The organism is Jeotgalicoccus meleagridis, from assembly GCF_903994045.1.
Classification (GTDB): domain Bacteria; phylum Bacillota; class Bacilli; order Staphylococcales; family Salinicoccaceae; genus Jeotgalicoccus; species Jeotgalicoccus meleagridis.
Genome location: NZ_CAJEWD010000008.1, coordinates 565,874 through 913,842, shown reverse-complemented (window position 1 = coordinate 913,842; position 347,969 = coordinate 565,874). Strand labels below are relative to the sequence as shown.

Here is a 347,969-nt window from a genome sequence, read left to right as displayed (position 1 = left end):
GATGAGATTTCCCCAATAGATGCCTTATAGACGATAAGGTTGATAGGTTCGGCGTGTAAGTGTGGCAACACATTCAGCGGACGAATACTAATCCATCGATGACTTATTCAAAGAAATACTAGAGAAACGCGTTCACTCTTTACTTATACTTCTATCCGGTTTTGAATGTGTACTACATTCAACAATAGTCTGGCGGCGATGGCGGAGAGGCCACACCTGTTCCCATGTCGAACACAGTAGTTAAGCTCTCCAGCGCCGATGGTAGTTGGACTGACGTCCCGCAAGAGTAGGACGCTGCCAGGCTAATAATTTTATTTTTATTCCACAGTAGCTCAGTGGTAGAGCTATCGGCTGTTAACCGATCGGTCGTAGGTTCGAGTCCTACCTGTGGAGCCATTTTTTTGTCTTTGGCCCGTTGGTCAAGCGGTTAAGACACCGCCCTTTCACGGCGGTAACACGGGTTCGAGTCCCGTACGGGTCACCATTTATAATATTATAGTCTAATATGGAGAATTAGCTCAGCTGGGAGAGCATCTGCCTTACAAGCAGAGGGTCGGCGGTTCGAGCCCGTCATTCTCCATTTTTCATTGGAAGGGTAGCGAAGTGGCTAAACGCGGCGGACTGTAAATCCGCTCCTTCGGGTTCGGCAGTTCGAATCTGCCCCCTTCCACCATGATTTTGGGCTGTAGCCAAGCGGTAAGGCAACGGGTTTTGGTCTCGTGACGCGAAGGTTCGAATCCTTCCAGCCCAGTTTAAAGTATCTTAATAGGAGCCATTAGCTCAGTCGGTAGAGCATCTGACTTTTAATCAGAGGGTCGCAGGTTCGAATCCTGCATGGCTCATCCTTAACACTCACTTTTGTGGGTGTTTTTTTTATGCATAATTTCCTGATTTATTTATATTTATAAGTCCTTGTATAAAAGCGCTTTCTTTAGTATATTTGATTAAATAAAGCGTCTTATTTAGAGGGTATGGGGGAAATTTGGATGATAATAGATATTATTGGTGCACCAACAGCGTTTGGTCAAAGAAAACCAGGGGTGGCATTAGGACCAGATGCAGTGCGTTTTTGTTCATTAAAAGAAAAGCTAGAAGATTTAGGTCATCAAGTGAATGATCTTGGAAATGTAAAAGGTACATATGGAGTCTGGGCAGGACCGACTAGTGTGAAAGATGATGAAGGGCTGATTAATTTAAAAGAAGTCCTGGACTTCTCTAAGGTCTTGGCAGATGCAACAGATGAAAGTATTGAAAAAGGTCATTTTCCTTTTATCATAGGAGGAGATCATAGCTTATCAATAGGCTCAGTTGCTGGTATTTCTAAGCATTATGATAATCTAGGTGTGATTTGGATAGATGCCCACGGTGACATCAATAGTAGTCTTACTTCTCCAAGTGGCAATATTCACGGTATGCCAGTTGGCGTCTTGTTAGGTGAAGGTAATGAGGACTTAATAAATGTTCATGGAGATGGGGCTAAAATCAAACATGAAAACTTAGTCATAGTCGGAGCGAGAGATCTTGATAGTGGAGAAAAAGCGTATATTAAAAAACATAATATAGAGTGTTACACTATGACAGATATTCGCCAAAATAAGCTAAGTAACTTAATTGAAAAAGCTTTAGAAAAATTAAAATCATGTGACGCTATCCATCTATCTTTAGATGTTGATAGCTTAGATCCAATTGAAATGCCAGGTACAGGGACTAAAGTGAACGGTGGACTTTTCTTAGCTGAATTACAAGAGGCATTGACGACTCTTTATAGATCGGGACGTTTAGTCTCAGCTGATTTAGTAGAAGTTAATCCACTACTTGATAATGGTAATGAAACAGCAGTGAAGGCAGCAGAACTCACAGAATTTATCTTTGGAAAAACACAACTTTAAAGGGAGATTAGACAGTTATCTAATCTCCCTCTTCGTTCATTTTATTATTTAATTCTATAACATTTATTAAAAATTCACTATGTTCATCATTTGAAACTAGAGGTTTTTCAGCTGACAAAGTTTCAATATCTTTTAATAGGGCATTTATTTGGTACGGGCTTGTTTTTATTTTGAAAACATGAGGAGCGAAGTCGTCTTCTTCATTTCTATAATTAAGTATGCTCAAGTCTGGAACGATAAACTCCGCTACAGGTTGATAAAATTTCTGAAGGATACTTTTCTTTTCAAGAGTGTGTGAGACAGTGATGATGTTATTTTTCACAAGCTGATTAATATGATAGTGCACTTTTGCTCTAGGAATATCGAGTTCATCTGCTAACATTTGACCTGTTTTTGCCTCTTTGGCTAACATACCTAATAGTTTCATTCTAAAAGGATCGCTAATTGACTTCAGTTGCTCTAAATCTTTAATGATGAGCAATTTTTTCATTTTATCCTCCAAAGTTTTCTTTTATTATCATGTAAAATGTAAATCCCGTCAATTAAACAGTATTTTAAAGAATGAGAATATTTGTTACATATTTTCTAATTTGGTATTATTAAAATGTTAAGTACTTAGGGGGATGACTATGATAGGTCAAAGAATCAAGGAAATCCGTAATAACAATAATTTAACACAAGAAGAGTTAGCAGAAGGAATAATCTCGCGCACTTATTTGAGTCTTATTGAAAAAGGTACGGTACAACCTTCAACAAACGTATTGGTGAAATTGAGCAAGCGTTTAAATTGTACTGTGAATGATTTTATGACAGAAGTTTCTCATTTTAAATATAACAACTTTGAAATATTACGTGAAATTGGCCATTATGAGTTAAAGGTGACTAACGAAGATTATGATGCTATTAAATATTTTATTGAAAAAGAATATGAGCACATTGAAGACATCCCCTTACCGGATAGTGGACGAATTTATTTAATTTATGCAAATTACTATTATTATTTAAAAGATATCAAAAAAGCACGTCTTAATATCGATAAAGCCCTGCATAACTTATCGACAGTGGCGATTAATCAGCACTATATCAATGCTGTCATGTTAAAAGCTAAACTCTTAGTCGATGATGGTAAAGTCGATCAAGCGGTGGATGTATTAGAGTCCGCACTTTATATGCTTACTAAGTTTGATGAACTAAATCTATCAGATTTAAAATTACGCTATGCATTGGTTAAATGTTATATTATATTTAAACAATACTACACAGCAAGTAGAATAATTAAAGATATAGATAGCATCTCTAATCGACTCGGTATAGATTATAAACCTGAAGCGATAGAGAAACTAAAAGTCTTTTTACTTATAAAAAACGAGCATTACCAAGAAGCAATTGATGTTGTAGAGGATACGACAGATAGCGAACTTAAATTATTAAAAGCTTATGGTCTTTATCAACTGGATAAGGTAAGAGAAGCTGGCCAGTTGTACAAGACTCTTGTTGATTTCAATGTGAGCTCTATAACGATCCCTGAATTAAAAGATTTATATGAGGAACTTACAGAGAGATTAGGTGGCTTATAACATAATAGAAAGGAAAATCATTATGGAGACAGCCAACTTTTTTGAGAATATCACGACATCTTTTGTGATTACTAACCTAATAGACATACTTATCGTTTGGTATGTCTTTTACTTAATCTTGACTGTTATTAAAGGGACTAAGGCGGTTCAGTTAATCAAAGGGATATTCTTCATAATTATTGGGCGGGTAATTAGTAACTTTTTTGATTTAACAACAACAACTCAAATATTCGATATGGTCTTACAATGGGGGTTCTTAGCCGTTATTGTTATCTTCCAACCCGAATTAAGAAGAGCACTTGAACAGCTCGGACGCGGTAGCCTGTTCAGAGCGAGCACTTCCAGTGAAGAAGCTGCGCTAGAAAAACTCACACAAGACATGTTAACGGCTGTGAGATATATGGCCAAGAGACGGATTGGTGCACTGATTGTCTTAGAAAAAGAAACTGGACTTAAAGATTACATAGAGACTGGAGTCCCGTTATATTCTGAAATTTCCTCCCAGCTACTAATTAATATTTTTATACCCAACACGCCTTTACATGATGGTGCAATGATTATACAAGGGGATAAAATAGCCACAGCAGGTAGTTACTTACCGTTATCTGAAAGCAATAAAATTGCTAAAGACCTCGGTACAAGACACCGTGCAGCTGTTGGTATTTCAGAGGTAACAGATGCCTTTACCATTATCGTCTCAGAAGAAACTGGGAATGTATCCGTCACTCAAGGTGGTAAACTGACTAAGGACATCAAGATGGAAAACTTAGAGGAATTGCTTCGTAAAAACTGGTTAGTTACTTCCAATGCTAAGGAAGGAGGCGGTTTATTTGCTAGAAAATAAACTCGGTATAAGTATCGTTGCCTTTCTACTAGCGGTGTTCATGTTTATCAATGCTAATAATGTTCTAGACGGTTCAAATCTATTCGGTGATGACTCAATAAATGACGAATCACAGACCATAGAAAATGTGCCGGTAGAAGTGCTCTATGATGAAGAAGAGTACTACGTGTCAGGTCTACCTCGAGAAGTGACTGTGGAACTCACTGGTTCTAGTTCTAACGTTAAGAGATTACAAGCGACTAAAAACTTTGAAGTCGTAGTCGATCTCAGAAGCCGAGAACCAGGTGAGCATGAAGTGTTCTATTCAGTGAATGGTTTGCCGGAAAATGTGAGTGCAACAGTCCAGCCAGAAACAGCCAATGTGACGGTTCAGAATTTAGTCACTCAAAACTTTGAAGTCCAAGCAGATATTAATGATGGACGTGTAGGTTCAAGTTATCAGCTAGACTCTGTAAAAGTAGATCCTGCTAACGTGACTGTTAAAGGTGGAGAATCGACTATGAACCGTATTCAATATGTGAGAGCGACGCTGTCAGATATGTCGAGCATTACAGATGAAACAGTTGAAGAGGCGGAAGTGACTGCCTTTGATGCCCAGTACAATAAATTAGATGTTGTGATTGAACCTGCTAAAGTTCGGGTAGAAATTCAAGTCGATGAATTGAAAAAAGAAGTTCCTGTAAGTCAGAAGGTTCTTGGAGAACCAGCTGACGGACGAAGCGTATCGGAAATTGAGTTAAATCGTGATACAATTGATATATACGGTGATGAAGCAACACTTGAATCTGTTAACTCTGTGACAGCAGAGATTGATGTAGAAGGTATGACGACATCAGGGACGAAAGATGTTAAATTAGATTTACCAGAAAATGTGACGAAAAGTGAACCTGCTGTGTTAGAAGCAGATGTTACAATTGAAAAAGATTAATAAGCTATTTACGAAAAGGAGATTATTATGGGTAAGTATTTTGGAACAGATGGAGTTAGAGGAGTTGCAAACGAAGGATTAACACCAGAACTCGCTTTTAAACTCGGAAGATTTGGAGGCTATGCATTAATTAACCAAACTGATGAGAAACCGCGTGTACTTGTAGGTAGAGATACCCGCATCTCTGGAGAGATGTTAGAATCTGCCTTAATCGCTGGTTTATTATCTATTGGGGCAGAAGTTATGCGACTCGGTGTAATTTCAACTCCAGGTGTCGCTTATCTTACAAAAGATATGGAAGCGAATGCTGGCGTAATGATCTCAGCATCACATAATCCAGTTGAGGACAATGGTATTAAATTCTTTGGGCCAGATGGCTTTAAACTTACAGATGAGCAAGAAGAAGTAATTGAGTCCTACCTGGATCAAGACAGTGATAATCTGCCAAGACCAACTGGTGTTGAGGTTGGTTCTATTTCAGATTACTTTGAAGGCGGACAGAAGTATTTAAGCTATATTAAATCGACAATTGATACTGATTTTGAAGGTCTTAAAATTGGTATAGATGGTGCGCATGGTTCGACTTATCACTTAGGACCATACTTATTTGGAGATTTAGAAGCGGATACTGTAACGGTCGGCTCAAACCCAGATGGTACAAATATCAATGCTGAAGTAGGGTCTACTCATCCTGAAAGACTACAGGAATTAGTTAAAGATGAGGAATGTGATTTCGGACTTGCTTTTGATGGTGACGGAGATAGAATTATTGCTGTTGATGAAAAAGGAGAAATTGTTGACGGCGATAAGATCATGTTTATCTTGGCACAAGATATGAAAGAAAAAGGTCTACTTAAAGATGATACAGTTGTCTCTACAGTAATGAGTAACTTAGGTTTCTACAAAGCGATTGAAGCACATGGTATGAGATCTGATAAGACAAAAGTAGGCGACAGATATGTCGTTGCTGAAATGAGAGAACATGGTTATAACTTAGGTGGAGAGCAATCAGGTCACATTGTGATGATGGACTACAATACAACTGGTGATGGTTTGTTAACAGGTGTACATTTAGCAGCTGTTGTGAAAGAGTCAGGTAAAAAACTCAGTGAGTTAGCCGCTCAAATCGAAACCTTCCCACAAGAACTTGTCAATGTTAGAGTGACAGATAAACATCATGTAACTGAAAATGAAAAAGTAAAAGAAGTGATGTCACAAGTAGAAGAGAAAATGGCAGGAAATGGCCGTATTCTTGTTCGTGCATCTGGTACAGAGCCATTAGTACGTGTCATGGTGGAAGCAGAAACAGAAGAGCTTGTTCGTGACTACAGTTCAGAAATTGCAGAAGTTGTAGAAGCTGAAATGGGCTTAGGTAAGTAAGGTAAAGGCGCTAGGAACCCCCTAGCGCCTTTTAATTATGTATGATGATGCTTGGAAGAGCACTTGATATATTGAAGTCATTAATAAATGTGTAAATATATAGACTAAAGACTTGAAAGGCTAAGTAAAGCGAGACGAGACATAGTAGGCTAAATATTAACTTTTCTGCGTGACTCCCTGTGCGTGTAGTGATAGGGAATTTTACTTTGAAATCGATTGGGAAAAATAACTGAATTCCACTTTTAGTTCCCATATCTAATATGTAATGACTGATCATTCCTGCTAGTAAACCAATTTTAAGCGCATCGTTTGGAAAGAAATAATCGACTAAAAAAGCAGTTAAAATTAAAAATACTAAGCTATGTGTAAATGAGCGATGACCAAAAACAAAATTGATGAGTCTGGATAAAATTGGTAGATTTTTACCTAGACGACTGCCAGAATGGCAGATGTCAGGAATAAGTGACCCGACTACACTCGCACTCACTAAAATTATAGGATCAGTATAGGTGAAGTAGGCGACTGACAAGCCGGCTGTAAGTCCGCCAATAACATGAGTTTTACCTTTCATGGTGAGAGCCTCCTTGTCAATATTATAACATGATATTACACATTTATATAACTTTATCTAAACGAAAACTAAACAATGTTAAATAAAAATATGAATAGGAGAATGTATATGAATGGAAATAAAAGAGCAGATATAAAAATTGGTAGTGAAGTTAAAATTGTTCAAAAGCATGATCAAAGAACTGGTAAATTGACCGAAGGTATTGTTGAAAAAATCTTAACCAATTCACCAAATCATCCACACGGCATTAAAGTGAGATTGGATAATGGATTGGTGGGAAGAGTAAAAGAAATCATCAATTAACTTTTGGAAGAAAATGGTCAAAAAATACTTGTAAATTTTTTATTTTTAATTTACACTTTTACTCTGACTAAAAAGGAGGGACATATTTAAAAAAATCGGAATAGCGCCAGAGCAGTATACCACTGCTGACGAGGAGGACAGTTATCGAAATTTCGGCGGATACTGTCCCGGATACTAAAGTATTCGTTAGTTTATCTGTTAAAACTATCGAGTGATCGATCTGACAGAGCAGATATTCCACAAAAAAAATCAAAAATTAGGAGTAAATTTTATGTGTGGAATTGTTGGATATATTGGATCTAGAGATGTAAAAGAAATCCTCTTACAAAGTTTAGAGAAACTTGAATACCGTGGTTATGATTCAGCAGGTATTGCAGTCAAAGGTGAGGATGAAACTAAAGTATTCAAAGAAAAAGGTAGAATCAGAGATTTAAGAAATAAAGTTGAAGATGATTTCGAAGGCAAAGTTGGGATAGGTCACACACGTTGGGCAACTCATGGTGAACCGAGTGTTGTGAACTCACATCCTCATCAGAGTCTTGATGGGCGTTTTACACTTGTTCATAATGGTGTCATTGAAAACTATGTCCAATTAAAAGAAGACTATTTAGAAGATGTTAATTTAGTGTCTGATACAGATACAGAAATTATCGTACAGTTAATTGCTAAATTTGCAAAAGAAGGATCATCGACTCTAGAAGCGTTTAAAAAGACTTTATCTTTACTACATGGCTCTTATGCCTTAGGTCTTTTAGACAATGAAGATGATCATACAATTTATGCTGCTAAAAATAAATCGCCACTTCTACTAGGTGCAGGGGAAGATTTTAATGTCATTACTTCTGATGCTATGGCTATGCTCAAATTAACCAATAATTTTGTTGAGTTAATGGATGGAGAAGTTATTCAAGTCATGAGAGATCAGATGATTATTCAGGATTTAGAAGGAAACGACATAGAGCGTGAATCTTATATTGCTGAGATTGATGCAAGTGATACAGAGCTTGGAACTTACCCGCATTATATGATTAAAGAAATCAATGAACAGCCACAAGTTATGCGTAAAATCATTAAAGAATATCAAGATGATAATGGTGACTTTAAAATTGATGATGCAATTATCAAGCAATTAAACGATGCAGATAGACTATATATTATTGCAGCAGGAACGAGTTATCATGCTGGCTTAATTGGTAAAGAATATATAGAAAAATGGGCAGGTGTTCCGACAGAAGTCCACGTTGCCTCAGAGTTCGTTTATAACACTCCATTACTATCAGAAAAACCACTGTTCATCTTTATTTCGCAATCAGGTGAAACTGCTGACAGCCGTGCAGTACTGGTAGATATTAAAGAAAAAGGCTATCCTGCTTTAACGATTACAAACGTAGTAGGCTCAACCTTATCTCGTGAAGCAGACCAGACTTTAATCTTACATGCTGGACCAGAGATTGCGGTGGCATCTACTAAAGCTTATGTAGCACAAATTGCGGTTTTATCAATTGTAGCAGCTGTCACAGCTAGGGAACTTGGTAAAAAGAGTGACTTGAACTTAATGTCAGAGCTCGGTAAAGTAACCACTGCCATCACATCAGTGATTGATGATGCATCAACTATTGAAGAAATTGTTAAGAACTTTTTAGAAACAACTAGAAATGCTTTCTTTATCGGTAGAACGATGGACTACTATGTAGGGCTTGAAGGTGCGCTTAAACTAAAAGAAATTTCTTATATCCAGGCAGAAGGATTCGCTGGAGGAGAATTAAAACATGGTACTATCGCCCTGATTGAAGACGGAACACCAGTGTTCTCATTGATTACTCAAGAAAAAGTAAATCTAAACACCCGAGGTAACGCCCAAGAAGTTGCAGCCCGTGGTGCCAATGTGTGCACGATCGCAATGGAAGGCTTAGAACAAGAAGGCGACAGCTATATCATCCCTCGTGTTGATGAAATGCTAACACCACTCGTGTCAGTTGTAGTTTATCAATTGATTTCTTACTACGCAGCATTACACAGAGGTAATGATGTCGATAAACCACGTAACCTTGCAAAATCAGTAACAGTTGAATAATATTATGATATAAAATTGGCACACTTAGTATTGAAATGTATCGTTCAATGCTAAGTGTGTTTTTGTTTGGGATAAATTAAAATTGGTAATAACTAGTTGGGGTGATTCGTTGAATAATGAGCTGAGCTGGCATATTGTAATTGGAGCGTCAGAAGAAATATCAGTAAAGTTAGCTACAAATAGTAGTAAGGTCCTTGCCATTAAGGACAATCTTTCTTATGGTCCAATATCACATATAGAAAACACTGAAGGTCAAAATGATCGTCTGAATTGGCTAAAAGAGAATATGACTAGCTATGACCATTATTCATATGAAGAATTAAAACAGCTTAAAAACATTGAAAGTCATGAACCTATTATTATTTGGACCGCAGATAATGCAAGCGAACAAACAGGCTTACGCTTTTTGATGTATTTACTAAGAGATTGGTCTAATGATATCTACATTTTAAATACTTCAGCAGGCTATAAAAAGTTGTTTGGAGAACCGAATGTAATAAAGACCACAGAAATTAATATAGATCAGTTAAAAGAAATATATGAAAAAGTTGATAAAAGACTAGTTGCCGAAGAGAGAAACAAATTAATAGATGAGTGGAAACAGTTGAGTCAAACAAAAATGAATTTGAGATCTTTTTGTAATCATACAATTGTGAGTAAAGATGAAGCGGCATATGATAATTATATTATAGAGACAGCTAGAAAGATTCATTTTCAAATGAAAGAAGAGCCTTATATTAAATCAGCGAGATTAGTAGGGGAAGTGTACGGGGAACTGAGAGACTTCGATGATTTATTTATAGAGTATAGGTTAAGGAAATTGATCGAACAAGGACAGTTGGAGTATAGAGGAAATTTGAGTGCGATGCGTTTTTATGAAGTGAGAGTGGCAGATATTGTTTAAATTTTCTTCTTACTATTATTGCCTAGACACCTATAAAGTAAATTCACATTTACCTAATGCTCGATTGTTCTTAATAATAAGTTGATAGAATGATTATTATCATTAAGATTGTGGAGGATACATATGAATAAGAAAGCTCAATTAAATTGGGTTAGGTTACCCTTAGAGAATTTGGAAAACTGCCGTGAATTAGGTGGCTATGAAACAGGAAATGGTAGCCAAACTAAATGGCATACTTTTTTACGTGCAGATAATATGGCCAATATAAATGAAGAAGAAATAGAATTTCTTAGAGATTATGGCATAAAAACAGTCATCGATTTAAGAGGAGATGACGAGACTTCTATCCACCGAAATCCTTTAAGTAATGAAGACTTTTGTACTTATCACAATATCCCCTTAGCAGTACAACCTGTTTCAGAGTTAAATGCGGATGTTGTAGAAACTATGGGTGACTTTTATGTTTCGGTCTTGGAAGAATCAAAAACCATTAAAGAAGTATTTGATGTAATAGCAGAATCAGATGGTGGGCTTGTATTTCACTGTATGGCAGGTAAGGATCGTACTGGACTGATTGCCATGTTATTACTCGGCTTAGTTGGGGTCAGTAAGAAGGATATAGTGTCGAATTACGAAGTGACTTATACTAACCTTGAATCATTTCAAAATATTAAAGGGTTGCCTACAAGGATTCCAGAATCATATTTGTATTCAAGTAGAGATTATATTTTGATGGCTTATAATCACATCATGGATCACTATCATTCTATTGAAAGTTACCTATTAGAAAAAGATATTAGCCAAGAGAATATAGACAAGATAAAAGATAAATTTATCTTGTAAAAAGTAAGAGGCTGGAATATAAGTCCAGCCTCTAGATTAAAAATTGAAGTAAATTCTATAAGGCATGTCAAAAATGGTATCGAATAGACAAAAAGGGCTAAAAATTCTATAAGTCATGTCAAAAGCGATGTCGAATAGACAAAAAGGGCTAAAAAGTCTATAAGTCATGTCAAAAGCGATGTCGAATAGACAAAAAGGGCTAAAAAGTCTATAAGTCATGTCAAAAATGGTGTCGAATAGACAAAAAGGGCTAAAAAGTCCATAAGTCATGTCAAAAATGATGTCGAATAGACAAAAAGGCCTAAAAACTCCCTCCACACACCAAATCCTCAATTTCCAACCTCACTTCCAACCCTCAAACAAACTAAAATATCAAATCAATAATATTCTTCAGTATAATCGCGCTGACAATCAACACTATGATACTCGAAAATTTATTCAGGATTAGAATATATTTACCAGTTTTGTCAATGGATCCGAGCATACGGCCACACACTGCTAAAAAGATAAACCACAGCCATGACACAACAATTGTTGAAATGGTGAAGAGGATTTTATCTCCACCTTCGTAAATCGTTGCACTAGTGCCTATAACACCGATGGTATCCATAATGGCGTGAGGGTTTAATAGTGAAACGGATAGGGCAAAGCCGATTTGTTTTTTGGCACTCATTGATCCTTGCTCTTTTAGTTGAGTGGGTTGTTCGCGCCATAAGGACCAAGCCATATACAAAAGAAATATAAAGCCGATTATGTAAATAATGAGTTGTAAGGTAGGCATGGTCATCAAAATTAAGGACACACCGAGTACCGCGAGTAAGATTAAAAAGGTATCTGATAAACCTGCTGTAATGACAACAGGAATAGCAGTTCTTAATTTTTTGTGGTTCGCACCCTGGTTAAAGACAAATACATTTTGTGCACCAAGGGGTAAAATTAAACCAAGAGCTAGTAAAAAACCGTGTAGAATTGCTTGCAAGATAAACTGCCTCTTTCTATTTATATGTTTATATCTCTCTAATTATAGGCACAAAAGTTTGCACTAACAAATAATATAGCGATTATTTTGTATAAGTTAATGTTCGGTTAAATAATAATAACAAAGACTTTTAAATTAATAGTTTTATCGTTATAATAACAACTGTATGGATAAATATTCAGAAAGTAATACGGTTTCTGAAAGCGCTCTAAAAAGATGCGTTTCCATCGGTAAAATTCTAGCTCTGGAAGAAGGCTTTAAAATTTTGCCTGGATTCCAGATTGAGTCGATAATAATTTTATTATTATATAAGTGAAGAATAGGGAGGAAATTGTAATGGATTTTCGTTATTTACCAGCTACAGAAGCTGATAAAGCACAGATGTTAGAAAAAATCGGTGTAAAATCCACAGACGAGCTTTTTTCAGACATTCCTGAAAAAGTGAGACTGGGTAGAAAACTAGACCTAAAAGAACCGAAAAGTGAGTATGAGCTTAAGAAAGATCTAACTCAAATGGCAGCAAAAAATGCTAACCTTCAAGAGTATACTTCATTCTTAGGTGCAGGTGTTTACGATCACTTTATTCCATCTGTTGTAGATCATGTTATTTCTAGACAAGAGTTCTACACTTCTTACACACCATACCAACCAGAAATGACTCAAGGTGAACTTCAAGCAATGTTTGAATTCCAAACTATGATTTCTGAGATTACTGGTATGCCTATTGTCAACTCATCTTTATATGATGGCGGTACGGCTGTTGTTGAAGCAATGAACTTGGCTCATGGACAAACTAAAAAAGGTCGCATCGTAGTTTCTAAAGCTGTTCATCCTGAATACCGTGAATTAGTGAAAACTGCTTCAAAAGGTAAAGGATTAGAAGTTGTAGAAATTGATCTTAAAGATGGACGTACAGACCTTGATCAACTTGAAAAAGAAGTGAATGAAGACACTGCAGGTGTGATTGTTCAATATCCAAACTTCCTAGGTCAAATTGAACCACTTGATAAAATAAATGAAATAATTAAAGCACAACCAAAAACAATGATGATCGTGTCAAGTAACCCACTAGCATTAGGATACTTAACACCACCTTCTGAATTTGGTGCCGATATTGTTGTTGGGGATACACAAGTCTTTGGTATTCCAGCTCAACTTGGTGGACCACACTGTGGCTACTTTGCAACAACAGAAAAATTAATGCGTAAGGTACCAGGTCGTTTCGTAGGTGAAACGGTTGATGAAGATGGTCAGCGCGGTTTTGTACTTGTTTTACAAACTCGTGAACAACATATCAGACGTGAAAAAGCGACTTCTAACATTACATCTAACCAAGCATTAAATGCTGTAGCAAGTTCAGCAGCAATGAGTGCCTTAGGTAAACATGGTGTTAAAGACATGTCTGAACTTAACTTACAGAAAGCTAGATATACGAAATCTGCACTCGCTGAAGCAGGCGTGAAAGCAGCATTCGATGGCGCTTTCTTTAACGAAATCGTAGTAGAATTGTCTAAACCTGTTAAAGAAGTAAATGACAAATTATTCGAAAAAGGATTTGTTGGTGGCTTCGATCTAGGCCGTATTTACCCAGAATTCGAAAACCACATGCTAATCGCGACAACTGAAATCCGTTCTAAAGATGAGATTGATGCATTTGTTAAAGAATTGGGGGCAATCAACAATGGCTAATGAAAACTTTCCATTAATTTTTGAACGCAGTAAAGAAGGTAGAGTCGGTTATCACCTTCCAGAACTAGACGTTCCTGAAACTGATTTAGCAAAAGAACTTGGTGATACTTTCGTTCGTAAAGAACCAGCTAACCTCCCAGAAGTTGATGAGTTAGAGTTAATGAGACACTATACAGGTCTATCTAACCGTAACTTCGGTATTCATACTGGTTTTTATCCATTAGGATCTTGTACTATGAAGTACAACCCAGTAATTAATGAAGATGTTGTTAGATTACCTGGTTTCAGTCACATTCACCCATACCAAGACACTAAAACAATTCAAGGTGCTTTAGAGTTGATGTATGACCTACAAGTGAGTTTAGAAGAAATCACTGGTATGCATGAAATCACTTTACAACCTGCAGCAGGTTCACAAGGTGAGTGGACATCACTAATGATCTTCAAAGCATTCCATGAAGCAAATGGTGAAGGTCACAGAAATGAAATCATCGTTCCAGACTCAGCGCACGGTACTAACCCTGCATCAGCTGCAGTTGCTGGCTTTAAAGTCGTTGAAGTAAAATCAAACGATAAAGGTCTAGTAGACGTTGAAGACTTGAAAAAAGTAGTTAACGAAAACACAGCTGGTTTAATGTTAACTAACCCTAACACTTTAGGTTTATTTGAAACAGAAATTTTAGAAATGGCTGATATCGTTCACGAAGCTGGCGGTAAAATGTACTATGATGGTGCGAACTTAAACGCAATCATGGGCTACACTCGTCCAGGAGACATGGGCTTTGACGCTGTTCACTTGAACTTACACAAAACATTCACTGGCCCACACGGTGGTGGAGGACCAGGTTCAGGTCCAATCGGTGTAACTGAAGAACTTGCTAAATTTCTACCAAAACCACAAGTTGTTGAAAAAGACGGTGTGTATGATTTAGACTATGACCGTCCAGATTCTATTGGTATGGTTAAGAACTTCTACGGTAACTTTGGAATCAACGTACGTGCTTACACTTATATTCGTACACTTGGTGCTGAAGGTCTTAAGAAAGTCAGTGAGTATGCTGTACTTAATGCAAACTACATCATGCGTAGCCTAGAAGATAAATACGAATTACCATTTACACAACACTGTAAACACGAATTCGTTATATCTGGAAATAGACAGAAAGAACAAGGTATTAAAACATTGGATATCGCTAAGCGCCTAATGGACTTCGATATTCACCCACCAACTGTTTACTTCCCGCTAATTGTTGGCGAAGCAATGATGATTGAACCAACTGAAACAGAATCTAAAGAAACTTTAGATCACTTTATCGATACAATGTTGCAAATCGCGGATGAAGCTGAAAATAATCCAGATATTATCCACGAAGCACCACATAAAACTTCTGTTAAACGTCTTGATGAAACAAGAGCTTCTCGTAAGCCTGTACTTCGTTGGACAAAAGAAGCATAAGAAAATTTTTGATTGGGAACCTCGTCATGAGGTTCCTTTTTTTATTAGAAAGACAAGAATAAAAATACGAATCGTCAATAAATCTTCAAATATGATAAAAAAATTTAATCAGAATGACCCCTTTTCAAATGCCTTTAAGACTTAAGTACGTTAGAATGACCTCTAAGACGTTTTAAAAGGAGTATGACAAAATGAAAAAATGGCTATCGAGCTTAACAATTATAGGAACTTTAATTTTTCTAGGCGCTTGTAACAATGATGAAGCTGCCGAAGAAGATACAAGTAAAGAAGAAAACACAGAAGAAGTAGCGAAACAAGAGGAAGGTGCAGCAGCAGAAGGACAAGAACAAGCTGAAGCACCTGAGCCTGACTTAGAAGGTATTCCAGATGTAGTTGCAGAAGTAAATGGTACAGAAATTGATAAAGCATCTTTTGAAGAAGCGTATCAAGCACAATTCCAACAAGCTGCTATGATGTCTCAGATGTCTGGTGAAGAATTAAATCAAGACGACTTGAAAAAACAAGTAGCTGATGGACTTGTAAACCAAGAACTACTGATCCAAGAAGCTGATAACCGTGAGCTTGGAGCAAATGACGATGAGAAAAATGAAATGATTACAGAATTAACAGAGTCAAATGGTATGGAATCAGAAGATGATCTATATGCAGCCTTCGAAGAACAAGGTATGGATAAAGATCAGGTTATGGAACAAGTTGAATTACAAATTAAAGTTGATAAACTGATCGCTGAAGAAACTGGCGAAGTGAAACCATCTGAAGACGAACTACAAGAGTTGTATGATCAACAAGTTAAACAATTAGAACAAATGGAAACAGAAGAAGAACCACCATCATTTGATGAAATGAAACCACAGCTTGAAGAACAAGTCGTCGCTCAAAAAGAAGGCGAAGCAGCACAAGGACTTGTTGAGAAATTAAAAGAAGATGCTGAAGTAGAAGTTCATGTTTAAAGTAATAAAACTTCCGAATCAATGATTCGGAAGTTTTTTCTTACTATCTTACTGGAATTGTAATCTTTGTTACGTATTGTTCAGGCTTAGCTACAACTAGACGGTCTACAATTTCTTCTAAATAGACATCTGATTTTATTTCCAAGTTATTTACTTCAAGATAGTTAAATATTTTATCAAAGCTAAGTTCAACACTGTCGTAATTTCCTATATGGTAGGCAATGACTTCTAAACCAGCCTCTTTTTTTACAAGTGGAATAGAATCCATAAATTTTGTTCTGGCAAAAAGATGTGTAATATTATCGAAGTGACGGTCTTCACAGCTTTCTTTACTTAAGACTGCGCCAATAGAGTATTTTTCATATAAGGTATACATACAAGTATGATAAAAATCTGATATAATCGCTCGATCGTAATCATCATCATTTATTAAAGGTTGACTCATATATAAATATTCCGTTTCAACTTCTCTTAAAGTAATCTCATTAAAATCTGCTTCCAATACTTCTTTAGTGAGAGTCACTTTTTTATCAATGGAGGTTTGTAGGTTTTTTAAGTGAGTAATTTTTTCAGTGATTTGGGTAGACTTTTTCTGGAAAAAATCAATCATTCTATCAGGATTAGTGTGATCAATAAAATCTTTGATGTCTTTAAGTGGTGTTTCCATCTCCTTTAAAGATTCAATTAGAAACATGGTATCTAATTGAAGGTGAGAGTAATATCTATAACCTTTATCATCCTTATAGGCAGGTTTTAAAAGATCGATTTTGTCGTAATGAAACAAAGTTTGCTTATTTACCTCGCACATATTAGCAAATTCACCTGTAGTGAAAAAAATTTCTGATTTCATAAGAACCTCCTTGACTGTATAGTAACTATATACCTTATATTAAATAAGGTCATGACATATGACAATTTATTTAACAGATATGAGGTGTAGTATGACGACTACAAACGAGAACAAAAAATCACAATATGAGTTTTTATCGGATGATCCTAACGTAAAGACTTTACCGATTATGGTTGCCTTAATCATAGGAGCATTTTTTGCAATTTTAAATGAAACTCTACTCAATATATCATTAAGCACTTTAATGAAAGAATTCGATGTCACCTTACCTACTGTACAGTGGGTTGCGACTGGATTTATGCTGATGATGGCAATAGTCATGCCAATATCACCACTGCTGCTTGGCTGGTTTACGACTAGGCAAATATTTGTAGGTACCATGATCACTTTCTTAGTAGGTACTTTAATAGCAGGCTCAGCCCCAAATTTCGGCATTCTTTTATTTGGGCGAATGGTGCAAGCAATAGGTACGGGTTTAATTATGCCTATCATGTTTAATGTTTTTCTTTTGATCTACCCGCCACATAAGCGTGGGAAAATTATGGGTATAGTCGGTTTAGTTATTATGTTTGCCCCTGCTATGGGACCTACCTTGTCAGGTTTAATAGTACAGTACTTTGGCTGGAGATATTTATTCTTCTTAGTAGTACCATTTACTATTTTTTCTATTTTATTTGCCCTGAAATTCTTAGTCAATATCACAGAACAAACACGACCTAAAATTGATTGGCTATCCATCGTCTTTTCGACTATTGGACTTGGTGCCACAATTTATGGTTTCAGTCACGCAGGAGAAAGTGCCAAAGGGTTTTTATCAACATCCGTTTACATCCCAATTATTGTAGGTCTGATTGCTCTGACATTCTTTGCCATTAGGCAGTTTAAACTGGATGAACCTTTAATGGACTTGAGAGTATTTAAGTTCCCTATGTTTTTACATGCTACGATCATCTTTATCATCATCATTATGGCGATGTTTGCATCAGAACTTATACTACCGCTCTTCATGCAAGGACCAATGGGCTTAACAGCAGCTGCAGCAGGTTTACTCTTATTACCAGGTAGTATTTTAAATGGTGCACTGAGTCCCTTCATGGGTGCCCTCTTTGATAAGGTCGGGCCAAGAGTCATGATGGTTCCTGCGACAATTGTACTAGCAGCGACTATGTTTATGTTCTCAAGACTGACTGGTGACACTCCTGAATGGGTCATTATTGTCGGGTTTATTTTAATTATGATCAGTGTATCAGCACTGATGATGCCGGCTGAAACAAATGGTTTAAACCAATTGCCTAAGCACATGTATCCACATGGAACAGCAGTCATGTCGACACTACAACCACTTGCAGGTGCGATTGGTGTGTCGGTCTTTATTGGACTCTTAAACTCAAGACAGGCAGCCTATTTAGAAGGTGTAGATAATCCAGAAAGTGCAACAGCCATTAATGACGCTATGGTTGTCGGAACAGAGTTTGTCTACTTTATAATGGTTGCTTTTGCAGTGCTTGCGATTATCTTATCGCTACTCGTCTACAGAGCGAAACCAATAGAAAATCTTGTCAAAGCGCCTAAACAAATTGATAAAAATAATGACTAATTTATGAATTCACACCATATTTTTTATGGTGTGATTTTTTCATGTATAATTAGAATTAGGGAATTTATAAGGAGACTTGATTATGAATAGATGGTTTTTAATATTTCTAATACTGATTATTGCTGCACTCTTAATTTTCACAATTATGTTAGCATTAGGTGGAGTATAAGAATTGAGGTGATGATATGAGACTAAACAAAGGTGACATTGTTAAGGCAGGACATGCGCATATGAGAAGACCAATGCGTGGCGTAGAGGGACCATTATACCTGACTCATACAGCTCTATATCATGAAGGTTCAATTGGCCAACATATCGAATCAGTAGGTACGACGATTCGCTTAACTGATATTAAGGAATTAAAAGCAAGAAAAACATTGGGAATTATTCCTAATAAAATTAGAATCGTGACTAAGGACAATGAGTTGTTCAAATTTGTAGTTTTCAAAAGAGATGATTGGATTCGAGCAATTGAACAAGCGATTCGTGATAATCAGACACCTACAGCTTGATGCTGTAGGTGTTTATCATTTGTGGCTTTTGTGTAGAATGTAATTTTGTGGTATTATTCATCTTGGATTATTAGATATTTTAAAGATAAGAAGGTAAAACATATATGAAAGAAAATTTTTGGCAGGCACTCCCTCGCCCTTTTTTTGTTCTTGCACCGATGGAAGACGTGACGGATGTAGTATTTAGACATGTGGTAGCTCACGCAGCTGCGCCTGACGTCTATTTTACTGAGTTTACAAATACAGAGAGTTTTTGCCACCCAGAAGGTATTCATAGTGTCAGAGGCAGACTAACTTTTACAGAAGATGAACAACCGATTGTTGCACATATATGGGGAGATAAGCCTGAGCACTTTAGAGAGATGAGTATTGGTATGGCTGAGATGGGCTTTAAAGGCGTCGATATCAATATGGGATGTCCAGTTCCGAACGTCGCAACCAAGGGACGTGGCTCTGGTTTAATTTTAAGACCAGAAGTGGCAGCTGAGATTATCCAAGAAGCGAAAGCTGGAGGCTTACCTGTAAGTGTGAAAACACGTTTAGGTTATACAGATATTGATGAATGGAGAGACTGGTTAAGACATGTGTTCGAACAAGATATTGCTAACTTGTCGATTCACCTACGAACACGTAAAGAAATGAGTAAAGTTGATGCACACTGGGAGTTAATCGGAGAGATTAAAGCGCTCAGAGATGAAATTGCTCCAAACACTTTACTGACAATCAACGGTGATATTCCAGATCGACAAACCGGCTTAGAGCTAGTCGAAAAATATGGTGTAGATGGTGTCATGATTGGACGAGGCATCTTTCAAAATCCTTACGCTTTTGAACTTGAACAAAGAGAGCACACAAGTGAAGAGCTACTTGATTTATTACGCTTACACCTTGATTTATTTGATAAATATTCACAAGAAGAGTCGAGACTATTTAAACCACTCCGTCGTTTCTTCAAGATTTATGTAAAAGGCATGCGCGGGGCTGGTGAACTTAGAAATCAGTTAATGAGTACAGAAACAACGGACGAGGTCCGTGCACTCCTCGATGAGTTCCAGAAAAATATGTAAGTCAATTCCTTTTGGTTTCCAAAAGGGATTTCTTTTTAGAATCGTGATACCATTAAGAAAAATAGGGGAGTTGGTCAGATGATAGGAGTACTCGGAATTGTGATAGGCAGCGGTATGTCCTTTCAATCAGCTGTCAATTCTCAGCTGAGAAATTATGTCCTCTCACCTTATATTGCTTCAATGCTGTCCTTTTTAGTCGGTACCATACTTTTAGCAATTGTTGTATTATCTCAAGGTCTACCATTGTTTCCAAGTGTGGATATAATAACTCACAATCCTTGGTGGATTTGGCTAGGTGGATTATGTGGTGTCATCGCTTTAACCGGAAACATTATTATTTTTCCTAAGATTGGTAGTATAGAAACTGCAGTGATGCCAATCATCGGGATGATAGTGACTAGTATGTTGATCGACCACTTTGGCTGGTTTCATTCAACAACTCTACCATTTGGTCTAAACCGTTTTATTGGCGTTATACTCATACTACTTGGTGTTATCTTTGCTGTTGTCTTAAGAGATTTCTTAATGCACCGTAAACTAAAAGAAAATGTCAGTGATGATATAAATAAGTATCCTTGGCGTGCGGTTGGATTACTAGGTGGCTCTATGCTCGCAATTCAAGCAGCCATCAACGGTCAACTTGGTGTCGCTGTGAATTCACCATTAACGGGTGCATTTTTATCCTTTTTAATTGGTACAATCATCTTATTTTTGTTAGCGGCCTTTATCGATAAAAATTTTAAAACAGTGAGCCAACCATTCAAAGAAAAAGCACCATTATGGGTCTGGCTAGGCGGCGCCTTTGGTGCGTGTTACGTCTCGATTAATATTTTACTTGTTGGCATTATCGGCACAGGTCCAACAGTAGTGCTTGTCTTGTTTGGGCAAATCACTGGCAGTATCCTTGTTCAACAATTTGGACTTTTTAGATCTCAAAAATCATCCACTGCACCGATTCAAGTGCTTGGACTGATAATCATGTTGGTTGGTGTCATACTGATCAACCTATTCTAGGAGGAGTTATATGAACTCAGTACTCGGCCATCACCATATCTCAATGATGACAAAGGATGCAGAAGAAAATAACCGTTTCTACAATGAAATCCTTGGCTTAAGACGATTAAAGGTTACAGTGAATCAAGATGACCCGTCTATGTATCATATATTTTTCGGTGACAAAAGAGGCACGCCAGGAACAGAACTGACATTTTTTGAAATGCCTCAAATTGGTCAAACGCATCGTGGGACTAATGCGATTACGAGAATAGGCTTACTTGTTAAAGACGAAGCAGCTTTAGATTATTGGCAAGCACGTTTTGATCAATATAAGGTTGAATATAGTAGTATTAGACCCTATGCAGGGAAGAAGAGCTTACCATTTGTTGACCCAGATGGTTTAAATCTAATGCTACAAGTTGCAGAAAAAGTGGATGATGACTATCAAAGTTGGGAAGATTCAAGCGTTCCTACAGACTTTCAAATTATTAGTATGGGAACTGTTGAACTAACGGCTAAACGATTAGACAAATTGGAAAGAACACTGACAGACCTTTTCGATTATGAGAAAGTTGGCGGTGGTGATAATCAACGTCTATATAGACCGAAAAATGGGGCGTATGAAGGCGAAATTCTTACTGTCTATAAAGATGGACCGAGAGAAAAACCTGGGCGAGGAAGTGTTCACCACTTAGCCATCAATGTTCAAAATGATGACGATTTAGAATATTGGCATGACTTGGTGACAAAAAGAGGATTCCGTTCAACAGGAGGCATCGACCGACACTTCTTTAAGAGTATGTACTTTAGAGAATCAAATGGCATCATGTTTGAAATTGCGACCTTAGAAGGTCCTGGTATGACTGATGACCAAGCATCGAATAAGCTTGGTGAACGTTTGGATTTACCACCTTTTCTAGAAGGTGATAGAAAGCAAATAGAAGAAAATTTAGTTAAATTATCATTTATAGAATAAGATGTGAGGTAGGCAAATGACACAATTATTGGACACTTCAAAAGTTGAAGATGTAACAATTCAGGCAGTAACATTTATAGATGACATTGTTGGCTTAGGAGAAAAGCGACTGTCTATCGATGAAAAACATTTTGATGAAATTAAGCTCGGTGAAGACCGTATTGTAATGAAAATTAATCGTTCATCACTTAAAGAATATACTGAAGAAAGAAATAAGACCTTATTGGAATATGAGAACTATCCAGAATTTGATCATCTGAACACGATGGTCACTATGTTAGAATATGATTTCTTTAGCATAGATAAGGTTAAACTCTTCTATATAAATGATGATCAGCTATCTGGTGAAGCGGTCATCGATACTTCAGATGACGAACTTGTCGAAATGACGAGTGAAATCAAGGACCAACAGCTTATATTAACCATTCAAGTCATATAAAAAATCCTTACTCAAGAGTTAGTCTTGAGTAAGGATTTTGTTTTATTACACAATATATTTTTAAAAAAACTTTGATTAAACACTTGAAAGTCAAAGAAGGTCAATGTATAATATAGACATAGGTCAAATATAGTCAAACTTTATTTGAGATTGATTTTCTTACAGAGCAAGTTATTTGAAATCAATCTGATGAGCCTATATACTATATTCATAGTCAAATATAGTCAAAGTCAAAAAGATTAAAATATAAATGAGGAGGAAACAAGATGAAATGTCAAAATTGTGGTATTAACGAAGCAAATGTTAACTTAGCAATGAATTTCAATAATCAACAAATGCAAGTACATTTGTGTGACAGTTGTTTCCAAGAAATCAGAGGACAAATGATGAACTCTAACGATTTCTTTAAAGATCAAAATAGTTTTATGAATAACCAAGCTTTTAATGGTCAAGCTAATAGAAGAACAGGTACAAAAACTAAAGAAAAAACGAATCAAAGAGATGGTCTTTTAGATCAACTAGGAAACAACATCTCTGACGAAGCGAGAGCAGGTAAAATTGATCCTGTAATCGGTCGTGACATGGAAGTTAAAAGAGTTATAGAAACACTTAATAGAAGAAATAAAAACAATCCAGTCCTTATCGGGGAACCTGGTGTCGGTAAAACTGCTATAGCAGAAGGATTAGCACTTAGAATAGTAGAAGGTAATGTCCCAACTAAATTAATGGATAAAGAAATCTACGTTTTAGATGTGGCATCACTTGTTGCGAATACTTCAATGCGCGGTCAGTTTGAAGAAAGAATGAAACAATTAATTCAAGAGTTGAAAGAACGTAAAGAGGTCATTCTTTTTATCGATGAAATTCACCAAATTGTTGGTGCGGGATCAGCTGAAAGTTCACAAATGGACGCTGGTAACATCTTAAAACCAGCACTTGCACGTGGGGAACTTCAAATCATTGGTGCGACAACCTTAAAAGAGTATCGTCAAATTGAAAAAGATGCTGCACTTGAACGTCGTTTACAACCAATTATCGTTAAAGAACCAAGTCTAGAAGAGTCAGTCTTGATTTTACAAGGTATTAAAGATCGCTATGAGAAATTCCATGAAGTTTCATACTCTGATGAGGTAATTGAAGCTTTCGTAAATCTTTCCCATAGATATATTCAAGATCGTTTCTTACCAGATAAAGCAATTGACTTAATGGATGAAGTGGGTTCAAGATTAAACCTTTCAAACGCTGAAAATGACACAGAATCAATTGAAAGCAAACTTGAAAAAATTGCTAAAGAAAAAGATGAAGCAGCAGATCAAGAGGATTATGAAACAGCAGCACATCTTAAATATCAAGAATTACAATTACAAAAACAACTAGATGCAGCGTCTAATGATAACAAAGTAATGGATGTAGATGTTTCAGATATCCAATTGATTGTAGAAGAAAAAACAGGTATTCCAGTAACGAAAATTCAAGCAGAAGAACAAAATCAAATGAAACACTTAAGTTCTAACCTATCTGAAAATGTTATTGGACAAGAAGAAGCTGTAGATAAAGTTGCCAAAGCAGTTAGACGTAGTCGTGCTGGACTTAAATCTAAATATCGTCCAATTGGTTCCTTCTTATTTGTTGGACCAACTGGTGTTGGTAAAACTGAATTGACTAAAGCACTTGCTGAAGAACTATTCGGTAGCCGTGATGCGATGATTAGACTAGACATGTCTGAGTATATGGAAAAACATGCAGTCTCTAAAATTATTGGTTCACCTCCAGGCTATGTCGGTCATGAAGAAGCAGGTCAGTTGACTGAAAAAGTACGTCATAATCCTTACTCAATCTTGCTATTAGATGAGATTGAAAAAGCACACCCAGATGTTCAAAACATGTTCCTACAAATTATGGAAGATGGACAACTTACAGACTCTCATGGACGAACAGTCAGCTTTAAAGAAACAGTAATTATCATGACTAGTAATGCTGGTACAGGCGACAATAATGCTAGTGTCGGATTTAATGCTGAACAACATGAATCAGTAACTACTTTAGAAAATCTATCTAATTACTTCAAACCTGAATTCTTAAATAGATTTGATGCAATTATTAACTTCAATCAATTAACTGAAGAAAACCTTATGAAGATTACTGATTTAATGCTTGATGAGTTGTCAGAAACTCTTAAAGACAATGATATTAGTATGACAGTGACAGATGATGCGAAACGCAAATTAGTTAGCCTAGGTTATGACAAACGCTTTGGTGCAAGACCACTAAGACGTGTCATTCAAGATCGTATAGAAGATCAACTAACTGATTTAATCTTGGAAGAAGATAACTTAGAACAAGTGAAAGCACACATTAAAGACGGTGAAATCGTCGTCGTTAAAGCATAAGTATGGATACGGCCTAGAAATCTTAAATTTAGATTTCTAGGCCTTTTTTTGTTGATTTGGTTGAGGAATATTGGTGATAAGTCACATCAAATTCCATAGGATATGTTAATAATAACGTCGAATGGAAAAAAAGGGCTAAAAATTCCATTGGACATCTCAAAAACCATGTTGAATGGAAAAAAAGGGCTAAAAATTCCATTGGACATCTCAAAAACCATGTTGAATGGAAAAAAAGGGCTAAAAATTCCATTGGACATCTCAAAAACCATGTCGAATGGAAAAAAAGCGTTAAAAATTCCATTGGACATCAAAAAGCATATCGAATGGAAAAATACACTAAAAAATGACAATAATCACCACTCTCTCATTCCGCTATATCTACATACTCTGCCTGAGTCATGTTGACTAAATCATCTGGCTTCAATTCGAGCTGCAATCCTTGTTTACCTGCAGACACAATGATTGAGTCTTCAAGTTTTGCATCTACATCAAGATAGGTCGGAAATAATTTCTTCATTGCAATTGGTGAACAGCCACCTCTGACATAACCCGTTACTTTTTCTAAATCTTTTTGAGCTAACATCTCTACTTTTTTATTACCGCTCACTTTAGCGAGTTTTTTCAAATCAATTTCTCTCTTAGCTGGAATACATGCAACAAGATGACCTGTCTGATTGCCTACAGCAACTAGTGTCTTATAAATGTTAGAAGGTAAGCGGCTAAGATCAACTTGTTTTTCCTCATGTTGATCTTTCCATGGACGCTCGTGAATCACGTATTCAATCTTTTTATCCTCAAGCATTCTCATCGCATTTGTTTTTGGTACTTTATGTTTTTTCATCTTGTCCTCCTTAAGTTTTCTCATCATAGCTTAGAAAAGAATATATTAGTATAATATATATAACACATGATGGAGGAATTTGATGTTTTTAAAATCTGAAGATGATGAAAGAAATACACATAAAAAGAAGTTTCATTTTGATGGAATCAAGGTTGTTATCGGCTTTGTAGTAGGTTTTGTGACACCGGAAATTGCTAGGTTTTTAAACGAAAGAGTGATTGAAAACGAGACTTTATTGAATATCAGTAATGTGTCTCAAATCGGTTTGGCGTTTGTCTTTGCTTTGATCATGTTATTTGTAACCTTTAGGGTTGAGTTTGTTGATGAAGAAGAACAGGAGAAAAAACAGCAAACCGGTGAGCAAAATGAAATTACGGATAAGCTTTCTGAATATCATCGAGCAAAAGAAAAAGGTCAAAAAGAGAAGATGAAAGTGATTGAAAAGTGGTTAAAAGAACATGGTGTCACTTTAAAAAAGAAATAGTATGATAAAAAGTCTGTAGATTAAATGATCTACAGACTATATTTATGTTAAAAAGTCACATTTTACGATTTATCTTGTTATTTTCTAACATAAATCACTTTACTTTGTGAAAACAGAACAATATAATAAGGCCAAGGTGATGGAAATGAAATCAAAAAGACAGCAATATATTTTAAACCGAGTTGCAGAAAATAATGAATTAACTATTGAAATGTTAGCTGGGGAACTAGATGTTTCCGAGATGACAGTTCGTCGTGATTTAAAAGAGCTTGAGGAGAAAGAACAAGTGATTAGAACTTCTAATGCAATATTGCTGAAAGATTCATTTTTAAATGAAGTACCATTTGTCAAAAAACAACTCGTTAACATAGAAGAAAAACGCTTAATCGCAAAAAAAGCGCTGAATTATATTCATGATAAAGAGACGATTTTACTTGATGCAGGTACAACAACACTTGAGATCTGTAAATTACTCAAAACAAAAGATTTTAAAGTAAGAATTGTAACGAATGATATTAAAGCTGCTGCTGAGTTAATAGACAGTCAGCATGAAGTCATTATTTTAGGTGGGACTGTCCAACAAAACGTTGGTTCCATGTACGGGACACAAACAGTCGACATGCTAGAAAATATTAAAGTAAATGTCTCATTTGTTGGGACTCAAGCAATGGATATTGATGAAGGTATTTTTGCACCGACCATTGAAAAAGCTAAGGTAAAGCGTCTAATGATGCAGTGTGGACATAGTGCCTATTTAGTTGTTGATTCTAGTAAGTTGAATCATACTGCCTTCAGTAAAATTTGCGAACTAGAAGATTTTACCGGCATTATTACTGACGATCATTTTGATGAAAAAACTGTCGCTTTATTAGAAGAAAAGACGACGGTTATTTAAGGAGGCAGTTCAAGTGAAAGTGGGAATTATTGCGGATGACTTAACCGGAGCAAATGCAACGGGCGTCCGCTTAAGTGAAAATGGCTTCCACCCTGCAACATATTTTCATTATAACGACTTACTTGAAGATGAAAATACGGATGTCATTATCATTGATACAGACAGTCGATATGCATCTGAAAAAGTTTTAGATCACCGTGTAGGTGGAGCTTTAACTAAGCTAAAGGGCTGGGGTGCGGACTTATTAGCAAAACGTGTAGATTCAACTCTTAGAGGTAATGTTGGAAAAGAAATAGATTTGATACTTCAAGCAGTCGATGAGAATGCTGTGGCAGTTGTCGTTCCTTCATTTCCTGATTCTGCACGCATCACAGTTGGAGGTTACTTAATCGTTGATAGCTTACCTTTACATAGAACAGATGCAGCTAATGACCCGATTACACCTATTACATCATCTTATGTGCCTGGAATAATCTCCAGTCAAACAAATCATCAAGTTGGCGTTATGACAATTAATGATATGACTGAAGATTGTCAGACTTTTTTGGAACACTTTAAACATCTTGTAGACCAAGGTAACAAGGTGATCGTACTAGATGCAGTAACCAATAGAGATATTGAGTTCATTGCTGAGGCACTCAGTCAGTATCAAGAGCATCAATTAGTGCCTGTTGATCCAGGACCATTTACTTCGCTTTATGCAAAATATAAAGCAAACCAAGTGAGTGATGATAAAAAAATTCTTGTGACTGTAGGTTCAGCAACGAAAGTGTCAGAACAACAGCTCGTTTACTTAATCGATCGCTTAAAGATTAAGCCAGTTATTCCTAACATTAAAAAATTAGCAAGTTTTGGGGGAGCTTGGCACGATGAGATCGACAAGGCTGTGAAGAAAGCTAAAAGACGGATGGACAAAAACGAGGTCACTGTCATCACAACTAATGAGGAAAATTTAGTCCTCATCGACATCAAGCAAATCGCAGCAGATAACGATGTGACACCAGACCGAGTGGCTAAGAGAATTACAGACGGACTTGCAACTATTACAAAACGACTCATTGATGAGTCAGGTCATGACATTAAAGGTTGTTATGTCAGTGGTGGTGATGTGACCGCATCCTTAGCAAGTATCACGCTTGCTAGTGGCATTCGTTTAATAGATGAAGTGGGTCCACTCATCGCCTATGGTCATTTACTCGGAGGTAAGTATGAAGGGCTTCCTTTAATTACCAAAGGCGGCATGATTGGTCAAAGAGAAACATTATATGAAGCAATACAATATTTAAAATCGAAATAAGAGGAGAGAGTTAAATGTCAAAAGCAATTATTGCAGTACCAATGGGTGATCCAGCAGGAATCGGTCCAGAAATTACAGTAAAATCATTTTTAAATCCAGAGGTCCTAGAAGCAGGGAATTCTATTGTCATCGGAGATAATGATGTTTTAGAGAAAGCTTTAGAAATCACTCAAACTGATTTAGAGATAAAAGTCATTAAAGATGTCGAAGAAGCGGACTTCTCTAAAAATATCATTAATCTAATTGATTTAGATAATGTGGATATGACTAGTTTTGAATATGGTCAGGTACAAGCACAATGTGGTAAGGCTGCCTTTGAGTACATTGAATACGCAATTAAATTAGCAATGGATAACAAAGTAGATGCACTTGCAACAACTCCAATTAACAAGGAATCATTAAAAGCAGCAGAAGTACCATACATTGGTCACACTGAAATGTTAGAAGAACTAACTAATTCACATGATCCTTTAACAATGTTCCAAGTAAGAAGCCTACGTATTTTCTTCTTAACTAGACATTTATCGATTAAAGAAGCAATTGATCAAATGACTAAGGAACGTGTTCATGATTACATCAAGCGTTCATATGACGCCTTGATTAAACTCGGTGTTAAAGAACCTAAGCTTGCTGTTGCAGGATTAAATCCTCACTCTGGTGAAGGTGGTCTCTTTGGACACGAAGAAATCGATGAAATTACACCAGGAATCAAACTTGCACAAGAAGAAAACTATGATGTTGTCGGTCCAGTTCCAGCAGATTCAGTCTTTTTCCAAGCTTTAAATGGTCGTTATGATGCAGTAATTTCTCTTTACCATGACCAAGGGCATATCGCAGCTAAGATGACAGATTTCCATAAGACAATTTCAATTACAAATGGTCTTCCATTCCTAAGAAGTTCAGTCGACCACGGTACAGCTTTTGATATTGCAGGACAAAATATTGCATCTAGTGAAAGTATGGAAGAATGTATCAAACTAGCAGGAGAATACGCTTTAACATTCAGATCATAAAAAAGGGCGGGAACACCGCCCTATAAATTTACATAGAATGTAAACGTTTTTTATTGGAGGATAAATAAATGGCAGATGTATCTACAACCCAGATGATTGTTGGTTTACTAATCGGAATTTCACTCCTAATTTTTCTAGTCTTAAAAACCCGTATCCATGTGTTCGTTGCTCTTTTAATCGCATCAGTTGTGACAGGTATACTTGGCGGTATGACGCCGACAGACACTGTTGAGACAATATCAGCAGGTTTTGGTACGACTTTAGCTTCGATTGGGATTATTATTGGACTCGGAATTATGATGGGTAAAATCATGGAAATTTCCGGTGCAGCAGAAAAACTTGCCTACACAATGATCAGATTCATTGGACGTAAAAAGGAAGAATGGGCAATTGCCATAGCAGGTTACATAGTCGCAATCCCGATTTTTGTTGACTCAGCTTTTGTTATTTTACACCCTTTAGTTAAGGCTCTTTCTCGTCAAACAGGAAAGTCAGTTGTCACTTTAGGTGTTGCCTTAGCAATTGGTTTAGCTGCAACCCACCACGCCGTTCCGCCAACACCAGGACCACTAGGTGTTGCTGGGATATTTGGGGCCGATGTTGGTATGATGGTGATTCTTGGTTTAATTGTGTCGATACCAGTGATTATTGTTGGTGTCCTATATGCGAAATGGTTAGGTAAAAGAATATACCAACTTCCAGAAGAAGATGGTGAAGGATATTACAGACCAACAGCCAAAGAAGCATTTAAAGAATTTGAAGATGCAGTGAGTGTACGCGATAAAGAACTACCATCATTTATGAGATCATTCTTACCAATCTTAATTCCTTTAATTTTAATATTTGGGAATACTGGTATGAACGCGCTAGTAGAGAGTGGTGTTTTATCGCTTTCTGAAACTGTACTAAATTACATTACCTTTTTAGGAAATCCGATTGTCGCTGTTGGACTTGGTCTAATATATGCTTTGGTATTCTTAACTAAAGGCTATTCAAAAGATGACACATTGGAAGAACTTGAAAATGGTATAAAAACAGCTGGGATTATTCTGCTAGTCACTGGTGCAGGTGGCGCTTTAGGTGAAGTGCTTCGTGTCAGTGGAACAGGTGAAGTAATTGCAGAATACGTTGCAACTTGGAGTGTACCAGCTATACTTATTCCTTTCTTTATAGCAACCTTCGTTAGACTTGTTCAAGGAAGTGGGACAGTTGCTATGATTACAGCTGCTTCAATTGCGGCACCGATCGTTTCAAACATGGGACTTGATCCAGTATTAGCTGCTCAAGCTGCTGCTTTTGGTGCCATGGTATTCTCATACTTTAATGACAGTCTATTCTGGGTGGTTAACAGAATGCTTGGCATTAAAAAAATCAAAGAGCAAATTATGGTTTGGTCTGTTCCGACAACCTTGGGCTGGTTAACAGCTGGAATTACCTTAGTATTGATAGATTTAATATTCTATTGATTATTACTCTTGTATTACAGAAATTCTCAGCAACTTATTAAGTGTCAATTTTGCAACCTTCAATCCCAATAGTATCAAGGGATTGAAGGTTTTAATCATTATTTAAGTAAAAAGTGAATATGACATCGTTAAACTGGATGGTTCAAGCACTTTTCACTTATATTACAAGTCAATTACAATCACCAATTTCATGGATAGCTGTGCTATAGTAATACTCGTGGAAAAGATGAGTTATGCATCAAATACATATTCCGAAATTATGGAGGAAAAAATATAATGAAAAAAACTATTATCTCTGCGGCATCTCTAACAGCTTTATCAGCAGTAGCTGCAGCTAACATATCAGCATCAGAAATCACAGTAGATTCAGGAGATACGCTTTGGAGTCTTTCTTCAGAAGCAGGTAAAACAGTTGAGGAAGTAAAATCACTTAATAACTTAACTTCAGACCTTATCTTCCCTGGAGATGTTCTTAAAATTGATGGAGAAGTGAAAAACGCTCCAGCACCTACAGAAGAAACTAAAGAAGTTGCAACGGATGCGACTACATACACAATCGAAGCAGGCGATACTTTATTCTCTATCGCTAACCAATTCAACGTTACAGTAAGTGACCTACAAGAATGGAACAACTTATCAACAGATCTAATCTTCGTTGGTAAAACAATTTCAGTTGCAGGTGACCAAGGTCAAGCTGAAGCAGCACCTGCAGTAGAAGAAACAACTGAAGTTGAAGAAGTACAAGAAGCTCCTGCTGTTGGGGAAGTAGAAGAAGTTGAAGAGGTAGAAGAAGTTCAAGAAGTTGAAGCGGCTCCTGCTGTTGAAGAAGTAGAAGAAACAGAAGAAGTTGATCAACCAAATGCAGCTCCAGCAGCTGAACCACAAGTTTCTGGTGGTAACGCAGCATCAATTGCACAATCACTAGCAGCTGGTAAGAGCTATGTATATGGTGGAAACTCTGCAACAGCAGTAGACTGTTCAGCATTCACACAACAGTTCATGAAGGCATTCAACGGTAAAGATATTCCTAGAACGACTTACGGTCAACAAGCAGCTGGTACACAAGTATCTAGCCCACAACCTGGAGATCTAGTATTCTTCAATAACTACTCACACGTTGGTGTTTACATTGGTAACGGACAAATGGTAGATGCACTTAACCCATCAGAAGGCGTTGGACAGCGTGCAGTATCATACGTACACGGTCACGTTGACGGTTACTACAGATTCTAATATAAATATGATATAGAGAAAGGCTTGAATCTTATGATTCAAGCCTTTTTTTGATTACTGATATCTATTTTCTTTGAATTTTAAACCGAGTTCATCACGGAGTGTCTGACCACTGTAGTCAGTCTCATAGTATCCACGTTCGACTAAAATTGGTATCACTTTATCAATAAAGTCTTCAAATATTTGACCGAAGACATGTGGGATTAAGACGAAACCGTCTGCTGCATCGTTATCAATCCACTCAATAATTTGAACAGCAATTTCTTCATATGTACCCATAAAGGCACTTTCTCTAGTCGTTTCTTCCATAGCGACTTGTCTAAGCGTTAAATTGTTTTCTTTGGCGCGCTTTTTAATTTCATCTGTAGTAGATCTAAAGCTGTTCTTGCCAACATCTCCAAGTTCTGGGAAGGTGGCATCAACATCGTATTGACTGAAGTCATGGTGATCGAAATAGCGGCCTAAATAGGCGAGGGCTTCATCAATCGTCACTAGATTTTTAAGATATTCATAGCGAGAACGAACTTCTTCTTGATCTTTACCAACAATAGGCTGAAGGGTAGGAAAGACTTTAATATCTTCAGGCTTTCTACCACTGTCGATTGCTTTTTGTTTTAAGTCTCTATATGTTTCTTTGGCATGTTCTAAAGTGCTCGCATTGGTAAACACAGCATCTGCGTGGCGGGCTGCGAATCGAGAGCCTTTAGGTGAGGCACCAGCTTGAAAGATAATGGGTTGACCTTGTGGTGAGCGCTCTATATTTAAAGGACCTGCAATATTGAAAAAGTCCCCTTGGAAGTTTAATTCGTGCATCTTTTCTTTATTGAAATACTGACCACTTTCTTTATCACGAGTGAACGCATCATCTTCATATGAATCCCATAGTCCTTGAACGACTTGAAGGTGTTCATCTGCAATGTCGTAGCGAAGGCTGTGTTCAGGGTGTTTATCCTTACTAAAATTTTTAGCACTGCCTTCTAGTGGTGAAGTGACAACATTCCAACCAGCGCGTCCGCCTGATACATGGTCAATCGACATAAGTTGACGTGCAATAGTGTAAGGTTCACTGTAAGAGGTTGATACTGTACCCACTAAACCAATCTTAGATGTGATTGGAGCTAAAGCTGCTAAGAGAGTTAGGGGTTCAAAGCGACTGAGAAAATGTGGAATAGATTTATCATTAATATATAAGCCATCAGCTACAAATAAAAATGAGAAGGCAGCATCTTCAGCTTTTTTACTTACACTTTTTAAGAAATCAAAATTGATACTTGCATCTTCTGGCACATCTTCACTTCTCCAGGCATTCATATGGCCACCTGGTCCATTTAACATAACTCCGAATTTTACTTTTTTAGTCATTATATTTCCGCCTTTTCTTTATTTTGTGTATGAATTGGCGCAAGTGCTTCTACAGTTTTCTCACGTATGGTGTGATCATTCGTTGGTAAGTGGAACATAAATTCATCGATTCCAATCTCTATAGAAATTTCCTCGAGTTCTCTTAGTATTTCTTCAGCACTTCCAATAATCATGTGTGGCTCTTGTTTGTTCACTTCAAATTTTTCAGCTGAAGTTTTTACAAAGTCGTTCACTTGCTCTTTGTTAACCACTCTTAGAGATTTACCATTTTCAAATGTAATTACATATAATTCATTTTCTTTTATCAGTTGAAGCTTTTCTTCTTCACTTTCAGCAACTAAAACAGATAAGGCGACAATGACTTTACCGTTAGGATTTGTTTCCTTATACACTTTAGCTACTTCTTTTAAGAGTGATGGGTCATTTTTGATAAAATGAGCAAAGATAAAATTCACATCATTCTTAGCTGCAAATTCAGCTGATGTGGGACTACTACCAAGTAAATACATGGTTGGCCTTGATGACTCTGTATCTAGAGAAATCTTTAAGTGTTCTCGATTGTTGTGAGTGCCATCAATATATGATTTTAGTTTTAAAAATCGGTCATTAAAAGAATCAATATCATCTCTTAGTTCATGTTGCAAAGCTTCTGTTGCAAGTGGTGTACCACCAGGCGCCTTGCCGACTCCTAAATCCACACGGCCAGGTGCTAGATGGCTAATTAATTGGAATTGTTCAGCCACATGGAAAGGATTATGGTGGGACAGCATAACACCGCCCGCACCAATATTTATATTTTTAGTGTGATTTAATAAATGGGTTACTAAAACTTCTGGAGACGTACCAATCACATGTTCCATATTATGATGCTCTGAAACGAAGTATCTTGTATAGCCAAGTTCATCAGCCATTTTAGCGAGTTTCGTTGTGTGCTGAAGTGATTCTTCTACAGTGTGATTAATGAGTAAAGGACTTTGATTTAATAGGCTAAACTGCATGAAATTCTCCTTCTATCTATGTATTTTACTATCCTACTTGGAAACTATGAATTAAAAGTAATGATATCATGTTTTTAGAATTATTCAACAATTATTTCCTACTTAACTAGTATGATTAGCTATTAAAAAAACAGCCATCCAGAGGATGACTGTTCCTTTATCCTTTATGACTAAGCATTGGTTCTGTTTTACTAAAATCAGACTGCTTTAATTCTTCAATACGTTCTCTAACAAACTCATTAGATAAATTATGCTCAACGATGTAACGATTTCTTGAGTGCTCTGCACATTCCATAGAACAACCGCCTAAGTGATATGCTTGATTCTCTTCTGAAGCAAGAATTTGCGCATTACATTCAGGGTTAGCACAATTGATATAACGTTCGCAAGGTGTGCCGTCATAGTGATCTTTACCAACTACAACATGTTCTACTTGGTTGATAGGAACTGTTAATCTTTCATCAAATACATACATTTGACCGTCCCATAACTGACCTTTAGCAACAGGGTCTTTAGAATAAGTCGCAACCCCTCCATGGAGTTGTGCAACATTATCAAAGCCTTCTTCTTTTAACCAGCCTGAGAACTTCTCACAGCGGATTCCACCTGTACAATAAGTTAAGATCTTTTTACCTTCAAATAGATGTCTGTTATTTCTAACCCATTCCGGTGTGTCTCTGAAAGTTTCTACTTCCGGCTTAATCGCACCACGGAAATGGCCAACATCATATTCGTATATATTTCTAACGTCTAAGACGACTGTATCTTCTCTTTGCATTTGTTCATAAAATTCTTCGGGAGATAAATATTCTCCAGTTTGATTACGTGGATCAATGTCCTTATCCAAACTCAAGTTAACGAGTTCTGGGCGAGGACGGACAAACATTTTCTTAAATGCATGACTGTCAGCTTCATCAATTTTAAAGACCATGTCTTTAAATAAAGGATGAGCTTTCATGTATTCCATGTAACGCTCAGTTTGCTCATAATCTCCTGAGACCGTTCCATTGATACCTTCAGTAGCAACTAGAATACGACCTTTAAGTCCTAAATCTTTACAAAAGCGTAAGTGCTCAGCGGCAAATGTTTCTGGATCTTCTACGTCTACGTAGTGATAATAAAGTAAAACACGATATTTCATTGTCAATTTTCCACCTATCATAAATATAATTGCAGGTTACACCTGATAGTTTTACGTACCATATTGTAACAGATTTAGGCTCGGTTTTGTTAAGTAAATTGTGTTAATATTTATAATAATGAGGAGTGAGGATATGGAAGTCAAAATTTACGTGGATATTGCTTGCCCGTTTTGCTATATTGGTAAGAAAAATTTAGAAGAAGCACTTAGTAATTTTAAGACAGATGAAGAAATACATCTTAATTATTTAAGTTATGAATTGGATAATCAAAGAGCTAAAGAACCAAAAGATAATATTTATGACTACTTAGCAGAAAAAAATGAACAACCACTCGATGAAATTCACGATATGGTAGACCGTATTGTTGCAGAAGGACAAAAGGTCAACATTGAATTTAATATGGATAAAGTCATTCCTGCCAATACGAGAGATGCGCACCGTCTATTAAAACTTGCTAAGGAAAAAGGTAAAGGTGAAGAAATTTTAGAATTACTCTACCAAGCCTACTTCAGCCAAGGTAAAAACATTTCTGACCATCAAGTATTAGAAGACCTTGCCCTTAGTGGAGGACTAGAAAAAGAAGATGTTAGAGAGCTCTTAGAGGATCCTTCTATTAATTTAGAAGAAGTGATCGGAGATTTCAATTTAGCTAAGGTCAACAAGATAAAAACCTTACCTTACTATATCTTTGATGATACTTTTGCTATCGCAGGTGCACGTGAAGCGAAGCACTATACGATTGCTTTAAATAAAACACTTAAAAATAAATAAAAGGACACCCAGGAAGTGATTTCCTGGGTGCTCATCCATCCCCATGGATTTTAGTTGTTAGCTGCTGTCTTGTCTACTGGTTTGATTAGTCTAAATAAGTGATAGACGATTCCAATTAAAAGTAAAATAGGTACGATAACAAGTACCAAGAAGAATGCAGTACCACCAGCTTGACGTAAACCGAAGTTTGCAAAGAATTCATCAGATGTTACTTCGAGTAAAGGTGGTAGGAAAGCAAAGTAATAAATTAAACCTACAGCGACAAGTGTTAATACATAGAACACTAGATTTGAGATGTGATACGGTACTGTGTTCTTGTCAAATTTGAACATTATAAAACCCCTTACATTTTAGTCTTTTAATTAGTATACAACAATGTATAATTAAATGCATAGCACTTGAGCGAATTTAATTATTTAATAGATAAACGAGGGATGTATTATGACACTTAGATTAGCAAAAAGCGATGATGTGGATAGGGTAATGGAAATTGTGAAAAGCGTCATCCCTGCAATGCACAAAGCTGGAAATTATCAGTGGGGCGCTGATTATCCTACGGCTGAGGTCTTTTTAAATGATGTTAAAAATGGCTCTCTTTATGTTTATGAAGAAGAGAGCGTAATCAAAGGATGTATTGTAGCTGATGAGAATCATGCTTATGCCTATGATGATATTCCATGGGAACTGGCAAGAATTGATTGTCTAGCCACACATAGGTTAGCCATCAGTCCTAATTTTCAAGGGCAAGGGCTTGCTCAAAAAATCATCCAAGGGATTATAGATGTGGGTAAAGAGCGAGGTTATCTTGGTATACATACTGACACATCCTTAGAAAATAAACCAATGCAATACTTGTTTGAGAAATTAGGTTTTGAATTTAAGGGGCAACTCAACCTAGATGACAACTTAGATGATTGGTACGTCGCTTACGAAATCGTTTTTTAAGAAGAATTATAAACAAGTTCAAAGGGCTATAATTAAACTTTAGGGGGATTTACAAGTGAAGCTATTAGCGAAACTGATTGCTGGTATTGTCGTCGGTATAATTGTTGGTGGATTATACTATCTAGTTGGTCCAGAAGGAACGACAGGCGCAATCATGGAATTTATCGTAAGATTGTTTGTTACACTTGAATCAATTTTAGGTGCATTTATCTTCTTCACAATACCGTTTATTATTTTATTCTTTATTGCATCAGGGATATCTCAAATTGGTACGGGATCAGGAAAAGTTGTTGGTGCAACACTCGGTGTGGCTTATGTTTCAACTTTAGGTGCAGGACTTATGGCATATGCCGTAGCATCATTTATTATGCCACGTATTACAGAAGGGTCTTCAGTACCTGAAGAGGGCAGTGCGCTCTCACCATTTATTGAGTTTGAACTACCAGCAATTATCGATATTCTACCGGCATTAGTACTCGCATTTGTCGTCGGTATTGTCATGAATATGCTTAAACTTGAACTCATGATAAAATTCTTTGATCAAGGGAAAGATATCACTGAATTTGTCATTGAAAAAGTAATTATTAGAATATTACCTTTCTACATTGCAGGTGTATTCGCAGGTATGGCAGCAACAGGTACAGTCTTTGATACCTTAAAAGTATTTGGAGTTGTGCTGCTCGTAGCAATTATCATGCACTGGGTTTGGTTACTTGTACAGTATACTGTGGCAGGTTCACTTATTAAGAAAAATCCATTTGCGATGTTAAAAAATATGCTACCAGCATACTTTACAGCGCTTGGAACAATGTCATCTGCAGCAACGATTCCAGTGACTTTAGAGCGTACTAAAACAAATGGAATTAGAAATAAAATTGCAGACTTTGTAATTCCTTTATGTGCAACCATCCATTTATCTGGTTCTACAATTACAATTGTCAGCTGTTCAATCGCTGTAATGACGATACTTCCAGGTTACGATATGCCTGGTCTTTGGGAAATGCTAGTTGTTATCTTACTACTTGGTGTCGTTATGATTGCAGCACCAGGTGTTCCAGGTGGTGCAATTATGGCCGCAAGTGGTGTGCTTATGACTAACCTTGGCTTTAATGAAGCGGCTGTTGCTTTCATGATTGCTTTATATGTTGCACAGGATAGCTTTGGAACTGCAACCAATGTTACTGGTGATGGTGCGGTTGCGGCTGTTATCGATGCATATGAACAAAAATTGAACAAAAACCAAGTTGATAGTGAATAATCACTTAAGACAAAGTCGTACACGTGCGACTTTGTCTTTTTTTGTTTATAATTGTTTAGATGGCAATATGTAATAGTTAGAGGGAAATTAAATGAAATCAAAAACAATCTTATTTATAGTCGTCGTTATCTGCTTTTTAGATCTATTTATTCAACTACCAATCGTAACGCCCTTCGCTTTAGAACTCGGAGCATCCGAGTTTATGGCAGGCATAGTGGTTGCGATGTACTCCCTATTCAATATGGTGGGGAATATGGCAGGCGGTTTTTTATCGGATAAATATGGACGCAAAAATACTTTACTAGTCGGTATGTTTCTACAAATCTTCTTTGTTTTAATCTACACAATGACACCGTCTATTCCTATTCTTTTAGTGGTGCGTGCCTTACATGGCTTTTCGAGCGGGATTTTAACACCAGCGGCCTTTAGTTTAGTCGGAGATGTGTCTAGAAAGTCAGCAATTGGTAAATCTATGGCTCTAACCGGTGCAGCTATAGGGACTGCTGCAATTTTAGGCCCTGCAACAGGCGGTATAATCTCCTCTACAATGAGCTATGAAATGGTATATTATATACTTTCAGTGACCTATGTAGTTGGTACACTACTAGTCTTCTTCGCAATTAAAGAAAGTACAACAGATGATAGTAGAGGTCATCACAGTCAAACTGCTTTTAAAGAATTATTATTAAGACCATCACTAAATGTGGCTTATATTTCATCATTTACTTTGATGGTTGCACAAGGCACCTTGGCTTTTGGTTTGCCGATAAAAACCGATTTACTTGGTCTTGAATCATCAGCAACAGGCATGATGCTAAGTGTCTTTGGTATTACGGCAATTGTGGTCTTTCTAACGCCTATTAATCGAATCTATACTAATTATAAGAGTGAAGCTTTAGTTGCTTTAGGTATTTTGGTACTAAGTATTAGTATGATTACGATTCAAATCGTTCCTTCTGCCTTAGGTATATTTGTAGTCATGGTAATATATGGACTTGGCTTTGCTTTGACCTTCCCATCGATGAACAAAATTATTGCAGAGTCTTCTGAAATGCATGAGAGAGGTAAGGCTAATGGCATATTCTACTCCTACTTTTCTCTAGGATCTGTAGCAGGTTCGACCTTAGCAGGCTATTTCACGACCGCATTTGGTCTACCTTTTTTTGGAATAGGTTTTGTGACCTTATTAATGTTAGGACTCATGCTTTTTGTTAGAGCAAAATGGGTATAAACTATGTGGGGAAGTGAGCACATGAAAAAGAAAGTATTACTCATGGGAATCCATGGCAGAATTGGTGAACATCTTTATGAAGAACTAAAAGGCACATGTGAGCTATATTGTTTTTCTACTGGCACAGAAGATGTTCAAGAAGATATTGAGTTTATCCAAAAAGATCTCTTTATTCTTCCTGAGGTAGAAGATGCGCTAAATGATATCGACACAGTCATCTTCTTTGAAGACCCAATTATGAGATTAAATCGACTCACACAAGGTAAGTTTAATGATCTATATTTACTTATTGCTGATAATATCGCAAGGGCAAGTAAGTTCAATGATGTCGAACAAATCATTTATATAAAAGATGAATTGTCAGATGGTAGAATTTTATCTGTCTTAGGGGCTTATGGCACGGTAGTCAGACAAACTGAAACGCCGATTAAGCGCTATGGTAAAAACCTCAATTACAAGATGAAGGATTATAATAGTGTTAGAAGTATCCAACGCGCTCCAATACCAACGGGATGGTCTTTAGAAGATATTGCTTGGTACTATTTTGGCTGGTTAGATGACATCGTTTATAATGTAGTAAATACGGTGATAAAAGATCAAAAAGTATATATGTACTTATTGGATAGACCTGAGCCAATCTTGATTTTAGAATTTAAGAAAGAGCTATCAGAAGAGGATATCGTTATTTTTGAAATTACTGGTGGTAGTCTCAGTAAGAAAACAAACGGTAAACCTCAGCGTTTTGAATTTAGAAAGCTACCAGATGAAGATGAATTTATCATGGCTTTACATGATTTTACACCTTCACTGCCGTGGCCAATTTATCGCTTAACTCAAGCACCAATCCACGGCTTGGTCAGCAGAATTTATCAAGTAGAAATGATTATCAATAAAACTGTGCCTGAAAAGCGGACAAACTCTAAGAAATAAGGAAGATGGATTATGGGAAGAAAATGGAATAATATCAAAGAGAAAAAAGCACAAAAAGATCAAAATACGAGTCGGATTTATGCTAAATTTGGCAGAGAAATTTATGTAGCAGCCAAAAAAGGAGAACCTGATCCTGAGGCTAACCAAGCACTTAAAGTAGTCTTAGAACGTGCGAAAACATATTCAGTACCTAAACACATTATCGATAAGGCGATTGATAAGGCAAAAGGTAGTGACGATGAATCATTTGACGAACTTCGCTACGAAGGATTTGGTCCGAGCGGTTCCATGCTCATCGTGGATGCCTTAACTAACAATGTTAACCGTACCGTATCAGAAGTGAGAGCGGCTTTTGGTAAAAATGGCGGTAACATGGGTGTGAGTGGTGCTGTTAGCTATATGTTTGATAGTGTGTCTGTATTTGTCTTTGAAGGCTATGATGAAGAAACCGTCTTGATGGAACTAATGGAAAAGGAAGTTGATGTTAAAGACGTGACGACAGAAAATGGTTTGACCGTTGTTTACGGTGAGCCTCAAGCCTACAACGATATAAAAAGTGTGCTAGATAATATGGGTATTGAAGACTATAAAGTTGCAGAACTTGCCATGATTGCTCAAAATGAAGTTAGCTTAAGTGATGAAGATCTCGAGCAATTTGAAAGATTAGTGGATGTTTTAGAAGATCTTGAAGATGTTTCTAATGTCTTCCACAATGTGAATTTATCGTAAAACTACTTGAAAGGGGAACATTATGGACTTTAATTATCAAGGAAAAGTTGCAGTAATTACCGGATCAAGCAAGGGTATAGGTAGAGAAACAGCAGAGCAAATGGTTAAATTAGGTGCGAAAGTTCTACTTGTGGCAAGAGGTGAGGACGCGCTTAAAAAAGCAGCTGAAGAAATAAGTGCTCATGGAGATGTCGCTTATATTGTACAAGATATTACGGAGAAAAATGCAGCTGAGAAAATTGTCGAAAGAGCAGTTGAAAAATTTGGGCGTTTAGATGTCTTAGTCAACAATGCAGGAAGCTCTTTTGCTAAAAGTTTTGAAGATATAGACATTCCAGACTGGGAAGATGATATCGACTTAAAAGTAATGTCAGCAGTGAAGATGTCTAAAGCTGCTTTACCATATTTAAAAGAAAATGGCGGTGCAATTTTAAACTTGACCGCAGTGATGGGTAAAACACCTCAGGCGAACTCCTTACCAACAACTGTATCAAGAAGTGCAGGACTTGCCTTAACTAAAGCGATGAGTAAGGATTTAGGGAAATATAATATCCGAGTCAATGCTGTTTGTATCGGTCTAATTCGCAGTAATCAAATTGAAAAACGCTGGAAAAACCAAGCTCCAGACTTAAGTTGGGAAGAGTATTCTGAGAAAAGTGCGGGTAATATTCCACTCGGACGAATCGGTGACACAGCTGAAGCGGCCAATGTGATTACCTTCCTTTGTTCAGATCTCGCCTCTTACGTCAGTGGTACAGCAGTTAATATCGATGGTGGCAGTGGCCACGCGTGGTAAATAAATCAGCTCGACAATCTTAAGTTAAGATTGTCGAGCTTTTTGTATGTTGTATATTGCGTATTGTGTACTGTATACAGATTGATTTGATGTTTTTGGTGATAAGTCATGTCAAAACCCAGCACTTATCACCAAAAGTGATGAGGACAAAGATAAGTCGTGATCAATCTCATCAAATCCACAATCTTATGTAATAATTTTTAATCTGTATAGTGTAGTTTTATCTTGTGATAATGAGTTTCTCAGCTGAAAATTCCATTGGGCATGTCAGAAATGATGCTGAATAGACAAAACAAGCTAAAAAGTCTATTCAGCATGTCAAAAATAGCGCCGAATAGACAAAGTAAGCTAAAAAGTCTATTCAGCATCTCAAAAATAACGCCGAATAGACATGCCCAAGCCCATTCGCCTCAATCAACCCTCCATCTACATTTCCGGGATAAACAGATTACCATTTGTCGCAGCTACAATCGCTTTGATTGAATGCATGCGATTTTCGCCTTGTTGGAATTGTTTTGCAAAAGGGGCGTTAAAGACATCTTCTGTGACTTCCATTTCCGTAATGCCACATTTATCTTTTATCTTCTGACTAAAGCTTGTCTCTGTATTATGAAAAGCAGGTAGACAGTGCATGAAAATAAAATTATCATCGACATTTTCTAAAAGTGCTTCATTTACTTGATAGTCTTCAAGTAATTCTAATCTTTTCTCAGCATCTTTTTCTTCTCCCATAGAAATCCACACATCTGTATAAACGATGTTTGCATCTTTAACTGCGATATCCGACTCGTCTGTCAAAACGATCTCTGAACCTGACTCCTTAGCGTAAGATTTAGCAATCTCTATATATTCTTCATCTGGCATGAGTGACTCTGGTGCTGCGATAGTGATATGAACGCCGAGTAAACTCGCTGTAACTAAGAGTGAATTCGCAACATTATTACGACCATCTCCAATATAAACAAGCTTCAACCCTTCTAAGTAACCAAAGTGCTCTTTAATCGTCATAAAGTCCCCAATCATTTGTGTTGGATGCCATTCATCTGTTAAGCCATTCCACACTGGAACGCCTGCATGTTCAGCTAGGGTTTCTATAGTTCCTTGACTAAATCCACGGTATTCTATGCCATCGAACATACTGCCAAGAATTTTTGCCGTATCTGCTGTTGTCTCTTTATTTCCAAGTTGAATATCATTCTGCCCTAAAAACTCAGGATTGGCACCGAGGTCGTTTAAAGCGACTGTAAAAGCTGATCTTGTTCTCGTTGAACTTTTTTCGAATAAGAGTGCAATATTTTGTCCTTTTAAATACTGATGAGGAATTTTGTTCTTTTTAAGTTTTTTTAAATGGATCGAAAAATCAATTAAATATTCTATTTCTGCTTTAGAAAAATCTGTAATCGATAAAAAGCTTCTACCTTGGAAATGCATATAAGTCCCCCTTATATATTAAAACTCTAATTATTATACTATATATTGTATAAATATTATTAACTACATAATATATAAACTAGCTTTAGAATGCAAGAAGCTATCTTAAAAAGTTGAACATATAAAATTATTGACCGCTTACTGTATTAACTGTATTATTATAATTAATACAGTTGGAGGACGGAGGTGCCTTATGCTTGATATTGACCTGACAAGCCGATTGCCAATATATGAACAAATTATTGAGAATATCAAAACAGAGATAATCAAAGGTGTCTTACAAAAGGACGATCGAATTCCTTCTGTCAGAATCCTAGCACAAGAGTTAACAATTAACCCAAACACTATTCAAAAAGCTTATAGGGAATTAGAAAGACAAGGTTTTATCTATTCACTACCTGGTAAAGGAAGTTTTGTGAATGAAGTAAAAGGTCAAATGAATCAAGAAAGAGTAGCTATCTTAAAAGAAGAAATTGTAGAAAGAGTTGAAGAACTCGTATTTTTAGAGGTACCAGTTTCAGAAATAAAGACTTTATTAAAAGGACATAGTGAGGAGGAGAAAGATGAAGGTTGTTGTTGATGCTACAAGTAAGGAATTTGGTAAAGTGCTTGCTACTGATAATATAAATCTTGAAATTAAACCAGCAACAGTCCATGGTTTATTGGGTTCAAATGGTGCAGGGAAGACGACTTTAATGAAAATTATGTCGGGTATCTACAAGGCGGACCAAGGCATGGTAACTTATGATGGTAAGAATATTTATGAGTCACCCGAAGTGAAGAAAGATGTCGTATTTTTGCATGACATTCCCTTTTTCTTTAGAGGCTCGTCTTTAAAAAAGATGGCCAAACTTTATCAATCTATGTACAGCAATTGGTCAACAGAGCGTTTTAATCAGTTATCTAAGCATTTTGGTTTGTCACCTGATGTTCAGTTATCACAATTGTCAAAAGGGATGAAAAGACAAGCTTCCTTTATCTTAGCCTTTGCAGCAAGACCGAAGGTTATGCTCCTCGATGAACCATTTGATGGTCTTGATCCTATTATTAGAAAACAAGTTAAAAATATTATGATGCAGGATATTGCGAATCATGGTATGACAGTGATTGCATCAAGTCATAATCTAAGAGAGATGGAAGACTTATGTGATTCAGTATCTATCATGCATCAAGGGAAGTTATTATTTAATCAGGATTTATCTGATATTAGAGGTAATCATTGTAAGTTACAAATTGCTTTTAAAACACTACCTGATGATGATTTTTATAAACAATTGAACGTTGTGCACTCAAGCCAAAGAGGACGCATAATTACTTGTATCATTAAAGGGGATATTTCTAAAATTGAGGAAAAAGTGACCAAGTATCATCCTTTAATGTATGATATTTTACCCTTAACTTTAGAGGAGATATTCACTTATGAAATGGGGGAACTCGGTTATGAAATCTCGAACATCATTGTTGAATAAAGCCCTGTTGTCACATTTCTCAAGTGCCATATTTTGGGTCACGCTAATATTCTTGATTTTGAATATTATTTCTCTACCGTTAATATTATGGCTCTATCAACAACAAAGTAATATTCTACAGTTGGAAACGATAAACAAAGACTTTTTCTTACAACTGTCATCAGTACAACAAGTTATTGGAATGAGCTTTGCTGCGATTATCGGCATCATCCTCTTCAATTATTTGAACAATGAAGCCGCATCGGACTTTATGCATAGCTTACCAATTAAAAGAAATAAAATACTGAGTCATATTCTGCTTGTTGGTTTTTCCGCCATTGTGATTCCTTTATTAATTACAGCAATCATTTTAGGACTACAAAGTTTGTTATTTATAGATAATCTTAGTTTGTCCACCATTGCTCTATGGTTTGTCTACTCAATATTTACTCACGTGGTCATCTTTACGATCTCAGTTCTAACAGGATTTTTTGTGAATGGTTCATTTTTACACATTCAACTTATTATCATGGTATTATTTTTACCTTTAGTCTTATGGACACTCATCTACAGTACAGCAGGTTTAACATTTGATGGTGTCTCATCAAGATTTTCTGATTATGTAGAACCGATACTAGACATCACATTTCCCTTCGTTGCCATTGATCAACTCGTCGCAGATTTTAATTTGTCCTTAACGATCACCTGGGCTATTGTCGCAATAATTTTTATCATTTTAACCTTTATTGTGTATAAATATCGCCGCAATGAAAGAGTGAATCTCAGCTTTAATTTTACTTGGCTTAAAGATATTCTTATCGCTATCACGACAGTAGCAGGAATGCTCGCTCTAGGTACCTTTGTATCTTTCTTTATAGAGCATAGCTTATTCATTTCAATCATCGCCTATGTGGTTGGTGCATTGATTACTTTTATCATCGTGGAGATGCTCTTTCAAAGCAGTGTTAAAATCAGTTTTTCACTCAGAACCTTCTCAATTACCATAGTGACCATCATAGTCTTTTGGTTACTTTTTATCTTGTCTTGGAATCATTACATTAATTCTGTACCTGATAAAGAGAATATTGAGAGTGTGTCGATTACGACTGATGGAAACACTATGTACCAAGAACCAGTAGATGACTTTTTCGAAGAAAGTTATATGTTTAAATCAAACCGTCAAGCGATAGAGAATGCTAGAAATATTCACGAAATTGCGGTGGCTGAAAAAGATAGTCCTCGTCTATATAATGAAAATTCAAGTCCGGTAATGATCTCTTATAAATTGAAGGATGGTCATACAAAAACTCTAGAATTCCTAACACTAGACTCTGACTCAAAAGTGATGGATTTAATCGATCAACAAAAAAACAGAGAGTACAACATGGAAGAAGATATGTTGCTCAATATGAAAAATGACAGAGACCTAGATACACTAGCAGCCAATGAAACTATGATTGAACTTGATAAAAATCTTGTTTCAGACTACAAAAATAAAGAATCTGACTTACAAGTATTAAATCCATACATTGGAAATGAGACTGGAAGAATATCTATAGAGGCAAGTGACTCAAGTAATTACCAGACTGGTCAAAGTTCTCTCTACAACCCTGCTATTTTAGACAATGTTGAAGATGAAGAATACAAGCTGACTGATCTTATGAATATTGATGAAACAAGTGAAATGTATCTCCTTGAAATTGAAGAGGGTGAGTACAAAGACTTCTTCAAGGACTTTAATTCAATAAGTCTAAGTAAAATGAAAGAGGAGTACGATATTCAAGATGTAGAAGATGCACCACAAGTGATTCAAGATTTAAATGACAAAGGTCTAGACCCATCATCTGGTAAATTATTAATTTATGGCTATCCTGAATATTCAGCAGATGATTTAGATGAAGAGACCGCTGCCAACATGATTTATAAAATCATCTCGATTAAGTAAAATATAAGCAAAAGTTATAGAGATTAGAAATAAAAAGAGCTATCTCTATACTTTTGCTTTATTTTTTTTGTATAATTACAATCAGGAGATGAATGCCATGAAAATAAAGTATCTTAACAAGAAAAAATGGCGACGTTTACTACGTTCAAAATATGATGAAAAAATAATTTCCTATCAGGGCAGTGATATCCTTGTGGGCATTATTTACATGTATAAAGTTCGTGATCCTCTAGTCGTATCAGTGGTCGGAGAAGATACTTTAGTGGCTGCAAACAACTACAAGTGGCTGCAACTCATGCCAGCATCCACAAACTACAGCATTACAGTAATGTATGATGAGAAGTGGCAAGAGATACAGTATTACTTTGATATTAACAAATCTCATACCTTAGAACTTGGTAAGGCTAGGAGAGAGGATTTATATTTAGATGTCTTAGTGTTACCAGACGGACGTTTTGAGTTAGTAGATGAAGACGATATAAAACGTGCTTTTAAAAAAGGAAGAATTACTGCAAAAGAGAGAGATTTCGCTTATAAAGTTGCTAATGATTTAATGGATGACATAGCAAATGATTTTTCCAAATATAAGGCACTAGCATCATATGCATTAAAGGAAATCAAAAAATCAGGCCATAGCAATAAGAATAGCTAATTTAATGGAGGTTGTACAGTGAAGGTCGATGACTATCGTTTACTAGCGACTCTAAGTGAGGCAAAAACTTTACGGAAAGCCGCAGAGAAATTATATATATCACAACCCGCAGTCAGTCAGCGCTTAAAATCTATTGAAGATGAGTGGGGCGTACAGATTTTTATCAGAACCAAAAAGGCTTTATATACAACTGGTGTAGGCGAGAAAATTATAGAACATGCCAAGAAGGTTGTCGATGAAGAGCGCCGAGTTAAAGATTATATCGTTGCCAATGAGGGTGCAATTGAAGGGAATATTTCAATTGGGGTATCATCACTAATTGGTTATACGATTTTACCAGACATGCTCGCTAAATATTTAAATGAGTTTCCTGACGTGAATGTAAAAATCAATGTTGGTTCTACCCAGGAAATTATTGCAAATCAAGGTGAATACCACTTATCAATTGTTAGAGGGTCACGTGTACTCAACAAGGAAAATGAACTCTTATACAGAGACAGACATTATCTAGTGACACCGAAAGATATGGATGTAGAAGATTTAACCATTATTGAGTTCCAAGCGGACCCCACTTATATTACGCACATTAAAAATTACTTCGAAGCACGCTTCAACAAAAAATATGAACCTCAAATATTCGTTGACCAGATTACAACTTGTCGTGAACTCCTTAGAAAAAAAGTGGGAATCACGGTATTACCTGAGCTTGTTTTAGAAGGCTTGGACCTTGATAATTATTATATCGAAGAAGTGAAGGTAGAAGACAAACCGTTGATCAGAGAAACGTATTTATCTTACGACAAGAGTGTCATGATGTTACCACAGGTAGAATCATTTGTGGAAATGATTAGAAATGAATCCAAGGAAAGTGAACAAAGTTAAGGTGGACGAGTAATGATAAAAGACCTATTTCAAATTCAAAACTATAAACTATTTTTGATGAACATGACCTTACTAGGTATGGCGGTAGCAATTACCGCCCCTTTTCTAGTCATCTTTATGACTGGACATCATGGAATGTCATCTTCTGTTTATGGCATATTCATGGCAACAGCAGCAGTGGGAAGTTTTATCGTCAATACAGTAATTGGCCGCATGAGTGATAGGCTAACATTTGACCGAAAATACTTGATCATTGCTGCCTTATTTATGCAAATTTGTGCCTTTTTAAGCTTTTTACTTATTCCCAACACATGGATACTGATTGTATCTTATATTATATTCTTTTCTCTAGGTGCACCGGCTATGCCGCAGTTATACGCATCTGCTAGAGAATCGATTAACCAATACCGTTCAAGTATTGCGGTTATGGCGAACACCATCTTACGTTCCATGTTCAGTTTCGGTTTCTTATTTGGTCCCTTGGTGGGTTCCTTACTCCTTGCACGTTTTGATTTTGTTGGTTTGTTCTGTGGGACTGTGATAATGTTTCTTGTTGTCTTTATGGCGTCATTTTTAATAAAAAACTCTATACCACCTGCAGTATCAGATGAAATAGAATTAACTTCATTTGAAGAGAAAAAAAGCCCGAATCTATTAAAGAACCTTACTTTGCTAATTCCATTTTTAGCATTTACCTTCTTACATGTGGGTCAGTGGAGTTACTTACTTAACATGCCTTTATTCGTTACAAGCCACCTAGGTGAAGCGGACAGTGCTGTAGGGATACTTTCTAGTATATGTGCAGGTTTGGAAGTTCCTCTGATGATTTTTATGGGTTATGTCGCAAGTCGCATCTCTTCAAAAACCTTACTGATCATTGCAGCCTTTGTCGGTGGAACTTATTTTCTTTCAATAGGGATTTTTGAAAGCTTTACTATGATGCTTGTTGGACAGCTGGCACTTGCTTTATTCCTAGCAATTCTATTAGGCTTAGGTATTAGTTACTTCCAAGATTTACTGCCACAATTCCCTGGCTATGCATCAACCTTATTTGCTAACGCGATGATTATTGGCCAATTATTAGGGAATTTACTTGGTGGTTTCATCAATGATTTACTCGGTGTAGAAAATGCCTTTTATTTTAGTGCGGCATTTTTATTTACTGCTTTTATTCTATTTTTCTTTACTAAGAAAGAAGTAAGAGAAGGAGAAATTTAATGGAAATAATATTATGGTTAATTGTTGCCTTAAGTTTTATACTCGGATTTTTAGGTATTATTTATCCGATACTCCCATCAGTTATTTTATTTTGGGTTGGTTTTTTAGTTTATAACTTTTTCATTGGTGATGAATTATCATGGATGTTTTGGGTCATTGCAGGTGCTTTGACTTTAATCTGTTTAGTCAGTGACGTCGTTGCCAATAGTTATTTTGTTAAGAAGTTCGGAGGCTCTAAGAAAGGGGAATTGTCCGCTGTTATCGGGGCGATACTAGGGATGTTTATCTATCCGCCGTTCGGTGTGATTTTTGTTCCTTTTGTCTTTGTTTTTGCAGTGGAGTATATCCAGTTAAAGGATATAAATGCTGCTTTTAAGGCGGCATTAGGCTCATTTCTCGCCTTTATTTCAAGCGCCATCTTCGATGTGATAATCTATATCTTCTTAGTTATCTTCTTCCTACTAGATGTCTTTGTATATTAATAAAAATAAAAGGTGCACTTAAGCCCAGACTGGGTTCAAGTGCACCTTTTTTAGTTATTGTATCTTAAAGCTCTATAGATCAGAACTGCTGCAAGTGAAATAATGATGAAGTAGATAATACTCAAGATTGAGTTCACTAAATCTTGTTTTTCAATAAACATTCTTATAGAAAAGATCAGGATAGAGTGTATGACAACCAAAGAGATAATCCACTGTATATTCCCCTTTTTATAAAGTAGAACCAGGACGATTCCAACCATAAATATCAGGGTAATTAAAATTTTAACAATTTCAATATTCATAAGTTTTCACTGCTTATTTTTCAGTTTTAGAAAAAGCTTCATCTTCAGCTGTTGTCGCATCTTCAGCCTCATCGTCAAGAACTTCACGAACGTTATACATTTCGTATTGTGCTTCATGTTTACCACTTTGTATATCTAGAGCAAAGTGACATGCCACTTCATGTTGGCCATCAAACTCAGGATTTTTTTGTTCCAAGTGTGGCTCATCAGTACGACAAAGGTCTGTCGCAAATGGACAACGCGTATGGAAACGACATCCAGTTGGTGGATTGATAGGTGAAGGCACATCTCCACGTAAGAAGATACGCTGTGATTTATTTCTTGGATCTGGTACCGGAATTGCTGATAATAAAGCTTTAGTATAAGGGTGTTGTGGGTTATTAAAAATAGCCTCAGTATCCCCAATTTCAACAATTTTACCTAAGTACATTACAATGATGCGGTCTGCAATATGGCGGACAACACCAAGGTCATGTGAGATGAAAAGATAAGTTAAACCGAATTCTTTTTGCAGGCGTTTTAATAAGTTTAATACTTGCGCCTGAATAGAAACGTCTAGAGCAGATACTGCTTCATCACAAATGATAAGTTTAGGGTTAACTGATAAAGCTCTCGCAATCCCAATACGTTGACGCTGACCACCTGAAAATTCATGTGGGTAGCGGTCAATTTGATGTCTTTGTAAACCAACTGTTTCCATCAGTTCTACAATACGTTGGTTTCTTTCTTTACGAGGCACAACATTTTGAATGTCCATTGCTTCCCATAAAGTTTGTCTAACTGTCTTACGAGGGTTGAGTGATGCATAAGGGTCTTGGAAGATAATTTGCATATCTTTTCTCATCTTACGCATTTCATCCTTAGACATTGATAAAACATCTTTACCTTGGAATTCTACTTTTCCGTTAGTCGGTTCATCTAATCTAAGAATGGCACGGCCTGTTGTAGATTTACCACAACCAGACTCACCAACAACCGCAACAGTTTCACCTTCTTTAATTTCGAAAGTAATGCCGTCAACTGCCTTAACATGGTTGACTGTTCTGCCAAAGAAACCCCCTTTGATAGGGAAGTGTTGCTCTAAATTTTCAATATTTAACAGTGTATTATTTGGCATTTAGTTGTACCTCCTTATCTCCATCCCATTGATCAGTATGGATCCAGCATCTAACTTCATTGCCGTTACCTAAATCTTCGAGTTCAGGTAGCGTCTTACAAATATCTGATGCGAAAGGACAACGTGGTGCGAATCGGCAACCTGTTGGCATTTCATCAGGTGCAGGTACGTTTCCTTTGATAGGAATTAGTTCATCTTGCTTTTTATCGTGTCGAGGTAATGAATTTAATAGACCAACAGTATACGGGTGTTTTGGATTTTCAAACAAAGTATAGATGTCAGCGTATTCGACAACTTTCCCAGCATACATAACAGCAACGTAATCACATGTTTCAGCAACAACACCAAGGTCGTGTGTGATCATAACAACACTCATACCAATTTCTTCTTGAAGGTCTTTAATTAACTCCAAGATTTGAGCTTGGATTGTTACATCAAGTGCTGTTGTTGGCTCATCAGCGATTAAGAGATCTGGTTTACAAGCAAGTGCCATTGCAATCATAACACGTTGTCTCATACCACCGGATAGTTCGAATGGATATTGATCCACACGTTTTTCTGGTGAAGGAATACCAACAAGTTCAAGCATTTCTATAGCTCTTTTAGTACCATCTTTTTTCCCTAATCCTTGGTGGATTTTAAAAGATTCTCTAAGTTGTTGTCCAATTGTGAATGTCGGGTTTAAAGACGTCATTGGTTCTTGGAAAATCATTGAAATTTCATTACCACGAATTTGACGCATGCGTGAATTTTTCACTTTCGTGAGTTCTTCACCTTTATATTTGATACTACCGCTTTTTATCTTACCGGGATCTTCAATCAAGCGTAAGACTGATAGGGCAGTAATACTTTTTCCTGATCCACTCTCTCCCACAATACCTAGGGTTTTACCTTTAGGCACTTGGAAAGTTACTCCATCTACTGCCTTTACTTCATTGTCACCAACGAAAAAGGAAGTACGGAGATCATCTATATCGAGAATAATATCTTCTGACATGTTTTCTCTCCTCCTTAGTTTAAGTCCACACGTTTATTGAGTAATCTGTACGAAATGTCGACGATTAAGTTGACTAAAACAAAGACTACCGCAATGACTAAAATAGCGCCCTGAACGACAGGGAAGTCGCGTTGTAAAATTGAGTCGATAATCAAACGTCCTAGACCATTTATGGCAAAGACACTTTCAGTTAATACTGATCCTGCAAGGAAACTACCGAATTGGATACCAACGACGGTAATGACAGGAATTAGGGCATTCTTCAGTGCGTGGCGGAGAATAACTGAGCCTTCTTTAACACCTTTTGCTCTAGCAGTACGGATGTAATCTTGATCGATCACATCTAGCATTGAACTACGTGTCATACGTGCAATAATTGCTGCTCCAGCAGTACCAAGGGTAATGACTGGTAAAATGTTTTGTTCTAAGCTACCCCAACCAGTTGGTTTAAAGATTGGGAATTCAATAGCGAACCATTGGATTAACATTAAACCTAACCAGAAGTTCGGCATAGATAGTCCAAATAGTGCAATAACCATCATTGCAACGTCTTCAAATGTATATTTTCTAACAGCTGAAATAATCCCAACTAAAAGTCCCCAGAAAATACTGAAGATCATAGAGATGACTGACAGCTCAAGTGTAATCGCAAAACGTGCTTTGATATGGTCAAATACCGGGATGTTATCGCGGATTGAAGATCCAAAATCAAGTTGTACAACATTTCCTAAAAATCTAAAATACTGTTCGTAAAGTGGGTCATTTAACCCTAGTCTAGCTTCGATTGCTTTAACAGTTGCTTCAGGTGCACTTTCACCAGCCATGATGACTGCTGGGTTACCAGGAGTGAGGTGCATCAAACTGAACACGAGTATAGTTACCCCAAGTAGAACGGGAATCAGTTGAAGTAATCTTCGAATGATAAATTGTGTCATGATTTCCTCCTCCTATTTCTTAGCTTTCGGATCTAGCGCATCTCTCAAGCCGTCTCCAAATAAGTTAAATGCTAAAACGACAATAACAATCATGATACCAGGGAAGAATGTAATATGTGCTGCCTGATACATATAGTTACGTCCATCGTTTAGCATCGCACCCCATTCTGGTGTTGGTGGTTGTACACCAAGACCTAGGAAGGAAAGACCAGCTGCTGACAGAATTGCTGTAGCGATAAAGATTGTAGTGTTAACGATAATTGGTGACATGATATTCGGTAAAATATGTTGGAAAATAATCTTACCGTCACGTGCACCTAAAGCTCTTACTGCATCGACGTATTCGAGCTTTTTAGTCGTTAATGTAGACCCACGGACGATACGTGCAAATTGCGGTAAGGCACCGATTGCAATTGCGATAGTCACGTTGATTGTGCTACCACCTAGAACCGACACAATAGCAAGTGCTAAGAGGATACCAGGGAAAGCAAGTAAGATATCCATGAGACGCATGATTACAGTATCTACCCATCCACCGTAATAACCTGCGATAATTCCTATCGGCACACCGACAAGCGCTGCCATAAAGGTCGCTGCGAAGCCGACACCTAAAGTTATGTACATACCGTGTAGTATACGATAAAAAATATCACGTCCTAAGTGATCTGTTCCAAACCAATATTGGGCTGATGGCCCTAATAACTTATCAGTTAGGTTAGTGGCATTTGAGTTGACGCCTAAAAAATGATAGTTGGAATCCAGTGCTCCAAAAATCGATACGAAGAAGAAGAAAATCAAGACATAAAGCCCAACTAATGCAGCTTTATTTTTCTTTAACTTACTGAAGAAGTCTTTAAAATTCTCGACTCTACGATTAGCAGGTTTTTGAACTGGAACCTGACTCGGTTGAACATTAGACATTGAGTATAAACCCCCTCGTAAAAACTAAATATTAAGATAAATCACTGTATTTTTAGAAATACTATTTAATAATACATCGATGACTAGACTATAACAAGAAGATGCTTCATAAGTCTACACTTTTTAATGCCAACTTTCCTAAAATTGTACACAATTGAAAACGCTAACAGACTTAATAGAGCTGTTTTAAAGCGAGTAAATGAAATTTTATCTTGCTTATAAATAATTCCTAGTGGTACAATATGATTTAATTTAATACATAGTTTTTGGGTAGGAATTAAAAATAACATCGTGGAGGGGAACCATGAAATTATTTAAAATAAGTATTTTTATCTTAGGTTTAGTGTTTTTAAGTGCATGTACAGATGATTCAGCAATTTCTTCAGAAACAGAAGCGAGTGAAGGTGAAGAAGGAGGCGATTTAGTAGTCTCCTATCCAAGTGATGCCGGATCTCTTGATCCGGCTGGAGTGAATGATATGGCTTCAGACCAAAGAAGACAAGTTATCTATGAAGGTTTAATTAGTTTAGATGATAATTTGGAACCAGAAGGTTTACTAGCAGAGGATTTCAAACAAGTGGATGACACAACTTGGCACTTTACTTTAAAAGAGGGAGTAAAATTTCATGATGGCTCAAGTCTCACAGCAGATGCAGTAAAGGCAAGTATCGATAGAATTAAAGACCCAGCCATGGCATCATCACGTGCATACATATTCGATATGATTGACGAGGTCAATGTCATCGATGATTATACAGTTGAGATTAAAACTGGTGACACTTTTGCACCGCTCTTGTCTTATCTATCACATGATGGTGCGGGCATAATTTCAAAACAAGTAATTGATGAGGACTATCAAAATGCACTAAATGAAGCTGAGATAGATATGAGTTTAGAAGAATTCTACGCACTAAGAGAAGAAGGTGGAGAAAAATACACTGACATCGCCAAAAAGGTCAGTGAATATACAGGGACAATCGTTGAAGAAAAACCGACAGGGACAGGCTATATGAAATTTCAATCTCGTAGTCCTGGCGAAAAGGTCGTTGTTGAACGCTTCGATGAGTATTGGGGTGGTCCTGTCAATCTTGACACAGTGACTTTCAAAATCGTTACAGAAGATGCCTCTAGAATTGCGGAGTTAGAAAGTGGACAATCTCAACTGATCCAAGGTTTTGATGTAGGACAAGTTGAGCGCCTAGAAAGTAATCCAAATATTAATGTCTTACCTGTCTATAATATTTCAACTGAATTTGTCGGTATGAATACACAGAAAGGACCTTTAAAAGATAAGAGAGTCAGACAAGCGATTGGTCATTTAATTGATAAAGATAGCATTATGGAGGGTATCTACTTAAATATGGGACGTACTATGAAAGGTGCGATCCAAGAAGAAGTACTAGGCTATGATGAAAACTTAGAAGATCTTGAATACAATCCAAGTAAAGCAAAAACACTCTTAAAAGAAGCAGGTTATGAGGATGGCTTTGATCTTAAACTACTTACAAATGATGTGCCAGACAGGGTAGACATTGCAGTTTATCTTCAAGAAGAGTTAAAAACAGTCGATATTAATATTGAGATTGAGCAGTTGGAATGGGGCACATATTTAGAAGCGGTATCATCAGGAGAACAAGACTTATTCATTCTCGGCTGGCCGAATACGGTCGGTGACCCTGACCAAGGATTATGGCCAATCCTACACTCATCTATGTTAGGCAATGGAGGAAATCGCTTCTTCTTTGAAAATGAAGCGGTTGATCAACTGCTTGAAGAAGGTCGACGTGAATTGGATTCAAATAAACGAGCAGAAATTTATCAAGAAATTAATGAGATTTTAGTTGAAGAACAACCAGCAGTCTTTGTGAAGCAGGCAGAATATCCGAATGCCATGACTTCAAATGTTCACGGTTTAGAAATAGACCAGTTCGGTCATCCTGACTTTAGAAAAGTCACTTTGGATTGATTTCTACTATAATAATAAAACTTATCTTTGAATTATGAGCAAAACAGCTTGTATTTCCAATTCCGGGTGTTATAATATGAAATATTGAAAACCTAGTTCGGACATATGAATTAGTATTAGGAGGATAAGTGTTGAAATTATTTAGGTATCTCTTACTTGGTTTAGTTTTAATTGTGCTCAGTGCTTGTACTGATGATTCAGAAGTATTAGAAGAAGAAGCCAGTTCGTCTAATGAAAGTGGGGGAGATTTAGTTTCCTCTTACGCTACGGATGCAACATCATTAGATCCCGCTGGTCAAAATGATCTACCTTCAGATCAAAGAAGAAATGTTATCTATGAAGGCTTGTTTTACCTCGATGAAAATCTAGAGCCGCAGCCAAGACTTGCGACTGATTATGAGCAAAAAGATGATAACACTTGGGTCTTTAATTTAAGAGAAGGTGTTAAGTTTCATGATGGTACAGACTTTAATGCAGAAGCAGTAAAAGCGAGTTTTGAAAGAATTACTGATCCTGCAGTCGCATCAAGTCGTGCGAATATATTCGAAATGATTTCAGAGATTAACGTAATCGATGACTATACGCTTGAAATCGTGACAGAGTATCCTTTTGCACCTTTATTAAATTATTTAGCACATGATGGTGCAGGCATTGTTTCAAAAGCAGTTATTGATGAAGATTATCAAAATGCAATCGATAAAAGTGATTTAGATATTAGCTTAGACGAGTTTTATGAAAGCCGTGAAAAAGGTGGCGACGACTATGAGGAAATCGCTAATAAAGTTGGACAAAATGTTGGTGAAATAGTCGAACAAAAACCAATCGGTACGGGCTATATGAAATTCCAGTCTAGAACACCAGGTGAGAAAATTGTCGTTGAACGCTTTGATGACTATTGGGATGAACCTGAAAAACTAGATACTATTACCTTTAAAGTCGTTGTTGAAGATGCCTCTAGAATTGCTGAGTTAGAAAGTGGTCAATCTCACTTTATACAAGGCTTTGACAATGCTCAGTGGGACAGAATTGAGAACAGTCCAGATATGGAAACTTATCCTGTCTATAATTTATCTAATGAATATATAGGTATGAATACGACAAAAGGTCCTCTAGAGGATAAAAAAGTTAGACAAGCCATTGCACACATGGTCGATAAAGAAGCGATCATGGAAGGCATTTACTATGGCATTGGTCGTGAAATGAAGGGCGCAATTCAAGAAGAGATTCTCGGCTATAACGAAGATTTAGAAGACTTGGATTACGACCCAGAAAAAGCCAAAGAATTAATGAAAGAAGCGGGCTACGAGGATGGTTTTGATTTAACAATCATGACTAACGATTCTCCTGAGCGTGTAGATTTAGCAGTATTCATGCAAGAAGAGCTTAAGAAAATAGGAATTAATCTGGAAATTGAACAGCTTGAGTGGGGTGCTTACCTTGAAGCTGTGTCTAATGGAGAACATGATCTGTTCCTTCTAGGTTGGCCGAACCCAGTTGGAGATCCAGACCAATCATTCTGGCCTTTAGTGCATTCATCTATGCAAGGTTCTGGCGGAAATAGATCCTTCTATGAAAATGAAGAAGTGGATCAATTATTAGAACAAGGGCGCCAAGAACAAGATGAAGACAAACGTGCAGAAATTTATCAAGAAGTCGATAAAATTCTAATCGAAGATCAGCCATTTGTATCGATACGTCAAGCACAAAGTGCCAATGCAGCAAGAACTGAAGTTGAAGGCTTAGAAATAAATAACTTCAATAAACCTGACTTTAGAAATGTGACTATTAATGAATAGATAGATATTTTAAAAATGAGACAAAGTTCTAAGATAATCAAATAATACAGGATTGTACTTTAAAAGCCGTACGTTAGACTTCTAGGGGAATAGCATCCGGCGTGAGACTACAGGCTCACGCGATGCCCCTGAAAAGATAACGTACGGCTTAATTATGTAAGAAGACAGTATTGTTCCAGACTCTTTTAATGCTTATACTTCTATTTTATATGTTTTCGCTATACAATTTATATATATAAGAAATTAGGCGGTGTCATTATGAGTCAGTGGTATAGAATTGATAACACGGGTAAAATTTTTCATGCCGTGTCAAGCTCATCTAACTCTGCAGTCTTTAGGGTATCAATGGTCTTAACTGAAATGATAGACCCAGTAATACTACAGGATGCTCTAGATGTGGTCGCTACCCGCTTCCCTAGTTTGATGTTGAGAGTTAGAAAAGGGCTCTTCTGGGATTTCCTAGAACAAAATGATGCCATTTTAGAAGTGAAAAAAGAAACAGATTACCCTTGTGCACCTATAGAAAGACAAGAAAATAATGCATATTTGATCCGAGTGCTCTATTTTAATAATCGCATTTCCGTAGAAGTATTCCATTCTTTAACAGATGGTGGTGGGGCAGAGGCTTTTATCAAAACATTAACCTATCAATATTTGAAACTTAAAGGGAATGAACTTACACCAGATGAATCGATTATGTTGCCATCTGAAGAGCCTTTAGATGAAGAAGTAGAGGATAGTTTCGTGAGATATGCAACTGATTCTCGCTTAAAAGGTTTGTCAGCTAAGGATCCAAAATCTTATCAAATTTTAGGGACACCTTTAAGCCCGAGAGGTATTAATCTTGTGCAAGGTCAAATGGCTTCAAAAGCCTTAAATACTTATGCTAAAAGCCGAGGAACATCCTTAACTGGATTGTTAACAAGTGTCTTAATACAGACGATTTTTCAACAAAGACATGGTATAAATGAATCGGAAATTGTCACAGTCGCTATTCCTGTCAGTCTAAGAAAAGCTTTTCCTTCCAGAACGATAAGGAATTTTTTCTCGGTATCGAATATATCAGTTAGAGTCACTGAAGAAACGAGCATGGATGATATAATCAAAGAGGTGACTGATCAACTTATCCAAAAAACAGAGAAGTCTTATTTACAAGAAGGAATCGATCGCTTCTTTTCTTTTCAAAAGAATCCTTTTTTAAGAATTGTGCCAGTTTTTATTAAGTATCCGATTATGAGATTTGCCTTTAACTGGGCAGGAGAAAGTAGAAAGACTTTAACACTTACGAATTTAGGAAATGTGAAACTACCGGATTCTATGAGACCCTATGTCAAATACATGGACATTGTGCTTTATCCAACTAAAAAAAGTCCGATTAACTGTGGTGTAGCAACAGTCAATGACACCTTCACTATCACTTTCGCTAGAGCTATAGAAGAGAATGATTTAATTAAAGAATTTTTTAAAAATATTAGTCATATGACTGGACTCAAAGTCACGGTACAATCAAATGAATGGGGTGAGTAAATGAACCACTGCCCTGATTGTGAAATCGATACAAGACAAAATTCTTGTCCACTATGCCATCAACTCTTGTCTATTGAGAGCCTTCCAGAAGATCAACGTGCTTATCCGCGCTACGATCAAAAGTTGTATAAGATGAAGGATAGGTTGGCAAACCTAGCAATACTTGGTGGTATCCTCGCAACAGTCATTTGTCTATTAATCAATATCATAGTCATGCCGCATTTTTTATGGGTATTCTATGTAGCAGTTGCGATTTTCTACCTATTAATATCATTAAACCATACAATTCTTTCACCAGGTCATCTTGGGGGCAAAATTATTGCTCAAGTAATCAGTTTGACGATCTTGTTATTGGTCATTGATTATATGTCAGGTTCGCTTATGTGGTCCATTAATTACGTTGTACCACTATTAATTTTAGCAGGGATCCTCTTGATGTGTATTATGATTTTAAGAGTGAGAATGAACTGGACAAGTTATATCAGTTTCTTACTTTTGATGATTGTTTTTGGTTTTTTACCTTTAATCTTATATTTCTTTGGCTTGGTCGATGTCTTATGGCCAGCAGTTTCTACTGCATCATTTGGCTTAGCTGCCTTCATCGCGATGTTACTCATCGCCAACCAAAGTTTTATGACCCAGCTTACGCGTAGATTTCACTTATAAATGACAGGAGGCAGCAGATGAAAATATTATTTAGGATATTCACAACACTCACTGCAACAATTGGGATTTTCACTTATATTTATAGAGCAGTGTTTGTCAATCACCGAAGTGTCGGCAGTGAATTGGCAGAAGATGTCATACGAGTCGCAACGTTTACACGTGAGGACGATACTGAAGAATTTTTAGACAATAAACTGCTTGAAAACAGGAGAGAATATGAGCTTCCAAGAGCAATTTTTCAAACCGATATAAAAGAACATATGCTCGGTGATATGAAAGTATTTACAGTTAATGCAGATGAGAAAAGAGGCAAACTTCGTGTCTTGTACTTACACGGGGGTGGATACATTAATCAGCCATCACCTTTTCATTGGCGCTTTATATCAAAACTTGTAGAGGAAACAGAATTGGAATTTATCGTTCCCATCTATCCTAAGGCACCTGAATATACTTATATAGAGGCTTATGAGGAAACTTTAAAATTATATAAAGAGATGTTAAAAGATGGCGAGAATATCGTGATTGCTGGTGATTCAGCTGGTGGTGGTCTGACAATAGGCTTTGTCCAGTACTTAAAAGCATTAGGCTTACCATTACCGCTGGCTCAAGTTGTGATTTGTCCATGGATGGATATCAGTTTAGAAAATCCTGAAATTAAGGATTATATGGAAATTGAACCAATGCTAAAAGTGGATCGTTTGAAAAAAGTCGGTCATATTTGGGCGGGCGATGATGGTCTTAAAAACTATAAAGTTTCACCTCTTTTCGGGGAGGTCAATGATTTGCCTAAAATCTATATTTTTTCTGGTACGAGAGATGTGTTATTACCAGACATCAGAAAGTATGTGGACAAACTTCAAGAAGAAAGTGTCGATTTTGACTACTTTGAATTTGAAGAGCAAAATCACATCTTCCCTTTGTATCCTATTAAAGAAGGGATTACTGCTCGAAAAATGATTGGAAATATTATACTGGAATATGTTTAAACAACCGGAGCATGCTCTGGTTGTTTTTTACTAATAATTATTAGAAAATTTAAAAAGTTAGCGTTTTCATATTTGGGAATAACTGTTACAATTTACTTATAACTAACAAAAAGGGGGATGAATATGAAATTTAACAAGTACTTGGTACTGATTTTAGGAGCAAGTTTATTTCTAACAGCATGTGGCGATGATTCTGGTGATGAAGGGGCAACAGAAGAATCAAGCGAAAGTGATGGAGCGAGTTTAGAGACTAATATTGTCACCATTGCAACAGGTGGATCTTCAGGTCCCTATAACATTATTGCAACGACTTTAGCAGAGGGCTACAGTAAAGAGTTTGACGTAAACTCTAGAACTCAGACTACTGGTGCATCAGCAGAGAACTTGAACTTAATGAAAGATGAGAAGGCTGAAATGGCCTTTGTTATGAGTGATGCTTTAGTCCAAGCTGTTAACGGGGAAGAGACTTTTGAAGAACCAATAGAAAACGTCCAACAGATTGGTGCTTTATATCCTAACTATGTTCAGTTAATTTCTACACAAGATGCAGGCATTGAAAGTGTTGAAGATCTAAAAGGAAAACGGGTTGCTGTAGGTGACCAAAACTCTGGAGTGGAAATCGCAACACGTGCAGTACTAGAAGCGCATGATATGTCATACGATGATATCGAAGTCGATTATCTTGGCTATGCTGAAGCCTCTGAAGCAATGCGCAGTGGTCAACTGGATGCGGCATTCCTAACAAGTGGTTTACCGAACGCTTCTGTTATGGAATTACAAAACTCAGTAGACTTGAAGATTGTTCCAATTGAAGCTGAAGCGGTAGAAGTGTTAAGTGAAGATGCTGACTACTTTGAAGCCTTAGAAATCCCAGCTGATACATACGGGAATGAAGAGGCAGTGCCGACTGTTGCAATTATGAATGCTTTAGTCGTACGTTCTGACTTAAGTGAAGATGACGTCTATAACTTAACTAAATATCTATTTGAAAACTTGGAAGGGCTGACAAACGCTCACCAAGCAGCCAATGATATTAATGTGGAGACAGCAGAAGAAAGCTCAGTCATTGAGCTACACCCAGGTGCACAGAAGTACTACGATGAACAATAAATTTAAATTAATTATTATAGGGAGCATTATTCTTATGCTCCTTTTCATCTTCTTTTATAAAAAGGAAACTCTAGTGATAGAAAGTGATACAAGAAACGATATCTATCTTCCTATAGAAACTTTTGAACTTCATTGGATTCACTCTATAGAAAAAGAAGAATGGTATGAAGTATATACGATAGTAGATCAGGAATTACTTCTCGAAGAGACATATTTCAAAACCTTTGGAGCAGGTGTTCCAAATGAATCAGACACAACTGCAGAAGTTACAGAAGACGGTTTTGTGAAATACACTGTTAACGATAAGTATCCAAATTTATATTTAAATGTCTCAGATAATGTTCAAACAAAGATAGTCCAAGGGGATCAGGAAATATTATTGTACGAAATTTATGAACCGTATACTGCAGTAGAGATTTCCGTAGAGTACATACCTTTGATCAAGCGTATACTGGGAGGTAATTATGAAGAAAAAAGATGACGTTGATGTTATTCACGATGAAGATTTTATTCCTGATGAACAAGAGATTCAAGAAATTCAAGAGAAATTTGATAAGGAATCAAGAACAAGAAATTTTTCGAATAAGCAAGTTGTCTTAGTAGTATCTATCGTTGCGGTCTTGTATTCTCTGTTTCACTTATACATGGTATTTAATCCAATGCCAGCACTGCAACAACGTTCCATTCACGTCGCAGTCGGTTTAGCTTTAGTTTATATGATTTACCCGATGTTTAAAAAACAGGATAGAGCGAAACTGCCAATACTTGACTGGTTTTTAGCCTTAGTCAGTCTCTTTACAGCAGGCTATATTCTCATAGAATACAACGCCATAGTAACTGAACGAGGTGGGATTCCAAATACTATGGACATCATTATGGCCATCGTGACAGTTGTCTTGATTTTAGAGGCAGCTAGAAGGGTAACGGGTTGGATATTGCCAATACTGGCTTTAATCTTTCTCTCTTATCCTTTCTTCAGTCACATGGAATTTCTTCCAAATATGATGATGACCAGACCATTTGATATCGGAGATATATTTGGCCAACTTTATTTAAAGACTGAAGGGTTGTATTCCACAGCTATTGGAGCGTCTGTGAACTTTATCTTCCTCTTTATTCTCTTTGGAGCTTTCCTACAAAAGTCAGGTATGGGTCAATTCTTTAATGACTTAGCGATGGCGATTGCAGGGGCAAATAAAGGGGGACCAGCTAAGGTCGCTGTTGTTTCAAGTGGCTTTATGGGGAGTATCAACGGAGCGGCTGTTGCTAACGTTGTAAGTACCGGTGCTTTTACTATTCCTCTAATGAAGAAAGTCGGTTACAACAAAAACTTTGCAGGTGCCGTCGAAGCAAGTGCCTCAGTCGGAGGACAAATTTTACCACCGATTATGGGTGCGAGTGCTTTTATCATGGCAGAAACAACAGGGATTAACTATGGAACTATTGCTTTAGCAGCACTTTTCCCAGCTTTACTATATTATTTTGCAGTTATCATGCAAGTGCATTATAGAGCCGGTAAAAGTGACTTAAAAGGAATACCTAGATCAGATTTACCTAGAATTAAAGAGGTTATGAAAGAAAGAGGACACCTGTTAATACCTTTGGTTGGTTTAATCGTCATGTTATTTTTAAATATGCCAATACCAAGAGCAGCTATCTATACGATTTTCTTAACAGTGATTGTAGCGACATTTAGAAAGACAACTAGAATGTCACTGAAAGATATCGGGCAAGCCATGGCAATGGGTGCTCAGCAATCCTTATCAGTAATGATCGCCTGTGCGGTAGTTGGAATCATCATTGGAGTCGTTTCACTTACAAGTTTTGGTGCGATTATGACTTCTGCAATTGCAGGTCTAGGTGGAGGGTCTCTACTACTGACGCTCTTCTTTACAATGATTGCATCAATGGTACTTGGAATGGGGCTACCTTCAATTCCAGCTTATATCATTACAGCAACAATGGCTGCACCAGCTTTAGCTGAATTCGGAGTACCGATTTTAGTTGCGCATATGTTCGTTTTCTATTTTGGAATCTTTGCCAACGTAACGCCACCTGTTGCTTTAGCAGCCTTTGCAGGTGCGGGTATCGCGGACGGGGATCCAATGAAGACAGGCTTCCAAGCATTAAAACTATCATTAGCTGGCTTTTTGATACCATTTATCTTTGTCTTCGAACCATCTATGTTACTCATTGATATTGAAGGCTTGATGACCAATGCGAGAGAATATCCGTTATCATCGCTGTGGGACACGGCAGTAGTGGTGATTTCTACGATAATAGGTTTAATTGCTCTAGCAGCAGGTTTAGAAGGATTTTTCAAAACGCATGTCAATGTGATTTCAAGAGTTATCTTGATTATTTCAGCAATCATGCTGGTCATTCCTGAACCATTTACTGATGTGATTGGTTTATCAATTGCTATAGTGATGTTCATTTTAAATTACCTGAAGTGGAAGAAGAATGCAGCTGTTGCTTCTTAAAATAAATATATAAAATTGTGCTAATATTCTAAAATAAATGTTGTGGGAATTTCATTTATAGTGTAAAATTCAGAATATTAAAAGAAGTGACTTAACTTCTCGAAAAATAGGGGGTTTCAAATGAAAAAGTTTAGCTTAATGACTTTACTCGGTGTATTATTACTCGTATTAGCAGCTTGTAGTGACGACAGTGATGTTGATGAAGCTACAGGCGGCGGTGAAGAAGCTGGTAGCGAAGGCGGTACAATGACCTTAGCCATTCCTGCTGATGCAGTATCGATGGACCCACATGGTAGTAATGATGTGCCATCAGAACAAATTCGTGACACGATTTATGAACCGTTAGTTACACAAGATGAAAATTTTGAACTTGTACCAGTACTTGCGGAAGAATATGAACAAATTGATGATACAACATGGGAATTCAAATTACGTGAAGGTGTGACTTTCCATGATGGCTCAGAGTTTAATGCTGAAGTTGTTAAGGCAAACTTAGAACGTGTTCTAGATCCTGCTAAAGCATCAGCAAGAGCTTTCTTATTTGAAATGGTAAGTGAAGTTAATGTCATTGATGACTACACAGTGCAAGTAGTGACAGAATATCCATACGCACCTTTAATCAATAACTTTACGCACGGTGCAGGTAAAATGATTTCTAAAGAACTTATCGATAAAGACTACCAAAATGCACTTGATAAAGCAGGTAGCGATGTTTCTTTAGAAGAGTACTATGACTTAAGAGCAGAGGGCGGAGAAGAACATGAAGCTGTTGCTAACGAAATCAGTTCTTACGTTGGTGAACTAGTTGAAAGTGAGCCAGTTGGAACAAACTACTTCAAATTCGAAAGCCGTTCTCCAGGTGAAGTGACTTCTGTTGTAAGAAATGATGACTACTGGGGAGAAGAAACTGCTAAACTTGATGGCGTAGATTTCAAAGTTGTGTCAGAGCCAGGTTCTAGACTTGCAGAACTTGAATCTGGTACATCAGATGCTATCTTAGCAACACTATCTTCTAACATTGAAAGAGTGGATAGTAATCCAGACGTTACACTACAAAGACAAGAATCAGTATCAATTGACTATATTGGATTTAACACAGAAAAAGAACCATTTAATGATCCGAAAGTACGCCAAGCAATTACACATGCTTTCGATAGTGAAGCAGTTCTAGAAGGTGTTTATAACGGTTCAGGTCAACCAGCTGTTGCACCATTAGCACCAGGAGTTCTTGGATACTCTGAAGATCTTGAAGGTCGAGAATACGATATGGACAAGGCTCAACAATTACTTGATGAAGCAGGCGTTGAAGACTTGACGATTAATCTAATGGTTAATGATGACAACCCAGAACGTGTAGACGTTGCTTTATGGTTACAAGAATCATTAAGTGAATTAGGTATTACTGTTAATGTTGAACAAGTTGAGTGGGGTGCATACCTCGAAGCAACTGGTGCAGGGGAACATGATATGTTCATATTAGGTTGGTCAAACTCAACAGGTGACCCGGACAATGGTATCTCACCATTATTCCACTCTGACAATATCGGAGCTGACGGTAACCGTTCATTCTATAACAACCCTGAATTAGATAGTCTTCTAGATCAGGCACGTCAAGAATCTGACGAAGAAAAACGTGGAGAAATGTATACTGAAGCTCAACAGATATTAGTAGATGATGCACCGGCAATCTTTATCCGCCACGGTGAAAACTTAAATGCTTATAACAACAATGTAGAGAACTTCCAAGGAGATTCTTACAATATCTTTGACTTTAGAGAAACAACAATTCAATAAAATTACTTTATGCTTTGAGGCCTAGTGACTAGGCTTCAAAGCATTTTTTGTTTGGTTAAAAGCCGGCGAATATTTTGAAAGCGCTTTAAAAAGTGCAGTGACAGTGTTATAGTGTTTAGCGATAGGAATTTTGGAAATTAAAGTGAAAATATTTCCAAAATTTCATCTTGTAAGTAAAATTCTTTTAATGTAACATTAGAAGAGTGAAATTTTAAGACTCAAAATAGTCTAAAAATTTAAAATTTAATAGGAGGAAATACATAATGAAACGTATGAAGCACTTTTTTACGTTGACTATGGCAGTAATGTTTGCATTAGTATTAGCAGCATGTACTAGCGATAGCGAAGTTGATCCTGCAGCAGAAGAAGGATCAGCAGAAGGTACACCTAGTGGTGGACAAGATCTTGTTATCTCAGAAATGAGTGACGTTGTATCACTTGACCCACACGGTAATAACGACGTTCCATCATCAAACGTGCGTTATAACATTTATGATAGCTTGACTCAGCTTAATGCTGATATGGAAGTTGAACCAGGACTTGCAACAGAATGGGAACAAGTTGATGACAATACATGGAGCTTTACACTTCGTGACGACGTAACTTTCCACGATGGGACTCCATTTAATGCAGAAGCAGTTGTGGCAAACTTAAATCGTGTCTTAGACCCAGCAATGGCGTCACCACGTATGTTCTTATTCGAAATGATTACAGATGTAGAAGCGGTGGATGAGCACACAGTTGAAATTACAACTGAATATCCATTTGCACCACTACTTGCACACCTTGCACACGATGGTGGTGGAATGATCAGTAAAGATGTTATCGATGCTGACTACCAACAAGCACTAGACGCTGCAGGTGAAGATATGACTGTAGAAGAATATTATGAATTACGTGATAACGGAGAAGCAGAAGAAGTACAAGATGCTATTTCTTCAGAATTAGGTAAATACGTTACTGAAAACCCAGTAGGTACGGGTTCATTTAAACTTCAGTCACGTTCACCTGGTGAAGATGTTGTCCTTGAACGTAATGATGATTTCTATGGTGAAGCGGCGAAATTAGATACGGTAACATTTAAAGTTGTTCCAGAAACAGCATCACGTATCGCTGAAATTGAATCAGGTACTTCACACATTGCTGGTGCAGTTGAATCAAGCAACGTTGAACGTATTAGTAACGGAGAAAACACAGTACTTGATGAAACTGAATCTATGTCACTTTCATACATCGGTTTCAACACTGAAAAAGAACCATTAAACGATGAAAAAGTTCGTCAAGCTATCTCATATGGTATCGACAGACAATCAATCATCGATGGTGTGTATGATGGTGTCGGAATTCCAGCAGCAGGACCACTTGCACCAGGCGTCTTCGGTTATGACGAAAACGTTGAAGGAATCTCATACGATCCAGAAAAAGCGAAAGAATTGCTAGCAGAAGCAGGTTATGAAGATGGCTTAGACCTTACAATTTGGACTAACGATTCTCCAGAACGTGTGAACACAGCAGTTTATCTACAAGAATCACTTAAGGAAATTGGTGTTAATCTAACAGTTGAACAACTTGAGTGGGGTGCATACTTAGAGCAAACAGCAGAAGGTAACCACGACATGTTTATCCTTGGTTGGTCAACAGTAACAGGTGATGCTGACTATGCAACTTATCCATTATTCCACTCATCAATGAAAGGGGATCCGGGTAACCGTTCATTCCTAGAAGATGAGGAAATTGATTCATTATTAGAAGCAGGACGTCAGGAAACTGATGAAGAAAAACGTCTTGAAATCTATTCAGAACTTCAAGAGAAATTGGTTGATGTAGCACCTATGGCTTACATTCACCACCAAAACTACCTAACAGGTGTAAACTCAGCTGTTCAAGGCTTCTCAGTAGATGCCCAAGGTATTTATCAATTGGATGATGTAACAATAGAAGAATAGTACGATGAAAACCCGAAAATCCTAGGATTTTCGGGTTTTTCTTTATATGGATAGAGGATTGGTGCCGGAATTTATATTAAAATTCGAATTCGATGTCTGATATATGGTTTTATCGGACGTCGTCGAAAGTTCGATGACCGATATCTCTCTTTATCGGCCATCGAGGAAATGACGACGTCACGCAAACAGCTTTGCGCGCCATCGAGGAAACGACGACGTCACGCAAACGGCTTTGCGCGCCATCGAGGAAACGACGACGTCACACAAACGGCTTTGCGTGCCATCGAGGAGACGACGACGTCACACAAATGGCTTTGCGCGCCATCGAGAAAATGACGACGTCACACAAACCAGCTTTTTCTGATTATTTTCAATATAAAACGAGAATGGTATAATGACAAGTAAGAATAATTATAGGTGAATATAATGAAGAGATTAATTTTATTGGTAAGTGTCTTGGCCTTAACTGCGTGTGGTGGGGAAAAGAGCCAAGTTGAGAAAGATTTAGATAATATCAATGCTGAAATTGAAGAACTTGAAGATCAGATTAATACAATTCAAGGGGACAACAAAGAACTTCAACAAAAAGTAGATGCTAAGGAGTCTGACCTTGAGGAATTAGAAGCAGAGTATGAAGAAACGGTAAGTGACGACCAAGACCAAGATGAAAATCAAGATCAAAACCAAGATGAGTCCGAGTCTGATGAATCAGCACAAGAAGATAGTTCAAGCGAGCAAGACAAAGGACAAGAAGACACAGAAGAAAGTGAAGCGTAAGTATCCAATAAAATTTAAATAATATAAATGGTGAGGATGAGTGGGTATGCATGAAGAGAAATTTTATCTAATTGAAGGTAAGAAAATGACGATTAAAGAGCTTGGACAAGAGCTTGAAGCAGCAACAGGGTCTGAATTGGAAGATATTCAAGGTTCTATCGACAGAGTCGTTGTAAAAAAACCTGCACCAGAGCGTGGTTTTGAAGCGTTCACTGTTACATTCCACTTGAAGCATTCGGTTGATTTGATTGATGCAGTGATTACAACGGATAATCCCAAAAAACGTTTAGCTGATTATGATTTCGAAAACACTGAATACACAGTGAGACTTATTTCATATATTCGTAAGGAAGAACCGATTAAAAACGACTCAGAACTTTAATAGGATAGGCTGAAGTGAAATGAAATATATTAAAACTAAAAGACTGATTTTACGCGACTGGCAGGAAAGTGATATTGAGCCTTTTGTCCAAATGAATTTGGATAGGGATGTTAGGCGCTATTTCCCATCTTTGCAAACAAGAGAAGAGTCTATTTTGTATGCGCATAATGCGCAACGTGGTATTAGGGATAGAGGCTTCGGTTTATTTGCTGTGGAAAGAAAAGATACAAATGAGTTTATTGGTTTTACAGGTATTCATGTACTAGAGGCTGATGATAATCTTGATTTTGAGTTCTTACCCTGTGTGGAGATTGGTTGGCGCCTGAAGAAAAAACATTGGAATCAGGGTTTTGCGACTGAAGCAGCCAAGGGTGTTTTAAAATTCGTACAGAGACAAACAGATATCAAAGAAATATATGCTTTTACTGCTGTGCGTAATAAACCATCAATTAATATTATGGAAAAGCTAGGCATGGAAGAAGTGAGAACTTTTGATCATCCAGCAATCATCGATGGGCACTCACTAAAACCACATGTTTTATATAAAATATCTACAAAAAAAGAGCGCAGATTCAAACTCTAAGGAGGAATCTGTGCTCTTTTTCTTATTTTAAGTCATGAAAGTTTCTAACAGCTACTGGTTCATATGAGTCAAAGCTTTCTAACATATCAACTAAGTTATCTTTAAAAAATAACATATTTAAATATCTTTCTTCTAAAAAGCCAGCATTAATCGCGTTGATAATGAGAGCTTTTAAATGATCAAAATAACCGTCGACATTTAAAATACCAATAGGCTTTTGATGAAGGCCGATTTGACCCCAAGTGAAGACTTCAAAAAACTCTTCAAGCGTACCTGCTCCACCTGGTAGCATAATAATCGCATCACCAAGCTGTTCAAGTTCCATTTTTCTTTCATGCATTGTCTCGACAATTCTCATATCTTGAACTTTTGAATGCGCGATTTCTTGTTCAGTTAAAAACCTTGGCATGACGCCAATGACCTTACCATTTTCTGATAAAACACCATCAGCCACTGCGCCCATAAGGCCAGTTGCGCCGCCACCATAGACGATTGTTTTGTTTAATCTAGCAGCATCAATACCAACTTGGTAGGCGGCTTTTTTGAAGTTAGGATTATTACCAGATTTTGCACCGCAATAAATTGTTAAAGATTGTACACTCATAAGGATGCTCCTAAGCTATAGTGATTATTTATTAAACATAAGTGCTTCATAGTTTTTTAAACTTTGATCTTTAATATAAGGCTCATCTTTAGTAATCTTACGTTCACGTTTGTTAATTTGTTCTAAATTATAACGACGGTGTTTGTTAAAGAGACTATTGTCTAAATGCAATTCAGTCTTTTCTTGTTTCTTCTGAGCGAGATGTTTATCGCGCGCATGAGAACGTGGGTCAAGTAGACGTTTATGTTTCTTATGAAGTGATTCTTCTTCATTTTCTTTTTCATTTAGAGAGTTTAATACATCATCTGTGTACACTTTTTCTTCATTTAATTCTTGGATGTTAGACACCTTATCAGCTCTTTCTATTGATTGTAATTCATTCTTCTCATATGGTACCAGTTCGTGTCTCTCTTTGCTATTATCTTCATCAACTTCTCTAAACATATATGGCTCACCGTAATCAGCTTCCTGATTATCAGGGTGTGTCAATTGTGTTGCCGCAACTTCAGCTAGAGGTGTTTCTTCAACAGTGACATCATCTGATACAGTCATACCATCCATCTTATCTGAGTCCGATTTTTCATGGTTAGATTGGAAGATTTTTGGGATGATTGAAGATGAAGTTTCACGTGCTTTCGCTAATCTTTTTTCTCTATGATTTTCTTTATCTTTAGCAAATTTTTGTTCTAGAGACTCTTCTTTTACTTGGCTCTTCTTATAATCTTTATTTTGTTTATTGTAATTATGCTCTTCTAAGCGATGAGAAACTTTACTACCGATATTAGCGGCAGTATCCTTACTTGTTTGGTAAACATTTGTCGCAGTTTCTTTGGACGAATCTTTAACACGATTATAGACAGAACTAGATACTTGGCCTAACTTTTTCATATCAGGATGTTTAGAAATATTCTTTCTTTCATTAATTAGTGGCACGACGATTAATGGAATAATTGTCGCTAGTGCTTTAATATTTTTATTCACCAGATAAACCTCCATTGTAATAACGATTATAAGATAATTATACAATACCCCTACGATAAATGAATTAAACGAATGCTAAGGTTTAAAATTTACTTAACAAAGGTATGATATAAAGAAGGAATGAGGAGGGGAACAATGACTACTATAAATGAAAATATGAAATTAAAAGATATTTGTTTTAAAATTCCACAAGCGACTCAAGTGTTCAGAAGTTTGAATGTAGACTTTGTAACAGAAGGTGACAGAACTTTAGCTCGCTCGGCCGAAGAAGATGACTTCGAGCTCACTAGCGTGCTCTATGAACTCAATAATCTCTCTAAAGAGCCGAAAGATGGTATTGATGTATCCTTTATGGATCAAGTGAGTATTATTAAATATATTGAAAATAAATACTATGATGACCTTTTAGATGAGTTACCTGTTTTATATGATTACTTTGAAAAAATGGCTAAGAAGTATAAGAAAGATAAGCCGGAATTTACTCAAGCTGCTGAACTCTTCTATAATATTTATAGAGAGATGGTGGTTCACATCGAAGTAGAGCAAGAAGATGTTTATCCCTTATTAAAAAATTACTATGAACATGATGATCAAACGAGTTACGAGGCTTTAAAACCACACATTACTCGTCTACTGGATGAACACAAGAATATAGTAAATTGGTTTAGTCAAATCCGTCATTTAACTAATAACTATACGCCGGTTGATGCAAATGAACCATTGAATGTTTTTGTCCTTAAACGACTAGAAGACAATGACAAAAATATAATGATGCTCTTACATCTAGAAAATAATTTACTCTTTAATCCCTTTAGGGAAAAAGAAGCAAATGTATAAAAAAATGATCGAGTCCTAAAAAGACTCGATCATTTTTTATTCAGTAATTTCTTTGATTTTTGGCAGTCTAACTGTGAAGGTTGAACCTTCGCCTTCCTTACTTGTAACTGTGATTTCACCGTCATGGGACTCGACTAAGTGTTTAACAATCGCAAGTCCTAATCCAGTACCACCAGAGTTACGACTGCGGGCTTTATCGACTCGGTAGAAGCGCTCGAATAAGCGTTCCAAGCTCTCTGAAGGAATTCCCATACCTGTGTCTCTAATGCTGATATAGACTTCAGTGGTTCTGGACTCTACATCAACATAGACATGACCATTTTCTGACGTGTATGTCACAGCATTCGCCATTAAATTCAGGATAATCTGGCTGAAGCGGTCGAGATCCGCTTCGATAATTACAGCTTCTTTGTCTTCAGGTAAGTGAATAGCAATATTTTTATCGGAAGCCAGTTTAGATATTGTTTTAGTTGTATCATTAATGACCTCGATGACATTAACTTCAGTAATTTTTAAAGGCATCGCTTGTTTTTCAATCTTAGATAAGTTCAAGAGATCAGTGATTAAGCGATTTAAACGCTCACTCTCATCGTAGATGATTCGAAGGAACTGTTCATTCGTTTCTTTGTCATTCACATCCCCGCTAAGAAGTGTCTCAGCAAATCCTTTAACTGATGTAATTGGCGTCTTCAACTCGTGGGATACGTTCGCAACAAAGTCACTACGCATTTTTTCGAGTTTCCTAATTTCTGTAATATCGTGTAGAACAATAATGGCACCACGAGACATCCACCCTTGAGAATAGTAAGGTGCAATGTGAACATCGAGTATCCGTTCATCAGGGAAGTAAATATGCGCTTCGTCATGATTTTTCGCATTTTCCTCTATAGAATGTTCAATTAAATTATCGATATTTAAAGGCCCAAACACTTCTTGGTAGTTATGGTTAAGAATTTTAGAAGAGTGTTTAGATAAAAAGCGCTCAGTTGCTTGGTTGGTTAGTTCGACCTGACCACTATCATTTATTAGAACCACACCTGAAACTAGATTGGATAGAATACTATTTAATTGTTTTTCATTTTCTTCTATATCATTGACATGCGTTTGGAGACTTGCTGCCAACATATTAATAGACTCATTTAAATCGCCAATCTCACCTGAGTGATCCTTGTTAATTCTGGCGCTGTAATCTTGCCGCTTCAAACGTTTTGTGACATTGATTACATCGTTGATGGGCTTAGTAATATTATAGGATAACAAGGCTGCTGATATAATAGAGATTAAAAGAATAATAACTAAAATAGCGCCAAGCGTGTTCCAAATTGCACCAATCGCACGATCAATGGAAGCGATGGAAATAGAAGTTCTAACAGCACCGATCAGCTCATCATCAGAAATAACTGGTATAGCAACATACATCATAGAATCTTCTTTAGTATCACTCAATCTAGTCGAGGTTCCCATTTCCTGATTGTTGACTAAGACAGCAGTGACTTCCGGACGATTAAGATGATTGTCCATAGTGCTGACATCTGCTTCAGAATCAGTCAGAACCTCCCCATCTTCATTAATAACAGTGTATCGAATATCTATGTCGTCATTGATTTCAGACATCCACTGACTTAATTTTTCCGGGTTCTTATCTAAACCACCGAGCTCAATTACTTCTGAAATGATCTGGGCATTCTCTAACAGATGATCTTCAGTCATATCGGTATATGTATTTTTGATAATTGAGCTGATAAAAAACCATAGTATTAAAACAAACACTATAGATAAGATTAAATATGAGGCTGTAATCTTTAGCCACAATCTTTGCATCTAGTCTTGTCCTTCCATCTTATAACCGAAGCCACGAATCGTTCGGATATAGGTTGGATTTTTTGTATCTGCTTCAATCTTCTCTCTCAAGTGACTGATGTGGACATCGACAATTCTCGTGTCACCGTCATAGTGGAAGTCCCAGACACCGTTTAAGAGTTGGTCGCGACTGAGTACCTTACCACGGTGGTTAGCAAGGTAGAGTAGGAGTTCAAATTCCTTAGGTGTTAAAACAAGTTGTTCACCTTTGAAAAGAACCATATACTTCTCAGGATGAATTTCTATTTCACCAATTTTAATTATCTCTTCTTTAGCTTCAGCAGTAATCAGGCTCGATCGACGCAAGATTGCTTTAACACGAGCAACAACTTCGCGTGGGCTGAAAGGTTTTGTCATATAGTCATCTGCACCGAGTTCAAGCCCAAGAATTTTATCAAATTCGTCATCTTTTGCAGTGAGCATGAGAATCGGTGTATTTATTTTTTCTTGTCTGAGTGTTTTACAGACGTCCATGCCATCCATACCAGGTAGCATCAGGTCTAACACAATCATAGTTAAATCTTCATTGCTAGCAATTTCAAGTGCATCGAGTCCGTTTTCTGCAGTGAGGACTTCGAAGCCACTTTGTTCTAAATTAAATTTTAATAAAGTTAAAATTGAAGGTTCGTCATCCACTACGAGTAGCTTTTTCATCTAAATAGACCTCCGTCAAATAATTAATGAGATTACAACTATATTTTAGCACAAAACACATATTTAATCGGTCGACTTTACACCTTCTTAACAATGGGTGAGTAAAATCAATCAAATGAATTCAGCACATGTCTATGCTAGAATTAAAAGTAAAGTTTAGACTTAATATTAAGAATGAGTGAAATAAATGAATAATAGATATTCAAGACAATTATTGTATTCAAATATCGGCCAAAGTGGTCAAGACCAATTGGCTGAAAAAACTGTGCTCATCGTTGGTGTCGGTGCTCTAGGCTCCCTTTCATCTGAGATGTTAACTAGAGCGGGTGTGAAAAAACTCATCCTCATCGACCGAGACTTTGTAGAATTGACAAATTTACAAAGACAAACCTTATATACAGAACTAGATGCTAAAGATAAAGTTCCTAAAGCAATTGCAGCTAAAGAACGTCTAGAACAGATCAACAGTCAGGTGGAGCTTGAAGTCCACGTGGCACACGCGGATGGTCATTTACTCGAATCGCTTGCCGAAAAAGCTGACTTGATTCTCGACGGGACAGATAACTTTGAGACAAGAATGCTGATTAATGATGTGGCATATAAAATTGGTAAACCATGGATTTATGCAGCTTGCGTCGAGGCATCTTATTCCAGTGCTGCTTTTATTCCAGGAGAGACGCCTTGTTTTAGATGTTTAACACCACTACTACCGACGTCGAGCCTAACTTGTGATACTGCAGGCATCATTTCACCAGCAGTACATATGGCAGTGAGTCACCAAGTGACAACAGCTTTAAAGATACTGACGGGTCAGCTCGGTGCACAATACTATCTTCATATCGGTAACATTTGGGATCACGACCATATGAAAGCAGACATATCGAAAATGACAGAAGCATCATGTCCGACTTGTCAGTTAAAAGAGTTTCCAGAACTTAATCGTCTAGAATCAGACGCCATGAAGTTTTGTGGTCGAGATATGATTCAAGTTATTAACCAACGCTTAACTGAAACCGTTGTCAAAGAGACTTTGGAACAAGCTCACATTGCCTACAAACAAACACCTTATTTTATAGAGTTTAATTATAATGATTCAAGAATAATTAGTTTTTCAAATGGCAGAATGCTCATGCACAATGTCGTGAGTCTCAATAAGGCAAGAACCATAGTCAATCAACTATTTGGATAGGGGAGATCATGATGAGTATAGTAGAAAGTATAGATCGAGATATTAAAGTTTTTGTACTCACCGTTAGTGATACAAGAGATAAAACCACTGACAAAGGTGGTAAATTAGTCATCGAATATTTGAGCGAAATCAATACTGTTATAAATGACGAACACTACTCAATTGTTAAAGATGAGGAAAGTGACATTAAAGAAAGTGTAGAAAAAGCTTTAGCCAGCGGGGTAGATGTTGTGATTACAACTGGTGGCACTGGTATTGCTAAAAGAGATGTGACTATAGAGTCTGTTAGACCCTTCTTTGATAAAGAAATCGAAGGCTTTGGTGAGTTGTTCAGAATGTTAAGTTACACAGAAGACATTGGTTCAAGAAGCCTCTTATCAAGAGCAGCAGCAGGAACGCATGGAGAGCAGCTTATCATCTCCTTACCAGGCTCTAGTGGGGCAGTAAAACTTGCTATGGAGAAACTCATTGTGCCAGAGTTAAATCACTTGGTCTTTGAAGTCACTAAAGATAATTAAAAAATGCAAAACCAGATGATTTTGCATTTTATTTATCAGCCTTATAGTCACCAGACTTACCACCGGATTTTTCTAAGAGTTTAGTTTCTTTAATAATCATGCCTTTATCTAAGGCTTTACACATATCATAAATGGTTAAAGCAGCGGCACTAGCAGCAGTTAAAGCTTCCATCTCCACACCTGTTTTACCAGTTGTTTTAACAGTGGCTTCGATTGATAGAGTGTAGTTTTCTCCACTTAACCAATGAAAATGGACATCAACACCACTTAAGGATAGAGGATGGCACATCGGAATGATTTGATGCGTGTTTTTTGCAGCCATAATAGCAGCAACTTGAGCAACACCAAGAACATCACCTTTTTTAACTGTCCCTTCGGTAATGCCAAGGTAAATACTCTCTGGGACTTCGATAAGCGCTTGAGCTGTGGCTGTACGCTTAGTGACGGATTTATCTGAGATGTCGACCATCTTGGCACGACCTTCTTCATTGAAATGAGTAAATTCTGACATAGTTATCCTCCTGATTTTTTCTTTATAGTTTAAATTATAGCAAAGACTTGTAAATATCATAAATATCTCTTAGGAGCTGAGCATATGACATTAAATAGAACACCGATACATGTTAACGACGCAGTGACAAAAGTGATGGCAGAAAGTAAGACTTTAGGTCTTGAAAAAATACCATTTGATCAGAGTAATGGCAGAGTGCTAGCGGTTGATTTAACTGCAACTTCAGACGTGCCACTCTTTACAAAATCAGCAATGGACGGTTTTGCTGTCAATAGTAAGGACACTGCCGGAGCTTCAAAAGATAACCGTGTGGCTTTTAAAGTTGTTGAAGAAGTACCAGCCGGTGCAACGAGTGATTATGAATTAAAAGAAAATGAAGCTTTTAGAATTATGACGGGAGCTGAAATTCCTAAATCTGCAGACACAGTGATTATGTTTGAGCAGACAAAAGAAACTGATCATGGTTTTACGATTCGCCGAGAGTTCAAAGAAAATGAAAATATTGCTCTTAAAGGTGAAGAATGTAAAGTGGGCGATGTCATTGTTGAAAAAGGAACGACAATTAACCCAGGGGCAGTGGCCACTTTTGCTACTTTTGGTTACACAGAAGTTGAAGTATACAAACAACCAGTGGTTGGGGTTTTATCGACTGGAACAGAGTTGTTAGATGTGGGAGATGAGCTTGAAAGAGGGAAGATCAGAAACTCTAACACCCCGATGATCATGGCTCAGCTAGACCGTATGGGCATTCAAGGCAAACACTATAAATTACAGACGGATGATTTCGATATTCTTTATCAACGAATAGAGGAAATGTTGTCTGAGGTGGATGCCATCATCACAACAGGTGGGGTGTCTGTAGGAGACTATGACTTACTGCCTAAAATATATGAAAAGCTCGGCGCTGAAGTACTATTCAATAAGGTTGCTATGAGACCAGGAAGTGTGACAACAGTGAGCGTACTAGATGGTACCTTCTTATTCGGCTTGTCAGGGAACCCATCTGCTTGTTATTCAGGTTTTGAGCTGTTTGTCAGACCTGCTTTAAATTTGATGCAAGACGCAGTTCGTCCTTTTGCACCAGTCGTTGATGCCATACTTGTAGAAGATTTCACTAAACCGAATCCGTTTAGCCGTTTTATTCGTGCGGAGCTTTTCTTTGAAGAAGGAAAAATCAAAGCGCGACCATCCGGCTTTAATAAATCTAATGCGGTGACTTCAATTGCTAAAAGTAATGGTGTCATTGTTTTACCTGGTGGGACCAGAGGATTTACGAGTGGAGATGCCATTAAGGTCATGTTAACTGATGTGACGACTGGTACGGACACTTTTGGGGTGGAATAGGAATGCAAATCTTACAAGTTGTAGGTTTTAAAGACTCAGGTAAAACAACTTTAACCTTGGAATTTTTAAAGATTTTAAAAGACCATGGTAAAACAGTTGCTGTGATTAAAAATCATCATCTTGATGAAGCGGTCAAAGAAGATACTGATACTGGTAAGTATCATGCTGTCGGTTCCGATTACACTGTGCTCAATATGCCGTCCTATACAATGACTTATGATCAAGCCCCAAGAGATTTGCCTCATTTAATTGAAAAATTTAAGACAGAAGATGTTGATTTTGTTTTAGCCGAAGGTTTTAAAGCAGAAGACTACCCTAAAATTCTTCTGACTTATTCCTTTAAATCAGGTGAGACAGATATCGGAGAAATTGGACTAAAGCATGTGTTAAAAACGTTTGACCTACGATACGATAAAGATAGCGCCTTAACTTGGTTTAAAGAATGGAGTCAGTGTCAAAATGAAAATGTTTGAAGTTATAAGTGAGCCACTTGATATAAATAAGTACCATCAAATGACGATAAATGAACACCAAGGTGCAGTCTGTACTTTTACAGGTCATGTCAGAGAGTGGACTAAAGGTACTAGAACCGTTCATCTAGAATATGAAGCTTATATTCCAATGGCAGAAAAAATGTTAGCTCAAATTGGAGATGAAATTTCAGAGCGTTGGCCAGGTGTGATTACCTCAATCGGTCATAGAATAGGGAAACTCGAAATTTCAGATATTGCAGTAGTTATCGTGACTTCATCTCCTCACAGAACAGATAGTTATCGTGCCAACGAGTATGCTGTGGAGAGACTGAAGGAAATTGTGCCAATCTGGAAGAAAGAAATATGGGAAGACGGCGAAGAGTGGATTGGTGATTCTAGGAAATATCATTCTAGTGTGGAGGAGAAATAAATGGAAATTAAAGTATTTGCAAGTATAAAAGAAAAGGTTGGTAGCGACACTATTGATTTATTTGTCGGTGATAGTATTTCAGTTGGTGATTTAAAAAATCATATTTTCGTAGATTACCCGGAGCTTGATGGAGAAGTGTTCCAAGTTGCTAAAAATGAAGCGTTTGTTAAGGACGATGAACTTGTCACATCTAGTGATACTGTTGCTCTAATTCCACCTGTAAGTGGGGGCTAAGATCATGATCGGTGTACTTTTAGCTGGGGGTAAATCTACACGCTTTGGCGAAGATAAAGCCATTTATACTTTAGATGGCAAGCCTATGTATGAACATGTCATTGAAAAGATGAAAAATGTTCAAGCAATAGACGAGATTGTTATCAATACAAATGATAAACTTAAAGGAAGCTTTAATGCTAAATATAAAGTAATTATTGATGATCCGAACTATAAGGACATGGGGCCTTTATCGGGTATATATAGAGCGGCAGTTGAGTATCCAGATCAAGCACTTTTAGTCATGTCAGTCGATACACCATATGTAGAAAAGGAATGGTTAAATCAATTGACGGATTCTGCTAAACATAGCGGATTAACGACAATTACTTCAGATGATGAGCACTTACACCCTTTAATTGGTGTTTATCAGTCAGAGAATTTGAGTGAGAAACTAAAAGCTCAGCTGGATAGTAAGAGATTAAGTATGAAAGCATTTTTTGAGAATATAGACATTAATGTATTAGATGTTGATGACTATGATTTCGATAAGGAAATGCTGGTTAATATCAATCGAAAGAGTGATATTAAATAAGGAGGAGTTTCATGACACGAACAGTAACGGATAAATTTGGACGCCCGATAAGAGATTTGCGTATTTCGGTGACGGACAAATGTAACTTTAGATGTCGTTATTGTATGCCTAAGGAAATATTTGGTGATGATTTCGAGTTTATGAAAAGAGAGCAGTTGCTGTCTTTTGATGAGATTGAAAGATTAGCTAGAATTTATGCTGAACTTGGTGTAAAAAAACTTCGCTTAACCGGTGGGGAACCACTTTTAAGAAAAGACTTATATCAATTGATTGAACGATTGAACAATATAGATGGTATCGAAGATATTGGTTTAACTACCAATGGCTTACTCTTAAAAAAACACGGTAAAAAGCTATATGATGCTGGTCTTCGCCGTATCAACATTAGCTTAGACGCTATGGATGACGAATTGTTTGGTAAGATTAATGACCGTGGCATTGGGACTTCTAGAATTTTAGAGCAAATTGAGTATGCGATTAGCCTAGGCTTCCAAATTAAAATTAATATGGTGGTTCAAAAAGGCTTAAATGAACAAGAAATTTTACCGATGGCAAGATACTTTAAGAACCTACCAATTACTTTAAGATTCATTGAATTTATGGATGTCGGTAATGATAATGGTTGGAATTTTGATAAGGTTGTTTCAAAGAAAGAGATTTTAGATACTTTGGAAACTGAATTTGACTTAGAACCATTAGAACCAGCTTATTACGGTGAAGTTGCTAAAGTATATCAGCACAAGGATGCAAAAGATTCATATCTTGGCTTTATTACAAGTGTATCTGAAAGCTTCTGTTCAACTTGTACACGTGCTAGATTATCGTCAGATGGTAAGTTTTATGGTTGTCTATTTGCAGTTGATGGTTTTGACATCAGAACTTTGATCAGGGATGGCATTGATGATGAGGAACTAACAAATGTGCTCATGGGCGAATGGAACCAAAGAGACGATCGTTATTCAGAAATTAGAACGGAAATTTCTGAAGAAACACGTAAGAAACGTAAAAAAATCAATATGTCATATATCGGTGGCTAATTTATTAAAACGTGAAGGGGGTCTTCTTCACGTTTTTAATTTTTATAGGAGAAATTTATGAATGTGAAATTAGATAAAAAACAGATGATACTGTATGGATTTATTGCTGGCCTTTTCGTTTTAAGTTACTTAGCTTTTGGACATTATCTTTCCTTAATCATGTCAACTATCGTCATGGATCACGGTAATATTACTAGTGATTTAATTTTAATGACGATAGTTTTCATGCTTTTTGTGCTGATTTCTAAGTTTTATAAGTATCTAACAGAAACCAGAGCAAACGCGGCCATTGAGAAGCTTGGCAATCAACTTATAGACAAAATTGATGTTAAATCAAGACGGGATTCTGAAACTATAATCAATGCCATTATGGTTCACTTAGAAGAATACCGAACTTTTGAAACGAGTTTTATTCCCACAATTATTTCAACGACAGCTAAAGTCGTCTTGATAATTGTTGCACTATTTTTCATTGATATTTACGCCGCAGTAATACTCTTGTTTACAGCGCCATTTATCCCGCTTTATTACATCTTGGTTGGTTTACAAACCCAAGATGAGTCAATGAGACAGGCGACACGTTTTGATAATATTGGCACGCTGTTCTTAAACTTAATCAGAGGTAAAGACACTGTGACCTATACCGATTCAGAAGACACAGTAGTCAAAAGATTGGAAGAGGATAATAAGGGCTTCGTTAAGGAAACAATGCGCATTTTAAAATATGCTTTCCAGTCTTCCATGATGTTAGAATTCATTACGATTTTAGGGATTGGACTTGTTGCACTAGAAGTCGCGCTCAGAATTATCATATTCTCAAATATAGACTTCTACACTGCCTTTTTTGTCCTGCTTCTAGCACCTGAATTTTATAGTTCTCTAAAAGTACTTGGCACAGAGTTTCATAACGGTAAACTCGCTCTAGGTAGTTATGACCGAGTAAAAGAGGTGTTAAATCAAGATACAGCAAATGAATATTATAGAGGAACGACGGATCAACATGCGGTTGAAGCACTTTCCTTAACACTCAGTCATGACGACAAAGTAGTGTTGAACGAGGCAAGCTTTAGCTTTAATAAAACTGGTTTTACAGCGATAACGGGAGAATCAGGTACAGGGAAATCCACACTGTTAAGAGCAATTCTAGGACTGCATGAGCCTAAAAGAGGTCAACTCAATGTCTTAACGGATGATATTGGTTATGTATCAGATCAAGTTTACTTCTCAGACACTTCAATATTTGACTACATTTCCAACCAAAAACACTCAGAAGAAGCAGTTTTAGATATTTTGGATAAATTAAAACTAAGCGCTAGTATCGACAATTTAGAAAATGGCATTCATACCCCAATTGTTAACCATGATATACCTTTATCTGGTGGGGAAATTGTAAGATTGAAAATGGCCAGAGTCTTAATTGATCCGCCTAGCATGATTATTATGGATGAACCAACTGAATTTTTAGATGCGACAACAGAAGGTTTAGTCATGGACCACTTATATGAACTAAAAAAACAATCTGCTATTATCGCCGTCATCCACAGAAGACAACTATTAAATATTGCCGATGCACACTATGTCATGGAAGAAGGACAATTAAAGCGAGGTGAGAATCAATGACCTTTTTAAAAAGTGAAAAGTTACATGTATTCTACAGCATCATCCTAGGTATTATTGGAGGCTTAGTGGGTACTGCCATCTTTGGTCTATCGGGTTATATGATTTCTCTCAGCTTTTTTGAGCCACCATTTTTCTTAATCATTTTAATCATTGCCATGATCAAAATGTTTGGCTTAACTAAAGGTGTCTCTAAATATTTAGAACGTCTACTCAGTCATGATGCTACATTTAAAATGATTGGCCGACTGAGAAGGGATTACTTTAAAAACTCACTAGCAAGCTTTCAAGATACACATAGCGTACGCTACATTCAAAAGTTAACTTCATATTTCGATGATATAGAAGATTATTATGTAAGAATTATTTACCCTTACATCGTGGCAGCCTTTATCGCTTTGATTTTAACCATGTTATCGCTCATCGTTGACCCAGTTCTCTTACTCATTACTTTATCCACATCACTCTTTATTTTAGTGCTGATGCCCTTAGTCATGAGTAAAGTGTCAAATAAATTAAAAACAACTAGACAGATGAATGAAGATAAGTTATTCGATCAGCTCTATCACTATATCTTTGACTATGTGAACCTCTTTGTCGTCAAAGAGGACATTAAGACAAAAGACAATATTAAAGATAGTTACAAAGCGATTACCTTAAATGAAAACAAGGAAGCGAAATTGGATTTAGTCATCGAAGTAATAGGGCTCCTAGTTCAGTTACTCGCAATGATTGGAATACTTTATTTCTTTAGAGATGAACATGCCATCTTAATTCCGATGATCATTTTGTTATTAATGAGTTACTTTGAAACGATTATACCTGTTGTTAAACCAGCTTCACGTTATTTTTCAGTCAGACAAAGTGTTCAAGATATCAGTGACTATACAGTCATGGAAGATAAAAATAAGCAGACAGACTTAAACTTAGAACATATTACTTTCAGATATCCAAACACTAAAAAAGATGTCCTTAAAGATATTTCTATCCATATTCCGACAGGCGAGAAACATGCCTTGATCGGCTCAAGTGGATCAGGAAAAACGACACTTTTAAATCAACTGATAAAAATTAGCGATGCTGGTGTCATGCCACAATACTTAGATTTTTATAACGCAACTGTTGAAGAAAACCTAACGATGTTTGGACATTTCAATCTAAAAGACGATCAAAACTATCTTCAGGACTTTGATCTTGAGCATTTTTCTTTAGATGACTATATTACTTCGAATGAGTATTTATCGCTTGGTGAAAAAAAGAGAATGCAAGTCATCAGACTGCTCATTGAAGATAAAGACACTTGGATTTTAGATGAGCCAACTGCAAGTTTAAACACCAGACTGAAAGAAATGGTATGGGATATTCTCTTAGAAAGAAATACGCTCATCGTTGCAACCCATGACCTAAGTCATTTAGAAGAATTTGATGTGGTTCATTATATGGAAAATGGGGAAATTGTTGAAAGTGGTCCGGTGAATCAAATATTAAGTCAAAATGGACCGACTAAAGAAGCATATGAAAGATATAAAGATATAATATGAGTAAATTTTTGTAGTAAGATAATTTCTTATGATATAATATCCTTAATTTAAGCAATTTAGTGGAGGTGACGGCTGTTGGGAAGGTGTATATGAAAAGATCTACAAAGAATCTTATGTTGATAACTGATTATTGTAATCATAGACAAACGACCCAAGCGGTCACAAATTATCGGAGGTGAACCCCGAGTTAGGGGAACTGATTGGATATATCCACTATAGGAAATTTTTTACTATTTATAATATTAATCTTATTAACAATGTTGTTTGTAGGTTCAGAGTTTGCATTTGTTAAATCACGTTTATCAAAGATTCATTCATTAGTTGAAGAAGGAAATAAAAATGCCATTCGCGTAGAGAAAATGATTAATAATCTCGATTATTACTTATCTGCTTGTCAGCTAGGTATTACAGTAACAGCCCTTGGTTTAGGTTGGATAGGGGAACCAACTTTTGAAGTTATTTTACACCCTCTATTTGCCTTCATTGGCGTACCAGACTCTCTAACTACAGTTGTCACTGTAGCTGCTGCATTCTTGATTGTTACTTTTATCCACGTTGTTGTTGGTGAACTTGCACCAAAAACAGTTGCGATCCAGTATGCTGAAAGTATGGCGATGACTTTAAGTGGACCACTTTATTTCTTTGGTCAAGTACTTAAACCATTTATTTGGGCGATGAACGGTACAGCAAGAGGATTAGTGAGAATAGTCGGTATTAAAGAAATGCCGACAGAACAAGCGCACTCAGAAGAAGAACTGAAAGTAATTATGACTGAGAGCTATCAGAGCGGAGAAATTAACCAAACTGAACTTGCTTATATGCAAAATATTTTCTCTTTTGATGAAAGAACTGCAAAAGACGTTATGGTACCAAGAACACAAATGATCACTTTAGAAGAACCAGTCACTATAGATCAAGTCATTTCAACGATTAAAGAATATAACTACACAAGATACCCTGTAACAGAAGCGAATGGAGATAAGGATAATATCATTGGCTTTATCAACGTTAGGGAATTCTTAACGAACCATGTTTCAGATGAGAATGTTACAGCTGAAGACTATATTCATGAACTACCTGTCATTACAGAATCATCTAGAATTTCAGATGCGCTTGTTAAAATGCAAAGAGAAAGTGTTCATATCTCACTCATTATTGATGAGTACGGTGGAACAGCCGGTATGATTACTATGGAAGATATTCTAGAAGAAATCGTCGGCGAAATTCGTGACGAATTTGACGAAGATGAAGAGCTCGATATGGTTAAAGTCGGTGACAACATCTTTCACATCAATGGGCGTGTTCTCTTAGATGATTTAGAAGATGACTTTAGAATTACTTTTAATGAAAGTGAAGACATCGATACCATCGGTGGTTGGATGCAAAGCCAAAATACAGATATAGAAGAAAATGACTATATCGATACGGAACATGACCGTTGGCAAGTGCTGGAAATTGAAAATCACTCGATTAAACAAGTTGCTTATTTAAAGGACTACAATAAGATAACTGAAAGAAACGATGAAGAAACAGAAGACGAAAAAGAAAATAATTAAGAGAGAGATCGGAGCCAAAGGCTCCGATCTTTTTGTGTTAAAATGGATATAATTTATAAAGGTGGTGCGTGGTATGGATATAGTAGGGTTAGCATCAGTCATACTTGTTTTTACAATTCCAATTTATGCGATTTACAGGGGCTATAATCAAAGCGACGAAAAATTAAATTTAAAGAAGATGAAAGAAGAGCGTAGACTTGAGGAGATTAAACAAGAGAACTACTTACTTGAAAATGAGTCCATGCGTAGAGAACTAGAAAAGATTAAAGCAGAAAATGCAAGAAAACAAAAAGCCCTTGATAAGAAAGAAAACAAACGATGGTTAATAGAAGAAACAAAGGAAGAGGATTTGAGTCGGAGGGATTAAATGGGGATTTTTGACTTCTTATTTGCTACAGCCTTAGTAATCACAGCCGGTGGAGTGAGTATTCCGCTATATGCTATGAAAAGAGGGTATGGACAAAGTGATGCAAAACTTAGAATCAAGGAGATCGAAGCACAGAGAAAGCTAGAAATCGTCAGGCAAGAGAACTTTATCCTAGAAAATAAGGCGATGGAGTTAGAGCTTGATAAAATGAAAAAAGAGCGTGAAGAAAGAGAAAGAAAAGCGCTTGTAAGTAAAGAAAATAAACGGTGGTTGATTGAAGACAATAGGAGTGAAGCGAAACATGAGAACCTTAATTAAAGACGGCATGATTGTCACATCAGAGCATGAGTTTAAAGGGGATATTCTAATCGAAGGGACAAAAATTCAAGCACTTGGTCGAAACTTAAGAGTAGAAGCGGATGAAGTGATCAATGCAGAAGGGATGTATATTTTACCCGGCGGTGTAGATCAACATGCGCATTTTTCGTTTGAGTTCATGGGTCAAAGAACAAAGGGCTTTGAAACAACCAATGCAGCAGCCTTAGGTGGAACGACGACAGTGATTGAGTTCGTCAACCAGGAAGAAGGTAAGGGCTTAGTCGAAACTGTTGAGGATTATAAAAAAGAATGGGTAGAAGACATTTCCATGGTGGACTATAGCTTCCACCCAGTCATTACTAATCCAACAAAAGAAACCTTTGAAGATATTAAAAACTTACCATCAGCAGGCTATCCGACCGTGAAATTGTTTATGGCTTATAAAGGACAGTTTTTCCATTCTGATGATGAAGCGGTAACCAACGCGCTTCTTGAAGCAAAAGATGCTGGTGTGACTGTGATGGTGCATGCGGAAAACGCTGACTTAATAGAATTGATGCAAAAAAGAGCAATTGCTGAAGGGAATACTGATCCTTACTATCATGCCTTAACACGTCCACCGATTGTGGAAACAGAAGCGACAGAAAGAGCCATCAACTTAGCGAGATTTGCAGAAGCACCAATCTACATTGTCCATGTGACGACAAAAGGTGCAGTAGACGCCATTAAAAAAGCGAAAGAAGAAGGCTTGCCTGTATTCGGTGAAACATGTACGCAGTATTTACTGTTAGATAAAGAATACCTTTCGAGAGATAATTTTGAAGGTGCGAATTATGTTTGTTCACCTGCTTTAAGAGATAAAGACGATCAAGAATATTTGTGGCAATCGTTAAAAGACGGATGGTTAAATGCGGTGAGTTCTGACCATTGTGGCTTTACAACAGAGCAGAAAAAGATGGGCATTGATGACTTTAGAAAAATCCCGAACGGTGCACCAGGCTTAGAAAATAGACTGCCGATGCTGTGGACTTATGGCGTTGAAGCGGGTAAAATCACGCGCTCAGAACTGGTGGATTACTATGCAGCCTCACCAGCGAGAAATAATGGTATTGACCATAGAAAAGGATACTTAAGCCCAGGCTATGATGCGGATATTGTTATCTATAACCCATTTGTGAAAAAGACAGTTACCATCGATGACAGTTTAAACGGTGTAGACTATACAACTTATGAAGGCTTCGAACAAATAGGAGAATGTGACAGAGTCTTCTTAAGAGGAGAGACCGTTGTAAAAGACGGAAAGTATGTCGGACAACAAGGTCAAGGTAGCTTTATTAAAGGTACGGCCTATGGAACAGCGTTTAGATAAGTAAATGCCCTGAGTGCATGTCACACAGGGCATTTTTTTACTTATAATGATTCGAATCATCAATTTTCGTCTTTAGCAGGATATTTAATTGCATTTTTCTTTAATTTTTCAAGAATCGCTTCATTCATATCAATATCTAAATCATCAGCCATCATCAAGCCATAGATAAAGACATCAGCCAGCTCATCCTTAATATTTTCTCTATTCTTTTCAGCACCCTCTTCGGCATCTAACCACTGAAAGTTCTCTAACAGTTCAGAAGCCTCTAAAGAAAGAGATAAAGCTAAATCTTTCGGATTATGATATTGTCTCCAATTACGTTCATCTCTAAATTCATTTATTTTACTAGTTAAGTCCTTCATTAAATTTCACCTCGTTGAGCTTTATTTAGAGCCTTACGGAGTTTTTCATCGCTTGCATAGATGTATAAACCTTTAACCCCACGCTTCATAAGTACGTTGATAGAGTTGAGTATGATTTTTTCTTTAGTTGATCCTACATTATATTCTACTTTTTGTTTGCTAGAACCTCTGAACGCCTCTGTGTCTTTATAATTTTGTGGTAGAATTTCTAGTTCTTTAGTCTGTTCATTATATGACACCGATGGACCTAATATCACTCCGACGTAGTTCAAATCAAACCCTTGAATTGTGTAGATAGATCCAACTTCGTTGATTGTTTCCGCTCGTTCTGCCCATGTACGTTTATTGTTTGTTGTGTTCCATACTCCTTTGAAACCAATCTCTTCTACGTAGTAATCTCCACCGTCTTTTTTATGCTCATAATCAAAAGTAGCAACAATTCTTGATAGAGTATGTTCCTTGTCTTTCTTTTCAATTTCTTTAAACATTTCTCCAGCATTATCAAAGACTTTTAATTCATAGTCACCCGTTTCACTGGGAATAGAAGTAATTTTTTTATCTACAAAATTATCAATCCAATTTACGACGCTGTCATCTGCTTGAATACGGAACTGGTCAGTAAGTTCGAAAGTTTCAACTTTAGCACCTTTTGTTATCTTTTTAAATAAATCTTCTGTCCAATAACTTTTTAATTTTAGAAATTGTTTTTCATCAAAAACTATAATAGTGACTTTACTAGAATGAATAATATCATGTAGGTGGTTGTCACCTCTATAATTATTATAAGCATCTTCTCTAGATAATAATAAGTGAGCTTCATCTACAAAAGTAATATCTGATTTCATCTTTCCATCATTTACTCTATTTATAAAAGTAGTCGGTTTTAGGAAATTTTTCTTCTTTAAGTTAGGTAAACTTTCGGAAATCGCCTCATATGTTTTAATCATTTCTTGGTGATTAACTAGTAGATGATTTTCAGTTCCATATAATGATTCTGATTCTTTGTCATTTGCCAAGTCTTGAATTGCATTGAAAGTTGAGCTTAAAACAACACTTTTACCAGTACCTGCTTCACCTTTAATGAAATACACTGAAGGCTTATCATTATTGATATTTGCTTTGCAAAATTCTAGTATATTTTCCTTTAGTTCAATTTGAGATTCGGATAGTTCTTTGTATGGTGAAATTTTAAATATATCTTTGTTTTGAAGATACTCTAAAGTACCATCGACAAGTTTATCCTCTCTAAGCTTTTCCCATAGTTCTTTAAAAATATCTTGGTTGTATTTTGGTTTCTCATAATAATTATGGGTGACCGCACTTGTGATTTGGCTCTTATTTAAAAGCTCATACTTTTGATCTGCAATAAAATAATTAATTAAATTAGTTTCAATATTATAGGTAGCAGACTGATTGAAATGAGCGTGAGAAACAATGACAGCTGTATCAAGATTTTTCTTGGCTTTATCTTTGATGTGACTATTTAAACGATTTCTAATCTGTACAGTCTCACCGATATAAGCTCGAGCCTTATTTTTGTCATTATGTAGTATGTAAACAACCGGATAGTTGTTAAATTTTGCGCTGGATAATTCAGAAATTGAGTTCTTATTGAATTGATAAGTCGAGATTTCCACATTTTTCTCTTCCATAACAAAGCTCCTTAATGATTTAATTACATTATAACGTAATTAATATTTTCGTAGAATAAAATGAGTTTTATTAGACTATAATGTTAATAGAGAGGATGGAATCCATGAAAACAGAAGACTACTGGAATCAGTTCTTAAATGAATATCCTGCTTATAAAAATATTTCTTATACTGCTTGGCAATTCGGTGCAGATCCAAATACGCTTGCTCAGCTTGTGATTGATGGTACCAAGACATTAACATGTAGTAGTCTAAGAGAGTATCAAGTAGAGAATGAACCATTGCCTGAAGTAGGTGATGTGAGTATCGTTCTTGATGAATCTGATGAACCAAAGTGTATTATTGAAAATACTAAAGTATATACAATGAAATACTCTGATGTGGATGAAGAAATTGCTTTTAAAGAAGGTGAAGGGGACCGGACTTTAGAGCACTGGAGAAGTGCTCACCTTGAATTTTTTGAATGGTTATATAAACAAATAGGTTATGAATTTAACGAGGATGAAGAGATTGTAGTAGAAGAGTTTAAAATGATATATAAATAAATATCTAACATAAGGAGTGGTCTAATGAACAAAATAATCATAGACACAGATACTGCTGGAGACGATACGATTGCGATTTTAACTGCTCTACATAGTTTTGATGTGCTAGGGATTACGATTACAGGTGGGAATGTAGATTTCAACCAACAGATTGATAATGCACTCTACACTACAGAGATAGCGGGTTACGATAATATCCCTGTCTACCCTGGCTATGAAGGTCCGATTTTTGGGCAGGATGAAAGCCATACGACGGTTGAGGATGTGCATGGTTCTGATGGCATGGGAGATTCGTTCTTTTCGAAACCCAAGCGTTCAGCGGAGGATAGTCATGCTATAGATTTTATCATCAAGACTGTGAATGAGAATCCCGGTGAGGTCACACTTTTAGCCATTGCACCTTTAACGAATATTGCTATGGCGATTAAGAAAGATCCGACGATTGTGGATAAGGTAAAACATTTATATATTATGGGTGGTACGAATAATGCTTTAGGTAATATTGTTCCATCAGCTGAGTATAACTTTTATGTCGATCCTGAAGCGGCTAAGTTAGTCTTACAATCTGGGATTGAAATGACCATGGTCGGTTGGGATATGTGTACGGATTATTCTTTAATGTTCGATAAAGAACACGAAGAAATTGAAGCGTTGGCTACTAAGGGATCTAAGTTCTTCACTGATGTAAATAGAGTAGTGAAGAAATTCAATAAAGAAGTACATAAGTTAGACGGTACAACTCATCCAGATACCTTGTTGGTTGCAATTGCTGCAGATGAAAAAATTATGTCACAGTCTAATAAGTATTTTGTTGATGTAGAGACTAAAGGAGAACTGACTCGAGGGTATAGTTTAGTCGATATCAATGGACGTTTAGACAAAGAGCCAAATGTTAGAGTGTGTGAAAAGGTAGATCGAGAACGATTTAAAGCACATTTGTATGATGTGTTAGGGAATATAAAATAAATCGACAGGAATAGTTCCTGTCGATTTGTTTTATTATTTTTGTCTTTTTCTTTGTTCATGCCTCAAAAGCCCAGTTGTTACTCTTAAGTTTTCTCGATATCTTTTATAGTATTCTTCACTTATAGAGCCATTTTCGACTGCATTTAAGACTGCACATTTTGGTTCATGAGTATGTGTACAATCTTTAAATTTACAATTCAAAGCTAAGTCATGAATATCTTGAAATAAGACTGTTGAATCCATTTCATTGGTTGTACTTATTGTTTTAAAGCCAGGTGAATCTATTAAATAAGATTCTGTGAGACTCGAGTAAAACATTTTTGTTGTTGTCGTTGTGTGTTTCCCTTTACCGTCTTCACGTACGTCATTAGTAATTACATTATCAAAATTGACGAGTTCATTGATAAGTGTAGACTTACCTACACCAGAAGATCCAAGAAGAATAGAAGTTCTGTTTTTATTAAATAAACTGATTATATTAGTTAGAGTGTCTTTTTGAAGGTTTGAGAAGATTGTCACTTTAAAATCAGGATACACTGACTTAATTTTATTCATGATGTTACTAGCTAAGTTAGTATAATCACCTTTTGATATAAGAATATGCAAATCTACATTTTGCTGATAAAAAGTTAATACATAACGCTCAAATTTAGGTAAGGTAAACCTTTGATTGGCAGCAATAAGTATAAAAACCTGTTCTACATTTACTGCTAGTATTTGCTCTTGTTCAAGCACGTGGTAACTTTTAGAAGCATGACTTGTACCTTTAGAGATAGTGCTAGTACGAGGTAAAACGCTAGTGATTATATAATTATTATCAAAATTAGTGTAAGTGACAAAATCACCAACAAATACATCACTAGTAGATAAATTAGTCACAGTTTCTGCTTTAAAACATTTTCCATTTTCAGTTATTATTGTGTAGATATAATTCGTCTTCTCTATAACTCTAGCAATAATGTCGTCTTTATTATTATTTAAAGACTGCTTATAAGTTAATATCCCGTACATTTAAAATCCCCTTTGTATTATTAAATATTTTGAACAAAAAAGGGCGCCTTAAGAATAGAGAGAGTATTACCCAAATCTTAAGACGCGCCTTTAAGAAATATTTAATAATAGATGAGATATTAAATATAAATTTTTATATTCAGAAGCTAACATTTATATAAATGCTGAAAAAACGTCTAACTTAATGTAAAGCTTCTGGAGAATTTGGGTACTATAAATTTCTCATTATGTTTTAGATAACTCATAGTAATCCCTCCTCTCCGATATTAATATCAATATACCATATATTTTAAATATTTAAACAACTTTTTTAGTGCTGAAATGAAATCAATAATTACACACTACTTTTATTATCTAAAAATTGTGACATTATAAAGGCTGTGATAATCTTAAAGAAAGAATTTCTACATAACAAAGGGGACAGTTTAATGAGAGCTTTTGATACACTTTTTAATCCATATCATTCGCAAAGAAATCCTGTGGTGAGTAAAAAAGGGATGGTTGCAACGTCACAGCCACTGGCTGCACAGGCGGGTTTGACGATTATGCAAAATGGTGGCAATGCCATTGATGCTGCGATTGCAACGGCTGCTGCTTTAACAGTTGTTGAACCCACGACGAATGGTATTGGTGGGGATGCTTTTGCCTTAGTCTGGGTGAAAAATAAGCTATATGGTTTGAATGGTTCTGGCAAATCACCAGCTTCTATTTCTATTGAAAAGGTAAAGGCACAAGGATATGACGAGATTCCTAAATACGGTTTTACACCAGTAACTGTACCTGGACAGCCTGGAGCTTGGGCCGAGTTATCTAGACGTTTTGGTAAACTGCCTTTTAAGGATTTACTACAACCTGCTATTCAATACGCCGAAGAGGGTTATCCAATATCACCGGTTTTAGCAAGATTTTGGGAGAAGTCTGCAGTTAGATTCAAAGAAGCTTTTAAAGGTGAGGAATTTAATCACTGGTTTGAAACCTTCGCTCCAAACGGCGTGGCACCTAAAGTCGGTGAAATTTGGAAGTCACAAGACATGGCTAATTCTTTAAGAGAGCTCGCTGACACGGAGTGTGAATCATTTTATCGAGGAAATATTGCAGATGAAATTGATGCTTACTCTAAAAAGTACGGTGGTTACATTACTAAAGAAGACTTAGCAAAATATCAGCCAGAATGGGTGGACCCGATTTCTGTAAACTACAGAGGATATGACGTTTGGGAAATCCCACCAAATACCCAAGGTATTATTGCTTTATCTGCTTTAAATATTTTGAAGCACTTAGACATTGAAGGTAAAGAAACAGTAGATACTTATCACAAACAAATAGAAGCGATGAAACTCGCTTTTGCTGATGGGAAAAAATATGTGGCTGATGAAGATCATATGACCGTTACGAGTGCAGATTTACTAAATGAAGCATACGGCAAAGCACGCAGTCAGTTAATTACAGATACAGCTAGAGAACCAGAGGCAGGGGAAGTGAAAGCAAGTGGTACTGTCTATTTGTGTACAGCGGATGAAGAAGGGAATATGGTGTCCTTTATCCAAAGTAACTACATGGGGTTTGGCTCAGGTTTAGTCGTTCCTGGGACAGGGATTGGCTTACAAAATAGAGCTTGTGACTTTAATTTAGATCCTACTTCTCCAAACGCACTCGCACCTAACAAACGCTCTTATCACACGATTATTCCTGGCTTTATTACGAAAGGAACAGAAGCTATCGGACCATTTGGAGTGATGGGTGGCTTCATGCAACCTCAAGGTCATGTTCAAGTCGCCATGAACACCATAGACTTTAACTTAAATCCTCAAACCACACTCGATGCACCCCGTTGGCAGTGGGTCAAAGATAAGACAATATGGGTAGAGAAAAACTTTCCACATCATATTGCTGAAACCTTAGTCAAAAGAGGACATGATATAGAAATCAAACTTGATTCAGCAGGATTTGGTCGGGGTCAAATCATCTGGAGAGATCCAGAGACAGGTATTTTGTACGGTGGGACTGAAAATCGTACAGATGGGCATATAGCGGCTTATTGATAGATTGAAAGGAGGAATGTGGGTTGTCAGCGAAATTTGATGGAGATAAGAGACAAATTTTAGTAAATAAAGTGGAGAAAAATAAAGATATTTTACTTGAAATGTGTGCCCGTTTAGTACAGGTTCCTTCAGAATCGCCACAATCTGATACTCGTGAAATCGTCAATGAGATTAAAAGTATTCTAGAAAACATTGGTGGTGTGGAAGTAACTTGCCATACAAAAGAAGAACCAATTGTTAATCTTGTCGCACGGTTGAAAGGAACTTCACCAGGAAAACGTCTTATTTTTAATGGGCATTTGGACACTTATCCTGTTGGAGATGCTTCACTTTGGTCGAATGATCCATTTTCTGGTCATACAGATAATGGTCGCTTGTATGGGAGAGGTTCATCAGACATGAAAGGTGGGATTGCTAGTTACCTCCTGACTTTCATGATTATGGCTGAGCTGAAAGACAGTTGGTCAGGTGAATTAGTGATGACCTTAGCAGGTGATGAAGAAACCATGGGTGTAAAAGGAACGAAATATTTATTGGAGACAGTTCCACACGCTTCAGGAGACGCCATGATTAGTGGTGATGTCGGGACAGCAAAAGTACTACGCTTTGGTGAAAAAGGTTTGATGTGGATTGAGCTTCAAGCTACAGGGACTCCATCACACGGTGCGCATGTACATAAAGGAGAAAATGCGATTGATCGTTTGGTAGAGGGAATTGACCGACTGAATAAAGAACTTGGATTGATAAAAGTCAATCCACCTAAAGAGGTGACAGAAGCGATTGAAAAATCAAGCGAGGTATCTGAGAGTTATTCAGGGCAAGGAGAAACTGAAGTCTTACAAAAAGTCACAGTAAACTTTGGTGTGATTGAAGGCGGGATTTCGCCGAATTTAATACCAGCAAAAGCATCAGCACAAGGTGATATTCGACTCCCTGTCGGTGTGAAATTAGAAGAAGTTGAGCAAAAGATTAAGGAGATTGTAGATTCTATTGAAGGACTTTCATACCGTATCTTTAGACGGTATGAAGCGAATTGGTCAGATTTTAATCATGAAATATTTTCATTGACTGCTGCAAATGTAAAACACATTACAGGTGAAGAACCTGTCTTAACAATGAGAGTCGGCGCATCTGATTCTAGACATTATAGAATATCTAAAAACATACCCAGTGTGAACTGTGGACTCAATGCCTATAACCTAGGTGGACCGGATGAGTATATTGAAATAGATGAGTTGGTTGATTTGGCTGAGATTCATTTGCTAACTGCTTTTGATTATTTACAAGGAGGGTAGAAGGATGAAAAAAGATTGGGCTAAAGATTTCTATAAGATGCAATACGAATTTATAGGGAATTACGGGAAGGATTTTTATGAAGTATCTGCTGTCGAAATTTTGAGTCAAATCGGCAAACCTATAGAAAATTTATTAGAACTTGGTTCAGCTGATGGCAGCTTATCGAGAGCTTTATCGAATAAGGTTTCTCATATTACCACAGTGGAGTTGGTAGATAACCTTGTTGAAAAGGCTAAAGAAGTAAATCCGGTAAATATCAATGCTATCAATGGGGATTTTCTGGAGATAGACTTACAAAATACGTACGATGCAATCATCTATATCGATGGCTTTGGACTAGGAGATGATTCAGCCCAATTAAACTTATTAAAAAACATAAAACAGTGGTTGAAAAAAGATGGCTGTGGTCTAATCGATATTTATCAACCTGAACATTGGAAGAAAGCGGATAAGATAGAAATGTATGTAGACCCTAAGAATATGCCAAATATTAAAAGAAGATATACATATGATTATAAAAATGATGTCATGATTGATACCTGGTGGCGTGAAGGTGAAGAAGAAACCAAACAATCTCAATATTTGAAGTGCTACACACTAAAAGAAATTAAAGACATGTTTGAAGCGGCTGGACTTCAGATTATTGAGTATTTTACTAATGGAGCAATGGACTATGAAACAATGACATATACTGAAGACGCTTCATCAGAAAAATGCATGTCATATAGAATCAAAGTAGTTAGAAGTTAAAAATATGTTATTTTGTCTTGTCTCTTTTGCTATTTAAAACAAGCATGAAACCTGGAAACATCAATAACAGAGTTCCTACGATAGACAATAATATAATATTGTCTGGTCTAGCAGCTGCATTATAGAGTAGGATTGCTACTCCAACAAACATTAGAATTTTAAATAAGGTATTCATTAAATCCCTTCCTTTATTTAAGATGTATGTTCCAAGCATCGTCATAATAAAACTCAGAAAGTGAATCAGAATCCATCACTTTAAACATCTCTTCAAAGTCATCAGCTAGCTTATAATTAGTGAGCTCACTTTTATTTATCCAGAAAACCTCTCCCTCATTGGAAGAACGTAAAGTCCCAGAAAACTGAGTTGCTTTATACATAAGCACAATATATCTCTCGTCATTATCTGTCTGGAATTGCTTTGTTCCACAAATTTGTGGATTATGAATCGTTAGCCCCGTTTCTTTAAATACTTCACGGACAACTGAATCAACAAATGATTCAGCTTTTTCTACCTTTCCACCAGGGAAAGTAATGCCCGGCCAATTACTACTTAAGCGATTTTGTACTAAAATATTCCCTTGATTATCTTCTATCATACACATATTAGTAATGATCGCTTTTTCTGAATTTGCCATGATGTCTCCTTCTACTCTATCTATTATTTGTTTTGTGATTTAGTGAAATTTTACCATATAGTCAAATGTCATTGTAAACTGAACTGTAGAGTGATTTGTCCAGAATGTTTTTCTTTTAAAAACTTCATGTTCAGAATTTCATTCATTTTATACGCAAGTGTCCGGATTTTTAGATGGATGGATTCTCTTATGTCCTTAAGTAAAAAGAATGGATGACTGAATGTCCATTGGTTTTAAAATTTGAGGACTCAATGTCCATTAAATAGGGTCCAGCTAGAGCGTTAGCGGTTCAATGAGAGTTGCTCATAGTCCTCCTAGAGGGCTAGCGGTTCAATGAGAGTAGTTCATCGTCCAGCTAGAACGTTTTAAACTGAAATCCAAGGCAAAACCAACAAAAATAGCTTGAAAACCTCAAATTTCAAGATTTCCAAGCCGTATCGCTCATCACATATGAACTCAAGCCCACTACCTGAGCTCCATTCCATATAAAAATTTAACTAATTACTGAAGTACCCCATACTCCCGACCGCTGCACCGAATGCGACACCAAGGGCTATACCTGTCGCTAAGTTATCCATTACAAGACCGATTATTGCACCGAGAACTATACCAATACCGATTCCAATCCCAACTGGGCCGCCTGGATTTCCCTTATCCTCATCTTTGTCATGACTCACTCCCATCCACCTCCATGACTGCTTTATTTTGTTAGTCTTGTCTATAGCCCTTGACTCTCTATTTTCTTATACTTTACCCATTTTACTTATGCATTAAAGAGCAAGACCCGTGAATGATCGTTTTCTCCATACAAACAGTTATAGCTAAAAGTTATAACTAATCATGAATTTTATCAGTAATGCTATTACGACTGAGTCATGCTAATATAAATCCATAGAAATTATTAAGGAGTGGTTAGCCATGACAGTAACAACTACAAAAACAGCACCGTTTAAATTTGATAATGTGGGAAGTTTTTTAAGACCTCTTAAACTAAAAGCAGCACGTGAAGATTTTAAAAACGATAAAATTTCTCAAGAAGAATTAACTAAAGTTGAAGATGAAGTCATTACAGAACTAGTTGAAAAGCAAAAAGAAATTGGTTTAAGCGCAATTACTGATGGTGAGTTTCGTCGTTCTTGGTGGCATCTAGATTTCTTCTGGGGACTTAATGGAGTGGAGAAGGTCTCAGCTGATCACGGATATCAATTTGCTGAAGTAGAAACAAGAGCAGAAACAGCACGTTTAACTGGTAAGATTTCTGGTGAGAATCATCCATTTATTGAACACTTTAAGTTTTTACAACAATTTGCAGATGATACTGTCATTGCACGCCAAACGATACCAGCGCCTGCACAGATTTTAGCAGAGCTTGTGCGCCCTGAGAATAAAGAAAAGACAGAAGAAATTTATCCGAATGAAAGTGAATTACTTGCTGATATCGCATCAGCTTATCAAACATTTATACAGGAATTACACCAAGCTGGGTGTACCAACTTACAATTAGATGATTGTACTTGGGGTATGATCGTAGATGAGAACTTTTGGAAGAGCATGAATGATGACTTTACAGTAGAATCTTTAAGTCAGAAATATGTTGACTTAAACAATAGCGCAATTGAAGGAAAACCAGCAGGTTTAACGATTACTACACACGTTTGCCGAGGGAACTACCGTTCTACATGGGCTTCATCTGGTGCTTACGATAAAGTGTCTGATGAACTATTTGGTAAAGAAAATGTAGCTGGCTATTATTTAGAGTTTGATACAGAACGTGCAGGTGGTTTTGAATCACTTGCTAAAGTGAGTGGAGACAAACAAGTTGTACTTGGCTTAATTTCTTCTAAGCTACCTCAATTAGAAGATAAGGAAGAAATTAAAGCGAGAATAGAAGAAGCAGCGAAATATATCAGTAAAGACCGCTTATGCTTAAGCCCTCAATGTGGCTTTGCATCGACTGAAGAAGGTAATAATCTTACAGAAGAAGAACAATGGGCTAAACTTCAGCTTGTTAGAGAAATTGCGGAAGAAGTTTGGGGATAAAATGAAAAAAGGGTTATGATAAAAATCCTAAAGATATAGAAAAATTATCAAGTATACTTTAAAAGCCGGACGTTAGACTTCTAAGGGAAAAGCATCTGCGTGAGACTACAGGCTCACGCGATGCCCCAGAAAAGCTAACGTCCGGCTTATTTATCTATGCTTTTTTGTCTACATATAATTAACCTGCAATATTTTCAGGGTCTTTAACAATGTAATCGTCATAATTTTTCTCTGTCTTATTACCAATTGCAGTAATAAGTAAGAAACCAACAACGTAGAGGCCTAATAGAATAGACATAGTGTAATTGTGATTATGAGTCATATCAAATATCCAACCGATTACAAATGGGAAAAGCCCCCCTAAAATACAGCCACCAGTCTGCATCATTGCTGTCCAAGAGTTAGCACCTTGTGAAGTCACTGTTTCATCCAGTGGTAACATCATGGCAGCAGAGTATAATCCACCTAAAGGAATACCCATCATAAAGGCTGCAACCCACATAAGCACATGACCACCAGTCCAGAATAGGCCTGTTGCAATGGCACCAATTGCTAAGATTAAAAATATCCAATTTCTTCTTGCAGGATATTTCTCCATTAAAATTGGGAATAGTAGATTAAAGATAACTTGCATAGCCATAACTGCAGCGAGTAACATCCCACCTTGAATCATCGACATCCCATTTTCGACAGACATTGGTACGAGCCAAGTTAAAGTAGAGAAGTATAAAGCAGCTTGTAAAGCGTAAAATAGCATAAATAACCATGGCATCTTTTGTACCCAAGGTGATGGGAAATTATATTTAACTTCTGGAACTTCTTGTGAAGGCATATTATTTCTAGCACCTGGTTTGTAGATCAGTAAGACTACAATCATTGCTAACAAGGAGAATACTGACCAAATTGCTAAAGCGAAAGGATAGGAATCCGTACTCTTATAGAAGGCACCTGTTAAAGCTGCGGTTGTTGCAGAACCAGCACTCATAAAGAATGAGGAGATTCCAATCGCAACTGCGGCATGTCCTGGAAAGTATTTTTTAATCACTGATGATATTGTTGGTGCCAATACTGCGATTGCTAGACCAACAAAGAAAGCAGAAATAAGTAATGTTATGAATCCTGGGTAAAAACCACGGATGAGAGTAGAAATAAATAAGATGAAAAGCATTAATAATAAAGTGATTTTAGAACCTAACATTTTGTTTAAGACAGTTGCAAGTAAAGCAAAGATCCCCATACATATAACAGGAACAGTGGTTAAGAGACTTGCCTCTGTACTAGATAAATTTAACGACTCTGTCAGTGTATCCATTAATGGCCCAATCGAAGTTATACCTAAGCGTAGGTTAATGGAAACAACTGCGATAACAAACAATAGAATTAAAGTATTACGATTATACAAGTTTTTCAATAGTTTTCCTCCAGCCTTATTTGGTATAAATTGCAATACATAATATGTTACCATTAAGTGACATATACATAAAATATTAATTAAATTAGTTTAACCAACTTTTTTCATATACATGAGGTGTTTTAATGGACATTCGTCAATTACGTTACTTTTTAATGATTGCTGATGAAAAACAAGTATCAGCTGCTGCTAAAAAACTATATATGTCTCAACCACCCTTGAGCCAACAATTGAAAAATCTAGAAGCTTCTGTTGGAGAAAAGCTTTTTGAAAGAAGCGGTAAATATCTAGAGATGACAGAAGCAGGTAAGGTTTTATATAAGTATGCCTTACAGATTACTCAATTATTGGAAGAAGCCAAAAATGAAGTTCAAGATGTAAGTGCAGGTGTGGATGGACAATTATCAATTGGTATTAATACTTTTTCTTTAGCAAATTTAAATACGGTCTTTCACGAATACAAAAGAAAATACCCTAAAATTACTTACAAGATTCAACAAAATGAATCTTCCCTACTATGTTATTTATTAAAGCAAAGAGAAATTGAAATGGCTCTAGTGAGACTGCCTTTGGAAATTGATGACTTTACCTTACAACACGTTCATTCAGAACCCTTTTACGTAATTTCATCTAAAGATAAAAAAATCTTTTCAGGTGAAGTCACTTTAAAAGAAGTCAGTCAGTATCCCCTGGTCCTACCGAGCATTAAAGGCTTAGGTGTTTATTATTCAATTCATGAAGCCTTCTCCAAAGCTAAGATTCAGCCGAATATTATTGCAGAGTTTTCCGATTTAAAACTAATGATGCAACTAGTATCCACAGACTTTGGTATCTCCATTGTTCCAGAATCGCTGTTATACCTATATAAAGAATATCCTGTACGTGTCAATAAGATTATCGATAAAGAACAACTGTCAGGAGAGATTGGTTTAATCTGGTTAAAGGATCATCGTCTATCAAAAGCAGCGCAAAATTTTAAAGATACGCTCATAGGCTGTCTAGAAAAAGGGCAAAATGATTTACTGTAACCTTAAGTGTTAGTAAGCGCCCATGAAAAGTAGATGACAAAAATTAAAAATAAAATAAGTGCGCCGACTATTGAAAAAAGAACAATCTTATCGATGCCAAGTGACTCTTTATCTTCGTCTTGTTGCTGGACAGTCTCAAACTTACTCTTTTGTTCAGCTGTAGATTCCTTGATGTCATTTTGAGTTTTAGGATGCTCTTTTTTAATCACTAATAAAATAATGGAAGACACTAAAGCTAGACCATAAGTGATGAACATGAAAATTAAAGCTGCTTAATTAAGCTCACCTCGAGTCTCAAAAGTGAGTGAATACAAGTAGACAATTAGTGCTAGAATAAGACTTACAAGTATTGTTAAAAATGAAGATCTTTTATGGCTGTTTTGTTGATTTTTAAAAATATTTTTCATTGGTAGATAGATGATTAGTTTAATGATGGGATAAAGACATAATAGAAATAATATGAACATAATCGGAAACATAGAATCCCTCCTTCTAATAAACTACCCAAGTGACTATGTCCTTAGTCGAATTGATTAGTAAATTATAAATGAGGTGTGTTTAGTGAATTTAAAAGCAGTCACGAACCTATTAACTAAAGTCACAACTAGAAAAGACACTCAAAAGAAGAAAGCTTACGAAAATAATTTAGATCAAGAAAAACTAGACAGAAATATTCAGGCAGCTAGGGAAGGATTAGCGGATAGAAATTTAACCATGTGTCAAAGAAGTGAGTATGAGCGTGCTTTAGAGCATTTAGAAAAATATAAGAAATAGCGAAAAGAAGTGATTAAATGTTTAGATCAGCTAACATAAAAACATACGCAATGGCAGCAGGTCATTTATTTTGTGATATGAACTCAGGCATATTACCAGCTCTGTTGCCTTTTTTAATTTTTGCTTATGACTTTACATATGCAGCAGGTGCAGCACTTATTTTTGCTGCTAACATTGTATCTTCGGTATCTCAGCCTTTTATCGGTATATATTCAGATATTATTTCTAAAAAGTGGATGGTGCCCCTCGGTTTGATTTTAGGAAGTTTTGGCTTATCCATCATAGGTTTCCTAGATAGTTATTGGGCAATCTTTGTAGCTATTATGATATCCGGCTTAGGCACTGCCTTATTCCACCCTGAAGCGGCCAAAACAGTGACCATGAGTGCTGGAAAAAATAAGGCATCTGATATGAGTATCTTTTCTCTAGGCGGGACAATTGGATTTGCTTTAGGACCGGTTGTTGCGACAGCTTTACTCTTACTTTGGGATTTACAAGGCCTACTAGTCTTGATTTTACCTTCTCTTATTATGAGCCTTGTTATTTGGAAGGTCACAAGTAAAGATACTAGTAAAAAGGTACTTGCCTCAAATACATCACAAAAAGAGGACTTACCAAAAGATCAGTGGAAACCTTTTTCTATTTTAAGTGTGGTACTGATTATGAGATCTATCGTCTTTATTAGTTTGAATACCTTTATTCCACTCTTTTGGATTACAGTTATTTTACAATCGAGTGAATCCGGAAATATGCTCTTAAGTCTCTTCTTAGTTGCCACATCCGTTGGCACTTTGTTTGGCGGTAGAATTGCCGACCGACTAGGATATATTAAAGTAATTGGATTTAGCTTTGTCTCTCTTGTTCCAGTACTTTTAGTGCTAACAATAACAGAGTCTCTGATCTTATCTGCTATCATGATCATCTTTGCTGGATTCTTTATTTTTGTTCCATACAGTTCACTAGTTGTCTTAGGTCAACAATATCTACCGAACCGTGTTGGGCTAGCATCTGGAGTGACTCTAGGCCTGTCAGTCAGTGCAGGTGGGGTGTTTGTGCCGGTACTTGGAAAGGTCGCAGACTTATACGGCGTACCGACAGTGATGACCATTATCTTTATTATTACGATTATTGCACTCCTCTTTACTTTAATTTTAACGAAATCACATAAAAAATTAGAATTGAGTCATGAATATTCATCATGATTTTTTAAGCTCACCAATTATAAATCTTGGTGGGCTTTTTGATTTTTATAAGCGCATTATTTTTATCATTTAAAATGACAGAAAAATTAGATAATAAGTGAATAATCAGTATAATAAGAAGTAAGGAGATGATCATATGGTAAATCGTAATTTTAAGCAAACTGTTTATGTAGATCAGTTCACTGATGGCGTCTTAGATCCTGAAAAAGAAATGGCGTATTACGTTAAAGATCACGGTACGATTATTGCAAATACTGCTCCAGGATGTTGGGGGCCAATGATTACACCAGAATTAAAAGGTGGTCATGAAGTCACGAAACCCGTTTACGTAGAGGGTGCTGAAGTTGGCGATGCGATTGCTATAAAAATTAACTCGATTCGTGTCACTTCTAAAGTCACAGCATCTGGTAATGATAAGCCTATGGAAGGGCGTTTTAATGGGGATCCATTTGTTGCAGGCGTGTGTCCGAATTGTGGAGCAGAAAATCCAAAAACGGTCATTGATGGCATTGGACAGGGTGCTGTTAAGTGTGCTGAATGTGGTCAAGATGTGACGCCATTTACATTTACTAATGCCTATACTATGGCTTTTAACGATGATAAAAGTCTCGGTATTACCTTAGATAAAGAAGGGGCTGAAAAGGTCGCGAAAGATTCAAAAGCATACATGAATACACCAGAGAACTCTATACAAAATCCTGTTGTAACCTTTGCACCTCATGATATCGTTGGTGCTTTAGCACGTGTAATTCCATTTTTAGGTCAATTAGGTACAGTGCCTGCATCAGCGTTTCCAGACTCACATAATGCTGGCGACTTTGGACAATTTCTAATCGATGCACCTCATGACTATGCTAAAAGCTTAGAAGAATTAGAAGATAGAACAGATGGTCATATGGATATTAACAGAGTCAGAGCGGGTGCAATTTTAATATGTCCAGTCAAAGTAGAAGGCGGCGGTGTTTATCTTGGTGACATGCACGCTATGCAAGGGAACGGAGAAATTGCAGGTCATACGACAGATGTCGCAGGTATTGTCGACTTAAACGTGAAGGTGTTAAAAGGTCTGAACATCAAAGGACCGATTCTGATGCCTCTAGTTGAGGACCTACCTCCAGTTGCTAAGCCATTCTCCGATCAAGAACTTTTAAAAGCCGATAAGCTTGCATTAGAGTGGGGACTTCAGTCTTTAGAGAAATCTTATCCACTTTCTTTTGTCGGTAGTGGTGCTGACTTAAATGAAGCAACGACCAACGGTATGGAAAGGGCGGCAGAATTATTAGATATCGATGTCGCTGAAGTGATGAACCGTGCAACAATTACAGGCGCCATTGATATTGGAAGAAACCCAGGCGTTGTAACAGTCACCTTTTTAGTGCCACTGACCATGTTGGAACAAGTTAAATTAGATGGTCTCTTAACCGATTTTTATGATGACAATATGTGATCTATCTTTTCCTAAGCACCAATGCCTACTTTTTTTAACAAGATGTTATAATGAAATAAACGTTGTTTTGGGAGGAAATTATGGAATCAATTACTTTAATGGAAGCATATGCGATTGAAACTTTAAGAGGTAATGGTGTAGATAATGACACTATTATAAAAAATATTAAGAATAACGATTTAGAAGATTTTAAAAAGATCAAAGAGAACATGGATTTTGATGCTTTAGTAGACCTATCTAAACAAGCTGACTTTGACTCTATCGTTAAGGATGGCTACAAGGTCAAATTCCTAACTTTCAATGGCTTAAAGAACTTAATCAAAATGAAATTCGGTAAATTTGCAGATGAGGATTATCAAGTTGATGAGTTTACAATCTCTGGTTTAGAGCTTGAGAAACCACAAGTCGAAGAGTTAAAAAACGTTCTATCGAACAACTGGCTTTTATCAGAAGAAGCTGGTGGCGTGACAGTTAAACCAAATAAGTAAAATATATTTTATAATTTTTTGAAAATTCCCTTGCATTGTGTAAAACTTTAAATTATGATGAAATTGTGACAAAAACAATGAAGGAGGTAAAGTCTTATGAAGTCATTACTTGTAAACCAAAAAGAACAAACTTCACAAACAAATCAATTTACCTCTGTATTTCATATTTTATAAAATACGGATTTTTCTGTGATTATAAATATAAGGAATAGAGAGGATGACCTCTCTATTTTTATGCAAATTTTGCGTGCACATTAATAGTGCGCGCTTTTTTTGTCTTTAAAAGGGGAGTTTAACAAAGGGGAGCATGATTTATGTTAGATTACATCAGCAAGATTGGATGGTATATTTTATCGAATAAAAAACGGTATTTGATTATTGTTATTCTTTTACTTTTAGCGAATATCATAGATGTTATACCAGCCCAGCTAATTGGTAAAACAATAGACTTTATTAATGATGGCACGATGACTCAAGTATTAATGTGGCAAATAATTGGGATATTTCTTGTCATTATTGTCTTATCTTATGTTTTTTCCTATATTTGGGCCTATTTACTATTTGAAGGTGCGATTAAAATTGAAAATATTTTACGCAGCCGACTCATGAAGAAATTCTTAATTTTTTCACCGACTTTTTATGAAAAGAATAAAACTGGGGATTTGATGGCTAAGTCGACTAATGATCTAAGAACAGTCAATATGGCAACGGGCTTTGGAATTATTACGCTCTTAGACTCGACGACCTTTCTACTCACAATTATCTTGGTAATGGGCTTTACTATTTCTTGGCCATTAACGATTTTTGCTTTGATTCCTTTACCTGCTTTAGCAATTATTGAATCGAAACTAGGTAAAAAGATCAATAAAGCCCATAAATCCGCCCAAGAGTCCTTTGGTGTGATGAACGATGCGGTCTTAGAAGTAGTGGAAGGTGTCAGATTGACGCGTTCTTATGTGCAAGAAGAAGCAGAAGCAGGTCGCTTTCATAATTTAACCGAGTCCTATTTAAAGAAATTTATGAGAACAAAAAGACTAGATGCCTTCTTCCAACCACTAACAATCATTGTGGTTTCTATCAGCATCGCAATTTCTTTTGGATACGGTGCAGTCTTAGTTAATAATGGTGGGATGACAGTGGGTCAATTAATCACTTTTAATGTGTATTTAAATATGTTGATCTGGCCAATGTATGCCTTAGGTATGCTGTTTAACATTATGGAACGTGGTAATGCATCTTATGACAGAATTCAAGGGGTGCTTGATGAGGTGGATGTGCTAGATGAAACTGGCGATCAGTCTGTAAGTGACACAGGTTTATCATTTAAAGATGTCACTTTTAAATACCCTCTCAGTACACATAACAATTTAGAAGACATTACAGTTGAGCTTTCCAAAGGCGAAACCTTAGGTATTGTCGGTAAGACGGGCAGCGGTAAATCGACTTTTATCAAACAACTTTTAAGAATTTACCCTGAAGCTAGCGGAAACCTGCTGATAGATGGGCAAAACATTTCGACCTTAGACCGTCAATCGCTCAGAGACAAGCTCGGTTATGTTTCCCAGGAAAATATCTTGTTTTCTAGAACGGTCAAAGAGAATATTCTCTTCGGTAAAGAAGATGCAAGCGATGAAGAATTGAAGTCAGCGATAGAGCTAAGTGCTTTTGACGAAGATTTAAAACGCATGCCTGAAGGCTTAGATACTTTAGTTGGAGAGAAGGGGATTTCCTTAAGTGGGGGGCAAAAACAAAGGATTTCTATTGCCAGAAGTCTGATTAAGGATCCAGATATTTTAATTTTAGATGATGCACTTAGTGCTGTGGATGCGAGAACGGAAGCGCGAATCATCAATCATATTCGGACACATAGACAAGGAAAAACAACGATTATTATTACACATCGTTTATCTGCAGTGCATCATGCTGATAAAATTATCGTTTTAGAAAAAGGCCGCATTGTGGAAAGTGGTAGTCATGAAGCTTTATCTAAAGCGGGCAATTGGTATAGCGAACAAAATGATTACTACCTAACAGGGGGTGACATGTCATGACAGAAATGAAACGCTTAATACCTTATATATTGAAATTTAAGGGGCCATTTATTATCGGTTTAATTCTACTGTTTCTTATGATTGGTTTCGAACTGATTGGACCGTTAATTTCAGCAAGCATTATCGACAATCACATTAGACTAGGCGAGGGCAACATCGTCTTGAGACCTATTCTGTACTTAATTGCTCTATTCTTAGGTCTTAAACTTATGCACTCAGTCGTTTCTTATTTCTCATTAATTTATTTAGTATCAGCTGGGACGAAAGCCATTCAACAAATGAGAAAAGATGTCTTTAGACATGTGCAAAGATTACCGATTAAATACTTCGATAATTTACCTGCAGGAAAAGTGGTTGCTCGTATCACTAATGATACAGAATCCATTTTAGAATTATTTACTTCAGTAATTCCGATGATTTTATCGAGTATTTTAACTATCGTGAGTATCGTTACGATTGTGTTTTTAATCAATACATGGACAGGGATTATAATGTTACTCTCAATTCCCATTATCATTTTATGGGGGATTATTTATAGAAAATATTCTAATGAAAACAACCATATTAAAAGAGAGAAAAATAGTGAGATGAATGCCATGATTAATGAATCCATAAATGGCATGTCGATTATTCAAGTGTTTAACCGAGAAGAGCAGATTATGAACGAGTTTGAAGAAGTGAACCAAGCGTATTATAGAAGTGGCGCGAGTCTAGTTAAACTTGAAAGTTTAATGGGAGAAAACCTAGCGAACTCCATCCGTTCATTAGTATTTGCAATCTTAGTTTACATTTTCGCTTCTGTTTTTCTTAGTGATAGTACAGCGCTCACAGTCGGTACTATGTACCTCTTAGTGGACTATATCACCCGCTTCTTCAATCCATTATTTAATATTGTGGGTCAACTCAGTATCTTTGAACAAGCACGTGTTGCTGCTAACAAAGTGTTTGAACTACTGGATTCTGAAGCTGAGGAAATGGATACAGGTCACTTGGATGATTTCTCAGGTAATATTCGTTTTAAAGATGTGAGTTTTTCATATGATGGTAAAAGAGAAGTATTGAAAAATATTAATCTAGATGTAACCAAGGGAGAGACTGTTGCCTTAGTCGGTCATACAGGATCTGGTAAGTCATCAATTATTAACTTACTCATGCGCTTTTATGATCCAAGTCAAGGTGGGATATACTTTGATCAAGAAAATACTAAAACGATTAACAAGCAAAATCTCAGACAGTATATGTCCATTGTGCTCCAGGATCCATTTATTTATTCGGGAAGCTTACTCTATAATGTTCGTTTAAATAATGAGGATATTTCAGAAGAGACTGTTGAAAAAGCACTGAGAGATGTCGGTGCTGGACCGCTTCTAGATAAGTTAGAAGATGGCATCCACACGCAACTAACTGAGCGAGGTGCAACCCTATCACTCGGGGAGAGACAATTAATTTCATTTGCGAGAGCCTTGGCTTTCAATCCTAGAGTCTTAGTCTTAGATGAAGCGACTTCAAATATCGATTCAGAAACTGAGCAATTGATTCAATACGCTATGAAAGTGGTTAGTCACAACCGTACAACCTTTATCATTGCACACCGTTTATCGACAATTCAACATGCAGACCAAATTGTGCTCTTAGATAACGGTGAGATTAAGGAAAGAGGAAATCACCAAGAGCTAATGGACCTAAACCAAACATATAGTAAGATGTATCTCATGCAAATGGGATAAGAAAATTCCCCTGGAAAGATTCCAGGGGATTTCCTTTTAAGCTTTGTTACCTTTAATTAAGTTAAAGATAAATGATACAACAAGAATTAGAATGATGGCACCCGCTAAAGTACCGATAATACTCATTCCGCCGAGTGTAGGTCCAAAGTCTAAGCCAATCGCATTACCGATAGAAGCTCCGATTAAACCTGCAATAATGTTACCAATAATTCCAAATGGTACATCTCTTGAAATGATTAGCCCTGCTAACCAACCGAGAATACCTCCGACTATTAATGTCCATAACCAACCCATTTTATATTCCTCCTAATTAAAAATCTAATATATAAAGACTTACAATTTATATATTTCCATTTTTAAGAAGATGTAAACATAAACTAATTACTAAGAAGCAAATTTATTTGACATTCTCAGGATAAAGTAGAGTACTAGGGCAAGACTAGCACTTGTTGCACTAATCCAATAAATTGATGCATAGTCGATGTACTGTGAAACTAAACCAAAAGTCATCGCTCCAAGCCCAACACCTAAGTCAAAGGATGAGAAGAAAGTTGCGTTAGCCATACCGCGCTTCTCAGGTGGTGTGGTGTTAATCGCTGAAGCTTGCAGAGCAGGCTGAATGGTACCAAAACCAAGGCCGTAAAACATTGCCCCAAAGTATAAAAAGGCCTGTGATTTCAAGAGAGCCAGTAAAACAAGACCAATGATAATTAGAATAGTTCCCGGTATAAACACAATTGCGAGACCCCGTCGGTCAAAGATACGACCAGCAAATAGACGCGTTGTCACAAGAGATACTGCGTAAATGACAAAGTATAGTTGAATTGCATAGGACGGAAATCCTTGTTCGAAAGAGTATGCTGGTAAGAAAGTAGCAATCCCACCAAAAGTAAAAGTAATAAAGAATAGGAGTGTGGAAGCAGGTAGTGCACGTTTTTCCACGACTTGCATACGCGATTTTTCTACTACTTTGTTTTCCTGTGACATTTTTGTCTCTGGTTCAACTTTTTTGTACTTGATTGTAAGTGCTAATAAGAGAGCGATTAGCGTTAAGGATCCACAGATTAAAAAAAGTGAAGAAAATCTGATATGATTTACTAAAAACAAACCAAGTGCCGGACCGACAGCAAGTGCTAGGTTACCACTCAGTCCAAAATAACCAAGACCTTCACCACGACGTTCTCTTGGCACTAAGTCAGATGCGATTGTGCCTGAAGCGGTATTCGATAAACCCCATCCAAGCCCCTGAACGACTCTGACAATAACAAGTATGAGTATCGTTGTAGAAGCAGCAAGAGAGTATAAGGACACAACTAATATTAATAAACCAGTTAAAAAGACCGGTGCACGTCCGCTTTTATCAAGAATATGTCCACCAAACGGTCGGATTAAGAGGGCGGAGAAAGTAAAAACACCTACGATTAAACCAACCCAAGTATCAGATGCGGTGATCTCTTGAACATATAAAGGAAGGGTGGGTAAGGTCATTTGAAAAGATGTAAAAATAAAAAAGTTTGCAATGATGATAATGACAAAATCTTTTGTCCAAATTCTTGGTATTTCCTTATCTATTTTCATATTTCCCCTTCTTTTCTTTAAAAATCTAGCTAGTTATGATAAGTGTAACACTGTTCTTTAGCTAGCGACATCCAACCTATTACCGATTCTATTATTGAAATTATCATCAATATGATATTATTAGTAAATAAAATAGTTACAGGAGAATAGTCCAGTGAATTTATTAATGATTGATAACTACGATTCATTTACATATAATCTTGTGCATTACATAGAAAGTAATCCATATGGAGTCGGAATTGAAGTGGTCCGACCAGATGGCTTAGCAACTTATAAGTTAAGAGAAAATATTATCGGACTGGTCATTTCTCCTGGTCCGTCGCACCCAACAGATCGACCTGAGGTGCTTAACTTTATTAAAGAACACTGGGAGTCTCTACCAGTACTTGGCATCTGTTTAGGCCATCAAATGCTCTGGCATTTAGCAGGCGGTCAAGTAAGTCGTGCAGAACGTCCGATTCATGGGCATGTCTACGGTGTAGAGCACGACGGTCAAGGTCTTTATCAAGATATTCCTTCTCCAGTTATGGCTTGTCGTTACCATTCACTAACTTGTTTTGGTCAAACTAGTCGTTTTGATATTGTCGGGCAAACTGATCAAGGAGTTAACATGGCTATCCGTGCTAAGGAGTATCCTGTATTCGGTCTCCAGTATCATCCGGAAGCTATCTTATCAGAACATGGGCGTGAGCAAATCAATAACTTTATTAGAATTGCTGTGGAGGAAAGTCATAATGAGAGCACACACGAAATTTAAAAAGAACGGTAAAATAGAGGAATATTTTTTTAAAGACCCTAAAGAAATCATTCAATATCCAACCAAGGTTGAAGACGCTTTAGATTATGGAAGAAAGATGCAAGATAAAGGTTATTACGCAGTGTTCGCTCTTACTTATGAAAAAGATGAATACATTCTTATGATTTTTGACGAGCCAGTTTCTTATGAAGCATTTCTTGGTGATGAGAAATCTTTGTCATTCTCTATGTCTGAACCATCACTAAGTGAGACTCAAGAAGAAATTGAAGATAATATTGAACAAGTCAGAAACTACATTAAAGATGGTCATACTTATCAAGTTAACTATACAACACGATTTTATGGGGATTTTTCTGGAGATAGTCATCAACTCTTTTTACAGTTGTCTAGTAAGAACAACGGTGATTACGCCATGTATTTAGATACTGGTGAAAAAGAGATCTTAAGTCTGTCACCTGAATTATTCTTTGAACTTGATAGTGATTTAACAATTAGAGCCAAACCAATGAAGGGGACTGCACCTCGTTTTACTGATCCTGATAAAGACCGAGAAAGCTATGAGTTTTTAAGGCACTCTAAAAAGGATCAAGCCGAAAATGTCATGATTGTTGATCTGCTTCGTAATGATATATCTAAAGTCGCTGAGAAGAATTCTGTTCGAGCTGTGAAACTCTTTACTATAGAAAAGTATCAAACAGTCTATCAGATGATTTCGACTGTTGAAGCTAAAGTTAAAGAAGATTTAAGTCTAGGTGGTATTTTTAATGCGCTTTTCCCGTGTGGTTCAATTACAGGTGCGCCTAAAATAATGACGATGTCCTTAATTGAAAAACTTGAAAAGACAAAAAGAGGTTACTATTGTGGTGCGCTTGGCGTTTTATATCCAGACCAAGCAGCAATTTTTAATGTGCCGATTCGCACGTTAGTAATCGAAGATAATCGCTATACTTATGCAGCGGGTGGTGGCATTACTTATGACTCTAATCCGAAATCAGAGTTTGAGGAAATCTTACACAAGACCTCATTTTTAAAGCAGGGTCAATATGATTTACTAGAGTCGATGCGACTAGAAGAAGGTGAAGTCAAGCGCCTAGCACTACATCAAGAACGTTTAAATAAGAGTGCGAGCTTCTTTGGATTTCAATCACTGGACTTAGAAAAAGTCACTTCAGACTATGTAAAAGAGAATAATATCTTAAATGGTCTATATAAACTGCGTTTAAGCTTAGCTAAAAGCGGAGAATATTCTCTCAGTCATCAAACGATAGAGGATAAAAATTCTATGACTGCAGAAATCAGTCACAAGCCGATCCGAGCAGCAAGAGATTTTTTATCAAATAAAACGTCAATCAGACACCACTATATAGATGAATCAAGTGAAAGTGAGTTAGTCTTATATTATAATGATGAAGAAGTCCTGACTGAATTTAATATTGGTAATCTTGTGATTGAAGAAGACAGTCACTTATATACACCTGACAGTTCAGTCGGTTTACTAGATGGAGTTATGCGCCAGGCTTTGATTAAGGCGGGTAAACTTCAGCTTAAAAATTATAATTTAGATGAATTTAAAGAAAAATATGAAACAAATCAGATAAAGCTATACATGATTAATAGTGTTCGAGAAATAGTACCTGTAGTACTACAGAAGTGAGGTGGCTTATGTACACATTGTTATTAGTCTTATTAGTAGTTGTGATTGTGGTGGCAACACATTTTTTAGTCAGCTACTTGTTGAAAAATGATATTGTCATTGTCGGTGTATCGATTGGATTCGTCGGCATCATGCTTGCCATTGTAGTATTTGCCATGGCAATGGGCAGCTTTACAGATTATGTTGCTGGTGAGTTAGAGTTCTTTTACCGATAAGAGGAGTGAACAAGTAATATGTTATTTGCAAATGGAGATAGAGCAATTACTGGACAGTTCAATAGAGATGTAATTGCAAACTTAGAGAATGATTTTTTAAAAGATAAGAGCTTAATACAAAGTGATTATATAGAAGGGGTTAGTTTTACTAAAGATACAATCACTGTTTTCTATGACCCAATCCAAGTGATGGAGAATGAGAATACAATTGAACCATCACTTTATATAATGTCTCGTCTTGAGCCAATCTTGAACAGCTATAGTGAGGTAAGTTAAATGAGTGTAATAATAAAAGATAGTGGTCTGTTAACGATTCTGCAAACCGTGTCGAAAACGATCACAGAAGATAATAATGACTATAATGGTGCGGTCGATAATCTTTCTCCTAGACTCGCTAATAAATTAGTAGGTAACGATGTCTATGAACCGACGATTGAGATGTCTGGTCAACCCGGAGCAATCCAATTTACAGAACCGACAATTTTTGCATACTCCGGTGGAGATTTTCGTGGCACTATGAATGATGAAACTGTCGAAAACAATCGGATTTATCATGCTAATAGAGGCGATATTCTATCATTTGGTGAATCGAATAGAGGTTGTCGTGTGTATATTGCAGTTGCCGGTGGTTTAGCAATCGAAAAATCTAACGTTCTTAAGTCAGGCGACGAAGTCATCATGAGACGTGATTACACATCCTTACACGATGAAATTTTCCATATGATGATGAACAAGCGCAAGGTCAGCTGGGGAATCGGTGTCTATTCTATTGTAGAAGTGTATCTATCAGATACTTATCATCTTGTTAAAAGACCAGGTGTGCCGAATGAAGTGTATGAACAACTTGAGGAAAAAGAATATACAGTGGTAAGTGAAAAAAATAGAGTGAAGTTGACTTTAGAAGGTCAAAAAATTGAACTTGAAGAAACTGATATAGAGCATGCTGGAGTGTTGGGTGGCGTTTATGTCGATAATGAGCAACTCACAATCGCCTTGAATGATTTCGAAGCGGTGACTAAACAAACACATATTGGCACAGTGCCGAGCTATCACATGCATAAACTTGGTCAAAAACGACCGGGTTCAAAAATTAAGTTTAAAGCAGTCGATATTGATGATGCACATGTGGAAATGTATAAACATCATCTATGGGTAAAAAGTCTCTATAAAGCAATTGACTATAAAATCTCTAAAGAACTTGTTAAAGAAAAAATGTAAAGAAGTGCCTGCTCATGCTAAAAAATTTGAGCAGGTGCTTTTTTTGGTATCTTAATCCAAAAACTGAGCAAGAAATCATAATTTAATGTATAATATAGCAGATAAATTAATAAGTTAAGTTACATATATAAATGTAGGAATGATGTTATATGGAAGCAATATTAAAAGAGTATTTTGGTTATGACACGTTTAGATTTGGTCAAGAAGAGATTATTAATCATGTACTAGAAGGTAAAAATGCTTTGGGTATCTTACCAACTGGTTCAGGGAAATCTCTGTGTTATCAAATTCCTGGTTTGATGTTTGAGGGGACGACACTCGTTATTTCTCCTTTGATTTCTTTAATGCAAGACCAGGTAGATTCTTTGAAAAGAAGAGGCATCAAGGCAGAATGTATTAACTCTACGATGTCAAAACAAGAGTTGAAAAAAGTTATGACATCACTAGAAGAAGGACAGCTGCAGTTTCTCTATGTGGCACCTGAGAGATTTAACAATGAAGAATTTAGAATCTCATTAAAACAAGCAAGTGTGCCTTTTATTGCCTTTGATGAAGCGCACTGTATCTCTAAATGGGGCCATGACTTTAGACCGAGTTATCAAAGTATTATTCCTGACTTAAAAGCACTCTTACCAGATGCTCTTATTTTAGCAGTGACTGCAACTGCAACTGAGGAAGTAGAAGAGAACATCCAAGAGCTTTTAGATATAAACAATGAAGCGGTGACTAAGACGAGTGTTAAGAGAGAGAACTTAAAGCTCATGGTCAACCCAACTTATCAGAGAGAGCAGTTTATCCTGTCGTATATAAAAAATCATCAGGATATGTCTGGAATTATTTATGCCTCTACTCGTGCGGAAGTTGAAAAACTTTCTGATTACTTGCATGAATACAAGATTGAAAATGTGATTTACCACGGTGGCTTGGCAAAAAAAGAACGTAGCTTAAACCAAGAAAAATTTGTGTCGGATCAAGTGAAAATTGTTGTGGCAACCAATGCCTTTGGGATGGGGATAGATAAGCCAGATATTCGTTATATTATTCACTTTAACTTAACAGGCGATTTGGAAAGTTACTATCAAGAAATTGGTCGTGCAGGTAGAGATGGGTTAGACAGTGATTGTATTTTACTGTCTAGTCAAAGAGATATCAATTTACAGCAATTTTTTATTGACCGAGCGACAGCAAGTGACCAGTACAAAGATCATATGCGTGAAAAATTAGATCAAATGATTCAATATAATAAAACTAATAAGTGCTTGAGTAGTTTTATCGTTAAGTACTTTAATCAAAATGAATATGTAGAAGAATGCGGTAGATGTTCGAGCTGTTTATCAGAAAATCGCACTGAACCTATGACTTCTGAAGCCCGTCTGATTCTTAACTTGGTGAAAGACCTAGATGGTAAATTATCAAAAGAACATATCATCCAAGTGATGCGTGGAGAACATGCAGATAATATTATGAGCCGTGGTTTGAACAAAGAAGAGAACTTTGGAGTACTCGATTCCTACCGTACAAGTGAAGTAAATCATCTAGTTGAAGAACTAGTGATGAGAGGTTATCTGCACTATGCAAATTATCGCATGCACCTTGTCGAGAAGAGTTTTGATGTCTTGAACAAAAAAGTTAAACTTTATACAGTGCCTTATCGCAAAACTTATAATGAACGTGTTGATGTGTCCACGGATTCATCACTCAATGAAGTTTTGTACAGTAAGTTGATCGATACTAGAAAGAACTTAGCAGATCGATATAAATTAGATGAAGACGCTATATTTACTGATCAAATCCTTAAAGAATTTGCTAAGAAAATGCCACAAACAAAACAGGACATGATGCACATTCAAGGTGTAGGTAATTACAAGTTGAAACATTACTGTCCATATTTCTTAGAAGACATCCAGGAGCATGCTGGAATAAAATAGTTTTTGTGTTGATTATTGTGTTTTTTTGGGTGTTGTTGACACTGGCGGTTCAATGAGGAAAGCTCATCGTCCTCCTGGAGCGCTGGCGGTTCAATGAGGAAAGCTCATCGTCCTCCGAAGGTGTTGGCAGTTCAATGAGCACTCCACATAGTCCAGATAGGACACTTTAAAATCCAATAAAATAACCCCACTTAAATCCAGCAAAAAACGGCTTGGAGATCTTAAATTTAAGATTTCCAAGCCGCTTTACTTACAAACCAAGGGCGTTCGTCCACACCCACATCCTCAACACAACCCACTATTTTCGTTCTGCAATTTTCAAACGTTCTGACTTAGGTGGTCGATTCTTCATATACATATAGTAACTTGCTGCGAAGATAATGACGTAACCTAAAACACTCATTAAGTCTGGTACTTGTTTGAAGACGACAATTGAGAAAATGGCACTAAACAGGATTGTTGAGTAAAAGAATATTGAAATTTCTTTTGCTGGGGCATAGCTATAAGCAATGGTTAGTCCGAATTGACCGACAGCTGCAAATATGCCTGATAGTACTAAGTACCAAAATTGACTTTGTGTCATCCCTTCCCACTGGAAGATTAGGAACGGTATTAAAGCGACAGTTGAGAAGAAGGAGAAGTAAAAGACTACTGTATAAAACTTCTCACGACTACCGAGTACGCGTAGCACTGTATAAGCACCGGCTGCAAACATAGCGCCGACCACTCCGAGTAGTGCAATGTATGAATCACTTGAGAATGACGGTTTAATGATAAACACCGCACCGACTAAAGCGACGATAATTGCGATGAGCTGGAAGCGTCTGATGTATTCTTTTAAGAAGATCGCACAAAAGATGATGGTAAAGAAAGGGCTCAATTTATTTAAAATATCAGCATCACTTAAAACCATTCGATCAATGGTGAAAAAATTTAATAGCACACCAAAGAGTCCGAGTAGTGAGCGTAAAAATAACCAGCCTTGATTCTCACTTTTACCAAACAGTTTTTCTCTCGCATAGAGTACGAGTCCGAGAGCAATTAGCATAGAGATAAAGTTTCTAAAAAAGACTTTTTGGACAGTAGGTAAGTCCCCTGCATATTTAACAAATAGCGACATCAAACTAAAGCCAAGTGATGAAATTATGAGGGCAATGATACCTTTTACAACATTATTCATTAACAACACTCCAGAATTTTGTACAATAATTTCAACTTCTTAGATAAGATAAATTTCGTAAAAAATTTTAAAAGAAATTATTTTATGTGACTAGCTCATAGCCAGCAAGACTTAGGAAGATTTTCAAAATATAATGTGCAATGAAATTATAGTTTTAGTAAGTTTTTTACATTGCATCACCATATTTAATATGAGAATATAGAACATGTTAAACACGTATCTTGTGTTTCGATTTATAGGAAGACACAAGATATAGTGGTATAATATAGAAAAGAGATAAAATAGAACGTGTGTTCTGTTTTGTGATATACTGGACTGGAGATGACACTATGTATATTGCTTTTTATTCAATGACGGGCAATATCCGTCGTTTTTTAAACAGTATAGACATACCCGATACTTATGAATTATATCAAATAACAAACGATAATGTGAGAGATAAAATCGACGATCGTTTTATCTTGATCACACCGACCTATGGTTTTGGTGCTGTACCAGATATTGTTCAGTCGTTCTTAGAAGTAAACGGAAATAATTTAAAAGCGGTCGTATCAAGCGGTAATCGAAACTGGGGTAGAAATTTTGCCCGAGCAGGTGAATACATTAGTGAAGAATTCAAAGTGCCACTTCTGATGAAGATCGAGTTACACGGCACTCCAGAACAAAGAAAAGAATTTTCACTTGAATTAGAAAGGGCAGGGGAATTGCATGAAAGTATTAGATGAGAAAAAATTCAATCATATAGAGCTGAATAACGAAGTGACGCAGCGTGATGAATCTGGTTTTTACAAACTAGAGAAAGATTTAGAAGCTCTCGAGGTCTTCATGGAAGAAGTAGAAAGTAAGACAATCCACTTCGATACTGAACTCGAAAGATTGCACTACCTTGTTGATAACAACTTTTATTATGATCTATTTCAAGAATATAGCGAGTCACAGCTTGAGACAGTAATCGAGCATGCAAACAGCATTGATTTTGCTTTCAAGAGCTATATGGCCGCAAGTAAATTCTTTAAAGATTATGCTTTAAAAACAAACGATAAAAAACAATACTTAGAAGACTATAGACAACACGTTGTCATCGTCAGTCTTTACCTTTCTAAAGGTGATGTTGATAAGGCAAATAACTTTATTACATCGATGATGGAACAGCGTTACCAACCTGCGACACCGACTTTCTTAAACGCTGGTCGTGCGCGTCGAGGTGAAATGGTCTCTTGTTTCTTACTAGAAGTTGATGATTCTCTTAACTCTATTAACTACATCGACTCAACTGCTAAACAGTTAAGTAAAATCGGTGGGGGCGTAGCGATCAACTTATCTAAACTGCGTGCACGTGGTGAGGCAATCAAAGGAATCGAAGGCGTAGCGAAAGGTGTACTTCCAGTTGCTAAATCATTAGAAGGTGGATTTGCTTATGCAGACCAACTTGGACAACGTCCTGGTGCTGGTGCGGTGTATTTAAACATCTTCCACTATGACCTACCAGAATTCCTAGATACGAAAAAAGTTAACGCAGATGAAGATATTCGTCTTGCGACAATCTCAACAGGTCTTGTTGTACCATCTAAGTTCTTCGAACTTGCTCGCGATAACAAGCCATTCAACATCTTTGCACCACATACAGTCGAAAGAGAATATGGTGTAGCACTTGATGATATGGATATGGATGAGATGTACGACGAATTAGTTAACAATGACAAGATTAAAAAACGTCAATTCGATGCCCGTGATATGTTAAATACTATTGCTCAAACACAGTTGCAGTCTGGTTATCCTTACTTAATGTTTAAGGACAATGCAAACAAAGTTCACCCATTAGGTGATATTGGGCAAATTAAAATTTCAAACTTATGTACAGAAATCTTCCAACTACAGGAAACTTCTGTTATTAATGACTACGGTACTGAAGATGAAATTAAACGTGATATTTCATGTAACTTAGGTTCTATGAACATCGCTAATGTAATGGATTCTGGAAAAGTAAAAGAAACTGTGCATGAAGGAATTGAAGCTTTAACACTTGTTAGTGATGATACTGCGATTCAGAATGCACCAGGTGTGAAAAAAGCAAACGACGAGTTACACTCAGTTGGTTTAGGTGCAATGAACCTACATGGTTACCTAGTGAAAAACAAAATTTCTTATGAATCAAGTGAAGCAAGAGACTTTGCTAACATCTTCTTTATGATGTTGAACTTCTATTCAATCGAGAAATCAAACTTAATCGCTAAAGAACGCGGCGTTACATTTAAAGACTTTGAACGTTCTGATTATGCAAATGGTAAATACTTCAAACGCTATACAGAAGAAGATATCAAACCACAATCAGACAAGGTTGCTGAGCTATTTGAGCACATCCATATTCCTACTAAAGAAGATTGGGCTGAGCTCCAAGCTAAAGTAGAAAAAGATGGACTGTACCATGCTTATCGTCTAGCAATTGCACCAACTCAAAGTATCTCTTACGTACAAAATGCGACAAGTTCAGTTATGCCAATTGTAGATACAATTGAACGTAGAACTTATGGTAATTCTGAAACGTTTTACCCAATGCCGTTTCTATCTAAAGAAACAATGTGGTACTACAAGAGTGCGTTTAACACTGACCAAATGAAATTAATCGACATGATTGCAACGATTCAGCAACATATCGACCAAGGAATCTCGACTATACTCTATGTTAACTCAGAGATTTCTACGAGAGAACTTGCGAAATATTACATTTATGCACACCATAAAGGTTTGAAATCACTCTACTACACAAGAAATAAATTATTAAGTGTTGAGGAATGTACAAGCTGTGCAGTATAAAGGAGATCGAACTATGAAAGATGTTAGAACTATGAAAGCTGTTAACTGGAATAAAGAAGAAGACATGACAAATATCTTCTGGCGTCAAAACATCTCTCAGATGTGGGTTGAGACAGAGTTCAAGGTTTCTAAAGACTTAGCTTCTTGGGACGGTATGTCAGATGCTGAAAAAGATACCTTTAAAAAAGTACTTGCAGGCTTGACTGGTTTGGATACTCATCAAGCGGATGATGGAATGCCACTCATCATGTTGCACACTGAGGACTTACGTAAGAAAGCAGTATACTCATTTATGGGAATGATGGAGCAAGTTCACGCGAAATCATACTCACATATATTTACAACACTCTTACCGACTAAGGAAACGGATGAACTTCTAGATGTCTGGGTAATGAACAATCCACACTTAAGCTATAAGGCTGACAGAATTGTAACGAATTATCGCAAACTTTTAGATAAAAACCCTTCTGTCTATGATCAATATATGGCACGTGTATCATCAGTATTCCTTGAATCATTCTTATTTTACTCAGGGTTTTATTATCCACTTTACCTTGCAGGTAATGGACGCATGACCACAAGTGGAGAAATCATTCGTAAAATTCTCTTAGATGAATCGATTCACGGTGTCTTTACTGGTCTAGATGCACAAGTGCTAAAAGCTGAACTTAGTCAAGAAGAACAAGACCGAGCAGACAAAGAAATGTATGAGCTCTTAAATGACTTATATGAAAATGAAGTTGCATATACTAAAGATTTATATGACCAAATTGGTCTGACTGATGATGTTGTAAACTACCTTCAATATAATGCTAACAAAGCTCTAGCAAACCTAGGATTCGATCCTTACTTTGAAGAAAAAGGTTTCAACCCAATTATCGAGAACGCGCTTGATACAACGACTAAAAACCATGACTTCTTCAGTGTTAAAGGTGATGGTTATGTCCTTGCTTTAAATGTTGAACCACTCCGTGACGAAGACTTTGTTTTTGAAGATTAAATAGAAAAATCACACTTAGCTGATGTTAAGTGTGATTTTTTTCGTCATAAAAAATTCATTAGCTATACACTCAAGTACTCATATATCAGATAGAATGAAGGATGAGTAGAAATTAGAAAGGGAGCAGACAAATGAAAATCAAAGTAGGATTTATGTCGTTAATACTTTTATCAGGCTTAACACTAGCAGCTTGTTCAGATGAAGAAATGGACCATAGTGAGATGAATCATGATAACCCATCTAGCGATGAAGTGAGATCACTAGAAGTGGATCTTCAAGCACCAGAAAGTATTAAGAGTGGAGAAGAAGTGCAGTTTGTTGCCCATGTCACTTCAAATGAAGAAGATGTAACTGACGCTGATTCAGTGATGTTTGAAATTATTTCAGGTGAAGAAAGTTTGGACATGATCGAAGTTGACCATTCAGAAAATGGTGAGTACGTACTCGATTATACTTTTGACGAAGCGGGTGACTATAAAGTCATTTCACACGTAGATGCCTTTTCATTACATACTATGCCTGAAGAATTCGTGACAGTTGAATAATGTGATATTATAGTAGTAACATGGTCAGTTCTAGGAGGATATTATGGATTTAACAAATAAAACTTATATCGTATCGGGAGCAGCCACATCTCTTGGTAGGGAAGTTGCAGTAGAATTGGCTGAAAATAATGCAAATCTTATTCTAGCAGGCATTGAATATGGAGAGTTAGAAGAAGTTGAAGAAACTTTGAGTGGCACAAGTGGACATCATGAAATTGTTCTTTTAGAACAGTCTAAAGAAATAGATTGGTTAGACGTAGTCGAAAAAATTGAAGAGAGTTATGATTCATTAAACGGAATAATATTAGTACATTCCATTTTCACAGACGATAAAACAGTTTATAATGTAAGCTTTAATGAATTCTCTGAAACGATGTACGAACATGTTTGGGGAACTTATCTTGGTATTCGAACTTTACGCCCTTTACTAAAAAATGAAGATGATGCTAAAATCATCAATGTCATCGAACCATCTTTTGAAGAGGTGTTCGAAAGAAACCTTTACTATACAGTAACAGGTGCTATCGAAGCGCTCACGCACTCGACTGCCATTGAACTGAGACGTGAAGGCGTAGATGTCTATGCCTTAAGTTATCGACCAACTTATAAGACGACTGAAGAAGAAAGAGCAAACCACAAAGCAATTAAAAAAATAAAAGCAATTATCGATCACGATAAAGATATTCCAACTGGTGAAACAATTATCATCAGTTAATATTAAAAGCCATGTTAATAGACATCCTTGTCATTAATGTGGCTTTTTATCAACCAGATTAAGGGAGACAAACTATGAAATTTAGACAAGTCTATATGCTATTGACAGTAGCAACACTCCTCTTACTCGCAGCTTGTAATGATCAAAATCAAGAAAATACAGCTGAAGAAGAAACGAGTCCAGAAGAAGAGAGTAAAACAGAGGAAACAAATGATGCAGAAGAAACAACTGAGGTCGAGGAAGATACTGAAAGTGAAACAGTCGCTTATCACAATGATTTCTCCATCAAGTCAGAAAAAGATGGTAAGACGACGTCAACTAAGATTGATCATGATGTAGAACTGATGAAAAACTCAGATAGAGTAGTCGTTTTAGATTTAGGGGTCGCGTCAACTATGGCCGCACTTGATCTAGAAAAAAATGTCGTCGGTATCACTAAGGGAGAAAATCTCGCACCGGATATTACAGATGTCTATGAAGGTGACAGTTACAAAGATGTAGGGGACTCAAACGAACTTGATTTTGAAGCAATCAAGGAACTTGAACCACAAGTGATTATGATTTCAGATCAAGAAGCAAAATCTTCTACTATTCGTCAACTAGAAGATGCTGCGCCAAATGCTGAAATTATTCATGTCGAAGCGTCAAGTACTAGCTATTTAAAAGATATCAAAGACATGACAGTGTTTTTAGGCCAAATGTATGAAGTGGAAGATCGTGCAAATAATTTAGTAGAAGAACTCGATACACTGATTGAAGATGTCAGAAGTACAGCTGTGGAATTAGACTTATCTACTCTACTTGTTGAAGAAGGAGAGAATACTAATATTCAAGGTCTGTCTAGTCCTTATGGATTTATCTATAGCGACTTAGAGTTTACAGATGCTAGTTTGAATCAAGAAGATGATGTGAACCAAGTCATCAACAACGTTAACCCTGACCTCTTGTTAGTGGTGGCTGAGGAGAATCAAGATGTAAATTCACTAGACTTTGTAACAGAAGATATGAGTGACAAAGTAAAAATCTTAAATGAAAAAACTTGGAAAGTAAATTCAGGTGGATATCTTTCTGCCCTCCATCAATTAACGGACTTAAAAGAAATTTTAGAATCAATAAGTGAATAAAAGAAAGGTGCACTTGTCTTTAATATTAGACAGTTGCACCTTATTTTTTATTTTAATTTTTCTCCGATGATTCTAACTTCACGATGAAGTGTGACCCCGTGAAGTTCTTTAACCTTAGCTTGAACAAAATCGATCAGTGCTTCATAGTCACTCGCAGATCCATTATCAACATTAACCATAAAGCCCGCATGTTTTTTAGATACTTCTACGCCGCCGATTCTATGTCCTTGTAGCCCAGAGTCTTGAATGAGCTTACCTGCAAAATTACCAGGTGGTCTTTGAAAGACACTACCACAAGAAGGATATTCTAACGGTTGTTTACTCTCTCTTCTCTCTGTTAAATCATCCATGATAGCTTTAATATCATCATATGGCTTATCTTTTTTTAGAGAAAACTCTGCGGATATGACAACGAGATGTTCGGTTTGGACGCGACTTGTGCGGTAGCCAAGTTGAAGTTCTTCCAGTGATAGGGTAATGATATCACCGAATTCATTAATTGCTGTCACATGACTCAGACAATCTTTAACTTCTCCACCGTAGGCACCAGCATTCATGTAAACTGCACCGCCGACTGAGCCTGGAATACCACATGCAAATTCGAGGCCTGATAGTTGATGTTGTAGTGCCATCTCTGAAGCATCGATAATTGCTGCTCCACTTTGTGCAACTAAACGATCGTCAGTGACAGTAATATCGTTTAATTTTAAGAGATTGACTACAATACCACGAATGCCACCGTCTCTAATAATGATGTTTGAGCCATTTCCAAGATAGGTCACAGGCACATTGTTTTCTTTTGCATATTTGATGACTTTTGCAGTATCTTCTATATTACCAACAGAAATATAGATGTCTGCAGGGCCACCTGTTTTTGTATAAGTATATTTATTTAAAGGTTCATCAATTTTAACCATTGATGATGTCACTATATTATTGAGTGTTTCAACCAACTGTTCTTTATTCACATTAATTTATCCTTTCATGACTCACTATTCAATATTATAGTGTAAAAATCAAAATAATTAAACTCACAGTTATGTTATAATAAACCGAGTTGTCAAACTGAAGTTCTACCTAAAGTGGGGTTCCTATATGAAATTTAAAATGATCAAGTCTTTGCCGCTACTACTGATCGCCTTTGTAATGGCTGCATGTGGTAATAATCTAGAAGACGATCTAAGTAAATATGAACAAGATACTGAAGAATTAACTCAGCTAAATAATAACTTTAATCAGCAAGTTGGAGATATGGATTTTGAGAAATTAGAGAAGATGTACTATCAAGAAGAAGAAGTCGACCTTCAATATTTACAAGATTTAATTAGCCAAGTTGATAAAGAACTCGTTCCTTTAGCAGATGATATAGGACGTGAAGCTGAGAGCATTACAGTTGAAAATGAAGACATCAAAGAAGCCCATAATATTATTTTGGAAGATGTAAAAGTGAAGCAGGATTTCACTCGACAAATTTCATCATTTTTAAATGGCTATATGTTGTCTTTAGAAGCAAATGATCAGCTGGTTAGCCTCAGTCAATCCTTTATTACACACCAAGAAGAAAGAAGCAAAATAATAGAGTCTGCAAAAACTGATGAAGAAATTTCCGAGATGAATAATTTAATCGAAGTTCTAAATGCTAACAGTGAAGAACTCGAAGAACATTCAACGACCTTTCATAGTGAGAAAAGCATAGAAGAAAAAGAGCAGTATGTTGAAGAAACACTCTTACCGTTGTTAGATGAACATATCGATCGTATTAACGCACTCAATTTATCAACTTCAAAAACAACACGCGCAAGATCTATCTCTTTAGAGATGTATTACAACTATCAGAATTACTTTGAAGAAAGAAAAAGTGTCATGGTTTCAGCAGAGCAGCTACAAGAAACAGCTCTTGATAATGTTTTATCCTTAGTAGATACAGCAAGAACCTTAGATGAGAATTATGAAAAAGAATTAGAGTCATTAAAAAATGAGGCGCACTAGCACCTCATTTTTTAATCTCTGTATGTTGGTTTGTTTGGACCTTATGTAAAGGATGATCTGGATCTTTTTCGATTTTAGAAATCATAACATTTCTTAAGATAACCGTAATTAACCAAAAGAGAAAGACAGCTAATAAAATCCATGACATTGTGCTGTTGTTTTGGAAGTCTAAAAAGAATAGTACAACGACAACAAAGAGTATGCCATTTAGAGTATCAAGAAAGGTCCAACGTTTTAATTTTTTGTTCATATAATGTATCCTCCAATTCAATATGCATTATAACACAGACTATAAGCATATTTGATTAATTTACCGATAAGTGATAAATTATATAAAGTCAATGAAAGGTGTGATGATATGCTAACAAAAATCACCAACATAGATGCATTTCAAAACTTATTAAATAATAAAAATGAATTTTACTTTTTAAAACACAGTAATACATGTCCAATCTCAGCTTCTGCTTTTGAAGAATTTCAGAAGTTTCATTATGAAAGAGATATGGATGGTTATTATTTAATCGTCCAAGATCACAGAGAGTTATCAAATTATATAGCTGATACTTTTGATGTTAAACATGAATCACCACAGGCATTTTACTTTGTTGATGGTAAAGTGAAGTGGCACGATTCTCACAATAACATTACCTTACCAACTTTAGTTAGTGTAGAAGACTAAAAATGAGCCCTTTAAAAAAGGGCTCATTTTTTTATCCTATAGGAGCGAACATAACACGGTTTTGACCGAGCTTCTTGGCCTCAAACAGTGCACTCTCAGCATTTTTAACTAAGTCTCTCTTAGTGCCATTAGCTGTCTCTTTGTAGCCGACTCCAATGGACACAGTGACATCTACTGTATCAATTTCATTGATATGGAATTTTGAGTACTCAACACTATTTCTAATCGCCTCTGCAAGTCTGACAGTCTTATCAAAGTTGAGGTTTGAGATGACCATGGCAAACTCTTCACCACTATTTCTAAAAAGATAGCTACCTGTCGGTACATAATTTTGTAGTAGGGCAGCAAGCTGTTTGATAATTTTATCTCCAGAGTCATAACTGTGCTTATCGTTATACTGCTTAAAGCTATCAATATCGATTAATAGTAAACTTAAGCTTTCCTCGTTTTCAAAGAAATCATCCACTGTAATATCCATAGATTTTACATTTCCAAGTTGGGTCAAATGATCGATATATTCATCATCATCAATACGCTTATTGAGCTGGTAAATTTGATTGACATCATCGTACATCAAATGTGCGGTAAATGTAACGGCGGATGTAACCAGCAGTAGTATTACTCCACTTATAAATGATATATTATAGAAGAGTTGATTGACGACAATCATGTATAAACTTGTAAAAACGATGTTGATCAATACGAGCTTTAAAGATGTCACCTTTCTGACAAAAGGAATTGCCATTAAGAACACAAAGTAAAGAATAAGAAAGACAATGAATGGTGCAATTGCCATTTCAAAAATAAAATGATAGAAGAAAAACACTAAACCAGCTGACAGAATACTGTAGCTGAATGGATTATAAGCACCAAGTAATATAAGCGGTACAAAATAAAGTGCAAAATCCCTGTCACCAGTTGAAAAAGGCACCAACATGCTCAGTACAGCTAAAGTTGTCATAAGTAAAGATTGAAACAAAGGTGTTTCAACAATCTTTTTCTCTTCAAAAAATTGAATTCTGTAAAAGAGGTATATACCGCTAATAATAAGAGCGATATTTAACAGAAAGTCTATGAACATGTTAGGCCTCCTTTTGAGATATCTTACATTTATTATACTACTTTCTGATGCTTCAAAGAAGTTAATTAAGACTTTCTCCATGGACAATATAATTATATATTAAATATGGTATATTTAAGTGGATAAAAAAATTAGGTGAAATTATGCATACATTCTTGCTTTTATGTATATCGTTCGCGATATCTTTAATATTAGTGCCAATCTTTATTCGATTGGCTAAAAAGTTTGGTTTTGTCGATTATCCAAACTATAGAAAAGTCCATACAGTACCAATGCCATATCTTGGTGGAGTCGCGATCTTAGTAAGTTTCACTATTGTGACACTTTTTAGTCAACCTGCAGAAATGGAGTATAAGCCTATCATTATTGGTGCGGCTATACTTTGTTTTGTAGGTTTGGTTGATGATAAATATGATTTAAAGCCAATGGTTAAATTTATTGGTCAACTCGTCGCCATAGGTGTACCTATTTATTACGGTATTATCATTGATACGATTACGCCGTTTGGTATAGAAATTAACTTTGGTGTTTTATCAGTTTTAGTGACAGTCATTTGGATGGCTGCCATTATCAACGCTATTAATTTGATTGACGGACTGGATGGGCTCGCAACAGGAGTCGTCATCATTGCCCTTGCAAGTATAGCGGTTATCACTATCTTTCAGTCAAATATCTTTGTCATGATGATCTGTATTATCTTGATCGGTTCGCTATTAGGGTTTTTACCTTATAACTTTCACCCGGCTAAGATTTTCTTAGGTGACAATGGTTCGATGATGCTGGGTTATATTGTTGGTGTCCTGTCGATTATTGGTTTTAAGAACATTACATTTATCTCCTTGTTCTTTCCAATTATCATCTTAGGTGTACCATTTATTGATATGTTCTTTGCGGTCATACGACGCTTCAGAGAAGGTGTTTCTGTTATGCGGGCAGACAAGAATCACTTACATCACAGAATTAGACACCTAGGTTTTTCTCATAGAGAGAGTGTGGTCTTAATTTATTTCATCGCACTTTTATTTGCCATCGGTGGTGTGGTGATGTATTTAGCGACAGTCCCTGGGGCAATCATTATCGGAGCCATGCTCTTATTAACAACCAATCTCGTTGTTGAAGCTACAAACTTAATCGGTTCAAATAAGAGGCCACTACTCAATTTCTTTAAAAAAATATTCGATAGAATTCCATAACTAAATCACTTCTTCACTTATGACGATATCACTTTCTTGATAATCGAAGTTGTTGCTGGTGATTTCTTTTAAGGTGCTGATAATGTCATCAGCATCTTCTTTTTTTGCGTGTAGGACATAGGTCACCTTATCTGTGTAATCTTGACTGACTAAAGTAGCCTTAGTACTTTTAAGAAAATGTTCGAATTTACTAGTGTAGGTATAGTCTATTGTAATAGTCAGGGGTAGCATTGGAACTTCTACAACCTTCCCTGCCTCATCAACTGCACTCGCTGCACCGGATGCATAAGCACGAATTAAACCACCACTACCGAGCTTGATACCACCAAAATAACGGGTGACAACAACAGTGACATTGTATAGTTCTTCCTTCTTTAAAACTTCTAAGATTGGAACGCCAGCAGTACCTTGTGGCTCACCATCATCATCTGCTTTTTGTATAATGCCATTTTGTCCGATTATATAAGCACTACAATTATGAGTGGCTGATTTATGTTCTTTTTTAATCTCCTGGATAAAAGCCTTAGCTTCATCTTCAGTAGTTGTCCTTTTAATATGAGAGATGAAACGAGACTTCTTGATGATTTCTTCTGTATTTATATCTTTATAATTCATAAATTTTTGTTCCATATAAAAACACCTCTTAAAATAGTTTATCACAGCGTGAAACTATAGTAGAATAGTAACGAGATGAATTGGAGGAGACGCATATGAAGGTGGCTATCGTGGTAGATTCGACAAGCTATTTACCTGCCAATGTATTAAAAAAGTATAATATTTTTACCATACCTTTAAATGTAATAATTGATGGGGATATATATAAAGAAGATGAAATTGAAAATAGTTGGTACTATCAACAAATGACTCAAGCGGATGAGCTGCCAACAACGAGTCAACCGTCCATTGGGGATTATATTGTGCTTTTAGAATCACTCCATGGTGAAGGATATACAGATGTGATTAGCTTCCATTTGTCCCAACATATAAGCGGCACTTATGCGAGTGCTATAGCAGCGGGTCAGAGTGTTGAAGGAATTAATCTCCATGCTGTAGATTCAGGAATTTCTTGTGCACCATTAGGGTTTTTAGCGCTTTATGCCGCACAGAATTTAGAAGAAAAATCATTGGAAGACATCATTACTGATGTTGAAGCCATGAAAGAAAAGAATCATACAAATGCTTACTTCTTAGTAGATGATTTAACTAACCTTCAAAAAGGCGGTCGCCTATCAAATGCTCAAGCGATTATTGGTGGCTTATTAAAAATCAAACCAGTCTTAGAATTTATAGATGGTAAGATTGTCGCAATAGAAAAAATAAGAACCCAGAAAAAAGCACTTGCAAAAGTGAAAGAAAAAATTGATTTAGAGTTTCAAAAACATCAGGGTGAAAAGATCACCGCTTGTGTCGTACACGGTAACGACCTTGAATACGGACAAAGAGTGCTTGAAGAGATGAGAGAAACTTATCCAGATGTAAACTTTGTCTTACAAGAGTTTGGTCCAGTTATTGGTACACACTTAGGTCAAAGTTCGCTGGCAATCGGCTATACAAATTACGAAATTGATGTGTCAGACTTTTAATTAAATAAATTTAACCGCAGCTTATTTAAGTTGCGGTTTTTTTATGGAGGAAAAGATGATAATTACACATGATGGACCAAAAGTAATCTTTGAAGTGGGCGTTGTAGACCATACTTGTTTACGTTGTGGTAACAAAGATAAAAGTCTGTTTTATGAATACGCATCTACATTCGATAATAAAAAGATATGTTACTGCATGTCCTGCATTATCATGGGCAGATCAGACTCTAGTAATCCAATTAGAGGCATAAATAGTGAAAGGGAAAAGATGATGTTGAACTATCACTTAGACTTTGACTTAAATGACATCCAAGAAAATGCGAGTGACAAAATTGTGGATGCAATTGATCACAAACATCATCTGCTTTTATACGCGGTCACTGGTGCAGGTAAGACGGAAATCACCTTTAAAGGAATACAATATGCTAGACAAAAAGGGCTCAATGTTGCTTTTGTCTCACCAAGAATTGATGTCGTCAAAGAAGTTTACTTACGTCTTAGAGATGCTTTTAAAGATGCTCAAATAGATCTCTTATACAGTGGAGTAAAAAATGTTTATTCTCATATGTTTACTGTGTGTACAGTCCATCAGTTGATGAATTATATAGAGCATTATGATTTTATCATCATCGATGAAGTCGATGCTTTTCCACTACCAGATGAGCCTTTATTAATGAGTGTAATTCTTAGGGCAGCAAGTAAAAATGCATCTATTATTTTAATGACCGCGACTCCAACAAGAGACATGATTGAATTAGTAGGTAAAGAAAACATTGTCACGATTTCAAGAAGGTATCACGGTCATGATTTAACAATTCCTAAAAATATCTATCAAGATATAGAAAAGTATATCAAGAAAAAAAGAGCACCTCATAAACTAATTAGCCTTTTAGATGGCATCACGGCTAGAGATAGAAAGGCACTTGTCTTTGTGCCAGAAATTAAAATGCTTGAACCTTTGAAGTCGATCTTACAAAAGAGATATAGCCGGCTTGAGTCTGTGTATTCAGGCGATCCTGAGAGAATGGAAAAAGTGCAACTCATGCGTGATAACCAGGTGGATATTTTATTAACTACAACTATCTTAGAACGTGGTGTCACCTTTTTAAATCTCGATGTCATTGTCCTCAGTGCTGAACGTTTTGATTTTGCACAGTTGATTCAAATATGTGGACGAGTAGGGCGAAAAATTGGTGATCCAATCGGGAATATTTGGTTTTTATCGTCTGAGAAGACTTATGGTATTAAAGAGACAATTAGACGAATCAAAGCCTTTAATAAAGGACAGGCTAAATTATGAGATGTTTATACTGTCATATGAAAATGGATGAGGAATTAAACATTATGACCTTGTTTAAAGCTCGTCACCCTTTATGTGATTCATGTAAAAAAGCACTCTTAGAAAAATTTGAAGGTCCAAGATGTCAGAGATGTCATCAAGTGACGAAAAAGACCATAGCAGTATGTGGAGATTGTCAGACGCTGATAGAAGTGTATCCAGCTGTTGATAAAATTTATACTTTCACAGATTACAATGATGCAGTAAAAATGTTGATGCATCGCTATAAATTTTTAAAGGACTACGCAATGGTAGAAATTATTGGCTTCATTTGTGATGTGAATTTGTCTTCTTATGATTATGTAGTGCCTATACCAATTTCAAAAGAAAGGATGAGAGAAAGGACCTATAATCAAGCTCTAGAAATGATCGTTAAACTAAAAGCTAAGCCTGCTATCTTCCTAGAGACTAAGGCCAAAGAGAGACAATCTGAACAGGGACGGCAAAGCCGGATGGCTAGAAAAAATCCATTTTATTTAAGTGAAGATGTTAGAGAAAAGGATTTTACGGGTAAGAGTATAATCATAATTGATGACATCTATACAACAGGAGTAACTGTACATCAAGCAGCAGATGTTCTTAAAGTCTTAAATTTTCAGAATATTGATGTGTTAACGTTTTCAAAAGCTTAACAATTTTGATATACTGAAAGTAAGAACTACAGGTAACATATTAAGGAGGACTCATTATGATTAGAGTTGAAATTAGAGGCGAAAACATTGAGGTAACTGATGCAATCCGCGAACATGTGGAAGAAAAAGTTGCAAAATTAGAACGTTACTTCAACGATGTACCAAACACACATGCACATGTAAACATCAAGGTTCGTAATAATAAGAGAGGTAAGATCGAAATTACGATTCCTATGAAAGGTTTAACATTGCGGGCAGAGGAAGTACACGATGATCTCTATGCAGCGATTGACTTAGTTATAGACAAACTAGAGAGACAGATTCGCAAACATAAAACTAAAATCAACCGTAAGTTCAGAGAGAAAAATCCTGATGCTGATTTCTTCAATGTAAGTGCCTTTGAGAATGGCAAAGAAGAAAATGACACAGACAATGATGACGATATTACTATCTTCCGTTCTAAGGAATTCACTTTAAAACCGATGGATTCAGAAGAGGCTGTCCTACAAATGAACATGCTTGGTCATGACTTCTTCGTTTTCAACGATAGAGAAACGGATGGCACAAGTATTGTGTATCGTAGAAAAGACGGTAAATATGGTTTAATAGAAACAAATTAATAGAGTATTTCTTTATAACCCCTATGAACTCACCTTCATAGGGGTGTTTTTGTGTAACATATTTTATTTTTCTATATAATGGTGGTAAAATGTAATGTTGTATTCTAGGTATTTTTATGAGGGAGAGAGAATCCATGGGTGTTTTAAATAAATTGTTTGATGGCAACAAGAGAGAGCTCAAAACACTGAGAAAAGAAGCTCAGAAGGTGTTGGCACTTGCACCTGAAATGGAACAATTAAGCGACGAAGATATAAAAAATAAAACTGAAACTTTTAAAGAGCAGCTAAAAGAAGCTAATGGCGATATAAAAGAAGAAGAAAAAATATTAGATTCGATTCTTGCTGAGGCGTTTGCTTTAGTTAGAGAAGCATCAAAACGTGCACTAGGTATGGAACCATTTGAAGTGCAAGTCATGGGTGGGATTGCCCTACACAAAGGTGACATTGCTGAGATGAAAACCGGGGAAGGTAAAACCTTAACTGCTACTATGCCTGTTTATTTAAATGCATTAGCAGGGCGAGGTGTTCAAGTAATTACCGTCAACGAATATCTATCAGAAAGTCAGATGGAAGAAATGGAAGTGCTCTATAACTTCTTAGGTTTAACAGTAGGACTAAACTTAAATCAGAAAAATAGTACTGAAAAACGCCAGGCTTATGCTGCAGATATTACTTATACGACTAACAATGAACTTGGTTTTGATTATTTAAGAGATAATATGGTGACTTATAAGGAAGATAGGGTTCTACGTGGTCTTAACTTTGCGGTTATTGATGAGGTAGACTCAATCCTTATTGATGAAGCGCGTACACCGTTAATTATTTCTGGTAAGGCAAATGATAGAGAAACATATTATGTCCAAGCGAATCAATTTGTAAAAATGTTAAAAGAAGACACAGACTACACTTATGATATTAAAACACGTAATATTCAGCTGAATGACGAAGGTATGGAAAAGGCTGAGAAGTGGTTTAAAATTGAAAACCTCTACGATGTTAAACACGTAAATTTACTGCACCATATTAACCAGGCTCTAAAAGCTAATTTTTCAATGGAAAAAGATGTGGACTATGTAGTAGAAGATAATAGCATTCTCATTGTCGATCAATTTACTGGACGTACTATGAAAGGACGTCGTTTTTCTGATGGCCTTCACCAAGCGATTGAAGCCAAGGAAGGCGTAGATATTCAAAATGAATCTCGTACGATGGCATCGATTACTTTCCAAAACTTCTTCCGTCTCTTTAATAAACTATCCGGTATGACGGGTACAGCGAAAACTGAAGAAGAAGAGTTTATGAATATTTACAATATGCGTGTGACTCAAATACCTACCAATAAACCAGTCCAACGTATTGATAATACTGACAAGATTTACGCTACTGAAAAAATTAAACTTGAAGCGGTCACTAGAGACGTTATTGAACGTCATAGAAAAGGACAACCGATTCTAATTGGTACAGTGGCAGTCGAAACTTCTGAAGTGATATCAAATCTCTTGAAAAAACATGGTATTCGTCACAACGTCCTAAATGCTAAAAACCACGGTCGTGAAGCAGAAATCATTAAGGACGCAGGGAAAAAAGGCGCTGTAACTATCGCGACGAACATGGCAGGACGTGGGACAGATATTAAACTTGGTGAAGGTGTTAAAGATCTTGGTGGACTCGCTGTAATCGGTACAGAACGACATGAATCACGTCGTATTGATGACCAGTTACGCGGACGTTCAGGTCGTCAAGGTGACGTCGGTGAGTCGACTTTTTATCTATCACTTGAAGATAACTTAATGCGCCGTTTTGGTTCAGAACGAATTCAAGGCATTATGGAACGCATGGGTATGAGCGAAGAAGAACTGACAAGTAAGATGATCTCAAGAGGCGTAGAATCTTCTCAAAAACGTGTAGAAGGTAATAACTTCGACTCACGTAAGAAACTTCTAGAATATGATGAAGTTTTACGTAAGCAACGTGAAATCATCTACGGTGAACGTGATGAAATTATCGATCAAAAAGATGTTAGAGAACTCTTAAATGATATGATTGAACGTTCTGTTGACCGAACAGTTGAATTTTATGATATCGATAACGAAGAAGAAATTGACTACGAACAATATGCGAAATATCTTATGGATAGCTATTTACCAGAAGATGCAATAAGTGCTGATGATTTAAGAGGTAAGGAAGCCGATGAAATTAAATCGCTAATCTTAGAAAAAATTAAAGTTCAGTTAGAAGAAAAAGAAGAAGTATTAGGTTCAGAAAAAATGCGTCTCTTTGAACGTATGATGATGCTAAAAACTATGGACCAAAAATGGATTGAACATATCGATAGCATGGACCAGCTTAGAACAGGTATTCATCTGCGTTCTTACGGTCAGATTAATCCACTGCGTGAATACCAAAATGAAGGTATTCAAATGTTTGAAAACCTCTTGAGAAATATAGAAGATGATACTGCTAAATTTGTCTTGAAAACTGTTGTGCGCTCAGACGAAGAGATGAAACGTGAACAGGTCGTTGATAAAAAACAAATGCAAGCAGGCGACGGTAAAGCTAAAGTTAAAAAACAACCTGTTAAACGCCAAGTTAAAGTGGGGAGAAACGACCCTTGTCCATGTGGTTCAGGGAAAAAATATAAGAACTGCCACGGACAATAAAAAGGAGATATTATATGGAATTAAGTGAAGTAAAGAATTTTTTAGAAGCATCTAGAGATAAGTTGAATGACTTTAGGGGGTCTCTTTGACTTAGAAGAAAAAGAGACTCAAATTCAAGAAAATGAAGAACAAATGTTAGATCCGACATTTTGGGATGATAGTCAAAAAGCTAATGATTTAATTGCTTCGAACAATCACTTAAAAAAAATTGTCGATGGTTTTAAGGACATAGAAAACTCTCTAGATGATATTGAAACTTCTTATGAATTATTAAAAGAAGAATACGATGAAGAGCTTGAAAGTATGTTAGTAGAAGCACAAGCTGATACTGAAACGAAAATCGAGGAATACGAATTAAACTTATTACTGTCTGAAGAACATGATCCATTAGATGCAATTTTAGAACTGCACTCTGGGGCCGGCGGAACAGAGTCCCAAGACTGGGCTGAAATGCTTTTAAGAATGTATCAAAGATATTGTGAATCAGAAGGTTTTAAAGTTGAAACGGTCGACTACCAAGCAGGAGATGAAGCTGGTGTGAAGAGTGTCACTTTATCTATTAAAGGACCGAATGCCTATGGCCTCTTAAAAGCTGAAAAAGGTGTACATCGTTTAGTAAGAATTTCGCCTTTTGACTCTTCAGGACGTCGACATACTTCGTTTGCATCTTGTGAAGTGACACCCCAATTTAAAAACACGGATGATTCTGTAGAAATCAATACAGATGAAATTAAAATAGATACCTATCGGTCAAGTGGGGCAGGTGGTCAGCACGTAAACACAACTGACTCTGCTGTCAGAATTACTCACTTACCAACAGGCATCGTAGTAACTTGTCAGAATGAACGTTCACAAATTAAAAACCGTGAACAGGCAATGAATATGTTAAAAGCTAAGCTCTATCAAAGAAAATTAGAAGAGCAGAGAGCTGAAATTGATAACATCAAAGGAGAACAAAAAGAAATTGGCTGGGGAAGTCAAATTCGCAGTTATGTTTTCCATCCTTATTCAATGGTTAAAGATCATCGTACAAATTACGAAACAGGTAATACAGATAAAGTGATGGATGGTGGACTGTCTCCATTTATTCATGCATATTTAAGAATGACGATGTAGATTATGTAGAGGAGAGTTATGCAATGAAAAAGTTACTGTTGTTACTCGGTTTAACTTTTGTAATGATATTAACAGGATGTGGAGGAAACGAGGAAGCAGCAGATACTGGTGAAGAAACAGCTTCTACTGAAGATGGAGAAGCTGTTTATCAAGCAGCATCATGTTTCAGTTGTCACGGTAATGATTTAGAAGGTGCATCAGGTCCGAGTCTTCAAGATGTTGGTTCAAGGTTATCCGAAGATGAGATCAGAACAACTATTGAAGAAGGTAGCGGTATGATGCCAGCAGGTTTAGTTGAAGATCAAGATGATTTAGATGCACTTGTTGAATGGTTATCTTCAAAAGAATAAAAGTATTTTAAAATAAGTAAAGATATCTTAGACTTCTTAGAAAAAAGTGAGCATAAACACTCACTCAATTTCTACAAGAGGACTAAGGTATCTTTTTGCTTTTAGTAGGATGTTTTAGGCAGATAAAAGAACTTTTAAATAAATAATTTAACTCGAATAAATGTTGATTATGTAAAGAGAATCTCAAAAGATTTCCGACAAATTTCTTTTATATTACAAGTATATTACAAAGACCTTTATAACTATTCCTTATGATATAGTAGATTCCGTGATGATAAATAGGGAATTAGCCCCTTCGAAAATTGACCAACAAGTGAAAACAAAGAAATATATTAGAATTAATAGGAGGAAACACACTTTATGAAAAAGACTGTAGTATCTGTAGCAACATTGACAGCACTTACGGGTGTAGCGGCAACAGCGGTATCAGCGGACGAATATAAGGTTAGTAGCGGAGACACACTGTGGGGAATTGCTAACGAAGTTGGAACATCAGTTACACAACTTAAAGAAGAAAACAAACTTAACAATGACCTTATCCATCCAGGAGATGTGTTGACAGTAAATGCTGAAGAAGTTGAAGCACCAGCTCCTGTTAATGAAAAAGATACATATACTGTAAAATCAGGTGACACACTTTCACAAATTGGTGAAGAATTCTCACTTGATTATAAAGAAATCATGAAACTTAATAATCTAAACTCTGATTTAATATTTGTTGGTCAAGTATTAATTATTTCTAATGATGCACCTCAAGAAGAGGTAGCAGTGGCTACTGAAGAAGTAACAGTTGACGAAGTCGCTGAACAAGAAACTTCAGATCAAACAACAGAAGAAGTTGTGACTGAAGAAGTAACAGTAGAAGAATCTACAGAAGAAGTTGCAGCATCAGAAGAAGCAGCTGAACAAGCAGAAGCTGATCGTGTCGCAGCAGAAGAACAAGCTCAAGAAGTTGCAGCAGCACAAAAAGCAGCTGAAGAAGCAGAAGCTGAGCGTGTAGCAGCGGAAGAACAAGCTAAAGAAGCTGCAGCAGCACAAGAAGCAGCTGAACAAGCTGAAGCAGAACGTGTAGCGGCTGAAGAAAAAGCTCAAGAAGAAGCGGCAGCACAAGCTGCAGCTGAAGAAGCTGAAGCAGAACGTGTAGCGGCTGAAGAAAAAGCTCAAGAAGAAGCGGCAGCACAAGAAGCAGCTGAAGAAGCAGATGCAGAACGTGTAGCGGCTGAAGAAAAAGCTCAAGAAGAAGCGGCAGCACAAGAAGCAGCTGAAGAAGCAGAGGCAGAACGTATAGCGGCAGAAGAAAAAGCTCAAGAAGAAGCGGCAGCACAAGCTGCAGCTGAAGAAGCAGAGGCAGAACGTGTAGCGGCTGAAGAGAAAGCTCAAGAAGAAGCGGCAGCACAAGCTGCAGCTGAAGAAGCAGAGGCAGAACGTGTAGCGGCTGAAGAGAAAGCTCAAGAAGAAGCAGCAGCACAAGCTGCAGCTGAAGAAGCAGAAGAAGCTGCAGTAGCAGAAGCTGAAGCAGCTGAAAGAGCTGCTGAACAAGCGGCTGCATCACAGCCATCAGCATCTACTCCAAGTCAAAGTGTTTCTAATGGTAAGAACTGGTACGATTGGGGTACTTGTGCATGGTATGTATTTGAACGCCGTTCAGATATGGGCTTATCAACTGGTAACGGTTGGGGAGATGCTTCAAATTGGGCATCTGCAGCTCAATCAAGTGGTTACTCAGTAGGTAATACACCTGAAGTTGGTGCTGTAATGCATGCACCTGCTTATACTAATGGTTCATACGGTCAAGGTCACGTTGCTGTTGTTGAACGTGTCAATGGTGACGGTTCAATCTTAGTTTCAGAAATGCAATTTGGCGGCGGTGTTGGAGATAAAAACACTAGAACACTTAGCGCTTCACAAGCATCTAGCCATAACTTTATCTACTAATATTTCTTGATATATGATCGCACTTTACTTATGTAAAGTGCGATTTTTATGTTTGATGGAACAGGAACTAAGTTATGATAGAATTTGATATCTATCATTGAAATTAGTGGTGTAGATGGTGATAAGTCGTTTAAAAACTCTGCACTTATCACCAAAAGAGATTCAAACGGTGATAAGTCGGCTTAAATTACTATACTTATCATCAAAAGAGATCCAAACAGTGATAAGTCATGTTCCTTTTAGGGACTTATCACCGAAAAGATGAGAATCCCTAGAATGCAATATAATTACCACTCACGTTGGTGTTAAAAAAAGAAATTCTATTAATCTGGATAAAAGTTGGTATAGATAGTTATAGCATCAACTTTCAAAGTTGACTTTTTTACTAATTTTATCTATTCACCGTCATATTTGAGGGAGATTTATAGACTTTTCAGCACTTTTTGTCTATAAGACCTCACTTTCGACACGACTTATAGACTTTTCAGCACTTTTTGTTTATAAGATCTCACTTTCGACACGACTTATAGACTTTTCAGCACTTTTTGTCTATAAGACCTCACTTTCGACATGACTTATAGACTTTTCAGCACTTTTTGTCTATAAGACCTCATTTTTGTCATGACTTATAGACTTTTCAGCACTTTTTGTCTATAAGACCTCATTTTTGTCATGACTTATAGACTTTTCAGCACTTTTTGTCTATAAGATCTCACTTTCGACATGACTTATAGACTTTTCAGCACATTTTGTTTATAAGATCTCACTCCAAACAACACCACAATGGAATTTTCAAAGATTTTTAATTAAGGAACCGAACCTAAGTCTATGCCCCAACACTATTTTTGTTTAGATTAGAATTCTTCTTTTGGGATATGTATGATATAAGGAGGAATATTTATGAAAATAATTTATAAGGATAGGGATTCAACTGTTTCTCAAACTTCGCTCCTCATAATGGCTATAGTTAATGTAGTTACTTTTAAAAAAATTGATAAAGTAGATAATTATGTTAAGGAACAGAAAAAGAAAATGACAGATGAGATGAAAAATAGAAAAGATGTCTTATAAATGATTGATGTTCATAGATTCTTAACTTTAGATATCAATACTATATGTTAAAATAGTAAAAATGATTGTGAGAGGAAAGCTTCGGTATGAAGTCGAGAAAAGTAATTATAGCTATTATTTTTGTGTGCTTTTTTATATTAATTGGTATAAGTATTGGAACTGTCCTAAATATATCTGACGAAGAACTCAGAGATCAAAGTTTAAAAACACTTCAAGACTCTGAAGGTCGTGATAACCATCATGCTGTAGGTCAATCACTCAGCAATTTATCAAGTGAAGTTGTTTTGAACAGTGATGAAAGTTTGGATGATATAATATCGAATAATGAAGTTACAGTGATTAATTTCTTTGCCTCTTGGTGTGATCCATGTAAACGAGAAACACCAGAGCTTATCGAATATGCAGAAAGTAATGCTGGAACTGACATACAGATCGTCGGCGTCAATATCGATGATAGTGATGAAAATCGAGATGAATTTTTAGACTCATATGAAGTTTCGTACCCAGTGTTTGAGTTTACAGATGAAAAAGCAATCACTGATGAGTACAAAATTAGTCTCATGCCAACGACATTCTTTGTTGATTCTAGTGGAGAAGTTGTCAGGGCATACATAGGTGAAATTAGTCCTGAACTAATCACTAACTATGTCAATTACGTAAAGGAGCGTTAATCTATGGGAGTACATCAGTATTTTAAAAGTTTAAGCGATCTTGAAAAGTTGATTAGATGTCCTGGAAAGTTTAAATACCAAGAGCATAATGTTGCGGCTCATTCATTTAAAGTAACTAAAATTGCTCAGTACTTAGGAACTGTTGAAGAACATAATGGCAATGAAGTGAATTGGCGTGCTTTGTATGAAAAAGCACTTAACCATGATTATCCAGAAATTTTCACCGGTGATATTAAAACGCCAGTTAAATATGCATCTTTAGAGTTAAATTCTCTTTTCTTGGAAGTGGAAGAAACTATGACTACCAAATTCATAGAAGCTGAGTTTCCACCTGAATACCAAGAGATCTATAAAGAGAGACTAAAGGAAGGTAAGGATAGTACTTTAGAAGGTCAGATTCTGTCTGTAGCAGATAAGATTGATTTACTATATGAATCATTTGGTGAAATTCAAAAACGTAATCCTGAACCACTATTCTTTGAAATATATGAGGAGTCATTAGCAACAATTAAACGCTTTGATCATCTGGTTTCAGTTCAAGACTTCTTAGACAATATCTTGACTGAAATGTTGAAAGAACGATTTATTCCAAAAGATGAGCTATTTGAAATTACTAATTCTATCTTAGATAGGGAGTAGTTTTATGGATTTATACTGGTATATGATGGCGATGGTTGTACCTGCTGCAACTGTTGTTGTCTTTACTCGACTGACTCGGAATAAATACGTCGCTGTCTTGTTGACTTTTATTTTATTCGGAGCATCGATTTACAGAGGATTTTACCCTAGCGATTGGGTAATTTACATAGATTCAGCTTCGATTTTTGTCGGTTATATTATAGTAGAGATTTTCCAATTAGACCAATTTGATAAAGATGAAGAAGAGTAGATGTGACCGAACAAATGTTTGTCATTTTTGCTCTTTTTTTGTTAGACTAGGATAGATAAATATGTGGAGGCGAAATAATGGCAACTTTTGATTTGGTTTCTAAATTCGAGCCTGCAGGAGATCAACCCCAGGCAATTGAAGAACTTGTAGAACAAATTAAGTCGGGGCAAAGACACCAAACATTATTAGGTGCAACTGGAACCGGTAAAACATATACTATGAGTCAAGTCATACAAAAAATAGGTAAGCCAACTTTGATTATCGCTCATAATAAAACTTTAGCAGGACAGTTATATAGTGAATTTAAAGAGTTTTTTCCAAATAATAGAGTAGAATACTTTGTATCATATTATGATTATTTCCAACCTGAGGCCTATGTACCAAGTACGGATACTTTTATTGAAAAAGATGCCTCTATTAATGATGAAATTGATAAACTGCGTCACTCCGCAACGAGTGCCTTATTTGAAGGTGACGATGTGATCATTATTTCTTCTGTATCTTGTATATACGGTTTAGGTAATCCAGAAGAATATAGAGACTTAGTAGTCAGTATTAGAACCGGCATGGAGTTGGATAGAAATCAGTTTTTACGAAAACTTGTGGATATTCAATACGCTAGAAATGATATTGATTTTAGACGTGGTACCTTTAGAGTGCGCGGGGATATTGTAGAAGTATTTCCTGCTTCAAGAGATGAGAAATGTATTAGAGTTGAATTTTTCGGTGATGAAATAGATAGAATTCGTGAAATTGACTATCTAACTGGCGAAGTGCTAACAGAACTTGAACACTTTGCGATTTTCCCGGCTTCCCACTTCGTTACCCGTGAAGAAAAGATGAGAGTCGCTATAGAAAGAATAGAAAAAGAACTCGAAGAACGTTTGAAAGAGCTGAGAGCTAACGACAAACTTCTAGAAGCTCAAAGACTAGAGCAAAGAACGAATTATGATTTAGAAATGATGAGAGAAATGGGCTTTTGTTCAGGTATTGAGAACTATTCCGTCCATACAACGCTTAGAGATCTTGGTTCAACACCTTACACATTACTTGATTATTTTAAAGATTATTTGATTATGATCGATGAATCTCATGTTACTGTGCCTCAAATTAGGGGAATGTACAATGGGGATAAAGCGAGAAAAGAAGTCTTAGTTGAACACGGTTTTCGCTTACCAAGTGCACTTGATAACCGTCCATTAAAATTCTCAGAGTTTGAAGAAAAAGCAGAACAGTTGCTCTATGTGTCCGCAACGCCTGGTCCTTATGAAATTGAACACACTAAGAAGATGGTTCAACAAATTATTAGACCAACTGGACTACTTGACCCAAGGATTGATGTTAGACCGTCAGAACATCAAATTGATGATTTACTTTCTGAAATTCACGATAGAGTTGAGAAGAATGAAAGAGTGCTCATTACAACTTTGACTAAAAAAATGTCAGAGGATTTAACCACTTATTTAAAAGAAGCTGGAGTTAAGGTGCAGTACTTGCACTCGGAAATTAAAACACTTGAACGTATTGAAATCATTAGAGAGCTGAGAATGGGAACCTATGACGTACTCGTTGGTATTAACCTTTTAAGAGAAGGTTTAGATATACCAGAAGTGTCTCTTGTCGCTATTCTAGATGCGGATAAGGAAGGTTTCTTAAGATCTCAACGCTCACTCATTCAAACGATTGGTCGTGCTGCGAGAAATAGTCATGGTCATGTCATCATGTACGCAGATAAGATTACTGATTCAATGCGCTATGCTCTAGATGAAACAGAACGCCGTCGTGAGAAGCAAATTGCCTTTAATGAGGAACACAATATTACGCCAACAACAATTAAAAAAGAAATTAGAGATACAATTAGTGCACATGTTGACATCAAAGAAGATGACGTTAAAGATAAGAAAACATCTGTCACTAAGAAAATGACTAAATCTGAGCGACAAAAACTACTGGATAAACTTGAAGAAGATATGAAAGAAGCGGCGAAAAAACTCGACTTTGAAACTGCTTCAGAGTTAAGAGATGCCATTTTTGAGATCCAAGCAGAAGGGTGAAAATAATGAAAAATCCATATATTTCTATAAAAGGCGCAAGAGAAAATAATTTAAAAGATGTCAATCTTGATATCCCTAGAGACCAGCTCGTAGTAATGACTGGTCTCTCAGGTTCTGGTAAATCATCACTAGCATTCGACACAATTTATGCAGAAGGACAAAGAAGATACGTTGAATCGCTATCCTCTTATGCCAGACAATTTTTAGGGCAAATGTCAAAACCAGATGTCGATACTATAGAAGGATTATCACCAGCTATATCAATTGATCAAAAAACAACGAGTAATAACCCACGTTCAACTGTAGCGACTATTACTGAGATTTATGACTATTTGAGACTGCTTTTTGCTAGAGCAGGTACGCCATATTGTCCGATTCATAATATAGAAATCTCATCTCAAACCATCGAAGAGATGACCGATGTTGTCATGCAGTTAGAAGAGAGAACAAGAATACAAATTTTTGCGCCATTGACACGTGGTAAAAAAGGTCAGCACAAAGAACTTTTATCTAATTTAGCTAAGGAAGGCTACGCTCGTGTTGTTATAGATGGCACAATGTATGATATTGAAGAAGTTCCTGATCTAGAAAAAAATAAAAAGCATGATATTGATGTGGTGATTGACCGACTAGCAGTTCGAGAAGGCATTGAAAGTCGTCTGAGTGATTCTTTACAAGTTGCCTTAGGAAAATCAGATGGCAATGTTACAGTCAACGTCATTGATGGAGAGGATCTCCACTTCTCTGAGAATTTTTCTTGTCCAGAATGCGGTTTTACAATTTCTGAATTAGAACCTAGATTATTTTCTTTTAATGCACCTTATGGTGCTTGCCCAACTTGTGATGGCTTAGGAATGAAGATGTCTGTTGATGAGTCCCTAGTGGTACCGGATACTTCACTAACGCTAAATGAAGGGGCTATAGCAACTTGGCAACCCATTTCTTCTACTTACTATATGCAACTCTTGAGTCAAGCTTGTGAGCATTTTGGCATCGATATGGACACACCTTTTAAAGATTTGCCTAAAAAGGAAAAATCACTTATTTTTAATGGTTCACCAGAAATGATTACCTTTAAATTTAAACAAGATAATGGTGTAGTCAGAGAAAGAGAAATGGCCTTTGAAGGTGTGTTAACAAATATAGAGAGAAGATATAATGAAAGTCCTTCTGAATTTACTCGTAATGTGATGAGTCAATATATGAGAGAAATTGAGTGTAAAACTTGTCATGGTTATCGTTTAAACGATGAAGCTTTAGCTGTTAAGGTTGACGGAGAACACATTGGCCAAACTACTGAAAAATCTGTTAAAGATGCCTTGGATTTCTTTAATAGCATTTCATTGTCTCGTCAAAATGAAGAGATTGCTAAACCTATCCTTAAGGAGGTAAACAGCCGTCTAACCTTCTTGAGAAATGTTGGTTTAGACTACTTAACCTTGAGCAGGAAGAGTGGAACTTTATCTGGTGGTGAAGCACAGCGCATCAGACTGGCAACACAAATCGGTTCACAGCTTAGTGGCGTTCTATATATTTTGGATGAACCATCTATAGGCCTTCATCAAAGAGATAATGATCGTTTAATTTCTACATTAAAAGAAATGACTGAACTTGGTAATACTCTAATTGTCGTTGAACATGATGAAGACACCATGCTCGCGAGTGATTATTTAATCGATATTGGACCCGGTGCCGGAGAGCATGGCGGTAAAGTCGTCGCAGAGGGTACACCTAAAGAAGTGATGGCTAATGATGATTCCTTAACAGGTCAATACCTTAGTGGTAAACGCTCAATACCTCTACCAGAAACTTATCGAAAACCTGATAAAAAACGCGTCTTTAAAATAAAAGGTGCACGTGAAAACAACTTGAAAAACATAAATGTTAATATTCCGCTTGGTGTATTAAATGTAGTTACTGGTGTTTCCGGTTCTGGTAAATCAACATTGATTAATGAAATTTTATACAAGAGCCTTCATCAACAATTGTATAAAACAAAAGAATTACCAGGTAAGCATGACAGTGTAGAAGGAATTGAATATATCGATAAAATTATCGATATCGATCAGTCTCCAATCGGCCGAACACCGAGATCTAACCCTGCGACATATACTGGAGTGTTTGATGATATTAGAGATGTCTTTAGTCAAACGAATGAAGCAAAAGTCCGTGGTTATTCAAAAGGACGCTTTAGTTTTAACGTTAAAGGTGGCCGCTGTGAAGCATGTAAAGGTGATGGTATTTTAAGAATTGAAATGCACTTTTTACCGGATGTCTTCGTGCCATGTGAAGTTTGTCATGGTAAGCGTTATAATCGTGAAACACTAGAAGTTAAATATAAAGATAAGAGCATAGCAGATATATTACAAATGACAGTTGAAGAAGGCTATTATTTCTTTGAGAACCTACCTAAAATTAAACGTAAAATCAAAACCTTACTAGATGTCGGCTTAGGTTATATCAAATTAGGTCAACCAGCAACCACATTATCTGGCGGTGAAGCACAAAGAGTTAAACTTGCAAGTGAATTACATCGACGTTCTAACGGTAAAACCTTATATATAATGGATGAACCTACTACAGGACTTCATTCAGAAGATATTAAAAATTTACTAGAGGTTATTCAGCGCTTGGTAGATCAAAATGATACTGTAGTGATTATCGAACACAACTTAGATGTAATCAAAGTAGCCGACCATATCATAGATCTTGGCCCTGAAGGTGGCGAAGGTGGCGGAAACATCCTTGTAAGTGGTACAGTAGAAGATGTAATAGATAAAGAAGATAGCTATACTGGACAACACCTTAAGAAATGGTTAGATAGAAACCACTAGGAGGGAAAAAAGTGGAAAGTAAAGAGAGAATATTAAAGATGTTAGAAGAAGGTAAAATCACTTCTTCTGAAGCAATTGAACTGATGTCTCAGTTAAATGAAAAAGGCTCAAATGATCAAGAACAAAGAGATAGTCGTGGTAAAGAAAATAGTGAAGATACAGATAAAAGTATACTAAATGACTACTTTGATCAATTCATGGATGAATTTAATAAGTATGTTAACAAAGACAAGGTCTCAAGTACTTACTCAAATGTTAAAGACAAGTTTGGTAGCCAAAGACAAGGAAAGCAAATTTTCGATGGACTCGAAAAAGCATTCGACTCAGTCGGTTCCTCTTTCGATACATTTTTTTCACAAGGTCCTAAAAATCGTCTCATCGAAACCATAGATCAGGACTTTTCTAGTATCTCCTTAGATATTGCTAATGGTAATATCGAATTAAAAGCTGCTGAAAAAGCAGATGTTGTTAAATTTGAAGTGACACCTTTTTATAGAAAATTAGATACGAAAAAAAATTACTTCCAAGATATTATCTGTGACGTAAAAAATGATGAACTCGTTATTGTTTCTGATGTTAAGACTGCACGTGTCAACGTAGTAGTAGAAGTAACACAAGAAACTTTAAAACGCATTATTTTATCCGCATCTAATGGGAGTGTGTCTATTGAAAACAAAAAATTTAATGATGCAACAATTGATATATTAAATGGTGATATAACACTCTCTAATGTTGAAGCTAAAAATGCATTTTTACGTACTTCTAGAGGTAATGTGAAAGTGTCCCAAGGGAATTACGAAAATATTGAGATTATCTCTATGCTTGGAACCATTATGACCGATGATATCGACGCCAAATCGATTGATATCTCTTCTAATGGCTCTGTAAATATTGCTCTTAAGGAAGACACAGAAGAAGCTACAATTAATTCTAATATGGGTAGCATCAATATTAGCATTCCTCAAGGAAGAGCACTGGAAGGGCGTTTATCAACGGTACTTGGCCAAATTAATTACCCACCAGGTGTAGATGCTAGATTTATGAAACACCAAGACATAGGCTTTAAAGAGCTTATGTTAGTCAATGACAGTGAGGATCCAGCAGTGTTTTTAGAAATATCAACTAAAGTGGGCAGTGTCACCTTACACCGAAGCTAGAAATAATATATAACTGGGCTGGCATTTGCCAGCCCCTTTTTTGCTATAATTAAAATAAAAAGCTTACGCTACATAGGGGGGATTTAGGATGCTGTTAGTCAAAGATTTAGTTGAACATTTTGAGTTGAAAATTTGGGGAGGAAATGGCGGTTTGGAAAATGAAATTCCAAGCTTTGATTTGTCTCGACCTGGACTTGAAGTGGCCGGCTACTTTTCACACTACTCATCAGAGCGGGTACAGATACTTGGAATGACAGAAATTTCATTTTTCGAAAGAGTTTTATCAGATGATGAAAGAGAAGATCGCTCAAAAAGACTCTGTCGTAAAGAAACACCTTGTATTATCGTTACTCGCAGTTTACAACCACCACTTGAATTAATTGAAGCCTGTAACCAGACAGATACAGTCCTACTTACCACTGAAGATAATACGACTAATTTCACTAGTCGAATTACAACATATTTAGAAAAAGAACTTGCTCCAGAGACAAACATGCATGGTGTCTTGGTGGATGTCTATGGAATCGGGGTTCTCATCACAGGAGAATCAGGAATCGGTAAAAGTGAGACAGCACTTGAACTGATTAAAAGTGGCCATCGCTTAGTCGCAGATGATAACGTAGAAATTAAAGAAGTAAATAAAAATGTCTTAATGGGATCAGCGCCAGAGCTCATCCAACATCTCCTGGAAATAAGAGGGTTAGGTATCATTAATGTCATGACACTCTTCGGTGCAGGTTGTATACTGAACGAAAAACGAATTATGCTGAATGTTCATCTAGAAAATTGGGAAGATAAAAATACTTATGACCGTTTAGGACTAGAAGATATGAAGATAAAAATTCTTAACTCTGAAGTCACTAAAAAAGTCGTGCCAATTCGTCCAGGAAGAAGTTTAGCTGCTATTATTGAAGTTGCAGCAATGAATCACCGTTTAAATCAAATGGGCCACAATGCTGCAGTAGAGTTTAATGAAAGACTTAAGGAAAAGATTAATCATAACGGAGGCAAGTCATGATGATTTTTAATGCCGCTATTGATCCGGTGGCTATATCGCTAGGACCATTATCTATACATTGGTATGGGATAATTATTTTGGTCGGTATGTTAATCGGTTACTATCTAGCAAATAAAGAAACAATTAAAAGAGGATTACCAGACGATTTATTTATGGATCTGATGATGTATATTATTATCTTTTCCTTAATAGGTGCGAGATTATATTATGTCTTATTTAACTTAGATTATTACTTAGCTAATCCTATAGATATCTTCAAGGTTTATGAAGGTGGTATGGCTATCCATGGTGGTCTCATTGGTGGTTTCTTAACAGGTATTATCTACACTAAGAAGAAAAACTATAGCTTTTTCCAAATTGCAGATATCGCAGCACCAAGTATTCTTTTAGGACAAGCAATTGGACGGTGGGGGAATTTTATCAACCAAGAAGCACATGGTGGTGAAGTTTCAAGAACATTTTTAGAGAATCTTATGATTCCTGAATTTATTATTAATCATATGAATATTGACGGTGTCTACTATCACCCTACATTTTTATATGAGTCCGTCTGGAGTATCATCGGAGTCATCATTCTCTTCATCATTAGACCAAAACTAAAATTAGGTAACACCATTTTAGTTTACCTGATATACTATTCTATCGGTCGTTTCGTTATAGAAGGTATGAGAACGGACAGCTTGATGATCGGGGACTATATTAGAACGGCTCAATTGATTTCAATTACAATTATCATTCTTGCACTAGCGATTATGATATATAGAAACTATAAATACGATTTACCGAGATACGGTCAAGTCTATGGAAACTTTAAAGAAAAGAGTCAAGGAATTAAGAATATCCATAAATCAACCGTTGTGAATAAGAAGAAAAAAAGGAAGAAATAATATGAGACGATTAAAACAGCGGAGTGGCTTTACGATTAATCCGCTTTGGCACTTATATAAGACGGTATCTTTCATCAAGGTTGTCAAAAACTTTATTGTGATTGAAACTGGGCGCTACATGCCATCGACAAAAATGAAGCATGCCTATTATAAAAAGTTTTTAAAGATGGAGCTCGGTCAACATGTATCTTTTGCTTATAAGGCTATGCCGGATCTCATGTTTCCAGAGTTGATTAAGATTGGTGATAATACAGTTATCGGTTATAATGCTACAATCTTAACCCATGAATATTTAACAGATGAGTATAGGGTCGGTGCTGTAGAAATTGGTAGTCACACTATGATTGGTGCTAATGTCACAATTTTACCTGGAGTAAAAATTGGACATCATGTCTTAGTTGGTGCCGGAACGGTTGTCTCAAAAGATGTACCAGATAATATGCTTGTCTATGGCAATCCGATGACGATAAGGGAGAGAAAAAAATGAATAAGAACAACAATGTAATCTCTCTTGATCAAAACGGAGAGAATTACTACAGACAAGGTATAAAAAAGCGACAACAGAATAATAAAAAAGAGGCGATGCAACTCTTAAAAAAAGCATACGATAAAAATCCATCGAACCCTGATTATCTATCAGAGTATGTGTATGTGATGACAGAAAACGGTCTAGGTAATGAAGCGGAGCATATGATTATCAATGAATATGTCAAAGACGACTATGACGTATCATACTTTCATATTTTGAGTGAAATCAATATCTTACGTCATGACGCCAACAAAGCTTTTCTTTATGGTGTATCCTATGCAAGTCAAACGGGCGATGAGGACTACCGGGATCAATTAGAGGATATGTTTGATGTAGAAATTGAAGACGAGGATGAGCTTAAGAAAGAAGCAGAGCGAATCATTGGTCAGCAAATATTTCAACACTTGTTCATGAATGCGAGAGTCGATGAGTCGTTGGATTATCTCAACACACTCTCCTACGACATTCAAATAGAGAGTGAATTTAGAAATTTAAAGGCTATGGCTTACCTCTTTTTAAACAAGTTTGATGAAGCGAGAGCGCTATTAGAAGAATTGCTAGAAGATGACCAGACTGATATGCATGCACTGAGTCATATGACACTCCTTCACTATCATACAAATGACGATGCAAAATATGAATCTTACTTAAAAAAACTGGAAGTAGTAGAACCTTTGGATGATGATTCGAGATTTAAGGTTGGACTTGTTTTAAATTTCTTACAAAAATATGAGCAGTCATACAAGTTACTGCTGCCATTGTATAAGAAAAAACGTCTGATGAACTTCCAATTATTACATGCCCTCAGTTTTGCAAGCTTTCATATAGACAAAGTAGAAGAATCTAAAATTTACTGGAATCAAATGCAGAATTTCCATCCTATAGATGAAGAATTTAGTCCATGGAAAAAAGATGAAGCAAGAGATAGAATTCTATCGCTTGAGTCACAGTACTTAAATGATGACGATCAACATAAGAGATTATTAGGACTATATCTAATTTCTAAAGTTAGACCAAAAGATGCAATTATTGGCCTTTCCATCTGGGACCGCATAGAGGAGATGGACGATTATGAAAAGTTATATGTCACTTACCTTTTCCAAGGTTTAAAATTGGCACGTCTTGGTCGTATGCACTTGGGCTTAGAACTCTTAAGTGACAAAGGTTATGGTGATAGTGATACGCTCTTGATGTGGATTGATGTTTTCCATGATTTATATCAAGTACACAAAGAATTTGATGATGTTGAGAGCTTTGTTGCAGCTGCCCTTTATCTGCACCCACAAGGACGAAAATTAACTAAAAAACATTTAGTTGAGACCTTTAATGTGACGACTTACCGCTTAAATAAGGCAATCGATAAGCTCAAGCAAATTTAATGAATTAAATAAGCAAACACTCTATAATTATATATAGTAAATTTCAAAAGGAGAACGAGTATGGAAGAGAGAACAGTTTACGACGTTGTCATTATCGGTGCTGGACCTGCAGGTATGACTGCAGCAGTATATGCATCACGCGCAGAACTTAAGACCGTTTTACTTGAACGTGGTGTACCTGGTGGACAGATGGCAAATACCGAGGAAGTAGAAAACTTCCCAGGTTTTACAATGATTACAGGACCAGAATTATCTTCTAAAATGTTTGAACATGCCCAAAAATTTGGTGCGGAATACAAATTTGGAGATATTAAGAGTGTAGAATTAGATGGAGATATTAAAATTTTAAAAACTTCATCTGAAGATATTTATACAAAATCAGTTGTTATCGCAACTGGCGCAGAATATAAAACAATCGGAGTACCAGGCGAAGATTTGCTTCGTGGACGCGGTGTAAGTTACTGTGCAGTATGTGACGGTGCTTTCTTTAAAGAAAGAGAATTATACGTTATTGGTGGAGGGGATTCTGCCGTTGAAGAAGGTGTATTCTTAACGAAATACGCAAGTAAAGTAACGATTGTACACCGTCGTGATGAGCTTAGAGCTCAAAAAATCCTTCAAGATCGTGCCTTTAAAAATGATAAAATCGACTTCATTTGGGACACGGAATTACAATCTATTAACGGAGATAGCCGTGTAGAATCTATCACCTTAAAAGATAAGAAAACAGGTGAGGAGTACACTAAAGATGCAGATGGCGTATTCATCTATATCGGTATGTTGCCACTGACTTCACCATTTAAAGATTTAGGCATTCTAAATGAAAATGGCTATATCGAAACAAATGAAGAAATGGAAACTAAGATCCCAGGTATTTTTGCTGCTGGTGACGTTAGAGAAAAGTCTCTACGTCAGATTGTTACAGCAACCGGAGATGGTAGTTTAGCTGCTCAAAATGCACAAAACTATTTAGAAAAGTTAGAAGATGAGTAATCTTACAAATCCCCCTTTTTAGGGGGTTTCTTCATAACATATTCGTTATAATACAGATGATAGTCTTTTGAAATAGACATTCTAAGGGTGGGTCTAATGAAAAATTTAATCATAATGACAGGCATGAGTGGTTCAGGTAAATCTGTTGCTTTAGAAGCAATTGAAGATATGGGGTATTTTTGTATCGATAATCTTCCGCCAATTCTAATTCCAAAAGTTATTGAACTGATGGATTCTTCAGATGGTAAGATGTCGAAGCTTGCAATTGGGATAGATTTAAGAGGTAAAGAATTCTTCCATGATTTGATCGAGCAGCTAGATATATTATCCAACAATAAGGACTTTGTCTTACGTATTCTCTTTTTAGATACAGCAGATGAAAGATTGGTATCACGCTACAAAGAAACTAGACGTGCACATCCACTTGGAGGCAGTGTTTCTCTCTTGGATGCGATTCGCCAAGAACGAAAAATTTTAGATGATTTAAAAGGGCGTTCTTCTAAGGTGATAGACACTACTGACATCTCTCCTAAAGAGTTAAGAGACATATTATTTTCTCTTTACAGTGGAGGACGAGAGGAATTCTTTGTGGTGAACGTCTTAAGCTTTGGTTTTAAGCACGGTATACCAATTGATGCTGACTTGATGTTCGATGTACGCTTTTTACCCAATCCATATTACTTACCAGAACTTCGTCCCTTAACTGGTCTTGACGATAGAGTATATAACTATGTAATGAAGTGGCAAGATACTGATACTTTTTACGAAAAATTAAAAGATATGATTTCCTTCCTAATTCCTCAATATGTTAAAGAAGGAAAGTCACAATTAACGATTGCTATAGGCTGTACTGGTGGTCAACACCGTTCTGTCGCCTTGGCAAAAAGACTCGGAGAAGATTTGAATACTCAATTTTCCTTTAAAATTAACACTGCCCACCGTGATGCTAAAATAGAGGGACAGATTGATGTCTAAAATTAACATTACAATTATCGGTGGTGGCACAGGTTTATCTGTTTTATCAAGAGGGTTGAAAAAATATCCTGTGGATATATCTGCGATTGTTTCAGTTGCAGATGACGGTGGGTCTACAGGTATCATCCGTGATCAAATAGATATGCCAGCACCTGGTGATATTAGAAACGTCATGTCAGCGCTAAGTGAAGTTGAACCGATGTTAGAAGATTTGTTCACTTATCGTTTTAAAAAAGATGAAATTTCTGGCCATAGCTTAGGAAACTTAATGCTTGCAGCCATGTATGATATTTCTGGAGACTTTGCAACAGCTGTAAGTGAGTTATCAAAGATTCTAAACGTCAAAGGCACAGTCATTCCTTCGACAAATGTCAGCCCTAAATTGGCGGCAAGAATGATAGATGATTCTATTATTATTGGGGAAAGTTACATTCCAAAAGTGAAGAAAGAAATTAAGGAAATGTATTTAATCCCAACAAATATCGCTGCAACTCCAGCAGCAATAGATGCGATTATGGATTCAGACATCATCGTGCTTGGACCAGGTTCGCTTTTTACAAGTATTATTCCAAACCTGTTACCAAAAGGCATCGCAAAAGCACTTCGTGAATCTAATGGAATTAAAGTGTATGTTGCGAATCTTTTAGAGCAGCCAGGTGAAACGATGGGAATGTCTGCTTATGATCACCTTTTAGCCATTGAAAAACATATAGAGGCATCGGTCATTGACTATGTGATTTTAAATGAGAGAGATGTCTATAGTCAGATGGCAAGCACCTATAAAAAACGAGGCGTGCAGATCATTAAAAGTGAGCGTCATAAAATTATTGAACATGGTGTTAATGTTATAACAGATGAAGAATTAATCATTGTCGATAAAGAAGGTGTAGTTCGACACAATAATGAAAAACTAGCTGAAATTATTTATGATATTGTAATCGATGAAAGTCGTACGCTAGAATACGATTAGGCTAGAGAGTGAAAGGAAAGTGGACAAATGTCATTTGCTTCCGAAATGAAAAATGAATTAACCCGTGTCGAAGTAGATGAATGCTGTATGAAGAGCGAACTGTCTGCACTAATCAAAATGAATGGTGCAGTCTCATATTTTGATGGTCAGTGGGTCATTAACGTTCAGACAGAGAATGCAGCAATCGCAAGACGAATATTTAGTCTGATTAAAAATGTATATAAGATTGAAATAGATTTATTAGTCCGCAGAAAAATGAAACTGAAAAAGAATAATGTATATATTTGCCGAATTAAAAATGAAACCAAAGATGTTTTATCCGATTTAAAAATTTTCTCAGATGGTGTCTTAATCAATACAATCACTGATGAGATCTTATCTAAAGATTGCTGTAGACGCTCTTATTTAAGAGGGGCATTTCTAGCAGGTGGTTCTGTGAATAATCCAGAAACGTCTGCCTATCATTTAGAAATTGCGACCCTTTATGAAGAGCATGCCAGCGAATTGACTAAGCTGATGAATGGTTATGGTTTAAATGCTAAGTTTATCGATAGAAAAAGAGGATACTTAGTGTACTTAAAAGAAGCTGAAAAAATATCAGACTTTTTAAGTTTGATTGGTGGCTATCAAGCCCTCTTAAAATTTGAAGATATTCGTATTGTTCGTGATATGCGTAATTCAGTTAACCGTCTGGTCAATTGCGAAACAGCCAATCTTAATAAAACCGTCAATGCAGCTATGAGACAGGTCGAAAATATTAAGTTCATTGATCAGGAAATTGGCATAGAAGAATTGCCTGAGCGCTTGAGAGAAGTTGCTAAAATTCGAGTGGAAAACCAAGAGATGAGCTTAAAAGAAATTGGAGAGGCTGTGTCAACAGGTGCAATTTCAAAATCAGGTGTGAACCACCGTCTAAGAAAGCTAGATGAAATTGCCGACAAGTTAAGAAATGGTGAAGAACTTGTCTTATAAACAGTAAAGCCCTTACCTTAGTTTTTAATAGACTATGGTAAGGGCTTATTTTATTTATCATAAAGTGCTTCAAGTGCCTGATCTAAGGTTGGATATAAATACTTAAAGTCATTATTTAATAATTTCCTTGGGTGAACTTTTTGACCTTCAGTAATCAGCATGGCTCTTTCTCCTAACATTGTTTGGAGTAGGAAGGCTGGGGTTTTAAAGAAGTTAGGCTTGCCGATAATGGCGCTGAGTACTTTAGAAAAGTCTTTTTGCCTAACAGGAATAGGGGCTGTGATGTTCACTGGACCTTCAATATCAGAATTGAGGCCGATGAAGTAAAGTGCATTGATTACATCATCAATATGGATCCAAGAATACCACTGACGGCTCGATGCGATATTACCACCGAGATTGACCTTGTATAGTTTTTCTAACTCTTTTAAAGCGCCGTGATGGCGGTCTAAAATCAGACCAAAGCGTGCGTAAATAGTACGAATACCAAGACTTTTTATTTGCTCGGCAGCATGTTCCCACCGGTTTACAACTTCTGATAAAAAGTCATTTGGAGATAAAATATCATATTCATCATACTCAACTAATTTACTTGTTGGATAGTAACCGACTGCACTCGCGTTAATAAAAGCTAGTGGTTTAATCTTTGAATCAAACAGCCACTGATAGAGCATATTGGTCATATTTAAACGGCTGCTCACTATTTCTTCTTTATAGTCTTCTGACCATTTATGGTTCAGCGTTGCTCCTGAAAAGTTGTAAACTAAATCAAAATCGTCTGGTAAGTCTCTTGCCCAAGTCAGATCATTGTAGTTTTCAGAATCATATTGGACGTAGTGTACATATGGGTGTTCGCTAGATTTTTCTTGACGACTCAAAATATAAACGTGATGGTAATCTTTCTTAAAGGCATCTGTTAAATGGCTACCGATAAAACCTGTACCGCCGGAAATAAGTATATTCACTACAAGAGCCTCCTAAAGAGTTTGTTACCCCTATAATAATTGAAAAAAGAGTTTAAGTCACGGTTTGACTTAAACTCTTTAATAATCATATTATATTATTTTTCTGGTTCCATAACATGGTCAATTAAACCATATTCTTTAGCTTGTTCAGCTGTCATAAAGTTATCGCGGTCAGTGTCTTTTTCAATTTTTTCTAGTGGTTGACCAGTACGTTCAGCTAAGATTTTATTTAGTTTTTCACGTGTTTGTAGAATGTGCTTGGCTGCAATTTCAATTTCTGTTGCTTGACCTTGTGCACCACCTAGAGGTTGGTGAATCATAATCTCAGCGTTAGGAAGCGCATAGCGTTTTCCTTTAGCACCAGCAGTGAGTAGGAATGAACCCATAGAAGCTGCAAGTCCAAGACTAATTGTTTGCACATCAGGTTTAATGTGTTGGATAGTGTCGTAAATTGCCATACCAGCTGTCACACTACCACCTGGTGAGTTAATATAAAGATAGATATCTTTTTCAGAGTCTTGAGCTTGTAAGAATAAAAGCTGACTGACTACTGAGTTAGCCACGTTGTCATCAATGGCACTACCGATCATAATAATTCTATCTTTAAGCAGTCTTGAGTAAATGTCATAAGCACGTTCACCGCGATTTGTTTGTTCAATAACTGTAGGTATCAAATTCATAATATTGCCTCCTGTAATCATATCTAAGATCTTTGTCTAATTATATTTATATCATATTAGTCAAATAAGGTCGAAGAAAACGATTTGTAAGTAAGTATGGTTTTTATCATATTACTCAGAGCCTCCTTTCGTCAATATTTAAGGCTTTAATAGTGCATGTTTAACTGCTATAATGAGTTTTGTTCTTTTTATTAATTTACCCCCGTGGTGTAATGGATAACACGTAAGATTCCGGTTCTTAAGATGGGAGTTCGATCCTTCTCGGGGGTGCTAAAGAGGTGAGGAATTTGCCGGTTGAAGAACTTGAAAAAGTTGATAAGCCTGATGATAGTTTGGACGATAGGTTTGTTAGAAAAGTATTCTACGTCTGTTTAAATAGTGGAAAGATCCTGCTAGAGAGTGGAGCCGAAACTTATCGCATCGAAGACACTATGGTTAGGATGGCTAACAATTATGGTATCGACAATGTACAAGTATTCGTCACAACAACCGTCATCATTCTCTCCATGAATGACTATTCACTTTCTCAAACAATTAGAATAGAAGAACGGGCAAATAACCTAGAGAAAGTCGTCAATATTAATGATTTATCTAGACAGATTACTCGAGGCTTGCCGATCAAAGATGCTATTAAAAGTATAGAAAATATTCATGAGACCAAGATGTTCCCCTTTTGGTTAGTCATCACTGCTGGGGCGATTGTCTCAGCTATGTTTTTGCTACTCTTTGACGGGGTGCCATCGGACTTACCGATCGCAGCTTTTGGAGGTGCGGTTGGTGTCTTGATCACTGAAAGTATTCAGCGATATACGAGAATTAAATTTTTCAATGAATTCTTTGCTGCTTTTTTTATCGCCTTATCCGCAGTATTATATGTTGAATTTGGACCAGGTAGCCAACTTGAAACGATCATTATCGCTGCAGTCATGCCTTTAGTACCAGGTGTCTTGATTACCAATGCGATTAGAGAAATGATCCGCGGGCATATTTTAGCAGGCACCATGAAAGGTGCAGAAGCGTCATTGACTGCCATTGCGATTGGTGCCGGGGTCGGCTTAGTATTCATGATGATGTAGGAGGGCATTTAATGGTCTATATCTTTCAACTCATTCTTAGTTTTATAGCATCTGCTGGATTTGGCATACTGTTTAATGCCCCAAGACGGACGATTTTAGCCGGCGGTTTAAGCGGTGCTTTTGGTTGGTTGATCTTTTACATCGCCACTGAATATGGCATCGATAGTGTGATTGCTTCATTTCTAGGTGCCATTGTCTTAACGGCAATTTCAATTGCGAGTTCAAGAAAACTTAAAGCGCCTGTTATCATCTTTATTACTTGTGGAATTATTCCCTTAGTACCAGGTGGAACGGCTTATAACGCAATGCGCAGTATCGTCTTAGATGAGTACAATTTAGCCTTATCGTATGGCTTTCAAGTTGCCCTTATTTCCATGGCAATTGCAATGGGGATTATTTCTACAGAATTATTTGATTCGTTGATTCAAACGCTTAAACGTAAACTTAAAAATATAAGGAAGAAAGAGGCTTGACCATGCTTAATCTAACTTATTACACGCGTGACAATTGTCAGCTATGTAATGAAGGAAAACTTCAGCTACAGCTTGCTCTATCAGAGTTAAGAGATGAAGTTGTACAATTAACTGAGGTAAATATCGATCAGGACGATAAACTCCAAGAAGAATATATGGTTCGTATCCCTGTTCTCGCAGATGGTGAAGAAATTATTCAAGAAGGCATGCTAGATTTTGTAACGATTTATGATTATGTCAAAGAAAAAAGTAAACAATAGAAGAGATAAGAATTGAGTCGTAGGTTAATCGTCTAACCTACGGCTTATTTTTTTGGATTGACGGTCTTTTTTTATTTGATTGCTTTTGATGTTTCAATCATCACTTGAGATATGTATAATTAAAATGACTATAAATCTGGAGGCGTATTCATGAAAAAGACTCTTGAAGATATTGAATTAGCAGGTAAAAAAGTTTTGATTCGGGCAGATTTTAATGTGCCATTAAAAGATGGAGAGATTACAGACGATACTCGAATTAAGGCTGCAATCAAAACAATTGCTTATGTACTTGCAAAAGGAGGGAAAGCCATTCTTTTCTCTCACTTAGGACGTGTCAAAACAGAAGAAGATAAGGCTCAATACAGCTTGGCACCCGTTGCAAAACGTTTAAGTGAACTGATGGATAAAGAAATTCTCTTCAGTGATAAAACACGGGGCTCTGAACTAGAAGAAGCAATTAATGAACTCCCTGATGGAGAGGTGCTCTTAGTTCAAAATACTCGATATGAAGATTTAGATGGTAAGAAAGAAAGTAAAAACGATCCAGAACTTGGACGCTACTGGGCGAGTTTAGGTGATGTGTTTATCAATGATGCCTTTGGAACAGCTCATCGTGAGCATGCTTCAAACGTTGGAATCAGCCAGCATTTACCTACAGCATCTGGATTTTTAATGAAAAAAGAAATTGACTTTATTGGTAGTGCAGTAGATGAACCTAAAACACCTTTCGTCGCGATTTTAGGTGGTGCTAAAGTATCAGATAAGATATCTGTCATTCAAAACCTTTTAACAAAGGCTGATAAAATTCTAATCGGTGGCGGTATGGCTAATACTTTTCTTAAAGCACAGGGACATTCAATAGGCACTTCTTTAATAGAACAAGATAACATTCAAACTGCTGAAGACCTCTTGAAACAATCTGATGGAAAACTCATACTCCCTGTTGATTTAGTTGTCGCTAGTGAATTTTCTAACGATGCTGAACACAAGACTGTATCAGTTGATCAAATACCAGATGATATGATGGCTTTAGACATTGGGAGTGAAACAGTTAAACTGTATGAAAAAGAATTAGCTGGTGCGAAAACTGTTGTTTGGAACGGACCAATGGGTGTATTTGAAATGTCTAATTTCTCACACGGCACAGTAGGTGTTTGTAAGGCAATCGCTGGTTTAGAAGATGCTATTACTATCATCGGTGGTGGAGATTCTGCAAGTGCGGCACAGGCTCTAGGTTTTAAAGATGATTTCAGTCACATTTCAACAGGTGGTGGAGCGTCACTTGAATATTTAGAAGGTAAAGAATTACCAGGCTTAAAAGCCATTGATAATGTAGAGGAGGACTAAGCATATGCGTAAACCACTTATCGCAGGTAACTGGAAGATGAATATGACAGCAACAGAGACCGAGGATTTTATCGACCAATTACTGACTAATAAATTACCAGACGATGTTGAAGCCGCTGTTTGTGGCCCATTTACAAGTCTCACTATACTGTCTGACAGAGCTAAAGATTCAGGACTTAAAATTGGTGCACAAAATGTTTATTTTGAAGAAAAGGGTGCTTTTACTGGTGAAGTGTCAGCAGCCATGTTGAAAGATATTAACATGACTTATGTGATTACTGGGCACTCAGAGCGCCGTGAAATTTTCGGAGAAACTGATAGTGATGTGAATAAAAAGAATAAGGCAGTGCTGAGTGTAGGTATGATTCCTATCGTTTGTGTGGGAGAAACTGATGAGGAGCGAACTGCTGGTAAACATGAAGAAAAAGTGCAACAACAAGTAACAAGTGCTCTTCAAGGTTTAAAAGAAGATGATGTTAAAGAGTTGGTGATTGCTTATGAACCAATCTGGGCAATAGGCACTGGTAAAAGTGCGTCAAGTGACGATGCAAACGCTATGTGTGAAATCATTAGAGACACAGTGCTTAATTTATATAATCAAGCGACTGCTGAAAACGTTCGTATTTTATATGGTGGCTCAGTGAAACCTGCGACAATAGAAGACTTGATGTCCAAAGAACATGTGGACGGCGCACTTGTGGGCGGCGCTTCCTTAAAAGTGGATGATTATTTACAATTACTAGCAGGTGCTAGCCATGACTGATTTAGCTGCTTTAATTATTTTAGACGGCTTTGCAGAAAGACAAGAAGTCTATGGCAATGCCGTCAAACAAGCATCTATGCCTAACTTTAAAAAGTATCTGGATACTTATCCTAACACTTTACTGAAAGCATCAGGTTTAGATGTCGGCTTACCAGAAGGACAGATGGGTAATTCTGAAGTCGGGCATTTAAACATTGGGGCTGGCCGTATCGTTTATCAAAGTTTAACGCGTATCAATCAAGCGATTGAAACCGGAGAATTTTATGATAACGAAGTCTTAAAACAGTCAATTCAACATGCTTTAACTAACGACAGTCACCTACATATTATGGGACTCTTAAGTGATGGCGGTGTGCATTCACACTACAATCATATGTTCGCTATTCTTAAGATGGCAAAAGCTGCTGGCTTAAAAGAAGTCTATGTTCACGGTTTTCTTGACGGGCGTGATGTTGGTAAAGCATCTGCTTTAACCTTTATAGAAAAAGCTGAAGAGAAGTTTAAAGAGATCGGCATTGGTAAATTTGCAACGATCTCTGGCCGCTATTATGCCATGGACAGAGATCAACGCTGGGACCGTGTCAAACTTAGCTATGATGTCTTAGTTCATGGGCAAGGTGATAAATTCCAGAGTGCTACAGAGGGTGTTACTGCTTCATATAAAGCAGAAGTCTACGATGAGTTCGTCAAACCTTTTACAGTTGGCGACAGTCAGACTATTGAAGATAATGACGCAGTCATCTTTATTAATTTCAGACCCGACCGTGCAGCCCAACTTAGTAGGAGCTTAACAGATTTAAACTTCTCTGAAATCGACAGTCTAAGCCATCTTCAAAACTTAAACTTTGCAACTTTTACTCATTACAGTGATGAGGTTAAAGCAAGTGTAGTTTTTGATAAAGATAACTTAGTCAACACTGTGGGTGAAGTCGTGTCGAAGGCGGGTAAAACTCAACTTCGCATTGCTGAAACTGAAAAGTATCCTCACGTGACCTATTTTATGAACGGGGGACGTCATGAAACCTTTGAAGGTGAATCTCGTATTCTAGTCGCTTCACCGAAGGTAGCAACCTATGACTTACAACCTGAGATGAGTGTATATGAGGTCACTAACCAGTTACTCAACGCAATAGATCAAGATAACTTAAATTTGATTATCTTAAACTTTGCAAATCCCGATATGGTTGGCCATAGTGGTATGTTAGAACCGACAATCAAAGCTTTAGAAGCGGTCGATGAGTGCCTTGGAAAAGTAGTCGATAAAATTCTTGAAAAGAATGGTGAAGCCATTATTACTGCCGATCATGGGAATGCAGATGAAGTGATTAGTCTCGACGGTAATCCGATGACAGCACATACGACAAATCCGGTTCCGCTTATCTTAACGCGGAAAAATGCACAGCTTAGAAATGACGGTCGACTCGCTGATTTAGCACCGACACTACTTGAGCTTTTAAACATAGAACAACCAAGTGAGATGACAGGTGAGAGCCTTTTATCATAAAATAAGTTATAATAAAATCGTTAAATCAAATTAGAAGGAGTAGATGAAATGCCATTAATTACAGATGTGTATGCACGTGAAGTTTTAGACTCTAGAGGAAATCCTACAATTGAAGTCGAAGTATTGACTGAGAGCGGCGCATTTGGCCGTGCCCTCGTACCTTCAGGTGCGTCAACAGGGGAATACGAAGCGGTAGAACTTCGTGATGGTGATTCATCACGCTTCTTAGGTAAAGGTGTAGAAGAAGCTGTAGAAAATGTTAATTCAATCATTGCTCCAGAACTAATCGATGGTAACTTTACTGTTTTAGAACAAGTATCAGTCGATAAGATGATGATTCAGTTAGATGGCACGAAAAATAAGGCCAAACTTGGTGCTAACGCAATTCTAGGTGTATCCATTGCTGTCGCTAAAGCAGCAGCTGACCTTTTAGGTCAACCATTATACAAGTACTTAGGTGGATTTAATGCAGTACAACTACCAGTACCAATGATGAACATCATCAACGGTGGTGAACATGCAGACAATAACATTGATATCCAAGAATTTATGATTATGCCAGTTGGTGCAGGCTCATTTAAAGAAGGCTTAAGAATGGGTGTAGAAGTTTTCCATCATCTAGCGAAAGTTTTATCTTCAAAAGGATATAGCACAACTGTCGGAGATGAAGGTGGTTTTGCACCAAATCTTCAATCAAACGAAGAAGCCTTTTCTGTCATTGCTGAAGCTGTTGAAAGTGCAGGGTATGAGCTAGGGACTGATATTGTCCTAGCAATGGACGCTGCATCTAGTGAGTTCTTCAACAGAGACAGTGGAAATTACGAGTTAAAAGGTGAAGGTAAGACATACTCTTCAGAAGAACTTGTAAACTGGTACAGCGATATGGTTGAGAAGTATCCAATCATTTCAATCGAAGACGGCCTAGATGAAAACGACTGGGCAGGTACTAAACTACTCACAGATAAGATTGGCGATAAAGTTCAATTAGTAGGTGACGACCTCTTTGTTACAAACACAGAGAAACTCGTTGAAGGAATTGAGCAAGGCGTCGCAAACTCAATCCTAGTTAAAGTAAACCAAATCGGTACACTCACTGAAACATTTGAAGCGATAGAAACAGCACAACGCGCTGGTTACACTGCTGTTATTTCACACCGCTCAGGTGAGACAGAAGACACTACAATTGCTGATATAGCAGTAGCAACAAATGCCGGTCAAATCAAAACTGGTGCACCATCACGCACCGATCGCGTTGCTAAGTACAATCAATTGCTACGCATCGAAGATGAACTATACGAAACAGCGACATATAGAGGACTCGATTCCTTCTATAACTTAAATATTTAAGATTATCTTGATTTATGACCTCCCCTTTTGCTGAAGGGGAGGCTTTTTGTTGTGTGGGTGTGGTTTGAAAGTTGGGGGTGGTGATAAGTTGTATCAGAACTTGGCACTTATCACCAAAAGAGGTTGAAAAGTCTATAAGTGCTGACGAAACTGTGGTCGAATAGACAAAAGAGGTTGAAAAGTCTATAAGTGCTGACGAAACTGTGGTCGAATAGACAAAAGAGGTTGAAAAATCTATAAGTGCTGACAAAACTGTGGTCGAATAGACAAAAGAGGTTGAAAAGTCTATAAGTACTGACAAAATTGTTGTCGAATAGACAAAAGAGGCTGAAAAGTCTATAAGTGCTGACAAAATTGTTGTCGAATAGACAAAAGAGGTTGAAAAGTCTATAAGTGTTGACGAAACTGTGGTCGAATAGACAAAAGAGGCTGAAAAGTCTATAAGTACTGACAAAACTGTGGTCGAATAGACAAAAGAGGTTGAAAAATCTATAAGTGCTGACAAAATTGTGGTCGAATAGACAAAGAGACTATAAAAGTCCATAAGTCATTAAATATAGTATGACTTATGGACAAAATTAAACTATAATCTTAACTTCCCTTCCTTTATATATTTATGCAAAGTTGCTTTACTAATTCTTCCCCCACTAAGCTTAAGTAGCATCGTCGGTGTGACTTTCCAACTGTCGTTAAGAGCCTTAATCTCCAAAAGCAGGTTTTCTAAAATTTGTAATATTTTATAGTCAGTTTTGCAATTTTTGCATTTATACAAATTTCTATGGATTTTATCGAGTTCAATAGTGGATTCGCATTGATAACAGTAGAGTCCAGACCGTAATTGTTCAAAATCCAAATCGACTGGAACATCGTAAAAAGATTTAGCTAAACGCTGACTTTCCAAAAATTCAAAGAGCGAAGACTGATCATAGTTATTAGACTTACATAGCCTAGATAGCCTCTGCTTCACATTCGACGGCACAATCAAATTTTCATAATTTGGCATATTATAAATAGTTTGTTCAGGATTAACGAAGGCTAAATGAGACAGCACACTATTTCCAGCACTATGGAAACTACCTTTCTTCAGTAATTGCTGTAAGGCTATCCTCTGACGATTGACTTGCATACTTAAATCTTTAAATTCTTCACCATTCACAAAATGCCACGATTTACTGCCATAGCTTAAATCAAAATTATAATTTTTCACTTCAAATGTGCAGATACGATCCCCACTAATTAATAAATTGTCAATCTGAACCTCCTCTGATGTATTCACTTTAAACCTGTAATCCTTTAGATGATAAAATTCTAGATCCTTCAAGTATTCATCTAGAATTTTATCGAATTCAAGTTCTCCTAAATAGCCTGACTGCAGCTTGTTGTATTCCTTACTTTCACTTTCGCTAAGTATTGAGCGTCTTTTTAAAATGTGTAATTGTTGGAGTTTTAAAGGTATTATGCGCATAAGTAAAATATATAACGAGCTAAAATTTTCTCAAAATGACAAAAATTTAAAATCAGCAAGAAGTTTTTAACAGTTTCAATATGACAAGTAGATTACAAATACTTGTTATACATTGCAGTGAAGGGCTACTTTTGATATTATTTATACTGTTAATATAAATCGGAGGGGTATCTTCATGCAGACTCTACTTATTGTTCTGTTAATCATAGTGTGCATATCTTTAATCGCAACTGTTCTTTTGCAATCGGGTAAGAGTGCCGGTCTTTCAGGTGCAGTTAGTGGTGGTGCTGAGCAAATGTTCGGTAAACAAAAAGCGCGCGGTATGGATTTAATCTTACACAGAGCAACTGTTATTTTGTCAATTCTATTCTTTTTGATCATGTTACTGCTAACATATTTAGGCTAAGGTGAACAAAGCGCTCCTATCCGACTGTTTCGGATAGGGCTTTTTTTGTTCCTACAAGTATCTGTCTTTAGAAAGCACAACTTTTAGCGTACAATAAAGTTAAGAATTTTTATCAGGAGTGACGGCATGAACTTTAAACTACCAGAGAATTTTTACTTTAAAAAAGATAGTGGTAAATCTGCGGCACTGCTTCTGCATGGCTTTACCGGTAACACTTCAGATGTAAGACAGCTCGGCAGATTTTTTGAGAAAAAAGGGATGACGGCTTATAGCTTTAACTATGAAGGACATGCCGAACATCCTAAAAATATCACAAAGTCATCACCTTATATTTGGTATAAACAAGCGGTAGATGCTTACGACTTTTTAAAGGGTGAAGGTTATGAGGATATCTTTGTGGTAGGAGTATCTATCGGTGGTGTACTCGCTTTAAATCTTTCCTTAGATAGAGATGTCACAGGTGTAGCTACTGTGTGTAGCCCGATGTACTTAAAAGATTCTGAGACACTTTATGGCCAGTTTACACAATATACTGAAAAATATTTAAGAATGTTTGAAAAATTAACCCCTGACCAAATTGATAAAGAGCTCGAAAAACTAGAGATGACAGACACTTTCGAAGATATCAGAACGTTTATCAAAATGGTAAAAGGGAAATTAGAAGATATCCTGGTCCCAACTTTTGTTGCACAAGGTGAAAAGGATGAGGTTATTAATCCTGACAGTGCGAACATTATTTTTGACAATGTAGGTACTGAAGAAAAAGAACTAGAGTGGTATAAAGATGGTGGCCACGTGTTAACGATTGATCAAGCTAAGGGAGAATTATTTGAAGATATTTACCGATTTACAACAGCACACGACATACTTACTTATGAATAATTTGGAGGATTACAATGAGAGACTATAAAAACAATATAATGGCTATCGTCAACAGCGATGACTATAAACCGATGACAATAGATGAATTTAAAGAGTCTTTTAACGTGGATGATTCGGATGAATTCAAAGACTTGGTGAAAACTTTGGTCTCTCTGGAAGAATCCGGTAAGTTATATCGCACTAAAAAAGACAAATATATGAAAGTGCCTGATTCAAACAGAGTTAAAGGGACACTTTCTATGCATAAAAGAGGCTTTGGCTTTTTAAGAGCTGAAGATGAAGAAATTGAAGATATATTTATACCGCCGACAGGTGTTAACGGTGCTTTAGACGGAGACACAGTTTTAGTTGAAGTCGAAGAAAAATCACGTGGTGATAATTCTGAAGGGCATGTTATAAGCATTATTGAACGCGGAGTAACCAAACTAGTTGGAGAGTATAATGCGAGTGAACACTTTGGTTTTGTCGTTCCTGATTCTAAGACTTTTAAGACAGATATTTTTATCCCAAGAAATCAAAACCTAGGTGCAATTAATGGACATAAAGTTTTAGTTGAGATTACTAAATTCCCGGATAGCGGAAGCCACGATAATCCAGAAGGTCATATCATACAAATCTTAGGCCATAAAAATGACCCTGGAGTCGATATATTATCAATCATCTATCAGCACGGAATTGATATTGAATTCCCTGAGGATGTCTTAAAACAAGCAGAAGAGATTCCAGAAGAAATCAACCAAGAAGATACAAAAGGACGCGTTGATTTAAGAGATGAATTCACTATTACTATTGATGGGGCAGATGCTAAAGACTTAGATGACGCTGTCAGTGTGACAAAACTAGATAATGGTAACTATGAACTTACAGTTAGTATTGCTGATGTCAGTCATTACGTTACAGAAGATTCCCCAATCGATAAAGAAGCTTATGAACGTGGCACGAGTGTTTACCTAGTTGACCGAGTCATCCCGATGATTCCGCATCGTCTATCCAATGGTATATGCTCATTGAATCCACATGTCGACCGTTTAAGCTTATCTTGTAGAATGGAATTTAATCCACAAGGTAAGGCAATTAATCATGAGATTTTTGAAAGCGTGATTAACTCTGATTATCGAATGACCTATAAAAACGTCAATCTTATGCTTGAAGATGAAGATGCTGCAGTCATTTCAGAGTTTAAAGAAGTTTATCCGCGTCTTAAAGAAGCAGAAGAGCTCGCACAAATTTTAAGAAACAAACGTGAAAAACGTGGGGCGATCGATTTTGACTTTGATGAAGCGGCTGTAGCTGTTGGAGAAGATGGTACGCCAGAAGATATTGTACTACGTAACCGTGGTACTGGTGAGAAAATGATTGAAGAATTTATGTTAGCTGCGAATGAAACAGTCGCAGAACATTTCTATTGGATGGATGTACCTTTCATGTACCGTATACACGAGGATCCTAAGGAAGAAAAATTAAGTAAATTCTTTGATTTCTTAACAGGCTTTGGTGTGGTTGTTAAAGGTAAAGGTAATCAAATTCATCCACATGCCTTGCAGGAAATTATTGAAGAAGTAAAAGGGCGACCTGAAGAGATGGTGATTGCAACTCTGATGCTGAGATCAATGCAACAAGCTAAATATTCACCAGAATCACTCGGTCACTTTGGTTTATCTACTGAATATTACACACACTTTACTTCACCAATTCGTCGTTATCCAGACTTGATCGTTCATCGCTTGATCAGAGAGTATTTAATTCAAGGTAAGACAGATGCTAAGACGATTCGTCACAATAAGAGTATCTTACCAGATATTGCTAAGCATACTTCAGAACGTGAAAGACGTGCTCAAGATGCTGAACGTGATACTGATGATCTCAAAAAAGCAGAATTTATGATGAAACACGTCGGAGAAAAATTCGAAGGTGTTGTAGCAGGCGTTATGAACTTCGGTATGTTCGTTGAATTACCTAATACCATTGAAGGGCTCGTTCATGTCAGTCATATGACTGATGACCATTACAACTTCAATGAAAGAGCGATGGCTATGATAGGTGAACGTACTGGAACAATGTATCGCATTGGAGATAAGGTCGAAATAGAAGTAATCGGTGTGAATCTTGATGAACGTCTTATCGACTTTAAAGTGGTCGGTATGCCTGAGAGAAAACCGCGCGAAAGAAGACGCGGCCCGGTTGAAATTAAAGGTAATAAAAAAGAAAAAACCCGTTCAAGAGAGAAAAAAGGGAGCTTTAAAAAAGGTGGAGGTAGTAGGAATCCTTCAGCTAAAAAACCATTCTATAAGGGAGCACCTAAAAAAGGAAAAAGGAAGTAGAGGTTTATGAAGAAGTCACAAAATAAGACAAAACCCTTGGCTCAAAATAGAAAAGCGAGTCATGATTATACGATCGAAGACACAATAGAGGTCGGTATGGTTTTGCAAGGTACTGAAATAAAATCGATTCGACGAGGTTCAGCTAACTTAAAGGATTCATTTGCACGTATTTATAAGGACGAAATGTATGTGTATAACATGCATATCGCCCCTTATGAAGAAGGAAACCGTTATAACCATGATCCATTAAGAAATAGAAAGTTACTGTTACATCGTAAAGAAATCAATAAATTAAGAGGGCACATTGAACAGCCAGGGAATGCCTTAATCCCATTGAAACTCTATATTAAAAATGGGGTATGTAAAATGCTTTTAGGTATTGCGAGTGGTAAGAAAAAATATGATAAACGCGAAGATTTGAAGAAAAAACAAATGAAAAGAGATATTGATCGTGCCTTAAAGGAACAGTATCGTTAATTTGTTTCCTGATTTTAATCGTGTTATAATAAATGATGCTCGACTTTAATAATCCGGGGACGTTCCGGATTCGACAGGGGCTGTTTGGACATTTTAAGCGTGTCGGAGGTTTCGGCTTCGTCATCAACGATACTCAGTTTATAATAACTGGCAAACAAAACAATTTCGCAGTAGCTGCCTAGTCAGCCTGCATCATCCCATGAGCTTTCCTATGGCCCGTGACGATGATTCAACTATAATAGGATACGCCTTTTAGTCTGCAGTCAGAAGACAAAAGGAAGAGATCAATCGGACTAGCATGGACTGAGGTCAGTTCATTACCATCACCCATGCGAAACTGAAAAATGAACTACACACGTAGAAAGAAATGTTGCAAGGTCTCTGGACGCGGGTTCAACTCCCGCCGTCTCCATATATGAAAGCTGTAAGCGTTGATACATATACGCTTATGGCTTTTTTATTTACCAAGTAACACAGTTTCAACACAGAAGTGACACAGTGATTACATATTTTAAAATTATTGCAGCATTTAATAGTAGTTTTTTTATTTAATAAAAATTAATTAATCGATGTTTAAAGTCTAAATAAACGGGAATTCATATTAATGTACAAGAAATAATTGACTACTTTTAAAGGAGTGTTTTTTCATGGCAGAAGAAAAAGATAGCAAATTAGAGCAAGCTAAAGGTAACGTTAAAGAAACTGTAGGTAACGCTACTGGAGACAAAGATCTTGAAAAAGAAGGTAAAAACGATAAGTTTGCTGGAAAAGCTAAAGAAAAAGTAGAACAAGCATCTGACAAAGCGAATGACGCAATTGATAACTTATCAGATAAATTTAAAAAATAAGTAAGATTTAGTGGAGCTGTATTTAGTTATGGCTTCATTTTTATACAAAGATTATTCTAGGAGGAATATTGATGGCTGTGAAATATGAAGTAAGTGCAGTAAATACGGGTGGCCGTAAAGGACACGTAAAAACATCTGACAATGTCATTGACTTACCGGTAATTCCACCAGATCAAAGTGGCGAAGGTGTTAACCCAGAGCAATTATTCGCTGCAGGTTATGCATCTTGTTTTAATGGTGCTTTTGATTTAATGATTAAAAAAGGTGGCGTGCGTGACGCTGAACCAGAAGTTGACTTAACTGTTCGACTAGAAGAAGACGGTGAAGGCGTGAAACTGAGTGTTGCGATTGCTGCTAAAGTTAAAAACATGTCTCAAGAAGACGCCGAAAAATATCTTCAACAAGCACATGACTTCTGCCCTTACTCAAAAGCAACACGTGGAAACATCGATGTTGACTTATCAGTAGAAGTAGTAGAATAATTTTTATGAACAAGGACCAGTCCGACGGACTGGTCCTATTTTGTGTCTGGTTTTATATCAAATATTGCTGATTCACCTTCGTTATTGATGAGCGGTTCAAAAGTAGCAGTGAGATCTTCAGGTTCATTTTCGAGACCGTAGGCCATTCGACCTTCGATGCTTTCTCCAGGTTGTATATCTTCTAATAAGGTATTTTCTAAATCATAAGAATGTGCAAGTTCACCATTAGACTCGACTATGATATCTCGACCAGTTGGGAAAACTTCACTGGAGTTATTCTCATAGGTTACTTCTAAGATTAGAACACCACTCACATCGATAAGATTGTCGTCATTTCTTTCATCGGTCAAATAGGCTTTATTAATGGTTACTGTAATGTCATTAATAGTAGCGGAATCTCCAATTTGTAGATTATCTGATTCAACAGGAGTTTCTTCTTTTTGTTCCTTGTTTGCTTCTACTTCCTCATCCTCTTTTTTTTCACTGTCGGTTATGGAGGACTCTTCTTTAATTTCTAAATCTTCTTCAGTATCTGAACAAGCAGCGCAAAACAGTATAGACGTGACACTGCCTAAGAGTAAAAATTTTTTCAATCTATTTCCTCCGTCACTATGATATGTTTGATGGTAGCTACACATTTTAAAATTTCACTGCACGTACAGATTGATTATAGTACAATACAACGTGATACATATTATTTTATAACAAAATAAGAGGTAATAGAGATGAATTTAACAAAAATAGTTGTAACATTTTCAGGTTACAATGCAGATGCAATCAATGATGAAATTAAATCTGCCTTAAATCATATAAATGACTTTGATATTGTAGAGATTAGAGGAGACGGTTTTGATGCTTTAAACCGTCAAGATCATATAAATATCGTAGAGAATGTTATTAATACCTTTAAGGCAAAAGGAAAAGAAATTATCTATACTTATCGCACAGCAAGTCAGGGCGGAAAAGGATCAAAAACGACAGTAGAATACCAAGCACTCTTACAAGGTATCTGTCAGATGATGAATATAGATTATATAGATATAGAAGTGAAAATCGGCAAGGATATTGTTAAGGAAATTAAAGAGGTTGCTGATGATCATCATATAAAAGTCTTATTGAGTCATCATGATTTTAAAAAGACAGATTCTAAAGAAGAAATTGAAGCTTTATTTAAGGACATGGATGACCTTAAGGGAGATGTGTTCAAATTTTCCTATATGCCTCAATCAAAGGAAGATGTCTTAAGAGTAACCTCAATTGTTCAAAAAGCTAAAGAACAATATGGTAATAAGATTGTAGGTATTTCCATGGGTGAACTTGGTAAAGAAACTCGTCTTGAAAAAGCTTCTGTCTTTACCTATGGCTTTATCAGTCGAGATGCAGCACCTGGACAAATTCATATTACAGAACTTAGAAAACAATTTCCTATAAAAGATGATTAAGACATTTTTACAATTCTTTAATAGTAAAACAATAAAAGTTTGTTAGGGTAGCACTAGAAGATATAAATACACTCTTTTTCACCCCAAATCCTGTGTCCAAGACCTTCCCCTGAGGTTTTGGGCATTTTTGTGTTTCTAGTGTCAAAAATTTTCATTCTAGGTTAAAATTAAAGTAAGAAGATATCTTTAGGAGGACTTTATGATTACTTTTTATGAATATTCGAAATGCACAACTTGCCGTAAAGGAAAGAAATTTTTAACTGATCATGATCTAGATTTTACAGCGATTGATATGGTTGAAAATGTGCCGTCTAAAGACACTTTAAAAGGTTTAGTGGACCGCTCATCATTTTCAAGTGATGACTTTTTTAATAAAAGAGGCGGTAAATTTAAAGAATTAGGTTTGAAAGAAAAACTAAATAATATGTCTGAAGACGAAAAATTAGAAATATTATCCAGTGATGGTATGCTTATCAAGAGACCAATGCTTGTGCTTGATGATGAAGTTTTATTAGGCTTCAAAGAAGAAGCTTATAAAAATGCATTATTGAATTAACTTGCTGGTCTAGTGTATGATATATATGTAACAATATATATGATAAGTTAAAAGGGAGGTTTTAGCGTGTCATTACCACAAGACTTGAAGTACAGTAAAGACCACGAATGGATCAAGGTTGAAGGAAATACTGCCACTATTGGAATTACAGATTTCGCACAATCAGAACTAGGTGATATTGTATTTGTTGAGCTTCCAGAAGAAGGCGACGATCTATCACAAGGTGATTCATTCGGTAGCGTAGAATCAGTTAAAACTGTTTCTGACCTAGTGGCTCCTGTCTCTGGTTCAATCGTTAGTGTTAACGAGGAATTAGAAGATAGCCCTGAGCTTGTAAACGAAGATCCTTATGAAGGTGCTTGGATGATGAAAGTTGAACTTTCAGATGAAAGCGAATTAGAAGGTCTTCTTGATGCTGCTGGTTACCAAGCAGAAATTGAAGAATAATTAAGACTCTGGACTATTGTCCGGAGTTTTTTTAAACCAATATTTATTACTTCGAGTGAATTTGTATAAAATTTAACTAAGGGTGATACGAATGAATCTTTCTGATAAAGTACTTATTGTTGAAGGTAAGACTGATAAACGTCGTCTAGAGGAAGTGCTAGTAGAACCAGCTCGCATCATATGTACTTATGGTACAATGGGCATTTCTAAACTAGATGAAATTTTCGAGCAACTGGGTGACTCAGAAATATATATCCTCTCTGATGCGGATAAGGAAGGAAGAAAAATTCGTCAGTGGTTTAAAAGACATTTAAGTGAAAGTACACATATATATATTGATCCAAAATTTGGAGAAGTCGGACGCTGTCCACATGACTATCTCGCTAATCTCCTCTTAAGACATGGTTTTTATGTCAATACAGCTTTAATTATGAAAGGTAAGTTTTATCGTGAAACAGGTCATTCAAACGGAAGATATATTAAAGAATATACAGGCTAAAGAGCGCTACATTATTTTTGGTTATGCATCTATGTGTAAGACATGTGATATTTCAGAGACAATGTTACAAGTTGTTACAGAGATGAGAGGTATAGACTACGAAAGATTAAATTTGAATTATCATAAGGATCTTATCGAACTTTTTAAGATCCGTTCGGCTCCGGCTTTGTTACTATTTAAAAATGGTAAGCTGTTCCGAGAAATTTATGCGTTTCAGTCTGTGCCTTACCTTAACGAGATTTTTGATCAATTCCTGGTTGACTAGTATAATATTGTCTGATAATATGTAATACAATCAAATAGAAAACTCTTATCAAGAGTGGTGGAGGGAAGTGCCCTAAGAAGCCACGGCAACCGTCTTTTTGACAAGGTGCTAAATCACATGGTTCAAACCTAAAGATGAGAGGCATAAGATACCTTAAAAGCCTGCTCATATTTAAAAGAGCAGGCTTTTTGTGTTATTTAGAAAGGAATAAGATGAATGATAGATATACGACAGGTCACTAAAGTGTTTAAAACTAAAAAACAAAATATTACAGCAGTAGATAAAGTTGACCTTCACATTAAAGAAGGAGAAATCTTTGGCATTATCGGCTATTCAGGTGCTGGTAAATCAACCTTGATTAGGTTATTAAACGGTCTTGAAGAATCAAGTGCTGGAGAAATTGTTGTATCTGGAGATGACATTAGTAAGATGTCTAAATCTGAGTTACGACAAAAAAGACAAAAAGTTTCAATGATTTTCCAACACTTTAATCTACTGTGGTCACGTACCGTTGCTGAAAACATCAGCTTTCCTATGGAAATTGCAGGTGTGCCTAGAAAAGAAAGACAAGAGAGAGTAACGGAACTTATCCGTTTAGTTGGACTAGAAGGTAGAGAAAATAATTATCCTTCAGAGCTATCAGGTGGTCAGAAACAACGTGTGGGTATCGCTCGAGCTTTATCCAACAAACCAGAAGTTTTACTATGTGATGAAGCAACAAGTGCACTAGATCCGGAAACGACAGATGAGGTCTTAGATTTACTAGTTAACATCACTAAGGAAATGAATTTAACGATTGTACTTATCACACATGAAATGCATGTGATTAGAAAAATTTGTGACCGTGCTGCAGTGATGGAAAACGGTAAAGTTGTAGAAGTTGCTCCAGTTATCGAACTATTCCAAAACCCACAATCATCTGTGACAAGACGCTTCGTCAAAGATGATATTTCAGATGATGATCATCAAGTGGCTATGGATGAGGTTAGAAAATCATTCCCAACTTCTACCATTGTTAAATTGAATTTTATCGGTACAAAAACAAAATCGCCGATTGTCTCAGAAGTGATTAGAAATTATAACTTAGATGTCAATATTATTTCAGGAAATATCAAGGAGACCAACCAAGAATCTTATGGCCATCTCTATCTCGCGTTAGATATCAATGATGAAACCTTGAAGCAAATTACTGAGGAATTTGCTAAGCATGATGTGAGCTTGGAGGTGGAAGATAAATGAATAGTTTAATCAGTGAATTTCAAACGATGTTATCTTTTGAAAATGTGAAGTGGGATGCTGTAGTAGAGGCGACCTATGAAACTATTTATATGACAGTGATTGCAACACTGGTATCTTTCATCATTGGTTTGATTTTAGGTATTATTTTATTCTTATCGAACAAGAGTCAGACAACAGTATCCAAACCACTGTATGGAACGACTTCCTTTTTAGTTAACTTATTCAGAGCAATACCATTTATTATATTAATTATCTTACTCATGCCTTTTACTAAAGCCATCATGGGTACTGTAATGGGCTCAAATGGTGCCTTACCCGCTCTTATTATAGGAGCCGCACCATTTTATGCGAGACTTGTAGAAATTGGCCTTAAAGAGATAGATAAAGGTGTTATTGAAGCAGCTGAGTCTATGGGTGCTAATACTTGGACAATTATTTGGAAAGTATTAATTCCTGAATCCCTACCTGCACTCTTATCAGGTATTACAGTGACCTCAATTATGTTAGTTGGTTCAACTGCTATTGCCGGTGTTATTGGTGCCGGTGGTCTAGGTAACTTAGCCTATATGGTTGGTTTTACACGTAATCAACCAGATGTCACACTTGTTGCTACTGTAGTAATTCTGATTATCGTGTTTATCATCCAAATTGTTGGAGACTTTGTCTCTAAAGCAGTCGATAAACGCTGATCATCATTAATATAAAATAAATGAAATGAGGATGCCCAATGCAAAAGTTATTTAGTTTTGTTACTCTGTTTGCCTTAGTATTGTTTTTAGCTGCTTGTGGTAATGATTCGGAGTCTGCTTCTGAAGAAGGAGAGGCAAAAGAAATCACAGTGGCTGCATCACCCGCACCACATGCTGAAATCTTAGAAAAAGCTGCTGAAATTTTAGCAGAAGAAGATATTACATTAAATGTTGAGATCGTTAATGACTATGTTACACCGAATAGATTACTAGCTGATGAAGAAGTAGATGCAAACTTCTTCCAACATACACCTTATCTTGATGGTGAAATTGAATCTCACGGTTATGATTTAACAAGTATCGGTAATGTTCATATTGAACCGATGGCTGTTTATTCAAATGATTATGACTCATTAGAAGATATTCCGGATGGTTCTACTATTCTAGTTTCTAATAATCCGGCTGAAGAAGGACGCTTCTTATCATTCTTCGTAGATGCAGGTCTAATTGAAATCGAGGATGGTATTGAAATCCAAGATGCAACTTTTGATGATATTACAGAAAATCCACATGACTTTAATTTCGACAATAATACAGCGCCTGAGCTGTTAGTGAGCATGTATGAAAACAATGAAGCACCTGCTGTGATTATCAATGCCAACTTCGCAATCGATGCTGACTTAAATCCAGTGGATGATTCAATTGTTGTTGAAGATGGAAACTCACCTTATGCTAACCTTATTGCAGTAAGGTCAGGTGATGAAGAACGTCCAGAGCTACAAAGATTAATTGAAGTATTACAGTCTGATGAAATCAAGACATTTATAGAAGAAAATTATAACGGCACAATCATTCCGGCTGAATAAGATAAAAGTCCTGAGCTTCTTTTAGCTCAGGACTTTTTATATTGTTAAAACAATCATCAACATCAGACTGATAATTAAGTAGATTAAAGAGAATTTGAGGTTTTTATCGGCCCATGTTTGTTTATCTTTTACTTTGTAACCTTTGGCAGCAAGTATAATCCATAAGATATTGAGAATTAAAGAAACGATGGAAAAGATCCATCCAAGCGATTGGTATAAAAGTATTGGTACCGGTAAGAGCGCTAGTATATAGTACATATTTTGTCTGACTGCAGCATCCACACCAACTACGACAGGTAGCATAGGGACACCAGCTCTTCTATAATCACCTAGACGTTTAATTGCAATAGCAATTGTATGGGGGATTTGCCAAATAAACAGTATGTAGAACAAAGCGATGGGAATTAAGTGATTGGCAGGCATGATAACTGCCCAACCTATCAAAGGTGTGAAGGCTCCAGAAATACTGCCGATAATCGTATTAATTGTATATCTTCTCTTAGTCCAAAATGTGTAAATAACGACATAGAAAAACCAGCCTAAAAATGAATAGATGAAGGCTTCAATGGTAGTACTTAACATGAGACCTAAACCAACTATGGTTGAGACAATAGCAGCAATTAAAACACTTCTTAATGAAAAATCGCCAGTCACTGTCGGGCGTGCTTTTGTACGCTCCATCTTTTGATCTAAGTCATGTTCGAACCAGTTGTTGAACATGAGCGCACCAGAAATGACTAAGGTGCTCGCAATCATAGTGAGTAAAAAATCCCAAAAGTGATGTGAAAATGTATGACCTGAAAAGTAAAGTGCTAACCAAAAGCCTGTAAAGACAGGTAAGACATTTGCGATTAGTACTTTTCCTTTTAAAAGGTATTTAATATTTGTAATAAAATGAAGTAAAGACGATAAAACGCCTTTTTCAGAACTGTGTGTGTTCAAAGTATTCCCTCACAAAATATAGTGTAAATAACATTATAACAGTCGCTAAACTTTAAAAAGGAAAAAACAAGATGAATTTATGACAATTTATGTTTTATCTTTATAAAGGCGGGTAATTATATGTTATAAAAAGATTAACTGAATTGACCTTGGTTTGTTAAAGTCATCAACCATATATTATAAGTGTGTTGATTGATTTTATAAAGTAAACCCCTTTGCCAGATAGCAAAAGCTATCTGGTTTTTATCTTTTTTAATATTTTTATTGAAGATAGGTTATATTGATAAGAAAACTGGGTAATAAGTTAATAGAAAGATATAAAGCAACTTGTGAATTATTAAGAGAATTTGTTATTTGATATTTAAAACTAATATTAAAGGAGTTATTTCATGTCAGATTATAATAAACCGACCAGTGGCTTCGACAGCACTTTAGTACTAGTATCTTATGTCATTTCACTATTTACAGCAGTAGTAGGGCCTTTAATATTGTGGGCAATTAAAAAAGACGATGAGCCAACAACGGCTATTGCCCTGAGAGACGTCGCTAATTTCGGCTTATCTTACACAATATATATGTTCATCGCTTGGGCAACGACTATTATTCTAATAGGCTATATACTTGGTCCAATTGTAACGATTGCTTTTTATGTCTTTGCGATAATCGGAATAGTTAAAGCGGTTAATGGTGAGGCTTATAAACCACCGTTTACGATTGATATTTTCAAATAGAACTTATAACACTAAAAAACCTCTAAATGATATTGAAGTCATTTAGAGGTTTTTATCAGTTCTAAAGAAAAAAGCATGCTTTAGAGGCCGAAACCTTTATTTGGCCTTGATTCTTGTATATAATATATAGGTGTGAATCAGGCTATGATACTTTGACTATAGATTAGAATTATTATAAACTATATAGGTATCAGAAAACATAATTTCAATTGGAGGATTAGACATGGCATCTGTTTTAGAAATTAAAAATCTACACGTTGAAATAGACGGTAAAGAAATATTAAAGGGTGTTGACTTAACGATTAAACAGGGTGAAATCCACGCTGTAATGGGACCAAACGGTACTGGTAAGTCTACACTTGCGCAAGCTATAATGGGTCACCCAAGCTATGAAGTTACAGAAGGTGAAGTACTAGTTGACGGCGAAAACATCTTGGAATTAGATGTTGATGAGCGTGCGAAAGCTGGACTTTTCTTAGGTATGCAGTACCCATCTGAAATTTCAGGTGTAACTAACTCTGACTTCCTACGTTCTGCAATTAACGCTCAACGTGAAGAAGGCGACGAAATTAACTTAATGCAATTCATTAAGAAATTAGATAAAAACATGGAATACCTTGAAATGGATCCTGACATGGCAACACGTTACCTAAACGAAGGATTCTCAGGTGGGGAGAAAAAACGTAACGAAATTCTTCAATTAATGATGCTTGAACCTAAGTTCGGTATCCTTGACGAAATTGACTCTGGTCTAGACATTGACGCATTACGTGTCGTATCTGAAGGTATTAACAAACTTCGTGGTCAAGACTTCGGTTCTTTAATTATTACTCACTACCAACGTCTACTTAACTACATCACTCCAGATGTTGTTCATGTAATGATGAAAGGTAAAGTTGTTAAATCCGGTGGTAAAGAGCTAGCTGAACGCTTAGAATCAGAAGGTTATGACTGGATTAAAGAAGAACTTGGTATCGACGATGAAACTATCAATGCCGAAGATAAATAAGACAGGAGGATCACTATGGCTACTGAATTAAATGCATTTGAACTTGATAAGGAAGACATTATAGCTAAAGCAAATGCTAGAGGCGAATCTGAATTTCTTATCGGTAAAAGAAAAGAAGCGGTAGAACAATTTGATAGTCTTGAAATGATTAAACCTGACAAGACTAAAGTAGATAAATGGGACTTCTTTAATGTGACTTCACCAGTGGTTGAAGGTTCTACTTTTAATACACTTGAAGAGCTACCAGAAGGTGTTAAAGAATTAATTGATTTAGACAAGGTAGAAAACATTTATGTCCAACATAACAATACACCTGCATACCTCCAGTTGAATGAAGGCTTAAAAAATAAAGGTGTTATTGTTGAAAATATCATTGATGCAAGTCAAAACCATCCTGAATTATTAGAACAATACTTCATGACAGATGGTGTAAAACTTGATGAAAATAAATTGACTGCTTACCATGCAGCTTTATTAAATGGTGGAGTCTTCATCTACGTTCCTAAAGATGTCAAGATTGAAGAGCCAATTCAATCAGTGGTCTTACACGATGATGAATCAGCATCACTATTTAATCACGTGTTATTAGTTGCTGACGAAGGTGCAGAAGTTACTTTCGTTGAAAACTATTTCTCTAACCTAGAATCATCAACAGAAAAAATCAACATAATCTCAGAAGTGCTTGCAAAAGATAATGCAAAAGTAACTTACGGTTCAGTTGATTTCCTACCTAAGAAAATGACAGGTTATGTGAACAGAAGAGGTGTTGCTTCTAATGATGCAACGATTGACTGGGCGTTAGGATTAATGAATGACTCAGACATTATTTATGACAATACAACATATCTAATGGGTGATCGTTCAAACTCTGACTTAAAAATCGTTCATGTTGGACGTGACGCACAAAAATCTAACTTTACAACACAAATCATTCACTATGGTAAGGACTCAAATGGTCATATCTTAAAACATGGTGTAATGAAAGATAGTGCAACTAGTATCTTTAACGGTATTGGTTATATTAAACACGGTGCAACTAGAGCAGACGCTCAACAGGAATCTCGTGTCTTAATGTTAAGTGGAGATGCTCGTGGTGACGCTAACCCAATTCTTCTAATTGATGAAGATGACGTAACAGCTGGACACGCTGCCTCTGTCGGCCGAGTAGATGAGTTGCAGCTCTTCTATCTGATGAGTCGTGGGATTAGTCAAAAAGAAGCTGAGCGTTTAGTAATTCATGGATTCTTAGATGCTGTGGTATCAGCTCTTCCAATTGAATCAGTTAAAGCTCAACTAAAAGAGGTTATCGAGCTTAAAGTTTTATCTTAAAGAAGGGAGGCGACTGACATGGATGTAAATAAAATCCGTCAGGATTTCCCGATACTTGCTGAACAGGTTAACGGAAAAGACCTCATATATTTAGATACATCAGCAACGAGTCAATCACCAAGACAAGTGATTGATGCAATGAATGATTATTACGAAACTTATAATTCTAATGTCCACCGTGGTGTGCATACACTCGGTACTAAGGCAACTGATGCTTATGAAAAAGCGCGCATGAAAGTGCGTAGTTTTATCAACGCACTGCGCTTTGAAGAAATCATCTATACACGAGGAACGACAGCAGCGATTAACTTAGTGGCAAGAAGCTTTGGAGATATGGTGGTCGAAGACGGCGATGAAATCGTTGTGACTGAAATGGAACACCATGCAAACATTGTGCCATGGCAACAATTAGCTAAGAGGAAAAATGCTAAACTCGTCTTCATTCCTATGGAAGAAGATGGGACAATCACTCTAGACAGTGTGAAAAGTGTCATGTCAGATAAAACTAAAATCGTTGCAATTACTCATGTCTCAAATGTTCTTGGAACAATTAATGACATTAAAGAAATTGCAAAGATCACACATGAACATGGTGCGTATATTGCAGTTGACGGTGCTCAAGCTGTACCTCATATGGCTGTTGATGTCCAGGACTTAGATGTAGATTTCTATTCCTTCAGTGGACACAAGATGTTGGGTCCAACAGGTATCGGTATTCTTTACGGAAAAGCCGACTTACTTGATAAAATGGAGCCAATTGAATACGGTGGAGATATGATTGATTACGTATATAAAACCGATGCGACATGGACGGACTTACCTGTTAAGTTTGAAGCAGGGACACCGATGATTGCAGAAGCAGTCGGTTTACATGCGGCAATTGATTATTTAGAAGAATTAGGCTTAGACAACATTCATGACTATGAACAAACACTCGTTGGCTATGCGTACGATAAGATGTCTGAGATTGAAGGCATTGAGATTTACGGGCCAGATAAAGACAATAGAGCTGGTCTAATTACTTTTAATCTTACAGGCGTTCACCCTCACGACTTAGCAACCGCACTTGATTCAGAAGGTATTGCAGTACGTGCAGGACATCATTGTGCACAACCATTGATGAAATGGTGCAATGCTCATTCAACAGCAAGAGCGAGTTTTTATCTATATAACACGAAAGAAGAAATCGATCAGTTTATCGAAAGCCTTGAAAAAACGAAGGAGTTTTTCTCTTATGAATTTTAACAACTTAAATCAACTGTATCGTTCAGTTATTATGGATCACTACAAAAACCCTAGGAATAAAGGTGTAGTGGACAATGGATCACTGACAGTTGAAATGAATAACCCGACTTGCGGCGATGAGATTCAGCTCACATTGAATGTTGAATCGGGCATTATTAAAGATGTTAAGTTTCAAGGTCACGGCTGTTCGATTTCTATGTCCAGCGCATCTATGATGACTGAAGCAGTGATGAATCAACCTGTAGAAAGAGCACTCGAGATGGCGGATGAATTTTCAAAAATGATGCTTGGTGAAGATGTAAACATTACAGATGATATGGGCGACATTGAAGCACTACAGGGTGTTAATCAATTCCCAGCACGTATCAAATGTGCAACACTCACCTGGAAAGCACTCGAAAAAGGGTTCAAAGAATCTGAAACAAAATAATTTTAGGAGTGATCATATATGGTCAAGCAAGCACCAGATGTTGGCGATTACAAATATGGTTTCCACGATAAGGACGTTTCCATCTTCCGTTCAGATAGAGGACTAACTGAAGAAATAGTTAGAGAGATCTCTAAGATGAAAGAAGAACCAGAGTGGATGCTAGACTTCCGCTTGAAGTCACTCAAACATTTCTATAAAAGACCTATGCCGATGTGGGGTGGGGATTTATCAGAATTAAACTTTGATGAAATCACTTATTATGTTAAACCATCAGAACAAACAGAACGTTCATGGGATGAAGTACCTGAAGAAATCAAACGTACATTTGATAAACTAGGAATTCCTGAAGCTGAACAAAAATATCTTGCAGGGGTTTCTGCTCAGTATGAGTCAGAGGTTGTTTACCACAACATGGAGCAAGATTTAGAAGATAAAGGTGTAATCTTTAAAGATACAGACTCTGCACTAAGAGAAAACGAAGAGTTATTCAGAGAGTACTTTGCAACTGTAGTTCCTCCTACAGATAACAAATTCTCAGCACTTAACTCAGCAGTATGGTCTGGTGGTTCATTTATCTATTGTCCACCAGGAGTAAAATTAGACACTCCATTACAAGCATACTTTAGAATTAACTCTGAAAACATGGGGCAGTTCGAACGTACGCTAATAATTTGTGATGAAGGTTCAAGTGTTCACTATGTAGAAGGTTGTACTGCACCTGTTTATACAACAAATTCACTGCACTCAGCTGTAGTTGAAATCATTGTTAAACGTGATGCTTACTGCCGTTATACAACAATCCAAAACTGGGCGAACAACGTTTATAACCTTGTAACAAAACGTACATTCGTTGATGAGAATGGTACGATGGAATGGGTTGACGGTAACATCGGTTCTAAGATTACTATGAAATATCCTTCAATTTACTTAAGAGGAGAAGGATCACGTGGTATGACACTATCGATTGCGCTTGCAGGTAAAGGTCAACTTCAAGATGCTGGAGCTAAGATGATTCACCTAGCGCCAAATACTTCTTCAACAATCGTTTCTAAATCGATTGCTAGAGGCGGCGGTAAAGTATCTTACCGTGGTCAAGTAAGATTTGGTAGAAAAGCACATGGTGCACGTTCTAACATCGAGTGTGATACTCTTATCATGGATAATGAGTCAACTTCAGATACGATTCCATATAACGAAATTCTAAATGATAATATCTCATTAGAACACGAAGCGAAAGTTTCGAAAGTATCAGAAGAACAACTCTTCTATCTAATGAGCCGTGGTTTAGGTGAAGAAGAAGCGACAGAAATGATCGTAATGGGCTTCATCGAACCATTCACTAAAGAACTTCCAATGGAATATGCGGTTGAAATGAACCGTCTAATCTCCTTCGAAATGGAAGGTTCAATCGGTTAAAGAAAAATATTCAATGCTTGAAAGCCTTTATGGTTTTCAAGCATTTTTTTATGTCAAAAATGTGTATTGTTTTTGATAATAGGGTATGAGTATCGAAATAAACAAGGGGGTTTTATTTTGAGTAACAAAGAAAAAGGGGTAAAGGATACAGATATATCGAATAAGTTTCCTCATACCTATGCCATATTACTCGCCATCGTCATTATCGGTGCAGCCTTAAGTTACATAATACCTGCGGGTGAATATGACAGAGTCGAAACAGATGGTCGGGTGGAAGTTGTAAGTGATAGCTTTCATAGTGTAGAACAAAATCCTGTCTCTTTAATGGATTTATTCATGTCAATTCCAAACGGATTAATCGAAGCTGCAGACATAGTGTTCTACATCTTCCTAATTGGGGGAGCCTTTGGAGTCATTCGTGCTACAGGCGCAATTGAAGCAATCATTCAAAAAGTGATGAAAAATGTAGGGAATAACGAAGCTCTGCTTATTCCTGTTATTATGATTATTTTTTCAATACTCGGTTTTACAACAGGAATGTCAGAAGAAGCAATCATCTTCGTACCGATTGGTATCATGTTAGCTACAGCTTTAGGTTATGATGCCATTGTCGGTACAGCCATGGTAACACTCGGAGCAGCTGCCGGATTCATTGGTGGTATGTTTAACCCATTTACAGTAGGGGTTGCTCATGGGATTGCTGAATTACCGATTTTCTCAGGTTGGGGATTTAGAACTTTTGTATACTTATTCGTGTTAATTGCAGGAATTTTATACGTACTTCACTATGCAAGAAAAGTTAAAAAAGATCCCAGCATAAGTTTAGTCTATGAAGAAAATAAACACGGTGATATTAACTTTACAGAAAATCAATTGGACTCTAAAGTACTTGGAAAACGCCATATTGTGATTGTTGTATTATTTGCATTGACGATTGCCATAAACGTCTTTGGAATCTTCCAATATGAATGGTTCTTAACAGAACTGTCGGCTAACTTCTTTGTAGTCGGTATTATCATTGGTTTTGTTGGTGGACTTAAATTAAATGAAATATTTGATGCTTTTATAGAAGGTATGAAGATTGTTGTGTTTGGTGCCATTATCGTTGGTTTTGCCCGAGCAATCTTAGTTGTTTTAGAATCCGGTTTAATTATAGATACGATTATTTATAGTATGAGTTCTGTTCTAGACTATATACCGAATTCTGTGACTGCTTTAGGTATGTTAGTTGTCCAAGTTATTATCAACTTCTTTATACCATCTGGCTCAGGTCAGGCAGTTACAACGATGCCAGTTATGATTCCAATTTCAGATTTACAAGATATACCAAGACAAGTAGCAGTACTTGCTTTCCAATATGGAGATGCAATTACAAACAGTATCATTCCAACTTCAGCTTCCTTAATGGGTGTTTTAGCTGTTGCAGGTATACCTTATATCAAATGGGTGAAGTTTGTTTGGAAATTAGTTGCAATCTGGTTAATCATTGCTGCAATTGCTTTAGTCATTGCGACAGTTATAAATCTCCAATAATTAAGTTAAAAACTCAGACTTTAGTTTGAGTTTTTAATTTTGCCTAAAATTAAGTGTCAGAAAATTGACACAAGTTTTTACGGTGATAAACTTAAGTTAAATATAAATATTGGAGGCGTTTTCAAATGGGTCAAACTTGGCTAAAATTATCTGTTCTTTATCTCGTAATAGGGATTTCAGTAGGTCTCTTTATGTCGTATACGATTCAATTAAACTGGGCGGCAGGACATGCACACACAAACGTTGTAGGTTGGTTAACGACTCTCGGCATCGGTGCAGTACTGTGTATTTATCCTCACCTAGCTAAAAACACTTTAGGTACGATTACATTTTGGTTATATCATATCGGGGTACCTTTATTCATATTCTCTACTTACTTTGTGCAAGTAAACCCTGGTGTTGCACATATATTTACTTTCGTTGGTGGACCAATGTTCCTACTTGCTATTATCCTTTTCGGTGTTAATTTATTCTTAAATCTTAAAGAAGAAGATGTTGCTAAGTACCATAGAGAAGTGTAATGCTTGGTGCTTTTATAAGTGGGTATTATAATGGAGATAACAACTTATAAAGGTGGATGAGCTAATGGTTAATTTACAAGAATATTATGATAAAGCACTAACTACAAGTGAATATCGTGAAACTCTAACAACATTAGAAGATGGTTTTAATAAAATCTATGATGAACATGAAGTAGTTCAAGATCAAAGCTTTGAAGATTTTAAAAATAGTGGTAGAAAACTATTAGTCATTGCAGAACCTTGGTGTGCGCACTGTATGTTGAACCTGTCAATTCTATTTAAGCTCTCAGTAAAAGCAAATATTGATGTCAAAGTCGCACTAAGAGATGAAAACGAAGAATTGATGAATCAATATCTAACAAATGGAAACAAAGTGATTCCTAAAGTTATCGCGCTTGATGAAGACGGACAAGAAGCTGCAGTTTGGGGACCAAAAGCACCGATGACAGATTTAATTCAAAAAGATTTAACTAAAAACTTACCTGAAAAAGGTACAACAGAGTATGAAGAGCGTTTCGAAGAAGTCAAAAAAGAAATGCGTGAAAAATTCTCTACCTCACCAGAACTTTGGGATGCAGTTGAAGCGGATTTGAAAAAAGTACTATCAGCATAAGGTGAAGGCTAGAGCATTTATAAAGTAAAATGGCTTAGAAATCTTGGAATTAAGATTTCTAAGCCGTTTTTTTTGATTAAGGTGGTTAGATTGTTTGTAGAATGCGGTTTAACTTCTGATATATATCTTTATCGGACGTTGTCGGAACTTCGATGTCTGATATATGCCTTGCGCGCCACCGAGCAAACGACGACGTCACCCAAACAGATTTCACTATCCCTCAGCCTTCCTAGTACTAATAAAGATACCAATCATAAGGATAACAACGATACCGATGACTTGGTAAAGTCCGAGACTAACATTTAAAAATACGAGTGATGTTAAGACTGCTGATACCGGTTCTATTAAACCTAATATCCCCGCTTCAGTGGATGATATGTATTTTGTACTCGTAATATATAAGAAAAAGGCAAGTGTCGTTCCTAACAGTATTGATAGTACAAGGATAATAACTTGAGAAGTAGTCCAAGCAAATGTTAAATCAATATCCCATATTGGATGGATAAAATTCATCAGAATCCCACCGATTAGCATGGAGCCACCAACCAACTGTAACGGGTGAAGTTCTTGCATGAGAACTGGTGCATGAATGGTGTAGTAGGCAAGAGCAATCCCTGATAACAGTCCAAATGTTAAGGCAAGTGGAGAAACGGATAAGCTTGTGATATCACCGTTTGTTGCGATTAACAACACACCAACCATCATAGAAATAATTATAAAGGCTTCTACTTTAGTCCAAGGACGATATTTTTTAAAAACTGCGTAAAGTATGATATAAATCGGTCCGGTGCATTGTAAAACAGTTGCAATAGCCGCATTACCATAACCAATGGCTGCCATAAAGGTGTACTGCACCATAGTCATACCAAAGATTGAATAGATAAGAAACATCAGGAGTGTGTGCTTAGTCCACTGCATATAATGTTTCTTTTTGAAAAATAAAGTGTATATACTTAATAAGATGATGCCACTGATGGTGAGCCTGGCAGTGACATACCAAGACACTTCAACTGGAGTACTTTGAAATATAAAATCTGATGCTGTCCCACCAATACCCCAGAGTGAGGCACCGATAATTACAAAAATTAAACCTTTTATATGGTTTGACTTGTTCACTTTAAAACCTCCAAGATATATGTGCTAAAATAAACATAGGTGATCGTATGATTTATATCGGACTGACAGGCTGGGGAGATCATGATTCCCTTTATCAAGACCTGTCAAATAAAACTCAAAAATTAACAACATATAGTGCACATTTTCCTATAGTAGAGTTAGATGCAACTTATTATGCAATCCAAAGACAATCCACAATACACAAATGGTGCACAGAAACACCTGAACAATTTAAGTTTATCGTTAAAGCGCATCAATTTATGACAGGTCATAGTGATTATCGAGAACACTATGATTCTATAAAAGACGTCTTTAAAGCATATAAAGAAATGCTCGTTCCAATGGTGGAAGCTAATAAATTAGCTTTTGTTTTACTGCAATTTCCACCTTGGTTTGATTGTACTAGTAAAAACATTACTTATGTAAAATTTGCTACATCTCTTTTAAAACCCTTAAAGATTGCTGTGGAATTTCGCAATCAGACTTGGTTTCAACAGTCCTATAAGGAAGAAACCTTGTCTTTTTTACATGATGAAGGCTTAATACATAGCATCTGTGATGAACCACAAAACGGTATAGGGTCTATTCCATTTGTAAACCGAGTGACTGATGATGCTGCCTTTATTAGACTGCACGGCAGAAACTTTCACGGTTGGACGCAAGGAGACCGCACTTCAGATGAGTGGAGAGATGTTAGATATTTATATGATTATAACAAAAAAGAACTGGAATGGTTGAAGAAACAAGTAGATATATTAAGACATAAAACAAAGGATATTTATCTTGTGTTTAACAATAATTCGGGTGGTCATGCTGCAGGGAATGCCAAGACCTTTATCGATATGATGGGGATCGAATATACAGGGCTTAATCCCAAACAGCTAAAGCTATTCTAAGGGGCTGGACATAATGGAAATAATTGTGCTTGTTCTCATAGGTTTGTTGTCCTCAATTCTCGGCTCACTTGTCGGTATTGGGGGAGGGGTGATTGTAGTCCCGGCGCTCATGTTTTTCGGTTTAACCCTGGGTTTTTTACCAGAGATCACGCCACAAACTGCTGTAGGTACCTCAAGCATGTTGCTCATCTTTACAGGCATGAGCGCGATGATTTCCTACGCTAGAAATAAGCAAGTTGATACCCAGTCTGGTATTCTATTTTTAATCGGCTTGATTCCAGGCGCCTTTGCTGGATCCTATGCAAGTAGCCTATTTACTGTAGATAGCTTTAATTTATACTTCGGTATCTTTCTAATTTTTATAGCGATACTACTAACGATTAGAAATAAAATTAAACCAATGAAGATGTTCCAAAACCCTAAATACTTAAAACCACATAGAGACAATATGGGGAACATTTACCATTACGGCTTTCCCCCTTACGTCGCAATGATTATTACTTTTATTGTTGGATTTATCACCGGGCTATTTGGTATAGGCGGTGGTGTGCTTATGACGCCATTGATGTTACTCGTTTTCCGCATGCCACCATCTATTGCGATTGGAACGAGCATGATGATGGTCTTTTTCTCTGGCTTATCATCAGCCTTTGGTCACGTACTACAATCAAACGTCATCTTCCTTTATATCTTAATACTAGTGCCATCCGCTATTATTGGTGCGAGTATTGGGGTGAAAATCAATCAAAGATTTAGTTCTGATGGACTTGTAGTTCTCTTAAGAACAGTCCTCTTCTTACTTGGTGTCTATTTAATTTCACAAACAATCTTTTAAGGAGTGCTCCCATGGAAGTCAAAATTTTTCACACAAACGATATACATAGTGCTTTAAACAACTATGTTAAATTCAAAGGTTTTCTAAACGATAAAAGACATCAATATCGAGACAACATGATTTATGTAGATATCGGTGATCACGTTGACCGTTCTCATCCTTATACAGAAGCAACTTTAGGGAAAGGCAATGTCGACTTGCTGAATGAAGCGGGCTGTGATGTTGCAACGATTGGGAACAACGAAGGGATTACTTTAACTCAGGAACAGTTAGCACACTTATATGATGATGCTGATTTTGATGTTATCTGTGCAAACTTAAGAGATGTGGGAGCATCGGAGCCATTTTTCAAACCTTACATTATTAAAGAAATCAAGGGTGTTAAAATTGGCTTTATAGCAGCAACTGTCGAATTTACACCATTTTACCTCGCATTAGATTGGGAAGTTCAAGATGCTTTTTTATGGATTGAGCGATATTTAAATGAGCTTAAAGGTCAAGTAGATGTGATTGTTATGCTCAGTCATTTAGGCATGTATGATGATGAAAACCTAGCGAACCGCTTTCCTGAAATTGATTTGATTTTGTCTTCACATACCCACCATCATTTTGACCATGGCGAAGAAATCAACGGAGTGTTACTTGCTGCTGCTGGCAGGTATGGTGAGTATATCGGAGAAGTTACACTTAAATTTCATAATAATACTTTAATCGATAAAAGAGCTAAACTCATTGAGTCTGATTTCCTGGCACCGAAAGAAAATGGTTATTACAATATAGGAAAAGAGATGCTCGATAAATCTATCTTAAAAGATCAAGCTTATCCTATAGAACGTCGTTTATATTCCGCTTCTAGATTTACTTCACTATTAGCTTATATGATTAGAGATTTTACAAATAGTGATGTTGGTTTGATTCACACAGGACTCGTTGCTAGTCCATTTGAAGGTGGAAAATTGACGGACTTTTCTTTACATAAAGTGCTGCCACATGCCATTAACGCTGTGAAAATTGAATTGACAGGACGGGAAATAAAGGAAGTATTTACCCAAGCGAATCGGCATGAATACAAAGATGAAATTGTCAGAGGACTCGGTTTCAGAGGGGACATTTTTGGCTGCTTTGTCATTGACAACATTTCCTATGTTCAATCTGAAAGAGAGTATTACATCGGTGAGGATTTAATTGATGATGCAAAAATTTATACTTTAGGCACCTTAGATATGTATACTTTTGGCCGTATCTTCCCTCAGTTCCGTTACTCAAAAAAAGAGTATCTTATGCCGGACTTACTCAGGGACATTGTCAAAAATTACATAGAATATTTATAGCACGAGCAATTTCTTTGTGCTATAATATAAAACAATTGAATAAATCAGTAGAGGTTGCGTCTTAAATCAGTATTACTTTTTAGCAGACATGCGTTAGAAGAAGTAAGAAAGGGTGAGACGCCGAAGGAAACGGCTCGGTAGAAATGTTTCTTGGGACTTAGTATAAGATGCTAAGTACTGTCAGTAATATGATGCGCTACGTAATTTTAAATCATAAATGCGTACATATGCGTATTTATGATTTTTTTTTGAAAAATATTAGGAGGATATACATATGGAATCTTTTTTAAGTTGGGAGTATATGCCACTGATTCCACCACTTTTAACTTTAGTGCTTGTTATAGTGACTAGAAAAGTTGGTATCAGTTTAGGGGCAGGTATTATTACAGCTGCCTTTGTCATCGCAGGTGGACACTTTGGTGAGTTTTTCCAAATCTTAATCGACTCATTTCTTGCAATATTTATTGAAGATGGTGGATTAAATACTTGGAACGCCTTTATCTTAATCTTTTTAACTCTATTAGGTATGATGACGGCCTTTATGAATATGTCAGGTGGTGCCAAGGCATTTACTGAGTGGGCATTGATTAAAGTTAAAACTCGTAGAGGTGCAGGTTTAATTACAGGTTTTCTTGGTATTCTAGTATTTATTGATGACTACTTCAGTGCTCTTATTGTAGGGCAAGTTGCTAAACCAATTACAGATAAATATAAAATCTCTCGTGCGAAATTAGCATATTTTGTTGATACAACAGCATCTCCAGTATCTGTCATGGTTCCAATTTCAAGTTGGGGTGCAGGAATTATGGGAATGACGGCACCATTATTGATCGGTGCAGGACTGGATCATATCTCTCCTTTCCAAGGTTTCATGTACATGGTGCCAATGAACTTTTATGTTATTGTGTCAATTATTATTATGTTCTTTGTAATTATCTTTAAATTCGATATTGGACCAATGAGAAAGCAAGAAGATCTTGCAGTCAACCAAGGTATTTTACGTGATCAAGTACCAGACATGGCTGAAGAAGATAACCTTCCAGTTCATGTAGGTTCTAGTGCACAGGCCTTAATTGTGCCAATTCTTGGACTCGCGATCACTGTTATTGCTGCAATGTTTATTTCTGGTGGGATCGCTGCTGGCTCATGGACATTAATCGATATGTTAGAAAACATGATGATTACACATTCACTTGTCATTGGTGGAATTGTCGGTTTCGTCCTATCCTTGATCTATTACTTTAAACACACTAAATCTGATGATAATTTTTCAGGTAGACACATTCTACTTGGAATTAAAACTGGTTTCTTAGCAATGTTCCCTGCCATGTTAGTTTTAACTTTTGCATGGATGATTGGTGATTTAATTACTGAACTCGGTACCGGAGAAGTTCTAGGTGGTATGGTAGAAAGTTCTAATCTACCTGTAGCCTTAATTCCAGCAGTTATTTTTGTCGTTGCTTGTATTATGGCAATGGCTACAGGAACAAGCTGGGGTTCATTTGGAATATTAATTCCAATAGCAGGAGAAATTATTATTTCACTTGGTGCAACAGAACTTCTATTGCCAGCAATTGCTGCTATCTTAGCAGGTGCTGTGTTTGGTGACCATTGTTCACCAATTTCTGATACGACTATCTTGTCAGCGACTGGCTCTGGTTCAGATTATATCGTTCATGTTGTTACTCAGTTACCATATGCGATTGTCTCAGCATTGATTGCCTTAGTTGGTTTCGTCGTTTTAGGTTATACAGAAAGTGTTGTAATTGCTTTACTTAGCTTACTTGTTTGTATACTCATCGTTTACTTAATTGTTAAATTCATCTATCGTCCTGTGCCGAATAAGTCCGCATAGATAAGCGCTTTATGCTAAAATGATGATAAGTAGCATAAAGGAAGTGGCGTCATGATTACGATTGGACATATGAATTTTGAATTAGTAGAAGACTATCGTGAAGCTTTTAATGAAGAAGAATTTACTGAAAAATATAGCGAACTACTAAATAAATATGATTATATTGTTGGAGATATCGGCTATGGGAAACTCAGACTTGCAGGCTTTTATCGTCTAGGTAAGAAGAAGATTGAACCTGATAAAAGAGTGGATGCTATTGAAGAGTACCTAAACGAATATTGTAACTTTGGCTGTGCATATTTCATTTTAAGAAAGATGACTAAAGCTGAGTTAAAAGAGAATACAGAAGTGATTGAAGAAGATGCTTAGGCGTCTTCTTCTTTATTTATGATATGATAATAGTGACTATAATAGATGAGGTGTAACAATGTATTTCGTTGATAAAACTTTACTAAACAAGAGATTAAATTACATTGAAAGCATGACTAAAGAAGTGGATACTGATAATCCACTCGCTTTAGAAAGAGCATGTTTAATGCTAATTGAGGCAACAGTTGATGTTGGAAACATGATTATTGATGCCTTCATTTTAAGAGATCCAGGTAGCTATCAAGATGTCATTGACATAATGGCTCAAGAAAAAGTAATTAATGATGAGGATGCCGAAAAGTTTAAAAACACTCTGAAATGGCGACTCGAATTAACGAGAAATTATACAGATATTGATCACGCTCAGATGAAAAAAGATTTTCTAGACAATTTAGATGCCTATGAAAACTTTAAGGCAAGTTTCGAACACTTCAAAAAAAATGATCCACAGGCAGTCAATGCCTTTATGTCCGACGATGTATAAGGGTTATTTAATCGACCTAGACGGGACGATGTTCAACGGTGATGAAGTAATTGAGGGAGCAGTTGATTTTATAAATCGATTAAATGCTGCGAATATACCCTACTTGTTTTTAACCAACAACGCGACAAGAAATCGAGACCAACTCTTAGAGAAATTTCATCGTTTAGGATTTAACACGACTGAAGGACACATCTATACTGCTGCCATGACTATGGCTGATTACATTGATAAACGACATAAAAAGGCGAATGTTTATGTAGTAGGTACACCGAGTTTTAAACAAACGATTTCAACTGTTGCTAATCTTGCAGATAAGGACGTTGATATCGTTGTGATGGGGCTAGACCCAGAGATTTCATATCAAAAACTTAGAGAAGCAGGTCACTTCATACAAAATGGGGCAGAATTTCTAGCAACGAATCCAGATATAAAAATTAAATCGTCTGAGGGCTTTATTCCCGGAAATGGTGCCTTTGTTAACTTAGTCAGTCAAGTGACAGGTGTGAAGCCAACATTTGTTGGCAAGCCTGAGAAGTACATCTTAGAAGGTGCCTTAGAGCGTCTTGGTTTAAACAAGGATGAGGTTGTTTTGGTCGGAGATAATTACGATACTGATATATTGACTGGAATTAACGGTGAGGTAAAGACGATTCATGTCAACACAGGTGTCCATTCTACTGAATATGTCTCACTACAAACAAAAAAGCCGGATCATCTAGTTGAAAATTTATCTGAGTGGAAAATATAAACGCTAATGTTAACCTTTAAAAATTTGGGGTTAACATTAGCGTTCTTTTTTGTTATTCTAAGAAAAAAGATTGGAGACGCTCATGAAAACAAAACAACTTGTACTCGCAGCTTTATTTGTAGCTTTAATTGCTATAGGTGCTTTAGTTAAAATTCCACTCGGACCTGTACCATTTACCTTACAGTTACCTATGGTTATACTCACAGGTCTTTTACTCGGACCAAAGTTAGCTTTTATCAGCTTGATTACTTATACTTTACTAGGTCTATTAGGAATACCAATTTTTGCAGGTGCTAGCGGATTGGGAGCCTTTGTTTCACCGACTTTTGGCTTTATTGTTGGATACATACCCGCTGCATTAATTATAGGTTTAGGTAAAAATAAAAGTATTGCTAAGATGGTCATGTGGACTCTGTTTGGCATGAGTGTCGTATTTATATGTGGCACGATTTATTTTTATTTCATCATGGAAATAGTCGTTAAGTCGCCAATGTCAATAAATGAAGTTTTAATGGCAGCAGTCATTCCATTTCTCTTAAAAGATATTATTTTAGCAGTCTTAACGGTCCTATTTGTTAAAACTTTAAATCAAAGGGGTTTAATTCTAGTAGATTCTTAAAAACTTAGACTTTCAATCGATAGATTTTTATACGAATATCTATTATAATAGGTCATATAAGAGTGGGTCATAAATTGATTGGAGTGAATTTATATGGCAGTCACACAAGACACAATGTATGAACGAGTTGAAGAGGTACTTAACAAGTTGAGACCTTTTCTACTTAGAGACGGGGGAGACGTCGAGTTAGTCGATGTTGAAGATGGAATCGTTAAACTAAGATTATTAGGAGCATGTGGTACTTGCCCAAGCTCAACGATAACTCTTAAAGCTGGTATTGAACGCGCGCTTTTAGAAGAAGTACCAGGCTTTGTAGAGATTGAACAAGTATTTTAAGTTGCAGCTAGAGACGCATGTGTCTCTAGCTTTTTTTGACTAAGTTAGGAGATTGTGATGTTTACAATAGCTGAATTTTGTAGTGCTAATATGCTAAAAGGGACAGAAGAAGTATATCGTGCTTTAGATGCTGAACCTGAAATAGATGCTGTAGACTATGAGTGTACAAATAATTGTGGTTTATGTTCGAAGACATTCTTTGTTTTGATCGATGGAGAAATTGTTGCGGCAAAAACCAAAGAAGATCTGTTGAAAAAAGCCTATAAAAGAATAGAGAAAAACAAACAAGAGATGGATTTTTAATCACATAATTGGACTCGAAAATCCACTGTAGTATAATTAAGTTAATATGTTAAATAGTGAACAAAAATAGGGAATGGAGTGATAATATGTCATTAGTTACACTGACAGAAAGTGCAGCTTATGAAGTAAAAGATATGTTAGAGGCAAATGACATGGCCGATGGTTATCTCCGCTTTAAAGTACAAGGTGGTGGCTGCACAGGTTTGACGTACGGCATGGCAGCAGAAACTGAAGTTGGTGAGAAAGACCAGGTGTTCGAATACTACGGAGTTAAAATGCTCGTAGACAAATTTGATTTACCTGTTGTAGATGGGACAGTCATTGACTTTAAGCAATCACTAGTAGGTGGTGGCTTTACTATAGAAAATCCAAATGCGAGCTTGTCTTGTGGTTGTGGATCTTCATTTAGAACGAAAGCAAATGCAGGGGCGCCTGGAGACTGCTAAAATTCATTAAAACGCTTGAAATATTGCGCCGTAGTGCTAATATTATACTTGGTATATTATAAATAGAGAACCGATAATAATTTCAATAGCAGGAAGGAAAATAATAAAATGAGCTATCAAAGAAAGAAAATTCTGGTACTAGGTGCAGGTTATGCTGGACTATCTACAGTGACCAAGCTACAAAAGCTACTTAGTGTACAGGATGCAGATATTACTTTAATCAACAAAAATGAATATCACTATGAATCAACTTGGTTACATGAAACAGCAGCAGGTTCAATGAATTGGGAAGACGGTGTCTACCCGATTGCTAAAGTGTTAGACAACATGAAAGTACGTTTCGTACCTGCAGAAGTGACTAAAATTAACCGAGATGAAAAAACAGTTGAAACGACTCAAGGGACTTTCGACTTTGATACTCTAGTAGTATCACTTGGTTTTGAAAGTGAATCATTTGGTATCGAAGGAATGGACGATTATGCAGAAACAATCGTTAACCCTCAAACTGCGGTAAGAGCAAGAGAAACAATTGAGAAAAACTTTATTAACTATAAAACCTCTAAAGATAAGAACGACTTATCAATCTTAGTCGGAGGTGCTGGCTTTACTGGTGTTGAATTCCTAGGAGAACTTGTTGAAACTTTACCTGTCCTATGTAAGACACATGGTATTGATTATAACGACGTTAAAATTACTTGTGTAGAAGCGATGCCATCAATGCTTCCAATGTTCTCAGATGAACTTACTCAATACGCTGTTGACTTCTTAGAAGCTCGTGGTGTTGAATTCATGTTAGGTAATCCAATTGTTGCAGCTAACGACAAAGGTTTCGTCGTTAAAATCAACGATGTAGAGACTCAACTTGAAGGGTCAAGCGTAATCTGGACAGCAGGTGTCCGTGGTTCTAGATTGATGGAAGAATCATTCGAAGGTGTTAAACGTGGTCGTATTATTACTAAACCAGACCTTACTATCGAAGGATACCCACACATCTATGCAATCGGTGATGTTGCTGCAGTAATGAACGGTACTGGTGAAAATGCTCGTCCATATCCTACAACTGCACAAATTGCTATGCAATTAGGTGAGCACACTGCTAAAAACATTAAATTAACTTTAAACGGTGAGAAAACAGAGCCATTCACTTACGATGACAAAGGAACTGTATGTTCTTTAGGATCTGGTGATGGAATTGGTGTTGTATATGGCCGTGAAATTAAAGGTAAATCAGCTGCTTTCATGAAGAAAGTAATTGATACAAGAGCAGTACTGAAAATCGGTGGACTTGCGCTTGGAGTAACAAAAGGAAAGTTCTTATAAGTTAAGAGTTAGCATTATGCATGGGTATCTATAATGCCCATGCATATTTTTTTGGAGGAAATAATATGGCAATGAACTTAATACAGCTTTTTATTTCTGTCTTACTCTATTTTGTCTTATTTTACGGTATTAGCTTTATATTAAACATGATACTGAAGATGACTTGGATTATGGCAGTGGTGTATCCTGTAATCGTCTTGTGGATTATTGGTAGGGTGTCACTCTTTGATTACATATTTAGTCCTGGTGAAGCTTTTACAACACTTTGGGAAAACATTATAGGTATTTCATTCTACGATATCATCATACTCGGTTCAGGTTTATTAGGAATTATACTTGCAGGTCTGACGATTCGCTTTTTAAGAAAATCTGGCTATCAAATGTTCTAGGGGGAAAAGAGATATGAAAGCTAATTTTATGGAAAACTTTGTTGCAGACGATTCTACAATCGTCATCGGTTTACCAGAAAACGTTCAAGAACTTAAAAACTTTACAGAGTTAGATACCTTACTTAACGGAGCAGCAAAAGAGCTTCTTGAAGCAGGTGTTTTATCGTCTAAAGCACGTAAAATTACGACAACAGCAGTGACAATACAAAGACAGTATAGAAAGGTTATCGCAGTTGGCTTAGGTCAAGGCAATGATCTAACTGTCTTAAAACTACAAGAAGCAATCGGAAGCTTATTTCAGTATATGGAAGATGAAAGTATTAATAAAGTACAAGTCATCTTGGATAGCTTTGGCTTTGACTTAAGTGAAGTTGCAGATGCATTTGGCTTAATGTCAGAACTGAGTACCTTCCGTATGGTCGGCTATACGACAGACGATAAAAAACAGTTCAGTGAAAATTTAGAGTTGACACTTGTATCAAAACAAGCACTAACACTTGAGTTTGAACATGGACGAAAACTTGGTGCTAGTATAAATGTCGCAAGAAATTATGCGACCTTACCACCGAATGAGCTATATCCAGAAAGTTTTGCAGACGATTTAGCTACGCTTTTCAAAGATAGAAAATATGTAACGGGTGAAATTAAAGATTTTGATACTTTAGATCAAGAAGGTTTTGGCCTCTTAACAGCAGTAGGTAAAGGATCAGTAAGAAAACCACGTTTAGTAACAATAGAGTATAAACATCCGGATGCAAGTGATAAGGAGCCAATTGCTTTAATTGGTAAAGGGATTACTTATGATACAGGTGGCTATTCCTTAAAAACTAGAACGGGTATGCGCTCAATGAAATATGATATGAGTGGTGCAGCTAACGTAGTCGGTATGATGGAAGCTATCTCTCAATTGGAATTGCCCGTACATGTCGTTGCAGTTTTAGCCTTGGCAGAAAACATGGTAGATGGCAACGGTATGCGTCCAGATGATGTATACAAGTCCTTACAAGGGAAAACTGTTGAAGTGTCAAATACAGATGCAGAAGGACGCTTGGTGCTTGCTGATGCAGTCTATTATGCTGCTGATAAGTATCAACCTAAAGTCATGATGGATTTCGCAACGCTAACTGGAGCAGTGATTCAAGCGATTGGAGAATACCGTACTGGTATCTTTGCTAATGCTGATAGAACTGTCATTAATAATCTCTTGATCTCTGCTAAAGTAACAGGTGAAGATATTTGGCAATTACCACTTGGTCAAGCTGAAGAAAATAGAGTGAAAAAATCAGCGATTGCAGATTTAATCAACGCAGACTTCAAACCAGGTGGCGCATCATTTGCTGCAGCATTTATTAAGGAATTTACAAAAGATAGACCGTGGATTCACTTCGATATCGCTGGTACAAGTAATACAAGTAAAGATACACCATTTGCAAGAAGCGGCTCTACTGGAGTTATGATTCGTACGGTCATTGACTTAATTGAATCAGGAACGCTCTATGAGTAAGAACTTAATCGATTCATTAGGGATTGAAGTATTAGAATTAAAAGAAGGTTACTGTCTTGTTGAAATGCCAATTAGTGAATTAGCCTTACAACCATTTGGTTTTATTCATGGTGGAATCAATGTTGTCTTAGCTGAAACAGCGGCAAGCATTGGTGCGACTTATAAACTAGCTGACGATAAGATTGCATTTGGCATGGAAGTAAACTGTAATCATGTAGCCGCCAAAAGAAGCGGTAAGCTCTTAGCAATGGCTTTGAGAAAGCATAAGGGTAAGACTTCAGAAGTGTGGACGATAGACATAACAGATGAAGATGATACACTCATTGCTTTAGCCCGTATGACTATGGCTATAAAAGAAAAACGATAAAATTATAAAGATATAAAAAGACGGCCTGGAAATCTTAAAATCAAGATTTCTAGGCCGTCTTACTTATAGGGTGCTGGGACAAAAGTTATGAAGATATAGAAAAATAATTGATTATATTTGAAAAGCCGGACGTTAGACTTCTAGGGGAATAGCATCTGCGTGAGACTACAGGCTCACGCGATGCCCCAGAAAAGCTAACGTCCGGCTTATTTATGAAGGGAATAGTTTTGTCCTAGCCCTTATTTTTTAATCATCGAGTTCTTTATCTTTACTTCTTTCAATTTTAAGTCTGACACTTTCTTCAGTCTCAATTTCAGAACCAGTTTCATCACGTTTCAATTCATTGAGTATAGTGAGTTTATATGGCTCAACGTCCGAGTGAAAGGCACTTCTAGCAATCATATGTGCACCAACTGGTGAAGATACAAAGAGGAAAATAATTGCCAGTAAGAGCTGGGAGTCAATCTCAGCATGAAAATACGCAAAGTAAGTAAAGACTCCAAGTAAAGTCATACCGACACCTAAGGTAGAGCTTTTTGATGCCGCATGTAACCGTGTGTAGGTATCAGGTAAGCGAATTACTCCTATGGCTGCGATTGCAGTAAAGAAGGCACCACCGATTAAAAGTAGAGTAGCGATACTAACTATTATTATCTCTATCATTTTCGATGATCACACCTTTCTCTAGGAATTTCGCAAAGCCAACTGTACCGATAAAACCAATCATCCCGATGAGCATAATTACTGAAAGTAGGTAAGTGGTATCTAGAACGATAGACACCAAACTCATCATTCCCATTAAAGTGACACCGAAAGCATCAAGTGTAATGACACGGTCATGAAGGGTTGGTCCTTTGATCACTCTGTATACCATACCGAGCATAGATAAGGCGAAAACGATAATACAAATGATGACTATTATGTTTAGAAATCCGATCATGGTTTAGCCACCTCTTTTATTACATTTTCAAAAGCGGATTTAATCGTTGCAATTTCCTCATCTGCATCATCCATATCCAAGCCATGAATGTAAATGACTGAATAGTCGTCAGAGATGGCAACTACGACTGTACCAGGCGTTAAAGTAATGAGAGATGACAAGAGTGCAACTTCCCAGTCCTCTTCAAGATCATTCGGGTAAGCGTAGAAACCAGGATGGATATCAATCTTAGGCGAAATTACAATTTTAACAACATCAATATTTGCTTTTACCAGTTCAATTATAAAGATGAATACAAGCTTGATAATCAAGTACAATCGTTTGACATAAAATCGACCTGGTAGGAAGTTTCTTAATAGATAAACAGCAAGTAAACCGATTAAGTAACCTGTAATAAATGAACCGACAGACATATCTGCGTTCATAAACATCCATAAGACTGCGAGTAAGACGTTAATTATGAGTTGAAAGGCCATTTACTCCACCCCCGTCAAGTAATTCGAATATACTGAAGGATCGTAGAAAGTTTCAGCCGCCATCTCAAAAATCGGATATAGAGCATCTGCTGATAGACCAAAGATGATAGACACGATTACTAAACTGACTGCTGCAAATGCGAGTTTATCGTACTTGATATCGTTCAATTTGTAGTTTGTTCTCGCTTCACCCCAGAATACTTTAATAAAGATTCTAACAACACTGTAAAGCACAACTAAACTTGATAGGAGTACAATAATTGCTGCAATAACATGATCATTTTGAAATGCTGATTCTACGATGTACAACTTACCGAAGAAACCAGGGAATGGTGGAACACCAGCTAAGGAGAGACCTGCAATAAAGAAAGTCCAACCCATAATCGGATGGTGATCTATTAAGCCACCGATGTCTTCAGCGTCATTTTTACCAGTTCTATATATGATAAATCCGACCAAGAGGAAGAGTGCAGCTTTGATGATCATATCGTGAATTAAGTAATACATGCCGCCAAGTGTACCCTCAGGATCCATCATTGAGAATCCAACAATAATGACTCCCACTGCAATCATGATGTTATATATGACAACCGTTTTCATATCAGTATAGGCAATTGCGCCAATACAACCAACGATGATTGTAAGTAGTGCTAAGAGTAAGAGCACTTGATGGGTATAACCCATATCGTTTGTAAAGAACAATGAAAATGTTCGAGCAATCGCATAAACACCAACTTTAGTTAAGAGTGCACCAAATAAGGCAATGACTGGCATTGGTGGTGCATTGTATGAACCTGGCATCCAGAAATAAAGTGGGAACAGGCCAGCCTTTGTCGCGAAAACAAAGAGGAATACAACGGCGATTATTGTCATAATCGCAAGGTTTCCATCATAGTTAGATAATTTTACTTGGATATCTGCCATATTCAGTGAACCAGTCACAGAATATAAGTAGGCGAGTCCAATAAGGAAGAAGTTTGATGATACAACGTTTACGACGAAGTATTTAAAACCTTCCTGTAATTGTATTTTACGGTTTCCTAAAGTGATCAATACATATGATGCGAGTAAGAACACTTCGAAAAATACGAACATGTTAAAAATATCGCCTGTAGTAAAGGCCCCATTTATACCAGTAATCATAAACATGACCATTGGATAGTAATAATATTTTTCTCTTTCATAGCCGATTGACTGGAATGAGTAAATGACTATGAAGAATAATATTATCGCTGTTGTGAGAACTAAAAGTGCTGCGACCATATCATAAACAATACTGATACCAAACGGTGCAGCCCAATTTCCCATATAAGTAATTAGAGGTCCATGTTGATAGACCAAATAAAGGCTAATAAGAGATGCAACGATCATCGCTGCACTGGCTATAGTTGAAACAATTCTATGTGGTATGGGACGTTTTCCCATGAACAACATGATAACACCAGCAGCAAAAGGAAGAATGATCGAAAGCATCGGTAAGATGTTAGTCGCCATGTGGTACTCCTTTCATATCTTCTGTGTTATCAGTGTCTAACTCCTTATAGTTCTGTAGGAGTAGGATTAAACTATAGGCTGTAAGTGCAAAAGAAATAACAATGGCAGTTAAAATCAAGGCTTGAGGTAATGGATCGGTATATGACGATACAGAGTCTTCAAGCACTGGAATATTACCGCGTTTTAATTGTCCCATTGTCAGTATTAAAAGGTGAACGCCGTGAGACAATACAGACACACCAATGATGATTCTTAAGACACTTTTTGACAATATTAAATAGGTTGCACTGGCAACGAGTATGCCAGCTAAGATAATCGTAACGAGTTCCATTAATCTTCCTGCCCCCCAACGAGTGACACAATAAGTAATGATGTCCCTGCTACTGTTAGGAGCACTCCGAAATCAAATGGCACAGCGGTATGAAGTGCGACCTCTCCGAATATCGGTAAATTAATATAAGTATGCTGATGTGTAAAGAATGGTTTTCCAAACAAGAACAGTAGTGTTGGAACTAAAAGAACAATCGATAGTCCAGCACTGATCATGATATGGAAGTTTATCGGAATCATTTTTCTTACAGTCTGGAAATCAAAAGCCATAAGTAAGAGGATGATGGCAGAAGCGATTAATAATCCACCAACAAATCCACTACCTGGTGCATAGTGACCATCCATGAATAACTTGGCTGCAAATAACAGCACAATTAGAAAGATAATTCTAGATGTGAATTGAATAAACACATCGTTCATCTGACGTTGTACTTTACCGTAGCCTGCTCTTTTAAGCGTGCTCTTCATTGTCATCATCCTTTCCTTTAACTTTAGCTTTCATAAGCGCGTATATACCGATTCCTGCAATACCAAAGACAAGTGTTTCGAACAAGGTATCATAACCACGGAAGTCAACGAGTATAACGTTAACCATGTTTCCGCCGGCAGCAAGTTCATAGACGTTTTCTATATGATACTTACTAATTGATTCAAATAGACGGTTAGAGTAGGCTGCAAGGCCAAATAGAATAACGATGGCACCTACACCAACTGAAATCATGAAGTTCGTAAATTTAAAGCCAACTGCTTCTTCGTGTTTTGATTTCTTCGGTAAATGATAGAAACAAACAAGGAAGAGCGTTGTCGTAACTGTTTCAATAGCGAGCTGTGTTAAAGCTAAGTCTGGTGCTCTAAAGAAGGCAAAGAACAGCGCCATAGAATAACCAATTGCACCTAGCATAATAATAGAAACCATGCGTGAGCGTGTCATCATAATAATAAATAGCGAGATTAAAATAATGATCACAAGCACAACATCTTGAATACCTATTTCAGAGTAATTATCAAAGTCTATCGGTAAACCTGTAAAGAAGGTTGTAATGATACCGAAGACGACAAAGAATCCGAAAATATAAACCATATAATCTCTTAAAAATCCTGTCATGACACCATCAGTTGCTTTCTTAGAACCGAGTTGACTGTAGATCAGCCCTTGGTCATATAAATAGTTCAAAGTAAATTGCTCTTTATGGTAGTCATAAATGAACATCCAACTATGTCGGAATAAGTATAGTGCTAGACCGACAACAACGATTGCGATAGTTGCCCAAAGTGCAGGGTTGTTAAAGCCATGCCAATGAGAAATTTCTGTGTTTAGCTGTGTATCTGTTGCTAAAATGCTCATTGCAGCTGGATCAATAATCGTTTGAGACAGGATATTAGGGAACAAGCCGAATATCACAACTAATGCTGATAAAATAATTGGTGAAATTAGCATTAGCGCTGGAGCTTCGTGTGGTTCCTTAGGTGTTTCATGCGTTCTATCACCTAAGAAGACACCATGTATAAGTTTTATAGAGTAGACAAAAGTGAAAATGCTACCCACGATTGCAAGGATTGGGAATAATACACTCCAATCAGCTAAGACACTAAAGTTAGCGTTAGACAGTTCAAACATTGCCTCTAGGAATAACTCTTTTGATAAAAAGCCATTAAATGGTGGTAAGCCCGCCATCGATAAGGCAGTAATAATCGTCATCGTAAAAGTAATAGGCATGATGGTTAACAAACCGCCTAACTTACGAATGCTGCGCGTACCAGTTTCATGATCTAGAATACCTGCAATCATGAAGAGTGCGCCTTTGAAAGTCGCATGGTTAATAATATGGAAAACAGCTGCGACGACTGCGACCGTAAAGATAGACTCATTAGCTCCACTGTTAACAGCGAGACCGCCTGCTCCAAGTAAACTCATAATCAAACCGAGTTGCGATACTGTTGAGAAGGCGAGCACTCCTTTTAAGTCATCTTGTTTAACTGCGTTAAAGGACGCCCAGAGTAAAGTAAATAGGCCGACAAGTAGAATCAACCATACCCACAGTTCGCTAAAGGCGAAGACTGGAGTAAATCTTGCAACTAAGTAAAGACCCGCTTTAACCATGGTTGCTGAGTGCAGGTAAGCACTAACGGGTGTTGGCGCTTCCATCGCATCCGGTAACCAGATATAAAATGGAAATTGAGCTGACTTAGTAAAAGCACCTAATAAAACAAGTACAACAGCAAGTGGTGCTAGATTACTATCAATGACTAAATCAACATTAGCAATCATCTCTCTAATACTTAAGGTTCCAGTGATGATATATAAGACGATAAACCCACCAAGCATCATGAATCCACCAAAGAAAGTGATTAGGAGAGATTTCTGTGCCCCGTAAATTGATTTGTCTTTCTTATACCAAAAAGCAATTAAGAGGAAACTAGATATAGATGTCAGTTCCCAAAAGAAGTAAAGCATTAGAACGTTATCACTTAAGACGACTCCAAGCATAGCTGTCATAAAGATTAAGAGATAGACATAAAAATTACCTAGTCTTTCACTTTTAGATAGATATCCTATGGAGTAAAGAACAACAAGTGTACCGATACCTGAAATAAGTATGGCGAAAAGTAAGCCGAGACCATCTATGTATACATCAAAATTCATACCGATTCTCGGCATTAGATTTAAGGTGTAATGTAATGGCCCATCATTTGAAACAGTAGGTATCAGTGTAAATAAGTATGCGGCAATAGCGGCAGGGACTATTAATGCGAACCAACCGAGATGCACATCTTTAACATACCTATAGACGATTGCAATCAAGATAGCTGCAATTACAGGTAAAAATATAGCTAAGTGTATCAAAGCCAAAATGTGTCCTCCTCTTACAATATTATATTTAACAATTATACAATACTATTCTTTGTAAATAAACGCTTAGGGTTTGAAATTAAAAGAACTTTAATATAATGTATACTATAGAAAATAGAAGTCATTAATAAGATATATTTTAATTTTGATTTCAATATTTTGTTTATTAAAATGAAATTATTAAAACTTTTCAGGAGGCCGCATTATGGCATATAGACAATTAACAACAGACTTATTAGATGGAGAATTAAAAGCAGTACTTAAAACAAATATGGGTGATGTTACAGTTAAGCTGTTTAAAGATGTTGCACCTAAAGCAGTAGAAAACTTCGTGACACATGCTAAAAATGGATACTATGACGGACTTATTTTCCATAGAGTAATTAAAGATTTCATGATCCAAGGTGGAGACCCTACAGGTACTGGTATGGGCGGTGAAAGTATTTGGGGTCAACCATTTGAAGATGAATTCTCAATGGAAGCCTTCAACTTATACGGCGCATTATCTATGGCTAATGCAGGACCTAGCACAAACGGTTCACAGTTCTTTATCGTCCAACTTAAAGATGTACCAGCAGATATGTTATCTCAATTAGAGGGTGCAGGTTACCCAGCTGAGATTATTGAAAGCTACCGCCTAAATGGTGGAACGCCATGGTTAGACCATAGACATACAGTATTTGGTCATGTGATTGAAGGTATGGATGTTATAGAAAAAATAGCTGAAGTTGAAACTGGTAGACAAGACAAACCAGTTGAAGACGTTGTTATTGAATCAATCGAAGTCACAGAATAAATAGAAAGACATGCTTACTTTAGTAAGTATGTCTTTTTTTAAAAAAACTATCACAAATTAGTCATTATTATTATAATTATAGAGTAAATCACTCTGATATACTAAGCATTGTGAAGGTGAGTGATTTAGAGATGATGCCATTTTTATATTTCCCCGAAGATAAAACGGAATATATTCCTGCTATAATAATGCTTCTTATCTTTGTGCTCTTGGCGTATATCGTCTACAGAATCGTCAAAAAATATTCGCGCAATGAAGAAGAAAAGATGAAAGAATTTGAAGAAAAAGTTCTTGAAAGATTAGAACAAGAAGAAGATAATCATCACCGGAAATAATATTAATTAAAATATTATTTTCCGGTTAACGACATCTTGATACCGACATGAAATTATGAAATACATAATAGAATACTCTTAAAAACACACTAAGTGATACACTTTAGTGTGTTTTTTCACTTGATATAAATTTTTTGCCCTTTTATATAACTATGATAGAATGTAATGGATTAATGAATATAAAGTAGGGATTAAATGGCAAAAAAATACCGAGTTGGCCAGTTCGTTAAAGTCAAAGTTACTGGTATTCAGTCGTACGGTGCTTTTGTCAAAACTCCTGATAATCGCGATGGTCTGATCCATATCTCTGAAGTGATGAATGATTATGTTCATGATGTGAATCAATATTTATCAAAAGGCCAAATTGTAAAGGCTAAGATTGTAAGCATTGATGAGGATGGCAAGTTGAGTTTATCATTGAAAGAAAATGAATACTTCAAAAATGAAGAGAAGAAAAGAGATAAGCGTTCAGTATTAGAGAAAATCAGAGAGACCGAAAAATACGGCTTTCAATCCATAGAAGAGAGAATGCCAGCATGGATTGATGATGCAATCGCGCGAATGAACGAATAATACCAGGAAAAAGAATCTGCATTGGCAGGTTCTTTTTTTATTAATATTTATGCAGAGTATACTAATTCAATATGATAGGCTCTTGAAAGCTTAAGCATAATATTTCGTGGAAATGTATACGTTTCCATAAAGCCTGAGACCTATAAAATAAAGACTTACAAAAAGCTTGCTTAAAGTTAAAAATATAGTCATTATTAGGATAAAGTACATATGATGTATATTAATTATAAGTTTTAAACATAAGGGGGATTTAAAAATGAGAACAGAAGATATCATCACACAAACTGAAAAACACGATACAGAAATTTACAAGCCACTACCGATTGTTATTTCTGAAGCGGAAGGTGTTTGGGTAAAAGATCCAGAAGGAAATAAATATTTAGATATGTTAAGTGCCTACTCCGCAGTCAATCAAGGACATCGTCACCCTAAAATTATTCAAGCCTTAAAAGATCAAGCAGACAAAGTGACTTTAACATCTAGATCTTTTCACGTGGATTGTTTAGGAGAATGGTATGAAAAGCTAAGTCAAATCTCTGGGAAAAACAGAGTTTTACCAATGAACACTGGTGCTGAGGCTGTTGAATCCGCTATTAAAGTGGCTAGACGTTGGGCGTATGATATTAAAGGTGTAGTCGATAATAAAGCCGAAGTGATTGCTATGAAGAATAATTTCCATGGACGTACTATGATTCCTCTTTCTATGTCTTCAGAAGTGGCATATAAACGAGGGTTTGGTCCACTTGGGGACGGCTTTAAAATTGTGGACTATGGCGATCCAAAAGCTTTAGAGGATGCTATTACAGAAAATACAGCAGCAGTAATTTTAGAACCAATTCAAGGTGAAGCTGGTGTCAATATTCCACCTGTTGGATATTTAAAACAGGTTAGAGAAATCTGTGACAAGCACAATGTCTTATTTATTTCAGATGAAATCCAAGCAGGACTTGGTCGTGCAGGTAAAATGTTTGCAACCGATTGGGATAATGTAGTGCCTGATATGTATATTCTTGGTAAAGCCTTAGGTGGTGGTGTCTTCCCAGTATCTGTTGTCTTAGGTGATGACGAAGTGATGGGTGTGCTCGATGAAGGCTCTCATGGTTCGACATTTGGAGGAAATCCACTAGCAGCAAAAGTTTCTCAAGCAGCACTAGATGTAATTGTGGATGAAAACCTTGCTGAACGCTCTATTGAGTTAGGGGAGTATTTACTCGCTCAATTAAAAGAAATCAAACATGATTCCATCGTAGATATTAGAGGAAGAGGACTCTTTATCGGTTTAGAATTGAATAAATCAGCTCGTCATTTTTGTGAAGAGTTGAAAGACGAAGGTGTATTATGTAAAGAAACGCACGGTACAGTCGTTAGATTTGCGCCACCTTTAGTAGTCACTAAAGAGGAATTAGACTGGGCAGTGGAAAAAGTGAAAAAAGTTTTTGATAAAGGTACTTTCTAAACATTTTCTTTATGATACAATACAGATGAATGAAAACAGTTACAAAAAGAGGCGGATAAAATGTCAGAAGAAATTAGTTTAGTTGAATCTACACAGAGTATTATTAAAGAAGCATTAGATAAACTTGGTTACAATGATGATATGTACCAGTTGATTAAAGAACCTATGCGTACTTTAAAAGTACGTATTCCAGTTAAGATGGATGATGGTTCAGTTAAGGTGTTTACTGGTTTTCGCGCACAGCACAATGACGCAGTTGGACCGACTAAAGGTGGCGTTCGTTTCCACCCGAGTGTATCGGAAGATGAAGTGGTTGCCCTGTCAATGTGGATGACTTTAAAAGCAGGTATTGTTAACCTTCCTTATGGTGGAGGTAAAGGTGGAATTATCTGTGATCCACGTGAGATGAGCATGGATGAAGTTGAGAGATTATCTCGAGGCTATGTACGTGCGATTTCACAAATCGTTGGACCAACAAAAGATATTCCAGCACCAGACGTCTTTACAAACTCTCAAATTATGGCTTGGATGATGGATGAATACAGTGCAATTGACCAGTTCAACTCACCTGGTTTTATTACTGGTAAACCATTGGTACTCGGTGGTTCTGAAGGTCGTGACAGAGCGACAGCACTTGGTGTTGTTGTCTGTTTAGAACAAGCACTGAAAAAACGTGATATGAAGATGGAAGACATCCGTATCGTTATTCAAGGATTTGGTAATGCAGGTAGCTTCCTGTCTAAATTCTTGTATGACAGAGGTGCGAAAATTGTTGGAATCTCAGATGCGAATGGTGCTTTACATGATCCAGAAGGTTTAGATATCGACTATCTTTTAGAACGTCGTGATAGCTTTGGTATGGTGACTAACTTATTTGATGACGTCCTATCAAACTCTGAATTATTTGAGTTGGATTGTGATGTAATTATTCCAGCAGCTATTGAAAATCAAATTACAGAAGCGAATGCACCGAATATTAAAGCATCTATTCTTTGTGAAGCAGCAAATGGACCAACGACAACTGAAGCGACTCGTATTTTAACTGAAAGAGGCGTTCTTATCGTTCCTGACGTACTTGCCTCTGCCGGTGGTGTAACTGTATCTTACTTTGAGTGGGTACAAAACAACCAAGGTTATTACTGGTCGGAAGAAGAAGTTAATGAAAAAATGGAAGAAAAATTAATCGCTGCATTCGAAGAAATTTATGATTTACATGAAAATCGTCAAATTGACATGAGACTTGCAGCATTTATTATCGGCCTAAAACGTACAGCAGAAGCATCTCGCTACCGTGGTTGGGCTTAAAAAATTCAAGCAGCACATTCCTTGTTTTTATGGGAATGTGCTGCTTTTTTTGTAGTTAATATTCAGAAAATATAAATTTAATACTTGTTTTTTATTTTCAAGCTTGTTAGTATAGAAATTAATTCAAAGAAGATAAGTAGCTTATACAGATTATTCAAAGAGAGTCGGTGGTGCTGTGAACCGATAATAATCGTATCTGTGAATGGACTTCGAAATAACTTAATAAAACTGATAATGAGTGGATTAGTAGATTATGAACTAGTCAATATAGGTGGCACCGCGGCTCTCCGTCCTTAATATTTAATATTAAGGTTGGAGAGTTTTTTTATTTCAAAAATATATAGTTAACTACAGGATATGAGTAGAAGATAGTGGAAATCACAGAGAGCTGGTAGAGGTGGAAGTCAGCATAGAAGCTATTTTTCGAATTGGGGTCCAAGCTAAGTAGTTCGGGTCATGCCGTTATCCATTTGAGTGAAGCATTGCTTTAATTGAGGTGGTACCACGGTAAATATCGTCCTCCATGACATTTGTCATGGAGGATTTTTTTATTCCAAGGAGGAGAACAAGATGACAAAAGAAGTTTTATCAATGATTAACAAAGGAATTGACCAGCTTAATAAGAATGAAGATATATCTTATGACACGATGTATGAAATCTTTACTGATGTCTTAGACGGACAAGTGAGTGATCAAGATTTAAGAGAATTTATAGTGGCTTTGAGCACTAAAGGAGAAACAGAAGATGAAATTACTGCTATCGCAAAAGTACTTATAGATAACGCAAAAGATGTTCCGAATTTCACAGGATCTGCTATAGATAATTGTGGGACAGGAGGAGATCGTTCAAAAAGTTTTAATATCTCAACAACTTCTGCTTTTGTGCTTGCGAGCTTAGGACTGACAGTGGCTAAGCACGGTAATAAGAGTGTGACTAGTAAAACCGGGAGCTCTGATGTACTCACTAGCTTAGGTATTGATTTAAATTTTGATCGTGACAAAGTTGCTGAGGAATTAAATCAATCTAATATTTCCTTCTTAAGTGCTCAACATGTTCATCCTAAAATGGGGCAAATTATGAGAGTTAGGGCTAGCATTCCTCACCCCACAGTATTTAATTTTATTGGTCCCTGTATCAACCCAGTCAAATTAGACTATCAATTTCTTGGTGTCTATGACAGAGAAAAGTTAAACACTTTAGCTGGTGTACTTAAAAGATTAGGCCGTAAAAAAGCGATTGTCATAAATGGTGCTGGTTTTATGGATGAAGCCTCTCTCTTAGGTGATAATCATCTGGTTCTTTTACAAGATGGTGAATTAAAAGATATTATTTTAAAACCTACAGATTACGGTCTAAGCCTGTGTCAGAAAGAGGACTTAGAAGGTGGAGACAGTCAAGAAAACAAAGATATATTAATTAAAGTTTTACAGGATCAAGCGACACTTGCTCAAAAAGAGACTGTCATGTTGAATGTTGGCCTATCATTACTTGTTGCTGAAAAAGTGACTAGCTTAAATGACGGTATAAAGTTTGCAAAAGAAGCACTTGAAAGTGGCTTAGCATATAAAAAATTCCAAGAAGTGATCAATAATCATAAGGAGTATGTAGGATGACTATTTTAGATACTTTAGTTCAAGTAAAACAAAAAGAATTAAAAGATTACCCAGAAAATGTTGAAGTCGTCGCTCGAGAAAAGCCTAGGAATTTCCTAAAGCATTTAAATGAAGCTCCTGGTATTTCTCTCATTGCTGAAGTAAAAAGGGCATCACCTTCTAAAGGTGATATTAATACAGAGATGAATCCTCTTGAACAAGCTCAAAAATATGTAGATGGCGGTGCTGATGCAATTAGTGTGCTGACAGAAAGTGAATATTTTAAAGGGGATATTGAGGACATGAAAGCTATCAGTAAGTCATTTGATGTCCCTGTACTAAATAAGGATTTCATCATAGATAAAAGGCAAATTGCACGAGCCTATAACTTTGGAGCAGATATCATCCTGTTGATTGTGACCATTTTAAATGATGAAGAGTTATCAACGCTTTACGATTATGCTAAGTCTCTTGATTTAAACGTCATCGTTGAAGTTCACAATGACAAGGAAATAGAACGTGCTTTAAAAATTTCACCAGAGATTATCGGTATAAATAATAGAGATTTAAAAACATTTACTGTCGATATTTCAAACACCGAAAATTTAATCGATAAATACAAAAAAGATGGCATTCATTTCATTGCAGAAAGTGGCATTCATGACAGCAATGATGCTAGAAGAATGGTAGATAAGGGCGCATCAGCCATGTTGGTTGGAGAATCTTTGATGAAAGCATCAAATATTAAAGAGAAAATCAAAGAGTTAAAAGAAGGTGTAACTGTTGAAAGTTAAAATTTGTGGTATTCAAACTAAAGAAGAAGCCTTACTTATAGCTAAAGAAAAACCTGATTTCATTGGTATGGTTTTTGCACCCTCCAAACGTAAAATTGACCTAGATCAAGCTGCTAACATTACTGAAGCTTTAAAAGGAAAAAATATAAAAACTGTTGGCGTTTTAGTGAACCCAACCATCAAAGATTGTGAGGCAGTCATATCAGCCGGAGTTGATTACCTACAGTTCCATGGGGATGAAGATCAGTCACTTATAGAAAAATATAAGGATCGAGCGATTAAAGCATTTCCCTCAAACTCTAAGATTTCATATAAAGATAAATTCACTTATCCAGGTCAATATATTCTCATTGATAGTCCTAGAGAAAAATTTTACGGGGGAAGCGGCGTGACTTTCAACTGGTCTGAGCTACCATTAGCTGACATCGACGAAAAGCGCTTTGGGTTAGCGGGAGGCTTAAACCCAAACAACATTGAAACAGTACTAGAGAACTTCAGACCTGCCTTAATCGACGTATCAAGTGGTGTAGAAACAGATGGTTATAAAGACATTGATAAAGTAAGAGCATTTATACAAAAAATAAGAGGTGTAAAAAATGATAAATAATATTAAGAGTCCTAATGAAGCTGGTAAGTTTGGTATCTTTGGAGGTGCCTATGTAGCAGAATCACTCGTCGCAACTTTAGAAGAATTAGAAACAGCTTATAGACAAGCAAAAGCGGATCCAGAGTTTCAAAAAGAATTCGACTATTTACTAAAAGATTATGTTGGTAGAGAAAATCCACTTTACTATGCTAGACGACTAACTGAAAAGCTGGGTGGGGCAAAAATATACTTGAAAAGAGAGGACTTGAACCATACAGGCGCTCACAAAATTAACAATGCTATAGGACAGGGCTTACTGACAAAATATATGGGCAAAACTAAGGTTATTGCAGAAACTGGTGCAGGCCAACACGGCGTTGCTACAGCGACAATTGCAGCTCTACTTGGTTTAGAATGTAAGGTCTTTATGGGAGCAAAAGATGCGAAAAGACAAGAGCTAAACGTCTTTAGAATGGAACTTTTAGGAGCAGAAGTCATCAGGGTCGAACAAGGGACAGCGACTTTAAAAGATGCAGTCAATGAAGCGATGAGATATTGGGTCGAACACATGGATGATACACATTACATTATCGGTTCTGCTCTAGGTCCACATCCATTTCCTGAGATGGTTAAAGACTTTCAAAGCATTATTTCTAAAGAAGCAAGAAATCAAATCATAGAAAAAGAAGGACGTCTACCTGATCAAGTTGTGGCCTGTATCGGTGGCGGCAGTAATGCCATCGGCATGTTTGCAGACTTTATAGCTGATGAAACAGTTGATTTAATCGGTGTAGAAGCAGCAGGTAAAGGTATTGAGACCAATGAAACTGCTGCAGCAATAAATAAAGGAACAGTTGGCATCGCTCATGGAGCAAAAATGCACATGTTACAGGATGAAGATGGTCAACTATTAGCGACTCATTCCATTTCAGCAGGTTTAGACTATCCGGGCATTGGACCAGAGCACAGCTATTTACACGACACTGGCCGAGCGAAATACGCATACGCTAACGACAAAGAAGCCTTAAGAGCTTTCTATGAATTATCTAGAACTGAAGGGATCATTCCAGCCTTAGAAAGCTCACATGCCTTAGCTTATGTGATAAAGACCGCACCAACGCTCGATAAAGATCAGATTATTGTCATGTCACTCTCAGGTCGTGGAGATAAAGATGTTGAATTAGTAAAAAATGTGACAAAAGAAGGTAATACCGATGACTAAAGAGAAAATTGAAGAAACCTTTAAGCGGCTTTCAGACGAAGGAGATAAGGCTTTTATCGCCTATATCATGGCAGGCGATGGGGGCTTAGAAAACTTAGAAAGTCAGATTAAAACATTAGAAGAATCCGGCGTGGACTTAATTGAAATTGGCATTCCGTTCTCTGACCCAGCAGCAGATGGTCCAGTCATACAAGAAGCGGGAATCAGAGCGCTTGAGAACGGAGTCAGTCTTCTTGATATCTTAAATACCTTAGCAAAAATTAAGGATGAAATTTCCGTTCCTTATGTCTTAATGACTTATTATAATCCAGTGTATAAGTTAACACTTGATGTCTTTAGAAATAAAGCCGAAGAAGCGGGCGTTAGTGGCATTATTGTCCCGGACGTTCCACTAGATGAAGAAGCGGAGCTTAAAAATGGACTCAGAGGTTCAGATATAGCAATCATTCGTTTAGCGACTTTAACAACTAGTGACGAGCGGTTAAGAGAGATTACACGAGATGCTGAAGGTTTTATCTACGCGGTAACAGTCAATGGTGTCACTGGTGGACAGAATAATTACAAGGAAGAAGTTTATGATAATTTAGAAAGAATTAAAAGAGTGAGCCCTATACCTGTTTGTGCAGGCTTTGGAGTTTCTAATAAAACACAAGCTGAGCAATTGGGCGCCTATACAGATGGTGTTATTGTAGGATCTAAAATTGTGAAAATCTTCTACCAGGGTAGGGAAAGAGAGATAAAAGATTTGATTCCAGACAAAAAATTAACAAGGGTAAAATGACGATTTTTCACTACTATACATGCTATAATAGAGCAAAATATTTTGATATTCTATACTAGAGACTATATTTATATAGTCTCTAGTATTTTCTAGTGAGGCGAGCATGTGAACGAGATACTTGAACTTTTAACAACTGAACAAGGTATAGAAACTTTATTTAATAAATTTGAACAACTTGGGTTTTTTGTAGGTTTTTTACTTGTCTTCATTGAATCCTTTTTACCCTTTTTACCACTTGTGGTCATCGTAATTTTGACGATTAATTCTTACGGTGTCATCGTCGGTTTTTTAATCAGCTATTCAGCAACGGTTTTAGGTTCATATTTAGTTTTCCTAACTGTAAGACATTTCTTTAGAGACACTGCCCAAAGATATATAGAAAAGCATGATAAATTAAATAAAATGCTCAAGTTCATCGATGACAGAGGCTTTACTTTTCTATTTATCTTGCTCTGTTTACCTTTCACACCTTCATCAGTAGTCAATGTGATCACTGCTTTATCAAACGTAAGAAGAGATGTATACTTATATATATTATTAGCAGCAAAATTCATAATGATTTTATCAATGACACTCGTTGGCTATGATATTGCTTCCTTCTTTGATTCGCCAATGAAACTCATCTTATCTTTAGTGTTTTTATGTGTGCTATATTTACTTTCCAAGTGGTATCAGAAATACTTGGAGAAAAAAATTAACAAAGAAAAAAAGAAAAAGTAAGAGGTGGCCTCCTTGGCAAAAGAAATTCGTGAATGGATCGTAGCAATCCTCATTGCTCTAGCAGTCGTTATCCTTGTAAGAATGTTTTTATTTACTACTTATTCGGTAGATGGTTTGAGTATGGATCCAACTTTAGAAGATGGAGATCGAGTGATTGTGAATAAGTTTATCTATGATATAAGTGATATCGACCGTGATGATGTCATCGTCTTTGACTCTCATCAAGATGCTTCTTATGTCAAAAGAGTCATTGGAGTGCCTGGAGACACAGTTGAAATGAAAGACCGAGTGGTCTATGTCAATGGTGAAGCACTTAGTGAAGATTATGTAGTGCATCAAGGAGAAACTTATCTAGACAACTTTACCTTAGAGACCTTAGGGGTTGAAGGTGATACAATTCCAGAAGGACAGTATTTAGTCTTAGGTGACAACCGACCAGTTTCTAGAGACTCAAGAGACTTTGGTCTTATATCAGAATCTGATATTATTGGTGAAGTTCAATTAAGGTTCTGGCCGTTTAATGAAATTGCAATAGATTTTTAAATAAGTAGACAAGGAGATATTAGTAGAACTAATATCTCCTTCTTTCTTAATAAAGTGAGGGGAAAACATGTCAATAACAATATGGACTGGAGCAAGTGGTACTGGTAAAACCAGTGCAATGTTTGATGAAATAATAGAGGCGAATCAAGATAATCCATTAGGATCAAATATCTATATCATTACTCCAACTCAAAACACTTTGACTTATGAAGGACGGATTTCAAAAAGTAAAGATGGTCAAGTGAGTGGTAGTATGCGCACAGGTGTCTATAGTTTTCAAAGACTCATGTGGCACATATACAATGAAATTGGTCAGCCAGATAAATCAGTTCTTTCCCAAGCGGGACATGTGATGTTTATCCATAATTTAATGAATGAAATAAAGGATGACTTAAATTATTATCAAACCTCACAAGGCTACATAAAATTTTCAGAAAAAGTTTTAGAACAAATTATAGAGTTTAGGGCTTATAACATTGAAGCTGAAGATCTCTTAGATCTGGAATTTTCTAAGGGGAGAACGACAGAGAAATATAAAGACTTATCCATGATATATAGTCGTTGGATGAAAGAAATTAATAAGTATAAGGTCGAAGATTTAAATCAAATTCAGCAATTTATTAATGATTTAAATCACACAAATAAGGTAGGTAGCTTAAAAGATGCTGTCATATATATTGATGGTTTTCACAACTTTACCGAAAGTGAATTCATGCTCATTCATGCACTTGAAAAGAGAGTAAAACAAGTAAATTTACTGCTCACCCATGAAAAAAGGGACAGTGAAGCTGGACGAATGGACATCGAGCTCTTTAGGAAAACAGAAGCAGTAATTAACCGATTACAAGAAATATTTGGAGAAAATTATCTTGACTTCAGATACTTTAATCACGAATTTCTGCGCTCTAAAAAAGAGGGCATAAGTCAATTAGAGTCCTACTTAACAAATGGGGGAAAAATAACAAACTATGATGGTGTAACTATAGTTGAAGCGATGAATCCACAAGAAGAAATTGTTGAAGTGGCTAGAAACATAGAATATTTAGTTAGAGAAAATGGTGCACGTTATTCTGATATAGGTATCTTATACCGGGATCAAGCATATGAAAACCAATTTAAGTCTGTCTTTAAAGAGTTTGATATTGCCTATCATTTGGACAGTGAACATCTTATGCACAAGCACCCTTTTACAGGTTTAATCATCGCCTTATTCGATTGTTATCGTCACAAGTTTCAAAGTTCAGCCTTCTTAAATCTATTGAAAACAGGTTATTTGAATACTGAAGAAAATGATGCTCAGTCTTTACTGTACTTAGAAAACTTAATCGTAGAACGTGGTCTAACTGGCAGAGAGTTATTTGTCGATGAACGCTTTACTAGGGAATATCGTCTCGATGAAGACGGAGAAATTAAAGAAATCGATAACAGTGAATCCTTAGAGGAAATGATTCAATATAAAAACGATAAACTTCGCCAACTGGATACACTTTTTAAAGAGTTAGATGAAGCAAAAACAGTCAGAGAATTTTCACTTTCTCTTTATCAGTTTATTAAAGATGGTGAAATTGACAAAAAGGTCCAGAAAGAAATTGAGGACTTATCTGACAAAAATATTCAACTGGCAAATGAAACTGAACAAGCATATAACTTATTTATTCGTTTATTAGATGACAGCTATACAGTTTTTAAAGATCGTGAAGTTAATTTTGAACTCTTTTATGAGACTTTCTATGAGGGACTTAAAACAGCTAAGTTTAATAGTCGGCCAGCTGCAATTGATCAGGTTATTATTGGTCTTTTGGATTTAGCCAAGCTAGAGAATAAGAAATATATCTTTATGGTTGGTATGAATTATAATGTCATGCCAGCAGAGTCAAGAAATACAGCTATTGTCACTGACGATGAAAAAGATGTCTTAGAAGAGAGAGGGATTATTCTTTCTCCAAGTGCGAGAACGCTAGCGAGAGATGAAAGATTCGTCTTCTATATTGGTGTAACAAAAGCAACAGACCATCTGTTTATTAGTTGGGCGAAGACTTTACACAATAAAGAAGAGACAAAAATATCTCCTTTTGTTTTTGAACTGTTACCTAAAGATTCGACTCAAGCTTTAAACTATAGCTATCATAAAGTGAATCAATACCAAGTTCAAAATATCTTAGCATTAATATCTAGTATGAGAAGTATGGAAGCTTTGGAACATCAACAGTTAAGAGCCTTGATGTCGTATAACTTGGAGGATTTAGAAGATTTAACAAAAGTCCCACAATATAGGGCAGCCTTATCGGTGTATCAAATTTTAAAAGAGAAGGCCCCTCAAACAATCTTTAAGCGTTTAAGACGAAATTTATCCTACGATAATCGTGCTAGAAAAATTAGCTCGACGAGTGCTGAGGCACTTTATGGTGAAGAGATGAAGGCGAGTGTATCTCGTTTCCAATCTTATTTTTCTTGCCACTTCCAGCACTTTGCTAACTATGGTATGAAGCTAAATGTGAGAAAAGATTTTAGTGTCAAGCCTTTAGAAATTGGTAACCTCTACCATAATGCTCTAGAACAGATTGTTCATATCTTAGGTAAGACCTTCGATCATGACGATGCGATCATTTTAGAGGCGATACAAACATCTGTAGATAATGTACTTAGAACGATTAGTTATGGCATCTTTGAGCGCTCTGAATATTACCTGTCTCTAAAAGAAAAAGTTATCGTCGCACTAAGTTCAACCCTGATGTTTATGAAAGATTTAGAGAAACTTGGAAATTATAAGATTAGCTTGGTAGAAGCAAGCTTTGGTAAGGACTCCGATGATCTTGGAAAATTGGTCTTACACAGTCCAAATGGTAAAAAAATATATTTAAGAGGAAAGATTGATAGAGTAGATAGCTTTAAACATGATGGACAAGTTTTTGTAAATATCGTCGACTATAAATCTAGTGGTAAGGACTTAAGAAAACAAGATGTCTTGAATGGTATCGAACTTCAAATTATGACTTATATGTATATTCTAATGGAAAGAGCAAGTGAGAAACTCGGCGGTGAAATTTTTCCTAATTCCATGCTGTTTTACCATGTTAATTCACCAAGAGTCGAAGCTGATAATGAAGAAGATGTTATTAAAGAAAGACGTAAGGAACACCGTCCTAAAGGACTCTTTGTTTTAGAAGAAGAGACACTTCAGGGTAATGTTGGTTTAGAGAACATGATCGATGAAGGCCAGTTGTCGACCTTCTTACCACTGAAGGAAAAGAAAGATGGAACTTTAGATAAAAACTCTGCTAAAAGAGTCATGACTCCGTCAATGTTTAAGCACTACTTATCCCATGTCATGAAGCAGTTTGAAACGGCGACAGATGATATTTATCAAGGTAATACTTTAGCGAATCCTATGGAGACAAGCAATGGCTTACCGTGTAGATTTTGTGATTTTAAAGCAGCTTGTCACATTGATAAATTGATTAACGAAAAAGATTACCGGGTTAATGAATGGTCGCTTGAAGATATAGAAGCTTTTGAAAGTGAGGTTAATGATGGTTAAATTTACAGATGCTCAACTTCGGGCGATTGAGACAAAGGGCTCTGATATTTTAGTATCTGCTGCTGCAGGTAGTGGGAAAACCGCTGTTTTAGTAGAAAGAATCAAACGTAATATCATCGATGGAAGCTACTCCATTGATGAGGTGTTTGTATCCACCTTCACTAATAAGAGTGCTAAAGATATGAAAGATAAAATTGAGCAATCTTTAAGAGAGACCTATCTTGAGACGAAGGACAGTCGCTTGAATGAAGAAATTATCAAATTAAACGATGCGCACATATCTACCTTGCATAGCTTTTGCTTACATTTAATACAGACCCATTACAATGTAATCGGTCTTCCACCAGACATGAGGACACTCGGTCAAGTGGAAGCAGAACTTAATCTAGAGCGGACAATATCTCATGTCTTAGAGACATTTTACTTAGAGAAAAATCAGGACTTTTTAGCACTTGATCAGCTAGTTTCCAGTATGAAAGATAATGCAGGACTTCATAAACTAATCACAGAACTTTACTACACAGCCATCGCAACAGAAGATCCACTAGGTTTTTTAGCTGAAATAAAAGATCAATATATCAATGAAGATAAACTACAAGAAATATTAGAAGCTTATCAGAAAATAGTCTATAGACAATTAAAAAAATTAGATGAAGATCTCGGGCAATTAAAAAAAGAATACGATGCTTTGGATCAAGGTGAAGATGTTAACGAAAAGTCAGTTATAGATGCTTATGACCGCTTAGATATCATGACAAAATCTGTCATCAATGCACTGGATGAATTTAAGAGAACTGGAGCGTTTACTTTAGTCGATGAAGCTCTAGTAAATGGTAGAAATAAATTCCTAAAACAAGCTAAAGATATGGGAAGTGACATTCTAGAACGTTATAACAAGCCTGCCAATGATCGATATCAAAAGTTAAGAGAATTAAAGCAATATAGTTTCGATGATGTAAAAGATGAGCTGTCACCGCTCAATGGGATGAATAACCAACTTCTAAAAATAGTAGAGATGGTGATTGAGTCTTATAAAAAGACGAAGCGACTTAATAGTGAAATGGACTTTAATGATTATGAGCACTATGCACTTGAAATTTTAGAAGCGAACCAAGGTGAAGTGGCAGCAACTTATCGTGAAAAATTTAAAGAAGTCATGATTGATGAATACCAGGATATTAACCGGGTACAAGAAGCGATCATTCAGCTCTTAAAATCCGGAGATGAGAGTGACGGTAATTTATTTATGGTAGGGGATGTAAAACAATCTATCTATCGCTTTAGACAAGCTGCTCCAGATCTGTTTATCGATAAGAGCCAGAGGTTTAACGGTGAAGAAACGGGTACACTCTTACAATTGAACCGAAACTTCCGTTCGAAACAGGAAGTTTTAGATGTAACCAACCTTATTTTTGAAAACATTATGGATAAGGAAATTGGAGAAATTGATTATACTGACAAAGAGAAGCTAATCAAAGGAATAGACAGTGATGATGAGGCATCTAAAGTAGAAGTTTCTTCGATTATTTACGATCAAGCGGCTAATGCTAAAGAAGCTGATATTGTGGAGATAAAAGAAATTATAAAAATAGTTCAAAGCATTCACAACAAAGGTGTCCCTTATAGCGATATTGTCATCTTAAACAGAAACCGCTTTGCACCAGATGACATGCGCTTAGAATTTCAAAAAAATGAGATTCCTATTTCTGTAGATATAAATAAGGGTTACTTTGAAACATTTGAAATTACAACTATGAGAAGTATCTTATCGATATTAGACAATCCACTCCAAGATGATCACCTTATGGGAGTGCTTCGTCTACCGATGTTTGGTTTTACCGAAGAGATTCTAGCGAAAGTTCGGGCAACATCTAAAGAAAGCTACTTGTACGAGGCCTTAGTTAATTATAGTGATGATGAAATCATCTGTATGAAAATTGCAGACTTTTTATCGACTTATGATGACTTAAAAGAACAGGCAAAGTATTTATCTGTGTCGGAATTAATTTCAGAGATTTTCTTTGAATTAAATATTATGGAATTCTTTTCAGGTTTAGCTGGTGGTGCCTCAAGAAAGGCAAATTTACTTGGCTTAGTAGAAAGAGCCTTAGAATTTGAGGCAATGAATAGCTCGAGTCTCTATCAATTTGTTTCCTATATCGATTTTCTTATTAAAGAGGAAAAGGACTTTGGAGAAGAAGCGGCGATTCAAGCGGCAGATGATGCGGTAAGAGTAATGACAATTCACAGTTCTAAAGGACTGGAATTTAAACATGTCATCTATGCTGACTTAAAGCAAAATTATAATTTGGATACCGTGTCGAGAGTTTTGGTGCACCCTAAATTAGGTTTAGTGTTTAAACAATTTAATGCAGATTTTAATGCAATAAATGACAGTATTCATGCCTTTATAGCAAATGATTACATTAGAATTGAACAATTGAGTGAAGAATTGCGACTAATCTATGTTGCGCTGACTCGTGCGGAAGAGAAATTATATTTACCTTTGATGTTTAAAAAAGAAATCTCTTTAGCTTATGATTTTAAGAATCATGATAAGCCGTCATTTGAAAGTCGACTTGAATTTAAATCGAGCTTAGATTTTCTCGCTCCTATTCTACTGGAAAGCGGACATCCAGCAATTGAAGTAATTGATGTCGTTGAGGATACGGATACAAGTGAAGCGTACAAGGAAAAAATAACTTTAGATGACATCGACCAAGTTAATCTAGATATCAACCCAGAAATAGAGAACCGGCTCTTTTATCATTATCCAAACAAGGAAGATACAGAGGTTCCAGCTAAAGAGTCAGTCACATCAATCAAAAGGCGACATGAGACGCCACCAAGTGATGCCACTGTGATCAGACATAAATCAGAAGCGACACTTCGTGAACCAGAATTACTTTCTGATTCGATTGAAGCACCACTTTTTGGTACAATTATGCACGAAATGATGATGCGAATTATGGAACAGTGGGATAATCTTAGCCTGATGAATGAAGACTCAAAAGAGTCATTTATATCGGACTTAATTGATTCTTACAGCAGTCGCTATGAGCATCTAAATGATGTCCAAGTTGATAAAATAAAAGACAATGCAAAAACGTTTTTCAATGATCAATATATGTTGTCATTACTCGATTCTCAAGATGGAATTTATACTGAACTACCTTTCATCATGAGTCAAGAAGCGATTGGTTATGCGAGTCATGAAGAACAACTTGTCCAAGGTATTATAGATTGTCTTTTAGTCTTTGAAGATCACTACACCATTGTAGACTATAAAACTGATAGAGTGTCTGGGACAGACTTAACTAAAGACGACTTATTAGATCGTTATTGGACACAGATGGATATTTATAAGAAATCAGCGGAAGCAGTGCTTGGTAAGCCAGTTGATGCTGTACTTTACTTTTTTGATTATGGAGCGATTTCAGTTGAAACATTCTAATAATGCAATATATTTTACGGGCGGTATCGCCTTGTTCTTACTTTTTCTTTATAACGGCTTATACTTTATGTTGCCCTTAAACGAAGTTAACCCATTCGAGTATTTTTTTGGACTGGATTTACAAGTATTTAATTTGATCAATATTTTAACAGATGGCACAGTTCTACCTTTATTAGCTATAATTTCAGGGTATCTATTGAATATGCACCAGGATGTACAAAAGAGAATTTTATCTAAAAACATTGTGATCTTATCACTTGTGCTCTTGTTTAGTTCAATACTTTTATTTCCATTCGACCATATTATTCTACTGAGCTTGATGTTATTCGTTGGTTTAATATTTATAGGTAAGCATTGGATTTTCACCTTAGCAGCAGGATTGATCTTATTCATAATTCACCTATTAATCAATGTGGTCTTAGAGATTATTCAAGGGCTAAACTCTAATATTCAGCACATGTACTCAGGCATTCAAACAGTAAATGAGTACTTAAGCATTTACAGAAGTAGTGACTACTTAGCCATGGTGAATAACAATTTAGATGTTCTCCTGGACCAGCCGATAAACTCCATCATTCTAGCTGTGTTTACGATTTTGCCGTGGATTTTAATTGGTATCGCTTTAAACCAAGTCAAGCTTGAAACTTTCTTTAAAGACAGTCCTTATCTCGGAATCGCCTTTATTATGGTGCTCATTTTAGGTGGACTTTCAGTCAAATTAATACAAGTGTTGACGCTTGGCAACATAGTAGGTGAATCGCTTGGTGAAGGTTTTGGTGGCCCAGTTTTAGCAGTTGGTTACTTTATGTTTTTAATGTATATGGCAAACTTACTTCCGGAATTTCTTAAAAGATATTTTGTGAGTATGGGGAAATATGGAATCTCGCTATACTTAATCTTTAATATTATAATGATGTTCATCTTTTACGGCATAGGTTTCACTTTATACGGGGAAATTACAGTCCAGATTATGATTTTACTTGTGACAGGAATTTATTGTTTCTTTATCCTTTTATGTCAGCTTTTAAGAAAGAAACAGACACCATTAATAGAATCAATATTCAGATAAATAACGTATCTTAGAAGAATAATTAATTAATATTTGTTATACTGAGTGAAACACAACAAAGGAGATTGTCCAATGAAATTTTTAACTTTTGAGTATAGAGATAAGAACTACTATGGTGTCAAAGTGAAACGTGAAGATAGTGCTTGGATATTACCATTACTATTTGAAGACTTTAGTGATGTCAAAGATTATCCTAGAACCTTATTAGAAGGAATTACACAGTATCACACATTGGATTTCCAAGAGATTGTTAGAAAATTAGTTGAAAGTGCTGCTGCATCAAAAAATGCAGACCAATATAAAGCACCATTCGAAGAAATTAATATTAAAGCACCGGTTAAACCACCAAATAATACAATTGGTTTTGGGCGTAACTATAAAGAACATGCAGAAGAATTAAACAATGAAGTAGAATTATATGTCTTTACTAAAGCGAATTCGAGCTTAGTAGGGGATGAAGACACGATTCCTTCATATGCTGATGTGACTGATGAATTAGATTATGAAGGCGAACTTGGTGTAGTAATTGGTAAAACAGGTCGTAATATCGATAGCTCTATGGCTTATGACTATATTTATGGTTACACTATCGTCAATGATATTTCTGCACGAGAATTACAAAAATCACATAAACAAGCCTTTTTATCAAAAAGTTTAGCAACACCAATGGGCCCGTATATAGTGACAAAAGATGAGATTCCAGATCCAGAAGATGCGCACATTGTCACTAAGGTAAATGATGAAATTCGTCAAGATGGAAGTACTTCCCTAATGGTGAGAAAAATTGATGAAATGATTGCTGAGTTGTCTAAATATATTACTTTAGAACCAGGAGATGTGATTGCAACAGGTACACCTGCTGGTGTCGGTGCTGCTATGAATCCGAAGGGTTACTTAAAATCTGGTGATACTGTCAGAGTTTCTGTTGATGGAATTGGTACGCTTACAACCCATATTGAATAATTTATATGGTATAATACCTGTGGTTTAATTTTTAATAAGAGGTGGCTATTCAATGATACATTTGCACATAACCGCAATCGTTGTGTCAATTATTTTATTCCTTGTTGTCTACTTTATGTACAGAGGAAACAACTCAGCTGACAATAAAGTAGCAAAGATTTTACACATGGTTTTGAGATTGTTCTACCTTATCGTTCTATTTAGTGGACTGATGATTTACGTGGGTAATATGGAAGGTATCTCAAATTCAGGTAGCCATATGCAGTATGGTATCAAAGTATTGCTTGGACTTTTATCTGTAGTATTTATGGAAGTATCAATTGTTAGATTGAAAAAACAATCAACAAGCGCAACTATGCTTATGATTCTGACATTAGTACTAATCATTGCGACGATTGTTATGGGTTCAGTATTACCTTTAGGTATACTTTAGGTTTTAGTAAATTTTAGCTGGGAACCACATGGTTTCCAGCTTTTTTTAAATTTATTATGAAGAATTAGTGACAGGAATCAATATCAGATATAAATTTAGTATACTTGGAACTATATGATGAAAAGGTAGGATAAAATAATGAAGAAGATTTCAATGCTCATAATCATGTCCTTGATGTTGATATTATCTATAGCACCACCAATATCTGCAGAAGAACAAGGACCAGATAGAATCTATATGATAGCAGTCGATAGATTTTTAAATAAAGATACATCAAATGATGTTGGTGTGACTGAAGAAGGCGATCCAAACTATCCTTTCGGAGGAGACTTTGAAGGTCTTGAAAGTGAACTTGAATACATAAAAGATATGGGCTTTAACACTTTAATGTTAACACCTGTCACTGAACGTGATGATAATGACTATCTAGGTTATGATGTGACAGATTATTCATCTATAGCTGAGTCTTACGGTGGTGAGGAAGGTTTTAAGAGCTTACTTGATGCAGCACACGAGCTAGATTTAAAAGTGATTGTGGATATGCCAACAACAGCAACAGATGAATATACGAGTTTAGAGGACCCAGCTTTCAATGATATCCAAGCTGATTATTATCAAACAATCGACAGAGAAATTATTGATTTAAGTGATGTAGACAACCAAACTAAATATAAAGAAATGCTACAAAGTTTTCTTGATCGTTATGATGTAGATGGTATCAGTATGTTCATTCAACAAGATGGACTTGATGGTCAGAATTTCTTACCAACTGATGTTACTACATATGGAATCTCAACTGTTGATGGCATTGAAATCAGTGGTTTCGACAATGTTGCAAGAGAAGAGTTTAGAACTGACTTAGCAGAAACATTTGGAGACGTGGATAAAGAAATTCCTGAATTTCCAGAGAGTAAGGAACTTATTTTAGCAGATCACTGGTTTTCAGAAAGATTCACTTATCATGCAGCGAATGCAAATATGTTCCCTGGAACACGTGTTCAACAGCTAGCTAACTATCTTTACGCTTACCAAGGGCCAAGTGCGATGACCTATGGAACTGAAGTTGCTTTTAATGGTGCTGAATATCCAGAAATACATCCGCAAATGGACTTGTGGACAGACAAAGAAGTCTCTGAGTATCTAGAGAACATAGCAACGATATACGGTCGTCATAAGGTGATGGCAGATGGGGAAACAGAAACCTTATTAAATGAAGGTGGACAGTATATTGTCAGATACATGACGTCAGATGTAGACTTCATCTTAAATATTAATAACACCACTGAAACACAGAGTAACACCTTCGAACAATCCGCATCTGAAGAAGGAAAAGTATATAGTGGAATGTTGATTGGAGACATGATTAGACCGCACGAAGGTGAGTATATTACAGTTCTAGATAGAGAAGAAACCGAATTATATTCTGTTATTGAAGAAGCTGGCTTTAACAATGGCTATCTATATGCAAGTATTATAATTTTTGGGGCCTTTGCAATATTTGTTTGGGTCGCAGCATCTAGAAGTAAGAAGAACAAAAGAAATAGATCGTAAATAAAAGAAGATGGGACAAAATTATTCCCTTTCATAAATAAGCCGGACGTTAGCTTTTCAGGGGCATCGCGTGAGCCTGTAGTCTCACGCAGATGCTATTCCCCTAGAAGTCTAACGTCCGGCTTTTAAAATATAATCGCATATTTTTCTCTATCTTTAAGGCTTTTGTTCCACTCTTTTTTAGTTTATTCTTTAGCTTTTTCAATCGCTTTATATCCGAGCATATTAATCACATCTTTTGGACTAGAAAAAGGTGGGGCATAAGCAATTTCAATATTGATTAAGTCAAAGGCACTGCCACCTAATCTAAGATGACTGGCTAAAACATCAATTCTCTTATCGACACCTTCAGTGCCAACAACTGCTGCTCTTAAAATCTTACCACTGTCTTTTTCGACATACATTTTGATATGAATCGGTACAGATGTACTCATGTAGCCGGATTTGTTTTTTTGCTTTTGATCGACGACGAAATGAGGAATATCCTGCACTTCTTTCTCGCTAAGACCTAAGCTTGCGACCGCATTGTCAAAGAACTTAACAATATTTGTTGATAAGAGTCCTTCATGTTTGATGGATTTATCGCCAAAAATTTGATTGGCAATGATATGTGCTAGTCGGTGGGCTGGCCATGCTAAAGTAGATTGTACTTTTAAGCTTGGATAGTGTTGATAAAAAGTCTCCACTGCATCACCTAAAGCGTATATATTAGGAATATTAGTTTGACCACATTCATTAATTGGAATGAGACCATTTTCAGTTAAATTGATTTTAGAACTTTTTAGAAAATCTGTATTTGGAGCAATACCAATTGCTGAAATGATTAGTGGTGCATGCAGGGTTTCACCATTTTTCAAGTTGAGTTTTAAACCATCTACTGATGAAACTTCAGCATTTGTCTTTAAGATGATTCCTTTTTCTTTCATGGTGTCATATAAGACATCATTCATATCAGCTTCAATTTTTTTGTAAATGCGTTCATCATGTTGAAGCATAGTGACTTTTATATCGCGCTCTACTAGATTTTCTGTCACTTCTAAGCCAACATAACCAGAACCGACCATGATGGCTTCTTTAATTGAATGTCTTTCAATATAAGATAAAAGTGCATCTAAGTCTTGAATTTTATGGATGGAGAAAGCTTGAGCTACATCTTTTAATTCAGCCATAACTTTTGGACTACCACCTGGAGACAGGACTAGGTAATCATAAGCTTCTTGATACTGATTTTTACTCTGTGAATCGACTATAGTGAGTTCTTGTTTACTAGCATCGATACTAACAACTTCACTATTTAAAGAAACTTTTATATTTCTCTTTAAAAAGTCATCGGGTGTTAAGTTAAGTAACTTATCCCGACTGCTGACCTCACCGCTAATATGATAAGGCATACCACAAGCACCATATGAAATCTCATTGTAGCGTTCATATATAGTGATTTCAGCATCTTTATTTAGACGTCGGATTTGAGAAGCAACTGTGGCACCACCAGCTACTCCGCCGACGATTGCAATCTTAGTCATAACTTAATGGCCGTTCTTAAAGTAAAATAAAGCAACGGTGCCAGCGCCAGTATGTGAACTAATTGTTGGTCCGATATTAGAAATCTTAACCTCTGTAATATTAGTCTCAGCTAACAATTTTTCTTTTAATTCTTCGGCGTGTTTTTCAGCATCAGCTGTAGTGATATGAGCTAAGCCACTTGCGCCTTCTTCTTTAGCGAGTTCTACCATACGCTTAAAGACTTTCTTTAGTCCGCGGTGTTTTTCAATAGGAACCAATTGTCCATTTTCAACATGGAGTAGGGGCTTAATATTTAACAAGCTACCTAAAAATGCTGATCCTTTCGATAAACGTCCCCCTTGAGCAAGGTAGTTTAAATCATTCACTGTAAATAAGTGTCTGATTTGTTTTAGATCTTCATTTATTTTTTCGATAATCGTATCTTTATCGGTTTCATTTTTAATGTAAGAAGCTGCTCTTTCAACGAGCATGCCTAGACCATAACTTGCTGCATAAGAGTTGATTAAAGTAATGTCAGCATCAGGATATTTTTCTAAAATCATTTCTTTAGCAATGACTGAACTTTGGAAGGCACCTGACAACTCACTAGAGAAACCTAGATAGATAATACTTTCATCTTGTTTAACTAGTGGTTCAAATACTTCAAAATATGTCTCTGGGTTAGGTTGGCTAGTCAGTGGTCTCTTCCCATCTTTAATGGCGTTAATCACTTCTTCACTCGTGATTTCAATTTGGTCCTTATAGCTTTTGTCGTCTATTTGAATAACCAGCGGTAAAACTTCTATACCTAATTCATGCGCTCTTTCTAAGCTTAAATCAGAACAACTGTCAATTAGTAGTCTCATAATATTCCTCCTTAAGGATTTAGACGTAAATCGAAGAAGTCGTTTAAGAAGTGTCCGATTCCATCATTATTATTGTTATATTTAGTAACATATTTAGAAATCGCTTTGATGTCATCGATACCATTCTTCATAGCTACACCATGTTCAACATACTGCAACATCTCAGTATCGTTATCTTCATCGCCAAAAGCGATTGTATTCTTCTGTGGAATATCTAGGTAAGATCTTGCATAATCAACGCCAACAGCTTTGTTAATTCCTTTTTTGATTATTTCAAGTACTGGATATGGTGCCCCCCAGCGTCTTTGTTCAATGACTTCTGCAAAGAGTTCATCTAATGTTTTTCTAATCTGAGGCATTTCTGATTCTTCTGCCTGCACTAGTATAGATGTCACTTCTTCTTGGACTGTCTTATCTAACTCTCCAACACTTATCTTAGGATCACCCATAGTAAAGGCATCGAAAAGTACACTGTCATGATAATGCATATATATGTTGTCTTTAACTTCTGCAACAATATTTTTAATATTTAATTCAGGAACTTTTTTAGCAATTTGCTGAGTGACCTCTTTAGTTAAGGTTTCATGTTTATTAATGAAATTGAAGTCAGTTGGATGGTGGACAAAGGCACCATTGAAGTTGACGACAGGTGTTGTGAGTTTTAATTCTTTATAATAAGGTACGGTTGCTCTATAAGGACGGCCAGTAGAAATCATTAGTTCATGCCCTTCTTGTTTAAGCGTCGTAAGCACTTGTTTTGTAAAAGGACTAATCTTTTTTTCATCTGTTAAAAGCGTGCCGTCTAAGTCTAAACAAATTAAATACTTGTCCATATAAATCTCCCTTTTGTCAGTGTTTAAGAATAATGTTTCTTCTCAATAATAGCATTTATATTTAAGGAATGTATAATTTTTGGTATAGTAAGTATTATATAGTAAGTAAGGAGTGATTATCTTGGATAAAGCTATGGAAGAAAGCATGTACGGTGCGTTAGAGAATGTTATTGACCCGGAGCTCGGTATCGATATAGTAAACTTAGGTTTAGTTTATGGCGTCAACTTAGATGATGAAGGCACAGCTGGAGTCGAAATGACTTTAACATCAATGGGTTGCCCAATGGGACCTCAAATTATTGGTCAGGTGGAACACGTTTTAATGGAACTACCTGAAATCAAAGATGTAAAAGTTGCAATCGTCTGGAACCCACCATGGGATAAGGATAAGATGAGCCGTTACGCTAAAATTGCTTTAGGCGTAAGCTAAGTTAAATATTTTTGAACAGAAAATTCCACGAAGATGATCTTCGTGGAATTTTTTATGCCCAAATAAATTGATATAAAATAGCGAAAGTACCAAGTGCGAAACAATAGTAAGTAAAGATAATTAAATTTCCTTTTTCCATGATGTTCTGTAACCACTTAACTGCAAAGTAAGTTGCAAAGAGTGTGATTACAAAAGCGATTAAATATGCGAGCCAAAGGGTATTCATATTTGGATCATTCACAATATCTCCTACAGAAATGAGTGCTGTTCCAAGTGACACAGGTATATATAGTAGAAAAGCGAATCGTAAAGCATTTTTCTGACTTAAACCTACAGCAATTGAACCAACAATTGTTGCACCACTACGAGAAATACCAGGCGTTAGAGCAATACATTGTGATAATCCAACGATGATTGAATCCTTGATTGTAAGGTCACCATCTCTTTTATCGCCTCGTTTATTTTTAATAAACCAAAGTGCGATACCAGTGACAAACAGCATAAGACCAACAAAACCTACAGAGATGTTTTCACCAATGAAATCTTTTAAGAGAAGTCCAGCTACACCAGCAGGTATAGTGGCGATAATAAGACAGATTGTATATTTGAAATCAGTGATGGCTTCTTGATCTCTGGCACCTTGTACTAGGTATCTCCATAAATTTTTAATAATGCTAATAATATCGTGTCTATAAACAAATAAAATGGCAAGAAGGGAAGCGGTGTTTAAGAAAATCTCAAACGATAATCCTTGTGCTTCGATATTAAAAATTTCACGTGCGATAACAAGGTGACCACTAGAAGAAACCGGAATCGGTTCAGTCACACCCTGTAAGAGACCTAGAAAGGCGTATTTAATTAAAGTTATAAGTTCCATGCAAAAAATCCTCCTTATTTTGCCCAATATTTAATATATATTAAAACGTCTCTAAATGCTACTATTTACTTGATTATTTCACATAAAGTTGTATAATAAATATATGGTCAAATTTGGTCAAACTAATTTATTACTTACTAGAGGTGAGTTAAATGGACATTAATAAAATGACTGTCAAAGTACAGAGCATTATTGAACGTGCTCAAAGCTTATCAGTCGAAGAAAAATTACAATCTATTGAAATTGAAGCAGTCATTATCGCCATGTTAACGATTGATGACAGTATGGCAAGAGATATATTGGAACGTGCCAATATAGATGTTGATCCGTTAATTGAAAAGTATAAAGATAAACTAGCTAAACATAATAGTATTACAGGGGACAACATCGAATACGGTGTGTATATGTCAGCTGGATTTAATAAGCTGTATCAAGCTGCTGAAAAAGAAATGACCCAGATGGATGATAGTTTTATTTCCCAGGAACATATGCTTCTTGGAAGTTTATCTAGCGATTCATTAATGAAAGAAACTGTTGGCAATAAAAGTGAAGTGATTAAAGAAATTATTAAAAAAATAAGAGGGGGTAACCATGTGACAAGTCAAAATCCCGAAAATCAATATGAAGTATTAGAAAAATATGGACGCGATTTAGTAGAAGATGTGAGAAACGGTAAGGTCGACCCTGTAATTGGTCGAGATGAAGAGATTCGTGACACCATTCGCATCTTGAGTCGTAAAAGAAAAAATAACCCAGTCTTAATTGGGGAACCTGGTGTGGGTAAAACAGCCATTGTTGAAGGACTAGCTCAAAGAATTGTACGTAAAGACGTACCAGACAGTCTCCTAGATAAAACAGTATTTGAACTGGACTTAACTGCACTAGTTGCAGGTGCCAAATATCGAGGAGAGTTTGAAGAAAGATTAAAAGCAGTGCTAAAAGAAGTTAAAGAATCAGAAGGTCGTATTCTGCTCTTTATTGATGAAATTCATATGTTAGTTGGAGCAGGTAAAACAGATGGTGCCATGGATGCCGGAAATATGTTGAAACCAATGCTTGCACGTGGTGAATTACATTGTATTGGGGCAACGACAATCAATGAGTACCGTGAATATATTGAAAAGGACTCAGCTTTAGAACGACGCTTCCAAAAAGTACAAGTCCCAGAACCTGATGTCGAAGATACAATCTCTATTCTACGTGGTCTTAAAGAACGCTATGAAGTGCATCACGGTGTTAGAATAACTGACCGTGCACTTGTCGCTGCAGCTGAACTGTCTGATCGTTATATTACAGACCGCTTTTTACCGGATAAAGCTATTGATTTAATGGACCAAGCCAGTGCAACAATACGTACTGAAATGGGCTCAAATCCAACAGAACTAGATCAAATTAATCGTAAAGTGATGCAGTTAGAAATTGAAGAACAGGCACTTAAAGATGAAGATGATCAAGTATCTCGTAACCGCCTAAATGAATTGCAAGAAGAACTTGCTGATATGAAAGAAGAACAAGCAAGTCTTCAAAATAAAGTAGAAAAAGAAAAAGAAGAAATTGCTCGAGTGAACGAAAAAAGAGCAGCAGTTGATCAGGCGCGTCAGGAGTTAGAAGACGCAGAGAATAATTATGAGTTAGAAAAAGCTGCCAAACTTAGACATGGAACTTTACCACAGCTAGAAAAAGAACTGTCTGAGTATGAAGCAGAACTACAAAAAAACAGTTCTGATGATAACCGTATTATTAGAGAGGTTGTTACAGAAGAAGAAATTGGCTTTATCGTCAGCCAATGGACAGGCATACCAGTAACTAAGCTCGTGGAAACAGAAAGAGATAAACTACTAAAACTTTCAGACATTCTTCATGAAAGAGTAGTCGGTCAAGATGAAGCGGTAGATTTAGTAGCTGATGCTGTCATTCGTGCGAGAGCAGGTGTTAAGGATCCTAACCGTCCGATTGGTAGCTTCCTCTTCTTAGGACCGACTGGTGTCGGTAAGACAGAACTAGCTAAAGCTTTAGCTGCTACTATGTTTGATTCAGAAAAACATATGATTAGAATCGATATGTCTGAGTATATGGAAAAACATTCAGTCTCTAGATTGATTGGTGCACCACCAGGATATGTCGGCCATCAGGCAGGCGGTCAATTAACCGAAGCAGTAAGACGTCAACCATACTCTGTTATACTTTTAGATGAGGTCGAAAAAGCACATTCAGACGTTTTTAACATCCTTTTACAATTACTAGATGAAGGACGATTAACAGACTCAAAAGGTCAAAGTGTTAACTTTAAAAACACAATTATTATCATGACTTCAAATATCGGTTCCCAACATCTTTTAGACACCGTCGTCCAAGGTGGAGAACTAAACGATAAAACCCGTGAAGTTGTCATGAATGAAGTTCATAAGTATTTCAAACCTGAGATTATTAACCGTATGGATGACATCGTCATGTTCAGTCCACTATCACAGAATAATATGACAATGATTGTTGACCGTATGTTAGTTGATTTAAATAACCGCTTAAGTGATCAACACTTACACCTAGATGTTTCTAAAGAGGTTAAAGAGTGGGTAGCAGAAAGCTCTTATGAACCACAATTTGGGGCAAGACCAATGAAACGTTTCATTCAAAGACAAATTGAAACACCACTTGCTCGTAAAATAATTGCTAACGATTTACCAGAAGGTACGAATATCGTTGCAAATCTAAAAGATGGTCAAGTTGTATTTGACTTAAACTAAAAAAAGCTTGGGTTGGGACAAAAGTCCTGGCGAAGTAAGTGATATAGCTTTGCAATCTTATATTTGAAATGCTCCCCCTTAAGTAGAAAAACTTAAGGGGGAGCATTTTTATTTTGAGACGGAATTTATGTTATAGGAATGGTGATAAGTCATGTAAAAAAATCTGATTAAGTCCATAATATTGTGTAATAAAGAAAAAGAGTCAAATCAGATCTCTATAGTACAATGTAGTTACCACAACAAACATTGATGGGAGAGATATGAAATGACTCAATTAAATATTAACTTAAATGTGGACAAATTTACAATAGAGATTATATAGATTTTTACTTTTTTGTCTATCAGGCATCATTTCTGACATGTCCAATAGACTTTTCAGCTCATTTTGTCTATACGATATCATTTATGACATGTCCAATAGACTTTTCAGCTCATTTTGTCTATACGATATCATTTATGACATGTCCAATAGACTTTTCAGCTCATTTTGTCTATACGACATCAGTTTTGACATGCCCAATAGACTTTTCAGCTCATTTTGTCTATACGACATCATTTTTGACATGCCCAATAGACTTTTCAGCTCATTTTGTCTATTTGACATCAATTCAGACACATTCAATGGAATTTTCAATACTTTTAATAAAAAAGCTAGACTTATATCCCAACTCCAATCCATATTTATTTTTGTGTATCTTTAATTGCTTGATCAACTTCTTCTATATATTGTGTATATTCTTCGTCAGTCCAAGTCAGCGTATCTGCCAGTAATCTTTCTATGCCTCGTCGATACTTTTCAACTTCTTCTATAGCAAAGTATAGTTTACCGCTACGTCTAACTAGAAAGTCAGTTGGTTTAACGACCATTTCGTGTAAAACAGAATAGATGACTTCAGCATATAAGGATTTTGGTAAATCATATTTTTTATGATTGTCATTACTAATACCTGCATATTGATACACATCTTCGGCATTCGATCCATATTTAAGAGCAAGCATATGGCCTTCTTCTATAGTTAGACCATAGCTCGGAGCTTTACGACTGACTTGTTCGGCATAATTGGTATAGCCGACACTACCACCAACGTCTCCACCTGAAATCGTCTCATCTTTAGTCGATACTTTTTTAATGGTCATCTTATATTTTCTTTTTAGAACATCACTAACAACATCTATAATTTCTTCAGCCATATGGCGATAGCCAGTCAATTTGCCACCAGCAATGGTAATTAAACCACTATCACTGTGCCAAATTTCATCCTTACGTGAAATAGCTGATGCATTTTTACTCTTTGCAGCTTGGATTAAAGGGCGAATTCCTGCCCAGGAGGATTCAATCATATCACTCGAAATTTGAAGGGATGGAAACATATAGTTGATGGCATTAACTAGATAATCCTTATCTTCTTTATTGGCTATAGGTGTAACTTTATCTTCTGTATAAAAAGTGTCAGTCGTACCGACATAAGTTTTTCCTTGTCTAGGAATAGCAAAAATCATTCGACCATCATTTTCAGTGTCAAAGTAGACAGCCTGTGTTAAAGGAAAATCTTCTTGTTTAAAGACGATATGGACACCTTTTGTATGAATTAAATGCTTTTTATCTTGTGTGGATTCACCATTAATATTTCTGATGTCGTCTACCCAAGGACCAGCAGCATTAACGACAGTTTTGGCATGTATTGTATAATTTTCTTTCGACAAGGTATCTGTCGCTGTGACACCACAAACTTGACCGTCTTGGTAGATAAAACCATCAGCTTTTAAATAGTTTACTAAGTCAGCGCCATAAGTCGCAGCTTTTTTCATAACCTCTATTGTTAATCTAGAGTCATCAGTTTTATATTCTACGTAATAGCCGCCACCTTTAAGACCAGTTTTTTTGATGTGTGGCACCTTGTTTAAGACTTCTTTTTTTGACAGCATATGTCGGCGTTCGTTCTTATCCACAACTGCTAGAGAATCGTAAACTTTTAAACCGAGACTAGTGGTGAATTCACCAAACGTGCCGCCTTTATGAAAGGGGAGTAACATCCACTCTGGTGTTGTTACATGTGGTCCATTTTCGTAGACAATTGCGCGTTCTCTTCCTGTCTCTTTAACCACACCGACCTGTAATTGTTTTAAGTAGCGTAAGCCACCATGAATGAGTTTGGTCGAACGGCTAGATGTACCTTCTGAAAAGTCTTGCATCTCTACTAGGGCAACATTAAGCCCCCTCATACTTGCATCTAAGGCGATACCTGCACCAGTGATACCGCCACCTATAATAAGTAAATCATATTCTGTTTTCGCCATATGCTCGATTTTGTGACTTCTAGTGAGTGCGTTTAACATGACTTTCCTCCTAATATACACATTAATTTGGTTTAAAGACTTGTGTTGCTTTCACTGCTGTTTGCCATCCTTGGTAAAGCTTATCTCTAGTGTCTTTAGACATATTCGCTGTGAAGACTGCTTCTGTGTCATTCAATTCTCTGAGTGCATCTTGGGAGTCAAAAAATCCTGTGGCAAGGCCCGCTAGATAAGCAGCACCTATAGCAGTGGATTCTAGTATGACAGGACGCTCTACAGTTGTACTCAGTAAATCAGCTTGAAATTGCATGAGAAAGTCATTAGCGCTTGCTCCGCCATCTACTCTCAATTTATCAATCGACATATTTGCATCTTTTTGCATAGCGTCGATGACATCTCTTGTTTGATAAGCAACTGCTTGTAAGGTTGCTCTAGTGATGTGAGCTTTAGTCGATCCTCTACTTAAACCGAAGATTGCACCTCTAGAGTCAGAATCCCAGTAGGGTGCACCAAGACCTGTAAAGGCTGGAACAACGTAGACCCCGTCACTTGTTTTGACTGATAGAGCCTCATCTTCACTCATTTTTGAATCTGAGAAGAATTTCAAACCATCTCTCAACCACTGCACAGCACTACCTGCTACAAATATTGAACCTTCTAGAGCGTAGTTAATTTTTCCATCGATGCCAGAAGCAATGGTCGTAATCAAACCATTATTACTTTTTTTAGGTGTGGAGCCAGTGTTTAAAAGTAGAAAACATCCAGTACCATAGGTGTTTTTTGCTTCTCCTTTATTGAAACAAGTCTGACCGAATAGGGCAGCTTGTTGATCGCCTGCCATGCCAGCTAAAGGTATGTTGTAACCAAAAAAATGAGATTTTGTTGTATAGCCATATATTTCGCTTGAGGATTTAACTTCTGGCAGCATGCTTTTAGGTATATCTAAAATAGCGAGTAGTTCATCATCCCAAGATAAATCATAAATATTATATAGTAGAGTGCGGCTGGCGTTGGTGTAGTCAGTGATATGATGTTCGCCTTCAGTAAACTTCCATATTAACCAGCTGTCAATTGTACCAAATAAGAGTTCTCCATTTTTTGCTTTTTCTTTTGCACCATTTACGTGATCTAGAATCCATTTAATTTTAGTCGCAGAAAAATAAGGGTCGATTACGAGACCAGTTTTCTCTTTAAAAACTTCCTCCAAACCATCTTCTCTTAAGTCTCGACAAATATCATTTGTTTGCCTAGACTGCCAGACAATCGCATTATAGATTGGAAGACCTGTTTCTTTATCCCAAACGACTGTCGTTTCTCTTTGATTAGTAATACCAATCGAATCTATTTGAGCTGGAGTAATATTGTTTTCAATTAAAACACTCCCAACAACGCTAAGAACAGAACTCCAAATTTCATTAGCGTTATGTTCAACCCATCCTGATTGAGGGAAATATTGCCTGAATTCTTTTTGGCTTGAAGCGACAATATCTCCATTTTTGTCTACAAGAATTGCTCTTGAGCTTGTTGTACCTTGGTCGATAGCCATAATGTATTTCTTCATAGCTTCCTCCTAGATTATCCATTTTTAATTAGAAGACTATACCCTTTTATGGATATTTTAAAATAAACAATAAAAAAAACTAGATTTCAGAAGAAATCTAGCTTAGTGTTGGTCGCCTGCATTCGGGTCTTTTGAAATGTTTGTCAAAGCATCCATAACAAAAACTGCGAAAGATATAAATAATGCGAGTAAAATACCAGTCCAAAAATTAAGTGGACCTCCGCCTGCAAGGCTGTTAAGTATAAAGTTTACCATTTGCATTAATAAAAATGCCCAAAAGAATGTAACGAGATATCTCATTTTGAGAGCCTCCGTATCAACGTATTTATACATAATATTTTACAGTAAAAAACTCATAAAGTATAGCCATAAAATTTTTTCCTTGAAAACGCTTGCAAAAATTATTGTTGTTGAATAGAATTGACTTACAAACAGTTATACATCATTGCATAAAAATAAATATAAAACAGAAAATTGTAAATTTTAAGAAAATTTTTATTGTCACTCTTTGGATATAACTATACAATATAAAACAACAGAAATAGAATTAAGCAGAAAATCGTTTAACAAAGGGAAAGTACAGGTGATTTAAGTGGAAGAAAACCTTCTCAGTGTAAGGAATTTAACAACATCCTTCAAAATTGATGGAGAATACTATCCAGCAGTGGATGATGTCTCATTAGATATTAAACCTAATGAAGTAGTCGCCTTAGTTGGAGAGTCAGGATCAGGTAAGAGTGCAACAGCCTTTTCTCTTATGAAACTACACCGTGCAGCAAGAATCGAGGGAGAAGTTTTATTCAATGGTAAGGATCTTATGAAGATCAAAGAGAATAAGATGAATACAATTCGAGGCGGAGAACTATCAATGATCTTCCAAGATCCAATGACAGCTCTAAACCCTCTGATGAAAATTAAGTATCAAATTATGGAAACGCTTAAGATTCATAAGACAAAGAGAAAAGAAGATAGGGAAGAATATGCAATTGAGCTTTTAAGAAGGGTAGGAATTCCAAGAGCAGAAAGAGTTGGGGAATCATTCCCTCATGAACTTTCAGGTGGTATGAGGCAACGTGTTGTTATTGCCATTGCGATTGCCAATCGTCCGAAGTTATTAATTGCCGATGAACCAACAACAGCACTAGACGTTACCATCCAGGCTCAGATTTTGGATTTAATTAGAGAGTTACAAGATGATTTAAATTCAGGTGTTTTACTAATCACTCACGACTTAGGTGTCGTTGCAGAGATGGCAGATAGGGTTGCAGTTATGTATGCCGGGCAAATTGTTGAAATTGCACCAGCTAGAGAATTGTTTAAAGACCCGAAACATCCATACACGAGATCTCTGTTGAACTCTTTACCGAGCGATGATGTACAAGGATCTAAATTACATGTCATTGAAGGTGTTGTTCCACCTTTAAATAAAATGGAAAGAGATTCTTGCCGTTTTGCACCACGTATTCCGTGGATTGATGATGATGAACATGAACACAATCCACAGTTAAGAGAGATCAGTCCAAATCATTATGTTCGCTGTACTTGTTATAAGAATTTTTATCTTAAATCTGATAGAGAAACATCTATTGAAGTTGAAGCGGCACAAATGGAAGAAATAGACGAGGTGACAGAATGAGTAACCTTCTTGAAATCAAAGATTTAAAAGTATATTACCCAATTAGGGGTGGTTTCTTTAATACCGTTAAGGATTATGTCAAAGCAGTTGATGGGGTGTCACTGACTATACCAGACGGTACTACATATGGACTTGTAGGGGAGTCCGGTTCGGGGAAAACAACAACAGGTAAGGCAGTGATTGGACTTAACCATATCACTGAGGGAGAAATTTTATTTAAGGGGAAAGCAATTAGCGGTAGTGGTAAATCAGTGGAGAATTCAAAGGAGATTCAAATGATTTTTCAGGATCCTTATTCTTCATTAAATGTACGTAAACGTGTCTTTGATATCGTTTCTGAACCGATTAGAAATTATCATAAACGCACTAAAGATGAGCTTATAGCTGAAGTTTTGGGGTTACTACAAAAAGTAGGATTGCCACCAGGCTCTCTCTATAAATACCCACACGAATTCTCAGGGGGACAAAGACAGAGAATTGGGGTCGCAAGAGCGATTGCTTTAAATCCGGAATTGATTATTGCAGATGAACCAGTTTCCGCTCTAGATGTATCAGTTCAGGCTCAAGTTTTAAACTTCATGCAAGATATTCAAGAAGAAATGAACTTAACAATGCTCTTCATCGCACATGACTTAGGGGTAGTCAGACACATGTGTCAGCATATCGGCATTATGTATCAGGGTCGTCTAGTTGAAGAAGGTACAACTGAAGAGATTTTTAATAATCCTCAACACCTTTATACGAAGCGACTCATTGCAGCGATACCAGATACAGATGTAGATAAGATTGAAGAGAATCTTGAAGTTCGTCAAACGATTAAAGAAGAGTATGAAGAACATTTCCATGAATATTTAGATGAGGAAGGTAAGGCATTGCCGTTGGTAAATATTTCTCCGACGCATAAAGTCGCTTTACCTGCAAAGGGGTGACGCTTGAATGATTAAATTTATTATTCGACGACTAATAATTTCACTGCCACAAGTTATTTTATTAAGTATATTAGTATTCTTTATCGGTTCACTTATGCCAGGTGATGCTTTAAGTGGACTCATTGACCCAACCATACCAGTCGAACAGATCGAGCGTCTAAGAGAACAAATGGGCTTGAATGATCCATGGTATATCCAGTACAAAGACTGGGTTGTAGCCATGTTACAAGGTGACTTTGGACATTCATTCTTCAAACAACAACCAGTACTCGATGTCATCGGTGATCGTATGTTGAATACAGTTTGGTTAGGTTTATTCTCAACAGTATTAATCTACTTAATCGGTCTACCACTTGGATTAATTTCAGGTCGTTGGAATGATTCATTGTTAGATAGTGCGATTACTGGATACACATACTTAGGATTTGCAACACCAACATTCATCTTCGGTCTTGTAATGCTCTTAGTATTTGGTTATACACTTGGTTGGTTACCAACTGGAGGATCCGTCGGTGTCGGTGTGACACCAGGAACGCTTGAATATGTAATCAGTAAGTTCCAACACTTAGTATTACCAAGTTTCTCTATTGCACTGATTGGTTTAGTTGGAACGGTTCAATATTTAAGAAGTGGAATTATTGAAACTAAGCAAAAAGACTTCGTTACTTTAGCGCGTGCTAAAGGGGTATCTGAAGGTAAAGTGTATACAAAACACATTTTCAGAAACTCAATTCTACCTATCGCAGCATTCTTTGGATATGAAATTACATCACTGTTAGGTGGATCACTATTTATTGAAACAATTTACGGATACCCAGGTATGGGTCGTTTATTCCTAGAATCAATTTCTATTCGCGACTTCTCAGTTGCTAACGTCTTGATTTTAGTCTTCGGTATGTTATCGATACTCGGTGCATTACTGTCAGATATTATTTTAAGCATTGTGGATCCTCGTATCCGCATCAAATAAGGAGGGGTGTAAATGTCAGAGAAAGATAAGAACAAAGATGAGCAATATAAAAACTATGAGCATGATGACGATACAGATAATAAGGACCACACCCCAACGAAAGTGCGGGACGGTTTCCAAATAGAAGATGAAAAATCTTCAAGTGAAGCAAGAGAACTAGATATGAGTATTAAAGCAGATCTTCCTCATGGTGTAATGGGGCAGGGTGCAACTGATATGAAACGCTTACCTAAGAGTAAGCCAGGTTGGAGAATCTTATTTGAAGAAGTTATTTCAGATAAACTCGCCTTATTCTCACTGATTATTTTAGTGATTATTACAGCTTATGTATTCGGATTGACTATGTTTTTAAATCAATCAGAAATTGTTAAGGTTGACCTATTTTCTATCAACCAACCACCTAATGACACTTTTAGATTAGGAACTGACTATGGTGGCCGTGATATTTTTGGTCAATTAATTATCGGTACTAGAAACTCATTAGCTATTGGTATTTTAGTTACTGTTATTAGTGTTGGTTTTGGAATAGTTTACGGTGTCGTTTCAGGATACTTTGGTGGACATATAGATAATGCGATGATGCGTGTTGTCGACTTCTTCATGGTTCTACCATTCTTAATGATCATCGTAGTATTTGTTGCAATCGTTCCAACTTATGATATTTGGACATTCTCACTTATCATGGCAGCCTTCTTATGGACGGGAACTGCAAGACTTATACGTTCAGTTGCTATGCAGGAAAGAGAACTCGATTATGTTAATGCATCTAGAACACTAGGCTCATCACACATCAAGATCATCTTTAAACAGGTAATGCCTAACTTAGTCGGTCTAATTATCGTTAATGGTACCTTGTCACTTGCAGCCAATATCGGTATTGAGTCAGGTCTATCATTCATCGGTTTCGGTTTCCCTGAGAGTACACCATCACTTGGTACTCTAATGGCATATGCGATTCAAACACAAACACTGCAAAACAGATGGTGGATATGGGCACCTGCTGCCATTCTCATCCTAGTGTTAATGCTATGCGTTAGAAATATTGGTGAAGCACTTAGACGTGCAGGGGATGCTAGACAGCGTAATGCATAAAAATAACACAATTTTCTAAAAATTATCTTGTATGTCTGAATTATTATGCTACTATGAATAATAAGTAAAGATTACAAAAAATGTATGCTTAACTTCGATACATAAGTTCAGGGTCTGGGCTTTGTATATATATCAAAAAAAGAACAAAGGAGGAAGAACAATGACTAAAATTTCTTGGTCAAGGCTTTTATTCTTCATGATGTTAGCGCTTGTCCTTGCACTTGCTGCATGTGGCGGAGGCGACGAATCATCTGAAGATTCATCTGACGAGTCTAGTGATGATGCATCATCTGATGAATCAGGAGATACAGCAGAAGGGGGAGGCGAAATCTACAACTATGAAGATTTCCCTAAAACAGTTTCTAATACAGGAGATCCATCAGGTGAGGGTACATTAAACATCGGTTACTCTTCTGATACACCATTTGAAGGTACATTAAACTGGGCTTTCTATAACGGTGCACCAGATGCAGATATGATGGCTCACTTTGATGAAGCAGTATTATCTATGAATGCTGACTTCCAGTATACAAATGATGGTGCGATCACATACGAAATCAACGAAGACGATAAAACAGTAACATTTACTGTTCGTGATGGTGTTAAATGGCACGATGGCACTGATTTAACGATTCAAGACTACGTTTCATCATATGAAGTAATCGGTCATCCTGATTATGATGGTGTCCGTGGTTCTACAGATGGCTTTACATTAATTGAAGGATTTGAAGAGTACCGTGCAGGAGATGCAGATGAAATCTCAGGTATTGAGATTGTTGACGATAAAACTGCAGTATTTACTTACAAAGAGCTTGCACCATCACTCACTGCTGGTGGTTTCTGGGCTTATGCTTTCCCAACTCACTACTATGAAGGTGTAGAAGTTAAAGATATGGCAGCAGCACCACAAACTCGTGAGAATCCAATTGGTATTGGACCTTACAAAGTAGATTCAATCGTATCTGGTGAATCTATCTCAATGTCTAAATTCGAAGATTACTGGCGCGGTGAGCCAGGACTTTCAGAAGTTAACGTTCGTGTAATTGCACCATCTTCAATTGCGAGTGCAGTTGAATCAGGTGAAGTTGACATTGCTAAGAGCTTCCCAACTGACCAATTCCCAGATGTCGCTGACATGGAAGGTGTAGAATGGTTATCAAACGTTGAAGGTTCATACACTTACATCGGTTTCAAACTTGGTTCTTGGAACGCTGATGAAGGTAAAGTAGACTACAAACCAGAAGAAATGAAAATGGGTGACGTAGAATTACGTCGTGCAATGTGGCATGCAGTTGATAACGATGCGATTGGTGAAAGATTCTACAACGGCTTACGTTGGAAGGCAACTTCTCTAATTACTCCATACCATGCAAACTGGCATGAAGAAATTGAAGTACCTGAATACGATCCAGAAGAAGCAAATCGCATTCTAGATGAAGCTGGTTACGAAGATACTGATGGCGATGGTATGCGTGAGACTCCTGAAGGAGAACCACTTGAAATTAACTTTGCGTCAATGTCTGGTGGAGATATCGCTGAACCACTTGCAAACTACTACATCCAGTCTTGGAGAGATGTTGGATTAAACGTATCACTTACTAATGGTCGTCTAATCGAATTTAACACATTCTATGACATGGTTGAAAATGACGATCCTGAAATTGATATCTACCAAGGTGCTTGGGGTGTTGGTTCTGATGTTGACCCATCTGGTCTATATGGTCCGACTGCTCCATTTAACTACACTAGATATGAATCAGAAGAAGCGACTGCTTTACTAGAACAAGGTAACTCAGAAGAAGCACTTGATATCGACCGTAGAAAAGAAATCTACAACGAGTGGGCTGAGTTAATGGCAGAAGAAATTCCTGTAATTCCTACACTTTACCGTGCATTCGTTACTCCAGTTAATGAAAGAGTAATTAACTACTCTGAAGACTATGAGTACAATGAAGATCTATTATGGTACCGTGTTGGTGTAGAAGACGCAGAATAATAGAAATATTGAGCACTGAAATCCTTAAGGATTTCAGTGCTTTTTTCATGAATAAAAGTTAGTTTAAAATTGCCTAAAGGGCCGACTTATGCTAAATTAGTACCTAGTAATATAATGAGATTATAAGGTGTGAATATAATGACAAATGTAGGTATTCTCGGCATGGGTTCATATGCACCAGAAAAAGTATTTACGAATTTTGACTTCGAAAAAATACTTGATACTTCTGATGAGTGGATTAGAGAGATGACTGGTATTGAAGAAAGACGTTTTGCTGAAGATATGGATACGAGTGATATGGCTTTAATTGCAGCAGAAAGAGCAATTGAAGATTCAGGAATCTCTAAAGATGACATTGACTTTGTCGTAGTAGCAACATCGACTGGTGAACATAAGTTCCCGACAGTTGCTAATACAATACAAGATAAATTAGGTTTAAAAAATGTGCCTTCAGTAGATCAATTAGCAGCTTGTTCTGGTTTTATATACGGTTTAGCATCTGCTGAAATGTTTGTAAAATCTGGTCGATATAAAAATATCTTAGTCGTCGGTGTAGATAAGCTCACTAAGATTACAGATTTTGAAGATCGTTCAACAGCAGTACTTTTCGGCGATGGTGCTGGAGCTGCTGTTGTAGGAGAAGTAGATGAAGGATTTGGAATTAAATCTTTCGAACTTGGAAGTAAAGGCTCAGGCGGAAAATATCTATATGGTGATAAAGAAAAAGGCTATATCCGTATGAATGGGCGAGAGGTATTTAAATTTGCAGTCAGACAAATGGGTGAATCTAGCGTCAACGTAACAGAAGCTGCAGGTTTATCAACTGAGGATATTGATATGTTAATTCCGCATCAAGCTAATATTAGAATTATGAATGCGGCACGAGAGCGCATGGGCTTGCCATATGATAAAATGAGTGTAACCGTGGATAAATATGGGAATACTTCTGCTGCATCGATTCCACTTAGTTTAGACTATGAGATTAAGAATAATCGCATAAAGGCCGGAGACAATATTGTACTGGTTGGATTTGGCGGCGGTCTAACTTGGGGCGCAGTATGTTTAACTTGGGGAAAAAGAAGGAGGACTCTTAGATGAGTAGAAAAAGAGTTGTAATTACCGGTTTAGGTGCAGTGACACCGATTGGTAATACTGCTAAAGAAACATGGGCAAATGCCTTAAAAGGAAAGAATGGTATCGCAGAAATTACAAATATCGATACTGAGCAGTTCAATGTTCATATCGGTGGCGAAGTTAAAAATTTAAATATAGAAGATCATATAGATAGAAAAGAAGCTAGACGTATGGATAAGTTTACTCAGTTTGCAATTATCGCAGCTGATGAAGCGGTTAAAGATGCTAAATTAGAAATTACAGATGATAATGCTGAAAGAATTGGCGTTTGGATTGGTTCTGGTATTGGTGGAATCCAATCTCTTGAAGATGGGTTTATCGCTTTAACAACTAAAGGACCAAGACGCGTTAGCCCATTCTTTGTACCAATGATGATTCCTGATATGGCGAGTGGTCAAGTATCAATTAGACACGGCGCTAAAGGACCGAATGGTGCGACTGTGACTGCGTGTGCAACTGGGACTAACTCGATTGGGGATGCTTTTAAAATCATCGAACGTGGACAAGCTGACGTCATGATTACTGGTGGAACTGAAGCACCAATTACCAATATGGGTGTAGCTGGTTTCCAAGCGAACAGAGCACTATCAAGTTCAAATGACCCAGACTATGCTTCACGACCGTTTTCTGCAGACAGAGACGGTTTCGTCATTGCAGAAGGTTCAGGTGTCGTTGTCATTGAAGAATTAGAACACGCTTTAGCACGTGGTGCGCATATCTACGCAGAGATCGTCGGCTATGGTTCAACAGGAGATGCTCATCACATTACAGCACCAGCACCGAACGGTGAAGGTGGCGCGCGCGCTATGAAAGAAGCATTAAAAGATGCAGGTATTGAAGCGGAGCAAGTTCAATACATCAATGCTCATGGTACAAGTACGCCATATAATGATGAATTTGAAACGATGGCAATTCGTACGGTCTTCAAAGACCATGCAGATAATCTTTTAGTTAACTCAACTAAATCTATGACCGGACACATGCTTGGTGGTGCTGGTGGTATGGAAGCAATCATTACTGCTATGAGTTTACAAGAAGGTAAAGTACACCCGACAATTAACTTAACGAATCAGGCACCAGAGTGTGATTTGAATTATGTTAAAGATGGTGCGGTAGACTTAGATATTGAGTATGCAATTTCAAACAGCCTTGGTTTTGGTGGACATAACGCAACACTTGTCTTTAAAAAATATCAAGCTTAATAAATGAAAAGTGGATTTGACTAAAAGTCAAATCCACTTTTTTTATGGAAAAATCTTATTTACGTTTACGTCCTAAACCGAGAGCTCTTTCCATTTTTTCAATCATTTTATCAGCTTTGAAACTCGCCTTGTCTCGGCCTTCATCTAAGATTTCATCGAGTTTATCACTATTTAAATAGTAATTATATTTATCTTGGAACTCTATTAAGAACTCTTTGACAACTTCGCCTAAATCTTTTTTGAATTCACCGTAGCTTAAGCCTTCATATTGCTGTTCTAAGTCACTTACTTTTTTATCAGTAAGAGAACTATAGATGGATAGTAAGTTTGAAATTCCTGGTTTATTCTCTTTATCATACTTAATTACTGTGTCTGAATCCGTCACTGCTGAACGTATTTTTTTAGCAGCTTGATTTGGATCATCTAAAAGCGTGATAAATGATTTTTGGTTATCATCACTTTTACTCATCTTCTTAGTAGGATCATTCAAACTCATTATTCTACCGCCGACTTCCGGTAATTTAATTTGAGGTAGAGTAAAGATATCGTTGTATTTAGCATTAAATCGTTCAGCAACATTACGAGTGTATTCAATATGTTGTGTTTGGTCATCACCAACAGGGACAACATCAGCATTATATAAGAGGATATCTCCTGCCATTAGTGGTGGATAAGTTAGTAAACCAACTGAAATACCGTCTCTTTGATTTTGTTTTCTTGCTTTATCTTTAAATTGAGTCATGCGCTCTAATTCACCAATGTAAGAAATACATTGCAACATCCAAGCAGCTTTTGCGTGAGCTGATACTTCACTTTGGATGAAGAGCGTAATCTTTTCAGGGTCTAAGCCACTTGCAAGGTAAATTGCAGCAAGTTTACGAGTATTCTCTCTTAGCTTCAGACGGTCTTGTGGAACAGTTATAGCATGTTGATCAACAATACAAAAGTAAGAGTCATATTGATCTTGTAACTCTACGAATTGCTTATAGGCACCGATGTAGTTTCCAATTGTCGGAATGCCGCTTGGCTGGACGCCAGAAAATAGTGTTTTCATTTTTTCACCTACAAAATTATTTATTATCTACAATATTAATACTCTTTGATTAATTGCGCAATTAGCTTAGAAAATTCAATCTGCTATATACTTTGACCTTATTTGATGTTACAATAAGTAAGTAGAGGGATATAAATGAGATAAAAGATTCAGAAAATTAATAAAAATTTTTTTAGATTATTACAATATTCTCATTTTATTTTAATGTTTATCCCCTATACTAAGAATTGTCAGCAAGAGACGGCAGTGTATACTTCAGTCAAATGTTTAGTATTTACTGTTTAAGGGAATAGACTCTTGTTAAATTAAAAATTGGAGTGTGAGTTACATGGTAGTATTATTTACTTCTCCAAGTTGCACGTCATGCCGCAAGGCAAAAGCATGGCTCCAGGAAAATGATATTTCATACACAGAGCGCAATGTATTTTCAGAGCCCTTAACTTTAGATGAGGTTAAATCAATTTTAAGAATGACTGAGTATGGAACAGAAGAAATTATTTCTACTCGTTCTAAAACTTTCCAAAAATTAAATGTTGATATCGATAGTCTTCCAATGAATGAGTTATACACATTGATTATGGAAAACCCTGGATTGCTTAGACGTCCAATTATTATGGATGAAAAACGTTTGCAAGTTGGTTACAACGAAGATGAAATTAGAAGATTCTTACCTCGTAGCATAAGAACTTTACATCTAATCGAAGCAAAACGCTTAGCAGAACTGTAAGTCTAGAATCATAGTATAAAGTAAATTGATATATATACAAAGAAAGAAGCCTGTAGATGATTTGCCATCTGCAGGCTTTTTGTCCTATAATAAATAGACAAATCTAAAATTTGGTATTATCTAAAAAACCCTAGTATAATAGGCAGAAATGATGGTAAGGGAGTGAAGAGGATGAGAATTGAGAGAGTAAACGACTCGACCATTAAGTTCTTTCTGACGTATACCGATATTGAGAGCCGTGGCTTCAATAAAGAAGATCTCTGGACGAATCGTCAACGAGGAGAAGAGTTCTTTTGGACGATAATGGATGAAGTGAATAATGAACAAACTGAAGACTTTGCCATGGATGGTCCTTTATGGATTCAAGTGCATGCTTTTGACAAAGGTATAGAAGTCGTCGTTTCTAAATCCCAAAATGAACACGATCCATACGGCATGGAACCTTACACCATGAATATAGAGAACCGTGATTTAGAGTCCTATATCAATAAAGCAATCGATAATGAACAAAATTATAATCATACGCATAACGATATTCCAGTAACTTCTGAACCATTAACAGTACACTTCAGTAATTTTGAAGATTTAATTAAATATAGTCATGAAACCGAACATGATGAGACAATCTATGAAGATTTACTATATGTCCTGGATGGTCAGTATTACTATCAGTTATTCTTTGACTACAGAATTCACTTTGATCGCATGGAAGGAATAGAAACAAAATTGCTCGAGTACAGTGAGCCAAGTCAAATTGCCACTGCTTACTTGGAAGAATACGGTAAAATTATCATGAGTAATAATGTTAGAAGGCAGATCAGAAGATATTTTCAAGAAAAATAATTAACTTGTTTCAAAAAAATATAAAACCTCTTTTATCTATATAAGTAGAATAAAGAGGTTTTTTTATGTTTTTAGCTAAAAATGAAACAGGACAACAAGTTTTAGCTGTTGATGGTCAAAAGGGTGTAAATTACTTCTGTTCAGTTTGCGATTCACCGGTCATTTTAAAATATGGGAAAATTAAAGTTCCACATTTTTCTCATCAGCATATAGAACATTGTACGAGATATTTATATAAGCGAGAATCACTCAGACATCTACAGTTAAAGCATGACTTATATAAAGAATTAAACAATTATTTTAATATTGCCATGGAATACTACTTAGCAGACATCGATCAAATACCAGACTTACTAATCAATCACCATACAGCATTAGAAATACAGTTGTCTCGTATTAGTCCGGACTTACTTAGTTCAAGGTCAAGAGGTTATTATAAGCAAGGTATAGATGTGATTTGGTTGCTTGAAGATAAAAAGATAAAAAAGGAAGGAGGATTATTAAAACTGAATCATTTTCAAATCTCAGCAATCACTAAGGGAGGACTTTATACAATTAGTGAAGCTGATTCTCTAATTAAAAGATATGATATTCGACATCATCTTGGTTTTAATCGATTTACTTACAAATTGGAAGAAGTTCCTTATCCTCAGATTTTAAAGGCTAGACAAAGTACGGTTGACTTAGGATATTTTAAAATGACTCGTGACCAAATTAAGTATTTAGTGGAAAAAGAAAGAGCACAAAGATCTGTTTTAAATCCGACGCTTAGTTATATGTATCAATTGAATCTCCAAGTTAAAGATTTACCTAAATTTCTTTACTTTGTTTCACCACTAGAGAAATATATTTTAAACTCACCGCTCGAGTGGAAGCTATATATTTACTATCATACATCACGTAATCGTTTTGCTTTAAATGATTTTAGACGCTTTATCAAGTTGAGAGTAATGTCAGATTTACCTGATCGAGATTTTCTCATTGATCAATTACTTCGTTTCTATATAAATATTTTTCGGTTTTCGGAATAAAATGCTTGAATTGACAGAAAATTATTGAGAAAATTGTCTTATCTAAACGGGAGGTATTTATAATGGGAAAACTAATTACTAGAGAACAGCAAGAAGTTGAAAACACATGGGATTTAAGCTCCATCTTTGAAAGTGACCAAGCCTTTGACCAAGCTTTTGAATCTATTGAGTCTAAACTAGATCAAGCGGAAAAGTTTAAGGGTGGTTTTGATTCATCAGATAAACTACTTGAAGCTTTAAAAACAGAGCGTGAACTCGGTAATGAACTGAGTAAATTATATGTCTATGCACATTTAAAACATGACCAAGATACTTCAAATGACACATATAGTGCTATGGAAACTCGTGCAAGAGGATTAGCCGTTAAATTTTCATCTGCTTGGAGTTTCTTAGTACCTGCAATTATGGAGATTCCAGAAGACACACTCCAAGCTTATGCAGAAGAAGACAGCTTTAAAGAGTTTAAATTTGATCTAATCAACCTAAATAAAAAGAGACCTTATATTTTAAGTGATAAAGAAGAACAGTTGCTTGCTGAAGCTGGAGAAGTGATGCATACACCATCTCAAGTTTATGGCATGTTCAATAATGCAGATATCACTTTTGAAGCTGCGGTTGATAAAGATGGTAAAACGCATGAATTGACTCAAGGTAATTTTATTGAATTATTAAAGTCTGAAGATAGAGTATTACGTGAATCTGCTTATAAAAACTTATACAGTTCTTATGACAAATTTAAAAATACCTTAAGTCAAACTTTAGCTGGTGAAGTTAATACTCATGTTTTTAGTGCATCGGCTAGAGGTTATGATTCAAGTAGACATCAAGCATTAAGTAACAATCATATTCCAGAGAAAGTCTATGACACACTTGTAAAAACTGTAAATGATAATCTTCATCTTTTACACAGATATACAGAAATCCGTAAAAAATTCTTAGAACTTGATAGTTTGAAGATGTACGATATGTATGTACCTCTTGTTGATGATGTTGATTTTAACATGACTTATGACAATGCTAAAGAATGGTTAGTTAAAGCATTACAACCACTAGGTGAGGAGTATATTAGCATCATTCAAGAAGGTCTAGACAATCGTTGGGTAGATGTATATCAAAACAAAGGTAAGCGAACTGGTGCTTATTCTTCTGGGACATATGGTACAAATCCATATATCTTGATGAACTGGCAGGACAATGTCAATAACTTATTCACTTTAGCTCATGAATTCGGTCATTCAGTCCACAGTTATTATTCAAGAAAAAACCAACCTTCAAATCTAAGTGGCTACTCAATATTTGTTGCTGAAGTGGCATCTACTTTTAATGAAGCACTCTTAGCCGATTATATGTTTAATAACTTAGAAGATGATAAGCAAAAACTTTATCTTTTAAATGAACAACTAGAAGGATTTAGAGGTACAGTTTTCCGTCAGACAATGTTTGCAGAATTTGAGCATAAAATTCATCAATTGAGAGAGTCCGGTCAACCATTGACTGCAGGTAAATTAAATGAAGTATATGGAGAGTTAAACAAGAAATACTTTGGTCAAGCAGTTGATTATGATGATGCAATTAGTGTGGAGTGGGCAAGAATCCCTCACTTCTATATGAATTATTACGTCTATCAATATTCTACTGGTTATTCTGCAGCAGCAAGCTTGTCTAAACAAGTATTAGAAGGTGGCAAAGATGTTGCCGAGCGTTATATTGAAGAATTCTTGAAAAAAGGCTCATCTAACTATCCAATTGAGATCTTAAAAAATGCAGGTGTAGACATGACTTCAAGCGAACCAATTCAAAATGCACTCCTAGTATTTGAAAAACAATTAGATCAATTTGAAGAATTGTTGAGTAAAATAGAGAAATAAGAATGTGAATTCGTTTACATTATGACAATAATGTGAAAAACTGTTCAAAGTGTTGCTCCATCCCAATAACCGTGTTATATTTAACTCATGAAAATTTTATCACTGAAAACATACCCCTTTGTTAACAGTATAAAATTTCTCCCATCCCCTTTGTTTGAGCAGTACATTATAGAAGATGTACTGCTTTTTTTATACAAAAAATAGGCTTAGAGTCTACTCTTAGATTCTAAGCCTATTTTAATGCTTATGTTGAAGACTTTCTTTAGTACTTTTCATTTGATAAAAATCTTGATTATCAACATTAATGACTTCTATTAAGCGTTGCAGTCTCAATTTTTTCAACTCATTTAGTAACAAACCCGCTCGCCATTCAAAAATTGTTTTTAGTTCATCGAAACTGACAAATTCATAGGCGCGGATATACTCTAATATACTTGGGAGTTGTTTCTTTTCTATTTCTATATTGAGTAGTTCATTGATGATATAAGTGTATATATGATAGGGATAAGATCCTTCAACTTTCACACCTTCTTCATGGACGTCACCAGAGAAAAACACCATTGTTGGAAGACTTTCTACATCCATTTCTCTATATACCGCTAAATCATATTTAAGCATGGTATCCAAGTTAGGCGATTGTAAATCTTGATGAAAAGTCGTGATATCAATACCAGCTAATCTTGCACTATCGTCAATCATTTCTTGGGTACAGATTGAATTTTTTGGAGAGATTCTATTGAATATATATCTGATAAAGGCTCTTGCTTTAGAGCGACCCTGTATTTCTGCTGCCTTGTAGGCTAGTGCGACATTATCCTTATTTGATGTAGACTGAGCCTGGCACTTAGTCAAGACCGATAGTGAAGGTGCTAATACCTTCTTAATCGATACATGGTCTCTATATTCAATGAGTAGTTTATTTATGATTGGTTCCATAGCGATACATTCTTTTGAAAACGGATCAAAGAAGTAATATATTTCAACTAGATGATTAGTCGGCTCCATTACGAGCATGTCATCATTTTTATTTTTGCTCACACTTTTCACCTCTGTATTCATGCACAAAATCAATCTTCGCTATTTACCATATGGTTTGCTGTTAGTGAGTATCTAGCCATTAGATATTCACGTAACTCCTCATCAAGACCAACATCCTTAATTGCTTTTTCCATATTTTCTAACCAAGCCTCACGTGCTTTTGGTGTGATTTTAAATGGCATATGTCTTGCACGCATCATTGGATGACCATATTTCTCATTATAAAGATTAGGCCCACCTAGAAATTGTGTTTGAAATAACTTTTGTTTATAAGCTGTTTCAGTTAAGTCATCTGGGAATAGGTGATTAATACGTTCATCTTTACCTACGTAACCGTAAAACGTATCGATCATTTCGTATAGTTTTTCTTTACCAATAATATTATAGACTAAAGGCATTAGTAACCCTCTTTCTGATTAGTTAGAACTTGAAAGAAGCGTGCGCTTTTAACTGTTTCTTCTCGTCGTACAATACCATATTCTGAAAGAATATGATTGATATCTGCTTGACCACTTGCAGTATCTGGCGCTTCGAATTCTAACTCATAATCTGTTTGTCCAAGATAAGTGCTCTTGTCTAAGACTAAAAGACCGCTTCGATAAGCTTTTTCTAGACGTTCTGTAATTAAACTGCCCTGTATTGAGAAATTGGTCATTTCTATATTCAGCTCGTTTAATTTAGTCTTTATGCTCTCAGGTATGATAGATTCATCTATGTGACTCCCTTGATTTAAGTTAACATCAACTTCACCTGAATATTCATAGACCACGTTTTGTCCTTCAGGTACTTTTAAAGTCATCATTTGTCTACCATCTTTAGTTCTAATTCGGAGCATTAATCTATGGTTTATTAAAGTAAGATCATCATTATCAATGTAGTAGTTAGTCTGAGTTTTAGCTACATCATTTTGGAAATGATTCTTTAATATATTATTATATTCTTCTTGAAGAAGTAAATTTTTAAATTCTATCTCTTTTTCAATCACGTACATCACTCCTCATTAGTATTATCCTTAATTACAAATAGTGTGTAAAGCAATCAGATTACATATAGAAGAATTCTGTTGATATGGTAAAATTAAAAGCGATAGATAGGAAGTTAGACCGTTAGGCGTGAGGAGGACTATAACATGGAAGAATGGAGTATATTTTTAGCGCCTTATAGACAAGCTGTTGAGGAACTGAAAATTAAGTTAAAAGGAATTAGAAAAGACTATCAGATTACCAGTCAATCATCACCTGTAGAATTTGTGACATCCAGGGTTAAGCCTGTCCAAAGTATCATCGAAAAAGCAAGTACCAGAAATATTCCTTATGATAATCTAAGGGCACAAATGTATGATATCGCAGGTATCAGGATCATGTGTCAGTTTGTAGATGATATCAGTGTAATCACAGAACATATTCGGTCAAGAAACGATATGAGAATAATTGAAGAAAGAGATTACATTGAAAACACTAAAGAGAGTGGTTATCGTTCCTATCATATAATAATTGAGTATCCTGTTGAAAGTGTACATGGCAGGATTAACATCCTTGCTGAAATACAGATACGTACACTTGCCATGAATTTTTGGGCAACGATTGAGCATACTTTAAATTATAAATATTCTGGTGAGTATCCACCTGAAATTAAAAATCGTTTACAAAATGCAGCTGAAGCAGCTTACTTACTTGATAAAGAAATGTCTGAAATACGTGAAGAGGTTCAAGAAGCTCAGAAATACTTTTCTAAGAAAAGAAACATATAGAAAGTGGTGGCAAGATGAGATTCGTAATCGTGTCTAAAGGAGATACTAAATCCAATTCATTAACTGATAAGATGGTCAATTACATGTTGGGTATGAATATGGTTTTAGATGAAGAGAATCCTGAAATTGTAATTTCTGTAGGTGGAGATGGGACTCTCTTACAAGCATTTCATCGCTATCAACATATTGTAAATCAAGTATCTTTCGTAGGTGTTCATACAGGACATCTAGGATTTTATGCAGATTGGGGACAAGATGAGGTCGAGCGGTTAATTATTGCCTTGAAAAATGATGAATTTGAGACTGTAGAATATCCTTTAGTAGAAGTGTTAATCCATTATGATACTGTGGGCATGGAAACTAAGTATCTGGCACTTAATGAGGCGACACTTAGAATGACAAATGGCTCAACACTAGTAATGGACGTTGAGATTCGCAATCGACACTTTGAAAGATTTAGGGGAGATGGCTTATGTATTTCAACCCCATCTGGTTCTACGGCCTATAACAAGGCTTTAGGTGGTGCCATCATTCATCCATCTATTGAAGCTGTACAAATGACAGAAATTGCATCCATAAATAACAGGGTATTTAGGACTGTAGGTTCCCCTTTAGTTTTACCAAAACATCATTTTGTCAATGTTAAACCTGTCAATAGCGAAGAATATCAGATGACCATAGATCATATTAACTTAGTCCATAGAGGGGTTAAGTCAATTCAATATTCAGTAGCTGAGGAAAAGATTAAATTTGCACGTTTTAGACCATTTCCTTTCTGGCAAAGAGTGCATGATTCATTCATTTCCTAAAGATTAAAAGAGAGTAGGTACAATGATGTCGAGAGATGAAAGAGATATCGATTTTGAAGCGGTGACAAATGAAGCCATTGATTTTCTTAACAAGGAGGACATGGATGGCTTTAGAGCAATATTTTTAGAACTCCATAATTATGAACAAAGTGAAATTTATCAAACTTTAAGTGATCAAGAAAAAAACACTCTATATAAATTTTTAAGCCCCGAAGAAACTGCAGACTTTTTTGATCATCTAGAACTAGAACCTGATGAATATGAAGACTTATTCGATAATATTGATGCGAGATATGCAGCACATATAATTGGTGCCATGCAATACGATAACGCAGTAGATATATTAAATGAAATTTCTAGGGAAAAGATGACTACTTTCTTGTCTCTCATGAATAAAGATGATGCATCTGAAATCAGAAGCTTGATGAATTACGAAGAAGATACTGCGGGTGGTATCATGACCACGGAAATCATCAGTTTAAACATTCTGATGACAGTACGTGAAGCAATGAGACATATTAAAGAAATGGCGCCGGACTCTGAAATGATTTATTACTTATTTGTAACAGACCCAGAAAACCATCTGGTAGGTATCATTTCCTTAAGAGAACTCATCGTCGCAGATGATGATGATTATATTGGTGATGCTATGACTGAGCGTGTCGTTTCAGTTCGTGTGTCTGATGACCAAGAAGAAGTTGCGCAGATTGTTAGAGACTATGACTTCTTAGCTGTACCAGTTGTAGACTACCAAGACCATTTAGTCGGTATTGTCACAGCAGATGATATCATGGACGTTATTCATGAAGAGGCTGGAGAAGACTACTCACGTCTAGCCGGTATGTCAGATAACGAATCCACATCAGACTCTGCTTTAGAAACTGCCAAAAAACGTTTGCCATGGTTGATTGGGCTCACTTTTATGGGAATGATTACAGCTTGGATGTTGTCTTTCTTTGAGGATACACTGGCTAAAGTCGTCCTTTTAAGTGCTTTTATTCCAGTCATCTCAGGAATGGCTGGTAATACTGGGACTCAATCACTGGCTGTTGCCATTCGTGGTATTTCAACTGGTGAGATTAAGGAATCGAGTAAATTGAAATTAGCCGGTCGTGAACTTGGTTCAGGATTTTTAACAGGTGTTGTCTGTGGTATTGTTATCTTTTTAATTATTATTGTCATGTATCAGGAACCAACACTTGGTATTATCGTGAGCGGCAGTTTAATAGCCTCTATGTCAGTAGCAACAATAATTGGTACGATTGTTCCACTAATGATGAATAAAGTTGGTATTGACCCAGCAATCGCTTCAGGGCCATTTATTACTACGGCAAACGATATTATTAGCCTATTAATTTATTTTGCCTTAGCAAATGTATTTATGGCGAGCTTGTTATAGTAATATTTCTTGCATTCATCTAAGATAAAATGTAGATTAGTAGTAGGTACTAATACTAGGGATGAATTAGGAGGAGTTCTTAATGGACTTATCAGGAAAAACGTATGTAATTATGGGAGTTGCCAATAAGAGAAGTATTGCATGGGGTGCAGCACGTGCACTAGATAAGATGGGTGCTAAACTTGTCTTTACTATACTCGGTGAACGTTTTCGTAAAGAACTAGATAAATTGCTTCAAGAGCTTGAAGGAGATCACGACTTAATCGTTGAATGTGACGTATCTAGTGATGAAAGTGTAGAAAATGCCTTTAAAGAAATCGGTGAAAAAACTGGTGGAGTAGACGGTGTCATGCATGCCATTGCATTTGCTAACAAAGATGAACTAAAAGGCGGCATTTCAGATACAACAAGAGAAGGTTTCAAGGTTGCACTTGATATTTCTGCTTATTCACTATTAAGTGTTGCTAAACACTCTAAAGCAATTCTAAACGAAGGCGGTAGCCTTGTCACAATGACTTATCTAGGTGGAGAACGCGCAATGCCTAACTATAATGTGATGGGTGTTGCTAAGGCTGCTTTAGATGCTAACGTTCGCTACCTTGCTTATGACTTAGGTGAATCAGGATTCCGTGTCAATGCAGTATCTGCAGGACCGATCCGTACATTAAGTTCATCAGCAGTAGGTGAGTTTAAGACAATTCTTAAAGAAATTGAACAACGTGCGCCACTTCGTCGTAACGTTGACCAATTAGAAGTCGGTAACACTGTTGCCTTCTTACTAAGCGATCTTGCAAGTGGAATTACTGGTGAAGTTGTCCACGTTGATAGTGGATACCACATCATGGCATAAGTTAAAAACAAAAAACTGAGATATGAAAAAATTCATATCTCAGTTTTTTTATTGACCTAATTTGAAAGTATCAGTGACATGCCAGATACCATTGTCTAGTTGAACACATAAACTAATCTTATCTAGTACTTCACTGTGTTCTATACCTATCATTTTTAAATGACTATATACATCCTCAAATTTTTGAGTTGTATCTTCTTGGGCTAGTGTGAAGTGAGGAACAAATTGATGAGTGGATTCACCATAAAAATCACCTTTATTTAAGCTATCGTGAATTGAAGTCAATGTTTCATTAGGCTCAACTTTAAAATAAATAACTTGAGCAGTCGGAGCAAAGCTTGAAACTTTTTTGATTTCAATTTCTGTTGGTTGATGTTTACTAGCAACGTGTCTAATAAACTCTTCAATATGTGGTTTTTCATGTTCTTCAGCTTCGAAAGCTTCTTTTACTGTAATGTGTGGTGCGATATACGCATATCTTGAATCGTAGCGTTTACGATATTGGTTTACAGTATCTTGAAGTTTTTTAGAAGGAAAAAGAGCGATTCCAAATTTCATTTAAAAAGCCTCCTTAGTGATTTGAATCAAGTATATCACTTTATGAAAATAAATGTATACGTTTTCTAATTTAAAAAGTAAGTGAGTACTTCAGCCAATTCTGGTTTCCAAGTTTTCCATATATGTCCCCCGTCGAGTTCTTTGTAGACATACTCTAAAGGTTCATCACTCAATACATCATGGAGCTTTCTATTCGGTGTTAAGAAGTCAGCTTGTTCACCCATAATCGTAGTGAAGTCGTCTTCTTCAAGGCCGATAGTATGGTAAATATTTAAATTGATCAAATTCATATTATCTTTAAAGCGGTCAATTAATTTATCGTCGACGTACGGACTAAAAGCGAGCACCTGACCGAAGGTGTTGGGATAAGTTAAGGCAAGAGATAAAGCGAAACTACCTGCCAAACTTTCACCTAAAAGTAATTTTGAATTTGGCATTTTTAAAGTCGGGAAGTTACTGTCTATAAAACTATTTAATTCTCGACCGACAAAGGTGAGGAAATCATCATGATTTTCACCGTTAGGATTGAAATAATGTTTCCTCCATTCGACGGATGGATAGGGAATGCCGACAATAATTGACCGTTCAATCTCTTCAGATTTCTCGAGCTTTTCAATCAATCTTTCTATTTGACCGAATTTAAAAAAGTCCTGTGAATCAAAAGTAATCAATACATGATACTTGTAAAGATCAGAAAATGATTTTGGTAGGTAATACTGAACTTCAAAAGTTTCGTTACAAACTTCTGATTTTAATGTTGTATTGTGAACCTTTCCTGGTGTTTTATCCATATTAACCCTCCTCATTAATATATATTACCAAGTTAGGACCGAAGATAACATTCGTTTGTAATTAATCAACAAGATAGTAGGCAATATTTCCTAACAATGATACAATATGAACAAATCTAATAGACATTTGAGGTGCCGCTTTATGACTAAAAAGCTTTGGTTTCAAAGTGGTATAGCATTAATTATAACCTTCGTACTTATTTTATTAATGATGCAGGTCAAGGTGATATTTGCTCCGTTTATGACAATCATCATGACAATTTTCTTTCCTGCATTAATCGGAGGTATGCTTTACTACATTACGGAACCGATTCAACGGTTTTTAGAGAAAAGAAAAGCCAATAGGGCAGTGAGTATACTCTCTATATTTATTATCATTCTAATTGTTCTTGCTATTATTACTCTAACTGTTGTACCAATGGTAACCGAACAAATTCAAAACTTAGTTTCTCGCTTACCAATGCTACAACGTGAAGTTGAAAATATTGTGAGTTATTTAATGAGTCAAAGAGATCGTTTACCTTTTGATATTGATCTCCAGCAAATCACACAAGATGCGCTTGATGTTGGTACAAATATGTTAAGTGGTTTTGTCACTAATGCAATTTCAATCGTTTCTAGTACAGTGAGTGTGCTATTGACTCTTGTACTTGGCCCATTCTTCTTTTTCTTTATGTTGAAAGATCATCAGAAATTTATACCAGCAGTCACATCACCATTTAGTGGCACATTTAAACAATTTTTAACTGAGTTACTATATGATATTGACCGTACACTTCGTTCATTTGTACAAGGACAAATGCTAGTTTCATCAATACTTTGCGTTATTCTTTACATTGGTTATGCAATCATTGGCTTAGATTATGCCTTGTTACTTGCAATATTTGCTTTATTCATGAACGTTGTACCGTTTGTTGGTCCGTGGGTAGCCTTTATTCCAGCAGGCTTACTTGCACTAATTCAAGATCCAATCATGTTCATTTGGGTATCAATCATTACTTTAGTGGCTCAGCAAATTGAAAGTAACTTGATTACTCCAAATGTTATGGGACAATCATTGTCACTTCACCCACTAACAGTTATTACAATCGTTTTAGCTGCAGGAAATATAGCTGGCTTTATTGGTATCTTAATTGCTATACCAACTTATACTGTCATTAAGACAATCATTCAAAATATTTGGCGATACCGTCAAAACTTAAAAGACACTATGTTGAATGATATATCCGGTTAAATATTTTAATAGACTACCTAACTTTTAAAACAAGTTAGGTAGTCTTTTTTGTCTTCTTTTAATCTTCTAACGATATATAGGTTAGAAACTAAGAAGGAGGAAGCTATGAATCCAATCGAATATCTCAAGGTAAATGGTTTTACTGTCACATCTGATCCTAGTAAATATAGTTCTAAGGTGTGGGGTTTAAGAAATTATACTGTTGGAGGATATAACTATGATAATTTTTGTGGAGGTTACCATAGAGCATACGATTTAGTGAAATACCACGGAGCACCGATTCCAGCGGTATTTTCAGGAGTGGTTACAAGTGGTACTTCTCCATATGGGAATTTTGGAGGAACAGTTGTTATTGCCAACAAAAGTTTAGGTTACCAAGTGATATATGGTCATTTAAAAAGACCACTTAGTGTTAAGATTGGTCAAAAAGTTGCACAAGGTCAAACAATCGGTTATCAGAGTAATACAAATTACAATAATGTATTTATGGCGAGTCATCTCCATATACAGTTTCAAAAATATGGCTATATTCACGGGGAAAAGAATTTTGTCTGCACAGGCATCAGCCCTTTGAATATAAATGTAGGACAAATTAGAAGGTATAAGAATGCCTGGCTCTGGACTGGACAGTTCACTACAAGAGAAATTATTAATGTTAGAGACTATCCATCATTAAGCGGTCAAAAATTAGGGATAAGTAAGAGGAATCAGACCTTCTTATTTGATAAACTTTACGATAATGATGGGTATTGGTGGTTGAGGTGTTCTTATAATGGTAGGAAGGTGTTTATCGCTTGTGGCAAGAAAACAGATAAAGTAAATTTTCTTAATAGCAAACTATATGGCAAGGTGAGTAAACTGAATACTTCTAAAGGACGAGAATAAAAAAATCCATGTGCACCGTTTAAGGTTGCGCATGGATTTCTTTGTCGTTATCTATTTCATAGAGTACTTTGTTAATCTGTACTTGGTTGATAGCTTCAACAACGAAGTAAGCAATAATAGCATAGACTACAATAGCACCCACTAAGAGGACGTTTGATTGAATGACACCGAGTACAACTGCTGGTAGAAAGACTAGTAGTGTAAAAGCAACTAGCATAATCATTCTGTAAGAACTAATAGATCTTTGTGCATCTTGAAGTTCTTCAGAATATTTTTCATTCACACGATTTAAGTTAACATTACGATTATCCTCATAAACTTTTGTAATGTTTAAGTCACCATGAAGATCGTCTGGTACAAATCGTAAATCCATGTGCTTATTGTTCCAAGTTAATAGCTTAAAAAATGACATAAATTCACACCGCCTTTGTTTGATAAATATTATTTAATGTAACCATATTATACATTAAATATGTGGTAAATACAGGTATTTTAGAAGAAATATTTTTAGGTACTATGGACATTATTGATGTTGAGGAGTAAACTCTATATATAATTATTTTACGCTGTTTCTAGTGCTTAATGTGAAAATTTATTTTTGAGGGGGAAGATTTATGGTCAACAAAAAAGACGATGAAAAACAGTTTTCAAGACGTGATTTCTTGAAGACAACAGGGGTCGCTACAGGAGGTATTATTGGCGGATCGTTACTTGGTGGTCTAGTTGGATTTAACTTGGATGGTTCTTCTTCTAATACAGAAGACACTTCAGAAGATACAGCGTCAGAGCACGCAGATTCTGAAGGAGAAAGTGGACAAGGCTTATCGGACAAGGCAAGGGTTTTCTTTGATAACGATGCTGATTTTGCGACAGTAGAAGCGGCTATGGAAAGAATTTTCCCTGAAAGTGATGCAGGTCCAGGCGCTAAGGAATTAGGTTGTGCCTATTACTTAGATGGTCAGTTAGCAGGGGCTTATGGCTTTAACGCTAAAGAGTATATGCAAGGACCATACAAAGAGCCACTACCAACACAGGGTTATCAATCAAACTTAAATCGTCGTGATTACTTTATGCTTGGCATTAAGAAACTAAATGAAGAAGCGAACAATCAACATGATGCAGATTTTGCTGATTTAGAAGATGGGCAAAAAGATGATATTTTAACTGCCTTCCAGGAAGGCGAAGTTGATCTTGGTATGCCAGCTCATACCGCATCATCAAGTTACTTCTTTACAATGCTGCGTTCAACAACACTTGAAGGCGCATATTCTGATCCAATTTACAGAGGAAATAGAAATATGGCTGGATGGAAGATGAAGCAGTTCCCAGGACATCAAATGTCTTATATACAATACATTGAAGACGATGAGTTTCATGAAATTGATCCACTTCCAGTATACGGAATGAACCATTAGTCTTGAGGGGACATAAAGAAATATAGATTTTAAATAGCAGGGGGATAATATATATGGCAACAACATTAGATAAGGTAGACGTAGTTACAGTTGGAGTCGGTTGGACTGGTGGTATCATTGCAGCAGAAGCTGCTAAAGCTGGCTTAAAAGTCGTCGGTTTAGAACGCGGTAAAACACGTGGTACAGAAGATTATCAACATGTACATGATGAATTGAAATACGCTGTTCGTTATGAATTGATGCAAGACGTTTCTAAAGAAACACTGACTTTTAGAAATAACAGAGATGAAGAAGCACTACCAATGCGCCAATTAGGTTCTTTCTTACTAGGGAATAACTTAGGTGGTGCAGGCACACACTGGAACGGACAGACATGGAGATTCTTACCTTATGACTTTGAAATTCGTTCGATGACTGAAGAACGCTATGGTAAGGAAAAATTAAAAGACGAACAGGGCTACCAGCTTGAAGACTGGGGTATCACATATGATGAATTAGAGCCTTACTTTAATACGTTTGAAAAAACATTGGGAATTTCAGGTGAGGATAATCCTTTAGGTGGGGATCGTTCAGAACCATATCCTACACCTCCAATGTTGAAATCTAAAACTTTAAAAATGTTTGAAAAAGCAGCAACTGAACTTGAATTACATCCGATTATGATGCCTTCTGCAAACTTGAGTGAGAAGTATGAAAACCCAGATGGTCAAACAATCAATGCTTGTCAGTACTGTGCTTTCTGTGAAAGATTTGGGTGTGAATACGGTGCTAAATCATCACCGGAAATTACAGTTATTCCTACAGCACAAGAAACTGATAACTTTGAACTTAGAGTACACGCTAACGTTACAGAAATCATCACAGATGAAGATGATAATTCTAAAGTATCAGGTGTGAAATTTGTAGACACATTAACTGGTGAAGAGTTTATTCAACCTGCTGATGTGGTTGCTCTAACTAGTTATGTATTTAATAACTACAAATTATTAGCAGTGTCAGACATTGGAGAGCAATATGATCCTGAGACAGGTAAAGGGACACTTGGCCGTAACTATTGCTACCAGACACATGGTAGTGCAACTGGCTTCTTTGATGAACAGTTTAATACTTTCATGGGAGCAGGCTCTCTAGGTATGGGACTTGATGATTACAACGGTGATAACTTTGACCATTCTGATTTAGATTTCCTACATGGTGGAAATATGGCTCATACACAAACAGGGGCAAGACCAATTCTAAGCAACACTGTTCCTGAAGGTACTCCTAGCTGGGGTGAAGAATTTAAAGAAGAGTCCATCCACAACTACACACGTGCAATTACAGTAGCGGGACAAGGTGCTTCATTACCTCATAAAGAAAACTACCTTAGCATGGATGAAACATATAAGGATTCTTATGGTATTCCATTAGTTAAACTCACATTTAACTTTACTGAACAAGATGAAAAATTAGTTGCATACCTAGCAGATCGTGCTGCAGAAATTATGGAGAAAATGGGCGCTAAAGAAGTCCAAAAGAGTGGGGAACTAGGTGACTATGACATCGTTCCTTACCAATCTACACATAATACTGGTGGAACGACTATGGGTGCTTCTAAAGAAAACAGTGTTGTTAATAATTACTTACAACATTGGGACCGTGACAATTTATTTGTTGTCGGAGCAGGAAATTTCCAGCATAATAGTGGATATAACCCTACGGATACGGTTGGTGCTTTAGCATATCGTTGTGCTGAAGGCGTAATTAAGTATGCTAAAGAAGGCGGCGGCCGTTTAGAATAGAAATTAGGTGATGTCAAATGGATGAGGACAAAAAAGAGATTAAGAAGACTGATCAAAATTCTGAAGAAAATATCAGAAAGAGAAAGAAGGTCACTAAGGAAGATCCTTACGCACCTTTGACAGATCATTTAGAAGACTTAAGAGCAGTCTTAATTAAATCAGCTGTGACTATTGCAGTGATGTTTCTGATTATATTTTCTACAGTTGGTTGGTGGTTTCCAATTGTCTCAAAGGGCGCAGAGATAGTTGTTCTTGGTCCATTTGAGGTCATCCGATTTTATCTTAGAACTTCAGGTGCCATCAGTATAGGTTTTTCAATTCCATTTATTTGTTGGTTCCTTTGGCAGTTTATGAGACCAGGTTTGGTAGATAAGGAAACGCAATTTCTAAAAGGTTCCCTACCAGTAATGTTAATCTTGTTCGTTGTTGGTCTTACCTTTGGATATTTTATTGTTCATCCACTATCCTATTTCTTCTTAATTGAGATGGGGGAGCAGAATTTTAACGTCCTTGTTACTGCTGATGAATATATGTCCTTTCTCTTAGTCACAACCATTCCTTTTGGACTGGTCTTCCAGCTCCCAGTGGTGGCACTTTTCCTACACCACATAGAATTATTAAATGTTGAAGTAATGACGACTATGCGTAAATATGCTTATTTCATTTTGATGGTGATTACTGCATTGATCGCACCACCTGATATTTTTACTCACTTGGTGACTTTACTTCCGATGATTTTATTATATGAAGTCAGCATTATACTAATTCGACGTCGTGAGAGAAAAGAAAAAACTAGAGAAATCAAAGAGTAGAATGATAAATAATTGATTAAGTCCAGACCAAGCGAGAAGCTTGGTCTCTTTTTTGTTAAAATAAATATAATTAAAAGAGATTTTCATGTATAATTATTTAAGTTGAAAGGTGGTAAGCACTATGAAAAGTAATATGCTTCTATCTCTTATAAAAATTAAGAAAACCTATGGAAAATTTCCTGAAAAAGTGAGTGATATATCCACGAACTCCAAATTGGTCAGCGAAAACTCCGTATTTGTAGTTTTGAAGGGACATAGAACAGATGGATTCAAATATATTCAAGATGCGATTGATAGGGGCTGCCGTTTTATAGTGTCAGATCGCTATGTTAATCTCAGTGAAGAGATTGGCCTTTTAGTCGTCAATGATCCTGCAAAAACAGCAGCACTATTTTCGGAATATATTTATGATTTCCCTCATGAAACACAGACGATGATTGGTGTGACGGGGACAAATGGAAAAACAACTGTCTCTACTATGGTGCATAATTTAAGCCTAGCACTCGGTAAGAAAAGTGCCTATTTAGGAACCAACGGATTTATGATTAATGACGTGCATACGGCCTCTGCCAATACAACGCCAGAGACGACAACACTTCATAAGCGTTTAAAAGAAGCAAATGAGCAAGAGACAGAAGTCTTTACAATGGAAGTTTCTTCGCACGGTCTAAAACTAGGACGTACTTTTGGAATCAACTTTGATATTGCGATATTTACCAACTTAAGCCAAGACCATCTCGATTTTCATAATACGATGGATGAATATGGTTATGTTAAAGGTCTCTTGTTCTCTCAACTTGGTCAGGATGTTAAAAAACATAAATATGTCGTCTTGAACAATGATGATCCTTGGTCTAAAATATATCAGGATATGACACCATATGAAGTGATTACTTATGGTATGGATGACAGTGCAGATTTTTATCCGACTGAGATTGAAGGAAGCTTAGAAGGCTTTAAATTTACTTTGAATACACCAGAAGGCTCGTTTAAAGTGGACTCTCCATTTGTCGGTGAATACAACATACAAAACCTAATGTGTGCCATTATTTCTGAATGGTTACAAGGATATGAATTTGATAGAATTATCGATGCAATACCCGATATGAAACCTGTTGAAGGTCGTTTGGAAGTGCTTGATCCTGATTTACCAATCAATATTATTATTGATTTTGCACACACTCCTGACGCTCTTAGAAAAGTAGTAGATACGGTGAGACCTTTTGCTAAAGGGAAGCTAATTTGCTTAGTAGGAATGACAGGCGAAAGAGATTATACTAAAGCTAAAGAAATGGGAGAAATAGCAACCATGGCGGACTATGCAATATTTACTCCTGATAATCCTGCCAACGATGACCCTCAAATGCTAGTAGAATTGCTTGAAAAGGGTGCGAATCATAATAATTACATTTCATTTACAGACCGTGAAGAAGGAATTAATCATGCGGTAGAGATAGCAGAAAAAGGTGACACGATTATCTTAGCGTGTAAGGGTAGAGAGCCTTATCAAATTGTCGAAAATTATGTCAAAATACCACATAGAGATGACTTAATCGCACTAGATGCAGCGTATAGAAAATATAGAGGCGATGAATATGAAAACGGCCTCTCTTAAAATTAACAATACACTTTCAACGGTGTATATTATGGATTACGATAACAGCTATATCATTAGTATTCCTGACATAACTTTCTCGATGAAAGTAAATCAAGAAGTCACTGAAGAGGAATTGTTTGAAGAAGTGGTCATGTATTTGTTCGCATTTATGGACCAGGACGAGAGTGAGGCCGCTTCTTCAATTATTTGTTCAGCAATCCGTGAAATTTGAGGAGATAATTATGGATATAAAAAGTGAAATAGAAAAAAGAAAGACCTTTGCAATCATTTCCCATCCGGATGCGGGGAAGACGACCTTAACAGAGAAGTTATTACTGTTTGGTGGTGCCATCCGTGAAGCGGGAACTGTTAAAGGGAAAAAAACTGGTAAATTTGCAACCAGTGACTGGATGAAAGTTGAACAAGAGCGTGGGATTAGTGTCACGAGTTCTGTCATGCAGTTTGATTTTGATGGTTACAAAATCAATATTTTAGATACACCAGGACACGAAGACTTCTCTGAGGATACTTATAGAACCTTGATGGCTGTTGACTCCGCTGTCATGGTAATTGATGCTGCTAAAGGAATTGAGCCACAGACACTCAAACTATTCAAGGTTTGTAAAATGAGAGGTATTCCTATCTTTACTTTCATTAACAAGTTAGACCGTGTTGGTAAAGAACCATTCGAATTGCTTGAAGAAATTGAAAGTACCCTAGAGATAGAAACTTATCCTATGACCTGGCCAATTGGTATGGGTCCAAGCTTCTTTGGTATTATTAATCGCCGAAATAAAACGATTAATCCTTATAAAGAAGATGCTGAGCTGCAGTTAAACGAAGATTTAGAACTAGAAGAAAGACATCCAATTGAACAGGATGCGTCGTACCAGGAATCCCTAGAAGAATTCATGCTAGTAGAGGAAGCTGGAGATGAATTTGATAGAGAAAAAATTTCTCGCGGAGATTTAACGCCTGTATTCTTTGGTTCAGCTTTATCTACTTTTGGTATTGAAGAGTTTTTAGACACCTATGTAGATTTCGCACCATCCCCTTCTGGAAGAGAAACTGAAGAAGGCGAAATTGTCGAACCGACAGACGAGGATTTCTCTGGTTTTATCTTTAAAATTCAAGCGAACATGGATCCAAAACATAGAGACCGCCTGGCTTTCCTACGCATAGTATCTGGTAAGTTTAGCCGAGGAATGGACGGTGTTCTAGCACGGACAGGTAAAAAATCTAAAATTAGTCGTGCGACTATGTTTATGGCTGATGATAAAGAAACTGTTGATGAAGCTTATGCAGGAGATATCATTGGTTTATATGATACGGGGAATTATCAAATTGGCGATACTATTTTTAATGGTAAGAAACGAGACTTCGTTGATCTTCCACAATTTACACCAGAATTATTTATGAAGGTATCTGCCAAAAACGTGATGAAACAAAAGCACTTCTATAAAGGGATTGAACAACTGGTACAAGAAGGTGCAATCCAATATTATAAATCCATGCACACCAATCAGCCAATATTGGGAGCTGTTGGACAGTTACAATTTGAAGTGTTCGAACATCGTATGAAAAATGAATATAATACAGATGTTGTTATGGAACCCATTGGTAAAAAGATTGCTCGTTGGGTAGAAAATGAAGCGGATATTAAAGACTCAATGAACTCTCCAAGAGCAAATTTAGTTTATGACCGCTTTGATAATCAGGTATTTCTTTTTGAAAATGAGTTTGCTATGCGCTGGTTTGGAGAAAAATATCCAGAAATAAAATTATATAGTCTCTTATAAAAATAATGCTTTACAAATTACAAGGAATAACATATATTTAATAAGAATTGACAAACGCATAATATTCACCTTTATAAGGGGAGTAACGAATAGGAAACTATCAGTATGTCGTCATTACGGAGAAATCCCGGTGTGCTGAGCAATAGACTATTGTATCGTGAGACCTTAGCAGAATTGACCAACTTATGTTGGGCTGTTTGCTAAGGTCTCTTTTTGTGTTTGTACAGTTAATAAACTTGAGGAGGAAGAATATGGATACGGCTATTATTTTAGAATATGCTTGGGTTTTAATTGTCTTAATTGGTCTTGAAGGTTTACTTGCAGCAGATAATGCTGTTGTTTTAGCAGTAATGGTACGTCATCTAGAGCCTAAAAGCCGTAAAAAAGCTTTATTTTACGGTTTATTAGGTGCATTTGTTTTCCGTGTGATTGCAATATTATTACTTGTTTGGTTAGTACAATGGTGGTGGGTGCAAGGACTTGGTGCGCTTTATCTATTCTATGTATCTATTAGTCATTTAATCGAATTAAGAAAACATAGAAATTCATCTGATGATGAGACGACTGAAACACCAAAAAATAAGAAAGAATCTGGTTTCTGGATGACAGTCCTAAAAGTTGAAGTGGCTGATATAGCTTTTGCTGTAGACTCAATTTTAGCAGCAGCAGCAATTGCCTTAGCATTACCAGCAGTTGGAGGAGATTTCTTTGGGGTTAACATTGGTCAGTATCTAGTGATGCTTGTCGGTGGTTTGATCGGTGTAATTATTATGAGATTCTTTGCTAATTACTTCGTTGAGTTGTTGGCAAAACGACCATCCCTTGAAGTCGCAGCTTTCGTCATTGTTGGATGGGTAGGTGTAAAACTAACGGTTTTAACACTATCCCATGAGGCACTTGGTATTATTCCAGAGTCATTCCCTCATTCAACCACATGGAAGGTCATCTTCTGGGCAGTCATGTTAATCATTGTACTCGTTGGTTGGTTTGGCGGTTCTAAAAAAGACAAAAATGTTACAGAATCCAACTCCTAAAGGTTAACGTTGGCAAGTCATTTTAAAAGGTTTTATAATGATTGTTAAAGAGTTAAGATGGAGTGATGTATATGAGTGAAGGAAGAAAACATCCTATCGACCGTGAAAAATACAGACGTACGGCTCGAAATTTTTCTGATAAAGAAAAAAGTCCCGAAGAAAAAGTAGATCCTTATGAATTTTCTAGAAGTCGAGCGTCAAAAGAAGAATACCCGCAAGATGAATATGATAATGAAGCACACTTATCTGATTCAGATGATGCAGTTAAAACTGAAGATAAGAAGAATAAGCCAACTAAATCCGGAGGCGGTCTAAAAAGCTTCCTACTTCCTCTCTTAGCAGGAATTATCGGTGCCTTACTGGTCTTAGGTATTTATCTACTAGTGACTGATGATGAAGAAGTACAGACAAATGAAAACGAGGAATCAACTGAAGTTGATTCAAATCAAGATGTGTCTGAGATTAAAGGTCAATTAGAAGAAGATAATGAAGGTAAGACCATTACCGATACAACAGCGGCAGTACAAAAGGCAAAACCTGCAGTGGTGTCTGTCATTAATATGCAGAGAATGGAGTCACTTATTCCAGGAATGTCAACCGAGTCAGATGAAGCTGAAGAAGCAGGTTCTGGTTCTGGTGTGATCTATAAAGTGGAAGGTGACCGTGCTTATGTTGTCACTAACCATCATGTCGTCGATGGAGCAGAAGAGTTAAAAATCAATCTTGAAAGTGGAGACTCAGTAGATGCAGAACTTGTTGGTTCAGACATTTGGACTGATCTTGCTGTTTTAAGTATCCCTGCAGATGTTGTAGAGACGACGATAGAATTTGGAGATAGCAACGATTTACTAGTCGGTGAACCCGCTATTGCAATCGGTTCTCCTCTTGGGGAAATATTCTCAGGCTCCGTGTCTCAAGGTATCATTTCTGGTTTAGATCGTTCTGTACCAGTTGACCTTGACGGTGATGGTTCGAACGACTGGGAAGCAACTGTCTTACAAACCGATGCTGCAATTAACCCTGGTAACTCAGGTGGTGCATTGATCGACAGTAACGGTCGCTTGATTGGGATTAACTCTATGAAGGTTGGTATAGCTTCTGTAGAGGGAATTGGCTTTGCAATTCCAGTGAATGAAGTCAAAGAAGTTACAAGTCAACTTGAAGAAAATGGAGAGGTGACTAGACCGTTCCTAGGTATCACTCTACAGGATCTCTTAAATGTCGCATCTTCATCAGTCTATGACCAATTAAACTTACCTGAAGATATTAAAGGTGGGGTTATTGTTACAAGTGTTCAATCAGGTTCACCAGCAGAAGCAGCTGGATTACAAGAACTGGATGTCATTACAAAACTTGATGGTGAAGAAATTAATAGTATGGTTGAGTTAAGACAACACCTATATTATGAGAAAGAATCTGGTGATGAACTCACGATTGAATTTTATCGAGATGGTCAAGCCGAGAGTGTCACTGCAACTTTAGAATAATATTTAAGCCGAAATCTTTTTTTAAAGGTTTCGGCGATTTTTTTATAAATGATGTATAATGTGGGTGTAATATTTTAATTCAAGATGATTGGGGATAGACGTGTGAAAGAATTACGTCGAAAACTTGGAGAGATGAGCCCACAACGTGCAATCCTCCTTTACTACTTACTAGCTTTGATATTGGCAACGATTTTACTTTCTCTTCCTATATTTTATAGTGATGGAACAATTTCGTTGATTGATACAGTGTTTTTGGCGGCGTCTGCCTTATCGGTCACAGGCTTAAGTACAGTGACTTTAGTTGAAACTTTCAACCTATCTGGTTATATACTCATTATGTTTTTAATGAACCTAGGTGGCATTGGAATTATGGCTGTAGGTACTCTGGTATGGGTATTGCTTGGTCGTAAAATTGGTGTTAGAGAACGGAGACAAATTATAACCGACAATGCCCAGTACAAAATGTCTGGTGCAGTACGTCTGGTTATGGATATATTTTTCTTGTTAATCATTGTTGAAATTATTGGAGCCTTGATTTATATATCATATTTTTATTTCGCTACAGGAGACTTAGGCTACTCTGTTTTACATGGTACTTTTTTATCTGTTTCATCGACTACAAATGGTGGCTTAGATTTATACAACAATTCTTTAACCCATCAAGCAGGCAATCTAATCGTTCAAATTCCAGTCATGTGTCAGATTATATTAGGTGCGATTGGCTACCCTGTTTTAATAGAGGTCAAAGAGTTCTTTAATCGTAGAAAACGAAGCTTTCGTTTTTCTTTATTTACTAAGGTGACTGTCGTTACTCATGCCGCTTTACTCGTACTCGGGACAATATTTATCTTTGTTTTAGAGTATGGTAAGTTGTTTAAGAATGAAGGACTTTTATATTCGCTCACAACGAGTATGTTTATGTCTACGACAACTAGAAGTGGTGGGATTACAGTAGTCTTTGTAGATCAGCTACAAGAAGCCACTCATCTTATTATGAGCATGCTTATGTTTATAGGTGCTTCTCCTTCCAGTGCTGGCGGGGGGATAAGAACGACAACCTTTGCAATCTTAATTTTATTTATGATTACTTTTGCAAGAAGCCGAGCCCATATAAACGTCTTCAGTAAACGTATATCTAAGTTGGATATAGAAAGAGCCTTTGCAGTGTTTGTGCTTGCTATGGGCTTAGTATTCTTTGGTATGCTGAGTATACTTGTAATAGATGGTGATAAATTTACCGTGACACAAATTATCTTTGAAGTATGTTCAGCCTTTGGGACAGTTGGAATCTCAACAGGTATAACTGAAGAGCTTTCCAGTGTGAGTAAAATCATCATTATTGTCTTTATGTTTATCGGTAGAATAGGATTTGTTTCTTTCCTTCTTTCTATCTCAGGTAAGAAAAAAGAATTAACATTTAAGTATCCAGAAGAAAGATTAATGGTTGGATAACAAGTGGAGGTGACCGGTCTTGGTAGCTGAATTTTTTAACATCAAACTCTATATCACTCAATATATGAATGATCGATTGGGAAAGATGGATGGTGTGACCTTTTCAAGAATTTCAAGTGCCATGAATAATATGCCAAAATCAGAAATTGGTAAACGTCCGATTTTTTGTGATTTGGGTGGCACAATTGGAGGTCCTGAAAGCCACAAGGGTCCTCAAAATGCCAATGTGATGAGCATGAATTTTTTGAGATACCGTTTTGCAACTTTAAATGATAGGGATATGGAATACTTTGAACATACAAAAACAGCAATGAGAGCGACTTATTTCCCATGGATTAGCACTAATATTGTACAGAAATTAACCAATGAACCTTATTTTGGCCAACCTTATCGCATGTTTAATGCTGGTAAGATGAGAATTGCAGTTCTTGGGGCTTATGGGGGATATAAAGAAGAAAAAACAAAACAAATTTCTATGGTGAACCTAGTGACCTCTGTCAAAAAATGGCTACGTTATGTACACAGCCTTGAAAATCCAGACTATGTTATAGTGTTTGTTTCCAATTACCTCGATGATCAGCATATTGAAGAATTGAAAAAAAGCATGGAAGGGGTAGGGATTTTAATCACAGCAAGCGAAGTTGAAACAGATTATTCTAAACAAACCTCTCAGTTTTCTACAACTCGAGTTCATGGTGAGGCAGTACCTTTATATCATCATGTGCACAATGGTCGTATCATGGAACTTGATTTAAGATTTAAAACTAGAGTCAATACTTTTGAGTATCTAGGACATAGCGTTGCAATTAGAGATAAAGAGTTTGCCAATTTAAGAGAAGATATCGAATATCTGGACTTAGTTCATCGGTATATATAAAAGACAGCCTGGAAAGATTTTTCCAGGCTGTCTTACTTTGTTCTTATTATTCAATTCCAAAGCCGTCTCCATATTGGTTAGTCGCACCTTCTTCAGTATAAGCTGGTGGATTTTCCAATTCGTAATTTTCTAGAAGGTCAGTACTGACTTCTGTAACTGGCTGTATTTGATCTGACAGTCTAATACTAATCAAGTCATTGGCAGTCGATGGATCAAGAGCTAAGATTTCTCTAATTGAGTTCGATAAAGCAAATAGGTGCTCTTCATCTGGCCAAGCATAATAGATTCCATTTGACTCACTAGTAAAGCCTGTTCCTTGTAACTGAGTCGATTCAAAAGTAACATCGTTAAATAAATAATGAGAAGCGAGTGAACGTATGTCTGATGTTGCAAAGTTATGGCTAGTATTACTAGTAAAGATCTTAATTAAATCATCAACTTGCGACAGTGTGCTGAGTGATTGTGCTTGTTTAATCACTGCTTCAATGAGTTCCATCTGTCTAACGCCACGACCTAAATCAGAGTCGATGCTTCTATTACGGATAACTGCTAGTGCTTGTTCACCGTCTAAGTGCTGCATGCCTGGTTGTAAACCATTCATTTCATAAGGCACTTCAAAGTCAACGCCACCAATCGCATCAACAATTTCAACGACTGCGTTCATGTCTACTCTGACAAAATAGTCGACTGGAACATTGAGTAAGGATTCAACAGCTTCCATAGAACCAACGGGTCCACCGAAGGCATGGGCATGGTTGATCTTATCAAAATAATTAACGGAGCCAATGTAGGCTAGTGTATCACGTGGGATATTTACCATTTTGACATCGTCATTCTCGCGGTCAAATGTTGCTAAAATCATACTATCCGAACGGAAATTATCAGCATTGATCTGACCATCTTGTGTTCTTTCAGCATCAGCATCGATACCGAGGATTAATACTGTAAAGCTGTCGTTTGAGGCATCAACATCGTCAACACGAAGTTCAGAACGATCTCGATCAATTTCTTCATATGATCCTGAAAAACCGCTGTTAAAAATGTTAAACAGGTAAAGAATATAAACCAGGGCCGCAATGAGGATCACGGCTAAGATAATAAAGATAGTCCAAAGAATTTTTTTCATATACAAACCCACTTTATGAGATTTTCAACTTTAATGTAAATATATATTTATGGCCTAACAATGTCAATGGAAGCAATAAAAAACGAATGGCAAAACCATTCGTAATCTGTTTACTTATTCAGTTTTATCATCAATAATTTCATATCTTTTATGATTTACGACTGTTTTTTCGAACATTTCGTGTTCATCAAAATGCTCATTAATAGTAATGTCTACGATGACTGAGTTGTCGTTGATTTTTTCAACTTTACCAATCATGTCGTCGAACTTTACAATGTTACCTACTTTTACATCTAACTCTTCTTTATCTTTCTTTTTAGCGTCCATGTCAATTCCTCCACAATACTTAGCGATAATGTCTGACATTATACCATACATTGGGGAAAACTTAAACGAAATTCAATTTCTTATATCCCTTTTATATAAAATACGTAATTTTTCTCTGGCCGATTTACGAATGTTTTTACAAGTTGATAAACTAACACCTAGCTCTTTTGCAGTGTGTTGAAGAGAGTAACCTGCCAAGGCATGACTGAGCCATATACCTTCTCTAGCATTTAAATTATAATCATGAAAGTCAAGACTAGTATAATCATCAGAAGTACTTAACAGGTCAAAGTGAGTGTCTTCATAGAGATGATAGCGAGATTGATAGCGGGAAGTTTGTCTAATATGATCGATCAGTCTCTGCTTGATTTTAGTGTAGATAAACTGTGCTTCAGTTGCTTTAGTTAAGTCTTTGTCATACTTATTCAAGCTTTCTAGAACTGCAATTCTGCCAATTTGCATATAGTCATCTTGATCGTATCTAATGTTCAAGCTAGTGATAATACTTTGTATCATTGCTTCATATGATTTAATTTTCTGGTTTAGCATTGTTTATCCTAACCGAATCGATTCTTTTAAAGTATTTTCCGGATACTTGTAATATAAAAGATTGAAAAAGATAAACAATTTGATCAAGTTATAAAATAACAAGCTAAAACCAAATTAAATGCATCTTTGTTAATTATTTTGTTTAGTAATGTTAAATAACTTTAACTTAGGTTATAATTATGACGGTTAATCAATTTGAACATGAGGTGAAGATATGTTAACGGTACCTGATTTAACACCACAACTTCTTTATATTGAGCCATTACACAGTTCAGATTTTTTGTCACAAACAGTCTACCGAGATCAAGTGATTAAGAGTCCATATACTTCTGAAAAATGGATTGATAATACATTGATCCACTTCTATTCAAGTGATCTTAAAACAAAGCGTAAACATGTTAAACTGGTACATAAGATACATAAAATGCAGCCCATTGTTATCGATGAAAAATATCATTTTGTATTATTCCCTTTAAATTCATCTAAACATCAAGATATCTTTTGGGTGAATCTCAGTCAGTTTTTAGAATTTATCCAAAAGGACGGGAAATTACTTATACGTTTTATATCGGGGATAGAAGTAATAGTAGATTATGATTTTAAAAAGGCACTTAAGCAGTATGACAATACCTTACAAATTTTAGATCGCACTATAAAACATAAGACTGTGATGTCTAATTACTTTAAAAATAAGGAGGGCTGATGATGAGGATTTTGGTCGCTGGAGGCATTTATGTAAGAGAGAACAATTCTTTAGACGGTGGCCATGTCCTCGCTAAGGTCATCGCAGAATATAGTGAAGATACAGTCTATTTACACAGTAACTTTTCGGATACTAATCATCAGCAGTCTAAAACATTAAAAAAAGAGCTCAGAAAGAATGGCGTTACGGTTAAAGCACGTAATGTTGATTTAGATTACGGTGAGATTAACCATGACCATTTTACAGTAGGTTCCAATATCTTAGAAACTTTTATGAGTGATGCGACATATTTAAATGACATAGACTTTATTATCTTAACGACAGATATTAATGAACGAGACTTTAGATTGATTAAAAATATTGCTGTAAATAAACAGATTCCATTTTTAGTTTTTTCTATGTCTGAATTTTCACCTAGAGCCTTAAGAGATGACGAAATTTATCTCATGAGTCAAGATGGTTTGCCGACTTATAAAGCATACCAAGATGAAATATTATCCATCCTCCAATCTTTAAATATTGTCGGTAAAGAAAAAATAAAAAATAGAAAAATCCCAGCAAGTCATTTATCTAAAGGATTACGTGCTATTACATATTTAGTCTGTTTCGGACTTTTACTATTTATACTCGCCTATGGAAGCTTTAAAATATTAGATGAAATTAATCAAGATAAACCAGACTTTCATGTGTCTATAGATTGGGATAAAGAAATAGATCATGAAGAATGTTCAACGGTAAAGGAGTGCCAAGAAGTCGGGGATAGCTACTTAGAAGAAATTGAGCAGTATGTCAATTTTGGAGAAGAGCAGCATATATTCTTTGAAAACCGGACGCGGACTACTTTCACTGATTATGATCTCGTCGATGGGCAACTGGCTAACAAAAAAGAGTTACAAGAAATGCCGTTTGACAGTCAAGAATATGAAAACTTATGGACAACATTTTATGAAATTTTTCCCCATGAGTATTTAGAAGATATTGATACTTATCGGCTGTTTTCAGATGGGGAAGGGAATACTTCAGCTTATGTGTCTATAAAAAGAGAAGGCACTGTTTTAGCTATAGATGTCAGAGATAACATCGATAAAGTATCTCAATATAGAAATTTAATACATGAATTTGCACATATATATTCCTTGACAATTGAGGATTTTACAAGTGCTTGTGAGACCACAGATTTATCTTGTTTAAAAACAGGAACAAATATTGAAATCTTTCAAAATAGGTTTTGGCATCATTATGATCAAAATTGGTATGATAATAGTCATAAATCAAAAGTACAGCTCGAAGGTTTTTACAATAATAACGTGACTGATTTTTATGTTCCTTATCAAGCTACCAATGTAAAAGAAGACTTTGCCATTACCTTTACGAAATTTATAACTGATAAAATTCCATCAAAAAGTTCTCAACTGAAAGCGATTAAAGTACAATCTATGTATGAGGATCTTGACTTAGTTACTTTGAGAGTCGATATATTAAAAGCAATATTAGATATGGAGAAGGAGCGAGCACTTTGAGATTAAAAGTAAAAGTAAAGGATTACGACCTAGGTATATCGATTATAAAGTTAGATGTGCCTGAAGAATCCACAGTCTCTTTTCTTTTAGGAAAGCTACTTGAAAAAAGATTGATTTTTGATTCATATTTACCTCAGTTGAATACTATGGGTTATACATATGTAGAAATGCATCACTTAAAAATAAACACTCTTTTCCATGGTAAAGAGAAAGTGATAATAAAATCAGATAGGGTTGAGCTTACGCTCACCCAAAAACTGCCAGAAGAAGGTAGGAAAGCAGGTCAATTGCTGCTAGATTATTCACAGCTCGTGAATGTCATCGACAAATTTAAAGATGAAGAAATTGATCCAGAAAAAGTGTATGGCACTGTTTTTTATATTCAACAAGAAAAACAGCAGTACCTAGTACGCTATGAAGAACATGGTTTTGAATTTTATCATTTTAAATTACAATATCAAAATGCCTTTAAAGATGAAGACCGTTTCCCATTTTTAATCTTAGAATTAAAGACAAAAGATGAGTTAAGTAAAAGTGAGTTAAAATGGATTAGAACAATTATGTATCCATCAAAAGATCGTAAAAATCCTATTATTCACTTAGAGGTATCTAAATTGAATCAAGGTATTTTGGATGAATTATCAACATTAGTTCATAGGGTAATGGTGGTCATTGGTAGATTCACAAGAACTAAGACGGCGTTAGAAGCAAATGGTAAATTGCCTTCTTACGTACAGCTCAATCAAAAAAATTCAATAGGTTTTGTGAATTTAGACCAACTAGAGAGAATAGTTAAACAACAATAAATGAAATTAAAGGCTGACAGATTGGTGATTACGTGAAAAAGAAAAGAATTGAATGGATAGATATTGCAAAAGCAATCAGCATTACTTTGGTTGTACTTGGACATGCTGGACATGACTTTTTAGATATCTATTTAGGATGGTTTAGAATGCCTTTATTTTTCTTCTTATCTGGTATTCTATTTAAGGAACTCCTGCCTAAAAATTATTTAAATTTTGCCTGGGAAAAACCTATCGCATGATGTTGCCATACTTTATTTATGGTATAGCGATATTTTTAATATTTAACTTTGATAATTTATCAATGTTTAAAGAGCATTTGATTAGTTTAATATACGGAGGAAGTTCCCTTCAAGGCCCATATGGAATCTTCTGGTTTATTACGGTCTTACTACTGACCCAACTATTGTTTGGTATTATTTCCATGTTTAATCGCGGCATACAGATTGTAGTAATCGGCTTACTTTTCGTCCTTGGACACTGGTCTTATATCATTGCTTTTGACTGGCCGTGGAATGCAAATGTGGTCATGATTGCACTAACTTATTATTCTTTAGGTTATTATTTAAAACCGTTAATAAAGAAATATTATGATTCTTTAATTGTAACTTTGGTTTCATTGTTACTTATTATCATTACAATATATCTAAATGAGACAGGTTATTTGAATTTTTACTTAAACTTAAAAATGAGTAGCTATAATAATGTTATGCTAGATTTAATCATTCCATTATTGTTTTTCATGCCAATCATTTATATCAGTAATTTTATTACTAAGTTCCCAATTAAAGAAATACTCAAAGTTATCGGCAGATATTCAATTGTCATTATGTACCTGCATTTACCTGTGAATATATTCTTTAGAAATGTACTGGGTTATGACGTAACTGTATTTGAATTTACAGCCTTTGGGGTACTGATTCCAGTGATATTCGGCTATTTATTTAGTCTGACGAAGACGACTCGGCTATTATTTTTAAGTGCCAAATAAAAACGAGAAGGAGTGCTTGATTGCCAAAAAAACAAAGGCAGTCAAGCCCTTTTAGTTTATATCGTCTTGTTTTTAAATGACATGTTATAACGAATTTATTATAATTAATAGAATGTAGTTTCCTAAAACATAAAGTATAAGAGGGTCAAATATGAACCATGTATTTTCATTGCTAAAAGAACAGTTTCAAAACAGAGAGTTAGTTTGGAAGTTATCTATTTACAATTTAAAAAGTGAGTACTCAAACCATTATTTAGGTTTGTTTTGGAATATCCTGCAGCCACTCATGCAGGCTGCAATTTACTATCTCATTTTTGGCTTAGGACTAAGAGGTGCGACAGCACCAGAGGCCGGTATACCTTTTATTGTCTATTTAATTTCAGGTCTATTCCCTTGGTTATTTATTTCTCAGGCCATTAATGGTGGCTCCAATGCAATTTATGCACAGCTCGGTTTAGTAACAAAGATGAGATTTCCATCAAGTGTACTATTATCTATCTCTTTCATGAACAGCTTGATTAATTTATCATTTATGACTTTAATCTTGATCGTAATTTCTGTATTCAATAGCTACGTCAATCCTGTATATTACCTTTCACTAATATACTTTGTCGTCGCATCTTTTATCTTAATTTTTGCTATAAATCTAATAATGAGCACCTTGATTATTTTGGTTAGGGACTTTAGAAATATATTACAAAATATCATTCGCATGGGCTTTTTCCTAACACCAATTTTCTGGCAACCCGGTGAACGGGGTGGTTTATTACAGATGATTTCTGATTTGAACCCATTTGCCTATTTAGTGATGAATTTTAGAAATGCACTTATATATGGTGATGGTTTCCTATACGGAAGTATGGAGCAGCATATATACTTCTGGGCCATAGCAGCAGCACTATTATTGATTGGTAGTTATTTACACGTTAAATTCCGTTACAAACTAATTGATTACTTATAAGGTGGTAACACATGGAAAAATATTTATTGATCAGTAACGCATATCCGACTTTGGATAATCTCTACTCAAATAGCTTCTTACATAGGAGGGTTAAAGCCTATCAAGATAAAGGTCTAAAAGTAGATGTTGTCGTTTTAACAACTCGGGTAATAAAAGATAAATTTTACGATGGTGTACATATTAAGTACATGGATGAATATCAAATTGCATCATATTTAAAACAAAATGCCTATCAAACAGTGATGATGCACTTTGTTAACCCTAAAATGTTTCATGGCATTGATGCGTTATCTAAAGAAGAAAGACCGAATATTGTCGTATGGTTACATGGTTTTGAAGCAGAAGCATGGCATCGTCGATATTATAACTTTTTAGAAAATATCAGTCAGTTAGATTCAGCACTAGAAAGAAAAGATTCGGTTTTTGAGCCTCAAAGAGAATTTTTAAAAGAATTGATGACCAGGGACGATTTAAATATAAAATTTGTCTATGTATCAAAAAGATTTAAAGAACTGTATGTCGATCCATATGTGGGTGTTGTACCTGAAAAATTCACGATTATTCACAATATTATTGATGGGGAACTTTTTACTTATCAGAAAAAAGATCGACACGACCGCTTAAAAATTTGTAGTATTCGTCCCTTTACAGCACGTAACTATGCCAACGATATAACTGCAGATGTAATCAAACAGTTAAGCAAGAAGCGATACTTCAAAAAATTAGAATTTAATATATACGGTGATGGAAAGCTCTTCAATGTGATTACTAATTCACTACAGCAGTTTGATAACGTTCATTTGCATAAAGGATTCGTTCAACAGGATGAAATCCCTAAGATTCATGCTGAACATGGCATATTTTTAGGCCCATCTAGACATGACTCACAAGGTGTCTCTTTAGGCGAAGCTATGAGTAGTGGACTTGTTCCAGTGACCAATGCAATTGGAGGTATTCCTGAATTTATTGAACACAAGAAAACGGGAATGCTAGCTAAGAGAGATGATGTGAAAGAAATGGTCGATAATATTGATTATTTATATAAAAATCCTAAGCAATTTAAAAAAATGAGTAAGAATGCTTCAGTTTCTATACAAGAACAGGCAGGTTTAGAAACTGTGATAAACAAAGAAATTGAGGTGATTGTCAATGGCTGGAGTTGATTGGGAAAAAGCGTATCACGATTTAGAGGCACATATTGAAAATATAATGAGAGAAACAAGTGAACTTGTAAATAATGCCTCTCCTAAACTTAGATTAAATAAGATTTTTATTGAAAAAGAAAATACGCTCAATGTCATTATCGATGCAACGGGAGATAAGATGGAGTATGCAATAGATTTAATTGATAGAAAAGGGAAAATAGAAACGATTAAAACGGGTTATGGTAAATCAAATACTTTCAACTTTGACATCCCTTCAGGACGCTATACGATTCGAGCTTACGCCAAAGAAGAGAAGACAAATGCTCGAGTTTATGACAATAAATCGGTCAATTATAAGAAGGTGACTGGTGATGAGTAGTTATCTCGTTGAATTAAATGACAAAGAGGAGACTCAGTCTGTCACTTTAGTTTTAAGTAGTTTACTTGATGCCACTTCACTCATAGAAAATTTATGGAAATATAAGCAGAAAAAGTATGTTGATTTAAGCCTTTTAAGTGTTCCAGATGTTATAAATGTCTTAGAAATGATCAATGATAAAAGTGAACTGACATTTAAATTAAGTCATACACAAATAAATATTGAATTTTTAAAACAGCAAAAAGATATTCAAGATATTGACTACAGAGATAATACTTATTTACTAAGCTACGCTGAAAGTAATGTTGATGTTTATGAAAAGTATCAACGTTTGAATCGGAATGTAATTGTACAAAAACAATCCTATGAATTAGAAATCGTCGAAAGTCTCTTAAGAGAGCAAGATAAGAAAAATGAAACGGTGACTATGTTGGAAAGAGAAAACCAGCTTCTACGTCAAGGTGGCATGAGTCAAAATGATGATGACCTTGAAAATCGTTATTTAGAATTGATGGAAAAATACAAACAATCATTAAAGAGATTAGAACAATTAAGAGATTCTAAGCTTGGTAAACTTCAAGTTGCATATTGGAATAAGAAAAGAGGGTACTAATGGAGTTAGTTAATAAAATTAATATTGTAGATGCTAATTCTGACTATATAAATAATGTTATTTCCTCACTTACACAAAATCGCCCTGAAGGATTAACAATAATTCAAAAAGTAGATTATTTTAATGATAATGTAGCGAGTAATATAAAACAGTTAGAAACGGCTAAAAATATCGAGCTGATCTTATGTACAAGTGACTCTGACACTTACACTGAACTTTCTAAGAAAGAAAACGAAAAAATCTATGTTTTACAAGGCGAAATAGAGGATGCCAAATTATATATCAAGTATTCACATGTCTTACTTCTAGATGATTGTTTATCGCTTCAAATAGATGATGAAATGCTTTATGAAGATAACGTTATCTACCTAGCTAAAGTTAGTGACAACAAAAGTATTGATGGTCAGATTTACAAGCAATACTTTAAAGATGTAACAATTAACGAGACACAATTTGATGCGAATTCTGTAGAGAAGTTTGTTAGAGAAGCTGTGTGTGTGATACCTAGCAAATTAATCTTTCATCATAAATTTAACCAGTCTTTTTCTTTTAGAATAAATATTTGGATGTCTAATTTAATGGCGGTCACAAACTTAGATGGACATGTAAAAATTGGTAGACCACTGACTGTTTGTGGACAACTAGATAGAGGTTTACCCACAACTTTAAATGAAGTCTTAAACATAATTAAATATATCGATGAAAAGATATCGAAACGATACGATCAAAAAGTGACTGAGGTACTACAATATTTTAACAAACTATTCACTTCACAACTCAAAACCTTTATTGATCAAGGACAAATATCGAAAGAAGAGTTAATTGATTTGATGAAGACATATGGCGTCAATAATATCTACTACTCTTCTTTAAATAAAGGAGATGCGAGAAAATTAGTACTTGCATATTGCTTCCCACCTTTTAACGATACAAGTGGTAACGTAATGGCTAAACGTATTTTTGAAAGTGGTCAAGTGGTTGATGTCATCTCCAATGACATGTCTAGAATTAGAAATATGGATCACAAGCTCTTAAATATAATGAATCATCTGCTTGATTCACAAATTGTCCTTGAAGGTGCCCAAGCATTCAGTAGTTGGCAAAGTATTGAAGATTATATTGATGGCGTAATTAAGTCATATAAAATGTATAAAAATAAATATGAAGAAATATATTCAAGAGTTATGTTTCCCCAATCACATTTTGCGGCTTTTGAACTTAAAAAGTTAAATAAGAATTTAAAATGGGTGGCAGAGTTTTCTGATCCTCTTTATACAGATGTATCATCAGATGTAAGATATGCACCTATTGAGGAAGAGGATTATATTGAAGGTTTAAAAGACTTTGTAGATCAAAAGTATCATCATCTGATCGATGACAATGTCTTTAATATTTGTGAGGTTCTGCCGTTCATCTACGCTGATGAATTAATTTTTACCAATCAAAACCAATTGGATTATATGCTCAGACGATTCGATGAAGAAATTTGTGAGCTAGTTAAAAGTAAAGCCGTTATTAGTCAACACCCAACTCTACCAAGTGAACAATATCATTTGGTCAATTCTTTTTACAGAGTAAAAGAGGATGAAATCAACATCGCTTATTTTGGTAACTTCTATGATACTAGAGGCTTTAGACAGATAGAATTAGTCGCTAAATATCTATATGAGGCAAACATTAATAACTTTAAAATTCATGTGTTTACCAATCTGAATAAAAAGACGATGAAATTTTATCAAAACAGTGCCTTTAAGGAATATATTGTAATGAATCAGTATGCACCTTATTTTGAATTTTTAAACTTAACAACAGTAATGGATATTCTGTTAATCTTTGATGCAACAACTGCTGGAATTAAGCCATACAATCCATATGTGCCTTCTAAGTTAAGTGATTACCGTGGCAGTGGTTCTAAGATCTGGGCACTGACCGAAGAGAATAGCATTTTAGACTTAACACAAGATAAAAACCTATATATAACTAGACAAATTGACTATCAGTTATATGCTGAAAAAATGAAAGAAATGGCAAGTGATCTGAACAAACCACTTTATAGTGTCAAGAATATACAGTGTGTTCAATAGCATTAAGATGGATGTGAAAAAATGTCATATAAAGTAAAAGTGGAAAATGTATCTAAGGTGTTTAGTACAACGAGTAATAAGAAAAAATTATGGAATTTTCTACTGCCTTTTAGAAATAAAGACCAGGAATATTATCAGGCGCTTAAAAATGTGAGTTTTGAAGTAGAACCGGGAGATTCAGTTGGAATCGTTGGACTTAATGGTTCTGGTAAATCAACCTTATCGAATATTTTGGGTGGTGTAACTTCTCCTTCTTCAGGTGAGGTATACGTTGAAGGTAGACCTTCTTTAATTGCGATTTCAGCAGGTTTAAACTTTGAATTGACTGGTAAAGAGAACATTCATATGAAGTGTTTAATGCACGGTTTAAGTGAAAAGCAAATTGAGGAACGTTATGATGATATCGTTCAATTTTCTGAACTAGAGGACTTCTTAGATCAACCGATTAAATCATATTCAAGTGGTATGATGTCAAGGTTAGGGTTTGCAATAGCGGTACATACAGATCCTGATGTTCTCATTGTTGATGAAGCTCTATCAGTTGGTGATGACACATTCGCTAACAAATGTATTGATAAGATGAAGAGTTTTAGAGAAGAGGGGAAAACAATTTTCTTTGTCAGTCACTCGATTCCTCAAATCCAAAAGATGTGTAATAAGGCAGCTTGGATACATTTTGGAGAATTAAAAGAATATGGCGACTGTATTCCAGTTGTTGGCCTATATGCAAGATTTGTGAGAGGTTACAATATCAAACCTAAACATGTACAACTGCGTTATAAAAAAGCAATGATAGAAGGACAAAGAACAAATCAAGCACCAAAGGAAGAAAAAGATACGACTTTTGGCATTGGTAATGGAGTGCTTCTGTCAATCTTTTCAGTTATTATAGTGATTATGGGATACTTGCAAGCAATTCAATATCTATAGGGTGCTTAAAATGAATAATTTAACTTATGAAGAACTAAAAAAAATTGCTTTAGATTCATTAGAAAAAGAAGAACGTGCATTGAATGAACTAAAAAATATAGATAGACAAATATCAGTATTAAAAAACGAAAATGACAGGCTCAATCGTCAATTGAAGAAATATCAAAATTTCTTACCTATAAAAGTAGGACTAAAAATGAAAAAGTTTGTCAGAAAGTAGTGTATGAGCATGTCTAATTTAAAAATTAGAGAACGTTTAAAAGAGATTAAGCAAATTAAACGAGCAATTTTAAAAGATGAAGCGGTGGCTGAAGAAGAATCTATTCTACAAGCATCAGATAAACCTCATGGTATCAGTCTAATCATCCCAGTTCATCGTGGGGAAGATTTTATTAAAACACTGGTCAATTCACTTAATAAACAGTCCTTAGACCAACGTTATTATGAAGTGATTTTTATATTTAATGGTGATTATAAAGAAAGCGAATCTTTATTAGAAACTTTAAATAAAGAGTTTGTATATCAGATTTTATATTCAGAACGCGGTGTAGGTAGAGCGAGAAATGTTGGAATTAATAACGCTAAATACGCCTATATAAGCTTCTTAGATGTAGATGACACTCTATCTGAGGATTACTTAAAGCATTCTTTAGAAGAGGCTGAGCCATTTACCATTCTCTTAAATCAACTTCATGAAATTGTTGATAATAGAGATGATCATGGGAATAATGTGATCAATAAGGAACTGAATAAAAATAATCAATACCCAAATCATTATTTTGATGTAGGAAAAAACTTATCTTTAAACGGTGCTAAGGTTATACCGACAAACTTTCTTCTTCATAGCCAGTTCAATGAGCATTTGAATAATGGAGAAGATGTCGCCTTGTATGCAGAGATAGTGACTGTTTTTAAGCCTATTATTAAAATCAATCAAGAGACTGCTATTTATTTTCGTTATAAAGGGCAAGGGACTTTATCAAGAACCAAAGTATCTTTTCAGTTCAATGTCTTAGATCGAATCCACGTTATTGATGATATGCAAAATCTTTTGAGATATGAAGATGATTTAGATGTGCGCAATTTATTAATTGATAGAATGCGTTCTCAAGCTTTGTTTATCAACAAATATTTAGTGGAGCATATTGAAGATTATAGTAAGGTCATTGATTTGATTCGCCTAAAACAAGATGAGTTTTATCCTTATCAACAAGTGAATAAAGACTTAGCTGAAACACTGTATGTGAGTTACTGTTTCCCACCATTTGTGGACACAAGTGGCATTGTTATGGCAAAGAGAATCAATCAAAACAAAGAACCGGTAGATGTTGTGCACAATGATATGACTGCTGTAAGAGCGATGGATCCATCATTAGAAATTATAGCGGACCCATACATTGATACGAGACATATGATTCACACACCGTCTTCTTTCTCTAGCGCAGTCCATATACAAGCCTTTGTAGAAAAAGCTCTAAAAAGAACGGATTTAACGAAGTATAAGAAAATATACTCTAGAGCGCTTTGGCCAGGTTCTCATATGGCGGCCTTTTACATGAAAGAAGAAGCAAGTAATGTGACTTGGCATGCGGAGTTCTCTGACCCTATATTGTATGATATTAAAAATCAGGAAAGAAAAGGTTCATATTTTACCATAAAGGAAGTAGAGAAGTTGAAGAAAAAGGCACCTGATGCCTATAGCAAATACTTTGATACTAACCTATATAATATGTGTGAAGTACTGCCATTTGTCTTTGCAGATGAAATCATCTTTACTAATAATAATCAAGCTGAGACTATGCTGGATCGTTTTGATGAAGATTTTAAAAATATGGTTAGAGAAAAAGCGACTATTTCAAGTCATCCATCACTAGATGAATATTATTATAATATTGAAAAAAACTATGTAAACTTAAATCATCAAGTGTTTAATATCGGCTACTTTGGTAATTTCTATGAAACAAGAAGTGCAACAGATATCATACGGATTGCTAAAGGAATCAAAGAGTTAAACTTTGATGCTAGGCTTTATATTTTTACTAATGATACGTCCAAGGTTAGAAGCCAAGTGATTACGGAAGGATTATCAGATATAGTGTTTGTAGAGTCGTATTTGAAATATTTCGAGTTTCTTAATGCTGCCAAAGAATTTGATTGTTTAATATTGAGCGATGCGAACACTAAAGCTTATAAAGATAAGAATCCATATTTGCCATCTAAATATAGTGACTACAAGGCATCTGGCACTCAAATTTGGGCACTCTACGAGGATGGAAGTCCACTAAACGAGCTTTCTTTAAATGAGGAAGTCATCAAACTTAAAAGTGAACTTGGAAATGAAGATGAAATAAATGAAGTATTAAAGACATTGATGAAAAATGTATGATAAAACACCCTGGAATAAGTGAGACGCATCTCAACTTATATCCAGGGTGTTATTTTATAGTTCTTTTTCCATGTATTTATGTGGGATTCCAGCATCATCGAATTCATCTGATGTTACTTCATAACCCAGTTTTTCATAAAACTTTAAGGCGTGAACTTGTGCGCCAAGTTTAGTTCTTTTATAGCCATTGTCCCTTGCGTGAATGTGTACAAAATTCATCAGAGCTTGACCTAGATGCATGCCTCTAGCAATCTTTCTAACAGCCATACGTTCCACTTTTGCGACACCGTCACCAATATCTCTATATCTAACAGTACCTAGTGGACGATCGTCTAAGGTCAGTAAAATATTTACCGCTTCTTTTTCATATTCATCGACTTCTATTTCAAGCGGGACATTCTGCTCTTCTACAAATACTTCTTTTCTGACTTCTAAGCATTGATTGTAAAACTTAGGATCATCTGATATTTTCATTTCCATATTATCACCTACATCGCATTTTTTCGTCTAATAATCGTATATTGCCAAAACATTTTTAATTGATCAATATTCCAATAGTCCATGCCAAGAGATAAAGCGGGTGGCGTATTGAACTTTATTTTACTGGCTTCAGCTGCTGCGAGTGCAATGTACTGTATATGAGGGGTCAATGATTTAAAAGCATCTGACAAACGGCCATCGTTAGATATCCAGTCTAGAGGATGAATACATTCAAAGACATCGACTGCTTCGTATATTTCAGGAATTGCTGTGATATAGGCGGCTGCATCAACTTGAGGATTATGTTCAGCCTCAGCAAAGTAACTTCTTAGAGCAAGATAAAGTTCTTTGTGCCGATGATTTAAATAGTAATATTCATTTTCTATGTTTTTCTGACCACTATTTTTTATCAATGTTTCTAAGCTTGCCATCATCTCTTCGATATTTGAAACTTTGTCGTATGAACTTCTCAATGTCGCACCTCTTTTCTTACTTAATAATAACTACCGTCATCATAATTTTCTTCACTGCTATTATCGTAATAGCCATCTTGGTTGTTATTATACCCTTCTTCAGCTGGTACTTCATTATATTCTTCTTGGTTGTTTTCTGTGTTAGGGTCTGTTTGTTGGTTAGGATCCGTTTGTTCGTTAGGGTTAGTTTCTTCTGTAGAAGGGTCATCTTCTGGATTTTCTTCTATTTCTGTTTCACCTTCTACATCTGACTCTTGATAGTTAAATTCTTCAGTTTCAAAACCGTCACCATAAGGACTTTCATAGCCTTCTTCTGCATACAAAGGCGTTTCTTCTAACTTATATTCATTAAGCGTATAGTCGTCAAGATACTGATATGGTGTTAAAAAGTCAGCTAGTCTAATGTTGATCAAGTCATTTGGATCTGACTCATCCATACCGAGTATAGAACGGATTGTGTTTGATAAGACATATATGTGTTCCTCGTCAGGTCTATAGAAATAAGCACCTGAATTTGGCTCCCAAAAATCTGATCCTTTTAACTGTGTAGAATCAAAGCTAATATCATTGAAAGCGTAGTAGGAAGCAAGGCTTCTTATTTCTTTAGATGTAAAGCTATGCTTGGTATTATCTGCAACAACTTTAATTAAATCATCGATGTTTTTCAAACTACCTGAAGATTTCACTTTGTTTAAGACCGCTTCGACTAATTCTATTTGTCTATTACCACGGCCTAAGTCTGAGTCTACACGACGGCTTCTCACGACAGCGAGTGCTTCTTCACCGCTCAATTCTTGAACGCCTTTTTCAAGTTTGATACGACCTTTATCATGCTGATCCGGTTCGTCCATATCAAATGGTACATCGAATTCAATACCACCAACTGAGTCAACAATATCAACCACACCAGCCATGTTTAAGCGGACGTAGTAGTCTACTGGAACATTGAGTAAAGTCTCGACTGTCTCCATTGAAGCACTTGGTCCCCCGTACATATGAGCGTGATTTATTTTATCGAAATATTCTTCTGTATTGATATAAGCGAGTGTATCTCTTGGTATGTTGACTAGTTTAACGTCGTCTTCATTCTTATCAAAAGTAGCCAAGATCATACTGTCTGTTCTGAAATCATCTCCAGCTAAGTTTTCTTTTTCAGCTCTCGAATCATTCTCATCAGTACCGAGTATTAATACTGTAAAGCTCTCATCGACAGAGGCGTCTTCTTTTCTTAAGTCAGAGCGTTCTCTATCAGTGGGTTCGTATGAGCTTGTGACGCCTTCATCAAATGCATTATAAAGACTGTAAATATAAATGCCTGCACCTGCTAAGATTAGTAGTAGGACAATCACTATTGTCCAGATAATTTTTTTAGTCAAAATAATTTCTCATTTCTAGTTTGGATTTTAAAATCATATAGATTCTATTATAATGTGTAAGTATAGTAAATTAAAACAATATAATAAATTTTAGAGGGTTGCAAATGAAAAGTGTAACGATGTTTGTCTGGAATAACTTTGTTAATGATGCCAGGGTCCTTAGAGAAGCAAAAGCTCTAGAGGAACTAAATTACTCAGTCACCATAATAGCGAAAAAAGAACTGACTGAAATGGAATTGAAAAAAAGCGAAAAAATTTCTAATAATATAGTGGTAAACCGCCCCTTGAAATGGGAGTTACCTGAGCGACTTAGAAACAAATTTAAAACTACAATTTTGAATAAGCATCTTCCGAACGCGCTCTTGATGCTAAAGATGATTATGCTAGGCCGTTCATATAATACCGATGTTTATCATGCACATGACTTAAATACTTTGATACAAGGTATTGTCTCTAGTAAGTTACGATTAAAAAAGAAATTATTAATCTATGATTCGCATGAAGTGCAAACAAGTCGGACACATTACAATTTTAATACTATATATAGGATTGAGAAATTTTTACTCAAGTTTGTCGATGAAGTTATAGTAGAAAATGAAACTCGTGCTGACTACCATTATAACCTATATAAAAAATATCCGACGGTCATTCATAACTATTCAGAGTTATATGATATTGATCAGTATAAGGCTATGGATTTACGACATACTTATCACATACCAGATGATAAAAAAATTGTCTTGTATCAGGGTGGTATGCAAGAAGGACGAGGCTTATTTAAATTATTAGAAGCCTTTAAAAACATCGAGGGTGCTAGTTTGTTTATGATTGGTGATGGAAAAGAGAGGCAAAATCTAATTGCTAAGCACCATGATTTACGACTCGAAGATAAGGTACATTTTATAGATAGAGTACCTTATCAGCTATTAAGGCAATATACAAAGGCCGCTGACCTTGGAATTCAATTTTTAGAGAATACTAACTTTAATCATTATTCAGCTTCCTCAAATAAATTATTTGAATATCTGATGGCGCATGTACCTGTCATTGGTTCAAGATTACCTGAGATTGAAAAAATAATTGACGGGGAAGCGGTGGGTCTAACAGTAGAAGAAGGCAATACAAAACAACTTCAAGAAGCAATCGAAAGAATGCTAGCTGACGATGATCTGCTGATGAATTTTAAAGCACACACAAAGACCGCTAAGTTAAAGTATAATTGGGAAGTCGATAAAGTTGTTTTACAAGACTTATACAAAAAAATTAATTTTTAAACACAAGTGAGCTTTGTTATAATAGAAAAGCATAAAATTTTTAAGATGGGTGACCTATGAAAATATTATTAATTACTCAAAATTTTTACCCTGAAATAGGTTCTGGTGCGAATCGATTAAAAAACTTATATAAGTACTTATCTAAAAATCATAAGGTAGAAGTGTTAACGACACATCCTTCATATCCTAATGCTAAGATGTATGAGGAAGATAAGTATTGGAATGATACTGAAATCAGTCAATCAAGAGATATCATGAGACTAAAAATGCGCATGGATAAACAGAGTAAGTCTATGTTTTTACGGCTGCTGTATTACTTTGAACTATCTTATAAAGTATGGGTTTATGTAAAAGAATATCAACATCTTTACGATTGTATCTATGTGACATCACCTAATATTTTTATACCTTGGGCTGCTTTCTTTCAAAAAAGAAATCGTTCGGTTAAACGTATATTAGAAGTTAGAGATCTTTGGCCAGATAGTGTCAAATATGTTGAAAAATTAAATATAAATCTTTTCTTCCCAATCTTAAAATTGATGGAGAAACTGCTGTATAAAGCATCTGATAAAATCGTCATTAACAATGAGGGTTTTAGAAAATACATAAAAGAAATGGTCAGAAACAAAGAGATCCTTTATCTACCAAATGCCTTTACAGAAGAAGAGGTTGCTTTTGAAGAACTGGGCAAGAACTTCAGAGTCATCTATACGGGTAATATCGGTTTTGCTCAAAGTTATGAAAAGTTACAAGAGCTTGCGACTCGCTTAGAAGCGGAAAAAATTGACTTTAAGATTATAGGTTACGGGATGAACGCCCATCTCTTTAAATCTTATATTGACTTCAATGATTTTAAGTACGTGACCTTTGAAGAAGAAAAAACACGAGAAGAATGTCTAGTGGATATCAGACAATCAAATATCCAACTCTCTATCTTAAAAGATAGTGAGGTCTTTTTAAATGTCTTACCTGGTAAAGTGATTGATGGAATCGCATCAGGGGTGCCTATTGTAACTAATCTCGGTGGTTTTACGGGTGAACTAGTGAATGGGAACAAAGTTGGTTACGCTAAAGAAGGCGCAACGACTGATGAACTCGTCAGCGCAATATTAAAAATAAAAGAAGATAGAGCACTTGAGCTCACACTCAGAAACAATTCTAGGAAGCTCTTAGAGTCAGAATTTTTATGGGAAATTAATATAAATAAACTTGAAAATTTTCTTTCCTAATTAGAGTTTGAATAACACTGATGTTATTCAAGCTCTTTTATTAATGTAAAGAAATGGAGTTTTCATGTAAAATGAATATAGTGAAGATGAGTATGTAATTATTATGTAGGAGTTTTATATATGAGTTCATTAAAGAAAAGATTGAGAACTATACTTCCAAGAAGTATGAGAGAAATGATAGTGAAGAAGGTAACATTTGAAGATTTAACAGTGTTTAATCATATGATTGTCATTAATTTATCTCTCAGAAACTTTTATAATTTAAGTTCTAAGAAAAATGTTGAATTTATTTTATCTGATGGATGTTACAGTGAGCAACTTTCTTATAAAATAGAAAAAAATTCAGCTTCTATTTTTTTAGAAAACGAGATATTTAAAAATATTCAAGGAAACTCTACTATCAAAATGAAGGTAGACGGTAAGAATATGATTGTACGTCCGAGTGAGGATCTGCAGAATAAAACGTCCTTCTTTAAAAATGATAAATACTTTAATATTTTAGTGAACGGTACAATTATTTTAGAACCGCTATTTTCTGAATATAATTTTAAAGAAAAAGCTGTTTTTGCTGAAGATATCAGTACATCGTATGAAAGATTAGAAGTCGATTTTAAAGAGGATATGACAGGGTATAAGCTAGCCTTTTTATATCCGAATAAGATTGTAGAGTTAGATAATATTGGGTTTAACAAAAAAATCGTCACCAATGATTTTGACTATGTCACTATGGGGAGAGCTTCTCTCTATATTCTTAAGGACTTCCAGATGGTTCCTGTCGAGTTTTCTGTTAGTGACAAGTTATTATCAACAAAATCTCATACTGTGGACATCACTAAGAGAACTGGTGAAACACTATTATTTATAGAAAATCATATTATTAATTTATCGGGTATTTCCTATCAGCTTAAGGAAGATACTTTAAGTTTAAGTCTAAATAGCCGTGATAAACGTGCACTTAAATCATTAATATTAAACGATACAATATCAGAGACTACAATTTCATATCCCCTTTACATGTTAGAGGGTAGCTACACAGCTGACATTCCACTAGATGACTTGATGGATAAATTTTCTAGAAAAAGATTTAGTGTACTGACAGCTGGTCATGAAGAAATGATTTTACAACCGAATATAAATGATATTGATCAAGATTCACTTGGGTCTAGAGAAGTCATCAATTATAACTTTGAAATGATGAAGATTTGGTTTTATAAAAGAAAAGACAGTGGCTTAGGATTTAAAGTGACCCGTCCAAGATTAAGAAGACAAGTCACAGAAATAGAAGGGAATGAGTTAACTGGTTTTGTGAGCGGTCTAGAAAACTTTGTAGAATCTAAAATTTATATGATATTTGAGGACCGATATTCTAAAGAGCAAGTACTTTTACCAATAGATAATGATTTTTCAATCGACTTATCTCTTATTGATTTTATCCAGTTAAAAAGTAAAGGTAAAACAATTATTGATATATTTATTGGCATCGTTCATGACAGCGGTGAAATCGTTCGGCAAGTTAAAATCAAATATGAATTCGCAGACTACAAAAAGGATAACTATTATGGGGTATTTGATAAAGTAGATGCAGAAGGAAATAGACATTATTTCTTAATCACAACAACACCTTTTGATAACTTGAAAATAGAGACCTTTTTAATTCCTAGTGGTATTCCTTTACCAGGGGATAAACCTAAGAAAGATTATCAGACTTGGTTGGTTGGTGAGCGATATGATACAGCCCAAGATAATGGTTATGCCTTTTATCAGTATTTAAAACAGCACACAGATATTGATGCATATTACGTGATTGAAGATACTGCTGTTGACTATGAGAAAATTTCTGATGATCCAAATGTTTTAGCTTTTGGTTCAAAAGAACATTACCAGATTTCCTTCAAAGCAGGGGTCTTACTCGGTACACATGACCTTGAAAATCTCTTGCCTTATAAACCAGCACGTGGCTTCTTTAATTATGAAGAGACTATTAAAGTGTTTTTACAACATGGGGTGTTGGGTCGAAAAAGAGTGGAATATCATAAAAAATATTACGACCTACCTTTTGATCTTTTCATCGTGTCTTCACAGCCAGAAAAATATAATGTCGTTGTGAAAAAATTGGGTTATGACGAAGAAGAAGTTGCAATCACGGGACTGGCAAGGTTTGATTCTTTACCAAGAAATAATGAAACAAAAGATATTCTTTTAATGCCAACTTGGCGTGATTGGATTAATACAGATGAACAATTTTTAGATAGTCAATATTTTAATTACTATAATAATCTTATCCATAATGAAAGACTGATTAAGATTTTAGAAGATAATAACGTGCAATTGAATTTTTATCCTCACTATAGAGCTCAGATGTATTTTAATAGTGAAATACTGAATCCTAGTAACAATATTAATTTTATCGAGCTAGGGTCAAAAAAAGTACAAGATTTACTCATTGAGCATTCCTTATTAATTACAGATTACTCAAGTGTAAGTTTTGATTTCACACTGATGGATAAGCCCGTAATATACTATCATTTTGATGTGAGGAAGTTTTTCCGCCAAGGTAAATTAAGACCTTTACATCAAACCTTTATTGGTGAAATCGCCAGAACAGAAGATGAGTTAATTACCCTGATACAAGAACAGATTCATCGAAATTTTAAAACAGGTAATATTGATATATCAGGCATTTTTGAATACCAAGATCATGATAACTGCTTAAGAATTTATAATAGTGTTCTTAATAAATTAGAGAAATTAGATCACAAGTAAAATCTTAAATTAAAAGCACGCCGAGTCACTTTTCTAGCGCTCGACGTGCTTATGTTTTCTATTAAAAATTTTTATATAAAGTGTCAACTAAGCGGTCACTTGAATGCCCATCAGCATATTTATTAACCCGCTTGTTAAAAGCTTTTACTTTATTTAAATCGGCTGTTTCATTGAGTAGGTTATCAATAAGTGAATCTTCATTTTTACAAGCAGGTCCAGGCATGTAAGATTCAAAATCAAACCAAATTCCTCGTTCCTCTTGGTATTCATCAATATCATTGATATAGAAGTACATCGGTTTATTTAGGATGCAATATTCATAAGGTATGGATGAATAATCTGTAATGAGTATGTCTGAAGCGGCCATAAGTGATTCAATCGTATAGCCCTGTGAAACATTTGTCACAAAGACGCTTTCATAATCATAGTGAGCGGACATGGCAGGGTGTAATTTCACTAAGATGTGATAGCCGGGCAGTTTCTCACTTACTGTCTTTAAGTTTAAAAGTAGTTGACTATCGTTTAGATGTCCGTCCCTATAGGTTGGTGCATAAAGGATTACTTTTGTCTTAGAATCTAAATTCAGTCCTTGTCTAACTTTGACACGGTCCTCATTTACTTGTTTTTTATCAAAATAGTAATCAGTTCTAGCTAGGCCAGTTTTTAAGATATTATTATCCGACAAGCCAAAAGCTTCGGAAAAAATATAAGCCATATCATCAGAGCTGACAACTACCTTATTGAATGTTTTATAAACTGATCTAAATCTTCTATGCGCACTCTTAGGTCGGTGAACGATTGTCTTGTCTCTTAAACCGAAGTATTTAACAGCACCATTGGCGTGCCAGACTTGACTCACCACGACATCCTTTTTAAAGTCACAGCTCGCTAAGATAACGTGATAATTATCGATAAAAATCATCTTACTCGTCGCCAGATAATAAAGTCCTGTAAAAAAGGACAGTGGATGCTTAGGAGAAAACTTTAAAACCTTCTGTGCATGTTTAAAGTCTTTTTTACAACTGCTCTCTTTTAAAACAATAACGTCTGATAGGCCTTTATGATAAAGACTATCATTGATATAGCTGAGATTATCACCGAAAGACGAAAGCATTACAGTACGTCTCTTTAATGGGAAATAGCTAAACAAACGAAAAAATTCTTTAACAAGCAGCAGATAAAACTTTAAAACTACTTCTTTAAGCATCTTTTTCTTTTAATTCTTCTTTAATTTTAGTGGTTGATACACCAGTCGTTCTTGGGAGATAGACAACTTCACAGTATTCTTTTAAGAAATCGAATTCTCCTTCCCAATCATCGCCAATGACAAATGTATCGATATTGTAATCTACAACATCAGATGATTTTTGATCCCATGAATCTTCACCGATGACTTCATCGACATAGCGAATGGCTTCTAGGATTTGCTTTCTTTCCTCAAAAGAGTGATATGATTCTTTATGTTTTAAAGTATTAAATTCATCTGTAGAAACAGCGACGATTAAATAGTCACCAAGTGCTTTTGCTCTTCTCAATAAGTTGATGTGACCAGTGTGTAATAAATCGAATGTTCCGTATGTGATGACTTTTTTCATGATAAATTCCTCCAAATTAAGGCATAGTAATAGTATTTTGTAGTATTATGAATTATAGCATAAGATAATACTTAAGACTTTCAGGTGTGGTGTATATGAAAAAAATTAAAAAATATTCAAAAGTACTTCTTTTAAAATTATATAAAGCTATATTTTGGTTCTTTGGAAAAATATTTAATAAGGATCACTCTTTGATTATCTTTGAAAGTTTTTTAGGAAAACAATACAGTGATAATCCAAGAGCCTTATACGAATATATGACTACACATTATCCAGAGTATCGATTTTTATGGAGTGTAGATAAACGCTATATCGATACTTTCGAAAGGTATGACTTACCTTACATCAAGCGGTTCTCCTTGAACTGGATGATATATATGAATAAAGCAACCTTATGGATTACTAATAGTCGGCTTCCACTGTGGATTCCAAAACCAAAAGGGACAACCTACTTGCAAACATGGCATGGGACACCTTTGAAACGCTTAGCAACAGACATGGAAGAAGTCCATATGCCAGGGACTAACACAGATAAATACAAGAAAAACTTTTCTAAAGAAGCATCTAAATGGGATTTTTTAGTATCACCTAATGAATATTCTTCAGAAATTTTTAGAAGAGCTTTTGTGTTTGATAAAACAATGCTGGAAACAGGATACCCTAGAAATGACTTTCTTTTCAATCATAATGATGAAGAAAGTGTATCAAAGCTGAAAAAAGAACTCGGAATCCCGGAAGATAAAAAAGTAATCCTTTACGCTCCAACTTGGAGAGATGATTCTTATCATAGTAAAGGACGCTATAAATTCGACTTAGAATTCGATTTAGAAAATATGTATCAAGCACTTGGTGATGACTATATCATTATTTTAAGACTGCACTATTTAGTGAGTGAAAACTTAGATATATCAGGCTATGAACATTTTGTTTATGATTGTTCTAAGTACGAAGACATCAGAGGGCTTTATGTTATTTCAGATCTTTTAGTGACTGATTACTCTTCTGTCTTCTTTGATTACGCAACTCTCAAAAGACCAATGATTTTCTATACTTATGATCTCGATAATTACAGAGATAAGTTAAGAGGTTTTTACTTTGATTTCGAGACGCTCGCTCCTGGTCCATTAGTAACGACAGAAAAAGCTCTGATCGATGCTATAAAAGAGAGTGAAACTATAGATTACAACGAACGATATAAAGTAAATAACTTCAGAGAAAAATTCTGTGCTCTAGAAGACGGTCATGCATCACAACGTGTCGCTGATGAAGTTATTTGTCATCTAAGAAGTAAAATTGTATAATTCACCATTGATGAAAAAATGAGGTTGTGACTAAGATGAAATCCATGCTGAAAGTTTTACAGGAACAGCTATCTCACTTTTATTTAGTGAGAAGGTTGTCGACCTATGATATAAAAAGTAAGAATCAAAATAACTATCTCGGTATTGTCTGGGAAGTTCTCACACCTGTAATTAGTATTATGATTTACTGGTTTGTGTTTGGAACTTTAAGACAGAGACAACCAGTAGAAATTGGTGGAGTGGAAGTACCATTCTTTTATTGGTTATTTATTGGTTTTATCGTTTGGACGTTTTTCTTCCAAGCAAGTATAGAAGCATCTAAATCGATTTATACAAGGTTAAAAATGCTATCTAAGATGAATTTCCCACTGAGTGTAATTCCTAACATTCCTATATTTTCTAAGTTTTATACTCACATCATCATGTTGGTAATTGCATTTATAGTCTTTCAGATTGCAGGCTACACAGTCAGCCTCTACTTTGTACAAATTATTTATTTTATTTTTTGTTCATATGTGTTGATTCTGTCCTTTGCTTTAATCACATCAACCTTATCTACGCTCATTCGTGATGTTCATCTGTTATTGAATTCTTTATTACGTATGCTGTTGTACTTATCTGGAGTGTTATGGCCATTATCCATGTTATCGGATTTCCCAACTTTGATGGTTCTTATGAGATTAAATCCTTTGGTTTACCTTATTGAAGGTTATAGAGCATCCTTCTTTGGGACTGAGTGGTTCCTAGTTACACACTGGGAATATAGCTTATATTTCTGGGGTCTGATGCTAGTATTATTTGCCATCGGTTCTTCACTTCATATGAAATTTAGACGTAATTTTATAGATTACTTATAATGGGGTTAATAATATGACAAAAGCAATTGTGGCCAAAGATGTGGTCAAAAGATACAAACTGTATGACAATTCAAAAGAAAGAATTTTAGACTTGTTTAGTCCAAGTAAAAAGCACGGCAATGATTTTTATGCATTAAATGGTGTATCTTTTGAAGCAGACAAAGGTGATGTTGTTGGCTTTATTGGAATCAATGGTTCAGGTAAATCGACATTATCAAACATCATTGCAGGGATTGTGCCGGAGACTAGTGGAACTGTACAAGTTAATGGCCAACCTTCACTGATTGCAGTTGCAGCTGGACTTAATGATGATTTAACCGGGCGAGATAATATTGAGCTGAAATGTTTAATGCTCGGCTTCACAAGAGAAGAAGTTAAAGAGATGGAGCCAGAGATTATTGAGTTCTCAGAGCTCGAGAACTTTATCGATCAACCAGTAAAATCTTACTCAAGTGGAATGAAATCGAGACTTGGTTTTGCGATTAGTGTTAAGGTAGATCCAGATATTTTAATTATTGATGAAGCATTAAGTGTCGGAGATAGAGCTTTTGCAGATAAAAGTCTTAAAAAGATGATGGAGTTTAAAGAAGAAGGCAAAACGATGATTTTTGTCAGTCATTCTATTGGTCAAATGAAAACTTTTTGTGATAAAATTTTATGGTTAGAATTTGGTCGAGTTAAAGCATATGGAGATGTTCAGGATGTCCTCCCGCTTTATGAAGCTTTCTTAAACAAGTGGCAAAACATGCAAAAGGAAGAAAAAGACCTCTATCGTGAAAAAGTAATGTCACTCGATCCTAAAAAAGTTAAGTATAAGAAAATGGGTAAGGTCATGGTCTTAGATAATGAAGATGCCCTAGAAGCTTCTCATACTTATTCAGTTAGACAAGTGAGTCGTCTGGCACATTTAAAGGCCTATACAAGCTATATCTATCAATCACCGAATAGTGATGAAGGTAAAGAAGATGCACAAACTTTAAAAAATAAAGTTTACTATGTTAAAAGAGAAGCAACTTATCAGTTTGAAAATTATTATTTATTAAGTACAAAACCATCTGGACAAGATGGTGTAATCGGCTGGATAAGAGGGATTGAAACATCATCTCATGTTCTGACTCATGTCGATAATGATCCTAAAGTATTTTATTTACTTGGCAGGGGTTTTGCTTCTACTGACCCTTGGGGTGGCAAAAAACAATACGTCCATGAAAGTCTAGAACATCATGCTGGTTTACTATTTAATGTTTCAGAGACGGTATTAGTAGGGAACAACATTTGGTACTGTGGTCAAATTGATGGCACAGAAAGTCTAGTCTGGATTCATAGTAATAATGTCGTAAGCGACTTAGAAGAACTAGATACAGATTAAAAGAGGTGCTGATTAGCACCTCTTATTTTCTTAATAATATTCTTCTTTAGAAGTGAACATGCCGTCGACCCCAAGGTCGATGAGTGTCTGATACTCAAGGTCGTTTTTAACAGTATACGGGAAGACTTTATAGTTGTATTTTTGACATTCTTCGATAAATTTTTCATCCACTATATTTTTGTTTGGATGGATGCTCACTACATTTAAGCCAGTGCTATTTACGTATTTAGCAGCATTGATTAAAGGGTAGTGAATTAAAAAGCCGAGTTTAAGTTGTGGATTAATTTTCCCAATATTTTCTAGAGCTAGATGATCAAAGGAAGATACTAAGACATTATCAATCGTTCTATATTCAGATATTAAGTCTGCAATTTTCTGTTCAATTCCAATATGTCTTTTAGGTGTATTTTTAATCTCTATATTTAACATGACCGATTGTGGTGTAAGCTCTAGTACTTCTTTTAAAGTAGGGATTCTTTCATCTTTAAATTCGGTAGAGAAAAATGAGCCGATATCTATGTCTTTTAGCTCACTTAAGGTATATTCATTTACTGACTCATTATATTCCTTATTATAACGTGTTAATTTATAGTCGTGAATGACGACAGGTATTTGATCTTTAGATAATTGAACATCAAGTTCAAGTGCTTTTGCACCGCTATTTAAAGCTGTTTTGAAAGCAGCAAGTGTATTTTCTGGGGCAGATGATTCCGCGCCTCTATGAGCGAATATACATAACATGGGACACACTCCAAAGTGAATTTGTTGTCATATTGGTAGTGTAACATTTAATATTAAAAATTATGTAAAGATATTATGTAAAAAGGAGGTTACGACATGAAAGATAACTATAGTAGAGTCACTTTGATGGATATTAATTTTATCAATGTCTCTCGTTATTCATTTTTAAAGAACATAGTTTATCCTGCTATAGAAAAAAATGAAAAATGTTTCATCGTTACAGCAAACCCCGAAGTAGTTATAGAAACAAGAGATGACCCTGACTTTAAAACTATAGTGAAACAAGCTGATTATGTTGTAGCCGATGGAATCGGGGTTGTCAACGCTTCAAAATTTATTAAAGAACCGCTTAAGGAAAGAGTGACTGGTGTCGATCTCATGTATGATCTATTGGCTTATGCTGATCAACATCAAAAAAGAGTCTTTTTCTTAGGAGCGAGTGAGGTAGTCAATCAGAAGGTAGTAGAAATTGTAAAAAAAGACTATCCAGACTTAATCGTTGCGGGTCGTCGAGATGGTTATTTCAACCGTTTTGATCAGAGTGTCACAGATCAAGTGGTAGAATCGAATCCAGACATCGTCTTTGTCGCCTTGGGTGCAAAACGTCAAGAAGGTTGGATTGCTCATAATTTATCAAATTTTGACCATGGGATTTTTCTCGGAGTCGGTGGTAGTTTTGATGTCTTAAGTGGTCGCTTAAAACGGGCACCTCAAATTTGGATCAAATTGCAATTGGAATGGCTATACCGACTACTTAAAGAACCCCACCGTTTGAGAAGAGATATGAAGGTTTTTGAGTTTATGCTCCTACATATTCCTGTTGTAAAATGGTTTATGAAGAAGTTAGGCTTTTCTAAGTCCAAACCAAGAAAATCACGCGATGGTATTAGATAAGATGAAATCGACGAGGAGTTTAAAGATGAAACCGAAAGTCAGTTTATTAATAATTTTTCCTCTTGTATTTTTAACAGCATGTTCAGAAGATAAAGAAACACCTAGAGGTAGTGAAGAAGCTAAAAACATGCTAGAAAGTGGAGAATATAGTGAAAAAGAAAAAGACTCAACTAGTGAAGAAACTGATATATCTAAAGAAAAAAATTCAGATATGACGACCGTTTCTAAAATGGATAAAGATAATAATAAAGAGATTTCTGTTACTTATCCCGAATTTGGACTGCCAAATGTTGACTCAGGTATTCAACAACTGATAGACAAGAAATTAGAAATCTTTAAGAATATAAGTACAGCCAATGAAGATGAAGGTGAAACACCTGTTTTAAACATTAATTTTGAAAAAGACAAAGTGAAAGATCATATATACGCACTCACTTTTAATATAGATAGTCATTACGCTGAAGATTCTCTAAAAGAACGTGAGATTGTCTGGGTTAATAATGACACTGATGAACTATTAGTTGGAGAGGGATTATTTGATGATTCCAGTGAGACAAAAGCACTAGTCTATGAACAGCTGCTTAAAGAAATAGAAAAAGATGACACCTTAAATATATATTTAAGAAAAGATAAGCTTAAAGAGTGGGTCAATGAAAACACCACCTTTGAAGAAGTGGCGATAGAAGATAATCGATTAAACTTTAACTTTGAGGTCGATACTATAGCAGAAACTGCAGCTGGTGAGCCTTCATTTGATATTGATATATCTGAAGCCCGCCATCTAATGCCTGAAAGAGTTCAAGAATTTATAAAATAAGAAGAAGCTCAGAAATCAAAAATAGATTTCTGAGTTTTTTTATGAGCATCTTAAAAGTAAGGAAATACAGATTTCAATTTTGTATGTTTAAACAATGGAGTGTGATAAAATTACTTAAAACTAAAGAACGGGGGTGCCACTTTGACTGGAGAGATGATTTTTGTAGCTGTTGTTATTATTCTCATGCTGGTGGGTCTTTTATTTGAAGTCATTCGAGCTGACTTTTTAATCTTCCTAACTCTAGTTGTCTTTCTCTTAACAGGCGTGATATCAAGTAGTCAAGCGCTGAGTGGTTTCTCTAACGAAGGTATGATCACAGTATTACTATTGTTTATCGTTGCAGGTGCAATTCAAAAACATGGAATCATTGAACTGGTCATATATAGACTGTTAGGACAAGCTAAAAATATTAAATCTTCTATGGCTAAGGTGCTCTTACCTGTGGGCTTATCGTCAGGTTTTTTAAATAATACGCCCATAGTCATTGCCTTAACTCCAATTATTAAAGACTGGGCGATTGATAATGGCTATAGTCCATCGAAATTTTTAATTCCTTTATCATATATGACAATTCTCGGTGGAACGATTACTTTGATAGGGACATCGACAAACCTCGTTGTTCATGGCTTATTGTTAAACAGCGGACTTGAAGGCTTTAGTTTCTTTACCTTAACAGTCATAGGTGTACCGATTACTATAGTAGGATTTCTTTATCTATTAACTGTCGGATATAAACTACTGCCAGAACACCTTGGTGCTAAACAGCAAATTAGTAAAGAGACAAAGGAATTTTTAGCTGAGGTTGTTATTGAGGACAATTTTGAGTATAGAGATACTTCAATTAAAGAGCTCGGGCAAGAAACTTTCGAGGGTATTTATATTATAGAGATTTTACGTGGAGATAAGAGAGTATCTCCAATTAATGGTTTGACTAAGATTAGGGAGGGTGACCATATTATCTTCTCAGGATCTTTAAATACCATTGCTAAAATCCAGAAATATAAAGGAATCAGCTTGAAAACAGGAACAGAGCTCACTTTAGATGATGTGAAAAATGATGATAATCTACTCGTTGAAACTGTCGTTTCTCACAACTCTTCTTTGATTAATAGAACTTTAAAACAAACTAACTTTAAAAATAGATATGATGCAGGGGTTATTGCAATTCATAGAAATAATCAGAGGATTAAAAGTAGGGTGGGGGACATTGTCTTAAAAACAGGAGATACCTTACTACTGATCGCTGACCAAGCTTTTATAGAAAATCATAAGCACTCATCTGATTTTTATGTCGTGAATTCAGTGAATCCACCTGACAATCTCAAGCAAGATATGACCAAGGGATGGATTGGTTTAATCCTCTTAATATCGATGATACTCGTTGTTACACTAGGTTGGTTAACTATGCTCGAGGCAATGTTGATACTCGTTGTCTTACTTGTTGGACTTAGATTTATCAACCCTAATGAAATCGTTAGTTTTATACAGTTCGATGTTATTTTACTCATAGCGAGTGCCTTTGGGGTCGGAGCAGCCATGACAGAATCCGGGCTTGCCCAATATGTTGCGAGTGCTTTAACAGAACTTGCTGCACCACTTGGAATATTAGGTGTCATTGTCATTTTATATATAGTAACAAACATATTTACAGAAATTATCACCAACAGTGCAGCTGCTGTCTTGATGTTCCCGATTGCAATTGAGATGGCTAATGCAATGCAGGTAGACTATATGGGACTGGTTGTAGTTATAGCAATTGCTGCATCAGCAAGTTTTATGACACCAATTGGTTATCAAACAAACTTAATTGTCTATGGACCAGGTGGTTATAAGTTTACAGACTATATTAAAGTCGGTGGACCTCTGTCAGTTCTTGTAATGCTCGTTGCAACATCACTGATATATCTTGTCTGGTTTTAAGTAATGTTTCATAAAAGTTACAGCTGTGTTACAATCTAAAGAGTAAAAAACAAATTCGAGAGGTCTTTCAAATTGAAACAAATACTAACTATAGTATTTGTCATACTTCTGGCGGGTTGTAATTCAGCAGACAGATTAGCAAAATCAGAGAATTTGCCAATTATAACTAAGTCTCATACGACAATTAATCATCTTGTTATTAATTCAGTAGAAGAAGTTGCAAATACGAATACAGTAGATATCAATCAGACAGATAATAAGGCAGAGACTCTACAAGATGTCAGCACACTTTCTAAAAAAGATTTACGAGAAGTCGGTCAAGAATTAAGTGAGCAAAATAATGAAATCATTATGGTGTGGAACGACTTGTTTATCCCAATATATGAAAGTTACTACAATAATTACGATGAAACAGTGATAAGAGAAAATATAAGTGACTTGAATGCTGCCTATAAAGACCTTCAAAAGAAGATTAACAATGTAAGTTTACCTTCTAGTCTGACAGCAGTTGAAAGGACAAAAATCGAAGCGATTAAAGAAGACCTGTCATATGCTATATCTAACCGGCAACTCGCTATTATAGAAATGCAATCAATGATAGCGAAAGCTGATGCGAGTCATTCAGCCTTCATGGAAGTTCATATCTCTAATAGTGATCGATATCTAGAACACGCAAAGACCTTGTGTGATGATTTGAATCTAAATAAAAATGCTTTGGTGACAGCCAAATAAGAAGACTTATGGAGATCCATAAGTCTTTTTATGTTTTAAAAAATCATATAGGGGAAATAATATATTAGAAAAAAATTTAGTGGAGGAATGAATAATGTCTAAAAAAGTTGCAGTAATTATGACAGATTTAGTGGAAGATATCGAATATACTAGCCCTAAAGAAGCTATGGAGGCTGAAGGTCACGAAGTAGTTGTAATTTCACCAGATGGTTCAACTGTTGAAGGTAAAAAAGGTGGTAAATTTGAAGCGGACTATTCCATTGGAGATGTTTCAGCTGATGACTATGACGCATTATTAATTCCTGGTGGATTTTCACCTGATGGATTAAGAGGAGACAGTGAAGATCGATTTGCAAAATTTTCACGTCATTTCCTAGAAGCTGATAAACCAGTATTTGCAATATGTCATGGGCCACAATTATTAGTAGATACTGATCTTCTAAAAGATAGACATGTCACTAGTGTTAAAAACGTAAAAAATGATTTAATTAATGCTGGTGCTAATTGGGATGATAAAGCATTAGAAGTTTGCGGAAACCTAGTAACTAGCCGCACACCAAAAGATTTAGATGAGTTTAATGGAGAAATTAAACGTCAATTAGCTTAAAGTAAAAAAGACTGCAGTAGTCTTCTGCAGTCTTTTCTTATTGGACAGTAATGGTTCTAGCAACCGCTGAAGGGTTACCGAATATATCGAATACAGCATAGGCTATAGTGTATTCACCAGGTGTCTGATTGTCGACTTCACCTGACACATAGACTTGATTAGAGATATCTGTTCCATCAAGGTCTGTCACACTGACACCGTCTTTTGCTTCGAAGTTCTCACCAACACTGATAGTTAAATCTTCAACACCTGTAAACTCAACTTCACTAGTTTCAGTGCTGGAAGATTTTTTATCTTGTGAAGCTGACGTTTTAGGAATGCTTGGTATTGGACTACTTTCACTGTCTGATACAGTGACAACTCTCACATAAGAATAGTAGCCGCCCTTGGAGTTCTCAACACGATATGTAACATTATATGAACCATTGACTGAAGTATCGACTGTATTTTCAGTCACTTCTATCTCATCGGTTAGGTCTCCATCGGTTGAGTCTACAGCATAGACACCAGCGAGTGGATCGAAATCCTCTCCATTTTTAACGTTGATATTCTCAACATTTTTTATAGCAGGTAAGTTTCCTGAATGACTATTGATCTCTTCTTCCATGGTTGGTCCTGTGTAGTTCTCTTGGCTTTGACTTTCTGTTACGGTTTGACTATCTTCACTTATATAAGTAGCAGCCGCTGGAGCCAGAGGTAAGATACCGACCATAAATTTAATTAGAGTCTCTGAATTCACGAGACACACCTCCAAAAATATCGACAAGATTTACTTAAATTTTAGCACAAGCTTATCATACAACCAAGAATAAGATAGAAGGAGAACGCATATGGAGTGGATTTTACTTGTAATAGGATTTTTATTATTAATTAAAGGTGCTGATTTCTTCGTTGATGGCGCCTCTTCAATGGCTGAAAAACTAAATGTATCTCCAATGGTAGTTGGTCTGACTATAGTCGCTTTTGGTACTAGTGCACCAGAAGCTGTTGTCAGTATCATTGCTGCCTTAGATGGTAATGGGGACATGGTGCTCGGTAATATAATTGGAAGTAACATTGTTAATATTACTTTACTTCTTGGTATTACTGCCATGGTTTCAACCTTAGTCATTGAAAGACAGACTCGTACTAGAGAATTACCATATTCATTAATTGCAGCTGGACTCTTATTGATATTGATGTCTGATGCGATTCTATTTTCCAGTCCAACAAATGTTGTAGGTAGAGTCGATGGGATTATTCTTTTAGCTGGTATAGTATTGTTTATCTTTTATATTCTAATTAAGACAAAGCGTTCTAAACATTTAAAAGAAGCACGTAGTGAAGAAGATAGCCAGAATATGTCTTGGCCAAAAAGTATCGTGTTATTTACCCTTGGATTACTAGGTATTATTTTTGGTGGGGAAATGGTTGTTTCCAATGCTTCATCAATAGCAATTAGTCTTGGTATGAGTCAAGCACTTGTTGGTTTAACGATTGTAGCAATTGGTACATCACTACCTGAACTTGTCACGTCGATTACCGCAGCCTTAAAAGGTGAGGCATCTATAGCAATAGGTAACATTGTCGGAAGTAATATTTTCAACATTTTCTTCGTAGCAGGACTCTCTGCGACAATCGAACCTTTAAATGTTAGTGGCAACTTCCTCGTCGATGGTTGGATCCTTATAGGCGCAACAGTTTTACTGTTAGTTTTAGCCTTGTGGAGAAAAAAACTTACCAAAATCGAAGGTGTCATTTTAATAGTATTCTATGCAGTTTATCTCGTATATATTATTTTAAGAGGGTAAAATCTTGGTGCAGAGAGAAACTCTTAGATTGTGTCATAAAGAAAAAGAGCCAAATCAGATCTCTACATTACAATGTAGTCACTAGACAAACATTGATAAGAGAGAGATGATTTGGCTCAATTAATTTTTTACATAGATTTGTCTATTCGACATCATTTTTGACACGCTCAATAGACTTTTCAGAGCTTTTTAAATAAGGAGCTGGGACATATGCCCCAGCTCCTATCCATTTATTTTTCTTATTCTAAGCCGTTATGCCACTTTGCAGCTAATAGTGTGTTATTTAAGACCATTGTAATTGTTAATGGACCTACACCACCAGGAACTGGTGTAATGTAGCTTGCTACTTCTTTAGCACTTTCAAAATCAACATCACCAACGAGCTTGTCATCAACGACTGTGTTACCAACGTCGATTACAATCGCACCTTCTTTAAGGTCTTTACCAGAAATTAATCCTGGTTTACCAACTGCACTTACGACGACGTCAAAGTCTTTTAATTGGCTAACCATATCTTTAGTACGTGAGTGCATCAATGTTACAGTTGCGTTTTCATTAGTTAGTAATTTAGCAACGGGTTGTCCAACGATGTGTGAACGACCGACTACTGCTACAGTCTTACCTTCTAGTGACCCTGTGTGTTTTAATAATTCCATAATTCCAAGTGGCGTACATGGTACAAATGTACGTTGACCAGTATATAATCTACCAATGTTAACTGGGCTAAATCCATCCACATCTTTATGTGGTGCAATAGCTTCTAATACTTTATTTTCATCGATTTGTTTAGGTAGTGGTACTTGAACTAAAATTCCACTAACCTTATCATCGTGATTTAATTCGTCAATCTTAGCTAGTAGATCTTCTTCAGATGTATCTTCGTCTAAGTGAACGATATCTGATGCCATGCCAATTTTTTCAGCTGCCTTATTTTTCGAGCGAACATAACTCAATGAGGCACCGTCATTTCCTACTATAACAACAGTAAGGTTTGGTACAATACCTTGTGATTTTAATTTTTCTACTTCTTCTTGTAATCCTGCGCGATAATCTTTAGCGATTTCGCGACCATTCAATAATTCTGCAGTCATTAATTAAATCCTCCCTTAAAGTTTCTCAATTACATTATCTCTAAGTTCATAAGAAAAAGCTATGAAAATAGTTGATGTTTTCCGTCAAGAAATTAGTAGTCGATAAAAAATTAAGATATACTGATGTTAAGTTCATATTACAAATGTGTAACAGTATTGAAAGGGGAATCACTATGAACGTTGCAGTTATTGGCAAAGGTGGAAGAGAGCATGCCCTTGTCAAAATGTTAGCAAAATCAAAAAGTGTAGATAATATCTATGCTATACCTGGGAATGCAGGGATGAAGGATATATGCGAGGTCATGTACCGAGTATCAGAAAAAGATTTTGATGCAATCGCCGGAATTTGCATAGAAAGACAAGTGGACTGGGTCATAATTGGGGATGCTGAGCCGTTATCACTTGGACTTGCAGACTTTTTAATCGATGAACACGGGTTAACAGTTTTTGGACCAAGAAAAAAAGAAGCTCAAATGGAAACAAGCAAGAGCTTCACAAAAAATTTACTTAAAAAATATAATATACCAACAGCAGATTTTAAGGTTTTTACAGATTTAGCTGAAGCGAAATCTTATATAGAGCATGCAAATCCACCTTATGTCATTAAAAAAGATGGTTTAAGTGAAGGGAAGGGTGTTGTGGTTGTTAATTCCAAAGAACAAGCTCTAAAAGCGCTTGATAATCTTTATGAAGCTGATGATCATGACGATAGCAAGATGAAGCCGCTTATCTTTGAAGAGTTTTTAGATGGTGAAGAGTTTTCACTCATGGTCTTAGTCAATGAAGATTACTCACATACTTTTGAATTAATCGCACAAGATCATAAGAGTGCTTTTGGTAAAAATGAAGGACCAAATACTGGTGGAATGGGTGCATATGCGCCGGTCACACACATCAGTGAGTCAATTAGACTTGAGACAATAGAGAAGATTATAAAACCGACTGTGTCAGCTATGGTCGAAGAGGATTTAAATTACTTCGGTGTTTTATACTTAGGTGCCATGATTACTGAAGATGGTGTTAAGGTTCTTGAGTACAATGCTAGATTTGGAGATCCTGAAGCTCAAGTATTATTTTCTATGATTGAATCTGATTTTGCTTGTTTACTAGAAGATGTTAAAGCCAAAAAACCAATTAATATCGATTGGAAAGCTGGCTATACTGTGGGTGTAATGTTGGCAACTGCTGGTTACCCATACGAATATAAAGCAGGCATCCGAATTGACTTTGACGACAATATTATGGAGAAATCTTACATCTCAGGTATTCGTCAAACAGAAGATGGTGATTATATATCAGCGGGCGGCCGTATCATGTTAGTGACTGGGAGTGGAAAAACCATTTCTGAAGCCTTAAGTTCAGCCTATAGAACGATTGAAGAAATAACTTTTGATGAAAAAGATGTATTCTATAGACAGGATATTGCTCACAGAGCAATTTTAATCAAATAAAAAAAGCGGCGATAAGTATTTATCGTCGCTTTTTACATGAGTTGAAGCATCAAAAATGATATAATAATGCCTTGTCATGTTTGCTTTTCAATTTTATGTTCTATGTCTATTGAATATCATTTATATTATTATCTGTTACTGTTAGATATCCTTTTTAAACAATGTTTAAACATAAAATGATGAGAAATGAAATTTTATTTATTATTTTATATACTAGTTACGATAGAGGTGACAATATGTTAACAAAACTGAAGAATTCTACTGAGGTTATAATAAGTATATTGCTTGGGCTTTTCTTTATTATTTTAGGTCTTTTTATATTATTTAATACCAATGCAATTAGAAACGAAGAAATACCCGTTTCAGAAGATAAGATTGATACTATCCTCGATTTAATTAATGCTTTTTTTGTTGAGGTATCCAATATGCTGTCCATGATGATTGGTGGATTTCCGATTGTCGGCGGTATTTTAATGCTGCTCTTCGGATTAGGCATGTTTAAAATCGCTTCTTGGATAAGAACGACAACTAAATATGATGTTCCTTTAACCTTTTTCTTTTTAGGTCTATCTTTAGTTTTATTTATAGTGACCACTATATTAATGACGTCTGTGTATGGTAATTGGGCCTTCTTATTTCTTTTTGCCTTTATCATTCACTGGCTCTACAGTATTTTTAAAGAGTATCTAAACGATAAACACCGTAAAGAACATTATATGATCATCCTATTTTTCTACGGACTAGCTTATTTCTTTACTCAGAACTCAGTTTATTCAAGCATTGAAAGAACGATTACGCCGACAGATGTTTTATCAGTCAACTTATTTTTAGCAATAGTATGGATATCATCGTATATGTCGCTTTGGGTTGGAGTGTTTTTATTAAAAGCAAATAACTTACTTAAAAAACCAGTGACTGATGATGGTGAAGTACTTTCTCGTTTAAATAAAAAGAGGAAAACCATCGACACTAGTAAATTAGATAAGTATCTCGGATTTTCTGAAAAGTTATATAATTTTAGAAATAAAGTCATTGATAAAGTGAAAAACTTTTTTGAGATTGACTTACCAAGTTGGTTTAAAGTATCTTATCTTGAACTAATTTTAGGGATACTGGCATTATTTTTTATCTTTTTAGAATTTAATAATCGTAATGGTGTATTTGTAGAGGGCTATTTTAAACTGAGCGATATGCAGACGATCTATGAATGGGTCAATCTATTTATAGCGCTTCTTTTAGCAGTACTGTACATTTATTTTACAGTCATGGTTTTATTCAGAAAAACTCACTATCATAGACAAATGATTATCATTTTTGCCCTGTGGCTATATGTCACTGTCAGCTTGTATATCACTTTGTTTAAAGATGTTGAGTTGTCACTTTTCATCCTACCGTTCAATATATTTTTAGTCGGAGTGCTTACACCACTGTTATTAATAAGTATCTTTAAGGAATTTAAAGGGGCTAATAGAAATGAAAAAGATCGAAAAGTATGATTATCAAGGTAGAGTGGATAACGAGAGTATAAAGGAAAGGTTTCATCAAGTCGTTAAAGACTATAACGATGAAAAAAATGTTCCAGTCATAGTAGGTTTTTCTTCTGAAGAAGGTGTTAGACGAAATAAGGGGAGACTCGGGGCAAGTAAAGGACCGTTTAAAGTGAGAGAAAAACTTGCTTCATATGCTTATGATTCGGACATCTATGACTCAGGAACAGTTATAGGGGATGCAGATTTAAAAGAAAGTCAAAGCGCTCTAGGTCAAATACTTGAACCAATCTATCTTAACGGTGCAACACCAATAATTATTGGCGGTGGCCATGAGACTTTTTACGGACACTATCTTGGCGCGAGAACTGCTTTTAAAGGGAATATTGCACTGTTAAATTTTGACGCGCATTTTGATTTAAGAGATGAAAGACCATCATCAGGTACGATGTTTCATCAAATTTTATCTGAAGATAAAGATGCAGACTACTTTGTTTTAGGTATACAGCCACAAGGAAATACCAAGACACTGTTTGAAACTGCTGATCACTTTGGAGTTAAATACTACACAATTGATCAAGTGAGAGAAGCATCAGTTATAGAAGAGGTTTATCAGAAACTAAAATCATACGATAGTGTCATTATGACACTTTGCATGGACTCCGTTCTAGAAGCTTCAGCACCTGGAGTGAGTGCGCCGAGTCCAAACGGCTACACTCCAGAAGAAATCCATCGCTTAGTAAAGACTTTTGCGACTTTAGAGAATTTAAGAAGCTTTGATATATCAGAAGTATCTCCACCATTAGACATTGGTGATAGAACTAGTGCCTTAGCGGCAAGTATCATTCACAAATTTTTATCTGTAATCAAGGAATAATAAGTTAAAACTTATCAAAATGGGTATAGTATCTAGATAGTAATTTTTAAAGGAGTAGATATTATGTCTGAAGAACTAACTTATTCACAAATAGAAGAACGTAAAGAAGAGGCCTTAGAACTAGTAAAATCAAAAGCTAAGTACTCAGCTCTTGCAGCAGCCTTACCAATTCCACTACTAGACGTTGGTACGGATATGAAAATGATGAACGAAATTACAGATGAAATCGAAGAGATTTTTGGTGTGAGTCATGATGAAGTGACCAAATACAGTGATGATATGAAAACACGTGCTGCAGTTATGATTTCAAGTGTAGCTGGTGAATTTGCTGCTAGAAAGTCTATTGGATTTGTCGTGAATAAAATAGGCAAAAAACAAAGAAGTTCAAGTGGTAAGTTCGGAATCATACCAATTGCAACACAAGGAACAACAGCTTTAGTATCTTATTTCCTAATGAAAAAACTTGGTGAAGACCATATTGCTAAGTGTGTCGACTACTTAAATTCAAAAATTGTTGACACTTCCATGCAAGAATCATAAAAATGTTGTAAAATAAGTGTAATATATCAAAAAATTCACACTTAAAAGGAGTAACCACAATGCAGAGTAAGTCATTTTTAATTATAGATGAGACGGGAATTCATGCCCGACCAGCTACAATCTTAGTACAGACAGCTACAAAATTTGAGTCTGATATTGAACTCGAGTACAACAGTAAGAAAGTTAATTTAAAATCAATTATGGGCGTTATGTCTCTAGGTGTTGGTAAAGGAGCAGAAGTGACAATTTACGCTGACGGTAAAGATGAAGAAGATGCGCTTACAGCAATTTCAGAAACTTTATCTAGTGAAGGACTGACTGAATAATGCCAGAAATCATTACAGGTAAAAACTTGAGTGAAGGAATTGGCTTTGGTAGTGTGATTATTTCCGAGCAGGCAGAGATTAATATTTCAGATGAAAAAATAGAATCTAGCCAAATTAAAAATGAAATAAAATCATTCAAAGATAGTATCCAAAAAGCTCACATCCAACTAAGAAAGCTGAGAGATAATGTCGGCGAACATCTTGACGAAGATAGTGCTGCTATTTTTGATGCGCATATTATGATGTTAGATGATCCGGGTTTTAATAAATTAATCGTTGAACATATAGAAAATCTTCAAAAGGCAGAATTTGCTATTAAATTAGCAGGAGAAGAATATGTTAGCCAGTTTGAGACTCTAAGTTCAGATTATATGAGAGCCCGAGCTTTAGACATTAAAGATGTTAGTCAACGTCTAATCGCTAATATTCAAGGCATTGAATTAACAGATTTTCAAAATACGGATGAACCTGTAATTGTTGTTGCTGAAGAGTTAACACCTTCCGCATCAGCTCAATTAGATACAAAATACGTCAATGGAATTATTACTGCTAAAGGCGGTTCAACGAGTCATGCAGCGATTATTGCTAGAAGTTTAAACATTCCACTCGTCTCAGAAATAGATAATATTTTAGAAAAGGTAACACCAGGAGATAATTTAATCGTAGATGGTTTTTCTGGAGATGTTATCTTACAACCTACCGAGGTTGAAATGGCTGCCTATAGTGAAAAAGAAAAGATGAAAAAAGAGAGACAGAACGAGTTAAAAGAGTGGATTGGCCAAGAAACTAAAACGATTGATGGTATTAAGATTAACTTGTTTGCAAATATTAAAGGGCCAGAAGACGTCAATGATTTTCTAAATAATGACGCTGAAGGTGTAGGGCTTTATCGTACAGAGTTCTTGTATATGAACCGTATGAACTTGCCCTCAGAAGAAGAGCAGTTCCAAGCGTATAAAACTGTTTTAGAAGCGGCTAAGGATAAACCTGTTATTATTAGAACCTTAGATATTGGTGGAGACAAGGAATTATCTTATTTAAACTTACCTAAAGAATCAAATCCATTTTTAGGGGAACGCTCGATTCGATTCTTACTAAAAAATGAAGAATTGTTTAGAACACAACTCCGCGCTTTGGTTAGAGCAAGCCAACATGGTAACTTAAAAGTGATGTTCCCAATGATTACTACGCTCGATGAATTTAATCGTGCTAAGGCTTTACTCATAGAAGAAAAGGAAAGATTTGAAGCAGAAATTAAAGAGAAGCTTGAGGAGATTTCTACTGGAATTATGGTAGAAACACCTTCTGCTGCTATAATATCTGATCAACTTGCAAAATATGCAGATTTCTTTTCGATTGGATCTAACGATTTAATTCAATACACTATGGCTGCAGATCGTTTGAATAGTCAAGTGAGTGATCTATATCAACCGTATCACCCGAGTGTCTTAAACTTAATAAACAAAGTGATAGATAGTGGGCAAAAGAATAACAAATGGGTTGGTATATGTGGAGAGATGGCCTGTGACGAAAAATCAATTGCCTTATTAATTGGTTTTGGAATAGATGAGCTGTCAGTAACTTCTAAAAAGGTATTACAAACCAGAGATTATGTTTCTAAGATAAAAAAGACAGATATGGAACATCTTGCTGAAGCTGCCTTACAAGTAGACAGCGGAGAAGATGTCGTGTATTTAATCGAAGAATATTTAAACTTAACTTAAAATTAAATATTATAGTATAAACTGGACATGCAGAGAATTTCTGCATGTTTTTTTTACAATATTTTATAGAGGTGTGTTATGACGGATAAAAGTAGAAAACCACTAGCCTTATTTTTGTCTTTACCAGTCCTTGCTTGGGCACTTTACGACTTCAGTAACACTATATTTTCAGCTAACATTGTGACCTTGTTTTTTCCTCAATATATTACAGAAATTATAGGAACAGATGCAAGATTAGAACAGATTTCATCAACAATTATTGCATACGCTAACGCTTTTTCAGCTATTTTACTTATTATTTTTTCTCCCTTGTTTGGTGTTTTAATGGATCGAACTGGTAAGAAAGTTAAATACATCATCATATTCACTATATTGACAGTTATTCTGTCTATAGGAATGGGGATTTTTGGTGGGGTCAATAGTTCAACAATTTTTGGTATTCCAAATGGATTATTCATCACCATCCTATTCTTTGTCTTTGCTAAGTTTACTTATGGTTCAGGCAATATATTTTATGATGGTATGCTATCTTCCTTAGGAAATAAAAAAGAAGTACCTTTAATTTCAGGGTTTGGAGTAGCGCTTGGTTATTTAGGAACGCTGTTTGGAATTTTTTCTGTACTATTGATCGTTGGTGAGGCGCCGATTCATAATGCATTTTGGTTGAGTGGGCTGCTCTTCTTACTATTTTCACTGCCTATTTTTATCATAAATAAAGATCCAGTTAAAAAGAAAACTAGAAAAACATCATTTTTATCTGGCTACAAGGAAGTATATCAATCATTCTTAGAGGCAAAGAACCATCCATCAATATTTTATTTTATGATTGCTTACTTTTTTATCAATGATGCACTCGCCACAGCGATTGCTATGATGCAACCTTATGCGACAACCGTGGTTGGCTTTGAAGCTTCACAATTCTTGATTGTGTTTATGGTAGCCACACTATTTTCTATAATAGGTGCTTTTGTTTTTGGTTTTATCAACCAGAAATATGGTTCAAAACCTACTTTTAGTTTAATCGGACTCGTCTTGGCAATCGCCATTACAATCGCTGCATTACCATTACCAATGTGGACCTTCTGGTTAGCGGCGAGTTTATTTGGAGTCGCCATGGGTTCTGTATGGGTGGTTTCAAGAACGATTATTATCGAACTTGCTCCAGAAGGACATGAAGGACAATTCTTTGGATTATTTGCTTTTTCAGCAAAGATGAGTGCTATTGTTGGACCATTCATTTACGGAAGTATTACGCTTGTCTTAGCAGACTTTGGCACGATCGCTTCAAGAATTGCAATCACAAGTCTCTTGGTTATGGTTGTAATCGGCCTGTATTTCCACTCGCGAGTGAAAATTTCTACTGAACAGACATAAATATGTTAAAATTTTCACAAATATGTCATTCTTTCTTTTTGCATGCCATTTAAATCAACAGGGTAATAGTATTATAATTGGGATTATGAATACGGGGTGAAAAAAATGGATGAGGCTCTAATTGGACGTACACTGACAGGTTTAACACTCAGCTTTCATATTATATTTGCAACTATCGGTGTAGGAGTTCCAATCATATTTATGGTGTTAGAGTTTTTAGGAATTAAAAAACAAGACGCACACTATTTAACCATGGCTCGAAGAATTGCTAAGGGCTATACGGTTACGGTTGCTGTTGGGGTAGTAACAGGAACTATTATTGGTCTGCAACTATCTCTAATCTGGCCTGATTTTATGAGATTAGGTGGTCAGATCATTGCTCTACCATTGTTTATGGAAACTTTCGCCTTCTTCTTTGAAGCGATTTTCCTAGGTATCTATTTATATACATGGGATCGATTTAAAAATCAGTTCAACCACTGGTTATTGACGATTCCAATTGTTATAGGGTCAACCTTATCAGCTGTCTTTATTACAACTGTTAACTCATTTATGAATACACCAGCAGGTTTTGATTTTGTAGATGGTGAATTTTTAAATATTGATCCAGTCGCAGCAATGCTAAATCCATCAACGTGGGTTAGAGTATTCCATGTTGTGGTGACTGCTTATATGACGATTGCTTTCTTAATGGCAACTATTTCAGCAGTAAAATTATTACGCGTCAAATTTGTCGAAGATAAAGAGTACCATAAAAAAGGCTTGAAGGTGATGATGTCAATTGGTGTCATCACAGCATTGTTAACCTTATTAGCTGGTGACTTCTCTGCTAAATTCTTACACGAAGAACAACCAGAAAAATTAGCTGCTTTTGAATGGCACTTTGAAACAGAGGACCGTGCTGACCTTGTCTTATTTGGAATCTTAGATGAAGAGACCCAAGAAGTGAAATATGAATTACGTATCCCTTGGGTGCTGAGTATTTTAGCTGGTAATTCTGTAGACACTGAAGTAACTGGGCTAAATGATATTCCAGAGGATGAACGGCCACCACTGATTATCCATTACTTCTTTGATTTAATGGTCTTCTTTGGTACTTATGCTCTAGGCGTTTCAATCGTTTATTTCCTAGCTAAGCTGACTAAGAAATGGACGAAAATTAATGAGCACCATCCGATTTTATTATATTTATATGCTCTAACTGGACCTTTATCATTCCTTGCAATTGAGGCAGGATGGTTCTTAGCAGAAATGGGACGTCAGCCTTGGATTGTAAGAGGTTATATGAGAGTGTCTGACGCAGTTACACAGGCTGATGGTCTAGGCATTACCTTGATTCTATTCGCTATACTTTATGCAGTTTTAGGTGTGACATGTATATATGTTTTAGTTAAAATGTTCAAAGATAAATCTGCAGAAGAAGAGAAAATCTCTTGGTATGGTGAAAGTGGAATTAAAGCTGAAGATGGAAGTGGAGGTCGATTATTACCATGACTTTAGATTACGAGATTATTGGTATTACGGTGCTCTGGAGCTTCTTATATCTTTACGTGATTATCGCTTCAATTGATTTTGGAGCTGGATTCTTTAACTTCTATTCGAAGTTAACTGGTGACGATAATATTATCAGTCCAATTATTTCTAGATATTTAAATCCTGTCTGGGAAACAACCAACGTCTTCTTTGTTTTCTTCTTCGTTGGAATTGTTGGTTTTTATCCTGATACAGCTTATTATTTAGGAACAACACTCTTATTACCAGGTTCAATCGCTTTGATTTTACTATCAATTCGCGGAGCCTATTACGCTTTCAACTCTTATAATACTGAAAGAAAATTGACCTGGGATGCACTTTACGGAATTACAGGACTGTTAATTCCAGCATCCCTATCTATTGCACTGGTTATTTCTGAAGGTGGCTATATAAAAGAAACTGCCGAAGGTATTGATTTAATGGTCGATGAATTACTATTTTCTACCTATGGATGGTCAGTGGTATTCTTAGCCATTATTTCAGTCTTATATATTTCCAGTGGATTTCTAACATTCTATGCTGCTAAAGCAGAAGATAAAAAAGCAACTGATTTAACACGCACATGGTATTTGATATGGACACTTCCAACTTTAGTCATTACACAATTTGTATTTTTAGGACTAAGGGATCATAATCCAGTTCACTTTGAAAATGCACAAAACTACTGGTATTTATTTGGTTTAAGTTTACTTGCGATGTTAATTGCTGTGTATTTGATCTATAGACGTAGAAATTATGGAACTGCTTTTGTAATGATTATGTTGCAATATGGCTTTGCATTTTTCGGATACGGTATCAGTAAGCTCCCTTACATTGTTTATCCGTATATAGACATCAGTACTTCCATTGTTAATGAAAATATGGCTTTTGCATTGACAATTGTTTTCGCCTTAGGTTTACTATTATTAATTCCTAGTATCGTGTTATTAGCGAGATTATTCTTATTTGATAAGGATTATGTTAAAGGAAATAAAAAATATTAGTAAGTAGAGTAGGTAGAGATTATGAAAAAAGAAATCGCTGTTATTGGACTGGGTCGCTTTGGTGGTAGTATTGTCCATGAGTTAGATGCAATGGATGTTGATGTTCTTGTAATAGATAAAGATGAAAATCGAGTGAACGAATATCAAGATTATTCAGCAGAAGGCATTATTGGAGATTCTACAGATGAAGCGATGTTGAAAAATATTGGCATTGATAACTATGATAATGTGATTGTCGCTATAGGTGATAATATTCAAGCGAGTATTTTAACTACCTTGATCCTAAAGGATTTAGGTGTAAAAAAAGTAACAGCGAAAGCACAGACCTCTCATCACGGACGGGTGTTAGAGAAAATAGGTGCTGATTTGGTCATTCATCCAGAAAGAGATATGGGTCGACGAGTTGCCCACAGACTGGTGTCATCATCTGTTGTTGAATATCTAGAGGTCAATCATAATCACTCAATCATCGAATTTAGTGCGAGTAAAAAGTTTGAATCAAAACGTATACTCGACTTAGAGTTAAGAGAAAAATATGGAATTAGTATTATTGCAATTAAAAGAGACCATGATATCATTGTCAGTCCAGATCCTGATGCAAAGATTATTGAAGGTGATATTCTTATCTTGATTGGTACAGACAGACAGCTTGGTATTTTTGAAGATCGTATGGAAAAATTAAAATAGACATAAAAAATCCTGTAAATCTTTTTTTGATTTACAGGATTTTTTTACTTATCGTCATTGACTCTCATAATAATCGGTAAAATCATAGGACGACGTTTTGTTTTGTTGTATAAGAAGCCACTAAGCTCTTCTATAATCAATTGTTTAACGTTATACCATTCAACATTGTCTTTTGAATTTAAGAGAGATTTAACCTCATCTTTAATTTTCTTTTCAGCACTTCTGATTAAGCCGTATGACTCTCTCATGTAGACAAAGCCACGTGAGATAATATCTGGTCCACTAAGTAGCTCTCCACTGGCAAAGTCAATGGTTAAGACAACTACAGCTAATCCTTCTTCAGACAGTGACTTACGGTCTCTTAAGACGATATTACCAATATCACCAATACCATTACCGTCTACAAATACAGTTCCTGCTTGAACTCTATGAGAGAACCGTGCACTGTCTTTTGTAACGGCTAAAACATCACCGATTTCAAAGACGAAGATATTATCTTCTTTAACACCTGTAGAGATAGCAAGTTGACGATGTAAGTCGAGCATGCGGTATTCACCATGGATTGGCATAAAGAATTTCGGTTGCATTAATCTTAACATCAGCTTTTGTTCTTCTTGGGAACCATGCCCAGAAGTATGGATGTTAGAAAGTTTACCGTGAATCACATCAGCACCTGCTTTGTATAAAGCATTGATTGTTCTATTCACACTGAGTGTATTACCTGGAATTGGTGATGAAGAAAATACTACAGTGTCTTCAGGAATGATACTGATTTGTCTATGTGTACCATTTGCAATACGAGATAGTGCCGCCATAGGCTCACCTTGTGAACCTGTACAAAGAATAAGAACTTTATGTTTTTCAATCTTATTAATCATTTTTGGTTCGATAAAAGTCTCAGGTGGTGCAGTGATATAACCAAGCTCTTGGCCAATCTTTATATTGTTTTCCATGCTGCGTCCAAAGACACAAATCTTACGGTCAAATTTGACAGCTGCTTCAATTGCTTGTTGTACTCGATATATATTAGAAGCAAATGTGGCGAAGATAATACGTCCTTTACATTTTCTAAAGATATCTTCGACGTTTTGACCGACTTCTTTTTCACTAATTGTGAAATTAGGTACAGTGGCATTGGTTGAATCTGATAGGAGAAGTAAGACACCTTCTTCACCAAGTTTTGCCATCTTCGCTAAGTTAGCTGGTTCACCGACAGGTGTAAAGTCAAATTTAAAATCACCAGTATGAACGATATTTCCTTCAGGTGTTCTGATGATGACTCCATATGCTTCTGGAATAGAGTGAGTAGTCAAGTAGAATTCGATATCCATATGCTTAAACTTAAGGACGCTATCTTCATCGATTGGAATCAATTCGGCACGGCTCAAAAGGTTGTGTTCATCTAATTTATTTCTAATTAGGCCAAGTGCTAAAGGACCTGAATAAATTGGAACTGATATTTGACGTAATAGGAAAGGAATACCACCGATGTGATCTTCGTGACCATGTGTAACAATCAGTGCACTAATTTTGTGTTCATTTTCTTTTAAGTAAGTGTAATCAGGAATGACGTAGTCAACACCAAGTTCATCATCAGTTGGGAATTTTACCCCTGCGTCAATCATGATGATTTCGTCTTTGTATTCAATACAGTACGTATTCTTCCCGATTTCTCCGAGTCCCCCTAGAGAAAAAACACCAACTTCATTTGATTCTAAAGTCATATTTAAATTGACTCTATTTCAAAGTCATCGTTGTTATTTTGTTCGTATTCCAGGTGAGCGGGACTAAGGGCCTGGATGAATTCTATATTGCGGTTAGAATCTTTCATAGATTTACGAACTTCTTCTTCTGTGTTTGCTTCTATATAGCAAATTTGTGTATCTTCTCTGATGATACGTGTATTCAAATCCTCTTGGAAAAATACTTTAAATACTGTCATATTTATGACTCCTTTTTATATGTTTTATAAATTTATTAATGATCTCTTAATCATAAAAATATGTGCCTTATAAATTATCAAGGCACATTATATGAGGTCTATTTTCCCTTCATATATTCGTTCGGCGATAACCCTTCTTTGCCCAGAATGCTTTTCAATTTCTTCTTGAGCTTATCAAGTAATTTTTTCAGCATGTTATCACACCCTTATATACTTACTATCATTTTACAATATAGACTCAGGACTTGCAAAGACTTTATAATGATATTAAGGGAGATGAGAGACATGAATACTGAAGGAATAATGAAAGCTGTTAAAGAAGAACAAAGTCGCGAGGACAAAGTCTTTACAGGCTTGGAATTTAACGTGAGAGAAAATACGGTCGTTGTCAATTTTTTATACGACGATAATTTTGACAATCTCGGTGAAGATCAATATGTACCCCATGCTGTAGACCCTGTATTTTTAAATGAAGATGAGATGGACAACTTGATTCTTAAACTGAATGAAAAAAATGTTAGATATCATATTAGACAAGATGAATTCTTATAAGAAGTCTAAATAATACTTGAATCAAACAAACGGCTATTAAAACCTTAGAGAAGATTTTAATAGCCGTTTACTTATAGTTTATGAACATTCCTTCGAGCATTAATACCTATTCTAAAGGTTTGGCATTATTACTTGCTTCAAAAGGATGATCTTTATCGATATGATCGTAGAACATTATACCATCTAAGTGATCGAGTTCGTGTTGTAAGACGACAGCAAGAAAGCCATTCGCTTTAACTTCGATTGTTTTTCCATCAATAGTTTGAGCTTCTACTTTTATGCGTTTCTTACGCTGAACAATTCCTTCGATATCCTCGTCTACACTTAAGCATCCTTCACCGTTTGGTAAATAGGTCTCAGTAACAGAGTGACTTTTTACTTTCGGGTTAATGAGCATATAGTCATACTCCGCATTACCATCTTCATCTTCAACGTAAATAGCAAGCATGCGTTTATCAAGACCAATCTGAGGTGCTGCAAGTCCAACACCGGGTCTAAGCCCGTATTCCTCACTGGTTTTAGGATTTTGTGAATTGACGAGATATTGTCTCATACTTTTTAGTTGTTCTACTGTTTCATCATCGATAGGATCAACGATTTTTGTTTTTGTACGTAAAATAGGTGCACCATCACGTACAATATCTGCCATTGTTAGCATGACATTACCTCCTAAAATCAATCATCTGTTTATTATACTATAAAGTTACGTTAAAATGATAATGTCAACTATTAAAGAAAATTATACGGAGGTAAGCCTAGGTGAAAAAATTTAGTATAGCACTAATGGGGATGCTGTTATTTTTATCAGCATGTAATAATGCAGAATCAGAGTTGAACGATTTCTATGACGATTTTAGTAAGAGTTTAACTGAAGAAAGTGACTTAGCTGATGTTAATGAACAGTATAATGAATTAGAAAAAGAGAAAGCAGACTTGCAAAACGAATTGAACGAGGCAAACCTTGAAGAGATAAATGATCTAAGTCCTCAATTAATAGAGAACACTGAGGAAAGACAAAGCTTATTAGATGAAGAAGCGGAAATGGTTAACAAGGCTAAAGAAACATTTGAAGATGCTAAAGAAACAGCTGAGGATATATCTGATGAATCTTATAAAAATGAAGCTGATTCATTAATTGCGGCTATGGATGCTAGATTTGCTGCTCATGAAGCATTAAACCAAACTTATACAGACGCTCTAGAAAGTGAAACAGCCTTATTTGAATACCTTGGTGAGGATGAAGTGACACAAGAGGTCATAGATGAACACTTAAATGAAATTGCCAGTTTTAGCGAACCGATGAGCCAAGCCTCCCAAGATTTTTCTAAAGAAACAGAAAAAGTAAATCAAATCAAAGCAGAGATTGAATCTATTCTTGAAGAAAACTAAACGGTGTTACTATAACAGTTTTAACTGTACCATATGTGAAAACGGTGCCATAATTAGGCTGTATCAGTCTGTTGCAATTTTAAATTGCTTACAGTTATAACAGTACTATGTTAAAATGAAGATAATTAATCATATTAAGAAGGGAATGTGAACACACATGGCAGCACAAGATAAATTTAGTCCGGTGGATGTTCTATCTGAGGTTGAAGAGAAATTTGAAATGCTTCAAATCTTAAATGAAAAGGGAGAGGTCGTAAATGAAGACTTAGTCCCAGATTTATCGGATGACGAGCTTGTAGAATTAATGACTAGAATGGTTTGGACGAGAGTACTTGATGAAAGATCAACAGCCCTAAATCGCCAAGGACGTCTTGGTTTCTTTGCACCAACTGCAGGTCAAGAAGCATCGCAAATTGCTAGTCACTATGCATTATCAGAAGGGGATTATGTCTTACCAGGTTATCGTGATGTTCCACAGTTAATTTGGCATGGTCTTCCATTGACTAAGGCTTTCTTATTCTCTCGCGGACACTATAAAGGTAACCAATTCCCTGAAGGTGTAAATGCTTTAAGTCCACAAATTATTATCGGTGCACAATACGTGCAAACTGCTGGAGTTGCATTAGGACTTAAAAAACGTGGCAAAGAGAATGTCGCAATCACTTATACAGGTGATGGCGGAACGTCACAAGGTGACTTCTATGAAGGAATTAACTTTGCAGGGGCCTATGACGTACCAGCAATCTTCGTTATTCAAAATAACAACTATGCGATCTCAACGCCAAGAGAATTACAATCAAAAGCAAAAACACTTGCACAAAAAGCCGTAGCTGCTGGTATCCCTGGTATCCAAGTAGATGGTATGGATCCACTTGCAGTTTATGTAGCGACTAAAGATGCACGTGACCGTGCAGTTAAAGGTGAAGGACCAACTCTAATTGAGGCATTAACTTATCGTTATGGTCCACACACAATGGCAGGGGATGACCCAACTCGTTACAGAACTTCAGACGAAGACTCTGATTGGGAGAAAAAAGATCCACTTGTTCGTTTCCGTACTTATCTAGAAGGTAAAGATTTATGGACTAAGGAACAAGAAGAAGAAGTAATTGAAAAAGCTAAAGAAGAAATTAAAGCTGCTATTAAAGAAGCGGATGCTACAGAAAAACAAACTGTTACAGGCTTGATGGAATTAATGTACGATGAGATGCCATCAAACTTACAAGAACAGTATGAGTACTACAAAGGGAAGGAGTCAAAATAATATGGCACAAATGACGATGATTCAAGCAATCACAAATGCTATGGCGACAGAATTAAAAAATGATGAAGATGTGCTAGTCTTTGGTGAGGATATTGGAGTTAACGGCGGTGTATTCCGTGCGACTGAAGGTCTACAAGAAGAATTCGGAGAAGACCGTGTCTTTGATACGCCACTTGCTGAAAGTGCAATAGTTTCACTTGGACTTGGTTTGACTCTAGAAAACTATCGCCCAGTAGTAGAGATTCAATTCTTTGGCTTCCTTTTTGAAGCAATGGATGGAATTGCAGGACAAATCGCACGTCACAGAATTCGTTCTGGTGCATCTAAAAAGACACCTATCGTTGTAAGAGCGCCATTTGGTGGTGGGGTAAACACTCCAGAATTACACGCTGACTCACTTGAAGGCTTAATGGCTCAAACACCAGGCCTAAAAGTTGTTATTCCATCGAATCCAATCGATGCAAAAGGTTTATTAATCTCAGCGATCCGTTCAGAAGATCCAGTAATCTTCTTAGAGCACATGAAGTTGTATCGTTCTTTCCGTGAAGATGTACCGGAAGAGGAATACGAAGTTGAAATTGGTAAAGCAAGTGTCAAACGTGAAGGTGAAGATGTGACTTTAATCGCATATGGCGCTATGGTTCAAGAAGCAATTAAAGCAGCTGATCAATTAGCTGAAGAAGATATCAAAGCGGAAGTCATTGACTTACGCACGGTATCTCCAGTTGACTATGAGACATTAGTAGAATCAGTGAAGAAAACTAACCGTGCAGTGGTTATTCAAGAAGCGCAACGTCAAGCGGGCATTGCAGCAAATGTTGTATCTGAGTTATCAGAACGTGCAATCCTCCACTTAGAAGCTCCAATCTTACGTGTTACTGCACCAGATACTGTATATCCATTTACACAAGCTGAAAGTGTTTGGTTACCGAACAAAGATGATATCGTAGAACGTGCAAAAGAAACATTAGAATTCTAAACATAAGAAGATAGGAGGAATAGATATGGCTTATGAGTTTAAGCTCCCAGATATTGGGGAGGGAATCCACGAAGGTGAAATCGCTAAATGGTTAGTAGCTGAAGGTGATTCCATCAAAGAAGATGACGTATTAGTAGAAATCCAAAACGATAAAGCTGTTGTTGAGATTCCATCACCTGTTGACGGTACAGTCTCAAAAATTCACTTTGACGAAGGTGATGTGACTACTGTAGGAACAACAATTGTTACTATAGATGACGGTAGCGAAGACAGTGGTGAAGAAAGCACAGAAGATGCTTCTAAAGATGAAGAAAGTAAAAAACCAGCAGATGATGCTGCTAAACCTGCAGATGAAGAAAAGGCTTCAGAAAAATCACCAAATGAAGATGCACCTAAAGAGAATGCAAAAGATGAAGATAAGTCGTCTGATGATACAATTGTTATCGCCATGCCTTCTGTTAGAAAATTTGCGCGTGAACAAGGTGTCAATATAAAAGAAGTAACAGGCAGCGGTAAAAATGGACGCGTCTTAAAAGAAGATATTGAAAACTTCGGCCAAGAAAGCACAGAAGCAACTTCTAAAGAAAAAGACGAAGAAGTGGCTTCAAGTGAAAGTACTAAAGTAGCGAGCCCATCGCAGGATACTTCTGCTTTAGAGACTCGTGAAAGCATGTCTGGTATGCGTAAAGCAATTGCTAAAGCAATGGTCAATTCTAAACACACTTCACCACACGTTACACACATTGATGAAGTTGTTGTTGATGACCTATGGGATCACAGAAAGAAATTCAAAGAAATTGCAGCTGAAGAAGGCGTTAAATTAACTTTCCTTCCTTATGTTGTTAAAGCTTTAGTTTCTGCACTTAAGAAATACCCAGTCTTGAATACTTCTATTGATAATGAAACATTTGAAGTCATTCAAAAATATTATTATAATGTAGGTATTGCTGCAGATACAGACAGAGGCCTTGTCGTTCCAGTTATTAAGAACGCCAACCAGCTATCTATGTTTGAAATTTCTGATGAAATTTCAACATTAGCTACTAAAGCCCGTGATGGTAAGTTGACATCAGAAGAAATGAAGGGTGGATCTGTAACGATTTCTAACTTAGGTTCTGAAGGTGGTAAATGGTTTACACCAGTTATTAATCAACCTGAAGTAGCTATCTTAGGAATTGGTCGTATTGAAGAACAAGCAATTGTTAGGGACGGTGAAGTTGTACCTGCCCGTGTGCTAGCCTTGTCATTAAGCTATGACCATAGACAAATTGACGGAGCAACAGCACAAAGTGCTTTAAATCATATTAAACGTTTACTGAATAATCCGGATTTATTACTAATGGAGGGATAGTTAATGGTAGTTGGAGATTTTCCTGTTGAAACAGACACAATTGTAATCGGTGCAGGTCCTGGTGGATATGTAGCCGCAATCAGAGCAGCACAACTTGGTCAAAATGTTACTTTAGTTGAGAAAAACAAAGTCGGTGGAGTATGTCTAAACGTTGGTTGTATTCCATCTAAAGCTATGATTTCATCTGCACATCGTTACCATGAAGCACAGCACTCTGAAGATATGGGTGTGATTACAGAAGGTGTCAAATTAGACTTCTCTAAAGTTCAAGAATTCAAAGATAGTGTAGTTAACAAACTTGTTGGTGGCGTAGAAATGCTACTTAAAGGTAACAAGGTTAATGTTGTTCAAGGCGAAGCTTATTTTGTAGATAGTAATAAACTTAAAGTAATGGATGAAAAACAATCTCAAACTTATGAGTTTAAAAATGCTATTATTGCAACTGGTTCTAGACCAATTGAGATTCCTGGCTTTAAATTTGGTGGACGAATTCTTGATTCAACGGGAGCACTAGCACTTGAAGACGTACCAAAAAAATTAGTCGTTATCGGTGGAGGATACATCGGTACTGAACTTGGCTCAGCTTATGCTAACTTCGGTACAGAGGTAACTATTCTAGAAGGTACACCTGATATTTTAGGCGGCTTTGAAAAACAAATGACTCAATTAGTTAAGAAAAATCTTAAATCTAAAAATGCAAAAGTGGTTACAAAAGCAATGGCTCAATCAGCTGAAGAAACAGATAATGGTGTGAAAGTGACTTATGAGGCTAAAGGTGAAACTCATGAAGTTGAAGCCGATTATGTCTTAGTAACAGTAGGTCGTCGTCCAAATACTGATGAACTAGGTTTAGAAGAACTTGGACTTAAGATGACAGACCGCGGTCTGATTGAAGTAGATAAACAATCTCGTACAAGCATTTCTAATATTTATGCTATCGGGGATATTGTCCCTGGTACACCACTTGCTCATAAAGCAAGTTATGAAGCAAAAGTTGCTGCAGAAGCGATTGCTGGAGAAAAATCAGAAGTTGATTATCTTGCAATGCCAGCTGTATGCTTTACTGAGCCTGAACTTGCGACTGTGGGACTTAATGAATCACAAGCAAAAGAAGAAGGTTTTGAAGTTGTTTCAGGTAAATTCCCATTCCAAGCTAATGGGCGTGCACTTGGACTAAATAAAACTGATGGCTTCGTAAAAGTTGTAGCACGTAAAGAAGATGGACTTGTACTCGGTGCGCAAGTTGCAGGAAATGGTGCTTCGGATATCATTTCTGAACTTGGACTTGCAGTTGAGACAGGCATGACATTAGAAGATATCGCATTGACAATTCATGCTCACCCAACTCTAGGTGAAATTCCAATGGAAGCAGCTGAAGTTGCTCTAGGTCGTCCAATTCACTCAATGTAATATTAAGAATAAAGACAAAAAGATCAGGGTATATATACTCTGATCTTTATTTTTTAGGAGAGATAGTATGGAAAACAAAGAATATTCATATCCCTTAGACCTCGATTGGTCAACTGAAGAAATTTTGCATGTAATGTCTTTTTATCAAGCGATTGAAATAGGTTATACAGAAGGTATTCTTGCTGGTAAGCTATCTGAAGCATATAAGGATTTTAAAGATATTGTGCCATCAAAAGCTGAAGAAAAAACAATCTTTAAAGACTTTGAAAAGGTAAGTGGTATGGCACCATTTAAACTGATAAAACAACTTAAAGACAGTGAAGTAGATCAGATTATTAAGCCATAGAATTTAAATATCATTTTAAACTCAGCTTTAAAGAAGCATGCACTTTTCTAGAATTTTAAGGCTCCCTTGATTAAAGGCAGTAAAATATGGGTATTGAAATGTATACAAAATTAGGAGGAAAAAATATGGCTAAAGAATATGTACAGACAGTTAAACCAGTAAGCCGTATTGCTGAAAAAATATTCGGTTGGCTAGGTTGGATAATATTACTAGCAATTACAGTAGGTATCTTGTTTTTCTCATTAGTTACTATGAATGACCAAGCAACCATTAATCAACTTACGGTAAACTTAGAAGAACAGTTGGCAAATGTTGATTTACAGGGTATGGACCCACAAACTGTGATTGATATGACAATTGATTCACTTGGTAATGTATGGGCAGTAGCCTTGTATCTCGCATTTCCATTAATTATTGCACTACTTGGTTTATTAAATATGAAACGTCGAATTTTATCAGGTATTTTATTACTGATCGCAGCAGTAATGGCAGCACCATTATTTGTTACTTTGGTGACATCACTATTCTTTGTAATTGCTGCAATTTTACTATTTGCTAGAAAAGATAAAGTTGTCAGACATGCACAAGCTGAAGAAACGTATAGTCCAACAAGAGAAGAGCCTGTGTATAGAGAAAGAGAAGCGAAAACAACTGTTCAAGATCAAGATATTAAAGAATATGAAAAAGAAAACGATAATTACGGCTATGTAAATGATAATGAAGCTGATGATATCGAAAGTACTAGAAAATTTGATCGTATTGATGAAGAAGACTATAAAAAAGAAGATAATCTAACAAAAATTGATCCAGAATACGATTATAATAATTCGTCAGATTTAAAAGATTTTGATGATGTTGATCGTGAAGATCCAACTCAAACTAGACGTAAAAATGTCGATCGTAGAAATAGAGAATAATTAATTTTTCCCTCTAAAGTGAAAACTTTAGAGGGTTTTTTATTTGTTTGTTTAAAGTTTGTGTAAACGATAACAAGTTTGATGGTAGCTGACTTTGTACAAATATTAATATTGCAATAATTATCAGAATTAAGGAAATACTCTAAAATTGATGTTCTAAAAATTGAGTATTTCTGATATGATACCTGTTATAACAAAAATACATAAATATGGAGGTCATTATTTGAAGGCTTTAATTAAATTTTCAACATTCATAGGTAATACATTTGCGATTTGGGTCATTCTTTTTGCAATTTTATCCTTCATCGCACCTCAAGGATTTGCATGGATTTCTCCTTATATCAACCTCCTTCTTGGAATTATAATGTTTGGTATGGGTTTGACTTTAAAATTCAACGACTTTAAGAGAGTGGTCACAGCACCGAAGGAAGTGATTACACTCGTCGTTGCCCAATATACAATAATGCCTTTACTTGCTGTAATCTTAGTATTTGTTTTCCAACTACCGACTGAGATTGCGATTGGAGTAATATTAGTTGGATGTTCACCTGGAGGAACTTCCAGTAACGTCATGACTTATCTGGCAAAAGGAAATATGGCTTTGTCTGTAACAGCCACTGCTTTTTCAACAATTCTAGCCCCAGTAGTAACTCCAGCACTAACTCTTTTACTAGCAAGTGCTTGGTTACCGGTATCATTTTCATCAATGTTCTTTTCAATTATTCAAATTGTACTCATTCCAATTGGTCTAGGTATTTTAGTTCAGTACCTACTGGGTACTAAGGTTGATAAAGCGGTTGGTGTACTGCCTTTAGTATCTGTTGTTGGTATTATTGGAGTCTTAACTTCAGTTGTTGCGAATAACGTTCAAAATATCATTAGTTCAGGACTATTAATCTTTGGAGTCGTTATTCTACACAATTTATTAGGCTATCTAGTCGGCTTCTTATTAGGTAAAGCTTTAAGATTTGATCTCGTTGATACGAAAACTTTATCGATTGAAGTGGGTATGCAAAACTCAGGTTTAGCAGCCACTTTAGCAACGACACATTTTTCTCCCATGGCAGCAGTACCGGGTGCCTTATTCAGCGTATGGCATAACATCTCTGGTTCTTTAGTCGCTAACTGGTTGAAAAAATTAAAAGATGATAAGTCTGAAAGTCATGCAGAAGTACAAACAGAAAGTGCAAACTAAAAATTTATTAGAATAGGATGAATCATTATGTCAGATAAAAAAGATTTGAGAATTCGTTCACACGTTTATACAGAAAGTAATGTCAAAGCTCCGAACAGAGCAATGTTAAGAGCAGTTGGTTTTGATGATGAAAGTTTTCAAAAACCACAAGTAGGTGTGGTAAGTAACTGGGCGGAAACAACGCCTTGTAACATTCACTTAAATGATCTTGCCCAATTTGCTAAAGAGGGAGTGAGTGAAAAGGGTGGTGTACCAGTTCAATTTAATACCATTACTGTAGCGGATGGTATTGCTATGGGAACTCCAGGTATGCGTTTTTCACTCCCATCACGTGATATTATTGCAGATTCAATTGAAACAATGGTACAAGGGCAGAACTTTGACTCTTTCGTCGCTATCGGTGGCTGTGATAAAAACCTACCAGGTTGTGCGATTGCCATTGCAAATACAAATATTCCAGCTGTCTTCGTCTATGGTGGAACGATTGCACCAGGCCGTCATGAAGGAAAAGACATTGATCTAGTGAGTGTCTTTGAAGGAGTAGGTAAATGGAATAACGGGGATATCAGTGATCAAGAACTTAAAAAAGTTGAGTGTGCTGCTTGCCCTGGGCCAGGTGCTTGTGGAGGTATGTATACAGCGAATACTATGGCTGCGGCTTTAGAAGCAATCGGCCTAAGTTTACCAGGTTCAGCATCAAACCCAGCTGTTACAAAGGAAAAAGAACAAGATGTCTATGAAGCTGGTAAAGCAGTAATGAACTTACTTGAAAAAGGTATTTATCCTAGAGATATCTTAACTCGTGAAGCATTTGAAAATGCGATTACAGTTGTACTTGCGCTTGGTGGGTCTACTAACGCCATTCTTCACTTACTCGCAATTGCCCATGCAGCAGAAGTAGATCTTACAATTGATGACTTTAATACTTTCCAAGAAAAAGTACCACACCTTGCAGATTTAAAACCATCAGGTAAATATGTTTTCCAAGACCTCTTTAATGTTGGTGGGGTACACGGCGTCATGAAATATTTATATGACCGTGGTTATATCCATGGTGATTGCATGACTGTCACAGGTAAAACAGTTGCAGAAAACTTGAGCGAAGTGAATGATTTAACACCAGGACAAGATGTCATCATGCCACTTGAGAATCCTAAGCGTAAAGATGGTCCTTTAATTGTTCTAAAAGGTAATCTTGCAACTGAAGGTGCTGTTGCTAAAGTATCTGGCGTTAAAGTTCGTCGTCATGTTGGACCTGCAAAAGTCTTTGATACAGAACAAGAAGCCATTGAAGCGGTTATGGCAAACGACATTGTCAAAGGTGACGTTGTCATCGTTCGTTATGTAGGACCTAAAGGTGGACCAGGTATGCCAGAGATGCTTTCTTTATCAAGCTTAATCGTTGGTAAAGGACTTGGAGAAGATGTTGCGCTCTTAACAGATGGACGCTTTAGTGGTGGAACTCATGGACTCGTTGTGGGTCACATTGCACCAGAAGCACAAGATGGAGGAAATGTTGCTTTAATCAAGACTGGTGATATCGTCACAATTGATCAGGATAAAAAAGAATTATCATTTGATATCAGTGATGAAAAACTAGAAACACGTAGAGCGTCACTTACCTTACCACCACTGTATTCAAAAGGTGTGCTTGGTAAATACGCGCATATGGTATCATCGTCCGCTAAAGGTGCAATCACTGACTTCTTTAACCGTGATGACATTCCTGAAAGAAAATAATTTATCTATCTCAGAACCTACTAAGGTTCTGAGATTTCTTTTTGTGTAAATAGTAACAAATTATTTTAAAAATACTGAATATTGACCTATCAATGTTGTAAACGATTACATTTTCAGAAATGTTAGACAATTTAAAATAAATCGACTTTTGCGGTTGCTTTTATAATTTTAACGGGTTATTATACATTCATTAAGAAATTTAAATAGTCGAACAATTCAAATAGTAAAACAAAGCGTTGAAGGGAACCATGATGTTTACAGTCACTGCACAGAGATCGGATGGTTGGTGAAAATCCGAAGTGACGAAACTTTCATTCTCATCCCTGAGTGCCCAGTCGAATGAAGTAGCCTGGGACGGGTTAAAACTCGTTACTTATTTTAACTAGTCATTGGCTAGTTGCTGAGGTGTGTACAAAATGTACATGCGAACTTGGGTGGTACCGTGAAAAGCTCTTTTCTCCCCATGATTATCAAATTATTGATGGTCTTAGGAGAAAAGAGCTTTTTATATTTAGTTCATGCTATGAGGAGGAAAAAATATGAAAGTTGAAGTTGAACGTGCCGAAGAAGTAGTTACGAATATCAAGACAGGAGCAGACTTACTTGTCGATGCGCTAGCTGAACAAGAGATTGATACTCTGTTCGGATATCCAGGTGGTGCTGTTTTACCAATTTACGATGCCTTATATCGAAATGAACTCTCCTTCAAACATATTCTTTGTAGACATGAACAAGGATTAATTCACGCAGCTGAAGGTTATGCGAGAGTAAGTGGTAAAACTGGGGTCGTTATTGCAACAAGTGGACCAGGAGCAACAAACTTAATTACAGGAATCACAGATGCCATGATGGACTCTTTACCTGTAGTCATCTTTACTGGACAAGTTGCAACAAAAGTAATCGGAACCGATGCCTTTCAAGAAGCTGACGTTATTGGTTTAACTACACCAATTACTAAACATAACTATCAAGTGACAGATGTAAAAGATTTAAAACGAATTGTAAAAGAAGCATTCCATATTGCTTCTACTGGTAGACCAGGACCGGTAGTAGTCGACATTCCAAAAAATATTTCTGAAGCTAAGGTTGAAATGGACTATCCAGATGATTTTTATCTTAAGGGATATCAACCAACCACGACGCCAAACCCACTTCAAATTAATCGTTTGATGGATGCACTTGAACTAGCTGAAAGACCAGTAGTATTAACAGGTGCAGGTGTTCAATTTGCCAAAGCGACTGGTGAGCTAAAGAAATTTGTTGAAAAATATGATCTACCAGTAGTATCAACACTACTTGGACTTGGTGCATTTGATGCAAATCATAAAAACTTTTTAGGAATGGCTGGTATGCATGGGACCTACACAGCAAACATGGCAATCCATGAAGCAGATTTGCTAATCAATATCGGTGCAAGGTTTGACGATAGACTTACTGGTAAGATTTCTGATTTTGCCCCACATGCAAAAATTGCACACATTGATATTGATCCAGCAGAGATAGGTAAAAACGTTGAAACACAAATACCAGTTGTTGCAGATGCTAAAGAAGCATTGACATTAATGAATGAAAGTAGTGCTAAAACAAGTTTTGCTGATAGCTGGCATGCATTAGTTCAAGCGAATAAAAAAGAATACCCGCTATGGTATGACAATAGCAAAGCACTTTTATCACCTCAGAAATTTATTGAAGACATTTATCTAGCTACAAAAGGACAAGCAATTGTAACTACTGATGTAGGTCAACATCAAATGTGGAGTGCACAGTTTTATAAATTTAAAGACCCTAATCATTTTGTTACCTCAGGTGGACTTGGCACTATGGGCTTTGGGTTACCGGCAGCCATTGGTGCACAGCTTGCATTTCCAGAGAAGACAGTTGTCGCCATTGTTGGAGACGGTGGTTTTCAAATGACCATGCAAGAGCTAGCAACCTTAAAACAATATAACTTACCAGTAAAAGTAGTCATTTTAAATAATGAAGCGCTAGGTATGGTAAGACAGTGGCAAGAAGAGTTCTACGATGAACGTTATTCTGAATCCTTGATGCAAACTAATCCAGACTTCGTAAAATTAGGCGAAAGCTTTGGGATTAAATCATATAGATTTACTAATGAAGGCGAAGTGAGCGAAGAATTAGAGAGTGCCTTAACTTCCGATGAACCGATTCTAATCGATGCAAGGGTTGAAAAATTAGATTTAGTTAGCCCGATGGTACCTGCAGGTAAAGGTAACCATGAAATGATAGGGGTGAAAAAATGCAAAGAATAATTACATTGACAGTACAAAATTCAAGCGGTGTCTTAAATAGAGTGACTGGTATGTTATCAAAAAGAGGCTTTAACATTGAGAGCATAACAGTTGGTAGTACAGATCAAGAAGGTATTTCTAAAATGACTATTGTTGTTGAAATGACCGATGACAAAAGTGCAGAACAACTTACTAAACAGCTTCACAAACAAATTGATGTCTTAAAAGTTAATGATATAACAGACTCTAAAATTGTCGCTCGTGAGCTTGCATTGATCAAGGTTGGTGCAAGTAATACAAATAGGGGAGAAATTCAGAGTATTATTGAACCCTTTAGAGCGAGAGTCTTAGATGTTGCAAGAAATTCACTCATCATAGAAGTTACAGGTAAGACTGATAAAGTAAATGCACTGATTGAACTACTAGAACCATATGGCATCAAAGACTTATCACGTACAGGGGTAACAGCCTTCAGACGTGGTCAACAAAAGAATGTTCAAGATATAAAAACACTTAGTGTTTAATATATAAACATATAAAAAGGGAGAAATTTAAAATGGCTAAAGTTTATTATGACAAAGATATCAATACAGAAAGTTTACAAGGTAAAACAGTTGCAATAATTGGATATGGTTCACAAGGACATGCACACGCACAAAACTTAAGAGATAGTGGTCAAAATGTAATCGTTGGTTTAAGACAAGGTAAATCTTTCGATAGAGCAAAAGAAGATGGCTTTGATGTAAGATCAGTTGCTGAAGCGGTTAAAGAGGCTGATGTAACTATGGTATTACTTCCAGATGAAGGACAACCAGCCGTCTATGAAAATGAAATCAGAGATAACTTAAAAGCAAACTCTGCCTTAGCTTTCGCACACGGTTTTAACGTTCACTTTAATCAAATTGTCCCGCCTGAAAACGTAGATGTTTTCTTAGTAGCTCCAAAAGGACCTGGACACTTAGTTAGAAGAACTTACCAAGAAGAAGCTGGAGTGCCTGCTTTATACGGTGTTTTCCAAGATGTGACTGGTGCTGCGACAGATGTTGCCAAAGCTTATGCAAGAGGCATTGGAGCTGCCAGAGCTGGGGTCTTAGAAACGAGTTTCCAAGAAGAAACTGAGACAGATCTTTTCGGTGAACAAGCAGTCCTTTGTGGTGGACTGACATCACTTGTTAAGGCTGGTTTTGAGACTTTAACAGATGCTGGATACCAACCGGAAGTTGCATACTTTGAGTGTCTACATGAACTTAAATTGATCGTTGATTTAATGTATGAAGGTGGCCTAGAGAACATGCGTTACTCAATCTCAGACACAGCACAGTGGGGAGATTTTGTTAGTGGACCACGTGTTATAAATGATGAAACTAAAGCGCGCATGAGTGAAGTTCTAAAAGAAATCCAAAACGGTGAGTTTGCTAAAGGTTGGATTTTAGAAAATAAAGCTGGACGTCCACAATACAATGCAATTAATAACAGCGAGTATAAGCACCCGATTACGGCAGTCGGACAAGAACTAAGAGAACTAATGCCGTTTGTTCAAAATCCAATTAGATAATTATATAAATACTGAAGAGAGGAAGATCGGTTATGACTGAGATTAAAATATTTGATACGACCCTAAGAGACGGTGAACAATCTCCAGGGGTAAACTTAAATAAAGAAGAAAAATTGGAGATCGCTAAGCAGTTAGAACGACTAGGTGTCGATGTCATAGAAGCAGGTTTTCCTGCCTCTTCAGAAGGAGATTTTCAAGCAGTAAAACTCATTGCAGACACGATAAAAAATTCTACTGTGACAGCACTTGCTAGAACTAAGAAAAACGACATTGATCGTGCTTACGAAGCTTTAAAAAATACTGCTAATCCAAGAATTCATATATTCCTGGCAACAAGTCCAATTCACAGAGAATATAAATTGAAGATGGATAAGGAAACAGTTGTCAAAACATCAGTAGATATGGTGTCTTATGCTAAGACTATGTTTAATGAAGTAGAATGGTCTGCAGAAGATGCGTCACGTACTGAACTTGATTTCCTTGCTGAAATTATCGAGAGTGTAATTGATGCTGGGGCAACAATCATCAACTTACCAGATACTGTCGGCTATTCTACGCCTGAAGAATACGGACAAATGTTTAAATATGTTAAAGAAAACGTTCCAAATATTGATCAAGCTATTCTTTCAACCCATTGTCATAACGATTTAGGACTGGCGGTTAGTAATTCAATTGCAGGAATAGAAAATGGTGCAGAGCAAATAGAAGTTTCAATTAATGGTATTGGAGAGCGTGCAGGTAATGCGTCATTAGAAGAGTTAGCAGTCCTTTTACACATTAGAAATGATGTATATGGTTATCAGACTAATCTTGTCTTAAATGAAATTAAGCGCACAAGTGATGTCGTTAGTAAATTAACAGGTATGGCAGTCCAGGCAAATAAAGCGGTGATTGGTCGTAACGCCTATGCACACGAGGCTGGTATACATCAGGATGGTATGCTTAAAAACTCAGAGACATATGAAATTATTTCACCCGCCTTAGTCGGAGTTTCAAGTGAAGAAAGTAATACCCTGTTCTTAGGTAAACATTCTGGTCGTCATGCCTTTAAGGATAAAGTGAAATCGTTTGGCATTGAATTGACCACAGATGAATTGTCTACGGCTTTCAATAACTTTAAAGAATTAACGGACCATAAAAAAGAAGTTACAGATGATGATATCTACGCCATCCTTATGGAAATTAAGACAGATGCATCAAACATTGACCGCTACACTTTAGAAAACTTTAGAATAAATTACGAACAAGATGGACAAACGAGAGCTTATATCGAAGTGAGTCATCCGAACGGTGAGAAAACGTCTAATGAAGTCATCGGTAAAGGTAGTGTTGAAGTACTTTATCAGGCAATTCAAGGTGTTATTAGTGAACAAACTAATCTACTTGACTACCAAACTTCATCAGTTGGTGGCGGTAAGGATGCACTTGCTGAATCAAGAGTACAAATTAAAATTAATGATAAACGCTATCCTGGCCGTGGGACATCTCAAGATGTTCTGGAAGCTTCTGCCAATGCTTATTTCAACGCCATTAACCGTTACTTAATGAGTGAAGATAAGGTGACTCAAACTACTGGGGCAAGTATCTGAGGAGGATTCAAACATGAAAAAACATATTACATTACTCCCAGGTGACGGAATTGGACCAGAAATTGTAGCAGCTGCAAAAAAAGTATTAGATGTGATCAATGAAAGATATGATTATGAGTTTACAAGTGAAGAACAGGACATCGGTGGAATTGCTATCGATAAAACCGGCAATCCACTACCTGAAGAAACCATTAAAGCTTGTGAAAATAGTGATGCAATTTTACTTGGAGCAGTCGGTGGACCAAAATGGGCAAATCAGTCAGTTAGACCAGAGCAAGGTCTACTCAAGATTAGAAAGCACTTTAATCTATTTGCCAATTTAAGACCAGTTACAATTTTTGATGCCTTAGAATCATCATCACCTTTGAAAAAAGAAATTGTTCAAGGTAGTGATTTGATGATTGTGAGAGAACTGACAGGCGGACTATATTTCGGTCAACCAAGTGAGAGACGAGATAACGGCAAGAGTGTGATTGATAGTTTAACTTATACTCGAGATGAAATAGAAAGAATAGTAAAGATTGGCTTTGATACCGCAATGCTTAGAGATAAACACCTAACTTCGGTAGATAAAGCGAATGTTCTAGAATCTAGCCGTATGTGGCGTGAAATAGTAGACGAGATTGGTAAGGAGTATCCTGAAGTCACTGTCTCACATGTTTTAGTAGATGCTGCGGCTATGAAACTCATTACCAATCCAAAGAGCTTTGATGTCATTGTGACTGAAAACTTATTTGGTGATATTTTAAGTGATGAAGCGTCGGTAATTACTGGTTCTTTAGGTGTATTACCGTCAGCAAGTTTAAATCAAGATAATTTCGGTTTATATGAACCGATTCACGGTTCAGCACCAGATATTGCTGGTCTTGGTAAAGCCAATCCTATTGGTATGATCTTGTCTGTCGGAATGATGCTGAAGTATTCATTTAATTTAGAAAGTGAAGCGGCTAAAATTGAAGAAGCCGTAAACAAGGTTCTAAACGATGGTTATGTCACAGCGGATTTAATGAGTGATGATGGGCAAGTGCTATCAACTATGGAAATGACTGATAAGATTATCAGCTACTTATAAAAGAAACGGAGAAGGTTAACATGGTTAAGAAGAAAACTATAATTGAAAAGATCTGGGAACGTCATATTGTCCACGAAGAAGAAGGTAAGCCAGATTTATTATACATCGATCAACATCTCATCCATGAAGTGACTTCACCTCAAGCTTTTGAAGGACTTAGGCTGAATAATCGTAAGGTGCGCCGCCCTGACTTAACTTTTGCAACGATGGACCATAACGTACCAACTAAAGATCGTGAAAATCCTCAGGATGAAATTGCACAAAAGCAAATGGATGCCTTAAAGAAAAACTGTGAAGAGTTTGGCATTAAATTAGCAGATATGTATCATCCAGATCAAGGGATTGTCCATGTTATTGGACCACAGCTTGGCTTAACACAGCCCGGTAAAACAATTGTTTGTGGGGATTCTCATACGTCTACACATGGTGCTTTCGGTGCACTTGCATTCGGGATTGGAACAAGTGAAGTAGAGCATGTATTTGCAACACAAACCTTGAATCAGTCAAAACCTAAAACTATGAATGTAAAAGTTGTAGGTGAACTTGGTGTAGGTGTTACTGCTAAGGATTTAATTCTAGCGATTATCGCTAAATTTGGGGTCGATTTTGGTACAGGACATGTTGTTGAGTATACAGGTCAAGCCATTCGTGACTTAACGATGGAAGGTCGTATGACAGTTTGTAATATGTCAATTGAAGGTGGTGCTAGGGCAGGACTAATTTCACCGGACCAAACGACAGTGGAATTCCTAAGAGGACGTCGCTATGTACCACGGGATGAGGATGAATTTGAGGCGTTAAGTCAAGAATGGCTAGCATTGGCTACGGATGAAGGTGCCACATATGACACGACTTTAGAAATTGATGCAAGTGAAATAGAACCTCAAGTATCATGGGGAACGAACCCATCCATGGTTGTACCGATTTCTGCTACAACACCTTCTATTGAATCTGCAAGCGATAAAGATGGTACTAAACGTGCTCTAGAATACATGGGCTTAAAAGAAAATACACCAATGACAGATATTGAAATTGATCATGTCTTTATCGGCTCATGTACCAATTCTCGTGTGCTTGATTTACAAAGAGCAGCAGACATTATTAGAGGAAACAAAGTAAAAGAAGGTGTTAAAGCGATTGTCGTGCCTGGATCTTTCCTAGTTAAACAGGAAGCTGAAGAATTAGGCTTAGATCAAGTTTTCATAGAGGCAGGTTTTGAGTGGAGAAATGCAGGCTGTAGTGCTTGTCTTGGAATGAATGATGACCAAGTACCAGCAGGCGGACGTTGTGCTTCTTCTTCAAACCGAAACTTTGAAGGTCGCCAAGGTAATGGTGCAAGAACACATCTTGTTAGCCCTGAAATGGCTGCAGCAGCTGCAATTAATGGACGTTTCGTAGATGTAAGACAATATCAAAGTAAAGTAATGGCTTAGGAGGATGTATGATGGAGGCAATTTCACAACATGCTGGAAAAGTTTATCCCTTGAATCGTTCCAATGTCGATACGGATCAAATAATTCCTAAGCAGTTTCTAAAACGCATTGAACGTACAGGTTTTGGAGAGTTTGTATTTTATAATTGGCGATTTAATGAAGATGGTTCAAGTCGTGATAACTTCGATATGGATGATAAAAAATTTGAAGATGCATCAATTCTCATAGCTGGAGATAACTTCGGTTGTGGATCATCAAGAGAACATGCACCTTGGGCACTACAGGATTATGGCTATAAGGTCATTATTGCACCAAGTTTTGCAGATATTTTTTATTCAAATGCCTTTAAAAACGGCATGATCCTTATTAAACTTCCAGAAGAAAAAGTTAAAGAATGGCAAGAGAAAGCAAAAGATGGAAAGTTTGAGCTAACTGTTGACCTTGAGAAACAAACGATTAAAAGTTCTGAAGGTGAGGTACTTGATTTTGAAATCCCTAACTATCATAAAGAAAAATTAATAAACGGTTGGGATGATATTTCATTAACTTTACTGAATGAAGACAAAATAAGTAAATTTGAGGAGCGTGATTCCTTGGGAATTCGTTAACTGGTGATTTAGTCAGAGATGCTATGGAATACTTGCGAGGAAATGTGCATAAAACACCTGTAATTACTTCAGCAACGATTAACAAAATGACAGGTAAAAATGTTTATATGAAACTAGAAAACCAACAGAAGACAGGTGCTTTTAAGTACCGGGGAGCATCTTATAAATTATCTAAATTAAGTGATGAAGAGTTGGCTAAAGGTGTGGTTACAGCATCTGCAGGTAATCATGCTCAAGGGGTTGCGCTTGCGGCTTATAAGCTCGGTGTCAAAGCAATGATATTTATGCCAGACGGTACGCCCTCAGCTAAAATATCTGCAACCAAAGGTTATGGTGCAGAAGTTAAGATTATTGGACAATCTTTCCAAGAAGCTTACACTGCCTCACTAGAATATAGAAAATTAAGTGGAGCAACCTATATCCATCCTTTTGATGATTTTGATATTATGGCGGGTCAAGGCACCATTGGCTTAGAGTTATTAGAAGAAATTCCAAAGCTCGATACAATCCTTGTTCCAATTGGTGGGGGTGGCTTAATCAGTGGTATTGCAGTTGCTGCAAAAACGATTAAACCGACTATTAAAGTCATCGGTGTTCAAGCTGCCATGGCACCGTCGATGTTTAAATCCTACTACTCAAGAGATGATCACGTTTATTTAGATAGTTGTGCGACTATTGCTGAAGGTATAGCAGTTAAAAGCCCGGGGCAGTTAACTCAACAAGTGGTAAGAGACTTTGTTGATGAGATATATTGTGTATCAGAAAGTCAGATTGCTTCTAGCATGATATACCTTTTAGAGAGAACTAAATCATTAGTCGAAGGTGCAGGAGCAACTGCACTCGCAGCATTGTTAGCATATAATGACAAAATTAACTCAGAAAATATAGGTGTCATTGTCAGTGGTGGAAACTTAGATTTAAGTTCCATCGCAGATATACAAGCCTTAGCGCTTTTAAACAAGCAACAAGTAGCGCGAAATGAACGAATTTCAATCATTTAAAAAATACCCATCAATCTAAATTTAGATTGATGGGTATTTTGATGTGATCACTAATTTTGATGATAAAAGGGCAGTAAATTATCAAACACTTTTTCTAAGTCCTTAATAAAAGTTTCGTCTGATTGCAGAGCCTTATCATTTACCTTGTAAACTTTGCCGACTAAAAACTCACCTTTTTTAACATCTCTTAAGCGGATTAAACCTTTTTCTAAATCCGATTCAGATAGCTGACTTAACGGTGTTTTTTCCGGTTTCATATGGTCAAGTGACACTTGATAGCTCCTTGGAAGTTTATCAAACTTATCGAGTTGACTTAGCCAGTTTTCAGCAAGTTTTTTCTTATCTTTAGATTCGTAAATGATACCGTACATACAAAAAGCGTGATCCTTATACAGACCAATTTGGAAATGGGGCATCATTTTGTAACCTCTAGGATTGGTAGAAAAAGCGACCCAAGTATCATCGGGTGGATTGGTTGTTCTTCTGGCATGTTTTGCCACATGAGCGAATGTATCATCTGAAGTTAACTCTGTTAGATAATCTGAGAAGTGCTCACCAAGCGCTTCAAGTTTCGGACGTGTTTCTTTAATTAACTCTGCCATACGATTTTCTAGTCCATCGATAGTAAACACATCGAAATCTGTTTGTGTAAATGCATATTTCATTAAATAGTCTAGCTCCTTTCAAAAGGTCTCTCTTATGATAAAATAAAGATGGTATTGAATCAAATGAACGAGGTGTAATTCATGGATATATATAACTTCGCTAAAGATTTAATTGTTGAAGCAGGGCAGTTTATAGAAAAACGTATGCTAGAAAGTTTTCATGTTGACAGTAAGTCAAATCCTGATGACCTTGTGACGGATGTAGACCGAGAAACGGAACAGTTTTTATCACAGAGAATAAGTGAGCAATATCCGACACATCGCATAATAGGCGAAGAAGGCCAGGGGCATGATGTTCATGATAACAAGGGCGTACTTTGGATAATTGATCCAATTGATGGCACCTTGAATTTCGTCCATCAAAGTGAAAACTTTGCAATTTCCATCGGTATCTTCATTGATGGTCAACCCTATTGTGGGTTAATTTACGATTGTATGAAAGCTGATTTATATCACGCTAAATATAAAGAAGGTGCTTTTCTAAACAATGTTCCTCTAGAAAAGGCTAAAGAAGTTCCACTCAGTCGTTCCTTGATTGCCATGAATCCTAAACGGTTCCTAAATGAAAGAATTAGAACACCTTTCTTTTCAATCATGTCAAAATCACGCAGTGTACGCTCATACGGCTCAGCAGCTCTAGAGTTCACTATGCTTGCAAGAGGACAAATATCTGCACTTCTCTTTTTTAGATTACATCCATGGGATTATGCAGGTGGCGTGATTTTAACTAATGAACTTGGGTATAAGACAAGTAATGTGTTTGGCCAAGATTTACCACTCTTTGGCACGACAAGTGTGATTGCTGGTAACCCATTAATTCATCAGGAATTACTAGCATATTTTGAAAACGATAAAGATCTCAAGTCACTCCATGATGAAACTCACAACTTATAAGTGTAGTACTGTGCATGCTTACTCTTTTTAGAAAACAGTAGATTAATGTATTTTTGAAGAGTATATGATGTGAGCTGAACACCTATTTCTTGGTGAATTTCTTTTTTCTTTAAAGTTAATGGGCGATTGCATAAAGTAAGCATTGTAAAATAGTGTCTTAAAAGACGCTCTAAATTATCTATATGACGACAGTCTAAACAAACAGCTAGAGAACTAGATAAAGCTTCTAAGTTAAAGCTTGAACACTTGTCGCATTTTAAACCACTTTTAAAATTGCGGTGAATAATCTTCGGAAGTTGTAGCGGTTGTGTCACGAGTTTGAGTCCTTTAGCATATGCTTTTTTCTTATCACAGCACTATGCTCGATTGCTCTTAAATAATAGGGTAAGTTTTTTAATGATAGGAAATTTTCAGAAGGTCGCTTGGCCAAACGAAATGTTTCATTTAAGACAACATGTTTTATGATGATTGGTCTTTGAAAATTTCCTTCATCGACTAAGGTCGTTTTAAACTTCTCGTAAATCTTTGTGGAACGGTTGAGGTCGTATACTGCTTCATGCTCTTTATTGATTAAAATATTAAAAGGATTAATGTAATGCTCACCTGAAAAGTCATGGAGAATAAACAAATAGTAACAGTATTCTGTTGCTAAGAGCACATTGATCAGCTCGAGATCTGAATCGACGTATACTTCTGAATGCCAGTGTACTTCAATATTGGATAAGTCAATTTGTCTGAGATAAAGATCGAAGTGCTCTTCCAATAATTCCATACGTTGCATCGCTTCATATTCAAGTGTGTCCTGATCCGAAAAAGGCAGTCTGTTGTAGAGGAACTCATAAACTTTCAATCTCTCATTTTTGGGTTTCATAGACTATCTCCTAAAGTGTGATAGGTCTATTATTAAACCGAATATTATTGTCGTCAAAAGACAACAATTTAATATATGCATATAAAAATAAACAGAATCTAAAATAGTTACTACAAAGTTTTTAGATTCTGTTCATTTACTTGAACGGTTTTATTAAAATTGTATTATAGCCAACCATTTTCACGATATTTTTTCTTAAGAGTAAAACCAAGACCAAAAATGCCAATAAAGATAATGACAGAAAGTAAAGCCATGAGTATCATCTCTTCAGCAATGAAAACTGAAAAAGCGACCATGATTGCAACTGCTAAAAACGCCAGTAAAAGAAATATTGCTTTAGACTTTTTCTTTTGCATAAGCATCTCCTAAATTCTTATTTAACCTAAATTATATCATAATTTTTTCTTAGATATGTTCAGAACTGTCATTTTTATGATATAATGTTACGGTTATAAAGTAACTCTATATACGAAG

At 36.2% G+C, this 347,969-nt stretch carries 340 protein-coding genes, 7 tRNA genes, 2 rRNA genes, 1 other RNA gene, 2 pseudogenes, 2 riboswitches and 1 other annotated feature; of the genes and pseudogenes, 273 read left to right on the top strand and 79 right to left on the bottom strand.

The genetic code is table 11. From position 1 onward, the window contains the following. The 9 genes from JEOSCH030_RS10200 to rocF form a co-directional block, all read left to right on the top strand. A 23S ribosomal RNA gene (locus tag JEOSCH030_RS10200) occupies positions 1–111 on the top strand; the annotation flags it as partial. A 77-nt stretch (positions 112–188) separates the two neighbouring features. Next, positions 189–303, top strand: a 5S ribosomal RNA gene (rrf, locus tag JEOSCH030_RS10195). Positions 304–321: 18 nt separating this feature from the next. Further along, positions 322–396 (top strand) — tRNA-Asn (locus JEOSCH030_RS10190). Between the two features lie 13 nt (positions 397–409). Then, a tRNA-Glu gene (locus JEOSCH030_RS10185) sits at positions 410–484 on the top strand. 23 nt (positions 485–507) lie between these two features. Then, positions 508–580: transfer RNA gene (locus tag JEOSCH030_RS10180), tRNA-Val, on the top strand. A gap of 9 nt (positions 581–589) precedes the next feature. Further along, a tRNA-Tyr gene (locus tag JEOSCH030_RS10175) sits at positions 590–673 on the top strand. A 6-nt stretch (positions 674–679) separates the two neighbouring features. Then, positions 680–751, top strand: a tRNA-Gln gene (locus JEOSCH030_RS10170). 18 nt (positions 752–769) lie between these two features. Next, a tRNA-Lys gene (locus JEOSCH030_RS10165) sits at positions 770–842 on the top strand. Between the two features lie 144 nt (positions 843–986). Then, entirely contained in the window at positions 987–1,889 is a 903-nt protein-coding gene (gene rocF / locus JEOSCH030_RS10160) for an arginase (protein ID WP_328794810.1), read from the top strand. 19 nt (positions 1,890–1,908) lie between these two features. On the opposite strand, the gene JEOSCH030_RS10155 is transcribed toward rocF, so the two are convergent. Beyond that, on the bottom strand, positions 1,909–2,379 hold the full coding sequence (locus tag JEOSCH030_RS10155; RefSeq protein WP_185126523.1) for a winged helix-turn-helix domain-containing protein: 471 nt from the start codon (positions 2,377–2,379) through the stop codon (positions 1,909–1,911). Between the two features lie 139 nt (positions 2,380–2,518). On the opposite strand from JEOSCH030_RS10155, the gene JEOSCH030_RS10150 reads away from it, so the two are divergent. From JEOSCH030_RS10150 to glmM, 4 genes are read left to right on the top strand one after another with little or no spacing between them, the layout of a single operon-like run. Next, on the top strand, positions 2,519–3,466 hold the full coding sequence (locus JEOSCH030_RS10150; RefSeq protein ID WP_185126522.1) for a helix-turn-helix domain-containing protein: 948 nt from the start codon (positions 2,519–2,521) through the stop codon (positions 3,464–3,466). Between the two features lie 22 nt (positions 3,467–3,488). After that, complete coding sequence (gene cdaA / locus JEOSCH030_RS10145) at positions 3,489–4,310, top strand: diadenylate cyclase CdaA (protein WP_185126569.1); 822 nt, start codon at positions 3,489–3,491, stop codon at positions 4,308–4,310. Further along, a complete protein-coding gene (locus JEOSCH030_RS10140; protein WP_185126521.1) occupies positions 4,297–5,238 on the top strand; it encodes a CdaR family protein in 942 nt (313 codons plus the stop codon). Before cdaA ends, JEOSCH030_RS10140 begins: the two co-directional genes overlap by 14 nt. A gap of 27 nt (positions 5,239–5,265) precedes the next feature. Then, positions 5,266–6,618: a phosphoglucosamine mutase gene (glmM, locus tag JEOSCH030_RS10135; RefSeq protein ID WP_185126520.1), complete on the top strand. Its 1,353-nt coding sequence runs from the start codon at positions 5,266–5,268 to the stop codon at positions 6,616–6,618. Positions 6,619–6,649: 31 nt separating this feature from the next. Here glmM and JEOSCH030_RS10130 read toward each other — a convergent pair whose 3' ends face one another. Beyond that, positions 6,650–7,189 carry a metal-dependent hydrolase gene (locus tag JEOSCH030_RS10130; protein ID WP_185126519.1) on the bottom strand — a complete coding sequence of 180 codons (540 nt, stop codon included), beginning with the start codon at positions 7,187–7,189 and terminating at the stop codon, positions 6,650–6,652. A gap of 108 nt (positions 7,190–7,297) precedes the next feature. On the opposite strand from JEOSCH030_RS10130, the gene JEOSCH030_RS10125 reads away from it, so the two are divergent. From JEOSCH030_RS10125 to JEOSCH030_RS10110, 4 genes are all read left to right on the top strand, one after another. Then, on the top strand, positions 7,298–7,492 hold the full coding sequence (locus tag JEOSCH030_RS10125) for a YwbE family protein (RefSeq protein WP_185126518.1): 195 nt from the start codon (positions 7,298–7,300) through the stop codon (positions 7,490–7,492). A gap of 271 nt (positions 7,493–7,763) precedes the next feature. After that, positions 7,764–9,566: a glutamine--fructose-6-phosphate transaminase (isomerizing) gene (gene glmS, locus JEOSCH030_RS10120; RefSeq protein ID WP_185126517.1), complete on the top strand. Its 1,803-nt coding sequence runs from the start codon at positions 7,764–7,766 to the stop codon at positions 9,564–9,566. A gap of 109 nt (positions 9,567–9,675) precedes the next feature. Beyond that, the gene (locus tag JEOSCH030_RS10115) at positions 9,676–10,470 is read left to right on the top strand and encodes a DUF1835 domain-containing protein (protein ID WP_185126516.1); all 795 of its coding nucleotides are present in this window, start codon (positions 9,676–9,678) and stop codon (positions 10,468–10,470) included. Positions 10,471–10,593: 123 nt separating this feature from the next. Next, the gene (locus JEOSCH030_RS10110) at positions 10,594–11,313 is read left to right on the top strand and encodes a tyrosine-protein phosphatase (protein ID WP_185126515.1); all 720 of its coding nucleotides are present in this window, start codon (positions 10,594–10,596) and stop codon (positions 11,311–11,313) included. Between the two features lie 364 nt (positions 11,314–11,677). On the opposite strand, the gene JEOSCH030_RS10105 is transcribed toward JEOSCH030_RS10110, so the two are convergent. Then, positions 11,678–12,295 (bottom strand): LysE/ArgO family amino acid transporter, encoded by a 618-nt coding sequence (locus JEOSCH030_RS10105; protein ID WP_185126568.1) that lies wholly within the window; start codon positions 12,293–12,295, stop codon positions 11,678–11,680. A gap of 333 nt (positions 12,296–12,628) precedes the next feature. On the opposite strand from JEOSCH030_RS10105, the gene gcvPA reads away from it, so the two are divergent. From gcvPA to JEOSCH030_RS10090, 3 genes are all read left to right on the top strand, one after another. Next, positions 12,629–13,981, top strand: coding sequence for an aminomethyl-transferring glycine dehydrogenase subunit GcvPA (gcvPA, locus tag JEOSCH030_RS10100; RefSeq protein ID WP_185126514.1), 1,353 nt, complete (start codon positions 12,629–12,631; stop codon positions 13,979–13,981). Then, a complete protein-coding gene (gene gcvPB / locus JEOSCH030_RS10095; RefSeq protein WP_185126513.1) occupies positions 13,974–15,437 on the top strand; it encodes an aminomethyl-transferring glycine dehydrogenase subunit GcvPB in 1,464 nt (487 codons plus the stop codon). Before gcvPA ends, gcvPB begins: the two co-directional genes overlap by 8 nt. Before the next feature lie 191 nt (positions 15,438–15,628). Further along, on the top strand, positions 15,629–16,408 hold the full coding sequence (locus JEOSCH030_RS10090) for a SurA N-terminal domain-containing protein (protein WP_185126512.1): 780 nt from the start codon (positions 15,629–15,631) through the stop codon (positions 16,406–16,408). A gap of 43 nt (positions 16,409–16,451) precedes the next feature. On the opposite strand, the gene JEOSCH030_RS10085 is transcribed toward JEOSCH030_RS10090, so the two are convergent. Then, positions 16,452–17,258: a MerR family transcriptional regulator gene (locus tag JEOSCH030_RS10085; RefSeq protein ID WP_185126511.1), complete on the bottom strand. Its 807-nt coding sequence runs from the start codon at positions 17,256–17,258 to the stop codon at positions 16,452–16,454. A gap of 91 nt (positions 17,259–17,349) precedes the next feature. Between JEOSCH030_RS10085 and JEOSCH030_RS10080 the strand changes: the two genes are divergently transcribed. The 7 genes from JEOSCH030_RS10080 to JEOSCH030_RS10050 all read left to right on the top strand — a co-directional run bounded on the left by JEOSCH030_RS10080 (position 17,350) and on the right by JEOSCH030_RS10050 (position 25,235). Beyond that, positions 17,350–18,855, top strand: a complete 1,506-nt coding sequence (locus tag JEOSCH030_RS10080) for an MDR family MFS transporter (protein WP_185126510.1) — start codon at positions 17,350–17,352, stop codon at positions 18,853–18,855. A gap of 185 nt (positions 18,856–19,040) precedes the next feature. After that, entirely contained in the window at positions 19,041–19,367 is a 327-nt protein-coding gene (locus JEOSCH030_RS10075; RefSeq protein ID WP_185126509.1) for a GRAM domain-containing protein, read from the top strand. A gap of 104 nt (positions 19,368–19,471) precedes the next feature. Beyond that, positions 19,472–20,434: a tRNA dihydrouridine synthase gene (locus JEOSCH030_RS10070; protein WP_185126508.1), complete on the top strand. Its 963-nt coding sequence runs from the start codon at positions 19,472–19,474 to the stop codon at positions 20,432–20,434. Between the two features lie 78 nt (positions 20,435–20,512). After that, on the top strand, positions 20,513–21,448 hold the full coding sequence (locus tag JEOSCH030_RS10065) for a DMT family transporter (protein ID WP_185126507.1): 936 nt from the start codon (positions 20,513–20,515) through the stop codon (positions 21,446–21,448). A gap of 10 nt (positions 21,449–21,458) precedes the next feature. Beyond that, a complete protein-coding gene (locus JEOSCH030_RS10060) occupies positions 21,459–22,406 on the top strand; it encodes a VOC family protein (RefSeq protein WP_185126506.1) in 948 nt (315 codons plus the stop codon). 16 nt (positions 22,407–22,422) lie between these two features. After that, positions 22,423–22,845: a hypothetical protein gene (locus JEOSCH030_RS10055; protein WP_185126505.1), complete on the top strand. Its 423-nt coding sequence runs from the start codon at positions 22,423–22,425 to the stop codon at positions 22,843–22,845. Between the two features lie 266 nt (positions 22,846–23,111). After that, positions 23,112–25,235 carry an ATP-dependent Clp protease ATP-binding subunit gene (locus JEOSCH030_RS10050; protein ID WP_185126504.1) on the top strand — a complete coding sequence of 708 codons (2,124 nt, stop codon included), beginning with the start codon at positions 23,112–23,114 and terminating at the stop codon, positions 25,233–25,235. 364 nt (positions 25,236–25,599) lie between these two features. Here JEOSCH030_RS10050 and ybaK read toward each other — a convergent pair whose 3' ends face one another. Then, positions 25,600–26,076, bottom strand: coding sequence for a Cys-tRNA(Pro) deacylase (ybaK, locus tag JEOSCH030_RS10045; RefSeq protein ID WP_185126503.1), 477 nt, complete (start codon positions 26,074–26,076; stop codon positions 25,600–25,602). An 82-nt stretch (positions 26,077–26,158) separates the two neighbouring features. Here ybaK and JEOSCH030_RS10040 point away from each other — a divergent pair, with 82 nt between their 5' ends. The 6 genes from JEOSCH030_RS10040 (at position 26,159) to JEOSCH030_RS10015 (ending at position 32,464) form a co-directional block, all read left to right on the top strand. Then, positions 26,159–26,560: a hypothetical protein gene (locus tag JEOSCH030_RS10040; protein WP_185126502.1), complete on the top strand. Its 402-nt coding sequence runs from the start codon at positions 26,159–26,161 to the stop codon at positions 26,558–26,560. Positions 26,561–26,705: 145 nt separating this feature from the next. Next, positions 26,706–27,455 carry a DeoR/GlpR family DNA-binding transcription regulator gene (locus tag JEOSCH030_RS10035; RefSeq protein WP_185126501.1) on the top strand — a complete coding sequence of 250 codons (750 nt, stop codon included), beginning with the start codon at positions 26,706–26,708 and terminating at the stop codon, positions 27,453–27,455. A 13-nt stretch (positions 27,456–27,468) separates the two neighbouring features. After that, positions 27,469–28,752: a four-carbon acid sugar kinase family protein gene (locus JEOSCH030_RS10030; RefSeq protein WP_185126500.1), complete on the top strand. Its 1,284-nt coding sequence runs from the start codon at positions 27,469–27,471 to the stop codon at positions 28,750–28,752. 14 nt (positions 28,753–28,766) lie between these two features. Further along, complete coding sequence (gene pdxA / locus JEOSCH030_RS10025) at positions 28,767–29,765, top strand: 4-hydroxythreonine-4-phosphate dehydrogenase PdxA (protein ID WP_185126499.1); 999 nt, start codon at positions 28,767–28,769, stop codon at positions 29,763–29,765. A gap of 68 nt (positions 29,766–29,833) precedes the next feature. Then, positions 29,834–31,231, top strand: coding sequence for a GntP family permease (locus JEOSCH030_RS10020; protein ID WP_185126498.1), 1,398 nt, complete (start codon positions 29,834–29,836; stop codon positions 31,229–31,231). Positions 31,232–31,507: 276 nt separating this feature from the next. Further along, the gene (locus tag JEOSCH030_RS10015) at positions 31,508–32,464 is read left to right on the top strand and encodes a LysM peptidoglycan-binding domain-containing protein (RefSeq protein WP_185126497.1); all 957 of its coding nucleotides are present in this window, start codon (positions 31,508–31,510) and stop codon (positions 32,462–32,464) included. A gap of 54 nt (positions 32,465–32,518) precedes the next feature. Here JEOSCH030_RS10015 and JEOSCH030_RS10010 read toward each other — a convergent pair whose 3' ends face one another. The 3 genes from JEOSCH030_RS10010 to trhO all read right to left on the bottom strand — a co-directional run bounded on the left by JEOSCH030_RS10010 (position 32,519) and on the right by trhO (position 35,965). Continuing rightward, positions 32,519–33,826, bottom strand: coding sequence for an LLM class flavin-dependent oxidoreductase (locus JEOSCH030_RS10010; RefSeq protein ID WP_185126496.1), 1,308 nt, complete (start codon positions 33,824–33,826; stop codon positions 32,519–32,521). After that, positions 33,826–34,824, bottom strand: coding sequence for an MsnO8 family LLM class oxidoreductase (locus JEOSCH030_RS10005; RefSeq protein ID WP_185126495.1), 999 nt, complete (start codon positions 34,822–34,824; stop codon positions 33,826–33,828). The genes JEOSCH030_RS10010 and JEOSCH030_RS10005 overlap by 1 nt, the downstream gene beginning before the upstream one ends. Positions 34,825–34,981: 157 nt before the next feature. Then, positions 34,982–35,965, bottom strand: coding sequence for an oxygen-dependent tRNA uridine(34) hydroxylase TrhO (trhO, locus tag JEOSCH030_RS10000; RefSeq protein ID WP_185126494.1), 984 nt, complete (start codon positions 35,963–35,965; stop codon positions 34,982–34,984). A gap of 133 nt (positions 35,966–36,098) precedes the next feature. On the opposite strand from trhO, the gene JEOSCH030_RS09995 reads away from it, so the two are divergent. Continuing rightward, a complete protein-coding gene (locus tag JEOSCH030_RS09995; RefSeq protein WP_185126493.1) occupies positions 36,099–36,737 on the top strand; it encodes a DsbA family oxidoreductase in 639 nt (212 codons plus the stop codon). A gap of 50 nt (positions 36,738–36,787) precedes the next feature. Here JEOSCH030_RS09995 and JEOSCH030_RS09990 read toward each other — a convergent pair whose 3' ends face one another. Beyond that, complete coding sequence (locus JEOSCH030_RS09990) at positions 36,788–37,069, bottom strand: hypothetical protein (protein WP_185126492.1); 282 nt, start codon at positions 37,067–37,069, stop codon at positions 36,788–36,790. 109 nt (positions 37,070–37,178) lie between these two features. Here JEOSCH030_RS09990 and JEOSCH030_RS09985 point away from each other — a divergent pair, with 109 nt between their 5' ends. The 6 genes from JEOSCH030_RS09985 (at position 37,179) to JEOSCH030_RS09960 (ending at position 42,626) form a co-directional block, all read left to right on the top strand. Then, positions 37,179–37,682: a GNAT family N-acetyltransferase gene (locus JEOSCH030_RS09985; protein ID WP_185126491.1), complete on the top strand. Its 504-nt coding sequence runs from the start codon at positions 37,179–37,181 to the stop codon at positions 37,680–37,682. Positions 37,683–37,737: 55 nt separating this feature from the next. After that, the gene (locus JEOSCH030_RS09980) at positions 37,738–38,940 is read left to right on the top strand and encodes a dicarboxylate/amino acid:cation symporter (RefSeq protein ID WP_185126490.1); all 1,203 of its coding nucleotides are present in this window, start codon (positions 37,738–37,740) and stop codon (positions 38,938–38,940) included. Positions 38,941–39,031: 91 nt separating this feature from the next. Further along, positions 39,032–40,171 (top strand): MFS transporter, encoded by a 1,140-nt coding sequence (locus tag JEOSCH030_RS09975; protein WP_185126489.1) that lies wholly within the window; start codon positions 39,032–39,034, stop codon positions 40,169–40,171. A 21-nt stretch (positions 40,172–40,192) separates the two neighbouring features. Then, positions 40,193–41,101: a Rossmann-fold NAD(P)-binding domain-containing protein gene (locus JEOSCH030_RS09970; protein WP_185126488.1), complete on the top strand. Its 909-nt coding sequence runs from the start codon at positions 40,193–40,195 to the stop codon at positions 41,099–41,101. Between the two features lie 12 nt (positions 41,102–41,113). Continuing rightward, positions 41,114–41,830, top strand: coding sequence for a YebC/PmpR family DNA-binding transcriptional regulator (locus JEOSCH030_RS09965; RefSeq protein ID WP_185126487.1), 717 nt, complete (start codon positions 41,114–41,116; stop codon positions 41,828–41,830). 22 nt (positions 41,831–41,852) lie between these two features. Then, positions 41,853–42,626 (top strand): SDR family NAD(P)-dependent oxidoreductase, encoded by a 774-nt coding sequence (locus JEOSCH030_RS09960; RefSeq protein WP_185126486.1) that lies wholly within the window; start codon positions 41,853–41,855, stop codon positions 42,624–42,626. A 426-nt stretch (positions 42,627–43,052) separates the two neighbouring features. Here the strand turns inward: JEOSCH030_RS09960 and argF are convergent, their stop codons facing one another. Beyond that, positions 43,053–44,057, bottom strand: a complete 1,005-nt coding sequence (gene argF / locus JEOSCH030_RS09955) for an ornithine carbamoyltransferase (protein ID WP_185126485.1) — start codon at positions 44,055–44,057, stop codon at positions 43,053–43,055. A 193-nt stretch (positions 44,058–44,250) separates the two neighbouring features. Here argF and JEOSCH030_RS09950 point away from each other — a divergent pair, with 193 nt between their 5' ends. From JEOSCH030_RS09950 to JEOSCH030_RS09920, 7 genes are all read left to right on the top strand, one after another. Then, positions 44,251–44,637 (top strand): GntR family transcriptional regulator, encoded by a 387-nt coding sequence (locus JEOSCH030_RS09950; RefSeq protein WP_185126484.1) that lies wholly within the window; start codon positions 44,251–44,253, stop codon positions 44,635–44,637. Next, on the top strand, positions 44,621–45,526 hold the full coding sequence (locus JEOSCH030_RS09945) for an ABC transporter ATP-binding protein (RefSeq protein ID WP_185126483.1): 906 nt from the start codon (positions 44,621–44,623) through the stop codon (positions 45,524–45,526). The genes JEOSCH030_RS09950 and JEOSCH030_RS09945 overlap by 17 nt, the downstream gene beginning before the upstream one ends. Further along, on the top strand, positions 45,498–47,450 hold the full coding sequence (locus JEOSCH030_RS09940; protein WP_185126482.1) for an ABC transporter permease: 1,953 nt from the start codon (positions 45,498–45,500) through the stop codon (positions 47,448–47,450). Before JEOSCH030_RS09945 ends, JEOSCH030_RS09940 begins: the two co-directional genes overlap by 29 nt. Before the next feature lie 97 nt (positions 47,451–47,547). Beyond that, positions 47,548–48,102, top strand: coding sequence for a DUF402 domain-containing protein (locus JEOSCH030_RS09935; RefSeq protein WP_185126481.1), 555 nt, complete (start codon positions 47,548–47,550; stop codon positions 48,100–48,102). Positions 48,103–48,120: 18 nt separating this feature from the next. Then, complete coding sequence (locus tag JEOSCH030_RS09930; RefSeq protein WP_185126480.1) at positions 48,121–48,984, top strand: LysR family transcriptional regulator; 864 nt, start codon at positions 48,121–48,123, stop codon at positions 48,982–48,984. Between the two features lie 12 nt (positions 48,985–48,996). Continuing rightward, a complete protein-coding gene (locus JEOSCH030_RS09925) occupies positions 48,997–50,202 on the top strand; it encodes an MFS transporter (RefSeq protein ID WP_185126479.1) in 1,206 nt (401 codons plus the stop codon). After that, positions 50,202–50,684 (top strand): DUF456 domain-containing protein, encoded by a 483-nt coding sequence (locus JEOSCH030_RS09920; protein WP_185126478.1) that lies wholly within the window; start codon positions 50,202–50,204, stop codon positions 50,682–50,684. The genes JEOSCH030_RS09925 and JEOSCH030_RS09920 overlap by 1 nt, the downstream gene beginning before the upstream one ends. A 50-nt stretch (positions 50,685–50,734) precedes the next feature. Here JEOSCH030_RS09920 and JEOSCH030_RS09915 read toward each other — a convergent pair whose 3' ends face one another. From JEOSCH030_RS09915 to JEOSCH030_RS09895, 5 genes are read right to left on the bottom strand one after another with little or no spacing between them, the layout of a single operon-like run. Continuing rightward, positions 50,735–50,986 (bottom strand): hypothetical protein, encoded by a 252-nt coding sequence (locus JEOSCH030_RS09915; protein WP_185126477.1) that lies wholly within the window; start codon positions 50,984–50,986, stop codon positions 50,735–50,737. 13 nt (positions 50,987–50,999) lie between these two features. Further along, complete coding sequence (locus tag JEOSCH030_RS09910; protein ID WP_185126476.1) at positions 51,000–52,103, bottom strand: ABC transporter ATP-binding protein; 1,104 nt, start codon at positions 52,101–52,103, stop codon at positions 51,000–51,002. Next, positions 52,093–53,100 carry an ABC transporter ATP-binding protein gene (locus JEOSCH030_RS09905; protein WP_185126475.1) on the bottom strand — a complete coding sequence of 336 codons (1,008 nt, stop codon included), beginning with the start codon at positions 53,098–53,100 and terminating at the stop codon, positions 52,093–52,095. The genes JEOSCH030_RS09910 and JEOSCH030_RS09905 overlap by 11 nt, the downstream gene beginning before the upstream one ends. A 14-nt stretch (positions 53,101–53,114) precedes the next feature. Further along, complete coding sequence (locus tag JEOSCH030_RS09900) at positions 53,115–54,035, bottom strand: ABC transporter permease (protein WP_185126474.1); 921 nt, start codon at positions 54,033–54,035, stop codon at positions 53,115–53,117. Positions 54,036–54,047: 12 nt separating this feature from the next. Continuing rightward, positions 54,048–54,956 (bottom strand): ABC transporter permease, encoded by a 909-nt coding sequence (locus tag JEOSCH030_RS09895; RefSeq protein ID WP_185126473.1) that lies wholly within the window; start codon positions 54,954–54,956, stop codon positions 54,048–54,050. 304 nt (positions 54,957–55,260) lie between these two features. Here JEOSCH030_RS09895 and JEOSCH030_RS09890 point away from each other — a divergent pair, with 304 nt between their 5' ends. The 13 genes from JEOSCH030_RS09890 to JEOSCH030_RS09830 all read left to right on the top strand — a co-directional run bounded on the left by JEOSCH030_RS09890 (position 55,261) and on the right by JEOSCH030_RS09830 (position 70,972). Continuing rightward, entirely contained in the window at positions 55,261–56,922 is a 1,662-nt protein-coding gene (locus JEOSCH030_RS09890; protein ID WP_185126472.1) for an ABC transporter substrate-binding protein, read from the top strand. Between the two features lie 128 nt (positions 56,923–57,050). Beyond that, positions 57,051–58,718 carry a glutathione ABC transporter substrate-binding protein gene (locus tag JEOSCH030_RS09885; RefSeq protein ID WP_185126471.1) on the top strand — a complete coding sequence of 556 codons (1,668 nt, stop codon included), beginning with the start codon at positions 57,051–57,053 and terminating at the stop codon, positions 58,716–58,718. A 258-nt stretch (positions 58,719–58,976) separates the two neighbouring features. Continuing rightward, positions 58,977–60,245, top strand: coding sequence for an alcohol acetyltransferase (locus JEOSCH030_RS09880; RefSeq protein ID WP_185126470.1), 1,269 nt, complete (start codon positions 58,977–58,979; stop codon positions 60,243–60,245). Next, on the top strand, positions 60,246–60,911 hold the full coding sequence (locus JEOSCH030_RS09875) for a DUF6320 domain-containing protein (RefSeq protein ID WP_185126469.1): 666 nt from the start codon (positions 60,246–60,248) through the stop codon (positions 60,909–60,911). It abuts the gene before it with no gap. A gap of 17 nt (positions 60,912–60,928) precedes the next feature. Continuing rightward, positions 60,929–61,897 carry an alpha/beta hydrolase gene (locus JEOSCH030_RS09870; RefSeq protein WP_185126468.1) on the top strand — a complete coding sequence of 323 codons (969 nt, stop codon included), beginning with the start codon at positions 60,929–60,931 and terminating at the stop codon, positions 61,895–61,897. A gap of 117 nt (positions 61,898–62,014) precedes the next feature. Next, positions 62,015–63,007 carry a TAXI family TRAP transporter solute-binding subunit gene (locus JEOSCH030_RS09865; protein WP_407929471.1) on the top strand — a complete coding sequence of 331 codons (993 nt, stop codon included), beginning with the start codon at positions 62,015–62,017 and terminating at the stop codon, positions 63,005–63,007. Beyond that, complete coding sequence (locus JEOSCH030_RS09860; protein ID WP_185126466.1) at positions 62,997–63,488, top strand: DUF1850 domain-containing protein; 492 nt, start codon at positions 62,997–62,999, stop codon at positions 63,486–63,488. Before JEOSCH030_RS09865 ends, JEOSCH030_RS09860 begins: the two co-directional genes overlap by 11 nt. After that, on the top strand, positions 63,472–65,490 hold the full coding sequence (locus JEOSCH030_RS09855) for a TRAP transporter permease (protein WP_185126465.1): 2,019 nt from the start codon (positions 63,472–63,474) through the stop codon (positions 65,488–65,490). Before JEOSCH030_RS09860 ends, JEOSCH030_RS09855 begins: the two co-directional genes overlap by 17 nt. A gap of 120 nt (positions 65,491–65,610) precedes the next feature. Further along, positions 65,611–67,284: a glutathione ABC transporter substrate-binding protein gene (locus JEOSCH030_RS09850; RefSeq protein WP_185126464.1), complete on the top strand. Its 1,674-nt coding sequence runs from the start codon at positions 65,611–65,613 to the stop codon at positions 67,282–67,284. 263 nt (positions 67,285–67,547) lie between these two features. Continuing rightward, complete coding sequence (locus JEOSCH030_RS09845; protein ID WP_185126463.1) at positions 67,548–69,230, top strand: glutathione ABC transporter substrate-binding protein; 1,683 nt, start codon at positions 67,548–67,550, stop codon at positions 69,228–69,230. Positions 69,231–69,656: 426 nt separating this feature from the next. After that, entirely contained in the window at positions 69,657–70,007 is a 351-nt protein-coding gene (locus JEOSCH030_RS09840; RefSeq protein ID WP_185126462.1) for a hypothetical protein, read from the top strand. Positions 70,008–70,053: 46 nt separating this feature from the next. Further along, positions 70,054–70,389, top strand: coding sequence for a hypothetical protein (locus tag JEOSCH030_RS09835; RefSeq protein WP_185126461.1), 336 nt, complete (start codon positions 70,054–70,056; stop codon positions 70,387–70,389). A 19-nt stretch (positions 70,390–70,408) separates the two neighbouring features. Continuing rightward, positions 70,409–70,972 (top strand): GNAT family N-acetyltransferase, encoded by a 564-nt coding sequence (locus JEOSCH030_RS09830; protein ID WP_185126460.1) that lies wholly within the window; start codon positions 70,409–70,411, stop codon positions 70,970–70,972. Between the two features lie 22 nt (positions 70,973–70,994). Here the strand turns inward: JEOSCH030_RS09830 and JEOSCH030_RS09825 are convergent, their stop codons facing one another. Continuing rightward, on the bottom strand, positions 70,995–71,576 hold the full coding sequence (locus JEOSCH030_RS09825; RefSeq protein ID WP_185126459.1) for an LOG family protein: 582 nt from the start codon (positions 71,574–71,576) through the stop codon (positions 70,995–70,997). A gap of 24 nt (positions 71,577–71,600) precedes the next feature. Next, entirely contained in the window at positions 71,601–72,557 is a 957-nt protein-coding gene (locus JEOSCH030_RS09820; protein WP_185126458.1) for a hypothetical protein, read from the bottom strand. 135 nt (positions 72,558–72,692) lie between these two features. Between JEOSCH030_RS09820 and JEOSCH030_RS09815 the strand changes: the two genes are divergently transcribed. Beyond that, positions 72,693–73,394: a hemerythrin domain-containing protein gene (locus JEOSCH030_RS09815; RefSeq protein ID WP_185126457.1), complete on the top strand. Its 702-nt coding sequence runs from the start codon at positions 72,693–72,695 to the stop codon at positions 73,392–73,394. Positions 73,395–73,430: 36 nt separating this feature from the next. On the opposite strand, the gene pnpS is transcribed toward JEOSCH030_RS09815, so the two are convergent. Together pnpS and JEOSCH030_RS09805 are read right to left on the bottom strand one after the other, a co-directional pair. Beyond that, the gene (gene pnpS / locus JEOSCH030_RS09810; RefSeq protein WP_185126456.1) at positions 73,431–75,215 is read right to left on the bottom strand and encodes a two-component system histidine kinase PnpS; all 1,785 of its coding nucleotides are present in this window, start codon (positions 75,213–75,215) and stop codon (positions 73,431–73,433) included. Further along, positions 75,216–75,908 (bottom strand): response regulator transcription factor, encoded by a 693-nt coding sequence (locus JEOSCH030_RS09805; protein ID WP_185126455.1) that lies wholly within the window; start codon positions 75,906–75,908, stop codon positions 75,216–75,218. Positions 75,909–76,095: 187 nt separating this feature from the next. On the opposite strand from JEOSCH030_RS09805, the gene JEOSCH030_RS09800 reads away from it, so the two are divergent. Together JEOSCH030_RS09800 and JEOSCH030_RS09795 are read left to right on the top strand one after the other, a co-directional pair. Then, a complete protein-coding gene (locus JEOSCH030_RS09800; protein ID WP_185126454.1) occupies positions 76,096–77,097 on the top strand; it encodes a ThiF family adenylyltransferase in 1,002 nt (333 codons plus the stop codon). Positions 77,098–77,108: 11 nt separating this feature from the next. Next, the gene (locus tag JEOSCH030_RS09795; protein WP_185126453.1) at positions 77,109–77,615 is read left to right on the top strand and encodes a MogA/MoaB family molybdenum cofactor biosynthesis protein; all 507 of its coding nucleotides are present in this window, start codon (positions 77,109–77,111) and stop codon (positions 77,613–77,615) included. A gap of 28 nt (positions 77,616–77,643) precedes the next feature. On the opposite strand, the gene moaC is transcribed toward JEOSCH030_RS09795, so the two are convergent. Further along, positions 77,644–78,126 (bottom strand): cyclic pyranopterin monophosphate synthase MoaC, encoded by a 483-nt coding sequence (moaC, locus tag JEOSCH030_RS09790; RefSeq protein WP_185126452.1) that lies wholly within the window; start codon positions 78,124–78,126, stop codon positions 77,644–77,646. Between the two features lie 84 nt (positions 78,127–78,210). Between moaC and JEOSCH030_RS09785 the strand changes: the two genes are divergently transcribed. The 12 genes from JEOSCH030_RS09785 to hydA all read left to right on the top strand — a co-directional run bounded on the left by JEOSCH030_RS09785 (position 78,211) and on the right by hydA (position 88,986). Next, positions 78,211–79,470: a molybdopterin molybdotransferase MoeA gene (locus tag JEOSCH030_RS09785; protein WP_185126451.1), complete on the top strand. Its 1,260-nt coding sequence runs from the start codon at positions 78,211–78,213 to the stop codon at positions 79,468–79,470. 2 nt (positions 79,471–79,472) lie between these two features. Further along, positions 79,473–79,943 carry a molybdopterin-guanine dinucleotide biosynthesis protein B gene (mobB, locus tag JEOSCH030_RS09780; RefSeq protein WP_185126450.1) on the top strand — a complete coding sequence of 157 codons (471 nt, stop codon included), beginning with the start codon at positions 79,473–79,475 and terminating at the stop codon, positions 79,941–79,943. Further along, complete coding sequence (locus JEOSCH030_RS09775) at positions 79,930–80,373, top strand: molybdenum cofactor biosynthesis protein MoaE (RefSeq protein WP_185126449.1); 444 nt, start codon at positions 79,930–79,932, stop codon at positions 80,371–80,373. The genes mobB and JEOSCH030_RS09775 overlap by 14 nt, the downstream gene beginning before the upstream one ends. Beyond that, on the top strand, positions 80,374–80,607 hold the full coding sequence (locus JEOSCH030_RS09770) for a MoaD/ThiS family protein (protein WP_185126448.1): 234 nt from the start codon (positions 80,374–80,376) through the stop codon (positions 80,605–80,607). 4 nt (positions 80,608–80,611) lie between these two features. Beyond that, complete coding sequence (gene mobA, locus JEOSCH030_RS09765; RefSeq protein ID WP_185126447.1) at positions 80,612–81,181, top strand: molybdenum cofactor guanylyltransferase MobA; 570 nt, start codon at positions 80,612–80,614, stop codon at positions 81,179–81,181. Positions 81,182–81,192: 11 nt separating this feature from the next. Continuing rightward, positions 81,193–82,218 carry a GTP 3',8-cyclase MoaA gene (moaA, locus tag JEOSCH030_RS09760; RefSeq protein WP_185126446.1) on the top strand — a complete coding sequence of 342 codons (1,026 nt, stop codon included), beginning with the start codon at positions 81,193–81,195 and terminating at the stop codon, positions 82,216–82,218. A gap of 57 nt (positions 82,219–82,275) precedes the next feature. Then, a complete protein-coding gene (locus JEOSCH030_RS09755; RefSeq protein WP_185126445.1) occupies positions 82,276–83,838 on the top strand; it encodes an ATP-binding cassette domain-containing protein in 1,563 nt (520 codons plus the stop codon). Then, positions 83,835–85,376, top strand: a complete 1,542-nt coding sequence (locus tag JEOSCH030_RS09750) for an ATP-binding cassette domain-containing protein (protein WP_185126444.1) — start codon at positions 83,835–83,837, stop codon at positions 85,374–85,376. Before JEOSCH030_RS09755 ends, JEOSCH030_RS09750 begins: the two co-directional genes overlap by 4 nt. A gap of 200 nt (positions 85,377–85,576) precedes the next feature. Continuing rightward, the gene (locus JEOSCH030_RS09745) at positions 85,577–86,932 is read left to right on the top strand and encodes a hemolysin family protein (RefSeq protein WP_185126443.1); all 1,356 of its coding nucleotides are present in this window, start codon (positions 85,577–85,579) and stop codon (positions 86,930–86,932) included. A 73-nt stretch (positions 86,933–87,005) separates the two neighbouring features. Then, the gene (locus JEOSCH030_RS09740; protein ID WP_185126442.1) at positions 87,006–87,299 is read left to right on the top strand and encodes a hypothetical protein; all 294 of its coding nucleotides are present in this window, start codon (positions 87,006–87,008) and stop codon (positions 87,297–87,299) included. Further along, positions 87,300–87,617, top strand: coding sequence for a hypothetical protein (locus JEOSCH030_RS09735; RefSeq protein ID WP_185126441.1), 318 nt, complete (start codon positions 87,300–87,302; stop codon positions 87,615–87,617). Further along, positions 87,601–88,986, top strand: coding sequence for a dihydropyrimidinase (hydA, locus tag JEOSCH030_RS09730; protein WP_185126440.1), 1,386 nt, complete (start codon positions 87,601–87,603; stop codon positions 88,984–88,986). The genes JEOSCH030_RS09735 and hydA overlap by 17 nt, the downstream gene beginning before the upstream one ends. 59 nt (positions 88,987–89,045) lie before the next feature. Here hydA and JEOSCH030_RS09725 read toward each other — a convergent pair whose 3' ends face one another. Both JEOSCH030_RS09725 and JEOSCH030_RS09720 read right to left on the bottom strand, forming a co-directional pair. Then, positions 89,046–89,348 (bottom strand): nucleotide pyrophosphohydrolase, encoded by a 303-nt coding sequence (locus JEOSCH030_RS09725; protein ID WP_185126439.1) that lies wholly within the window; start codon positions 89,346–89,348, stop codon positions 89,046–89,048. Further along, the gene (locus tag JEOSCH030_RS09720) at positions 89,348–91,000 is read right to left on the bottom strand and encodes a DUF2075 domain-containing protein (RefSeq protein ID WP_185126438.1); all 1,653 of its coding nucleotides are present in this window, start codon (positions 90,998–91,000) and stop codon (positions 89,348–89,350) included. Before JEOSCH030_RS09720 ends, JEOSCH030_RS09725 begins: the two co-directional genes overlap by 1 nt. Before the next feature lie 104 nt (positions 91,001–91,104). Here JEOSCH030_RS09720 and JEOSCH030_RS09715 point away from each other — a divergent pair, with 104 nt between their 5' ends. After that, positions 91,105–91,545, top strand: coding sequence for an ASCH domain-containing protein (locus JEOSCH030_RS09715; protein ID WP_185126437.1), 441 nt, complete (start codon positions 91,105–91,107; stop codon positions 91,543–91,545). A 24-nt stretch (positions 91,546–91,569) separates the two neighbouring features. Beyond that, positions 91,570–92,511, top strand: coding sequence for a nucleoside hydrolase (locus JEOSCH030_RS09710; RefSeq protein WP_185126436.1), 942 nt, complete (start codon positions 91,570–91,572; stop codon positions 92,509–92,511). Between the two features lie 33 nt (positions 92,512–92,544). Here the strand turns inward: JEOSCH030_RS09710 and rsgA are convergent, their stop codons facing one another. Then, positions 92,545–93,522, bottom strand: a complete 978-nt coding sequence (gene rsgA / locus JEOSCH030_RS09705; protein ID WP_185126435.1) for a ribosome small subunit-dependent GTPase A — start codon at positions 93,520–93,522, stop codon at positions 92,545–92,547. A gap of 428 nt (positions 93,523–93,950) precedes the next feature. Here rsgA and JEOSCH030_RS09700 point away from each other — a divergent pair, with 428 nt between their 5' ends. From JEOSCH030_RS09700 to JEOSCH030_RS09690, 3 genes are read left to right on the top strand one after another with little or no spacing between them, the layout of a single operon-like run. Further along, positions 93,951–95,564 carry a gamma-glutamyltransferase family protein gene (locus tag JEOSCH030_RS09700; RefSeq protein ID WP_185126434.1) on the top strand — a complete coding sequence of 538 codons (1,614 nt, stop codon included), beginning with the start codon at positions 93,951–93,953 and terminating at the stop codon, positions 95,562–95,564. A 23-nt stretch (positions 95,565–95,587) separates the two neighbouring features. After that, positions 95,588–96,859, top strand: a complete 1,272-nt coding sequence (locus tag JEOSCH030_RS09695) for a M20/M25/M40 family metallo-hydrolase (RefSeq protein ID WP_185126433.1) — start codon at positions 95,588–95,590, stop codon at positions 96,857–96,859. Positions 96,860–96,863: 4 nt separating this feature from the next. Next, a complete protein-coding gene (locus JEOSCH030_RS09690) occupies positions 96,864–97,610 on the top strand; it encodes a class I SAM-dependent methyltransferase (protein ID WP_185126432.1) in 747 nt (248 codons plus the stop codon). A gap of 7 nt (positions 97,611–97,617) precedes the next feature. Here JEOSCH030_RS09690 and JEOSCH030_RS09685 read toward each other — a convergent pair whose 3' ends face one another. The 3 genes from JEOSCH030_RS09685 to JEOSCH030_RS09675 form a co-directional block, all read right to left on the bottom strand. Further along, positions 97,618–97,785: a hypothetical protein gene (locus tag JEOSCH030_RS09685; protein ID WP_185126431.1), complete on the bottom strand. Its 168-nt coding sequence runs from the start codon at positions 97,783–97,785 to the stop codon at positions 97,618–97,620. A gap of 13 nt (positions 97,786–97,798) precedes the next feature. Then, a complete protein-coding gene (locus JEOSCH030_RS09680) occupies positions 97,799–98,245 on the bottom strand; it encodes an 8-oxo-dGTP diphosphatase (protein ID WP_185126430.1) in 447 nt (148 codons plus the stop codon). A gap of 497 nt (positions 98,246–98,742) precedes the next feature. Beyond that, complete coding sequence (locus JEOSCH030_RS09675) at positions 98,743–98,922, bottom strand: hypothetical protein (RefSeq protein ID WP_235962271.1); 180 nt, start codon at positions 98,920–98,922, stop codon at positions 98,743–98,745. A 241-nt stretch (positions 98,923–99,163) separates the two neighbouring features. Between JEOSCH030_RS09675 and JEOSCH030_RS09670 the strand changes: the two genes are divergently transcribed. Continuing rightward, the gene (locus tag JEOSCH030_RS09670; RefSeq protein WP_185126428.1) at positions 99,164–100,285 is read left to right on the top strand and encodes a 5-methyltetrahydropteroyltriglutamate--homocysteine S-methyltransferase; all 1,122 of its coding nucleotides are present in this window, start codon (positions 99,164–99,166) and stop codon (positions 100,283–100,285) included. A 178-nt stretch (positions 100,286–100,463) separates the two neighbouring features. On the opposite strand, the gene JEOSCH030_RS09665 is transcribed toward JEOSCH030_RS09670, so the two are convergent. Then, entirely contained in the window at positions 100,464–101,696 is a 1,233-nt protein-coding gene (locus tag JEOSCH030_RS09665) for an MFS transporter (RefSeq protein ID WP_185126427.1), read from the bottom strand. Between the two features lie 125 nt (positions 101,697–101,821). Here JEOSCH030_RS09665 and JEOSCH030_RS09660 point away from each other — a divergent pair, with 125 nt between their 5' ends. Then, a complete protein-coding gene (locus tag JEOSCH030_RS09660) occupies positions 101,822–102,724 on the top strand; it encodes a LysR family transcriptional regulator (RefSeq protein ID WP_185126426.1) in 903 nt (300 codons plus the stop codon). A gap of 2 nt (positions 102,725–102,726) precedes the next feature. Here the strand turns inward: JEOSCH030_RS09660 and JEOSCH030_RS09655 are convergent, their stop codons facing one another. Further along, positions 102,727–102,981, bottom strand: coding sequence for a hypothetical protein (locus JEOSCH030_RS09655; protein WP_185126425.1), 255 nt, complete (start codon positions 102,979–102,981; stop codon positions 102,727–102,729). 304 nt (positions 102,982–103,285) lie between these two features. On the opposite strand from JEOSCH030_RS09655, the gene JEOSCH030_RS09650 reads away from it, so the two are divergent. The 6 genes from JEOSCH030_RS09650 (at position 103,286) to JEOSCH030_RS09625 (ending at position 110,413) form a co-directional block, all read left to right on the top strand. Further along, the gene (locus JEOSCH030_RS09650; protein WP_185126424.1) at positions 103,286–103,498 is read left to right on the top strand and encodes a hypothetical protein; all 213 of its coding nucleotides are present in this window, start codon (positions 103,286–103,288) and stop codon (positions 103,496–103,498) included. Positions 103,499–103,515: 17 nt separating this feature from the next. After that, complete coding sequence (locus JEOSCH030_RS09645) at positions 103,516–104,700, top strand: MFS transporter (protein ID WP_185126423.1); 1,185 nt, start codon at positions 103,516–103,518, stop codon at positions 104,698–104,700. Positions 104,701–104,836: 136 nt separating this feature from the next. Beyond that, the gene (locus JEOSCH030_RS09640; protein WP_185126422.1) at positions 104,837–106,147 is read left to right on the top strand and encodes an acetamidase/formamidase family protein; all 1,311 of its coding nucleotides are present in this window, start codon (positions 104,837–104,839) and stop codon (positions 106,145–106,147) included. Between the two features lie 80 nt (positions 106,148–106,227). Further along, positions 106,228–106,635: a hypothetical protein gene (locus JEOSCH030_RS09635; RefSeq protein ID WP_185126421.1), complete on the top strand. Its 408-nt coding sequence runs from the start codon at positions 106,228–106,230 to the stop codon at positions 106,633–106,635. Between the two features lie 314 nt (positions 106,636–106,949). Continuing rightward, positions 106,950–108,686 (top strand): ABC transporter ATP-binding protein, encoded by a 1,737-nt coding sequence (locus JEOSCH030_RS09630; RefSeq protein ID WP_185126420.1) that lies wholly within the window; start codon positions 106,950–106,952, stop codon positions 108,684–108,686. Beyond that, a complete protein-coding gene (locus JEOSCH030_RS09625) occupies positions 108,683–110,413 on the top strand; it encodes an ABC transporter ATP-binding protein (protein ID WP_185126419.1) in 1,731 nt (576 codons plus the stop codon). The genes JEOSCH030_RS09630 and JEOSCH030_RS09625 overlap by 4 nt, the downstream gene beginning before the upstream one ends. Before the next feature lie 36 nt (positions 110,414–110,449). Here the strand turns inward: JEOSCH030_RS09625 and JEOSCH030_RS09620 are convergent, their stop codons facing one another. Then, on the bottom strand, positions 110,450–110,707 hold the full coding sequence (locus JEOSCH030_RS09620) for a GlsB/YeaQ/YmgE family stress response membrane protein (RefSeq protein WP_185126418.1): 258 nt from the start codon (positions 110,705–110,707) through the stop codon (positions 110,450–110,452). A 90-nt stretch (positions 110,708–110,797) separates the two neighbouring features. Beyond that, positions 110,798–111,991 carry an MFS transporter gene (locus tag JEOSCH030_RS09615; protein WP_185126417.1) on the bottom strand — a complete coding sequence of 398 codons (1,194 nt, stop codon included), beginning with the start codon at positions 111,989–111,991 and terminating at the stop codon, positions 110,798–110,800. A gap of 154 nt (positions 111,992–112,145) precedes the next feature. Between JEOSCH030_RS09615 and JEOSCH030_RS09610 the strand changes: the two genes are divergently transcribed. The 6 genes from JEOSCH030_RS09610 (at position 112,146) to recQ (ending at position 117,763) form a co-directional block, all read left to right on the top strand. Beyond that, entirely contained in the window at positions 112,146–112,748 is a 603-nt protein-coding gene (locus JEOSCH030_RS09610; RefSeq protein WP_185126416.1) for an anthranilate synthase component II, read from the top strand. Then, on the top strand, positions 112,726–114,402 hold the full coding sequence (gene pabB / locus JEOSCH030_RS09605; protein WP_185126415.1) for an aminodeoxychorismate synthase component I: 1,677 nt from the start codon (positions 112,726–112,728) through the stop codon (positions 114,400–114,402). Before JEOSCH030_RS09610 ends, pabB begins: the two co-directional genes overlap by 23 nt. An 8-nt stretch (positions 114,403–114,410) precedes the next feature. Then, positions 114,411–114,617 (top strand): hypothetical protein, encoded by a 207-nt coding sequence (locus tag JEOSCH030_RS09600; RefSeq protein ID WP_185126414.1) that lies wholly within the window; start codon positions 114,411–114,413, stop codon positions 114,615–114,617. A gap of 18 nt (positions 114,618–114,635) precedes the next feature. After that, on the top strand, positions 114,636–114,893 hold the full coding sequence (locus JEOSCH030_RS09595; RefSeq protein WP_185126413.1) for a hypothetical protein: 258 nt from the start codon (positions 114,636–114,638) through the stop codon (positions 114,891–114,893). Continuing rightward, positions 114,894–115,835 (top strand): 5-oxoprolinase subunit C family protein, encoded by a 942-nt coding sequence (locus tag JEOSCH030_RS09590; RefSeq protein WP_185126412.1) that lies wholly within the window; start codon positions 114,894–114,896, stop codon positions 115,833–115,835. Positions 115,836–115,984: 149 nt separating this feature from the next. After that, a complete protein-coding gene (recQ, locus tag JEOSCH030_RS09585) occupies positions 115,985–117,763 on the top strand; it encodes a DNA helicase RecQ (RefSeq protein ID WP_185126411.1) in 1,779 nt (592 codons plus the stop codon). Between the two features lie 298 nt (positions 117,764–118,061). Here the strand turns inward: recQ and JEOSCH030_RS09580 are convergent, their stop codons facing one another. Next, entirely contained in the window at positions 118,062–118,943 is an 882-nt protein-coding gene (locus JEOSCH030_RS09580) for a DMT family transporter (protein ID WP_185126410.1), read from the bottom strand. Positions 118,944–119,272: 329 nt separating this feature from the next. Between JEOSCH030_RS09580 and nrdI the strand changes: the two genes are divergently transcribed. From nrdI to JEOSCH030_RS09550, 6 genes are all read left to right on the top strand, one after another. Then, the gene (nrdI, locus tag JEOSCH030_RS09575; RefSeq protein ID WP_185126409.1) at positions 119,273–119,668 is read left to right on the top strand and encodes a class Ib ribonucleoside-diphosphate reductase assembly flavoprotein NrdI; all 396 of its coding nucleotides are present in this window, start codon (positions 119,273–119,275) and stop codon (positions 119,666–119,668) included. Continuing rightward, positions 119,652–121,757: a class 1b ribonucleoside-diphosphate reductase subunit alpha gene (gene nrdE / locus JEOSCH030_RS09570; protein ID WP_185126408.1), complete on the top strand. Its 2,106-nt coding sequence runs from the start codon at positions 119,652–119,654 to the stop codon at positions 121,755–121,757. The genes nrdI and nrdE overlap by 17 nt, the downstream gene beginning before the upstream one ends. 31 nt (positions 121,758–121,788) lie before the next feature. Continuing rightward, on the top strand, positions 121,789–122,757 hold the full coding sequence (nrdF, locus tag JEOSCH030_RS09565; RefSeq protein WP_185126567.1) for a class 1b ribonucleoside-diphosphate reductase subunit beta: 969 nt from the start codon (positions 121,789–121,791) through the stop codon (positions 122,755–122,757). Positions 122,758–122,888: 131 nt separating this feature from the next. Continuing rightward, the gene (locus JEOSCH030_RS09560; RefSeq protein WP_185126407.1) at positions 122,889–123,302 is read left to right on the top strand and encodes a FixH family protein; all 414 of its coding nucleotides are present in this window, start codon (positions 122,889–122,891) and stop codon (positions 123,300–123,302) included. Positions 123,303–123,345: 43 nt separating this feature from the next. Further along, positions 123,346–124,017, top strand: coding sequence for an SDR family oxidoreductase (locus tag JEOSCH030_RS09555; RefSeq protein ID WP_185126406.1), 672 nt, complete (start codon positions 123,346–123,348; stop codon positions 124,015–124,017). 74 nt (positions 124,018–124,091) lie between these two features. Further along, positions 124,092–125,141 carry an ABC transporter substrate-binding protein gene (locus tag JEOSCH030_RS09550; RefSeq protein WP_185126405.1) on the top strand — a complete coding sequence of 350 codons (1,050 nt, stop codon included), beginning with the start codon at positions 124,092–124,094 and terminating at the stop codon, positions 125,139–125,141. Between the two features lie 47 nt (positions 125,142–125,188). On the opposite strand, the gene murB is transcribed toward JEOSCH030_RS09550, so the two are convergent. Beyond that, positions 125,189–126,058, bottom strand: coding sequence for a UDP-N-acetylmuramate dehydrogenase (gene murB, locus JEOSCH030_RS09545; RefSeq protein ID WP_185126566.1), 870 nt, complete (start codon positions 126,056–126,058; stop codon positions 125,189–125,191). Between the two features lie 178 nt (positions 126,059–126,236). On the opposite strand from murB, the gene JEOSCH030_RS09540 reads away from it, so the two are divergent. Beyond that, complete coding sequence (locus JEOSCH030_RS09540) at positions 126,237–127,130, top strand: EMYY motif lipoprotein (protein WP_185126404.1); 894 nt, start codon at positions 126,237–126,239, stop codon at positions 127,128–127,130. 4 nt (positions 127,131–127,134) lie between these two features. On the opposite strand, the gene JEOSCH030_RS09535 is transcribed toward JEOSCH030_RS09540, so the two are convergent. Next, entirely contained in the window at positions 127,135–127,380 is a 246-nt protein-coding gene (locus tag JEOSCH030_RS09535) for a hypothetical protein (protein WP_185126403.1), read from the bottom strand. A gap of 108 nt (positions 127,381–127,488) precedes the next feature. On the opposite strand from JEOSCH030_RS09535, the gene ytxJ reads away from it, so the two are divergent. Next, positions 127,489–127,809: a bacillithiol system redox-active protein YtxJ gene (gene ytxJ / locus JEOSCH030_RS09530; protein WP_185126402.1), complete on the top strand. Its 321-nt coding sequence runs from the start codon at positions 127,489–127,491 to the stop codon at positions 127,807–127,809. 31 nt (positions 127,810–127,840) lie between these two features. Here the strand turns inward: ytxJ and JEOSCH030_RS09525 are convergent, their stop codons facing one another. Beyond that, the gene (locus tag JEOSCH030_RS09525; RefSeq protein ID WP_185126401.1) at positions 127,841–128,890 is read right to left on the bottom strand and encodes a GGDEF domain-containing protein; all 1,050 of its coding nucleotides are present in this window, start codon (positions 128,888–128,890) and stop codon (positions 127,841–127,843) included. A 143-nt stretch (positions 128,891–129,033) separates the two neighbouring features. Between JEOSCH030_RS09525 and JEOSCH030_RS09520 the strand changes: the two genes are divergently transcribed. Then, a complete protein-coding gene (locus JEOSCH030_RS09520) occupies positions 129,034–130,083 on the top strand; it encodes a glycosyltransferase family 4 protein (RefSeq protein ID WP_185126400.1) in 1,050 nt (349 codons plus the stop codon). Here the strand turns inward: JEOSCH030_RS09520 and JEOSCH030_RS09515 are convergent, their stop codons facing one another. After that, the gene (locus JEOSCH030_RS09515; protein ID WP_185126399.1) at positions 130,084–130,713 is read right to left on the bottom strand and encodes a YigZ family protein; all 630 of its coding nucleotides are present in this window, start codon (positions 130,711–130,713) and stop codon (positions 130,084–130,086) included. Between the two features lie 80 nt (positions 130,714–130,793). On the opposite strand from JEOSCH030_RS09515, the gene JEOSCH030_RS09510 reads away from it, so the two are divergent. The 23 genes from JEOSCH030_RS09510 (at position 130,794) to whiA (ending at position 156,717) form a co-directional block, all read left to right on the top strand. After that, positions 130,794–131,666, top strand: coding sequence for a DegV family protein (locus JEOSCH030_RS09510; protein WP_185126398.1), 873 nt, complete (start codon positions 130,794–130,796; stop codon positions 131,664–131,666). A 55-nt stretch (positions 131,667–131,721) separates the two neighbouring features. Next, the gene (locus JEOSCH030_RS09505) at positions 131,722–132,966 is read left to right on the top strand and encodes a DEAD/DEAH box helicase family protein (protein WP_185126397.1); all 1,245 of its coding nucleotides are present in this window, start codon (positions 131,722–131,724) and stop codon (positions 132,964–132,966) included. A 17-nt stretch (positions 132,967–132,983) separates the two neighbouring features. Continuing rightward, positions 132,984–133,637 carry a ComF family protein gene (locus tag JEOSCH030_RS09500; RefSeq protein ID WP_185126396.1) on the top strand — a complete coding sequence of 218 codons (654 nt, stop codon included), beginning with the start codon at positions 132,984–132,986 and terminating at the stop codon, positions 133,635–133,637. Between the two features lie 56 nt (positions 133,638–133,693). Next, complete coding sequence (gene hpf / locus JEOSCH030_RS09495) at positions 133,694–134,257, top strand: ribosome hibernation-promoting factor, HPF/YfiA family (protein WP_235962270.1); 564 nt, start codon at positions 133,694–133,696, stop codon at positions 134,255–134,257. Positions 134,258–134,391: 134 nt separating this feature from the next. Then, a complete protein-coding gene (secA, locus tag JEOSCH030_RS09490; protein WP_185126395.1) occupies positions 134,392–136,917 on the top strand; it encodes a preprotein translocase subunit SecA in 2,526 nt (841 codons plus the stop codon). Positions 136,918–136,931: 14 nt separating this feature from the next. Further along, a protein-coding gene (prfB, locus tag JEOSCH030_RS09485) for a peptide chain release factor 2 (protein WP_185126394.1) occupies positions 136,932–138,033 on the top strand; the annotation gives its coding sequence in 2 pieces (ribosomal slippage) (positions 136,932–136,994 and positions 136,996–138,033; 1,101 coding nt in all). A 23-nt stretch (positions 138,034–138,056) separates the two neighbouring features. Next, entirely contained in the window at positions 138,057–138,383 is a 327-nt protein-coding gene (locus tag JEOSCH030_RS09480; RefSeq protein ID WP_185126393.1) for a c-type cytochrome, read from the top strand. A gap of 360 nt (positions 138,384–138,743) precedes the next feature. Beyond that, on the top strand, positions 138,744–140,318 hold the full coding sequence (locus tag JEOSCH030_RS09475; RefSeq protein ID WP_185126392.1) for a LysM peptidoglycan-binding domain-containing protein: 1,575 nt from the start codon (positions 138,744–138,746) through the stop codon (positions 140,316–140,318). 900 nt (positions 140,319–141,218) lie between these two features. Further along, positions 141,219–141,389, top strand: coding sequence for a hypothetical protein (locus JEOSCH030_RS09470; protein ID WP_185126391.1), 171 nt, complete (start codon positions 141,219–141,221; stop codon positions 141,387–141,389). 122 nt (positions 141,390–141,511) lie between these two features. Beyond that, complete coding sequence (locus tag JEOSCH030_RS09465; RefSeq protein ID WP_235962269.1) at positions 141,512–142,060, top strand: TlpA family protein disulfide reductase; 549 nt, start codon at positions 141,512–141,514, stop codon at positions 142,058–142,060. A 3-nt stretch (positions 142,061–142,063) separates the two neighbouring features. Further along, positions 142,064–142,699 (top strand): YfbR-like 5'-deoxynucleotidase, encoded by a 636-nt coding sequence (locus JEOSCH030_RS09460; protein WP_185126389.1) that lies wholly within the window; start codon positions 142,064–142,066, stop codon positions 142,697–142,699. 4 nt (positions 142,700–142,703) lie between these two features. Then, a complete protein-coding gene (locus JEOSCH030_RS09455) occupies positions 142,704–142,949 on the top strand; it encodes a CsbA family protein (RefSeq protein WP_185126388.1) in 246 nt (81 codons plus the stop codon). A 77-nt stretch (positions 142,950–143,026) separates the two neighbouring features. Beyond that, a complete protein-coding gene (gene uvrB / locus JEOSCH030_RS09450; protein WP_185126387.1) occupies positions 143,027–145,003 on the top strand; it encodes an excinuclease ABC subunit UvrB in 1,977 nt (658 codons plus the stop codon). 5 nt (positions 145,004–145,008) lie between these two features. After that, positions 145,009–147,837, top strand: coding sequence for an excinuclease ABC subunit UvrA (gene uvrA, locus JEOSCH030_RS09445; protein ID WP_185126386.1), 2,829 nt, complete (start codon positions 145,009–145,011; stop codon positions 147,835–147,837). Positions 147,838–147,848: 11 nt separating this feature from the next. Beyond that, on the top strand, positions 147,849–148,994 hold the full coding sequence (locus JEOSCH030_RS09440) for a DUF4097 family beta strand repeat-containing protein (protein ID WP_185126385.1): 1,146 nt from the start codon (positions 147,849–147,851) through the stop codon (positions 148,992–148,994). Positions 148,995–149,082: 88 nt separating this feature from the next. Continuing rightward, on the top strand, positions 149,083–150,012 hold the full coding sequence (hprK, locus tag JEOSCH030_RS09435; RefSeq protein WP_185126384.1) for an HPr(Ser) kinase/phosphatase: 930 nt from the start codon (positions 149,083–149,085) through the stop codon (positions 150,010–150,012). Further along, entirely contained in the window at positions 150,012–150,899 is an 888-nt protein-coding gene (gene lgt, locus JEOSCH030_RS09430) for a prolipoprotein diacylglyceryl transferase (protein ID WP_185126564.1), read from the top strand. The genes hprK and lgt overlap by 1 nt, the downstream gene beginning before the upstream one ends. A gap of 1 nt (position 150,900) precedes the next feature. Beyond that, positions 150,901–151,386: an acyltransferase gene (locus JEOSCH030_RS09425; RefSeq protein WP_185126383.1), complete on the top strand. Its 486-nt coding sequence runs from the start codon at positions 150,901–150,903 to the stop codon at positions 151,384–151,386. After that, the gene (locus JEOSCH030_RS09420; RefSeq protein ID WP_185126382.1) at positions 151,383–152,807 is read left to right on the top strand and encodes a tetratricopeptide repeat protein; all 1,425 of its coding nucleotides are present in this window, start codon (positions 151,383–151,385) and stop codon (positions 152,805–152,807) included. The genes JEOSCH030_RS09425 and JEOSCH030_RS09420 overlap by 4 nt, the downstream gene beginning before the upstream one ends. 60 nt (positions 152,808–152,867) lie before the next feature. Beyond that, positions 152,868–153,800 carry a thioredoxin-disulfide reductase gene (gene trxB, locus JEOSCH030_RS09415; protein WP_185126381.1) on the top strand — a complete coding sequence of 311 codons (933 nt, stop codon included), beginning with the start codon at positions 152,868–152,870 and terminating at the stop codon, positions 153,798–153,800. A 96-nt stretch (positions 153,801–153,896) separates the two neighbouring features. Then, positions 153,897–154,775, top strand: a complete 879-nt coding sequence (rapZ, locus tag JEOSCH030_RS09410; protein ID WP_185126380.1) for an RNase adapter RapZ — start codon at positions 153,897–153,899, stop codon at positions 154,773–154,775. Then, positions 154,768–155,745: a gluconeogenesis factor YvcK family protein gene (locus JEOSCH030_RS09405; RefSeq protein WP_185126379.1), complete on the top strand. Its 978-nt coding sequence runs from the start codon at positions 154,768–154,770 to the stop codon at positions 155,743–155,745. The genes rapZ and JEOSCH030_RS09405 overlap by 8 nt, the downstream gene beginning before the upstream one ends. Positions 155,746–155,772: 27 nt before the next feature. Then, positions 155,773–156,717: a DNA-binding protein WhiA gene (gene whiA / locus JEOSCH030_RS09400; RefSeq protein WP_185126378.1), complete on the top strand. Its 945-nt coding sequence runs from the start codon at positions 155,773–155,775 to the stop codon at positions 156,715–156,717. Positions 156,718–156,767: 50 nt separating this feature from the next. Here whiA and JEOSCH030_RS09395 read toward each other — a convergent pair whose 3' ends face one another. Together JEOSCH030_RS09395 and clpP are read right to left on the bottom strand one after the other, a co-directional pair. After that, positions 156,768–157,682 (bottom strand): TIGR01777 family oxidoreductase, encoded by a 915-nt coding sequence (locus JEOSCH030_RS09395; RefSeq protein WP_185126377.1) that lies wholly within the window; start codon positions 157,680–157,682, stop codon positions 156,768–156,770. Between the two features lie 95 nt (positions 157,683–157,777). Further along, entirely contained in the window at positions 157,778–158,362 is a 585-nt protein-coding gene (gene clpP / locus JEOSCH030_RS09390; protein WP_185126376.1) for an ATP-dependent Clp endopeptidase proteolytic subunit ClpP, read from the bottom strand. Positions 158,363–158,560: 198 nt separating this feature from the next. Here clpP and JEOSCH030_RS09385 point away from each other — a divergent pair. The 8 genes from JEOSCH030_RS09385 to eno all read left to right on the top strand — a co-directional run bounded on the left by JEOSCH030_RS09385 (position 158,561) and on the right by eno (position 165,132). Further along, positions 158,561–158,632: transfer RNA gene (locus JEOSCH030_RS09385), tRNA-Arg, on the top strand. Between the two features lie 17 nt (positions 158,633–158,649). Continuing rightward, complete coding sequence (locus JEOSCH030_RS09380; protein WP_235962268.1) at positions 158,650–159,438, top strand: threonine/serine exporter family protein; 789 nt, start codon at positions 158,650–158,652, stop codon at positions 159,436–159,438. A gap of 11 nt (positions 159,439–159,449) precedes the next feature. Next, the gene (locus JEOSCH030_RS09375; protein ID WP_185126375.1) at positions 159,450–159,911 is read left to right on the top strand and encodes a threonine/serine exporter family protein; all 462 of its coding nucleotides are present in this window, start codon (positions 159,450–159,452) and stop codon (positions 159,909–159,911) included. A gap of 2 nt (positions 159,912–159,913) precedes the next feature. After that, positions 159,914–160,171 carry a glutaredoxin family protein gene (locus JEOSCH030_RS09370; protein WP_185126374.1) on the top strand — a complete coding sequence of 86 codons (258 nt, stop codon included), beginning with the start codon at positions 159,914–159,916 and terminating at the stop codon, positions 160,169–160,171. A gap of 150 nt (positions 160,172–160,321) precedes the next feature. Then, positions 160,322–161,518 (top strand): phosphoglycerate kinase, encoded by a 1,197-nt coding sequence (locus JEOSCH030_RS09365; protein ID WP_185126373.1) that lies wholly within the window; start codon positions 160,322–160,324, stop codon positions 161,516–161,518. 4 nt (positions 161,519–161,522) lie between these two features. Then, complete coding sequence (gene tpiA, locus JEOSCH030_RS09360; protein WP_185126372.1) at positions 161,523–162,281, top strand: triose-phosphate isomerase; 759 nt, start codon at positions 161,523–161,525, stop codon at positions 162,279–162,281. Next, positions 162,274–163,785: a 2,3-bisphosphoglycerate-independent phosphoglycerate mutase gene (gene gpmI, locus JEOSCH030_RS09355; protein ID WP_185126371.1), complete on the top strand. Its 1,512-nt coding sequence runs from the start codon at positions 162,274–162,276 to the stop codon at positions 163,783–163,785. The genes tpiA and gpmI overlap by 8 nt, the downstream gene beginning before the upstream one ends. Positions 163,786–163,833: 48 nt before the next feature. Beyond that, the gene (gene eno / locus JEOSCH030_RS09350) at positions 163,834–165,132 is read left to right on the top strand and encodes a phosphopyruvate hydratase (RefSeq protein ID WP_185126370.1); all 1,299 of its coding nucleotides are present in this window, start codon (positions 163,834–163,836) and stop codon (positions 165,130–165,132) included. Positions 165,133–165,715: 583 nt separating this feature from the next. Here the strand turns inward: eno and JEOSCH030_RS09345 are convergent. Then, on the bottom strand, positions 165,716–166,597 hold the full coding sequence (locus JEOSCH030_RS09345; RefSeq protein WP_185126369.1) for a nuclease-related domain-containing protein: 882 nt from the start codon (positions 166,595–166,597) through the stop codon (positions 165,716–165,718). A 175-nt stretch (positions 166,598–166,772) separates the two neighbouring features. Between JEOSCH030_RS09345 and secG the strand changes: the two genes are divergently transcribed. The 7 genes from secG (at position 166,773) to JEOSCH030_RS09310 (ending at position 172,013) form a co-directional block, all read left to right on the top strand. Further along, the gene (gene secG, locus JEOSCH030_RS09340; RefSeq protein ID WP_185126368.1) at positions 166,773–167,003 is read left to right on the top strand and encodes a preprotein translocase subunit SecG; all 231 of its coding nucleotides are present in this window, start codon (positions 166,773–166,775) and stop codon (positions 167,001–167,003) included. A 126-nt stretch (positions 167,004–167,129) separates the two neighbouring features. Continuing rightward, positions 167,130–167,885 (top strand): alpha/beta hydrolase, encoded by a 756-nt coding sequence (locus JEOSCH030_RS09335; RefSeq protein WP_185126367.1) that lies wholly within the window; start codon positions 167,130–167,132, stop codon positions 167,883–167,885. 14 nt (positions 167,886–167,899) lie between these two features. Further along, positions 167,900–170,206: a ribonuclease R gene (rnr, locus tag JEOSCH030_RS09330; RefSeq protein ID WP_185126366.1), complete on the top strand. Its 2,307-nt coding sequence runs from the start codon at positions 167,900–167,902 to the stop codon at positions 170,204–170,206. A gap of 6 nt (positions 170,207–170,212) precedes the next feature. Beyond that, positions 170,213–170,683, top strand: coding sequence for an SsrA-binding protein SmpB (gene smpB, locus JEOSCH030_RS09325; RefSeq protein ID WP_185126365.1), 471 nt, complete (start codon positions 170,213–170,215; stop codon positions 170,681–170,683). Positions 170,684–170,738: 55 nt separating this feature from the next. Then, positions 170,739–171,098, top strand: a transfer-messenger RNA (tmRNA) gene (ssrA, locus tag JEOSCH030_RS09320). Between the two features lie 232 nt (positions 171,099–171,330). Continuing rightward, on the top strand, positions 171,331–171,531 hold the full coding sequence (locus tag JEOSCH030_RS09315) for a CsbD family protein (RefSeq protein ID WP_185126364.1): 201 nt from the start codon (positions 171,331–171,333) through the stop codon (positions 171,529–171,531). Between the two features lie 71 nt (positions 171,532–171,602). Then, positions 171,603–172,013 carry an organic hydroperoxide resistance protein gene (locus JEOSCH030_RS09310; RefSeq protein WP_185126363.1) on the top strand — a complete coding sequence of 137 codons (411 nt, stop codon included), beginning with the start codon at positions 171,603–171,605 and terminating at the stop codon, positions 172,011–172,013. A gap of 35 nt (positions 172,014–172,048) precedes the next feature. Here JEOSCH030_RS09310 and JEOSCH030_RS09305 read toward each other — a convergent pair whose 3' ends face one another. Then, positions 172,049–172,606: a DUF4352 domain-containing protein gene (locus JEOSCH030_RS09305; RefSeq protein WP_185126362.1), complete on the bottom strand. Its 558-nt coding sequence runs from the start codon at positions 172,604–172,606 to the stop codon at positions 172,049–172,051. A 132-nt stretch (positions 172,607–172,738) separates the two neighbouring features. On the opposite strand from JEOSCH030_RS09305, the gene aroD reads away from it, so the two are divergent. The 8 genes from aroD to JEOSCH030_RS09265 all read left to right on the top strand — a co-directional run bounded on the left by aroD (position 172,739) and on the right by JEOSCH030_RS09265 (position 178,016). Beyond that, a complete protein-coding gene (aroD, locus tag JEOSCH030_RS09300; RefSeq protein WP_185126361.1) occupies positions 172,739–173,455 on the top strand; it encodes a type I 3-dehydroquinate dehydratase in 717 nt (238 codons plus the stop codon). A gap of 199 nt (positions 173,456–173,654) precedes the next feature. Beyond that, a complete protein-coding gene (locus JEOSCH030_RS09295) occupies positions 173,655–174,011 on the top strand; it encodes a Spx/MgsR family RNA polymerase-binding regulatory protein (RefSeq protein WP_185126360.1) in 357 nt (118 codons plus the stop codon). Between the two features lie 66 nt (positions 174,012–174,077). Beyond that, a complete protein-coding gene (gcvH, locus tag JEOSCH030_RS09290; RefSeq protein WP_185126359.1) occupies positions 174,078–174,458 on the top strand; it encodes a glycine cleavage system protein GcvH in 381 nt (126 codons plus the stop codon). Between the two features lie 91 nt (positions 174,459–174,549). Beyond that, positions 174,550–174,957, top strand: coding sequence for a toprim domain-containing protein (locus JEOSCH030_RS09285; RefSeq protein WP_185126358.1), 408 nt, complete (start codon positions 174,550–174,552; stop codon positions 174,955–174,957). Between the two features lie 31 nt (positions 174,958–174,988). After that, entirely contained in the window at positions 174,989–175,222 is a 234-nt protein-coding gene (locus JEOSCH030_RS10975; RefSeq protein WP_407929476.1) for a thioredoxin family protein, read from the top strand. 42 nt (positions 175,223–175,264) lie between these two features. Then, positions 175,265–175,363: riboswitch (SAM riboswitch) on the top strand. Positions 175,364–175,438: 75 nt separating this feature from the next. Beyond that, complete coding sequence (locus tag JEOSCH030_RS09275; RefSeq protein WP_185126356.1) at positions 175,439–176,461, top strand: methionine ABC transporter ATP-binding protein; 1,023 nt, start codon at positions 175,439–175,441, stop codon at positions 176,459–176,461. After that, positions 176,458–177,150, top strand: a complete 693-nt coding sequence (locus tag JEOSCH030_RS09270; protein ID WP_185126355.1) for a methionine ABC transporter permease — start codon at positions 176,458–176,460, stop codon at positions 177,148–177,150. The genes JEOSCH030_RS09275 and JEOSCH030_RS09270 overlap by 4 nt, the downstream gene beginning before the upstream one ends. 38 nt (positions 177,151–177,188) lie before the next feature. Then, entirely contained in the window at positions 177,189–178,016 is an 828-nt protein-coding gene (locus JEOSCH030_RS09265; protein ID WP_185126354.1) for a MetQ/NlpA family ABC transporter substrate-binding protein, read from the top strand. A 36-nt stretch (positions 178,017–178,052) separates the two neighbouring features. Here JEOSCH030_RS09265 and cyoE read toward each other — a convergent pair whose 3' ends face one another. Beyond that, entirely contained in the window at positions 178,053–178,958 is a 906-nt protein-coding gene (gene cyoE / locus JEOSCH030_RS09260; RefSeq protein WP_185126353.1) for a heme o synthase, read from the bottom strand. A gap of 389 nt (positions 178,959–179,347) precedes the next feature. Here cyoE and JEOSCH030_RS09255 point away from each other — a divergent pair, with 389 nt between their 5' ends. The 9 genes from JEOSCH030_RS09255 (at position 179,348) to JEOSCH030_RS09215 (ending at position 187,785) form a co-directional block, all read left to right on the top strand. Next, entirely contained in the window at positions 179,348–179,689 is a 342-nt protein-coding gene (locus JEOSCH030_RS09255) for a DUF4870 domain-containing protein (RefSeq protein WP_185126352.1), read from the top strand. A 223-nt stretch (positions 179,690–179,912) separates the two neighbouring features. After that, entirely contained in the window at positions 179,913–180,698 is a 786-nt protein-coding gene (gene sufC / locus JEOSCH030_RS09250; protein ID WP_185126351.1) for a Fe-S cluster assembly ATPase SufC, read from the top strand. A 15-nt stretch (positions 180,699–180,713) separates the two neighbouring features. Continuing rightward, positions 180,714–182,027: a Fe-S cluster assembly protein SufD gene (gene sufD / locus JEOSCH030_RS09245; RefSeq protein WP_185126350.1), complete on the top strand. Its 1,314-nt coding sequence runs from the start codon at positions 180,714–180,716 to the stop codon at positions 182,025–182,027. Positions 182,028–182,045: 18 nt separating this feature from the next. Continuing rightward, positions 182,046–183,272 (top strand): cysteine desulfurase, encoded by a 1,227-nt coding sequence (locus tag JEOSCH030_RS09240; protein ID WP_185126349.1) that lies wholly within the window; start codon positions 182,046–182,048, stop codon positions 183,270–183,272. Next, positions 183,262–183,702: a Fe-S cluster assembly sulfur transfer protein SufU gene (gene sufU, locus JEOSCH030_RS09235; RefSeq protein WP_185126348.1), complete on the top strand. Its 441-nt coding sequence runs from the start codon at positions 183,262–183,264 to the stop codon at positions 183,700–183,702. The genes JEOSCH030_RS09240 and sufU overlap by 11 nt, the downstream gene beginning before the upstream one ends. Before the next feature lie 18 nt (positions 183,703–183,720). Beyond that, on the top strand, positions 183,721–185,118 hold the full coding sequence (sufB, locus tag JEOSCH030_RS09230; protein ID WP_185126347.1) for a Fe-S cluster assembly protein SufB: 1,398 nt from the start codon (positions 183,721–183,723) through the stop codon (positions 185,116–185,118). Positions 185,119–185,235: 117 nt separating this feature from the next. Then, entirely contained in the window at positions 185,236–186,651 is a 1,416-nt protein-coding gene (locus JEOSCH030_RS09225) for a YfcC family protein (RefSeq protein WP_235962267.1), read from the top strand. Between the two features lie 125 nt (positions 186,652–186,776). Beyond that, positions 186,777–187,172, top strand: coding sequence for a hypothetical protein (locus tag JEOSCH030_RS09220; RefSeq protein WP_185126346.1), 396 nt, complete (start codon positions 186,777–186,779; stop codon positions 187,170–187,172). A 64-nt stretch (positions 187,173–187,236) separates the two neighbouring features. Further along, entirely contained in the window at positions 187,237–187,785 is a 549-nt protein-coding gene (locus JEOSCH030_RS09215) for a thioredoxin family protein (protein WP_185126345.1), read from the top strand. 213 nt (positions 187,786–187,998) lie between these two features. On the opposite strand, the gene JEOSCH030_RS09210 is transcribed toward JEOSCH030_RS09215, so the two are convergent. After that, positions 187,999–188,901: a DMT family transporter gene (locus JEOSCH030_RS09210; RefSeq protein ID WP_185126344.1), complete on the bottom strand. Its 903-nt coding sequence runs from the start codon at positions 188,899–188,901 to the stop codon at positions 187,999–188,001. A 47-nt stretch (positions 188,902–188,948) separates the two neighbouring features. Here JEOSCH030_RS09210 and JEOSCH030_RS09205 point away from each other — a divergent pair, with 47 nt between their 5' ends. From JEOSCH030_RS09205 to JEOSCH030_RS09135, 15 genes are all read left to right on the top strand, one after another. Then, entirely contained in the window at positions 188,949–189,797 is an 849-nt protein-coding gene (locus JEOSCH030_RS09205; protein ID WP_185126343.1) for a DUF72 domain-containing protein, read from the top strand. 13 nt (positions 189,798–189,810) lie between these two features. Next, positions 189,811–190,632 (top strand): sulfite exporter TauE/SafE family protein, encoded by an 822-nt coding sequence (locus JEOSCH030_RS09200; protein WP_185126342.1) that lies wholly within the window; start codon positions 189,811–189,813, stop codon positions 190,630–190,632. A gap of 11 nt (positions 190,633–190,643) precedes the next feature. Continuing rightward, a complete protein-coding gene (locus JEOSCH030_RS09195; protein WP_185126341.1) occupies positions 190,644–191,963 on the top strand; it encodes a bifunctional metallophosphatase/5'-nucleotidase in 1,320 nt (439 codons plus the stop codon). Between the two features lie 40 nt (positions 191,964–192,003). Further along, positions 192,004–192,170, top strand: a riboswitch (Lysine riboswitch). 67 nt (positions 192,171–192,237) lie between these two features. After that, the gene (locus JEOSCH030_RS09190; RefSeq protein WP_185126340.1) at positions 192,238–193,818 is read left to right on the top strand and encodes a Na+/H+ antiporter NhaC family protein; all 1,581 of its coding nucleotides are present in this window, start codon (positions 192,238–192,240) and stop codon (positions 193,816–193,818) included. A 69-nt stretch (positions 193,819–193,887) separates the two neighbouring features. Then, a complete protein-coding gene (locus tag JEOSCH030_RS09185) occupies positions 193,888–194,187 on the top strand; it encodes a YutD family protein (RefSeq protein WP_235962266.1) in 300 nt (99 codons plus the stop codon). A gap of 58 nt (positions 194,188–194,245) precedes the next feature. Further along, positions 194,246–194,671: a DUF86 domain-containing protein gene (locus JEOSCH030_RS09180; protein WP_185126338.1), complete on the top strand. Its 426-nt coding sequence runs from the start codon at positions 194,246–194,248 to the stop codon at positions 194,669–194,671. Continuing rightward, a complete protein-coding gene (locus JEOSCH030_RS09175) occupies positions 194,664–195,419 on the top strand; it encodes a TIGR01457 family HAD-type hydrolase (protein WP_185126337.1) in 756 nt (251 codons plus the stop codon). The genes JEOSCH030_RS09180 and JEOSCH030_RS09175 overlap by 8 nt, the downstream gene beginning before the upstream one ends. A gap of 82 nt (positions 195,420–195,501) precedes the next feature. Next, complete coding sequence (locus tag JEOSCH030_RS09170; protein WP_185126336.1) at positions 195,502–196,038, top strand: biotin transporter BioY; 537 nt, start codon at positions 195,502–195,504, stop codon at positions 196,036–196,038. Between the two features lie 93 nt (positions 196,039–196,131). Beyond that, complete coding sequence (locus tag JEOSCH030_RS09165) at positions 196,132–196,374, top strand: NifU family protein (RefSeq protein WP_185126335.1); 243 nt, start codon at positions 196,132–196,134, stop codon at positions 196,372–196,374. A gap of 57 nt (positions 196,375–196,431) precedes the next feature. Next, a complete protein-coding gene (locus JEOSCH030_RS09160; protein ID WP_185126334.1) occupies positions 196,432–196,677 on the top strand; it encodes a DUF1450 domain-containing protein in 246 nt (81 codons plus the stop codon). An 86-nt stretch (positions 196,678–196,763) separates the two neighbouring features. Next, positions 196,764–197,123, top strand: a complete 360-nt coding sequence (locus tag JEOSCH030_RS09155) for a HesB/IscA family protein (protein ID WP_185126333.1) — start codon at positions 196,764–196,766, stop codon at positions 197,121–197,123. A 108-nt stretch (positions 197,124–197,231) separates the two neighbouring features. Then, positions 197,232–198,443, top strand: coding sequence for an NAD(P)/FAD-dependent oxidoreductase (locus JEOSCH030_RS09150; protein ID WP_185126332.1), 1,212 nt, complete (start codon positions 197,232–197,234; stop codon positions 198,441–198,443). A gap of 71 nt (positions 198,444–198,514) precedes the next feature. Next, complete coding sequence (locus tag JEOSCH030_RS09145) at positions 198,515–198,832, top strand: YuiB family protein (protein ID WP_185126561.1); 318 nt, start codon at positions 198,515–198,517, stop codon at positions 198,830–198,832. A gap of 13 nt (positions 198,833–198,845) precedes the next feature. Then, entirely contained in the window at positions 198,846–200,336 is a 1,491-nt protein-coding gene (locus JEOSCH030_RS09140) for a leucyl aminopeptidase family protein (RefSeq protein WP_185126331.1), read from the top strand. Further along, positions 200,329–200,703, top strand: coding sequence for a PaaI family thioesterase (locus JEOSCH030_RS09135; protein ID WP_185126330.1), 375 nt, complete (start codon positions 200,329–200,331; stop codon positions 200,701–200,703). The genes JEOSCH030_RS09140 and JEOSCH030_RS09135 overlap by 8 nt, the downstream gene beginning before the upstream one ends. Positions 200,704–200,949: 246 nt before the next feature. Here JEOSCH030_RS09135 and mnhG read toward each other — a convergent pair whose 3' ends face one another. The 7 genes from mnhG to JEOSCH030_RS09100 are packed head-to-tail and all read right to left on the bottom strand — an operon-like array spanning position 200,950 to position 206,794. Continuing rightward, positions 200,950–201,366 carry a monovalent cation/H(+) antiporter subunit G gene (gene mnhG / locus JEOSCH030_RS09130; RefSeq protein WP_185126329.1) on the bottom strand — a complete coding sequence of 139 codons (417 nt, stop codon included), beginning with the start codon at positions 201,364–201,366 and terminating at the stop codon, positions 200,950–200,952. Next, on the bottom strand, positions 201,344–201,643 hold the full coding sequence (locus tag JEOSCH030_RS09125) for a Na(+)/H(+) antiporter subunit F1 (protein ID WP_185126328.1): 300 nt from the start codon (positions 201,641–201,643) through the stop codon (positions 201,344–201,346). Before JEOSCH030_RS09125 ends, mnhG begins: the two co-directional genes overlap by 23 nt. Then, positions 201,640–202,119 carry a Na+/H+ antiporter subunit E gene (locus tag JEOSCH030_RS09120; RefSeq protein ID WP_185126327.1) on the bottom strand — a complete coding sequence of 160 codons (480 nt, stop codon included), beginning with the start codon at positions 202,117–202,119 and terminating at the stop codon, positions 201,640–201,642. The genes JEOSCH030_RS09125 and JEOSCH030_RS09120 overlap by 4 nt, the downstream gene beginning before the upstream one ends. Next, a complete protein-coding gene (locus tag JEOSCH030_RS09115) occupies positions 202,120–203,613 on the bottom strand; it encodes a Na+/H+ antiporter subunit D (RefSeq protein WP_185126326.1) in 1,494 nt (497 codons plus the stop codon). Further along, positions 203,603–203,944 (bottom strand): Na(+)/H(+) antiporter subunit C, encoded by a 342-nt coding sequence (locus tag JEOSCH030_RS09110; RefSeq protein ID WP_185126325.1) that lies wholly within the window; start codon positions 203,942–203,944, stop codon positions 203,603–203,605. Before JEOSCH030_RS09110 ends, JEOSCH030_RS09115 begins: the two co-directional genes overlap by 11 nt. After that, complete coding sequence (locus tag JEOSCH030_RS09105; protein ID WP_185126324.1) at positions 203,944–204,411, bottom strand: MnhB domain-containing protein; 468 nt, start codon at positions 204,409–204,411, stop codon at positions 203,944–203,946. Before JEOSCH030_RS09105 ends, JEOSCH030_RS09110 begins: the two co-directional genes overlap by 1 nt. Next, complete coding sequence (locus JEOSCH030_RS09100; RefSeq protein WP_185126323.1) at positions 204,395–206,794, bottom strand: Na+/H+ antiporter subunit A; 2,400 nt, start codon at positions 206,792–206,794, stop codon at positions 204,395–204,397. The genes JEOSCH030_RS09105 and JEOSCH030_RS09100 overlap by 17 nt, the downstream gene beginning before the upstream one ends. 205 nt (positions 206,795–206,999) lie before the next feature. On the opposite strand from JEOSCH030_RS09100, the gene JEOSCH030_RS09095 reads away from it, so the two are divergent. From JEOSCH030_RS09095 to JEOSCH030_RS09010, 18 genes are all read left to right on the top strand, one after another. Beyond that, a complete protein-coding gene (locus JEOSCH030_RS09095) occupies positions 207,000–207,590 on the top strand; it encodes a peptidylprolyl isomerase (RefSeq protein ID WP_185126322.1) in 591 nt (196 codons plus the stop codon). Positions 207,591–207,721: 131 nt separating this feature from the next. Then, the gene (locus JEOSCH030_RS09090) at positions 207,722–207,925 is read left to right on the top strand and encodes a FeoB-associated Cys-rich membrane protein (protein WP_185126560.1); all 204 of its coding nucleotides are present in this window, start codon (positions 207,722–207,724) and stop codon (positions 207,923–207,925) included. A gap of 195 nt (positions 207,926–208,120) precedes the next feature. Then, the gene (gene ygs, locus JEOSCH030_RS09085; protein WP_185126321.1) at positions 208,121–208,498 is read left to right on the top strand and encodes a S1 domain-containing post-transcriptional regulator Ygs; all 378 of its coding nucleotides are present in this window, start codon (positions 208,121–208,123) and stop codon (positions 208,496–208,498) included. Positions 208,499–208,754: 256 nt separating this feature from the next. After that, positions 208,755–209,954, top strand: a complete 1,200-nt coding sequence (locus JEOSCH030_RS09080) for an ornithine--oxo-acid transaminase (RefSeq protein ID WP_185126320.1) — start codon at positions 208,755–208,757, stop codon at positions 209,952–209,954. Positions 209,955–210,014: 60 nt separating this feature from the next. Then, the gene (locus JEOSCH030_RS09075) at positions 210,015–211,259 is read left to right on the top strand and encodes a Glu/Leu/Phe/Val family dehydrogenase (RefSeq protein WP_185126319.1); all 1,245 of its coding nucleotides are present in this window, start codon (positions 210,015–210,017) and stop codon (positions 211,257–211,259) included. Positions 211,260–211,374: 115 nt separating this feature from the next. Further along, positions 211,375–211,557 (top strand) — a binding site (T-box leader). A gap of 272 nt (positions 211,558–211,829) precedes the next feature. Beyond that, positions 211,830–212,873, top strand: coding sequence for an anthranilate phosphoribosyltransferase (trpD, locus tag JEOSCH030_RS09070; protein WP_185126318.1), 1,044 nt, complete (start codon positions 211,830–211,832; stop codon positions 212,871–212,873). Continuing rightward, the gene (trpC, locus tag JEOSCH030_RS09065; RefSeq protein ID WP_185126317.1) at positions 212,870–213,646 is read left to right on the top strand and encodes an indole-3-glycerol phosphate synthase TrpC; all 777 of its coding nucleotides are present in this window, start codon (positions 212,870–212,872) and stop codon (positions 213,644–213,646) included. Before trpD ends, trpC begins: the two co-directional genes overlap by 4 nt. Beyond that, positions 213,636–214,253 (top strand): phosphoribosylanthranilate isomerase, encoded by a 618-nt coding sequence (locus JEOSCH030_RS09060; protein ID WP_185126316.1) that lies wholly within the window; start codon positions 213,636–213,638, stop codon positions 214,251–214,253. The genes trpC and JEOSCH030_RS09060 overlap by 11 nt, the downstream gene beginning before the upstream one ends. Then, positions 214,243–215,454 carry a tryptophan synthase subunit beta gene (gene trpB / locus JEOSCH030_RS09055; RefSeq protein WP_185126315.1) on the top strand — a complete coding sequence of 404 codons (1,212 nt, stop codon included), beginning with the start codon at positions 214,243–214,245 and terminating at the stop codon, positions 215,452–215,454. The genes JEOSCH030_RS09060 and trpB overlap by 11 nt, the downstream gene beginning before the upstream one ends. Further along, the gene (gene trpA / locus JEOSCH030_RS09050) at positions 215,447–216,235 is read left to right on the top strand and encodes a tryptophan synthase subunit alpha (protein ID WP_185126314.1); all 789 of its coding nucleotides are present in this window, start codon (positions 215,447–215,449) and stop codon (positions 216,233–216,235) included. The genes trpB and trpA overlap by 8 nt, the downstream gene beginning before the upstream one ends. Positions 216,236–216,340: 105 nt before the next feature. Continuing rightward, positions 216,341–216,955, top strand: coding sequence for a TVP38/TMEM64 family protein (locus tag JEOSCH030_RS09045; protein ID WP_185126313.1), 615 nt, complete (start codon positions 216,341–216,343; stop codon positions 216,953–216,955). 3 nt (positions 216,956–216,958) lie between these two features. After that, positions 216,959–217,498 (top strand): signal peptidase I, encoded by a 540-nt coding sequence (gene lepB, locus JEOSCH030_RS09040; RefSeq protein ID WP_407929470.1) that lies wholly within the window; start codon positions 216,959–216,961, stop codon positions 217,496–217,498. A 67-nt stretch (positions 217,499–217,565) separates the two neighbouring features. Continuing rightward, positions 217,566–221,036: a PD-(D/E)XK nuclease family protein gene (locus tag JEOSCH030_RS09035; RefSeq protein WP_185126311.1), complete on the top strand. Its 3,471-nt coding sequence runs from the start codon at positions 217,566–217,568 to the stop codon at positions 221,034–221,036. Further along, positions 221,026–224,490: a helicase-exonuclease AddAB subunit AddA gene (gene addA, locus JEOSCH030_RS09030; protein ID WP_208454289.1), complete on the top strand. Its 3,465-nt coding sequence runs from the start codon at positions 221,026–221,028 to the stop codon at positions 224,488–224,490. The genes JEOSCH030_RS09035 and addA overlap by 11 nt, the downstream gene beginning before the upstream one ends. Then, a complete protein-coding gene (locus JEOSCH030_RS09025) occupies positions 224,477–225,559 on the top strand; it encodes a DUF418 domain-containing protein (RefSeq protein ID WP_185126309.1) in 1,083 nt (360 codons plus the stop codon). The genes addA and JEOSCH030_RS09025 overlap by 14 nt, the downstream gene beginning before the upstream one ends. A 72-nt stretch (positions 225,560–225,631) precedes the next feature. Then, a complete protein-coding gene (locus JEOSCH030_RS09020; RefSeq protein ID WP_185126308.1) occupies positions 225,632–226,522 on the top strand; it encodes a fumarylacetoacetate hydrolase family protein in 891 nt (296 codons plus the stop codon). A 52-nt stretch (positions 226,523–226,574) separates the two neighbouring features. Then, on the top strand, positions 226,575–226,955 hold the full coding sequence (locus tag JEOSCH030_RS09015) for a DUF1516 family protein (protein WP_185126307.1): 381 nt from the start codon (positions 226,575–226,577) through the stop codon (positions 226,953–226,955). Positions 226,956–227,093: 138 nt separating this feature from the next. Next, positions 227,094–228,506 (top strand): alpha-amylase family glycosyl hydrolase, encoded by a 1,413-nt coding sequence (locus JEOSCH030_RS09010; protein WP_185126306.1) that lies wholly within the window; start codon positions 227,094–227,096, stop codon positions 228,504–228,506. Between the two features lie 185 nt (positions 228,507–228,691). Here JEOSCH030_RS09010 and JEOSCH030_RS09005 read toward each other — a convergent pair whose 3' ends face one another. From JEOSCH030_RS09005 to JEOSCH030_RS08995, 3 genes are read right to left on the bottom strand one after another with little or no spacing between them, the layout of a single operon-like run. Then, on the bottom strand, positions 228,692–230,029 hold the full coding sequence (locus tag JEOSCH030_RS09005) for a CoA-disulfide reductase (RefSeq protein WP_185126305.1): 1,338 nt from the start codon (positions 230,027–230,029) through the stop codon (positions 228,692–228,694). A 3-nt stretch (positions 230,030–230,032) separates the two neighbouring features. Continuing rightward, on the bottom strand, positions 230,033–230,875 hold the full coding sequence (locus tag JEOSCH030_RS09000; protein WP_185126304.1) for a DegV family protein: 843 nt from the start codon (positions 230,873–230,875) through the stop codon (positions 230,033–230,035). Positions 230,876–230,886: 11 nt separating this feature from the next. Next, positions 230,887–231,708: a Cof-type HAD-IIB family hydrolase gene (locus tag JEOSCH030_RS08995; protein ID WP_185126303.1), complete on the bottom strand. Its 822-nt coding sequence runs from the start codon at positions 231,706–231,708 to the stop codon at positions 230,887–230,889. A 133-nt stretch (positions 231,709–231,841) separates the two neighbouring features. On the opposite strand from JEOSCH030_RS08995, the gene JEOSCH030_RS08990 reads away from it, so the two are divergent. Further along, positions 231,842–232,138 (top strand): metal-sulfur cluster assembly factor, encoded by a 297-nt coding sequence (locus tag JEOSCH030_RS08990; RefSeq protein WP_407929475.1) that lies wholly within the window; start codon positions 231,842–231,844, stop codon positions 232,136–232,138. Between the two features lie 52 nt (positions 232,139–232,190). Here JEOSCH030_RS08990 and JEOSCH030_RS08985 read toward each other — a convergent pair whose 3' ends face one another. Then, positions 232,191–233,015 carry an undecaprenyl-diphosphate phosphatase gene (locus tag JEOSCH030_RS08985; RefSeq protein ID WP_185126301.1) on the bottom strand — a complete coding sequence of 275 codons (825 nt, stop codon included), beginning with the start codon at positions 233,013–233,015 and terminating at the stop codon, positions 232,191–232,193. A gap of 152 nt (positions 233,016–233,167) precedes the next feature. Here JEOSCH030_RS08985 and clpB point away from each other — a divergent pair, with 152 nt between their 5' ends. Further along, positions 233,168–235,759 carry an ATP-dependent chaperone ClpB gene (gene clpB / locus JEOSCH030_RS08980; RefSeq protein WP_185126300.1) on the top strand — a complete coding sequence of 864 codons (2,592 nt, stop codon included), beginning with the start codon at positions 233,168–233,170 and terminating at the stop codon, positions 235,757–235,759. A gap of 681 nt (positions 235,760–236,440) precedes the next feature. On the opposite strand, the gene JEOSCH030_RS08975 is transcribed toward clpB, so the two are convergent. The 3 genes from JEOSCH030_RS08975 to JEOSCH030_RS08965 all read right to left on the bottom strand — a co-directional run bounded on the left by JEOSCH030_RS08975 (position 236,441) and on the right by JEOSCH030_RS08965 (position 239,915). Further along, positions 236,441–238,096, bottom strand: coding sequence for a glycerol-3-phosphate dehydrogenase/oxidase (locus tag JEOSCH030_RS08975; RefSeq protein ID WP_185126299.1), 1,656 nt, complete (start codon positions 238,094–238,096; stop codon positions 236,441–236,443). A gap of 22 nt (positions 238,097–238,118) precedes the next feature. Then, entirely contained in the window at positions 238,119–239,615 is a 1,497-nt protein-coding gene (glpK, locus tag JEOSCH030_RS08970) for a glycerol kinase GlpK (RefSeq protein WP_185126298.1), read from the bottom strand. A gap of 102 nt (positions 239,616–239,717) precedes the next feature. Continuing rightward, a complete protein-coding gene (locus JEOSCH030_RS08965; protein WP_185126297.1) occupies positions 239,718–239,915 on the bottom strand; it encodes a YjzD family protein in 198 nt (65 codons plus the stop codon). Positions 239,916–240,207: 292 nt separating this feature from the next. Here JEOSCH030_RS08965 and JEOSCH030_RS08960 point away from each other — a divergent pair, with 292 nt between their 5' ends. The 7 genes from JEOSCH030_RS08960 (at position 240,208) to fabF (ending at position 248,574) form a co-directional block, all read left to right on the top strand. After that, complete coding sequence (locus JEOSCH030_RS08960; RefSeq protein WP_185126296.1) at positions 240,208–241,251, top strand: ABC transporter ATP-binding protein; 1,044 nt, start codon at positions 240,208–240,210, stop codon at positions 241,249–241,251. Then, positions 241,248–242,180: an ATP-binding cassette domain-containing protein gene (locus tag JEOSCH030_RS08955; protein ID WP_185126295.1), complete on the top strand. Its 933-nt coding sequence runs from the start codon at positions 241,248–241,250 to the stop codon at positions 242,178–242,180. Before JEOSCH030_RS08960 ends, JEOSCH030_RS08955 begins: the two co-directional genes overlap by 4 nt. Before the next feature lie 7 nt (positions 242,181–242,187). Then, positions 242,188–243,150: an ABC transporter permease gene (locus tag JEOSCH030_RS08950; protein ID WP_185126294.1), complete on the top strand. Its 963-nt coding sequence runs from the start codon at positions 242,188–242,190 to the stop codon at positions 243,148–243,150. A gap of 195 nt (positions 243,151–243,345) precedes the next feature. Further along, on the top strand, positions 243,346–244,242 hold the full coding sequence (locus JEOSCH030_RS08945; protein WP_235962280.1) for an ABC transporter permease: 897 nt from the start codon (positions 243,346–243,348) through the stop codon (positions 244,240–244,242). Positions 244,243–244,402: 160 nt separating this feature from the next. Then, positions 244,403–246,238 (top strand): oligopeptide ABC transporter substrate-binding protein, encoded by a 1,836-nt coding sequence (locus tag JEOSCH030_RS08940; RefSeq protein WP_185126292.1) that lies wholly within the window; start codon positions 244,403–244,405, stop codon positions 246,236–246,238. Between the two features lie 138 nt (positions 246,239–246,376). After that, positions 246,377–247,336: a beta-ketoacyl-ACP synthase III gene (locus tag JEOSCH030_RS08935; protein WP_185126291.1), complete on the top strand. Its 960-nt coding sequence runs from the start codon at positions 246,377–246,379 to the stop codon at positions 247,334–247,336. Further along, positions 247,333–248,574, top strand: coding sequence for a beta-ketoacyl-ACP synthase II (gene fabF, locus JEOSCH030_RS08930; RefSeq protein WP_185126290.1), 1,242 nt, complete (start codon positions 247,333–247,335; stop codon positions 248,572–248,574). Before JEOSCH030_RS08935 ends, fabF begins: the two co-directional genes overlap by 4 nt. A gap of 55 nt (positions 248,575–248,629) precedes the next feature. Here the strand turns inward: fabF and trpS are convergent, their stop codons facing one another. Further along, a complete protein-coding gene (gene trpS / locus JEOSCH030_RS08925) occupies positions 248,630–249,628 on the bottom strand; it encodes a tryptophan--tRNA ligase (protein WP_185126289.1) in 999 nt (332 codons plus the stop codon). A 328-nt stretch (positions 249,629–249,956) separates the two neighbouring features. Between trpS and spxA the strand changes: the two genes are divergently transcribed. The 4 genes from spxA to pepF all read left to right on the top strand — a co-directional run bounded on the left by spxA (position 249,957) and on the right by pepF (position 254,097). Further along, positions 249,957–250,355: a transcriptional regulator SpxA gene (spxA, locus tag JEOSCH030_RS08920; RefSeq protein ID WP_185126288.1), complete on the top strand. Its 399-nt coding sequence runs from the start codon at positions 249,957–249,959 to the stop codon at positions 250,353–250,355. Between the two features lie 171 nt (positions 250,356–250,526). Then, positions 250,527–251,198: an adaptor protein MecA gene (mecA, locus tag JEOSCH030_RS08915; RefSeq protein ID WP_185126287.1), complete on the top strand. Its 672-nt coding sequence runs from the start codon at positions 250,527–250,529 to the stop codon at positions 251,196–251,198. A gap of 65 nt (positions 251,199–251,263) precedes the next feature. Then, positions 251,264–252,229 carry a competence protein CoiA gene (locus tag JEOSCH030_RS08910; RefSeq protein WP_185126286.1) on the top strand — a complete coding sequence of 322 codons (966 nt, stop codon included), beginning with the start codon at positions 251,264–251,266 and terminating at the stop codon, positions 252,227–252,229. Positions 252,230–252,291: 62 nt separating this feature from the next. After that, positions 252,292–254,097: an oligoendopeptidase F gene (gene pepF / locus JEOSCH030_RS08905; protein WP_185126285.1), complete on the top strand. Its 1,806-nt coding sequence runs from the start codon at positions 252,292–252,294 to the stop codon at positions 254,095–254,097. Positions 254,098–254,334: 237 nt separating this feature from the next. On the opposite strand, the gene JEOSCH030_RS08900 is transcribed toward pepF, so the two are convergent. Genes JEOSCH030_RS08900 through JEOSCH030_RS08890 form a run of 3 tightly spaced genes read right to left on the bottom strand, consistent with a single transcriptional unit; the run spans position 254,335 to position 256,120 of the window. Continuing rightward, entirely contained in the window at positions 254,335–255,156 is an 822-nt protein-coding gene (locus tag JEOSCH030_RS08900; protein ID WP_185126284.1) for a DsbA family protein, read from the bottom strand. A gap of 8 nt (positions 255,157–255,164) precedes the next feature. Continuing rightward, the gene (locus JEOSCH030_RS08895) at positions 255,165–255,533 is read right to left on the bottom strand and encodes a globin domain-containing protein (protein ID WP_185126283.1); all 369 of its coding nucleotides are present in this window, start codon (positions 255,531–255,533) and stop codon (positions 255,165–255,167) included. Beyond that, positions 255,533–256,120, bottom strand: coding sequence for a CYTH domain-containing protein (locus tag JEOSCH030_RS08890; RefSeq protein ID WP_185126282.1), 588 nt, complete (start codon positions 256,118–256,120; stop codon positions 255,533–255,535). Before JEOSCH030_RS08890 ends, JEOSCH030_RS08895 begins: the two co-directional genes overlap by 1 nt. A gap of 144 nt (positions 256,121–256,264) precedes the next feature. On the opposite strand from JEOSCH030_RS08890, the gene JEOSCH030_RS08885 reads away from it, so the two are divergent. From JEOSCH030_RS08885 to fabI, 4 genes are all read left to right on the top strand, one after another. Continuing rightward, positions 256,265–256,885 (top strand): GTP pyrophosphokinase, encoded by a 621-nt coding sequence (locus tag JEOSCH030_RS08885; protein WP_185126281.1) that lies wholly within the window; start codon positions 256,265–256,267, stop codon positions 256,883–256,885. A 14-nt stretch (positions 256,886–256,899) separates the two neighbouring features. Next, entirely contained in the window at positions 256,900–257,694 is a 795-nt protein-coding gene (locus tag JEOSCH030_RS08880) for an NAD kinase (protein ID WP_185126280.1), read from the top strand. A 25-nt stretch (positions 257,695–257,719) separates the two neighbouring features. After that, positions 257,720–259,093 (top strand): magnesium transporter, encoded by a 1,374-nt coding sequence (gene mgtE / locus JEOSCH030_RS08875; RefSeq protein ID WP_185126279.1) that lies wholly within the window; start codon positions 257,720–257,722, stop codon positions 259,091–259,093. 82 nt (positions 259,094–259,175) lie between these two features. After that, the gene (fabI, locus tag JEOSCH030_RS08870; protein ID WP_185126278.1) at positions 259,176–259,943 is read left to right on the top strand and encodes an enoyl-ACP reductase FabI; all 768 of its coding nucleotides are present in this window, start codon (positions 259,176–259,178) and stop codon (positions 259,941–259,943) included. 48 nt (positions 259,944–259,991) lie between these two features. On the opposite strand, the gene JEOSCH030_RS08865 is transcribed toward fabI, so the two are convergent. Together JEOSCH030_RS08865 and JEOSCH030_RS08860 are read right to left on the bottom strand one after the other, a co-directional pair. Continuing rightward, on the bottom strand, positions 259,992–260,501 hold the full coding sequence (locus JEOSCH030_RS08865; RefSeq protein ID WP_185126277.1) for a 2'-5' RNA ligase family protein: 510 nt from the start codon (positions 260,499–260,501) through the stop codon (positions 259,992–259,994). Between the two features lie 65 nt (positions 260,502–260,566). Beyond that, positions 260,567–261,292 carry an alpha/beta hydrolase gene (locus JEOSCH030_RS08860; RefSeq protein WP_185126276.1) on the bottom strand — a complete coding sequence of 242 codons (726 nt, stop codon included), beginning with the start codon at positions 261,290–261,292 and terminating at the stop codon, positions 260,567–260,569. Positions 261,293–261,434: 142 nt separating this feature from the next. On the opposite strand from JEOSCH030_RS08860, the gene JEOSCH030_RS08855 reads away from it, so the two are divergent. Continuing rightward, a complete protein-coding gene (locus JEOSCH030_RS08855; protein WP_185126275.1) occupies positions 261,435–262,526 on the top strand; it encodes an AI-2E family transporter in 1,092 nt (363 codons plus the stop codon). Positions 262,527–262,631: 105 nt separating this feature from the next. Continuing rightward, on the top strand, positions 262,632–263,411 hold the full coding sequence (locus JEOSCH030_RS08850; RefSeq protein WP_185126274.1) for a M23 family metallopeptidase: 780 nt from the start codon (positions 262,632–262,634) through the stop codon (positions 263,409–263,411). 19 nt (positions 263,412–263,430) lie between these two features. On the opposite strand, the gene JEOSCH030_RS08845 is transcribed toward JEOSCH030_RS08850, so the two are convergent. Further along, positions 263,431–263,823 carry a hypothetical protein gene (locus tag JEOSCH030_RS08845; RefSeq protein WP_185126273.1) on the bottom strand — a complete coding sequence of 131 codons (393 nt, stop codon included), beginning with the start codon at positions 263,821–263,823 and terminating at the stop codon, positions 263,431–263,433. 202 nt (positions 263,824–264,025) lie between these two features. On the opposite strand from JEOSCH030_RS08845, the gene JEOSCH030_RS08840 reads away from it, so the two are divergent. The 10 genes from JEOSCH030_RS08840 (at position 264,026) to JEOSCH030_RS08795 (ending at position 275,665) form a co-directional block, all read left to right on the top strand. Then, a complete protein-coding gene (locus tag JEOSCH030_RS08840; RefSeq protein WP_185126272.1) occupies positions 264,026–264,826 on the top strand; it encodes a gluconate 2-dehydrogenase subunit 3 family protein in 801 nt (266 codons plus the stop codon). Between the two features lie 53 nt (positions 264,827–264,879). Beyond that, positions 264,880–266,607, top strand: coding sequence for a GMC family oxidoreductase (locus JEOSCH030_RS08835; protein ID WP_185126271.1), 1,728 nt, complete (start codon positions 264,880–264,882; stop codon positions 266,605–266,607). A gap of 17 nt (positions 266,608–266,624) precedes the next feature. Then, on the top strand, positions 266,625–267,419 hold the full coding sequence (gene tatC, locus JEOSCH030_RS08830; protein WP_185126270.1) for a twin-arginine translocase subunit TatC: 795 nt from the start codon (positions 266,625–266,627) through the stop codon (positions 267,417–267,419). Positions 267,420–267,540: 121 nt separating this feature from the next. Then, on the top strand, positions 267,541–269,034 hold the full coding sequence (locus JEOSCH030_RS08825; protein ID WP_185126269.1) for a UDP-N-acetylmuramoyl-L-alanyl-D-glutamate--2,6-diaminopimelate ligase: 1,494 nt from the start codon (positions 267,541–267,543) through the stop codon (positions 269,032–269,034). Next, positions 268,982–269,248, top strand: coding sequence for a YueH family protein (locus JEOSCH030_RS08820; RefSeq protein WP_328794809.1), 267 nt, complete (start codon positions 268,982–268,984; stop codon positions 269,246–269,248). The genes JEOSCH030_RS08825 and JEOSCH030_RS08820 overlap by 53 nt, the downstream gene beginning before the upstream one ends. A gap of 10 nt (positions 269,249–269,258) precedes the next feature. Further along, positions 269,259–270,815: a peptide chain release factor 3 gene (locus JEOSCH030_RS08815; RefSeq protein ID WP_185126267.1), complete on the top strand. Its 1,557-nt coding sequence runs from the start codon at positions 269,259–269,261 to the stop codon at positions 270,813–270,815. Between the two features lie 251 nt (positions 270,816–271,066). Next, a complete protein-coding gene (locus tag JEOSCH030_RS08810) occupies positions 271,067–271,849 on the top strand; it encodes a TerC family protein (protein WP_185126266.1) in 783 nt (260 codons plus the stop codon). Positions 271,850–271,920: 71 nt separating this feature from the next. Then, on the top strand, positions 271,921–273,336 hold the full coding sequence (locus JEOSCH030_RS08805; RefSeq protein WP_235962264.1) for a S1C family serine protease: 1,416 nt from the start codon (positions 271,921–271,923) through the stop codon (positions 273,334–273,336). 102 nt (positions 273,337–273,438) lie between these two features. Continuing rightward, complete coding sequence (locus tag JEOSCH030_RS08800; protein ID WP_235962263.1) at positions 273,439–274,788, top strand: TrkH family potassium uptake protein; 1,350 nt, start codon at positions 273,439–273,441, stop codon at positions 274,786–274,788. Positions 274,789–274,807: 19 nt separating this feature from the next. Continuing rightward, entirely contained in the window at positions 274,808–275,665 is an 858-nt protein-coding gene (locus tag JEOSCH030_RS08795) for a bifunctional UDP-sugar hydrolase/5'-nucleotidase (RefSeq protein ID WP_185126264.1), read from the top strand. Positions 275,666–275,711: 46 nt separating this feature from the next. Here JEOSCH030_RS08795 and JEOSCH030_RS08790 read toward each other — a convergent pair whose 3' ends face one another. The 3 genes from JEOSCH030_RS08790 to JEOSCH030_RS08780 all read right to left on the bottom strand — a co-directional run bounded on the left by JEOSCH030_RS08790 (position 275,712) and on the right by JEOSCH030_RS08780 (position 277,667). Beyond that, the gene (locus JEOSCH030_RS08790; protein ID WP_185126263.1) at positions 275,712–276,791 is read right to left on the bottom strand and encodes an LCP family protein; all 1,080 of its coding nucleotides are present in this window, start codon (positions 276,789–276,791) and stop codon (positions 275,712–275,714) included. A gap of 114 nt (positions 276,792–276,905) precedes the next feature. Continuing rightward, the gene (locus tag JEOSCH030_RS08785; protein ID WP_185126262.1) at positions 276,906–277,118 is read right to left on the bottom strand and encodes a DUF2187 family protein; all 213 of its coding nucleotides are present in this window, start codon (positions 277,116–277,118) and stop codon (positions 276,906–276,908) included. A gap of 72 nt (positions 277,119–277,190) precedes the next feature. Then, positions 277,191–277,667 (bottom strand): sigma-70 family RNA polymerase sigma factor, encoded by a 477-nt coding sequence (locus JEOSCH030_RS08780; RefSeq protein ID WP_185126261.1) that lies wholly within the window; start codon positions 277,665–277,667, stop codon positions 277,191–277,193. Between the two features lie 214 nt (positions 277,668–277,881). Here JEOSCH030_RS08780 and JEOSCH030_RS08775 point away from each other — a divergent pair, with 214 nt between their 5' ends. The 12 genes and pseudogenes from JEOSCH030_RS08775 (at position 277,882) to JEOSCH030_RS08715 (ending at position 290,182) form a co-directional block, all read left to right on the top strand. After that, positions 277,882–278,370, top strand: coding sequence for a competence protein ComK (locus JEOSCH030_RS08775; RefSeq protein ID WP_185126260.1), 489 nt, complete (start codon positions 277,882–277,884; stop codon positions 278,368–278,370). A gap of 2 nt (positions 278,371–278,372) precedes the next feature. Continuing rightward, positions 278,373–279,890 (top strand): hypothetical protein, encoded by a 1,518-nt coding sequence (locus tag JEOSCH030_RS08770; RefSeq protein WP_185126259.1) that lies wholly within the window; start codon positions 278,373–278,375, stop codon positions 279,888–279,890. Further along, positions 279,887–280,696, top strand: coding sequence for a hypothetical protein (locus JEOSCH030_RS08765; protein ID WP_185126258.1), 810 nt, complete (start codon positions 279,887–279,889; stop codon positions 280,694–280,696). The genes JEOSCH030_RS08770 and JEOSCH030_RS08765 overlap by 4 nt, the downstream gene beginning before the upstream one ends. Before the next feature lie 32 nt (positions 280,697–280,728). Beyond that, positions 280,729–281,684: pseudogene (locus JEOSCH030_RS08755) on the top strand (acyltransferase family protein). A gap of 151 nt (positions 281,685–281,835) precedes the next feature. Beyond that, positions 281,836–282,645 (top strand): ABC transporter permease, encoded by an 810-nt coding sequence (locus tag JEOSCH030_RS08750; protein ID WP_185126255.1) that lies wholly within the window; start codon positions 281,836–281,838, stop codon positions 282,643–282,645. 11 nt (positions 282,646–282,656) lie between these two features. Beyond that, a complete protein-coding gene (locus tag JEOSCH030_RS08745; RefSeq protein ID WP_185126254.1) occupies positions 282,657–283,808 on the top strand; it encodes a glycosyltransferase family 4 protein in 1,152 nt (383 codons plus the stop codon). Next, a complete protein-coding gene (locus JEOSCH030_RS08740; RefSeq protein ID WP_185126253.1) occupies positions 283,795–284,169 on the top strand; it encodes a hypothetical protein in 375 nt (124 codons plus the stop codon). The genes JEOSCH030_RS08745 and JEOSCH030_RS08740 overlap by 14 nt, the downstream gene beginning before the upstream one ends. Further along, complete coding sequence (locus JEOSCH030_RS08735) at positions 284,159–284,782, top strand: hypothetical protein (protein ID WP_185126252.1); 624 nt, start codon at positions 284,159–284,161, stop codon at positions 284,780–284,782. Before JEOSCH030_RS08740 ends, JEOSCH030_RS08735 begins: the two co-directional genes overlap by 11 nt. Further along, the gene (locus JEOSCH030_RS08730) at positions 284,782–286,866 is read left to right on the top strand and encodes a hypothetical protein (protein WP_185126251.1); all 2,085 of its coding nucleotides are present in this window, start codon (positions 284,782–284,784) and stop codon (positions 286,864–286,866) included. The genes JEOSCH030_RS08735 and JEOSCH030_RS08730 overlap by 1 nt, the downstream gene beginning before the upstream one ends. 21 nt (positions 286,867–286,887) lie before the next feature. Next, entirely contained in the window at positions 286,888–287,796 is a 909-nt protein-coding gene (locus JEOSCH030_RS08725) for an ABC transporter ATP-binding protein (RefSeq protein WP_185126250.1), read from the top strand. Positions 287,797–287,806: 10 nt separating this feature from the next. Then, positions 287,807–288,016, top strand: a complete 210-nt coding sequence (locus JEOSCH030_RS08720) for a hypothetical protein (RefSeq protein WP_185126249.1) — start codon at positions 287,807–287,809, stop codon at positions 288,014–288,016. Between the two features lie 9 nt (positions 288,017–288,025). Beyond that, positions 288,026–290,182 carry a glycosyltransferase gene (locus tag JEOSCH030_RS08715; protein ID WP_185126248.1) on the top strand — a complete coding sequence of 719 codons (2,157 nt, stop codon included), beginning with the start codon at positions 288,026–288,028 and terminating at the stop codon, positions 290,180–290,182. A 54-nt stretch (positions 290,183–290,236) separates the two neighbouring features. Here JEOSCH030_RS08715 and JEOSCH030_RS08710 read toward each other — a convergent pair whose 3' ends face one another. Genes JEOSCH030_RS08710 through JEOSCH030_RS08700 form a run of 3 tightly spaced genes read right to left on the bottom strand, consistent with a single transcriptional unit; the run spans position 290,237 to position 292,511 of the window. Continuing rightward, positions 290,237–290,662: a GNAT family N-acetyltransferase gene (locus JEOSCH030_RS08710; RefSeq protein WP_185126247.1), complete on the bottom strand. Its 426-nt coding sequence runs from the start codon at positions 290,660–290,662 to the stop codon at positions 290,237–290,239. Positions 290,663–290,670: 8 nt separating this feature from the next. Continuing rightward, positions 290,671–291,135 (bottom strand): DUF2538 family protein, encoded by a 465-nt coding sequence (locus JEOSCH030_RS08705; RefSeq protein ID WP_185126246.1) that lies wholly within the window; start codon positions 291,133–291,135, stop codon positions 290,671–290,673. Positions 291,136–291,155: 20 nt separating this feature from the next. Next, positions 291,156–292,511, bottom strand: coding sequence for an LCP family glycopolymer transferase (locus tag JEOSCH030_RS08700; protein ID WP_185126245.1), 1,356 nt, complete (start codon positions 292,509–292,511; stop codon positions 291,156–291,158). Between the two features lie 104 nt (positions 292,512–292,615). Here JEOSCH030_RS08700 and JEOSCH030_RS08695 point away from each other — a divergent pair, with 104 nt between their 5' ends. From JEOSCH030_RS08695 to JEOSCH030_RS08685, 3 genes are all read left to right on the top strand, one after another. Further along, the gene (locus JEOSCH030_RS08695) at positions 292,616–293,785 is read left to right on the top strand and encodes a glycosyltransferase (protein WP_185126244.1); all 1,170 of its coding nucleotides are present in this window, start codon (positions 292,616–292,618) and stop codon (positions 293,783–293,785) included. A gap of 56 nt (positions 293,786–293,841) precedes the next feature. Next, on the top strand, positions 293,842–295,014 hold the full coding sequence (locus JEOSCH030_RS08690; RefSeq protein WP_185126243.1) for a glycosyltransferase family 4 protein: 1,173 nt from the start codon (positions 293,842–293,844) through the stop codon (positions 295,012–295,014). Positions 295,015–295,134: 120 nt separating this feature from the next. Then, the gene (locus JEOSCH030_RS08685) at positions 295,135–297,777 is read left to right on the top strand and encodes a CDP-glycerol glycerophosphotransferase family protein (protein WP_185126242.1); all 2,643 of its coding nucleotides are present in this window, start codon (positions 295,135–295,137) and stop codon (positions 297,775–297,777) included. 61 nt (positions 297,778–297,838) lie between these two features. On the opposite strand, the gene JEOSCH030_RS08680 is transcribed toward JEOSCH030_RS08685, so the two are convergent. Both JEOSCH030_RS08680 and tagD read right to left on the bottom strand, forming a co-directional pair. Beyond that, positions 297,839–298,984, bottom strand: coding sequence for a CDP-glycerol glycerophosphotransferase family protein (locus tag JEOSCH030_RS08680; RefSeq protein ID WP_185126241.1), 1,146 nt, complete (start codon positions 298,982–298,984; stop codon positions 297,839–297,841). Continuing rightward, positions 298,977–299,372, bottom strand: coding sequence for a glycerol-3-phosphate cytidylyltransferase (tagD, locus tag JEOSCH030_RS08675; protein WP_185126240.1), 396 nt, complete (start codon positions 299,370–299,372; stop codon positions 298,977–298,979). Before tagD ends, JEOSCH030_RS08680 begins: the two co-directional genes overlap by 8 nt. A 95-nt stretch (positions 299,373–299,467) precedes the next feature. Between tagD and JEOSCH030_RS08670 the strand changes: the two are divergent. From JEOSCH030_RS08670 to tagH, 3 genes and pseudogenes are all read left to right on the top strand, one after another. Then, positions 299,468–300,673 (top strand): annotated as a pseudogene (locus JEOSCH030_RS08670) (CDP-glycerol glycerophosphotransferase family protein); the annotation flags it as partial. Positions 300,674–300,708: 35 nt separating this feature from the next. Beyond that, positions 300,709–301,530 carry an ABC transporter permease gene (locus JEOSCH030_RS08665; protein ID WP_185126558.1) on the top strand — a complete coding sequence of 274 codons (822 nt, stop codon included), beginning with the start codon at positions 300,709–300,711 and terminating at the stop codon, positions 301,528–301,530. A 13-nt stretch (positions 301,531–301,543) separates the two neighbouring features. Next, the gene (gene tagH, locus JEOSCH030_RS10920; RefSeq protein ID WP_185126238.1) at positions 301,544–302,899 is read left to right on the top strand and encodes a teichoic acids export ABC transporter ATP-binding subunit TagH; all 1,356 of its coding nucleotides are present in this window, start codon (positions 301,544–301,546) and stop codon (positions 302,897–302,899) included. Positions 302,900–302,929: 30 nt separating this feature from the next. Here the strand turns inward: tagH and JEOSCH030_RS08655 are convergent, their stop codons facing one another. Next, the gene (locus tag JEOSCH030_RS08655; RefSeq protein WP_185126236.1) at positions 302,930–303,640 is read right to left on the bottom strand and encodes a glycerophosphodiester phosphodiesterase; all 711 of its coding nucleotides are present in this window, start codon (positions 303,638–303,640) and stop codon (positions 302,930–302,932) included. A gap of 96 nt (positions 303,641–303,736) precedes the next feature. Between JEOSCH030_RS08655 and JEOSCH030_RS08650 the strand changes: the two genes are divergently transcribed. The 5 genes from JEOSCH030_RS08650 to JEOSCH030_RS08630 all read left to right on the top strand — a co-directional run bounded on the left by JEOSCH030_RS08650 (position 303,737) and on the right by JEOSCH030_RS08630 (position 308,610). Continuing rightward, positions 303,737–304,534, top strand: a complete 798-nt coding sequence (locus JEOSCH030_RS08650) for a WecB/TagA/CpsF family glycosyltransferase (RefSeq protein WP_185126235.1) — start codon at positions 303,737–303,739, stop codon at positions 304,532–304,534. 25 nt (positions 304,535–304,559) lie between these two features. After that, positions 304,560–305,351 carry a DUF3298 domain-containing protein gene (locus JEOSCH030_RS08645; RefSeq protein WP_185126233.1) on the top strand — a complete coding sequence of 264 codons (792 nt, stop codon included), beginning with the start codon at positions 304,560–304,562 and terminating at the stop codon, positions 305,349–305,351. Positions 305,352–305,492: 141 nt separating this feature from the next. Beyond that, the gene (locus JEOSCH030_RS08640) at positions 305,493–307,271 is read left to right on the top strand and encodes an SLC13 family permease (protein WP_185126232.1); all 1,779 of its coding nucleotides are present in this window, start codon (positions 305,493–305,495) and stop codon (positions 307,269–307,271) included. 72 nt (positions 307,272–307,343) lie between these two features. Next, positions 307,344–308,003 carry a hypothetical protein gene (locus JEOSCH030_RS08635; protein ID WP_185126230.1) on the top strand — a complete coding sequence of 220 codons (660 nt, stop codon included), beginning with the start codon at positions 307,344–307,346 and terminating at the stop codon, positions 308,001–308,003. A 94-nt stretch (positions 308,004–308,097) separates the two neighbouring features. Further along, the gene (locus JEOSCH030_RS08630) at positions 308,098–308,610 is read left to right on the top strand and encodes a type 1 glutamine amidotransferase domain-containing protein (protein ID WP_185126228.1); all 513 of its coding nucleotides are present in this window, start codon (positions 308,098–308,100) and stop codon (positions 308,608–308,610) included. Positions 308,611–308,647: 37 nt separating this feature from the next. Here JEOSCH030_RS08630 and JEOSCH030_RS08625 read toward each other — a convergent pair whose 3' ends face one another. Further along, on the bottom strand, positions 308,648–309,349 hold the full coding sequence (locus tag JEOSCH030_RS08625) for an immunoglobulin-like domain-containing protein (RefSeq protein ID WP_185126227.1): 702 nt from the start codon (positions 309,347–309,349) through the stop codon (positions 308,648–308,650). A 91-nt stretch (positions 309,350–309,440) separates the two neighbouring features. Here JEOSCH030_RS08625 and JEOSCH030_RS08620 point away from each other — a divergent pair, with 91 nt between their 5' ends. Beyond that, on the top strand, positions 309,441–310,400 hold the full coding sequence (locus tag JEOSCH030_RS08620) for a calcium/sodium antiporter (RefSeq protein WP_185126225.1): 960 nt from the start codon (positions 309,441–309,443) through the stop codon (positions 310,398–310,400). A 239-nt stretch (positions 310,401–310,639) separates the two neighbouring features. Here JEOSCH030_RS08620 and folD read toward each other — a convergent pair whose 3' ends face one another. Beyond that, positions 310,640–311,491 (bottom strand): bifunctional methylenetetrahydrofolate dehydrogenase/methenyltetrahydrofolate cyclohydrolase FolD, encoded by an 852-nt coding sequence (gene folD / locus JEOSCH030_RS08615; RefSeq protein WP_185126223.1) that lies wholly within the window; start codon positions 311,489–311,491, stop codon positions 310,640–310,642. Positions 311,492–311,664: 173 nt separating this feature from the next. Here folD and purD point away from each other — a divergent pair, with 173 nt between their 5' ends. From purD to JEOSCH030_RS08565, 10 genes are all read left to right on the top strand, one after another. Then, positions 311,665–312,942 (top strand): phosphoribosylamine--glycine ligase, encoded by a 1,278-nt coding sequence (purD, locus tag JEOSCH030_RS08610; RefSeq protein WP_185126221.1) that lies wholly within the window; start codon positions 311,665–311,667, stop codon positions 312,940–312,942. Between the two features lie 236 nt (positions 312,943–313,178). After that, entirely contained in the window at positions 313,179–314,438 is a 1,260-nt protein-coding gene (gene auxA, locus JEOSCH030_RS08605; RefSeq protein ID WP_185126220.1) for a lipoteichoic acid stability factor AuxA, read from the top strand. Beyond that, positions 314,416–315,306, top strand: coding sequence for a formimidoylglutamase (locus JEOSCH030_RS08600; protein WP_185126218.1), 891 nt, complete (start codon positions 314,416–314,418; stop codon positions 315,304–315,306). The genes auxA and JEOSCH030_RS08600 overlap by 23 nt, the downstream gene beginning before the upstream one ends. A gap of 63 nt (positions 315,307–315,369) precedes the next feature. Next, positions 315,370–315,846 carry a YcjF family protein gene (locus tag JEOSCH030_RS08595; protein WP_235962262.1) on the top strand — a complete coding sequence of 159 codons (477 nt, stop codon included), beginning with the start codon at positions 315,370–315,372 and terminating at the stop codon, positions 315,844–315,846. Between the two features lie 59 nt (positions 315,847–315,905). Beyond that, on the top strand, positions 315,906–316,172 hold the full coding sequence (locus JEOSCH030_RS08590) for a phosphocarrier protein HPr (RefSeq protein WP_185126217.1): 267 nt from the start codon (positions 315,906–315,908) through the stop codon (positions 316,170–316,172). After that, entirely contained in the window at positions 316,172–317,896 is a 1,725-nt protein-coding gene (ptsP, locus tag JEOSCH030_RS08585; protein WP_185126215.1) for a phosphoenolpyruvate--protein phosphotransferase, read from the top strand. The genes JEOSCH030_RS08590 and ptsP overlap by 1 nt, the downstream gene beginning before the upstream one ends. Before the next feature lie 78 nt (positions 317,897–317,974). Next, positions 317,975–319,270, top strand: coding sequence for an MFS transporter (locus tag JEOSCH030_RS08580; RefSeq protein WP_185126213.1), 1,296 nt, complete (start codon positions 317,975–317,977; stop codon positions 319,268–319,270). Between the two features lie 105 nt (positions 319,271–319,375). Further along, positions 319,376–320,764 carry a cytochrome ubiquinol oxidase subunit I gene (locus JEOSCH030_RS08575; RefSeq protein ID WP_185126211.1) on the top strand — a complete coding sequence of 463 codons (1,389 nt, stop codon included), beginning with the start codon at positions 319,376–319,378 and terminating at the stop codon, positions 320,762–320,764. Continuing rightward, positions 320,761–321,786 carry a cytochrome d ubiquinol oxidase subunit II gene (locus tag JEOSCH030_RS08570; protein WP_185126209.1) on the top strand — a complete coding sequence of 342 codons (1,026 nt, stop codon included), beginning with the start codon at positions 320,761–320,763 and terminating at the stop codon, positions 321,784–321,786. Before JEOSCH030_RS08575 ends, JEOSCH030_RS08570 begins: the two co-directional genes overlap by 4 nt. A gap of 21 nt (positions 321,787–321,807) precedes the next feature. Further along, the gene (locus tag JEOSCH030_RS08565; RefSeq protein ID WP_185126208.1) at positions 321,808–322,473 is read left to right on the top strand and encodes a potassium channel family protein; all 666 of its coding nucleotides are present in this window, start codon (positions 321,808–321,810) and stop codon (positions 322,471–322,473) included. 44 nt (positions 322,474–322,517) lie between these two features. Here JEOSCH030_RS08565 and rnjA read toward each other — a convergent pair whose 3' ends face one another. Both rnjA and JEOSCH030_RS08555 read right to left on the bottom strand, forming a co-directional pair. Then, the gene (gene rnjA, locus JEOSCH030_RS08560) at positions 322,518–324,197 is read right to left on the bottom strand and encodes a ribonuclease J1 (protein WP_185126206.1); all 1,680 of its coding nucleotides are present in this window, start codon (positions 324,195–324,197) and stop codon (positions 322,518–322,520) included. Positions 324,198–324,199: 2 nt separating this feature from the next. Continuing rightward, the gene (locus tag JEOSCH030_RS08555) at positions 324,200–324,415 is read right to left on the bottom strand and encodes a DNA-dependent RNA polymerase subunit epsilon (protein ID WP_185126205.1); all 216 of its coding nucleotides are present in this window, start codon (positions 324,413–324,415) and stop codon (positions 324,200–324,202) included. Positions 324,416–324,700: 285 nt separating this feature from the next. Here JEOSCH030_RS08555 and JEOSCH030_RS08550 point away from each other — a divergent pair, with 285 nt between their 5' ends. Beyond that, on the top strand, positions 324,701–324,967 hold the full coding sequence (locus JEOSCH030_RS08550; protein ID WP_185126203.1) for a hypothetical protein: 267 nt from the start codon (positions 324,701–324,703) through the stop codon (positions 324,965–324,967). Positions 324,968–325,073: 106 nt separating this feature from the next. Here the strand turns inward: JEOSCH030_RS08550 and def are convergent, their stop codons facing one another. Next, a complete protein-coding gene (def, locus tag JEOSCH030_RS08545; protein ID WP_185126202.1) occupies positions 325,074–325,625 on the bottom strand; it encodes a peptide deformylase in 552 nt (183 codons plus the stop codon). Positions 325,626–325,726: 101 nt separating this feature from the next. Here def and JEOSCH030_RS08540 point away from each other — a divergent pair, with 101 nt between their 5' ends. The 17 genes from JEOSCH030_RS08540 to ilvA all read left to right on the top strand — a co-directional run bounded on the left by JEOSCH030_RS08540 (position 325,727) and on the right by ilvA (position 345,065). After that, complete coding sequence (locus tag JEOSCH030_RS08540) at positions 325,727–326,356, top strand: YkyA family protein (RefSeq protein ID WP_185126201.1); 630 nt, start codon at positions 325,727–325,729, stop codon at positions 326,354–326,356. Between the two features lie 157 nt (positions 326,357–326,513). Then, complete coding sequence (pdhA, locus tag JEOSCH030_RS08535) at positions 326,514–327,620, top strand: pyruvate dehydrogenase (acetyl-transferring) E1 component subunit alpha (RefSeq protein ID WP_185126199.1); 1,107 nt, start codon at positions 326,514–326,516, stop codon at positions 327,618–327,620. Between the two features lies 1 nt (position 327,621). Beyond that, positions 327,622–328,599 carry an alpha-ketoacid dehydrogenase subunit beta gene (locus JEOSCH030_RS08530; protein WP_185126197.1) on the top strand — a complete coding sequence of 326 codons (978 nt, stop codon included), beginning with the start codon at positions 327,622–327,624 and terminating at the stop codon, positions 328,597–328,599. Positions 328,600–328,624: 25 nt separating this feature from the next. Beyond that, positions 328,625–329,950, top strand: coding sequence for a dihydrolipoamide acetyltransferase family protein (locus JEOSCH030_RS08525; protein WP_185126196.1), 1,326 nt, complete (start codon positions 328,625–328,627; stop codon positions 329,948–329,950). A gap of 3 nt (positions 329,951–329,953) precedes the next feature. Next, a complete protein-coding gene (lpdA, locus tag JEOSCH030_RS08520) occupies positions 329,954–331,360 on the top strand; it encodes a dihydrolipoyl dehydrogenase (RefSeq protein ID WP_185126195.1) in 1,407 nt (468 codons plus the stop codon). Between the two features lie 67 nt (positions 331,361–331,427). Continuing rightward, a complete protein-coding gene (locus JEOSCH030_RS08515) occupies positions 331,428–331,706 on the top strand; it encodes a UPF0223 family protein (protein WP_185126193.1) in 279 nt (92 codons plus the stop codon). A gap of 125 nt (positions 331,707–331,831) precedes the next feature. After that, entirely contained in the window at positions 331,832–332,623 is a 792-nt protein-coding gene (locus JEOSCH030_RS08510; protein WP_185126191.1) for a DUF4064 domain-containing protein, read from the top strand. A gap of 223 nt (positions 332,624–332,846) precedes the next feature. Further along, entirely contained in the window at positions 332,847–333,818 is a 972-nt protein-coding gene (locus JEOSCH030_RS08505; RefSeq protein ID WP_185126189.1) for a bile acid:sodium symporter family protein, read from the top strand. 27 nt (positions 333,819–333,845) lie between these two features. Continuing rightward, on the top strand, positions 333,846–335,558 hold the full coding sequence (ilvD, locus tag JEOSCH030_RS08500; RefSeq protein WP_185126187.1) for a dihydroxy-acid dehydratase: 1,713 nt from the start codon (positions 333,846–333,848) through the stop codon (positions 335,556–335,558). 539 nt (positions 335,559–336,097) lie between these two features. Continuing rightward, positions 336,098–337,828 (top strand): biosynthetic-type acetolactate synthase large subunit, encoded by a 1,731-nt coding sequence (gene ilvB, locus JEOSCH030_RS08495; protein WP_185126185.1) that lies wholly within the window; start codon positions 336,098–336,100, stop codon positions 337,826–337,828. Next, a complete protein-coding gene (gene ilvN, locus JEOSCH030_RS08490) occupies positions 337,816–338,331 on the top strand; it encodes an acetolactate synthase small subunit (RefSeq protein WP_185126184.1) in 516 nt (171 codons plus the stop codon). Before ilvB ends, ilvN begins: the two co-directional genes overlap by 13 nt. Positions 338,332–338,363: 32 nt before the next feature. Next, positions 338,364–339,362: a ketol-acid reductoisomerase gene (gene ilvC, locus JEOSCH030_RS08485; protein WP_185126183.1), complete on the top strand. Its 999-nt coding sequence runs from the start codon at positions 338,364–338,366 to the stop codon at positions 339,360–339,362. A 32-nt stretch (positions 339,363–339,394) separates the two neighbouring features. Further along, positions 339,395–340,951 (top strand): 2-isopropylmalate synthase, encoded by a 1,557-nt coding sequence (locus tag JEOSCH030_RS08480; RefSeq protein ID WP_185126181.1) that lies wholly within the window; start codon positions 339,395–339,397, stop codon positions 340,949–340,951. A gap of 13 nt (positions 340,952–340,964) precedes the next feature. Further along, the gene (gene leuB / locus JEOSCH030_RS08475) at positions 340,965–342,023 is read left to right on the top strand and encodes a 3-isopropylmalate dehydrogenase (protein WP_185126180.1); all 1,059 of its coding nucleotides are present in this window, start codon (positions 340,965–340,967) and stop codon (positions 342,021–342,023) included. A 20-nt stretch (positions 342,024–342,043) separates the two neighbouring features. Then, on the top strand, positions 342,044–343,456 hold the full coding sequence (gene leuC, locus JEOSCH030_RS08470; protein WP_185126178.1) for a 3-isopropylmalate dehydratase large subunit: 1,413 nt from the start codon (positions 342,044–342,046) through the stop codon (positions 343,454–343,456). 11 nt (positions 343,457–343,467) lie between these two features. Further along, positions 343,468–344,064 (top strand): 3-isopropylmalate dehydratase small subunit, encoded by a 597-nt coding sequence (gene leuD / locus JEOSCH030_RS08465; RefSeq protein ID WP_185126176.1) that lies wholly within the window; start codon positions 343,468–343,470, stop codon positions 344,062–344,064. Between the two features lie 23 nt (positions 344,065–344,087). Next, positions 344,088–345,065: a threonine ammonia-lyase gene (gene ilvA / locus JEOSCH030_RS08460; protein WP_185126175.1), complete on the top strand. Its 978-nt coding sequence runs from the start codon at positions 344,088–344,090 to the stop codon at positions 345,063–345,065. A gap of 50 nt (positions 345,066–345,115) precedes the next feature. Here the strand turns inward: ilvA and JEOSCH030_RS08455 are convergent, their stop codons facing one another. Next, a complete protein-coding gene (locus tag JEOSCH030_RS08455) occupies positions 345,116–345,730 on the bottom strand; it encodes a YktB family protein (protein ID WP_185126173.1) in 615 nt (204 codons plus the stop codon). Positions 345,731–345,811: 81 nt separating this feature from the next. Between JEOSCH030_RS08455 and JEOSCH030_RS08450 the strand changes: the two genes are divergently transcribed. Then, positions 345,812–346,624, top strand: coding sequence for an inositol monophosphatase family protein (locus tag JEOSCH030_RS08450; protein WP_185126172.1), 813 nt, complete (start codon positions 345,812–345,814; stop codon positions 346,622–346,624). A 310-nt stretch (positions 346,625–346,934) separates the two neighbouring features. On the opposite strand, the gene JEOSCH030_RS08445 is transcribed toward JEOSCH030_RS08450, so the two are convergent. Together JEOSCH030_RS08445 and JEOSCH030_RS08440 are read right to left on the bottom strand one after the other, a co-directional pair. Then, positions 346,935–347,495: a hypothetical protein gene (locus tag JEOSCH030_RS08445; RefSeq protein ID WP_185126170.1), complete on the bottom strand. Its 561-nt coding sequence runs from the start codon at positions 347,493–347,495 to the stop codon at positions 346,935–346,937. Positions 347,496–347,659: 164 nt separating this feature from the next. After that, positions 347,660–347,851, bottom strand: a complete 192-nt coding sequence (locus tag JEOSCH030_RS08440) for a DUF5325 family protein (protein ID WP_185126169.1) — start codon at positions 347,849–347,851, stop codon at positions 347,660–347,662. Positions 347,852–347,969: the final 118 nt, after the last annotated feature.

Coding starts and splice junctions, on each gene's coding strand:
- JEOSCH030_RS09875 (WP_185126469.1), top strand. CDS start 60,246: ATGAACCACTGCCCTGATTGTGAAATCGATACAAGACAAAATTCTTGT.
- lpdA (WP_185126195.1), top strand. CDS start 329,954: ATGGTAGTTGGAGATTTTCCTGTTGAAACAGACACAATTGTAATCGGT.
- spxA (WP_185126288.1), top strand. CDS start 249,957: ATGGTAGTATTATTTACTTCTCCAAGTTGCACGTCATGCCGCAAGGCA.
- JEOSCH030_RS09965 (WP_185126487.1), top strand. CDS start 41,114: ATGGGAAGAAAATGGAATAATATCAAAGAGAAAAAAGCACAAAAAGAT.
- JEOSCH030_RS09615 (WP_185126417.1), bottom strand. CDS start 111,991: ATGAAAATAGATAAGGAAATACCAAGAATTTGGACAAAAGATTTTGTC.
- JEOSCH030_RS09795 (WP_185126453.1), top strand. CDS start 77,109: ATGAGTATAGTAGAAAGTATAGATCGAGATATTAAAGTTTTTGTACTC.
- JEOSCH030_RS09850 (WP_185126464.1), top strand. CDS start 65,611: ATGAAAAAGTTTAGCTTAATGACTTTACTCGGTGTATTATTACTCGTA.
- JEOSCH030_RS09830 (WP_185126460.1), top strand. CDS start 70,409: ATGAAATATATTAAAACTAAAAGACTGATTTTACGCGACTGGCAGGAA.
- JEOSCH030_RS09200 (WP_185126342.1), top strand. CDS start 189,811: ATGGAAATAATTGTGCTTGTTCTCATAGGTTTGTTGTCCTCAATTCTC.
- JEOSCH030_RS08580 (WP_185126213.1), top strand. CDS start 317,975: ATGACGGATAAAAGTAGAAAACCACTAGCCTTATTTTTGTCTTTACCA.
- JEOSCH030_RS09890 (WP_185126472.1), top strand. CDS start 55,261: ATGAAATTATTTAAAATAAGTATTTTTATCTTAGGTTTAGTGTTTTTA.
- JEOSCH030_RS09910 (WP_185126476.1), bottom strand. CDS start 52,103: ATGCCAAATAATACACTGTTAAATATTGAAAATTTAGAGCAACACTTC.
- fabI (WP_185126278.1), top strand. CDS start 259,176: ATGGACTTATCAGGAAAAACGTATGTAATTATGGGAGTTGCCAATAAG.
- ybaK (WP_185126503.1), bottom strand. CDS start 26,076: ATGAAAAAACATAAAGTACCAAAAACAAATGCGATGAGAATGCTTGAG.
- JEOSCH030_RS09275 (WP_185126356.1), top strand. CDS start 175,439: ATGATAGATATACGACAGGTCACTAAAGTGTTTAAAACTAAAAAACAA.
- JEOSCH030_RS08990 (WP_407929475.1), top strand. CDS start 231,842: ATGGAAGAAAGCATGTACGGTGCGTTAGAGAATGTTATTGACCCGGAG.
- moaC (WP_185126452.1), bottom strand. CDS start 78,126: ATGTCAGAATTTACTCATTTCAATGAAGAAGGTCGTGCCAAGATGGTC.
- trhO (WP_185126494.1), bottom strand. CDS start 35,965: ATGAAATATCGTGTTTTACTTTATTATCACTACGTAGACGTAGAAGAT.
- JEOSCH030_RS09715 (WP_185126437.1), top strand. CDS start 91,105: ATGAAAACAGAAGACTACTGGAATCAGTTCTTAAATGAATATCCTGCT.
- JEOSCH030_RS08840 (WP_185126272.1), top strand. CDS start 264,026: ATGGTCAACAAAAAAGACGATGAAAAACAGTTTTCAAGACGTGATTTC.
- JEOSCH030_RS09145 (WP_185126561.1), top strand. CDS start 198,515: ATGAACTTAATACAGCTTTTTATTTCTGTCTTACTCTATTTTGTCTTA.
- JEOSCH030_RS09015 (WP_185126307.1), top strand. CDS start 226,575: ATGATACATTTGCACATAACCGCAATCGTTGTGTCAATTATTTTATTC.
- JEOSCH030_RS09690 (WP_185126432.1), top strand. CDS start 96,864: ATGAAAAAAGATTGGGCTAAAGATTTCTATAAGATGCAATACGAATTT.
- JEOSCH030_RS10125 (WP_185126518.1), top strand. CDS start 7,298: ATGAATGGAAATAAAAGAGCAGATATAAAAATTGGTAGTGAAGTTAAA.
- JEOSCH030_RS08565 (WP_185126208.1), top strand. CDS start 321,808: ATGAAAAAAGAAATCGCTGTTATTGGACTGGGTCGCTTTGGTGGTAGT.
- JEOSCH030_RS09685 (WP_185126431.1), bottom strand. CDS start 97,785: ATGAATACCTTATTTAAAATTCTAATGTTTGTTGGAGTAGCAATCCTA.
- JEOSCH030_RS10015 (WP_185126497.1), top strand. CDS start 31,508: ATGAAAAAAACTATTATCTCTGCGGCATCTCTAACAGCTTTATCAGCA.
- JEOSCH030_RS09115 (WP_185126326.1), bottom strand. CDS start 203,613: ATGGCGACTAACATCTTACCGATGCTTTCGATCATTCTTCCTTTTGCT.
- JEOSCH030_RS09540 (WP_185126404.1), top strand. CDS start 126,237: ATGAAATTTAAAATGATCAAGTCTTTGCCGCTACTACTGATCGCCTTT.
- mgtE (WP_185126279.1), top strand. CDS start 257,720: ATGTCGAGAGATGAAAGAGATATCGATTTTGAAGCGGTGACAAATGAA.
- JEOSCH030_RS08570 (WP_185126209.1), top strand. CDS start 320,761: ATGACTTTAGATTACGAGATTATTGGTATTACGGTGCTCTGGAGCTTC.
- JEOSCH030_RS09555 (WP_185126406.1), top strand. CDS start 123,346: ATGGATTTAACAAATAAAACTTATATCGTATCGGGAGCAGCCACATCT.
- JEOSCH030_RS09900 (WP_185126474.1), bottom strand. CDS start 54,035: ATGACACAATTTATCATTCGAAGATTACTTCAACTGATTCCCGTTCTA.
- rnjA (WP_185126206.1), bottom strand. CDS start 324,197: ATGACTTTAGAATCAAATGAAGTTGGTGTTTTTTCTCTAGGGGGACTC.
- JEOSCH030_RS09335 (WP_185126367.1), top strand. CDS start 167,130: ATGAACTTTAAACTACCAGAGAATTTTTACTTTAAAAAAGATAGTGGT.
- JEOSCH030_RS10040 (WP_185126502.1), top strand. CDS start 26,159: ATGTTTTTAAAATCTGAAGATGATGAAAGAAATACACATAAAAAGAAG.
- JEOSCH030_RS09345 (WP_185126369.1), bottom strand. CDS start 166,597: ATGCGCATAATACCTTTAAAACTCCAACAATTACACATTTTAAAAAGA.
- JEOSCH030_RS09580 (WP_185126410.1), bottom strand. CDS start 118,943: ATGAATAATGTTGTAAAAGGTATCATTGCCCTCATAATTTCATCACTT.
- glpK (WP_185126298.1), bottom strand. CDS start 239,615: ATGAAGAAATACATTATGGCTATCGACCAAGGTACAACAAGCTCAAGA.
- JEOSCH030_RS09120 (WP_185126327.1), bottom strand. CDS start 202,119: ATGGCCTTTCAACTCATAATTAACGTCTTACTCGCAGTCTTATGGATG.
- JEOSCH030_RS10150 (WP_185126522.1), top strand. CDS start 2,519: ATGATAGGTCAAAGAATCAAGGAAATCCGTAATAACAATAATTTAACA.
- argF (WP_185126485.1), bottom strand. CDS start 44,057: ATGCATTTCCAAGGTAGAAGCTTTTTATCGATTACAGATTTTTCTAAA.
- JEOSCH030_RS09520 (WP_185126400.1), top strand. CDS start 129,034: ATGCATACATTCTTGCTTTTATGTATATCGTTCGCGATATCTTTAATA.
- eno (WP_185126370.1), top strand. CDS start 163,834: ATGCCATTAATTACAGATGTGTATGCACGTGAAGTTTTAGACTCTAGA.
- JEOSCH030_RS08595 (WP_235962262.1), top strand. CDS start 315,370: ATGTCTGAAGAACTAACTTATTCACAAATAGAAGAACGTAAAGAAGAG.
- JEOSCH030_RS09020 (WP_185126308.1), top strand. CDS start 225,632: ATGAAATTTTTAACTTTTGAGTATAGAGATAAGAACTACTATGGTGTC.
- rocF (WP_328794810.1), top strand. CDS start 987: ATGATAATAGATATTATTGGTGCACCAACAGCGTTTGGTCAAAGAAAA.
- JEOSCH030_RS10085 (WP_185126511.1), bottom strand. CDS start 17,258: ATGAAATCAGAAATTTTTTTCACTACAGGTGAATTTGCTAATATGTGC.
- JEOSCH030_RS10020 (WP_185126498.1), top strand. CDS start 29,834: ATGGCAGATGTATCTACAACCCAGATGATTGTTGGTTTACTAATCGGA.
- JEOSCH030_RS10155 (WP_185126523.1), bottom strand. CDS start 2,379: ATGAAAAAATTGCTCATCATTAAAGATTTAGAGCAACTGAAGTCAATT.
- JEOSCH030_RS09680 (WP_185126430.1), bottom strand. CDS start 98,245: ATGGCAAATTCAGAAAAAGCGATCATTACTAATATGTGTATGATAGAA.
- aroD (WP_185126361.1), top strand. CDS start 172,739: ATGAATTTAACAAAAATAGTTGTAACATTTTCAGGTTACAATGCAGAT.
- sufB (WP_185126347.1), top strand. CDS start 183,721: ATGGTCAAGCAAGCACCAGATGTTGGCGATTACAAATATGGTTTCCAC.
- JEOSCH030_RS09205 (WP_185126343.1), top strand. CDS start 188,949: ATGATTTATATCGGACTGACAGGCTGGGGAGATCATGATTCCCTTTAT.
- JEOSCH030_RS09405 (WP_185126379.1), top strand. CDS start 154,768: ATGTCTAAAATTAACATTACAATTATCGGTGGTGGCACAGGTTTATCT.
- JEOSCH030_RS09990 (WP_185126492.1), bottom strand. CDS start 37,069: ATGTTCAAATTTGACAAGAACACAGTACCGTATCACATCTCAAATCTA.
- JEOSCH030_RS08600 (WP_185126218.1), top strand. CDS start 314,416: ATGAAAAAGATCGAAAAGTATGATTATCAAGGTAGAGTGGATAACGAG.
- addA (WP_208454289.1), top strand. CDS start 221,026: ATGATGGTTAAATTTACAGATGCTCAACTTCGGGCGATTGAGACAAAG.
- JEOSCH030_RS09635 (WP_185126421.1), top strand. CDS start 106,228: ATGGAATCAATTACTTTAATGGAAGCATATGCGATTGAAACTTTAAGA.
- JEOSCH030_RS09740 (WP_185126442.1), top strand. CDS start 87,006: ATGGATATAGTAGGGTTAGCATCAGTCATACTTGTTTTTACAATTCCA.
- JEOSCH030_RS09035 (WP_185126311.1), top strand. CDS start 217,566: ATGTCAATAACAATATGGACTGGAGCAAGTGGTACTGGTAAAACCAGT.
- JEOSCH030_RS09170 (WP_185126336.1), top strand. CDS start 195,502: ATGAAAACAAAACAACTTGTACTCGCAGCTTTATTTGTAGCTTTAATT.
- JEOSCH030_RS09005 (WP_185126305.1), bottom strand. CDS start 230,029: ATGACTAAGATTGCAATCGTCGGCGGAGTAGCTGGTGGTGCCACAGTT.
- JEOSCH030_RS09950 (WP_185126484.1), top strand. CDS start 44,251: ATGCTTGATATTGACCTGACAAGCCGATTGCCAATATATGAACAAATT.
- JEOSCH030_RS09135 (WP_185126330.1), top strand. CDS start 200,329: ATGAGTAAGAACTTAATCGATTCATTAGGGATTGAAGTATTAGAATTA.
- JEOSCH030_RS08935 (WP_185126291.1), top strand. CDS start 246,377: ATGACAAATGTAGGTATTCTCGGCATGGGTTCATATGCACCAGAAAAA.
- JEOSCH030_RS09590 (WP_185126412.1), top strand. CDS start 114,894: ATGAGTGTAATAATAAAAGATAGTGGTCTGTTAACGATTCTGCAAACC.
- JEOSCH030_RS09270 (WP_185126355.1), top strand. CDS start 176,458: ATGAATAGTTTAATCAGTGAATTTCAAACGATGTTATCTTTTGAAAAT.
- JEOSCH030_RS08515 (WP_185126193.1), top strand. CDS start 331,428: ATGGAAAACAAAGAATATTCATATCCCTTAGACCTCGATTGGTCAACT.
- rapZ (WP_185126380.1), top strand. CDS start 153,897: ATGAAAAATTTAATCATAATGACAGGCATGAGTGGTTCAGGTAAATCT.
- leuC (WP_185126178.1), top strand. CDS start 342,044: ATGGTTAAGAAGAAAACTATAATTGAAAAGATCTGGGAACGTCATATT.
- auxA (WP_185126220.1), top strand. CDS start 313,179: ATGTTAACAAAACTGAAGAATTCTACTGAGGTTATAATAAGTATATTG.
- JEOSCH030_RS09755 (WP_185126445.1), top strand. CDS start 82,276: ATGAATGTGAAATTAGATAAAAAACAGATGATACTGTATGGATTTATT.
- JEOSCH030_RS09075 (WP_185126319.1), top strand. CDS start 210,015: ATGTCAGAAGAAATTAGTTTAGTTGAATCTACACAGAGTATTATTAAA.
- JEOSCH030_RS08710 (WP_185126247.1), bottom strand. CDS start 290,662: ATGGAAATGAAAATATCAGATGATCCTAAGTTTTACAATCAATGCTTA.
- whiA (WP_185126378.1), top strand. CDS start 155,773: ATGTCATTTGCTTCCGAAATGAAAAATGAATTAACCCGTGTCGAAGTA.
- JEOSCH030_RS09905 (WP_185126475.1), bottom strand. CDS start 53,100: ATGTCAGAAGATATTATTCTCGATATAGATGATCTCCGTACTTCCTTT.
- JEOSCH030_RS09425 (WP_185126383.1), top strand. CDS start 150,901: ATGAGACGATTAAAACAGCGGAGTGGCTTTACGATTAATCCGCTTTGG.
- JEOSCH030_RS09895 (WP_185126473.1), bottom strand. CDS start 54,956: ATGTCTAATGTTCAACCGAGTCAGGTTCCAGTTCAAAAACCTGCTAAT.
- JEOSCH030_RS08750 (WP_185126255.1), top strand. CDS start 281,836: ATGAACCATGTATTTTCATTGCTAAAAGAACAGTTTCAAAACAGAGAG.
- ilvC (WP_185126183.1), top strand. CDS start 338,364: ATGGCTAAAGTTTATTATGACAAAGATATCAATACAGAAAGTTTACAA.
- JEOSCH030_RS08590 (WP_185126217.1), top strand. CDS start 315,906: ATGCAGAGTAAGTCATTTTTAATTATAGATGAGACGGGAATTCATGCC.
- JEOSCH030_RS08645 (WP_185126233.1), top strand. CDS start 304,560: ATGAAACCGAAAGTCAGTTTATTAATAATTTTTCCTCTTGTATTTTTA.
- JEOSCH030_RS08825 (WP_185126269.1), top strand. CDS start 267,541: ATGAAAAGTAATATGCTTCTATCTCTTATAAAAATTAAGAAAACCTAT.
- JEOSCH030_RS09940 (WP_185126482.1), top strand. CDS start 45,498: ATGAAATCTCGAACATCATTGTTGAATAAAGCCCTGTTGTCACATTTC.
- JEOSCH030_RS09550 (WP_185126405.1), top strand. CDS start 124,092: ATGAAATTTAGACAAGTCTATATGCTATTGACAGTAGCAACACTCCTC.
- fabF (WP_185126290.1), top strand. CDS start 247,333: ATGAGTAGAAAAAGAGTTGTAATTACCGGTTTAGGTGCAGTGACACCG.
- JEOSCH030_RS08770 (WP_185126259.1), top strand. CDS start 278,373: ATGAGGATTTTGGTCGCTGGAGGCATTTATGTAAGAGAGAACAATTCT.
- JEOSCH030_RS08895 (WP_185126283.1), bottom strand. CDS start 255,533: ATGCCTTTAGTCTATAATATTATTGGTAAAGAAAAACTATACGAAATG.
- JEOSCH030_RS08695 (WP_185126244.1), top strand. CDS start 292,616: ATGAAAAGTGTAACGATGTTTGTCTGGAATAACTTTGTTAATGATGCC.
- JEOSCH030_RS09840 (WP_185126462.1), top strand. CDS start 69,657: ATGAAGAGATTAATTTTATTGGTAAGTGTCTTGGCCTTAACTGCGTGT.
- trpS (WP_185126289.1), bottom strand. CDS start 249,628: ATGAAAACACTATTTTCTGGCGTCCAGCCAAGCGGCATTCCGACAATT.
- JEOSCH030_RS09090 (WP_185126560.1), top strand. CDS start 207,722: ATGATGCCATTTTTATATTTCCCCGAAGATAAAACGGAATATATTCCT.
- JEOSCH030_RS10035 (WP_185126501.1), top strand. CDS start 26,706: ATGAAATCAAAAAGACAGCAATATATTTTAAACCGAGTTGCAGAAAAT.
- JEOSCH030_RS09655 (WP_185126425.1), bottom strand. CDS start 102,981: ATGTTCATCACTTATGGTCTAGCTTTAGTGTCTTCCATTATTTTATTA.
- trpB (WP_185126315.1), top strand. CDS start 214,243: ATGATAAATAATATTAAGAGTCCTAATGAAGCTGGTAAGTTTGGTATC.
- JEOSCH030_RS08655 (WP_185126236.1), bottom strand. CDS start 303,640: ATGTTATGTATATTCGCTCATAGAGGCGCGGAATCATCTGCCCCAGAA.
- JEOSCH030_RS08665 (WP_185126558.1), top strand. CDS start 300,709: ATGAAATCCATGCTGAAAGTTTTACAGGAACAGCTATCTCACTTTTAT.
- JEOSCH030_RS08525 (WP_185126196.1), top strand. CDS start 328,625: ATGGCTTATGAGTTTAAGCTCCCAGATATTGGGGAGGGAATCCACGAA.
- JEOSCH030_RS09985 (WP_185126491.1), top strand. CDS start 37,179: ATGACACTTAGATTAGCAAAAAGCGATGATGTGGATAGGGTAATGGAA.
- JEOSCH030_RS09475 (WP_185126392.1), top strand. CDS start 138,744: ATGAAAAAGACTGTAGTATCTGTAGCAACATTGACAGCACTTACGGGT.
- JEOSCH030_RS09925 (WP_185126479.1), top strand. CDS start 48,997: ATGATAAAAGACCTATTTCAAATTCAAAACTATAAACTATTTTTGATG.
- JEOSCH030_RS09595 (WP_185126413.1), top strand. CDS start 114,636: ATGTTATTTGCAAATGGAGATAGAGCAATTACTGGACAGTTCAATAGA.
- JEOSCH030_RS08855 (WP_185126275.1), top strand. CDS start 261,435: ATGACTAAAAAGCTTTGGTTTCAAAGTGGTATAGCATTAATTATAACC.
- JEOSCH030_RS10070 (WP_185126508.1), top strand. CDS start 19,472: ATGAAAGAAAATTTTTGGCAGGCACTCCCTCGCCCTTTTTTTGTTCTT.
- JEOSCH030_RS09835 (WP_185126461.1), top strand. CDS start 70,054: ATGCATGAAGAGAAATTTTATCTAATTGAAGGTAAGAAAATGACGATT.
- JEOSCH030_RS09640 (WP_185126422.1), top strand. CDS start 104,837: ATGGTAAATCGTAATTTTAAGCAAACTGTTTATGTAGATCAGTTCACT.
- JEOSCH030_RS08865 (WP_185126277.1), bottom strand. CDS start 260,501: ATGAAATTTGGAATCGCTCTTTTTCCTTCTAAAAAACTTCAAGATACT.
- JEOSCH030_RS09630 (WP_185126420.1), top strand. CDS start 106,950: ATGTTAGATTACATCAGCAAGATTGGATGGTATATTTTATCGAATAAA.
- ytxJ (WP_185126402.1), top strand. CDS start 127,489: ATGCTAACAAAAATCACCAACATAGATGCATTTCAAAACTTATTAAAT.
- JEOSCH030_RS09935 (WP_185126481.1), top strand. CDS start 47,548: ATGAAAATAAAGTATCTTAACAAGAAAAAATGGCGACGTTTACTACGT.
- nrdE (WP_185126408.1), top strand. CDS start 119,652: ATGAAAGTATTAGATGAGAAAAAATTCAATCATATAGAGCTGAATAAC.
- JEOSCH030_RS10010 (WP_185126496.1), bottom strand. CDS start 33,826: ATGACTAAAAAAGTAAAATTCGGAGTTATGTTAAATGGACCAGGTGGC.
- nrdI (WP_185126409.1), top strand. CDS start 119,273: ATGTATATTGCTTTTTATTCAATGACGGGCAATATCCGTCGTTTTTTA.
- JEOSCH030_RS09190 (WP_185126340.1), top strand. CDS start 192,238: ATGGAATCTTTTTTAAGTTGGGAGTATATGCCACTGATTCCACCACTT.
- tpiA (WP_185126372.1), top strand. CDS start 161,523: ATGCGTAAACCACTTATCGCAGGTAACTGGAAGATGAATATGACAGCA.
- JEOSCH030_RS09510 (WP_185126398.1), top strand. CDS start 130,794: ATGAAGGTGGCTATCGTGGTAGATTCGACAAGCTATTTACCTGCCAAT.
- trxB (WP_185126381.1), top strand. CDS start 152,868: ATGGAAGAGAGAACAGTTTACGACGTTGTCATTATCGGTGCTGGACCT.
- mobB (WP_185126450.1), top strand. CDS start 79,473: ATGCAAATCTTACAAGTTGTAGGTTTTAAAGACTCAGGTAAAACAACT.
- sufD (WP_185126350.1), top strand. CDS start 180,714: ATGGCTACTGAATTAAATGCATTTGAACTTGATAAGGAAGACATTATA.
- JEOSCH030_RS08715 (WP_185126248.1), top strand. CDS start 288,026: ATGTCTAATTTAAAAATTAGAGAACGTTTAAAAGAGATTAAGCAAATT.
- pepF (WP_185126285.1), top strand. CDS start 252,292: ATGGGAAAACTAATTACTAGAGAACAGCAAGAAGTTGAAAACACATGG.
- JEOSCH030_RS08575 (WP_185126211.1), top strand. CDS start 319,376: ATGGATGAGGCTCTAATTGGACGTACACTGACAGGTTTAACACTCAGC.
- JEOSCH030_RS08685 (WP_185126242.1), top strand. CDS start 295,135: ATGAGTTCATTAAAGAAAAGATTGAGAACTATACTTCCAAGAAGTATG.
- JEOSCH030_RS08680 (WP_185126241.1), bottom strand. CDS start 298,984: ATGCTTAAAGAAGTAGTTTTAAAGTTTTATCTGCTGCTTGTTAAAGAA.
- JEOSCH030_RS09470 (WP_185126391.1), top strand. CDS start 141,219: ATGAAAATAATTTATAAGGATAGGGATTCAACTGTTTCTCAAACTTCG.
- JEOSCH030_RS09195 (WP_185126341.1), top strand. CDS start 190,644: ATGGAAGTCAAAATTTTTCACACAAACGATATACATAGTGCTTTAAAC.
- JEOSCH030_RS09880 (WP_185126470.1), top strand. CDS start 58,977: ATGAGTCAGTGGTATAGAATTGATAACACGGGTAAAATTTTTCATGCC.
- folD (WP_185126223.1), bottom strand. CDS start 311,491: ATGACTGCAGAATTATTGAATGGTCGCGAAATCGCTAAAGATTATCGC.
- pabB (WP_185126415.1), top strand. CDS start 112,726: ATGAGAGCACACACGAAATTTAAAAAGAACGGTAAAATAGAGGAATAT.
- JEOSCH030_RS08820 (WP_328794809.1), top strand. CDS start 268,982: ATGCAGCGTATAGAAAATATAGAGGCGATGAATATGAAAACGGCCTCT.
- JEOSCH030_RS08550 (WP_185126203.1), top strand. CDS start 324,701: ATGAATACTGAAGGAATAATGAAAGCTGTTAAAGAAGAACAAAGTCGC.
- rnr (WP_185126366.1), top strand. CDS start 167,900: ATGAGAGACTATAAAAACAATATAATGGCTATCGTCAACAGCGATGAC.
- JEOSCH030_RS10130 (WP_185126519.1), bottom strand. CDS start 7,189: ATGAAAGGTAAAACTCATGTTATTGGCGGACTTACAGCCGGCTTGTCA.
- glmS (WP_185126517.1), top strand. CDS start 7,764: ATGTGTGGAATTGTTGGATATATTGGATCTAGAGATGTAAAAGAAATC.
- leuD (WP_185126176.1), top strand. CDS start 343,468: ATGGAGGCAATTTCACAACATGCTGGAAAAGTTTATCCCTTGAATCGT.
- JEOSCH030_RS09720 (WP_185126438.1), bottom strand. CDS start 91,000: ATGGAAGAGAAAAATGTGGAAATCTCGACTTATCAATTCAATAAGAAC.
- JEOSCH030_RS10005 (WP_185126495.1), bottom strand. CDS start 34,824: ATGCAGTTTAGCCTATTAAATCAAAGTCCTTTACTCATTAATCACACT.
- secG (WP_185126368.1), top strand. CDS start 166,773: ATGCAGACTCTACTTATTGTTCTGTTAATCATAGTGTGCATATCTTTA.
- murB (WP_185126566.1), bottom strand. CDS start 126,058: ATGGTTAAAATTGATGAACCTTTAAATAAATATACTTATACAAAAACA.
- JEOSCH030_RS08845 (WP_185126273.1), bottom strand. CDS start 263,823: ATGTCATTTTTTAAGCTATTAACTTGGAACAATAAGCACATGGATTTA.
- JEOSCH030_RS08720 (WP_185126249.1), top strand. CDS start 287,807: ATGAATAATTTAACTTATGAAGAACTAAAAAAAATTGCTTTAGATTCA.
- JEOSCH030_RS09970 (WP_185126488.1), top strand. CDS start 40,193: ATGAAAAAGAAAGTATTACTCATGGGAATCCATGGCAGAATTGGTGAA.
- moaA (WP_185126446.1), top strand. CDS start 81,193: ATGACACGAACAGTAACGGATAAATTTGGACGCCCGATAAGAGATTTG.
- JEOSCH030_RS09700 (WP_185126434.1), top strand. CDS start 93,951: ATGAGAGCTTTTGATACACTTTTTAATCCATATCATTCGCAAAGAAAT.
- JEOSCH030_RS08730 (WP_185126251.1), top strand. CDS start 284,782: ATGGAGTTAGTTAATAAAATTAATATTGTAGATGCTAATTCTGACTAT.
- JEOSCH030_RS09865 (WP_407929471.1), top strand. CDS start 62,015: ATGAATATGAAATTTAACAAGTACTTGGTACTGATTTTAGGAGCAAGT.
- clpB (WP_185126300.1), top strand. CDS start 233,168: ATGGACATTAATAAAATGACTGTCAAAGTACAGAGCATTATTGAACGT.
- JEOSCH030_RS08480 (WP_185126181.1), top strand. CDS start 339,395: ATGACTGAGATTAAAATATTTGATACGACCCTAAGAGACGGTGAACAA.
- JEOSCH030_RS08690 (WP_185126243.1), top strand. CDS start 293,842: ATGAAAATATTATTAATTACTCAAAATTTTTACCCTGAAATAGGTTCT.
- JEOSCH030_RS08555 (WP_185126205.1), bottom strand. CDS start 324,415: ATGACAGTATTTAAAGTATTTTTCCAAGAGGATTTGAATACACGTATC.
- JEOSCH030_RS10065 (WP_185126507.1), top strand. CDS start 20,513: ATGATAGGAGTACTCGGAATTGTGATAGGCAGCGGTATGTCCTTTCAA.
- JEOSCH030_RS08775 (WP_185126260.1), top strand. CDS start 277,882: ATGTTAACGGTACCTGATTTAACACCACAACTTCTTTATATTGAGCCA.
- JEOSCH030_RS09080 (WP_185126320.1), top strand. CDS start 208,755: ATGAGAACAGAAGATATCATCACACAAACTGAAAAACACGATACAGAA.
- hpf (WP_235962270.1), top strand. CDS start 133,694: ATGATTAGAGTTGAAATTAGAGGCGAAAACATTGAGGTAACTGATGCA.
- JEOSCH030_RS09975 (WP_185126489.1), top strand. CDS start 39,032: ATGAAATCAAAAACAATCTTATTTATAGTCGTCGTTATCTGCTTTTTA.
- JEOSCH030_RS10075 (WP_185126509.1), top strand. CDS start 19,041: ATGAGACTAAACAAAGGTGACATTGTTAAGGCAGGACATGCGCATATG.
- JEOSCH030_RS08975 (WP_185126299.1), bottom strand. CDS start 238,096: ATGTTAAACGCACTCACTAGAAGTCACAAAATCGAGCATATGGCGAAA.
- JEOSCH030_RS09805 (WP_185126455.1), bottom strand. CDS start 75,908: ATGAAAAAGCTACTCGTAGTGGATGACGAACCTTCAATTTTAACTTTA.
- JEOSCH030_RS09645 (WP_185126423.1), top strand. CDS start 103,516: ATGTTTAGATCAGCTAACATAAAAACATACGCAATGGCAGCAGGTCAT.
- JEOSCH030_RS10090 (WP_185126512.1), top strand. CDS start 15,629: ATGAAAAAATGGCTATCGAGCTTAACAATTATAGGAACTTTAATTTTT.
- tatC (WP_185126270.1), top strand. CDS start 266,625: ATGGATGAGGACAAAAAAGAGATTAAGAAGACTGATCAAAATTCTGAA.
- gcvPA (WP_185126514.1), top strand. CDS start 12,629: ATGGATTTTCGTTATTTACCAGCTACAGAAGCTGATAAAGCACAGATG.
- JEOSCH030_RS09515 (WP_185126399.1), bottom strand. CDS start 130,713: ATGGAACAAAAATTTATGAATTATAAAGATATAAATACAGAAGAAATC.
- hydA (WP_185126440.1), top strand. CDS start 87,601: ATGAGAACCTTAATTAAAGACGGCATGATTGTCACATCAGAGCATGAG.
- JEOSCH030_RS09995 (WP_185126493.1), top strand. CDS start 36,099: ATGGAAGTCAAAATTTACGTGGATATTGCTTGCCCGTTTTGCTATATT.
- JEOSCH030_RS09255 (WP_185126352.1), top strand. CDS start 179,348: ATGTCAGATTATAATAAACCGACCAGTGGCTTCGACAGCACTTTAGTA.
- glmM (WP_185126520.1), top strand. CDS start 5,266: ATGGGTAAGTATTTTGGAACAGATGGAGTTAGAGGAGTTGCAAACGAA.
- JEOSCH030_RS08965 (WP_185126297.1), bottom strand. CDS start 239,915: ATGAGATATCTCGTTACATTCTTTTGGGCATTTTTATTAATGCAAATG.
- ilvD (WP_185126187.1), top strand. CDS start 333,846: ATGTCAGATAAAAAAGATTTGAGAATTCGTTCACACGTTTATACAGAA.
- JEOSCH030_RS09600 (WP_185126414.1), top strand. CDS start 114,411: ATGTACACATTGTTATTAGTCTTATTAGTAGTTGTGATTGTGGTGGCA.
- hprK (WP_185126384.1), top strand. CDS start 149,083: ATGCTGTTAGTCAAAGATTTAGTTGAACATTTTGAGTTGAAAATTTGG.
- JEOSCH030_RS08835 (WP_185126271.1), top strand. CDS start 264,880: ATGGCAACAACATTAGATAAGGTAGACGTAGTTACAGTTGGAGTCGGT.
- JEOSCH030_RS08950 (WP_185126294.1), top strand. CDS start 242,188: ATGATTAAATTTATTATTCGACGACTAATAATTTCACTGCCACAAGTT.
- JEOSCH030_RS09125 (WP_185126328.1), bottom strand. CDS start 201,643: ATGATCGGATTTCTAAACATAATAGTCATCATTTGTATTATCGTTTTC.
- JEOSCH030_RS09180 (WP_185126338.1), top strand. CDS start 194,246: ATGTATTTCGTTGATAAAACTTTACTAAACAAGAGATTAAATTACATT.
- JEOSCH030_RS09525 (WP_185126401.1), bottom strand. CDS start 128,890: ATGTTCATAGACTTTCTGTTAAATATCGCTCTTATTATTAGCGGTATA.
- gcvPB (WP_185126513.1), top strand. CDS start 13,974: ATGGCTAATGAAAACTTTCCATTAATTTTTGAACGCAGTAAAGAAGGT.
- JEOSCH030_RS10055 (WP_185126505.1), top strand. CDS start 22,423: ATGACACAATTATTGGACACTTCAAAAGTTGAAGATGTAACAATTCAG.
- leuB (WP_185126180.1), top strand. CDS start 340,965: ATGAAAAAACATATTACATTACTCCCAGGTGACGGAATTGGACCAGAA.
- trpA (WP_185126314.1), top strand. CDS start 215,447: ATGACTAAAGAGAAAATTGAAGAAACCTTTAAGCGGCTTTCAGACGAA.
- JEOSCH030_RS10060 (WP_185126506.1), top strand. CDS start 21,459: ATGAACTCAGTACTCGGCCATCACCATATCTCAATGATGACAAAGGAT.
- uvrB (WP_185126387.1), top strand. CDS start 143,027: ATGGCAACTTTTGATTTGGTTTCTAAATTCGAGCCTGCAGGAGATCAA.
- JEOSCH030_RS09870 (WP_185126468.1), top strand. CDS start 60,929: ATGAAAATATTATTTAGGATATTCACAACACTCACTGCAACAATTGGG.
- ilvB (WP_185126185.1), top strand. CDS start 336,098: ATGAAAGTTGAAGTTGAACGTGCCGAAGAAGTAGTTACGAATATCAAG.
- JEOSCH030_RS09815 (WP_185126457.1), top strand. CDS start 72,693: ATGACTACTATAAATGAAAATATGAAATTAAAAGATATTTGTTTTAAA.
- JEOSCH030_RS09105 (WP_185126324.1), bottom strand. CDS start 204,411: ATGAAGAGCACGCTTAAAAGAGCAGGCTACGGTAAAGTACAACGTCAG.
- sufC (WP_185126351.1), top strand. CDS start 179,913: ATGGCATCTGTTTTAGAAATTAAAAATCTACACGTTGAAATAGACGGT.
- JEOSCH030_RS08885 (WP_185126281.1), top strand. CDS start 256,265: ATGGAAGAATGGAGTATATTTTTAGCGCCTTATAGACAAGCTGTTGAG.
- mnhG (WP_185126329.1), bottom strand. CDS start 201,366: ATGATAGAGATAATAATAGTTAGTATCGCTACTCTACTTTTAATCGGT.
- JEOSCH030_RS08620 (WP_185126225.1), top strand. CDS start 309,441: ATGGAGTGGATTTTACTTGTAATAGGATTTTTATTATTAATTAAAGGT.
- nrdF (WP_185126567.1), top strand. CDS start 121,789: ATGAAAGCTGTTAACTGGAATAAAGAAGAAGACATGACAAATATCTTC.
- gpmI (WP_185126371.1), top strand. CDS start 162,274: ATGACTGATTTAGCTGCTTTAATTATTTTAGACGGCTTTGCAGAAAGA.
- JEOSCH030_RS10080 (WP_185126510.1), top strand. CDS start 17,350: ATGACGACTACAAACGAGAACAAAAAATCACAATATGAGTTTTTATCG.
- JEOSCH030_RS09420 (WP_185126382.1), top strand. CDS start 151,383: ATGAATAAGAACAACAATGTAATCTCTCTTGATCAAAACGGAGAGAAT.
- JEOSCH030_RS08440 (WP_185126169.1), bottom strand. CDS start 347,851: ATGCAAAAGAAAAAGTCTAAAGCAATATTTCTTTTACTGGCGTTTTTA.
- tagH (WP_185126238.1), top strand. CDS start 301,544: ATGACAAAAGCAATTGTGGCCAAAGATGTGGTCAAAAGATACAAACTG.
- JEOSCH030_RS08740 (WP_185126253.1), top strand. CDS start 283,795: ATGGCTGGAGTTGATTGGGAAAAAGCGTATCACGATTTAGAGGCACAT.
- JEOSCH030_RS09710 (WP_185126436.1), top strand. CDS start 91,570: ATGAACAAAATAATCATAGACACAGATACTGCTGGAGACGATACGATT.
- JEOSCH030_RS08445 (WP_185126170.1), bottom strand. CDS start 347,495: ATGAAACCCAAAAATGAGAGATTGAAAGTTTATGAGTTCCTCTACAAC.
- JEOSCH030_RS09480 (WP_185126393.1), top strand. CDS start 138,057: ATGAAAAAGTTACTGTTGTTACTCGGTTTAACTTTTGTAATGATATTA.
- JEOSCH030_RS08450 (WP_185126172.1), top strand. CDS start 345,812: ATGGATATATATAACTTCGCTAAAGATTTAATTGTTGAAGCAGGGCAG.
- JEOSCH030_RS08810 (WP_185126266.1), top strand. CDS start 271,067: ATGGATACGGCTATTATTTTAGAATATGCTTGGGTTTTAATTGTCTTA.
- JEOSCH030_RS09735 (WP_185126441.1), top strand. CDS start 87,300: ATGGGGATTTTTGACTTCTTATTTGCTACAGCCTTAGTAATCACAGCC.
- cdaA (WP_185126569.1), top strand. CDS start 3,489: ATGGAGACAGCCAACTTTTTTGAGAATATCACGACATCTTTTGTGATT.
- JEOSCH030_RS09670 (WP_185126428.1), top strand. CDS start 99,164: ATGACAGTAACAACTACAAAAACAGCACCGTTTAAATTTGATAATGTG.
- rsgA (WP_185126435.1), bottom strand. CDS start 93,522: ATGTACGGGATATTAACTTATAAGCAGTCTTTAAATAATAATAAAGAC.
- JEOSCH030_RS09560 (WP_185126407.1), top strand. CDS start 122,889: ATGAAAATCAAAGTAGGATTTATGTCGTTAATACTTTTATCAGGCTTA.
- JEOSCH030_RS09505 (WP_185126397.1), top strand. CDS start 131,722: ATGATAATTACACATGATGGACCAAAAGTAATCTTTGAAGTGGGCGTT.
- sufU (WP_185126348.1), top strand. CDS start 183,262: ATGAATTTTAACAACTTAAATCAACTGTATCGTTCAGTTATTATGGAT.
- JEOSCH030_RS09220 (WP_185126346.1), top strand. CDS start 186,777: ATGGGTCAAACTTGGCTAAAATTATCTGTTCTTTATCTCGTAATAGGG.
- JEOSCH030_RS09775 (WP_185126449.1), top strand. CDS start 79,930: ATGAAAATGTTTGAAGTTATAAGTGAGCCACTTGATATAAATAAGTAC.
- JEOSCH030_RS09185 (WP_235962266.1), top strand. CDS start 193,888: ATGAATTTTGAATTAGTAGAAGACTATCGTGAAGCTTTTAATGAAGAA.
- JEOSCH030_RS08900 (WP_185126284.1), bottom strand. CDS start 255,156: ATGAATACAGAGGTGAAAAGTGTGAGCAAAAATAAAAATGATGACATG.
- JEOSCH030_RS09095 (WP_185126322.1), top strand. CDS start 207,000: ATGGCATATAGACAATTAACAACAGACTTATTAGATGGAGAATTAAAA.
- JEOSCH030_RS09460 (WP_185126389.1), top strand. CDS start 142,064: ATGGGAGTACATCAGTATTTTAAAAGTTTAAGCGATCTTGAAAAGTTG.
- JEOSCH030_RS08780 (WP_185126261.1), bottom strand. CDS start 277,667: ATGCTAAACCAGAAAATTAAATCATATGAAGCAATGATACAAAGTATT.
- recQ (WP_185126411.1), top strand. CDS start 115,985: ATGGAAGCAATATTAAAAGAGTATTTTGGTTATGACACGTTTAGATTT.
- JEOSCH030_RS09165 (WP_185126335.1), top strand. CDS start 196,132: ATGGCAGTCACACAAGACACAATGTATGAACGAGTTGAAGAGGTACTT.
- JEOSCH030_RS08530 (WP_185126197.1), top strand. CDS start 327,622: ATGGCACAAATGACGATGATTCAAGCAATCACAAATGCTATGGCGACA.
- JEOSCH030_RS09240 (WP_185126349.1), top strand. CDS start 182,046: ATGGATGTAAATAAAATCCGTCAGGATTTCCCGATACTTGCTGAACAG.
- JEOSCH030_RS08630 (WP_185126228.1), top strand. CDS start 308,098: ATGTCTAAAAAAGTTGCAGTAATTATGACAGATTTAGTGGAAGATATC.
- JEOSCH030_RS08860 (WP_185126276.1), bottom strand. CDS start 261,292: ATGGATAAAACACCAGGAAAGGTTCACAATACAACATTAAAATCAGAA.
- JEOSCH030_RS10110 (WP_185126515.1), top strand. CDS start 10,594: ATGAATAAGAAAGCTCAATTAAATTGGGTTAGGTTACCCTTAGAGAAT.
- pdhA (WP_185126199.1), top strand. CDS start 326,514: ATGGCAGCACAAGATAAATTTAGTCCGGTGGATGTTCTATCTGAGGTT.
- clpP (WP_185126376.1), bottom strand. CDS start 158,362: ATGAATTTGATACCTACAGTTATTGAACAAACAAATCGCGGTGAACGT.
- JEOSCH030_RS09915 (WP_185126477.1), bottom strand. CDS start 50,986: ATGAATATTGAAATTGTTAAAATTTTAATTACCCTGATATTTATGGTT.
- JEOSCH030_RS08785 (WP_185126262.1), bottom strand. CDS start 277,118: ATGGACGCTAAAAAGAAAGATAAAGAAGAGTTAGATGTAAAAGTAGGT.
- JEOSCH030_RS09455 (WP_185126388.1), top strand. CDS start 142,704: ATGGATTTATACTGGTATATGATGGCGATGGTTGTACCTGCTGCAACT.
- JEOSCH030_RS08880 (WP_185126280.1), top strand. CDS start 256,900: ATGAGATTCGTAATCGTGTCTAAAGGAGATACTAAATCCAATTCATTA.
- trpC (WP_185126317.1), top strand. CDS start 212,870: ATGACTATTTTAGATACTTTAGTTCAAGTAAAACAAAAAGAATTAAAA.
- JEOSCH030_RS09500 (WP_185126396.1), top strand. CDS start 132,984: ATGAAAATGGATGAGGAATTAAACATTATGACCTTGTTTAAAGCTCGT.
- ptsP (WP_185126215.1), top strand. CDS start 316,172: ATGCCAGAAATCATTACAGGTAAAAACTTGAGTGAAGGAATTGGCTTT.
- JEOSCH030_RS09535 (WP_185126403.1), bottom strand. CDS start 127,380: ATGAACAAAAAATTAAAACGTTGGACCTTTCTTGATACTCTAAATGGC.
- JEOSCH030_RS09265 (WP_185126354.1), top strand. CDS start 177,189: ATGCAAAAGTTATTTAGTTTTGTTACTCTGTTTGCCTTAGTATTGTTT.
- JEOSCH030_RS09725 (WP_185126439.1), bottom strand. CDS start 89,348: ATGAAGGACTTAACTAGTAAAATAAATGAATTTAGAGATGAACGTAAT.
- JEOSCH030_RS09860 (WP_185126466.1), top strand. CDS start 62,997: ATGAACAATAAATTTAAATTAATTATTATAGGGAGCATTATTCTTATG.
- secA (WP_185126395.1), top strand. CDS start 134,392: ATGGGTGTTTTAAATAAATTGTTTGATGGCAACAAGAGAGAGCTCAAA.
- JEOSCH030_RS09175 (WP_185126337.1), top strand. CDS start 194,664: ATGTATAAGGGTTATTTAATCGACCTAGACGGGACGATGTTCAACGGT.
- JEOSCH030_RS09800 (WP_185126454.1), top strand. CDS start 76,096: ATGAATAATAGATATTCAAGACAATTATTGTATTCAAATATCGGCCAA.
- def (WP_185126202.1), bottom strand. CDS start 325,625: ATGCTAACAATGGCAGATATTGTACGTGATGGTGCACCTATTTTACGT.
- smpB (WP_185126365.1), top strand. CDS start 170,213: ATGAAGAAGTCACAAAATAAGACAAAACCCTTGGCTCAAAATAGAAAA.
- JEOSCH030_RS08955 (WP_185126295.1), top strand. CDS start 241,248: ATGAGTAACCTTCTTGAAATCAAAGATTTAAAAGTATATTACCCAATT.
- ilvN (WP_185126184.1), top strand. CDS start 337,816: ATGCAAAGAATAATTACATTGACAGTACAAAATTCAAGCGGTGTCTTA.
- JEOSCH030_RS09160 (WP_185126334.1), top strand. CDS start 196,432: ATGTTTACAATAGCTGAATTTTGTAGTGCTAATATGCTAAAAGGGACA.
- JEOSCH030_RS09215 (WP_185126345.1), top strand. CDS start 187,237: ATGGTTAATTTACAAGAATATTATGATAAAGCACTAACTACAAGTGAA.
- lgt (WP_185126564.1), top strand. CDS start 150,012: ATGATTTTTAATGCCGCTATTGATCCGGTGGCTATATCGCTAGGACCA.
- JEOSCH030_RS08910 (WP_185126286.1), top strand. CDS start 251,264: ATGTTTTTAGCTAAAAATGAAACAGGACAACAAGTTTTAGCTGTTGAT.
- ygs (WP_185126321.1), top strand. CDS start 208,121: ATGGCAAAAAAATACCGAGTTGGCCAGTTCGTTAAAGTCAAAGTTACT.
- JEOSCH030_RS09785 (WP_185126451.1), top strand. CDS start 78,211: ATGACATTAAATAGAACACCGATACATGTTAACGACGCAGTGACAAAA.
- JEOSCH030_RS08455 (WP_185126173.1), bottom strand. CDS start 345,730: ATGAAATATGCATTTACACAAACAGATTTCGATGTGTTTACTATCGAT.
- JEOSCH030_RS09010 (WP_185126306.1), top strand. CDS start 227,094: ATGAAGAAGATTTCAATGCTCATAATCATGTCCTTGATGTTGATATTA.
- JEOSCH030_RS08995 (WP_185126303.1), bottom strand. CDS start 231,708: ATGGACAAGTATTTAATTTGTTTAGACTTAGACGGCACGCTTTTAACA.
- JEOSCH030_RS10975 (WP_407929476.1), top strand. CDS start 174,989: ATGTGTAAGACATGTGATATTTCAGAGACAATGTTACAAGTTGTTACA.
- JEOSCH030_RS09000 (WP_185126304.1), bottom strand. CDS start 230,875: ATGAGACTACTAATTGACAGTTGTTCTGATTTAAGCTTAGAAAGAGCG.
- JEOSCH030_RS08945 (WP_235962280.1), top strand. CDS start 243,346: ATGGGGCAGGGTGCAACTGATATGAAACGCTTACCTAAGAGTAAGCCA.
- JEOSCH030_RS09625 (WP_185126419.1), top strand. CDS start 108,683: ATGACAGAAATGAAACGCTTAATACCTTATATATTGAAATTTAAGGGG.
- JEOSCH030_RS09960 (WP_185126486.1), top strand. CDS start 41,853: ATGGACTTTAATTATCAAGGAAAAGTTGCAGTAATTACCGGATCAAGC.
- tagD (WP_185126240.1), bottom strand. CDS start 299,372: ATGAAAAAAGTCATCACATACGGAACATTCGATTTATTACACACTGGT.
- JEOSCH030_RS09285 (WP_185126358.1), top strand. CDS start 174,550: ATGAATCTTTCTGATAAAGTACTTATTGTTGAAGGTAAGACTGATAAA.
- trpD (WP_185126318.1), top strand. CDS start 211,830: ATGACAAAAGAAGTTTTATCAATGATTAACAAAGGAATTGACCAGCTT.
- JEOSCH030_RS09370 (WP_185126374.1), top strand. CDS start 159,914: ATGCTTAATCTAACTTATTACACGCGTGACAATTGTCAGCTATGTAAT.
- mobA (WP_185126447.1), top strand. CDS start 80,612: ATGATCGGTGTACTTTTAGCTGGGGGTAAATCTACACGCTTTGGCGAA.
- JEOSCH030_RS09110 (WP_185126325.1), bottom strand. CDS start 203,944: ATGGAACTCGTTACGATTATCTTAGCTGGCATACTCGTTGCCAGTGCA.
- JEOSCH030_RS09140 (WP_185126331.1), top strand. CDS start 198,846: ATGAAAGCTAATTTTATGGAAAACTTTGTTGCAGACGATTCTACAATC.
- JEOSCH030_RS08940 (WP_185126292.1), top strand. CDS start 244,403: ATGACTAAAATTTCTTGGTCAAGGCTTTTATTCTTCATGATGTTAGCG.
- JEOSCH030_RS10050 (WP_185126504.1), top strand. CDS start 23,112: ATGAAATGTCAAAATTGTGGTATTAACGAAGCAAATGTTAACTTAGCA.
- JEOSCH030_RS09150 (WP_185126332.1), top strand. CDS start 197,232: ATGAGCTATCAAAGAAAGAAAATTCTGGTACTAGGTGCAGGTTATGCT.
- JEOSCH030_RS09365 (WP_185126373.1), top strand. CDS start 160,322: ATGAAAAAGACTCTTGAAGATATTGAATTAGCAGGTAAAAAAGTTTTG.
- JEOSCH030_RS08985 (WP_185126301.1), bottom strand. CDS start 233,015: ATGGAACTTATAACTTTAATTAAATACGCCTTTCTAGGTCTCTTACAG.
- JEOSCH030_RS09620 (WP_185126418.1), bottom strand. CDS start 110,707: ATGGGTTGGTTATGGACATTAATAGTCGGAGGTATTCTCGGTTGGTTA.
- JEOSCH030_RS09845 (WP_185126463.1), top strand. CDS start 67,548: ATGAAACGTATGAAGCACTTTTTTACGTTGACTATGGCAGTAATGTTT.
- JEOSCH030_RS09920 (WP_185126478.1), top strand. CDS start 50,202: ATGGAAATAATATTATGGTTAATTGTTGCCTTAAGTTTTATACTCGGA.
- JEOSCH030_RS09770 (WP_185126448.1), top strand. CDS start 80,374: ATGGAAATTAAAGTATTTGCAAGTATAAAAGAAAAGGTTGGTAGCGAC.
- JEOSCH030_RS08850 (WP_185126274.1), top strand. CDS start 262,632: ATGAATCCAATCGAATATCTCAAGGTAAATGGTTTTACTGTCACATCT.
- JEOSCH030_RS08725 (WP_185126250.1), top strand. CDS start 286,888: ATGTCATATAAAGTAAAAGTGGAAAATGTATCTAAGGTGTTTAGTACA.
- uvrA (WP_185126386.1), top strand. CDS start 145,009: ATGAAAAATCCATATATTTCTATAAAAGGCGCAAGAGAAAATAATTTA.
- pdxA (WP_185126499.1), top strand. CDS start 28,767: ATGTCAAAAGCAATTATTGCAGTACCAATGGGTGATCCAGCAGGAATC.
- JEOSCH030_RS09310 (WP_185126363.1), top strand. CDS start 171,603: ATGGCTGTGAAATATGAAGTAAGTGCAGTAAATACGGGTGGCCGTAAA.
- JEOSCH030_RS09945 (WP_185126483.1), top strand. CDS start 44,621: ATGAAGGTTGTTGTTGATGCTACAAGTAAGGAATTTGGTAAAGTGCTT.
- JEOSCH030_RS08650 (WP_185126235.1), top strand. CDS start 303,737: ATGAAAGATAACTATAGTAGAGTCACTTTGATGGATATTAATTTTATC.
- JEOSCH030_RS09660 (WP_185126426.1), top strand. CDS start 101,822: ATGGACATTCGTCAATTACGTTACTTTTTAATGATTGCTGATGAAAAA.
- JEOSCH030_RS09375 (WP_185126375.1), top strand. CDS start 159,450: ATGGTCTATATCTTTCAACTCATTCTTAGTTTTATAGCATCTGCTGGA.
- JEOSCH030_RS09750 (WP_185126444.1), top strand. CDS start 83,835: ATGACCTTTTTAAAAAGTGAAAAGTTACATGTATTCTACAGCATCATC.
- ilvA (WP_185126175.1), top strand. CDS start 344,088: ATGGAATACTTGCGAGGAAATGTGCATAAAACACCTGTAATTACTTCA.
- JEOSCH030_RS09315 (WP_185126364.1), top strand. CDS start 171,331: ATGGCAGAAGAAAAAGATAGCAAATTAGAGCAAGCTAAAGGTAACGTT.
- JEOSCH030_RS09295 (WP_185126360.1), top strand. CDS start 173,655: ATGATTACTTTTTATGAATATTCGAAATGCACAACTTGCCGTAAAGGA.
- JEOSCH030_RS08510 (WP_185126191.1), top strand. CDS start 331,832: ATGGCTAAAGAATATGTACAGACAGTTAAACCAGTAAGCCGTATTGCT.
- JEOSCH030_RS08815 (WP_185126267.1), top strand. CDS start 269,259: ATGGATATAAAAAGTGAAATAGAAAAAAGAAAGACCTTTGCAATCATT.
- JEOSCH030_RS09155 (WP_185126333.1), top strand. CDS start 196,764: ATGTCATTAGTTACACTGACAGAAAGTGCAGCTTATGAAGTAAAAGAT.
- JEOSCH030_RS08790 (WP_185126263.1), bottom strand. CDS start 276,791: ATGAAAAAAATTCTTTGGACTATCTTTATTATCTTAGCCGTGATCCTC.
- purD (WP_185126221.1), top strand. CDS start 311,665: ATGAACGTTGCAGTTATTGGCAAAGGTGGAAGAGAGCATGCCCTTGTC.
- JEOSCH030_RS08805 (WP_235962264.1), top strand. CDS start 271,921: ATGAGTGAAGGAAGAAAACATCCTATCGACCGTGAAAAATACAGACGT.
- JEOSCH030_RS09825 (WP_185126459.1), bottom strand. CDS start 71,576: ATGAGTGTACAATCTTTAACAATTTATTGCGGTGCAAAATCTGGTAAT.
- JEOSCH030_RS09855 (WP_185126465.1), top strand. CDS start 63,472: ATGAAGAAAAAAGATGACGTTGATGTTATTCACGATGAAGATTTTATT.
- JEOSCH030_RS08745 (WP_185126254.1), top strand. CDS start 282,657: ATGGAAAAATATTTATTGATCAGTAACGCATATCCGACTTTGGATAAT.
- pnpS (WP_185126456.1), bottom strand. CDS start 75,215: ATGCAAAGATTGTGGCTAAAGATTACAGCCTCATATTTAATCTTATCT.
- mecA (WP_185126287.1), top strand. CDS start 250,527: ATGAGAATTGAGAGAGTAAACGACTCGACCATTAAGTTCTTTCTGACG.